Annotated in this window: 419 protein-coding genes, 5 pseudogenes, 6 riboswitches and 8 other annotated features (1 of these 438 cut by a window edge); of the genes and pseudogenes, 323 read left to right on the forward strand and 101 right to left on the reverse strand. The window is 30.3% G+C overall.

Annotated features, from left to right (window positions below; genetic code table 11):
• Positions 1-300 precede the first annotated feature (300 nt).
• The 5 genes from dnaN to ACI48Q_RS01210 all read left to right on the forward strand — a co-directional run bounded on the left by dnaN (position 301) and on the right by ACI48Q_RS01210 (position 4191).
• Entirely contained in the window at positions 301-1410 is a 1110-nt protein-coding gene (dnaN, locus tag ACI48Q_RS01190; RefSeq protein WP_474917217.1) for a DNA polymerase III subunit beta, read from the forward strand.
• Positions 1411-1418: 8 nt separating this feature from the next.
• Positions 1419-1604 carry an aminoglycoside 6-adenylyltransferase gene (locus ACI48Q_RS01195; protein WP_474917218.1) on the forward strand — a complete coding sequence of 62 codons (186 nt, stop codon included), beginning with the start codon at positions 1419-1421 and terminating at the stop codon, positions 1602-1604.
• Positions 1605-1691: 87 nt separating this feature from the next.
• On the forward strand, positions 1692-2453 hold the full coding sequence (locus ACI48Q_RS01200; RefSeq protein WP_474917219.1) for a stage II sporulation protein P: 762 nt from the start codon (positions 1692-1694) through the stop codon (positions 2451-2453).
• 150 nt (positions 2454-2603) lie between these two features.
• The gene (locus ACI48Q_RS01205; protein ID WP_474917220.1) at positions 2604-3158 is read left to right on the forward strand and encodes a sigma-70 family RNA polymerase sigma factor; all 555 of its coding nucleotides are present in this window, start codon (positions 2604-2606) and stop codon (positions 3156-3158) included.
• A gap of 4 nt (positions 3159-3162) precedes the next feature.
• Entirely contained in the window at positions 3163-4191 is a 1029-nt protein-coding gene (locus tag ACI48Q_RS01210; protein WP_474917221.1) for a DUF4179 domain-containing protein, read from the forward strand.
• A 101-nt stretch (positions 4192-4292) separates the two neighbouring features.
• On the opposite strand, the gene ACI48Q_RS01215 is transcribed toward ACI48Q_RS01210, so the two are convergent.
• Both ACI48Q_RS01215 and ACI48Q_RS01220 read right to left on the reverse strand, forming a co-directional pair.
• A complete protein-coding gene (locus ACI48Q_RS01215; RefSeq protein ID WP_474917222.1) occupies positions 4293-5156 on the reverse strand; it encodes a metallophosphoesterase in 864 nt (287 codons plus the stop codon).
• A gap of 98 nt (positions 5157-5254) precedes the next feature.
• Entirely contained in the window at positions 5255-5899 is a 645-nt protein-coding gene (locus ACI48Q_RS01220) for a helix-turn-helix domain-containing protein (RefSeq protein ID WP_474917223.1), read from the reverse strand.
• Between the two features lie 403 nt (positions 5900-6302).
• Here ACI48Q_RS01220 and isdE point away from each other — a divergent pair, with 403 nt between their 5' ends.
• The 10 genes from isdE (at position 6303) to ACI48Q_RS01270 (ending at position 13903) form a co-directional block, all read left to right on the forward strand.
• On the forward strand, positions 6303-7211 hold the full coding sequence (gene isdE, locus ACI48Q_RS01225) for a heme ABC transporter substrate-binding protein IsdE (RefSeq protein ID WP_474917224.1): 909 nt from the start codon (positions 6303-6305) through the stop codon (positions 7209-7211).
• A gap of 25 nt (positions 7212-7236) precedes the next feature.
• Positions 7237-8220: a FecCD family ABC transporter permease gene (locus ACI48Q_RS01230; RefSeq protein WP_474917225.1), complete on the forward strand. Its 984-nt coding sequence runs from the start codon at positions 7237-7239 to the stop codon at positions 8218-8220.
• On the forward strand, positions 8210-9019 hold the full coding sequence (locus ACI48Q_RS01235) for an ABC transporter ATP-binding protein (protein WP_474917226.1): 810 nt from the start codon (positions 8210-8212) through the stop codon (positions 9017-9019). The genes ACI48Q_RS01230 and ACI48Q_RS01235 overlap by 11 nt, the downstream gene beginning before the upstream one ends.
• 17 nt (positions 9020-9036) lie before the next feature.
• Positions 9037-9537 (forward strand): flavodoxin family protein, encoded by a 501-nt coding sequence (locus ACI48Q_RS01240; RefSeq protein WP_474917227.1) that lies wholly within the window; start codon positions 9037-9039, stop codon positions 9535-9537.
• A 3-nt stretch (positions 9538-9540) separates the two neighbouring features.
• A complete protein-coding gene (locus tag ACI48Q_RS01245; protein ID WP_474917228.1) occupies positions 9541-10755 on the forward strand; it encodes a coproporphyrinogen-III oxidase family protein in 1215 nt (404 codons plus the stop codon).
• 244 nt (positions 10756-10999) lie between these two features.
• Positions 11000-11671 carry a DUF1905 domain-containing protein gene (locus ACI48Q_RS01250; protein ID WP_474917229.1) on the forward strand — a complete coding sequence of 224 codons (672 nt, stop codon included), beginning with the start codon at positions 11000-11002 and terminating at the stop codon, positions 11669-11671.
• Between the two features lie 142 nt (positions 11672-11813).
• Positions 11814-12026, forward strand: coding sequence for a GNAT family N-acetyltransferase (locus ACI48Q_RS01255; RefSeq protein WP_474917230.1), 213 nt, complete (start codon positions 11814-11816; stop codon positions 12024-12026).
• A gap of 126 nt (positions 12027-12152) precedes the next feature.
• Positions 12153-12782, forward strand: a complete 630-nt coding sequence (locus ACI48Q_RS01260) for a hypothetical protein (protein WP_474917231.1) — start codon at positions 12153-12155, stop codon at positions 12780-12782.
• 176 nt (positions 12783-12958) lie between these two features.
• On the forward strand, positions 12959-13396 hold the full coding sequence (locus ACI48Q_RS01265) for a GNAT family N-acetyltransferase (protein ID WP_474917232.1): 438 nt from the start codon (positions 12959-12961) through the stop codon (positions 13394-13396).
• A gap of 18 nt (positions 13397-13414) precedes the next feature.
• Positions 13415-13903 (forward strand): GNAT family N-acetyltransferase, encoded by a 489-nt coding sequence (locus ACI48Q_RS01270; RefSeq protein ID WP_474917233.1) that lies wholly within the window; start codon positions 13415-13417, stop codon positions 13901-13903.
• A gap of 206 nt (positions 13904-14109) precedes the next feature.
• Here ACI48Q_RS01270 and ACI48Q_RS01275 read toward each other — a convergent pair whose 3' ends face one another.
• Positions 14110-14628, reverse strand: a complete 519-nt coding sequence (locus tag ACI48Q_RS01275; protein ID WP_474917234.1) for a nitroreductase family protein — start codon at positions 14626-14628, stop codon at positions 14110-14112.
• A gap of 285 nt (positions 14629-14913) precedes the next feature.
• Between ACI48Q_RS01275 and ACI48Q_RS01280 the strand changes: the two genes are divergently transcribed.
• From ACI48Q_RS01280 to ACI48Q_RS01395, 24 genes are all read left to right on the forward strand, one after another.
• On the forward strand, positions 14914-15042 hold the full coding sequence (locus ACI48Q_RS01280; protein ID WP_474917235.1) for a winged helix-turn-helix transcriptional regulator: 129 nt from the start codon (positions 14914-14916) through the stop codon (positions 15040-15042).
• A 228-nt stretch (positions 15043-15270) separates the two neighbouring features.
• Positions 15271-15756: a helix-turn-helix domain-containing protein gene (locus tag ACI48Q_RS01285; RefSeq protein ID WP_474917236.1), complete on the forward strand. Its 486-nt coding sequence runs from the start codon at positions 15271-15273 to the stop codon at positions 15754-15756.
• A 38-nt stretch (positions 15757-15794) separates the two neighbouring features.
• On the forward strand, positions 15795-16154 hold the full coding sequence (locus tag ACI48Q_RS01290; RefSeq protein WP_474917237.1) for a DUF4180 domain-containing protein: 360 nt from the start codon (positions 15795-15797) through the stop codon (positions 16152-16154).
• 209 nt (positions 16155-16363) lie between these two features.
• Positions 16364-17566, forward strand: coding sequence for a MerR family transcriptional regulator (locus ACI48Q_RS01295; RefSeq protein WP_474917238.1), 1203 nt, complete (start codon positions 16364-16366; stop codon positions 17564-17566).
• Between the two features lie 12 nt (positions 17567-17578).
• Complete coding sequence (locus ACI48Q_RS01300) at positions 17579-18370, forward strand: sugar phosphate isomerase/epimerase family protein (RefSeq protein WP_474917239.1); 792 nt, start codon at positions 17579-17581, stop codon at positions 18368-18370.
• Positions 18371-18562: 192 nt separating this feature from the next.
• Positions 18563-19408: a C45 family autoproteolytic acyltransferase/hydolase gene (locus ACI48Q_RS01305; RefSeq protein ID WP_474918311.1), complete on the forward strand. Its 846-nt coding sequence runs from the start codon at positions 18563-18565 to the stop codon at positions 19406-19408.
• Between the two features lie 235 nt (positions 19409-19643).
• A complete protein-coding gene (locus ACI48Q_RS01310) occupies positions 19644-20525 on the forward strand; it encodes a M23 family metallopeptidase (protein WP_474917240.1) in 882 nt (293 codons plus the stop codon).
• A gap of 299 nt (positions 20526-20824) precedes the next feature.
• The gene (locus tag ACI48Q_RS01315; RefSeq protein ID WP_474917241.1) at positions 20825-21385 is read left to right on the forward strand and encodes a chloramphenicol phosphotransferase CPT family protein; all 561 of its coding nucleotides are present in this window, start codon (positions 20825-20827) and stop codon (positions 21383-21385) included.
• A gap of 31 nt (positions 21386-21416) precedes the next feature.
• Complete coding sequence (locus ACI48Q_RS01320) at positions 21417-21671, forward strand: TfoX/Sxy family protein (RefSeq protein ID WP_474917242.1); 255 nt, start codon at positions 21417-21419, stop codon at positions 21669-21671.
• Positions 21655-21837 (forward strand): hypothetical protein, encoded by a 183-nt coding sequence (locus tag ACI48Q_RS01325; protein WP_474917243.1) that lies wholly within the window; start codon positions 21655-21657, stop codon positions 21835-21837. Before ACI48Q_RS01320 ends, ACI48Q_RS01325 begins: the two co-directional genes overlap by 17 nt.
• A gap of 17 nt (positions 21838-21854) precedes the next feature.
• The gene (locus ACI48Q_RS01330) at positions 21855-21974 is read left to right on the forward strand and encodes a GNAT family N-acetyltransferase (RefSeq protein WP_474918312.1); all 120 of its coding nucleotides are present in this window, start codon (positions 21855-21857) and stop codon (positions 21972-21974) included.
• A gap of 21 nt (positions 21975-21995) precedes the next feature.
• A complete protein-coding gene (locus ACI48Q_RS01335) occupies positions 21996-22124 on the forward strand; it encodes a hypothetical protein (RefSeq protein ID WP_474917244.1) in 129 nt (42 codons plus the stop codon).
• 65 nt (positions 22125-22189) lie between these two features.
• On the forward strand, positions 22190-23047 hold the full coding sequence (locus tag ACI48Q_RS01340; RefSeq protein ID WP_474917245.1) for an AraC family transcriptional regulator: 858 nt from the start codon (positions 22190-22192) through the stop codon (positions 23045-23047).
• A 30-nt stretch (positions 23048-23077) separates the two neighbouring features.
• The gene (locus ACI48Q_RS01345; protein ID WP_474917246.1) at positions 23078-23632 is read left to right on the forward strand and encodes a GyrI-like domain-containing protein; all 555 of its coding nucleotides are present in this window, start codon (positions 23078-23080) and stop codon (positions 23630-23632) included.
• Positions 23633-23881: 249 nt separating this feature from the next.
• Positions 23882-24403, forward strand: coding sequence for a DUF6886 family protein (locus tag ACI48Q_RS01350; protein WP_474917247.1), 522 nt, complete (start codon positions 23882-23884; stop codon positions 24401-24403).
• A 30-nt stretch (positions 24404-24433) separates the two neighbouring features.
• Positions 24434-24703: a GNAT family N-acetyltransferase gene (locus ACI48Q_RS01355; protein ID WP_474917248.1), complete on the forward strand. Its 270-nt coding sequence runs from the start codon at positions 24434-24436 to the stop codon at positions 24701-24703.
• Positions 24704-24792: 89 nt separating this feature from the next.
• Entirely contained in the window at positions 24793-25710 is a 918-nt protein-coding gene (locus ACI48Q_RS01360) for an aminoglycoside phosphotransferase family protein (protein WP_474917249.1), read from the forward strand.
• A 141-nt stretch (positions 25711-25851) separates the two neighbouring features.
• Complete coding sequence (locus tag ACI48Q_RS01365) at positions 25852-26289, forward strand: hypothetical protein (protein WP_474917250.1); 438 nt, start codon at positions 25852-25854, stop codon at positions 26287-26289.
• A 175-nt stretch (positions 26290-26464) separates the two neighbouring features.
• Positions 26465-26626, forward strand: a riboswitch (M-box (ykoK) riboswitch).
• Between the two features lie 395 nt (positions 26627-27021).
• Positions 27022-29667 (forward strand): magnesium-translocating P-type ATPase, encoded by a 2646-nt coding sequence (mgtA, locus tag ACI48Q_RS01370; protein WP_474917251.1) that lies wholly within the window; start codon positions 27022-27024, stop codon positions 29665-29667.
• Between the two features lie 439 nt (positions 29668-30106).
• The gene (locus ACI48Q_RS01375; protein WP_474918313.1) at positions 30107-31732 is read left to right on the forward strand and encodes a M3 family oligoendopeptidase; all 1626 of its coding nucleotides are present in this window, start codon (positions 30107-30109) and stop codon (positions 31730-31732) included.
• A gap of 243 nt (positions 31733-31975) precedes the next feature.
• On the forward strand, positions 31976-32509 hold the full coding sequence (locus ACI48Q_RS01380; RefSeq protein WP_474917252.1) for a hypothetical protein: 534 nt from the start codon (positions 31976-31978) through the stop codon (positions 32507-32509).
• A gap of 590 nt (positions 32510-33099) precedes the next feature.
• Positions 33100-33276 (forward strand): hypothetical protein, encoded by a 177-nt coding sequence (locus ACI48Q_RS01385; RefSeq protein ID WP_474917253.1) that lies wholly within the window; start codon positions 33100-33102, stop codon positions 33274-33276.
• Positions 33277-33507: 231 nt separating this feature from the next.
• Entirely contained in the window at positions 33508-34893 is a 1386-nt protein-coding gene (locus tag ACI48Q_RS01390; protein ID WP_474917254.1) for an L-cystine transporter, read from the forward strand.
• A 26-nt stretch (positions 34894-34919) separates the two neighbouring features.
• Positions 34920-36254 carry a CoA-disulfide reductase gene (locus tag ACI48Q_RS01395; RefSeq protein ID WP_474917255.1) on the forward strand — a complete coding sequence of 445 codons (1335 nt, stop codon included), beginning with the start codon at positions 34920-34922 and terminating at the stop codon, positions 36252-36254.
• 219 nt (positions 36255-36473) lie between these two features.
• Here the strand turns inward: ACI48Q_RS01395 and ACI48Q_RS01400 are convergent, their stop codons facing one another.
• The 5 genes from ACI48Q_RS01400 to ACI48Q_RS01420 all read right to left on the reverse strand — a co-directional run bounded on the left by ACI48Q_RS01400 (position 36474) and on the right by ACI48Q_RS01420 (position 41941).
• Positions 36474-37010, reverse strand: a complete 537-nt coding sequence (locus ACI48Q_RS01400; RefSeq protein ID WP_474917256.1) for a restriction endonuclease — start codon at positions 37008-37010, stop codon at positions 36474-36476.
• The gene (locus ACI48Q_RS01405; RefSeq protein ID WP_474917257.1) at positions 37003-37572 is read right to left on the reverse strand and encodes a restriction endonuclease; all 570 of its coding nucleotides are present in this window, start codon (positions 37570-37572) and stop codon (positions 37003-37005) included. Before ACI48Q_RS01405 ends, ACI48Q_RS01400 begins: the two co-directional genes overlap by 8 nt.
• A 62-nt stretch (positions 37573-37634) precedes the next feature.
• Positions 37635-40043 (reverse strand): GxGYxYP domain-containing protein, encoded by a 2409-nt coding sequence (locus tag ACI48Q_RS01410; RefSeq protein WP_474918314.1) that lies wholly within the window; start codon positions 40041-40043, stop codon positions 37635-37637.
• Positions 40044-40267: 224 nt separating this feature from the next.
• Positions 40268-40717, reverse strand: a complete 450-nt coding sequence (locus ACI48Q_RS01415; RefSeq protein ID WP_474917258.1) for a GyrI-like domain-containing protein — start codon at positions 40715-40717, stop codon at positions 40268-40270.
• A 255-nt stretch (positions 40718-40972) separates the two neighbouring features.
• On the reverse strand, positions 40973-41941 hold the full coding sequence (locus ACI48Q_RS01420) for a helix-turn-helix transcriptional regulator (protein WP_474917259.1): 969 nt from the start codon (positions 41939-41941) through the stop codon (positions 40973-40975).
• A gap of 262 nt (positions 41942-42203) precedes the next feature.
• On the opposite strand from ACI48Q_RS01420, the gene ACI48Q_RS01425 reads away from it, so the two are divergent.
• From ACI48Q_RS01425 to ACI48Q_RS01470, 10 genes are all read left to right on the forward strand, one after another.
• Positions 42204-42938: a VTC domain-containing protein gene (locus ACI48Q_RS01425; protein ID WP_474917260.1), complete on the forward strand. Its 735-nt coding sequence runs from the start codon at positions 42204-42206 to the stop codon at positions 42936-42938.
• A complete protein-coding gene (locus ACI48Q_RS01430; RefSeq protein WP_474917261.1) occupies positions 42920-43594 on the forward strand; it encodes a DUF4956 domain-containing protein in 675 nt (224 codons plus the stop codon). Before ACI48Q_RS01425 ends, ACI48Q_RS01430 begins: the two co-directional genes overlap by 19 nt.
• A 24-nt stretch (positions 43595-43618) precedes the next feature.
• The gene (locus ACI48Q_RS01435; RefSeq protein WP_474917262.1) at positions 43619-45655 is read left to right on the forward strand and encodes a carbohydrate-binding domain-containing protein; all 2037 of its coding nucleotides are present in this window, start codon (positions 43619-43621) and stop codon (positions 45653-45655) included.
• A 184-nt stretch (positions 45656-45839) separates the two neighbouring features.
• On the forward strand, positions 45840-46088 hold the full coding sequence (locus ACI48Q_RS01440) for a hypothetical protein (protein ID WP_474917263.1): 249 nt from the start codon (positions 45840-45842) through the stop codon (positions 46086-46088).
• Positions 46089-46184: 96 nt separating this feature from the next.
• A riboswitch (purine riboswitch) is annotated at positions 46185-46286 on the forward strand.
• A 185-nt stretch (positions 46287-46471) separates the two neighbouring features.
• A complete protein-coding gene (locus ACI48Q_RS01445) occupies positions 46472-47044 on the forward strand; it encodes a xanthine phosphoribosyltransferase (protein ID WP_474917264.1) in 573 nt (190 codons plus the stop codon).
• Between the two features lie 44 nt (positions 47045-47088).
• Positions 47089-48201 carry a BMP family ABC transporter substrate-binding protein gene (locus ACI48Q_RS01450; RefSeq protein ID WP_474917265.1) on the forward strand — a complete coding sequence of 371 codons (1113 nt, stop codon included), beginning with the start codon at positions 47089-47091 and terminating at the stop codon, positions 48199-48201.
• Positions 48202-48406: 205 nt separating this feature from the next.
• Complete coding sequence (locus tag ACI48Q_RS01455) at positions 48407-49945, forward strand: ABC transporter ATP-binding protein (protein ID WP_474917266.1); 1539 nt, start codon at positions 48407-48409, stop codon at positions 49943-49945.
• Complete coding sequence (locus ACI48Q_RS01460; protein WP_474917267.1) at positions 49938-51020, forward strand: ABC transporter permease; 1083 nt, start codon at positions 49938-49940, stop codon at positions 51018-51020. Before ACI48Q_RS01455 ends, ACI48Q_RS01460 begins: the two co-directional genes overlap by 8 nt.
• Positions 51020-51946 carry an ABC transporter permease gene (locus ACI48Q_RS01465; protein ID WP_474917268.1) on the forward strand — a complete coding sequence of 309 codons (927 nt, stop codon included), beginning with the start codon at positions 51020-51022 and terminating at the stop codon, positions 51944-51946. The genes ACI48Q_RS01460 and ACI48Q_RS01465 overlap by 1 nt, the downstream gene beginning before the upstream one ends.
• Positions 51947-52152: 206 nt before the next feature.
• Positions 52153-52956, forward strand: coding sequence for a hypothetical protein (locus ACI48Q_RS01470; RefSeq protein ID WP_474917269.1), 804 nt, complete (start codon positions 52153-52155; stop codon positions 52954-52956).
• 357 nt (positions 52957-53313) lie between these two features.
• On the opposite strand, the gene ACI48Q_RS01475 is transcribed toward ACI48Q_RS01470, so the two are convergent.
• Together ACI48Q_RS01475 and ACI48Q_RS01480 are read right to left on the reverse strand one after the other, a co-directional pair.
• Positions 53314-54495, reverse strand: a complete 1182-nt coding sequence (locus tag ACI48Q_RS01475; protein WP_474917270.1) for a clostripain-related cysteine peptidase — start codon at positions 54493-54495, stop codon at positions 53314-53316.
• 117 nt (positions 54496-54612) lie between these two features.
• The gene (locus ACI48Q_RS01480; RefSeq protein WP_474917271.1) at positions 54613-54873 is read right to left on the reverse strand and encodes an ATP-binding cassette domain-containing protein; all 261 of its coding nucleotides are present in this window, start codon (positions 54871-54873) and stop codon (positions 54613-54615) included.
• Between the two features lie 428 nt (positions 54874-55301).
• On the opposite strand from ACI48Q_RS01480, the gene ACI48Q_RS01485 reads away from it, so the two are divergent.
• The 8 genes from ACI48Q_RS01485 (at position 55302) to ACI48Q_RS01520 (ending at position 61136) form a co-directional block, all read left to right on the forward strand.
• Complete coding sequence (locus ACI48Q_RS01485; protein WP_474917272.1) at positions 55302-55529, forward strand: helix-turn-helix transcriptional regulator; 228 nt, start codon at positions 55302-55304, stop codon at positions 55527-55529.
• Positions 55522-55821: a hypothetical protein gene (locus ACI48Q_RS01490; protein WP_474917273.1), complete on the forward strand. Its 300-nt coding sequence runs from the start codon at positions 55522-55524 to the stop codon at positions 55819-55821. Before ACI48Q_RS01485 ends, ACI48Q_RS01490 begins: the two co-directional genes overlap by 8 nt.
• Positions 55822-56222: 401 nt before the next feature.
• On the forward strand, positions 56223-57140 hold the full coding sequence (locus ACI48Q_RS01495; RefSeq protein ID WP_474917274.1) for an ABC transporter ATP-binding protein: 918 nt from the start codon (positions 56223-56225) through the stop codon (positions 57138-57140).
• A 16-nt stretch (positions 57141-57156) separates the two neighbouring features.
• Positions 57157-57948, forward strand: a complete 792-nt coding sequence (locus tag ACI48Q_RS01500) for an ABC transporter permease subunit (protein WP_474917275.1) — start codon at positions 57157-57159, stop codon at positions 57946-57948.
• 222 nt (positions 57949-58170) lie between these two features.
• On the forward strand, positions 58171-58743 hold the full coding sequence (locus ACI48Q_RS01505) for a GNAT family N-acetyltransferase (RefSeq protein WP_474917276.1): 573 nt from the start codon (positions 58171-58173) through the stop codon (positions 58741-58743).
• Between the two features lie 496 nt (positions 58744-59239).
• A complete protein-coding gene (locus ACI48Q_RS01510; protein WP_474917277.1) occupies positions 59240-59383 on the forward strand; it encodes an aminoglycoside 6-adenylyltransferase in 144 nt (47 codons plus the stop codon).
• Positions 59384-59467: 84 nt separating this feature from the next.
• The gene (locus ACI48Q_RS01515; RefSeq protein WP_474917278.1) at positions 59468-59866 is read left to right on the forward strand and encodes a cytidine/deoxycytidylate deaminase family protein; all 399 of its coding nucleotides are present in this window, start codon (positions 59468-59470) and stop codon (positions 59864-59866) included.
• A 217-nt stretch (positions 59867-60083) separates the two neighbouring features.
• Positions 60084-61136 (forward strand): ABC transporter substrate-binding protein, encoded by a 1053-nt coding sequence (locus ACI48Q_RS01520; RefSeq protein ID WP_474917279.1) that lies wholly within the window; start codon positions 60084-60086, stop codon positions 61134-61136.
• Between the two features lie 209 nt (positions 61137-61345).
• Here ACI48Q_RS01520 and ACI48Q_RS01525 read toward each other — a convergent pair whose 3' ends face one another.
• Both ACI48Q_RS01525 and ACI48Q_RS01530 read right to left on the reverse strand, forming a co-directional pair.
• Entirely contained in the window at positions 61346-62578 is a 1233-nt protein-coding gene (locus ACI48Q_RS01525) for an amidase domain-containing protein (protein WP_474917280.1), read from the reverse strand.
• A gap of 68 nt (positions 62579-62646) precedes the next feature.
• Positions 62647-62811, reverse strand: a complete 165-nt coding sequence (locus ACI48Q_RS01530) for a hypothetical protein (RefSeq protein WP_474917281.1) — start codon at positions 62809-62811, stop codon at positions 62647-62649.
• A 503-nt stretch (positions 62812-63314) separates the two neighbouring features.
• On the opposite strand from ACI48Q_RS01530, the gene ACI48Q_RS01535 reads away from it, so the two are divergent.
• Positions 63315-64073, forward strand: coding sequence for a MerR family transcriptional regulator (locus ACI48Q_RS01535; protein ID WP_474918315.1), 759 nt, complete (start codon positions 63315-63317; stop codon positions 64071-64073).
• Positions 64074-64198: 125 nt separating this feature from the next.
• On the opposite strand, the gene ACI48Q_RS01540 is transcribed toward ACI48Q_RS01535, so the two are convergent.
• Complete coding sequence (locus ACI48Q_RS01540) at positions 64199-65062, reverse strand: DUF2268 domain-containing putative Zn-dependent protease (protein WP_474917282.1); 864 nt, start codon at positions 65060-65062, stop codon at positions 64199-64201.
• A gap of 513 nt (positions 65063-65575) precedes the next feature.
• Here ACI48Q_RS01540 and ACI48Q_RS01545 point away from each other — a divergent pair.
• Entirely contained in the window at positions 65576-66481 is a 906-nt protein-coding gene (locus ACI48Q_RS01545; RefSeq protein WP_474917283.1) for an AraC family transcriptional regulator, read from the forward strand.
• A 234-nt stretch (positions 66482-66715) separates the two neighbouring features.
• A complete protein-coding gene (locus tag ACI48Q_RS01550; RefSeq protein ID WP_474917284.1) occupies positions 66716-67990 on the forward strand; it encodes a M28 family metallopeptidase in 1275 nt (424 codons plus the stop codon).
• Between the two features lie 51 nt (positions 67991-68041).
• Here the strand turns inward: ACI48Q_RS01550 and ACI48Q_RS01555 are convergent.
• The 6 genes and pseudogenes from ACI48Q_RS01555 to ACI48Q_RS01580 all read right to left on the reverse strand — a co-directional run.
• A pseudogene (locus tag ACI48Q_RS01555) lies at positions 68042-68182 on the reverse strand (DUF2200 family protein); the annotation flags it as partial.
• A 2-nt stretch (positions 68183-68184) separates the two neighbouring features.
• The gene (locus ACI48Q_RS01560) at positions 68185-69204 is read right to left on the reverse strand and encodes a C45 family autoproteolytic acyltransferase/hydolase (RefSeq protein ID WP_474917285.1); all 1020 of its coding nucleotides are present in this window, start codon (positions 69202-69204) and stop codon (positions 68185-68187) included.
• Between the two features lie 3 nt (positions 69205-69207).
• Positions 69208-69984: a MerR family transcriptional regulator gene (locus ACI48Q_RS01565; RefSeq protein ID WP_474917286.1), complete on the reverse strand. Its 777-nt coding sequence runs from the start codon at positions 69982-69984 to the stop codon at positions 69208-69210.
• Positions 69985-70137: 153 nt separating this feature from the next.
• Entirely contained in the window at positions 70138-71616 is a 1479-nt protein-coding gene (locus ACI48Q_RS01570) for an aldehyde dehydrogenase family protein (protein WP_474917287.1), read from the reverse strand.
• A 161-nt stretch (positions 71617-71777) separates the two neighbouring features.
• Positions 71778-72380, reverse strand: a complete 603-nt coding sequence (locus tag ACI48Q_RS01575) for a hypothetical protein (RefSeq protein WP_474917288.1) — start codon at positions 72378-72380, stop codon at positions 71778-71780.
• A 313-nt stretch (positions 72381-72693) separates the two neighbouring features.
• Positions 72694-73728: a YeiH family protein gene (locus ACI48Q_RS01580; RefSeq protein ID WP_474917289.1), complete on the reverse strand. Its 1035-nt coding sequence runs from the start codon at positions 73726-73728 to the stop codon at positions 72694-72696.
• A 148-nt stretch (positions 73729-73876) separates the two neighbouring features.
• Here ACI48Q_RS01580 and ACI48Q_RS01585 point away from each other — a divergent pair, with 148 nt between their 5' ends.
• Positions 73877-74776: a LysR family transcriptional regulator gene (locus tag ACI48Q_RS01585; RefSeq protein ID WP_474917290.1), complete on the forward strand. Its 900-nt coding sequence runs from the start codon at positions 73877-73879 to the stop codon at positions 74774-74776.
• 584 nt (positions 74777-75360) lie between these two features.
• Here ACI48Q_RS01585 and ACI48Q_RS01590 read toward each other — a convergent pair.
• Complete coding sequence (locus ACI48Q_RS01590) at positions 75361-76071, reverse strand: HAD family hydrolase (protein ID WP_474917291.1); 711 nt, start codon at positions 76069-76071, stop codon at positions 75361-75363.
• A 444-nt stretch (positions 76072-76515) separates the two neighbouring features.
• On the opposite strand from ACI48Q_RS01590, the gene ACI48Q_RS01595 reads away from it, so the two are divergent.
• On the forward strand, positions 76516-76905 hold the full coding sequence (locus ACI48Q_RS01595; protein WP_474917292.1) for a hypothetical protein: 390 nt from the start codon (positions 76516-76518) through the stop codon (positions 76903-76905).
• Between the two features lie 398 nt (positions 76906-77303).
• Here ACI48Q_RS01595 and ACI48Q_RS01600 read toward each other — a convergent pair whose 3' ends face one another.
• Both ACI48Q_RS01600 and ACI48Q_RS01605 read right to left on the reverse strand, forming a co-directional pair.
• Complete coding sequence (locus ACI48Q_RS01600) at positions 77304-78140, reverse strand: PHP domain-containing protein (RefSeq protein WP_474917293.1); 837 nt, start codon at positions 78138-78140, stop codon at positions 77304-77306.
• Positions 78141-78398: 258 nt separating this feature from the next.
• Positions 78399-78530, reverse strand: coding sequence for a YvrJ family protein (locus ACI48Q_RS01605; RefSeq protein WP_474918316.1), 132 nt, complete (start codon positions 78528-78530; stop codon positions 78399-78401).
• A 71-nt stretch (positions 78531-78601) separates the two neighbouring features.
• On the opposite strand from ACI48Q_RS01605, the gene ACI48Q_RS01610 reads away from it, so the two are divergent.
• The 24 genes from ACI48Q_RS01610 to ACI48Q_RS01725 all read left to right on the forward strand — a co-directional run bounded on the left by ACI48Q_RS01610 (position 78602) and on the right by ACI48Q_RS01725 (position 104359).
• Positions 78602-78886, forward strand: coding sequence for a hypothetical protein (locus tag ACI48Q_RS01610; RefSeq protein ID WP_474917294.1), 285 nt, complete (start codon positions 78602-78604; stop codon positions 78884-78886).
• Between the two features lie 582 nt (positions 78887-79468).
• Entirely contained in the window at positions 79469-79846 is a 378-nt protein-coding gene (gene arsD / locus ACI48Q_RS01615) for an arsenite efflux transporter metallochaperone ArsD (RefSeq protein ID WP_474917295.1), read from the forward strand.
• 20 nt (positions 79847-79866) lie between these two features.
• Positions 79867-81612 (forward strand): arsenical pump-driving ATPase, encoded by a 1746-nt coding sequence (gene arsA / locus ACI48Q_RS01620; RefSeq protein ID WP_474917296.1) that lies wholly within the window; start codon positions 79867-79869, stop codon positions 81610-81612.
• 143 nt (positions 81613-81755) lie between these two features.
• A complete protein-coding gene (gene arsB, locus ACI48Q_RS01625; RefSeq protein WP_474917297.1) occupies positions 81756-82802 on the forward strand; it encodes an ACR3 family arsenite efflux transporter in 1047 nt (348 codons plus the stop codon).
• 146 nt (positions 82803-82948) lie between these two features.
• Entirely contained in the window at positions 82949-83272 is a 324-nt protein-coding gene (locus tag ACI48Q_RS01630) for an ArsR/SmtB family transcription factor (protein WP_474917298.1), read from the forward strand.
• A 14-nt stretch (positions 83273-83286) separates the two neighbouring features.
• Complete coding sequence (locus tag ACI48Q_RS01635) at positions 83287-84921, forward strand: FAD-dependent oxidoreductase (RefSeq protein WP_474917299.1); 1635 nt, start codon at positions 83287-83289, stop codon at positions 84919-84921.
• A 56-nt stretch (positions 84922-84977) separates the two neighbouring features.
• Positions 84978-85913 carry a CobW family GTP-binding protein gene (locus ACI48Q_RS01640; protein WP_474917300.1) on the forward strand — a complete coding sequence of 312 codons (936 nt, stop codon included), beginning with the start codon at positions 84978-84980 and terminating at the stop codon, positions 85911-85913.
• A gap of 661 nt (positions 85914-86574) precedes the next feature.
• Positions 86575-86772 (forward strand): helix-turn-helix domain-containing protein, encoded by a 198-nt coding sequence (locus ACI48Q_RS01645; RefSeq protein ID WP_474917301.1) that lies wholly within the window; start codon positions 86575-86577, stop codon positions 86770-86772.
• 102 nt (positions 86773-86874) lie between these two features.
• The gene (locus ACI48Q_RS01650) at positions 86875-88545 is read left to right on the forward strand and encodes a ribonuclease J (protein WP_474917302.1); all 1671 of its coding nucleotides are present in this window, start codon (positions 86875-86877) and stop codon (positions 88543-88545) included.
• 102 nt (positions 88546-88647) lie between these two features.
• Positions 88648-88749: an ArsR family transcriptional regulator gene (locus tag ACI48Q_RS01655; RefSeq protein ID WP_474918317.1), complete on the forward strand. Its 102-nt coding sequence runs from the start codon at positions 88648-88650 to the stop codon at positions 88747-88749.
• Positions 88750-88874: 125 nt separating this feature from the next.
• A complete protein-coding gene (locus tag ACI48Q_RS01660; protein ID WP_474917303.1) occupies positions 88875-89270 on the forward strand; it encodes a hypothetical protein in 396 nt (131 codons plus the stop codon).
• A 41-nt stretch (positions 89271-89311) separates the two neighbouring features.
• Positions 89312-90259, forward strand: coding sequence for a ribonuclease Z (locus ACI48Q_RS01665; protein ID WP_474917304.1), 948 nt, complete (start codon positions 89312-89314; stop codon positions 90257-90259).
• Positions 90260-91017: 758 nt separating this feature from the next.
• The gene (locus ACI48Q_RS01670; RefSeq protein ID WP_474917305.1) at positions 91018-92937 is read left to right on the forward strand and encodes an ATP-binding protein; all 1920 of its coding nucleotides are present in this window, start codon (positions 91018-91020) and stop codon (positions 92935-92937) included.
• Between the two features lie 164 nt (positions 92938-93101).
• A complete protein-coding gene (locus ACI48Q_RS01675) occupies positions 93102-93884 on the forward strand; it encodes an ABC transporter ATP-binding protein (RefSeq protein ID WP_474917306.1) in 783 nt (260 codons plus the stop codon).
• Positions 93859-94656, forward strand: a complete 798-nt coding sequence (locus ACI48Q_RS01680) for an ABC transporter permease (RefSeq protein ID WP_474918318.1) — start codon at positions 93859-93861, stop codon at positions 94654-94656. Before ACI48Q_RS01675 ends, ACI48Q_RS01680 begins: the two co-directional genes overlap by 26 nt.
• Before the next feature lie 73 nt (positions 94657-94729).
• Positions 94730-94870 (forward strand): hypothetical protein, encoded by a 141-nt coding sequence (locus ACI48Q_RS01685; protein ID WP_474917307.1) that lies wholly within the window; start codon positions 94730-94732, stop codon positions 94868-94870.
• 172 nt (positions 94871-95042) lie between these two features.
• Entirely contained in the window at positions 95043-96536 is a 1494-nt protein-coding gene (thrC, locus tag ACI48Q_RS01690; RefSeq protein ID WP_474918319.1) for a threonine synthase, read from the forward strand.
• Complete coding sequence (gene thrB, locus ACI48Q_RS01695) at positions 96526-97398, forward strand: homoserine kinase (protein ID WP_474917308.1); 873 nt, start codon at positions 96526-96528, stop codon at positions 97396-97398. Before thrC ends, thrB begins: the two co-directional genes overlap by 11 nt.
• Positions 97399-97412: 14 nt before the next feature.
• Entirely contained in the window at positions 97413-98726 is a 1314-nt protein-coding gene (locus ACI48Q_RS01700) for an aspartate kinase (protein ID WP_474917309.1), read from the forward strand.
• A 16-nt stretch (positions 98727-98742) separates the two neighbouring features.
• Positions 98743-100029 (forward strand): homoserine dehydrogenase, encoded by a 1287-nt coding sequence (locus ACI48Q_RS01705; protein WP_474917310.1) that lies wholly within the window; start codon positions 98743-98745, stop codon positions 100027-100029.
• 358 nt (positions 100030-100387) lie between these two features.
• Entirely contained in the window at positions 100388-101269 is an 882-nt protein-coding gene (locus tag ACI48Q_RS01710) for a DMT family transporter (RefSeq protein WP_474917311.1), read from the forward strand.
• Positions 101270-101418: 149 nt separating this feature from the next.
• A complete protein-coding gene (locus tag ACI48Q_RS01715) occupies positions 101419-102372 on the forward strand; it encodes a C39 family peptidase (RefSeq protein ID WP_474917312.1) in 954 nt (317 codons plus the stop codon).
• A gap of 181 nt (positions 102373-102553) precedes the next feature.
• Complete coding sequence (locus ACI48Q_RS01720; RefSeq protein WP_474917313.1) at positions 102554-103273, forward strand: C39 family peptidase; 720 nt, start codon at positions 102554-102556, stop codon at positions 103271-103273.
• 147 nt (positions 103274-103420) lie between these two features.
• On the forward strand, positions 103421-104359 hold the full coding sequence (locus ACI48Q_RS01725; RefSeq protein ID WP_474917314.1) for a DUF4349 domain-containing protein: 939 nt from the start codon (positions 103421-103423) through the stop codon (positions 104357-104359).
• A 94-nt stretch (positions 104360-104453) separates the two neighbouring features.
• On the opposite strand, the gene ACI48Q_RS01730 is transcribed toward ACI48Q_RS01725, so the two are convergent.
• Together ACI48Q_RS01730 and thrS (ACI48Q_RS01735) are read right to left on the reverse strand one after the other, a co-directional pair.
• The gene (locus tag ACI48Q_RS01730) at positions 104454-106751 is read right to left on the reverse strand and encodes a S8 family peptidase (RefSeq protein WP_474917315.1); all 2298 of its coding nucleotides are present in this window, start codon (positions 106749-106751) and stop codon (positions 104454-104456) included.
• A gap of 176 nt (positions 106752-106927) precedes the next feature.
• Positions 106928-108865, reverse strand: coding sequence for a threonine--tRNA ligase (gene thrS, locus ACI48Q_RS01735; RefSeq protein WP_474917316.1), 1938 nt, complete (start codon positions 108863-108865; stop codon positions 106928-106930).
• 69 nt (positions 108866-108934) lie between these two features.
• Positions 108935-109152 (reverse strand) — a binding site (T-box leader).
• Positions 109153-109567: 415 nt separating this feature from the next.
• Here thrS (ACI48Q_RS01735) and ACI48Q_RS01740 point away from each other — a divergent pair.
• Both ACI48Q_RS01740 and ACI48Q_RS01745 read left to right on the forward strand, forming a co-directional pair.
• On the forward strand, positions 109568-110863 hold the full coding sequence (locus ACI48Q_RS01740) for an NlpC/P60 family protein (protein WP_474917317.1): 1296 nt from the start codon (positions 109568-109570) through the stop codon (positions 110861-110863).
• A gap of 134 nt (positions 110864-110997) precedes the next feature.
• Entirely contained in the window at positions 110998-111555 is a 558-nt protein-coding gene (locus tag ACI48Q_RS01745) for a phosphatase PAP2 family protein (RefSeq protein WP_474917318.1), read from the forward strand.
• Positions 111556-111726: 171 nt separating this feature from the next.
• Here the strand turns inward: ACI48Q_RS01745 and ACI48Q_RS01750 are convergent, their stop codons facing one another.
• From ACI48Q_RS01750 to atoD, 5 genes are all read right to left on the reverse strand, one after another.
• The gene (locus tag ACI48Q_RS01750) at positions 111727-112611 is read right to left on the reverse strand and encodes a polysaccharide deacetylase family protein (RefSeq protein WP_474917319.1); all 885 of its coding nucleotides are present in this window, start codon (positions 112609-112611) and stop codon (positions 111727-111729) included.
• 25 nt (positions 112612-112636) lie between these two features.
• On the reverse strand, positions 112637-112903 hold the full coding sequence (locus ACI48Q_RS01755; RefSeq protein ID WP_474917320.1) for a hypothetical protein: 267 nt from the start codon (positions 112901-112903) through the stop codon (positions 112637-112639).
• Positions 112904-113263: 360 nt separating this feature from the next.
• The gene (locus ACI48Q_RS01760) at positions 113264-113533 is read right to left on the reverse strand and encodes a late competence development ComFB family protein (RefSeq protein ID WP_474917321.1); all 270 of its coding nucleotides are present in this window, start codon (positions 113531-113533) and stop codon (positions 113264-113266) included.
• Positions 113534-113598: 65 nt separating this feature from the next.
• A complete protein-coding gene (locus tag ACI48Q_RS01765) occupies positions 113599-114258 on the reverse strand; it encodes a 3-oxoacid CoA-transferase subunit B (protein ID WP_474917322.1) in 660 nt (219 codons plus the stop codon).
• 1 nt (position 114259) lies between these two features.
• Complete coding sequence (gene atoD, locus ACI48Q_RS01770) at positions 114260-114913, reverse strand: acetate CoA-transferase subunit alpha (RefSeq protein ID WP_474917323.1); 654 nt, start codon at positions 114911-114913, stop codon at positions 114260-114262.
• A 264-nt stretch (positions 114914-115177) separates the two neighbouring features.
• On the opposite strand from atoD, the gene addB reads away from it, so the two are divergent.
• Together addB and addA are read left to right on the forward strand one after the other, a co-directional pair.
• Positions 115178-118627, forward strand: a complete 3450-nt coding sequence (addB, locus tag ACI48Q_RS01775) for a helicase-exonuclease AddAB subunit AddB (RefSeq protein ID WP_474917324.1) — start codon at positions 115178-115180, stop codon at positions 118625-118627.
• Positions 118617-122429, forward strand: coding sequence for a helicase-exonuclease AddAB subunit AddA (gene addA, locus ACI48Q_RS01780; RefSeq protein WP_474917325.1), 3813 nt, complete (start codon positions 118617-118619; stop codon positions 122427-122429). Before addB ends, addA begins: the two co-directional genes overlap by 11 nt.
• A gap of 433 nt (positions 122430-122862) precedes the next feature.
• On the opposite strand, the gene ACI48Q_RS01785 is transcribed toward addA, so the two are convergent.
• Positions 122863-124161, reverse strand: coding sequence for a helix-turn-helix domain-containing protein (locus ACI48Q_RS01785; protein WP_474917326.1), 1299 nt, complete (start codon positions 124159-124161; stop codon positions 122863-122865).
• Positions 124162-124371: 210 nt separating this feature from the next.
• On the opposite strand from ACI48Q_RS01785, the gene ACI48Q_RS01790 reads away from it, so the two are divergent.
• From ACI48Q_RS01790 to ACI48Q_RS01800, 3 genes are all read left to right on the forward strand, one after another.
• Positions 124372-124509: a hypothetical protein gene (locus ACI48Q_RS01790; protein WP_474917327.1), complete on the forward strand. Its 138-nt coding sequence runs from the start codon at positions 124372-124374 to the stop codon at positions 124507-124509.
• Positions 124510-124839: 330 nt separating this feature from the next.
• Entirely contained in the window at positions 124840-125127 is a 288-nt protein-coding gene (locus tag ACI48Q_RS01795) for a CXXX repeat peptide modification system protein (protein WP_474917328.1), read from the forward strand.
• 153 nt (positions 125128-125280) lie between these two features.
• Complete coding sequence (locus tag ACI48Q_RS01800; RefSeq protein ID WP_474917329.1) at positions 125281-126891, forward strand: hypothetical protein; 1611 nt, start codon at positions 125281-125283, stop codon at positions 126889-126891.
• 43 nt (positions 126892-126934) lie between these two features.
• Here the strand turns inward: ACI48Q_RS01800 and ACI48Q_RS01805 are convergent, their stop codons facing one another.
• Positions 126935-127129: a 4Fe-4S binding protein gene (locus tag ACI48Q_RS01805; RefSeq protein WP_474917330.1), complete on the reverse strand. Its 195-nt coding sequence runs from the start codon at positions 127127-127129 to the stop codon at positions 126935-126937.
• 108 nt (positions 127130-127237) lie between these two features.
• Positions 127238-128170, reverse strand: coding sequence for a LysR family transcriptional regulator (locus tag ACI48Q_RS01810; protein ID WP_474917331.1), 933 nt, complete (start codon positions 128168-128170; stop codon positions 127238-127240).
• Between the two features lie 130 nt (positions 128171-128300).
• Here ACI48Q_RS01810 and ACI48Q_RS01815 point away from each other — a divergent pair, with 130 nt between their 5' ends.
• The 4 genes from ACI48Q_RS01815 to ACI48Q_RS01830 all read left to right on the forward strand — a co-directional run bounded on the left by ACI48Q_RS01815 (position 128301) and on the right by ACI48Q_RS01830 (position 132731).
• Positions 128301-129389, forward strand: a complete 1089-nt coding sequence (locus ACI48Q_RS01815) for an AbrB family transcriptional regulator (protein WP_474917332.1) — start codon at positions 128301-128303, stop codon at positions 129387-129389.
• A 287-nt stretch (positions 129390-129676) separates the two neighbouring features.
• On the forward strand, positions 129677-130717 hold the full coding sequence (locus ACI48Q_RS01820) for a zinc-binding metallopeptidase family protein (protein ID WP_474917333.1): 1041 nt from the start codon (positions 129677-129679) through the stop codon (positions 130715-130717).
• A complete protein-coding gene (locus ACI48Q_RS01825; RefSeq protein WP_474917334.1) occupies positions 130708-131739 on the forward strand; it encodes a M42 family metallopeptidase in 1032 nt (343 codons plus the stop codon). Before ACI48Q_RS01820 ends, ACI48Q_RS01825 begins: the two co-directional genes overlap by 10 nt.
• A gap of 14 nt (positions 131740-131753) precedes the next feature.
• Positions 131754-132731: a M42 family peptidase gene (locus ACI48Q_RS01830; protein ID WP_474917335.1), complete on the forward strand. Its 978-nt coding sequence runs from the start codon at positions 131754-131756 to the stop codon at positions 132729-132731.
• A gap of 169 nt (positions 132732-132900) precedes the next feature.
• Here ACI48Q_RS01830 and ACI48Q_RS01835 read toward each other — a convergent pair whose 3' ends face one another.
• Together ACI48Q_RS01835 and ACI48Q_RS01840 are read right to left on the reverse strand one after the other, a co-directional pair.
• Complete coding sequence (locus ACI48Q_RS01835; protein ID WP_474917336.1) at positions 132901-133071, reverse strand: HTH domain-containing protein; 171 nt, start codon at positions 133069-133071, stop codon at positions 132901-132903.
• Between the two features lie 84 nt (positions 133072-133155).
• A complete protein-coding gene (locus ACI48Q_RS01840) occupies positions 133156-133953 on the reverse strand; it encodes a nitrilase-related carbon-nitrogen hydrolase (RefSeq protein WP_474917337.1) in 798 nt (265 codons plus the stop codon).
• 183 nt (positions 133954-134136) lie between these two features.
• Between ACI48Q_RS01840 and ACI48Q_RS01845 the strand changes: the two genes are divergently transcribed.
• The 45 genes from ACI48Q_RS01845 to ACI48Q_RS02065 all read left to right on the forward strand — a co-directional run bounded on the left by ACI48Q_RS01845 (position 134137) and on the right by ACI48Q_RS02065 (position 190625).
• A complete protein-coding gene (locus ACI48Q_RS01845) occupies positions 134137-134964 on the forward strand; it encodes a YihY/virulence factor BrkB family protein (protein ID WP_474917338.1) in 828 nt (275 codons plus the stop codon).
• 173 nt (positions 134965-135137) lie between these two features.
• Positions 135138-136001: a UTP--glucose-1-phosphate uridylyltransferase GalU gene (gene galU, locus ACI48Q_RS01850; protein WP_474917339.1), complete on the forward strand. Its 864-nt coding sequence runs from the start codon at positions 135138-135140 to the stop codon at positions 135999-136001.
• Positions 136002-136192: 191 nt separating this feature from the next.
• Positions 136193-136366, forward strand: coding sequence for a hypothetical protein (locus ACI48Q_RS01855; protein ID WP_474917340.1), 174 nt, complete (start codon positions 136193-136195; stop codon positions 136364-136366).
• Between the two features lie 380 nt (positions 136367-136746).
• A complete protein-coding gene (locus ACI48Q_RS01860) occupies positions 136747-138750 on the forward strand; it encodes a PAS domain-containing sensor histidine kinase (RefSeq protein ID WP_474917341.1) in 2004 nt (667 codons plus the stop codon).
• A gap of 252 nt (positions 138751-139002) precedes the next feature.
• Positions 139003-139344, forward strand: a complete 342-nt coding sequence (locus ACI48Q_RS01865; RefSeq protein ID WP_474917342.1) for a single-stranded DNA-binding protein — start codon at positions 139003-139005, stop codon at positions 139342-139344.
• A 228-nt stretch (positions 139345-139572) separates the two neighbouring features.
• On the forward strand, positions 139573-140523 hold the full coding sequence (locus ACI48Q_RS01870; protein WP_474917343.1) for an AAA family ATPase: 951 nt from the start codon (positions 139573-139575) through the stop codon (positions 140521-140523).
• Positions 140524-140533: 10 nt separating this feature from the next.
• Positions 140534-141661: a DUF58 domain-containing protein gene (locus tag ACI48Q_RS01875; protein ID WP_474917344.1), complete on the forward strand. Its 1128-nt coding sequence runs from the start codon at positions 140534-140536 to the stop codon at positions 141659-141661.
• Positions 141661-142905 carry a hypothetical protein gene (locus ACI48Q_RS01880; protein ID WP_474917345.1) on the forward strand — a complete coding sequence of 415 codons (1245 nt, stop codon included), beginning with the start codon at positions 141661-141663 and terminating at the stop codon, positions 142903-142905. Before ACI48Q_RS01875 ends, ACI48Q_RS01880 begins: the two co-directional genes overlap by 1 nt.
• A gap of 248 nt (positions 142906-143153) precedes the next feature.
• A complete protein-coding gene (locus ACI48Q_RS01885) occupies positions 143154-143483 on the forward strand; it encodes a DUF6514 family protein (protein ID WP_474917346.1) in 330 nt (109 codons plus the stop codon).
• Positions 143484-143764: 281 nt separating this feature from the next.
• On the forward strand, positions 143765-144160 hold the full coding sequence (gene acpS, locus ACI48Q_RS01890; protein ID WP_474917347.1) for a holo-ACP synthase: 396 nt from the start codon (positions 143765-143767) through the stop codon (positions 144158-144160).
• Complete coding sequence (locus ACI48Q_RS01895) at positions 144141-145043, forward strand: NAD(P)H-hydrate dehydratase (RefSeq protein WP_474917348.1); 903 nt, start codon at positions 144141-144143, stop codon at positions 145041-145043. The genes acpS and ACI48Q_RS01895 overlap by 20 nt, the downstream gene beginning before the upstream one ends.
• Positions 145044-145126: 83 nt before the next feature.
• Positions 145127-145735, forward strand: coding sequence for a germination lipoprotein GerS-related protein (locus ACI48Q_RS01900; protein WP_474917349.1), 609 nt, complete (start codon positions 145127-145129; stop codon positions 145733-145735).
• Positions 145736-145808: 73 nt separating this feature from the next.
• Positions 145809-146975 (forward strand): alanine racemase, encoded by a 1167-nt coding sequence (gene alr / locus ACI48Q_RS01905; protein WP_474917350.1) that lies wholly within the window; start codon positions 145809-145811, stop codon positions 146973-146975.
• Positions 146976-147121: 146 nt separating this feature from the next.
• Positions 147122-147385, forward strand: coding sequence for a CopG family transcriptional regulator (locus ACI48Q_RS01910; RefSeq protein ID WP_474917351.1), 264 nt, complete (start codon positions 147122-147124; stop codon positions 147383-147385).
• A gap of 15 nt (positions 147386-147400) precedes the next feature.
• On the forward strand, positions 147401-147766 hold the full coding sequence (locus tag ACI48Q_RS01915; protein WP_474917352.1) for a type II toxin-antitoxin system PemK/MazF family toxin: 366 nt from the start codon (positions 147401-147403) through the stop codon (positions 147764-147766).
• A 116-nt stretch (positions 147767-147882) separates the two neighbouring features.
• The gene (locus tag ACI48Q_RS01920; RefSeq protein ID WP_474917353.1) at positions 147883-148710 is read left to right on the forward strand and encodes a transketolase; all 828 of its coding nucleotides are present in this window, start codon (positions 147883-147885) and stop codon (positions 148708-148710) included.
• Positions 148710-149648 carry a transketolase family protein gene (locus ACI48Q_RS01925; protein ID WP_474917354.1) on the forward strand — a complete coding sequence of 313 codons (939 nt, stop codon included), beginning with the start codon at positions 148710-148712 and terminating at the stop codon, positions 149646-149648. The genes ACI48Q_RS01920 and ACI48Q_RS01925 overlap by 1 nt, the downstream gene beginning before the upstream one ends.
• A 72-nt stretch (positions 149649-149720) precedes the next feature.
• A complete protein-coding gene (locus ACI48Q_RS01930; RefSeq protein ID WP_474917355.1) occupies positions 149721-150107 on the forward strand; it encodes a hypothetical protein in 387 nt (128 codons plus the stop codon).
• 181 nt (positions 150108-150288) lie between these two features.
• Positions 150289-150975, forward strand: a complete 687-nt coding sequence (gene ftsE, locus ACI48Q_RS01935; RefSeq protein ID WP_474917356.1) for a cell division ATP-binding protein FtsE — start codon at positions 150289-150291, stop codon at positions 150973-150975.
• Positions 150965-151858 carry a permease-like cell division protein FtsX gene (gene ftsX / locus ACI48Q_RS01940; protein ID WP_474917357.1) on the forward strand — a complete coding sequence of 298 codons (894 nt, stop codon included), beginning with the start codon at positions 150965-150967 and terminating at the stop codon, positions 151856-151858. Before ftsE ends, ftsX begins: the two co-directional genes overlap by 11 nt.
• Before the next feature lie 166 nt (positions 151859-152024).
• Entirely contained in the window at positions 152025-153260 is a 1236-nt protein-coding gene (locus ACI48Q_RS01945; protein WP_474917358.1) for a S41 family peptidase, read from the forward strand.
• A gap of 295 nt (positions 153261-153555) precedes the next feature.
• Entirely contained in the window at positions 153556-154857 is a 1302-nt protein-coding gene (locus ACI48Q_RS01950) for a PDZ domain-containing protein (protein WP_474917359.1), read from the forward strand.
• A 23-nt stretch (positions 154858-154880) separates the two neighbouring features.
• A complete protein-coding gene (gene uvrB / locus ACI48Q_RS01955; protein ID WP_474917360.1) occupies positions 154881-156860 on the forward strand; it encodes an excinuclease ABC subunit UvrB in 1980 nt (659 codons plus the stop codon).
• A gap of 12 nt (positions 156861-156872) precedes the next feature.
• The gene (gene uvrA / locus ACI48Q_RS01960) at positions 156873-159698 is read left to right on the forward strand and encodes an excinuclease ABC subunit UvrA (protein ID WP_474917361.1); all 2826 of its coding nucleotides are present in this window, start codon (positions 156873-156875) and stop codon (positions 159696-159698) included.
• A gap of 106 nt (positions 159699-159804) precedes the next feature.
• The gene (locus tag ACI48Q_RS01965; RefSeq protein WP_474917362.1) at positions 159805-160233 is read left to right on the forward strand and encodes an FHA domain-containing protein; all 429 of its coding nucleotides are present in this window, start codon (positions 159805-159807) and stop codon (positions 160231-160233) included.
• An 81-nt stretch (positions 160234-160314) separates the two neighbouring features.
• On the forward strand, positions 160315-161631 hold the full coding sequence (locus ACI48Q_RS01970) for an FtsW/RodA/SpoVE family cell cycle protein (RefSeq protein WP_474917363.1): 1317 nt from the start codon (positions 160315-160317) through the stop codon (positions 161629-161631).
• A complete protein-coding gene (locus ACI48Q_RS01975) occupies positions 161624-163027 on the forward strand; it encodes a peptidoglycan D,D-transpeptidase FtsI family protein (RefSeq protein WP_474917364.1) in 1404 nt (467 codons plus the stop codon). Before ACI48Q_RS01970 ends, ACI48Q_RS01975 begins: the two co-directional genes overlap by 8 nt.
• A 311-nt stretch (positions 163028-163338) precedes the next feature.
• On the forward strand, positions 163339-163941 hold the full coding sequence (locus tag ACI48Q_RS01980; RefSeq protein WP_474917365.1) for a metal-dependent hydrolase: 603 nt from the start codon (positions 163339-163341) through the stop codon (positions 163939-163941).
• Positions 163942-163955: 14 nt separating this feature from the next.
• Positions 163956-165818: an excinuclease ABC subunit UvrC gene (uvrC, locus tag ACI48Q_RS01985; RefSeq protein ID WP_474917366.1), complete on the forward strand. Its 1863-nt coding sequence runs from the start codon at positions 163956-163958 to the stop codon at positions 165816-165818.
• Positions 165819-165828: 10 nt separating this feature from the next.
• The gene (locus ACI48Q_RS01990; protein WP_474917367.1) at positions 165829-166551 is read left to right on the forward strand and encodes a phosphatase; all 723 of its coding nucleotides are present in this window, start codon (positions 165829-165831) and stop codon (positions 166549-166551) included.
• Between the two features lie 229 nt (positions 166552-166780).
• The gene (gene murB, locus ACI48Q_RS01995) at positions 166781-167698 is read left to right on the forward strand and encodes a UDP-N-acetylmuramate dehydrogenase (protein ID WP_474917368.1); all 918 of its coding nucleotides are present in this window, start codon (positions 166781-166783) and stop codon (positions 167696-167698) included.
• 327 nt (positions 167699-168025) lie between these two features.
• Positions 168026-168910 (forward strand): RNase adapter RapZ, encoded by an 885-nt coding sequence (gene rapZ, locus ACI48Q_RS02000; RefSeq protein WP_474917369.1) that lies wholly within the window; start codon positions 168026-168028, stop codon positions 168908-168910.
• Entirely contained in the window at positions 168907-170247 is a 1341-nt protein-coding gene (locus tag ACI48Q_RS02005; protein ID WP_474917370.1) for a gluconeogenesis factor YvcK family protein, read from the forward strand. Before rapZ ends, ACI48Q_RS02005 begins: the two co-directional genes overlap by 4 nt.
• 4 nt (positions 170248-170251) lie before the next feature.
• Positions 170252-171202 carry a DNA-binding protein WhiA gene (whiA, locus tag ACI48Q_RS02010; protein ID WP_474917371.1) on the forward strand — a complete coding sequence of 317 codons (951 nt, stop codon included), beginning with the start codon at positions 170252-170254 and terminating at the stop codon, positions 171200-171202.
• A gap of 3 nt (positions 171203-171205) precedes the next feature.
• Entirely contained in the window at positions 171206-172510 is a 1305-nt protein-coding gene (locus ACI48Q_RS02015; RefSeq protein ID WP_474917372.1) for a DRTGG domain-containing protein, read from the forward strand.
• Positions 172511-172523: 13 nt separating this feature from the next.
• A complete protein-coding gene (locus tag ACI48Q_RS02020; protein ID WP_474917373.1) occupies positions 172524-172814 on the forward strand; it encodes a Dabb family protein in 291 nt (96 codons plus the stop codon).
• A 206-nt stretch (positions 172815-173020) separates the two neighbouring features.
• Complete coding sequence (locus tag ACI48Q_RS02025) at positions 173021-176344, forward strand: 5'-nucleotidase C-terminal domain-containing protein (protein WP_474917374.1); 3324 nt, start codon at positions 173021-173023, stop codon at positions 176342-176344.
• A gap of 135 nt (positions 176345-176479) precedes the next feature.
• A complete protein-coding gene (locus tag ACI48Q_RS02030; RefSeq protein WP_474917375.1) occupies positions 176480-177091 on the forward strand; it encodes a class D sortase in 612 nt (203 codons plus the stop codon).
• Positions 177092-177106: 15 nt separating this feature from the next.
• Positions 177107-180649, forward strand: a complete 3543-nt coding sequence (locus ACI48Q_RS02035) for a DNA polymerase III subunit alpha (protein WP_474917376.1) — start codon at positions 177107-177109, stop codon at positions 180647-180649.
• Between the two features lie 158 nt (positions 180650-180807).
• Positions 180808-181137: a binding site (T-box leader), on the forward strand.
• 123 nt (positions 181138-181260) lie between these two features.
• On the forward strand, positions 181261-182781 hold the full coding sequence (gene lysS, locus ACI48Q_RS02040; protein WP_474917377.1) for a lysine--tRNA ligase: 1521 nt from the start codon (positions 181261-181263) through the stop codon (positions 182779-182781).
• A 439-nt stretch (positions 182782-183220) separates the two neighbouring features.
• Positions 183221-184180 (forward strand): 6-phosphofructokinase, encoded by a 960-nt coding sequence (gene pfkA, locus ACI48Q_RS02045; protein ID WP_474917378.1) that lies wholly within the window; start codon positions 183221-183223, stop codon positions 184178-184180.
• A gap of 10 nt (positions 184181-184190) precedes the next feature.
• Entirely contained in the window at positions 184191-185951 is a 1761-nt protein-coding gene (pyk, locus tag ACI48Q_RS02050; RefSeq protein ID WP_474917379.1) for a pyruvate kinase, read from the forward strand.
• A gap of 255 nt (positions 185952-186206) precedes the next feature.
• Positions 186207-186566, forward strand: coding sequence for a DUF1540 domain-containing protein (locus ACI48Q_RS02055; RefSeq protein WP_474917380.1), 360 nt, complete (start codon positions 186207-186209; stop codon positions 186564-186566).
• 359 nt (positions 186567-186925) lie between these two features.
• Positions 186926-188302 carry a 23S rRNA (uracil(1939)-C(5))-methyltransferase RlmD gene (gene rlmD / locus ACI48Q_RS02060; RefSeq protein WP_474918320.1) on the forward strand — a complete coding sequence of 459 codons (1377 nt, stop codon included), beginning with the start codon at positions 186926-186928 and terminating at the stop codon, positions 188300-188302.
• A 589-nt stretch (positions 188303-188891) separates the two neighbouring features.
• On the forward strand, positions 188892-190625 hold the full coding sequence (locus ACI48Q_RS02065) for a methyl-accepting chemotaxis protein (RefSeq protein ID WP_474917381.1): 1734 nt from the start codon (positions 188892-188894) through the stop codon (positions 190623-190625).
• A gap of 135 nt (positions 190626-190760) precedes the next feature.
• Here ACI48Q_RS02065 and ACI48Q_RS02070 read toward each other — a convergent pair whose 3' ends face one another.
• Positions 190761-193340 (reverse strand): Xaa-Pro dipeptidyl-peptidase, encoded by a 2580-nt coding sequence (locus tag ACI48Q_RS02070; RefSeq protein WP_474917382.1) that lies wholly within the window; start codon positions 193338-193340, stop codon positions 190761-190763.
• A gap of 809 nt (positions 193341-194149) precedes the next feature.
• Here ACI48Q_RS02070 and ACI48Q_RS02075 point away from each other — a divergent pair.
• The 13 genes from ACI48Q_RS02075 to ACI48Q_RS02135 all read left to right on the forward strand — a co-directional run bounded on the left by ACI48Q_RS02075 (position 194150) and on the right by ACI48Q_RS02135 (position 215901).
• Positions 194150-197212: an ATP-binding protein gene (locus ACI48Q_RS02075; protein WP_474917383.1), complete on the forward strand. Its 3063-nt coding sequence runs from the start codon at positions 194150-194152 to the stop codon at positions 197210-197212.
• 32 nt (positions 197213-197244) lie between these two features.
• Positions 197245-198363 carry a response regulator gene (locus ACI48Q_RS02080; protein WP_474917384.1) on the forward strand — a complete coding sequence of 373 codons (1119 nt, stop codon included), beginning with the start codon at positions 197245-197247 and terminating at the stop codon, positions 198361-198363.
• Positions 198364-198505: 142 nt separating this feature from the next.
• Positions 198506-203266: a collagen binding domain-containing protein gene (locus tag ACI48Q_RS02085; RefSeq protein WP_474917385.1), complete on the forward strand. Its 4761-nt coding sequence runs from the start codon at positions 198506-198508 to the stop codon at positions 203264-203266.
• Positions 203267-203544: 278 nt separating this feature from the next.
• Positions 203545-204498, forward strand: a complete 954-nt coding sequence (locus ACI48Q_RS02090) for an ABC transporter permease (protein ID WP_474917386.1) — start codon at positions 203545-203547, stop codon at positions 204496-204498.
• On the forward strand, positions 204488-205438 hold the full coding sequence (locus ACI48Q_RS02095; protein WP_474917387.1) for an iron chelate uptake ABC transporter family permease subunit: 951 nt from the start codon (positions 204488-204490) through the stop codon (positions 205436-205438). The genes ACI48Q_RS02090 and ACI48Q_RS02095 overlap by 11 nt, the downstream gene beginning before the upstream one ends.
• Positions 205435-206190, forward strand: coding sequence for an iron ABC transporter ATP-binding protein (locus ACI48Q_RS02100; RefSeq protein ID WP_474917388.1), 756 nt, complete (start codon positions 205435-205437; stop codon positions 206188-206190). The genes ACI48Q_RS02095 and ACI48Q_RS02100 overlap by 4 nt, the downstream gene beginning before the upstream one ends.
• Before the next feature lie 126 nt (positions 206191-206316).
• Positions 206317-207258 carry a siderophore ABC transporter substrate-binding protein gene (locus tag ACI48Q_RS02105; protein ID WP_474917389.1) on the forward strand — a complete coding sequence of 314 codons (942 nt, stop codon included), beginning with the start codon at positions 206317-206319 and terminating at the stop codon, positions 207256-207258.
• 403 nt (positions 207259-207661) lie between these two features.
• Positions 207662-207739, forward strand: coding sequence for a K(+)-transporting ATPase subunit F (gene kdpF / locus ACI48Q_RS02110; RefSeq protein WP_474918321.1), 78 nt, complete (start codon positions 207662-207664; stop codon positions 207737-207739).
• A gap of 16 nt (positions 207740-207755) precedes the next feature.
• A complete protein-coding gene (gene kdpA / locus ACI48Q_RS02115) occupies positions 207756-209438 on the forward strand; it encodes a potassium-transporting ATPase subunit KdpA (protein WP_474917390.1) in 1683 nt (560 codons plus the stop codon).
• A 34-nt stretch (positions 209439-209472) separates the two neighbouring features.
• Positions 209473-211536, forward strand: a complete 2064-nt coding sequence (gene kdpB / locus ACI48Q_RS02120; RefSeq protein WP_474917391.1) for a potassium-transporting ATPase subunit KdpB — start codon at positions 209473-209475, stop codon at positions 211534-211536.
• 18 nt (positions 211537-211554) lie between these two features.
• Complete coding sequence (locus ACI48Q_RS02125; protein ID WP_474917392.1) at positions 211555-212181, forward strand: K(+)-transporting ATPase subunit C; 627 nt, start codon at positions 211555-211557, stop codon at positions 212179-212181.
• A 290-nt stretch (positions 212182-212471) separates the two neighbouring features.
• Positions 212472-215213, forward strand: a complete 2742-nt coding sequence (locus tag ACI48Q_RS02130) for an ATP-binding protein (RefSeq protein WP_474918322.1) — start codon at positions 212472-212474, stop codon at positions 215211-215213.
• Complete coding sequence (locus tag ACI48Q_RS02135) at positions 215203-215901, forward strand: response regulator (protein WP_474917393.1); 699 nt, start codon at positions 215203-215205, stop codon at positions 215899-215901. Before ACI48Q_RS02130 ends, ACI48Q_RS02135 begins: the two co-directional genes overlap by 11 nt.
• A 104-nt stretch (positions 215902-216005) precedes the next feature.
• Here ACI48Q_RS02135 and ACI48Q_RS02140 read toward each other — a convergent pair whose 3' ends face one another.
• The gene (locus ACI48Q_RS02140) at positions 216006-216269 is read right to left on the reverse strand and encodes an ATP cone domain-containing protein (protein ID WP_474917394.1); all 264 of its coding nucleotides are present in this window, start codon (positions 216267-216269) and stop codon (positions 216006-216008) included.
• A gap of 263 nt (positions 216270-216532) precedes the next feature.
• Here ACI48Q_RS02140 and ACI48Q_RS02145 point away from each other — a divergent pair, with 263 nt between their 5' ends.
• From ACI48Q_RS02145 to ACI48Q_RS02205, 13 genes are all read left to right on the forward strand, one after another.
• A complete protein-coding gene (locus ACI48Q_RS02145; RefSeq protein ID WP_474917395.1) occupies positions 216533-217222 on the forward strand; it encodes a Crp/Fnr family transcriptional regulator in 690 nt (229 codons plus the stop codon).
• Between the two features lie 108 nt (positions 217223-217330).
• Complete coding sequence (asrA, locus tag ACI48Q_RS02150) at positions 217331-218338, forward strand: anaerobic sulfite reductase subunit AsrA (RefSeq protein ID WP_474917396.1); 1008 nt, start codon at positions 217331-217333, stop codon at positions 218336-218338.
• Positions 218338-219132: an anaerobic sulfite reductase subunit AsrB gene (asrB, locus tag ACI48Q_RS02155; RefSeq protein WP_474917397.1), complete on the forward strand. Its 795-nt coding sequence runs from the start codon at positions 218338-218340 to the stop codon at positions 219130-219132. The genes asrA and asrB overlap by 1 nt, the downstream gene beginning before the upstream one ends.
• A 14-nt stretch (positions 219133-219146) precedes the next feature.
• Entirely contained in the window at positions 219147-220118 is a 972-nt protein-coding gene (gene asrC, locus ACI48Q_RS02160; RefSeq protein WP_474917398.1) for a sulfite reductase subunit C, read from the forward strand.
• A gap of 322 nt (positions 220119-220440) precedes the next feature.
• On the forward strand, positions 220441-220992 hold the full coding sequence (locus ACI48Q_RS02165) for a sigma-70 family RNA polymerase sigma factor (protein ID WP_474917399.1): 552 nt from the start codon (positions 220441-220443) through the stop codon (positions 220990-220992).
• Complete coding sequence (locus tag ACI48Q_RS02170) at positions 220992-222428, forward strand: hypothetical protein (protein ID WP_474917400.1); 1437 nt, start codon at positions 220992-220994, stop codon at positions 222426-222428. The genes ACI48Q_RS02165 and ACI48Q_RS02170 overlap by 1 nt, the downstream gene beginning before the upstream one ends.
• Positions 222429-222522: 94 nt before the next feature.
• A riboswitch (cobalamin riboswitch) is annotated at positions 222523-222696 on the forward strand.
• 294 nt (positions 222697-222990) lie between these two features.
• Positions 222991-223410, forward strand: coding sequence for a hypothetical protein (locus ACI48Q_RS02175; protein WP_474917401.1), 420 nt, complete (start codon positions 222991-222993; stop codon positions 223408-223410).
• Positions 223411-223577: 167 nt separating this feature from the next.
• Positions 223578-223752: riboswitch (cobalamin riboswitch) on the forward strand.
• Positions 223753-224017: 265 nt separating this feature from the next.
• Positions 224018-224275: a cysteine-rich small domain-containing protein gene (locus ACI48Q_RS02180; protein WP_474917402.1), complete on the forward strand. Its 258-nt coding sequence runs from the start codon at positions 224018-224020 to the stop codon at positions 224273-224275.
• 292 nt (positions 224276-224567) lie between these two features.
• On the forward strand, positions 224568-225548 hold the full coding sequence (locus tag ACI48Q_RS02185) for a BMP family protein (RefSeq protein ID WP_474917403.1): 981 nt from the start codon (positions 224568-224570) through the stop codon (positions 225546-225548).
• Between the two features lie 77 nt (positions 225549-225625).
• Positions 225626-226738, forward strand: a complete 1113-nt coding sequence (locus ACI48Q_RS02190) for an ABC transporter permease (RefSeq protein ID WP_474917404.1) — start codon at positions 225626-225628, stop codon at positions 226736-226738.
• Complete coding sequence (locus ACI48Q_RS02195) at positions 226735-227655, forward strand: ABC transporter permease (RefSeq protein WP_474917405.1); 921 nt, start codon at positions 226735-226737, stop codon at positions 227653-227655. Before ACI48Q_RS02190 ends, ACI48Q_RS02195 begins: the two co-directional genes overlap by 4 nt.
• Before the next feature lie 13 nt (positions 227656-227668).
• Positions 227669-229174, forward strand: coding sequence for an ABC transporter ATP-binding protein (locus tag ACI48Q_RS02200; RefSeq protein WP_474917406.1), 1506 nt, complete (start codon positions 227669-227671; stop codon positions 229172-229174).
• A gap of 195 nt (positions 229175-229369) precedes the next feature.
• On the forward strand, positions 229370-231118 hold the full coding sequence (locus ACI48Q_RS02205) for a DUF4153 domain-containing protein (protein ID WP_474917407.1): 1749 nt from the start codon (positions 229370-229372) through the stop codon (positions 231116-231118).
• Between the two features lie 89 nt (positions 231119-231207).
• On the opposite strand, the gene ACI48Q_RS02210 is transcribed toward ACI48Q_RS02205, so the two are convergent.
• Positions 231208-232506, reverse strand: a complete 1299-nt coding sequence (locus ACI48Q_RS02210) for an alpha-L-fucosidase (RefSeq protein WP_474917408.1) — start codon at positions 232504-232506, stop codon at positions 231208-231210.
• A gap of 100 nt (positions 232507-232606) precedes the next feature.
• Between ACI48Q_RS02210 and trxA the strand changes: the two genes are divergently transcribed.
• From trxA to ACI48Q_RS02225, 3 genes are all read left to right on the forward strand, one after another.
• Positions 232607-232951 (forward strand): thioredoxin, encoded by a 345-nt coding sequence (trxA, locus tag ACI48Q_RS02215; protein WP_474917409.1) that lies wholly within the window; start codon positions 232607-232609, stop codon positions 232949-232951.
• 21 nt (positions 232952-232972) lie between these two features.
• Positions 232973-233836, forward strand: coding sequence for an NAD(P)/FAD-dependent oxidoreductase (locus ACI48Q_RS02220; protein ID WP_474917410.1), 864 nt, complete (start codon positions 232973-232975; stop codon positions 233834-233836).
• A gap of 312 nt (positions 233837-234148) precedes the next feature.
• Positions 234149-235861, forward strand: a complete 1713-nt coding sequence (locus ACI48Q_RS02225; protein ID WP_474917411.1) for a methyl-accepting chemotaxis protein — start codon at positions 234149-234151, stop codon at positions 235859-235861.
• Positions 235862-236285: 424 nt separating this feature from the next.
• Here the strand turns inward: ACI48Q_RS02225 and ACI48Q_RS02230 are convergent.
• Positions 236286-236813: pseudogene (locus ACI48Q_RS02230) on the reverse strand (undecaprenyl phosphate translocase family protein).
• Positions 236814-237069: 256 nt separating this feature from the next.
• Between ACI48Q_RS02230 and ACI48Q_RS02235 the strand changes: the two are divergent.
• The 4 genes from ACI48Q_RS02235 to ACI48Q_RS02250 all read left to right on the forward strand — a co-directional run bounded on the left by ACI48Q_RS02235 (position 237070) and on the right by ACI48Q_RS02250 (position 239775).
• The gene (locus ACI48Q_RS02235; RefSeq protein ID WP_474917412.1) at positions 237070-237612 is read left to right on the forward strand and encodes a sigma-70 family RNA polymerase sigma factor; all 543 of its coding nucleotides are present in this window, start codon (positions 237070-237072) and stop codon (positions 237610-237612) included.
• Positions 237596-238252 carry a hypothetical protein gene (locus ACI48Q_RS02240; protein WP_474917413.1) on the forward strand — a complete coding sequence of 219 codons (657 nt, stop codon included), beginning with the start codon at positions 237596-237598 and terminating at the stop codon, positions 238250-238252. Before ACI48Q_RS02235 ends, ACI48Q_RS02240 begins: the two co-directional genes overlap by 17 nt.
• Positions 238253-238288: 36 nt before the next feature.
• Positions 238289-239014, forward strand: a complete 726-nt coding sequence (locus tag ACI48Q_RS02245) for a DUF4358 domain-containing protein (RefSeq protein ID WP_474917414.1) — start codon at positions 238289-238291, stop codon at positions 239012-239014.
• Positions 239015-239229: 215 nt separating this feature from the next.
• Positions 239230-239775 carry a hypothetical protein gene (locus ACI48Q_RS02250; RefSeq protein WP_474917415.1) on the forward strand — a complete coding sequence of 182 codons (546 nt, stop codon included), beginning with the start codon at positions 239230-239232 and terminating at the stop codon, positions 239773-239775.
• 79 nt (positions 239776-239854) lie between these two features.
• Here the strand turns inward: ACI48Q_RS02250 and ACI48Q_RS02255 are convergent, their stop codons facing one another.
• A complete protein-coding gene (locus tag ACI48Q_RS02255; RefSeq protein WP_474917416.1) occupies positions 239855-240559 on the reverse strand; it encodes a phosphatase PAP2 family protein in 705 nt (234 codons plus the stop codon).
• Positions 240560-240737: 178 nt separating this feature from the next.
• Here ACI48Q_RS02255 and ACI48Q_RS02260 point away from each other — a divergent pair, with 178 nt between their 5' ends.
• Positions 240738-241268, forward strand: a complete 531-nt coding sequence (locus ACI48Q_RS02260) for an ECF transporter S component (protein WP_474917417.1) — start codon at positions 240738-240740, stop codon at positions 241266-241268.
• Positions 241269-241351: 83 nt separating this feature from the next.
• Here ACI48Q_RS02260 and pdxR (ACI48Q_RS02265) read toward each other — a convergent pair whose 3' ends face one another.
• The 3 genes and pseudogenes from pdxR (ACI48Q_RS02265) to ACI48Q_RS02275 form a co-directional block, all read right to left on the reverse strand.
• A complete protein-coding gene (gene pdxR / locus ACI48Q_RS02265; RefSeq protein ID WP_474917418.1) occupies positions 241352-242869 on the reverse strand; it encodes a MocR-like pyridoxine biosynthesis transcription factor PdxR in 1518 nt (505 codons plus the stop codon).
• A gap of 271 nt (positions 242870-243140) precedes the next feature.
• Positions 243141-243356 carry a hypothetical protein gene (locus tag ACI48Q_RS02270; RefSeq protein ID WP_474917419.1) on the reverse strand — a complete coding sequence of 72 codons (216 nt, stop codon included), beginning with the start codon at positions 243354-243356 and terminating at the stop codon, positions 243141-243143.
• A gap of 1811 nt (positions 243357-245167) precedes the next feature.
• Positions 245168-246853, reverse strand: a pseudogene (locus ACI48Q_RS02275) (glutamine--tRNA ligase/YqeY domain fusion protein).
• A 151-nt stretch (positions 246854-247004) separates the two neighbouring features.
• Positions 247005-247290 (reverse strand) — a binding site (T-box leader).
• A gap of 452 nt (positions 247291-247742) precedes the next feature.
• Between ACI48Q_RS02275 and ACI48Q_RS02280 the strand changes: the two are divergent.
• The 7 genes from ACI48Q_RS02280 to ACI48Q_RS02310 all read left to right on the forward strand — a co-directional run bounded on the left by ACI48Q_RS02280 (position 247743) and on the right by ACI48Q_RS02310 (position 253052).
• Positions 247743-248357 (forward strand): PilZ domain-containing protein, encoded by a 615-nt coding sequence (locus ACI48Q_RS02280; RefSeq protein ID WP_474917420.1) that lies wholly within the window; start codon positions 247743-247745, stop codon positions 248355-248357.
• Positions 248358-248465: 108 nt separating this feature from the next.
• A riboswitch (TPP riboswitch) is annotated at positions 248466-248567 on the forward strand.
• 192 nt (positions 248568-248759) lie between these two features.
• Positions 248760-249554 carry a bifunctional hydroxymethylpyrimidine kinase/phosphomethylpyrimidine kinase gene (gene thiD / locus ACI48Q_RS02285; RefSeq protein WP_474917421.1) on the forward strand — a complete coding sequence of 265 codons (795 nt, stop codon included), beginning with the start codon at positions 248760-248762 and terminating at the stop codon, positions 249552-249554.
• A gap of 285 nt (positions 249555-249839) precedes the next feature.
• A complete protein-coding gene (gene thiM / locus ACI48Q_RS02290) occupies positions 249840-250625 on the forward strand; it encodes a hydroxyethylthiazole kinase (protein ID WP_474917422.1) in 786 nt (261 codons plus the stop codon).
• Complete coding sequence (gene tenA, locus ACI48Q_RS02295) at positions 250622-251293, forward strand: thiaminase II (RefSeq protein ID WP_474917423.1); 672 nt, start codon at positions 250622-250624, stop codon at positions 251291-251293. Before thiM ends, tenA begins: the two co-directional genes overlap by 4 nt.
• 27 nt (positions 251294-251320) lie before the next feature.
• The gene (gene thiT / locus ACI48Q_RS02300; protein WP_474918323.1) at positions 251321-251938 is read left to right on the forward strand and encodes an energy-coupled thiamine transporter ThiT; all 618 of its coding nucleotides are present in this window, start codon (positions 251321-251323) and stop codon (positions 251936-251938) included.
• Positions 251928-252560, forward strand: coding sequence for a thiamine phosphate synthase (thiE, locus tag ACI48Q_RS02305; RefSeq protein ID WP_474917424.1), 633 nt, complete (start codon positions 251928-251930; stop codon positions 252558-252560). The genes thiT and thiE overlap by 11 nt, the downstream gene beginning before the upstream one ends.
• A gap of 129 nt (positions 252561-252689) precedes the next feature.
• The gene (locus ACI48Q_RS02310) at positions 252690-253052 is read left to right on the forward strand and encodes a YccF domain-containing protein (protein ID WP_474917425.1); all 363 of its coding nucleotides are present in this window, start codon (positions 252690-252692) and stop codon (positions 253050-253052) included.
• A gap of 30 nt (positions 253053-253082) precedes the next feature.
• Here the strand turns inward: ACI48Q_RS02310 and ACI48Q_RS02315 are convergent, their stop codons facing one another.
• The 3 genes from ACI48Q_RS02315 to ACI48Q_RS02325 are packed head-to-tail and all read right to left on the reverse strand — an operon-like array spanning position 253083 to position 254250.
• Positions 253083-253454, reverse strand: a complete 372-nt coding sequence (locus tag ACI48Q_RS02315) for a hypothetical protein (protein WP_474917426.1) — start codon at positions 253452-253454, stop codon at positions 253083-253085.
• The gene (locus ACI48Q_RS02320) at positions 253455-253838 is read right to left on the reverse strand and encodes a 4-fold beta flower protein (RefSeq protein ID WP_474917427.1); all 384 of its coding nucleotides are present in this window, start codon (positions 253836-253838) and stop codon (positions 253455-253457) included.
• A 40-nt stretch (positions 253839-253878) separates the two neighbouring features.
• A complete protein-coding gene (locus ACI48Q_RS02325; RefSeq protein WP_474917428.1) occupies positions 253879-254250 on the reverse strand; it encodes a hypothetical protein in 372 nt (123 codons plus the stop codon).
• Between the two features lie 255 nt (positions 254251-254505).
• Between ACI48Q_RS02325 and ACI48Q_RS02330 the strand changes: the two are divergent.
• From ACI48Q_RS02330 to ACI48Q_RS02440, 23 genes and pseudogenes are all read left to right on the forward strand, one after another.
• Positions 254506-254783, forward strand: a pseudogene (locus tag ACI48Q_RS02330) (flotillin-like FloA family protein); the annotation flags it as partial.
• 227 nt (positions 254784-255010) lie between these two features.
• Entirely contained in the window at positions 255011-255460 is a 450-nt protein-coding gene (locus tag ACI48Q_RS02335) for a hypothetical protein (RefSeq protein ID WP_474917429.1), read from the forward strand.
• Positions 255461-255689: 229 nt separating this feature from the next.
• On the forward strand, positions 255690-256715 hold the full coding sequence (locus tag ACI48Q_RS02340; protein ID WP_474917430.1) for a GNAT family N-acetyltransferase: 1026 nt from the start codon (positions 255690-255692) through the stop codon (positions 256713-256715).
• A 234-nt stretch (positions 256716-256949) separates the two neighbouring features.
• Complete coding sequence (locus tag ACI48Q_RS02345; protein WP_474917431.1) at positions 256950-257183, forward strand: hypothetical protein; 234 nt, start codon at positions 256950-256952, stop codon at positions 257181-257183.
• Between the two features lie 22 nt (positions 257184-257205).
• The gene (locus ACI48Q_RS02350) at positions 257206-258009 is read left to right on the forward strand and encodes a class I SAM-dependent methyltransferase (RefSeq protein WP_474917432.1); all 804 of its coding nucleotides are present in this window, start codon (positions 257206-257208) and stop codon (positions 258007-258009) included.
• A gap of 33 nt (positions 258010-258042) precedes the next feature.
• Positions 258043-258669: an HD domain-containing protein gene (locus ACI48Q_RS02355; protein WP_474917433.1), complete on the forward strand. Its 627-nt coding sequence runs from the start codon at positions 258043-258045 to the stop codon at positions 258667-258669.
• 94 nt (positions 258670-258763) lie between these two features.
• The gene (locus ACI48Q_RS02360; RefSeq protein ID WP_474917434.1) at positions 258764-259276 is read left to right on the forward strand and encodes a GNAT family N-acetyltransferase; all 513 of its coding nucleotides are present in this window, start codon (positions 258764-258766) and stop codon (positions 259274-259276) included.
• A gap of 131 nt (positions 259277-259407) precedes the next feature.
• Positions 259408-259719, forward strand: coding sequence for a VOC family protein (locus ACI48Q_RS02365; RefSeq protein ID WP_474917435.1), 312 nt, complete (start codon positions 259408-259410; stop codon positions 259717-259719).
• Between the two features lie 137 nt (positions 259720-259856).
• The gene (locus tag ACI48Q_RS02370; protein WP_474917436.1) at positions 259857-260675 is read left to right on the forward strand and encodes a multinuclear nonheme iron-dependent oxidase; all 819 of its coding nucleotides are present in this window, start codon (positions 259857-259859) and stop codon (positions 260673-260675) included.
• 1 nt (position 260676) lies between these two features.
• The gene (locus ACI48Q_RS02375) at positions 260677-261390 is read left to right on the forward strand and encodes a class I SAM-dependent methyltransferase (RefSeq protein WP_474917437.1); all 714 of its coding nucleotides are present in this window, start codon (positions 260677-260679) and stop codon (positions 261388-261390) included.
• Positions 261391-261420: 30 nt separating this feature from the next.
• A complete protein-coding gene (locus ACI48Q_RS02380) occupies positions 261421-262272 on the forward strand; it encodes a Nif3-like dinuclear metal center hexameric protein (RefSeq protein WP_474917438.1) in 852 nt (283 codons plus the stop codon).
• Positions 262273-262291: 19 nt separating this feature from the next.
• Positions 262292-262708 carry a hypothetical protein gene (locus ACI48Q_RS02385; RefSeq protein WP_474917439.1) on the forward strand — a complete coding sequence of 139 codons (417 nt, stop codon included), beginning with the start codon at positions 262292-262294 and terminating at the stop codon, positions 262706-262708.
• Between the two features lie 49 nt (positions 262709-262757).
• Positions 262758-263291, forward strand: coding sequence for a GNAT family N-acetyltransferase (locus tag ACI48Q_RS02390; protein ID WP_474917440.1), 534 nt, complete (start codon positions 262758-262760; stop codon positions 263289-263291).
• 57 nt (positions 263292-263348) lie between these two features.
• A complete protein-coding gene (locus tag ACI48Q_RS02395; protein ID WP_474917441.1) occupies positions 263349-264098 on the forward strand; it encodes an AAA family ATPase in 750 nt (249 codons plus the stop codon).
• Between the two features lie 182 nt (positions 264099-264280).
• On the forward strand, positions 264281-264943 hold the full coding sequence (locus ACI48Q_RS02400; RefSeq protein WP_474917442.1) for a glycosyltransferase family protein: 663 nt from the start codon (positions 264281-264283) through the stop codon (positions 264941-264943).
• Between the two features lie 276 nt (positions 264944-265219).
• Complete coding sequence (locus tag ACI48Q_RS02405) at positions 265220-265885, forward strand: ABC transporter ATP-binding protein (RefSeq protein ID WP_474917443.1); 666 nt, start codon at positions 265220-265222, stop codon at positions 265883-265885.
• Between the two features lie 11 nt (positions 265886-265896).
• The gene (locus tag ACI48Q_RS02410) at positions 265897-268434 is read left to right on the forward strand and encodes an FtsX-like permease family protein (RefSeq protein ID WP_474917444.1); all 2538 of its coding nucleotides are present in this window, start codon (positions 265897-265899) and stop codon (positions 268432-268434) included.
• 135 nt (positions 268435-268569) lie between these two features.
• Positions 268570-269259 carry a response regulator transcription factor gene (locus ACI48Q_RS02415; protein WP_474917445.1) on the forward strand — a complete coding sequence of 230 codons (690 nt, stop codon included), beginning with the start codon at positions 268570-268572 and terminating at the stop codon, positions 269257-269259.
• Positions 269238-270509 (forward strand): sensor histidine kinase, encoded by a 1272-nt coding sequence (locus ACI48Q_RS02420; RefSeq protein WP_474917446.1) that lies wholly within the window; start codon positions 269238-269240, stop codon positions 270507-270509. Before ACI48Q_RS02415 ends, ACI48Q_RS02420 begins: the two co-directional genes overlap by 22 nt.
• 119 nt (positions 270510-270628) lie before the next feature.
• Positions 270629-271873 carry a class 1 isoprenoid biosynthesis enzyme gene (locus tag ACI48Q_RS02425; protein ID WP_474918324.1) on the forward strand — a complete coding sequence of 415 codons (1245 nt, stop codon included), beginning with the start codon at positions 270629-270631 and terminating at the stop codon, positions 271871-271873.
• A gap of 184 nt (positions 271874-272057) precedes the next feature.
• A complete protein-coding gene (locus tag ACI48Q_RS02430) occupies positions 272058-272858 on the forward strand; it encodes a hypothetical protein (protein WP_474917447.1) in 801 nt (266 codons plus the stop codon).
• Between the two features lie 60 nt (positions 272859-272918).
• Positions 272919-274037: an AAA family ATPase gene (locus ACI48Q_RS02435; protein ID WP_474917448.1), complete on the forward strand. Its 1119-nt coding sequence runs from the start codon at positions 272919-272921 to the stop codon at positions 274035-274037.
• A gap of 7 nt (positions 274038-274044) precedes the next feature.
• Positions 274045-275406, forward strand: a complete 1362-nt coding sequence (locus ACI48Q_RS02440) for a vWA domain-containing protein (RefSeq protein ID WP_474917449.1) — start codon at positions 274045-274047, stop codon at positions 275404-275406.
• Positions 275407-275535: 129 nt separating this feature from the next.
• Here the strand turns inward: ACI48Q_RS02440 and ACI48Q_RS02445 are convergent, their stop codons facing one another.
• From ACI48Q_RS02445 to ACI48Q_RS02470, 6 genes are all read right to left on the reverse strand, one after another.
• Positions 275536-275790, reverse strand: a complete 255-nt coding sequence (locus tag ACI48Q_RS02445) for a hypothetical protein (protein ID WP_474917450.1) — start codon at positions 275788-275790, stop codon at positions 275536-275538.
• A 218-nt stretch (positions 275791-276008) separates the two neighbouring features.
• Entirely contained in the window at positions 276009-276374 is a 366-nt protein-coding gene (locus ACI48Q_RS02450; RefSeq protein ID WP_474917451.1) for a hypothetical protein, read from the reverse strand.
• Complete coding sequence (locus ACI48Q_RS02455; RefSeq protein ID WP_474917452.1) at positions 276367-277269, reverse strand: EFR1 family ferrodoxin; 903 nt, start codon at positions 277267-277269, stop codon at positions 276367-276369. The genes ACI48Q_RS02450 and ACI48Q_RS02455 overlap by 8 nt, the downstream gene beginning before the upstream one ends.
• 63 nt (positions 277270-277332) lie before the next feature.
• Positions 277333-277875: a ribonuclease FAU-1 family protein gene (locus tag ACI48Q_RS02460; RefSeq protein WP_474917453.1), complete on the reverse strand. Its 543-nt coding sequence runs from the start codon at positions 277873-277875 to the stop codon at positions 277333-277335.
• Between the two features lie 47 nt (positions 277876-277922).
• A complete protein-coding gene (locus ACI48Q_RS02465; protein WP_474917454.1) occupies positions 277923-278579 on the reverse strand; it encodes an NAD(P)H-dependent oxidoreductase in 657 nt (218 codons plus the stop codon).
• Positions 278580-278632: 53 nt separating this feature from the next.
• On the reverse strand, positions 278633-279154 hold the full coding sequence (locus ACI48Q_RS02470) for a GNAT family N-acetyltransferase (RefSeq protein WP_474917455.1): 522 nt from the start codon (positions 279152-279154) through the stop codon (positions 278633-278635).
• 193 nt (positions 279155-279347) lie between these two features.
• On the opposite strand from ACI48Q_RS02470, the gene mntA (ACI48Q_RS02475) reads away from it, so the two are divergent.
• The 14 genes from mntA (ACI48Q_RS02475) (at position 279348) to ACI48Q_RS02540 (ending at position 294425) form a co-directional block, all read left to right on the forward strand.
• Positions 279348-279740 carry a type VII toxin-antitoxin system MntA family adenylyltransferase antitoxin gene (gene mntA / locus ACI48Q_RS02475; RefSeq protein ID WP_474917456.1) on the forward strand — a complete coding sequence of 131 codons (393 nt, stop codon included), beginning with the start codon at positions 279348-279350 and terminating at the stop codon, positions 279738-279740.
• Between the two features lie 12 nt (positions 279741-279752).
• Positions 279753-280217, forward strand: a complete 465-nt coding sequence (locus ACI48Q_RS02480) for a hypothetical protein (RefSeq protein WP_474917457.1) — start codon at positions 279753-279755, stop codon at positions 280215-280217.
• A gap of 104 nt (positions 280218-280321) precedes the next feature.
• Positions 280322-280882, forward strand: coding sequence for an NUDIX hydrolase (locus ACI48Q_RS02485; RefSeq protein ID WP_474917458.1), 561 nt, complete (start codon positions 280322-280324; stop codon positions 280880-280882).
• A gap of 197 nt (positions 280883-281079) precedes the next feature.
• Positions 281080-282831: a sigma-54 dependent transcriptional regulator PrdR gene (prdR, locus tag ACI48Q_RS02490; protein WP_474917459.1), complete on the forward strand. Its 1752-nt coding sequence runs from the start codon at positions 281080-281082 to the stop codon at positions 282829-282831.
• A 473-nt stretch (positions 282832-283304) separates the two neighbouring features.
• Complete coding sequence (gene prdC / locus ACI48Q_RS02495; RefSeq protein WP_474917460.1) at positions 283305-284621, forward strand: proline reductase-associated electron transfer protein PrdC; 1317 nt, start codon at positions 283305-283307, stop codon at positions 284619-284621.
• 2 nt (positions 284622-284623) lie between these two features.
• On the forward strand, positions 284624-286714 hold the full coding sequence (gene prdA, locus ACI48Q_RS02500) for a D-proline reductase (dithiol) proprotein PrdA (RefSeq protein WP_474917461.1): 2091 nt from the start codon (positions 284624-284626) through the stop codon (positions 286712-286714).
• A gap of 57 nt (positions 286715-286771) precedes the next feature.
• Positions 286772-287038: a CBO2463/CBO2479 domain-containing protein gene (locus ACI48Q_RS02505; protein ID WP_474918325.1), complete on the forward strand. Its 267-nt coding sequence runs from the start codon at positions 286772-286774 to the stop codon at positions 287036-287038.
• Positions 287031-287762, forward strand: a complete 732-nt coding sequence (gene prdB / locus ACI48Q_RS02510) for a D-proline reductase (dithiol) protein PrdB (protein WP_474917462.1) — start codon at positions 287031-287033, stop codon at positions 287760-287762. Before ACI48Q_RS02505 ends, prdB begins: the two co-directional genes overlap by 8 nt.
• 57 nt (positions 287763-287819) lie before the next feature.
• Positions 287820-288590 carry a proline reductase cluster protein PrdD gene (prdD, locus tag ACI48Q_RS02515; RefSeq protein ID WP_474917463.1) on the forward strand — a complete coding sequence of 257 codons (771 nt, stop codon included), beginning with the start codon at positions 287820-287822 and terminating at the stop codon, positions 288588-288590.
• Between the two features lie 11 nt (positions 288591-288601).
• A complete protein-coding gene (locus ACI48Q_RS02520) occupies positions 288602-289078 on the forward strand; it encodes a glycine/sarcosine/betaine reductase component B subunit (RefSeq protein WP_474917464.1) in 477 nt (158 codons plus the stop codon).
• A gap of 9 nt (positions 289079-289087) precedes the next feature.
• The gene (locus ACI48Q_RS02525) at positions 289088-290095 is read left to right on the forward strand and encodes a proline racemase family protein (protein WP_474917465.1); all 1008 of its coding nucleotides are present in this window, start codon (positions 289088-289090) and stop codon (positions 290093-290095) included.
• A 143-nt stretch (positions 290096-290238) separates the two neighbouring features.
• Entirely contained in the window at positions 290239-291483 is a 1245-nt protein-coding gene (locus ACI48Q_RS02530) for a metal-dependent hydrolase family protein (RefSeq protein WP_474917466.1), read from the forward strand.
• 262 nt (positions 291484-291745) lie between these two features.
• A complete protein-coding gene (locus ACI48Q_RS02535) occupies positions 291746-293128 on the forward strand; it encodes a TldD/PmbA family protein (protein ID WP_474917467.1) in 1383 nt (460 codons plus the stop codon).
• A 1-nt stretch (position 293129) separates the two neighbouring features.
• Entirely contained in the window at positions 293130-294425 is a 1296-nt protein-coding gene (locus ACI48Q_RS02540) for a metallopeptidase TldD-related protein (protein WP_474917468.1), read from the forward strand.
• Positions 294426-294536: 111 nt separating this feature from the next.
• Here ACI48Q_RS02540 and ACI48Q_RS02545 read toward each other — a convergent pair whose 3' ends face one another.
• Positions 294537-295226, reverse strand: a complete 690-nt coding sequence (locus tag ACI48Q_RS02545; RefSeq protein ID WP_474917469.1) for a YjgB family protein — start codon at positions 295224-295226, stop codon at positions 294537-294539.
• 639 nt (positions 295227-295865) lie between these two features.
• Between ACI48Q_RS02545 and abc-f the strand changes: the two genes are divergently transcribed.
• The 3 genes from abc-f to ACI48Q_RS02560 all read left to right on the forward strand — a co-directional run bounded on the left by abc-f (position 295866) and on the right by ACI48Q_RS02560 (position 300805).
• Positions 295866-297746 carry a ribosomal protection-like ABC-F family protein gene (gene abc-f / locus ACI48Q_RS02550; protein ID WP_474917470.1) on the forward strand — a complete coding sequence of 627 codons (1881 nt, stop codon included), beginning with the start codon at positions 295866-295868 and terminating at the stop codon, positions 297744-297746.
• Positions 297747-297928: 182 nt separating this feature from the next.
• The gene (locus tag ACI48Q_RS02555; RefSeq protein WP_474917471.1) at positions 297929-299650 is read left to right on the forward strand and encodes a methyl-accepting chemotaxis protein; all 1722 of its coding nucleotides are present in this window, start codon (positions 297929-297931) and stop codon (positions 299648-299650) included.
• Positions 299651-299818: 168 nt separating this feature from the next.
• Positions 299819-300805, forward strand: coding sequence for an MBL fold metallo-hydrolase (locus tag ACI48Q_RS02560; protein WP_474917472.1), 987 nt, complete (start codon positions 299819-299821; stop codon positions 300803-300805).
• A gap of 175 nt (positions 300806-300980) precedes the next feature.
• Here ACI48Q_RS02560 and ACI48Q_RS02565 read toward each other — a convergent pair whose 3' ends face one another.
• A complete protein-coding gene (locus ACI48Q_RS02565) occupies positions 300981-302219 on the reverse strand; it encodes a metallopeptidase TldD-related protein (protein ID WP_474917473.1) in 1239 nt (412 codons plus the stop codon).
• 13 nt (positions 302220-302232) lie between these two features.
• Positions 302233-303570, reverse strand: a complete 1338-nt coding sequence (locus ACI48Q_RS02570) for a TldD/PmbA family protein (RefSeq protein ID WP_474917474.1) — start codon at positions 303568-303570, stop codon at positions 302233-302235.
• Between the two features lie 440 nt (positions 303571-304010).
• Between ACI48Q_RS02570 and ACI48Q_RS02575 the strand changes: the two genes are divergently transcribed.
• Positions 304011-305756: an ABC transporter ATP-binding protein gene (locus tag ACI48Q_RS02575; protein WP_474917475.1), complete on the forward strand. Its 1746-nt coding sequence runs from the start codon at positions 304011-304013 to the stop codon at positions 305754-305756.
• Positions 305753-307519 carry an ABC transporter ATP-binding protein gene (locus ACI48Q_RS02580; protein WP_474917476.1) on the forward strand — a complete coding sequence of 589 codons (1767 nt, stop codon included), beginning with the start codon at positions 305753-305755 and terminating at the stop codon, positions 307517-307519. The genes ACI48Q_RS02575 and ACI48Q_RS02580 overlap by 4 nt, the downstream gene beginning before the upstream one ends.
• 11 nt (positions 307520-307530) lie before the next feature.
• On the opposite strand, the gene ACI48Q_RS02585 is transcribed toward ACI48Q_RS02580, so the two are convergent.
• Positions 307531-308259, reverse strand: coding sequence for an HAD-IB family hydrolase (locus ACI48Q_RS02585; protein WP_474917477.1), 729 nt, complete (start codon positions 308257-308259; stop codon positions 307531-307533).
• Between the two features lie 243 nt (positions 308260-308502).
• On the opposite strand from ACI48Q_RS02585, the gene ACI48Q_RS02590 reads away from it, so the two are divergent.
• The 7 genes from ACI48Q_RS02590 to gltS all read left to right on the forward strand — a co-directional run bounded on the left by ACI48Q_RS02590 (position 308503) and on the right by gltS (position 317282).
• Complete coding sequence (locus ACI48Q_RS02590) at positions 308503-309465, forward strand: DHH family phosphoesterase (RefSeq protein ID WP_474917478.1); 963 nt, start codon at positions 308503-308505, stop codon at positions 309463-309465.
• A gap of 141 nt (positions 309466-309606) precedes the next feature.
• Positions 309607-311049, forward strand: coding sequence for a DEAD/DEAH box helicase (locus tag ACI48Q_RS02595; protein ID WP_474917479.1), 1443 nt, complete (start codon positions 309607-309609; stop codon positions 311047-311049).
• Positions 311050-311067: 18 nt separating this feature from the next.
• Complete coding sequence (locus ACI48Q_RS02600; protein WP_474917480.1) at positions 311068-312657, forward strand: amidohydrolase; 1590 nt, start codon at positions 311068-311070, stop codon at positions 312655-312657.
• Positions 312658-312753: 96 nt separating this feature from the next.
• Positions 312754-313587: a polysaccharide deacetylase family protein gene (locus ACI48Q_RS02605; RefSeq protein WP_474917481.1), complete on the forward strand. Its 834-nt coding sequence runs from the start codon at positions 312754-312756 to the stop codon at positions 313585-313587.
• A 223-nt stretch (positions 313588-313810) separates the two neighbouring features.
• A complete protein-coding gene (locus ACI48Q_RS02610; RefSeq protein WP_474917482.1) occupies positions 313811-315067 on the forward strand; it encodes an ATP-binding protein in 1257 nt (418 codons plus the stop codon).
• A gap of 6 nt (positions 315068-315073) precedes the next feature.
• The gene (locus tag ACI48Q_RS02615; RefSeq protein ID WP_474917483.1) at positions 315074-315955 is read left to right on the forward strand and encodes a response regulator; all 882 of its coding nucleotides are present in this window, start codon (positions 315074-315076) and stop codon (positions 315953-315955) included.
• Between the two features lie 115 nt (positions 315956-316070).
• Positions 316071-317282 (forward strand): sodium/glutamate symporter, encoded by a 1212-nt coding sequence (gene gltS / locus ACI48Q_RS02620; protein ID WP_474917484.1) that lies wholly within the window; start codon positions 316071-316073, stop codon positions 317280-317282.
• A 56-nt stretch (positions 317283-317338) separates the two neighbouring features.
• Here the strand turns inward: gltS and ACI48Q_RS02625 are convergent, their stop codons facing one another.
• Entirely contained in the window at positions 317339-318109 is a 771-nt protein-coding gene (locus tag ACI48Q_RS02625) for a peptidase MA family metallohydrolase (protein ID WP_474917485.1), read from the reverse strand.
• Between the two features lie 182 nt (positions 318110-318291).
• Between ACI48Q_RS02625 and ACI48Q_RS02630 the strand changes: the two genes are divergently transcribed.
• Complete coding sequence (locus ACI48Q_RS02630; RefSeq protein WP_474917486.1) at positions 318292-319188, forward strand: NUDIX hydrolase; 897 nt, start codon at positions 318292-318294, stop codon at positions 319186-319188.
• A gap of 85 nt (positions 319189-319273) precedes the next feature.
• On the opposite strand, the gene ACI48Q_RS02635 is transcribed toward ACI48Q_RS02630, so the two are convergent.
• On the reverse strand, positions 319274-319969 hold the full coding sequence (locus ACI48Q_RS02635; protein WP_474917487.1) for a response regulator transcription factor: 696 nt from the start codon (positions 319967-319969) through the stop codon (positions 319274-319276).
• 200 nt (positions 319970-320169) lie between these two features.
• On the opposite strand from ACI48Q_RS02635, the gene ACI48Q_RS02640 reads away from it, so the two are divergent.
• The 8 genes from ACI48Q_RS02640 (at position 320170) to citF (ending at position 329637) form a co-directional block, all read left to right on the forward strand.
• On the forward strand, positions 320170-322398 hold the full coding sequence (locus ACI48Q_RS02640) for an ATP-binding protein (RefSeq protein ID WP_474917488.1): 2229 nt from the start codon (positions 320170-320172) through the stop codon (positions 322396-322398).
• 275 nt (positions 322399-322673) lie between these two features.
• Positions 322674-323972 (forward strand): CitMHS family transporter, encoded by a 1299-nt coding sequence (locus tag ACI48Q_RS02645; RefSeq protein WP_474917489.1) that lies wholly within the window; start codon positions 322674-322676, stop codon positions 323970-323972.
• 123 nt (positions 323973-324095) lie between these two features.
• The gene (locus tag ACI48Q_RS02650) at positions 324096-324779 is read left to right on the forward strand and encodes a GntR family transcriptional regulator (protein WP_474917490.1); all 684 of its coding nucleotides are present in this window, start codon (positions 324096-324098) and stop codon (positions 324777-324779) included.
• A gap of 8 nt (positions 324780-324787) precedes the next feature.
• Positions 324788-325666: a triphosphoribosyl-dephospho-CoA synthase CitG gene (gene citG, locus ACI48Q_RS02655; protein WP_474917491.1), complete on the forward strand. Its 879-nt coding sequence runs from the start codon at positions 324788-324790 to the stop codon at positions 325664-325666.
• A gap of 207 nt (positions 325667-325873) precedes the next feature.
• Entirely contained in the window at positions 325874-326902 is a 1029-nt protein-coding gene (gene citC, locus ACI48Q_RS02660; RefSeq protein ID WP_474917492.1) for a [citrate (pro-3S)-lyase] ligase, read from the forward strand.
• A 14-nt stretch (positions 326903-326916) separates the two neighbouring features.
• Positions 326917-327216: a citrate lyase acyl carrier protein gene (gene citD / locus ACI48Q_RS02665; RefSeq protein WP_474917493.1), complete on the forward strand. Its 300-nt coding sequence runs from the start codon at positions 326917-326919 to the stop codon at positions 327214-327216.
• On the forward strand, positions 327216-328103 hold the full coding sequence (citE, locus tag ACI48Q_RS02670; RefSeq protein ID WP_474917494.1) for a citrate (pro-3S)-lyase subunit beta: 888 nt from the start codon (positions 327216-327218) through the stop codon (positions 328101-328103). Before citD ends, citE begins: the two co-directional genes overlap by 1 nt.
• Position 328104: 1 nt before the next feature.
• Entirely contained in the window at positions 328105-329637 is a 1533-nt protein-coding gene (citF, locus tag ACI48Q_RS02675; RefSeq protein ID WP_474917495.1) for a citrate lyase subunit alpha, read from the forward strand.
• Between the two features lie 193 nt (positions 329638-329830).
• Here citF and ACI48Q_RS02680 read toward each other — a convergent pair whose 3' ends face one another.
• Both ACI48Q_RS02680 and ACI48Q_RS02685 read right to left on the reverse strand, forming a co-directional pair.
• Entirely contained in the window at positions 329831-330271 is a 441-nt protein-coding gene (locus ACI48Q_RS02680) for a DUF1893 domain-containing protein (RefSeq protein ID WP_474917496.1), read from the reverse strand.
• A gap of 128 nt (positions 330272-330399) precedes the next feature.
• Complete coding sequence (locus ACI48Q_RS02685; protein WP_474917497.1) at positions 330400-331248, reverse strand: helix-turn-helix domain-containing protein; 849 nt, start codon at positions 331246-331248, stop codon at positions 330400-330402.
• A 231-nt stretch (positions 331249-331479) separates the two neighbouring features.
• On the opposite strand from ACI48Q_RS02685, the gene mraY reads away from it, so the two are divergent.
• Together mraY and ACI48Q_RS02695 are read left to right on the forward strand one after the other, a co-directional pair.
• On the forward strand, positions 331480-332436 hold the full coding sequence (mraY, locus tag ACI48Q_RS02690) for a phospho-N-acetylmuramoyl-pentapeptide-transferase (protein ID WP_474917498.1): 957 nt from the start codon (positions 331480-331482) through the stop codon (positions 332434-332436).
• A gap of 341 nt (positions 332437-332777) precedes the next feature.
• Positions 332778-333569, forward strand: a complete 792-nt coding sequence (locus ACI48Q_RS02695) for a lipid II flippase Amj family protein (RefSeq protein WP_474917499.1) — start codon at positions 332778-332780, stop codon at positions 333567-333569.
• A 93-nt stretch (positions 333570-333662) separates the two neighbouring features.
• Here the strand turns inward: ACI48Q_RS02695 and ACI48Q_RS02700 are convergent, their stop codons facing one another.
• Positions 333663-336038, reverse strand: a complete 2376-nt coding sequence (locus ACI48Q_RS02700) for a M13 family metallopeptidase (RefSeq protein WP_474917500.1) — start codon at positions 336036-336038, stop codon at positions 333663-333665.
• Between the two features lie 322 nt (positions 336039-336360).
• On the opposite strand from ACI48Q_RS02700, the gene ACI48Q_RS02705 reads away from it, so the two are divergent.
• The 3 genes from ACI48Q_RS02705 to ACI48Q_RS02715 are packed head-to-tail and all read left to right on the forward strand — an operon-like array spanning position 336361 to position 338566.
• Complete coding sequence (locus tag ACI48Q_RS02705) at positions 336361-336843, forward strand: dihydrofolate reductase (protein WP_474917501.1); 483 nt, start codon at positions 336361-336363, stop codon at positions 336841-336843.
• A 42-nt stretch (positions 336844-336885) separates the two neighbouring features.
• On the forward strand, positions 336886-337632 hold the full coding sequence (locus tag ACI48Q_RS02710) for a SagB/ThcOx family dehydrogenase (protein ID WP_474917502.1): 747 nt from the start codon (positions 336886-336888) through the stop codon (positions 337630-337632).
• Positions 337633-337690: 58 nt separating this feature from the next.
• Positions 337691-338566 (forward strand): ribokinase, encoded by an 876-nt coding sequence (locus tag ACI48Q_RS02715; RefSeq protein WP_474917503.1) that lies wholly within the window; start codon positions 337691-337693, stop codon positions 338564-338566.
• 103 nt (positions 338567-338669) lie between these two features.
• Here ACI48Q_RS02715 and thrS (ACI48Q_RS02720) read toward each other — a convergent pair whose 3' ends face one another.
• Entirely contained in the window at positions 338670-340595 is a 1926-nt protein-coding gene (gene thrS / locus ACI48Q_RS02720; protein WP_474917504.1) for a threonine--tRNA ligase, read from the reverse strand.
• 98 nt (positions 340596-340693) lie between these two features.
• Positions 340694-340973 (reverse strand) — a binding site (T-box leader).
• 52 nt (positions 340974-341025) lie between these two features.
• Positions 341026-341306 (reverse strand) — a binding site (T-box leader).
• 142 nt (positions 341307-341448) lie between these two features.
• On the opposite strand from thrS (ACI48Q_RS02720), the gene ACI48Q_RS02725 reads away from it, so the two are divergent.
• Together ACI48Q_RS02725 and ACI48Q_RS02730 are read left to right on the forward strand one after the other, a co-directional pair.
• On the forward strand, positions 341449-343023 hold the full coding sequence (locus ACI48Q_RS02725; RefSeq protein ID WP_474917505.1) for a cell shape-determining protein: 1575 nt from the start codon (positions 341449-341451) through the stop codon (positions 343021-343023).
• A 229-nt stretch (positions 343024-343252) separates the two neighbouring features.
• Positions 343253-343825 carry a non-canonical purine NTP pyrophosphatase gene (locus ACI48Q_RS02730; RefSeq protein ID WP_474917506.1) on the forward strand — a complete coding sequence of 191 codons (573 nt, stop codon included), beginning with the start codon at positions 343253-343255 and terminating at the stop codon, positions 343823-343825.
• A 134-nt stretch (positions 343826-343959) separates the two neighbouring features.
• Here the strand turns inward: ACI48Q_RS02730 and hcp are convergent, their stop codons facing one another.
• Both hcp and ACI48Q_RS02740 read right to left on the reverse strand, forming a co-directional pair.
• On the reverse strand, positions 343960-345597 hold the full coding sequence (gene hcp / locus ACI48Q_RS02735) for a hydroxylamine reductase (RefSeq protein ID WP_474917507.1): 1638 nt from the start codon (positions 345595-345597) through the stop codon (positions 343960-343962).
• Between the two features lie 205 nt (positions 345598-345802).
• The gene (locus tag ACI48Q_RS02740) at positions 345803-347044 is read right to left on the reverse strand and encodes an MFS transporter (protein ID WP_474917508.1); all 1242 of its coding nucleotides are present in this window, start codon (positions 347042-347044) and stop codon (positions 345803-345805) included.
• A 196-nt stretch (positions 347045-347240) separates the two neighbouring features.
• Here ACI48Q_RS02740 and ACI48Q_RS02745 point away from each other — a divergent pair, with 196 nt between their 5' ends.
• The 4 genes from ACI48Q_RS02745 to ACI48Q_RS02760 all read left to right on the forward strand — a co-directional run bounded on the left by ACI48Q_RS02745 (position 347241) and on the right by ACI48Q_RS02760 (position 350344).
• Entirely contained in the window at positions 347241-348494 is a 1254-nt protein-coding gene (locus ACI48Q_RS02745) for a transcriptional regulator (RefSeq protein WP_474917509.1), read from the forward strand.
• Positions 348495-348593: 99 nt separating this feature from the next.
• Positions 348594-349634, forward strand: a complete 1041-nt coding sequence (locus tag ACI48Q_RS02750) for a MerR family transcriptional regulator (RefSeq protein ID WP_474917510.1) — start codon at positions 348594-348596, stop codon at positions 349632-349634.
• Positions 349635-350020: 386 nt separating this feature from the next.
• Positions 350021-350158 (forward strand): hypothetical protein, encoded by a 138-nt coding sequence (locus ACI48Q_RS02755; RefSeq protein WP_474917511.1) that lies wholly within the window; start codon positions 350021-350023, stop codon positions 350156-350158.
• Between the two features lie 54 nt (positions 350159-350212).
• The gene (locus tag ACI48Q_RS02760) at positions 350213-350344 is read left to right on the forward strand and encodes a hypothetical protein (protein ID WP_474917512.1); all 132 of its coding nucleotides are present in this window, start codon (positions 350213-350215) and stop codon (positions 350342-350344) included.
• Positions 350345-350453: 109 nt separating this feature from the next.
• On the opposite strand, the gene ACI48Q_RS02765 is transcribed toward ACI48Q_RS02760, so the two are convergent.
• Entirely contained in the window at positions 350454-352112 is a 1659-nt protein-coding gene (locus tag ACI48Q_RS02765; RefSeq protein WP_474917513.1) for a Na/Pi cotransporter family protein, read from the reverse strand.
• 367 nt (positions 352113-352479) lie between these two features.
• Here ACI48Q_RS02765 and ACI48Q_RS02770 point away from each other — a divergent pair, with 367 nt between their 5' ends.
• The 6 genes from ACI48Q_RS02770 to rsgA all read left to right on the forward strand — a co-directional run bounded on the left by ACI48Q_RS02770 (position 352480) and on the right by rsgA (position 358534).
• Positions 352480-352845, forward strand: a complete 366-nt coding sequence (locus ACI48Q_RS02770; protein WP_474917514.1) for a GntR family transcriptional regulator — start codon at positions 352480-352482, stop codon at positions 352843-352845.
• Positions 352846-352850: 5 nt separating this feature from the next.
• Entirely contained in the window at positions 352851-353546 is a 696-nt protein-coding gene (locus ACI48Q_RS02775; RefSeq protein WP_474918326.1) for an ABC transporter ATP-binding protein, read from the forward strand.
• 10 nt (positions 353547-353556) lie between these two features.
• Complete coding sequence (locus tag ACI48Q_RS02780) at positions 353557-354228, forward strand: hypothetical protein (protein WP_474917515.1); 672 nt, start codon at positions 353557-353559, stop codon at positions 354226-354228.
• A gap of 90 nt (positions 354229-354318) precedes the next feature.
• Positions 354319-355053, forward strand: coding sequence for a DUF4097 family beta strand repeat-containing protein (locus ACI48Q_RS02785; protein WP_474917516.1), 735 nt, complete (start codon positions 354319-354321; stop codon positions 355051-355053).
• 177 nt (positions 355054-355230) lie between these two features.
• Positions 355231-357159: a [Fe-Fe] hydrogenase large subunit C-terminal domain-containing protein gene (locus ACI48Q_RS02790; protein WP_474917517.1), complete on the forward strand. Its 1929-nt coding sequence runs from the start codon at positions 355231-355233 to the stop codon at positions 357157-357159.
• 286 nt (positions 357160-357445) lie between these two features.
• Positions 357446-358534 carry a ribosome small subunit-dependent GTPase A gene (gene rsgA, locus ACI48Q_RS02795; protein WP_474917518.1) on the forward strand — a complete coding sequence of 363 codons (1089 nt, stop codon included), beginning with the start codon at positions 357446-357448 and terminating at the stop codon, positions 358532-358534.
• 185 nt (positions 358535-358719) lie between these two features.
• Here rsgA and pduL read toward each other — a convergent pair whose 3' ends face one another.
• Complete coding sequence (gene pduL / locus ACI48Q_RS02800) at positions 358720-359295, reverse strand: phosphate propanoyltransferase (RefSeq protein WP_474917519.1); 576 nt, start codon at positions 359293-359295, stop codon at positions 358720-358722.
• An 837-nt stretch (positions 359296-360132) separates the two neighbouring features.
• Here pduL and ACI48Q_RS02805 point away from each other — a divergent pair.
• The 8 genes from ACI48Q_RS02805 to ACI48Q_RS02840 all read left to right on the forward strand — a co-directional run bounded on the left by ACI48Q_RS02805 (position 360133) and on the right by ACI48Q_RS02840 (position 367994).
• Positions 360133-361125, forward strand: coding sequence for a DUF5673 domain-containing protein (locus ACI48Q_RS02805; protein ID WP_474917520.1), 993 nt, complete (start codon positions 360133-360135; stop codon positions 361123-361125).
• A gap of 299 nt (positions 361126-361424) precedes the next feature.
• A complete protein-coding gene (locus ACI48Q_RS02810; protein ID WP_474917521.1) occupies positions 361425-362447 on the forward strand; it encodes a hypothetical protein in 1023 nt (340 codons plus the stop codon).
• 10 nt (positions 362448-362457) lie between these two features.
• The gene (locus ACI48Q_RS02815; protein ID WP_474917522.1) at positions 362458-363207 is read left to right on the forward strand and encodes a hypothetical protein; all 750 of its coding nucleotides are present in this window, start codon (positions 362458-362460) and stop codon (positions 363205-363207) included.
• A 46-nt stretch (positions 363208-363253) separates the two neighbouring features.
• The gene (locus ACI48Q_RS02820) at positions 363254-364240 is read left to right on the forward strand and encodes a hypothetical protein (RefSeq protein WP_474917523.1); all 987 of its coding nucleotides are present in this window, start codon (positions 363254-363256) and stop codon (positions 364238-364240) included.
• 12 nt (positions 364241-364252) lie between these two features.
• Positions 364253-365566: a DNA recombination protein RmuC gene (locus tag ACI48Q_RS02825; RefSeq protein ID WP_474917524.1), complete on the forward strand. Its 1314-nt coding sequence runs from the start codon at positions 364253-364255 to the stop codon at positions 365564-365566.
• Between the two features lie 144 nt (positions 365567-365710).
• Positions 365711-366478 (forward strand): dimethylarginine dimethylaminohydrolase family protein, encoded by a 768-nt coding sequence (locus ACI48Q_RS02830; RefSeq protein ID WP_474917525.1) that lies wholly within the window; start codon positions 365711-365713, stop codon positions 366476-366478.
• Positions 366479-366531: 53 nt separating this feature from the next.
• Positions 366532-366747, forward strand: a complete 216-nt coding sequence (locus ACI48Q_RS02835) for a hypothetical protein (RefSeq protein WP_474917526.1) — start codon at positions 366532-366534, stop codon at positions 366745-366747.
• Entirely contained in the window at positions 366693-367994 is a 1302-nt protein-coding gene (locus ACI48Q_RS02840; RefSeq protein ID WP_474917527.1) for a basic amino acid/polyamine antiporter, read from the forward strand. Before ACI48Q_RS02835 ends, ACI48Q_RS02840 begins: the two co-directional genes overlap by 55 nt.
• A gap of 96 nt (positions 367995-368090) precedes the next feature.
• On the opposite strand, the gene ACI48Q_RS02845 is transcribed toward ACI48Q_RS02840, so the two are convergent.
• The 4 genes from ACI48Q_RS02845 to ACI48Q_RS02860 all read right to left on the reverse strand — a co-directional run bounded on the left by ACI48Q_RS02845 (position 368091) and on the right by ACI48Q_RS02860 (position 371078).
• Complete coding sequence (locus ACI48Q_RS02845) at positions 368091-368837, reverse strand: YfjL-like protein (RefSeq protein ID WP_474917528.1); 747 nt, start codon at positions 368835-368837, stop codon at positions 368091-368093.
• 8 nt (positions 368838-368845) lie between these two features.
• On the reverse strand, positions 368846-369409 hold the full coding sequence (locus ACI48Q_RS02850) for a hypothetical protein (protein WP_474917529.1): 564 nt from the start codon (positions 369407-369409) through the stop codon (positions 368846-368848).
• On the reverse strand, positions 369402-369896 hold the full coding sequence (locus tag ACI48Q_RS02855) for an RNA polymerase sigma factor (RefSeq protein WP_474917530.1): 495 nt from the start codon (positions 369894-369896) through the stop codon (positions 369402-369404). The genes ACI48Q_RS02850 and ACI48Q_RS02855 overlap by 8 nt, the downstream gene beginning before the upstream one ends.
• 111 nt (positions 369897-370007) lie before the next feature.
• Complete coding sequence (locus ACI48Q_RS02860; RefSeq protein ID WP_474917531.1) at positions 370008-371078, reverse strand: diguanylate cyclase domain-containing protein; 1071 nt, start codon at positions 371076-371078, stop codon at positions 370008-370010.
• A gap of 247 nt (positions 371079-371325) precedes the next feature.
• Between ACI48Q_RS02860 and ACI48Q_RS02865 the strand changes: the two genes are divergently transcribed.
• The 23 genes and pseudogenes from ACI48Q_RS02865 to ACI48Q_RS02975 all read left to right on the forward strand — a co-directional run bounded on the left by ACI48Q_RS02865 (position 371326) and on the right by ACI48Q_RS02975 (position 396687).
• Positions 371326-372483, forward strand: a complete 1158-nt coding sequence (locus ACI48Q_RS02865; RefSeq protein ID WP_474917532.1) for a sensor histidine kinase — start codon at positions 371326-371328, stop codon at positions 372481-372483.
• 13 nt (positions 372484-372496) lie between these two features.
• Complete coding sequence (locus tag ACI48Q_RS02870; protein ID WP_474917533.1) at positions 372497-373147, forward strand: response regulator transcription factor; 651 nt, start codon at positions 372497-372499, stop codon at positions 373145-373147.
• Positions 373148-373372: 225 nt separating this feature from the next.
• A complete protein-coding gene (locus tag ACI48Q_RS02875; RefSeq protein ID WP_474917534.1) occupies positions 373373-374317 on the forward strand; it encodes an ABC transporter ATP-binding protein in 945 nt (314 codons plus the stop codon).
• A gap of 2 nt (positions 374318-374319) precedes the next feature.
• Positions 374320-375456 carry an ABC transporter permease gene (locus tag ACI48Q_RS02880; protein WP_474917535.1) on the forward strand — a complete coding sequence of 379 codons (1137 nt, stop codon included), beginning with the start codon at positions 374320-374322 and terminating at the stop codon, positions 375454-375456.
• A gap of 2 nt (positions 375457-375458) precedes the next feature.
• Positions 375459-376547, forward strand: a complete 1089-nt coding sequence (locus ACI48Q_RS02885) for an ABC transporter permease (protein WP_474917536.1) — start codon at positions 375459-375461, stop codon at positions 376545-376547.
• A gap of 245 nt (positions 376548-376792) precedes the next feature.
• Positions 376793-377674 (forward strand): LysR family transcriptional regulator, encoded by an 882-nt coding sequence (locus ACI48Q_RS02890; RefSeq protein ID WP_474917537.1) that lies wholly within the window; start codon positions 376793-376795, stop codon positions 377672-377674.
• A gap of 255 nt (positions 377675-377929) precedes the next feature.
• A complete protein-coding gene (locus tag ACI48Q_RS02895; protein ID WP_474917538.1) occupies positions 377930-379492 on the forward strand; it encodes an acyl CoA:acetate/3-ketoacid CoA transferase in 1563 nt (520 codons plus the stop codon).
• Between the two features lie 43 nt (positions 379493-379535).
• Positions 379536-380750: an MFS transporter gene (locus tag ACI48Q_RS02900; RefSeq protein ID WP_474917539.1), complete on the forward strand. Its 1215-nt coding sequence runs from the start codon at positions 379536-379538 to the stop codon at positions 380748-380750.
• A 28-nt stretch (positions 380751-380778) separates the two neighbouring features.
• Entirely contained in the window at positions 380779-381885 is a 1107-nt protein-coding gene (locus ACI48Q_RS02905; protein WP_474917540.1) for an alpha/beta fold hydrolase, read from the forward strand.
• Between the two features lie 22 nt (positions 381886-381907).
• On the forward strand, positions 381908-382351 hold the full coding sequence (locus ACI48Q_RS02910) for a MaoC family dehydratase (protein ID WP_474917541.1): 444 nt from the start codon (positions 381908-381910) through the stop codon (positions 382349-382351).
• Positions 382352-382520: 169 nt separating this feature from the next.
• On the forward strand, positions 382521-383594 hold the full coding sequence (locus tag ACI48Q_RS02915; RefSeq protein ID WP_474917542.1) for a threonine aldolase family protein: 1074 nt from the start codon (positions 382521-382523) through the stop codon (positions 383592-383594).
• A complete protein-coding gene (locus ACI48Q_RS02920; RefSeq protein WP_474917543.1) occupies positions 383573-384973 on the forward strand; it encodes an MATE family efflux transporter in 1401 nt (466 codons plus the stop codon). The genes ACI48Q_RS02915 and ACI48Q_RS02920 overlap by 22 nt, the downstream gene beginning before the upstream one ends.
• A 458-nt stretch (positions 384974-385431) precedes the next feature.
• The gene (locus tag ACI48Q_RS02925) at positions 385432-386217 is read left to right on the forward strand and encodes a hypothetical protein (RefSeq protein ID WP_474917544.1); all 786 of its coding nucleotides are present in this window, start codon (positions 385432-385434) and stop codon (positions 386215-386217) included.
• A complete protein-coding gene (locus ACI48Q_RS02930) occupies positions 386204-386794 on the forward strand; it encodes a hypothetical protein (protein WP_474917545.1) in 591 nt (196 codons plus the stop codon). Before ACI48Q_RS02925 ends, ACI48Q_RS02930 begins: the two co-directional genes overlap by 14 nt.
• A 201-nt stretch (positions 386795-386995) precedes the next feature.
• Positions 386996-387304, forward strand: a complete 309-nt coding sequence (locus ACI48Q_RS02935; RefSeq protein WP_474917546.1) for a phosphoribosyl-ATP pyrophosphohydrolase — start codon at positions 386996-386998, stop codon at positions 387302-387304.
• A 672-nt stretch (positions 387305-387976) separates the two neighbouring features.
• Positions 387977-388552, forward strand: a complete 576-nt coding sequence (locus ACI48Q_RS02940; protein ID WP_474917547.1) for a TetR/AcrR family transcriptional regulator — start codon at positions 387977-387979, stop codon at positions 388550-388552.
• Positions 388553-388678: 126 nt separating this feature from the next.
• Positions 388679-389692 (forward strand): DUF5692 family protein, encoded by a 1014-nt coding sequence (locus tag ACI48Q_RS02945; RefSeq protein WP_474917548.1) that lies wholly within the window; start codon positions 388679-388681, stop codon positions 389690-389692.
• A gap of 150 nt (positions 389693-389842) precedes the next feature.
• A pseudogene (hypB, locus tag ACI48Q_RS02950) lies at positions 389843-390511 on the forward strand (hydrogenase nickel incorporation protein HypB).
• A gap of 32 nt (positions 390512-390543) precedes the next feature.
• Positions 390544-393234, forward strand: a complete 2691-nt coding sequence (locus tag ACI48Q_RS02955; protein WP_474917549.1) for an FAD-dependent oxidoreductase — start codon at positions 390544-390546, stop codon at positions 393232-393234.
• Between the two features lie 46 nt (positions 393235-393280).
• A complete protein-coding gene (locus ACI48Q_RS02960) occupies positions 393281-393622 on the forward strand; it encodes a hydrogenase maturation nickel metallochaperone HypA/HybF (RefSeq protein WP_474917550.1) in 342 nt (113 codons plus the stop codon).
• A 101-nt stretch (positions 393623-393723) separates the two neighbouring features.
• Positions 393724-393982, forward strand: a binding site (T-box leader).
• A 90-nt stretch (positions 393983-394072) separates the two neighbouring features.
• Positions 394073-395293 (forward strand): tyrosine--tRNA ligase, encoded by a 1221-nt coding sequence (tyrS, locus tag ACI48Q_RS02965; protein ID WP_474917551.1) that lies wholly within the window; start codon positions 394073-394075, stop codon positions 395291-395293.
• 166 nt (positions 395294-395459) lie between these two features.
• Entirely contained in the window at positions 395460-396476 is a 1017-nt protein-coding gene (locus ACI48Q_RS02970; RefSeq protein ID WP_474917552.1) for an SPFH domain-containing protein, read from the forward strand.
• 31 nt (positions 396477-396507) lie between these two features.
• A complete protein-coding gene (locus tag ACI48Q_RS02975) occupies positions 396508-396687 on the forward strand; it encodes a type II toxin-antitoxin system antitoxin (RefSeq protein WP_474917553.1) in 180 nt (59 codons plus the stop codon).
• A gap of 37 nt (positions 396688-396724) precedes the next feature.
• Here the strand turns inward: ACI48Q_RS02975 and ACI48Q_RS02980 are convergent, their stop codons facing one another.
• From ACI48Q_RS02980 to ACI48Q_RS02990, 3 genes are all read right to left on the reverse strand, one after another.
• Complete coding sequence (locus ACI48Q_RS02980) at positions 396725-396970, reverse strand: metallopeptidase TldD-related protein (protein WP_474917554.1); 246 nt, start codon at positions 396968-396970, stop codon at positions 396725-396727.
• Between the two features lie 162 nt (positions 396971-397132).
• Entirely contained in the window at positions 397133-397705 is a 573-nt protein-coding gene (locus ACI48Q_RS02985; RefSeq protein WP_474917555.1) for a TetR/AcrR family transcriptional regulator, read from the reverse strand.
• Positions 397692-398780 (reverse strand): DUF418 domain-containing protein, encoded by a 1089-nt coding sequence (locus tag ACI48Q_RS02990; RefSeq protein ID WP_474917556.1) that lies wholly within the window; start codon positions 398778-398780, stop codon positions 397692-397694. Before ACI48Q_RS02990 ends, ACI48Q_RS02985 begins: the two co-directional genes overlap by 14 nt.
• A 540-nt stretch (positions 398781-399320) precedes the next feature.
• Between ACI48Q_RS02990 and ACI48Q_RS02995 the strand changes: the two genes are divergently transcribed.
• From ACI48Q_RS02995 to ACI48Q_RS03015, 5 genes are all read left to right on the forward strand, one after another.
• Positions 399321-399950 (forward strand): TetR/AcrR family transcriptional regulator, encoded by a 630-nt coding sequence (locus ACI48Q_RS02995; RefSeq protein ID WP_474917557.1) that lies wholly within the window; start codon positions 399321-399323, stop codon positions 399948-399950.
• A 79-nt stretch (positions 399951-400029) separates the two neighbouring features.
• The gene (locus ACI48Q_RS03000) at positions 400030-400242 is read left to right on the forward strand and encodes an indolepyruvate ferredoxin oxidoreductase subunit alpha (protein WP_474917558.1); all 213 of its coding nucleotides are present in this window, start codon (positions 400030-400032) and stop codon (positions 400240-400242) included.
• Positions 400211-401335, forward strand: coding sequence for a 2-oxoacid:acceptor oxidoreductase subunit alpha (locus tag ACI48Q_RS03005; RefSeq protein WP_474917559.1), 1125 nt, complete (start codon positions 400211-400213; stop codon positions 401333-401335). Before ACI48Q_RS03000 ends, ACI48Q_RS03005 begins: the two co-directional genes overlap by 32 nt.
• On the forward strand, positions 401335-402117 hold the full coding sequence (locus tag ACI48Q_RS03010) for a thiamine pyrophosphate-dependent enzyme (RefSeq protein WP_474917560.1): 783 nt from the start codon (positions 401335-401337) through the stop codon (positions 402115-402117). Before ACI48Q_RS03005 ends, ACI48Q_RS03010 begins: the two co-directional genes overlap by 1 nt.
• A 1-nt stretch (position 402118) precedes the next feature.
• Positions 402119-402643 (forward strand): 2-oxoacid:acceptor oxidoreductase family protein, encoded by a 525-nt coding sequence (locus tag ACI48Q_RS03015; RefSeq protein ID WP_474917561.1) that lies wholly within the window; start codon positions 402119-402121, stop codon positions 402641-402643.
• A gap of 277 nt (positions 402644-402920) precedes the next feature.
• Here the strand turns inward: ACI48Q_RS03015 and ACI48Q_RS03020 are convergent, their stop codons facing one another.
• Together ACI48Q_RS03020 and ACI48Q_RS03025 are read right to left on the reverse strand one after the other, a co-directional pair.
• Complete coding sequence (locus ACI48Q_RS03020) at positions 402921-404249, reverse strand: TldD/PmbA family protein (protein WP_474917562.1); 1329 nt, start codon at positions 404247-404249, stop codon at positions 402921-402923.
• Complete coding sequence (locus ACI48Q_RS03025) at positions 404239-405687, reverse strand: TldD/PmbA family protein (RefSeq protein WP_474917563.1); 1449 nt, start codon at positions 405685-405687, stop codon at positions 404239-404241. The genes ACI48Q_RS03020 and ACI48Q_RS03025 overlap by 11 nt, the downstream gene beginning before the upstream one ends.
• 238 nt (positions 405688-405925) lie before the next feature.
• On the opposite strand from ACI48Q_RS03025, the gene mntA (ACI48Q_RS03030) reads away from it, so the two are divergent.
• The 3 genes from mntA (ACI48Q_RS03030) to ACI48Q_RS03040 all read left to right on the forward strand — a co-directional run bounded on the left by mntA (ACI48Q_RS03030) (position 405926) and on the right by ACI48Q_RS03040 (position 408564).
• The gene (mntA, locus tag ACI48Q_RS03030) at positions 405926-406264 is read left to right on the forward strand and encodes a type VII toxin-antitoxin system MntA family adenylyltransferase antitoxin (protein ID WP_474918327.1); all 339 of its coding nucleotides are present in this window, start codon (positions 405926-405928) and stop codon (positions 406262-406264) included.
• A gap of 142 nt (positions 406265-406406) precedes the next feature.
• Positions 406407-406952 (forward strand): hypothetical protein, encoded by a 546-nt coding sequence (locus tag ACI48Q_RS03035; RefSeq protein WP_474917564.1) that lies wholly within the window; start codon positions 406407-406409, stop codon positions 406950-406952.
• A 310-nt stretch (positions 406953-407262) separates the two neighbouring features.
• Positions 407263-408564 carry a DEAD/DEAH box helicase gene (locus ACI48Q_RS03040; protein ID WP_474917565.1) on the forward strand — a complete coding sequence of 434 codons (1302 nt, stop codon included), beginning with the start codon at positions 407263-407265 and terminating at the stop codon, positions 408562-408564.
• An 80-nt stretch (positions 408565-408644) separates the two neighbouring features.
• On the opposite strand, the gene ACI48Q_RS03045 is transcribed toward ACI48Q_RS03040, so the two are convergent.
• The 3 genes from ACI48Q_RS03045 to ACI48Q_RS03055 form a co-directional block, all read right to left on the reverse strand.
• Positions 408645-409763: an anti-sigma-I factor RsgI family protein gene (locus tag ACI48Q_RS03045; RefSeq protein ID WP_474917566.1), complete on the reverse strand. Its 1119-nt coding sequence runs from the start codon at positions 409761-409763 to the stop codon at positions 408645-408647.
• Positions 409763-410320 (reverse strand): sigma-70 family RNA polymerase sigma factor, encoded by a 558-nt coding sequence (locus tag ACI48Q_RS03050; protein ID WP_474917567.1) that lies wholly within the window; start codon positions 410318-410320, stop codon positions 409763-409765. Before ACI48Q_RS03050 ends, ACI48Q_RS03045 begins: the two co-directional genes overlap by 1 nt.
• A gap of 115 nt (positions 410321-410435) precedes the next feature.
• On the reverse strand, positions 410436-410921 hold the full coding sequence (locus ACI48Q_RS03055; RefSeq protein WP_474917568.1) for an LURP-one-related/scramblase family protein: 486 nt from the start codon (positions 410919-410921) through the stop codon (positions 410436-410438).
• 297 nt (positions 410922-411218) lie between these two features.
• Positions 411219-411465: a binding site (T-box leader), on the forward strand.
• Positions 411466-411567: 102 nt separating this feature from the next.
• On the opposite strand from ACI48Q_RS03055, the gene ACI48Q_RS03060 reads away from it, so the two are divergent.
• The 3 genes from ACI48Q_RS03060 to ACI48Q_RS03070 are packed head-to-tail and all read left to right on the forward strand — an operon-like array spanning position 411568 to position 413802.
• Complete coding sequence (locus ACI48Q_RS03060; RefSeq protein WP_474917569.1) at positions 411568-412371, forward strand: transporter substrate-binding domain-containing protein; 804 nt, start codon at positions 411568-411570, stop codon at positions 412369-412371.
• A 24-nt stretch (positions 412372-412395) separates the two neighbouring features.
• Positions 412396-413046: an amino acid ABC transporter permease gene (locus ACI48Q_RS03065; protein WP_474917570.1), complete on the forward strand. Its 651-nt coding sequence runs from the start codon at positions 412396-412398 to the stop codon at positions 413044-413046.
• 12 nt (positions 413047-413058) lie between these two features.
• Complete coding sequence (locus tag ACI48Q_RS03070) at positions 413059-413802, forward strand: amino acid ABC transporter ATP-binding protein (RefSeq protein WP_474917571.1); 744 nt, start codon at positions 413059-413061, stop codon at positions 413800-413802.
• A 148-nt stretch (positions 413803-413950) separates the two neighbouring features.
• On the opposite strand, the gene fsa is transcribed toward ACI48Q_RS03070, so the two are convergent.
• Both fsa and ACI48Q_RS03080 read right to left on the reverse strand, forming a co-directional pair.
• Positions 413951-414598, reverse strand: coding sequence for a fructose-6-phosphate aldolase (gene fsa / locus ACI48Q_RS03075; RefSeq protein WP_474917572.1), 648 nt, complete (start codon positions 414596-414598; stop codon positions 413951-413953).
• Positions 414599-414845: 247 nt separating this feature from the next.
• A complete protein-coding gene (locus ACI48Q_RS03080; protein WP_474917573.1) occupies positions 414846-415784 on the reverse strand; it encodes a hypothetical protein in 939 nt (312 codons plus the stop codon).
• 348 nt (positions 415785-416132) lie between these two features.
• Between ACI48Q_RS03080 and ACI48Q_RS03085 the strand changes: the two genes are divergently transcribed.
• Together ACI48Q_RS03085 and ACI48Q_RS03090 are read left to right on the forward strand one after the other, a co-directional pair.
• The gene (locus ACI48Q_RS03085; RefSeq protein ID WP_474917574.1) at positions 416133-416987 is read left to right on the forward strand and encodes a GNAT family N-acetyltransferase; all 855 of its coding nucleotides are present in this window, start codon (positions 416133-416135) and stop codon (positions 416985-416987) included.
• A gap of 329 nt (positions 416988-417316) precedes the next feature.
• A complete protein-coding gene (locus tag ACI48Q_RS03090; protein WP_474917575.1) occupies positions 417317-417889 on the forward strand; it encodes a hypothetical protein in 573 nt (190 codons plus the stop codon).
• 149 nt (positions 417890-418038) lie between these two features.
• On the opposite strand, the gene ACI48Q_RS03095 is transcribed toward ACI48Q_RS03090, so the two are convergent.
• Both ACI48Q_RS03095 and ACI48Q_RS03100 read right to left on the reverse strand, forming a co-directional pair.
• Complete coding sequence (locus tag ACI48Q_RS03095; RefSeq protein ID WP_474917576.1) at positions 418039-418809, reverse strand: ECF transporter S component; 771 nt, start codon at positions 418807-418809, stop codon at positions 418039-418041.
• A gap of 30 nt (positions 418810-418839) precedes the next feature.
• Positions 418840-419700: a pyridoxamine kinase gene (locus ACI48Q_RS03100; RefSeq protein ID WP_474917577.1), complete on the reverse strand. Its 861-nt coding sequence runs from the start codon at positions 419698-419700 to the stop codon at positions 418840-418842.
• Between the two features lie 127 nt (positions 419701-419827).
• Here ACI48Q_RS03100 and pdxR (ACI48Q_RS03105) point away from each other — a divergent pair, with 127 nt between their 5' ends.
• Together pdxR (ACI48Q_RS03105) and ACI48Q_RS03110 are read left to right on the forward strand one after the other, a co-directional pair.
• On the forward strand, positions 419828-421213 hold the full coding sequence (gene pdxR, locus ACI48Q_RS03105) for a MocR-like pyridoxine biosynthesis transcription factor PdxR (RefSeq protein WP_474917578.1): 1386 nt from the start codon (positions 419828-419830) through the stop codon (positions 421211-421213).
• 7 nt (positions 421214-421220) lie between these two features.
• Positions 421221-421499: a DUF5616 domain-containing protein gene (locus tag ACI48Q_RS03110; protein WP_474917579.1), complete on the forward strand. Its 279-nt coding sequence runs from the start codon at positions 421221-421223 to the stop codon at positions 421497-421499.
• 112 nt (positions 421500-421611) lie between these two features.
• On the opposite strand, the gene ACI48Q_RS03115 is transcribed toward ACI48Q_RS03110, so the two are convergent.
• Positions 421612-422250, reverse strand: coding sequence for a lysoplasmalogenase (locus ACI48Q_RS03115; RefSeq protein ID WP_474917580.1), 639 nt, complete (start codon positions 422248-422250; stop codon positions 421612-421614).
• A 342-nt stretch (positions 422251-422592) separates the two neighbouring features.
• Between ACI48Q_RS03115 and ACI48Q_RS03120 the strand changes: the two genes are divergently transcribed.
• Positions 422593-422784, forward strand: a complete 192-nt coding sequence (locus ACI48Q_RS03120) for a YwbE family protein (RefSeq protein ID WP_474917581.1) — start codon at positions 422593-422595, stop codon at positions 422782-422784.
• A gap of 11 nt (positions 422785-422795) precedes the next feature.
• Positions 422796-422948 (forward strand): hypothetical protein, encoded by a 153-nt coding sequence (locus ACI48Q_RS03125; protein WP_474917582.1) that lies wholly within the window; start codon positions 422796-422798, stop codon positions 422946-422948.
• A 65-nt stretch (positions 422949-423013) separates the two neighbouring features.
• Here the strand turns inward: ACI48Q_RS03125 and ACI48Q_RS03130 are convergent, their stop codons facing one another.
• Together ACI48Q_RS03130 and ACI48Q_RS03135 are read right to left on the reverse strand one after the other, a co-directional pair.
• Positions 423014-423529, reverse strand: a complete 516-nt coding sequence (locus tag ACI48Q_RS03130; protein WP_474917583.1) for a ferritin — start codon at positions 423527-423529, stop codon at positions 423014-423016.
• 302 nt (positions 423530-423831) lie between these two features.
• A complete protein-coding gene (locus ACI48Q_RS03135) occupies positions 423832-424509 on the reverse strand; it encodes a YczE/YyaS/YitT family protein (protein ID WP_474917584.1) in 678 nt (225 codons plus the stop codon).
• A gap of 241 nt (positions 424510-424750) precedes the next feature.
• Here ACI48Q_RS03135 and ACI48Q_RS03140 point away from each other — a divergent pair, with 241 nt between their 5' ends.
• The 3 genes from ACI48Q_RS03140 to mscL all read left to right on the forward strand — a co-directional run bounded on the left by ACI48Q_RS03140 (position 424751) and on the right by mscL (position 428146).
• Positions 424751-426322 carry a phytoene desaturase family protein gene (locus tag ACI48Q_RS03140; RefSeq protein WP_474917585.1) on the forward strand — a complete coding sequence of 524 codons (1572 nt, stop codon included), beginning with the start codon at positions 424751-424753 and terminating at the stop codon, positions 426320-426322.
• On the forward strand, positions 426322-427524 hold the full coding sequence (locus tag ACI48Q_RS03145) for an FAD-binding oxidoreductase (protein ID WP_474917586.1): 1203 nt from the start codon (positions 426322-426324) through the stop codon (positions 427522-427524). The genes ACI48Q_RS03140 and ACI48Q_RS03145 overlap by 1 nt, the downstream gene beginning before the upstream one ends.
• 190 nt (positions 427525-427714) lie before the next feature.
• The gene (gene mscL, locus ACI48Q_RS03150; RefSeq protein WP_474917587.1) at positions 427715-428146 is read left to right on the forward strand and encodes a large-conductance mechanosensitive channel protein MscL; all 432 of its coding nucleotides are present in this window, start codon (positions 427715-427717) and stop codon (positions 428144-428146) included.
• A 473-nt stretch (positions 428147-428619) separates the two neighbouring features.
• Here the strand turns inward: mscL and ACI48Q_RS03155 are convergent, their stop codons facing one another.
• Positions 428620-429420 (reverse strand): TPM domain-containing protein, encoded by an 801-nt coding sequence (locus ACI48Q_RS03155; protein WP_474917588.1) that lies wholly within the window; start codon positions 429418-429420, stop codon positions 428620-428622.
• Positions 429421-429422: 2 nt separating this feature from the next.
• Entirely contained in the window at positions 429423-429992 is a 570-nt protein-coding gene (locus ACI48Q_RS03160) for a LemA family protein (RefSeq protein ID WP_474917589.1), read from the reverse strand.
• Positions 429993-430371: 379 nt separating this feature from the next.
• Between ACI48Q_RS03160 and ACI48Q_RS03165 the strand changes: the two genes are divergently transcribed.
• Together ACI48Q_RS03165 and ACI48Q_RS03170 are read left to right on the forward strand one after the other, a co-directional pair.
• Positions 430372-430755, forward strand: a complete 384-nt coding sequence (locus ACI48Q_RS03165) for a Rid family detoxifying hydrolase (RefSeq protein WP_474917590.1) — start codon at positions 430372-430374, stop codon at positions 430753-430755.
• Positions 430756-430943: 188 nt separating this feature from the next.
• Complete coding sequence (locus ACI48Q_RS03170; RefSeq protein ID WP_474917591.1) at positions 430944-431495, forward strand: histidine phosphatase family protein; 552 nt, start codon at positions 430944-430946, stop codon at positions 431493-431495.
• A 222-nt stretch (positions 431496-431717) separates the two neighbouring features.
• Here ACI48Q_RS03170 and ACI48Q_RS03175 read toward each other — a convergent pair whose 3' ends face one another.
• From ACI48Q_RS03175 to ACI48Q_RS03185, 3 genes are all read right to left on the reverse strand, one after another.
• On the reverse strand, positions 431718-433442 hold the full coding sequence (locus ACI48Q_RS03175) for a carbon starvation CstA family protein (RefSeq protein WP_474917592.1): 1725 nt from the start codon (positions 433440-433442) through the stop codon (positions 431718-431720).
• A 348-nt stretch (positions 433443-433790) separates the two neighbouring features.
• Entirely contained in the window at positions 433791-434264 is a 474-nt protein-coding gene (msrA, locus tag ACI48Q_RS03180) for a peptide-methionine (S)-S-oxide reductase MsrA (protein WP_474917593.1), read from the reverse strand.
• A gap of 38 nt (positions 434265-434302) precedes the next feature.
• A complete protein-coding gene (locus ACI48Q_RS03185; RefSeq protein WP_474917594.1) occupies positions 434303-435496 on the reverse strand; it encodes a CapA family protein in 1194 nt (397 codons plus the stop codon).
• A 329-nt stretch (positions 435497-435825) separates the two neighbouring features.
• On the opposite strand from ACI48Q_RS03185, the gene ACI48Q_RS03190 reads away from it, so the two are divergent.
• From ACI48Q_RS03190 to ACI48Q_RS03210, 5 genes are all read left to right on the forward strand, one after another.
• The gene (locus ACI48Q_RS03190; RefSeq protein ID WP_474917595.1) at positions 435826-435954 is read left to right on the forward strand and encodes a hypothetical protein; all 129 of its coding nucleotides are present in this window, start codon (positions 435826-435828) and stop codon (positions 435952-435954) included.
• A gap of 381 nt (positions 435955-436335) precedes the next feature.
• Entirely contained in the window at positions 436336-437181 is an 846-nt protein-coding gene (locus tag ACI48Q_RS03195; protein ID WP_474917596.1) for a DegV family protein, read from the forward strand.
• 372 nt (positions 437182-437553) lie between these two features.
• Positions 437554-437925: a BlaI/MecI/CopY family transcriptional regulator gene (locus tag ACI48Q_RS03200; protein WP_474917597.1), complete on the forward strand. Its 372-nt coding sequence runs from the start codon at positions 437554-437556 to the stop codon at positions 437923-437925.
• Positions 437926-437929: 4 nt separating this feature from the next.
• Entirely contained in the window at positions 437930-439474 is a 1545-nt protein-coding gene (locus tag ACI48Q_RS03205) for a M56 family metallopeptidase (RefSeq protein WP_474917598.1), read from the forward strand.
• A 373-nt stretch (positions 439475-439847) separates the two neighbouring features.
• Positions 439848-440168: a rhodanese-like domain-containing protein gene (locus tag ACI48Q_RS03210; protein ID WP_474917599.1), complete on the forward strand. Its 321-nt coding sequence runs from the start codon at positions 439848-439850 to the stop codon at positions 440166-440168.
• Positions 440169-440322: 154 nt separating this feature from the next.
• On the opposite strand, the gene ACI48Q_RS03215 is transcribed toward ACI48Q_RS03210, so the two are convergent.
• From ACI48Q_RS03215 to ACI48Q_RS03230, 4 genes are read right to left on the reverse strand one after another with little or no spacing between them, the layout of a single operon-like run.
• Positions 440323-441651 carry a Na+/H+ antiporter NhaC family protein gene (locus tag ACI48Q_RS03215; protein WP_474917600.1) on the reverse strand — a complete coding sequence of 443 codons (1329 nt, stop codon included), beginning with the start codon at positions 441649-441651 and terminating at the stop codon, positions 440323-440325.
• 47 nt (positions 441652-441698) lie between these two features.
• The gene (locus tag ACI48Q_RS03220; RefSeq protein ID WP_474917601.1) at positions 441699-442388 is read right to left on the reverse strand and encodes an amino acid ABC transporter ATP-binding protein; all 690 of its coding nucleotides are present in this window, start codon (positions 442386-442388) and stop codon (positions 441699-441701) included.
• Between the two features lie 14 nt (positions 442389-442402).
• On the reverse strand, positions 442403-443044 hold the full coding sequence (locus ACI48Q_RS03225; protein WP_474917602.1) for an amino acid ABC transporter permease: 642 nt from the start codon (positions 443042-443044) through the stop codon (positions 442403-442405).
• A 9-nt stretch (positions 443045-443053) separates the two neighbouring features.
• On the reverse strand, positions 443054-443866 hold the full coding sequence (locus ACI48Q_RS03230; protein ID WP_474917603.1) for an amino acid ABC transporter substrate-binding protein: 813 nt from the start codon (positions 443864-443866) through the stop codon (positions 443054-443056).
• Positions 443867-443988: 122 nt separating this feature from the next.
• Positions 443989-444249: a binding site (T-box leader), on the reverse strand.
• A 188-nt stretch (positions 444250-444437) separates the two neighbouring features.
• On the opposite strand from ACI48Q_RS03230, the gene ACI48Q_RS03235 reads away from it, so the two are divergent.
• The 6 genes from ACI48Q_RS03235 (at position 444438) to ribH (ending at position 450067) form a co-directional block, all read left to right on the forward strand.
• Positions 444438-445142 (forward strand): NAD(P)H-hydrate epimerase, encoded by a 705-nt coding sequence (locus ACI48Q_RS03235; RefSeq protein ID WP_474917604.1) that lies wholly within the window; start codon positions 444438-444440, stop codon positions 445140-445142.
• Complete coding sequence (locus ACI48Q_RS03240; RefSeq protein ID WP_474917605.1) at positions 445132-446052, forward strand: helix-turn-helix transcriptional regulator; 921 nt, start codon at positions 445132-445134, stop codon at positions 446050-446052. Before ACI48Q_RS03235 ends, ACI48Q_RS03240 begins: the two co-directional genes overlap by 11 nt.
• 97 nt (positions 446053-446149) lie before the next feature.
• A riboswitch (FMN riboswitch) is annotated at positions 446150-446264 on the forward strand.
• A gap of 294 nt (positions 446265-446558) precedes the next feature.
• Positions 446559-447650 (forward strand): bifunctional diaminohydroxyphosphoribosylaminopyrimidine deaminase/5-amino-6-(5-phosphoribosylamino)uracil reductase RibD, encoded by a 1092-nt coding sequence (ribD, locus tag ACI48Q_RS03245; RefSeq protein ID WP_474917606.1) that lies wholly within the window; start codon positions 446559-446561, stop codon positions 447648-447650.
• A 4-nt stretch (positions 447651-447654) separates the two neighbouring features.
• Positions 447655-448305: a riboflavin synthase gene (locus ACI48Q_RS03250; protein WP_474917607.1), complete on the forward strand. Its 651-nt coding sequence runs from the start codon at positions 447655-447657 to the stop codon at positions 448303-448305.
• A gap of 73 nt (positions 448306-448378) precedes the next feature.
• Positions 448379-449578: a bifunctional 3,4-dihydroxy-2-butanone-4-phosphate synthase/GTP cyclohydrolase II gene (locus tag ACI48Q_RS03255; protein WP_474917608.1), complete on the forward strand. Its 1200-nt coding sequence runs from the start codon at positions 448379-448381 to the stop codon at positions 449576-449578.
• A 27-nt stretch (positions 449579-449605) separates the two neighbouring features.
• Positions 449606-450067: a 6,7-dimethyl-8-ribityllumazine synthase gene (gene ribH / locus ACI48Q_RS03260; RefSeq protein WP_474917609.1), complete on the forward strand. Its 462-nt coding sequence runs from the start codon at positions 449606-449608 to the stop codon at positions 450065-450067.
• Positions 450068-450240: 173 nt separating this feature from the next.
• Here ribH and ACI48Q_RS03265 read toward each other — a convergent pair whose 3' ends face one another.
• The 8 genes from ACI48Q_RS03265 to ACI48Q_RS03300 form a co-directional block, all read right to left on the reverse strand.
• Positions 450241-451248, reverse strand: coding sequence for a lysostaphin resistance A-like protein (locus tag ACI48Q_RS03265; protein WP_474917610.1), 1008 nt, complete (start codon positions 451246-451248; stop codon positions 450241-450243).
• A gap of 23 nt (positions 451249-451271) precedes the next feature.
• Positions 451272-452438 (reverse strand): ABC transporter permease, encoded by a 1167-nt coding sequence (locus tag ACI48Q_RS03270; protein ID WP_474917611.1) that lies wholly within the window; start codon positions 452436-452438, stop codon positions 451272-451274.
• Between the two features lie 8 nt (positions 452439-452446).
• Entirely contained in the window at positions 452447-453589 is a 1143-nt protein-coding gene (locus ACI48Q_RS03275; RefSeq protein WP_474917612.1) for an ABC transporter permease, read from the reverse strand.
• Positions 453564-454319, reverse strand: a complete 756-nt coding sequence (locus ACI48Q_RS03280; protein ID WP_474917613.1) for an ABC transporter ATP-binding protein — start codon at positions 454317-454319, stop codon at positions 453564-453566. The genes ACI48Q_RS03275 and ACI48Q_RS03280 overlap by 26 nt, the downstream gene beginning before the upstream one ends.
• Positions 454320-454558: 239 nt before the next feature.
• Entirely contained in the window at positions 454559-455554 is a 996-nt protein-coding gene (locus tag ACI48Q_RS03285; protein ID WP_474917614.1) for a DUF4003 family protein, read from the reverse strand.
• Between the two features lie 218 nt (positions 455555-455772).
• Entirely contained in the window at positions 455773-457569 is a 1797-nt protein-coding gene (locus tag ACI48Q_RS03290; RefSeq protein ID WP_474917615.1) for an ABC transporter ATP-binding protein, read from the reverse strand.
• Positions 457508-459265, reverse strand: a complete 1758-nt coding sequence (locus ACI48Q_RS03295) for an ABC transporter ATP-binding protein (RefSeq protein WP_474917616.1) — start codon at positions 459263-459265, stop codon at positions 457508-457510. The genes ACI48Q_RS03290 and ACI48Q_RS03295 overlap by 62 nt, the downstream gene beginning before the upstream one ends.
• 45 nt (positions 459266-459310) lie before the next feature.
• The gene (locus ACI48Q_RS03300) at positions 459311-460303 is read right to left on the reverse strand and encodes a LacI family DNA-binding transcriptional regulator (protein ID WP_474917617.1); all 993 of its coding nucleotides are present in this window, start codon (positions 460301-460303) and stop codon (positions 459311-459313) included.
• Between the two features lie 339 nt (positions 460304-460642).
• On the opposite strand from ACI48Q_RS03300, the gene pepV reads away from it, so the two are divergent.
• Positions 460643-461373, forward strand: partial view of a dipeptidase PepV gene (gene pepV, locus ACI48Q_RS03305; protein WP_474917618.1) — the 5' portion only. Its footprint extends 658 nt past the window's final position; 731 of the gene's 1389 nt are visible here — the first part of the coding sequence; the start codon lies at positions 460643-460645; its stop codon lies off the right edge, out of view.

Below are 461373 nucleotides of genomic sequence, written 5' to 3' on the forward strand. Positions count from 1 at the left end.
TATAAGGTTAAATACCTTGCATATATTGTTATTATAATAACAATCAATAAAGGGATACTGTGATATTTATCACGATTTATCAAATAATTCTGAAATCTATGTAGAAAAACTTAAAATGATACTGCAAATTTATAAGAATAAGTAAGAGAAGTGAAGCTATTCAATGTAAAAAATAAGCATAAAAGTATATTATTTAAATATAAGTTGATATAATCACTATATAAGTTATGAGATATTCATAAATTATTATTGGTGGAAATTATACTGGACAAGCTATCAAATGAGGGGGATATAGATAAAATGAAGTTTACTGTAGATAAAAATATTTTTCTTGGTGCTATACGAACTACTCAAAAAGTTACAGGGATAAAATTGGCAACTAATTTGTTAAATTGTATTTTGATAAGAGCTAAAAATAATAAAATTATTTTAACAGGTGGAGAGAAAAATTTATGTATTGAAACTACTATTGAGGCAAAGGTATATGAAGAGGGGTGCATAGTTGTTGATTCTAAAATCTTTGGAGATATAATAAGAAGATCTTCAGAGGAGATCATTGGTATAAATAAAATAGACCATAAATACATACAAATAATTTGTAAAAAAGATATAGCAAATATTGTATATATGGATGAAGGTATTTTTCCGCAAATACCACAAATTGAAGAAAATAACGTATTTTCACTACCTCAAAGTATGGTGAAAAATATGATTAGAGGCACTAGCTTTGCTTCGAGTCAAGAATATTATAGGCCAACATTTTTAGGCGTATTATTTGATTTCAAAAATGGTAGATTTAATATGGTAGCTTTAGATGGGGTTAGAGCAGCGATTTCTTATAATTATATTGAAAATGATACTGAATTTAGTGCTGTTATACCTACAAAGGCGGTAAATGAAATAGAAAAAATTTTGCAGTGGGAAGATGAGGCTGTAAATATTACTTTCACTAAGAATCACCTATTGGTTAAATGTGGACAAACTAAAATTATATCAACATTGATAAATGGAGATTTAGGACGATATGAATCATATATTCCTAAGGAACATAAATTGAGTATTATAGTTGAAAGAGAGACTTTTCTTAATGATTTAGAAAGAGCATCAATTATTGGCAAGGAAGGGAATTTAAGTACAGTAATATTAGACATACAAGAGGACACTATGGCTATAATTGCTAATTCACAGTTAGGGAATAGTAGAAGTGAATTAGATATAGTATCTAAGGGAGTGCCGATAAAAATTAAATTTAATTCTAAATATCTTATTGAAGCCATTAATACCTTAGAAGAGGATGAGATTATATTAGAATTTACGAATAATTGCTCGGTATGTCTTATAAAAAATAAAAGTTTGGATAATCAGATTCATATAATATCTCCAGTGAGGATGGAGCAAATAGAGGGATAACATGCGAAGTGAAAAAAATCATGGATTTGATAATAGATACAGCTAAAAATGATGATATTTGGATTAAATTATTTAAAATGTGTGAGTTCTTCCATGAGATATATTTAAAAGCAGCAGAGTATTTTAATTTTGAATATTGCAAAGGTGAGTCAGAGAATATAATGAGATATTTAAAGGAATTGCAGAAGGATTAATATACTCTAATACTTAGTATAGGAGATTTATCAGTAATAAATCCTTTCTAATTTGAATATAAATCTATAGAAAGGAAGTGTACAGTAATGAAGAATACTCGTAAGAATATTGTCATTGCAATCTCCGTTTTCGCTTTATGTACAGCATTCGGTTATACATACTCAGAGTTAAGAGATAAGCAAAATACTGGAACTAGAATAAATACTTTAATGAAAAACCTTTCTGATAATGTGGATAATTTAACAACTCTACCAAATGAAAGAGAAACTCTTAAAACTATTGAGGATACAAAATCATTAGCACCTTTTTCATCTGATATAGTTATCTATAATACTCATTCACATGAAGCATATCCATCTGGGCTCAATGTCACTGATGTAGCCTCATCAATCAATGATAAACTTGTTAGTGAGGGGTTAAATAGTCAATTTATTAAGTATATTCAGCCAACAACTTATGAAAAGGCATATGAAACAACACGAGAATTAATAGAATCAAAGGTAAAAGGCTATGAAAACTCTATTTTATTAGACATTCATAGGGATACCTCTAATGCACCTCAAAGTGATACTAAAAAGATTATGTTAGTAGTTGCAAAGGAGAATCTACACTATGATGAAAATAATAGATTTGCAAATGAACTATTACAGGAGATATTAAAATCCAGTAATGTTGAAGCATCAATTTTCTATTTCAATAAAGGAATTAATTTCTTCAATCAAGATTTATCCAACAGATCTGTTTTAATTGAGTTAGGTAATGATAAATCCAGTGATAATGATATTGAAGAATGTATGAATGCGCTTGTAGTAGCATTAAAAAATATTCAAATCAATGAATCAAATTAAAGGAATTAAAATAAGACCTCTACATGAAAATAATGTAGAGGTTTAATTTTTTTAAAAAGAATTTCTATTTCTGATAGAATTAACCTTAATAGAAACGAAGTATATAGTGTAAGGGTTAAAAACAAGCTTGTTTAAGAAAAGGAGTAAAAAATGAGAATTTCTGATAGAAACTTCATAAATCAACTGAGGATGAAAAATGAAGAAGCCTTAGAGTACCTTCTAGACAACTATGGATGGATTATTAAGGCTACAGTAAGGAAACATTTGTATGGTTTAGAAAATCACCAAGAGGAATGTATAAATGACATACTTTTAGCTGTTTGGAATAACATAAACAGCTTTGATGAAGGTAGAAGTGAATTTAAGAACTGGTTAGCTGGCGTTGCAAAATATAAATCCGTTGACTATAAGAGAAGATATTTAAAGAATTCACAGTATGACAATATAGAAGATTTAAATATCAGTGTAGAGGATTCAGTTCATAAGGAAATTATCGAAAAGGAGCTAAATCAAGATTTAGAACAGTTATTAAATTGCTTAAAGAAAGAGGATAGAGAGCTTTTTCTTAAATTATATGTAGAAGAGAAAGATATGGACGAGGTAAGTAAGGAAACAGGACTTAAAAAAGATGTAATTTACAATAGACTATCTAGAGGAAAAATGAAAATGAGAAGATTATTTAAAATAGTAGAAAGTAGAGGATAGCATTATGGAAAAGAATATATATGATATGTTAAACGATAACTCAATAAATCTAGAAGAATTAGAAAAAGAAGGCTTTAATGATATTGAAAAGAGAAGAATTAAAAATAAATTCAAGAAAACTATTCATAAAAATAAGAGTAGAAAAAACAAGGGTGTTGCAGTAGCTGTGGCTGCAGGGGTACTAGCAGTGACTTTGTTTGGAACAAATATTGGAAACGAAGCAGTAGCAAACATAAGATTAATGATGTTTGATATAGGGAATTACCTAGGTACTAATAAGAATTTAGCAGATTATAAAACTGTAGTTGATAAGGCAATAACTAAAGATGGAGTAACAATTCAATTAAATGAAGTTATCTTAGATAAGGATGAATTAATTGTTTCTACAACTTTAAAATCAGATACTAAGTTAGGAGAAGCAGGGTCTATAAGTACAACGGGAGATGTTTATATAAATGGTAAGGATATGTCTAGTGTAGCAGGTGGTTCAGCTAAGCAAATAGATGATTATACCGTAGAGAGTGTAATGTTCTATGGATTAGATGAAGAGGTTTCAAAAGGAGATTTAAATATAAAGATAAAATATGAAAATGCATATATTGACATTGAGAGAGAGGGAAAAAGAAAAGGACCATGGATATTTGAATTTAAAACTAATGGGGATCAGTTATCACTAGACACCATAGAGAGCGATATAGATTATGATTTTAAATTAGAGAATGGCAATAAAATAGTATTAGAAAAATATACTAGCAATGACATAGGACAAAAGATTTATTATTCAATAGAAGGAAAAGGAAAGTCATATGATATTAAATTAATAGGGAAAGATAATTTAGATAATGATGTTACATTTTATAGTAGCAGTCAAGTTGATGGAAAAGGAATAATGAAAGAGAGTGCAAAAATTTCAGAAGATGCGAAAACTTTAACCCTTACTCCTTATGCAGTAGCTTTTCCAGAAAGTAGTGGAAGAATGAGTAACGACTTTAAACAAGTAGGAGAGGAATTCACTATTGAAATAAGTAAGTAAAATCAATTTTATGCTCCCTGTGGACAGGGATATTTTAAGGGTAGCAGTCTCAACTAAGACTGCTATCCTTTATTTGTAGGATTGTGCTTATAATATTGAGGTTACTCTTTCTTTAATGTAACTACTATAATTTCTGGTCTGTTAAATATTCTAACAGGAATGACACTGTTTCCCAATCCACGGCTCACTATCTCAGTTGTATTCCCTTTATGGTAGGTACCACTTGTGTACTTAGGAAACAATCCTTGGTCTGGTGCCACCAATCCCCCTATGAAGGGGATTCTAAATTGCCCCCCGTGAGCATGACCAGTAAAAACTAAGTCAATATTATTTTCAGCATATATATGGATTAGTTCTGGTCTGTGAGAAAGTAAAATTTTAAAAGAGGAGCTATTATCATCTGCAAGAGATTTTAGCCTTTCTCCCACTTCATATTGACCATCATTGTATAAATAATCAGAGGATAAAAATTCTAGGTCTGCAATTCCAAGCAGCTGAAAATTAGATTCTCCAATTAAAATCTCAGCTTTTGAATTATCCAAAACTGAAACCCCTGATTCTAATAAATCTTGCTTAAATTCATCGTATATTCCTGACCATGCCTCATGGTTACCAGAAACATAATAGACAGGTGCAATTTCTACTGCACCATCAATAAATTTCATTGCCATATCTAAATTTGTATCTTTGCTATCAATCAGATCCCCAGTTACAACAATCATATTAGGCTGGGTTTCTCTCAGTTTTTCAAGCAGCTTTTTTTGTTCATTACCAAATTGTTTGTTATGTAAATCGGAAATCTGCACAATTTTGTAATCATTGAAAGCATCAGATATTTTGTCACTTGAATATATAATATTAGTTATCACAATATCATTATTTTGCCAAAAGCAAAAAAGAATGATTCCAATTATGGAAATCATAAGTATAAAAAACACCTTATATTTTTTCGACTTTAGCTTCATAAGGCACCTCCACTAATCTATAAATAACCGAATTGTCTATTTAAATCCAATTTAACATGGGTTATTACAGTTTACGCTCCTCAGACATTCCTCATTTGTTAGCCTAATAATCGATTCCTATAGGATAATGGAGTTTTTCCAGTAAACTTTTTAAATGTGGTACAAAAATAAGAATTATTAGAAAAGGCACATCGACTAGCTATAATATCTAAGGGCAAATCAGAATGGGAAAGTAGTTTCTTTGCTAAATTTATTCTTTGCCTTGTAACATATTCGCTAAAATTTGTGCCTACATTTTTTTTGAAGATATCACACAAATAGCAGCGATTGATATTTATATTTTCACACACATTAGCAAGAGTTAATGGCTCATGGATATGATTATGAATATATATTAAAGCTTTCTTTATATGTGGATTGTCATATCTTTCTATAAGATAATCAGAACAGTTGCCATAAGAAGAAACTATATTTTCTCCAAGGGCAATTAAATTAGAAGAACTATTACACTCCTCGATAATTAAATTATTTTCATAACAACATTGATGAAGAGATACATTTTCCTCTCGTAGTATATAGTTATAAATACTAATATTTAGGGAAGATAGATACAACTTATAATCAGTAAAGGATAAACTCTTAGTTAGAGAATTAAACTTGTCCTTAAATAAATCTACAGCGCCAATAGTGTTACCACAAAATAATAATATACAAATATCTAAATGATTCAAAAGATTTTCCATAAACACTCCTTTATCACCTATTAAATTTCAAGGTTTATTGTTATTCTCTGTAAAGTTTTATCTGAACACGACCGCATATCTAAACATTACAACATGAGTTTAGCACAAAAATAATTTATTCAATAGTAAATAATGAAAATTTATATTTTAATATTGTATTAATAAAAAATAAAATATTAGTAGTTATAAGTCACTTTTAAAGAGTGATTTACTAAGATTCTATTTAAATAGGAAGTTAAAATAAAATCTAAATCTTTAAAAATAAAATCTAAATATTTTATAACATGCTCTTGCAAATAGATGATAGACTTGTATTATCGAATGGTTAGCATAGGCTAACTTAAATAAGTTTAATATTATAAATAATTGTATCGGGGTTTAGGACCTTGGAAAGGGTGGAAAAATGAAGGGCAAGAAAATATTATCATTATGTTTAACATTTGCATTAGCATTTATGGCAGTAGGGTGCGCAAGTAAGGCAGAAAGTTCAAAAGGGGATGTAGAAGCTACGGCAGAGACTCCAAAGAAGAATTCAGAGGAGAGAATTATTGGTTCATCTGTAGCAGTAGTTGAGATTTTAGATGCTATGGGGATTCCCATGGTAGGAGTACCTACTAGTTCTTATAAACTACCAGACAGTGTTAAAGATACTACAAAAATTGGAAATCCAATGAAACCAGATATGGAGGTTATAAAATCCTTAAATCCTACTACAGTGGTGTCAGTAAACACACTATCTGCAGATTTAAAGGCATCTTTTAATAATCTAAATATCCCAGTAGAGTTTTTAAACCTTTCTAGTTATGATGGCTTAAAAGAAAGTATTACACAAGTAGGAGCTCGTTTTAATAAAGAAGCTGAAGCAAAAAAATTAATAAGTGGATTTACAGCAAAAGAAGAGGAGATATCTAAAAAAATGGAAGGGAAGAAAGGCCCTTCTGTACTAGTTGTTTTTGGAGCTTCAGGGAACTTTATGGTAGCGACAGAATCAACTTATGTTGGTGATTTGGTAAAGCATGTAGGTGGGAAAAATATTCTTCAGGGTACTGAGGGAAGCTTTGTTCCAGTAGACATGGAGTTTTTGGCAAAGAAAAATCCAGATATGATTTTATTAATGACTCATGCAAATCCAGAGGAATCTAAAGCGGCTTTTGAAAAGGAATTTGAGAAGAATGAAGCATGGCAGCATTTTAATGCAGTAAAAAACAATGAAGTTCATGCTCTTGAAACAGGATATTTTGGTATGTCTGCAAATCTTTTAGCTGGAGAGGCGATGGAAAAATTAGTAGATATATTCTACTCAGAGAAATAGAAAAAGAGAATGGGAGGGAAATAGTATGACAAAGAAAATTAGAGCTTTTTCTATAGTAGGAATACTCTTAATTATATCTATAGTATTTGCAATTGGAGTCGGGAGTATTAAAGTACCTCTACATGAACTTGTAACAGGAATCCTTAATGGTGAAGGTGGAAATATAGGCGTAGTAAAGGACATAAGACTCCCAAGAATAATCATGGCTCTACTTGTAGGAGCCAATCTTTCAGTATCTGGTGTACTCTTGCAAGCTGTGATGGGAAACCCATTAGCAGATCCAGGAATCACAGGTATATCTTCAGGTGCTAGCGTGGCAGTAATGTTTTTAATGCTATATATGCCAGGAGCTACTGCAACTATTCCATTTTGGGGATTTGTAGGTGGTGCAGTGGCATGCATTATGATTTATTCACTGGCATGGAAAAATGGCATATCGGCTATGAGAATAATTCTTGCTGGAGTTGCCGTAAATGCTATGCTTGGAGGAATAACTAGCATGATGTCAATTTTAAATAGTGAGAAGTTATCAGGAGTATTAAATTGGCTTAATGGAAGTCTTAGTGGAAAGAGCTGGGGAGATATAAGAGTTATGTTTATATACACACTTATAGGATTAATAATAGCTTTTCCAATGTTTAAGGGATGTAATATCTTAGCATTAGGAGATAAGACGGCTAAGAGTTTAGGAATTAATCCAAATGCTCAAAGGATGATAATATCTGTAGTTGCTGTATTTTTAGCAGGGATATCAACTTCCTTTGCAGGAGTAATAGGGTTTCTTGGCTTAGTAGTTCCACATATATCAAGGATAATGGTAGGCTCTGACCATAAGACACTAATACCATTTTCAGCCTTGTTAGGTTCACTGGTGCTACTGTTAGCAGATACCTTTGGAAGAAATATTGCAAGACCCTATGAAATACCTGTAGGAGTAGTTATGGCAGTACTTGGAGGGCCCTTCTTCTTATATCAATTAAGAAAGGGTGGTAAGTCTTATGGAAGCTAAAAATTTATATTTTTCCTATGATGATAAAGACTTCATGGCAAACATTAATATAAAACTTAAAAAAGGTGAAGTAACTACAATATTAGGACCAAATGGATCAGGAAAGTCCACATTACTAAATTTACTTGCAAAGCAATTGACACAAAGTAAAGGTGACATTCTCATTGATGGAAAGAATATAAAAGCTATGAGTGCAAAAATTTTCGCAAAAGAGTTAGCCATAGTTCATCAGCAGAATACATCACCAAGTGATCTTACAGTAGAAAAGCTAGTAAGCTATGGGAGAACCCCTTATAAGAATTTTTGGAATGTGGAAACTAAAGAGGATGAGGAAACAATAGAATGGGCTATGGAGGTTACAAAACTTTTGCCTTTAAGGAATAAGCCAGTAGGTGAAATTTCTGGTGGAGAAAGACAAAGAGCTTTTATAGCCATGGCACTTGCTCAAAAAACAGATATTTTATTTTTAGATGAACCAACAACATATTTAGATATATATTATCAGCTTGAGATATTACAGCTGGTTAAAGAGTTAAATGAATCCTTAGGAATTACAATTGTTATGGTATTACACGATATAAATCAAGCTTTGCAATACAGCCATAATATTATAATTATGAAGGCAGGAAAGATTATATATGATGACAAGGCTTCTAATGCTATTACGGAAAGTAGAATTAAGGAGGTCTATGGAATAGATTCAGTAATTAGATGGTGTCCTGTGAATTCTTGTAAGTATATGACACCAGTTCAAATAAAAGAAAGATCCTGTGAAATGTGTTCACAAATTAATGGATGAAGTAAAGGAGAATAATAATGAAAATATTAGTAACATATTCAAGCTTAACAGGGAATACAAAAAAATTAGCAGAGGGTATTTATGAAGAGCTTTCAGGTGAAAAAGAAATAATGCCAGTAAAAGAAGTTAAAGACTTGTCTCAGTATGATGTAGTATTAGTAGGATATTGGGTGGACAAAGGTGGTCCTAATGAGGAAGCAAAGAAATTTTTAGAAACTATTGAGGGGAAAAAAGTTGGTATTTTTGCAACTCTAGCATATTGGCCAGATACTGACCATGGATGGAAGTCCCTTATGAATGGTGAGAACCTAGTAAAGGATAAAAATCAAGTAATAGGTAAATATATCTGTCAAGGCAAGCTAAGTGACAGTATAATAGAAAGATTTAAGTCTTTTCCTGAGGGAAATCCACATGCCATAACTCCAGAAAAGTTAAAGAGATATGAAATAGCAAGTAAGCACCCAAGTGAGATAGATATTGCGGCAGGAGCACAGTTATTTAGGGAAAGGTTGTACTAGTCTATGTTTGAGAAGAGAATAAAAACCCATCATAGTGCAATGGCGGAAGGAAAGAAATATATTAGAGGAGTTAAAAATGTGGTAGAAGTATTAAGTTCATCAGATGAAAATAGTAATACTTCTGAAGTAAATTCAACAATATATATACATGTTCCTTTCTGTAGTAAGATATGTAGTTTTTGCAATATGAGACGTAGCCTTCAAAAACCTACTGAGGAGTATCATAACTTAGTAACAAGTGAAATTGAGGCCTATGGAAAACTTCCACATATTAAAAACACCACCTTTGGAGCAGTGTATTTTGGAGGAGGAACTCCAACCACCCTAGCTACAGGAGGACTTAGGGAAATCCTCAGAGCTCTTCATAAAAACTTTAATTTGGCAGATGATGTTGAGATCACTATAGAAACTACAGTTTCTGAGCTAAGTGATGAAAAAATAGCTATGCTTAAGGAAGAGGGAGTTAACAGGCTTTCAGTAGGAGTGCAAACCTTTAATGATAAGGGAAGAGCTCTTATGGGAAGAAAGGGAAATGGACAAAGAGCTTATGATAAGTTAAAGCAACTAAAAGAATATGGCTTTGATACCGTTAGTATGGATTTAATATATAATTACCCAGGTCAAAGTATTGAGGATTTAGTAGAAGATTTAAATAAGATGATAGCCCTTGATTTAAATGGATTTTCTATGTATTCTCTTATAGATATGAAGGAAACCACCATTAATAATGCTCAAAATATAGATAGTGATAGTCTCATGTTTGATACTATTGTGAATCATATGGAGTCAGCAGGATATAAATTTTTAGAGCTTACCAAGATGGTTAAAGATGACCAGTATAAATATATTATGAATAGGCATAAGGGAGCTGATACCTTGCCATTGGGAGCAGGAGCAGGTGGAAGTGTAAATGGGCTTATGCTTATGAATCCTATTGAAATAGATAAATATGCAGAGAGTATTAAGAATTTTAATGAGAGACAAACTATGACAATCCACGGTTCATATAAGGAAATAGTAAAATTTAAGGGTGATATTCAAACCATATATCTACCTAAAAATGAAACATTGTATAAAGATATGGATAAGTATAGGGAGTTCTTAAATAAGCTCCTTGAAAAAGGTTATGTACTTTCAGATGATATAGGATATAGATTAACAGCTAAAGGTATATTCTGGGGTAATACCATATCTAGAGAGCTATCAGCATTAATTTAGCAGCTATATATACAGTAGATTTAATATCTACTGTTTTATTTTGTATAAATATTAGAATATTAGGTATTATATGTAAGAGTGAAATGGTATAATTTTTATACAAGCTATTAGGATTTATAAGTTACAGTGATAACTATCAATACAAGGTTAGAAATATTATTTTAATGCTATACGTTATTTACAAGATAGGTATAAGAAGCGTAGATTGTAATAAAATCAAGAAAAAATTCTTAGGAGGGGAGCCATGGAGTATCAGTTTAAAGGAAAAATATTAAAGGAAGGTATAAGATCATTTATAGCAATACCTTTTAATGTATGGGAAGTATGTAACCAAAAAGGTATGATACCTGTAAAAGTCACAGTGAATAATAGGGTTTTTGAATGTAAGCTTGTACCTAAAGGTGATGGAAATTATTATATACCAATTACAAAACCAATTCTTAAGGAAATAGAAAATCATATAGAATTAGATGTATCTTTTGAAATAATTGTTGGATTGACTCGAATTAATAATAATAGTCCATACAGTATTGAAAATCCTATACGAAGAATAGATAAACTAGAAAGTGTTATTCAGCCACAAAGCGGGATGTGTGGACAAGTCTGTATAGCAATGCTGGCAGGGGTATCGCTGGAAGAAGTAGTTAATGTTATGAGATCAAGAAGGTGGCAAGCATCTTTGAGTAAGGTAATTGAAACCTTGGATTACTATGGAATTGCTCATTCATCTAAAATGGTTTATATGCGAAATGAGGTAAAGGAGTTACCTAAATGTTGTATTATAAATACTCGTTCTGAAAAGTGCAGTCATCTCTTGCTATTTTATAATGGAAAGTATTATGATCCGTCCTTAGGAATATTGGAAGATTATGATATAAGTAAAATCATCGGATATCTAGAAATTTTTACAGAATAATTCTATAAAATTATAGTGAAAACTCTAATTCATAGTCTCTTGGATCATTTCCATATAAATTTCAAATAGATATCTTGAGTTTGTTAAAGATAACCTTCCAAGATTAAATTGAGTTAATGGTACGAATAGTTACAGAGAGACTGTGGTTAAAAATATAAAAAGGAAAACTGCTTTGTGTGTGAAATATGATGACGAGATTGTTGGGGTTATGATATTTTCTTATAATGCAAACAGTCTTTCTTGCATGGCAGTTCATCCAAACCATCGTAGAAAAGGGATTGCATCTGCAATGATAGAGAAAATGCTAGCCCTATTTCCAGAAGGTGTAGATATATTTTATATATTATTCCAGTAGTCTTTGACTAAATTATTGGAGACTACTGGAATATTGTTAATAATATTAACCATGAAAATGAAGATGAAATGTTTTATATCTTAGAAGGACAACTAATTATTAAATTTAGAGATTAGGAAGGAAAATATGAAGTTTAAAGTAAGAAAAACAATATTGCATGGAAATAATAAATTATATATTTATGTACCTTTAGAAATACCGAAGCAGCTTACAGCTATAGACCCAATAGGTTGGGACAAGGCAATACTGGGCAATTCAACTGCCTATGAGTTCCTTAAAAAATTATTTATTCTAGCTTCAAGTTCAGAGTCTCAACAACTTATATATATTCCAACAAATTCTATAAAATTAAATGAATATAGGAATATATGGGGATATGGAATATTTGATATGGATATTGTACTTATAAATTATCATGCAACTCAGCTTAAAGCTAAAGAAATATTTAAAGCTATTAAAGAAGTGAATACAATTTCTGAAGAACTTAAAGATATAACTATTGAAGAAACATATATTCAGTATCCTAACCGCTGGTTAACTGATAGAAAGTTAACTACAAAGCGATTTAAGAATCTCTTAATAGTCTCAACTAATAGAGATGTATTCTTAAAACTTGCTTGTGATGCCAAGAAGATGACGGGGATTGAGGATGATGAGGAATATAACTTTGATTATCACATCCATGAGGATTTAATTGGTACTTCAAAGGAAAATGGATTTAATTTTTTATATTATCATAAAAAAGAAAATATGTGACATTAAATAAAACATGTAGTTATTAAAGATCAATAACTACATGTATGTGTAAGAAAAAATATATGTTAATTTAGCATTGAGATATAAGTTCTTTAGAAGAAGCAAAAAACTGCTACAACTGTTTATTAGAAAATAGTAAAAAAATATAAATTTATTTCATTAGAAAGAAGGTAATTGTGTTGGTAGTGTTTAAAGAGATTACAAGAGAAAATTTTTGGGATTGCATTGAACTTACTGTTGCAGAAAAGCAGCTTGATTTTGTCACATCTAATGCAGTTTCGATTGCTCAAGCAAAAGTACAACCAGAATGTATGCCACTTGCAGTATATGATGATGATACCATGGTAGGATTTATAATGTATTGTATTGATGAAGATGATGGCGAATATTGGATTTATAGAATGATGATTGATAAAAACTATCAATCAAAAGGATATGGCAAAAAAACTTTAGAGAAGCTTTTAGAGATTATAAAGGAAGATAAGTCACATAATAAGATTTTTCTTGGGGTCCATAAAGAAAGTATTCATGCTGTAAATTTATATAAGAGTTTAGGTTTTGATTTTAATGGACAAGTATTTGGTAGTGAACACATTATGAGATTAGATTATTAATAAATGGGGGAGTAATAAGTGCAAGTACAACTTAAAAAAAGTGGAATTGAGCAAGTAAAAAATTCATCTAAATTTCAAATACAGAAATTGACTTTAGAAGGTATAGAATTGGAAGAAGAATTAAAATATTGTTTATCAAGATTCATTGAGGGGACATTAGATCCAGATCTTGCAGGTAAAAAACCAGATAAATTTATTACCAATCTTAAAAATTGTATTTTCGGGGATTTTTCAAAAAGGTATATTATAACTGCATATGATAATAGTGAAGCTATTGGTATTTTAATAGGATTCCCAGAAGAAGAACAAAGGGTACACATTTATTCAGTACATGTTTCTCCAGAATATCGTAATAGAGGAGTAGCATCTGCGTTATTATCCAGATGTATAAACGATATGTGGATGGAAAATGTAAAAGATATCATTATAGATGTTCATGCTGATAATAAACCTGCTTATAATCTATATAAGAAGTTTGGGTTTATAGAATTTAATAAAATTACCTAGATATAGTAATACAGAGTGAAAGTGTCATTAATGTTTAAAAAGCATTAATGACACTTTTAATAAGGGGAATGTAAGCGATAATAAGAGAATATATCAGCATTATTATTAAAGAAAGTAGTAAATATATTGAGAAATAAGGACGTAAAAAACTTGAAGCATGGACAAGAGATGTATTTCTACTAAAAAATACATCTCTTATTATTTACTTAAAAATGATTATAAGAAACAGTTTGTGAAATATCTTTTCGCTTTGTGTGATTAGGATTAGGCCTTGCGTCTTTACTTGGATAACCTATTGGGAAAATACACACTGGCTCAAAGTTTGAGGGTATATTAAAAGCTTTACGTATAGCAATTGGGTCAAAATGCCCAACCCATGTTGTGCCCAATCCAAGCTCTGTTGCTTGTAACATCATATGTGTGGCAACAATACTTGCATCAATATCAGTATGGATTTTTCCATCATAGCTACGCTTCCAAGATTCATTTTTATTAGCACATATAAGTAAAGCCATAGGTGCATTAAAATGGTAAATTGTGCAATTTTTTAGTTTAGAAAGTGCTTCATCATTTTCAATTACCAAAATTCTTTGAGGCTGATAATTTACAGCAGTAGGAGCTAATTGACCAGCTTGCAAGATTAAATCTAATTTTTCGTGTTCAACTTTCTTAAGGTCAAAATCTCTTAAAGAGTATCTTTCTTTTACTAATTCTATAAAAGTCATAAAAATATCTTCCTTTCAATAATATTATAAAATAAAGAGTATTAAATTTTATATACTAGTTTGTTGAATAAATCTTAACCCCATATTTAAATCCTTGTCTATAACCTAAATTATTCATAAACTATTGACGTCTTTAAAATTTTAACTTGAAATCTGCATTGTAAATTAAAACTATAAATAGGTAAAAGTTAAATATATTACCAATATTTAGTATAATGAATTCAAAATAAAAAGAAAGTACGCACTTTTTAGTAGGATACTTACTGTTAGGAGAGTGTGACTTCGATGGATACTTTATGTCGTAGTAAGCAAGCACCTTTTGAATATACTTTAACTGGAAAGGGGGTATCGCTAGTTCTTTTAATCAATGAAATCCGTAAGTGGGGCAAAGAGTATAAAAAAAATAAAACATAAATTTAGAGAAGAATGCTAGTGTACCTTTTAATTTTTATTTCATAAGAAAAAGATAGGTACAATTTTTAATAATCTATCTTCAAAAAAAGTATTATTAAAATCCATATAAGGGTAGAGGTATGGATAATAAAATACAATAAAGCTCAATAAAGTATAATAAAATAATTGACAAGTATAATAAATTTCATTATAATCCTCTCATAGAGTAGTTATGAGAGGATGTTTTAGATGGAAAATAAGTTTTATACAATAGATAAAGTTGCAGAAATTTTAGGTATGCATCATAAGACCATAAGAAAATTTATAACAGAAGGTAAGTTGGGAGCTAGCAAAGTTGGAAAGCAGTGGAGGATTTCTGGTCATGACTTAAGTGTTTTTATGGAGAAAAATAATGTTAATGTAAAACCTCAAAATACCAATGAAGAGGCAGATATTGATTTTTCAACTGATAATGAAGGGATAACTATAAAGCAAAAAATAAATGTATCTGCCGTTGTAGATATTAATGAAGTAAGTAAGGACGAATATATGCGAATATCTAATACGCTAATAGCTATAATGAATAGTAAGGACCCTAGAATGGCTAATTCAACTGTTAATGTAAGATATTATGAGCAGGAAAATAGATTAAGAGCAATGTTATGGGGTGGAGTAAGATTTATCGAAGATATGATGAGTTCAATCGCCCTTCTAGTGGAGCAAAAATCTTTATAATTTTAAAATAATATGTTATGAATAAGGAGGTAGTGGAGTTGAATTATAAAATAGTGAATAAAAATGATAAAAGCTATATTGAATATATTTCATCAGAAGTGCAGATTTCTTCAGAGGAAGATGTATTGGATATAGTTGGCGCTTGCTTTGGAAATAACTGCAATTATGTGATGCTTCATGGAGAAGTACTTTCAGAGGATTTCTTTAATCTTAAGACGAAGGTAGCGGGAATGATGCTACAAAAGTTCATTAACTATCATATAAAGGTTGCGGCTATTCTACCTAGCGATGAAAAAATTAAGGGAAGATTTGGAGAAATGGTTTCTGAGACCAATAAAGGTAAGGACTTTAGAGTGTTTAAAAATGTTGAGGAAGCTGAGAAATGGCTTTTGGATTAAGTGGTAGAAAAGAAAAAAAGAAAACAATAATGGAAAGATAATAAGTAGGAGCTGAATAGCTCCTTATTTTTATAGAATAATTATAAGAGGTTTGATGTAATGGAATTAGATTAATATATTAGTTATCTCAAATAATTATAAAAATTAAAAATAAAAATCTATTGACCATGACCCAACGTCATTGTATATAATTACCTTGGGTGATGAGAATGATGAGTAATAATTCAGAAAAATTTTATACAGTAGGTAAATTTGCTGAAAGAGTTGGAGTTACAATAAGAACCTTAAGATATTATGATAAAAAAGGATTACTAAAGCCTTCAGATTATAGTAAATCTGGATATAGGCTATATAGTGAAAGTGACTTTGCTAAATTTCAGAAAATCTTAACACTAAAATATTTAGGCTTCTCATTAAAAGAGATAGGAGAAGCAATTAAAGGAGATATTGAAAAGAATAACTTAAAGATTTCATTAAGGTCACAAAAGGAAATTTTAAAAGATAAGCTTCTTCATATGAATTTAATTATAAAATCTATAGAAGAAACAGAAGAAATGATAGAAACTAATGATGAGCTTCAATGGGAAAGCTTTGTAGATATAATTAAAGCAATAAATGCGGAGACCATAATTCTTGATCAATATAAAAATTCTTCTAATTTAAAATCAAGAATAAATATACATGACATGTATAGTACTAATAAATATGGATGGCATAAATGGATATTTAATAATATGGAGATTACTCCAAAAATGAAAATACTTGAATTGGGCTGTGGTAATGGTATTCTATGGTGTAAAAATCAAAATGGAATTCCTAATTATTGTGAAATATATATGACAGATATCTCTAAAGGAATGCTTGAAGATGCTAAGAGAAATCTAGATGGTATAGAAGGTAATTTCATATTTAAAACTGTTGATGCAAAGGATATTCCTTTTGATGATTCAACCTTTGATATTGTAATTGCAAATCATATGTTATTTTATATAAAGGATAAAAGCAGAGTATTTTCAGAAATTAATAGAGTTTTAAAACAAGATGGTAACTTTTATACATCTACTATTGGAGATAAGCATATGATTGAGCTTAAGGATTTAGTTGAGGAATTTGATAGAAGAATTATGCTAGAACAAATAGATTCAGATTATGAGTTTAGTCTAGAAAACGGACAAAAACAGTTAGAACAGTATTTCAATAAAGTAAAATTACAAAATTATGAGGACTCTTTGATAATAGATGATGTAGAACCCTTGTTAGATTATATATATTCTACGCCTGGAAATATAAAGGATATATTAAAGGGTAGAGAAGAAGATTTTAAGGATTTCTTAACTAATAAGATTAGAAGATATGAAAATATATTTATAAGAAAACGTTCTGGATTATTTATATGTGAAAAACATTCATAGGGGGAAGTATAAATGGAGATATCTATATCTACAGGTATGTATTACAAGAAAAATTATAAAGAAATTTTAGATATAATCGCAGCTATAAGCTGCAAGAATATTGAGTTATTCTTAAATCAAGCTTTTATAGATATACCAATAAATCAGTTAAAAAAAGAAATAGATGACAGAAAATTAAAGGTGTTAAGTATTCATACGCCATTAGAATTTATAGCATTTTCACGCCATGAAAGTGAAGATTTTTGGATTGAAAAGTGTCTAAATTATTCTAAGATTTTTGACTCAAAACTCATAGTTTCACATATGGTATTAGGAAAATATTTTAGGACAATATCGGAAACCTTGGATGATATTCATAAGAAAAACATATTAAAATATACAAATAGGAATGAGTCATATATAACTACTGAAAATTTACCATATTATCCTGAGGGTAGTTTTTTAGGCAACATGAAGGAATTTACTAAGTTCATTAGAGAGAACAATGTATCTATTACCTTTGATACAACTCATTGTGCAGCAAGTAAAATATCTATAATTGAAATGTTTTGTGAAGTTAAGGAGTTAGTTAAAAACATACACATTAGTGATTTTAAAGATGGCGATGAACACAAGATTTTATCAAATGGAGAACTGCCATTAAAAGAATTCCTAAGTATATTGAAACTCAATGATTATAAAGGAATTATAACCATCGAACTAGATTTTGATAATAAGAAACGTAATGATATAAAAGATTCTAAGGAAGCTATAAAAGAACTAGAGAAATGTATTGAGTATATTAATAATTCTATTAATATATAAGTTGCAATTAATTATTTACATTATACAAATAAAAAAAGTAAGAAATAAGAAAATAGTAGCATACAATTTTAGGTAAGCTACTATTTTTTTATATATAAATTTTCTAGAAATTTTTAAATTTTATTGATTATAATATATAGTGAAAATGGGATGTTGTAAAGAAATTACATAAGACAGTGAGGTTGCAGTCAGATAGTTCTTCTTCCTAAAATAACTAGCAACGGACCTGTTTATCTTGCAAGAAATTATGAATATTGGCCTCAGGAAGCAGATTTATGCCTTATTACAACGAGAGTAGAAGGAAAGGCCAGTCATATGGGTTTTTCTGAATTAGGGATAGGGCGCAATGATGGTATAAATGAACATGGACTATGCATCAGTATGTCCAATGCAGCTCCTGGACAGACATCAAATAGTGAGGGGGTTGAATTTTGGTTTATCATTAGGGCAGTATTAGATCTATGTGCAAATGTTAATGAAGCTATAGATTTAATTAAAGATATTCCCACATCAACATATACCAATTTTATTGTTGCAGATAAAAATGCAAATTCAGCATTGATTGAAGTAGCAAATTCGAAAAAATCCATTGAAAGAATTAATGCTTTTGACTCTAAGCAGTATCTATGTGCTGCTAATCATTTCAGTACTAAGCAAATGCTGAAATATGACAATGCTAGATATTGGGATTCTGTAGCTAGACATATGGCAATGGAATTACGTATTAATAATGAGATTCCATATGTTGATAAAAACATAATAAAAGCTATTCAATCAGATCTTATTCCGCTAGGAACATGCTGTCATAATTATTCAAGTAGGTTTGGGACCCTTTGGTCAGTGATATACGATGTGACGGAGATTAATATGGAAGTATGTTTTGGCTCCCCAAAGGTAAATGAATGGTGTAGGTTTGATTTAAAAAGTTCATCAAATAAAACAAAGTATTTTGCTTTCTTACCTGAAGATGAGAAAAAAGCAATATGGAAAAAGATACCTAATGGGGCTAATAACTGTTTAGAGTTTGAGATAGTCTAATCAAATTGCAGCTATCAATCTTCATAATAAGATTGGGTTTAGTACAATATTTGAAGAGTATGATAATAGTTATGAAGAATGGAGACAGTATGTGAACGAGTATATATTAGATAGCCAATAAAAAAGTACTAAATCCATCCTTTATTAAGAGAAAGTTAAGAAATTTATACAGATAAAATTAAGAAGTAAGAGTTATTATAGTAGTGTAAATTAAGATTATAGATTGGAGAATAAAATGAAAAAAGTAGATTTTATTAAGACATTTAATTATATAGTGGCTATTATTTTAATTGGTTCATGGACAAGTATTTTTTTTATTCAGGGAATAACAGGAGCAGTGGCATGGGCGTTAGTTAAAATGTTTTTTGCACCAATTGGTATTATGTTGTTATTTATTAATTTAATATTTTTAATTATAAGTTTAGTAAAAAAGAAGAAACGTTTCAAAGTAGTAACTTCTGTAATATTATCAATTTTTCTTGCATTTCCTATGTTAATGCTCATGAATATTTTTAAAATTGAGTATCCAACTAATATTGATAAAAGCAAGCCCTCAATTACAGTAAAATGGCCATTAAAGGAGAAGACAATTGTTGGCTGGGGTGGCAATAGTGTAAGTTTAAATGAACCACATGCGATATGGGCATCTGAAAGATGGGCCTATGATTTAGTTATGGAACCAGAAAATGTGGGGAGCAAGAACCTTAGTGATTATGGAATTTATGATAAGGAGGTAATTGCACCAGTGTCTGGAACAATCATAGCGGCTTATGATGATGAAGAGGATATAGTGCCAAATACAGAAGAGTTTTTGTCTATGGAAGGAAATCATGTTTATATAAAGATAGATGAAACAGATACTTTTTTATTGTTGAATCATCTAAAAAAAGGTAGTGTAAATGTGCAAGTAGGTGATAAGGTAAAGGAAGGACAGGTTATTGGAAAAGTTGGGAACTCAGGCTCAACCTCTGAACCTCATTTACATATACATCATCAACGCCAAGATCCAAATAAAGTAATTTATCCGATTTTTGCAGAGGGATTACCCCTTTATTTTAAAGATATAGATAGTAAACCTATGCCGGAAAGGGGAACAATTATAATACCTAAAAATTAAAGGTTATAAAAAAATTTGACTTATAGTATATGGTAAGCTTGTAGAGTAATAGGTATTTTTTAAATAATATAAATCATTAGAAAACAATGGGGAAATTAGAAAAATTTATCCTATTGTTTTTTATATTATAACTATAAACATATTATCGATAATTTAACAAAATATGTTATAATTTTCATGAACAATAATTTATTATTTTAAGAATCATAAAGAGTTATTTTAAGATTGTGTATTAGAAAGAATCTTTAGTTATAACAAGAAATATAAAATTAAATTTATAAAAGTAAGTAGGGGATAAAATGGAAGAAGGCAAAATTATATTTTTAAATGGCACATCAAGTTCTGGAAAAAGTTCATTAGCAACAAAGATACAAGAATTTTCAGAAGAAAAATTTTATCATGTTCAACTTGATACATTCTGTGATATGGTACATGAAAAGTTTCTTGACAATGATTTTGTAAATACTGAAAATTCAGCTGCACATACAATGCATAGTTTTATTTTATATTTATGTAAAAGTGGGAAAGATGTGATAGTCGATACGGTCATCGAAAACCATCATGAAAATTGGTTAAAAGAATGTGTAGAATTATTGCATGATATGCCTGTTATTTTTGTAAAGGTGAATTGTCCCTTACATGAATTAGAGAGAAGAGAATTAGAACGTGGAGATAGAGAGATTGGACAAGCCAAATATCAATTAAGCAATATGAATTTTAATGATATTTATGATTTAGAGGTAAATACATATGAAAATTCAATTGAAGAATGTGCAAGAAGCATTGAAAATAAATTAAAATTTCAGAATGAAGAGAATGCATTTAAAAAAATATATGTAAGATATATGAAAGAAAGTTAGATTTCGGTTTATTTTAAAGGAGGATCAATAGATGGGGAATTTATCTATGTTACCTAATATAGGAAAAATCTTAGAAGAGCAGCTCAATGAAGTTGGTATTGAGACAGCTGACCAGTTAAAGGAAATAGGAAGTAAACAGGCTTGGTTAAACATCAAGGCTTTAGACCCTTCTGCTTGTTTTAATAGGTTATGTGCATTAGAAGGTGCTATACAAGGGATGAGATGGCATAGTCTTTCAAAGGAAACTAAGGATGAGTTAAAAGAATTTTATGATGCATTCAATTAAGATTACTGAAGATAATTTTTTAGATAATATGAAAAATTGTCTAAAATGTTTTACTCCTGAAATTGTAACAATGGTCTTGTTAGGAGCATTAACTGATTCCATGCATTATGATTGGAATGAAATTTTTACAAAAGAACAAATGAACGAGTTAAAGGAGAAAGGGTAGGATATGTTTTTAATCCTATATATCAAGGAAAAGGTTATGCTACAGAAAGTTGTAGAGAAATTTTAAGATATGGATTTCAACAATTAAACGCATACAGAATAATTGCTATGTGTAATCCAGAAAACATTCCATCATGAAAAGTGTTAGAGCGGTTAAACATGAGAAGAGAAGGGCATCTAAGAAAAAATATATTCTTTAAGTATGATAAAAAAAGAAACTCAATTTGGAATGATACCTATGAGTATGGAATATTAGCAGAGGAATGGTTTAAGACTTTGCATTTTTAGTACAATAATTGCAAAGCAGGGTTTTAGCTACTCTGATAAACTTGTAATTGAAAGGGGGATAAACAATGGATTGGCTTAAGAGAATGAACTTAGCCATAGATTATATTGAAGATAATATTATTGAAGATATAGATTATAGAGAAATTGCAAGGATTGCGTGTTGCCCCAATTACCACTTTCAGCGTATGTTCGTTTTTATTACAGAGATACCTTTATCTGAATATATTAGACGCAGAAGGTTAACGCTTGCTGCTTTTGAATTACAACAAAGCAATATAAGTATTATGGACATTGCGCAGAAGTATGGCTATGAATCTCATGCAGCTTTCACTCGAGCCTTTAATGAAATTCATGGCATTCCACCTATAGCTGCACGTAAATCAGGGGCAAAGTTGAAGGCTTACCCACCTATGTCTTTTCATATTTCAATTATGGGAGGTACAGAAATGAATTATCGAATTGAAAACCTTCATGCATTTAGTGCTGTAGGGGTTAGACATGGTGTAAGCATGGGAAATGCATTTAGCTTAATACCTAGGATTTGGCAAGAAACGGGACAAAGTGAAATTGGGAATAAATTATTTAAACTAATAGATGAAAATTCAAATAAACAATTAAGTGGTATTATTGGTATTTTATCAGAAGAAGACTGGGGGAAGAAGGATGATTTTATTTATTACACAGCTACTCCATACGAAAAAGAAGCTCCAGTAGATATGGAAAAGATAAGCTTCCCAGAAAGTCAGTGGGTAGTTTTTGAGGTACCAACTCTTGGAGATATGCCAAAGAGTTGGAAGGCTTTATATGATCAGTGGGTTCCTACATCAGGGTATGCTCTTGCTGACTTACCTGCAATTGAATGTTATTATCCGCCAGGACATAATCCTCAAAACGAGCTGTGGATACCAATTAGTAAAAAATAATTTATAATATGAGAAATGTAGAAGGGAAAGATGAAAATGGCTATACTTAAAAAAATAGAATTTATAAATTTTGGACCGTATAAGATTGTGGGCAAAGAAATAAGGACAAAAAATGAAGCTTTTAATCCTATTTATAAAACAGAGTATCAAACGATTCCGTCTCTCTGGCAACAATGCTTTTCAGATGGCACTTATGAAAATCTTTTAAAACTTAGTGATTATATACCTACTGAAATTTCAGATGATTATATTGGATATATGAGAGATTATTGCGAAGAGGATGGAACCTTTACCTATGTGGTAGGTATGTTTATGAAAGAAAATACGCCTATACCCCATGGATATGCTTCTTATGACATACCATTTTGTACCATTGCAAAAGCATGGATTGAGGGGGAGGAGTTTGATATTTATCCTAATGCACATAGCTTAACAGTAGAAGGAATCAATGAAAATGGATATAGCGTTGATTGGGAAAATTACTTTGCCTGCGAAGTGTATACAGATTCAAGATTTGGAATACCTAAAAATAATGGGCAGAAAACTTTAATACTTGATTTTTATATTCCATGCAAAAAACAATAATTAAACATTTAATTTAGATTCCATTGTAATAGAGTTATTCCCCAAATATACTATATTATAACGGAATCTTTATTTATTATCAAGAGATGTTTTTAGGATAACAAATAGATATAAAATGTAATTTATTCAATATAAGGTATGCTATAATTTTACTACATAGATTTAGGATAATAGTTTTGATTATCCTAAAGCAAGATAGGGTTTTAAATAGGGTTTTAGGAATACATAAATATAGAGGATATTATTAATATGCGACTATTTCATGTTAGCGAAGAAAGTGATATAAAGATATTTCATCCACGGATACCTTCAAGGGACGATTTAGATAAAAATGTTGGTCTGGTGTGGGCTATAAATGAAACTTGCCTTCCTAATTTTCTAACTCCAAGAGATTGCCCAAGAGTTACTTATCATATAGGAAAAGATACAGAGACTTACCATATCCAAAAGCATATATCGTCTAAAGAATGTAGCCATGTTGTAGCGATAGAAAGCAAATGGTTTAATATTATGAAAGACACTACTTTATATCTATATGAATTTGATGTATCTGACTTCTATTTACAGGATGAAGTAGCAGGATACTATGTCAGTGAAAAAGCACAAGTACCAATTAATAAGATTGAAATCACGGATCTGTTTTCAGAGTTGTTTAAACGTAATGTGGAACTTAGGATACTCAATACTATTTGGGATTTATGTGATGAAATAAAAGTGACAACTTTTCATTGGTCTATGTGCAGGATGAGAAATGCCATTCCTAGATTATAATTATACAAAATTAAAGTGAGGAAAAAAAAGATGGTTAGAGCATATAATAAAAATGATATTGATTCAATAATAAAGGATGAAGATATTGATGATGTATTTGTAGTACCAAAGCATCAAGGAAAGGGTTATGGAAGAAAAACAATGGAGGCTACATTGAACTTAGCTCTCGAAAGAGATCCTGAAAAAATCACATTAGGTGTAGTGGCTTGGAATAAGGTAGCTATCAATCTTTACAAAAGTCTTGGATTTGAAATTTACAGAACCTTTGAGCATAGAAGATTGGTTTTAAATAGGCATTAATAAGTAATTAAATAAACTTATGAGAAGTACATTTTTACTAGATTTAAAATAACTTGATTATTAGGGATATTTATGGAGGAGTAATACTGATGGAAATATATAAGGATATACCAAGTTCCAGTACATGGCATATAGTAAAAGAAATCAATAAAGGTTGGTCAAGTGATAGAAAATATTATATCAAAAGGGAAGATGGTGAAGAATTATTACTTAGAATATCAGATATATCTCAGTATGAAAATAAGCTGAAGGAATTTCAAGCAGTAAAACAGCTTGAACATAGAGATATTTTAATGTCTAAACCAATTGATTTTGGAGTGTGTAATAAGGGTGAAGAAGTTTTTATTTTACTCACTTGGGTAAGTGGTGAGGATGCAGAAATTGTTCTTCCTACACTTAGCGATAAACAACAATATAAAATTGGAATTAAAGCAGGAGAGATATTAAGGCAAATACACGAGCTACCTGCTCCTAAAAATCAAATATCATGGTCAGAACATTTTAATAACAAAATAGATAGAAAGATAGCAAGCTATAAAGCCTGTGGAATTCATTTAAGGGGAGCAGATAAGATAATAAATTATATTGAAGAAAATCGTCATCTCTTAGAAAATCGACCACAGTCTTTTCAGCATGGTGATTATCATATTGGAAATATGATTATTACAAAATCAGGAGAATTGGGTATCATTGATTTTAACAGGTTTGATTATGGTGATCCATGGGAGGAGTTTAATCGTATTACTTGGTGCGTAAATAAAAGCGAATTATTTGCATCTGGATATATTAATTCATATTTTAATTATAAGGTACCTGATTTATTTTTCAAGCTGATGGCATTGTATATTGCTAGTAACCAGCTTTCATCAATTCCTTGGGCAGTTCCTTTTGGAGAAGAAGAAGTAAATATTATGCTTGAGCAAACGGAATCAGTCTTAAAATGGTACGATGATTTTGAAACACATATACCAAAGTGGTATGTCTCAAACTTTATGGAAGTAATATAAGTTTTAGAGATAGCCTATATTAACAATGCAAATTTAAGAGTTAGGACTTTCATTGGAATAAGCTGTATAGATATATTTTTATTAATATGCAGTAAATAAAATTAAATGTTATAAAAATAGAATATTTAAGGGGGAATATGTATGAAAATAGTGAATCTGTCATTATTTTGGCTACATTTATTTGTAGGAATAGGAGCAATGGCTGGAGGACTAGCTGCAATTACTAACCCTTTAGCTCCAATGGGGATGTCAGTTGAGCCTTTAAAAAACTCACCTTTCACTAGCTATTTAATACCAGGTATTATATTATTTACTGTCATTGGAGTTGGAAATATTGTTAGTGCTATAATATTTCGTTTTAGGTTGAAATTCCAAGGTTATATAAGTAGTATTTTTAGCTGGGCACTAGTAATTTGGATTATCGTACAATGCATAATGCTTCAGGCTGTTGTAGCACTACATGTTATATTTTTTATCATTGGACTCATACAAGGTATTTTATCAACGATTATTTTATTTGAGAAGAGATTATTTCCAACAAATATTATTTTAGATTTTTATAAGGGCGTAAGAAAGTAAGTATAGTGAGAGAAATTTTAAAAAGCATGCTAAAGAAAAACATGAAATTACTGATCCTAAAGATGTAAAAAGAAGTGTGATATTAGGAACAAGAAGATTTGCATGCGAAATTTAGTTGTATTAAAAAAAGGTTGACAATTTTACCATATTAGAATAACATAAAAGTGTAAATTTAATAAAACCTCGGTAGGTGAGGTTACTACAAGGATACGGGTTGCTGCCGTAAAAGGGTGGAAACATTCTGAACTGGTTAGCAGGTTTTGCCGAACAAAGAAGGCTTAATCTAATGCAACTTCATTGCCTTGAAGAGCCAAAACTTGAACGAGAAAGCGTTATTAATGATGCCTTCGTCATGTTCAATTTTTGACGAGGTTTTTTTTATATTCTATTTTAAATTTTTGGAGGTGGAAAAGAATGGACTCTAGCGATAGTAGTATGGACAGTGAAGATAAGTGTATATATTTAAAGAGAACTGAATATCCAAGTGTTAGACATCATTCTTTTCTGAGTGAAGTTTAATTTCAAGTTATTAAAAATAGTATCCATTATGTATACATTTCTATAAATCAAATCTTATTATCTTCAAATGTTCTTTATCGAAAAATTCATACGCTATTGAATACCAATTTTATTTTATTATTTAAAGAGTTAAAAAGCTCTAAAAGGTTAAAAATATATTTAGTTAACCTTTAGTTTTCTATTGTCTTTTTTATGAATTTGGAGGTGTAAATTATGATGAAGAAAAGAAAAGTAAATATTCAAAACAGAGTAAAAGAAAATACAACCAGACTTTTTGATTTCAGTATGATGGATTTAGAAAAAGTTTATGATAAACTAAATACAAATATCAATGGTTTAGCAATGAAGGAAGCAGAAAGTAGATTTGAAAAGCATGGCTTGAATCAGATAGCTCATGAAAGGCCAACACCATGGTATGTACAGTTAATTAAAGCATTTATTAATCCATTTGTGTTAGTTTTATTAGCTCTTGCAGTAGTATCTCTAATAACTGATGTTGTGGTTGCTGCTCCAGAAGATAGAAGTTATACAACTTCAATTGTTATCGGCATAATGGTAGCTATAAGTGGATTTTTAAAGTTTTTTCAGGAATTTAAATCAGGCAAGGCTGCTGAAAAACTAAAAGCTTTAGTAAGAACAACTGCAGCAGTATGTAGAAAAGAATCAGGAACTAATGAAATAGATATGTCAGAAATTGTACCTGGGGATATAGTATATCTTGCAGCAGGAGATATGATACCTGCTGATGTTAGAATAATAAATAGTAAGGACTTATTCGTTAGCCAATCTTCTTTAACAGGAGAATCAGAGCCAGTTGAGAAATATTCAATATTAAAAAAACCAGGTAAAGATTTAAGTGTTGCTGAACTTGATAATATATGTTTGCTAGGAACAAATATTATAAGTGGAAGTGCTACTGCCGTAGTTGTTGCTACAGGAAATGATACCTATTTGGGGTCTATGGCATCAAATTTAGTAGGAACTAAAACCCAAACAAGTTTTGAAAAGGGAGTAAATAGCGTAAGCATCCTGATTATAAAATTCATGCTTGTTATGGTACCTATAGTATTTTTAGTAAATGGTATCTCAAAAGGAGATTGGTTAGAAGCTCTACTCTTCGCAATATCAATAGCGGTTGGGCTTACACCAGAAATGTTACCAATGATTGTGACAACAAATCTTGCAAAAGGTGCTGTTGTTATGGCAAAGCGTAAGACTGTAGTAAAAAAACTTGATGCCATACAGAACTTTGGTGCAATGGATGTGTTATGTACTGATAAAACAGGAACTTTAACTCTTGATAAGATAGTTGTTGAAAGACATTTAGATATTCATGGAGAAGAAGATTTAAGAGTATTAAGGCATGGTTACTTAAATAGCTTTTATCAGACAGGACTTCGTAATTTGATGGATGTAGCAATATTAGAGCATGGAAAAGAAAATGGCTTTACTGAACTTGAAAATAATTATACAAAAGTAGATGAAATTCCATTTGATTTTTCAAGAAGAAGAATGTCGGTAGTATTAAAAGATCAAGAAGGAAAAAGACAGCTTGTAACAAAGGGTGCCGTGGAAGAAATGCTCTCAATCTGTACTTTGGCAGAATATAAAGGAAATGTAGTAGAACTTACAGATGATATAAAAAATGAAATTCTTGATATGGTAACTAAATTAAATAATGAAGGTATGAGAGTTATTGCAGTTGCACAGAAAAATGATATACCTGACGAAAACAACTTTAGTGTGGCAGATGAAAGTAATATGGTTATTATGGGATATATAGGATTTCTAGACCCACCAAAGGAATCTGCGGTAGATGCCATAAAAGCACTTAGCGAAAATGGTGTAGAAGTAAAAATACTTACTGGTGATAATGATGCCGTAACATTAAAAATATGCAGTGAAGTTGGCTTAAAAGTTAGTAATATACTTCTTGGAACTGATGTGGAAAGTATGAGTGATGAGGATTTATCTGAAGTAGTAGATACAACTAATGTGTTTGCGAAACTTTCTCCACTTCAAAAATCACGAATAATAAAAATACTTCAAGATAAAGGTCATACTGTGGGCTACATGGGCGATGGAATAAATGATGCTGCAGCTTTACGTCAATCAGATGTTGGAATTTCTGTTGATACTGCTGTAGATATTGCAAAAGAATCTGCAGATATAATTTTACTTGAGAAGAGCTTAATGGTGCTTGAAGAAGGAGTTATAGAGGGGCGAAAGGTTTTTGGAAATATAATAAAGTATATAAAGATGACTGCAAGTTCAAACTTTGGTAATGTATTTAGTGTGCTAGTTGCTAGTGCGTTTTTACCATTTTTACCTATGTTACCTATTCATCTTTTAATACAGAATTTATTTTATGATGTATCTCAAATTTCTATTCCATGGGACACAATGGATAGTGAATATTTAAGGAAACCAAGAAAATGGAATGCAGATGATATTGGAAGATTTATGATTTTTATTGGTCCGATAAGTTCTTTATTTGATATAACGACTTATTTGGTAATGTGGTTTGTATTCAAAGCAAACACTCCAGCGATGCAATCACTATTCCAATCAGGTTGGTTTATTGAAGGACTTTTATCTCAAACTCTTATTGTACACATGATTAGAACTAAAAAGATACCATTTATACAAAGTAGAGCTACAACTCCAGTACTTTTATTAACAGGTATTATAATTGCAGCAGGTATATGTTTACCATTTACAGCCTTTGGAGCTTCAGTAGGACTTCAACCACTACCATTATCTTATTTTCCATGGCTTGTAGGAATTTTGTTATCTTATTGTACATTAACACAAATTGTAAAAACAATGTACATTAAGAAATTTAATAATTGGTTGTAACATTATATATATTTAAGCTTATTTGTACAATGTAGTTTCATTATTGAAATCTATATACTTACTAAATTTTTATATTAAAGGACATTTCTTAATAAAATAAGGAATGTCTTTTTTATGTTTAAGAAGTTGAATTTTTGCTCAACTTTAGTACAGAATTATTTTGGATATATAAAGTTAATATGATAAATAGTATGATTTTTGTTAAAGGAAATTGCAGGAGAGTAAGGATTATGAGAGTTTAAAAATTATGAGATAAAAAAATTAAAGATTGTAAGGAAAATAGATAAGTTTTTGTGGGAGATATGTGGATATATTAAGAGGAGAATTTAAGATTCTGTGCATAAAAATGTAAATTTAAAAGGAGTAAGTTATGAAATTTGGAGATTTTAAATATAAGAGAGCAGATATAGAAGATATTCAGAAGTAAGTTCATGAATTAATAAAGAGATTCGAAGATGCTAGTTCTTTTGAGGAGCAGTGTTCAATAATAAGTGAAATTAATGATATAAGAAATGAATTTACATCAATGAGAGTCATAAGTGAATTAAGAAAAAATTTAGGAGTAAATAGGAAATTTTATAGTAGCGAAATTGATTATTATAATGAGGCTGAGCCTATTTTAGAGGGATTAGTTTGTGAATATTATAAAGCACTAAATGGCTCAAAATTTAGGGGCATGCTTAAGGAAAAATATGGAGACCAGCTCTTTGATTTAGCAGAAAAGAAGATGAGGTGTGTTTCTGATGAAATAATAGAAGATCTACAGCAGGAGAAAAAGTTAATAACTGAATATGTTAATTTAGGTCAATCTTTTAAGAGGGAATTTGAAGGAGAAGAGCTTGGACCATGGGATTTTGACCCTTATATAAATTCTCAACATAGAATTATGAGAAAGAGAGCATATGAAGCTCAAACAGAATTATATAAAGAACATGAAAAAGAAATGCAAGATTTATTTAATAGGTTTGTTAAACTAAGACATGGTATGGCATTAAAGATGGGCTATGAGAACTTTGTTGATATGGGATATGCACGTATGAATAGAATTGGCTACGATAAAGACATGGTGGCCAAATTCAGAAAACAGATATTAGGGTATGTTGTACCATTAAATGAGGAACTTATAAGAAGGCAAGGTAAGAGGCTTGGAATAGATAAAATGAAATATTACGATGAACCAGTACATTTTTTAAGTGGTAATGCTAAGTTAAAAGGGGATATTGATTTAATTATAAAGAAGACCTTAAAAATGTATGAGGAATTATCACCAGAGACCAATGAATTTTTTAAATACATGGTTGAAAGAGACCTTTTTGATATTGAGAAAAGAGAGGGGAAAGAAGAAGGGGGATTCTGTGAATATATTCCTAAATATAAGGCGCCATTTATATACTCTGTATATAGGGGAACTATAGAAGACTTTAATGTGTTTACTCATGAAGCTGGACATGCCTTTCAAAATTACTTATGTAGAGAGTATGAAATACCAGAGTACTGCATGGGACCTGAGGATGTAAGTGAAATTCACTCTATGAGCATGGAATTTTTAACTGAGCCATGGGTAAAAGACTTTTTCGGTGAAGATGGAGAAAAATATAAATTTTCACATATGTGTAATGCATTATTTTTAGTAGCATACATTGTTGCTGTCGATGAATTTCAGCATTTTGTTTATGAAAAACCTGAGGCAACAGCAGAAGAGAGAAATAGTTTCTGGAGAGAACTTGAAAAGAAATATCTTCCTTATAGAGATTATGAAGAGAATGAATTCCTTGATAAGGGAGCATACTGGCTACGCCAATCTCATATTTTCTGGGGACCTTTTTACTATATTGATTATGGATTAGCACAGGTTGCTGCATTTAATTTCTGGAGTAAAGCCAAGGAAGGTAGGGAAGAAGCTTGGGAAGATTATATGAAAGTATGTAGAGCAGGGGGAAGTATGCCATTTATAGAGGTGATTAAATTAGGAAACTTAAAAAATCCTTTTGAAGAAGGAAGTATTGAAGCCATCATTGAATCTGTTAGAGCATGGATACTTGATGTTGAAGGACAATTAGTATAGATAGATATATGAATCAGTCGGATTTAAGTTAGTTGGAAATAGATATACATGGAAGAAGACAATAAGATTGTTGTGATTGGTCATGGACAAAACAATGGTAGAAGAATTAATTAGAATTTACAATGTAGAATGTGTAGTTCCAATATTATACACATTGGAATTAATCTAATATTCATGGTATAATTAACCATATTATTTAAGCTATAAGCAACTGTTCTAGGGTGAGGATATATGGGGGATATTATGAAAGAATATATATTTAATGGGTTAATTATATTAGCTATTATATTTGGGATAGAAAATTTAGTAAGTGAATTTAGAAAAATCAAAGAAGACAAAGTAATTATCACTAAGGGAATAATAAGGATTAATAATGATTTATTATTAGGAATAATGAGTGTAGGGTTCTTCATCTTCTTTATTTTAGAATTCTTTATTACTAAGAGAGATATACCTATATATATGATAAAAACAATGATAATGCAAATTCTATGTTTGGGACCAGGCTTGATAACAGGAACGAGAAATGAAGTAAGAGATGATGGTATTTATATAAGAAAAGATATCTATAAATGGGACGAAATAGAAAGATACAAGTGGAATAAAGAAGATAAACATGGAAACAGAGCTATTATATTTTATATACCAAAATACTATGATAACTTTTATGATAAAGAGATTAAATTTTATATAAATAGAAGGAATAAAGATAGATTAGAGAGTTTTTTAGAGGGAGTAGAATTTAAAAATTCTTATGAAGTCAGTGAAAGTATATAGATAATATGTGGCAGTAAGAATTATTCTTACTGCCTTTAATTTTGATCTTAACTTTAACTATGTTAGAGGTATGAAGGCTAGTCATCTAATGCCTGATATACAAGTGCTATTCATAATAAATATTATCATCCTAAATTGGGTATGTGATATTTGCTATTATAGGATTAATTGGAGTATTAGGGTTTATATTCATTGTTATTAAGTGTAATCCCTCAAAAATTGAAAATCACGTAGATATATTGCTGGAGGAGTAAAACCTAAATAATGCTATAGTATTTGTGAATACACTTTATTTTGGGATTACTTGAGTCAACGGTTGGAAAATGTAGTATTTGATAAATATTAATATATAAGATATAATATAAAGGGTAGAAATGAGATGAAGAAAGGTTAAAAGGGTTAGAACGACTAATAATTTTAAAATATACGCAAAAGCAATAGGAAGACTAGATAATTTAGAGGTAAGATTATGGTATAATTACCACGATAAAAATATTATTAATGAAATAGATAAATCATTATCAATAAAAGAACAGGCGATACAAGCTCATTCTTTAAGGAATAAATATAGAGTTCAAGCTAGAAAATTAATGAAAGATAGAAATCTAGCAAAGCATTTAAATGCTAATAATTCTAACTTACCATTTGAGTATTATGAAAATAAATATTTGAATGAAGGGTATAATGGTAATGGCCTTTATGAAAAGATAATAGATGCTTCAACTAGATCAAATCAGATAGTAAATAAAGCATTAGGTATGGCTTAATATACAGTAATTTATTACAGTTATATAGTTTAGAGAACTCTCAATTGAGAGTTCTTTTGTTTTATCATGGCACAATTTAATTAAAATATATCAATTATCAAAATAATTCTGACTAATTAATATTATATAGACAATGGGTTATATTATATTTATAACTATAGTGTAACATTAAATGAGTTAGCGTCATTTATAAATATAGAGTAGATATTATAATAAGAGGAGGATGAAAAAATGAATGACACATTATTAATAATTCTAAACATAGCAGTGATGGCTATTTTAATTGGAGGAATATTTTGGATGCAGAAAAAACACTATTCCTTTACTGCTAGAGTGCTTACAGCCTTAATAGTAGGAATTGTGTATGGAGCAATACTTCAAGTTATTTTTGGAGTGGGTTCTCCAGTTATTGAGGGAGCTAATAATTGGTTCAACGTGGTTGGAAGTGGATATGTAAGACTATTAAAAATGATAGTAATGCCACTTATCTTTGTGTCAATTACTTGTGCTATAATTAATCAAAAATCTAGCAATCTTGGAAAGTTGACAGGAATAATTCTTATTGTACTTTTACTTACTACGGCAGTATCAGCATTAGTAGGTGCAACCACAGCTAACACTTTCGGACTAAGTGTAGAAGGATTACAAACAGGAGATACAGAGATCAAGAGAGGAGAAGAATTGGAAGAAAAACTAGGTAGTTTGCAGCAAAAAACAGTTCAAGATCAAATTATAAACATAATTCCAACTAATCCTTTCTATTCTTTGACAGGGCAAGGTGATTCACCTACATTGTCAGTGGTATTTTTTGCAGGCTTTATTGGAATTGCAACACTAGGAATTAAGAAGAAAAGACCTCAATCAGCAGAGCTATTTATTGGATTTTTAAATGCACTGCATGATGTGGTAATGCGTATGGTAACTTTAGTTTTAAGATTAACTCCTTTTGGAGTGTTAGCTCTTATGACAACAATGGTTTCAACTAGTAAATTTTCGCAAATTCTTGGACTTATGAAATTTGTAGTAGCTTCATATGTAGCTATATTGATAATGTTTATTGTACACTTTATTATTCTAATGCTATTTAAACTAAATCCTATTACCTATTTAAAAAAGTCAGCATCGGTGCTTATATTTTCATTTACATCAAGAACTAGTGCTGGGGCATTGCCATTAAATATCAAGACTCAAATTGATAAACTAGGAGTTTCAGAGGGAGTTGCAAATCTTTCAGCATCTTTAGGAGTTAGTATAGGTCAAAATGGATGTGCAGGAATTTATCCGGCTATGTTAGCGGTGATGGTAGCGCCAACATTAGGCATTAATCCAATGTCACCAGGATTCCTAGTGAAACTAATACTTATAACTACACTAAGCTCTTTCGGAATTGCAGGCGTAGGTGGTGGAGCAACTTTTGCAGCATTAACTGTATTCTCGGCATTAGGTTTTCCAGTAGGATTAGTAGGATTATTGATTGCTATTGAACCACTAATAGATATGGCTAGAACAGCATTGAATGTAAGTGGCTCTATGATAGCGGGAGTAGTTTCAGGAAAAATTATGAAGGAATTAGATGTAGAAGTATATAATAATAAAGAGGTTGAGGAAGCCAGTTAAAATTTTACGTGATTGGAGGAAGAGCTATGAAGATTATAATCATAGGTGGTGTAGCAGCAGGAATGAGTGCTGCATCAAAGGCTAAAAGAACAGATTCTAACTCTCAAGTAGTGGTTTATGAAAAATCAGAGGTAGTTTCTTGGGGAGCTTGTGGATTACCTTATTATGTAGGTAATTTCTATGAGGATTCGAATACCATGATAGCAAGACCATTAAATAAATTTATAGAGAGTGGAATTGATGTAAAGATAAAACATGAGGTTTTAAAAATAAATACAGTAAGTAGAACTGTAACGGTGAAAGATTTATCTACAGGTAATATATTTGATGATAAATATGATGTGCTTATGGTTGCCACAGGAGCTAGTGCTATAATTCCACCTATAGAAAATGTAAATCTAAAGAATGTATTTACCTTAAAGGAATTTAGTGATGGATTAGAAATAAAAGAAGTAGCAAAAAAGGATGAGATTAAAGATATAGTTATAATAGGTGCAGGATTTATTGGTATTGAAACTGTAGAGGCAATGAAAAAACTAGGGAAAAATGTAAGGGTAATTCAGTTAGATTCTAGAATTTTACCTGATACCTTTGATGAAGAAATTACTTCAATTATGGAAAAAGAATTATTAGATCATGGAGTAGCACTTAATTTAAATGAGTCCGTTAAAGCTTTTAAAGGAACTGAAAAGGTAGAAGAAGTAATCACAGATAAGGGAAGCTACAAGGCCGATTTAGTAATTATATGCACAGGAGTAAGACCTAATACGGCGTTTTTAAAGTCTACAGGGATAGAAATGCTTAGGAATGGAGCACTAGTTATAAATGAATATGGCGAAACTAGCATAAAAGACATTTATGCAGCTGGAGATTGCGCTAGTGTATATCATTTAATTAAAAAAGAAAATGTATATATACCACTTGCAACTACAGCAAATAAGATAGGAAGAATTGTTGGAGAAAACCTTGCAGGAAAGAGAATTTCTTTTCAAGGAACCTTAGGTTCTGCAGCTATAAAGGTAATGAATTTAGAAGCTGGTAGAACAGGGATTTCTGAAGGGGATGCCATTAAAATGGGAATAAATTACAAGAAAGTATTCATAAAGGATAAAAATCAAGCCAATTATTATCCAGGTCAAAGTGATATCTATGTAAAACTAATTTATGATGGTGAAACAAAGGTATTACTTGGAGGACAAATTATTGGTGAAAAAGGTGCAGTATTAAGGGTAGATGTATTAGCCTCTGCAATATTTAAGAAGATGACTACAGAGGAGCTAGGTATGTTGGATTTATGCTATGCACCACCTTTTGCTAGAACTTGGGATGTACTAAATGTAGCTGCTAATGTAGCGAAGTAATATAAGAGAAGCTAGTAAATGAGTGTTTTATAAAATTTATTTAAGCTGTTGAAATATTTAAAAACTATATTATTTAAGAGATTTTTAAACTTCAATGATAACAAGGACTTGTTAATAGCAAGTCCTTGTGTTTTTATACTATATAGTTTTAAAATCAACCATGACCTAAAATAGAGCATTTATAATATAATAAGAGAGATTCAAATATATAAGTAAAATTTATTCAGCATTAATAAGCTTGAAGGGTCTTAATTCATATGAAGTATCAAAGGTACTACCATCATAAATAAGCAGGTTTATTTCCTCGGGTAAGGTTCTTATAAAATCTTTAGCTTCATCAGTTATAATTCCTGTAGTTATAATTATGCCATTAGTTACTTTATCAGCGGTGATGGTACCAATAAGTTTTTTTATAATATTTTCATCTACTTTAAAGGGAGCCTCTTTCGAAAATCGATATCTTTTACATTCAACATAAAAAATTTCACTATTTTTAGTACATTTTATGTCAATTCCGCCATCAACTCTAGATGGAGATACAACTACATTAGAATATCCATTAGTTTTTAAAAATTCACTACACCAGAGTTTAAACTCGCGGGGAGATAAATTGTATAGTTCATCCCTTAATTTAATTTTAGTAAATAAGATAATTACATATTTAATAGTTTTAGATAACTTAGAGAAAATGGAGAGTAAGGGGCCTATAAATAAAATTATATAAAACATTATTAAAAAATCAGGAATTCTAATCATATAAAAGACATCCATGAAGATTATCAGATTCTTTCAGTTCTCTTAAATATTTTGTAAGGGTTAGGCCATCAACTAGGAGAATATTATATTCATTACGTAGTCTATCTACAAACTCTTCTGCTTCCTGAGAAAAGTGACCATTTGTGATTATTACACCCATTTTAATATCATCATGAACCATCTGACCTAAAAAATTTTGAATATGAGTTCTACCAATGGGGGTATATTCCCAGTGATCTGTTCCAGCTAAATCATCTAAAGTACATTGTATGTAAGTTTCATTAGTTCTAATACTGCATATAAAATCAACATCATTACGACATAATAATCTAGCTGATTTAATATCAACATATCCTTCATTTTCAAGAAATATTTTTGATATTCTTTTAAAAGATGAGTAGCCGAAATTGTACAAATCCTGAGTAGAAATAATACCAAACTGCAATCTTTTAATTAGAATCTTTTCTTTAAGAATAAAGTTAAGTTTTGATAATAATGGTATTAATATTAGTAAAAAGAGCCATAAGAACAATGTGTAAATAGTTGAGTATATATAAGTCATTTTTATCACCTCACTTAAATTATTTACAGAGTTGCAGTTTTTAAACACAGGATTATCTTTTTTCATCTCTTAACATTATTCTTTATAAGCTCCATAAATATTTCAGGAGTTACTATTTCCACTTTAGGATTTTCCTTTAACTTATTTACTACCTTTTCAACATTGCTTAAGTCTTTACTCCACACATGAACATAAACAAAGGTATAGCTATTGGAATTAGAAATATCTATTTCATCAGAAGAGGTTCTATGATTAATATTTGCTACTAGTTCATCTTCGTTTTCTAAACCCTCCCAAAGCAAATCTCTACATGAGACTATAGGCTTGTCATTAGACCAAAGAATTTCCCCTTGATAGTGGTCATGCTTATGATAATCAAGATAAAATAATCCATGTATATTAGGTTTAATAGTAAACTTATTCCAAAGATTGTTATTGTGAAAAGAGGAATCATCGATGATTGCTATATATTTCTCATCTACATTTTTCATATAATTATTTAATCTATCAATATATGAAGTTAGAGCAACTTTATCAAATTTACTTGGGTACATATATCCATTGCCAGAAGGAGACACTACAAAATAATCATTAGCAGCTCCATGATTTGCATCTTTATAATATAAATCAAGAACAGTAGGAGATAGATAATATAAGGAGGGGCTTAAGGACCAACCTAAATTGAAATTTCCTCTATGTGGAGAGCCGTACCATTTATAGGACCCATAGTTAGTTCCAAGATTCCACTGTTGATTATCTCCATCAGACATAATGAAAGTTATATAATGAGCAGTTTTTTTAGTAGGAGGGTTAGAAGTAGCTTTTTGACTTAGAGGTAGGGAAGGAAAGGCACTTAGAACAGTTAAATTATAAGACCAATCTGCAGCAACAATACTTATACCATGTTTTGAAGCTGTGCTTACGTTAATGAATTCATCTGGGCCCCAACCTAAACAAATAGAATCACTTTCCATGGAAGAAAATATCTTATCTCTAAGAGTAGTATCACTTACACTATCCTCATAAAATACTAAGGATTTAGACATTATACCGTAATCTCTTAGGGCGGTATCCCTTTCAGGAGAAAGTTGAATTACCATTGAATGATTAAGTCCAGAATTCCACAAATTATTGTAGGCCCAACTATTATCTGTATTTCTACAATCTCCTTTAAATTTTGTTATGCCATAGTTCTTTACTTTACTTTCAATAGCTTCATCAATTGCAATGGAATTATTTAAGGAGGCAAGAGAGCAGGCATTGTTTATTGATGGATCTTTTGTAGTTTTATTACTATAAAGTACATAACCATCAACGTAATCTTTGAATATATCTAATAATTTCCAGGGATCTGAAATTTTTTTATAATTGATTCCATGGTTATTTTTTAAATCCTCTAACCATATTTCATAATCTGGTTGTGAAGTATTAAGTGTATATATTTGAGAAGAAGAATGACTGTTAACCACACCTTGAAGAGTAGCTATCATTGTTCTTTCGCTAGGAGTCATCTTATCTTGAGAAATAACATATAAAAGCTTTGGAATTCTAGGATTTTTTATATAATAAGAAGTATCTTCATAAATAGAAGTAATAGGAAAAAAGCTACTAATAGTAGCTTTTTTCCAATCACTCCATTTGGTATTAAAATTATTTCCGTTTTCTTTAGAGTATTTATAAAATTCTTCGAGAAACTTATCTCTTTCTTCATTATGAAAGGATTTAATATGCTTTTCATCAAAACCAGCTAATAATAGCTGTCTTTTTATAATATCATCCTTACTAACTTCATTTGAATTTTTAAGCATATCATACATAATCATAAATACAGTAGTTCTTCCAATACCTTGTTTACAATGAAAATGAAGCCAAGTATCTTTAGGCTGGGATTTTACTAGTTCTACGAAATAATCAACCATATCATCTGTAGGTGTTTTGCCATCAGTAACAGGGATGCGAACGTAGGATAATCCTTTAGAATTAACCAGCTGTTTTTCAGAATTAACCCTTGTTGGAGTTATAGTCATATCCTTATTATAGAAGGTAATAGGAGTATTTAAGGGAATGCTATTTAGCTTATTATTTTCATCTAATAAAACCTGATCCTTTGTTAAACCCATATTGGCATTATTTTTTGAGTTAGCCCAACTCACAGGATATTCATTGATGAAGCCATGAGATTCTTGTCTTAAATCAACAATTGATATGGGGAAGTGAGTTCCTATGGATTTTATCACTAAAGGAAGATTGCTTTCAGAAAATTGTTTGCTACCAGAGATATTTAAGGAGCTTAATCCACTAAGATTTAAATTTTTATCCTTCTCTATATTTATTTTATCAGAAGATTTACGAAAGTTATTAGGTATATCCTTGATATTTGATGAATCTAAAACAAGATTCGCATCACTATTATCTGGAGAGAGGGTAAAACCTTGCGCTATTTCACTTCTTACTATGAAAATATAGAGAATACTTAAGATTACTAATAAGATAGATATGCTTGTTTTAAAGTTTTTATACAATTATAATCACCTACTTTATATAAATTATAAGATGTAAAGTTTTAACTGTGATGAGTGCAGTGTATAAAGATAATATGTGCTGAAGAGATAAGTTATATGCTATAGATAAATTTATTTCTTTAAGCAATAAAAGGATATGCATACACATATCCTTTTTATCCTATATAAAATCATTATTTAATTGGAATATATATGTCAAATTCTCCATTGCTCATAAATCTCTCATCATATAATTCAAGTTGAGGTCTATAATCAATTTCATGTCCTGAGGCTGGAAGTAGCTTGGTAAATATATCATTATAGAATTTACCTAAATCCGTTATAGTTCCGCCATAAGTGTACACAAGATATTTGCCTGCTGGGACAACTTTTGTTTCCATACCTTGTGGTACATCCTCAAAGCTGTCAACCTCTGCACAAGCGGTATAATGGAATCTACCTTCTGAATCCATTTCATCATCACATATACCATAACATATCATGGATGTGCTTTTATTTTTTATATTTTTATAGCTATTATTAAATGCTCCCCAAAGATTAGGAATTTCCCCGTTTTTATTGTTTCCAAAATAAGTTATGCCTACAGCCTTAAAGCCATTAATGTTTAAAATTTTTCCTTCCATAATTATTATCTCCCTTCAACTATTTGATGTGTTTATTATAACAAGTGATCCCTGACACTATTATGTCAGGGATTTAGATTCTCTTTAAATTATTTTTTATAGAGTGTTGATTTTCAAGACATATACAAATTGTAATAATAAAAATACATTCCTTAAAAAACGTTTGAAATTGGACTTCAATATTATTGCTGCGAAGCCCTATTTAAGTTAATTTATTTAATGTAGAAACTTAATTGCAACTTATATACTATAAAATTATGAGTTATATAAAGTTAGAATTCCACTTGCTTTTTTTATTATAAAGTTACGAAGTTCTAGTGGTTCTAAAACCTCTAATGCATCACTAAAGGGAAAAATTACATTGCAGGCAGTTTCATAACTTAGCATATCTATATCATAAATCCAGTAATTTTCTATTTTTGTAGATGAATGTACAGTGAAACCTTGGAGAATTCCTTTTTTTTCTTCGTAGAACTTAATCCTCACAGTATATGCATTAGATTCTAGTTTAGAGGCAGATTGCTTTACAAATTGCTTTTTACTTTTTTCCCAAAAATCCTCTAGAGAAAAATTATCTGGCATAACAAAATTTTCCTTTAACACCTCTAGATTTTGAATTCTACTGCATTTGAAAACTCTAATCTCATTTTTAATTTCACAAAAAGCTACCATGTACCATTGAGAATTTTTTATAACTGCACCATAGGGATATATAATTCTTTCTGATATTTCTCCATCATATTTTTTATAATAAATTTTTAGCTTTTTTAAATTTAACACTGACTTCTTGATTATGTCTACATGTTTATTCTGTATCCTTTTTCCCCACCAAGGTTCTGAATCAATGAAAAATCTTTCTTTAGCTTTGATAATTTCATCTCGATGTTCCTTTGATACACTGTTTTCAAGCTTAATGATAGCATTTTGTAACTGTTGTGAAGCTTCTGTATTCTTTTCTGATGTAACTCCCATACTGGAGAGTAAAAGATTAACAACATCTCCGCTTTCTAAGGTGTTTGAATTGATTTTATAGTTTTCCATAAAGGAATAGCCACCACTGGGGCCAGGGATTGACATAATAGGAACCCCTGCTTCACATAATATATCAATATCTCTATATATAGTTCTTTCTGAGGTCTCCAGTATTTTAGCTAAGCTTCCTGCTTTCATTGTACCTCTTGAATCCAGCAGCATAATAATTCCTAAAAGTCTGTGAAGTCTCATAAAGTCACACTCCTATCTGACTTTTATTTTTATCTCTTATGGATACATCTCCATTAAATATAGTTTAATTCTTTTACCATGAATATGTCCATAAATTTATCCTAATTAACATTAAGGTATAAATTTATGGACATGTATATGATGTAATCATATAATAGAAAAATTCACTTTTTTTCACATAACTTTCACAATAACATCAAGTGATGAACTTATTAGGTATTTATAATAATATTAAAGGTCAGACATGAGAGAGGTGGAAGATGTGGGAAGTAAAAAGAATAGTTATGTATTTCAGCGTGTAGAAAAAAAATATATACTTACACAAGGACAATATAAATTATTTCTTCAATATATTAAGCCTTATATGGTGGTAGATGAATATGGGCTTCATACAATTTGTAATATTTATTATGATACAGATAATTATGATTTAATTAGGCGTTCTATAGAAAAGCCTAAATATAAAGAAAAGCTTCGTCTTAGAAGCTATGGTAAGCCAGGGAAAAGGGATACTGTATTTGTGGAAATTAAAAAGAAGTATGGTGGAACGGTGTTTAAAAGGAGAAGTTCCCTTGCTTTAGAAGAAGCAGAATGGTACTTGAATAGTCGTATAAAGCCTAAAAAAGAAAATCAAATTTTAAAGGAAATAGATTATTTTTTAGATTTTCATAAACCAAGTCCTAAGTTATATATTGCTTATGATAGAATTGCTTATTTTGGAAGAGAAGATAATGATATCCGTATTACCTTTGATCATAATATCCGAAGTAGAGATTATGATTTATCACTAAGTAAGGGGGATTATGGAGATTATATTTTAGATACTTCTTCTTATCTAATGGAAATTAAAGTACCTCTAGCATTGCCTATGTGGTTGGTTGAGATACTCTCACTACTTGAAGCTTATCCAGTTTCTTTTTCAAAGTATGGGAATATTTATAAAAAAGGTCTTTTAGAACATAGGAGGAGTGAAGATAGATGTTTACAAGTATATTAAATAGCACAGCAGGACAACTAAATATTTTAAATGCCATGATTTGTACAGGAACTTCTTTAATTTTAGGGTTAGCTATTGCCTTAGTTTATATGAGTAATGGGAAATACTCGAAAAATTTTACCGTTTCTTTAGTGGTACTTCCTGCTTTAATACAAGTTGTAATTATGATGGTTAATGGTAATTTAGGCACAAGTGTAGCGGTTTTAGGAGCTTTTAGCTTGGTAAGATTCCGTTCAGTACCAGGAAGTTCTAGAGAAATTTGCAGCATATTTTTCTCTATGGCAGTAGGCTTAGGAACTGGAATGGGGTATATTACCTTTGCTATCTTAATAACTATAGTGATAGGTATTGTATTCACAATCTTGTTTAAAACAAATTTTGGAGAAAAAACTATAGCAGAGAAAGAGCTTAGGATTACTATACCTGAAGACTTAGATTACATAGAGGTATTTGATGATATTTTTAGTCGTTTTACAACTAAAGTATCTTTAGAAAGAGTTAAAACCACTAATTTAGGAAGTATGTATGAACTTAGATACAATATTGTATTATTGCATGAGACAAAGGAAAAGGAATTAATTGATGAAATTCGATGTAGAAATGGAAACTTACCTATTATATGTGGAAGAATAGAAAGCTCTAAAGAGGAGCTATAAGAATTAAGTATAGGAGGAAAAATTATGAGAAGAAGGTTTTATAAAAGCTCTATACTAATGAGCATATTAATAAGTGCTTCTCTTATGGCAGGATGCAAACAAGCTAGTACAGTAGAAAATGTAACATCCACAAGTGATAGTAGCCAAGAAGGGCAATATTTAGTCACTTATGATAGTGATGATTATTATATAGATTGGAAAGAGCAAGAGGTGAGAAGTATTTCTTTAAAGGAAACTTCTATTGATTTTAGTGGAACAGGTGCTACTGTAAATGGAAGTACAATAACTATTAATGCTGCTGGAACTTATGTAGTAAGTGGAAAGTTAAGTGATGGCGCTATTATTGTTGAAGCTGGTGAAAAAGACACAGTACGTCTGGTTTTAAATGGAGTAGAAATGAATTGCACCAATAGTTCACCTATTTATGTAAAAAGTGCTGATAAAGTTATTTTAAGTCTAGAGGAAGGAACTGAAAATAATTTCTCTGATGGAAAAGAATATGTTTTAACGGATGAAGAAGCTAATGAGCCAAGTGCAACTATTTTTAGTAAAGCAGATTTATCTATTAATGGAAAAGGTACACTTGTTGTTAAAGCCAACTATAATGATGGTATAACTTCAAAGGATGATTTTAAAATTGTAGAAGGTAACTTTAATTTAGATACTGCTGATGATGGTATCCTAGGTCGTGATTTATTAGGTATAAAAGATGGTACCTTTACTATTAAATCCACTGGGGATGGACTTAAATCCACCAATGACACAGATGAGACTAAAGGATTCATTGATATAGAAGCTGGTAATTTTAATATTACAGCAGGAGCAGACGCTATTCAAGGAGAAACCAACGTTAATATTGCTAATGGAGACTTTACTATATTAACAGGTGGAGGCAGTGCTAATAGTACTAAGATCACTTCAAAAGGTGGAGATTTTCCAGGAGGAACGGTACCTGGAGGCAATAGAGGAAATAACACCACAGGAAGCAATACGGGCACAAACAGTACTGCCAAGGTAGAAGGGGATGAGACCCAAAGCAATAAAGGTATTAAAGCAGGAAAAGGCATTGTGATTTCGGCTGGTAAATTTACTATAGATACCTTAGATGATGCTATTCATAGTAATGATAATGTAACCATTAAAGGTGGAGAAATAACCATAACTAGTGGTGATGATGGAATTCACGGAGATACTACTTTAGATATTGTAGATGGAAAAATTAATATCACAAAGAGTTATGAAGGGTTAGAAAGTGCAACTATTAACATTGCAGGAGGAGAAATCAATGTGGTAGCTAGTGATGATGGAATTAATGTAGCTGGTGGAAATGATGGTTCTTCTACAAATGGTCGTCCAGGACAAAACTTCTTTAATTCTTCAAGCAATAATAAACTTACAATAAATGGCGGGAATATTACGGTTAATGCCGGTGGAGATGGTTTAGATGCCAATGGTTCAATTTATATGACAGCTGGAACTGTTATTGTAAATGGCCCAACTAACAATGGAAATGGTTCACTAGATTATGATGGAAGCTTCGAAATCAGCGGTGGAATCTTAATTGCAGCAGGTAGCTCTGGTATGACTCAAGCTCCATCTACTAGTTCAACTCAATACGCAATTACAATGACTTATTCTAGTAAACAACAAGCTGGAACTATTGTACATATAGAAGATGATAAAGGTAATGAAATAGTAACCTTTGCACCAAGTAAAGAGTATCAATCTATTGTAATTTCTTCACCTAAACTTACAAAGGACGGTAATTATAAACTTTATACTGGTGGAACAGTTTCAGGAGAGGCAGTAAATGGTCTTTATGAAGGTGGTACCTATAAGGCAGCAGGAGAAGGAGTAAGCTTTACTATTTCAGATGTTTCAACTTACTTATCCGAAAGCGGTGTAACTACTAATACAGGTGGATTTAACCCAGATGGTGGAGGTACTCCTCCAAATGGCGAAAAACCACAAAGGGGCGGAAATGGAGAAAATGGTGGAACTCCGCCCACTGGAGAGAATGGTACTAAGGGTGGAACTACTACAGAAGATAAACAGAGTTAATAGTTTCAAAAAGGTAAATTAATTAGTAAAATAAATTTCTAGTTTAATTATATAGCTCGTAGGAATATTTGTAGGATTATATTCCTAGCTATAGCTAAAATTTTGGGAGTGACAATATAACCTAAGAATTATGTATGGGATAGAATAAAGCAGTAGATTTAAGGTCTACTGCTTTATTTTATATATGAAGTTGAATTTAAATATATTACATTTACTTCTTATAAGAACAGATTCATCAAAGCCATTGCCAGTACCAGATGAATTTATGGCAGACCCAGAGAAAGCAGGAATAGGACTCGATAAAAACATTGATAAAAACAAGCTTACAATTTGTCACTCAGTTTCTCGATTGCTCCAAACGAAAATGGCTTATTTGTGTGCAAGGAAACTGGGAAGACTCATGAGTAAAATGATAAAGAACTATGATAAGTGAATATTAAATGAAAGAAAAATAATATATCTTGTAAAAACATGTTGATTTATTCCGAGAAATATAATATTATATAAACATAACGAACGATTAATAAAATAAAAAAGTGAATATTCGTCTTATATATGCTTGATAATATGGATCAAGCGTTTCTACCAGGAGGCCGTAAACATCCTGACTATAGGAGAACTATTTTATATATGTTTTTGAAAGCTTATATGTAATGCTGTTTAAGGTGTATTTTATTCAATGTACTATATTCAGTGTATTATATAATTCGGTTTTAAACATGTATTAGTAATCCTAGGTCAGTGTGATACCTAGGATTTTTTATTTTTAAATTTTAAATTGCATTGCATAATTAAGTTATTTAGTGAGGAAATATCATGGAACTTTTAAAAAATAAAATTAGAGAAGATGGAAAAATATTAAATGGTAATATTTTAAAGGTGGATAATTTTATTAATCACCAGATGGATGTTAAGTTATTTAATGAAATGGGAAAAGAGTTTAAGGAAAGATTTAAAAATCAAGAGGTAAATAAAATTCTGACTATAGAGGCTTCAGGTATTGGTATTGCAATAGTTGCAAGTCAATATTTTGATTTCCCTAAAGTGGTATTTGCAAAAAAAACTATAGGAGGAAACTTTTCTAAGGAGTCTTACGAATCTAAAGTTTATTCTTTTACAAAACAGCAAGAATACACAGTAAAAGTGTGCAAAGATTTCATAAATAAAGGTGATAAAGTTTTAATAATAGATGATTTTTTAGCTAATGGAAATGCCTCTTTAGGCTTAGTTGATATAGCAGTTCAGGCTGGAGCCGAGGTAGTTGGAGTTGGAATAGCAATTGAGAAAGGTTTCCAAGATGGCAGAGATAAACTTGAAAAGCGAGGGGTAAGAGTAGAATCTTTAGCTATTGTGGATAAGATGGAAGGAAATAATATTTATTTTAAATAAAATGCAGAGATAATAATGTAGAGATAATATGGAGGGGTAAAAATATGAATAAACTATTTAAAAGAATGGCTGGTATGGTTGTAGCTGGGGCATTGTTACTTACTGGCTGTGGTAGTGCAGCAGGGGACAAACCATCAGGAGAAGGTACAAATGAAAATGAAGAAATTAAAGTTGGTTTTATATATGTAGGACCTGTTGGAGATGGTGGTTATACATATTCTCATGATGAAGGAAGACAATATCTTGAGGAAAAATTAGGAGTTAAAACTATTTTTAAAGAATCTGTTAAGGAAGAAAAATCAGAGGTTGAAAAAACAGCAGAGGCAATGATAGAAGAAGGAGCCAATGTTATTATAGGTACAAGCTTTGGATTCCAAGAAGGGATGTTAGCTTCAGCTAAAAAGCATCCAGAGGTTAAGTATATACATTGTTCAGGCTTTGAAACAGCAGAGAATATGTCTCAATATTTTGGTAGAATACATGAAATGATGTACTTAAATGGAATGATAGCAGCAATGCAAACAAAAACTAATCAATTAGGATTTGTTGGAGCATTTCCAATTCCTGAGGTTATAAGAAATATAAATGCATTTACATTAGGTGCTAAATCTGTTAATCCAAATGTAAATGTTAAAGTTAATTGGACAAACACTTGGTATGATCCAGCTAAAGAAAAAGAAGCTGCAAAGGCATTATTAGATGGTGGTGCTGATGTGATAGCTCAACATCAAGATACTGCAGGTCCACAACAAGCAGCAGAGGAAAAAGGCGCATTTGCAATTGGATATAACACAGATATGAGCAAAACAGCTCCAAAGGCGAACTTATCTTCAGCAGTTTGGAACTGGGGTCCATATTATGTAAATCAAGTTCAAGCAATTAAAGATGGTACATGGAAATCAGAAACTTACTGGGGTGGAGTAAATGATGACATAGTTAATGTAACTATGTCAGAGTTAGTGCCATCAGATATTAAAACTAAAGTTGAAGCAGCTAAAGAAGATATAAAATCAGGTAAAAATAAAGTATTCCAAGGACCTATAAAAAATCAAAAGGGTGAAGAAGTTCTTAAAGCAGGAGAAGTTATGTCAGATGAAGACATTTGGAATATCAATTGGTTTGTAGAGGGTGTAGATGGAGTGATTCCTGCTAATTAGAGAAGTGTTCGCAGGGCTCACAGAGAAGTGCTCACGGAGTTCACAGTGAAGTGGCTTCGCGAGAGAAGTACTCACTACGTTTGTACAGAAGAATAACAAGTTGCAGAGAGTACTCAATGTGTTGGCAGAATTGAAAAGTAGAGATTGAAAATAGAACTGGAGGAGTTTTCCTTCAGTTCTCTAATTTTAGATTTTGGAGGATATTATGAAGGAGAAAGTACCATATATTTCAGTCAGGGATATTAGAAAAGTTTTTGGTAAAGTAGTAGCAAACAATAATATAGGATTAACAGTAAATGGAGGAGAAATTCATGCATTATTAGGGGAAAATGGAGCTGGTAAAAGCACCTTAATTAATATCTTATCTGGAGTTTATAGACCAGATGGTGGTACTATTACCGTTCATAATAAAGAAGTAAAATTCACCTCTCCAAAAGATGCTATAAGTGCAGGGGTTGGTACAGTGTATCAACATTTCAAATTAGTAGATGCTATGACAGCAAGGGAAAATATTACCCTTGGATTTTCTACAGGTATGTTTAAAAAGAGAGATTCAGTAGACACAAAAGTAAAAGAAATTTGTGATAGATTTGGTTTAGAAGTAGATTTAAATAAATTTGTGGGTGATATGTCAGTAGGAGAAAAACAGAACTTAGAGATACTAAAGGTTTTATATAGGGGAGCGGACATACTGATATTAGATGAGCCTACTGCGGTATTTACTCCACAAGAAACAGCTAAGCTTTTTAAAATAATGAATAAGATGAAAGAGCAAGGTTGTGCCATAATTTTTATTACACATAAGATGGATGAGGTTATGGAGGTTAGTGATAGAATAACGGTGCTAAGAAAAGGTGAAACTGTAAAAACAGTTATGAAAGAGAAAACAACTCCAAAAGAACTTACTGACTTAATGGTTGGACGTTCTGTGGATTTAGCTATAAAAAAGGTAACTAAAGAGCCGGGAAAGGTTATATTAGAAGCGAATAATATAACTATATTAAATGATGAGGGTTTAGAGGCAGTTAAAAACATTTCCTTCAATGTAAGAGCAGGAGAAATACTTGGAATAGCAGGTATAGCTGGATGTGGGCAAAAGGAGCTTTGTGAAGCCATTGCAGGCATATACCCAGTGAAAAAGGGCCAAATAATTTTTGAGGGAGAAAACTTAGAGGGAAAAAGCCCTAAAGAATTTATTAAAAGAGGAATATCTATGAGCTTTGTACCAGAGGATAGGCTTGGAATGGGACTAGTAGCATCAATGGATATGGTAGATAATATTTTACTTAAATCTTATAACAATAAAAAGGGAGTATTTATAGATAGAAATCCCATTGAGGTCATGTCTAAAGAATTAGTAGAAACTTTAGAAATAAAAACTCCAGGAATACACTTTCCAATAAAATATCTTTCAGGTGGAAACATACAAAAAATATTATTGGGAAGAGAACTGAGTTCAGAGCCTAGACTTTTGGTTATGGCATATCCAGTTAGAGGACTTGACATTAATACTTGTTACACAATATATGACTTAATAAATAAAGAAAAAGAAAAGGGTACAGCAATAATTTTTGTTGGAGAAGATTTAGATGTACTTATGGAGCTTTGCGATAGAATCATGGTAATGTGCGGAGGAGAATCTACAGGAATCATTAAGGGTGAAAAAGCTACTAAGGATAAAATAGCCATGATGATGGTTGGAGGAAAATGTGAAGATGAGAGTGAGGGGATTATAGTTGGTTAAATTTATTAAAAGAGGAGAAGTTAGTAGAAAAACTAATTTCACCATAAGAATTTCAGCAATTATTTTGGCTCTAATACTTTCAGGAATATTCATAGGAGCATTAGGTCATAACCCCCTTGAAGTTTTCGCGTCAATGATAAAGGGAGCCTTTGGGTCACCTAATAGAATTAAACAAACTATAACCATAGCTATTCCACTTTTAATAACAGCACTAGGAATAGCAGTAGCTTTCAAAATGCAGTTTTGGAACATCGGAGCGGAAGGACAAATATTTATGGGAGCCTTTGGAGCTGCCTTAGTGGCTCTTAAGTTTCCAGAGATGTCAAAACCTTTAACCTTATTATTAATGATTATAGCTGGAATGACCTTTGCAGGATTATGGGCATTAATATCTGGAATATTAAAGGTGTATTTTAATACCAATGAAACTATAGTAACCCTAATGCTTAACTATATTGCCTTAAAATTTATTACATACCTTCAATATGATGCATGGAAGGATAAAAGGGCCATGGGATTCCCGAAAATTAAAAATTTTCCCGAGGATGCCATATTCCCATCACTTCTAGGAGTAAATATTGGATGGATATTTGCAATTGTATTAGTTATAGGATTTTATCTATTCATGAAAAAGAGCAAGATGGGATATGAAATTTCTGTTCTTGGAGAAAGTGAAAATACTGCTAAATATGCAGGAATTGACATAAAGAAAACTGTATTAAAAGCTGTGTTTATAAGTGGAGCTATTTGTGGATTAACTGGAGTAATACAAGCTTCCGCTGTTAGTAATACACTTTCTGTAGAAGTAAGTGGAGGATATGGATATACAGCGATAATAATTGCATGGCTTTCAAATTTAAATTCACCAATTACTCTAATTGTATCGGTGCTTTTTGCAGGGCTTTTAGAAGGGGGAGCATATATTCAGACTTCCTTTGGAATACCTAATGCAGCAGCATCTGTTATACAAGCTTTAATATTATTCTTTGTGTTAGGGAGTGAGTTTTTCGTTAGATTTAAACTTGTAAAGGCAGGAAACCTTGATAAATTAGAAAAGAAACAGGAGGTGAAATAATGGATTGGATATCTTTTTTTTCAGCAGCAGTAGTAGCAGGAACACCACTGTTATTTGCCACATTGGGTGAAATAGTTATAGAAAAATCAGGTAATTTAAACTTAGGAGTAGAAGGAATGATGTTATTAGGGGCAGTAGCAGGTTTCATAGCAGGTTTTAGAACTGAAAACCCTATAGTGGCGCTTCTTGCGGCTATGATAGCGGGGAGCTTAGGAGCTCTTATATATACATATTTAACTGTAACCTTAAGAGCAAATCAAGTAGTTACGGGGCTTACTCTTACCATATTTGGAACAGGGGTATCTTCTTTATTAGGTCAAAAGGTAGTAGGGGAGATAGTGCCTGAAGCTATAAAGAAGTTCTTTGTGCAAACTAAAATTCCTCTATTGGGAGATGTACCAGTAATAGGACAGGTATTTTTTAACCAGGATATATTTATATATTTTTCCTATGTGATAACCATAGCCCTAGGAATATATTTATTTAAAACTAATAAAGGAAACAATCTCAAAGCTGTAGGGGAAAATCCAGCAGCTGCAGATGCGGCAAGTATAAATGTTACCCTATATAAGTATGTACATATACTTCTTGGGGGAGCTCTGTGTGGACTTGGAGGAGCCTATTTATCCTTAGTGTATGTGCCAGCTTGGCAAGAAAACATCACTGCAGGAAGAGGATGGATTGCTGTAGCATTAGTTATTTTTGCTTCTTGGAATCCATATAAGGCACTACTGGGAGCCTATCTATTTGGAGGGCTTGATATATTAGGCTTTAGAATAACTCAAACACTAATATCACCTTATTTCTTATCAATGCTACCATACCTTGTAACTATAATAGTGCTAGTGATGGTTTCCGTTAAAAAATCAAGAAAGAATTCTCCTCCCAAGGGACTATCAGTACCTTATTTTAGAGAAGAGAGGTAACAGCCTAGGGTTATTAGGAAAGGTTCACTTTATTCATAAGTAATAGAAGCTTAGATGTTTTTAATAGCATCTAAGCTTTTTAGGTTACAATAATATTCTTTATGAATATATTAATTGTATAAATAGCATTAGTATACAATTGTAATATTTTGAAACTTTAACTACTAATTAAATAAATAATATAAAATACAAGGATGTGAATATAAGTGGATATGACAAACTTAGAAGTAAATGATACTTTAGAGGTATTAATAGGAACGCCTAATGAAAACAAAAGTATATTAAAGAATAAAATAAAATTAAATAAAAGCCTTAGCCCTTCGGGGTGTAGCGTAGGTGTACTGGCTTATTGTACAGATTTAACAGGTACATTTGGAGCACAAAATACAGTAGACACTCTTTTAGCAGATGGAAGATTTAGTTCGGTTACTCTAGTTGATGGGGATGTTGTTATGCCTACAGCGGAGGATTTATTAAATAATTTCAACGTAGTAATTGCTATGACTGATAACCGATGTGGATTCCCGATACCACAAAATATTGCAGATAGTGCAGCAAGTGCACTAGTTGGTTTTGCTAATATGGGAGGAGGTGTCGTACTAGCTGCCTTTGGATTTTCAACTATCATTGGCTTTGGAAATGCTCTTTTTGCTCCAGGGTTAAGCCCCTTCCAAAGGGTTCAAGGAGGTAATGGTCCAAGTAATATATTAGTTAATTTAAATACAAGTCAATGTAGCTGCTTAACAGATGGAGTAACAGAACCATTATCTTCATCTTTTTCAAATGTAGTAACACTATCTCCAGGGGCAATTCCCTGTCTATTTTATGATATTGATTCTAATCTACCTTTTGCTGCTTTTAATCAAAAGAGAAATATACTTGCTATAAATACTTTTCCAGCTGATGAAAGTGATAATCAGCAAGCTTCTTATAGAAGACTTATTGGAAATGCAGTACATTGCTTATGCCAAAGACCTTCCAGGGGAATAAATTTTTGGAAAATAAAATAGAATATAAGTTGCAATAATATTTATACATTAAATAAATTAACTTGATTAGGACTTCATTATTATTACTGATCCTCCGTTTCGAAAACTTGATTTACTAAGGCTCTATTCAAGAAAAAAACTAAAATACAACAACTCACTACGTCTCGAACAGGTTGTATTTCTTAACGATTTTTTCTTTCATAGAACTTAAGTAAATCTAAGTTTTCTGCAAATGGCATTCGCAGCAATAATAATGAAGTCCAATTTCAAGTATTTTTCATGAAATGTATTTTTATTATTACAACTTATATACATTAGAAATTTAGATTAAAACTCTATATTAAAAGTATAAAATTATATATTTTGAAGCTTTATTTGTCAATTCCATTTTTTGAAATTAAAGATTTTATCTACGATAGAATCTGTTTCATCCTCATCTAAATTTATATTTACTGCATTAATTAAGCATTTAAAGGAATCCTTTGGGAGCATATATAATTTAGCTTTAGGGGTAGTTATATTTATGGGGTCAAGTAAGGTCTTATCTTTAAGGAGAGAAGTCCAATAGTTATTATTAGCAAAACTAAATTTGTCATAGCAATCAAGAAGCATTGAAGGTAAGGGCTCATCACTGGAAAGTTTGGATATAATATCTATAGGTTTATTATTAAACTCACTACACCTGTTTAAGTAAATTATTAGTGAAGCAATCTTAGTGTTTATCTTATTTATATAATTTAATGATTCTTCCTTAGAATGTTTATTTTCATTAGATAGAAGTAAATGAGCAATACTATTACTTAAATTTTTAATGCGTTTTAATTTACCATGATTCACATTTATAGCTATTAGATTTTCATTTATTTCATCTATTAATATTTTCAATAGTTCATTAGTATTATTTAAATTATTATGTTCCTCAAGTATTTTTATTATGGTGTTGTAAGGTATACCTTGAAGGGGACAAGTGCTTATATAGGTAAGAATATTTCTTACTGTAGGATATGGATTTTTACCCAATTCATATACTATTTCTAGGTAATTCATGTAACACATGTCTAGTACTAGGATATCTATGTTAGTATTAGTATCAGCTTTTATTTTATTTATGACATAACACATTTCCCATACTCCCATAATATAAGGAGCCTCTTGTGAAAAATCAGGAAGTACACCTACAAAAGAAGATCCATGTCCCGATATTATTAACATATATTTTTGGGCTGGATAATTTTTTATACCCCATGCAATAAAATCATATAGGTTATCATGATCTGCCATATTTATTTTGCCTAAATCTTCGATAAGAGTAGAATTATTCTTATTAATATAATACCTTCTAACTCCCATCCAAGGACTTGAGAAACTAGAAATATACTGATTAGGTCTCATGATAAATGGTATATCCATACTATCAAGGCCGATTTCCATAACAACATTTATATTGGAGGTTGAACCTACTTTTTCAGCTTTTAATTTTGAGTTATATATTTCAGGAAGTAGTTCATTATTTCCATTAGCATATATAAGAATGGTCCATTCTTTTAAATTACTTTTCATTTTCATCTTCCTCAGAATTAATAAAATTAAAATAGTTATATACTATAGTTTATTCAAGTTTCAATATAAAGTTGTACATAAAAAAATATTATTGGAGAGTAAAATTTTCAGCAATATTTATAATATAGTCTTAATTACATCAAATTTTGATAAATCCTGTTTATCTATAAATATAACTCCTGTTTTTGGTCTCAATAATCCAATAATTAATTTTACAATAGTAGATTTTCCTGAACCACTTTCTCCAACTAAGGCAATATATTTTCCACTTTGAAGCTGTCTACCATTAGGCATAGCTAAAAATGTTTCATAACTGTACTTTTTATCCATATTATTATTTTTGGGTAAGTCAATCAGTACAGTGAAAACTGTCAACAAGTTTTCATAATCTCAGTACAATCTGCTAACAGATTAAATCAACTGTACTGAGTAGTTAATTCGTTTAATTATCATAAAGAATTCACATTCTTAGAAAATTCATGGATATTTTATAGCATTTATTTCTATGATTTATTGGGACATAATGATAGAGGGTGTGTGGGCATAAATTAATTATTAGTACAACCTTGCGTCATAGGACGAACTAATTAATAAAAAATGTTCTTTGCTACGAAAATAGAACAGTTTTTATTTTCATTGGCAGCTGTGAAGTAAGTCATGATTCGTTGAAAATTGAATAGTACGGTATTAGAAATGCTTATAAACTATATTGTATTAATATTAATACAAGTATACTTGGCTATTTGCCAAGCATACTTGACAAGTTTATTTCCATATGATACCATTAAGTTGATGGAGGTGATAATTTGAATGAAGATAGGCAATTAAAGAATCGTCTAAAAGTTGCTCGTGCTGAAAAAAGTCTATCACAGGAACAACTGGCTGTACTTGCAGGTGTAACTCGGCAAACAATTAGTTCTATTGAAACAGGTCAGTATTGTCCTACTGCAAAGTTAGCATTAATACTTTCAAAAGTGCTAGATAAAAAATTTGAAGATTTATTTTATTTTGAGGAGGTAAAAAATAATGACTAATAAAATTGTAGAAAAAGATGAAAGAACAACCTTTATTGAAAATGCTAGTTATGCATTTGGATATAAATTTATTGCGTATGCACTATTCATTGATGTTATATACAGGTGTTTAAGATTTAATGAAGCACCATGGGATTTACTTGCGATAGTAATTATTAGTGGTTTTGTTTCAACAATATATCAGTATAAACAAAAAATTTTAGCAAAAAGTTGGTTGAAAGTGGTTGCTTTTAGCTCTGTTATTGCTTTTATAATCGCTTTTTTGATGGTGATTGTTTTAAGAAAATTTTAAAACAAAGGTATATATCATTTATTCTATTCTTTAGGACATTATATTTTTACTTAAGCATTATAATTAGAAAATCTAATAATTTCTTAAGATGCCGTATTATTCAAATGAATTTTATGGTATTTTTGTTTCGTCCTACAAAAAAAGAATGCATTTAGCCTAAATAAGTTTGAAACAGAAACAAGAGGATTTCATTGAATATGAACAGTAGGATAAGAATCTACTGTTTTTTATTTTTGAATTGAAATATAATGTTAAACAATTATATCGACGGTAGTTTTTTAAAAAAATCTCATTTCCAAAGAATTATATTTTTAATAATTTTAATTTGTAAGCATCAAATAGAGTACACGTTTTTGAACTTTTTGTCCCGTTATACGTTTAATAATTGTGAGGTGAAATAGATGAACGCAATAAATATATCAAATCTTATAAAATCTTATGATGAAAAGAGTAATGCGTTAAATAATATAAGTCTCAGTATACCAAAGGGTGAAATATTTGGTTTTCTTGGTCCTAACGGCTCAGGGAAAACTACAACTGTAAGGATTCTTAATGGAATTCTTACACCAACATCAGGATATGCTGAAATTTTAGGGAAACCTTTGAAGGATCATAGTGTTGAACTCCATAGATTATGTGGAGTTATGACTGAAAGTTCTTCCTGCTATGAAAATCTTACTGCTGAACAAAACTTATTATTCTTTGGAAATATGCATGATATGGAAGAAAAGCTACTAAGGGAACGTACAAAAGCTATTTTAAGAAGGCTGGAATTATCAGATGTAAGTAATAAGAAAGTTAAAGCTTTAAGTACAGGAATGAAGAAGAGAGTTTCCCTGGCTATAGCCCTTATTCACAGCCCTGAAATATTATTTCTTGATGAGCCTACTTCTGGTTTAGACCCAGAAAATGCACTTAATGTATCAAAGCTTATAAAAGAACTTGCAGAAGAAAATGAAGTTACAGTATTCCTTTGTACTCATCAATTAAAATATGCTAATGATATATGCACATTGTATGGCTTTATAGATAAAGGTAATATTCTTGGCTTTGGTACTTTTGATGAACTTGCTTCAAAGAAAAATGCAAGTATTCAATTAAAAATCAGGGGAAAGAATATTTCCGAGAAATTTGGACTTGTTCGTGAGGAGAATAACTTATATAGTAAAGCTATTTCAGGAGATGGAGAGGTAAATGCTCTTATACACAATATAATAGCAAACGGTGGGGAAGTTTATGAGGCTGTACAACAAAAATGGTCACTAGAACAGCTGTATTTTATGTATATAAAAGGTGCAGCAGAGGGTGTAACACTATAATAATGGAGGTGTTAATATGAATAGGAGTGAAAAAGCATTAATTCAAAAGGATATAAATGAAATAACAAGTTCAAAGCAGATAATTCTACCAATGACTATTGTACCCATTGTTCTTGCTGTACTCATACCTCTGGCATTAGTTATAGGTGCGAGATATGCGGGTAATGATTACATTATAAAAGAGTTGGGACCGCTTCTAGAAAAGTTACCTTCTGAATATAAGATATATACCCCTGGACAGCTTTTAATAGAGCTTGCTATAAACTATATGTTTCCATCATATTTTCTTATAATTCCTATAATGTGTTCAGGAGTTATTGGAGCTAGCAGTTTCGTAGGGGAAAAAGAGCATAAGACAATGGAGACACTGCTTTATACACCTATATCTATGGAATCACTACTGAAAGCAAAAATTTTAGGCGTTTTTATACCATCTTATATTATAACTTTAGTTTCATTTATAGCTTTTGGTATCATAATAAATATAGGTGGCTTCATATATTTTGGAGAACTTATTTTTCCAAATGTAAAATGGCTTATTATCATACTTTGGATAACACCTGCAATTAATTTATTATCATTAACTATCACGGTTATGATATCAGCAAAGTCAAAAACTTTTCAGGATGCTCAGCAGGTAAGTGGCATTCTTGTTATTCCTATAATTCTTTTATTGATAGGTCAAGTGACAGGTATAATTATATTAAATAATTTTATTATGTTTACAGCAGGTGCAGTTCTTCTCATACTAGATTATATATTGATAAAGAGGATTTCCTCTAAATTTATTCCAGAGAAAATGGTTTAAATGAATTTCATTGAATATTGACAGTAGGGCTAGAATCTACTGTTTTTTATTTTGTATTAAAACATAATGTTAAATAATTATATAAAAGTATATTGATTACATAAATAACTGCTATAATATTTTTATGATTTATTGGAACATAATGATAGAGGGTGTGTGGGTATGAATTAATTATTAGTACAACCTTGTAATTTATGATGAGTTAAAAAGGGGGTAATTAATATGAGAGAAGTATTGTATGATAATTATTACTGGCAAAATGATTTAGTTAGGCTAAGGGCTTGGAGTGCGAATGATTGGGAATGGGATTATTATAATAACTTCGATAGTGAAACTTTAAGGTTGGCAGATTGTGAACTTGCTTTACCACCAACAGTTTCATCATCACAAGAGTTTTCAGAAAAAATAAAAGATTTCTCAAGTACTAATAGAACTTATTTTGCTATAGAGACTTTGGAGGGAGTTCATGTTGGTAGAATAAATTTAAATAGTATTGACGAACAAAATGGAACTTTTGAAATTGCTACGCTGATTGATAAAGACTATCAAGGTAAAGGTTATGGAACTTCTGCTATGAAGATAATTCTTAAATATGCTTTTATGGAAAAAAGGTTAAATAAATATTGTGCAGGCATTTTAGAGGGTAACTTAGGATCTATTGCTATGCATAAAAAACTCGGCTGTGAGCAAGAGGGGACATGTAGGCAAAATATTTATACAAATGGAAGATACCATGATGAAATTCTCTTTGGATTAACAAAAGAAGATTATTTAAATAGGAATGAACAATTTTAAGGTGTTTTTAGGTAGTAATTTTCTTAAATGTAGTAACAAATATATAATTAAATAATTTATCCATAATGCCGTACTATTCAACGTGGATATGCGGTATTTTTGTTTCATCCTACAAATAAAGGATCATTAACCTAAATAAATTTAAAATAGAAACAAGAGGATTTTATTGAGTATGAACAGTAGGAAAAGAATCTACTGTTTTTTATTTTGGGTTCAAATATAACATTGAAAAATATAAAAAGTATATTAATTACATAAAGAAGTGCTATAATATTTATGTGAATTAATTGTAAAATAGTAAAATGATGAGAAAAAAATATTTATCAAGATTATGACATTGTATATGTTGTAACCTAAACGAAATCATTTTTGGATAATAAGGGCTGAATTTCTGTATTTGGGAATATAGCTATAGTTCAGGAGTCTGATTTAAATGACCTGGGCTTTGATGTAAAGATAGATTTAAAAAAAATGTCTACCTAGTGAGATTTATGAAATGTATGCAAAAACTTATTCTGATAGTGATTATGATAACTTTTGGGAGGCGATATTTAAAGCTTGTGAGCTATTTAGAACTATTGCATCAGTTGTTTCTAAACATTTGGATACAGCTATAATCAAAGTGAAGATACAAATATGACAGAGTATTTAATGAAGATAAAAAACAATTATTTCCACTCAGAATCATAAGCCAGTCAATTTGAACTTATAGGAGGAAAATCAAATGGAAGCTTTAATAGAAAAAGACTTAGAATTAATTGAAAAGGCAGTTGAAACCATAAGAAAGAACTTTGATGGTGTAAAATATAATCATACAGTTGGAGCAGCAGTTAGATGTAAAAATGGAAAGATTTATACAGGGGTAAATGTTTATTCTAATCATGGGGCTTGTGCTGAAATGATAGCCATTGGTACAGCTATAACGGCTGGAGAAAGGGAATTTGAATGTATAGTTGCAGTTAGAGGAAAAAAGGATGGCGAAGTGTTACCACCCTGTGGAAATTGTAGACAACTCCTTTCAGACTATATGCCTGATTGTAAAGTAATTGTTAATGCAGATGGCAAGCTTAGAAAATTTCAGGCAAGAGAGTTGTTGCCTTTTGCTTATTCGGTTCCAGATTAAAGTAAATCATAGTGATATTTATAGTTTTATTTATTACACATATATAAAGCAGTAGATAAGCAATAATCACCTACTGTTTTTAGTTTTAAGAAATTTGTATTTCACTAGATAATAATCCACCCACAACATATATTTCATACACTATCAAAAACAATTAACATAAAAACACCTACTCACATATTATAAAGTATAATCTTAACTTTATAGGAGGAAATTTATGAAGAAAAACAAGTTTAAGCTAATTTCAGTGATAGTTTTTATGTTCATGTTCCTAGGTGTTGTTGGTGGATGCAGTAAGAAGGTAGATGATAAACAGGAAGAGAAACCTGTAGAAAATAATAAGCCAGTTACTATGACTAAGATAAGACTTAATGAAGTTACACGTTCAATTTTCTATGCACCAATGTATGCAGCAATAAATGAGGGCTTTTTTAAGGAAGAAGGTATAGAAATTGAACTTACCACAGGACAGGGAGCAGATAAAACCATGCAACAGCTTCTAAGTGGAAGTGCTGATATAGGCTTCTCTGGGCCAGAGCAAGTAATGTACATTTATAATCAAGGAAGAGAAGATTACCCCGTAGTTTTTGCACAGTTAACCCAAAAGGATGGCTCTTTCTTAGTAGCTAGACAACCTATTAGTAATTTTAAATGGGATATGGTTAAAGGAAAAACAGTTATTGGGGGAAGACCTGGTGGTGTTCCTCAAATGGCTCTTGAGTATGTATTAAAGAATGAAAAAGTTGATATTACTAAGGATTTAAATTTGGTAACTAATATTGCATTTAATGCTGTACCAGGTGCATTTAAGGGTGGTACAGGAGATTTTGCAGCTATCTTTGAACCTACAGCAAGCGCTATTGCTGGTGAAATTAATGGTTCACTAGCTGCATCTATAGGAGAAAGTGCTGGCAACTTACCATATACTTGCTTCTATACGACTAAATCTTATATGGATAAGAATAAAGATTTAATAGAACGATTCACAAGAGCTATATATAAAGGACAACAATGGGTACTCTCAAAATCAGATGAAGAAGTAGCTAAAGCAATTAAAGAATTTTTCCCTGCTAGCGATGATGCTCTAACTGCTAAGGTAGTTGGAAATTATAGAAAAATAGAAGCTTATTCAAAGACTCCACAAGTTAATGAAGCTGATATGAATAGACTTATGGATATTATAGAGTCATATGACAAAGATCTATTAAAGGCTAGACCAGCATTTGATAAGATTGTTAATAACGAATTTGGGGACAAAGTAACTAAATAGGTAGTAATACAACTTTCTTAAATCTTATTATAAAGCTTAGTCCTATGAGTGTTACAACTTTAATAATAACGCCACCTATTAATATAAGTTGTAATCTCATTTCAAAAATATAAAAATAAATGATATCGACATACATATATGTAGATATCATTTATTTTTATTTAAAACAATGTATTTTGTTAACTATTTCTTATCTCCATTAACCTATATTATTTATAATTCCCAATTAGTTTAATTACTCGCTTACTATTTCCTGGATAGATTTCTTCAACCTTTTGATTATAGTTATATCTACTTGCAGAGGTACGACCCGTAACAAGAGCTCCAAGATAGTAGGGTGAAAATGGATCATATTGATAAAACCCAGTAATTATTGTTGAGTGTCTCCAAACCCTTCCGTTACTGTGCTGTATAATATCTCCTACCTCAAAAGGGTAACCATTTCTTCTATCGAATGGCTCATATGGAAAGGATATTCCAGCAGGTCCTTTTATTTTATTAGTCGTTAAAAATCTAAAAGAAGCTTCAACACTTGACCAGGAATAGGACCTGTTTGATAGGTTTACAAAATACCAACCTGTTGCTGGATTTGAATTATTGTACACCGTGGCTCCTCCAGCAAGTAATGCATGAGAAATGAAATTTGTACAATCAAAGTTTTCGTCTATTTGAGAAAAATCATAATAAGGAACTACTCCATTACCACTTGCAGGATGAGGACTCCCTGCATTATTTAAAGCATATTTTACTATATTAGCTCTATTTAATGGATATAAGGCTCTTAGATGTAGATTTTGTGTAGAAAAATCATTGATTTCCTTTATTTTTAATGTTTTACATCCTTCTTCTTTTAAATTTTTACCTATGAATTTTTTTAAGTTGTTTTGTTTATTCCTAAGTTCCATACTACTGATTTTATCTATAGGTAAATACTCTGGGAACTCACCTCTAATAAAAGAATCATAGTAATTGTCGCTTATACATAAATCTTTAACCTTATATCCACCTTCAGTGAATATAAGAAGCATTTCAACTATTTCACCATAACCTGATTCAACATTTTTTAAATCAACATATTTAAAGGATACATTAACAGCTATTCTTAATAATATGGTTGAGGCTACGGCTTTCTTATAAATAATTTTAGAAGTTATTTTATACTCCTCTTTCTCTAAGCGTGTCTTACTTGTTACATACTGATGTAACTTTGCTTTTTTATCTAAAAGAACTTTTAAATTATAAGAATATAAATATTGATTTATGTTATTATTTTTACTCAGGTCCCTATTTTCATAGAATTTCTCAATGACTTTTTCAGCTACTTGAATATAGTCATTTTGAGAATTGTTTGACGGTGCCCTTGCTATATTTGGTATAAAAGAAATAATCTTATTTAATAAAAATTCACGGGTAGGTGCTTTTACAATTTTGTTTCGTTTCATTATAATACTTCATCTCGAATATAATTATTATATTTACATTATATTAAATATTATAATATTGATTCCTATTAATCTGTGGGAAAGTTATTGTTATATATAAATTTATAGTAATGATTTATTGCTGAATCTAGAATGGTACTTAAGTAAGCATTAACATCATTAATTTCCTCCACATCGTAATCACAAGAAAATTCATTTATATCCATAATCTTTTTAGAACTTTTTCTAGCCATTTGAAGATCTCCTTTACTATTTATATATTTAATATAAATATATGTAGATACAATTAATTTTTAATGGATAATAATATGCTGATTTTGAGAAAAACCTCTGAAACCAGCATGAATACTATATATTGTTATATTTTTTTATTCTTATAAATATATAAATATAACAATATTTAAATAAGTATTCTTTATTAAAGTATTCAATTTTAATAAAGTTTGATTCACTTATGATATGGTTCCTTGTAACAACACTATCATAGGTTTTAGATATTTATAGTAGTAAAAAATGGCTAAAATCCTTTAATATAAGCCATTTGCAAATTAAAAAATGTTGAAAATAAGATAAGAGATATATTATGCATATATAATATATCCCTATTTATACATCATATTACATCACTCTATACTATTGTATAGTAGTTCCTATATAACAAATGAAATTATGCTTGACTATGATGTAAGGTCATAGTGTATTATATAATACAAAAAAGAGGTAAAGGATTTTGAAAATGAAAAAACAATTTTTTATAGTTAAAGATATTGTACAAATAACAGGTGTCACTGCTAGAACATTACACTACTATGATGAGATAAATTTATTAAAACCAACTCGCTTATCGGATAATGGTTATCGAGCTTACAGCAGAGAAGATTTAGAAAAACTTCAAACTATTTTATTTTTCAAGGAAATGGATTTATCTTTAAAAGAAATATCAGGTATTATGCAACTATCAAAGCAAGAACAACTACAAATGCTAAAAATGCATTATCAAACTTTACTATCAAAACAACAGCGATTAGGTACAATTATTACTGCGTTAGAGGATTATGTATCAGGAAAAGACATATTTAATTTGAATATGTTTAATAATTCGCCAATTTTGCCATTAGAAGAACAATATAGTCGTGAAGCCAAAATAATATATGGTGAAACAAAGAAATACAAAGAATATGAGAAAACCCTAGAAAAGCTATCTGATGATGAGAAAGTAAAATTATCTTATGAATTTGCAAATAATATTGAAAAAGTATTTAAAAAAATAGCAAAACAAATGTGTAACTTACCTTCTTCTGATGATGTTCAGAAATTAATCGTAGAATGGAGAAATTACTTAGAACAATATATGACTTGTGATGCAGAAATTCTAGAATGTATTGCTAACACTTATAGGTCTGATAGCAGATTTAAAAATTACATCAACCAATTCAGCGATGAAGATTTGAGTGACTTCATTTATCAGGCAATTATGTGCTATTGTAAAAAATAGAGGTTATTAGCAATAGTGTTATATATAATGTCTGAAAAATTATCTAATTAGCATACATTCAGTGTGACTCATTATTCTTTTTAGACGAATCAAGGACTTACCTTCTAATAGTAAGTCCTTTTTGTTTAAGCTTCAAAATAGCCTGATAACTTCATGATTTCATCGCCATCTATGATTGTAGCCTTTTCTATTGAAATACCAGTGTTTCTTAAGTATGCCTGTACTGCATGATATCCTACGGCATAACCTCCACAGAAAGGCATACCAAATCCATCAGTTTCAGACATCATTGGATGATTTCCAAATATATATTTACGCACTTCCATAAATCCCTTAACGTCAAGTGATTTTGAAATTATTCTTCTTGAGATGTCCAAATCTGTTCCTTGTACACCTGTTACCCAAGGGCCAATAAATTCTTCACCAAACAAGCTAGTTGCAAAGCTTTCAGCCAAGCCTTCAACAGCAAGGTATTTCCCAACTGATACATCAGTCATAAAATTCCATTTTGCATTATGAAAAAGTACATTATGATGAAACTCATGAGCTATACATGCGTTCAACTTTAGAAGGTTCTTTTCGTTAGGAGCAATCATTATTTGTATATATCCAGGTATAGAACCCATACCTGTATATCCTTCAGTCATAGCTAAAGTTTCAGGGTTCGCTAAGAAGATTCCTACTACAACCTTTTCTGGTAATGGAATGCAAGCTTTTTTAAAGCGCTCTGCTGCAGCTTCCATGGTAACTTTTGCACTATTCCAAGCATCAGCCTTTTCAAGCCTTTCTAACATTTCTACCATCTCAGAGTCACGACCAGATAGTTGGATACACCCCATGGCCTCAGGTGTTTTAGGTATATGCATTATTTCAAACATGGGATTAAAAGGTTCTATTAATTCACCGATAAAGAATTCATTTCTCTTCCCTTCGGGTAAATTAAGCATTTTTTTATATAAACTTAAAGTATCCTGTATAACTATTTCCATTAAAATCATCTCCTTATTATTCAATTGAATTTGTGATATCACTTATTACAACTTAAAGTATAGGGTATGACGTTGCGTGAAGGTCAACAGGAAACTCAATTATTTTACAAGTTCTGTCTGAGTCAAATTTTTCTTTTTTCTAGCGCCTGCTATAAATCGCCCGATTTTTTGTGTATCCATAATTACACCCCCTTTAATAATATAATAATTCAAAAGCCGCTATATCTAAACCCATCGCAGGTAGAGTAGGTAGAATAAACGTATAATATTATAATTTAACCAATTAAAGGATTTTCCAACCGTTTGTAAAAAGTTATTTCTATATGCTGGCCTGCCAAACGGCTGATGATTGATATTAGAAGCAAACTGATTTTAGACAATACAAAGAAGTTAATTCAAATTAGATGCAAGCTAAAAAATAATTAACTTATTCGCTTTCTCATAAAAAAGGCATTGCTAGACAAGTGGATGAGATATTATCCATGTTATTCTATAAAAAAGGAGGTGCTTATAATGCACTCATGGGAACAAATACAACAAACGATAGATTATATTGAGGAACACCTTTCTGAAGAAATTACTATTGAGAGCCTTGCAAAAATGGCAGCCTTATCGCCTTTCTATTATCAGCGGCTGTTTAGTCGATTAGTTAAAAAACCGGTAATCGAATATATCAAGCTGCGCCGTATGGCAAGGGCCACTGAAACTTTACTACAAAAGGATAAGCGGATTTTGGATATTGCTCTGGATTTAGGCTTTTCTTCACACGAGCATTTTTCCCGTACTTTTAAAGATACTTTCGGTGTTACACCGGAGAGCTATCGTAAGGCTCCCATAACTTTTAACAAGATGACGAAGCCCCAGTTGCTACTAAACTATACCCTTATTGATGAGAATGTGCCTCTTATCAGTGATGGAATTGTCCTTGAAATTAGCCGAAAACAGCTCGCAGTATCGGAGCATTTTGTTGGACTTGAGGCTAAGACTCCTGTTCAGTTTATAGAAGGTCTTGGCATCGAATCTGGAGTTGACCCTCTTGATACCCTTTGGAAAACCTTTCATCATAGGAAAGTGGGTATTCAAAATATTATGTCCGATGGTGATGAAATAGGTGTGGCCTATCCCTGTGAAGAAGAAGGCTATTTCTGCTATCTTGCAGGAGGACAGACTAATACCCATACAGCAGTCCATGGGTATAAAAATTGGGAATTGCCAGCAGGAGAGTACATTGTCTGCTCCTTTGATGCAGAGAACTTTGAGGGCTTGGTAATGGATGTGTTATATAAAGCGCAAAGATACTTGTTTGAAACATGGTTGCCAAATCACAAATTAACCACGAAGCCATTTTCCGTAGAGCGTTATGAAAGCCATGAACCGAATACCACAACAATGGAAATATGGGTTATGCCTATTGCATGAAACAAATGAGCAATTTGACTATCATTATGTTGTTAATCATATTTTGGGAGCGGGAAGATAATCTGTACTGAAGCAGCAAACTCCCCTATGTTGCCATCCTTTATGTGGTAAGTTTATATTAAGGTACAAACTATTCGATATGATTTGATAAAAACCTCTCAAAAGCTATGGCTATTTTGAAATTTTTTCAATTTTGGTATACTGTATAAGTAAGTACACGGGGAGGGAAATGTTATGTCAATGAATAGCCAAAGAGAATTTGAACTTTTAAAGAAAATTGGTTTCATACGAACTAGTGGTTCAGAAGAAGAGTTAAAAGCCGCAAACATTCTGTTAGAAGAAATATCTTCAATAGGATGCACAGGATACTTAGAAGAGTTTAAAGCTCCGACTTCTAAAATTAAGAAAGCTTCACTAAAGGTAGTTGAGCCCTATGAAAAGGAATATGAGATTACACCATATAACTGCTCAATTAGTACACCAGAAGTCGGAATAACTACAGATTTTGTATATATAGAGGATGGACTTGATGCAAACTTAGTTGACCTTAAAGGAAAGTTTGTACTTATAAATCTTCGTCCAAATCCTAAGCTTTATAAAAAACTTATAAAAGCTGGTATCGCTGGGTACATAACCATGTCTGGTACTGCCATGGATGAGGAAGATAAAACTGATATTGCTGTAGCTAGAATGCGTGAAAAGAATACACAATATGGAAAAATAACTGCTTTAAATATGCGCACAAAAGATTGCTTCCATATGGTTAAAAACAAAGCTTCTAAAGTGAAAGTAGAATTAATTACTGAAGATATAGAACTTACTTCTCATAATGTTATTGTAACTTTAGAAGGTTCTAAATACCCTGAGGAGATAATATCTTTCGGCGCTCATTATGACAGTGTTCCTTTTAGTACAGGAGTATATGATAATGGTGCTGGTTCAGTTATTATAATGGAGCTCCTTAGACATTTTAAAGAAAATCCACCAATAAGAACTGTAAAATTTATATGGTATGGCTCTGAAGAGGTTGGGCTTCTTGGTAGTCAAGCTTATTTAAAGGCTCATGAGGAGGAATTAAAAAAACATCTTCTAATGATTAATGTAGATGTTGGAGGCTCCATCCTTGGAAAAGAGAAGGCTCTAGTTACTGCAGAACAAAGCTTAGTTGATTATATTGATCATATGGCTAAAATTAAAGGTTTCCCACTTAAGGTAGAACAGAATATATACTCAAGTGATTCCACAGCCTTCGCTGATGCAGGAATTCCTTCTGTTACCTTCTGCCGTTTTGCGCCAAATGGTGGAGCATTCATCCACACTCGCAACGATGTTATGGACTTTTTAAGTGCTGAAGCTTTAGAAAAAACTACTATTATAACTAAAGAATTCAGTGAATCAATTGTAAACTCAGTAGTATTTCCAATTGAAAGAAAGATTCCAGATAACATGAGAAAAGAATTAGATAAATACTTTAATAAAGAAGATAAAAAAGAGGAAACTAAAAAATAAGATAGAAATAAAATAAAAGGCTTACATCAAGGGATGTAGGCCTTTACTCTTTTAATTTCTAAGAATTTTATCCATGGCTTTTCCCTTTGCTAACTCATCAATGAGCTTATCTAAATAGCGAATTTTCTGCATAGTTGGCTCTGTAATTTCTTCAATAGGAACCCCACAGATAACACCTTTAATTATTCTTTTTATTAAGCTTGATTAATTCTCCCTTTCATAACTTTAGGAAGATTTATAGTTCCATCTAAATATTTTCTTAGGGAAAGCATCATTGGTTCACTATTCTCGCCAACACCAATTATGAGGCTTAAATCTTTTGGGGAATAGACAACTGTATGCAGCGTTCCGAAATACTCTTTATAGTATTTAAAAAATAAAGGAGAATTTCCATCATTAAAATGATGATATGGAGATATTGGTGATAGTTCCTCTGCTAATAAACTACTTATATACTCTTTACGTTTTATTGAGCCCTGTATATCTTTCCTATTTTTTTCTTGTAATGTTTCTGATTCAAAATGATTTGTACAAATTAGTGGGTTTCCGAAATTGACAAACTGTTTCTGAGGAGAGGCTTCTACTACCACACCTCTTCCACTTTGATCTGTAATCGAATAATTGTAGCAAAATCCATGAGGAATGGTTGAAATTAACTCTAGTGCCTCTTTTATAGAGGTACATTGTTCTAATAATATTCTAACAATTGTCGTTGCAATAAAACCTTCTGCTTTATGTTGATTATTTACAAAATGTAATCCGACAACAAGGCCTTTTTCATTCATACCATCAAGCCTTCCAATTACTTGCTGGCTAAATCCAACACTTGCGTAACCATTAATTGGATTAGAAAAAACGAGTCTTGCATCATACAACTCTGGACTAAAATCATAATTTCGTACATAGTAGTTATCATTTATAAATGCAGTACAACCCATTGCTGGAAAAGATACATCATAACCGCTATAAAATCTAATTATGGTATCTAAGTCCATATCAAGTCCCTCTGCTAGTCCCCTAAGTTCTTCCAAAAGATTAGGGGAAACAGCCTTTAGTATCTCTTGAGCTTTTTTTGAATTAGAGTTAGTGCTTAACTCTTGAAGCAAGCCCATTTGTTTTAGCAGCTGTGATGACTTAATTTCTTCACTTTGTTTTAACCCTAATTTATAATAACTTCCCATTAAATCCATTACGTTTATAATCAATTCTTCCATGTGTCATTCTCCTCTTCTCTCAATTTGAGTAACAGGCATTAATAAATCCAATTCTGTAAAATCCACACCATGATACCACTCAAGTATGGGAGACGTTGGTGTCCATTTATGTTCGAGAGCATAGCTTAATAGTTTATGGTAACCACTTTGGATTGTAGTTATTGAATCTTTAAAGGGCATAGCAAGGCAGATGCATTGAGGTATGTGTTCTATTAAGGTGATTTCTGTTAAATCATCTATTCTTAAGTCAATCGGTACCCCAAAACCAATCTGCACTTTAATAAAATCTTTACCAGATAGATATTTCAAGTAACAATTTTTAAATGGGATATTTAACTTTTTAAGTTTATTTCCTCTATCCCAAAAGTGCGTTTTGAATTCGCCTATTTTAGATTCAGCATCATACCAAATAATTTGTTCTGCACATTTTTCTGTTAGATAAATTTTCTTACTTATAGAATCACTTTCTAAATAGCGTAGGCTGACCGTTAAAAGGTCCCGTTTCTTGTTTATATTATAAATCCAATTCTCCATCATCTGCTTCCGTCTTGCCACATCGTTTTCTAATAAATAAATTTGAATATCTTTTATCGGTATATCAGCTAAACGTAAACTTGAGATTAACTTCACTGTTGCGATTTGATCATCAGAATATATGCGATAGCCATTTGCGCTTCTTTCTCGAGGAAAAAGTAAATTTTTCGCTTCATAATACCTTAATGCACTTTTAGAAATACCTGTTCTTTCGGAAAAATCCTGTATATTCATGAACTCATTCAAATTATCACACCCCTTAAGTATAATGTTAAACCTTAAAGTAGCTTGAATGTAAAGAGAAATTTTTCAAAATGAAATGACTCACCATATAGGCAAGTCAATTCAAGGTAGAAGTATGAATTTGGTATTTCCAATTTTAATCTCTTCTTCTAGAGCTTATATATACATATCCCTTGGGTCATCACTTAAGTTAATAATAATATTCTTCATTTGGCTGTAATGATCTAATATTACTTTGTGGGTTTCTCTACCAATACCAGAATTTTTGTAACCACCAAAGGATGCACCTGCTGGGAAGGAGTTATAAGTATTTATCCATACACGACCTGTACGAATTCCTCTAGCTACTTTTATTGCCTTATTTATATCCTTTGTAAAGACACCACCGGCAAGACCGAAGTCACTATCATTGGCCATTTCAAGTAGATCCTCAACATCTTTAAACTTAATAACTACCCCTACAGGTCCAAAGATTTCTTCTCTAGCAACTCTCATATCATTAGTAACGTTAGTTAATAAGGTTGGCTTCATAAAACATCCCTTTGCTAAATCGCCTTCAGTATATCTTTCTCCACCCGTTGCGATAGTTGCTCCTTCCTTTTTAGCAATTTCAATATAGCTTAGAATTGTTTTTATTTGTTGTTCACTTACTTGTGCTCCCATCTGAGTATTCTTATCTAATGGATTACCAACTTTAACTCTTTCAAAGGAAGCAATGGCTCTTTCTAAGAATTCATCATAGAAGGATTCTTGAATAAAGATTCTAGAACCCGCAGAGCAAACCTGTCCTTGGTTGAATAAAATACCTAGTTGTATTCCTTCAAGGGCAATGTCCATATCTGCATCACTAAAGAATATGTTAGCAGATTTACCACCAAGTTCTAGGGTTGATGGAATTAGGTTTCTAGCTGCAGATATACCAACTTCACGACCGACATCTGTAGAACCAGTGAAGGCTAATTTATCAAGACCTTTATGATGTTGTAGGTATTCTCCACTCTTAGAACCTTTACCAGTTATTATATTAATTACACCTTTTGGAAGTATGTCATGGATTAATTTAATAAGTTCTAGAACACTTAAAGAAGTAGTACTTGATGGCTTGAATACACTAACATCTCCTGCGGCAAGAACTGGAGCCAGTTTCCAAGCGGCCATTAAGAAGGGGAAGTTCCAAGGAACAATTTGCCCAACCACACCAATAGGCTCTCTTAGTATTAGGTTCATTGTATTCTCATCTATCATTGTTGAAGTACCTTCTTCTGCACGAATAACTCCTGCGAAGTATCTAAAGTGGTCTGCTGCTAATGGAATATCAGCACCCATGGTTTCTCTAATGGGCTTACCATTATCCATTGTTTCCACAGTAGCTAAGAATTCAGTATTTTTTTCTATAATGTCAGCTATTTTATTAAGAAGTATACCTCTTTCTGCTGGGGTTGATTTACTCCAGGTTTTAAAGGCTTCCTTTGCTGCTTCTATGGCTTCATCTACGTCGTCATTAGTTGCATCGGCAATTTCAGCTAGGAATTCACCATTTGCTGGGTTATAAGACTTTAGGGTAGCTCCATCAGATGAATCCTTCCATTCTCCATTTATATATAGTTGATATTTATTTTGTAATTGTATGTTCATAATTTACCTCCAATTCTTTTGTTTATAATTCTTATTTGTACTTGTTTAGTTTTATTTATTTTAGTGATATTGAATACTATTATCATTTACCTTAATTTTATCATAGTTTGTATTATGGAACTGTGATTATGTCACCAAAGAAAAATTAAATTCCATTGTAATTACTTTACTGATACAGAATAGTTTGAAATAGTTTTTCCTGAAAGATTTTTATAGTCGAACTTAATGTTTGTGCTATTATTTTCCTTTGTCAAAGTCATAAGCAGTCCGTGAGCTTCGTTATTTCCTTGGTTCATGGCACCCATATTAGCATAGGTGAATTTTATAGGAACTTCTTCAGAATCTTTTTTGTATTGTATGGTATCACCTGAGGTTTTGACCTTACCATAGTTTGTATCATGTACCGTATGATTATGACCCCAAAGGAATATTACGTTACTATATTCATTAAGAAGATTAAGAAGTGCTAAGGCATTCTTAGTTGTTCGTTTTCCAAAATAATGGATAGGGCAGTGAGAAATAACAAAAACTGGTGTTGATGGATTTATGGAATCTAAAGCAGAAACGCTATCAGAGGCATACTCTGGTCTTACGTAGTCTCCACCAAAGAGCATATGATCTAGGGTGTTTGTACTAGTCTTTAGACTTTTTAGCCAAGCTTCTAGGTTTGGAATCTTCTTATGAATATCAGAAGTTGCTCTAATATAGATTGGTTTGTTAGTATTTTGTGCATAAACTGTACTTAAGCAAGTAAAACTAAACATTAAGGTTAGTAAGAGAAAGATGGGGACTAACCTTCTAAATTTTTTTAAATTTCATATGTAACACTCTCCTTTGTTATAGTATTAATAAAAAATAGCAGCGTTATGCGGTCAGGTTAAATTTCAGATTATTTTAATCACAAATCAAAAAGATACTGCAATATCATAATACAGTATCTTGTAATAATTAATTCAAATCATCCTTTGGTGTGTATTTATCTAGCAAAATTCTTAAAAGTGCTAAAAATATACTATGATATGATTATGTAATTGACGTAACTCATTATATTTATATGTAATTTTCACAGTAAGTTATCTATATAAAAACCATTATTAATGTAATGGCAGATATGACCTGAACTGTAGCAACCCCTAATGCATAGATTGAAGCCTTAGGTCCTTGCTTTATAAGTTCTTTAAAATTTACTCTCATTCCTATACCTGCAAGGGCAATTATTTCAAAATTGTTGCTTATGAATTTGAATATTTTAGAAGCCTGTGGTGAGAACACTCCCACTGTAAATAAGGAGCACATAATAAAGAAACCTATTATATACCAAGGCACCTTTACCTTTGAACTGGATTTTTTATTATTTGATTGATATGATTTCTTTTTCATTTGTGCAAAACCTAGTACAACAAAAACTAAGAACATTATCCTAACTATTTTAAAAAGAGTAGCTAGATCCTTCACATGTTCATTTACTAAACTACCGCTTGCAACAACTTGTCCTACAGATTGAAGTACACCTCCTATTAAAGCAGAGGTTTTTACTGTTTCTGTTTCAAAGACTATTTTAGCAATGAAGGGAAGTAATATCATTAATACTGTTCCAATAACATTTACTATTGTTATAGTTATTCCTTTTTCATTGTCATCAGCTTCAATAACAGGAGCAGTGGCTGCTATAGCAGAAGAACCACATACTGCATTACCACTTGCCATTAAAAAGCGAAAATTTTCTGGAAAACCAAGCTTTTTACCTATTAATATTGCAAAAATAATTGTTACAATCATTTGCAATACTATGAAAGTAATTCCTGAAACTCCTAACTTCAATATGGTTTCAGCACTTAATGTTCCTCCAAGGAGAACTATAGAATAAGATAATAAATCACTTTCAGCAAACTTAGTTCCTTTACTATATATCTTTTTATTACCCAATGTATTTCCATAAGCTATACCTATAAATATTGCTATAGGCGCAGCACCTATACTAGGAATATAGCTTCCTATAAACTTTCCTATGAAAGCAATAATTACACATATAATAAGACCTGGAAAAATTTCAGCAAATTTATTTAGTTTTTTTGAAGTGTTTTTATTTCTCTTAAATGGATTCACTATCATTTATGTCACCCTTTCAAAATTTACCTTCATATGAATTGCTTTTATTTACACCATTGATTATAAGTAAATATATAACCATAAGTAAAATATAAATGTGTTATAATAATCATTAATATATCTAATGGTTTAAAGAAAGGATGAATTTTTTTTGATTGATGAGCTTAGAACATTTATAGCAGTTGTTGAGTGTAAAAATTTTACTAAAGCTGCTGAGATTATTAATTTATCACAACCTAGTGTAAGCTTGCATATTAAGCACCTTGAAGAGTATTTTAATACTACATTGATACAACGTTCAATTAATCAAAAACATATACATATAACTGAATCAGGAAATTTACTTTATGAGCGTTCAAGACAAATTATTAAATTAGTAGAAAATACAAAAGATGAATTATCAGATTATGGAAATAACATAAAAGGCCGATTACGTATAGGGGCTAGTTTTACAATAGGAGAGTATTTTTTGCCAGCCTTTTTGGGCGAATTTGCTAAGGAGTACCCTGATTTAGAGCTAGAAGTTGTAATTGAAAATACCCATAATATTTGTGAAAAAGTTAAAAGTTTTCAGGTTGATTTAGCATTGGTTGAAGGTACAGTACTGTCTTCCAATTTTGTAGTTCATAATTTCTATAAAGATATTATGGTCCTCGCTGTTCCTTATAATCATTATTTAGTTAATAGGAAATTTGAAATTGAGGAATTACAAAATCAAAGGTGGATTAGTAGGGAAATTGGTTCTGGAACAAGACAATATTTAGACATTTTCTTAGCTTCTAATAATATTAATGCTAAAAATATTATTGTATTTGGAAGTAATTATTCTGTAAAAGAAGCGGTTAGAAATAACTTAGGCATTACTTTTATATCATCTCTTGTTACCGAAACCTCCTTAATAAATAAAGAAATTTCTATTTTAAAAACTACTCAGCAATATACACGTAACTTTTCATATATTTTACAAAATGGAATCATTCCATCAAAAGGTACACTAGTATTTATAGATATGTTAAAAAAATATGTAAAGAGCATAGAGGCTTATAATTAAAATATTATAAGTTCCTATGCTTAAATTTATTATAATTCAATTTTAAAATATCTACGTCATTTATGATACGGTTCTTCGTAACTACTATAAATGAGATTTTTCCATTTAATACCTCTATATTTATTCTACATAATTATGGTGTAATATCCAAGTTAGAATATAGAAAAGCTGTAGTAGGATGGCTACGGAGGTTTTGAACGTTTTATCCTCCTTATGGCTATTGGTGAATTATTTCATTATAGCTTAGTAGGTGCTATTGGATATGTTTGATACTTTTATAAAGTTTGCATCGATTGTTTATGTAATAAATTTAGTTTTAAAGCATAATCTCTTTATACACCATTTAAAAATTGAGATTAAGTTTCTTAGTCTTGATATAGAAGTTAAAAGCAAAGAAAAAAAGTGATCCATCCTGCAAAGAGTAGCACTTTTTCTTAATTAATATTTAATTAATTTGATCCAATAGCCCTAAAACAAAATAAATGTTCTAAGACTAAGCTTAGTGCTACCAACACTAAGCTTTTCTTATTTATATTATATCAACTTTTTTAAAAATAAACATATATAATTTTTTATATTTAAATTCATCTAATTATTTCTAATAATTCATTTAGCGATTTAATCTCAATAAAATTTTTGTTATTAATATCAGTATCTAGTTTACGGTTTATAAAAACTGGTGTAAAGCCAAAATTTTCAGACCCAAGAATATCAGCTTCAAAATTATCCCCAATGAAGTAAACTTGTTTCATATCGATGCTAGCATCATACTCTTTAATATCATCAAATACAATTTTAAACAAATCTTTATGTGGCTTCCTTATGTTATAATCTGCACTAAAATGTATATTAACAAAATATTTTTCTAAATCATATTGATTAATAAATTTTTTCATTACATTCTTTTTAAATATTGAATTACTTAATAAATAAACTGGAATTCCTAATAACTTAAGTTGCTCTAAGGTAGAAATAGTGTCATTAAACAATTCAGTAGTATTTATTTCAAGTGCACAATTAAATAAAATTTCTTCTAGCGGATAATTTACTTTAAAACCATATTTATTTTTAAAATCTAAAAGTTCATATTCAAATGCCAGTTCTGAATTATCCTTGCTTCTTTTATCATAAAGTTCTTTCCAATAAGTAGCTGCATAATGTAGAAATTCAACTTTATTAGTATCTTTTGATAAAATATTTTCATGTAGATAAGATAAACCTAAATTAACATCAAATTTAATATCATGAAGCAAGGTCTCAAATAAATCAAAGACAATGACTCTAGCTTTTGCCATAAAACCCCTCCATAAATTTACTATTTGCCTTGAGCTAAAAAATTACTCACCTTTTTTATTATAACATATTTTGTAAATATGTTATTACTTGTGATACAGTTTTTTTATGCACAGAAACAGCTTTATCCAAGTAATCTCAATGGTTTCGACTAGAAGCCTTATTTACTTATGATACGGTTCAGCATTCTTAATTCTAATGCTAATACAGTAGAATCTACTAAAAATCCATCAAACCCACGTAAACACTATACATTGTTATGTTTTTTTATTCTTATAAATATATTTGTTTAAATATTTATAAATAGTCAAAGGGTTAGTAATTCTTTTATTGAGCAGATATATTTATAGTTGATTAAAAATATTTTGGGGAATTATTTTGAGTACCTGTACAATTCGTTGTACATACTAAAGCTATATATTAGTTGAAAGGAAACTGATGATGCCATGGAAAAATTTAAATGCTTTAGAAGGGTGTTTTTAATAATTATTTTATTTTTTATAACCATATTGTTAGGATTTGAAAAAATTTATGCAAATTCACCTTCTTATGAGTTTAAATTAATTGAAACAATAGAGAAAGACACTACAGGAAATGGTGTTAATGATAAAATAAAAATATTAGCAGATGAAAAAAATCAAGGATATGTAGATGATTTACCAGTAGAAGATAATTGGAGACTTAAAGTTATGATTTTTAAGCTTGAAGGTGCAAAGATAAGTTCTGAAGAAAAGATTATGGAAGTACAAACAAAATTGACTAATAAAAATAAAAGAGAATATAAAATCAATAATTTTACTTTCACAGATTTAAGGAATATCGTAGAAAATAATTAACCAATATGGTAAAATATTTTCCTATGCTTTTTAATAATCATATAAATTAATACACCTTATCCCAATATTTATCCACAAATTTAATGAAATTTCTATGATTTTTATATAAATCTGTGGACAAATTTTGAAAACTGTTAGTTTAATTCATATATTGATAAATCCTTCTTTAGAGCTTCGATTTTTTCTCAATTTCATTTTCGTCTTTGGGAGACAATGGTGAGAAATTAGAAATTTCTTCTGAATCATCTATTGTATAGATAATTTTCCTTTTCTCAAAGGGTGCCTTTTAGGGTGTTTAGGGCAGAGCGTTCCATGTTTATGGCATTATGATAGGGTATTCCTTTATGCTGTTCATATTTTTTAAGGTTTGCTTTTTATAAAACACATGTTTGTATTTTTTATAATAAATTTCCTAGCTTAACTTTATCTATTTCTATGCCCATGCAGCCGATGGTTTGTTCTAAGGTTTTAGCCTGTTTACCAAACTCCCCATGTTCATCACTTCCAACGGTTATGAGTAGATTATTTTCCTTACAGAAGATTACACAAAGGTCTGTCATCATTGGACTATGGGTAGGATAATAACACTCTATTCCCTGTAAGCCTTGTTCTTTTAAGTCCTCAAAAATTACTAAAAGTTCTTCCTTAGGTAGTGATCCATAATATTCTGCAGGATGGGCTAATACACTATAGCCACCAGCATTTTTTATAGCTTTACACAAAACCTGAAAAGAAGGGAAGTCATAATCAATAAAGTCACAGCCAAATTCTTTATAATATTTAAAGCCCTGGAAAAGCTCCTCAGTAATACCCCTATCTAATAAATAGTGAAGACCCTTCCATCCACCATTTCTTCTATTGTACTCATAGGCTTCAAAATCTTCTAAAGAAACTCTAGGGTCCTCTTTAGCTAAAACTTCTACTAAATCCACACTCATTTGTTTCATTTCATGGTCTGCCTGGTTTATAAGAGCTAGAAGTTCTGGGGTGTCGTTAAAGCCATAAGCTAATAAATGAAGTATCTTATCTTTATATTTACAGTTAATTTCAACACCCTTTAAAGGAATAAGTCCTTCCTCTAAAGCAGCCTGCTCAAATCTTTCCCATCCTGCTAAAGAATTATGATCTGTAAGGGCTATAATCTTTATATTCTTCTTTTTCCCTTGTATTACAATTTCTTCTGGAGACATAGTTCCATCTGAAAAGTAAGAGTGCATATGCAAATCAACAAACATTTCGTGTCCTCCTTAGGTTTTATTAACAAAAGATTATATATATGTTGTAATTAAATTTCTAGATTGTACAAGTATGTTTAATAAACTGTTGAGCAGTAATAATATGAAGTCCTAATTGACTAATTTTAAAAGATACTTGTACTATGAAGTATCATTATTACAATTTATATTTTAATTATACTCTAAAATTTGATGGAGTCTAAGGTTTTATAGGGTGTTTTTAGCAACCATGAAGTTATCTATCCTTCTCGCAATCACCTATAGGCTAGTTGAAATTATGATGTTTAGTTTGTTTATAGATGATGTAAGGCCTACAATTTTACTTTCAAGTCTTATAAGTAAATAAGCACTTATAACTACTGGAAAACCTACGTTGGCAAATAAATCAATTAATTCTTTATACTTGCTTCTATACTATTAAATCTTACATGGATAAAAATAAAGACTTAATAGAGAGATTTATGAGAGCTATATATAAGGGACAACAATGGATATTCTCAAAATCAGATGAAGAAGTAGCTCAAGCTATTAAACAATTTTTCCCTGCTAGCGATGATGCTCTAACTGCTAAAGTAGTTGGAAACTATAAGAGAATAGAAGCTTATGCTAAGACTCCACAAGTTAGTGAAGCTGACATGAATAGACTAATGGATATTATAGAGTCTTATAACAAAGATTTATTAAAGGCTAGACCACCATTTGATAAGATAGTTAATAATGAATTTGGGAATAAAGTAATTAGATAATATTAATACGAAGAACTGCAGAAGTGCAGTTTTTTTATATATTAATTTTGCACAAAGCTTATATTTACTTTGGTATATTTAAAGGATTTTGTAGAAAATAATTAACTAGTATGGTAAAATATTTTCCTATACTTTTTATAATTATGTTAATTAGTACATGTTATACAAAATTTATCCACAATTTAATTGAAAAATCCATAAATTTTCTATAAAACTGTGGATAGATCTTGAAAATTGTTAGTTAAATCTAATTTTTGTACTTTTCCAGTGGCCAGACTTTATTTGGTAATATTAGAGGTAGTAAAGGGAATATTAATTTTACTACCTCTAATATTTTTGTTATCAATATTCAACTATTCACATAATATAAGTATGTATAGATATAAATACATGTGTTTACTTATTATTTGTTAAATTTAGAAGTATGTGTTGACAATATATAGATGATTGCCTATATTATATATAGACAATCATCTATATAAGAAAGATCAAATGGATTTAAATTATAAATTTTATTGATTATATAGATAAAGGATACGGCTGTAAAAAAAATATAAATATAAATAGAAGGAGTGAATTAATATGAAAAAAATGATTATCTTCGATCCAGCTATGTGTTGTTCTACAGGAGTTTGTGGACCAGGTGTAGACCCAGAATTATTAAGAGTTTCAACTGTATTAAACAATTTAAAAAATAAGGGAGTGTTAGTTGAGAGATATAACCTTACTAGTAATCCTCAAATATTTATTGATAACAAAACAATAAATGAAGCCTTAGAAAAAGGTGGAATAGAAGTACTTCCAGTTACAATGGTGGATGGAGAAATTGTAAAAACAAAAGCTTATCCAAGTAATGTGGAATTTTGTGAATTACTTGAGGTATCAGAAGATTATTTAAAAACCACTATTAAGATAAATAAAAATTCTAAAGGTTGCTGTTGTGATGGTGGATGTTGTTAGTATAGAAAAGAGGGGTACAAATGGTTAAGAATTTTCATGTGTCAGATATAACGCTAACTAAATATTTATTCTTTACTGGAAAAGGTGGAGTTGGAAAGACTTCAACGGCTTGTGCCACAGCAGTTTCATTAGCAGATGAAGGTAAGAAGATTATGCTCATAAGTACTGATCCAGCTTCAAATCTTCAAGATGTTTTTAGTACTGAACTAACAAATAAAGGAGTTCCTATAAAGGAAGTACCTAATTTGATAGTTGCAAATTTTGACCCTGAGGAAGCAGCTGCTGAGTATAGAGAAAGTGTAATAGCTCCTTATAGAGGCAAGCTACCTCAGACTGTTATAAATAATATGGAAGAACAGCTTTCAGGCTCATGTACTGTTGAAATAGCGGCATTTAATGAATTTTCAAGTTTTATAACTGATGAAAAAGCAGAAGAGGAATATGATCACATAATATTTGATACAGCTCCAACAGGCCATACACTTAGGATGCTTCAACTCCCTTCTGCATGGAGTAATTTTATCAGTGAAAGTACTCATGGTGCATCATGTCTTGGACAGCTTTCAGGACTAGAAAGTAGAAAGGAAGTTTATAAAAATGCTGTTGGTACTCTAGCTAATAAAGAAAAAACTACACTTATACTTGTAGCACGTCCAGAAGTTTCACCGTTAAAGGAAGCAGAGAGGGCATCCAAAGAACTTCAGGATATAGGAGTTAATAATCAAATTTTAGTTATAAATGGAGTACTTAAAGAGCATAATGATCATCTTTCGACTTCTATTTATAATAAGCAACAAAATGCATTAAAAGATATACCAGAAGGAATTAAAAATATTGAAACCTTTGAAATCCCACTAAGACCTTACAATGTAACAGGTATAGAAAATGTAAGGGCATTTTTAAAGGAGGATAATATTAAGTTCAATAATGAAAAGTTAAATATTAATAACATTCCTAGATTAAATTATGTAATAGAAGATTTATATAATAGTGGGAAAAAAGTAATATTTACAATGGGTAAAGGTGGAGTAGGTAAAACTACTATAGCTGCTGCAATTGCCATAGGACTTTCTAAAAAAGGTAAGAAAGTTCATTTAACAACTACTGACCCAGCAGCACATTTAAAATTTGTATTAGAAGAAGGTCATGGCATTACATTAAGTAATATTGATGAAAAGGAAGAGCTTGAAAAGTATAAGGAAGATGTACTAAGGAAAGCAAGGGAAACCATGAGTGAAGATGATATTGCTTATGTTGAAGAAGATTTAAGATCTCCTTGTACCCAGGAGATTGCAGTATTTAGGGCATTTGCTGAAATAGTAGAAAGATCAGAAAATGAAGTTGTAGTTATTGATACTGCACCAACGGGTCACACACTATTACTATTAGATTCCACTCAAAGCTATCATAAAGAGATACAACGTTCACAAGGAGATATTCCAGAAGCTGTTAAAAAACTTTTACCTAAACTAAGAGATGAAAAGGAAACAGAGGTTATTATTATAACCTTAGCTGAAACAACTCCAGTTAATGAGGCAATGAGATTACAAAAGGATTTGGATAGAGCTGATATTCATAGTAAATGGTGGGTTATAAATTCAAGTTTTTATGCGGCTAATACAACCAACGATATCCTAAAAGTAAAAGCAAGCAATGAAGTACAATGGATTAATAAAGTCAATGAAATATCAAAAGGAAACTTTGCCATTATAGAATGGATGCCAGAAGAAATAAAAGGGGATAAACTTTATCAGCTAATAAACTAAAATCTAAATTTAAATTCCACTACAAAATAATGAAATGATTCTTGTAGTGGAATTTTTTAAATAATAAATTAGATAGGAATTGTTATAGATAATAGAGGGAGTTATACAAAAAACAAAATAGTTGAGTAAAAGGAGTGATAAATATGAGTAAAGAAAAAGTATCTGGAATAGGATTTTTTGAAAGATATTTAACAGTATGGGTTGCAATTTGTATGGTTTTGGGAGTATTAATTGGTAAATTCATTCCAGGTGTTCCAAACTTCTTAGGTAAGTTTGAGTATGCGAATGTTTCTATTCCAATAGCAATACTTATTTGGTTAATGATTTATCCTATGATGATGAAGGTTGATTTTCAAAGCATCAGAAATGTAGGTAAAAATCCTAAGGGATTATTTGTAACATGGATTACTAATTGGCTTATTAAACCATTTACTATGTTTGGTATAGCATCATTATTTTTTTATGTCATATTTAAAGGATTAATTCCTGCAGATCTTGCAAAGGATTATCTTGCAGGAGCAGTATTGTTAGGAGCAGCACCATGTACAGCTATGGTTTTTGTGTGGAGTCATCTTACAAAAGGAGATCCTGCATACACTGTTGTACAAGTTGCAACTAATGACCTTATTATTCTTATTGCATTTATACCTATTGTTAAATTCCTACTAGGAATAAGTGATGTATCAGTTCCATGGAATACACTTATTCTGTCAGTTGTTCTTTTCGTGGTTATTCCATTATTAGGAGGAATTTTAACAAGAGTAGTCATTACTAAGAATAAAGGAAAAGAGTACTTTGAAGAGAAGTTTATTTCTAAATTCAACAATGTAACAGTGATAGGATTACTTCTGACTTTAATAATTATATTCTCATTCCAAGGAGATGTAATTATTGAAAATCCACTACACATTATTTTAATTGCAGTACCTCTTATTATACAAACTTTCTTAATTTTCTTTATTGCTTATATGGCAAGTAAAGTACTAAAATTACCCCATAATGTTGCTGCACCTGCAGGTATGATTGGAGCATCTAATTTCTTTGAATTATCTGTAGCAGTAGCAATTGCATTATTTGGGACAACATCACCAGTAGCACTTGCTACAATTGTGGGAGTTCTTGTAGAAGTTCCTGTAATGCTAATGCTTGTTAAGATTGCTAATAATACAACTAAATGGTTTCCTAAATAAGTAGATGGCATAACAAATAAGATAAAACATTCTAATTAAAAGCCCTCTGTTTAATACAGTGGGTTTTTATACAGTGATTATTGATATAATATAGATGATATCATATATTGTGTTTAGATAAATATTTATATGTAAGAGGTGATTAAATGAGTTTAAATTATGAAGAAAGTTCAAAAATTATGAAGGCTGTATCTGATCCAAATAGATTAAAAATAATAGATATTCTATCCTGTGGGGAAAGGTGTGCTTGTGATATATTAGAGTATTTTAATTTCACACAACCAACATTATCACATCACATGAAAGTATTAATTGATTGTGGTATTGTAGATTCTAGAAAAGAAGGAATATGGAATTATTATTCATTGAATAGCTCTAATTGTAATAGATTAGTGTTATTCTTTATGAACCTTGTAACAGATACAGAGGACTGTATATGTAAGGATAAGTCAAAATGTGAATGTAAATAGAGGAGGAAAATCCTATGAGAATTTTAGTTATAGGGGCTGTAGCAGCAGGAACTTCAGCAGCAGCTAAAGCTCGTAGAAACAATGAGAAAGCTGAAATAATTATATATGAAAAAGATAAAGATATATCTTATTCAGGCTGTGGACTTCCCTATTACATAGGTGCAGAAGTAGAGGATATTGGAGAACTTATACCAAGAGATTCAGTATTCTTTAAGAAGAAATATAACATTGATATCTTTACTGGACACGAAGTATTAAATATCAATTCGCAAACTAAAGAAGTTACAGTTAAAAACTTGCATGCAAATAAAGTTTTTATAGATAACTATGATAAATTGATTATTGCTACAGGTGCTGAACCTTTTATACCTGATGTAAATGGTATAGATAGAGATAATGTATTTTTCTTAAGGAATATTCAAAGTGCTAGAAATATTAAGCAGTTTATGGAAGAGAAAAAACCACAACATGCAGTAATTGCTGGTACGGGATTTATTGGCTTTGAAATGCTTGAAAATTTAATGTCTGATGGTGTAGATGTAACTATTATAGAAAAACAAAGTAAAATAACACCTAATCTGGATGATGACATGTCAGTTTTTTTAGAAAATACTTTAAAGAAAAGAGACATTAATATTATAAAAAATACTAGCATTGTGGAAATAGATGAAGGTAAAGTTACTTTAAATAATGGGAGAGAATTAAAGTGTGACATGACTATTATGGCTACAGGGGTGAAGCCTAATATTAGCCTAGCAAAGAATGCTGGAATTGCAATTGGGGTTACTGGAGCCATAAAAGTAACTACTAAAATGGAAACAAACATAAAAGATATCTATGCATGTGGTGATTGTATAGAAACTTTTTCAATGGTTACAGGAAAGCCAATTTATAGACCCTTAGGTTCAACGGCTAATAAGACAGGAAGAATTGCAGGAGATGTAGTTACATGTGGTACTTTAGAATATAAAGGAAATTTAAGTACAGGAATATTTAAGATTTTTGATATTACTGTTGCAAATACAGGGTTATCTGAAAAAGAAGCAATAGCAGAAGGATATGATATTGTTGTATGTCATAATATTAAGCCTGATAAACCATCATATTTTCATGGTAGAGAAATGCTTATAAAAGCCATTGCAGATAAGCGAACAGAAAAGATATTAGGGGTGCAAATCATAGGTTATGAAGGCGTTGATAAGAGAATAGATGTATTTGCTACCCTAATAACATATGGAGCAAAAGTTGATGAACTTTTCCACCTAGATTTAGCTTATGCACCACCTTTCTCAACAACTAAAGATCCTGTTCACTATACAGGGATGATATTAGATAATGCAATTAATAATGACAGACCAATTATTACTAGTAAAGAGGTTGAAAATCTAATAAATAAGGGAGAAAAGGTTCAGATTATTGATGCAAGAGTAAATAAGCAATATAATGAGGCACATGTAGATACGGCAATAAACATACCACACAGTGACCTTAGAGGGGAATTTGACACCTTAAATAAGGATATTTTAACAATAACATATTGTAATAAAGGTGTAACTGGAAATGCGGCTCAAAACATATTGATCGATCATGGTTTTAAAAAGGTGTATAATTTATCAGGAGGGCATAAATTTTATAAAGAAACTAAATAGATTAAAGTATATAGCAAATATATATAATAAATATAACCATACAAGGGGGCAAATAAATGATGGAGAAAAAAATTAATTTATATGTCTTAACTGGATTTTTAGGATCTGGTAAAACTACTGTTCTTTTAAGATTATTGGAGATTTTAAAGGAAGAGAAGGTTGGTGTTATCCAAAATGAATTTGGAAAGCTGGGTATTGATGGAACCATATTAAAAAGAGATAATATTGAAATGGTAGAAATAAATAGGGGATCAATATTCTGTTCTTGTTTAAAGGTATCTTTCGTACAAGCATTAGCTGAGATGTCTAAAGTGAATTTGAAATATTTATTTGTAGAGAGTTCAGGACTTGCAGATCCTTCTAATGTAGAAGAAATACTTGAAGAGGTTAAGGTTCTAGAAGGAGATGTTTATGATTTTAAAGGTGTTCTATGTTTAATTGATGGAGTTAATTTTGTAGAACAACTTGAAGATTTGGAAACTGTTAATCGTCAATTAAAGCATTGTCATATGGCTATAATAAACAAAGTAGATTTGATTAGCGAAAGTGAGTTGCAGAAGGTAATTGAAGAGACTAGAAAAATAAATCCAATATGTGATATAGTGACATGTTCCTTTGGAGAATTTAGTATGGACTTTTTGGGGAAAGATTTATTAAAGAATAAATGGGCTGAAGGAGAAGAAAGTACTAATACAGCAGAGACTAAACCTAAAAGCTTAACCATGAATTTTAATGGAATAGTTGAGAAGAATAAGCTTGAGAAGTTCTTAAATATTATAAAAACAGATAGTTATAGAATTAAAGGCTTCTTTCAATTAGAGGAAGGATGGCACCAAGTAGATGTAGTTGGAAAAAACATAGATTATAAACCTTGTGAAACTAAAGAAACTTCGCAATTGGTATTCATATCAAGAATAGGACCAAACATAATTAAGCCTATAATTAATAATTGGAATGAGATTATAGGAGAAAAAATGGAACTAAAGAATTAATTCATCTTATTTTTTTATTGGAATAACTCTTTTTCTAGTATATTGTATATCATGACTTTTTATATTTTATAATTATTTTTAAATATATAAGTTGTAATAAAGATAATTCATATTATAAGTATATTTAATAAATTGTTGAAATTGAGCTTCATATTATTACTGCGAATACCATTTGCAGTAATAATATGAAGCTCATATCAATTAATTTGTAATGTAGAAACTTTATTACAATTTATATACAATAAATCCTTTTGAGTATAACCATTTATATTTATTTATTGTTTAATTATTTTTACTGAAATTATATTAATTTTAGAAAATTATATTATAATACAGATTGATTAAATATAACATATTATATATAATAATACATGAATTAAGTAAATGATGAGTGTTATAAAATTTAAAATACTAGTAATGTTGTTAAAAAGAATAATTTGATCAGAATAAAATTATATGTTTAATGAAAAATAATGAACTTTTAGATACTTTTGAGTATAGTATCCGTGGACTAATGTATATTGAAAATTTAATTTATAGAAATGATAATAATGAAATATATACAATGTAAGTTGAAAGTACAATTTATAAAATTGGGTATCTATTATTCAAGCTAAAATCAGGTGTGAGAAATAATCAAGAGAAAAAGGAGAAAATAATAATGAATGAAAATATAAATGATGATGAGATTATGACAGTTAGTGAGGTTGCTGAGTATCTTAAAATAAGTGAAGTTACTACTTATAAATTAGTTCAAGAAGGAAAAATCCCTGCTTTCAAAATTGGGAGACATTGGAGATTAAAGAAAAGTGACTTATCAGAATTTATTGAAAAATTAAAACGTGGAGAGAGAATATAGAAACATACGTATATACAAGGATTAATTTAGTAATATAAAGAAATAAAACAGTAGTAAATCAGTGTATAGGGAATGATTTTTATTTATTGAGGAGGATATGTATTGAAAAGTAAGATTAAAAATAGAATTAAGGTTATTCCACTAGGTGGTTTAGGGGAAATTGGTAAGAATATCACAGTTATAGAATATAAAGATGAAATTATTGTAATAGATTGTGGTATTTCTTTTCCAGGAGCTGATATGTATGGTGTTGATTTAGTTATCCCCAATATAACTTATTTATTGGAAAATAAGGAGAAAGTAAAGGGTTTCTTCTTAACTCATGGACATGAGGATCATATAGGTGCATTGCCGTATGTATTAAAACAACTTAATGTTCCAGTATATGGAACACCCTTAACTTTGGGATTAGTTAAAAATAAGTTGGAAGAACATAATTTGCTCTCAGACTGTGAACTTAATGTTGTAAAATCAGGAAGTGTTGTTAAATTAGAAAATATAAGTGTAGAATTTATAAAAAATAGCCATAGCATTCCAGATTCTTGTGCTATTGTTATACATACACCTATTGGAAGGATTGTGCATACAGGAGATTTTAAAATAGATTATACTCCTATCGATGGAGAAATTATGGATTTAGAGCGGTTTTCAAAATTAGGTAAACAAGGGGTGTTATTACTTCTTGCTGATAGTACTAATGTGGAGCGCCCTGGATATACAATATCAGAAAAAGTAATAGGGGAATCTCTTAATAAAATCTTTGGAAAAGCAACGGGACGAGTAATAGTGGCAACCTTTGCATCCAATATTCATAGATTACAACAAATTGCAAATGCATCTATTTTATATGGAAGAAAAATAGCTTTTAGTGGAAGAAGTATGGAAAAAATATCCAAAGTAGCAATGGAACTTGGATATTTAAATATTCCTGAAGATATTATTATTAATATAGATCAAATCCACAAGTATCCAAGTGAAAAAATTACATTAATAACAACTGGTAGTCAAGGTGAACCTATGTCTGCACTTACAAGAATTGCAGCAGGAATACATAAAAGTATTCAAATAACAAAAGGAGATTTAGTGATCATATCTGCGTCTCCAATACCAGGGAATGAAAAGTGTATATCAAATGTTATAAATGATTTGTTTAAAAGAGGTGCTGATGTTATATATGATTCTTTAGAAGAAGTCCATGTTTCAGGACATGCATGTCAAGAGGAATTAAAATTGATTCATACCTTAGTTAAACCTAAATATTTTATGCCAGTACATGGAGAATACAGACACCTAATCCAGCATGGAATATTAGCTGAAAAGCTAGGAATGGATAAGTCAAACATCTTTGTAGGAGAGGTTGGGCAAGTATTAGAAGTACACAATAAAGAAGCAAGGATATCGGGTAAAGTTCAAACAGGAGCAATAATGGTAGATGGTCTTGGTGTAGGAGATGTTGGAAGTATAGTATTACGAGATAGAAAATTATTGTCTCAAGATGGTATTTTAACAGTAGTAATTACAATAGAAAAGGCATCTTATAGCATAGTTGCGGGACCAGATATAATAACTAGAGGATTTATTTATGCTAAGGAATCTGAAAGCCTAATTAATGAAGCAAGAAATATTGTAAGGGAAGAAGTTGAAAATAGTTTAAAAAATAAAACTATAAATTGGGCAAACATAAAATTCACTGTTAGAAATTCACTGGCACAGTTTGTATATATGAAAATTCAAAGACGACCAATAATTATGCCAATAATAATGGAAGTTTAAAGCTTGTTATTAGTGTTTAAATAATATAAGATAATGGTTTTCAAGAGAGGTTGAAAGAAAAGGTCAGAGAAATCTGATCTTTTCTATTTTGAGATAAAAATTATACATATGTTATCTGATAGAGAACTATATGCTTGTAGCATATTAGAGAGTTTTAATATTACACAACCAGCTCTTTCATATCACATGAAGATACTATCGTAAAGTGGACTAATTATTACAAATAGAGATGGGGCTTGGAACAATACTTTCCTTTATGATGAGTATAACAGCATTATCACTTCCATCTATCATTAAATGCAGAGGCTATTAGTCTTAAAGAGATGATTATGGCATACCTAGATGGGAAAGCTGCTTTTCAGGATAATAATTTAGAATTAGCAAAGGATAATATATATAAAGTAAATAGTAAATATGGTGAATATAAATATTTAAAAAAAGATGTGGAAGAATTAAGAGTCCATATTGATAATGCTATTAAATTGAGAGAAGAGATCAATATTGGTATAGAGAAAGTAAATAACTTAGTTGAAACTAAGAAATATGAAGAGGCTAACAAATTAATAGAAGAAATAAACTTAAAAGAGCTAAGTGATGAACAAAGGGAAAGAACTACTGAGTTAAAGAATAGAGTTGACACTGAACTAGTAGCTATAGAAACAGTAAAGAAGGCTGAAGAAGTTAGAAAAGCAGCAGCTATCGATTATCATGGTTACTGTTTTTAAATTACAATATATATTTAAACTATTATAGAGGAAGTGAAATTATGATAGATATTTGTCTGCTAGGTTGTGGTGGAGGAATGCCAATGCCATTTAGATGTCTTTCTTCAACCTTAATTAACTTTAAAGGAAGAAAAATATTAATAGATGTAGGAGAAGGAACTCAAGTTTCTATGCGAATGGTAGCGTGGGGTTTTAAATCTCTAGATATTATATGCATAACTCACTGTCATGGAGACCATATTGTAGGACTACCAGGATTATTAGCAACCCTAGGGAATAGTGAAAGAACTAGCCCTTTAACAATAATAGGACCGGAAGGCATAACAGAGGTGGTAAAAGGCCTTAGGGTTATAGCAAAATATTTACCCTATGATATTAATATAATAGAGAATCCTTCTAAAGTAGAGTTTGATATTGGAAAAGATGGCTTAGAGGTAGTAGATGAAAAGGGAAAAATAATTATGGAAACCTTACAGTGTGACCATTCAGCGCCTTGTTTAGGCTATAATTTTTATATTAAAAGAGATAGAAAATTCTCTGTGGAAAAGGCATTAGAGAATAACATACCAAAGCTATTATGGAATAGGCTTCAAAAGGAGCAAGAGGGTGAATTTGAAGGGAAAAAATATACAGGAGATATGGTTTTAGGTGATGAAAGAAAGGGAATTAAGGTAAGTCTTATAACAGATAGTAGACCACTAGATACCATGGTAGATTTTATTGTGGAAAGTGATTTATTTATTTGTGAAGGTACTTATGGAGAAGATGTAGATATAGATAAAGCTATAAAGAATAAACATATGACCTTTAGTGAAGGGGCAAAACTTGCTAGAAAAGGAAATGTTAAGAAGTTACTTTTAACTCACTTTAGTCCAGCTATGTTAGAGCCTAGGGAGTTTTTACACAATGCAAATTCCATATTTGAAAACACTATTATAGGTGAAGATAGAATGGTTATGAGTTTAAAGTTTGAGGATATTATAGGTTAATATATATTATAAATATAAAGATTTTCATAAAGTATGTTAATTAAATTGATTCTATCATTAAGAAATTGGATTAATAATAGAATTAATATGTAAAGAGATTATAATTGTAAAGAATGATGAATGAAGTTATCTGTTATTGATTACATTTTTATCTATGTACTCTAAGGTTTCTTCAGCACTACTAGAAAGATTATCAAAGGCAAGCATTCAGTCAAGAGAAGTAATAATTTGGTATAAATATAAAAAGGAGAAGCGATGGCTTCTCCTTTTTATAAGCCTTTCTATAATAGGATAGATTTATCCTCAATAAAAATTCAAAATTTCAACACTATACCTAAATATAACTATATTATAAATAGTTATAATTAATTACTGAAATTGACATTTAAGAGAAATTTCATATAAAAAACGTACTTTATAGTATTTAAATTATGATTAAGTAAAATTTTTGTTATAAATGTAGATATAAAAATTATCTATGTTCAAGTGGATTCATGGTAATTTCTATGGCAATCATATTGTATATAATATATTTTAAAAATAATATTAATAAAATTTATCAATTGTAAATATGTGTTTTTTTCACTACTTATTATAAATATTTTGTAATACGGTTTCCTTTGAAGTTTACCTAGAATAATATATATAATTATATATAAATAGAATTTAATATAATATATAGTAAATATTAGAAGAATGTATATTTATTTGATTTGTTGATTTTATGAGATATATCATGGTTAGAGGAGAGAATTTTTATGGCATGCAAAGATATGATAAATAATTATGATTATGACTACACCTTAGACTTATTATTTGATAAAATGTATGATTATGCCTTCATTATAGATTCCTTAGGAACAATTGTTCATGTAAATAGCAGTATGTTAGCAGTTTTTCAATGTTCTAGAAATAAACTGATTGGAACTAATATTTTTAATTATATAAATTATAGTAATATTGATGAGATAATAGCTAATTTAGATGAGGCAAAAGAAAATTATATAGAAAAAAAATCTATAAAATTAAAATTTAACTCGTGTAAATATATAATTACAGATGTGAATATTTTTCTAGGGACATGGAACGAAGATCAGCATATATTTTTTGTATTTAAAGAAGCGAATGAAGTTAATAGTAGAGAGTACATAGAACAAATGAAGAATGTACTGAAAGATACAAATGTAACTATAAGGGAAATTAATAAGAATGGAAAATGCACTGAGAAAATTGAATTAGAGGAAGCAGTTAAAGAGGAAATGTTTATATTTGATTCTAAGTTTAGCCCTAGATGTGAGAAGATTACCACCAAGATTTTACAAGGTAATAACTATGAGTATGAAGATTTTATAGAGAATTGTATGTCTAACGTAAAATATAATTCTATAATTGATAACCAAGATAATGTATGTCATGGAGTAGGTATAGCTAATGATATAACTGAAATTAAATTAATGAAAAGACAGTTAAGAGAAAATGAAGCAAGATTAAGATTTGCTATAGAAGACTTTAAAATAGGTTATTGGGATTGGGATATAGAAAGTGGGAATATGTTAATTGATAAAAAGTGGATGGAAATTATAGGGTATAATATAGAAAATACCAACACTATCAATTACAATACATGGAAACAATTAATTCATGAGGAAGATTTAAAAGGCTCAGGTGAGGCCATGAGGGCATATCTTAAAGGCGAGTTAGAAAACTATGAATGTGAACTAAGGATGAAAGCAAAAGATGAAAATTGGATGTGGATTGTTATTAGAGGTGATATTGTTGAGAGAAATGAAAATAATATGCCTCTTAGAATGGTAGGAATCTATATTGATATTACAGAGAGAAAAGAAATTAAATTTAGGGAAGAAAGATTAATGAAAAGAGAAGAGGAGAACAAGATAAGGAATGAGTTTTTAGCAAATATATCTCACGAATTAAGAACTCCTATAAATGTAATATTTTCAGCAGTTCAAATGGAGAATACTTACATAGATAAAATGGATATTAATGAACTTTTAAAATACAATAAAATTATAAGGCAGAATTGTCTGAGACTTATTAGAATAACCAATAATATTATAGATATGACCAGGATAGATTCTGGTTTTTTGAAGCCAGTGTTTAAGGTTGAAAATATAGTTTCTCTTGTGGAATGCATAACTTTATCTGTAGTGAGTTATGCTGAGAATAAAGGTATAAATGTAATTTTCGATACTGAAGATGAAGAAATATATGTAAGGTGTGACTTTAATTTAATTGAAAGAATTATTCTAAATATATTATCTAATTCAGTAAAGTATGGAAAGGAAAATGGATTTATTAAGATAAATATTTACAAAATAAGTAAAAATAAAGTAAGAATGGTTATTAAAGATAATGGAATCGGAATACCAAATCAGTTTTTAGGAAAAATATTCGGAAGATTTCAAAGAGCTGATAATGGAATGTCTAGGAATAATGAAGGTAGTGGTATTGGATTATCACTAGTTAAAGCGCTTATTGAAATTCAAAAAGGAAATATAGATTTAAAGAGTGTTGTGGGAGAAGGAACAGAATTTATATTAGAATTTCCGATAAGTGAAGAGAACATAGAGGAGAATAGTGACGAAGAAAAAACACAATCAAAAATAAATAATATGATAGAAAAAGTTAACATTGAGTTCTCTGATATATATATATAAATATAGAAAAAGCTATGTTCTAAATCAAGATTTTAATCTTGATTTAGAACATAGCTTTTTTATAAGATACTAAAATACTACATAAATTAGACTCTAAATTATAACAACATTTCATATAAATACATATATTGAAGTATAGCCTAAAACAAAAGGGAGATGGTTGTGTGACAAAAGTAGAAGCAAAAGATATATACATGAATTATCACTCTCTAAAAGGAGAAACTGTGGCACTAAAGGATATTAGCTTTAAAGTAGAACTGGGTGATTTTGTTAGTATTGTTGGACCTTCAGGATGTGGTAAATCAACACTTTTAAATATAATATCTGGACTTATGACTCCATCAAGTGGACAGGTTTATATAGATGGAGAGATTCATAATGGCTATTCTGATAAGCTTGGGTATATGTTTCAAAGAGATCATCTTTTTGAATGGTTAACAGTGTGGGAGAATGTGAGTTTAGGATTAAAGATAAAAAAGATGCTTAATGAAGAATCAAAAGAGAAACTTAAGACATTATTAAAGAATTATAGCTTATGGGATTTTAGAAATCATCATCCAAGAGAGCTATCTGGTGGAATGAGACAACGGGTGGCACTAATTAGAACTTTAGCCATGAATCCAGAGGTATTGTTATTAGATGAGCCTTTTTCAGCATTAGATTATCAAACTAGGTTAAATGTAAGTGATGAAATTTATGAAATCATAAAGAGAGAAGGAAAAACTGCTATTATGGTAACTCATGATATTTCTGAGGCAGTATCTATGTCATCTAAGGTAATAATATTATCTAAAAGGCCTGCTAATATAAAAAAAGAGATAAAAATAGGTTTTCATAATGAAAATCTATCTCCTTTAAAGAGTAGAGAACACAGCGATTTTAGGGTTTACTTTAATGCTATATGGAAGGAGATGGAATATGATGAAAATGGAAAGCAACGAGCATAAAGAATATATTAGAAAGGTTACTGCTAGAAAGAGATTAATTGCTACTTCTAGAATACTTATATTAGTATTATTCTTTCTGTTGTGGGAGATATTAGGTAATTTAAATATAATAGATCCTTTTTTAACAAGCACACCATCCAGGATGTTTCAGAGTATGCTTACCCTTTACGGAGAAGGAAGTTTACTAAAACACATTTGGGTAACTTGCTATGAAACAATTCTAGGATTTACCATAGGAACTCTGCTGGGAACTGTAGTTGCTATAGTACTTTGGTGGTCAGATTTTCTTTCTAAAGTGCTAGATCCATATTTAGTAGTGTTAAATGCATTACCTAAAGTAGCATTAGGACCTATTATTATATTTTGGGTAGGTAATGGTATGGAGGCAATAATAATAATGGCGCTTTTAATTTCCATAATTGTTACTATCATTAGTGTTCTATCAGGGTTTAGAGAGGTAGAGGAAGATAAGATAAAACTTCTAAAAACCTTTGGAGCATCAAAACTACAGATTTTAAATCACTTAATAATACCTGCTACTAGACCTACTTTTATATCAGCATTAAAAATTAATGTAGGGCTTTCTTGGGTAGGAGTAATTATGGGTGAATTCTTGGTGGCAAAGGATGGATTAGGATTTCTTATAGTTTATGGAGGTCAGGTTGCACAATTAGATATGGTGATGATGAGTGTAGTAATACTTTCAGTTATTGCATATATTATGTATGAAATTGTGCATTATTTTGAAAAAAGTACAATTAAAATACAATAAGTTTATTGACAAATAGATTTACAAATAGTACAATTAGCGACAATAATATTAAGTTGAAGGGAGACGAGCAATTATGAGAAGCATATGTGCAAAAACAATAACTATGACAATGCATATAGATACCACTATTACTATGACCATGGATACCACTACGAAACCCATGTTATATAGTAATAATTTAATATATATGTTAATTGCTCATAGCCTAAAGTAATATTATTGGGAGCAATTAATAGATTAATTGCTCATAGTGAGGTTATAAATATTTATAGGTGTATAGTATTAATGATTATATAGCTAATAGTTTAAATATTTGTATTAAGAATGAAACACTGTGTGTAACACAGTGTTTTTTTATTTACAAAAAAGGGGGAAGTAAGATGGAAATGTTATATAAGAGCACCAGAGGAGAGCATAGGTTAGTAACTCCTAGTCAAGGAATTATAAAGGGTATAGCAGAGGATGGAGGGTTATATATCCCGGTAGATATTCCTAAAATTAAAGAATCTTTAGGAGAGTTAGCATCTTTAAATTATAAGCAGTTAGCCTTATATATATTAAAAAAATATTTAACTGACTTTACAGAGGAAGAACTTTATCAATGTATTAATGAGGCCTATGATAATAAATTTCAGGAAGGTGAAGTAGTTTCTGTAAATAAGGTTGGAAAGGATTTTTTTCTAGAGCTTTATCATGGACCTACTCTAGCTTTTAAGGATATGGCATTGTCCATACTACCACACCTCCTTAACAAGGCTCTAAAAAAGAATAATATTTCAGAGGATGTAGTGATACTAACTGCCACATCAGGAGATACAGGAACAGCGGCCCTAGAGGCTTTCAGTGGGGCAGAAGGAATTAAAATAATTGTATTTTATCCTCATAATGGGGTTAGTGAAATTCAAAAACATCAAATGGTAACTCAGCAAGGTGAAAATGTTCTAGTAGTTGGATTGAAGGGCAACTTTGATGATGCACAAAATGGAGTTAAAGCTATATTTAATGATAAGGACTATAAAGAAATATTAAAGGAGAGTGGATATATTCTCTCCTCTGCAAATTCTATAAATATCGGAAGATTGATTCCTCAGATAGTTTACTATTTCTATGGATATCTACAATTATTAAGAAATAAAGAGATAAAAGATGGTGAAAAGATAAATGTAGTAGTTCCAACAGGAAATTTTGGAAATATATTAGCAGCATATTATGCAAAGGCCATGGGACTTCCCATCGATAAGTTAATATGCGCGTCTAATGAAAATAATGTACTTTATGATTTTATAAACACAGGAATATATGATCTTAATAGAGAGTTTAAAATAACAAACTCCCCATCTATGGATATACTTATCTCCAGTAATTTGGAGAGATTAATTTACTACTTAAGTGAAGAAAACACTGAAATTGTAAGTGGGTTAATGAAAGATTTAAGGCTGAAAGGAAAATATGAGATAAATGAGCTAATGAAAAATAATCTAAAGGATTTTTATTCAGGATTTTCCACAGATTCAGAAACATTAAATACAATTAAGGAGATCTATGAAAGTCATGGATATGTAATGGATACTCATACAGCGGTGGCATATTCAGTATATAAAAAATATTTAGAGCAAGTTCAGTCTAAAGAAAAAGCTATGATAATTTCAACAGCAAGTCCTTTTAAATTCACTAGAAATGTATGTGAAGCTGTAGGAATAGAAACTGATAGGAAGGATGACTTTCAATTAATAAATGAACTAAGTAATATACTGAAAATTCCAATATCAATTAGAGACTTAGAGAAAAGAGAAGTGGTTCATAGAATTATATGTGAAACTAATGAAATTAAGGATATGATAAATAAATTTTTACAGGTTGGTGAGAGAAATGAGAATTAAAGTACCAGCAACTAGTGCTAATATTGGTCCAGGTTTCGATTGTTTAGGTATAGCTTTCAATATATATAATACCTTTCATATAGAAGAAATAGAAGAAGGCATTAAAATTCTTGGATGTGATGAAAAGTATGCTAATGAGGATAATTTAGTACTTATAGCTATGAAGAATTTCTTTAATTATGTGAACTACAAGGCAAAGGGCGTATATATGAAAATCCATAGTGAAATACCTATAGCAAGAGGACTTGGAAGCAGTGCAGCATGTATTTTAGCTGGTGTTATGGCAGCTAATGAAATATCTAAATCAGGATTCACAAAGGAAGAGATATTAGAGATAGCTACACTTATAGAAAATCACCCAGATAATTTAGCTCCTGCTCTATATGGTGGAATGACAGTAGCTATAAAGGAAGGAAGCAAAGTTATAACAGATAAAGTTAATTTAAGCAAAGAACTTCAATTTCATGCCCTAATACCAAGTTTTACATTGTCTACAAAAAAGTCTCGAAGTATATTGCCTAAATTGATATCTCTGGAGGATGCAACTTTCAATATAGGTAGAGTAGCAATGCTGATGCAAGGCTTAACAAGTGGAGACTTAGATAAAATTCAGATAGGGTGCAGGGATAGGCTACACCAGGATTATAGAGGAGAACTTATAGAGGATTATTGGAACATTATTAACAAATGCCAGGAGCTAGGAGCACAGGGAACCTTCTTAAGTGGGGCAGGTCCGACAATAATAACAATAACTCATAAAGCTAATAGAAAATTTAAAGGGGATTTAAAGCAGAATTTACAGTCAAAGTGGCATATAAAAGAACTATTGGTTGAAGAAAATGGAGCAGTAATGGAAGTATAGAAGGGGGAAGGTAAATGAGTGATGTAGTAGTTTCGAAATTTGGTGGAAGTTCTTTAAGTGATAGTCTTCAATTTAAGAAGGTTAAAGACATAGTTTTAGGGGATGAAAACAGAAGATATGTAATACCATCAGCACCAGGCAAAAGAAATGATGAAGACTATAAGATTACTAACTTATTATATTTATGCTATGAACAAGCTAAAGAGGATGAAGATTTTGAGGGGATATTTAGTTTAGTAAGAGAAAGATATACTAATTTATGCAGTGAATTGGATATTTCAATGGATATTAATAGCCATTTAGATAACATAAAGAAGGAAATATGGAATGGCATATCTTCAGATTATGTGGAGAGTAGAGGAGAATATTTAAATGGATTAGTTTTAGCTAAGTATTTAAATTTCTCATTTATAGACCCTACAGAGGTTATAATTTTTAATAAAAATGGTGAATTAAATGAAGAAATAACTTATCAAAGAATAAAAGACAGATTAGGGAAGACAGATAGAGCAGTAATTCCAGGATATTATGGTGCTACATTAGAGGGAAGGGTCAAAACTTTTTCTAGAGGGGGGTCAGATATAACAGGAGCAATAATTGCTAAGGGAATATCAGCAAAGATATATGAAAACTGGACAGATGTATCAGGATTATTAATGGCAGATCCAAGGATTGTAACTAACCCTAAATCAATTGAAGTGGTAACCTATAAAGAGCTTAGAGAACTTGCATATATGGGGGCAAGCGTATTTCATGAGGAGGCAACATTTCCTGTTATGAGAGAGAAAATCCCCATAAATATAAAAAACACTAATCGACCACTGGATAGAGGCACTCTTATAGTGCATGAAGATATGAAGGAAAGTGAAGGAATTATAGGAGTTTCAGGTAAAAAGAATTTTACTATAATAACTATTTATAAAACGCTTATGAGTAGGGATAGAGGATATTGTAGGAGGCTTCTTTCTGTATTAGAGAGGAGGAATATAGGATTTGAACATATTCCATCAGGGGTAGACTCAATCTCTATTGTGATTGAAAATTCAGACATAAGGGAGACCTTAGAGGATGTATTAAAGGAGATGAGAGAGAGATGTAACCCAGATTCTTTAATTGTCTATGAAAGTTTATCTTTGATATCCATAGTAGGTAAGGGAATTATAAACACTCAGGGAATTGCGTGTAAGTTATTCACTGCTTTAAATGACGCTAATATAAATGTGAGAATGATAAGTCAAGGGTCTAGTAACTTAAGCATAGTAATAGGTGTGGAGAGTGAAGATTTTGAAGCTGCTATAAGGGCTATATATTATGCCTTTGAAAACTAAGGAGGTTGGAAAGTATATGAAAAAAGTAAAAATAGCTATATTAGGATTTGGAAATGTTGGTAAGGGTGTATGGAAAATTTTAGAGAGGAATAAAGAGGAAATAATAAAGAACTCAGGATATCAAGTTGAAGTAGGTAAGATACTGGTAAAAGATATTAATAAGGTGAGGAAAATAGATGTACCTGAGAAACTGTTGACAGATAGATTTGAAGATATTTTAAATGATGATAGTATAAAGATTGTTGTGGAGGTAATAGGAGGAGAGAGTCCAGCTAAAGATTATATTGTAAGGTCGATGAAGGCTAAAAAACATGTGGTTACTGCAAACAAACTCTTATTGGCTAGTTATTTAAAGGAATTACTTCATATATCTAGAGAAGAGGAGGTGTCATTATATTATGAAGCAAGTGTAGGCGGAGGAATACCAATAATAAGAGAAATTAATGAAAGTCTTACTGGTAATAAGATAAAGAGAATAACTGGAATATTGAATGGAACTACTAATTATATATTAAGCAAAATGACCTCAGAGGGAGTTAGCTTCCAAGAAGCCTTAATTGAAGCCCAAGAAAAAGGTTATGCAGAAGTAAATCCAACATCAGATGTAGAGGGAGAAGATGCTGCTTTTAAATTAGCCATTGTTGCTTCACTAGCTTTTGGAACAAAAATTATTCCTAAGGATATATATAGACAAGGAATTAGTAATATTACTACAGCTGATATTGACTTTGCAAAAAAATATGGCTATGCTATTAAGCTTCTAGCATTAGCTAAAGAGGAAAGTGAAAATATAGAGGTAAAGGTTCATCCAGCATTAATAACTAATTCACATCCAATGGCTAATGTAGGTGGAGTTTTTAACTCAGTATATATTGAAGGAAATGCAGTTGGAGAACTTATGCTATCAGGAAAAGGGGCAGGAGAATTGCCTACAGGAAGTGCAATTGTGGGAGATATAATATCAATCTTGAGAAATACTCCTTCTTTTAAAAAGGAAAAAGATATAAATAGCAATGGAGATAAAGTAGTTAGGCATTGGAAGGAAAATGAGAGTGAGTTTTATATAAGGGTAAATGTTGTGGATAAACCAGGTGTAATGGGTGAGATAGCAACTATATTTGGAGATAATAATATAAGTATTGAGTCGGTAACTCAAGATATAAAAAAGGAAGGGAATGTGTCTCTAGTTTTTATAACTTACAAGGGTAAGGAAGAACATATGGGAAATTCCATTGAGAGAATTAAGGAAAGTAAAGTAGTAAATAGAGTAGAAAGTGTTTTAAGAGTAGAAAACTTTAATTAAAAACATGGATTTGGTTATTTTTAAGAAAGTGTTACTTAAATATTCTAATTGGATTACATTACATGCTTTATTTTAATAATTATAGTAGGCTATTGTGTAAATTACCTATAAGATAATTTATACAATAGCCTATTTTAAAATATGTTTCTGTTTTAATTTAATATAGTATTGATAATATGTAGTTCTAAAATTAAAAACCATTTGAAACAGAGGGTAGAATATAAGGGGATTAATTTTTGTGATTGTTATAATAAGTGTAGTTAAATGATATAATAAGATTATATGAGGCATATGAAATAAAGTACTAATGATAATTGATCATTATGAGGTGCTGTGCACTTTACTTAAAGGGGGATATATGAAAAAAATTAAAACAGTTGCTTACGTAGTGTTATTAGGTGTTATTTTAGTTTGGGGAATATCTTTTGTAAGTATAAAGATATTGTTGGAGGTTTTTTCTCCAGTTATATTAGCCTTTGTTAGGTTTACCATAGCTACTACAATTTTAGTGATTATTATGTTAAGAGGGAAACGTGAGAAAGTAGAAAAGAAAGATTTGTGGCTATTGGCAGCAAGTGGTATATGTTCTATAACTTTATATTTTATATTTGAAAATAATGGAATACTTAGAATATCAGCATCTACTGCATCTATAATGGGTGCAACAATTCCCATAGCTACAATAATTACAGATATTATAGCTTATAAGACAAGAGTTAGAAAGAAAGAAGTAATAAGTATATTACTATCTATTATAGGAATATATTTTGTTGTAGGAGGCGACATAAGTGGCTCTATAACAGGATATTTATTTATGTTAGGGAGTGTAATTGCATGGTGTGGTTACATGGTAATTACAAAGCCACTATTTAAAAGATATAATAATATGACTATAACTACATATCAAGCTATTTTTGGAACCTTAGCTTTTATACCATTTCTACCATTTGAAAGTGTAAATTGGACAATGATTAATGCAGGGACTATTTTTAATTTATTATTTTTAGCAGTGCTATGTTCATCCTTTGCCAATTTTGGATATAACTTTGCAATGAAGGAACTTGGGCTAGGTATAAGCTCATTATTTCTTAATTTAATGCCTGTAGTTACAATATTATTTAGTTTTTTAATATTAGGGGAAACACTTTCTATACCACAAATAGCAGGATCAATATTAATAATTATTGGTGTATACATATCTACAAAACCAGAAAAACAAGATCAAACTATAGAATATTAAAATTTCCAAGCACCCCAGGGGTTATTTCATATTATGGAATAACCCCTGGGGTGCTTACATTTTCTATAAATTGAATTATAATATAAAGTGAACGATAATTAAATATTATATATGAAGAGATTATATTTAGTGGGTGAGTGAATAAATTTATGAAAAAATTAATATATACTGTGATGGGGATAATTTCGCTGGGAATATTTATGGTTACCTTGAATTTCTATATTGGGGAAAGGCAGAAAATAGAAGCGTTGCAAAGCCATATGAGTGTATTAGCTTCTAAGGGAGAACTTACATATATTACAGCTGAGGAGCAGGCTAAAATTGATAAAGAGGAAAAGAAGAAGAAAAAGGCAGAGGAAAAGCAGCGAAAAAAAGAAGCAGAAGAAGCAGAGAAAGCTAGAAAGTTAGAGGAACAAAGGCAAAAAGAGGAGATCTTGAAAAAGAAGAAGGAAGAAGAGGAAGAGCAAAAGAAAAGAGAAGAAGAGCAGAAAAAAATAGCAGCAAAACAAAAGATTATGAACGTAGGATTAGTTAGTCAACTTCCTGAATATAAAAATGGATGTGAAATTACGGCTCTTACTATGATGCTAAACTATAATGGAATTAATGTAGATAAGCATGCTTTAGCGAATAAAGTTAAGAAAGATAGTACAGCTATAAAGTACGATAGTAAAGGAAATATTGTAGAGTGGGGAAATCCTGAGATTGGATTTGTTGGAGATATTACAGGAAAGACTAAGGGTTATTCTATTGACCCAGCTCCATTGATGCCACTGTTAAATGAATACTTACCTGATAGGGCACTAAATCTAACAGGTGTAGACTATAGTGAAATTGAAAGAATATTACTAGATGGAAGAACCATAATTGTTTGGGTAACATCAGATTTTAAATCTCCATCAAGACCTGCTCAATGGACCAGCAATGGACAAGTTATTTACGGAAATTTTTCTCAGCATGCGGTATTGCTGACAGGAATAGATGAAAATTTTCTTTATTATAATGATCCCTTAGGAAATAAACGAGGGGCATCAGTAAGTAAAAAGGATTTCAAATCAATATGGCATAGTATGGGGAATAAAGCATTAAGCTATTATAAGTAGTATAAATACAAGGATTGTTTTAATACAGTTATGATTTAAAGCCACATATCATTATTTAGAAGCCGTTTCAAGAGCTTGATTTACTATAGGCCCTATTTAATAAAAGTCCTAATTTATAGAATTTTTCTATAGATTTATAATCATAATAATCGTAATGATAGAAATGTTTAGGAGGATTTTTATGGGAGTATTTTTAAAGAAAGCTATAGCATTGATAATATGTTTAATAATTTCTATAACCTCGTTTGCCTGTGGTAGTAAAAAAGCGAGTGATGGCCAAGAAAGTGAAAAAACAGTATCTAAGCAAAGAATTATGGATGTACCACTAGTTAGTCAACTACCTGAATATAAGAATGGATGTGAAATTACAGCTCTTACTATGATGTTAAATTATGGTGGAATTAATGTAGATAAACATACATTAGCTAACAAAGTTAAAAAGGATAGTACTATAATAAAATATGATGATAAAGATAATATTATAGAGTGGGGAAATCCAGAAGTAGGGTTTGTGGGAGATATTACTGGAGAGTCTAAAGGATATTCTATAGACCCTGGTCCATTAATGCCATTAATAAATGAATATTTACCTAATAAGGCATTAAATCTAACTAATGAAGATTATAGTGAAATTGAAAGTATATTATTAGATGGGAGACCTATAATCGCCTGGGTAACATCAGATTTCAAAGAACCATCAAGACCAGCCCAATGGATGAATAATGGAAAAGTTATTAAAGGAAATTTCTCTCAACATGCTATATTACTAACAGGAGTAGATGAAGATTTTATTTACTATAATGATCCATTAGAAAATAAACAAGGGGCATCGGTAAGTAAGGATATTTTTAAATCCATATGGAAGAGCATGGGCAATAAGGCTTTAAGCTATTACAAATAATAATATGTAATTTAAAAATCAACAATCATTTTAAAATAAAATCTTAAAATAAAGCCATAAATATAAAAACTTACTAATATAATAGAATTTTCCTATAAATTTATACGTATATACTCATAATGATAGAAATGTTTAGGAGGATTTTTTATGAAAGTTTTTTTAAAGAGAGCGATAGTTATAGTGATATGCATAATATTTTCCACTATGATATTTGCCTGTGGTAGTAAGAAAGATAGTGCTAATAGTGAGTATATAAACAAAGCAGATGGTGGTACGGCTAAACAAGAAATGTCTCAGGAACAAAAATCAGGTATAAGTAAAGACGAAGCAAAGAATCAAAGTAGCCCTAAAGATGTTATAAATAATCCTAATAGAAAATTAATAAAAACAGGAGATATCCAACTAGAAACCTTAAAATTCGATGAAGCTATAAATAATTTAAATAATGAAATAAATAAGATAGGAGGTTATGTAGAAAGCTCTAATATTCAAGGTAAAACTATGAATGAAAGTTATTCTACAAGTAGATATGCCTCATTTTCAGTAAGAATACCAAGTGACAAGTTTGATAGTTTTCTAAATGGCTTAGGTAATATAGCTAATATGATATCAAAAAGTGTAAATGGTCAAGATGTAACTTCTCAATATGTGGATACCGAAGCTAGATTAAAGTCTTTAAAGATTCAAGAAGAGAGATTTTTAGAATTGATGAAAAATGCTAAAGATGTTAAGGATATCATAGAAGTAGAGAAGAGTTTAACAGAAGTTAGATATCAGATAGAGAGCTTAACAGGATCCTTAAAACAATGGGACAATTTAGTGGAGTATTCAACTATAAATATAGGATTAAATGAAGTTTCAGAATTATCTATAGGTGAGGGAAGCAATAGTAGTCTAGGAGATAAAGTTGCTGTAGCTTTTAAAAAATCCATAAGAAGTATTGTTAACCTAGGAAAAGGTACAGTGGTATTTGCAGTAGCTATAATTCCATATTTAATTATATTAGTACCAATAGGGTTCATAATAAGATTTATTATGAAGAAAAAGAATATTAAATTTATTCGTAAGGAGAATAAAGATAAATAATTTATATAAAGAAACCAAGTATAGACAAAATGTTTATACTTGGTTTCTTCAATCTATATTAAACTTATCTTAAAAAATTCCCATAGTATTAACCTTATTGGATATTCATTTTTAAGGATATATTTAAAGATAATTCAGTAGTGTTATTTAAACAATCTTTAATTTTAAAAACTAACTGATTTTCTCCTTCAATGAATTTATCATAAGGCAATGGAACGATGAATTCATCATTTTCGGATATTTGACAAGTTGTCCATTTATCTTCATTGGATAATTTCCATTCTAATGTTATGGGACTTTCAAATTCAAATTCAGAGCAAATAATATCTTTATATTTTACCATTAAATCATCTACACTAAATTTTATTGAAGAATTATTTATTTCATATGAAACTTTAGGGTTAGAAGAATCTACAATTAAAACATCATTACCAGATAATTCGGTTTTATGTTTTCCTTTATAGGCAGTAGCAGTTAAAGAATAGATTCCATCCTCTAAAGGAAGAATTTCTTCAGAGGAAGAAGTGGAAGCTACTTCACCAAAGCCTTTCGCCAAATTACTTCCTCTCCAAAGGGTTAAAGGTTTAGCAGAATCATCATTTAAATTTCTAATTTCTATAGTTAACTCATCAATATCGTTGCATAAGTAATAATTTATTTTTATCTCATCTTGATTTGAAACTATTTTGGAATTAGTATAGAAGTCAGTTATTAGGGGATATCCCTCAGGATTTACTAGTATTATAAATGGCATATTTTTAGTATCATTTTCAGCTGTAAATTTTATGTATCCAGAGTAAATTCCATTGGGTATATTGTTGGTATCAACTGTTGCCTTCATTAATAATTCTCTTTTAGAGTTACCTTCTACAAATATATTTTTAGGAATATCTAGTATTATTTGTTCTGCGTCGTTATACAGTACATAATCTATATTATATACTTTACTATTTTTAGATATATTTTCTATAGAGAGAACTTGAGTAATTTCTTTTTTCCCAATATCTTTTTCTATAAAACCAAAACTTAAATTATTTGGAGTTATAAAAGAATCAACATTTATTAACTTATCTATATCTACAAATCCAGAACCTTGAATCTGTGGAGGATACATTGTTCTATTTTCATCTATAATCAATTTAGCATTATTAGTTATAGCAGCTTTAATTTGTTCAGGACTCCAATTTTTATGAGCTTGTTTTATTAATGCAGCTACACCAGTGATATAAGGTGCTGACATGCTAGTGCCAGTTTCCTTCTTATAACCAGATTCATCAATTTCGTATGGGACAGTACTATTTATATCGATACCAGGCGCGATTACATCGGGTTTTATGCCCCATAGTCCAGGAGTAGGGCCATGAGAACTTTCATAGAAAATTTTGGTAATAGATTCATTTTTTAATGTCATGGTTTCTTTGCCGATAATAGTATTTAACCTTACAAAATCATTTTTATCTATGCTAGCTACGGGTATTTTAGCTGAATCATATAGTATAAAGGAATCACTATCTACTTGTCCACCTTCTATGTACACTATAATGCCTGATACTTTATTAGTGTCAACAGTACTAATAAATTCTTCTAGCTCGAAAATATCATCGCATTTAAATAAGAGTATGTTATTTTTATCTTCAAGCTTAGATACAGATTTAAAATCATTTTTCGCTTCATTTATGATGGAGTAGTTAATTCCTTCAGGGAATTTACTGCTTCCTCTTACTAAATTTAATTTAAATTTAGTATTACTTTTCTCTCCTATGATATTAGTAGATAATAAATTTGAAGAACCATTTCCTACAGTAATAACTCCAGGTAGAGCAGCTACATCCTTTATACTCCAATCAGATGGACCATAATTACCAGCGGATTTAACTACTACAATACCTTTTTCAATTGCTTTATTGATGGCATCAGCTACAACGCCATTAGGCATATTATAATTAGCTCTTAGTGATATATTTATTATATCTGCGCCAGATTTGATGGATTCATCAATAGCCTTTACAATATTCTCATCAGTTGTAGTGCCGTCTTTACTTATAACTCTATAGACCAATAAAGAAGCTTCAGGAGCAACTCCTTTAATTTTGCCATTAGCTGCGATGATTCCAGACACATGTGTTCCATGACCATACTTTAAATCTCCATCCTTATAAATAGGTTTATCATCAACAAAGTCATATCCACCAATTATGCTATTTACTAAATCAGGATGATTTATATCAACGCCACTATCAATGACAGCAACCTTAACTCCTTTTCCAGTGTAATTTATAGGTGTTACATTTTCAGTGGCTGAGGAACTATAAGTAAATTTATAAAAACCTATAAATAGAGTTAATAGAATAATAGATGTTATTGATTTAATAATTAAGACGCTTTTTCTCATTTAAAATCCTCCTAGATATAAGGTGTCCAAAGAAAAGTTGACTCTATAGTCCAATATATAGTATATATAGTGATTTATATAAAAAGGTTACAAATAAGTGAATATAAATATTACAAAATTGTAGTTATTTCGTTGAATAAAAAAGATTCCAGTGAAGATCACTGGAATCTTTCTATTTACTTCTCTCTAGTTTCAACTTCCTTTAATACTCTTTCTATGAAGGCATTAAGAGCAGTTGAGCCTTCATCACCGTTTTTACGGCTTCTTACAGCTACTTCTTTATTCTCAGCTTCCTTTTCGCCAACTACTAGAATATAAGGAATTCTTTCATTACGAGCTTCTCTAATTTTGTATCCAATTTTTTCAGCTCTATAGTCAGCTTCAACTCTGATATTATATTTTCTAAGCTCCTTGTATACCTCATCTGCATAATCATGATATTTTTCAGATATAGGTAATAATTTAGCTTGAACTGGTGCAAGCCAAGTTGGGAATGCTCCAGCATATTTTTCAATTAACATGGCAAGAGTTCTTTCATAACATCCTATAGAAGTTCTATGGATAACATATGGATACTTCTCTTTTCCATCCTTATCGATATAAGTCATTCCAAATCTCTCAGCTAATGAGAAGTCGATTTGAACAGTAATTATTGTATCTTCTTTTCCATGAACATTTTTAAATTGTAAATCCAACTTTGGTCCATAGAAAGCAGCTTCGCCTATTGCTTCAGTATAGTTAATTCCAAGGTTATTTAATATATCTCTCATCTTATCTTGAGTAGCATACCACTCATCTGGTCTGTCTATATATTTAGACTTATTATTTTCATCCCATAGCGAGAATTGATAAGAGATATCATCTTCAATGCCTAGTGTTTTCATCATATAGTTGATTAGGTCAACAACTCCTCTGAATTCTTCTTCAAGTTGGTCTGGAGTACAAACTAAATGTCCTTCAGAAATTGTAAATTGTCTTACACGAATTAATCCATGCATTTCTCCAGAAGACTCATTTCTAAATAGTGTTGAAGTTTCACCATATCTTAATGGTAAATCTCTATAGCTTTTTTTGTCAGCTTTGTATACCATGAATTGGAATGGGCAAGTCATTGGCCTAAGTGCAAATACTTCTGCATCTTTTTCTTCATTTCCAAGAACAAACATTCCATCCTTATAGTGATCCCAGTGTCCTGAAATTTTATATAAGTCACTTTTAGCCATTAGAGGAGTTTTTGTTAATAAATATCCTCTTCTCTCTTCTTCATCTTCAACAAATCTTTGAAGAAGTTGAACTATTTTAGCTCCCTTTGGCATTAATAGAGGAAGTCCTTGACCAATAGGTTCAGAAGTAGTAAATAATTTTAACTCTCTTCCAAGTTTATTATGGTCACGTTTCTTAGCCTCTTCTACAGCCTCTAAATAGCTATCTAATTCAGATTTTTTAGTGAAGGCAGTACCATAGACACGAGCTAACATCTTATTTTTCTCATTTCCTCTCCAGTATGCTCCAGCTAGTTTAGTTAGTTTAAAAGCTTTTACTGGCTTAGTTGACATTAGGTGAGGACCAGCACAGAGGTCTACAAAATCACCTTGTCTATAGAAAGTTATAGTTTCTCCCTCTGGTAGGTCTTGAATTAGCTCTACCTTATAAGGTTCGTCTTTCTCTTCCATGAATTTTATAGCCTCATCTCTTGGAAGTTGAAAACATTCTATAGATAAATTTTCTTTAACTATTTTTTTCATTTCTTCTTCAATTTTAGTTAAATCTTCATTAGAGAAACCTTCATCTAAGTCAAAATCGTAATAAAAGCCGTTATCTATAGCAGGTCCTATAGCAAGTTTTGCTGCTGGGAATAATCTATTAACTGCTTGAGCTAATATATGAGCTGATGTATGTCTAAATGCTTTTCTTCCCTCAGCATCATCAAAAGTCAAAATACTAAGATTACAATCTTCTTCAACTATATAACGTAAATCTACAGTTTTCCCATTAACAGTTCCAGCTGTAGCAACCCTTGCTAGTCCTTCAGAAATACTTTTTGCAATGTCTAACACACTTAGTGGGCCTTCATACTCTTTAAAAGAGCCATCTTTTAATGTTATTTTAATCATTGTTAAATCTCCTTTCCATATATATTATTAAATCACTAAAATAAAAAATCTCGTCGCTTTTCATAATAGAAAAGGGACGAGGTATACCCGTGGTTCCACCCAATTTGTCTATATAAGTATAAAATAACTTACAAAAGACCACTTTAATAACTATAACGTAGTTAACGGACTTTATTAGAGTCACTCCGAGGTGGTTTTCAATATGTTTTATTTGAAGGCAATTTCAGCTATTATGCCAACTCTCTGTTAATAAGTTACATATTTACTCTTCTCTTCACTGTGATTTTAATATTCAACTTAATTATTGTAACTTTATTATATCATAATTTCAATAAAATTATCATAAATATTATCATAAAATTATAATAATTTTATCATAATTATTAATTATGTCAATAGGATAGTAGAAACTAATGAAAAATCCTAATATTTTGGAGAAGTATGCTAGGGAGAGAGAATTGGCTTCGCCAGTAAATCGCTTTTCTAGAGAAAAAAGTGATCACTTATTTGCAACCGCTGCTTGCACTTCACTGAATTCAGAACGATTTATCTCCTTTTATTACCAGTAAGAATATATGAATTTAGCATAGTGAAAATATTTCAATATACTTACATATTATGATGAAATATCTTATAATAAAATAATAAGAAAACTGTATTTATGGTGCTAATCACAGAATATTTATAGGAGGAAAATAATTTATGAAAAAAGAAATGTATTGTAGCAGTTTTTGGTCAAGCTTATATAAAAATAGTGGTGACATAATTATGAATAAGACTGATATAGATAGGTTTAATAAAGAAAATATCAGGAAAGGCAATATATTTGATGTGTTTGCTGAGAAGGAAGAATATTCTAAAGATGAAATTATATCCATGATAGATAATGTAGGTAAAATACCAACAGAACGTAAATATAATTTATATTTCAATGGAGAACTCATTGAGGAAGAATATTGTAACAAGTTGATTCAAAATCTAAATTTAGAGAAATTAGAAGAAAATATTAGACCCAGTTATGGAATAACTATAAGAAGAACTATAATGAAATCCTTTCCAACAGAGGATAGAGTATTTAAACATGAAACTGAGTATAGCTTAGATAGATTTATGGAGACAGCAGTTTATCCATGTGAGCCATGTGTAGTGTACTGTAGTAGCAAGGATAAAAAATGGTACTTTGCCAAAATATATAATTACATAGCTTGGATCAAAGCTGATGATGTAGTAATAGGTGATAAAGAAGAGATTAAGAGTTTTTGCTATTGTGATGACTTTTTGGTGGTAACAGATAAGAAAATCTATACTGGATTTAATCCTTTTGATGAAAATTTAAGCAATATACAAATAGATATGGGAGCTAGACTACCTATAGATAGAGGCTGGAATTGTGAAGAAACAGTTCAAGACATGGACTGCGAAGGTAACTATGTAGTTAAATATCCAAGAAAAAATGGAATGGGCAAATTAGAATTTGCTAATATATTAATACCATTTAATGAAGGGGTTAATGAAGGTTATCTACCATATACTGTTAATAATATCCTAAGGCAAATATTCAAGTTTCAAGGAGAAAGATATGGTTGGGGAGGAGAGTTTAATGGAAGAGATTGTTCAGGGTTAATGCTAGATACCTATAGAAGCCTTGGTATAATATTACCTAGAAATGCAGATAGACAATTTGAAAATTGTGAAGGAAGAGTTATAGTAACTGATAGGCAGATATCAAGTGAGGAAAGAATCAATATTTTAAGAGATATAAAACAGGGAACCATGATATTTTTTGATGGTCATGTAGCTATGTATATTGGAGAATTTGAAGATAATTTTTATATAATGCATGATACCTTAGGATATAATAAAGATGTAAATGGAGAGATAAAAGCTTTCTCCACTCGAGGAGTTTCAGTATCGCCATTAAAGAATGCATATACATTAGGTGCTAATAAAGAAGAATATATACTAGCGATGTTAGGAGTGAATGAAATTTCTAAATAAAGTACTGAAAAATATTTATTTAATAATAGAGTGTGTTTAAAATAAGGATAATATGTAGCTAGTTTCAGCATTATTTTAAACATACTATATAAATTAAAATGTGATATAGTTTTATACATAAGGAGAAGAAGTATATGGACTTTATTTATGCAATAGACAAAGCAATAACGGATTTTATTCATTTTGGATTACAAAATGAGATTTTTGATTTTTTAATGCCACTTATAACTAGATTAGGTGACATAGGATTTATATGGATAATTATAAGTGTAGCATTGTTGCTTACAAAAAAATATAGAAGAATAGGATTTACTTGTATACTGGCACTAATATTAAGTACCATATTGACAGAAGGAATATTAAAGCATTTAGTAGAAAGGGCAAGACCATTAATTGTTAATCCTATCGAAACACCATTAATACCTATTCCAGTGACTTTTTCGTTTCCATCAGGTCATACTGGAGCTTCAGTAGCAGTAGCTTTTGTATTATGTAAATATTTACCTAGGTACAAATTGGGATTTATAACATTAGCATTTTTAATAGCATTTTCTAGAATATATCTGTATGTACATTACTTTTTTGATGTAATAGGAGGAGTTATAGTAGGTATAACAAGCGGGATTTTAGCCATTTATATGATTGAAAAATGGATGTTTAAAAAAGGCAAAGAAAAACTTACTAATATTTAGAATTAAATGTTAGTAAGTTTTTCTTATAAACTTTGTTTTAATATAGTATTGATAATGAACCACATATTATTACTTGCAAAACATTATTATATATAGATTATAATAATGTTATTTCATATTAATTTAGCATATTATAAAAAATATAATTACAATTTATATATTTACATAATTTTAATTAGTTTGTATAAATTGCACAGGATGTGAGTCATGAGATAATACATCAAACATATATCCTTTGCTAGATAATCCCTCTATTATTTCTGGTATAGCTTCTAAGGTTGTATATTTCATGTTAGTATCATGCATTAATATATTAGCATGTTTAACATAAGGTGAATCTGATAATACTCTATGAACTATAACACTTTTAGCTTGAGTGCCAGTAGAAGCATCTGTAGAATCAACATTCCAATCAAAGAAGGTATATCCCATATCATTTAGACGGCTTGCTAAAGGTTTCATAAAGTTTGATCCGCTATAGGTGGAGCTTAAATCATTATTAGAGCCTCCAGGGAACCTTAGAATTTTTGAAGGTTCTACTCCCGTAATTTCTTTAAGTTTTGCATCTAAATCAGTTACTTCTTTTATAAAGACATCTTGTGATGAATATATTTTACTATAATCATGAGAATAGGTATGATTAGCCAATACATGTCCTCTTTTAACAATTTCTTTATACTCTTCGTCGTAGCCTTCTTTATAAGTTACAAAAAATGTAGCTTTAACTTTATATTTATCCAAAACATTAAGAAGCTGCATAGTATTGTCTGAAGGACCATCATCAAAGGTTAAATAGGCAACCTTCATATTGGCCATAACTGCCTCATATTCTGATTTTTTTCCTTCAATAGCTTGTTGCAGCTTAGTGTTTTCTTGAGATAAAATATCATTATTAGAGGATATAGTTTGAATTTCATTTTGTAGCTTTTTACTACTATTCATAGCTAATATAACTCTACTGTTTGCAAATATTGATATACCAAAACAAATAATTAATGCAATAAACAATATGATTCTTCCTAGGTTATTATTTTTTTTTCTACTTCTTTTAGCCATATTTTATATTTACCCTCCAAAAACACTAATTAGAAATATTAGATAAGTTATTAAGTTTATTATCAATATTACTTTTAGACTGCTTTAAAATATTGTTCTCTTCCTTAAGTTTTTGTTCTTGAACCTTCAGCTGCTCCATTTGCTTAGTTAAATCATTATTAATATTCTCGAATTGCTTTAATTTATTATTAGCAAATACAAAGGAACCTATTAGTACAAAAAATAGAATTATTCCTACTAAATAAAAATTTATAACACTTTTTTTTTTCTTAGGAGCTCTTGAAACTTCCAACATTATTCATCCGTCCTCTCTCCAGCAATATGGTATCATGGTATCATTATATAATTATAACAAATAATATTTATTACAAAGTAGTAACAAATATCATTTTTATACATAAAAGTTTAAAAAGTTACATAAAAAGTATGTTTACGAAAAATACTAATTAATATGTAATAAAATGCATACTAATCACATAGTTTTATAAGACAAATATGTTGATTATGTATATTAAGTTTCAAATGAGAAGAATTTTTAAAATCAGTACTACTATATAGTATTAATTTAATCTCAATATATATGTTTGTATAATAAAAAAAGCTAAAAAATGATAACAAAAATAAATTAAATATTTTTGTTACCATTTTTGTGTTAATGCTTAGGATTGGAAGAAACTTTCTCAACAGCAGTAATAACTGAAGCAGTAATGCTAATTTTTTCTTGCTTATCTATTTCTGTTAATGCTGATGTGTAAATTTTTCCTTCTTCATTAACAACATACTTAGGTTTCACACAATTTAATGAACATGCCATCATATCAGCAATGCATTTGTCACATCTACAGATATGAGGATAACTATGCAAAACTTGATTAAGAATTTTTTTCACAATTTCCTCAGAGTAATTTTTATAGATAAACATAAAAATTACCTCCTAAGCTAAAATATTAATACTATATAATATTTTCAATTATATATAAGGTTACATTAGATGTTCATTTTCTTTACATTTTCTGGAATTATAATATCTGCAAGTGTTGCATTTTTAACGTCTTCTATAGTAGCTTCAGGGCCTAACTCTCTTAAAACTAAACCTTTATTAGTAACTTCTAAAACAGCCATTTCAGTTATTATTAAGTTTACTTGATGTGCTGCTGTTAATGGTAATGTACATTTTTTTAGTATTTTTGGGTTTCCTTTTGCAGTATGTTCCATAGCAACAATAACTTTTTTAGCTCCTACTACTAGGTCCATAGCTCCACCCATTCCAGGTACTTTTTTACCAGGAATCATCCAGTTAGCAAGGTTTCCTTCTTGGTCTACTTCTAATGCTCCTAATACTGTAGCATCAACATGTCCACCTCTAATTATAGAAAAAGACATTGAGGAATCAAAGAAGGCAGCACCAGGTATTACAGTTACAGGAAGTCCTCCAGCGTTTACTAGGTCTTTATCTTCTTTTCCAGCTTCTGGAGCTGCACCTATTCCAACAAATCCATTTTCAGATTGTAGAGTTACGTCTACTCCTTCAGGAATATAGTTAGCAACAAGAGTTGGAAGACCTATACCAAGATTTACTACGTCTCCATCGTTAAGTTCCATAGCAACTCTTTTTGCTATAACTTCTCTTATCATATTTTTATCCATGTTATTTGTCCCCCTTAACTATGTAATCAACAAATAATGCAGGTGTCATTACATGATTTGGATTAATCTCACCAACTTCTACTAATTCTTCAGCTTCAACTATAACTAAATCAGCAGCAGTTGCCATTAATGGGTTAAAGTTTCTTGTAGCTTGGTTATAATAGATGTTTCCTTTTTTATCTACTTTTGAACCAAATAGTAAAGCTACATCTGCTCTAAGTGGAGTTTCTAATATATAATCGTTTCCATCTACATTTATTATTTGTTTTCCTTCTTCAACTATAGTACCAAGACCAGTTGGAGTTAAGAATCCACCAAGGCCTGCACCACCGCATCTAACTCTTTCAGCTAGAGTTCCTTGAGGTGATAATTCAACATCCATTTCCTTTTCGTTCATTTGACGTCCAGTTTCTGGATTAGTTCCTATATGAGAAGCAATAACTTTTTTTACTTGCTTATTAACTATTAATTTTCCTATACCTCTGTCAGGAAATCCAGTATCATTTGCTATGATAGTTATATCTTTAATTCCTTTTTCAACTAAAGCATCGATAAAACTTTCAGGTGTACCAACAGCTAAGAAGCCACCTATCATAATAGTCATTCCATCTTTAATGTGAGAAATAGCTTCATCAATTGTAACAATTTTGTTCATAATGTCCCCTCCATAATAAATTATTCTCCATTACTAAGTGTAATACTATTCAAAGAATTTTGCAACTTGAGAAAACTATATATTTACAAAATCTTATCTTATTTCATTAAATTATGTGTATTTTTTAAATTTAAACTAATAAATAGTTAGTATATAATTTATATAGGATATACAAATTTGTTGAATAGATATATTACTATTAGAAAAGAATTCAATATAAAATGGTATTTATAAAATTAATTTAAAAGAGTGGGAAGTGAAATTTTGGGTATTAGATATATTTATGGTAGAGCAGGTACAGGAAAGAGCTATACTTGCATAGAAGAAATTGGAGAGAGATTAAAGTCTGGAGAGAAGAAACCATTAATACTCATAGTGCCAGAACAATTATCTTTTAAAGCTGAGAAAGCACTAATAGAGAGAACTGGGGCTACAGGAATTAATAATGTTCATGTATTGAGCTTTCAGAGATTAGCTTTTACTATATTTAATGAAGTTGGAGGAATAACTCGTAGCTACATGGATGATACGGGAAAGGCAATAATCATTGGAAAGGTAATTCAAGATGTAAAACAGAATTTAAAGCTCTTTAATAAAGCAGTTAATCAGATGGGCTTTATAGATAAAATAATTGATACATTGACGGAATTTAAGAGACATAATGTGACACCTCAGATGCTTATGGATTTAAAGGGGAAAATTGATGACAATGAATTGCTTATAGATAAGCTAGAGGATATATGGAATATATATAATGAATTTGAAAATAAGTTAACTCAGGGGTATTTTGATCCAGAAGATAATTTGACAATTCTTTATAGTCAAATAGGTAATAGTGAATTCTTAAAAGGTGCAGAGATTTGGATGGATGAATTTAATGGTTTTACTCCTCAGCAGTATAACATTATAGGAGCATTACTTAAACAATGTAAAAATATAAATATAACCATAGCCTATAAGGGTGATGAAATTCAGGGTAAAGATGATGTTACTAACGCTTTCTATCCTATATATGTTACAGAAGAAAGACTTACAGAATTAGCACAGCAATCTGGATATTATCCTAAAAGAAATCTTCACTTAGATACACCGCATAGGTTTAAGGACAGTAAAAGTCTGCGTTATTTAGAGGAGAATTATTTCAATCATGGGTCAGGAAAGTTCAAGGGCGAGGAAAATAATATTTCTATATTTAAAGCTCAAAATCCTTATAGTGAGATAGAGTTTATAGCAAAAGAAATATTGAGATTAGTTAGAGAAGAAGGGTTTAGGTACAGAGATATTCTCATAGTATGTAGAGATTTGCCTAGCTATAAGGATATAGCTAAAGTTATTTTTAGTGAGTATGAAATACCAAATTTTGTTGATGACAAGGAAGGAATTTCGGGAAATCCACTAATTATATATATAACCTCACTACTAGATATTTTTTTAAGACGGTGGAAGGATACCGCTATAATTACACATCTAAAAAGTGGATTTATTAATTTGCAGTGGCATGAAGTTGATATGTTAGAAAACTATCTTTTAGAATACGGCATAAAGAGTAGAAAGAAGTGGATAGATGATAAGTATTGGAAAGAGAATCCTAAATATGAAGGTATAGAGAATATAAGAGGAAAAGTTTTGAATCCCTTGTTAGCATTAGAAGAAAAAATTAAAAATTGTGGCAATGTGAAAGAGCTATGCACGGTTATTTTTGAGTACTTAAATGAAAACGAGATCTATGAAAAGATAAATTATTATATAAATAAGTTTATGGAGGAAAATAATCAGCAATTAGTAGATGAGTATAGCAGTATTTGGAATGTAATAATAGAGCTTCTAGACCAATTTGTAGAGATACTTGGGGAGGAAGCTGTAGATCTTGAGGAGTTTACTAGCCTTTTAAATATGGGTATATCTCATCATAAAATGGGATTAATTCCACCAGTATTGGATCAGGTTATTATAGGAAGTGCTGAAAGAATAAAAGCTCAAGAGGTAAAGGTAGTTATGATAATTGGAGTTAATGATGGAGTACTACCAAGAATTAATAACGATGAAGGGCTGTTTAATGATAGAGATAGGATATCTTTTGTAGCAAACGGAATCAGTGTAGCTAAGAACAGCTTTGAGCTGGTATTTTCGGAACAATTTTTAATTTATAGTCTATTATCTCTTTCAAGTAATTTCTTATATTTGACCTATCCTATTGCAGATTTAGAAGGAAGGACTAAGAGACATTCAATGATAATTCCCAGAATAAAGAGTTTATTTCAGGAGGTAAAGGAGCTTACAGATGTATGTGAGATACTTGATGGAGAGGATAAGGAAAACATAGTAGCGGCGGTTCCTACCTTTAACACTTTAGTTTCTAAGGTAAGTAGGTATATAGAGGAGGGGGAATTAAGTCCTCTTTGGAATGAGGTGTATAAATACTATATAGGAAAAGATAATTATAAGGAATATATTGATAAGGTTACTAGTGGGCTTAGCTATGATAACTACGTAGAAATTATAGCGAAAAATAAGGCTAAACAGCTTTATGGAAGTAGCTTAAGTGTGTCAAAATTAGAAGCTTACGCTAGATGTTCGTTCTCTTATTTTATTAAATATGGACTAAAGGCTAAGGAGAGAAAGATATATACATTTGCTCCCCTAGATTTTGGAAATGTAATTCATGAGGGATTAGAGAAGTTTTCTAAAATTGTAGAAAATCAGGGCTATAAGTGGGGGAGTTTAACAGATGACTTATGTGAATCTATATTAGATAGAGTTATAGAAAAAATTCTAGAAGAAGATGAGAGTTTTATATTAAAGAGCTCTAAAAGATATGAATATATAGTGGTTAGAGTAAGGAGAATTCTTCTTAGAATGGTAACTATAATAAATGAACAGATGGGAAGAGGAGACTTTTTACCTATAGGTTATGAAGTGACCTTTGGACCTAATATGGAGGATCACTATCCACCAATAATTATAAACTTATCTGATGGGGAAGAGATAAGACTTCAAGGAAAGATTGATAGGATTGATAAGGGAATTGTAGAAGGAACTAATTGCTATAGGGTAATAGATTATAAAACAGGAGATTCAAAGTTGGATATAAATGATATATATAATGGCATAAAGCTACAGTTAATAACTTACTTAGATGCTATATTGACTTTGGAAAATAAAATAAATCATGATAAAGCATTACCAGGGGCTATGTTATACCTTGGCATAGATGACCCTATTATTAAAGAGAAGAAAGCTTTGGAAAAGGAAGCATTAAAGGAAGAAATTTTAAAGGCTCTTAAGATGAAGGGGCTTGTAATTAAAGATTTAAAAATAGTAAGTGAAATGGATTCTACCATAGAAGAGGGTGGTACATCTTCCATAATTCCAATAAGTTTAAGTAAACCTAAGAAGAAGGGCGAAGAGCCTAAATTTAGCGAAAGAGGAAGCTCTACTATAACTCTTGGTGGATTTAATGCTCTTAGAGTTCATACTAAAGATAAGATAAAGGAACTATGCGAGGATATGCTAAATGGAGTTATACACATTACTCCTTGTAAAAATGGGGATAGCTCTAGCTGTGGTTATTGTGAATTCTCATCTATATGCCAATTTGATAACAGTTTAGGTATAAATGAGTTTAGAGTTCTCCAACGTAGAAATCCTAAAGAGCTAATAGAATACTTAGAAAGACAAGGTTCGAAAATGGAGGGTGATAACCATGGAGAATAAGGTGAAATGGACAGAGGACCAAGAGAGGGCCATTTATACTAGATATAGAAATGTACTGGTTTCTGCAGCAGCAGGTTCAGGGAAAACTGCTGTGCTGGTAGAGAGAATAATAAATATTATTACAGATGAAGATAATCCTGTGGATATTGATAAGCTTTTAATAGTTACATTTACTAATGCTGCAGCTGCTGAGATGAGAGAGAGAATAGGGGAAGCAATAAATAAGAAAATAAAAGAAAATCCTAATAACAGAAGACTTCAGAGGCAGTTAACCCTCCTAAACAAAGCTAATATATCAACTCTTCACTCCTTTTGTCTTTATTTAATAAAGAACAATTTTCATCAAATAGATGTAGAGCCTAATTTTAGAGTTGGTGATACTACGGAGATAACTCTTTTAAAAATAGAGGCTATGGATGAGGTTATGGAACAATTATATGGTGAAGGCAGAGTGGAGTTTTATGATTTAATAGAGAGTTATTGTGATAATAAAAGTGATGATTCTTTAGTTCAGATGGTTTTTAAGCTTTATAATTTTTCTATGAGTATGCCAAATCCTCATCAATGGTTGTTAGAGAAATGTGAAACTTTCAATGTGGAAGAAGATTTTTCTATTGAAAACCTGCCCTTTAAGGAAGAGCTCATAAAGGAATTAAAGGAAAACCTTGAAGAGTGTTTAAAGCTCAATAAAAGAGCTTTAGAAATTTTAGAGGACGAGGTATTTCTTGAAAAATATTTAAAATTGTTCAGTGAAGAGGGAGAATATATAAGAGAAAGTATATCATTATTAGAAGATATGGAAAAAGCCACTGAGTATATGAAAAAGGTAGAGTTCATAAGGATACCTACTATAAAGACTTTGGATGATAACGAGAAAAATATTAAGGACAGAGTCAGAGGGTATAGAGATGAATATAAGAAGTTATATCAAAATACAAGTGAAGGCTTTATAAAGGCTACTAGTAGTGAAAACATAGAGTATATGAAAAAGGCTTATCCGCTTATGAAGGAGCTTTCAAACATAGTTATCGTATTTCATGAGAAGTTTAAAAAGAAAAAGAAGGAAAAGGGTATCATTGATTTTAATGATCAAGAGCATTTAGCTTTAGAGATTTTAGCTGATATAAATGAGGAAGGCGAAATGATACCATCAAATGTAGCCTTAGATATAAGGGATAAATTTGAGGAAATACTAGTAGATGAGTATCAAGATTCAAATGGTGTACAGGAGAGTATGATAAATCTCATATGTAGGGAAGAAACTACTAAGCGAAATGTATTTATGGTGGGAGATTTAAAGCAGAGTATTTATAGGTTTAGAATGGCAAAACCAGAGCTTTTTAAGGCAAAAAAGGATTCTTACCCTAAAAATCAAGGAGAAGACAATGTACTCATAACTCTCCACAAAAATTTTAGAAGTAGAGAAGAAGTTATAGATGGAATAAACTATATTTTCAAATGTGTTATGAGTGAAGAAGTGGGGGAACTTTCCTATGATGAAGGAGAGGAATTAAAGGTAGGAGCTTCCTTTAAAGAATTCAATGGCTTAGGATATGTAGGTGGAGATGTGGATATAAATCTCATAGAACTTAAGAGTGAAACCACTGAAAATGAAGAGGGTGCGGAGCATGAGAGTAATGATAATACCTATGAAGGCAAAGAGGAATCTTCGGAAGATAATCAAGAAGAAATAGAGGAAGAAGAACTTAATGCGATGCAAGTAGAGGCCAGATTTGTAGGAAAGAAAATTCAAGAGCTAATTTGGGGAAATGGAGAAAATACTTTAAAAGTCTATGATAAAAATATAGATGATTATAGAAAAATAAGCTATAGAGATATAGTAATTCTCTTAAGATCAGCTAATAAGGTGAGTCCTATATTTGCAGAGGAATTTAAGAATTTAAATATTCCACTATTTACAGAGGGGGGGAGTGGATACTTCGATAGTTTAGAAGTAAAAACTGTAATTAGTGTATTAAAGATTATAGATAATCCTCTTCAGGATATACCTCTTATAGCAGTTTTAAGAGGACCTATAGGAGGCTTTACTACTGAAGAGTTAGCAGATATTAGGTTAGTAAATAAAAATACTAATTTTTATGAAGCACTGAAAAAATGTACTCTAGAGGAAGTTACTAATATTAAGTATGAAACTAAGGAGAAGATTAATAGATTTTTAGTTACTCTTAATAAGTGGAGAGAAGTAAGCACATATACCCCTATAAATGAGATTATATGGAATATAGTAACTCAAACCGGTTATTACGGATATGTAGGAGCACTACCAGGAGGAGCTCAAAGGCAGGCAAATTTAAAGGTATTATTTCAGCGTGCTAAAGATTTTGAAAGAACTAGCTATAAGGGCTTATATAGTTTCATAAATTTTATAAATAATGTTAAGCAGAGTAGCGACGACTTTGGTTCAGCCAAAATCATTGGAGAAAGCGAAGATGTAGTTAGAATAATGAGTATACATAAAAGTAAGGGGCTTGAATTTCCTGTAGTATTTTTATGTGGTATAGGAAAAAAATTTAATGAAGGAGATTTAAAAGGAAAAGTTTTATTTCATCATGAACTAGGTTATGGACCTAATTATGTAGACTTAGATAATAGAATTAGTACCAGCACACTTCAGAGAGATTTTATATCCAAGAAAATATATAGTGAAAATAGGTCAGAGGAAATGAGGCTTTTATATGTAGCATTGACAAGAGCTAAGGAGAAGTTAATATTAGTAGGCAGCGGTAACAATTTAGTAAAGAAACTAGAAAGTTTATCAGCAGCTACTTGGGATCATAGTGGAAAAATCAATTATTCCTTTATAAGAAAGCAAAAGAGTTATATGGACTGGGTATGTTCAGCAGTGATAAGGCATAGAGATGGAGAACCTATGAGAGAGTGTATCGAAGATTTAGATATAGATAACATATATGAGGATAATTCTAAGTTTAAGGTGGCTTTCCATAATAAAGCTGACTTCTATCTAGAAGATAGAGGAATTGAAGAGAATAATATTGAAGAAAAGTTAAAAGAATTAGAGAGAACTCCAAATTATGAGGAGGAAGCCAAGTATATAAATAATATTTTAAGCTATAAATATAAATATGAAGATGCTACTAAACTTTCACCTGTAGTCAGTGTAACGGAACTTAAAAATTTAAGCAATATGGATTTTCAAGGAAAAATCTTAGAAGATTTGAAGGTAACAAAAGCCTTTAAGGGACTTTTAAGAACCCCTATATTCCTTCAGGAGAAGAAAGGATTAACTCCAGCAGAGATAGGTACAGCTTATCACAGTGTAATGCAAAGAATAGATTTAAATAAAATAAGTAATGAGGAAGAAATAAGAGCTCAAATTCAACAGTTAGTAGAAAGAGAGTTACTAACGGAAGAGGAACAAAAGGTAGTTGGAGTTTCAAAAATTTTCAATTTCTTTAAAAGCAATATAGGAAAACGAATGGTTAATGCCTTTCACAATGGTAAACTTAAAAGAGAAGTTCCATTCAGAATAGAACTAGACAGTACTCACATATATCCTATTTTAAATGAGGACACATATAAGGATGAGAAAATTTTGCTTAGAGGAGTTATAGATTGCTATTTTCAAGATGATGAGGGAGCTGTAATTTTAGATTATAAAACAGATTATACCCCTGAATATAAAATAGACAAAATTAAAGATCAATATGAAATCCAGTTAAAATACTACGCTTTAGCCATAGAAAGGATATTTGGAATAAAAGGTGCTGAGAAATATCTTTACCTGTTCTGGCTGGAAAGAGAAGTTAAAGTAGGTAACTAAATTAAGGTGAATGACTAAGATATATGAATAAAAATCCAAGTAGCTACCATAAGGAGCTACTTGGATTTAACTTTTTGAAGACTAGTATATTTTTTTTCATAGTGGCTCCATTGTAGATTAGGTATCAAAGTAGAAGCAACGATTCCTCCAATTAAAAATCCAAGAATGGAAGGAATGAGAAGACTTCTATAGAAGAAAAAGAAAAATAATAGAACTATAATAAATAATTTCAAGAAAAGCTTCGCCATATGAAGAGCTTGACCTTTAACAAAGGCTCTTTTACCTTGGTTATGTATATTTCTCCAAGCAGTACAAAAATTCTTTTCTTCAACAGTACTAATTTTAAAACACCACCTTACAACATACTTTATTATATTATCTGTATCAACCAGTTTATAATTATTTAATATAAAACTAGTTGGTATCATTTATATTAGGGTTTATTAGCATAAGAAAAATAATGAGGATATGTGACATTGGGAGATAGATAATTATATTTTTCACTTTCATATAACTCTTTATATTTAATAGATTTTAATTTATATTCATCTATGCTAGTCATATTAAACATATTCTCGTAGACAAGAGATAAGTCCAAGTGTTTTTTATTTTCAATTAAATTATCTAAACATTTTTTATAATGGTTAGTTGAAGCTCTAAAGTTTTTAGTCATAAAGTTTACTCTTCCCATTATAAAATCATAATCTGTTTTTGTAGAATTTATCAGTTGATTATAATTAATTTTTTTTCTTTTTAATAAAATATTATCTATATCATTAATGTTATATAGATAATTTAATTCTAATACCTTAAATCTTTCAATAAGCTTTTCATCAAAATAATTTTCAAATATAAAATCTAACAATTCGATGCATTTATTTATGTCATTATTATATATATAACAATTAAAAAGGTTTATATAACATTCACCTGCCTGAAAACTATCTTCAATAAAATCATAGAAAAATATAGCTTTTTTTATATATTCTATAGATTTAGTATAGTTTTTTACTGAAAAATAAGCAATATTAAGATTAAGATGAATTGAGCATAGAAGTTTAGAAGATGTAACATTAAGATTATTTTTTAAAAAATCTTCAAGAAAACAAATAGATTGCTCATAATTATCATTATATAGATAATAAACTCCAATATTATTGTTTATTATAAAGTATATTTCACATTTTCGTTGATTATAAAAATTAAGATAATTTAATGCTTTCCTTAAGAAATTTAAATTTTCAATGTCTATAAAATTTTTCACTTTAATTCTTCTTAAGGAGTTAATAGATATACATAATTTTTCTACATTAATAATTTTCTCATTTTCTGATAAATCCTTAAAATATTTTTCACATTGACTTAAGTATTTTTCAGCATCACTTGTTAAATCAACTTTGTAATAACTCATGCCGATATAATAATTAGTTATGAAGTTATAAGGAGTTATCTCATCTATTATTTTGAAATAATTTTTCTTATTAAAAAGTTCCTCCATATACAAATTACTTCTAGAAAAATCTATAGGATTATTAATATTAAAGTCTAGTAAATAACCGACACTTACATTAAATACTTTTGCAATATGTTCTAGTTGAGGAAGGGATGGGGATAGTGAACCAGTTTCAATTTTACTTAAAGAGACTCTATTAAGAATTTCACAGCTTAAATCCTGCTGAGTAAGATTTAATTTTTTTCTTAAAAACTTTATTTTATATCCTAGGTTATTCATAAAATCCTTCCTTTCATATATTACTAATTAAATGTTCTATATTAGAACAAAATTGAAAAATAAATTGATTTATGTAGTAAAATTGAGTATATACCATATATTTATTATATAATCTATTTATATGTAAAAAAATACATAAATTATAATTATTACAAATTGTTAAAATTTGTGGCATAATAGTATAAAAGGTGTATAAGGGGTGTAAATAGTATGAAAAAAAATATGAAAATAATGATAATAGCTTTATTAATACTTATTTGTGGCACAGCCATTACTACTTTTGATCAGAAGCTTCCTGGTGACTGGGGATTCAAAAACCAATCAAATGACATAAATTATTTGATGTAAGCAGTTTTTAAGAATATTAAATAGAATACGGACTAGCGATTTTAAAAAATATGTCTTATAAAGATACTTGAAGAAATATATAATATTACTTCAAGTATCTATAAGTGTTGAGATTTAAATTATACACATTAAAATATAATTTGAAAATAACTAATAGGATATAAGATGTAATAGAGTTGTAAAATTAAATTTAGTATATCAAATCTAGAGGAATAAAAATAAATAAACTTCAATATACTTTACTGGATAACAACTTAATGAGTACATAAAAAAATAAATACATTTAGTTACTCTATGAAGTAAGTTAAAGAACTTAAGGAGGTAAAAAGTGTGAAAAATTTAACGGTGTTAGCAGTAGTTGAAGAGCTAGATAAAGATAGACTAGAAATCTTTATTGAGAGAAAAAATTCATTGAGGGAATTAAAAACTATTATAAATCCCGTGACCCAAAGGAGTATGCTAGATGAAGTTACTATGGATTTGTTGCAAGTTCAAGAAAGAATAAATAATTGGTGGGAAGATATAATAGATGGATATGGACTTATAGTTAATAAAAGTGATAGACTTTCTATAGATTTTAATACTAGAGAAGTTGTGTTAATAAATTTAAAGCAATAATAAAGTAATAATATTAATAAAAAGTAAATCCTTCTTCATATACCATAATTGTATTTTGAAGAAGGATTTAACATTTTAAGACAAATATAAATAAAGGTATTTTTATAACCTTGTAGAATAAATATCTGTAATTGTATATGGGAGGTCATAAATATGATTAGAGAAGAACAAACTTTGACTTCGCTTTATAACGATATAGAGGTTCATTCTAACATTACTGAAATCTTTGAGAATACTATTAATACCTTTAATGAATACTTTGGGGATTTAGATATATATGATAGTTTAATGGAAGAATTATCTTATATTATAGATTATAAAAGCTATGAAATTTTAAAATTTAGAGATGAATATGTAGATATTTTCTATTCAATACTTCAAGGGAACAGAGAGATATTAGATAGAAACTTGCTGTTTAATTCTCAAAATGTATTAGAGGTTAAAGAAGATATAGGTAGCTTTGTATTTGAAATTTTAGATATATTTGAAAGAGAACTGAGATTAGATATATACGGGCTGATTAGAGAAAAAGAAACTGTATCATTAGATATATCAGAGCAGTTAGTTGAATTCTTAGAATATGATTTTCATAATTCTATAGAATATATAAAACGTGTGATTATAAAACAGAGTAATAATTCAGTTATATCCATAGAAGTTGAAATAAAAAACTATCAGGTTATTTTATGGAATATAAAAAAACAGTTAGTCCAGCTTATAAAGGGCAAAGAGAGTATTAATCATCATGTATATATAGATAATGTCTTAAATATCAGGGAGACCTTTATGGAGGCTACTGACAATTTAAGAGTAAATATAAAGAGTATATATGAGAACTTATTAATTAAAAATATTAATATTATACTAAAAGAACAATTAGGCGGAAAATTAAATAATAAGTTAGTTGCTTATAAAACAGAGCTTTCTAAATTATTAGATATCCAAATGAAATTTGAAGGAAAAGATAATTCTATACCTATAAAATATAAAAAGTTTAATATAAATGTAGAAGATATAAAGGTACAGATTTATGATTTGTTTAAAGATATTTTTATAGTTCAATATGATTATCTAAATGTTATGTCCAATATGTGTAAAAGTAGGTTTGAAGCTATAATGGATAGCTCAAAGTACAATTTAAATACTTTGTTCTCAAGGGAATTTGAAGGATTAATTTACTATATAAATAGTGAAGAAGATTTTAAGCGAATATGTAATTCTTTTGAAGAAAAGATATATTATATGTTATATAATTTTACTTTTACTATATTTGAGAATGTTAAATTAAATTATTATAAGCATATCATGAACCTTTTGATAAGGAAAAAGGATTCCTTTGATAATATGTATTTCTTTAGATGTATTAAAAACTATACGGAATATGTAAATAGCTACAATACGTCTATTCTCATTAATATAAAAAATAAAATAGAAGAGGTGTATGAAGTATACAAACATGAAAGCATAATGTATAAACATTTTCCTATAGTGTTAAACCTGTATAATATGGATGAGAGTATTCCTAAAATATTTTTCAGAGAATATATTTATGACAGCTATGAATATCAAAAATTATTTAACGTTGAGGAATATGCAAATATTTATGAATTAGAACATAAGAAATTAATGCTTCATAAAAATATAGTAAATTTTAAGGAAAAGTTATGGGAGAAAATTTACAGTGATTTGGTTGGATATTTTGACTATATCTTTAGCAATGTTGGGAGAAATATGGAGTATATAAAAAGTAACATTAAGAAGTAAAATAGTTGGCAATTGTATTTGCCAACTATTTTTAAAACTACTCTTATTTTTCTTCTAATGATAATGCTAGAAATGGACATTCTTTAGTGCATTTGCCACAGGCTATACACTTGCTTTCATCCACATTTAATTCTTTATTTTCCTTATATAACGCATTTACAGGACAGAAATTTATACATCTTCCGCAAGCAACGCATTTATTTTGATTTATATTAAGTTTCTTAGTTTTATTACTCATCATATCATCCCCCTTGTATAAATCTAGCCTGATTTAATTTTATTATAAATGTAAGAAAAAATCCACTATTCTAGTGTTTAAAGTGATCATGATATATATTTAATAATACTATGAGTTATCTTCACAGGTTTTACTTAAGGTACTCTTCAGAATAGAAATAAATGCAAGGGCAGCCTTGGATAAGTATCGGTTTTTTCTATAAATTACTGAAACTTCCCTTTTAGGAAATATGTCGTCAATAGTATAGTAGTGAGGATGCTTCATAAAATTTCCGTATTTGATTAGTGTAGATGGAACAAAAGTAACTCCAATTCCAGCTGTAACCATTGCATGGGCAGCATCTATTCCTCTACATTCTAAGATTATTTTTGGTTTAAAGCCAGCTTGTTTGCACAGGTTCATAGTCAATTTGTGCATCATTTGGTCAGAGTTTAGTGTAATAAAGGAGGCATCCTTAAACTTTCTTAAATTTACTGGTGTGAAATTACTATCATTGGGAGTTAATATTAGTTTACTATTATAATCTTTTCTAGGAACCGCAAGAATAATATCTTCTGTCATAATAGGTTCATAATCAAATTCCTCTTTTTTAACAGGCATTGCAGTAAATGCAATATCAACTTCGCCTTTTAATACTAAATATTCTAATTCTGCATTTATTTTCTCAACTAGCACAATTTCAATTTCAGGAAATTTTTTGTGAAATATACCAAGTGATTCTGGCACAAGATAGGTACTGCGATAAGGTGAAACTCCTATAATCAAACGACCTTTTTGGGAATTTACCACATCATGCATTTGTTGAGAAAGTTGTTTTTCAAAATCTAATATCTTAGCAGCGCTTTTAACATAAATATCTCCTGCATAGGTAAGTCCTATGGGAGAGGTGGTTCTATCAAAAAGTTCTACACCAAGCTCCTCTTCTAATTTCTGTATATATTGACTCAGAGAGGGTTGTGCAATAAACAACTTTTTTGCTGCCTTTGAAAAATTTTTTTCCTCTGCCACAGCTAAGACGTATTTCAATTGTCTTGTATTCATTGTATCACCTCTTATTATAGGTAATAACCTATAATATATATAGTATTTTTAATGTTTGTACCTATTAGAAATTTATAATATTATAGTATTATAAAATATATAAATATACAACATATACGATTTTAGGATATTGGGGGTTTTTCAAATTAATATAATTATTACATTAATTGTTGCATTAATTGGAGGATTAATTGCTTTACGACTTAAAATACCTGCAGGGGCAATGATAGGTTCTATGTTTTTTGTAGCACTACTCAATGTGACAACAGGAAGTGCATTTATGCCAATAGAAGTTAAGATTTTCACTCAAATTATTGCAGGATTATTCATTGGAACGAATATTAGGCGTGATGATGTAATTGCATTTCGTTCTATGATAAAACCTGCGATTATTACAGTTTTTTTAATTCTATGCTTTAGCTTGGGAATGGGTATGATTCTTCATAAGATTAGTGGATACGATTTTGTTACAGCTATGTTTGCATGTGCTCCAGGTGGACTTGTAGATATGACACTTATAAGCTATGATATGGGTGCAGATACCTCTGTTGTTTCTATTTTACAGCTTGTTCGCCTTATATCTGTTATTGGATTATTTCCACCAATTATTAATTGGGTTATTGTTAGATTTCATTTAAACCCAAATAGCCATAAAGAAGATAATGAAAAGAATAATAGCACCACTGTAAAGCACTTTGATGATTTTAATAAGTGGAATAAAAAAACTTATTGTTCCATGGGGATTACGCTAGTGGTAGCTACGGTTTCAGGTCTTATTGGGTATGCATTACATATTCCAGCTGGAACCATCATGTTTGCCATGATTGGTGTAGCAATGCAAAACATATTTTTCGATAATGCTTATATGCCTGTGACAGTGAAAAAATTTGCGCAAGTATGTGCAGGTACTCTTATTGGAGAAGGCATTACTATTGCTGCGGTTTTAAGCTTAAGAACAGCCATTTTACCTGCTATTATACTATTGATAGGTTTTATTATTCTCACTTTAACTATGGGATTTATATTATATAAAACTAGTGACTTAGATATTGTTACTGCTTTCTTTGCATGTGCTCCAGGTGGTGCCTCAGATATTAGTCTTATGGCAGGAGACTTTGGCGCTGATACACCAAAAGTAACTGTTATTCAACTGATTCGAGTAGTATGCGTTATTGCATTTTATCCAATTATAATCCATTTACTCACTTTATTTATGTAAAGGGAGGTCTATTTTATAATTGATTCAATATGAGATATTAAACAAAATATTATTAGGGTGAATTAAAGATACCTTAGTTACAATATGTTAAAACCCCAAGATACAGTTTGTATTTTGGGGTTTTGTATATTATGGATCAATATTAGTTTAAATTTAAGATACTATCTTGATATAGTGATGATAATGAACTAAATATTGAAAAAATCATTAACAGTAATAGGTTGAATTTGGATATATAGGAAAGCTATAATTAAAGAGGGTATAACAAAATGAATGGAGGGGAAAATGTGGAGGATAAGAAATTATTAAAAGAGCTTTGCATGGGTCATGGACCAAGTGGAAGAGAACATTGGCTACATCACTACATTTATGAAGCTTTTTCAGAATTTGGACAAGTAACTACAGATAACTTAAATAATGTAATTATCGAAAAAAAAGGTAAGGGCAAAGGAAAAATAATGATAATGGCTCACCTGGATGAAATTTTTATGGTGGTCACAGCTGTTAAAGATAATGGATTTTTAGAGTTTAAAGGACATGGATTAGATAGTAAAACTTTGGTATCTAAAGAGGTGGTTATCCATGGAAAGCAGGACATTCTAGGAATTATAGGTATAAAACCTCCCCACCTTATGAAGGAAGAAGAAAAGGATAAGGCAGTTACAGCTGAATCACTGCTTATCGATACAGGATATTCTAAAGAAGCATTAGAGAAAATAGTTTCACCAGGGGATTTTGTGACCCTAAAGGGGAACTTTAAGGAACTTTTAAATAATAAGGTAAGCTGTAAATCCATAGATGATAGAGCTGGAATTGTAGCAATGTATAGATGTGCCAAGGAGCTTCAGGGAATAGACCATGATTTAGATGTTTACTTTGTATGTTCAGCACAAGAAGAGGTAGGTCATAGAGGAGCTGTTACAGCTACTAATATTATTAACCCTGATATAGGTATAGCAGTAGATGTTACTTTTGATAATGGTAGACATGGAGACACAGAGGGAGAGAATGAAATAGGTAAGGGACCAGTAATATGTGTAGGTCCTAATATTCATCCAAAGGTAAGAAAGAAACTTATGAAGGTAGGGGAAGAATATAATATTCCTTATCAAATAGAAGTAGAGGCAGGACCTACAGGAACAGATGCTTGGGATATTCAAGTTTCAGGAAGCGGAGTTCCTACACTACTTATATCCATTCCAATAAAGTATATGCATACAGCCGTAGAATTAGTTAATATGAAAGATATTACAAATACAGGGTATATAATGGCTCAATTTATAAAAAATCTAAAGGGTGAAGAATTGGAGGAGTTAATATGTTTTTAGAAGAGAATCTTAAAAAAGATGGATTATTAGATAAACTAACTTCTTTAAATTCACCATCTGGTTTTGAGGGAGAGGTTAGAGCTTTTATAAAAAGTGAGATAGAACCTTATGTAGATCAGATATTTATAGATAGAATGGGAAATCTTATCGCACATAAAAAAGGAAATGGAAAAAGAGTAATAGTGGATGCTCATATGGATGAGGTGGGATTTATCATCACAGGCTTTAATGAGGATGGAACTTTAAGATTTAAATCCTTAGGAGGAATTAACTCTAAGATAATTCCATCTAAAACTGTAGTAATAGGACCTAAAAAAATTCCTGGAGTAATAGGTGGAAAGCCTATACATTTACAAAGTGCTGAAGAAAAGAAGAAAGGACTTAACTATAGTGATTGCTGTATAGATATTGGAGCTGAAAACAAGGAACAGTGTAAGAAGCTTATAGAGCTTGGAGAATATGCTATATTTGATACAGAGTATGATGACTTCGGAGAAAACCTAATTAAAGGAAAGGCCTTTGACAATAGAATGGGTTGTTTAGTGCTTATGGAAGCATTAAAGGAAAGCTATGACGTAGATTTATATGGAGTTTTTACAGTACAGGAAGAGGTAGGAGAGAGAGGTGCTCTTATATCTTCACTTAATATAGAAAGTGATTTAGGAATAATATTAGAAGGAACTATATGTGCTGATATGCCTTCAGTGCCCAAACACCTAAGTGCCACTGAAGTAGGATGTGGACCAGCCATATCTATAATGGATTTAACTAGTGTGTTTGATGAAAAGATAGCTAAGGATATTATAAGTGTAGCTGAGGATAAAGATATACCATATCAAAGAAGAAGAGCTATAGCTGGAGGAAATGATGGATTTGCTATACATAGTAAGGGCAAAGGAGCTAAAGTAGCAACAATTTCTGTTCCATGTAGATATATTCATTCAGCTGTATCAGTGGCATCTAAGGCTGACGTTAAAAATACTATAAAGCTGGTAATAGCTTATTTAAAATCACTTAAATAGTAAGGGGGAGAATTATGGATAATTTATTTGAAAAGCTAATAAGTGCATTTGGAGTTAGTGGACATGAAGATGAGGTAAGAGAAATAATAATAGAGCATTTAAACTCTTTAAATATAGGTCATAGAGTAGATAATATGGGGAATGTAATTGCCACTTTAGGTGAAGAAAGAGAAGAGCATAAGAGAATTATGCTTTGTTCACATATGGATACTATAGGACTTATGGTCACTTATATAGAGGACAAAGGTTTTGTTAGGGTAGGAAAAATGGGAGAGTTCAAAGAGTCTTCTATAATAAATACTATAGTTGAATTTGAAAATGGAAATGGTGGAAGACTATGTACTATAAATCCTAGTGGAACTATTGATGATATATATATAGATTTAGGTGTAGATAGTAGGGAAGCAGCTCTTGAGCTTATTAAAGAAGGAGATGTGGCAGTATTTACAGCAAATATAATAGAGGAAGAGAACAATGTAATCGCTCCATTTTTAGATAATAGAGTAGGTTGTTACATGTTATTAAGAGCTATAGAAAAACTAGCAGAGTTAAAATCTTTAGATAGTCAACTATTCTTTGTATTCTCAACTCAAGGGGTAGTGGGAGCAAGAGGAGCAAGAGCTGCAGCTTATGAAATAAATCCAATGTATTGCTTAGTAATAGATGGAGAGAATACAGGAGATAACTTAGGTGGAAAAGGTAACCTATCCCTAGGTAAAGGCACAGGAATTAAATTTATGGATAAAAGTTTAGTAATTCATCATGAAGTTAAGGAAAAGCTAGAGGAAGCCTATGAGAATTTGAATAAAAGACCAAATTATATATATGGAGAAGAACATAGTGATGGAAAAACCATTCATAAAGAGGGTAATGGTATAAAAACAGGTACACTAATCTATCCTGTAAGATATAAAAATACTAATATGGAAATGGTAAACTATAAAGATATTAATGAAGGTATAGAAGTAATTTGCGAGTTTTGTAAACTTTAGGTATAACCATAGGTTGCAGCAAGTACACCGTATGTGTAGAGAAATTTTCTCGTCTAGGAAGAGCAACTTTCAGTTGATATTATCTAAATAAAAAAAGCTAGCAGAATGGGGGGAGCCAAACTGCTAGTTTTTTTAGTTCATTATGAAAAAAAGGGGAGTCAGCTACAAATTACTTTGCAGAATAATAACATCTTTTTGGAGAATGGATTTTATCATCTTCTTTAAGTTTCTTTATAGCTCTGTCAACTTCTTTTTTATCAATACCTGTCTTTTCCGCTATTTCTCCAGACTTTAGTGGATCTGAAGAATTTTTTAATGTTTCTAAAACTTTGTCTATCATAAGTACACCTCTTGAATAAAATCTATCCATTAATAATTGTTATTGATTAAATTATATCACATAATTTATAAGAAGCAATAGTTTTTAAAAATTTATATTAAAATTTTTACAATAGAAATCTTCTCTTCTGTCATTTTTAAATTTAAAGCTTTCTCTTACACTTTTTACATTATTAATATGGATATCGGCAATTATTAATCCTTCAAAATTATCGGGCTCTTTAGAAATAATGTTTCCAAGTGGGTCAATGATCATAGAATTCCCACTATAATTTAAGGAATTACCAATACCGACTCTATTAATACCAGCGATATAGCATTGATTCTCTATGGCTCTACACCTTAAAAGAGTTATCCAATGGTCTTTTCTACTCTCTGGCCAATTAGCAGCTACTGTTATTAATGATGATTTTTTTGAAGCAATCTGAAATATTTCAGGAAATCTCAAATCGTAACATATAAATGGTGTAATGGTAAAGTCATCAATAGTGCAATAATTAATATTGTTACCGGGTGAAAAGTATAAGTTTTCATTGCAATAAGAAAAGGGATGAATTTTAGTGTAATTACATAAAGTATATCCGTGGGCAGAAATAATAGTATAGTTATTTCTGCCATTATCTTCATTAAAAATTTTTTCTATATATCCTATTCCGGCATTGATACCATAGGTTTTACACAGATTTTTTATATGATTTATTGAATAAGAATTAAGTTCACCAAAGTCTTTCACATTCATAGTGAAACCAGTAAAGGACATTTCAGGAAATAGAAGTAACTCTATATTATGCTCTATAGCTTTCCTAAAAAAGTCTTTACTCATGTGAAGATTAAAGTTTTTGTCTTCCCATAAAATATTACTTTGAACTAAACCGATTTTCATAGCATCACTCCTAAAAAAATATATATTTATACAAATAATGTTACAAATGAGTTATATTATTAAGTATAGTGTTTTTTTAAACTAATATGCAAAAAAACTAAAAACTAAAAACTAATATAATTTTATTAAGTTATACATAAATATAATATTAGTTTTATAAATATAAAAATTAGAGGTATAGATATGAAATTAACTGAATACATCGTGAAAATGGCATTAAGATACAAAAATCACCATATATCTGCATTAGCATCACAATTAGCCTTTGATATGCTATTTTCATTTCTACCATTTTTAATGTTAATACTTACTCTTGTAGGATTTATAAATGTAGATCCTGTAGAAGTACTAAAGGCATTAGAAACATTAATGCCTAAAGAGTTATATTATTTAGTTTCTAGCATAACACTGCAACTTCTTCAGACTAGAAATAGTAATTTGTTATCATTTTCTTTAATATTTTCCATGTACACTGCGTCAAGGGCATTTAGAGCTATTAGATATGGACTTAATAGAGCTTTTGAGCAAGATGAGGCTGATAATAGAATAAGTGTTATCATAACCTCTATTATATTTATGATAGTAATATCACTTTCAATAATTTTTATACTGGCATTTTTGGTATTTGGAAAAATGATAGGTTATGCACTAGTAAAGTGGATAGGACTAGATGTGAAGATAATTTACTATGTAGCATATATAAGATATCCTTTAGTACTAATTGGAATGATAATTGTTTTTTCAGGAATATACAGATTAATACCATCTAGAAAACTTAGATGGATAGAGGTATTACCTGGAGCTATATTTACTAGCATTTCATGGATCATTCTATCTATGGGATTTGCCTTCTATGTAAATAATTTTGGAAGATACTCAGATGTGTATGGAAGTATAGGAGTTATTATCATACTTATGATTTGGTTACAAATAACATCTAATACCATATTGCTAGGAGGAGAGCTAAATGCAATTATAGCCTATGATAAAGAACTTAAATGTAGGGTATAATACAAATAAAGTTTATAAAATTTATATAGGTAAGTGCAGTATCTGCACTTACCTATAGCTATGTCATGTTTTTGGTTAAGATTCATGGTAATTTAATTACAATAGAACTTACATAGCTTATATGTTAATATATATATTAAGTGCGTTAATTTTATATTTTTGGAGGGATGACCATGAAAATAAGGAAGGCTGTTATTCCAGCAGCGGGATTAGGTACTCGATTTTTGCCTGCTACTAAATCTGTGCCAAAGGAAATGCTACCAATTGTAGATAAGCCTACCATACAATACATAGTAGAGGAGGCAGTGGCTTCTGGAATAGAGGAAATACTTATAATAACAGGAAGAAATAAGAAAGCTATAGAGGATCATTTTGATAGAATGGTTGAGCTAGAAGTAAATTTAGCTAAAGATGGCAAGGAAGAATTATTATCTTTAGTTAGTGAATCTACTTATATGGCTAATATATATTATGTAAGACAGAGAGAACCTAAAGGGTTAGGTCATGCTATAAGCTGTGCTAAGACATTTGTTGGGGATGAACCCTTTGCAGTTATGCTAGGAGATGACATAGTAGATAGTGAAACACCATGTCTAAAGCAACTAATAGATGCATATGACAAATATAACTGTTCAATATTAGGAGTTCAAGAAGTTAAAGAAGAGAATGTGAACAAGTATGGAATTGTCAAAGGTGATAGAGTTAATGAAAAGGAATACAAAGTTGAAGATTTAATAGAAAAGCCTAAAGTGGAAGAGGCACCATCGAGGGTAGCTATATTAGGCAGATATATAATAACTCCAGAAATATTTGATATATTAGAAAATACAGAGCCAGGAAAAGGTGGAGAAATTCAACTTACAGATGGACTAAAGGCATTATTGCAGAGTCAGGATATGTATGCACACATATTTGATGGAAATAGATATGATGTTGGGGATAAACTAGGCTTTATAGAGGCTACCATAGATTTTGCTCTAAAGAGAGATGAGCTAAAAGAAGGAATGAAAGAATTACTTAAAAGTAAAAAGTTCTAAAGGTTAAGTGTAAAAAATATTTCACCTATTTTAGTCATAAAAGCATCCTGAATATAATAAATATTTTAATGTATATAAATTGTAATAAACAATTAGATATTCAAGATATAGTCACTTTAGATAATTGGATGATTTGAAATGTTAATACAATTTATATATATAAGCTATTATATATAAGGTGAGGGATGTATATGGGAAAACAGAACCGGGGTAAGGCGTTATGGAATATTCCATCAAGAGGAAGGGGAACCTGTCCTTTGTGTAAAACAGAACGGATTAAGGTATTATATGATAAGTTATTACCAGATGGAGCAAAGATTAAAGTTTGTAAGAAATGTAGACATAAAAAATTGGAAAATAATTAAAAAAATAATTTAATATAATGGTTATAAGAAATATTTTTAAAATTATGATTAACTCAGTTTACATAATTTTGAAATATTTCTTATTTTTTTAAAATAGAAAGTAAATATTTAATTTTCAATATGTAATAAATGCAACAAATAATAAGGGAAATCATTGAGAATATGGTGACAAAAGTATTAATATAAGTAATTTAAATAAAAATAGGAGAATATATAAAGATACTGTCGAAGCATATGTAGAATTTTAACGAAATTTTATTGTGAAAACTTCCAACAATTTGATGTAAAATATCTTATGGTGATTAAAATAAAAAATGGTTTTAAAATATAAATAAATATATTTAGCATAAGAAATTATAGGGTTAATTGGGGGAAAAATAATGAACTTTACTAGCGAAAAGGACTTGGGATTTTTTGATAATTTATCAGACTTGATTGTTATTATAGATGAAGAGTGTAAAATTCAATATGTAAACAATCAATTTAAGAAATTAATGAGTTATAAGGAATTGTTAGATTTTAAGGGAGAAGATATACGAGAATTCTTAAGTATTATAGATGATGAAAGAAATTTCAGCTATAGTAAGATTTGTTCATGGGAAAATTTTAATAATTGTCATATAAGAATTAGATTCTTAGAAGAAATAGAATTTAGATTAACAAGTTCTAATATAAAAATTAAAGATTATAATTACATAATTTTATCTATAATTCAAGATGATTCAAATATAAATTATGATAATTATATTTTATCTAGGAAAATAGATATAAAATCTAAAGAAATAGAAAACGAAAATAATAATTATGGTATCCTAGGAGGACTGAGTTATAAGTCACTAAACACAATTTTATATACATCTCCAAATGGTATAATAGTGCAAAATAAAGATAAGGTTATCTTTAACAATAAAGCGAGTAAAGAGATAGTATGTGGAAATTTAGAATTGAATATGATTGGGAAAAATATTTTTGATTTAGTTAATTTTGAAAATACTGTATGTGTGAACAATGAAATAGATAAAGAATTATTAAAAGATGAATCTAATCTATCCTTAGTTCAACGAAAGGTAAGAAGACAAGACGGAACTATAATTTATTTAGAAATGTCAACCATGTGTTTTATGGAAGATAATGAAATATATACTGTATTTATCTTTAAAGATATAACTAAGAGAATTAAGGCGGAATATAGTTTGAAAAGAAGTACAGATGATTACTCAAGACTGTTACACTTTTTACCTTTTGGAGTAGCTGTATATGATAACCTAGATGATGTGATATTTGTAAATGAGACTATGCTAAAAACTTTAGGAATGGAATCTAAAAAACAATTGAACAGAGCGTCTATGGAAGAGATAGTTCATAAAGATTATTTAGAGGATATGTATGAAATTTATAAAGCAATTATGAACGATGAAAGTAAAATTGAGCATAGGGAAATCGTTTTTAAAAAAGATGATGGTACATTTATAGAGGCCGATGTGGGAGCCATAAACATATACTTTGCTGGAAAGAAATCAATTTTATTAATAATGAATGATTTAACAGATGTAAAAAAGGCAAGAATTGATAAAATAAAATTAGATCAAACTATTCAATATGATAAGATGAAAACTGAATTTATTGCCAACGTATCTCATGAACTGAAAACTCCGTTAAACATTATATTAAGTATAGTTCAGCTTATACAGTTAAAATCAGAGAAGAATAGTGAAGAATACGAAACTATAGATAGGTATATAGATATATTAAAGCAAAATTGTTATAGATTATTAAGACTAATAAATAATTTAATTGACATGACGAGAATAGAAGGCGGAAATTTGAAGATGAACTTTGAAAATTATGATATTGTACAAATAGTAGAAGATATAACACTTTCTACAGTGGAGTATGTAGAAAATAGAGGTATGTATCTAATATTTGATACTGACATTGAAGAAAAAGTATTAGGAATCGATAAAGAGAATATAGAAAGAGTTATGTTAAATCTTTTATCTAATGCTGTAAAGTTTTCAAAAGAAAATGGTGAAATTGTAGTTAGTATACACGAAGTTGATGATGCAGTAGAAATACATGTGAAAGATAATGGAATAGGTATACCAGAAGATATGATCGATATTATATTTAATAGATTTGTTCAAGGGGAGTCGTTATTCACTAGAGCTCATGAAGGAAGTGGTATAGGTCTTTCATTAGTTAAATCTATAATAGAAGCTCATGGAGGGAGTATTAAAGTTTATAGTAAGGTGGATGAAGGAAGTGAATTTGTGGTTATTCTTCCAAATAAAACTTCAAAGAAACAGACATGCTCTCTAGTACAAGAAGACAAATTAAAAAAAGGTGATGAAAAAATAAAGATAGAATTCTCAGATATAGCTTAAGTCATATTGAAAAAAATAATTAGTCAGTATCATGGTCTATTTTGTGATATACTATGTCAGTAAAATCGCCGAAAGGTACTACTAGTAGGCGATTCTACTTATTTGCTTGATTCAAAATATCCTCAGAGTCGTTGACTTGTTATTTTATATGTATAGTTAATAAAAAATTAACAGTACATTTCCAAGAAATTGTTTAAGTTACTACTATTTAGTCAAAAATATAGTAAAAACAATGAGATTGGAGGTATATTGATGAATAGAATTGTTTTGGTTGGTAGATTAACAAAAGATCCAGAAGTTAAAATTTTAGAGGAGAGTAATAAGGTTTTTACTAGAATTATTTTAGCTGTAGATAGACCATATAAAAGTGCCTCAGGTGAAAAATATGTAGATTTTATTCCCGTAGTATTATGGGGTAAAAAAGCTGAAATAGTTAGTGAATATTTAGTAAAAGGAAGCGTAATAAGTGTAACTGGAAGACTTCAGAGCAGAAGTTTTGAAAATTCAGAAGGTCAGAGAAAGTATATTTCAGAAGTAATTGCTGATGAATTTCAATTTATGAATAATAAAAGATCAAAGGAAGAAATAGTTTAATACATAAAAATGAGTATATGTAAAATACATATGCTCATTTTTTATTTTTGGCCATGTTTTAGACTTATGTTGATTATTAGCTGTATATTAAAACAGAGTCTATTTTAAAAATTCAATTCTTTTAACATAGTGATGATAAGTAACAACAATATTAATTTCAATATTTTTAATATTAAAACTAATAAAAAGATAGTATAATAGTTATATTAGAGGAGTGGAGGGGTTATTTTGGATATTTTAAAATTCAAGGAATTTAGAGACTCGGTTTTAAATAATATATCTAAGGTCATTATTGGTAAAGAACAGGTTATAGATAAGATAATTGTAAGCTTTATAACTTCTGGACATGTACTTTTAGAAGACGTGCCTGGACTAGGAAAAACTAAACTGTGCAAAAGCTTATCGAAAACTATGAATTGTAGCTTTAAAAGAATACAGTTTACACCAGATTTACTACCTTCAGATTTAACAGGAATATATTTTTATAATCAGAAAACTCAAGAATTTGAATTTAGAGGAGGTCCCCTATTAAGTCAAATAGTTCTAGCAGATGAGATTAATAGAGCTACTCCAAGAACACAATCTGCATTGCTAGAATGTATGGAGGAAGGACAAATAACAGTAGAAGGAAATACAATAAAACTTGAAAAACCATTTTTTGTAATTGCTACTCAAAACCCAGTAGAACAATTTGGAACTTTTCAATTACCGGAGGCACAATTAGATAGATTTTTTATGAAATTATCAATGGGATATCCAAATTACCAAGAAGAGAAAGAAATGATGAACAGATTTATAGAGAAGGACCCATTAGATAGTCTTGAGTCAGTAGTAACTTTAAATGATCTTGAATATGTTCAAAATAATTTTAATAAAGTTTATATTAGTGAGGATATAAAAGAATATATAGTTAACTTAGTTACGGCTACTAGAACTCATAAGGAAATAGAATTAGGGTGTAGCCCTAGAGCTACTTTAAATCTTATGAGAGGATGCCAAGCGTTGGCTGCAATAAGGGAAAGAGATTATGTTATAACAGAAGATGTAAAGGAGCTAGCTATTCCTATAATGAGTCATAGAATAATATTGAAGAATGAAATTAATAGTGGAACAGATAGTGGTGAACAAATAATAAAAGAGATTTTGAATACTATAAATACACCTATTGAAAAGCCTTAGAGGTGTAGATATGATAGCGCAATATATCTTCTTGTTAGGGATAATTGAATTGTACCTTTACATATCTAAAATTATTGTAACTAAAGGTTTTAATGATTTAAAAGTTTATAGAGAGATTGAGAGTAAAAAAATAGTAGAAGGCGATAGCTTTGATATTAGTATAGTTATAGAAAATAATAAAAGATTGCCTGCTTCATACTTACTTATAGAAGAGATAATTCCACATGGACTAAAGTTTGATAGCAATGTTATTAGTTATAGTGAGGGAAGAGATATTAGACATTTAAGCAAATTTTCTATTGGTGGTTTTAAGAGAAAAAGGAGAACTTATAGAATAGTTGGAGAAAAGAGGGGAATATATTTACTAAAATCTATAGATGTATATTTAGGGGATATTTTAGCTACTACTATAGAAAAACAAGGTTTTGAAGATTATTTGGAAATAATGGTATGTCCAAAAATAAATTCCCTAAGCCAGTATAAGTTTGATGCTACAAACATTCAAGGAGACAATACTGTAAGAAGATGGATTCATAAGGATCCACTGTATTTGAAGGGTATTAGAGAATATAATAGAGAAGACAGAATGAAGGATATACATTGGAAATCTACTTTAAAAGCTAATAAACTAATGGTTAAAGATTACGATTATACCTCTGAACAAGAAGTGGTTATAATAGTTAATATTCAGTGTGGAGATCCTCATTGGACTAGCATTAATCCTGAAAATATAGAGAAAGAAATAGAAATTTCTGTAGCTTTGGCAGCTAAATCTCTTAAGGCAAATATACCTACAGGAATTTGGACAAATGGACATATAATAAGTTATAAGTCTAGAATTAGAAATGAAATTGAACCAAAGGTAGGTATATTAAATAAAATTGTAGAGTTTGCAGCAAGAATTGATACATCCATAAAGCACGAATTACACGAATACTTAAGCAGTAGAACTAAGTATTTTCAAAAAAATTCTACTTATATATTAGTTACTTCTTATTTAAATGATAAAGATATATTGATACTAACTTCTTTATATAGAAATGGATATAAAATTAAAATTATATATGTGGGTGATAATGTTAATACACCATATATTCAAGGAATAGAAACTATAGCTTATAAGGGAAGGAGAAACTAATGAATACAGCTGAAAAAATAAGAGTTTTGTATACACTAACCTTTATAACTATGATTTATATTGTATGGAGCTTAGTGAGCTCAGTTATATTTTCTAATGAAGTTAAATATTTTCTTTTTATAGTATTTTCTTTAAATATTTTTTCTATAAGGTATATGCTTCAAAAGAAAATGAACTTTATAGTAAGTTTCATTTTGCCTATAGGATTAAGTTTTCTTATATTAAGTAATGTATATTCTCTAGAATATGGATTCATAAACAGTCTATTTATACTTGTAGGTACAGGATTCCTATTCTCTAAGTTAGAGACCAATGTAAATTATAATCAATATAAGCATCAACTTACTACAGGCACATATATTATAATTGTTTTAAGTCCTTTAACTGCACTTTTCTTTTCAGGAGCTCTAGATTATTTATTTAGAATATATGTAATATATGTGATTTTCATGATATTGACTATTAGAGAAGCCATGGCATATGAATATAATATTAAGAGAACCAAGAAGGATAATATTATAAATTTAACTATAATTGGAATATCCTTATTTTTAAGCCAGGAATTTTTTTATAATACATTTATAAGGATGATTAAAGGAGTTTTTTATGTAATTAATTTAATATTAGATAAAATAGCAGGGGTTCTAGCTATTATAGTAGGCTATCCTATAGGATATATATTATCAAAACTTAAACTAAAGTATAAAGGAAATACGTCTATATTTGATAAAATAAATATTGAAGAAGGCGAAAATATATTTAAGAATATTCAAGATGATAGTATTGGGCAATGGGCCAATATAATTCCTTTAGTTTTTAAAATTATTTTAGTTATAGTTACAGTTGTAATAGTTATTAAGATAATAAAAAAATATGAGGGAAATAAAGGTGAAAGATTAGAAGAATATATTGAAGAAATAGAAACAATAGATATAGTAAAAGATGAAAATAAATTAGTTAAAAAAGTTAAAAAGTTATTTAGACATAAAGGTAACGAAAGAGAAGAACTTATATATAATTATAAGGAGTTTGTTGAAATTACAGATAAAAAAGAAATATTTAGACCGTATATGACACCTACCCAATTGAAGAATGTTACAAAGATAAATATAAAGCAAGTAGATAATTTGGATAGACTTACTAAATTATACAATAAGGCGAAATTTTCCAAAAATACTATCACTAGTAAAGACCAAAGAAATGTTGAAGAAATAGTAAAAAATATTAAGGAAGAATTAAAATAATGAATAATTAATTTACGACAATATAGGGGAATTATAATCAATTGGCGACAATGAAAAATAGAAAATAAATACAATGCATTACAATAATAGTGTAAAATCAGAGAAAAATGTCAATTTTGAAAAGATAATAAATTTAAATAACATACACGGATTGACACAATATTGTATCAATCCATGTTAAAATTTTTGTAAATTATATATTTACAGCTAGTGTTAAACTACTTACTGTATTAATAGGGGGTTTTTATGTGATAGTGAAAACTTTAGTTAACAATATTTTGTTGGAAAATGAATATATTTATACTTACAATCTAATAAAGAATGACTTAATAATTAATCAAGATTATGGGGATAAAGTGGTTCAGGCATATGGTATAGAAATTATATGTGAGACTAAAGAAAATGGACAAGTTATAGAAAGCTCTAGAGATTATGAAAATTATATTAGTCCTAATGAAGAAAGAGTTCGTGGATTGATGGAATTTTTCAAAGTCAATACTTTGTCACCAGTACACTTGGTAGAAATACTCGATGAAATAATTGAGGAATATATATCTGATTTTGACAAAGTTTGTTAATATAGAGATCTAAGAGTAAAGGATTTTCCTTTACTTTTTTAAAATACTTTTATAGATAAACCTATACAAATTCAAATTAGATGTAAAAATTTTCATTTTATGATAAAATGATTGTAAGTATTACAGGGTAAATTTATTATCTGAAATTTTTAACTTTTGTGATACAAACTTGCTTCAATTAATTTAAATTTAAGTTTTTTACTTATTTAAGTGTATAAATCTAGTAGAATAATCTTTAAAAATGAAATGTATGCTAAATTTTGGTAATAGGAGGTGGAGTTGTGATAATAGGTATTGGAGTAGATATAGTTGAAATAAGAAGAATAAAAGAGATTATAGAAAAAAATGAGATGTTTTTAGAAAAAATATTTACAGTAAATGAGATAGAACACTTAAAAGAAAGAAATTTAAGATCCGAATATGTAGCTGGAAAGTTTGCGGCTAAGGAAGCAGTTGCAAAGGCTTTAGGTACAGGCTTTAGAGGTTTTGGATTTAAAGATATAATTGTTGAAAATACTACTCTTGGAAAACCTATAGTGACCTTGGAAGGAAAAGCTAAATTAATAGCCAGTGAATATGGACACTATAATATGCATCTTAGTATTTCTCATGGAGAAGATAATGCTATAGCATATGCTATATTGGAGGTGTTTCATAATGATAAATCCGCTAAATAAAATGAATAATAATAAGTTTAGCTCTATACTTTTTAATACAAAGACTGTAAAAATTGATATGAATATGGTTAGTAATATACTAAAGCCAAGAGAAGAAGAAGGGTATAAGGGTGATTATGGACATGTTTTAGTCATTGCTGGTTCTGTAGGATTTTGTGGTGCAGCTTATTTAACAACTGAAGCTGCAGTAAGAAGTGGCGTGGGCCTTGCAACACTATGTGTTCCTAAAGAAATACAAGAAATAATGAGCGTCAAACTAAATGAAGCTATGACTATTAATTATGAGGACAAAGAAAAAATTGGTAATATAATGGTTAAAAGCGATTGTGTAGCACTTGGACCAGGTATGGGAAATAGTAAACTAACTTATAACATAGTAAGAAATGTGATTGAAAATGCAGAATGTCCTATTGTTATAGATGCAGATGGATTAAATGTTCTTCAGAATAACCTAGAATTGCTTCAGCTTAAAAATGATACTATTATACTTACACCACATTATGGTGAAATGGCAAGACTTACTGGTCTATCTGTAGAGGAAGTAAAAGAAGATAGAATACATATATCAAAGCAATTTGCTTATGAAAATGATGTTATACTATTATTAAAAGATCATAGAACTTTAATTACTGATGGTAATTATGTTTTTGAAAATACCACAGGGAACAGTGCTATGTCGTCGGGTGGTATGGGCGATACATTAACAGGAATAATAGCATCTTTTATTGCTCAAGGATATAGGCCTTTAGAAGCTACTTATATAGCAGCTTTTATCCATGGATACTGTGGAGATGTATTAGCAGAGAAAATGTTTTGTGTTAATGCAACGCATTTGACAGAAGAATTACCTTATACTATTAAATCTATTATTGATAGGGAATAAGATTTTATTAAAACTTAGTTATACATTATGAATAATAATAATAAATATATTAGTGTAATAATACTTTAATTTTGGAGGAGTAAATGAAAAAAAACAGTATAATTCCACTAGTAATAATTGTAAGTTTTGGTTTAATTTTTTTTATAATGTCTAGAATAATAGGTTCTGAAAAAAGTTTAGACATGAATAGTCTAATAAGAAATATAAAGGAAGTAAAATCCTATAGTAGTAATATAACTATAGAAGTGATAAATTCAAAAGAAAAATATACATATGAAGGTATTCAAAAATATAAAAAGGATGTAGGGGGAAAATTAGAATTAAAGGATAGGAATTTCATATTTAAAGGAGAAGACATATTTGTAAAAGATAAGATAGGCTCACAAGAATATAAACTCTCTACAGAATTTGATGAAGTGCTAAAATATAGCTTTATAGATGAATATATAGCATTAATATATACTAACCAAAATTTAAATTTTCAAGAAGAAGAGACAAAGGGAGAAAAAATTTTATTAGTAGATGTAATACTTCCAGGTAATAATAGGAATTTGTATAGTGGAGTTATGTACTATGATATAAGAGCTAATATGCCGAAGAAAATAGTAATTTATGATACAAATAAGGAAGAAAGAATTATGTATACTTATGAAAACTTCAATTGGACTGATAAAATTGATGATATGGATTAAAATTAATAGCAGTCTTGTTAGATGATGAATAAAGAACAAAAGTTCATTTAAATAACTAGCGAGGTGAGTAATAATGTTTAGTGAAAATATAAGACCAGTTTGGGCTGAAATTGATTTAGATAAGCTGGCAAATAATATGAGAGAAATCAAGAAAGTGTGTGGAAATAAAGAAGTTATAGGCGTTATAAAGGCAGATGGCTATGGACATGGTGCTATAGATATTTACAAAGAGTTACAAGATAATGGAGCTAGTAGATTTGCTGTTGCAGTATTAAGTGAGGGCATTGAACTTAGAAAAGCAGGGTTAGATGCTCCATTGATGATATTAGGTTTCACAAATCCTAATATCTATAATCAATTGTTAGATTATGATATAGAACAGACTATTTATAGTTTTCAACAAGCAGAGATGCTTTCAAGGGTTGCAGTAGAAAAAAAACTAAAAGCAAGAATCCACATAAAAGTAGATACAGGTATGGGGAGGATAGGATTTCTCCCTACAAGAGAAGAGGCAAAAGAAGTATATAGAATAAGTAAGCTTCCTAATATAGATATAGTAGGATTATTTACACATTTTTCTTCTTCAGATGAAAAAAATAAAGAATATACATATAGGCAGTTAGAACAATATAATAGGTTTAATGTATATCTTAAGGAACTAGGAATTCATATTAACTTTAAACATGTAAGTAATAGTGGTGCGATCATAGATTTACCAGAACTGCAATATGATGCAGTAAGGGCAGGGATAATATTATATGGATACTATCCATCAGAGCAGATCAATAAGCAGGCTTTAAAGCTTGAACCAGTAATGAGTATTAAGGCTAACATAGTACATATAAAAAAGATTCCTGAGAGTAATTTTATAAGTTATGGAAGAAAATTTGAAACTCAAAAGGAAAGTATTATTGCCACATTATCTATAGGATACGCAGATGGATTTACTAGATTATTATTTGAAAAAGCTAAGGTTATAATTAAAGGTAAATTTGCGCCAGTTGTAGGAAGAATATGTATGGATCAATGTATGATCGATATTACAGGCATAGAGGATGTAGACATTGGAGATGAAGTTATACTTATTGGCAAAGATGAATTTGGAAATGAAATAACTGCAGATGATATTGGCAATCTAATTGGTACTATTAATTATGAAGTAGTTTGTGCAATTAGCAAAAGGGTGCCAAGAATATATAAAAAAGATGGAAAAATAGTTAATATTAGAAATTATGTATAATGCTAGCTTCAATAAATAAAATAAGCTGACCTCATTTGTTGCAAAAAGTAGAAAAAGGAAATAATATCTTTGACATTATAATAATAATTGAATTATAATTAACTTGTACATATAGTTGTTATTATAGTAGGAGGTATTAAATTTCCATGTGTAGTCAGAAGGAATTAATCCTAGAATTAAGCAAATCTTTTTGTAAAGATATAAATGAGGCTTATGAAAAAAATAACATAAAAAGTAGTGAATTTATTGAGGATAATTTAATATTATATATAGAAGAGAAAAAATATTTAAGTTATATAGAGAGAATGAAGCAAGGCTACTTAGCCATGAAAGACTTAAATTTAGAAATCTCAGAATTGGGCTTAGAAAATGATTTATATGACTTAAGAGAATACGAAGCTAAGCTTTAGGAGAGTGAATGCCTCATGACAACTATCGTAAGGAGAGGAGATATTTTTTATGCAGATTTGAGTCCTGTGGTAGGTTCCGAACAAGGCGGAATTAGACCTGTAATCATAATTCAAAATGATATAGGTAATAGATATAGTCCCACAGTGATAGTGGCTGCAATAACCTCTCAAATAAATAAGGCAAAACTTCCAACACATGTTGAAATTTCCTCAGAAGAGTATGGTTTGAATAAGGACTCGGTGGTTTTGCTAGAACAAGTTAGAACATTAGACAAAAGAAGACTTAAAGAAAAAATAGGTCGTATGACTGATGAAGATATGGAAAAAGTTGACATAGCTCTGAGGATCAGTTTAGACTTAAAAATAAAAAGTGCAAATTAAAATAAAGAAGATTGCTGGTAAAATAGCAATCTTTTTATTTTAAGGTTTTAAAAAAGAGTTGAGAATGATTTTAAAATTGTTATAATAATCTTATACGTAAATCTAGGAGGTAAGATATGAATAAATCACTAGAGTCTTTAAAAGAAATCACTAAAGTAGTAAGAAAAAATATAATAGAAATGCTTACTGAGTCAGGATCGGGACATCCAGGTGGATCATTATCCGCTGTGGAGATTATGACTACACTATATTTTAATGAAATGAATATAGATGTTAAAAACCCTAATAATCCAAATAGAGACAGATTTATACTTTCTAAAGGACATGCTGCACCAGTATTATATGCTGTACTTGCAGAAAAAGGCTTTTTTAATAAAGAGGAACTAATGTTTCTTAGAAAGAAGGGATCAATGCTTCAAGGACATCCTAACATGAATTATGTACCAGGCGTAGATATGTCCACAGGATCACTAGGACAGGGAATTTCAGCAGCGGTTGGAATGGCATTAGCAGGGAAATTAGATAAAAAAGATTACAGAGTATATACATTATTAGGAGATGGTGAGCTTGAAGAAGGTCAAGTATGGGAAGCTTCCATGAGTGCAGCTCACTACAAACTTGATAACTTAACAGCTTTTGTAGATTATAATGGTCTTCAAATAGATGGAAACATAGAAAGTGTAATGAATCCTAATCCTATAGCTGATAAATTTAAAGCATTTGGATGGAATGTAATATTTCTTGAAGATGGTCATGACTTGGTGGCTATAAAGAATTCAATAGAAGAAGGTAAAAAAGTAAAAAATAAACCAACTATGATAGTATGCAAAACTATAAAAGGGAAAGGTGTATCCTTTATGGAAAATGAAGCAGGATGGCATGGTTCAACTCCAAATAAAGAGCAATGTACACAAGCATTATTAGAGATTGGAGGAGAAGAATAATGAGTAAGATAGCAACTAGAGAAGCCTATGGAAAAGCTTTAGCAAGAATAGGGGCAGAAAATGAAAATATAGTGGTTCTTGATGCAGACTTATCAAAATCAACAAAAACTGCTGATTTTAAGAAGGTTTGTCCAGAGAGATTTATAAATATGGGAATTGCAGAAGGTAATATGATGTCAGTATCAGCAGGACTTGCTGCTTGTGGTAAAATTCCCTTTGTATCTACTTTCGCTATATTTGCAGCAGGTAGAGGCTTTGAGCAAATAAGAAACTCAATATGCTACCCAAAATTAAATGTAAAGGTATGTGCTACTCATGCAGGATTAACTGTAGGAGAAGATGGTGCATCTCATCAATCAGTGGAAGATATTTCATTGATGAGAAGTATACCTAATATGGTGGTTATAAGCCCTAGTGATGGTGTTGAGACAGAAGCAGCTATAGAGGCTATAACTAAATATAATGGACCTTGCTATGTAAGATTAGGAAGAAGTGGAATTCCAGTAATTAATGATAATGAAGACTATAAATTTGAAATAGGAAAAGGCATAACCCTTAGAGAGGGAAAGGATGCCACAATCATAGCTACTGGAATTATGGTGGATGCAGCATTAGAAGCATATAACTTGCTAGCAGAAGAAGGAATAAAAGTAAGAATAATAAATATTCATACTATTAAACCTATCGATGAGAACATAATAATTAAAGCGGCTAGAGATACAGGAGTTATAATCACAGCTGAAGAGCATAGTGTAATAGGTGGATTAGGGTCAGCAGTATCAGAAGTTATAACTACTAATGCTCCGGTACCGGTATTAAGAGTTGGTATAAAGGATACCTTTGGAGAGAGCGGAAAACCAGATGAGTTATTGAAGGCTTATGGATTAACTGCAGAAAGTATTGTCAAAGAAGTTAAAAAAGGAATTCAAATGAAGTAAAAAGTATAATTAGAGTGTAGTTGTAGTAAAATATAATTGCATTCTAATTAAAAATTATAAGGTGGGAATTGAATGAGAAACAATACAAACAAATTATCTTTGTGTTTGGGAGATTTATTATATTGTTTTAAATTATCTTTTAAATTTGCCCTGATCCCAATAATTTTAGGAACTATAATATCTTTACTATCTCAATTAATAAAGGGAAATGGTATTAGGATATATGATATTTTATTGTATATTAGAAATGCAGGATTTATTACAGCTTGTGGAGGGATGTTAATAGGTGCAATTGGATATTTAATGCCTATGACGCATTTAAGACCATTAGACTACAATGATGATTGGCAAAAATATTTCTCGAAATTCAATTTGGTTACAGTTATAACTATAATTTGTATTTTTATAGTAGTTTACACTCTAATTTTAGATGTAACAATGTATATGATTTATACATAATTATACATATAGATTAGCTCATGGATATATTTCCATGAGTTTTTTTAAAAATTATATTTTTGTTCACGTTATTTTTACTTTTAAGGGTTTGTATAAATTATTTTTATGATATAATATACACAGGTTTTTATAACAGGGTGTGTATAAAAATATAAAAAGTTACCAAGGAGAGTTTAAAATTATGATAGATTTTAAAAATGTTACTAAGGTTTATAATAATAATGTCCTAGCCTTATCAAATTTAAATGTACATATTGAAAAAGGTGAGTTTGTATTCTTGGTAGGGCCAAGTGGAGCAGGAAAATCTACTTTTATAAAAACATTATTAAAGGAAGTAGATGCTACAGCAGGTACTGTAGTAGTAGCAGATACAGACTTAACTAAGCTTAAGCATAAAGATATACCTTATTACAGAAGAAGAATAGGCGTAGTATTTCAGGACTTTAGATTAATTCCAACTCTAAATATTTTTGAGAATGTAGCCTTTGCATTAAGGGTAATCGGTTCTAGTGATAAGGAAATACAAAAAAAAGTACCAGCTGTGTTATCTATGGTTGGATTAACTAAAAAGAGAAATGCTTTCCCGAATCAGCTTTCAGGAGGAGAACAGCAAAGGGTTTCTATAGCAAGAGCCATTGTTAACAGTCCATCCCTACTAATTGCTGACGAACCTACAGGAAATTTAGACCCTGAAACTGCAATAGAGATTATGGATATACTTAGCGATATAAATAGAGCAGGAACTACTGTTGTTATGGCTACCCATGCTAAAGATATAGTTGATATGATGAAGAAAAGAGTAATAGCTATAGAAAAAGGAACAGTAGCAAGGGATGAAGAAAGGGGGAAATACGGATATGAAATTTGATTCAGTTAAGTATTTCTTTAAGGAAGCTTTTAAAAGTATAACTAGAAATAAAACTTTAAGTACAGCTTCAATAGCTACTGTGGCAGCAACTCTATTTATATTAGGAGTAATAACCTTAGCTGTTGTGAATGTAGATAAAGCTGTAGAACAATTAGGTTCGCAAGTAGAGGTAAAAATCTATTTAAAGGATGATATTACAGAGCAAGAAGAAGTAGCTATAAAGGGAAAAATAGAAGCTGTTGAGGGAGTTACAGAGGCTATTCTTGAGACTAAGGAACAAGCATTAAGTAATGTTAAAGAACAATTAGGTGAAGATTCATCAGATTTGACGGTAGGATTTGAAGATAAAAATCCTTTTCCAGCTTCGTTTACTATAAAAGTTGGAACTCCAGAAGTAGTTGATAAAGTTGTTAACCAAGTAAAAGGTATGTCTGGTATAGAAAAAATTAAAGATGCTAGAGAAGTTATCGAAAAAATAACTACTCTTACTAAATCAGTTAAAACTGCAGGTGGGATAGGGTTCTTAGTATTTATTGTGGTTTCCTTATTCTTAATAGGTAATACTATTAAAATAACTGTTTTTTCAAGAAAAAGGGAAATTGGAATAATGAAGTATGTAGGAGCTACTGACTGGTTTATTAGATGGCCATTTATTATAGAAGGTATAATTCTTGGAGTTATTGGTGCCTTAATTTCAGTTGTAATATTGAATGTGGCATATTCTATGTTAGTTGGAAGACTATCACAGGAAGTATTATTTGGATTTAGCTTAGTGGGAACTTCATATATATGGAAATATGTAATTTGGGAATTTATTATCTGCGGAGCAGTAATTGGAGCTCTGGGAAGTATTATATCAATGAGAAAGTTCCTAAAAGTTTAATTTAGATGTACAATGGATAAGACTAAGAAATAAAATTCTTAGTCTTATTTGTGTATAATAATACCATAATATGAAAGTATTAATATATAATAAATTAATAATTTAGTTATAATTATGTGGTATTATCATAAATAATATATATGTATTTAATTGAGAGGGTGAGTTTATGGACATTGACAAAAAGAAAAAAAGAAAATGGATAATAAATACAGTAATCGTTTTGCTAGTTACTAATCTAGTAACTTTTTTAGGTACAAATTTTTTATCATTTATGTTGCCAAATGGTAAGGTATTAGTTAGTAGAAAAACCTATGAAAATATTATTGATTTTGAGAAGCTATTTACAATAAAAGATAAGATAGATAAATATTATTTAGGTGAATATGATGAAGGAAAAATAATCGATGGAGCGGCTGAGGGCATGGCTCAAGCACTTAAGGATCCATACACTACATATATGGATAAGGAAGAATTTTCAGATTTTATGTCACAAACAGAAGGTAATTATGTGGGACTTGGAATTCAAGTAGCAGCTAAGGATGATAACATTGTGGTAATGACGACTTTTGAGAATTCTCCGGCTAAAAAGGCAGGAATAATTCAAGGAGATATTATAAAGGTTGTGAATGGAACAGCTGTAGCAGGAAAAGACATGGAGAAGGCTGTGTCTATGATGAAGGGAAAAGAAGGAGAAGTTGTAGATTTAGTTATATATAGAGAAGGTAAGGGTGATATTAGCGTTAAAGCTACAAGAGCAGAGGTTCAAATGGTTACAGTAAAAAAAGAGATGATAGATAGTGAAGTCGGATATATTCAAGTTTCTATGTTTGATGAAAATACTGCTGATAATTTTAGAAAAGCTATAGAAAATCTTGAATCTCAGGGTATGAAAAGTTTAATAGTAGATTTAAGAGAGAACCCAGGCGGACTTTTAGATCAGACAGTAAGAATGTCTTCAGAATTTATTGAAAAAGGCAAAAATATAGTGTATACAGAAGATAAAAATGGTAATAAGAAAAATTATGACTCTGTAGGAGGAAAGGCTCAAGAGATGCCGCTTACAATTCTTATAGATGAAGGAAGTGCTAGTGCATCAGAAATATTTACTGGAGCTATAAAAGATTATGGATTAGGAACTTTAGTAGGAGAAAAAACTTTTGGTAAAGGAGTCGTTCAAACTACCTTCTATAGAGAGAAAGATGGATTTGGAGATGGAACTGCATTAAAAGTTACAATTTCAAAATACTTTACTCCGAATGGAAATAATATCCATGGATTAGGCATAGAGCCAGATGTAGAAGTTAAATATCCGGATGAGTTAAGACAGAAGACATATGATAGAGCTGTGGACCCACAATTTCAAAAAGCTTTAGAAGTTGCAAGAGGAAAAATTGTGAAATAGCAATGGTTGGTTGCAGTGAATTTGCTACGTCAGAGAATTGCAATCTACGATTTCAGGGAAGTGTGCCTTTGCCGCAGAGATTGGGCTTTGAAATATAAAGCTTTTGTTTAAGGAAAAGCCTCTTTCCGAAGGTCGTGAATAAATCTCTGCGAACAACGTGAGCAATTCACTGTGAGCGGAATGAACACTTCTCTGTGCCTGTGGCACAATTTACTGCGGCCATTGGTCGCAATTAACTAAAAAGATGACATTGTCATCTTTTACATATTTTTTAGCATATGGAGGAATACGATAAATGGAAATGCTTAAATATACTTTAGAACAAGTTTCTTATGCTATTGTGGAACCATCTTATGCATTTATTTTAATAATGCTGTCTATTTTGTTTTACTTTAAAAATAAAAAGGCAAATATGATGGAAAAAATGATAATGGGACAAAATTCCATATCTGCTTTTGAATTAACCATATCTCAGATAGTTATAGGAATATTTGGAGGAGTTCTAGCTAGTATGATTTTTACATATTTAGGAGTAGTATTTGATACAAGTTCTAATATATATGTGCTATTTATATTATCTATAGCCCTTGTGTTTTTTAATCCTAAATGGGTTTGTTTATCTTACTCAGGCTCTATATTAGGATTATTGTCAATTTTCATGTATATTTTATCTAAAATGTTTAATGATGGTAAATTAAACTTTTTAAATATAGATATTGCAGCATTACTGGCACTTATAGGAGTAATGCATTTAGTTGAAGGAATTTTGGTAATGGTAGATGGTAAAAGAGGAGCATTACCTGTATTTGGGAATAGAGAAAATAAAATAGTTGGAGGGTTTGCATTTAGGAGATATTGGATACTTCCAATGACTATTTTATTGATGATAGAAGCTACCAGTGGAAATATAGGGGGAGAAGTAGTAGCTACTCCGGAGTGGTGGCCTATTATTAGTCATAGTAAAAATATAGAATTATTTGCTACTATGGTAATTGGTGCATTACCACTATTTGCAGCGGTGGGATACAATTCAGTTACCTTTACTAAAACTAAAGAAGAAAAACCACTATTTTCTGGATTATTAATCAGTGGATTTGGATTATTAGTTATAGCTTTATCTTTCCTAACTAATTTAGGCATAGTCATGGAAATAATACTATTAGTTGCAGTACCGGCAGCTCATGAAGGGATGCTATATCTAGAAAAATATGCAGAGCAAAAAAATCAATGCAAGTATGTTAGTAATACAGAAGGCGTATGTGTACTCACTGTAGCTCCAAATTCTGTAGCTAAGGAAATGGGAATAGAAAGTGGAGATTTAATAATTGAAGTTAATAATCAATTATTAACTAAAGATGATATTATTTTTAATGTGCTTCAAAATGTACCGAGAGTTCTTTCTATGAAGATAAAAAAATTAGAGGGAAAAATCATAGATGTTAGTAGAAATATACCAAGTGGTACACTAAATTTAGGAATGGTAATTGTACCTAGAGAAGTCCCAAGAAATTTTAAAGTTGTTAAGGGAAATAAGGAAAATTTTTCAGAGATACTAGATAAAATTAGAAATAAAGATGATGAGAATCAAAATCTTTAATTTTGTATTTATGAGGTGAGTTTATGGAAGAATTCAAAATTCATTCCAAGTTTAAACCTACAGGAGATCAACCAGAAGCCATTGATAGTATTGTAAATGGGCTTATGGAGGATAAAAGATATCAAACACTTTTAGGGGTTACAGGTTCGGGAAAGACTTTTACTATGGCAAATATAATTGAAAGAGTTCAAAAACCAACTTTAATATTGGCTCATAATAAAACATTGGCAGCTCAGCTTTGTTCAGAGTTTAAAGAATTCTTTCCTGAAAACTCAGTAGAATATTTTGTATCTTATTATGATTATTATCAACCTGAAGCTTATGTAGCTCAGACAGATACTTTCATTGAGAAAGATGCATCTATAAATGATGAAATTGAAAAATTGAGACACTCTGCTACATCTGCACTTATAGAGAGAAAAGATGTAATAGTAGTTGCCTCTGTTTCCTGTATATATGGACTTGGAAATCCAGAAGAGTATAAAAAGCTTACAGTATCCTTAAGAGAAGGAATGGAAAAGGATAGGAATAAAGTTATAAATCAATTAGTTGATATTCAATATGAGAGAAATGATATAAACTTTGTAAGAGGTACCTTTAGAGTTAGGGGAGATGTACTAGATATATTTCCAGCTGCATCTACAAATAAGGGTATAAAAGTAGAGTTCTTTGGTGATGAGATAGATAGAATAAGAGAATTTGATGTACTTACAGGAGAAATATTAAAGGGTATGAAGCATGTATCTATATTTCCAGCGTCTCACTTTGCAACCTCGAAAGAAAGATTAGAAATAGCCATAAGACAGATAGAGAAAGAGCTTGAGGAAAGATTAGAAGAGTTAAAGGTTCAGGATAAGCTATTAGAGGCTCAGAGATTAAAGCAAAGAACTAACTTTGATATTGAAATGATGAGAGAGGTTGGATATTGCTCTGGTATAGAAAATTATTCTAGGATACTAGATGGAAGGGCCAAAGGAACACCACCACAAACTTTAATAGATTATTTTCCACAGGACTTTCTTTTATTTATAGATGAAAGTCATGTTACACTTCCTCAAACTAGGGCAATGTATGGTGGAGATAGATCGAGAAAAACTTCACTAGTAGAATATGGATTCAGATTACCCTCGGCTTATGATAATAGACCACTACAGTTTAATGAATTTGAAGATAAATTTAATCAAGTATTGTTTGTAAGTGCTACCCCTGGTCCATATGAAAATGACCACTCAGAGAATGTAGCAGAGCAGATAATAAGGCCTACTGGTCTATTGGATCCAGAGGTTATAATAAGACCTATAAAGGGTCAAATTGATGATTTATATAGTGAGATTAAAGCAACAATAGATAAGGGCTTTAGAATATTAGTAACTACTCTTACTAAAAAAATGGCTGAGGATTTAACTAAGTATTTTAAAGATATGGGAATTAAAATTACATATCTACATTCAGATATAGATACATTGGAAAGAATGAGAATAATAAGAGATTTAAGAAAAGGCGAATTTGATGTTTTAGTAGGGATAAACCTTCTAAGAGAGGGATTAGATATTCCAGAGGTTGCATTGGTTGCTATACTTGATGCAGATAAGGAAGGATTTTTAAGAAGTGAAACGTCTTTAATTCAAACTATAGGAAGAGCAGCCAGAAACTCTGAAAGTAGAGTTGTAATGTATGCAGATAATATGACTAGATCCATGGAAAAAGCTATTGGTGAGACTAATAGAAGAAGAAAGATACAGATGGATCACAATGAAGAAAATGGAATAATACCTCAGACAGTAATTAAAGACATAAGAGATGTCATTGAAATATCTACAGTGGCTGAGGAGAAAGCTAGTTATGATAGCTTTAATCCTGAGAGCATCAGTGAAGGTGAAGCAATTAAGATAATAGCTAAGTTAGAAAAGGAAATGAAACAAGCTGCAAAAGACCTACAATTTGAAAGAGCAGCTCAGTTAAGAGATGAAGTAATAAAGGTTAAAAAACAATTTAGATTATAGAGGGAGAAAAGAATGAGGAATAGCATTTTTATTAAAGGAGCAAAGGTACACAATCTCAAAAATGTAGATTTAGAAATACCAAGAGATAAATTTGTAGTATTTACGGGACTCTCAGGTTCAGGAAAATCTTCTTTAGCCTTTGACACGTTATATGCGGAAGGACAAAGAAGATATGTGGAGTCATTATCTGCTTATGCAAGACAGTTTTTAGGACAGATGAATAAACCAGATGTTGAATACATAGAAGGTTTATCTCCAGCAATATCAATAGATCAAAAGACTACTAGTAGAAATCCAAGATCTACTGTTGGAACAGTTACTGAGATATATGATTACTTAAGGCTTTTATATGCTAGGGTTGGAACTCCACATTGTCCTAAATGTGGAAAGGAGATAACTCAACAAACTGTAGACCAAATGGTGGATAAGGTAAAGGAATTACCTGAGAGGACTAAAATTCAAGTGTTAGCTCCTATAGTAAGAGGTAAAAAGGGAGAACACGTAAAGATTCTTGAAAATATTGTTAAGAATGGATATGTAAGAGCTAGAATAGATGGCGTAATAGTAGATTTAGGAGAAGAAGAAGTAAAACTTGAGAAAAATAAAAAACATACTATTGAAATAGTAATAGATAGAATTGTGGTAAAAGAGGGAATGGAAGCAAGACTTTCAGACTCTATAGAGACTTCTCTAAAGCTTGGAGAGGGCTTAATAATAGTAAATATTATAGATGGAGAAGACATACTATTTAGCGAGCATTTTGCCTGTGTAGATTGTGGAATAAGTATAGGGGAGATAGAGCCAAGGATGTTTTCATTTAACTCACCTTTTGGAAAGTGTGATAGTTGTGATGGACTTGGGACCCTTATGGAGATAGATGAGGACTTGGTAATTCCAGATAGAAGTAAATCTATTGAAAGGGGCGCCATATTAACTTTTGGAGATGGAAGTTTAAAGGAAGATTCATGGACTTATGCTATGCTTAAGTCTCTTGGAGAGAAATATGGTTTTACTTCCTCAACACCAATAGAAGAATTTAGTGATATAGCGCTTAATGCACTTTTATATGGAACTAATGGAGAAAGACTTAAAATAGAGTATACAAAGGAATTTAAAACAGGAGTTTATAACTATGCCTTTGAAGGGATTATAAATAATTTAAAAAGAAGATATATGGAAACTGCATCAGATTATATAAAAAAAGATATTGAGCAGTATATGAGTGATAATCCTTGTCCAAAATGTAGAGGAGCTAGACTTTCCAAAGAAGCATTATCAGTAACTGTGGGAGGAAAAAATATTTATGAATTTTGTATTCTTTCAATAATAGATGAAATAAAATTCATAAGGAGTCTAAATCTTTCTGAGAAAAATAAGTTTGTATCAGAGCAAATATTAAAAGAGATAATAAATAGGTTAGAATTTTTAAGAAACGTAGGATTGGATTATCTTAATTTAACTCGTTCAGCGGGAACTCTATCTGGTGGAGAAGCACAAAGAATTAGACTAGCTACACAAATAGGATCTAGTTTAATGGGAGTGCTATATATATTAGATGAACCGAGTATAGGGCTACATCAAAGGGATAATGATAAGCTTATTGAGACCTTGAAGCACTTAAGAGATTTAGGAAATACTCTTGTAGTAGTAGAGCATGATGAAGATACCATGAAAGCTGCTGACTTTATTGTAGATATAGGACCAGGTGCTGGAGAAAATGGCGGAGAAATTATAGCAGCAGGTCCAATAGATGAAATAGAGAAATGTGAAAGGTCTATAACAGGACAGTATTTGAGTGGGAAAAAGTCAATAGATGTTCCAGAGAGTTATAGAGAAATAGATGAAAATAAGACTATAACTATAAAAGGAGCCAAAGAAAATAATTTAAAAAATCTAACGGTGAAATTTCCATTAGGAGTATTTACTTCTATTAGTGGAGTATCTGGTTCAGGGAAGAGTACACTGGTAAATGAAGTGCTTTATAAAGGATTAAATAAACTAGTTAATAATTCAAGGAAGCTTCCTGGTAAACATGAAGAAATACTAGGTAGTGAAAACATAGATAAAATTATAAATATAGACCAAAGTCCTATAGGAAGAACTCCTAGAAGTAATCCAGCAACTTATACAGGAGTATTCGATTTAATAAGAGAAGTATTTTCAATGACAACGGAATCTAAATCTAGAGGATATAAGCAAGGACGGTTTAGTTTTAATGTTAAGGGCGGAAGATGTGAGGCATGTAAGGGTGATGGAATTATAAAAATAGAAATGCAATTTCTATCAGATGTATATGTGCCTTGTGAGGTATGTAAAGGAAAGAGATATAATAGAGAAACCCTAGAAGTAAAATACAAGGGGAAAACTATTGATGATGTGTTGAATATGACAGTTGAAGAAGGATTAAAATTTTTTGAGAATCATCTACGAATAGCTAATAAATTACAAACATTAATGGATGTAGGCTTATCTTATATAAGATTAGGCCAACCTTCCACTACTTTATCAGGAGGAGAGGCTCAGAGAATTAAACTTGCCTATGAATTATCAAAGAGAAGTACAGGAAGGACACTTTATATATTAGATGAACCTACTACAGGGCTTCACATTGATGATGTTAATAAACTAATAAAAATTCTTCAACGTTTGGTGGAAGGTGGAAACACTGTAATTGTTATTGAACATAATTTAGATGTAATAAAGTGTTCAGATTACGTCATAGATTTAGGACCTGAGGGAGGAGATAAAGGAGGAACTATAATTTGTACAGGGACTCCAAAACAAGTAGTAAACTGCTCTAAATCCTATACAGGACAGTATTTGAAAAAAATGATATAATTATTACAATAGTCAAGAACAATGATCAATACTCAATCGTAAATAGGTTCCAAAACCATTGAGGATTGATCATTGATATTTGATAATTGTTAAAGGAGATTAATTTATGGGTAGTTTTAGATTTGTACTTAATTTAGTAATTATAGCTGTAGTTTACTTCATAATATTCTATGCACTTAAGATTATGTATAAGGACACCAAGTCTGTTGGGAAAAGTAAGAAAAAAATTAAAAGAGCCGTTACAGGACTAGAGGTTATTGAATCAGGAGATAATAGCAACCTTAGAAGAGGTGGTGTAATACCTATTAGCGAAGAACTCACAATTGGGAGAAATAGTGAAAATATGGTGATTTTAGAGGATAAATATGTTTCTTCTCATCATACGAAAATTTTCTTAAGAAATAGTGAATATATTCTTGAGGATTTAGGAAGTACCAATGGAACTTTTATAAACAACCAAAAGGTTACTAATAGGGTTATTTTAGGCTCTGGAGATAAAATAAAAGTTGGAAGTGCTATTTTTAGGTTTATGTAATCAGATAAATATTAAAGAATAATTAGTGGATTATTATTTTATTTCAGATGACTAAACTATAGCTTTCGAAAGGATGAAGATATGAATACTATTAAAGATGAGAAAAGAGTACTTAGATTAACTTATTTGTTGGTAGTTACTCTATTTTTCAATGCAGCCATTTTAACACCAACCTTTGATAAAGGACCACTAATCATAGGCTTAATAATATGCGGTCTTCTTGCTTATTCTCATTTCATTATAAGAAAATTTTTTCCAGATGGAGATAAATATATTTTATTGTTTTCAAATATATTAGCAGTTATAGGTATAGCAATGATATATCGTTTAGATCTTCCTATTTCAGGAGGAAATTATATGGCAGAAGGTGCAAAAAGCTTTTTAGCTGCTAAGCAAATAATAATTTTTTCACTAGGTGTTGCTGCATTTATATTGATTGTTGTTATATTACCAGATTTAAAAACTTTTGATAAATATAAATATTTATATTTAATAATGACTATAGCATTTATGTCTATGGGTACTTTTTTGGGGAAAACAGTAGGTGGTGCTAAGAACTGGGTTAGCATACTTGGATATTCATTTCAACCTTCTGAATTTGGAAAGGTTACCTTGGTAGCATACTTAGCTTCGGCATTAAAAGACTATGGTAAGCCCTCTAAGTTTTCTAAGAAAATAGGAAGTAAAATTGGATTAAATGCTGAAAAACATTGTAAATATATATGCTTAATAGAGCCAGCCATAGTAGTTATGATAAGTTTGATATTCATGCTTCTTCAAACAGATTTGGGATCTGCCCTACTATTTTTTGCTATATCTCTTACTATGCTTTATATTGCTACTGCAAATTGGAAATATGTAATTACTGCATTGATATTATTTGTAGTAGGTGCTACAGCAGGATATTTTTTATTTTCACATGTCAGGGTAAGGGTAATGATTTGGCAAGATCCATGGAAATATGGTTATGACCAAGGGCTTCAAGTAGTTCAATCTCTTATTGCTATGGCAAATGGAGGATTTTTTGGAAAAGGTCTTGGAAATGGATATCCAAAGTATATTCCTGTAGTAGAATCTGATTTTATATTTGCAGCTATTTGCGAAGAGTTAGGTCTTCTTATAGGGTTTGCTATAATATTATTGCATCTTTTGTTATTTTATAGATGTATTAGAGCAGCAATTTATGCTAAGGACAATTTTTCTAAATTGTTGGCTGTTGGTTATAGTACTATGATAGTTTCACAGGTTCTCATTATAATTGGAGGAGTTACAGGTGCAATTCCACTTACGGGAATAACATTGCCCTTTGTTAGTTATGGTGGAAGCTCTATGCTTATAAGTTATTTTTCACTAGGAATAATACAAAAGATTTCGGAGGAGAGTAGTAGTTATGAATAATTTACAAAATAATATTAAAAAAGTAATGACAGTATTTCTATTACTTTTCTTAGCACTTATATCTTATATCAGCTATAATGCACTGTTTAAAAGTGAAATGGCAATAAATAGCGTATATAATAAGAGATTTCAGGCAGAAAGAGATAAAGTATTAAGAGGAACAATATATGATAAAAATATGAACCCTTTAACTAAAGGAGAAAAAACAGGTGAGTTCTCTCAAACAAGAGAATATCTAGGTGGAGAGGCATTGGCACATGTAGTTGGTTATTATGATATAAGGTATGGGATGAGTGGAATAGAGAAGAAATTTGATGAGCAGTTATCTGGGAAAACTTTAGGAATAAAAGACTTCTTTAACCCTAATAAGAAGGATAAGGTTGGAAATAATGTAGTTACTACATTAGACTTAGAACTTCAAAAAGCTGCTTATGATATATTAGGAGATAGAAAAGGATCTATCGTAGCTTTAAATCCTAAGACAGGAGAAGTATTAGCTATGGTTTCAAAACCAGGATTTAATCCTAATAATATTCAAGAGGACTGGGAACAGCTTTCTCAAAATCAAGATACTCCATTTTTAAATAGAGCAGTTTCTGGATTATATCCTCCCGGATCTACCTTTAAAATAGTAACTGGGACTAGTGCTCTTGAAAATATTACTGGAGTTGACTCAAAAACATTTAAGGATAATGGTAAAATACAGTTTAATGAAAGTGAATACCTAGAAAATTATAAAGGAAAAGCATTTGGAAATATTGACTTAGAAGAAGCTTTTTATAGGTCTAGCAATGTAGTTTTCGGAGAGTTAGCAATGGAATTAGGTTCTTCTTTAAGAGAAACTGCTGAGAAATTTTACTTTAATAAAGATATACAGTCAAGAACGCTAACAATTGATAGCAGTGTATTTCCAGACTATAAAAGTTATGAAAAAGGTAATATAGCTCAAAGTGGAATAGGTCAAAGTGGAGTATTAGCAAGTCCTATAGAGATGGCACTAATAGCTTCAGCTATATCAAATAATGGAGTTATGATGGAACCCAATGTAGTGAGTAAAATTATAGATAATGAAGGTAAAACTATTAAGAGTTATGAACCTAAAGAGCTAACTACAGTAACAACTTCAGAAAATGCAGAGCTGATTAAGAAATATATGAAATCAGTAGTAACAAAGGGTACAGGTACCAAGGCGAAGGTGTCTGGAGTAGATGTTTGTGGTAAGACAGGAACTGCAGATACAGATAGTGGCGATAAAATACCGCATTCTTGGTTTGTTGGGTTCGCGCCTTACGAAAATCCAGAAATAGCTTTTGCCATAATTTCAGAAGAGGGTGGAAACGATAGTTATAACGCAACCAACATGGCACAAAAATTAATGAAAGCATACTTTAAATAAAATGTGAAGCATTTTATTTAGGTAAGGGCAACCGTAGGTTGCAGGTAAGGAGTGCCTTTGGCACAGGTAAGGCGCTCGCTTCGCTCACAGGTGAAGGTAGCTTTTGCATAGGCAAAAGCAGTTATATTGCGACTTTGTTGCTTTAAAATATAAAATCAGCTTTGCTGATTTTCCACCTTTCCTGCAACCTTCGGTTGCTCCTTACCTGGCACAAAGTGACGCCTTACCACGAACGCAGTGAGTATTTACCTATGCCTACGGCACCTTTACCTAAAATAAAATGCTTCGTATTTTATTTAAAGGAGGACATCATGAAGGGTAAGACACATGGAACTATTGGAGCAGTAAGTTTTGTATATTTATGTAGTATATTGCCTGGGAAATTCAACTTAACTAATCTTATTTTTGCAATATTAGGGTCACTTTTACCAGATATAGATCACCATAAAAGTCTTATAAATAAATATTTATTACCTATCCGAAATGGATCTATGAGGGTATTTATATTTTTAACTTTAGGAATAATAGTTCTATATATTGACAGTTTTTTTACTGCATCTATTATGCTAAAGATAGTAGGTATTTCATTAATATTAATATCACTTTCGACCCATAGAACTGGCTTTACTCACAGTATATTTGGATTGATTATGTTTAATATTACCATTAGATTTTTGAGTAATCTATATAATTTTATTGACATTAATTTGTTTTTTACTATAGGATTTTTATTACATCTATTAGGTGATATGTGTACTAAAAGAGGTATTCCATTATTTTATCCACTTTCAAATAAGAAACATAAAATGTTTATTACATATTCAAGTGGTAAGCCATTAGGGAATTTTATAGAAGGAATTTTAATTATTCTTTCTATAGCTTATATTATATGTAAATTACCTACATTTTTTTAAAGAGGTGAGAAAATATGTTTGATTTTGAATTCCAGCTAAAAAATCTTCCTGATAATCCAGGAGTTTATATTATGAAAAATTCTTTAGGAGAAGTAATATATGTAGGTAAGGCTAAAAATCTTAAAAATAGAGTTAGACAATATTTTCAAAATTCTAAAAATCATAGTGAAAAAGTAAAAGCTATGGTTAAAAACATATCAGAATTTGAATACATAGTGACAGATTCAGAAATGGAAGCATTAATCTTAGAATGTAACTTAATAAAAAAGTATAGCCCTAAATATAACATATTATTAAAGGATGATAAATATTTTCCTTTTATTAAAATAACTAATGAAGAATTTCCGAGGGTAATAGTTACAAGAAACTATGCAAATGATTCAGCTAGGTATTTTGGGCCATATACCGATGGTACTGCAGTGTATGTGATTTATGATTTAATAAAGAAAATATTCCCACTTAGAACCTGTAGAAGAGTTATAAAGGAAGATGGGCCAAAGTCTAAAACTTGTCTCAACTATCATATAAAACTATGTAAAGGACCTTGTTATGGGTTAATATCAAAGAAAGATTATGGTAAAATTGTTGATGAAGTTGTAGATTTACTGACAGGAAAAGGCAAGGAAATTACAGAAAAGCTAAGAAGAGATATGGAAAAAGCCTCAGAAGAATTGGATTTTGAAGGTGCGGCCATATTGAGAGATAAACTATTAGCTATAGATAAGATAAATGAAAAGCAGAAAATAATAAGTAACAATTTTGAAAATGAAGATTTCATTGGAATAAGCCAAGACGAAAAGGACAGTTGTGTACAAATATTCTTTTTAAGAGATGGGAAAATTATAGGAAGAGAAGATTTCATACTAGATGATACAGGGGGAGAAGAACCGGGAGAAGTGATAGGTGACTTCATAAAGAATTTTTATAGTGGAACTGCCTTTATACCTAAAATTATATATGCAGAACATTGTGAAGATATAGAAATACTAGAGCAGTGGTTGTCTATGAAAAAAGCCTATAAGGTTACTATAAAAAACCCTCAAAAGGGAGAAAAGAAAAAAACTTTAGATATGGTGGGAAAGAATGCTTCTCATAGTCTAGAGATGTTTAAAATAAAACATAAAGTAGATAAAGAATTAAATGGTATAGCTTTAGGAGAGATACAAGAAGTATTGAATTTGGAGGAATTACCACATAGAATAGAGGCTTATGATATTTCTAATATCATGGGAATGGATTCAGTGGGAACTATGGTAGTATTTCAAGATGGAGTAGCTAAAAATAGCGACTATAGAAGATTTAAGATAAAATCTATAGAAGGTGCTGATGATTATGGTTCTATGAAAGAAATATTACAGAGAAGATTTAGCCATGGATTAGATGAATTAAAGAATATAGTAGAAAATAAGCTTGATTTTTCTTCAGGAAAGTTTTCTGTTTTCCCAGATCTAATAATGATGGATGGTGGGAAAGGACAGGTAAATATAGCTTTGGAAGTTCTTAAAAGTTTAAATATAGACATACCTGTATGTGGAATGGTAAAGGATGAAAAGCACAGAACTAGAGGGTTGATATATGACAACAAAGAAATAATGTTAAGACAGAATTCTAAAGGAATGCATCTAATTACGCGAATACAAGATGAGGTTCATAGGTTCGCTATAACCTATCATAGAACCTTAAGAGATAAACGAACTCTATATTCTATATTAGAAGAAATACCTAAAATAGGAGAAAAGAGAAGGAGAGAACTACTTAAAAAATTCGGAAGTATCGATAATATCAAAAAAGCCACTTATGAGGAACTAATGAGTACACCCTCTATGGATAGTAAATCTAGTGAAAGTGTTATAGAGTATTTTAGAAAGAATAGTTAGGAGGGATATTATGAAAAATGTTGTAGATGTACATACTCACACAATAGTTAGTGGTCATGCATATACTACACTTTTAGAAAATGTTAAAGAAGCTTCTCAAAAAGGAATGAAAGTTATAGGGGTATCAGACCATGGCCCAACTATGCCAGGAGGACCTCATATATTTCATTTTGCAAATATTAGAGTCATACCAAGAGAAATATATGGAGTAAAAATCTTAAGGGGATGTGAGGCTAATATTCTAGATTTTGATGGAAACTTAGATATTCCAGAAGATATACAGGAATCATTGGATTATATGATTGCAAGTTTACATAGACCATGCATTAAATCAGGTAATATAGAAGAAAATACAAGAGCACTTCTAAAAGTAATGGATAATCCAAATGTAATGATAATTGGACATCCAGGAAATAATCAATTCCCTATAGATTATGAGGCATTTGTAAAGAAAGCTAAGGAAAAAGACATAATAATAGAAATAAATAATAGTTCTTTTAGCGGATTTAGAGCTGGTTGTGAAAAAAATTGCTATAGAATTGCGGAGCTATGTAAGGAACATGGGGTTAAAATAATGTTTGGAAGTGATGCTCATACCTGCTTTAGTATAGGCGAATTTGAGGATGCAGAGAAACTTATACAGGATTTGAACATGCCAGAAGAATTAATAATGAATAATGATGAAGAGAAATTTATCAATTATTTAAGGAACAAGGGAAAAAGTATTGATTAATTATTGATATATATGCAATGATTAATTTAGGTATCTTCAAAAAAATAACTAGTCAGTCTAATGATTTATTTTGCGTGACACCGAGTCGACAAAACCTACTGAGAGCACCATTATAAATGAAATCTGTGGCTTGTCTTATGCAAACTATACTTTAAAATATTTGACTAGTTATTTTTCTTCAGATGCCTTATACTAAATATATATAGTAATAAATAGTAAGAGGTACAACATGAATCTGAACAAAAATATTGTAAATGAAATTATAACAATTGCAGGAAATGATAATGTTAAATTAAATGAACCGATGAAGAATCATACTTCTTTTAAAGTTGGAGGACCAGCAGATATGATGGTATTTCCAAATAGCTACGAATCTACTAAAAAAGTAATAGATTTTTGTAAAGCTAAGAATGTAAATTATTTTATACTTGGTAATGGATCTAATCTTTTAGTTAAAGATGGAGGTATAAGGGGAGTAGTAATTAAATTTGAAAAATTAAATGAAATTTTTGTAGAAGAAGATAAGATGATTGTTCAAAGTGGTGCTAGATTATGTGATGTAGCAAAACATGCTTTAAAAAATGGATTAAAAGGCTTTGAATTTGCGTCCGGTATACCTGGAAGTATAGGGGGAGCTACTGCTATGAATGCTGGGGCATATGATGGGGAAATGTCAAAGGTAGTTCATAGTGTACTTGTGATTAATGATAAGGGAGAACTAATAACTCTCTCCAAGGAAGAAATGGAATTTGAATATAGAATAAGTGCTATTTTAAAATATAATTATGTAGTTTTAGAGGTTACACTACAGTTGGAACAAGGGGATAAAACTGTAATAGGTGGAAGAATTGATGAATTAACCAAAAAAAGAAGTGATAGACAGCCTTTGGAATATGCATCTGCTGGAAGTACATTTAAGAGACCAGAAGGCTATTTTGCTGGAAAACTAATCCAAGATGCAGGACTAAAGGGAGTCCATGTTGGAGATGCTGAGGTGTCTGAAAAACATTCAGGCTTTATCATAAACAAAGGTAATGCTACTTCAAAGGATTTATTAGATTTAATTGAAGTAGTAAAAGCTAGAGTATATGAAAAATTTCAGGTTGAGTTACATACTGAAGTTAGAATAGTAGGTGAAGATAGCTAGAATAAAAATAGGGAGTAAAAACTTGGAATGTCAGGATGAATGAGATCTAATATAGGTACAGAAGAGCAGAATTGTAAATTTTAAAATTCACTAAAATTTATATTTGCTACTATATAATTAATAAAAGGCAACTAACCTTAAGGGTGGTTGTCTTTTTATTTGATATGTAAAAATTTACTTATTACACATTTATAGCATGCTTTATTGGAAATCAATTTATGATATAATATTAGATAATAGAATAGTTTTTATTGGTATACTTCTAATTAAGTTGATGTGTATTTTAAGCATATATTTAATATAATATTATTTAAGGGAGGGTTATATATGAAATTTTTAGTTGTAACTGGAATGTCTGGGGCAGGAAAAACTCAAACTATAATAAGTCTTGAAGACTTAGGATATTTTTGTGTAGATAATTTACCTCCCACATTAATAATAAAATTTGCAGAAGCTTGCTTTCAAACTGAAGGTAAGATTGATAAAATTGCTATAGTGGTAGATATAAGGGTAAGAAGGTTTTTTGATGACCTATTAGAAAGTCTAAATAAACTAGATAGAGAAGGCTATAAATATGAGGTTTTATTTTTAGAAGCTAGGGATGAAGTTTTAGTAAAACGCTATAAAGAATCTAGAAGAAAGCATCCATTAGCACCAGATGGAAGAGTTATTAATGGCATAGCTATAGAAAGAAAAAAATTGAGAGGAATAAGAGAAAGGGCAAATAATATAATAGATACTTCAAAGCTTACTAATAAGCAGTTAAATGAGGAAATAGTTAGAGAGTATGGAGATGCCGGGGCCATTGAATCAAAATTATTAATAAATGTGTTATCCTTTGGATTTAAATATGGTATACCACTGGATTCAGATTTAGTGTTTGATGTTAGATTTATACCAAATCCTTATTATATTAAGGAATTAAAACCTTTAAGCGGCTTAGATAAACCAGTAAAGGATTATGTGCTTTCAAAAATAGAAACAAAACAGTTTTTAGATAAGTTAATGGATATGATTACATTTTTAATACCGAACTATAAGAACGAGGGAAAAAGACAGCTTATCGTTTCTATTGGGTGTACAGGTGGAAGACATCGTTCCGTAGCCATTGCTAATAAGGTGTGTGAACTTTTAAACCATCAAGGTAATAATGTAACTATAGATCATAGAGATATAAATGAGGATGTAAATAGAGGAGCAGGAAAGCTATGAAGCTAAGTCGATGGCTTACCCCAGGGATAGGAATAAAAAGATGGATTGGGAAAATGATTATAGGTATTATCTTATTAACCTATAGTATAGTTGGATTTTTATATACCTTAAATAGAGGAATTGAATATAATGGATTTTTTATATTTATATTATTTCTAGGAGGATTTTTTTTAGTATCAGGAATAAAGAACTATACTAAAAAAATAATTACACTGATTAATTTTGAGGCTTTAAATATAGGGAGTAATAGAAAGCTCAAAGATATTATTTACGAAAAAAGTATATTAGTAAAGGGACCTAAAATAGTTGCAATTGGAGGAGGAACAGGACTTTCTAATATGCTTAGAGGACTTAAGAAATACACTTCTAACATTACAGCAATTGTAACAGTAGCAGATGATGGCGGTGGTTCTGGTATGCTTAGAGAGGACTTAGGAATGCTTCCACCAGGAGATATAAGAAACTGTATAATAGCATTAGCAGATACAGAGCCTGTGATGGAGGATTTGTTTGAATATAGGTTTAAAGAGGGAATTCTAGAAGATCAAAATTTCGGAAACTTATTTCTTGCAGCTATGGATGGAATCTCAGACAATTTTTTAGAAGCAGTAAAAAAGACTAGTTCTGTACTTGCAGTTACAGGAAGAGTACTTCCTGTAACATTAGATAATGTACAGCTTTTTGCACGACTAAAGAATGGTTCACTGGTAAGAGGAGAGTCAACCATACCAAAAGAATGTATAAAAAGAAATTCTCCAATAGAACAGGTTTTTTTAGAACCTAAGGAAGTGGCTGGCGTAAAGGAAGCAGTTGATGCTATACTTGAGGCAGATGCTATAGTCTTTGGACCAGGTAGCGTATACACCAGCGTAATTCCTAATTTAATGGTAAGCGATGTAAGAGAAGCTATAGAGAAAAGCAGTGGTTTGAAAATATATGTGTGTAATATAATGACGCAACCAGGTGAGAGTGATAATTTCACTGTTCAGGATCATATAAGAGCTTTATACAAGCATTGTGAAGGATTAAGTATAGATTATGCCATCATTAATAGAACTAATGATGGATCAGATTATGAAACTAAAAGGAAATATCTTGATGAAGGTGCTGACTTTGTAAAGTTAGGAGAAAGAAAAAATGATGAGTTAAAAGTTAAGTATATTCAGAGTAATATAATGAAGATAAAAAATGGATATATAAGGCATGATGAAAATAAATTAGCTAATATTGTAATTGAAACAATACTTAACAAGAAAATGAGCAAAGATGAGAAGAGATCATTAGAATTTTTATATTTGTCTCAGAAACTAGAAGAAGATAAAAAGGATAGGGAGTAAAGATATGTCATTTTCACTACAGGTTAAAAACGAGGTATGCAGATATAGCGAAGTATCTAAGGAGGAGGCTATAGCTGAATTATCAGCTATAATGAAAGCCAGTGGAACCTTAGGTTTTAGCTCTAATAGAGCGCTTACATTCAAGGTTGTTACAGAAAATCCTTCAATAGCTAGACTTATATTTAAGTTATTAAAGGAACATTTTAATATTCATACTAAATTGTTAGTAAAAAAGAGCAATTCACTAAAGAAAAATAATATATATATGGTTATAATTCCGGAAAATGTAGATGTAAAGCAATTACTTAAACAGGTTGGAATTATAGGGAAAGAGGACTTATTCACATTAGACTATACTATACCAAAGGGACTTATTATAGAAGAAGGATGTAAGAGAGCTTATATTAGAGGAGCCTTTTTAGGTGGAGGAAGTATAAGTAATCCAGAAAAAACCTATCATTTAGAGTTTGTAACTCATAATTATGAGTATGCTACAGAGCTTAGTACATTAATTAACTCTTATAAACTAAATTCTAAGGTTATTCAAAGGAAAAATAGCTTTGTAATATATATTAAAGAAGGAGAGCAGATAGTGGATCTATTGAACATAATAGGTGCTCATAGCTCTCTCTTAGAATTAGAAAATATAAGAATTATGAAGGAAATGAGAAATAACGTAAATAGGATAGTTAATTGTGAGACAGCTAATTTAAGTAAAACGGTAAATGCTGCAGTTCGTCAGGTTGAAAGCATAAATTTAATTCAAGAAGAGATTGGGCTCGGTAGACTTCCTAAGAATTTAAGGGAGATTGCTGAACTTAGATTATCTTTTCCAGATGAGTCATTAAAAGAACTGGGAGCTATGCTCACCCCTCCAGTAGGAAAGTCAGGGGTCAATCATAGGCTTAGAAGAATAGAGAAGATAGCGGATGAACTTAGAAAAGAAGGTAGATAATTTATGTCAAAACATGAGGAAATAATAAAATATATCCTTTCATTAGAGATTGGAACTAAAATTTCTGTTAGGGGAATAAGTAGTGACTTAAGTGTAAGTGATGGCACAGCCTATAGGGCTATAAAAGAATGTGAAAATATAGGTATAGTAAACACTGTTCCTAGAGTAGGAACAGTAAGAGTAGAAAAGTTAGAAAAGAAGAATTTAGACAGAATCACCTTTAGAGAAATTGTAAATATAGTAGATGGAACTCTATTAGGTGGAAAAAATGGTGTAGATAAATTTTTAGAAAGATTTGTTATTGGCGCTATGGAAGTAAATACTATAGAAAGATATATAAGCCCAGGTGCTCTTTTAATAGTTGGAAATAGAGAAGAGGCCCAAAGATTAGCATTACAAAAAGAATGTGCAGTCTTAATAACTGGAGGCTTTTCTGTTAGTGATGAAATAAAAAAGTTGGCGGATAAAAATAAATTACCACTTATATCTTGTACCTATGATACTTTTACTGTAGCTACTATAATCAATAAGGCCATATCTGAAAATAATATTAAGAAAGATATAATATTAGTTGAGGATATTATGGAGAAGAAACCTGAATATCTTAAGACATCAGATAAAATTAAAAACTTAAAAAAGTTAGTAGAAGATAGTAGACATGAGAGATATCCAGTAATAGATGAGAATTTTAAAGTGGTAGGTGTGGTAAATATTGGAGATATAAAAAATAATGAAGATGAAGAGATAATAGGCGCTATTATGTCTAGAGACCCAATAGTAGTAATGCCTAGTACTACTGTTGCTTATGCTGCTCATATAATGGCGTGGGAAGGAATAAAGCTATGTCCCGTAGTAAATAAAAAGAAGCTTATAGGGGTTATAACAAGAGAAGATGTAATTAAAGCTATGCAGTTAGTTATAAGACAACCACATATAGGACACACCTTAGATGATTTTGTTTTAAAGAATTTTGATTTTGAAAATAAGAAGAATGTGCTTCATTTTAGAGGGGAAATAGTGCCAGAAATGCTTGACTCCATAGGAACAGCATCATGGAATGCCCTTAATATGCTTCTATCCACTATGGGTACTATGGCGTTAAGACAAGATGGAACTACAAATGTGGCTATAGACAGCTTTACTTCATATTTTACAAAACCTGTTCAATTAGGAAGAATTATTGATGCTTATTCAGAAGTTCTAGATATAGGAAGATATTATTCTAAAGTAGAGGTTACAATGTACAATCATAATAAAAATCTTATTGCAAAGGCCATGATATCTGCAAAGGTGTTAAAAAACAGATAGGGAGAGAGTATTTATGTTCACTCATATAGTGCTTTTTAAATTGAAAGAAGCAACTGAAGAAAATATTACAAAAATTAGTGATATACTTAATAGTATGGATGGAAAAATATCACAATTAAAATATTTAGAAGTAGGGGTAGATGAATTACATACAGAGCGTTCCTTTGATATATGTTTAATAACTAAATTCAACTCGCAAGAAGATATGGACAATTATCAGATACATCCATATCACCAAAAAGAGATATTAGCTAAGATAAAACCTTTTATAGATTCATCTAAGACTGTGGATTACACTAATTAGAAAACATAATATTTGAAGTATTTAATTATTAAAAAGGGCTACAGAGATGGAGTCCTTTTTAGTTGAATAATATTAATATTTATTAATAATAGTGAAAATAAATTAATAAAATTCAATATTGATATTTTAAAAAAGATGCCTTAGTGATATAATCTATTTACATATATTAACTTATATGAATTTAAAAGTAATCAAGGGGGATCGTTATGTTTAAAAGTGTAAAGAAGAGATATATTGTGTTATTGTTGGCATTTGTATTTATAATGCAAATTATATCTCCAGTAGCAGTAAGAGAAGCTTATGCAGCCAGTACTGAGAAAAAAATACAAATTCTTGGAACATCAGATTTGCATGGGAGATTTTATCCATGGGAATATGCATCAGATACAGAATTAACCAAAGGATCTATGGCTAAAATATCAACTAAGGTTAAGGAATTAAGAAAAACGAATCCTAATACTATCTTAATTGATTGCGGAGACACTATTCAAGACAATTCATCTCAATTATTTTTAAATGATGATATTCATCCTATGATATTAGGAATGAATGAAATGAAGTATGATACCTATACATTAGGAAATCATGAGTTTAACTATGGGATTCCAGCCCTTGAAAAAGCACTTAAGGAATTAAATGGACCTAAAGCACTGTGTGGAAATGTTTATAAACCTGATGGAAGCAGACTTGCAGATGCTTATAGAATTGTTGAAAGAGATGGTCTTAAAATTGCTATAATAGGTATGGTAACACCTCATATAACTAAATGGGATGGACCAAACTTAAAAGGCTATACTGTAAACAGTCCAGTAACCGAAACTCAAAAAGCTATAACAGAAATAAAGAAAAATGGCGGAGCTGACTTATTTGTGGCAGTACTACACATGGGACAAAATTCTGAATATGGTAATGGAGATAGCGCTAAAGAAGTAGCAATAGCTAATCCAGAAATATCAGCTATAGTATGTGGACACGAACATGCTGAATTTGTTAATGTAAAAGCAGGTAATGCAATTATAGTAGAGCCAAAAAGTAATGGTGAATTTTTATCACAAATAGAATTAAAAGTTAAAGAAGTAGATGGAAAATATCAAGTAGTTGAACAAAAATCAGCTAATATAGCTATAGACGATAAAGTAGCAACTGACAAAGCATTAGCAACTAAATTTGGATCTTACCACCAAAAGGCTTTAACAGATGCTAGGCAAGTTATCGGAGAACTTAAGGGTGGAAGCTTAGCACCTGCTGATGAGTTCAAAGGTATTACTCAAGCACAAATCCAAGATACAGCAGTAGTAGATTTAATATTAGATACTCAAATGTATTATGCAGGAAAACATGTACCTAAGGGAGCACATCATGTATCAGGAGCAGCAATATTTACATCTAATGCCAATATTGCAGAGGGGCCAATTAAGAAAGCTGATACATCAAAGGTATATAAATATGACAATACATTAATGACCTTAAAAATAACTGGCAATCAATTAAAAAAATATATGGAGTGGTCAGCAGGGTATTATAACACTTTTAAACCTGGAGATTTGACAATATCCTTTAATGAAAAGGTAAGAATGTATAATTATGATATGTTTGGTGGAGTAAAATATGAAGTTAACATATCAAAAGAAGTTGGAAAGAGGATAGAAAATCTAACTTTTATGGATGGGACAGCTATTAAAGATACAGATGTAATATATTTAACAGTAAATAATTATAGAGCTAATACTCAATTATTAAATCAAGATTCTGGTTTATTTAAAGGTGAAAAAATTGAAGTGATTTATGACTCAGCAAGTGAACCAGTTTCAGCAGTTAGAGATTTAATTGGAAAATATATTGTGGAAGTTAAAGGTGTATCTATTAAACCTGAATTAGATAATAACTGGAAAGTAACAGGTTATAATTTTAATAAGGAGAAAAGAGAAGTAGCTCAAAAATTAGTAAATGAAGGTAAACTTTCAATACCAACTTCAGTAGATGGAAGAACACCTAATGTTAGAAGTATAACCTGGCAAGATGTTGAGAAACTTGGCAAAGGAATGACTTTCTTAACATTTAATGATTACCATGGAGCAGTAGATAGCAAAAATAGTTCTAAGGACCCTGGCATAGCTAAATTTGCAGGAGCTATAAAAAGCTATACTTCAAAAAGTAATAAAAATATGGCTTATTCAGTAGTTTCAGCAGGAGATATTTATCAAGGTACTGCTATGTCTAACTTAACTTATGGAGACGTTATTAGTAAAATGCTTAAAGAAATAAAGGTAGAAGCATCAGCTATAGGTAATCATGAGTTTGATTGGGACATAAACAAAATTGGAAAATGGTCTAAGGATGGAGGCTTTGATTTCTTAGCAGCAAATTTATATGATAAGAACACTGGAAAGCCAGTAAATTTTGCTAAGCCATATAAGGTTATTGACAAGAATGGTATAAAAGTAGCATTAATAGGATTAATAACCCCAGAGACTGCAACTCAAACTTTACCAGCTAATGTAGAAAATTTTGAATTTAAAGATCCAATAGAGACAACTAATTATTGGACAGATTATATTAGCAAGAATGAAAAGGTAGATGCTGTTGTAGTTTTATCTCACTTAGGTGCATTCCAAGATAGTAATGGTGTAATTACAGGAGAAGCTGCAGATTTAGCTAAAAATGCGAAAGGTATTGATGGTATAATCTGTGGACATACGCATCAAACAGTTGCAGGAGAAGTAAATGGAGTTCCAATAGTTCAGGCTAAGAATAATGGTAGAAATATTGGTCAACTTTCTCTAGTAAGATTAGATGGGAAATTATATGTTTCTGCTGCAATAGAAGATTTATCTGTAAAAGTTAAAGATTTACCAGAAGACCCAGCCACTAAAGCAATATATGATAAATATAGTAAGGATTTGGCGCCAACTTTAGATAAGGTTGTAACAGTATTAGAAAATGATTTTCCACATGACAGACATGAAGGATTAAGCATACTTGGACAGTTTAATGCTAAATTAATGAAAGAAATTACAGGAACGCAAATTGGAATTACTAATGGTGGAGGTATCAGAGGTCCATTATCTAAGGGGAATTTAACAGTTGGAAACATGTATGGAATTTTCCCATTTGATAATACATTAGTGACTATGGAATTATCAGGAGCAGACATTAAAAAGAACCTTGAACATGGTATAAATAATAAGGAATATGGATGGATTCAATATTATGGAATGAAGGTTGATTATGATGAAGCTAAGCCACAGGGTGAAAGAGTTACTGGTATAGAATTAATGGATGGTAATAAAATACAAGCAGATAAATACTATACAGTAGTAACTAATGACTTTATGGCAACAGGTGGTGATGGATATAATTTCAAAAATGCTAAAAACATGGTTAATACTAATATAGTTATAAGGGATGCTATGATAAAAGAGTTATCAAAATATCCATCAGTAAAATTTGTTAAAGAAGGACTTTTAATACCGGCAAATAAAGTTCAAAAAATAACATCATTAATGCAAATTAATGGATTAGCAGCATAGTAAATTTTGAAGGAGTGTGATTTCACGCTCCTTTTTCAATAAATTTTTTTATTTTGATATAAGGTCATAAGATGAAATAATTCTAGGGTGGTAACTGATCTCTTGAAAGAGTAAAATAAATATGGGAGGGTCACTATGAAGAAAAAAATAGTATTAGGTTTTAGTATTATCTTAATTGTTATTGGAACGTTTTTAGTTGGATATTCATTTAAAGGCAAAGGGGAAACCAATAAAGCACAGGATATCTTATATGATAGGTTTATTGAGAAAAAACAAAATGCTAGCAATAATAAAGTTGAAGATAAAGATGAATTAAAAGATATACAAAAGAAACCAGATGAAATGGATTATTTAGATAAGGTAGATCCAATTGCTATAATAGAAATTCCTAAAATAGAATTAAAGGCTGTTGTAGCAGAAGGCATAGAGGATCACATATTAAAATATGCAGTAGGTCATTTTGAAAATACTGCAGTGCCAGGTGGCATTGGGAATTTTGCATTGGCAGGCCATAGAAATTATGAAACTGGTGAATTTTTTCTTAAGCTTCACAAATTAATTGCAGGAAATGATATAATAATAACTACTCATGACAATAAATATGTATATAAGGTAACTGAAACTTTTGTAGTAGGACCTGAAAATACTTATGTACTAAATGAAACTGTGAATGCAACTATAACTCTTGTTACCTGTACCACAGACGGTCAGGATAGATTAATAGTTAAGGGTGAATTAGTAAACTAGGAGGTGATAAATGCCATGAGAGATTTCGCACATCTACATGTGCATACGGAATATAGTTTACTTGATGGATCAGGTAAAATATCAAAGCTTATAAAAAGAACTAAGGAACTGGGAATGAAAAGCATTGCCATTACTGATCATGGAGCTATGTATGGTGCAGTAGATTTTTATAATGAGGCAGTAAAAAATGGCATTAAACCTATAATAGGGTGTGAGATATATGTAGCTGGTAAATCAATGAGTATTAAGGAACCTAATAAGGAAAATGATACTTATCATTTAGTTCTTTTAGTAAAGAATGAAAAGGGTTATGAAAACTTAATGAAAATAGTATCAGCAGCATCTATTGAGGGATTTTACTATAAGCCTAGAGTTGATCATGATTTTCTTAGAGCTCATAGTAAAGGTTTGATAGCTACCAGTGCTTGTCTAGGAGGAGAAGTACAAAAGTGGTTTTTAAGAGGGAATAAGGAAAAAGCAAAGGAATGTGCCTTAAGATATAAGGATATATTCGGAGAAGATTTTTACTTAGAGTTACAATACCATAATGTAGATGAACAGCTCAGAGTAAATGAAAAAGTTATAGAACTATCAAAGGAATGTGATATTCCATTGATATGTACCAACGATGTTCATTATATTGCTAAAGAAGAAAGTAAATCTCATGAAATTCTTCTTTGTATCCAGACAGGAAAAACCATGGAAGATGAGAGTAGAATGAAATATCCATCAAATGAATTTTACTTAAAATCTCCAGAGGAAATGGAGAAGATTTTCTCATATATTCCAGAGGCCATGGATAATACAGTAAAAATTGCAGAGAAATGCAATTTTAATTATGAGTTCCATGTATCTAAATTACCCAAATTTCCATTGGCTGAAGATGTAGAACCATTTACATATTTAAGAGAAACTTGCTATAAGGGATTATTTGAAAGATATAAAATCTTTGATGAGCTAAAAGTTAATTTTAATGAAGAGCTATTGCTAAGCATTAGGAATTCTAATGAGGAAGCTAAGGAACTTTGTGATAGATTAGATTATGAACTAAATATAATTAATCAGATGGGATATGTAGATTATTTTTTAATTGTGTGGGATTTCATAAGATATGCAAATGAAAACGGTATTCCTACAGGACCTGGAAGAGGTTCGGCAGCTGGGTCATTAGTTGCATATACACTGGGAATAACTAAAATAGATCCTATAAAATATAGTTTACTTTTTGAAAGATTCTTAAATCCAGAGAGAATTTCTATGCCTGATATAGATTCGGATTTCTGTTATGAAAGAAGGCAAGAGGTAATCGATTATGTTGTGGATAAGTATGGAGCGACAAATGTATCTCAGATAATAACTTTTGGAACTATGGCTCCGAGAGCTTGTATAAGAGATGTGGGAAGAGCTATGAACTATTCTTATGCAGAAGTTGATAAAATAGCAAAGATGATTCCTACAGTATTAAATATAACCATAGATAAAGCATTAGAAATGAATAGTGAATTAATGGAAACCTATGATACTGATGAGAGAGTAAGGGAACTTATAGATGTAGCAAAGGATTTAGAAGGACTTCCAAGACACTCTTCAACTCATGCGGCAGGAGTGGTTATAGCATCCAATCCACTAGTAAATTATGTACCTCTTCAAAAAAATGAAGACATGATAGTAACTCAATTTACTATGGGAACATTAGAAGAATTAGGTCTCCTAAAGATGGATTTCTTAGGACTTAGAACGCTAACTGTTATGGAGGATGCTGTTAGAAATATAAAAGAAAATAGAGGAATAGATGTTAATCTTGATGACCTTGGCTTTGGTGATCCAAAAGTCTATAAGATGATTGGAGAAGGAAAAACTGTGGGAGTATTCCAGCTGGAATCTGCAGGAATGACTTCCTTCATGAAGGAGCTAAAACCAGACTGCTTAGAAGACATCATAGCGGGTATAAGTCTTTATAGACCAGGTCCTATGGCGGAAATACCAAGATATATAGATGGCAAAAAAAATCCGGATAAAGTTCAATATGTAACTCCACAGTTAGAGGAAATTTTAGATGTTACCTATGGAGTTATGGTGTATCAAGAGCAGGTTATGGAGATAGTTAGGGAACTAGGAGGATATTCATTAGGAAGAAGTGACCTAGTTAGAAGAGCTATGTCTAAAAAGAAGCATAAGGTAATGGAAGAGGAACGAAAAAACTTCATTCATGGAATAGTAAATGCCAAGGGGGAAGTTGAAGTTCCGGGATGTGTTAGGAATGGAATTACTGAAGAGGCTGCAAATAAGATATTTGACCAGATGATGGACTTTGCTTCTTATGCATTTAATAAGAGTCATGCAGCAGCCTATGCTGTAGTTGGATATCAGACCGCTTATTTAATGTATTATTACCCAGGGGAATATATAGCAGCTATGCTGAATAGCATAATGGGAAGCAATGAAAAAGTAGCCTTCTATATAAGATTTGCAGAGGAACTTGGCATTCAGGTTCTACCTCCAGATATAAATGAAAGTTGCACTAAATTTACAGTAAAAGATAATACTATAAGATTTGGGCTTTCAGCTATAAAAAATGTAGGTGCAAATGTAATAGATTCTATAGTTGAGAGAAGAGAGGAAAAGGGAAAGTTTAAAGATTTTAATGACTTTTGCAACAAAATAGATAGTTCTGCAGTAAATAAAAGAGCTGTAGAAGGTCTTATAAAAGTTGGAGCCTTTGACTCCTTTAAGGTATATAGATCAAGAATTATGGCTATTTTTGAAAAAGTTCTTGATGGGATAAATAATGAGAGAAAGAGAAATGTACCAGGGCAAATGAGTTTATTTAATGCTCTGGAGGAAGAGGATACAACTATCTTCAAGATACAATATCCTAATATAGAAGAGTTTAATAAGAAATATATATTGGCAATGGAAAAAGAAATGACAGGTATATATCTATCAGGACACCCTCTTGATGATTATGAAAAAACTTTAAAGGTGGTAACTAGTCATAAAACATCTGATCTAGTTATAGAAAGCACTTTAGAGGAAAGCAATATAGAAACAGATAATTATAAGGTACAGGATAGACAAAAGGTTATAGTGGGAGGAATATTTGGGACAGTATCCAAAAAAATTACACGAAATAACCAAATGATGGCTTTTGCGAATTTAGAGGATTTATTTGGAAATGTTGAAGTGGTAATATTCCCTAAAACTTTTAATCAATATAGAAATCTTATTGAAGAAGATCAATTAGTTATAGTAGAAGGAAGAGTAGCCTTAGAAGAGGGAGAACAAAGTAAAATACTCTGCGAAAAGATATCTCCATTAGTTAATGTTTCTAAAGATAAAATATATGTGCTAGTACCCAATGAGACAACATTAAATTCAGCCATGAAGAATATAAGAAATGAGTTTAAGGATAATTTTGGAACTACACCTGTATATCTATGCACTGCTAATGATAGAAAGAGTTATTTAGTAAATAAAAATAGCTGGTTAAACAATAATTATGACACAATTTCTCATCTTAAAAACATGTTTGGTGAGGAAAATGTAAAGATAGTTTAGAGTTTTTATAATGCAATGAAAATTGTTTATTTGGCGCGATTTTAAAATCGTGCCATTTTCATACATAGGTAAAATTAAAAAGGGTTAATAGATTTTAAATTTAAGAATATTAAAAAAATATTGACAGTATAAGTAAAGTATAATAGAATGATTTTAAATAAAAGACTATGAAGAGATGAGTAAATGGATCAATTTTTTTCACAGAGAGCTTCTGTTGGTGAGAGGAAGTAGAAAACGTCTATTGAAAAAAGCCTCTGAGTCTTACATTGAACCTAGCAAATAGGGGATGATGTAACGGGAGCTCCCGTTAAAGAGCTAGAGTATAATCTTTTAACTGACACTTCAAATTTGAATTTGAAGAGTAGAAGGGTACTCCTTAGAGAAAAAAAGGAGTTTCATTAGTTAAAAGCCGTACTTGAAAAGGTTAATGCGGTGACGTATTAACGAACTGGGGTGGTACCACGAAGTAATTATCTCTCGTCCCCAAGACTAATGTCTTGGAGGTGAGAGTTTTTTTGTTGTTGAAGGTTAAAAAATTCCTGTAATCATAAATGTGATATCACAGGAATATATAAAAATTAATTGTGGCAAAATGAAAGGTGGTATTATCAATGTATAGTAATTATACAGATTTAAACAATTTATGTGAAATAATGCAAGATGCTAATGAGTTTATGGTGGAAAGAGTAAAAAAAATAACTCAGCTTAAAGACAGAGGAATTAATCCATACCCATATTCTTTTAATCCAAATTCAAATTCTAAATATATATTAGAAAACTTTGATTTTATAAACAATGAACAGGAATTTATCTTAGCTGGCAGAGTTATGCTTTTAAGAAGAATGGGAAAAGCTACATTTTTAAATATTAGAGATCAGCATGGAACAATTCAAGTTTATATTAATAAAGGAGTAATAGGAGAAGAAGAATATAGTTTAATTAAACTAATAGATACTGGAGATATTATAGGAGTACGAGGCAATGTATTTAGGACTAAAACTGAAGAGATAACAATAGAAGCAAAAAAAATTACAATGCTTTCTAAATCTATAAGGCCACTACCAGAAAAATATCATGGTATTCAGGATGCTGATTTAAGACAGAGACATCGTTCATTGGATATGATAATGAATGAAGATGTAAAACAAAGATTTATAAATCGTTCAAAGGCTATGTATGCCATAAGAGAATTTATGGACCAAAAAGATTTTATGGAGATGGAAACACCTATATTAGATACAAAATATGGTGGAGGAGAAGCAAAACCCTTTGTAACTAATGTAAATGCTTTAAACTGTGAAGTATTTATGAATGTGTCTCCAGAATTATATTTAAAAAGACTTATGGTAGGTGGAATTGATAGAGTTTACACCATGGTAAGAGCTTTTAGAAACGAAGGTATAGATAGAACTCATTATCCTGAGTTTACGCTATTTGAATGCTATATGGCCTATGCCGACTATGATGATATGATGAGGCTTATGGAACAGTTATATGAATATGTATTTCTAAAAGTAAAAGGAACAACTAAAGCCACCTATGATGGTGTAGAGATTGATTTTAAAGCTCCATGGAAAAGAGAAACCATGTGTAACCTTGTAAAAAAATATACAGGTATAGATGTGGAGATGCTTATAAAAGAAGATATAGTGAAATTAATAAAAGAAAAAGGATTTTTATCAGAAGAGCAAGAAGAGGGATTAAATTTGGAGGAAGCTCCAAAAGGGGATTTGATTTTAATCTTATTTGAAGCTTATTGTGAGGAACATTTGATAGAACCTACTTTTGTAATTGATTTTCCACTAGATTCTTCTCCACTATGTAAGGTCCATAGATTTAATTCAGAGTTAATTGAAAGGTTTGAACCTTATGCTTTTGGAGTGGAGCTTGGAAATGCATATTCTGAGCTTAATGATCCATTAAGACAAAGAGTATTACTTTATGATCAAGCAAATAAATTAAGAGCAGGTCTTGAAACAGCAAGTCCAATGGATGAAGAATTTGCAGTGGCTATAGATACTGCAATGCCACCTGCAGGGGGACTAGGTATAGGAATAGATAGAATGATGATGTTCTTAACAGACTCAACATCTATAAGGGATGTAATAGCATTCCCATTAATAAAAAGATAAGAATTAAAGGTATTGGATAGATAAGTGCTCACTTTCTTTGCAGTGAATTGTAGCAAGCTACAGAGAAGTGCAACTTGCAGTTGCAGAGAAACATGCCAAGAGGCGTAGAGAAACATTCATTCTGCTTATTAGTGACCGAATTGAATGCTTCACTGAAACCATCGGTTGCACTTCACTAAAAGACACTAATCTTTGTTAATAAAAGATTAGTGTTTTTTAGTGAAGTTTTGAGAATACAATTCATATAAATATATATTTTTTACCACTTATAAGATTTATGAAAAAGTAAGATAATATATGATAATACACTATTTGAAATGATAACGTGTACATTTTTAAATTTAGATTAATATGGTTAAAATCTTGAAAATTTCATTGATAATAGTGAAGTTAAATATTAGAATTAATATATATTGTAATGAGTTTAGGGGGTAATCACATGAAAAGAATTGCTGTACTAACTAGTGGTGGTGATTCACCAGCAATGAATGCGGCTATAAGAGCCGTAGTCCGGATGGGTAAAGAAAAAGGGTTAAGGGTATACGGAGTTCATAGAGGGTATAATGGTCTCATTAATGGAGAGATATATGAGATGGAAAAAAGTTCTGTATCAGATATTATCCAAAGAGGAGGAACCATATTAAGAACTGCTAGAAGCGAGGAATTTAAGACCTTAGAGGGAAGACAAAAGGCTTTAAATGTAATAAAAGTATTAAAAATAGATGGAGTAGTTGTAATTGGAGGAGATGGTTCCTTTAGAGGAGCTGATCTTTTAAGTGACTTAGGAGTTCCTACTGCATGTATACCAGGAACCATAGATAATGATTTAGCTTATACTGATTACACTGTAGGATTTGATACAGCATTAAATACGGCATTAGATGCAGTTAATAAAATAAGAGATACATCTAGTTCTCATGAAAGAGTAAGTGTTATTGAAGTAATGGGAAGGAACTGTGGAGATTTAGCACTATTTGTAGGAATTGCAGGTGGAGCCGAAAATGTAATTGTGCCTGAGAAAGCTTTTAATATTGACGATATATGCGAAAATATTTTCAAGGGGAAAAGAAATGGAAAGCTTCATAATATTATAATTTTAGCAGAAGGAGTAGGGGGAGCTCAAAATCTAGCTAAAAAGATACAAGAGATTACCAGTATTGAAACGAGAGCAACAGTGCTTGGATATATTCAAAGGGGTGGAATACCAAGTGCTTTTGATAGAATATTAGCATCTAGAATGGGTGCCAAGGCAGTAGAAGTATTATTAGAAGGTAAATCAGCAAGAGTAATAGGAACTAAAAAAGGTGAGATTATAGACATGGATATAAAAGAAGCTCTTGCAATGGAAAAGCAATTTAATGAAGAGTTATATAATATATCTATAGCTCTTTCTAACTAGGAGGATATAAATGAAAAAAACAAAGATAATATGTACAGTAGGGCCAACTACAGATGATGAAAGTATTATAAAGCAGTTAATAGAAAACGGTATGAATGCTGCAAGACTTAATTTCTCTCATGGAAGTCATGAAGAACATAAAAAAAGAATAGATATGGTTAAAAAGATTAGACAAGAACTTGGACAGCACATAGCAATAATATTAGATACTAAAGGACCAGAGATAAGAACAGGTAATTTTGAAAGTGGTACTGTAGAATTAGTAGAAGGAACTGAATTCACAATACATTGTGGAGAAGAAGTACTAGGAGATGCCACTAAATGCTCTGTAACCTATGGAAATTTATGTGAAGATGTAGAACCAGGAGATGTGATTTTAATAAATGATGGACTTGTAGGCTTAGAGGTTCAAAACATAGATCATAAGGAGATCAAAACTCTAGTAAAGAATACAGGGATTATAGGAAATCATAAGGGCGTAAATGTACCTGGAGTTGCAATAAATCTTCCAGCCTTAACAGATAAAGATATAAATGATCTTAAGTTTGGTATAGAAAGCGAAGTGGATATAGTAGCTGCTTCCTTTATTAGAAAAGCTTCAGATGTACTTGATATAAGAAAGGTATTAGCTAAAAATGGAGGAGAAGGAATTCAAATCTTCTCTAAAATTGAAAATAGACAGGGCGTAGATAATATTGATGAAATATTAGCTTATTCTGATGGGATAATGGTAGCCAGAGGAGATTTAGGAGTAGAGATACCTACGGAAGAGGTGCCAGTAGTACAAAAAATGATTATAGAAAAGTGTAATGGAGCAGGAAAACCTGTAATTACTGCTACTCAAATGTTAGACTCTATGATAAGAAATCCAAGACCAACTAGAGCTGAGGCTTCAGATGTTGCTAATGCTATATTTGATGGAACAGATGCTATAATGCTTAGTGGAGAAACTGCCAGTGGAAAATATCCTGTAGAGGTTGTAAAAACCATGGCTAGGATAGCAGCAAAAGCAGAAGAATATATAAATTATGAATCTAACATGCTTAAGAGGAAGAAGTCGCATATTCCAAATGTACCTAATGCTATAAGTCTTGCTACATGTAGTACTGCTATGCAATTAAATGCATCAGCTATAATAACCTCTACTCAAAGTGGTCAAACAGCTAGACAAATATCTAAATATAGACCTGAATGTAAAATAATAGCTTGCACACCTTCAGAAAAGGTAGCAAGAAGCTTGGCATTAAGTTTTGGAGTTGTTGCTATATTAACTCCAAAACTGGAGAGTACAGATGAAGTAATAGAAAAAAACTCAGAAATTGCACTTCAAAGAGGATATGTGGATAAAGGTGATTTAGTTGTTATCGTAGCAGGAATTCCTATGAATTATGTAGGTAGTACGAATATGATGAAGGTCCATATAATAGGAGATATATTGCTTCAAGGAAAAGGTGCTAATAACATAACTGCTTATGGAATGGCATTACATCCTTCCAATCATAAGGAAGTATTAAATAATATGGATGAAAGACAAATACTAGTACTTAAGAGGTTAAGCAGAGAATATTTAGATGTGCTAGAAGCGGTTTCAGGAATAATAGTTGAAGGTGATGAGATGAGTTCGAGTGTAGTACTTGAATGTAGTAGTAGAAATATACCTATAATTTATAATGCACAAGATGCAACTACTATTATAAAATCAGGTTGTTTTATAACTATGGATTCAAAGCTAGGAGTAGTATATAGCGGAAGAGCGAATCTGACCTATTAAAAAAAGAATAAATATTGGTTAAATATGTATAATATTATAGTTTGTGGACAAAAATTATAATATACACATTTAAGGCAACTGATTTGTTGTTGGCACCCAATTTGGGTGTCTTTTTTTATATGGTTCTATTTTGATATATTGTTGATAATTGACTGCAATATTATTTAGAATTTTATAGCAGTATAAGAATTTATATAGTATAAAAAACTTAAATATCCATAAAATATGACTATAACTTTGAAAGGAGTTTAAGTCATGAATGGACCATTAACTTGTAATGCGGAAAATTGCGTTCACAATATATCAGGATTATGCTCTGCAAAAAATATTCACATCAATGGGGCGAATGCACACTCCTCGGAGTATACTAATTGCTATACATTTGCCCAGAGAGGCTTTAAAAATGCATTTACAAACATGTTTAACATGAATGTAGGTGGAGAGATAAAGCAACTATTTAGTAGTTCAAGTATAGAGATGAAGCCAGTGATTAGTTGTGATGCAGTAAATTGTATACATAATATGAATAGAATATGCGAAGCTTCATATGTACAGATACATGGATTAGAAGCATTAAATAGTGTATCAACAGAGTGTCAAAGCTTCCAAGAATAAAAATTTCTTTTAAAGCTATACCTTACTTAATAATTTAGGATAAGAAAAATAGAATCTTAAATTATTATAAGGAAAGCCCTCCGAAAGCAAATTTAAACGACCCTTTAAATTTAAAGATTTAATTTTGACCTCAGGTAAAACTTGCTGAGGTTTTTTTATTGTACTCCAAAGATTGAAGGTTAAAATTATAATTTCAAAGAATATCTATATTATATTTTGCTTTTAATGCACTAAAGAAAATGTTTCGCAATTTATTAGACTTTCTGTTAAAATGGATATACGAAAGGCTAAGATAAATAAGACTATAGTTTCTTATATGCCTAAAATGAGAAGGTGATACAGTGAAAAAGGTTAAAGATATGCAATATATTAGTAAAAATGAAGAATATATAATAAAAATAGAGAGTTATGGACATGAAGGAGAGGGCGTAGGTAAGATAGATAATTTTACAGTATTTGTTCCAGGAGCCATCAAGGATGAAACTGTAAAAATAAGATTAATAAAGGTAAATAAGAATTATGGCGTAGGAAAAGTCTTAGATATTGTAATCCCATCAAATAATAGAGCAAATCCTATTTGTGCTATATATAAAAGATGTGGTGGATGTAATATTCAACATATGACCTATGAGGAGCAGTTGAGATTTAAAACTTGTAGGGTAAAAGATGTAATGGATAGAATAGGAAAGCTAAAGAGAGCTAATATACATGATACCATTGGAATGGAAATCCCATATAATTATAGAAATAAAGTTCAACTACCAGTGGGAAAAAAAAATGAGGATATTATTGTAGGCTTTTATGCTCCAAGATCTCATAACATAATAAATATGGAACAATGCCACATTCAGACTAAAATTGGAGATAAGATTATATATATAGTGAAGTCCTGGATGAAGGAATTTGGAATTAAGCCTTATGATGAAACTAACCATAGTGGAACTATAAGACATATAATGGTTCGAAGAGGTTTTAAAAGTAAAGAGGTTATGGTAGTCATAGTTACCAATGGTACGAAACTTTCTCATTCAAGAGAGTTAATAGAGCAACTGAGAGAGAATATTTTAGAATTAAAATCTATAGTGCAAAATATAAATGCTCAGAAAACTAATGTAATATTAGGAACTGAATCTATTACTCTATGGGGTAATCACACTATAATAGACTATATTGGTAAATTTAAGTTTAATATATCCCCATTATCTTTTTTTCAAGTAAATCCTATTCAAACAGAAATTCTTTATAAGAAAGCTCTAGAATATGCAGATTTGCAAGGTGATGAAATAGTATTTGATGCCTATTGTGGTACAGGAACCATATCACTATTTCTTTCAGAAAAGGCTAAGAAGGTTTATGGAATAGAAATAATTCCTCAAGCTATAGATAATGCAAATAAGAATAAAAAGCTTAATGAAGTAAATAATGTTGAATTTATAGTAGGTAAATCTGAAGAAGAGATACCGAAGCTAATAGAAAAAGGGGTGAGACCAGATGTTATAATGCTGGATCCCCCAAGAAAGGGCTGTGAGGAATCGCTACTTCATGCTATTGCTAAGGTAGAGCCTGTGAGAATAGTTTATGTATCCTGTGATGCAGCAACTTTAGCAAGAGATTTAAATATCCTTGAACAATTAGGATATATTGCAGAGGAAGTACAGCCAGTGGATATGTTTCCGCAAACTGCACATGTGGAGACAGTCGTGCGAATGGTAAAGAAACAGTCAGTGAATGTTTAGGAAAGTATTATATGTATGCGCTTTAATAGTTTATTTCGAATAACAAATATTTTATAAATAGAAAAGGATTAGGAGAGTTTTCTCTTAATTCTTTTTTTATTTAAGATTTGTTTTAAAGGGTTTGTGAGTAATAATATACAGTTCATTATCAACACTATATTAAAACAAAGACTTAATTTATATTAAATTTATTTAGTAGATATAAATATATTAGGTGATTTATATATTTTTAAAGATGTAGTATAACAATATAATACAATAAACACAAAAAAATGACAAAAAATATGGACACTAGACAAAAGCTATATTATAATGTACATTGGATGGACAATATTGTAATAATAAATAAAAAGAGGAAATATATTGTAAAATTTTTGTTATAATAATAAAATATTTTTATTTATGATTTTATTTTACAATAATGCAAAGTTGTAGTTAATATATCTATTTATATAATGTATAAACTTATATGATAAAAGCTTTAATATGTCTTTTATAGAGTAGAAAATATTAGATTAATGCTTTGTTTAAAATATATTTAAAAAATTCTAAAGTTATAAAACTATATTTATGAGAGGATGTGGATATTTTGAAATTAAAAAAAATATCAAATATTTCTTTATCTTTAAAGTCTAAAATTATACTGATAACTTCATTGATAATGGTGTTGTCTTGTTTTTCTATGAGCTATATATTCTATAGAAATATGTATACTCACACTGTAAAGCAACTGCAAGGGGATGCTTTAAATATCGCGAAGTCAGGTGCTACATTAATTGATGGAGATAGATTTGAAGAACTTTCAAGGTCTTTGAAAAAGGATGATAAATTTTATATTGATACAAGGAAAGAGATGCAAGAATTAAATAATAGTATAGGAAAAGGGATGCTATATACATTGGTATCAAATGATTCAGAGAATTATACGTATGTAATTGATGGAAGTGATGCAAATGTAGAGATAGGATATAATCAGAAAAAGTCAGATTTTTCGAAAGAAGCAAAAATGACTTTTGATACAGGTAAGGCACATGTGAGCGAGATGTATCATGTTGAAACACTTAATAACAACTATATATCAGCTTTTGTTCCAATATTAAACTCTGCTAATAAAGTAGTTGGAATAGTAGAGTATGATTACAGAGATACAGATCTCTCAGAGAGGATTAATCAATTAACTATAGTGATAATTTTAGTCACTTTTATTTTAATCGTAGTTTCTATAATCATTAATTATATTTCCTTAAAATTAATGTTCAAACCAATGGGTACATTAGTAAAATCTATGAATACCATTGCTGAAGGAGACTTAACTTTAGATATAGACGTCTCTAGAAAAGATGAAATAGGCAATATTAACATAGCATTAAGTAAAACTGTTAAATCATTAAGAAATATGATAGAAAAGATCCAAGTATCTTCTATAAAAGTTACAGAAATAGCTCAAGGAATTCTGGAGAGCTCTTCAGAGTCAACCAGTGCTTCTGAAGAGTTAACTGTATCTACAAATGAAATTTCTTCAATATCAACCGAGCAAGCTGCAAAAACGCAAAATGTAAAAGATGTTTTAGATAAATTAGATTCTGATATTCAAAATATTTTTACACAGATAAACTATGCTGATAACATTGCATATAAAACATTGGAAAATACAAATAATGGAACAGCAGTAATCAAAAATACTAATATACAAATTGATAACATTGGGAATAGTATAAATGATGTAAATTCCGTTATAACAGAGTTAGCAAAAAGTATTAGTAAAATACAAGGTATAGTAACAACAATATCAAGTATTGCTGATCAAACTAATCTTTTAGCATTGAATGCAGCAATTGAGGCAGCAAGAGCAGGCGAAGAAGGACGAGGATTTGCTGTTGTAGCAGATGAGGTTAGAAAACTTGCTGTAGAATCTAATGCAGCAGCTAGTGAAGTTGTAGATATAATTGGATTTATGAATGAGCAGGCAAATAATGTTTTAAAAGCGGTTTCTATCAGTGTTAACATGACAAAAGAAGGTAAGAAGTATACCGATAATGTAAGTGATACTTTTGAAGTGATAAAAAATTCTAATGCAGATATAGAAAGTAAAATAGATGATATCAAAAATTCAGCTAGTCAGATAGTATCAAATATTGGAAATATTAATGAAAGTATGAATGAAATTGATATAGTATCAAAAACAATAGATACAAATGCTATGAATTTAGCAGCAGTAACTGAGGAGCAGATGGCTTCATCAGAAGAATTTAAGTCAATGTCTGAATTCTTAAATAGGGAATCTGAAATTCTAAATGAAAGTATTTCTAAATTTAAGATATAAGACAGACATTTATAATTAACAAATATACACAAAGTGCCAGATATAAATGTAATTAAGTTATTATCCTATATTTTTAATGACTTAACACCTTTTATATCTGGCACTTATTATATTAAGATAATTTTCATAGATAGCTTATTTTTTTATATCATTTGCTATTGGAATTTGTACAAAACTTTCTCTTGTATTAAATTTAAAGTTTGTAGATTTTAAAGGTCTTGTAGTAAACTGTGCATCTGTAGATAGTATTATTAAGCCAATTTTATGACCTTTTTTAACAATGTAATCCATCGGTTGCATGTCCAGATTAAACGTATATTCCTGTCCAGGGTTTATAGTATCTACACGGTAATTTGCTACACGATTTTGTGCATCCATCCAGCCACGAGAAATAATCTTATAATCTGTTTTTTTATTATCCATAACAAAGTTTACTATATCATCTGAACCAGCATTACCACCATATATTATACCATTAGGTGTCACAACTTCTTTTTCTGTAGTAGGCCTATATTCAGGGCCGTAATCTACAAGCATTGCACTTATGTTGGCAGTAGGTTCATCTATAGAAGCCTTTATAGAAACATTTACAGTTCCACTTATTCTCATGTCTTTATTAACAGAATCAGTCACATAGGATAAGCGATCAGGTCTCTTTACGTCAGGCTTTTTAACTATTGTGTCAAGCCATTTATCTAAATCAGGATTTTTTCTATCAAATTGTGATAATGATAAATCATCAGTAAAGGTTTCCTTTAAATCTTTTTTAGTTGGCTTAGAAGTCAATTTACCAGATTTACCATCACTATCAAGATAGAATTTAGTATTTGAGCCTTTTACAGGCCAAGTATCGCAGGTCTCCCATTTGAGGTCTGTATTATTTTGTATTGTAGCTGTAGGAATCTCTTCCATTACGTTGTTATCTATGTCATAAAGCCAATAAGCAAACCATCTACTCATCATATCATTAAAATCTATACCTGCTAAATTATCAATACTTATATGATCGCCTTGATGTAATATAACCTTACTTGGCACATTATGTTTTTCAAGTTCTTTCCATAACATATCAAATTGTTTAGTTTTTACGTTCCAATCATTAAGACCTTGAACAATAAATACACTAGCTTTTATTTTGTCAGCATTATTTAAATAGTTACGCTCGTCCCAAAACTTATTATAATCTCCTGTAACACGATCTTGATCAATTTGCATCTGCTTAATATTTTTTTCAAATAAGGTTTTTACTGTAGAATAATCTTCAGTATCGAACATTCTACTCATGCAGTATGTTGCTAGCAAATCAGCATCATCGCCTTGCCATCCTAAAGCCGGGGCAGCTACACCATTAGATCTATAGTAATCGTACCAATTACTTATGGCAGCTATAGGAACTATTGTTTTTAACCCTTCTACACCTGTTGTTGCTGCAGCTATAGATAGCGTACCTAAGTAAGATCTACCAGACATTCCTACGTCTCCTGTGCACCAAGATGCAGATACTTCAATATTATCAGTTTTATTTGTGAATGCCCTAGTTCTTCCATTCAACCAATCTATTACTGCAATAGTCGAGGTTGTCTCATCAGAAGAACCAGTACTTGTAATGCCTTCAGAGCCTCGAGTGCCTATGCCACCAGAAAATACTACTGCATATCCACGAGGTAAGAAATAATTATACCATTCACCAAATTCAAAAGGTGCAACTTTCCCATTGTCAGCCTTACCTAACACTTTTCTTGGAGTAGGAATTTCCTTTTTCTCTGGTTTATATTTTATATCTTCATAAGTTGTACTATTTTGTGAACTTATAGCTAAATCCTTATCTACATTATGAGTAATATAAAGATCATCATTTGTTCCTGGACGATAAGGGCTGACTTCAAATATTGCTGGAACTTTCATCCCTTGTTCAGTTTCAGCAGGACGTTTTATCCATACTTCAATTAAATCACGTTTTTTATCTAGGTCTGTATCCTGTGGTGATTCAACATAGACTTTTTCGTAAACGACATCATCATGCTTAAATATAGGTTGTGGCTTGCCATCAAATACAAGTATTTCTGGAACATCTTTGTTTTTATTAAAATCCATCATAAAGCCAGATTCTAATAATACCTCAAAATATTCACGACCACTTTTAGTTTTTGATTTTAAACAATCATTAAGTGCTTTTGCAAAGTCATCATTTGTAAATTTACTTTTTCCTAAAGGATTAAGACCAATGGATTTTGCAAATTTAATTATATTTTTATCTGTAAAATCACTTCCTTGCTCATATCCTAGTAGTTGAAGAATAATTTTATAAAATTCTTCTTCTTTTACAAATTTATTTGGATTAAAAATGTTCTTATCACCTTTCATTAAACAAGTTTCAGGATTTGCTTTTATATATGCAAGTATATTTCTATCTTCTATGGAATTTACTGATTTATAATCTGAAAAATTTTCTATTGCTTTAAAATTTTTGGCTTCATCCTCAAGTCCATTTAGTCTTAAGAGTACGGTTGCAACTTGCATTCTAGTAGGTTGTTTTGCTGCATATTTAGGAGTTACTCCTGTTTCATCACCTTTAATTAAATCAAGATTCTTTATAGCAGCCATTTCTTCACTAATATTATCAACTGATGAATTAGTATTATCTGCAGCATATGTAACTGGAGTTACAGCAAATATTAACGTAAAAGTTAATATAATAGATATAATTTTTTTCATAACTTATCCCCCTAATAAATGTCAGGCTTTTTTCATTGATTTATTAGCCTTTTAAAATTTGTCTTGTTTTCAGTCATTTTGCTAAAAAACTATTTAAAATGAAAAGTTTTTAAATTTCCCACCACCTCTTCTTTGGTAATATAATGAATATATTCAAATTATAATTATATCATAAAAATATAACCTAATATTAAAATATAAGTATAAATATATAAAATTTTCATAAAGACGCTGTAGAAAAATAAAAATAGTATCTTATTGATTGTATATAAGTACAAACAGAATTATCAGTTGAGTGAGTGGTAATATTATTGCTAACCCTATTTATATCTCTGTGGTAAACATAGTAGGAAGTACATTTAAATACGTGTCAGATTTAGAATACTGATCAGCAAAAGTTGGTTGGAGTTTATTTAAAAAGGATAAAGCACTAGAGGAAAGTAAAATAACATTTCTTGAAAATAAAGAAAAAAAATATGGTGATGGCATTCTTCTATATCAATATTTGTTAGCATATTGTGAGGAATTTGTGAGAATATTGTGAGAAAATATTTAAAAATGCAATTAAAATCAATTTATATTTATAAAACGCATATCAAAATTTGATGATATTAATATAATATTTAGTGCCGTTAATATATCATTTGATTAGATATTAAGTTAAAATAAAGTATAAATGTAAAATATTAGTAGAGATATAAATTGTAATAATCATATTTATTATTAATTCAATAGATTCCAAGGTTCAAGGTCAATAGAATATAGAGTTTCGATTACAATTTATATATTTTTAAGGAGCAATAATATTAATGAAAAAAATATTTAAAATAATCCTAGTATTAGGAATGATAATAGCTCAATTTTATATATTAGATCCAAGCTTTTTTAAAAATAAATCTGTGGATGGAAGCATACCTGTTGCAAAAGATGGGAAAATAGATCTTTCAAAATGGGATTTTTTTAAAAATGGTGCTGTGAAATTAAATGGAGAATGGGAATTTTATGATAATAAGATACTAACACCAAAAGATTTTCAGAACTTGAGTAATAAAAGAGATGACTTTACAGGGTATGTTAAAATAACTTCAACTAGAAAAGGAAAATTTAATGGTAAAAGCATAGCGCCTAAAGGTACTGGAACCTATAGGTTGATTATAAAGATAAAGCCTTTAGATGAAGTATTCGGAATAAAAATAGGTAATGTAAGAATGAGCAACAGATTATACATTGATGGAAAAGATAAGGGTCATAGTGGAAATCCAGCAGAAAAAGAAAAAGGTTATGTTTCTAGAAATACTCCTTATAGTGCTTATTTTAAAAATTCTAGAGATGAAATTGAAATAATTCTACAGACAGCAAATTTTGATTATCCTTTTGGAGGAGTACATTATAAAATAGATTTTGGTCTTCAAAAAGATATTAATTTTATGACTATGGCAACTACAGCAGCTGAGTTAACAGGATCTATAGTAGTGGTTTTATTTGGAACTTACCACTTGAATGTATATTTTATAAGAAAGAAAGATAAAAGCTTTCTTTATACAGGAATATATTTTCTAATATTTTCAGTAATTTTTATTACAACTGGAGAGAGAATAATATTACTGGTATTTCCTAATATTCCTTCAGTATTAATATATAAAATTCAACAAGTTTTCAATACTTTAATGATAATTCCATTATCAGGAATAATAAATAATTTAGATAGTAAAATATTTTCTAAGAAAGTAATTAAAGCCTTCAGCATAGCAAGTATTCCATATATTATAATATCTGTATTGACCTCCCCTTCAGTACATTTCTATTTAAATATAATTATATTTAGTTTAAATTTATTATTTGTAATATTAATAATATTAAGACTCATGATTATGTATTTAAAAAACACATATGGATTTTTAGAGAAAAAAGGTACCTTATTATTATTAAAATCTATGATATGTTTATCAATTTGCTTAGGAAATAATTATTTATATACATTTAGTTTATTACATTCAAATACACTAGGATCAATAGCATTTTTTGGATTTATAATATTCACTGCTAATACTCTAGCCTATAGATTTGCTCTAGCTTATGAAAATATTGAGAAAATGTCACAGGAGCTTATAAAGATGGACAAAGTTAAAGATGAGTTTATTACTAAGACATCATATGAATTAAAAGCTCCACTATACGGAATTATTAATATAATTGAAACAATAGTGGTGGAAAATAGTTATTACTTAAAAGAAAAAGCTACTAAAGACATAATAATAATAAAAGATATAGCAGTGAGATTATCCAATATCATAAATGATGTTCTAGATGTAACTTTACTGAAAAATGAGCAGTTAAAAATTCATACATCTATAGTAGATATGAAAGTATGTATTAACATAGTAATAGAATCTGCCAAATATATAATGAAAAATAAAAATATAGAGATTATTAATAATATAAACGAGTCAATAATGGCTAGAGCTGATGAAAATAGAGTAATGCAAGTGCTATTTAATCTTATCAATAATTCTGTTGAAAGTATGAATGCAGGTATTATAACTATAGATGGTAATGTAAGTAATAATATGGCATATATATCAATAGAAGATACAGGTAGTGGGATACCGGAAGAAAAACAAAGAGATATTTTTAAGCTTTATGAGAGTTTCAGTACTAAAAATATCAGCCTAGGATTATATATAGCTCGCCAATTAATTGAGTTAATGGGAGGAGAAATATATTTAGAGTGGTCAGAAATAGGTAAAGGAAGTCGCTTTATATTTTCCATACCAACTTCAAAAGAAAAGTTAAGTTCATATAGTGCAGAAAAAATAGAAGAAATGAAATATTTTCAATCATTAGTGTCAGTTGATTATTTTGATATGGAGGTTAGAAAAGCCCATGAAAATACAATTTTAATAGTTGATGATGAGATATCTAATATTCAAGCAGCACTAAACATACTTAATAGAGAAGGATATAATATTTTGATTGCTATGTCTGGAGAGGAAGCTTTAAGGAAGATACAGGAAAATGAAATTGATTTAGTATTATTAGATGTAATGATGCCCCAAATTTCAGGTATAGATATATGCAGAAGAATTAGAGAAAAATATTCAGTAATTGAATTACCAATATTAATATCTACTGTAGGAAATAGCAACAGTAGTTTATTTTTAGGCTTAGAAGCTGGTGCAAATGATTTTATAACTAAACCTTTTGAAGGAAAAGAAGTAAGTTCTAGAGTGAGAACATTAATAAAGTTAAAGAAGTCCATGGAGGATGCTATAAAGAATGAGTTAGCCTTTTTACAAGCACAAATAAAACCCCATTTTTTGTATAATACAATAAGCACTATAATTTATTTTTGCTATACTGACGGAAAAAAGGCAGCAGAGCTGTTAACAGACTTTAGTAAATACTTAAGATTAACCTTTGATATAGATAATAATTTAATGATTATACCATTGAGTAGAGAATTAGAAGTGATAGATGCCTATGTACAGATACAAAAGGCCCGCTTTGGAGAGAAAATTAAAATTGAATATGATATTGATGAAGATGTTATGGATGATGAAATTCCATCTTTATTCATTCAACCTTTAGTGGAAAATGCAATAAAACATGGTATACGCAAGAAAAAGGAAGGTGGAACTGTATATGTATCTGTTAAAAATCAGGAAGATGCGATTTATATAGTAGTAAGAGATACAGGTGTAGGAATGTCGGCTGAGAAGGTTAACAACTTAAAAAATATAGAACATAAAGATAAGGGAGTAGGCTTCTTAAATATAAGTAGAAGAATTAGAAGATTGAATAAAGCAGGATTAGATATTGTGAGTATTGAAGGTGAAGGAACCACTGTGACTATAGTTCTTAAAGATTTATGATTACTTTAATATGATTTTAGGGGATGAATTTAATGAGAGCTCTTCTTATAGAGGATGAACAACCAACTTTAGAATTGATGAAAATGGTTATAAAGAAAAATAAAAACTTAGAGATAGTAGGGAAATTCACTAATCCTGAGGAGGCATTAGAAAATATAGTAAGCATTTCTCCAGATGTTATTTTCATGGATATAGAGATGCCTTATATGAATGGGGTAGATTTAGCAAGGGAAGTATTGAAGCTTGATGAAAATATACAAATAGTTTTTGTAACTGCTTACGAAAAATATGCTGTGGGAGCCTTTCAAGTTAATGCAGTGAACTATATATTGAAACCTATTATGGAAACAGATTTAAATATAACTGTAAATAGATTATTAAAAAATTATAGTTTAAGAAAAAATACTTCATTATTAAGTAAGCAAAATCAAATATTTTCTTTAGGAAATTTTAAGGTTTATGGATATGCAGGTAGTGAGGTTAGGTGGCCTACTGCAAAGGTTAAAGAGTTATTTGCATATTTTATTTATAGAAATGGAGAAGAAATAGATAAATGGAAGCTTTGTGATATATTGTGGCCAGATTCGCCTCCTAAAAAAGCAGAACATAGTTTGCATAGTGCAATTTATAGATTAAAATCAGCTTTAAAAAATGCAGGTATAGAGGATATAGTGAGATACGAAAATGGAAAATATAGAGTAGAATTAGAAAAATTTTATTGTGATGCTTGGGAATTTGAAAGTTTTATTAAGGAAAATCCATCGGTGGGAAAAGAAAATGTAATTAATTATAAGAGGATTATTGATATATATAAAGGTAGGATGTTTGAGGATGCACATTATTTTTGGGCTATGGAATTAAATGAAAAGTTTGAAGGTTATTATTTAAAGAGTATGAAAAATTTAACTAAATTTTATATGAAAAATAAACTTTATAGCAATGGAGAAGAATATTTAAGAAAAGTAATTAAAAGGGATCCTTTTGATGAAGAAGCTCATGAATTGCTTATGCAAATATATTTTTATCTAAGAGATAAAGTTAAGTTAGTAAGTCATTATAATAGCCTAAGTGCATTATTTAAAGAAGAACTTAACATAGAACCTAAAGAATCAACTAAGAAGTTATATAAAATTTTATTAATAAAATTATAAACAGAGAATTAAGTTTCTCTGTTTTTTTGTGATAATTTTGTGAGTATTAAATATTATTATGAAAATAAGTGTTTTTTTAACAATGAATACTTATTAAAGCGTTTAAAACACTCAGTAATTAATTTATGATAGGAGGATTATATTGAAATTTTCAGGTAAAAAAAACAGATTCATAATAATTATGCTAACAATTTTCACATTTTTAATCCAGACCTCTTTGCCTGTATATGCTTTTAATGGTGATAATTTAGGCCCCAAGGAAATCAATACTATTACATCCGTAGTTATGAAGGACCCATCAGGTAATGTAATTGACGAGAATTCTGAAGTTCCTATAGAACAGGGTTCAAAAGTGTCCTTGTTTTATACTTGGGAAATTAAACAGGAACAAGAAATCAATAACGGTGATTATACAATAGTTCAAGTTCCTAAAGCATTTAGTATATTTAATTCTGTTGAAGGAGATCTTCTTTTAAACGACGGAGAGAGTGTAGGTAAATTCTATTTAGCTGAGGATGGAGAGCTAAAATTAGTCTATAACGAATATGCTGCTAGCCATTCTGAAGTATTAGGGACAGTAAAATTTAATACAGAATTTAATAGAGAAATTATTAGAGGAGAAAATCCGGTAAAGATAGTTTTTCCTATATCTGAAGAAGAAACGAAGGAATTCACAATAAGATTTAGACCAGATAATGTTGATGGGCCTGTAGAGAAAATGGGGAAGGCAAATAAAGCAGTTAATGCCGATAAGATTACATGGACAATTGATGTAAATAAATCTTTAGATAAAATTGATGGAGCCATAGTGGAAGATATTTTAGGTGAAGGGATGGAGCTAGACAAAGATTCCATAAGTATATATAAATTAAATGTGAATCTTGATGGTAGTACAACCTTAGGAGATTTAGTTACACCAGATAAATATAATATAATTGAAACAGAAGGTGGATTTAAAGTAGAATTAAGAAATATAAATACTGCCTATAGGATAATATACGATGCTAATATTATTGATAGGAGTAATACTATATTTGAAAATACTGCAAATTTCTTAGGGTCAGAATCTACTGCTAAAGTTACTATAACTAAAGGAAATAATATAGAAAAAAATGGGAAGCCTGATAAATTCTTTAATAGTAATAAAATAACATGGACAATTGATATTAATAAGTCCTTGTCTGAAGTAAAGAATGCAATAGTAGAGGATAATTTGCAAGCTGGATTGGCATTGGATAAAGCTTCAATAAAGGTGTATAAAGTTACTTTAGATGATAAAGGAAATATAGCTAATAAGGAGCTTATTGAATCAGGCTATACAGTAGAGTATACTCCAGATGAAAATCCTAATAATTTTAAAATAAATTTAGGAAACATCAATAGTGTGTATCAAATAGAATATGACACAGATATTATAGATAAAAGTAAAATTAGCTTTGAAAATAAGGCAAGTTTCTTAGAAGATGAAGATTCTGCAGTAGTAAATGTGGAAAGAGGAAAAGAAATATCTAAGAAAGGAAAGGCTATTGTAAATTATGATGAAAAATATATTATTTGGACAATTGATATAAATACAGCTGAAAAGAATATAGAGAATGCTCTAGTTGAAGATAGTTTTTCACCAGGATTAAATTTAGTTGAAGATTCATTAAAGGTTTATAAACTAAAACTTGATGATAAGGGTAATGCCACCATAGATGGTGATTCTCTCTCTGATTATAAGGCAGAGGATATCACAAAGGAAGAAGATGGAACTACGAAGTTTAAAGTAAACTTAGGTAATATTAACAGTGCCTATAGAATAGAGTATAGAACTGATATTATCGATAGTAACCAACAGAATTTTACCAATAAAGTAACTGTTGGAGGAGTTGGCACAGGTACAAGTACTGTAAATAATCCAGCTCCAGTTAATGGTTTCAATAAAGAAAAGGGTAGCATAGATTATTCAGATAATACTATGAGCTGGAAAATTACAGTAAATCCGATAAAAGAGTCGATAAAAGATCTTGTTATAGAGGATACCTTTACAAATGGTGGACTAACTATGCTAGAAGAAACCCTAGTGATTAAGAAAGGTAATACTGAATTAATTAGAGATAATGATTATACTTTAGATTATATAGAAGAAAATGATTGGTCTAAAGGATTCAAAGTAATATTTAGAAATCCTGTTCAGGGTGCAATATATACAATTACCTATAAAACCAAGTTTGTCTCTGAAATGGATTCAAACAATGCAACACAGTCAGAATATGTTAATAAAGCGACTTTTAGTTGGGAGGGAGCAGTAACTCCTATAGAAAAAACTGCAATCCAAAAGATATCAGGTATTGCAAGTAACAATGGCAACAAATCAGGAAAACTAGACAGAGATAAAAAAGAGATTACTTGGAATATTAATCTTAACTATTTATCTAAAAAAATGAATGATATTATAGTGGAAGATAGTATAGAAAGTAACCAAAAGCTTGATTTGAATTCTATAGAAATTTATGAATATACCGTTGATAAAGATGGAACAATGAAGCTTGGAAGTAAATTAGATGGTGATAGGTACATCATAGAGGAGTTAAAAGAACAAAAGTTTAAAGTTAAAATTAAGGGTCCCGTTAGCACTCCCTATAGAGTTATATTTAAAACTAAAATTGTAGGAGTATCGCAAAAAGAGTATATAAATAATGCAACTATAAATAATGATGTAACTTATAGTGGGAAAGTAAGCTATTCAGATTCAGAAAAATTTGTAGAAAAGGATGGAGAACAACGAGGAAACAACATTGGATGGAAAATTGAGGTGAACAAGAGCTCCTCAGAAATTGAAAATGCTGTTTTAATAGACACATTAAGTATAGGACAAGAGCTTTTATTAGATAGTTTTAGAGTTTATAAAAAATCAGATAATAGTCCTTTTACAAACTATAAGATACATGTTGAAGAGCCTGATTTAGTATCTGGAACTCAAATTTTTAAGTTTGAATTTTTAGAGAAAATTGATTCAATGTATATAATCGAATATAAATCCTTAATTACCACAGAAATAGATAAGACAAAAATTACAAATGAAGTGTATTTTGAAGGAGACGGAATATCCACAGAAAATCAGCCTTTTGAAAAAGAAATAATCGTAAGAGTTACCAATGGATCAGGAACTGGAAGTGGTAAGCTTGGTAGTTTAAAAATAATTAAGGTTGATGGTAATGATAAGGAAACTAAGCTAGAGGGAGTAGAATTTAAATTATATGATGCTAAAAATAAGCTTATAGGAAAGTCAAAAACTAATAAAGAAGGTGTTCTGCAAGTACCAAATCTCAAATTTGGGAAATATATCTTAGAAGAAACAGAAACAGTTTCAGGATATCAAATTATTCCTGAAAATAAGAATATTGAAGTATCTGTAGATTCAGAGGAAAGTAAAGAAATAATTGTAGAAAACTATAAGTTAGGTTCTATAATAATACAAAAGACAGACAGTAAAGATAAAACAAAATTATTATCTGGAGCAGAATTTAAAGTTATGAATTCCCAAGGAGATTCAGTAGCAAGGGCCATAACAGATGCTAATGGTATAGCTAAAATAGACAACTTAACATTTGGTGCATATAAAATAGTAGAAGTAAAAGCACCTATAGGATATGAATTAGATAGTACTGAGCATTCAGTGATTGTAAGTAAAGATAATACCATAATTAATATGGATATAAAAAATGATGAAAAAATAGTATCACCTGGTGAGGTATATGGTTCAATAATAATTCAAAAATTGGATAGTAAGGATGAGACAAAATTATTATCTGGTGCAATATTTGAAATTAAAAATTCAAAAGGAGAGTCACTAGGAACGATCGTAACAGGCGCTGATGGTATAGCTAAAGTAGAAAATTTAGCACTAGGTGAATATAAAATAATAGAAATAAAAGCACCTACAGGATATCAGCTAGATAGTACTGAACATTCAGTAATTATAAGTAAGGAAAGTACTATAGTTAAGTTAGATATAAAAAACAATGCAAAATCAGTTGAACCAGAAAATCCGGGGAATCCAGGAAATCCAGGAAATCCAAAAAATCCAAATGAACCCAAAAATCCTGAAAAAGAATATGGATCAATAAGTATAAGGAAGGTAGATAGCAAAGACCAAACAAAGTTATTAACTGGAGCTTTATTTGAGGTTAGAAATTCAAAAGGAAAAATAGTAGCGACAATAGTAACAGGTAATAATGGAATAGCTAAAGTAGAAAATTTAGCATTTGGGCAATACAAAATAGTAGAAATAAAAGCACCTACAGGATATAAGCTAGATAGTACGGAGCATTTAGTAACTATAAGTAAGGATAATAGTATAGTTCAATTAATGATAAAGAATCATGGAGAAGTAATAGTACCAGGAGAACCATATGGAACAATAAGCATCAAGAAGATAGACAGTAAAGATGAAACAAAACTATTGCCTGAAGCTATATTTGAGATTAGAGATTTAACAGGAAACTTAGTAACAACGGTAACAACCGATATAAATGGTATGGTAAAAGTGGAGAGTCTAAAGCTTGGAGAATATAAAATAGCAGAAGTAAAAGCACCTAAAGGATATCAATTAAATTCAAATGAGATAAAGGTATCTATAGATGAAAAAGATCCGTATATTGAAATAACTATAGAAAATGAAAAAGATAGTTTAGTAGATCCAAACAATCCAAACAATCCAAGTAATCCGAATAATCCAGATGGACAAAGTGGTTCTAACAATAATAGTGGTGGAAAAACTCAATCTGGTTCAGGTCCAAGGCTACCTCAAACTGGAGGAAATATAAATAATATAATTTATATGTTTTTAGGGGTTATATTTATTGTTGCAGGGTTTGGAGTTTTGTTTAAAAAGAAAAGATTAGATAAGAGAAGTTAAATAAAGAAAATTTTAATAATTAGAAAATGTAAAATGAGTTATAAGTAACGTAGTAGTACTTATAGCTCATTTTTTAGTGAAGCTCTATAATATACTGCTAAATCAATTCATTTGATTTTTATAATACTTATTTAAATAATCCAAATATATTATAAAAAATCTAAATATAGTGTAAGACATAAAAGTATAACCCTGTTAATATAAATGATAATGGTTATCAAATTAAAATGATTACCAATTATCTTACTAAATAATAAAACATAGGTGGAGGATTACTAATGAAAAAAAGATATCTACTAGTGATATTAATTATATTATCTGTGATATCTCTGTTTATAGGAGTAACTAATATAAATATAAGCGATATACTTAATTTTGATAATCAAAAAATAGAAGTTTTACTTATAAGTAGAGTACCAAGATTAATAAGTATCATTGTAGCGGGAATAGGACTGAGTATAAGTGGACTTATTATGCAGCAGATAAGCAGAAATAAATTTGTATCTCCTACTACAGCAGCAACAGTAGATTTTGCAAAACTTGGGATTTTAGTTGCTATGCTCATTTTTACATCTGCAACTATAATGGAGAAGATGATTATATCTTTCATTTTTTCTATGTTGGGTACAATGGTGTTTATGAAGATGACCAAAAAAATAAAATTTAAAAATATAGTTTTTATACCATTAATCGGAATGATGCTAGGAAAGGTGATAAATTCTATAACTACATTTTTTGCCTATAAATATGATTTAATACAAAGTATTTCTTCATGGATGGAGGGGGATTTATCCATAGTTATGAAGGGAAGCTATGAGCTATTATATTTAAGTATACCAGTTGTGGTAATAGCTTTTTTATATGCTAACAAATTTACCATAGCAGGTATGGGAGAAGATTTTTCTATTAGTTTAGGACTAAATTATAATTCCGTAGTAAATATAGGACTGGGTATTGTAGCTTTAATATCCTCAGTAACAATTATAACCGTAGGTAATATTCCTTTTTTAGGATTAATAGTTCCTAATATAGTAACAATGTACATGGGAGACAACTTAAAGAATGCTTTATATCATACAGCATTAATAGGTCCGATTTTTTTGCTAGTATGTGATATTTTAGGACGAGTTATTATATTCCCTTTTGAAATATCAATAGGACTAATGGTTGGAGTAATCGGAAGCATAATCTTCCTTTACATGATTGTAAGGAGGCTTGCTTATGAAGAATAAAAAAATTCTAATGTTGTTATCTATAATATCAATATTTCTAGTAGGTATTTTTCTTATGGGAGGTCTTAATAAAGGGAATTTTGAATATGCAATTTATAGGCGTGTACCTAAGATATATGCAATGCTTTTAACTGGTGGAGCAATAGGATTTTCATCCCTTATATTTCAGACCATAACTAATAATAGAATATTGACCCCAAGTATACTTGGATTAGATTCTCTATACATATTGTTGCAAACAACCCTAATATTTTTACTTGGATCAAATAGTGGAATTATTAGTGGGAAAAATGTTAATTTTATTATCTCTATAATCATAATGATTTTATTTTCAACCCTTATTTACAGATTTTTGTTTAAAAAAGGAAGTAAAAATATATTTTCTTTATTATTAATTGGAATAGTGTGTGGAACTTTATTTGAAAGTTTAACTACCTTTATGCAGGTACTTATAGATCCTATTGAGTTTCAAGTGGTACAAGATAAAATGATGGCAAGCTTTAATAATGTAAATACAGATATATTGATAATGTCGAGTATAGTTATTATTTTTGCTGTCGCATACAGCTATGAATTTTTAAAAGAATTAGATGTAATGTCACTAGGAAGAGAAGAAGCAATTAATCTTGGAGTTGATTACGATAAGGTAGTTAAAAAGATGCTAGTGGTTGTGGTTCTTTTAACTTCTGTATCTACAGCATTGGTTGGACCGATAACCTTCTTAGGATTATTAGTGGTAAACATATCAAGGCAGCTCATTAAGACATATAAGCACAGTGAACTTGGAATAACGACCTTTTTAGTAAGTATTATAGCAGTGGTTGGAGGACAATTTATTGTTGAACGTATACTGAATTTTGGAATGACCGTAAGCGTAATTATTAACTTCATAGGTGGAATATACTTTATTTATTTAGTTATGAAGGAGAGAGCGAAATGATTGAGGTAAAAAACATAACAAAGATATATGGAAATAAAAAAGTAGTAGAGGATGTTTCCTTAAAGATACATGAAGGAAAGATAACCTCCTTTATAGGACCAAATGGGGCAGGAAAAAGTACACTGTTATCTATAATTAGTAGATTAATTAAAAGAGATAGTGGAGAGGTACTGATTGATGGTAAAGAAATTTTACAGTGGGATAATAAAGAGCTAGCAAAGAAGATCTCTATACTTAAGCAATCTAACAATATAAATATAAAACTAACTATTAGGGAATTAGTGAGTTTTGGAAGATTTCCGTACTCACAGGGGAACTTAGGAAAGGAAGATTTAGAACATATTGATAGAGCCATTGAATATATGAAGCTAAAGGATATTGAAAATAAATATCTAGATGAGCTTAGTGGTGGACAAAGACAAAGAGCATATATAGCAATGGTTATAGCTCAAAATAGTGATTATATTCTTTTAGATGAACCCCTTAATAATTTAGATATGAAGCATTCAGTTGAAATTATGAAAATACTTAGAAATCTAGTAGATGAACTAGGTAAGACTGTTATTATAGTTATACATGATATAAATTTTGCTTCTTGTTATTCAGATTATATTGTGGCGTTAAAAGATGGAAAAGTAGTAAAAGATGGCTTAGCAAAGGAAACAATTCAAAAGCATGAGCTAGAAAACATATATGAAATAAAATTCAATATACAAAATATTGATAACAGAAATATCTGTGTATATTTTTAAAATATGACTCTATTTTAAATAGGTATTGATTATGAATTACAAATGGTTTGCTTCGCAATAATATTGCAATTCATAATCAACATTATATTAAAACAGAGGCTAAAAATAAATTTAAGAGGTGGAAAAATGAGTAAAAAGACTATATTAGTGGCAGTTGGTTTAATAGTAGTAGTTTTAGGTGTATTTAGTATTACAAAGTTTACAGGTAATAAAAATGATGATAGCAAAGAAACTATAGCAGTTTCTCATGAACTAGGAGAGACAAGCGTAATAAAAAATCCTCAGAAGGTAGTTGTATTTGACTATGGAATTCTAGATTCTCTAGATACATTAGGAATAGAAGTTACAGGATTACCTAAGAGTAGCATACCAAGCTTTTTAGATAAGTATAAAGACGAAAAGTATGTGGATTTAGGAACATTACAAGAGCCAGATATGGAAAAAATGTATGAAATAAAACCAGATTTAATTATTATTGGAGCAAGACAAGCAAAATTTTATGATGAATTAAATAAAATTGCACCTACAATACATTTAGGAGTAGATAATACTGATTACATGGGTTCATTTACTAATAATATGAATACTTTAGGTAAGTTGTTTGATAAAGAAAAAGAAATTTCTAAAGAACTTAAAAATATTGAAGCTAATATTAAAAAAGTAAATGATAAAGCAAAAGCTAGTGGAGTAAATGCACTTATTACTTTAGCAAATGACGGAACTTTCAGCGTATATGGAGAAGGTTCTAGATTTGGTATAATTCATAAAGAATTTGGAGTGGAAGCTGTAGATAAAACTATAGAAGCATCTACTCATGGACAAAAGGCTTCCTTTGAGTATGTAGTAGAAAAAAATCCTGATTATATCTTTGTAGTAGATAGAGGAGCTATTGTTGGTGGACAGACATCTGCAAAAGAACTATTTGAAAATGAATTAGTAAAGAAAACTGATGCTTATAAAAATGGAAAAATAGTATATTTAAATCCAGAGGTATGGTATACATCAAATGGTGGATTTAACTCTACACAAAAAATGATAGATGAAGTAGGGAGTGCTCTTGAAAAATAGAAGTTAGTGGATTAAGTCTGTGCTTTAAATAAGTATTGATTTAGACTTTATATTATTCTTATTATAAGATGAAATTAAAAAATGAAATAGAGAAAAAGACCATGAGGTTTGTACAAACTTCATGGTCTTTTTCTGTTTTAGATTACAATTCATTATTAACAATATATTTAAATAGATTATAAAAAACCTTAACACAATCTTTATACGCAACGGATTAATCTTAATCCTAACTTTATATAGGGGGTGATAAGATTAATTTATGAAGAAAAAGTAATGGAGGGAAATTTTTATGATGGATATAATTTTCGTTACTTCGCTTTTAATAGGATTTTTTTCTATTAAGTGGTTTGCAGATTGGTGTGAAAAGCAAGTTGACAGAAAGCATCAATAAGGAGGAAAGATTATGTGGTTTCTCATAATTATAATAAGTTTGATATTTGTTTATTTATGTTATGCACTTTTAAATCCAGAGAAATTTTAAGTAGGAGGAAATACTTATGGATTGGCTACAAATAATAATAAGTTTAATAATATTTATGCTTACAGTAGTACCTCTTGGTAAATATCTATACCATGTAAGTACTGGAGAAAAAGCATTTGGAGATAAATTATTTAATAAAATTGATAACTTCATTTATAAAATATGCGGAATAGATAAAGATGAAGAAATGAATTGGAAGCAGTTTGCTATAACTTTAGTAGTTGTTAATTCAGTAATGGTATTCATAGGATATCTTATACTAAGAACTCAAAGCTTGCACATTTTTAATCCTAGTGGAATAGAAGGAATGGAGGAAAGCTTAAGCTTTAATACTATCATAAGCTTTATAACCAACACAAACCTTCAACACTATTCTGGAGAGTCAGGACTTTCTTATTTTAGTCAGATGACTGTTATTATTTTTATGATGTTTACTTCAGCGGCAACAGGTTTTGCAGCAGCTATTGCCTTTATGAAAGGTATAATAGGGAAAACAAAAACTAGGGGAAGTTTTTATGTTCTATTAGTAAGAGTAATAACAAGAGTACTTTTACCACTTTCACTTGTAGTTGGGATTTTCCTTGTATCTCAAGGGGTTCCACAAACCATTGCAGGCACAAGAACAGTAACAACAATAGAAGGAAAAATGCAGGATATAGCAATGGGACCTGTAGCTGCTCTTGAATCTATAAAGCACTTAGGAACTAATGGTGGTGGATTCTTTGGAGCTAACTCTTCACATCCTTTTGAAAATCCAACACCACTAACTAACTTAATAGAGCTGTTATCAATGATGATAATACCTGGAGCACTAGTATATACCTTTGGATTGATGCTAAAAAATAAGAAGCAAGGATGGTCCATATTTGCGGCCATGTCAATAATATTTATGCTTGGACTAGCTGTATGTTATACAGCAGAAAGTGCAGGAAATCCTGCTTTAGCAGAGATTGGACTTAATCAATCAATGGGAAACATGGAAGGAAAAGAAGTGCGGTTTGGAGTAACGCAATCAGCGTTGTTCACTACAGTAACTACAGCTTTTACCACAGGAACTGTTAATAATATGCATGATTCATTAACACCTATAGGAGGAGTTATACCACTTATAAATATGATGCTTAATGTAGTCTTTGGTGGAGATGGCGTAGGGTTTATGAATATGATTATGTATGCAATACTTGCAGTTTTCCTATGTGGTCTTATGGTTGGAAGAACACCAGAATTCCTATCCAAAAAAATTGAAGGAAGAGAGATTAAACTTATAGCCCTCGCTATAATATTACATCCATTTTTGATTTTGATGTTCTCGGCCTTAGCAGTGGCAGTTCCACAAGGGCTAGCTGGCATATCAAATCCTTCTTTCCATGGATTATCAGAAGTATTATATGAATTTACTTCTTCAGCAGCCAATAATGGTTCTGGTTTTGAAGGACTTGCAGATAATAATATATTTTGGAATACTACAACTGGCATTGTAATGTTCTATGGAAGATATATATCAATGATAATTCTTCTTGCAGTAGCTGGCTCATTAGCTTCTAAAAATGCTGTAAGCTTAAGCGCAGGTACTTTTAGAACAGACAATACTACATTTACAATAACACTAGTATTCGTAGTTTTAATAATAGGTGCACTTACATTCTTACCTGCATTGGCACTTGGACCTATTGCAGAGCACCTTACCTTATGGCATTGATTACAATTATAAAGCATGAAGGAGTAATATAATTATGGGCAATAACGATAAAAAATCTAAATTTATTACAAAGGATATCTTAAAAGATTCCATAATTGAATCCTTTAAGAAATTAAATCCTAGATATATGATGAAAAATCCAGTTATGTTTGTAGTTGAAATAGGATTTTTCATATCATTAATTCTTACTTTTATGCCTGGTCTCTTTGGAGATCAAGGTAATAACTTAAGGTCATATAATTTCATAGTTACTGTGATTTTGTTTATAACAGTAATGTTTGCAAATTTTGCTGAATCTGTAGCAGAAGGTCGTGGTAAGGCTCAAGCTGAATCATTAAAAAAAACCCGTAGGGATACAATAGCGAAGTTATTAGATGAAAATGGAAATATAAAGACAGTTAGTGCAAGTGAACTTAAAAAGGGTGATGTGGTTTTAGTTGAAAATGGGGATATAATTCCAAATGATGGAGAGGTTATTGAGGGAATAGCATCAGTAGATGAATCTGCCATAACTGGAGAATCTGCTCCTGTTATGAAAGAATCTGGTGGAGACTTTGCTTCTGTTACAGGAGGAACAAAAGTTGTTAGTGATTGGCTTAAAGTTAAAATAACAACTACCCCAGGAGAATCTTTCCTTGATAAGATGATTGCACTAGTAGAAGGTGCATCAAGACAAAAGACTCCTAATGAAATAGCCCTTAACACATTACTTGTTTGTCTTACTCTCATATTTATGATTGTAATAGTATCACTATACCCAATTGCTAAATATTCAGGTGTTCAGATTCAAATATCAACACTAATAGCCCTTGCAGTATGTTTAATACCTACTACAATTGGAGGCCTTTTATCTGCAATTGGAATAGCTGGTATGGATAGAGTTACAAGGTTTAATGTCATAGCAATGTCAGGTAAGGCAGTTGAGGCTTGTGGTGATGTTGATACTATGATACTTGATAAAACTGGTACTATAACTTATGGAAATAGGCTTGCAGCAGAATTTATTACTGTAGGAAAAGCAAATAATAGTGAATTAATAAATTACTCAGTTATGTGTTCATTAAGGGATGATACCCCAGAAGGAAAATCCATAGTTGAACTTGGTAATAAATTAGGTACAACCATAGACTCTAAAAAATATGAAGATGTTAGTTTTATAGAATTTACAGCTCAAACAAGAATGAGTGGTGTAGATTTAAAGGATGGAACTACAGTTAGAAAAGGTTCTTATGATGCTATAAAGAAGAGAGTTAGTGAATTAGGTGGAAATATTCCAAAGGATTTAGAGGAGACAGTAAATAGAGTTGCAAAGCTTGGAGGAACACCCCTTGTAGTTTGTGTTAATGATAAGATATATGGGGTTGTATATCTTAAAGATACAGTGAAGTCAGGGCTTGTTGAAAGATTTGCTAGGCTTCGTGAAATTGGTATAAAAACTATTATGTGTACAGGTGATAACCCACTAACCGCAGCAACTATTGCAAAAGAAGCTGGAGTGGATGGATTTATTGCAGAGTGTAAACCAGAGGATAAGATTGAAGTAATAAAGAAAGAACAAGCAGAAGGCAAGATAGTAGCAATGACAGGAGATGGAACTAACGATGCACCAGCATTAGCACAAGCAGATGTTGGACTTGCTATGAATAGTGGTACAACATCAGCAAAAGAAGCAGCAAATATGGTAGATTTAGATTCAGATCCTACAAAAATACTTGAAGTAGTAGAGATTGGAAAGCAACTCCTTATAACTCGTGGAGCATTGACTACTTTCAGTATAGCTAATGATGTGGCAAAATATTTTGCTATAATACCTGCTATATTTACAGTGGCTATACCACAAATGCAGATATTGAACCTTATGAAACTTTCAACACCATATAGTGCAATATTATCAGCATTAATATTTAATGCTATAATAATACCTCTCCTTATACCTCTTGCTATGAAAGGGGTAAAATACAAACCTATGAAATCAGAAGCAATGTTACTAAGGAATATGCTTGTGTTTGGTGTTGGAGGTATAGCTGTTCCTTTTCTAGGAATAAAGATTATAGATATGGTTATTACTCCACTAGTAAAGATACTCAATTTAGGTTAAGGATAGGAGGAAACTTAAATGAAAACATTGAAAAAAGCTTTTCGTGTAAGCATAGTTTTATTGATACTTTGTGGGATTATTTATCCTCTTGTCTTAACAGGAATAAGTCAAGTGGCTTTTAATCATGAAGCAAATGGAAGTATGATTGAAGTGAATGGTAAAGAGGTGGGATCTGAACTTATAGGACAGGAATTTACAGATCCAAAATATTTTAGAGGAAGAATTTCAGGTATAAATTACAATACCTATACAAGTGAAGATATAATACCTGATAAGGATGGTAACACAGCTTATGGTGGAGCTTCATCGGGTTCTAAAAATTTAGGTCCATCAAACGAAGTGCTTTGGGAAAGAGTTGAAAAAGATATAGAAGAGTTTCTAAAAGCGCATCCAGATGTTAAAAGAGAAGATATACCAACGGATCTTTTTACAAGTTCAGGATCAGGTCTTGATCCCAATATAAGCCCAGAGTCTGCAATAGTACAAATACCTGGAGTTTCAAAGGCAAGTGGCATAAGTGAAGAAGAACTTCATAATATAGTTAAGAAGAATACTGAAGGTAAAAGTCTAGGAGTGTTTGGAGAAGAAAGAGTAAATGTGCTTAAGGTTAACTTAGAAATAGCTTCAATTTTAAAAGTTAAATAATTAGCGTAGATAAGATTTATGTAAGGAAACGGAGTCTCACTATTATAAGAATAGTATAGTTTTATAGTGATGAGATTTGCTGTATAATTTATCTAGAGAAGTTCAACGTGGGCTGTAAAAAAGTGCAACTTACAGTTGCAGAGAAATATGCCAGAAGCATAGAGAAGCAACTCACGTTGTTCGTTAGAGAAGTTCAACCAGAGGGGTGCAGAGATGTACACCAAAGGCGTAGCTGTAGCTGTAAGCTACCCTTCACTGCACCTTTGGTGCATTATCAGGAGGTAAGCCATATGACTGACTATGAAAGGCCAGATCCATATTATCTTCTAAATCAAATCGAGAAAGAGGATAATAAATCTACAAAGGGTAAGTTGAAAATATTTTTTGGATATGCAGCAGGTGTAGGGAAGACCTATGAGATGTTAAGAGAAGCTCAAGATTTAAAGGATTTAGGAAAAGATATAGTGGTGGGTTATGTTGAACCTCACGCAAGGCCTGAAACTACAGCATTACTTCATGGATTAGAAATACTAGAGCCAAAAACTATTAAATATAAGGAAGTTAGCTTAAAGGAATTTGATTTAGATAGAGCCTTAGCTAGAAAACCAGAAGTTATACTAGTTGATGAGCTTGCACATACCAATGTAAAGGGTGAAAGGCATAAAAAAAGATGGCAGGATATAGAGGAGCTTCTTAATGCAGGAATAGATGTGTATACCACCTTAAATGTTCAGCATATTGAAAGCTTAAATGATGTGGTAGAGAGTATAACTCATATTGTTGTAAGAGAAACCATTCCTGATAAGCTTTTTGATGATGCAGATAAGGTTGAAATAATAGATATTGAGCCGGATGAATTGCTAAATCGTTTCAGTGAGGGAAAGATATATAGCAAGGAGCAGGTAAAGAAGGCCTTTAATAATTTCTTTACTAAAAGTAATTTATATGCCTTAAGGGAAATCGCCCTTAGAAGAACAGCTGATAGGGTAAATTATGAAGTTGAAAGCGTTAGATTATCTAAAGGTCAAATAACAGTAATGCCAACTTCAGACCAGATATTAGCATGTATAAGTGCCTCTCCATCATCAACTAGAATTATACGTACAGCCGCAAGAATGGCAGAGGCACATCATTGTAAATGGATATGTCTTCATGTTGTGACTAAGAAATCTAAAAGTTTCAGTAAAGAAGAAAAGGAAAACTTAAATATTAATTTTAATCTAATACATCAATTAGGTGGCGAAGTAGTTACTGTATATGAAGAAAACATAATTGAGCAGATAATTGAGTATGCCAAATTTAGAAATATAACCAAAATAATTATAGGCAAAAATCATAGTCAAACTAAGAATTTATTCAGATTTTATGCTAAGGATATAGTAAACAAACTAATGGAATCAAATTCATATATTGATGTATATGTAATACCAAATTCTTCTTATGAAAATAAAAAAGAAAATTTTATAGTAAAGCTTAATCCAGAATTTCACATATCTTTTAAGGAAACCTTAAAAGCTATAGCTATAATGATAATTGTAACTCTTATCACTATATTTATGGATTATGTAGGTTTTTCAGAAGTAAACTTAATTATGGTATATATTTTAGGAGTTATACTTATTTATATTGTAACTACAGGACATATACTTGGAATAATATTTTCCTTAATTGCGGTAATAGGTTTTAATTGTTTTTTTACAGAGCCAAGATATTCACTGGAGTTCTATGATAAGAGTTATTTAGCTACTTTCCCTATTATGTTAATAGTAGCAGGAATAATAGGCATGCTAACTAATAAAATTCAAAAAGATGTTCGGAGTTCTAATTCTAGAGAAAAACAAACTCAGACCTTGTATAGAGTAAGTAAAAAACTATTAAGTGCTACAGGAGCTACAGATGTGGTATCTATAGGAATAAAATACATCTCACGACTTATAAATAGGACAGTAGTATTTTATTTAGTGAATGAAAATTCTTTTTCCACTCCTTTTGTTTATAATTATAGTAAAGGAGAAAAAAATAGTGTTCTTTTAAGTAGAGATGAGGAAGCAGTAGCCTATTGGACACTTTTAAATAGTAAGGAATCAGGAACAGGAACAGATACCTTTTATGGAGCTAAAGGATATTATGTGCCTATAAAAGGACACAAAAACATAATAGGTGTTATTGGAGTATCATGCATTGAAGGTATATTGGAACCAGAGCAAAAATTTATTTTTGAAACTATTTCAAGTCAGATAGCTATAGCTCTAGAGAGAGAAATTTTTTCAAAGGAACAAGAAGATTCAAAAATGGAAATTGAGCGAGAAAGACTAAGAAGTAATTTACTTAGAGCAATTTCTCACGATTTAAGAAGTCCTCTTGCAGGAATTAAAGGTTCAGTTAGCACTATACTTGAAAATGGAGATTTTATTACAAAGGATGTAGAAACCGACCTTCTTCAAGGTATTTTTGAAGATACAGAATGGCTTATAAGATTAGTTGAAAATTTACTTAGTATGACTAGAGTTGATGAAGGTAAGATGCAGATAAAGAAAACCATGGAATTAGTAGAAGAGATAATAACTGAAGCAGTTCAAAGGAGTTCAAAATATTTTAAAGATAATAAAATCAAGATAAATATACCAGAAAATATTATATTTGTTCCAATAGATGGGAATTTGATCGTACAAGTACTTATCAATTTGATTGATAATGCTGTAAAATTTAGTCCCAGAGATGCGCTAATTGAGTTGAAAGTCTATGAAAAAGATAGGGATGTGTTCTTTGAAGTCATTGATAACGGGAAGGGTATAGCAGATGACATATTGCCTTATATATTTGATAGATTTTTTACAGATGGAAGCAAAATATCTGATTCAAGACGTGGGGTAGGTCTAGGTCTTGTTATTTGCAAATCTATAGTAGAAGCACATGGTGGAACAATTAAAGCTATTAATAGAAAAGAGGGCGGCTCTATATTTAGATTTAATATTCCTATGGAAGAAAATAATGATATATTAAAATTGGAGGAGGATAAGGATGGACAATAAACCATATATACTTGTTATTGAGGATGATAGGCATATAAGAAATTTTATTACAGCCTCTTTATCGGCACAGGGATATAAATATATGGAGACAAATAGAGGAAATGAGGGCATTGCCCTTTCTATGTCACATAACCCAGATTTAATAATATTGGATTTGGGACTTCCCGATATAGATGGCATAGAAGTCATAGGTAGAATAAGAGAATGGTCCAATACTCCAATAATAATTGTTTCTGCAAGAGAAAATGAAAGACAAAAGGTAGAAGCACTGGACCAAGGTGCTGATGATTATTTAACGAAACCCTTTGGTATTGGAGAGTTATTAGCTAGAATTAGAGTATCCTTAAGACATAAAATAACTGATCAAAGTCCTAATGAGGTTGGTGGCATTCTCAAGGTTAAGGAATTAGTTCTGGATTCGGCAAAAAGAAAAGTAACAATGGGAGATGAGGATATACATTTAACTCCTATTGAATATAAACTATTGACACTACTTTGCAAGTATCCAGGGAAGGTATTAACTCACAACTTTATCACTCGTGAAATTTGGGGATCTTCTCTTGGAAATGAAACACAAACCTTAAGAGTGTTTATGGCTAGTTTAAGACGGAAAATAGAAAAAGATACTACATCTCCAGAATATATATATACAGAGGTAGGCGTAGGGTATAGATTAGTAGATGAATAAGACATATGAAATAATAAAAGGGATTGCCTCAAAAGCTTTTGAGGCAATCTCTTTTATCGACAATATATTAAAACAGAATCTAATAATTGAATAAATTCTTACAGTTATAATATGTCTAACATATAGGATTTTGCGATGTTTTTGTAGCCATATTTAATTAAAGCATCAATTACTATAGCTCTGATTTCATAAGAACTAGTAGTATCTCTAGAAAAAGATTGCAGTATTTTTTCAACATCTAAAATAATTAACTCAATTTCCTTTGAATTAAGTAGTATATTTTTGTCAGAAGCAGCATTTTCAATAGAAGTCTTTATTTTATGTGAGTCAAAATCCACTAGTCGCCCATTTTTCTTAATAACTTTCATAACTATACCCCCAATACTTTTTATTATAAATTTTACCATAACAATAGGAAAAGTCATAATGAAATTTTAATTAAGGCAGCATTTCTTAAGGATTTTGATAATGAAATTTTTAACATTGTGAGGTATAATTATTTTAGATACTTTAGGGTATTTTTGAAGTTATTATCAGAAAATAAAGATATTATTTAAGAAAAAATAAATATGTTTATATAATTTAACTTATGTTTCAGTTATCAAGTGTTAATTTACAAGGGGATTAGTATATGAGTAAGATTACCATTATAGACTTGAAAAGGTTAAGTTTATTTTCAAGTTTAAAGGAAGAAACATTAATAAAACTTTGTGATATAGGAAATAAAAAACAATTTAAAAAAGGAGAGCATATTTTTAGGGACAAAGAAAAAATAAATAGTATTTACGTAGTATTAAAGGGAAATGTAGCACTATATAAACTTAATGAGTATGCTCAAAAAAAGATTATTTTTATTTTAGGAGAAGATAAGATAATTAATGAAGTTACTTTAGATGACTCATCGTCATCAATTAATTGTGAACTTTTTGAGAATGGTGAAGTACTAATCTTTGACAAAGATAACTTTATAGAGGTAATGAAAATAGATTTTCAATTAACTCAAAATGTTATAAACTCTTTGGCGAAAAAAGTGAGAAGACTTTATAGACAGATAAAAAATTCAACGCATATAAAGATAGAGAAGAAAGTAGCAGCAAAGCTTTGGAAATTATCTAAGGATTACGGTATAGAAACTCCACAGGGAACATTAATTAACTTAGATATAAGTATTACCTATCTTGCAGATATGTTTGGAGCGCCTAGAGAGACAATATCTAGAGCAATGAAGATTTTGCAAGAAAATGAGTTAATAATCTATAAGAACAAAAAAATTATAATATGTAATAGGAATAAATTATCAGATTATTTTAAGGGATTGTGATTTTTATCACAGTCTCTATTTTTTTATTCATATATACTGGACTAGTAGATAAAGCATATTCATATAAATAATAAAAAGTTAAAAATAAGAACTAAGAGGTGTTTGATTATGGGCTATAAACTTAGTTGTGAAGCTTTAAATAGCATTTTAAAAGAGTTATCCGGAACTTATATTATATACGCTCCTAAGGTATTAGAAGGAAAAGGAACTTTTTCAGATACTGATATTGTGAGGTATGGAGAAATTACTTCTATAGAAGAAGTAGAATTTGAGAAAAAGTCGCAATTTTCATACAAAGAAGTTATACTTCCAATAACTGAAACTTTATTCTATTTTACAGAGGATGAAGTAATAGAGCCGAAAGGCAGTGAAAAGGCTCCACTAATTTTCTTAAGAAGCTGTGATATGCATTCCATAAGAAGAATAGATGATATATATTTAAGAAATGGTGTTGAAGATCCTTACTATAAAAGATTAAGGCAAAATGCTAAATTTATAGTTATGGGATGTGAAAAAAGTTTTGACAATTGTTTTTGTGTAAATATGGGAACTAATAAAACTGATGAATATGATGCATACCTATCACTAGAAGGTGGATATGGGTATTTAGATGTAAAAGATAAGGAATTAATGGATATTATAAATTTATATAAAGAAGAGAATGTAGAAGTTATTCCTAAGTTTGTGGAGGAAAATCACATAGAAGTGAATATTCCAGAGGGACTTGATGTTAAAGTAATAGATTCAAAAGTCTGGGATGAATACACACAAAGATGCATAGCTTGTGGAAGATGTAATTTTGTTTGTCCTACATGTACATGCTTTACAATGCAAGACATATTCAGTAAGGATAATCATAAAACTGGAGAAAGGCGAAGAGTATGGGCATCATGTCAAGTAGATGGCTACACAGATATGGCAGGAGGTCATAGCTTTAGACAAGCTAAAGGACAAAGAATGAGGTTTAAAGTTCTTCATAAAGTTTATGATTATAAAAAAAGATTTGGATATAACATGTGCGTTGGTTGTGGAAGATGTGATGATATATGTCCAGAATATATATCCTTTTCAAATTGTATAAATAAGCTTCAAAATGTTGTGGAAGAGGTGAAATAATGAATAGTAATGTATATATGCCTTTTTCTTCAAAGGTATTAAAGGTAAAAAAACATACAGATATTGAATATACCTTCACCATGGAATTTCAAGGTGAAGTTAAACCAGGACAATTTTTTGAGGTATCTATTCCTAAATTTGGTGAGGCTCCTATATCCGTTAGTGGAATAGGGGAAGGATATGTGGAACTTACTATTAGAAAAGTTGGTGTGGTTACTAATGAGATTTTTGAGAAGTATGAGGGTGATAGATTATTCTTAAGAGGACCTTATGGTAACGGATTTGACATAGAAAACTATAAAGGAAAAGAAGTTGTAGTAGTTGCTGGAGGAACAGGATTGTCACCAGTTAAAGGAATAGTAGATTATTTTTCTAAAAATCCAAAAGAGGCTAAGAGTTTTACTTTAGTATCAGGTTTTAAATCACCTAAGGATATATTATTTAAGGATGATATGGAGGAATGGGGGAAAAATATAAATTTTATTTTAACTGTTGATAATGGTGAAGAAGGTTATAAAGGAAATATAGGACTGGTTACTCAATATGTATCTAAGTTAAATATTGAAGATAAAGAAAATGTACAGATTATAGTAGTAGGTCCTCCAGTAATGATGAAGTTTACTCTACAGGAATTTATAAAATTAAAAATTGGAGAAGAAAATATTTGGATATCTCATGAGAGAAAGATGTGCTGTGGCCTGGGAAAATGTGGTCACTGTAAAATTGATGATACTTATATTTGCTTAGATGGACCAGTATTTAATTATACTAAAGGAAAATTTCTAATAGATTAGAAAGGAGGAGAAAAATGGACATTAATACTAAAAAATTAAAAAAGAATGCTTTTAGGATTACTAAAAAAAGAGGGTTAGCCGCTTCAAGAATAAGAGTACCAGGTGGATATTTAAAAGCTGAATATTTGGGTATTATTCAAGAAATAGCTGATAAATATGGAAACGGAACTGTTCATTTAACTGCAAGACAAGGCTTTGAAATACCTGATATAGATATGGTAGATATACCTGAGATAAATACATTACTTCAACCAATAATTGAAGGATTAGAGATAAATCAAGAAATATCAGGAAAAGGCTATACTTCAGCTGGAACCAGAAATGTATCTGCTTGTATAGGAAATAATGTATGTCCTTATGGAAATTATAATACTACTAATTTTGCAAAGAAAATTGAAAAGGCTATATTCCCTAATGATTTACATTTTAAAGTTGCCTTAACAGGATGTCCTAATGATTGTATAAAGGCAAGGATGCATGATTTTGGGATTATAGGAATGACAGAGCCGCAATATGATAGAGATAGATGTGTATCCTGTGGAGCCTGTGTTAAGAATTGTAAGAGAAAAGCAACAGGAGCTATAAGAATAGAAAATTTTAAAATTGTTAGAGACCATGATAAATGTATAGGCTGTGGAGAATGTGTCATGAATTGTCCAACAGGAGCATGGACAAGGAGTGAAGAAAAATATTACAGATTAGCAATAATGGGTAGAACTGGTAAAAAGAACCCAAGACTAGCTGAGGATTTCATTATATGGGTAGATGAAGAGAGCATAATTAAAATTATATTAAATACTTATAAATATGTGGAACAATATATTGATAGAGAAGCTCCAGGCGGAAAAGAACATGTGGGTTATATTGTAGATAGAACTGGATTTATGGAATTTAAAAAGTGGGCATTAGAAGGAGTAGAACTTTCAGAAAAAGCTATATGCAAAGAAAATGTATATTGGAGCGGAATTAAATATCCTAATACGTAATAGAAAACAAGTTAAATATTAAAAGGTTATATCCATCTTAATAGGTAGATCCAAAATTAATATTATATTAAAAAAGAGACATAGATTTATATCTATTCATAAAGCTTGTACATGATGTGCAGGCTTTTATTTATGCATTTATTTTTAGTTTAGGGCCTTATTTTAATATAGTTCTAAAATCAACAATCATTTAAAACAAAGCCTATTTTAATATAATATTAAGTGGAAGAGCAAATTAAAGTAATAATATTAAAGAGATTATAAAATATTCTGAGAGATGTGATAAATATTGTACGTAGTTATAGGTGAAAGGGGGATTAGCATGAATAAGAAGCTTATAGAGAAAGTAAAAAATAGAGATGAAGAAGCTATTTCTAAGTTGATACAAGATCATTCTAACTATGTATATCATCTAATAAAGAGAATTATAGGCAGCATAGGAACAGAAGAAGATGTGGAAGAGTGCGTTAGTGATAGTTTTATAGCAGTGATTAATGATATTGATAATTTTAACGAAGAAAAAGGAAAATTATACACCTTTATATTAATAAAAGCTAAGTATAAGGCTTTAGATTATAAAAGGAAATTAGAAAAAGATAACAATATACAGGCGTTCGTAGAAGAAGTTGATATACAAAGTGATGAAAAGAATTTAGAGGATAGAGTTTATGATAGGATGCAGTTGAGAGGAATAGTAAAAATTATAAATGAATTTAAAGAGCCGGATAGAACTTATTTTTATTTAAGGTATTTTATGTACTACGAAGTTAAGGAGATTGCTAATAAGTTTGGTGTTACAGCTGCAGCTGTAGAAAATAGGTTATATAGATGCAGGCAGTATATTAGAAATATATATAAGGAGGAGGTTATTTAATGAAGGAAAAAGATATGTTTGAATTAATAGATAAGATTATAGAAGATGATTTACAGATAGATGATATAGAGTTAGATATAACTGAGTTAGAAACTCCTCTAAATAGTGATCAAATAGATAATATTCAGAATAGAATATTTGAAAAATTAAATATAAAAAAGAGTAATGAGGAATATGGTAATAAGTCTTATAGGAAAGAAAATATAAAGGCACATAAAAATTATAAAAAGCACTTTTCTTTTTCTATTAAAAAGACTCTTATTGCAGCAATAATAATTATTGGAATGCTTTCCACAGTAGTACTTGCCAAGTATGATTTAATCTATAAGTTTATACCTCAGCGTGGAGGGGTAGTCTCTTCAGAAGGTAGTATTTACTCTCTAAAGAATCCATTAGAGCAAGTGGTGGAAGGGAGTAAAATTACCCTAGAGGATTTAGTTATGGATACTTCAAATAATAATTGTAATGCTAAAATTGTAACATCTAAGGGAAAAATTACAGAAAGTGAAGTAATTTTAGGAGAAAATGGATTTAAAAGTGGAAATAATTCCTCAGCAGGAGGAGGAGAAGGAGGAAGCTTTTGGTATAGTTATTCAGATATCACCAGTTATAATGAGGGCGATAAAATAACTGTAAATGCCTATTTAGATAATAAGAAATTAATAACCTTTGAAGCTGAGTTAGAGAAAATTGAAGGAGTTTCAGATTACAGTAGCCTTGGACCGACAGATACAAAGGAGAATATTAGTATAACTGCCGTAGTAAAGGAAGCAGATCATATATTGGATGTAAACTTCATTACTCCAAATAAAGAGGGAGAGCAAATTGTTTACTATGGAGATGAGTTTAATCAAAAGAATGAAGGTATTTATCTTAGAGATAGTATGGGAACTCAGGTAAAGGGAGAAAGATTATTTCATAATGATAGAAATAATCATATGCAATTTAATATAGAGGGGCTAGTAAAGCCTTATAAAATAATATTGCCACAGGTTACTATAGAAATGAGAAATGAGGGTTTAGCTAATGAAGAAATAAAAATAAAGGTTCCAAAGCCAGGAGAGAAGATAGATATTAATAAAGAGATAAAGATTGAAGATGGAACCATAAAAATACTTCAAGGACATAGGCTTGGAAATGACGAAGAACCGATAATTTGGGGAGAAAAGAAGGATGTAACAACTAACTATATATTAAGTTTTAAGTTAATTAATAATAAGCCTAATAGAATATTGACACAGTTTAAGATATCATCGATAGGTACGCTATTCAATATGAAGGGAGATTTTTCAGGTTATGGAAGTGAATATAATGAAAAAGAGGTTATTGATAAAGTAATTATAGATTTAGATAAACCTAATAAAAACACCTTAAAATTTAATATTACTTCTGCAAATTATTTAATAAATGGAGATTGGGAATTTAGCATAGAGTAAAATTTATAAATTGTTAAAGGTACAAAATTATTTATCTTTGAGTATTCAATAATATTGAAATATGTAAGAGAATATAATATAATGATTATGAAATTAAATATAATAAGTATTAGGTTCCACTAGGAATTAATAGGGAAAATGGTGAAAATCCATTGCAGCCCCCGCTACTGTAAGCATGGACAAATCCTAAAAACCACTGGAGTATTCTGGGAAGGTAGGATAAGTATGAAATGCAAGTCAGGAGACCTGCCTAATATCTTCAGCATAGTTTTCGGTGGGAAAATAGCATTGCTATTATAAAAAAGTATTGTATGAATACTTTATGTTAGCATATAATAAACTCCCATTATTGGGAGTTTTTTATATTATAGAATAATCTTAAGCAATAGGAATAGATTCTTATAGGTTAGGATATATAACGAAGTATATAGCTTTCGGTTTTTGTTATTTAGATAAGTCATCTAAATAACAATTTATAAAAACTATTATAATTAAGAAAATCTGCAATTCTACATAAATAAATATCAATTATTAATATTATAGAGAATAGGAGGTAAGTAGAGTGATGACGTACAATTTATTTATGGAAAACCAGATTAGTAGATATGAAGAAAATATATGGGAGAAATATGTAATTATTGCATCGGAAATAGTTGAAAAACAGAACATATCAATACTTACGAAAGCTAGATTTACAAATAATCTTTATAATATGGATAAAGATAAGGAATTGAATTCATTAGTTTCCATATACACCAATTTAATTGATGAACTTAAACAAGAAATGTTATCTAAAAAAGAGGCACTTGAGAAAATAGATAATGTTTTAGAGAGATTAAAGGTTAGATTTAATATTAATGGTAATATTGATAGATTTTATTATAATTATAATAGTGAAAATATGGAGGGAGTTATAGAATTTATTATAGATAAATTTCTAACTTTAATAGCCATTGTATCAGGAGAAATTAGAGATTTTTAGATTAGGTTGTGATTTAATATGTAGTTATAAAATCAACATTATATTAAAACAAAGCTATAAAGTATTTTAAGTTTTCTAAAACTTAAGCGAAATAATATTGAACTAATGTATTGAGTACATTCTTATTACGGTATGATATACTATAATAAGAATGTAGTTAGAATGAAAAGTAAATAAAGATATTAGACTTATATTGTGATTAAACGGTAAAATGGTGAAAATCCATTACAGCCCGCGCTACTGTAAGCATGGACAAGTCTTAAAGGCCACTGGAATAATTCTGGGAAGGTAGGATGAGAATGAAATACAAGTCAGGAGACCTGCCTTATATTATAATAAGATTTTCGGAGGGAAAATACTAATAGATATAGTTTTATTTGAGTTTTAATAGGGCTATATTTAAATTGTATAACTCCCTGTTGGGAGTTTAATTTTTATTATAAGGTAATCTTAAGTTGTATATTTTTTAGAAGAGAAATTTAAAAATGTAAACTTATAACATAGGCATTTATAAATACTCATTATTTTAAAATACTATTCAGAATAATAGGTTATAAGTGCCAGTTGTTTAAATTAATACTATAAAATAGAAAAGGAGATGCTAAGTATGAGCTGTAACTATAAGTTTTTTCAACATAAAGACTGCGAGTATTTTCCATGTCATAAAGTAGCTAATGAAGAGAAGTTTAATTGTCTATTTTGCTACTGTCCACTTTATTTTACAGAAAATTGTGGGGGGAATTGCAAACTTCTTGAGGGAGGAATTAAGGACTGTACTAACTGTATGATACCTCACTCAGAAAAAGCATATGATTATATAATAGGAAAAATAGTTGAAATAAATAATAATAAGAGAAAAAAATAGTACTGAAATTCAGTACTATTTTTTTCTCTTATTATTAATGTATGATGATTCTAATATTTACAAAATATTTAGAATATTTAAAATATTTATCTTAGAATTATTGTTATTATACCTTTTTATGGTATAATTAAATATAAATTACATTTTCTGATTAACTAATCAATTAGGGATATATTTAGTTAAAGCTATATATTTCATTGGAGCCATCTAGATTATTATACAAGCTATAATTTGGCTTAATCATCTACTGATGATTAGATATAAAATGTAAAAAATAGAGAGGTGAATAATAATGAAGAAACTATTAGCGTTAGTATTGTCTCTTGTCATGGCTCTATCAGTATTCACAGGCTGTTCGTCCAATGGTAAAGCTGATGACAAGGACAAAGAAAAGATTCGTGTTGCCCTTATTCTTGAAGGTGCTATCAGCGATATGAGCTGGAATGCAACAGCTTATGAAGGTCTTAAAAAAATTAAGGCTATGGGTGCAGAGGTAGCATATGTGGAGAATGTTCCAGCTTCTTCTGTCGCTGACAGCATTCGAACCTATGGTGATGAGGGATATGACGTAATATTCTTGTCCACTAATAGCTATGCAGATGCAGGAAAAGCAACTGCAAAAGATTATCCAAACACTCAGTTTTTTATGATTAACTCCAACGTTACAGCAGATAATGTAGCATCCTTTGCTATACAAGATGCAGAGCAGGGTTTCCTTATGGGGGCATTGGCAGCATTACTTACAAAATCCGGAACGGTTGGTTTTGTTGGCGGTTTGGAAATCAATCCAATTATCAATGGCGGTGAAGGCTTTCAGCAGGGTGTTAAATATGTTAACTCTAATATTAATGTTATTTCGACCAACACTGGTTCTTTTGACAATGTAAGTGCTGCAAAAGAAACTGCAAAAGCAATGGTAGGTAAGGGAGCAGACACTTTGGCTCCTATGGCAAATCAGGCATCCTTAGGCGTTATGGAAGCTGCTCAAGAAGCAGGAGTAAAGGGAATTGGATCTGGATTGAATCAAGAAACTGTTGCTCCAGATGCTGCTGTTGTAGCTATTGTAAAGGATACTTCAATAGCTTATGAAGCTGCTTATAAGGCATACATTGATGGTACAATCTCTAACGAAGTCTTAAAAATGGGTGTTGCACAAGGTGTTGTGTATATTGGTGATTACTACAGTGATGTTCCGTCTGAAGTTAAAGATAAGATTAAATCAATCTGTGAAAAATTAGCATCAGGAGAAATAAAAATAGACCTTGGGAAATAAGTAAAAGGTGCAAGGGCAATCTGATAGGTTGCCCTTAAGCGTAGATATACATTTTGACTATATAAAGGAGGAGTGTCATGACATCGTATATAGTAAAAAGAAGATCCGTTGAATTATTAAAGAAGCTATATTTTCCTGTGATATCCTTAGTTGCTGCCATGATTTTTGGCAGCATAGTTATTGTGGCAACTGGACGTAATCCCGTTGCGGCTTACAGAGTTATGATTAAAGGCGCATTTGGCACACTTGCTGCATGGGACCAAACATTGGTTAAAGCAATTCCTTTTATGTTTACAGGTCTAAGCTATGCAATTGCAAAGCGTTGTGGAATAATTAACCTAGGTGCTGAAGGGCAATTTAAAATTGGTGCTCTTTGTTCTGCGATTGTGGGCGTAAGCTTTTCTGGTCTTCCAACCATAGTACATCTGCCACTTACTTTGCTTGCAGGGTTCCTGGGGGGGGCATTGTACAGCTTAATTGTTGCAGGGCTCAAGCTTAAATTTGGTGCCAGCGAGCTCATCACAACTATAATGCTTAATTATATTGCTACAAACATAATAAGTTATTTTGTTACGGGCCCAATCAAGGATAGCGCATCAAGTTCCTATCCACAAACGGCAGTTATGGCTGAGACTGCACAGCTACCACGGTTATTTGAAGGTAGCTATAGACTTCATGCAGGATTTATAATTGTTATATTGGCTATCATTTTATACTATATATTTCTTTGGAAAACTACAAGAGGCTATGAACTTAGGGTTGTAGGTCTTAATCCCACAGCGGGTAATTATGCTGGCATGAGTATTAAACGTTCTACACTGATGTCAATGTTCTTGGCAGGTGGATTTGCTGGTCTTGGCGGTTCAATTGAAATAATAGCAGTTCAATACCGCTTAATGCAAACCTCATTTGCAGTAAGTTATGGATTCACTGGGATAGCGGTTGCACTTCTTGGAAACAATAATCCTATTGGAATATTCGTTTCGGGAATACTTTTCGGAGGGTTACAAAGCGGTTCCGCTAAGATGCAGGCATTGGTTAAGGTGGATTCTTCTATAGCTTCTGTAATTCAAGCATTGGTTATATTGTTCTTCGCTGGACGAGCACTTTTTTATTGGAATAAGAGGAAAAAGTCGTCATTAGAAAGTATTGCTAAGTCTGAAAATGTAAATGAGGGGGCAGGCATATGATAGAGACAATTACCAGCTTTTTGGCTTCAGATATACGTATGGCTACACCTATAATGATTGCAGCACTAGGCATAGTATTCAGTGAGCGTGCAGGTATAGTCAACATAGGTACTGAGGGTATGATGCTTATAGGTGCTCTTGCTGGAGTTGTAGGTTCTTTTTATACAGGTTCAGTATGGTTGGGTGCATTGATAGCAATTTTAGTTACAATGGCTTTTGCAGCAATATTTGCACTATTTACAGTAACAATTAAGGCTGACCAAACTGTTATAGGAACAGGAATGAACATACTTGCAGGAGGATTAACCATAACTGTTAACAGAGCAATATTTGGTGCAAGTACAAGTCCACCCAAAATTGATGTATTTGATGCAGTTTCCATTCCAGGGCTTTCCAACATACCTATTTTGGGAAAAGCTTTATTCAGTCAATCTATACCAGTATACATTGCATTTATTTTAGTTCCCGTGGCATGGTTTGTAATGTTTCGTACCAACACTGGACTAAAGCTTAGAGCAGTCGGGGAAAACCCTCGTGCTTGTGATACTGTGGGTATCAATGTATCTAAAGTTCGTTGGATTAGCATACTTTACAGTGGTTTGATGGCAGGTTTTGCAGGGGCTTACGTTTCAATGAGTCAGATGTCTTTCTTTACAGAAGGAATGATTTCAGGAGGCGGCTTTATGGCATTGGCAGCAGTGGTATTTGGTAACTATACTCCTTTGGGAGTAATGATTGCTTCCTTGGTATTTGGTGCAAGTAGTGCATTACAGTATAGTCTGCAAGTACTTAACACAGGAATACCGGATCAATTTATGTCTATGCTACCTTACATTATAACTATATTGGCACTGTGCACATTAATACGTCGTAGCAATAAGCCGGCATCCAGTGCTATTCCGTACATTAAGGAATAAGGAGGATGATACTATGGCATTATTAGAAATGAGACATATTACCAAGCGCTTTGGAAGTGTTGTGGCTAATTATAATGTAGATCTATCCGTGGAAAAGGGCGAAGTCCATGCCCTATTAGGTGAAAATGGAGCAGGGAAAAGTACCCTTATGAATATACTGTATGGTATGTATAATCAGTCTGAAGGTGAAATTTACTTTCAGGGTAAGCAGGTGCACATAACAGATCCCAAGCATGCAATAGAGTTAGGTATAGGAATGGTGCATCAGCATTTTATGCTGATACCTGCATTGACGGTTATAGAGAATGTTGTACTTGGTTATAAGGACAATAGATCTGTACTTAATCTTAAGGAAGCAGCCCAAAAGTTCACCGCTATGGCAAAAAGATACAATATGGACATTGATCCATGGCTTAAGGTAAGCGAGCTTAGTGTTGGTCAACAGCAACGGTTGGAAATACTAAAGGCATTGTATCGTGAAGCAGATCTTTTAATTTTGGATGAGCCCACTGCGGTGCTGACACCCCAAGAGGTTGAAGGATTATTTCATATGATTAGACAACTGACAGCTGAGGGAAAAACCGTTATCTTTATCAGTCATAAGCTGACGGAAATTATGGAAATTTGTCATCGCTGTACTGTATTAAGACTAGGAAGTCTTGCTGCTTGCGTCAAGATTGATGAGGTTAAGGACAAGGAGCATTTGGCATCTTTAATGGTTGGGAAAAGCGTTGAGTTGGTTACAGCTAAGGATAAAGCTAAACCAGGAGAAATAGTACTTGAAGTGAGTAACATAAGCTGCCTTAATGAGAGAAATCTGGATGCCCTTAAGGAGATAAGCTTTTATGTGAAAAAAGGCGAAATTCTAGGCATTTGCGGTGTTGATGGGAATGGTCAATCAGAGCTTATAAAATGCATAACAGGTCTTTTAAAGGTTAAGTCTGGCACTATAAAAATCCATGGAGAAGATGTTACTAATCTATCGCCAAAGGAGGTTCTTCAGCATGATGTTGCACATATCCCAGAGGATAGACATAAGATGGGCATGATTAAGGATATGACCGTTGAGGAAAATCTTATATTGATGAGTTATGACCAAGCTCCATATTCAAAAAATGGTATATTAGATTGGAAGTGTATAGAAGGACATAGCTGTGAGATATGCAAAGCCTTTAGTGTTAAAACTCCAACTATAAAGGAACTTGCAGGAAATCTATCTGGCGGTAATCAACAAAAATTTGTTGTTGGGCGAGAATTGGATAGAAAGCCTAAGCTATTAATAGCGGTACATCCATCGCGTGGTTTGGATATTGGAGCCACTAAGTACATTCAGGCTCGTATAATTGAGGAGCGTGACAGAGGTGCAGCAGTGCTTATGGTTTCTACTGAGCTAGATGAGATTATGGAAATCTCTGATAGAATTATGGTTATCTACGAAGGAAAGATTATGGGCATAGTTGATCAAACAGATGCAACTAGAAACGGATTGGGATTATTGATGGCAGGAATAGCGGAATAAATTCTGAAATATAATTTGTTTAAGATATGTTTGTATAGTTTTTAAAATTGAATAAAATAATAAGTAGAAAAGGGCATTAGTTAACAGCTAATGTCATTTTTGCTTATTCTTGAAGTTTATAGCTGTGATGATGTAAACCAGTAGATTATATTGTTACAATATATATAAGTGACTTTATTATTTGGAGGGGTGTAAATGAAATTAGGAAAATTAGTTAATAAATTGAGAATATCTTTAAAACAAAATATTAGAAGATTTCCTATAACAATAGGACTTTGTTTAATTACAGTTCTGATTTTGATAACTATGTCAGAACTTACAGATGGTTATAATGGTAACTTAATAGAGAATTTAAGGATTATAGCTATGACATTGGTCTTAGGTATTCCAATATCACTTTCCATTCAATTATATTTTGAGGGAAGAAAAGATTATAAAAATTATTGGAAGTATATATGTTATGTAGTTTCAACTATTCTGCTTTGTGGATATGGATACTTTTTTCTTGATAATTTAAATATTGTTCAGACAACTAGATATATAGGATTCACCCTATTATTCTATTTAATATTTTTATTTATTCCACGTATTTATAAGAAAAGTGACTTTGAGTTATATGTGATAAAAATTCTAGAAAGACTTTTTGTGACTACATTATATTCTATAATTTTATATTTAGGGATAGCGGCTATAATATTTACGTTAGATTATCTATTAGGAATTAATATTAAAGGGGAAATCTATTATTATAGTTGGCTTATAGTAGTAGGAATTTTTGCATCATGCTTTTTCTTTGCTGGAATTCCAAATGAAGAAGAAAATATGCAGGAAGAAAACTATCCAAAGATTTTAAAGGTACTCTTGATTTATATAATTATCCCATTAATTTCTATATACACATTAATATTATATATCTACTTTATAAAAATAATTATCACTATGAAATGGCCAGAAGGGTTAGTATCTCATCTAGTATTATGGTATGGAGTAATATCAGTATCAGTAATATTTTTAATTTCACCTGTAAGTAATCATAGTAAATGGATAAAAAAATACATGGATATATTTCCAAAAGCCATACTCCCACTTATAGTTATGATGTTTGTTTCTATGGGAATAAGAATTAATGCCTATGGTATAACGGAAAATAGATATTTTGTGTTAGCTTTAGGTATATGGATATTTGGAAGTATGTTGTATCTTTCAATAATCAAGAAAAGAAAAAATATAATACTTCCAATTTCACTTGCTGTAATAACTTTCCTATCAGTTTGTGGACCATTAAGTAGCTATAGTATATCTAAATACAGTCAAAATAAGAGACTTGAGAGATTACTTATAAAAAACAATATGTTCATCGATGATAAGGCTACTAAAACAGATAATGAAGTTTCTAAGGAAGATTCATTAGAGATAAGCAACATCTTAAATTATTTTGATAGAAATCATAGCTTAGAAGAGGTTAAATCCATGCCAGAAGGGTTTAAAATTAAAGACATGGAAGAAGTTCTAGGTATAAAGTATCACTATGACTATTATGGTGAAAACTATAAATATTTTTATTTTACTGCGGATGAATCATCAGAACCTATGGAAATAAAGGGATATGAGTATTTATTTGATTTAAATAATTATGCAATATATGAGAATAAAAATGGCAATCTCACTATATCACTTAATAGGGTGTCTACGGAATTAAAAATATTTGATAAAGGTAAAGAAATATATTCTAAGGAATTAGGGGAATACTTTAAAATCTTAGTAGAGAAATATAATACGGACAGTACAGGAAATATTCCAAGAGAGGAAATGCAATTTCAAGATGAAACCGATAAGATCAAGATAAAACTCCAATTTAATAGCATAAATGGAAGAAAAGATGTTGTTAGTGGGGATATAGATTCAACAGAACTTCAATTTTATCTGCTTGTAAAACTTAAATAAAATATTTTGTAATATATTTTAAAATATGCTCTGTTTAATATAGATTTGATAAAATCCATACTAAACAGAGCATTGAAAATAAATAAATTTTACTTTAAAAGCTCTAATTCTATAACGGTATCTAATTCATTAGGTAATTCTGCTCCACTTATATTTATGAAGGCGTCTCCTTCAAATTCTTCAGCCATCCAAGGGAAATCAACCTTTAATTCAGAGCCATCCTGTAATAATCTAGCTTTTTTTATTTTTCCTCTTAAGCCATTAAAGTTAGTAAAACCTATGCCTCTATCAAAAACATGAGCATAAAGCGTATTGCCATTTTGGGTATATCTACCCCACTCAGGCTTAGGATAGTTACTAGCACCACAATTATATATACTTTCAGAATTATCCTCCATCCAGTGTCCAACACTTTCAAGAATCTCTATAGATTTTTTAGGTACTTCACCCTTAGCATTAGGTCCTACATTTAGAAGAAGATTTCCATTCTTACTAACACACTCAACAAGTCCACGTACTATTTGTTTAACACTTTTATAATCTCTATCCGTTGAAGAATAACCCCAGTTATTATTTAAGGTTATGCAAGCTTCCCAAGGAATTGGATTTCCATTTTCATTAACGACTCCTTTAGGAGGAATAATTTGTTCTGGGGAATCAAAATCTCCAGTGTAGGGATGAAGTTCAGATTTTTTTATATTTTTTTTATCATCTAATCTATTATCAATGACAATTTGTGGCTGTAAATTTCGAACCATTTTTATGAGTTTATTTGCTTCCCATTTTTCACCAGTCATGTCATCATAGGAAAAGTCAAACCACATTATATCTATTTTTCCATAGTTGGTTAGTAATTCTCTTACTTGATTGTGAAAATAATCTACATAGTTTTTAAAATTATGTACCTTTCCTTTAAAATCCTCATTATTTCTCATTGGATGATGTCTATCTCCATAAGCAGGATAGTCAGGGTGATGCCAATCAAGAAGAGAATAGTATAGACCGACTTTTAGCCCCTCTGCTCTGAAAGCTTCTACATATTCACTTATTAAATCTCTATTAGCCTTAGTATTAGTAGCTTTATAATCTGTATATTTACTATCAAATAAACAAAAGCCATCGTGGTGTTTTGCAGTCATTACTGCATACTTCATTCCAGCTTTTTTAGCAAGTTTTGCCCACTCCTTAGGATTATATTTAGTAGGATTAAAATCATTAAAATATTCTTCATATTCTTCAATGGTTATGTTTTTTTGTGCTCTTATCCATTCGCTCACTGCAGGAATAGAATAAAGTCCCCAGTGTATAAACATACCAAATCGAGAGTCACAAAACCATTTAGTTCTTTCTTCACGTTCTAAATATAATTGGCTTTCTTTAAATGTCATGTTTAAACCCCCTTTAGAGTAATTTTTCTTGAATATTCCGTACATAAAAATTATAACATATAAATACAGTATACCTTTTATCTAAAAGGAGAAAATAATTATGAAAATAATATTAATGGAGGTAATAGGTATGAAGGAGATAAATGATAGCTTGTTTCAAGGTGAGGTTATAGAAAGTGATGTGTCTGTAGTAGTAGATTTTTGGGCACCTTGGTGTGGACCTTGTAAGATGATAGCACCTGTGATGGAAGAATTAGATAAATATTATAGTGGAAAAATTAAATTTTGCAAAATGAATGTGGATGAAAATCCAATTACAGCTGAAAAATATAGAGTAGTAAGTATTCCTACAATAATAGTATTTAAAGGAGGAAATTCTGTAGAGACAATGGTAGGATTTAAGCCAAAATCTGCATTTGAAGGAATTTTAAATAAATACCTATAATTTAGGGAAAGGATATTTAACATGTTTGATAGATATGATATAGCTGTAATAGGTTCTGGGCCGGCAGGACTTTCAGCAGCTATAAATGGAAAAATAAGAAATAAGAATGTAGTTGTGTTTGGACAAAAATTACTAAGCAATAAGATAGTTAAAGCTCCTAAAATTGATAATTATTTAGGATTTCATAATATTAGCGGTGAGGAATTAAAAAATAAATTTCAAGAACATATTGATGCTATGAAAATAAATATGATCTATGAAAGAATAAACAATGTTTATGCGATGGGAGAATATTTTACTCTTATGGAAAATGATAAAACTTACGAAGCGACAGTAGTGATACTAGCAACAGGAGTAGAATTTTCAAAGCCACTACCAGGGGAAGTAGAATTCTTAGGAAAAGGGGTAGGATATTGTGCCACTTGCGACGCACCACTATATAAAGGAAAAACTGTTGCTATTATTGGATACAATAAGGAGTCAGAGGAAGAGGCTAATTTTGTAAGTGAATTAGTCAATAAATTATATTTTATTCCTATGCATCCAGGTCCATATGCTCTAAGATCTTCTATTGAGGTAATTAAAAGTAGACCTAAAGAGATTGTAGGAAAAGATTTAGTTGAAAAAGTTATTTTAGAGGATAGAGAAATAGTCACAGATGGTGTATTTATACTTAAGGATTCTCTATCTCCAGGTCAGCTTGTGCCAGGATTGGTAGTAGAAAATGATCATATATCCGTCAATAGGAAGATGGAAACTAATATTAAAGGACTATATGCAGCAGGAGATTGTGTGGGAAGACCATATCAATATATAAAATCTGCTGGTGAAGGACTAGTGGCAGCATTAAATGCAGTTTCCTATATAGATAATAAGAGGAAGTAATACTGAAACTCATGGGATAAAAACCATGAGTTTTTAATATCATGATTTGTTTTAATATAGCTTTGATAATGACATAATATTTTTACTATCAAGTGATTCTTAGTAAATAAATTTTTAGAAATAATTTAAGGAGAATAATATAAAATTATAAAACAAACAATTATTTAAAACATAACCTAATATTTTCATATATTGTATTTAAGTACATTATAGAATATGATATATATAAATTGTAATATTCAAATATTATATAATTGGGTTAAGTAATCTCATATGGAGAGATTATAAATAAATTGGCAAGGGGAGTATTATATGAAACATTTTAGAAATTTAAAAATCGGTAAAAAATTAATTTTATGTTTTGCTGTTGTTATAGTTATGGCGTTTACTTTAGGATTAATTGCGGCTTCAAACATGGAGAGAATTAATAAGGATCTTGTAAAAATTTATGAAGTGGATATGAAAGAGACAATATATTTATATGATATAAAACAGAAACTATTGAACTTAAGAGCCGAATTTTTAAATGTTAGTAATCTGGAAAATGCAAGTAGTGTTTCTAGTAGTAAAGATAAAATAGATGGATTAATTAATGAGAGTAAAGAAATAATAAAAAAATATAAGAGTATTGATGGAAATAGTGAAGATGATTTTATATTTAGTCAATTTGAAACATTATTTAATGAGTACACAACATATTGTATTGAAACAATAAATTATATTTCAAAAGGCGATTATAATAGTAGTAGAAATACTGTAAACAAAGGGTCAGAAATTAGAGAAAACATGTTAGAAATACTTGATGAAAATATAGATCAGGCTTTGGTAAATGCTGAACAAAGTTATAAGACAAGCGATGTCACCTTTAAAAAAACTATTTTTCAAATGAATATTATAATTATTTTCATTATAATAGTATCTATATTATTAGCTATAATAGCATCAAGATTTGTATCTAACAAACTAAAGAATATTCTAAAATTATCTAAAGCTTTAGGACAGGGAGACTTAACATATACTATTCAATGTGATACAACAGATGAAATCGGACAGGCTATAAATTCATTAAATGATGCAATGAATAATGTAAAATCTCTAATAGGTAATATAAAGGAAAGTTCTGAGAATATAACTGTATCTAGTGAAGAATTAAATGCTATTACAGAAGAAATATCTTATAAAATGGAATCTATCAACGAGTCTACAAAGCAGATAGCTGCTGGTGGAGAGAATTTAAGTGCTACATCAGAGGAAGTTAATGCGGCATCAGAAGAAATAATTACAACTACCATGGAGCTTGCTAGAAAGGCTGAGGAGGGAAATAAAACCGCTGAGGATATTAAAAAACATGCACTAGAGGTAAAAAGCAGAGGTTTGAATGCTGTAGAAGAAGCCAAAAATATTTATAAGGAGAAACAAAAGAATATTATAGAAGCTATTGAGGATGCTAAGGTTGTAGATGAAATTAGAATAATGGCTGAAACCATAGGAAACATTACAGAGCAAACTAATTTATTAGCATTAAATGCTAGTATAGAAGCTGCTAGAGCAGGAGAGCATGGTAAAGGCTTTGCAGTGGTAGCAGATGAGGTTAGAAAATTAGCGGAGGAATCATCCACCGCTGTAAATAACATACAACAAGTTATTAATAGTATTCAAGGTGCCTTTAATAGACTATCTATTAATGCTCAAGATGTATTAAGATTTATTGATGATAATGTTAGTGGCAATAATGATTTATTAATTGAAACAGCTATTAATTATGAAAAAGATGCAGATTTATTAAGTGGTATGGCAAAAGAGGTTGCGGCAGCTGCAGAAATTATGTCTCAAACAACAGAACAGGTTGGGGGAGCAATTCAAACTATATCAGCCACAGCAGAGGAGAATTCAGCAAGTTCTGAGGAGATTTTAGTTAGTATGGAAGAGACAACTATAGCAGTGGAAGAAGTGGTTAGCTCTACAAAAAATCAGGCAGAATTAGCTGAAAAGTTAAATAGTATGATTGAAACCTTTAAAATTTAAAATTTAAATTTTAAGGCTCTGTTTTAATATAGTTTGATTAGCAATAATATGCAATTATAAATCAACAATAAATTAAAACAGAGCCATCATAATTTTCCATAAGAAAATTTAGGTATATAGCTTATTACTAATATTTAAACATTTCATTTTAAATCAAGGCTTTGTTTTAATATAGTGTTGATAATGAACTATATATTATTACTTGCAAACCGTTTCGAAAGCTTGATTTACTAAGGCTCTATTCAAGTAAAAAGTTAAAATACAACAACTCGATTCTCTCGAACAAGTTGTATTTCTTAACGCTTTTCACTTTCATATAGCCTAAGTAAATCTAATCTTCCTGCAAATGGTTTGCTTCGCAATAATATATAGTTCTAAAATCAACACTCGTTTAAAACAAAGCCTAAATCAAAAATAACATAAGTTAAGATGTCATATCTTTGATTTTCTGTAAACCTACAATTAATACTCCACCTAAAGCAAAATATATAAAGCTAAAACTCTCAAAATTCATAGGAGATTTAGGAATATCAAGAGTTGTAGGTCCCATAAAGATAGCATAAATTGAACCTAACATTAATCCAATTATAGTAAATATCAAGTTTTTATATTTATTATATACAACACTTTTTTCTTGTATTATTATTAACGGAATAGAGAAGACTATAAATCCTACAAATAAAGAGCTAATTTTATAAATTTCACGTTCGAAAATAACAGATAAAGCCAATATAGCTATAGAGAATCTAACTACCCATCCAATGCCTAATTTAATTAAAAATAAAATACCTTCTTTTCGCTCCTCTTTATTCTTTGCAGATGTTAAACTATTTAGGGAGTTTATCAACTCATCATAGAATCCCATAATAAAGGCTATAGTTCAACCAGATACGCCAGGAACACTGTCAGCCAGTGCTATTAAAAATCCTCTAAAGAAATTTAAAATATACATAAAAACACCTCATCTTATAAGTTTATGAGATTTAGTACATCATAGTATTTATCCCATAGCTAATATCCTCAATATCCCTATAACACTATATGAAAGCATTTTTAAGTAAACTTCACTTTAAGTTGAAAATAATCTAATTATATGTTCAAATTCAACAGAATAGTTAACAAAAAATTTGAATAAAGTATAAATTTTAATAAATTCTTCATACCTTATAAAAGTTTTAATCGTCTAATTATTATAAGGAGGATTTAGAATGAGCGCGCAAATTACTCCAAAGGATATTGATACACAAATAGAAAATTTAATTGATGAATGTGGTGATGATGTTTTAAGAGTATGCTATACCTATCTTCAAAATAAGGAGATGGCAGAGGATGCATTTCAAGAAACATTTATTAAGGTATATAAAAATATAGAAAACTTCAGAGGAACAGCTACAGAGAAAACCTGGGTAATTAGAATTGCAATTAACACCTGTAAGGATTTTTTGAAGACATCTTGGGTAAGAAGAATATTATTTTTTGGTGATACAATTAAGGAAGAAAGTTATACTATTGAAGAAGATATAATTAAGGGAATGAATAATGGATTTATAAATGAGATTATAAAAGCATTACCGCAAAAATATAAAGATATATTAATATTATATTATTATCATGGATATTCAATTAAAGAAATAGGAAATATATTAAAAATTAAGGAAGATACCATAAAAAATAGACTTTTTCGTGGAAGAAATATGATAAAAAATAGATTGGTAGAGGAGGAATGGTTTGATCATGGGAGCCGAGGATAATTACAGAGAACATAATAAAAATCAATTATCCCAAATAAAAGTAAATCATAACCTCAAAGAAGAAACCCTAAAAGCATGTAAGCTTGAGAAAAGAGAAATGAAAGACAAATATAAACATAAATTTAGAAAAGTGTGTATGGTTTCTATAATTATGTTTATTTGTGTTTTTATGACTGGTAAAGTAAATAATAAGGCAGATGTACAGCTCATTACTCCTTCAACGTATAGTACACAACAGCCATCTATTTCTAAAGAGAGAGGGAGTATGAGGGGAATAGAGAATAGAAGTATTACCTATGAAGATGATTGGGGAATGTTAGAAATTTTTTTAGATGCCCATTATAATCAAGATGAATTTTTAATGCAGCCTTTAACCATACAATACTATGGAGAAGATGAAGTTTTAATTAAGATATCTTCTAATGAAGGATTAATAGATGAAGAATTAAAAGAAACGATTATGATACAAGGGCAAAAAAAGATAACATCAAAGTTAATTAATTGGAAATATGAACAAAATAAAACTGTACCTAAAAAAATTACATTAACAATTCAGATATATAAAATTAATAAAAAAGAACCTGTGGGTTCACATAAAGTTTATCTTGAAGAGAAAGATGGAATGTTTTTATTAAAGTAATCAATATTACAGCATATTACACAAGGGGGATTAATTATGAAAAAAAAGATATTAGCACTAATTATTGTATTAGCATTTTCTATTACTATTGTAGGATGTAACGAAAAGAAAAATAATGATAGTGCAGCAAATAAAGAAAAAAGTTCAAAAGTTGAGGACAATGTAGTTGATGATAAGGGAGAGAGTGAGAAAGAGGAGAATACAGAGACTCCAAAAGAAATTAAATCAGAAGATAAGGAAGAAGATAAGCCAGTTGAAAAGCCTGAAATAAAGCCAAATACATCAACTTCTAAGCCTGAAACAAAATCTGAAACAAAACCCGAAACGAAGCCTGAAATAAAACCAGAAGAGAAGCCAGAAGAGAAACCAAGTATAAATTTATCAGCAGAAGAGGTTATAAATAAAATAACAGCAGGAATTGAAGGTCCAAATCAAATATCTATGGAAGGTGATTTTTTTGCAGATCAATATGGGATTGATACCGGAATATTAGAAAACTACAAGGTTATAGCACCGATGATGATTGTACATGCTAGTGAATGTGCTGTGTTTAAAGTAAATGATCCTAAAGATATAGATAAAGTTAAAGCTGGAATAAATAAAAGGCTTAAATATTTAGATGATGTTTGGAAACAATATCTAGCACAACAATATGAATTGGTTAAAAACAATAAAATAGTAGTTAAAGACAACTATGTATTGTTTGTTATAGATGAATCAGCAGACACAATAGTTAGCAACTTTAATAATCTATTTAAATAAGGAAATATAAAAGGGTATTTAGTAGATTGTGATATTAGAAGAGAATTTAAAAATTATCAATTGTTGTTAATCTTTCCTTATGATAAAATATATAGATATATGATTGGAATAAATAATTATAAATTTAATATGTAATTCAATTATAGAGTTATATTAATTAAAGTAGTATTATTACAATTTATATATTAATATATGATTTAATTTTAGGAGGAAGCATGAAAATTAAGAAAAGTTCAATTATTACTTTTGTTCTTATATTGTCTTTGATATTTAATGGCATTCAGTATTTGCAGGTTAAAGATTTACCACAAGTTAAGCAAGAATATGTGGATGATTTATTTAGAAGTAAGATAAAAACTGCTATGGATGGAATAAACTTTTTAGAAGTGGAAACCGTTGAGAATTGCATAAGAAATTTATCTTATAATTTCAATTCAATGTCAGAGTTTTATAATATGACATCTTATTATTTACATAATCCAAAACTAAAAGAGACTTTATGGTATATGAAAAATACCTTGACATTTCCACCATATGTATCTCCAGAAACAGGTCAAGTAGACCCAGCAGTTAAGGATAAAAAAGTAGAAGATTTAATAACTAAAGAGGATATAAAAACCTTTTATCCAGTATTAGAAAAGCTTTATAGAAATCCAAAGGATAAAGATGCTAGTAAAGAACTTGAGAGTATCATAGCACCTTTAAGCAAAAGATTGAGCAAAGAATTAGGGTATCCTGATGATTATGAGTTAAAAAAATAAACTTTGAAAATAGCACCACCACATAAGCTATAGGATTATGTGGTAGTGCTATTTTATTTGGATGATAATAAAATAAATTTTATATTTTATCTTCAGAATATTTTTTTTTAGAAAATATTTTTAAAAAACATTTTGAAGATAGATAATTTTTAACAATACTAGAGTTATAGTAAATGTAATTTACTATGGTATATAAAAATTGTACCAATAATAAAGAAGCAAATAAATCCATGATTACGTGTTGTTTTACAAATTGAGTAGATAAGATAATAAGCCATCCTAAAATATTAAATAGAATTTTATGACTAGGATTAATACTTTTAGATTTATTTAATCCCTTTATAATTGAAAAAGTGGCAGCTACATGAATACTAGGAAAACAGTTTAAAGGTTTATCACTGAGATACATATACTTAACCATAGTAGATAGAAAATCATTCTGCAGGATATTTGGTCTTGGAACTTCTGTTTGGAAAAATAGGTAAATGAATAAACATATAAAATTTGCTATAAGCAGAGTAGCTAAGGTAATATAATATTTATCTCTAGATTTATAACATAGAAAAAATAAACTAAATATAATATAAGGCATGTATAGCATATAAGGAATAATAAATACGCTAATAAATGGGATTAGGTCATCTAAATTAGTATAAACTGAATAAATTTTGGAATGAGGAGCGTTGTTTATTAAGAAATAAAGCAAACTGGTTACAACTAAAGAAAATATCCATAGATAAGGAGCTAATGTTTTAAAGTTACATTTATTTGTAAATGGTTTCATATAATCACCTTCGTACTTTAATAGTAAGCATATTACATATTATACAGGTAATACAATAATGAATAAATAGAAATTTATTATTTTGATGTAAATAATTATAGAAAAATATATATGGAAATAAAATCCTTAAAAGCTTATAATAATTCATATGTATATTATTATAATTGGAGGATTGAAAATGAGAAATAATACAAGAAAAACTATTATATCAGGACTCTTCTTGGCGCTGGGATTATTACTGCCTTATATCTTTCATATAACTGGAGTATCAGGGAAAATTTTCTTACCAATGCATATACCAGTGTTATTATGCGGGTTTATTCTTGGCCCCCAGTATGGCCTAATAATCGGAATTATAACTCCTATTCTCAGTTCAGTATTAACAGGGATGCCACCAATATATCCAGCAGCTATTTCTATGAGTTTAGAACTTGCAACTTATGGGCTTGTTAGTGGGTTTTTATATAAAAATAAAAAAATGTCCTCAATAATATCTTTAATAATAGCCATGTTATTAGGAAGAGGAGTTTCTGGTATAGCAAGCTATGTATTAAGCAGCTTAATAGGTGGAAAGTATACCTTAAACATATTTATCATGGGAGCCTTTGTAACAGCTATTTGGGGTATTATAATACAACTTATGTTTATTCCTTTAATTGTTAAGATATTAGAGAGAGGTATAAAAGAAGATATATCATATACAAAATAATGTATATGGTATATCTTTTCTATATTATAGGCTGTGTTTTAATAATATACAGTTCTAAAACAAACATCTATTTAAAAGCTATGTTATAAAATTGGGCTCATATACTTTTTATCATGGTTTTTGTGTGAAAGCTTTATTATAACATCTTCAAAAATTTTTAAGCCCTCTTCTATCTGTTTTTCATTAGTGGCTGCATAACTTAATCTTAAGGTATTATCACCACTATGTTTACCATGGACAAAAAACATTTTTCCAGGGACCACAATTACATCTCTTTTTAAACATTCTTCATAGAGTTCATTAGAAGATAAAGTTTTAGGCAAAGTAATCCAAAAGTTCAATCCACCCATAGGATCTACAAAATCTATCCCATATTTTTTAAATTGTAATAATTTTTCAAGCATACAGTCATATTTTTTCTTGTATATAGATTTCATATAGTTTATGTGGTTTTCCCAATTACCATTTCTAAAGTATAAATCTAAAGACCTCTGAATAAGACCAGAAGAAGATATATCAGTATTGTGTTTGGCTTGCAATATCTCTCCAGAAAGGACTTTAGGGCATGCTAAGAAACCAATTCTTAGACCAGGCATTAGAAGTTTTGAAAAACTTTTTATATATATAACATTTTTATTTTCTATATCTAAGGATTTTAATGTAGTATGATGTTTATTATTGTCGAAAGAAAGTCCTGATAATGAATCATCCTCGACTAGATATACATTGTATTTCTCAGATAAATCTAGCAATCCTTTCATTTTATCTATGGAATAACATAGAGTAGTGGGATTTTGATATTTAGTCATTACGTATATTAATTTAGGCTTGTAGGCCTGAATGTATTTTTCTAATAAAGCTAAGTTCATACCGTCTTGTTCCATAGGAATCCCTACAATTTTAGCTCCTCTAGATTTAAATACAGATACAGCCCCAGTATAGGTAGGATTTTCTGTTATAACATAGTCACTAGGATTAAGTAATGTCTTACCCACAATATCAATACCTTGTTGTGCACCTGAAACAATCTGAATATGTTCAGCGGTAATATTAGATTTGGTCAATGAATTTGTAAAGCTTGCTAGAGATTCTCGAAGGGGAGCATATCCATTGCTCTCCTGATAACCAAAGGCAAAGCCTTTATCTCTATCAAGAACTTCATTAAGTACATCTTTAAAAGGCTCTATAGGAAAGATAGAAGGATCAGGGGTAACACTTCCAAAATTAATACTATTTATAGATATTTCTAGCTGCCCTGAAGATAAGCTAGATGGAACAAGATTGTTTTCATAGTTATCATCTATTAGTGGCATTGAGGAAACATTGCTATCATCTTGAAAACCATTGATTATAGATAAATCACAGACATAATAACCGCTTCCTTTAACTCCTTTAACATATCCAAAGTTTTCCAATTCCTTATATGCATTTATAATAGTAACGGTATTTACACTTAATTTATTTGCTAAAATTCTGATAGGAGGAAGCTTATCTCCTTTAATCAAGATATGATTAATTATTAAATTTTTAAAAGAATCTACAATTTGTAAATATAGTGGAGTAGAAATTTCTCTATTTAATTGTATCGATATATTATTCATAAAAACAAATCCTTTCACAAATTTATAGGCAATAATATAGTTAGCAAAATTAAGATAATGTTTAATTGTATCGTTACAATTATTGTATATTAATAATTTTTTTTTGTAAAGATATATGCATTGGAATAATACTTACATGATGTAGAGATTTAATTACAACTTATGTATTGAAATTAAGTTAAGATTTATGAAGATTAAAAAAGAGTTTCCTAAAATATTTTTGGAAACTCTTTTTAATTATTTAGAACTATTTTAATATGTTCAATAAACTTTATTTCCCAGTAGTTTCATTATCAAATAATGATTCCAAGCAATCTTGTTGTGCTGCAATAGTTAAAAGTAAGCTACCTACTGCAACTATAATATTACCTAATATATTTAACTGAAGCACAGTTTTGTCTTTTGATAATGCTACAGCAATTATACTCGCAAGAATAGAAATTTGTTGAGGAGTTAGGTTTATACAATCATTCATACAATCATTCATATTATTCACCTCAGCACAGTGTTGGTTAAATTGATAAAGGGTGTTTCATATTTCATTATTTCCTTCTAGGTATTCGTTTTGATTAGCTATTACAAGTGCTTGAACTTGGGTAAGGTTTTACAATAATCCATAGGACACCTCTCTATAGTGAAGGAATAAGCATACAATAACGTGATTTATTGTCATAAGTATTAATTAAAATTACAACTTAAATGCTATAAAATTCAATGGTAGTCATATAAAAAAGTAAATTTATATACTGATCAGTTATTTTTAAATGTTTTATATATGTAGTATATGAGTATGTATTGAAAAATGATAATGGTGAACTAGATTTTATAAAATTTTATTCTGACTCTACACATTTAAAAGCTAAAGATAATGAGAGAAAGGTTGAAGATAAGCAGATAGAGTAATCAATAAAAGTTCATATTTCAGATTTGGCAAGTATGTTGAAAAAGATTGCTTAAATCACAGGAAACAGCTATTAAAAAACGGATTCTAGTTAAGAAAAAATCTATAAAGACTAGTATTATATATACTGAAAGTAGGTATATGATTAGAGATAATAAACCTAAATTTTTTACTTTGATCATAGAAATGTAGATAGTAACCATAATATAATAACAAATATAATTATAAAATCTAGAAATATAAATGATGTTGATTCTTGCATAAGTAGACTAGAAAGACAACTGGGAAAACTTGAATTTTATGCTAAACACGTAGTATTAGATTCTGGATATTTTACTAACTATATTTGTAAGTGTATTTTAGAGAGCGATATTATACTAGCCATAGTTTATAGATTAGAACTTCATGTTAAATGAAAATATACCAAAAATAAACATACTTATATAAAGGAGTTAGATGTATATTCTTGTCTCAATGATTGTTTTTTATATTATAAAATTGTAACCTGAGAAGGGAATAAAGAATATACAAGTTTAGAATAATGCTATAATTAGAATTATTTTTATAGAACTTTATATAAATACCTAAGTAAAATTATGTAATTAATGTTGATAAATTATATAAATTCATTTAATATCAAGATATAAACAAAATATTTTATAGAAAGGGGTCTTTTTTATGAAAAAATCTCTTAGTATTTTATGTCTATCACTATTGCTAACTTTTATATCTATCATGCAATTTCCACTAAATACAAAAGCTGTGGAGAGAAATTGTGATTTGTATGGACAATATCACCGTCCTAATTCTAATGGTTCGTTTGTTAAAGTTAGCGCTCGAAACTATCAAGGTAATGGCACTTTGTTCACATGTGGTTGTAGTGAACAAGTGATAGTTCTTGATCATAATATTTATTGCTACGTATCTGATTGTACAATGGATTCTGATCCAGGATACCCATATATACCTGGAACAATGTCATATTATGTGCCTTCAAGAATATATTCAGGAATGCCTTCAGATTGGCAAGGCCTCAAGTAAAATATTTAAAGAAATGTATCAAAATAAATTTTGATACATACTTATAAAAAGTAGATTTGAGAAATCCACTTTTTGTATAAGTACGCTCAAAATGGATGTAATCTTAAAGCAAAAGTGAGGTCCATAAAGCATATAGAAGTGGTAAGTGTAAAGCTTAAGACAAGGGTATCCAACTAGAGGTGAAATCTGAAAGAAGTAGATTTTTAAGACCTAATAGAATTTAATTAATTGTACATAAAATATCCTATAGAGTAGATATTTTTAGATTGTCTACTCTATAGGATATATTTTATTAAGTCATATATATCATGTTTTTATGAATAATTTAGGTTTAATAATATATTTAACTTTATCTTCTATTTAAAACTTGACTTTAAAGCCACAGTTCTATTAAATACAAGCTTTTCATCAGTAGTATATTTTTTATCTACACAGAAATAGCCATGCCTAATAAATTGATATTTACTTTCTATAGGTGCATCTTTTAGACAAGGTTCTACTATACAATTAGAAAGCTTTATTAGTGAATTGGGGTTTATTTTTTCACCCCAGCCTTTAGAGGAATCTTTTAATAATTCTTCATCTAACACTAAAGGATTATAAATATGAACTTCAGCAGGAATTCCATAAGAGGCAGATACCCAATGAATAGTTCCTTTAACTTTTCTTCCAGTAAAGCCAGAGCCACTTTTAGTTTCAGGGTCATAGGTGCAAAGAAGTTCTAGGATTTCTCCGGTAGTTTCATCTTTTATAATCTCATCACATTTGATAAAATAAGCACCTTTCAAACGAACTTCTTTACCAGGTGATAGCCTATGAAATCCTTTAATTGGTTCTTCCATGAAATCCTCTTTTTCAATATAAAGGGTTTTAGTAAAAGAGACTAATCTTTTTCCTAAGGATTCATTTTCGCTATTATTTTCAATTTCTAAAAATTCAACTTCATCATTATAATTGGTAATAGTCACTTTTAGAGGATTCAAAACTCCCATAACACAATTTACTTTAGTTTTTAAATCTTGGCGTAAGCTATTCTCAAGCATTGATATATCTACTGTACTATCATTCTTAGGAACTCCAATTTCAGATAAAAAGTGTTTTATGCTTTTAGGAGTAATACCTCTACGACGAAGCCCTTTTAAGGTAGGAAGTCTAGGATCATCTCATCCATCTACATAATTTCCCAAAACTAATTGTTTTAAATAACGTTTTGAAGTAACAACCCCTGTTAAATTTAATCGTCCAAATTCTCTTTGTTTTGGAGGCTCACTTATATCAACTTCATTTAAGAACCATTCGTAAAGAGGTCTGTGGTCTTTAAATTCTGAAGAACAAAGAGAATGAGTTACTCCTTCTATGGCATCTTGGAGAGGGTGAGCGAAGTCATACATAGGGTATATGCACCACTTATCTCCAGTCCTATAATGATGAGCAAATTGTATTCTGTAGATAACAGGATCTCTAAAGTTTATATTAGGAGAAGCCATATCAATCTTTGCTCTTAGCACTTTGGAGGCTGCCGGAAATTCACCGTTTTTCATTCTAATAAATAAATCTAAATTTTCTTCTATAGTTCTATCTCTATAGGGACTATTTTTACCAGGTTCAGTTAAAGTACCTCTATATCCTCTGATTTCATCAGGACTTAAATCACATACATATGCTTTTCCTTTTTTAATTAATTGAATGGCATACTCATAAATTTTATCTGAGTAGTCAGAACCATAATAAATTCTGTCTTCAGGGTCAAACCCCATCCATCTCATATCCTCAATAATAGACTTCACATATTCAATATCTTCTTTAAGTGGATTAGTATCATCAAAACGAAGATTAAATTTACCACCGTACTTAGTAGAAATACCATAACTTATATTAATGGCATAGGCACTTCCAATGTGAAGATATCCATTAGGTTCAGGTGGAAAACGAGTGCATATGCTTCTTGAGTACACCTTATTTATTATATCCTCATCTATAACTTTATGAATAAAATTTGAGATAATTATATCATCAGTAACATTATTATCTAAGTGACACATCTATAAATCCTCCTTTTATTAAGTGCAAGCACTTATCAATATAAAATCTAATATCCTAAATTTTATAATATTGATAATTTAGTTTAAGTATTTTACAATAGGAAAGATAAAAAATTACATAAAAAAACTCTCACCTCCAAGACTTAATTGCCTTGGGGACGAGAATTATTACATTCGTGGTGCCACCCCAGTTTATTAATATGTTACCATATTAACCTTATCAGGTACGGCAGCTTAATTTTAAAATTCATATAGTAGTACTGCGTATACCTTAGCTCTGTAACAGGAGCTCCTGTCATAGCCTCCCCTTTTGTAAACAAAAGATTTGGTATGAAGCTCAGAGGCTTGTTTCAATAAAATCTTCTTTGCCTATTTTCAGCTACTTAGGCTCTCTGTAAAAGAAAAATAATATTTACTCTCCTCATCATCGCTATAAAAATTGTTTTATTAATTTAGTATATTTTATAACATAAAAAATGTGATGTCAATATTGGAATATTCGTAAAATTTATATTTGATAGAAGCTGGAGCCATATGTAATAGTGTATTATTTATAAGGCTCTGTGTTAATATAGAATTGATAATGAACTATATAGCACTGATTACAAACTATTTTCAAAGGATAATTTGATAAAAGTTCTTATTTAAATAAAAAGTGAAATTACAACAACTATTTGAAATAGATCTGATCTTAAATAAAGATATTACAAATGATGATGAAGTAATTTAATACATATATGGTTTAAATAATCAAAAGTTTGAAATATTTTATAAATATATAATAAAATTGAACGATATATATATTAAATCAAGTGGATATAAAGGTTAACTATAATAATTCGCTGATTAAATGAAGAAACTTTAAAGTTTATAAAGGGAGAGAATAATTTTGCATGAAAATAATTTTATAATAATTAAATCTGAGGATAATATATTAACTGAGGGAGTGGTAAAAGAATTTACTAGAAATAATTTATCAATTACATATAGAAATAAAACTAAACTTCAGAAAGGAGAGAAAGTTAGAATTAATATTTTTGATAAGCTAAATGGATTATTCGTTTATGATGGAGAAATTAGAGAGATATTAGGTAAGGAAATAATATTGAGTAATATAAATTACATAAAGAATTTTCAAAGAAGGTCAGAAGTAAGATTGGATGTTAATGCTAACTTTCAGATTAACGCATTAAAAAAAGAAAATGAAGAAATTATAACCTTAGAAAAACCAATTTTAGTTAATGTTAAAAATATAAGCGCTAGTGGTATATTAATTAGATGTGATTTAGATATCCCAGAAAGTGTTTCTGTGATTATTGATATGAATATCAAAAATAAGATTATAAAAGCCCTTGCAAGTATTGCAAGAAAATATAAAGGAAAAGATGGATATTATTATGGATGTGAATTTAATGATTTAAGTGAAAGCGAAAAAGAACATATAAGAACAACTGTAGTTGCTGGACAAGCAAAGTTATTACAAAAAAAGAATTTTATAAATTAAAGTTCGAATCATTCAGAGGTTATCCGCAATCTTTAAAAACATTATGTGAAATAAATAATAACTGTGGATGTTTTCAGAATAGTAAGATATAATAGTTGTGTAAAATAGAATAAATGCTAGGGGTGCCGAAAGGCTGAGAGATACTTTATTGTATAAACCCTTTTACCTGATCTGGATAATACCAGCGTAGGAAAGCTTAAGTTATATTATGTTATAAAATTTAAGGTAGACATTATATGTAATTATATATTTATGTATTATAACATTAATCTAGAAGAGTTTAAAAGCTATATTCCAAGCTGGGATATAGCTTTATTTTTTTACAAAAAAAGGAACAGCCCCAGGGGTCGTTCCATTATATGGAATGCCCCCTGGGGTAGTGACAAAATATGGAGGGATAACATGAGAAATTATAAAATGCCTACATTGACTATTGCAGGTTCAGATTCTTCAGGAGGAGCAGGAATTCAGGCTGATTTAAAGACCTTTAGTGCTATAGGAACCTATGGAATGAGTGTAATAACTGCAATTACAGCACAGAATACTCATGGTGTATTTTTAGTTGAAGATATAAGTGAGGAGATGATAAAAAAACAGATGGAGGTGGTATTTGAGGATATAACTCCTAAGGGAGTAAAAATAGGAATGGTATCAAGCCCAGATATAATATTAGCTATAGTGGAGGGTCTAAAGAAATATAGACCAAAGTACTTAATTGTAGATCCAGTGATGATATCTAAAAGTGGATATTCTCTTTTAAAATCAGAAGCTAAAGAGAATTTAATTAAATATCTTATTCCTCTAGCATATATAGTAACACCTAACACTATGGAGGCGGAAGAGATAACAGGAATGTCCATCAAAACTGTTGAGGATATGAAGAAAGTAGGAGAAAAAATCCTAGAACTTGGACCAAAGTATGTACTTATGAAGGGTGGACATCTAGATGGGGATGCAGTGGATATACTTTTAGGAAAAGATTTATTTAAGATTTTCAAAGAAAAAAGGTTAGATAGGAAAAATACCCATGGCACAGGATGTACCATATCCTCAGCTATAACCTCTTATCTAGCTTTAGGATACCCTATTGAAAAAGCTGTGGAATTAAGTAAAAGATACATAACAGAAGCTATAAGACAAAGCTTTGATATAGGCGGAGGAGTAGGACCAGTAAATCATTTTTATGAATTTAAATAAATTACGAAGTAATTTATTTAGTGAATTGCGCCCAAGGTACAGAGAATTGGCTTTGCCAGTGAATTGCAACCTATGGTTGCAGTGAAGTGCGCCTTTAGCGCAGATGGTTGACTGCGTCAGAGAGAAAGCTTTTGCCTAAGCAAAAACTTCTTTCCGAAGTTAGTGAGTAACTCTCTGCCAACAATGTGAGTAATTCGCTGTGAGCAAGGCGAACACTTCTCTGCGATCATAGGTCGCAATTCACTTAATAAAATGCTTCACACTTTATTAAAAGGAGGATATATTATGTATAAATTAATCAGCAAAGTGAAAGAGGCAAATCCATTAGTGCTTCATTATACAAATGAGGTTACTATAAATGACTGTGCTAATATGACCTTAGCAGTAGGAGCAAGTCCGCTAATGAGCTATTCTCATGAAGAGGTAGAAGAGATTGTAAGCATTGCAAGTGCTGTAGTTATAAACATTGGAACTATGAACTCCTCACATTTAGAGTTATTCCTTAAGGCTGGAAAAGCTGCTAATAAATATAATAAACCTGTTATTTTAGATCCAGTTGGTGTATTTGCTACTAAAACTAGAACTGAGTTTACCAATAGATTATTGAATGAAGTGAAGTTTGATGTGGTTAAAGGAAATGTAGCAGAAATTAAGCATATAGGAGGCTTTGATGTTAATGGACAAGGGGTAGATTCTTTTGATGATGGTGAGGACATTGATGAGATAATTAAAAAAATATCTAAGAAATTGGGCTGTATAATTGTTGCTACAGGAAAAGTAGATGCTATTACTGATGGTCAAGAGATAATAAAAATTAATAATGGCAATGCAAAACTTAAAGGAATAACCGGAACAGGATGTATGACAGCAAGTCTTATAGGCAGTTATTTAGGATGTACAGATAATAAATTAGAGGCAGCAACAATGGGTGTACTTACTATGTCTTTAAGTGGAGAGATAGCGGATTATAACAATTTACCTATAGCTAGTTTTAAGGAGTCACTATTCAATACCGTATACACTTTAGATGAAGAGAAATTAGAGAATTATGGGAAGGTGGTTAGACAATGAAGTTTACAGATTACTTGTTTGAAGAAGTAAAAGAAATATGGCTGGCATATTTAGAGCATCCCTTTATAAAAGAAATAGCAGCTGGAACTCTTCCAAAGGAGAAGTTTAAAGCCTATCTTATACAGGACTATTTATATCTTAAGGAATATGCAAAGTTATTTTGTATTGGAGTGGTAAAGTCGTCTACTATGGAGGATATGAAATTCTTCTACAATTCTACAAAAGGAACCATGGAAGATGAAACTGAGGTGCACATAAAATATTTAGAAGGCTTCGGAATCACTCCTAAAGAGGCTGAAGGATATGAAATGAACTTAACAAACATAAGCTATACAAGCTATATGAAGGGAATAGCATTAACTGGAGATTTAAGGGCATTAGTATCAACTATACTCCCTTGTACTTGGAGTTATTATTATATAGGACAACACCTGCTAGATACTACTGAAGGAGCTTTAGAAAATAACTTTTATAAGGAATGGATAAAGAGTTATGGAGAAGAAGGATTTAAGATATTTTGTGATCAGTGGATAGAATATACAAATAATTTGTGTAAAGATTTAGATGAAGAGGAAAAGAAAAAACTAAGAGATATATTTATAAATTCTAGTATTTATGAAATGAAATTTTGGGATATGGCTTATGAAGAGAATTCTATAAATGAATAGGTATAGAAGGGTATAAGAGTGAGTTTTATGTTAGGTATAACATCAATAGTAGCAATAGGAATACTTTTGATATACATAATAGATTTAAAAAAACAGAACTTTACTATCAAAACAGTGGTTACCATAGCTATGTTTTCAGCTATATCTTTAGTTTTAGGTATGATTCAAATTATAAAATACCCTCAAGGAGGAGGAATTAGCCTATTTTCTATGTTACCTACTATGATGCTATCACTACTATATGGAAGAAGAGTTGGTGTTACAGGGGGAGTAATATTTGGACTACTGAAAATGCTTTATGATCCCTTTGTAGTTCATCCAATTCAATTCATTCTAGATTATGTATTATCGAATATGGCTTTAGGATTAGCAGGTGTCTTTGGAAGGGAAAAGAAAGTAAATATTATATTAGGAGCATTATTAGCCACAGCATTAAGCGTTTTTGCTAGTGTAATTTCAGGAGTGATTTTCTTTGGAGCCTATGCACCAGAGGGAATGAACCTATGGCTATACTCAACTATATATAATTTTACAAGCGGTGGAGTTGAAGGAATAATGACTACCATTTTAATAGGATTTTTACCAATGAAAAGATTGTGTAATTTTGCATATAGTAATGGAGAGGTGAGTAATTATGATAGATAAATTAAAGCTTTACTTAGTAACAGATTCAGATATATTAAAAGATAGAGATTTTTATGAAGCTATAGAGGCGGCATTAAAGGGTGGAGTTACTATGGTACAGCTTAGAGAAAAAGAGTGCTTAGGAAAGGAATTCTTAGAAAAAGCCTTAAAGTTAAGAGAGATTACTAGAAGATATAATGCAGCCTTTATTATAAATGATAGAGTGGATATAGCTCTATTGTGTGAAGCAGATGGAGTTCATGTTGGACAAGATGATATTCCAGCAGCACAGGTTAGAAAACTAATTGGAGATAATATGTTACTTGGAGTTTCTGCAAGAAATTTAGAAGAAGCTCTAGAAGCAAAAAAGGCGGGAGCAGATTATCTTGGTGTGGGAGCTATGTTTACTACTAGTACAAAATTAGATGCAGAGTATGTAACCTTAGATACATTAAAAGAAATTCAAAGCAAGGCTCAGCTACCTACAGTATTAATTGGAGGACTAACTCTTGGAAATATAGATATCTTCAAGGAGTGCAACATAGATGGATATGCCATAGTATCGGCAATCTTAGGGTCTGAGAATATATATAAAGAAAGTAAGAAATGGATTGAAAAAATAGGAGTATTGAGGATGAATTAAAATATTATATCGGCAAATCCTACTTAATATAATGTAGAAATTTAATTACAGTTTATATATAAACTAAAATCACATTTAATGTGATATAATCATATTCTAAGGATAAATAGTATTAGGAGATTAGTTTTAATGAGTTGTTTAGGAAATATTATTTGGTTTATATTTGGAGGATTTTTTAATGCACTTGGATGGTGTTTGGTAGGTATACTTTGGTGTATAACTATAATAGGAACACCAATAGGATTACAGTGTTTTAAAATGGCAGGACTTCAGCTTGCTCCTTTTGGTAAAGAGATTGTTACAAGAGATGATGGGGGAATGAATATTGTACTCAATATCTTATGGTTAATTTTTGGAGGATTAGAGCTAGCTCTAGCAAATCTAATTAGTGCCGCAGTATTATGTGTAACAATTATAGGAATTCCTTTTGCTGTGCAGAATATAAAACTGGCAAAGTTAGCACTTATGCCCTTTGGAAAAGAAGTTCGATAAAAAAGAAGCACTTAGCTTCTTTTTTTATACCTACTTAGAATCTTTATTATTGTTATTATAATCTTCACATATTTTTTCAAAATTAGGTATCAGTAGGCAGCCAATGCTAAAGGCGTGAGCATTGAAGGTAGTCCTTCTTATTCTATCTTCAATTTCATCTATTCCTCTAGCTCTAATAAATATAATAAACACATCTTTTCTATCTGTAGTTCTTACATTAATAGAACCTCTGTCATTAAGATAATAGAGATTTGCTATTATCTCACATTTCATGTCACAAGAAATTTTATACTCTTGTCTTTGTATGCTTTCATAATCACATATAACAAATAAATGTTTATATAGTTCAAAGAGTATTTGAATACGAATTAACTCATTTTCAAAGGGAAGAATAAATGCCATCTATCGCTGATTTAACCACTGATCAAAGGAAAGTTTAGACCAATTACCAATTGGTGTTGGTGGATATCCAGGGTTTAAAGGGATTTCATTTATTAATGGAGCTACTGGAGAAATAGGTCGAGGTACTGGGAGGGGAGGGTCTATGTGAGTTAATCCACCTATGGCAGGTTCGGCTGTACTCCATGCAACTATGTCACCCTTTCTGTCTAAGAGATTAGTACCTCTAAGTAATCCTATCCAAATTTCAGTCTTAACTGACCAAATATAATTATTAAAGATATATGCGACCCATTTTAATGAAGCATCAAAAACATTTTCACGATCTACAAGCCATCCAACAAATTTAGCATTTTTATCAAATAGTGGTTCAACTAATAGTTCCATTTTCTTTATCTCCTTTGAATTAGGTTTGGGTTTTAATAGATTATTTTTCAGTTTTAGCAGAATGTTTCTCATTTTCATTAGACTGGTCTTCCTTTCTAATAGGTATTAATAATTGTCCAAAGGTATTTGAAAGAAGAAATTTTTCTACATCCACAATATTAGCTTCTACCTCTTCAATGCCTCGACCTAAAATATAGGCGGAAACAGTGTTATCTTTCTCAATATTAAAAAAGATCCATCTCAGATAAAATAAAAAATATAATGCTGCTATTATCTCTATTCTACAATCGTCAGGAACTATATAATCAATTTTTATGCATACTTCATAACCATAACAAAAAAAATCATTATATAACTGAAGTAATATAGCAAATCGAAGAGCTTTACGCCTTTCAATAATTACTAAATTCATGTGTAATCAACTCAATTTAGTGTTTGTATATACTATGATTTTCAAGGGAGAAATATGCTTTTTAGAAGAAGGTAATATTTATATGCGTATAGATTTCAAAACATAATAGCTGTAAAAGTTTTACTTTAAATTGTTAGTTGTAATGAATTATTTAAAAGGAAATTTTGTAAAAAAAGGATTATTTTAATTTGCATATAATTACTATCAATGAGAGTAATGAAAATTTCACTTATATTACTATTTGGAAGTAAGATAATGAAGAAATTTTTAGCAGTTATTAACGTAAAAAATAGATTTACTAATATAAGTCTTAAAAAGATATTAAATTTAATTGGAATGAGATTAAGAAGAGTTACACCTAGTAGAATAGTATTACCATTAATAAAATCTACAAAGGCAGGGATAAATTTAAATGTAAATCAATTAGCATCTCACTATTAGTAGGATGAAATGTATTAGATGCAGTAAAAATGAGTGTAAATCCTAAGGTTATTGAAACTAATAATGTATCAGCTGTAGCAAAGAATAGTATAGCTCAAACAGTATTAAATATATGAGAAAGATTTAGATAAGCTATTAGTAAAAGGGGGAAAAAAGCATAAGTTTTGTAGATACAAAGGAAATAATTTCAATGCAAAGGGAGGATGGATCTATATAGTTAAGTTCAAGGATATAGAAAAGGAGGCGTTGATTACTCAAGAAAATTATGAGGATATAAAGAGGGTATTTTTAATAAATTAATATTTAAGGCGGTGATCTTATGGATAATATATTTGAAAATATTATATCTCTTAAAGTTTATAACGGTATATTTTTAATAATAGGGGTGTTCATATTAATAACACTAGTGGTAAAGTTATTTAAAAATACCTTTATAATTCATACTACTAGCGATAGTGGATGGAAAAATTTTTTCTTATTCACATCGGGTATAATATCTGTATTTACTAGTGGGAATATGCTACTCATTATACTATATAACAGCATGGATATAGAAGCATTAAAAGTTATAGGATTTGGAAGCAATGTGGATGTGGATTATAGAAATATGCTTATTCAGCATTTAAGAGATAATTTCTCATCCATGATTAAGTTATTAATTATAGCGGTTTTAACCTATATTATATATGTGATAATAATGAAGAATATAGAAAAGGAATTAGAGGAAATGAGGAAAAAGGTAGTTCATAAGACACTGAAGAAGCAATAGAATCTATTTGTATAAAAAATTAAAGTTTTGTAGCATTGAATCAAATATACATAAAAGGAACGTATTTTAGATAGGATTTATTTGGGTAGTTAACAGAAAAAAGCAACCTTAATAATTTATACAATAGTTGCAATATATGGTAAAATAATAACGTGAAAATAAATAGACTTGCAGGGTTTGTTTATTATATGAAATTATAAATTGTAAGTGTTTAAAAAGAGAGGTAAAGATGATAAAAAAATTAGATTTAAGAAATAAGGATACATTAAATCAAATAGTACAGTTACAATTGATCTCCTATAGGGTTGAAGCAGACATCATTGGATATGATGAAATTCCGCCCTTAAAAGATACTATTGAGACATTAAGTAAATATGAGGAAACCTTCTATGGTTATTACATGGAAGAAACTTTAGCAGGGCTTATTGCTTATAAAATAGAAGGTGATACTTTAGATATTTGTAGAATGGCTATAAATCCACATTTTTTTAGAAGAGGTATTGCGCAAGAATTAATTAAATTTGTTGAAGAACTAAATAATGACGTAAGAAAAATTATGGTGAGTACTGGAAAGAAAAATAACCCGGCTGTAAGATTATATTTAAAGTTAGAATTCCAAAAGGTCAAGGATATTAGTATTTCTAAAGATCTATGTATAACAATGTTTGAAAAATATTTGAGAGGTGATTTTAAAGTGAATAGATGTGATTGGTGTAGAGATGATGAACAATATATAAAATATCATGATGAGGAGTGGGGAGTACCCGTATATGATGATAGAGTGCATTTTGAATTCTTAGTATTAGAATCAGCACAATCAGGTTTAAGTTGGATAACTATACTTAGAAAAAGAGAAAATTATAGGCTCATTTATGACAATTTTGATCCTGAAAAAATAGCTCAATATGATGAAGAAAAAGTTGAAGAGATGATTTTAAATTCAGGGATTGTAAGGAATAGAAAGAAAATTGAAGCATCTATAAATAATGCTAAGGTATTTCTTCAAATACAAAAGGAGTTTGGAAGCTATGATAAATACATATGGAGCTTTGTAGATAATAAGCCTGTAGTCAATGGCTATAGTAATATTTCCGAGGTTCCTGCTACCACAGAGCTGTCAGATAAAATAGCTAAGGATTTCAAAAAAAGAGGATTTAAATTTCTAGGCTCCACAACCATATATGCTTATCTTCAAGCAGTAGGAATTGTAGATGATCATTTAGATTACTGCTTTAAAAAGAATATATCAAATTAGAGATGATAGAAATAGAATTAAGAGAGAAGTTCGATAAAAGTGGGAATAGAAACACGTAAATATAGCTATGAAAGTTAGTATTTTAATGGAGGATCTTACTTTGAAGGAAATCATTGAATATATCGAGAGAAATAATACAAACAAAAGATTAATAAATTAATAGAGATATATGATAAAGAAAGAGATGAATACAATTTAGAAGAACTAATAGTAAATAAAGACACAGTTGTTTTATTGGAGGGTGTATTTTTACAGAAGAAGGAGATTGCACCTTTTTTAGATTATATTATATTTTTAGATGTACCAAGAGAAGAAAGATTAAAAAGAGTAGTAGAGAGAGACACATATATAGGGGTAAAAGAAGAGATAGAAAACAAATATAGAACACGATATTTTCCAGCAGAGGATAAATATATAAGGGAATATAATCCAAAAGATAGAGCACATTTGGTATATGTAAATTATTAGAGGGAATGATGAGGAGATATTTATGAGTACGATAAATAATAAAGAGATAATACTAAATCAATATAAAGATGATAATAATTTAAATTCAAGAATGGCGCTTCACAGCTTTAATGAAAATAAAGTAGATTGGCACCAGTGGAGTTTTAATAAGATGGATTTTAAGGAAGGGGACAACATTCTTGAATTAGGTTGTGGTAATGGGATGCTTTGGAAGAAGAATAGTGAAAAAATAAATAATAACTGCACAATAACTCTTACAGATATATCAGAGGGTATGCTTAAAAGTGCTAAGGATATGCTTAAGGAGGTTAGGCATGACTTTAATTTTAAAGTTATTGATATTCAGAATATAGATTATCCAGATAATAGTTTTGATGTGATAATAGCAAGACACATGTTATATCATGTTCCAGATTTAGATAAAGCACTTTTAGAGATAAAGAGGGTGCTAAAGCCAAAAGGTACTTTTTATGCCACAACCAATGGGATTGATGCTATGAAGGAGCTAGGGGAATTAGTGAGAAATTTTGATGAAATCATAGATTACTCACCTGAAAAACATGTGAAGAGATTCGGGTTAGAGAATGGAAAACCTCTATTAGAGAAATATTTTAATTTTATAACTATAGATGAACTAAAAGGAAATATTTCAGTACCAAATATAGAACCTATTATAAGCTATGTGCTTTCAACTCCATACAATGCTAAGGAAGTGCTAGTTGGAGATAAACTAAATGAATTCAGAAAATATCTAGAAAAAGAGCTCAATAAAAAAGGTAAGATAAACATAACTACAAGTGCAGGTATATTTAGTGTGAAGAAATAAAATCATTATTTACTTAGAAATGGAGGAGATTTCATGGAATATAAGATAGGCAAAGATGTGCCAACTTTAGAGGAAGCTAGATTATTATTAGAGGAAGGTAGCAAACTTAATCCTGGCCCTTGGATTGAGCATTGTATAAATGTAGGGAGAGCAGCAGAGCTTATTGCTGAGCAGTGTGAAGGGCTAGATCCGGAGATTGCCTTAGTGCTGGGAATGTTACATGATATTGGAGTTAGATATGGTGTTACTTATATGAAGCATACCCTTTTAGGATATAACTTTGCTATGGAGAAGGGACATCCATTATTAGCAAGGATTTGTTTGACTCATTCTTTTAACATAAATGATATAAGATGTTCCTTTGGAAGATGGGATAAATGTAGTGAGGAAGAATATAGTTTTGTTAAAGATTATATATCAAATATAGAATATGATGATTATGATAGATTAATACAGCTATGTGATGCACTAGCCTTACCAGAAGGATATTGTTTAATGGAAAAAAGAATGGTGGATGTAGCACTTAGACATGGAATACATGAATTTATAATACCAAAATGGAAGGCCGTTTTTGAAACTAAGGAGTATTTTGAAAAGAAGATGGGAAAATCAATATATAGTGTATTGCCAGGAGTTATAGAGAATACCTTTGAAATGTAATATCATCGATTTAATATAGTAACTAAATTAGCGTGTGCTTGGGTAGAAAAGCATTTAGGACATTAAGTTTAAATACTTTGAGGAGGCTTATTATATGTTCAAGCTTAAGACATTAAGATTAGGAATAGTTCCTTTAGATTCAAAGAATTTAAACATGTGTATAAAGGATTATAAAGAATTTGAACATGCTATAGGGGCAGTAGATACAAAAATTGTTCTTAGTGAAAGAGAAAAGAAGGTTTACAACATAAGACTTAATGACGTCAAGAATAATCCTGATAAGTACATGTGGTATACTGTTTGGATGATAATTTTAAGAGAAAATAATCATATAATCGGCAATATTATGTTAAAGGGTGAACCGAATGAAAATGGTGAAGTAATAATAGGATATGCTATTAAAAGGATATATAGATGTAATGGATATATGACAGAAGCACTTGAATCTATGATTCAATGGTGTTTTCAAAATAATAGGGTAAAAAGTGTAGTTGCTGATACTTTAAAGGAGAATACATCATCACAGAAGGTGTTAGAGAAGATAGGTATGAAGAGATATAAAGAAGATATAGAATGCTATTGGTATAAAATTAGTAAAGGTATATGAATATAAAATTTTATTTAAATTTAGAAAGGGATAAATTTTAGTGAGGGATTAGAGATAAAATTATTTTCTCATTAAAGATAAGGGATAGTATGAATATAAAATGAAATTCATTATATATTTGCGTTAAAGATATGAAGAGAGCAGTAAATTTTTATGAGAAATTACTTGAACAACCAGTAGATATAGCGGATGAAATTTTTAGCATTTTTGATATTAAGGGATTTAGATTCTGCTTATTTAATAATAGTAAAGTGAATGAAGAGGTAGTGTGGGGAGATAATTGTTTACCAAGCTTTGAAGTTGATAATATAAATATATTAATTGAAAAACTAAATAAAATAGAAGCTGAAATAGTATTTCCATTGACTGAAATCAAGAACAATTGGGTTCTAGAATTTAAGGATAGTGAAGGAAATGATATTGAAGTTTATTGTAAAATTTAAGAAAGAATATATGGAGAATTTTCAAATATAACTATATAAAAACATAACAATAAAACAATATATAAATATATAAATATATAGTATTCATGCGCTTTTGGAGAGTTTTCATTTTAAAATATAGACGAGGAGTAATGAAAATGAAAAAATATAATTTAGCGGCTAATTATTCTAAAGAACTTTTAGAATTAATTAATGAAGATATAGATATAGTCGACAGTATTAAAATCTCTGAATTTAACAGTGAGGATTATATAAAGGATTATGAAGAGTTAAGAAAAAAGAAAAAAATATTTATTCATGGGTTAACAGAAAACTTAAATCCAGGAAAAGAATTTTTTCAAGATTCAATAAATTTAACTAAATTAAAGAAGTATATAGAACTGACAGATACAAAGTATTTATCTGCTCATCTTCAATGTGTGACTAATTATGGAGAAGAAGGGAATAGAGATATTTTTTTCAGCAGATGTATTGATGATGTAAAGTATATAAAAAGCGCTATAGGATTCCCTATGCATTTAGAAAACACACATTTTTATTTTCCTAGAGAAGGAAAAAGTCAAAATTCAAAATTTGTTTGTAAGGGTGAATTTATTAAAGAAGTATTATTAGAAACGGACTCAAAGTTTTTACTTGATATAGCTCATGCTCAAATAGCCGCATGGCATTTAAATATGAATACTGTGGAGTATTTAAATACATTGCCATTAGAGAAAGTTGAAGAGATTCATATTGTTGGACCAAGTATGATTAATGAGGAATTAAGGGACAAGCATGGAGAGATAGATGAGGAAGGATATGAACTATTAAATTATGTACTGAAAAATTCATCAGCATCTACAGTAACCTTAGAGTATGGTGGAGTGGGAGAAGCCTTTACGCATAGATCTGATAAAAAAGTTTTAAAAAGGCAATTAATTAGACTTAGAGAGATTTTGAGAAATAATGAGGGATAGTATGATGAATGAATATTCAAAGGAATGGTTTGATATATTTTTAAATGAAAGCAATCAACCTTACACAAAGAATGAAGTAGAATTTTTAGTAAGGCAATTACCACAGAGTAAATATAAAGAAATATTAGATATAGGCTGCGGGATTGGAAGACACTCCAATTTATTGGGAGAATTAGGATATAAGATTATTGGGTTAGATAGAGATAAGAAAGCTCTAGTGAAGGCTAGGAAATATGGAAATGAAAACACAACGTATATTGAAAAGGATATGAGAGAATTAAATTCCCTAGAAGGAAGTTTTGATGGAATCATAAATCTTTGGCATAGCTTTGGATATTTTGATGAGAAAACCAATGAAAATATTATAAGAGAAATAAGTAGTTTACTAAGAGAGTCAGGAATTTTTATAGTGGATATCTACAATAAAGAATATTTCAATGATCATATAGGAGAAAGAACATTTATAAAAAATGGAATAGAAATTTATGAAAAAATAGAAAAGGAAGAAAATAGATTCAATATTGAGCTTAGCTACAATTCTGGTAAAAGGGGAAGAGATATTTTTCAATGGACACTATACACAAGAGATGAGTTTATAGCTATGTGTAAAAAGTTTGGGTTAGAATTTGTATTAGCTTGTGAATGGTGCGATGAAGAGAGGCTTGTTAATAAGGAATCTGTAAGAATGCAACTTGTTTTTAAAAAAAGAGTCTAAAAATATATTATAAGGAGATTGAGAATTAAGATGATAGCAAAAGATTTATATAAAAGGTTAGAAGATGATTTTATAACTATAGATATGAAGGATGTATGGGCTAAATTCATGAGAGAAGTAGAAGAATATCTTAGTGAAAACTTCAAAAAACGAAGCATGGGAGTAGTATGTGATTTTGCTCAGGACATAAATAAAGTATACACTGCAGTATTTCCAACAAAGGAAGTATTGCAGAAAATTATAGATGACAATGTAGAAGATGCAATGGTATTTCTTCATCATCCTTCAAATTGGGATATAAGAAATGCTTCAAGTGCATTTTATCAAATGGATAAAAATCAACTTGAGGAACTAAAAGAGAGAAGAATATCTATATATAACCTTCATGTTCCCTTAGACAATTACAGTAAATACTCAACTAGCAATACTTTAGCTGAAGTTTTAGAGATTAAAGTTGAAGAACCGTTTGCTTATCATAATGGAGCGTTAAATGGAGTTATTGGCATGGCTTCATGTAGAGATATAATGGAACTAAATGAAAGGTTTTCTAAAGTCTTAGGACATGAAACTAAGAGTTATATATATGGAGATAAGGAGATAAAAGGTGGGAAGGTAGCCATAGTTGCTGGTGGAGGAAATGATATTATTTTTCTTAAGGAAATGTTAGCTAAGGATGTTAAGGTTTTGATTACTGGTATATCAACTAACAGTGAAAGATATAGAGAAGTTCATGAATTTGAGCGTGAAAATAATATCTGTGTGTTAGGTGGAACTCATTATTCTACGGAGAAGTTTGCATGCATGAAGATGTGTGATTATTTTAAAGAACTTGGATTACCTTCAATATTTATTGAAGGAGAACCGATTTTAGAGGATATGTAAGAGGTAAGGGAGTATTTTTATGAGGGAGATAAAAAATAAAAACCTATATAATGCAATTGCAGCAGTACTATTGCCAGTATTAGGTTATATTATGATGATGTATGGTCAGTTAACATTTTTTATGACTAATAGTAAAAGGTCAATTATAATTGTTATATTAATGTATATTATTTACTGTATAATTGTAATCTTATTTTTAAGAAAGAGCAGTAGTAAAATTTCACTAATTCTTGTTGTAATTTTTACTGCAACCACAATTAAAGAATATTTAAAATTACCAGGAGAATATATATCACAAATTTTAAGTGGTCCAGTGATAATATCTGAAATATTATTTCCTATGATCATGTCATTCATTATATTGATCTTAAACATTCTAATTTTAATATATGGACTTTATAAAATTCTTGAGAAGGTTGAAAAGAAACAAAATTAAATTTAAAGAAGACGTAAGGATTTTTTTAAAAGTCACAAGGAGAATAAAGATGATAAAGCTAAAACTAATGGAAAGAGAAGACTTAGAAAAGGTATTATTATGGAATAAAGACAAGGATGAGGACTACCTATTACAATGGGCTGGACCACTATATAGTTATCCATTAACGATTTTACAGTTAGAAGATAGTCTTAAGGCTGCTAATAAGGAAGTCTCGGAGTCTTATATATATAAGATAATTTCAAAGGAGAGCAATGAAATTGTTGGTACCATTGAATTAAAAGTGATAGGAGAAAAAATAGGAAGAGTTTGTAGATTTCTAATTGATGAACAATATAGGGGAAGTGGAAGAGGAACTGAGGCTATAGAAGAGGTATTAAGCATTGGTTTTGAGAAGTTAGGATTTGATAAAATAACTCTAGGGGTATTTGATTTTAATGAAGGAGCTATTAAATGCTATGAGAAAGTAGGATTTGTTAAAGAGGAGTTTAAAGAAAATGCTAGAAAGTCATCCAAGGGATATTGGAATTTATACAATATGGGGATTTCAAAAACTAAGTGGTTAGAGAGAACTAGCAAATAGATATGGCAGATTAAATAGATAATAACTAAATATTTTTGTTTTGTAGGAGGGGTGGATTTGACATTACCAAAGGTTAATCAGTTTTTAAGAGAAGTACAATTATGTAGGAATAAGATTTCTGATTTTAATGAGTATCCCTTTTCTTTAGAGGTGGTAAGAAATTTATATGAGTTACAATTTCACCCTAAGGTAACTTTCATTGTGGGGGAAAATGGAACTGGAAAATCTACCATACTTGAAGCAATAGCAGTAGCTTATGGCCTTAATCCAGAGGGAGGTACAAGAAATTTTACCTTTTCTACTATGAATACTCATTCAAACTTAAATGAATATCTAAGATTAATAAAGGGTATTAAAAGACCAGAGGATAGTTTTTTTCTAAGAGCAGAAAGCTTTTATAATGTGGCAAGTAATATAGAGGAGCTTGATAGAGAAGGTATGGGACCTAGGATTATAGATTCTTATGGCGGGCGTTCGCTTCATGCTCAGTCCCATGGAGAAAGCTTTTTTTCAGTAATATTACATAAATTTAAGGGTAGAAGCCTATATATTTTAGATGAGCCTGAAGCTGCATTATCTCCAGCGCGTCAGATGGCTATGATTTCTAGAATACATGAACTGGTAAACGAAAATTCTCAATTTATAATAGCCACTCACTCACCAATTCTTATGGCTTATCCAGACTCAATAATATATGAGATAAAGGATGGATTAAATATAGTTAAATATAAAGAAACTGAGCATTATTTATTGATGAGAGATTTTATTAATAAACCAGAAAAAATGCTTCAGATACTGATGGAATAGTCTTAAATATTCTACGCATTAAATGAATCTTATATATGAATTAATCTATTTTAGTATCACTTTATTTATGCCATTCATATAAATAAAGTAAGGTTATTATACATAAGGTTAATAACAATTTTTTAGATAACAAGTAATATAGCTATATTATTTGTTATCTAAAAAACTTTTGGGGGTAGAGTATGAATAATAAAAAGATCTGTTTTATAACCTGTGTAAATGATGACTTACTTTATAACCACTGTTTAAATTATATAAATAAGTTAAATGTACCATATGGATATGAATTAGAAATATTACCTTTAGAAAAATCCTCTAGTATCACAAATGCTTATAATAAAGCCATTAATTTAAGCCATGCAAAATATAAAATATATTTACATCAAGATACCTATATAATTAATGAAAACTTTATAAAAGATATATTAGAAATATTTGAAAGTAATTTGGACATAGGTATGCTAGGGGTTGTGGGTTGTAAAGCATTATCTATGGATGGAATATGGTGGAATTCACCTAGTACTGTAGGAAAAGTAATAGAAATTCATACAGGAATTCTTGGATTGCTTCAGTTTAGCGAGGTAGAAAATATTGAATATGTGGATTCTATAGATGGATTAATAATGATTACTCAATATGATATTAAGTGGAGAGAGGATTTGTTTGATGGATGGCATTTTTATGATACATCTCAGTGTATGGAGTTTAAAAGAAAAGGATATAAAGTAGGAGTCCCAAAGCAATTCTATCCCTGGTGTATACATGATTGTGGAATAGTTGACACATCAAACAGATATGAAGAATATAGAAATGTATTTTTAAAGGAATACTTAAAATATTGCTAGGTAAGGATTTAAAATAAACACTTTTATTTGTTGTAGTATACATCTATATATTTATAACGATAACTATAAATATATTTCAATTAATTGAGAAAGATAAGGTAATGAGGCACTTGCTGTTTGAATTCAGGAAGTGCTTTATTGTGCTTAAGTTTAGATAGAAAATTATTTACTTTTGCTCCATAAATGAATTATTACAAATTTGTTATAATTCCTTATACCTTAGAGTAATAAAGGGGCATTATTATATAAGTATAGTAACACATAGGAGGGATATATATGGTAGTTATAAAAACTGAAGAGTTAAGTAAAATATATGGTAAACAGCACAATAAGGTTATAGCCTTAGATAAGGTTAGTATAGAAGTTGAAAAGGGAGAATTTGTAGCGGTAATAGGAGCTAGTGGTTCTGGAAAGAGTACATTGCTTCACCAAATAGGAGGGGTAGATAGGCCAACCTCAGGCAAGGTTATCATCGATAATGAGGATATATATAAACTAAATGAAAGTAATCTTGCTGTGTTTAGAAGGAGAAAAATAGGCTTTGTATTTCAATCCTTTAATCTAATACCGGTTTTATCAGTGGAAGAAAATATTAAAATGCCAGTGCTTTTAGATTATAAAAAGGTAGACGAGGAATATTTTAGAGATTTAGTAAAGACCATTGGAATTGATGACAGATTAAATCATCTTCCCTCTGAGCTTTCAGGAGGACAAATGCAAAGGGTTGCCATAGCTAGAGCATTGATTAATAAACCAGCAATTATACTAGCAGATGAACCTACAGGAAATCTTGATAGTGAAACCTCAAAGGAGATAATTGAGCTTCTTAAGTATTCCGTTAGGAAGTACAATCAAACAGCTATAATTATTACCCATGACTTAAACATTGCAGAAAACGCAGATAGAATAATTAAAATTAAAGATGGTAAAGTGGTGAAATAGGAGGGAGAGTTATGAGAAGTTACAGTGAAATATCTACAAGATACATGAAAGAAAATAGAAAAAGAACTACCCTAACCATAATGGGAATAGCTCTTGCTACTATATTAATATTTGCCATCGGAACCTTTTTATTAAGCTTTAAAGATTCTATGCTTCAAAATCTCCTAAGGACAGGAGGAGAGTATGAATTCAAAATTAATGATATAGACTCAACTGAAGTAGAGAAGCTTATCAATAATGCAGAAATTAAAAGTAATGCCATTTTAATAGGAGAGGCGAAAGAATATAAAACTAAAGCCACTGGGACAGAGGCATGGGTTTATATAGGAGATAAAAATTATTATGAAAAAATATATACTAATAAAATAATAGAAGGTGTTAAACCAGCTAAGGAGAAAGAGATTATAATTGATACATATACCAGAAATTCATTGAAGGTCAAGGTGGGAGAGAAAATTATCCTAGAAGATAAAAATGGACAAGAGGATATATTTAAAGTAGTGGGAGTAACAGAACCACAAGGATATTTTGGTGGATATAATATATACGCCTACTTTGATAGTAGCAAGCTTAATAGTGATAGCAATTATAGTGTTTATATTAATTTAAACTCGAAGAAGGATAAGCAGGAGATAATAAATAAGGTTTTAGCTGATTCCAATATAGAATTAAAAGAAGATACAAAGTCAGATAATAGTCAAGTATTATACTTAACGGGTAATGGAGGAAATGAATATGTAAGTACCGGTATAATGAATATAGCTATATTTGTTATAGCTATAATAATAATCTGCACAATTACTGTTATATATAATTCCTTCAATATATCTGTAATAGAGAGAACAAAATACTTTGGGATACTTAAAGCAGTAGGTACAACTCCAAGGCAAATAAAAACCATCATATATAAAGAAGGATATTTAATGGAGCTTATTGCTTTACCAATAGGATGTATTATAGGCTTTTTATCTCTTAAATATGGAATACAGATATTTATTGGGAATAGTATAATGACCATGGAGAATTTCAAGGTAGGCTTCTATCCAAGTATTATCTTAGTCACAGCAGTTATAGTTAGCATAACCATATATATATCCTTATTAGGGCCAGCAAGGAAGGCAAAAAAGGTATCAGCAGTTGATGCCATGAGAAATAAAAATGATATAAAGCTTGGGAAGATTAAGAAGAGAAAAGGAACTATCATAACTAAAATCTTTGGAATAGAAGGAAGCATTGCCTATAAAAATATTAGAAGAACCCCATTTAGATTTATAATAACTGTAATAGCCTTAATAATTTCTGTTACAATGTTTAATGTGTTTTATGGTTTTATGGATTATGCAAAACAGACAGTTATGCAACAATTTCTATATTCTGAATTTGATGGTCAACTCACTAATATAGATACAAATAAGACCTTTTCAAAGGAAGAATTAAGTGAAATAGCAACTCAAAATCCTAAGGGAACTATGTATCAGTACTATCTAAGGGATGAGAGTATAAAACTTCCTACAAAATATATTAATAGTGATTATGAAGAAAAAACAGGCAACTCAAGTGATAATAATAGATTTGAAGAATTAGGATATACAGATATAAGAGGAAATGGATATTATATAGGAGGAACTAAGGAATTAAAGCTAGTAGAAAAATATATAATAGAGGGAAAGTTTGATGAAGAGGCTTTAAAAAATGGAGGAGTAATCCTAGTTGATGGTACTAAAATCACTACAGAGAATGGAAAAAAAGAAATTGTAAGACGTACAACCTATAAGGTAGGGGACACCATAAAAATTCCTAAGGTTAAGAGGGAAGAGGGAAGTGAAATCCTTTCAGAGCCAAGTGAAGAAAAAATAGAAGAGGCTATAAAAAATAATCAATTTTATGAATTACCTATTATAGCAATAGCAGATAGAGAACCTATAATGGGACAATATGGAAACAATAAAATAAATCTTTTAATCCATGAGGAAGCATATAAAAAGGATATGGGAGAATTTGCTCCAAATACAATTTTCTTTAGCTTTAATGGGGATACTAAAGCTAGGGAAAAGGCCATTGAATATTTTCAAGGTATAAGTACTACTGAAAATTATAAGTATATGGATTTGGGTGATAGTTTAAAAGAGGTTGAAGATTTATATAAACAAGTACAGTTCTTTGTATACTGTTTTATAATTGTAATTTCTATAATATCCATTGTAAATATATTTAATACTATATCAACCAACCTACTTCTAAGAAAAAAAGAATTTTCAACCCTTAAGGCTATAGGTATGACTGAAAAGCAACTTAAAAGAAGTGTGCTTCTTGAGGGAACTTTATATGGGATAATAGCAGCTATAATAGGAGGTATACTATCAGCACTTCTTTTAGCTCTTATGATTAAAGCAGGAGGAGGAGTTGCAGATGTGAAATATAATTTTGCAGCAATACCATTTATTCTTTCAATTATCTGTGCTATAGGAGTAACTTATATCTCAACTTTAGTACCACTTAGAAGATTAAAAAATCTTACAATAGTAGAAGGTATTAGCGATGATGAATAGACCATAGAGAAATAGTTTTAAATATTAGTTAGGTAGTATATAATATAACTAAATAGGGATAAACGATTATGCAGGCTCAGTTGGAATTTTGCTTTTAAATATCCAACTGAGCCTTTAAAATATTGTGGAGGAAATATGAAGATATTATTAGTTGAAGATGATATTACTCTTGCTATGGGTATTGAGTACTCACTTAAGAACGAAGGTTTTGAAATAGCTCATGGGAAGAATCTAAAAGAAGCTAGAATTCTTCTAAAGGAAGATAATATAAATATGATTTTATTAGATGTGACCTTACCAGATGGTAATGGATATGATTTTTGTAAGGAAATTAGAAAGGAAGCAGATATTCCAATAATTTTTCTAACAGCTTGTGATGAAGAGGTTAATATAGTCTTAGGGCTAGATATGGGAGCAGATGATTATTTAACTAAGCCTGTTAGAGTACGAGAATTAATTGCAAGAATCAATGCAGTTACAAGAAGACGTGGAGTAGAAAAAAAGGGGAATGAAAAACAGAAAATTACCTATAGGGATTTGACTATATATCCTTTGAAATTTGAGATTTATAAAGATGAAGAAAAAATAATATTAACCTCTGTTGAATACAAGCTCTTACTTTTACTACTTGAAAACATGGGAGATGTGCTTACAAGAAAGCAGCTACTAGAAAAACTCTGGGATATTGAAGGTGACTTTATTGAAGAGAAGACCTTGACCGTATATATTAATAGATTGAGAGAAAAGCTTAGAGAAGAAAAGAAGGCACCTTATATTGAAACTGTAAGGGGAATTGGATATAGATGGATAAGTCAAAATTGCTAAATATAAAAAGATTTTACAGGAATCCTGAAGTTAAAAAAATTACAGTGAAATTTATAATTATTCTACTAGTTGGAATAATTACTATTTTTGCAGCATCATCTTTTATAATTAAAAGAGTTAATAAGCTAATGATAAATCGAAATGCAGTGATTTTATCTAATATATTAGATAAAAAAGATACCTTAAGCATAATAAAAGATTTTTATAAGGTAAGAGATAAAGAAGAAATAGAGAGAGCTAAGGATATGTTAAAAAGCTATGGCTATGACGAAAATATGTCTATGGAAAGTAATGAAATAGGAGCCTATATGGGCAAGGAAATCCTTACTATATTTATTCCAATGGGTGTATTTTATCTAGTAATATTATATCTTTTGTTCTTAAAGGAGCTTAGAGGTATATATATAAAAATGGATGAGATTGTAACAAAAACAGAAGCCATGTCTAGTGGAAAGTATAAGCATGTTGAAGGAGACTTTGATGAAGGTGAAATGGCACTTCTTATTTCATCTCTAAATTATATGGGAGATAGGGTGAATAATTCCATTGAGCTTCTCAAAGCGGAAAAGGAATATTTAAAGGATTTCTTATCTGATATTTCTCATCAGTTAAAGACTCCTCTAGCATCATTAATTATGTTTAATGATCTATTAAAGGAAAATGAAAATATGCCCTATGAGGATAGAATAAAGTTTTTAGATAAATGTGAAGAACAGCTTGAAAGAATGGAATGGTTAATAATGAATCTTTTAAAGGTTGGAAGACTAGAGGCTGGAGCAGTTAACTTTGAAAAGGAATATGAGCCACTAAGAGACACTATAGATATAGCAGTATCTTCATTAATTCAAAAAGTGAAAAAGAAGAACCAGCAGTTAATAATTTATGGGGATTTGGATATAGCTGTAAACCATGATAAACATTGGCTAGCTGAGGCCATATCCAACATATTGAAAAATGCCATTGAACATACACCCTATGGAGGGAAAATAGAAATAGGTGTAGAAAGAGGAGCACTTATAACTAAAATAAATATTGTGGATAATGGAAAGGGAATGTCAGAAGATGTTCAGCAGAAGGTATTTAAAAGATTTTATAAGGGAGAAAATAGTGTAAATCCAAAGAGTATAGGTATTGGACTTTCTCTATCTAAAAGCATTATAGAAAAACAAGGGGGAGAAATTAAGCTAAGAAGTAAAGAGGGAGAGGGAACTACCTTTGTTATTAGCTTTATAGATTCTTTAAAAGAATAAGATATAATATATTTATAATAAGAGTGTAAATAGTTTTTAAAGAAGTTACTATGAATTAATATAGTATGGTGTAGAACCATAAAGTAAAGAGTAATGATATGGAGGACAAAATATTGGGGATGAAAGTTGAGCATTTAAACTCCATGTATAGGAATAAATGGTGGAATTCTAGCAGTGAGTTAAAACTAAAGAATCAACCTAGTACCTATTGGGAAAAAAGAAAAAATGAAAAAAAGTTTAATACACTTATAGATAATATTATAAATCATATAGAAAACTTTCCTCAGGATGTAAATGCAAGAGTAAAGTGGAAGGAGATAGGTAATAAATATCTGGACAACATAATTTTAAAAGAAGATACTTTCAAGCTGGGAATTTTAGATAAGGAAATGAAAGCTCAATTTTTTAAGAGTACCAATGATTTTATAAAGGCGTGTAAGAGTTTTGATAAGAGCTTAAACTATGAAGATATAGGTCAAGCAATGAGAAATGTTTGGATAGTGAATATATTTCAAAAGGTAGTAGGAGAGGAAATTAAATTTACTGATGCTATATTTGGATATAGTATGCTATATCCCTATACAGATAATTATTTAGACGATATAGGGATAACTAAGGAGGAAAAAAAAGAATTTAATAATAGATTTACTCAAAGACTTAAAGGAAATGGTATAAAGGCTATAAATCCTCATGAAGATAAGGTATACAATCTAGTTGACTATATAGAATCAGTGTTCCAAAGAGAGAAATATCCTATGCTATATGATAGCTTACTACTTATACATCAGGGGCAAATTAAAAGTCTTACTCAACAAGATGAAGTAACAATACCCTACGAGAGGGATATTTTGGAAATATCTATTGAGAAGGGTGGAGCTTCTGTGCTTGCTGATGGTTATCTTATTAGAGGGACCTTAACTGAAGAAGAGGAAGATTTTGCTTATGGATATGGATTTTTGCTTCAACTTTGTGATGACCTTCAGGATGTAAAGAGTGATTTAGAAAATAATCATATGACAGTGATGTCACATCTAGCGACAAAATACCCATTAGATGTGATGACTAATAAGTTAATAAATTTAACCATAGATGTGGTTGACAATGCACGGTGTTTTAAAGATAAAAATAGCAGTGAGTTAAGAAAGCTCATAAAGGATAATTGTATAAATATGATATTATTTGCTATAGCTGATAATGAGGATTACTTCTCAAAGGCTTATATTGAAGAAATATCTAAAATATTACCTTTTAGAATGAGCTATATTAAAGAGCTAAAAAAGAGCCTGAATAAAAAGTTTAAGAAATTAACTACTATTTATGAAGAAGAGGAATTAGAGAAAATATTGTTATATCTAATAGAATAATAAATTAAAAGATTCCTAAGTGGAATCTTTTAATTTTGGGCTCCAATTTAAGATTTTGATTATAATAGGTTACATATTACATCTTTAAACTTAGCATAAAAAAGTTTATAATTGACATGGGTTAAATAATTATTATTAATTAATATTTCTTAAAAACGTTTAAATTTTTAGAACTGGAGGAATCATGGAGAATAATAAATATTTAGATATCATAGGAAAAAATCCTATAATTATAAAGTCAATTTCAAATCCTACTGAAGAAATGAAACTTTTAGCAGTTAAAAAAAATGGGTCCATGCTTCAATATATAGATAATCCTACTGAAGAAATGCAGTGGGAGGCATTAAAAAGTGATGCTATGACCATAAGATTTATAAAATATCCTAGTTATGAAATGAAAAAATATGCCATAGAAAAAGGATGGAATAATTTAAGATATGTAGATAGCCTAAATGAAGAGCTTATAGGAATAGCTATAAGTCAGCGAGGATGGGCTATACAGTACGTAGATAATCCTAACTTGGAGATACAAAGGTTAGCTATAGATAGAGATTATGATGCTATTAAATATATAAACAATCCCTGTGAGGAAATACAAGAGAGAGCTGTAAATATAAGCTATGAAGCTCTTAGATATATAGATAATCCTAGTGAAAGAGTGGAGCTACTAGCAGTAAAACAAAATGAAGCTGCGATAAGTCTTATTTCTAATTTAACTGAGGAGAAAAAATTGAAACTTCTAAAGGGTAATCCACTAACTATGAAGTATTTTAATAATACCCTGCTTATAGACAAAGTAGAAGAAATCTTTAAGGAAGTAATGGGTAGAGAAGAAGTAGAGGAGCAGTACATTAGAAATTTTATAAATTCTGAAAGTATAGGAATAAAACAAGGAAATATATCTATGGATAAGATTTTATTTATATATAATTATGGAAGTAAAAAGGCTAAAAAAATAGCTGTTGATGAAAAATTGAAATATTAGGTATCTGAAGAAAAATAACTAGTTATTTTTTGGAGGATGCCTTAATGAAGGGAGAAAATTATGAACTTTAAAGATACGTTACTAGCAACAGAGTTGGTTATAGCTACTAAAGAAGTACCTTTAATCGTAGGAGAAAGTGGTATTGGTAAAACAGCATTAGCAAAGGAGTTATCAAGAAAAAATAATTGGAATCTAGTGGTTATAGATGGAAACCTTCTTAAGGAAGGAGAAATAGGTGGACTTCCTACTGTAGAGGATTATAAAGAATCAAAAAATAATAAAAGTAGTACATTAAAAAAGATAACTATATATGCAGTACATACAAAGCTACAGGAAATAGATAGCTTAATTCATAGTGGAAAAGAAGTTTTATTATTTATAGATGAAATTAATCGTTGTGAACACACTGTACAACAAGAGTTGATGAACTTAATACTCAATAGAGAGATAAATGGGTATAAGCTTCATGATGATGTTAAAATAATGGCAGCAATGAATCCTTCAAGTAAGTATGGAGAAGGTTTTGACTATCAAGTGGTAGATATGGATTCAGCTCAGGAGAATAGATTTGTATGGCTTTATATGGATAGTGAAGTTAAAGCATGGATAAGTTGGGCAAAAGGATATGGAATTGAAGAAAAGGTTATGGAGTTTATTTCAACCTTTCCGGAATATTTACATGACAGAGATAATGAAGATCATGCAAAGGCCACTCCAAGGAGTTATGAGAGGGTATCTAAGTGTTATAAATTATACAAAGATAGCCAGGGGTCTATACCTAAGAGAGTGTTTCTAGAAATAATAAAAGGAAATTTAGGAAAGAAGATAGCACAAGAATTTCTTGGCTTTATTGAAGAAAATAATGCTCCTCTTATTACTTACGAAGAAATATTTGAGATAGAAGATATTTCAATAGAGCTAGCTAGTACTATAAAGGTAGAAACACATACACGCCTATACTTAATTGGGAAAAATGTACTTCATAGACTAGAGAATATGGATATTGAAGAAAAGAATATACAAAGATTAGTAGAACTTCTAGAATTATACCCTATAGATTTAAGATTAGGTATTATGCAAGAAATTAAGGAATACTATGAGAAGTTGTATCAGGAATGTTTAGAAGAAGAGAAGTTTTTAGAGTTATACTTTAAGGCCTATAAAGACATTAAGGAGTAATTGTGTTATGGGAAAGAACTTTGAGGAAACAAGAGAAGACCTCTATAAAAGGATATACCATATATATTCAACTCAAGAGTTAACTTCAGACTTTGAGAGAGATTTTATAAATCTTGTTAATAAGGTTAATTTTTACTTGATACAGGAAAAAGATAGTTTCTATGGTCATTTTCTTTTAAAAATGGAGAGAAAAATAAAATATGATATATCAACACCTACAGCAAGTAACTTTAAAAACTCAAAATATATAATATATTTTAATCCAATGATATTTTTAGGACTTACCCTAGAACAGATGGGGGATAGCATTAAGCATGAAATACATCATATTCTAGCTCTTCATTTAATTAGAGCTAAAGAGCTTAAGGGTAAAGTAAGCCCCTTAGCTATCAATATGGCTATGGATATAGTGGTAAATCAACATTTAGAATACTTACCAGCTTATGCAACTACCTTACCTTGGGTGAATATAAAATATAAATTAGATATGAAGCCCTTCAATAGTTTTGAGTATTATGCACACCATATTCAGAGCAAATTAGACTTGCTTGGAGAAGGAACAGTGGAAGAAGATAAAGAGAATAATGAAGAATTTGCTAAGGAATTTAGCCCTCTTAAAACCCATGACATGTGGGAAAAGTCAGAGGATATTGAAGATAAGACTTTAAAGGAATTTACCTTGAAGTTTGCTATGGAAGCCTTAAAGGGAGATAACTCCCCTCATATAGAAGGTTTTATTAAAGATTTAAAAGAAGATCAAGGAGAGATTCCATGGAATCTATATTTAAAAAAGCTTATGGGAACCCTAGAAGGAGATAGAAAGAAAACTATAACTAGAAGAAATAGAAGACAACCTAATAGATTAGATTTAAGAGGAGAATTGAGGGGACATACAGCTCATATTACACTGGCTCTAGATATCAGTGCTAGTATAAGCAATGAAGAATTTGAGCAAGCCTTAAAAGAAGTTTTAAATATAGTGAAGAACTATAAGCATGAAATAACAGTTATAGAGTGTGATAGTGATATAAAAAGCATATATAAGATAAAAAATTCTAAGGATTTAAGAGAAAGAAGTCATTCTAATGGTGGAACTAAATTTTCTCCAGTGTTTGAACACGTGAATAAAACAAATACAAATATATTGATCTATTTTACCGATGGAGAGGGAGAAAAAAGGCTAGAGGTAGTTCCAAAGGGATATAAAACTCTATGGATAATATCAGGACATGGACAGAAACTTTCCTTACAGAAACCCTTTGGCATAATAAAAAAGCTTAAAGCTGTGGAAATTAAGGATGATAATATAGATATGGAGGATGTAAGGTCCGATGGATGGTCTATGAATCATCAGCAACCAGATCTTTAATGGATGACCTAAAATTAAGGATGTTTTGTTAAGAACAATGTTTATAGCATAGAAATAATGGAAGCTATTTTTTAGCTTCCATTTCTATTATTTCTCCACAAATAATAACTCTTTCATTATCAGGACATTTCATTTCAAATTTTTTATCTTTGGATTTATTTTATTCTCATCAAAATCTTCATCTATATCAAAGTAGAGTAGATTGTCTATTCCTAGCCTTTTATAATATTCAACCTTTTGATTATAATACTTTCTTGTTAAATCAGCACAGGAAGGTATATATGCAAGCCTAGGATTTTTTTTATTTAATAGATTTAATAACTCCTCGTCGAGGTTATCACTTTTACCAATAATTTGATCACTAAAAAACATTAGTTTTTTCATAAAGCCTCCATGTAGCTAAAAGGGTTAAAGTATGGTAGCCCTTCTATAGTTTTAATTTTTATGAATTATATATTTACTGTATATTAAAAATTCCTGTACTATCAGATATTAATTTGAAAGTTATACTATACCACATAGTAAAAGGTTGATTTAAAGTAGTATAGGATACTTCAATATTAGTAGCATTATCCTTTGATTTTTTAAAATCACTAATGGAATTAATCATAGTTTTGATTCAGCTTTTTTTTGATTTCTGAGATATTCTCAGCGATGTATGAGATTACCATTAAGAGAAAAAATACTGTTGTACCTATTAAGAGTGTCTTAATGAATAGCAAAAAATCACTTGTGGCTGACAATAAAATACCTGAATTTATTATACTGAAAGCTAATATGATACAGGAAATTATTCTTAAGCCGTTAATATATGTTTCTTCTTTATTGTATTCTATATATTTACTTGAAGTATTTTTATTTTGTATTGCTAAATCATAGCACTCTGAACATAAGTATTTGCCATGATAATTGGTTCCACCATCAAAAAATGAGGTTTTTTTATTGCAATGTGAACAGTTTTTACTCATAGAAAATCGTCTCCTCATCTAACAAATATTCTTTTATACCTTTCCACAAATATCCCTTTGCCAATGATTCCACAGAATCCAATTTATCCATATCTATAATTTGCTTTTCAATAACATTAAAATTATATCCTTGTTTAATGACGATAAATTTATTAACACTGGGCGTTAAAGCTTTTTGAGGGCAGCCATAAATACACTTTAAACATAGTACACAGCTATCATTAAACTTAGGAACTCCATTAGATAATGAAATGTTAGTTCTTGGACAGGATTTTTCACACCATCCACAGCTATTGCAACTTTTAGTAACCTTTATCTTTCTACCAAAGGATTTTGAGCCATATTTTTCAAATTCACCAATATAAGAGAAGAATCTATTTAAAAAATTAGGAGTTGTTCTGCGAGGAACACCAGACAGCATATCATTAATCATTTTCTCAACTTTATTAGGAAGTATTTTAAGCAATCTTATAGCTAGTCCATCAACAGTAGGAATAATCCAATTAGAGGGCATAACTATCATATTTTCATAGACAACGTTAAAACCTTTCTTCTCTAATCTCTTAATACAATGTAGCCTACAGGCAGTATTGGGAGTGATTTCTCCTCCTCCTGATACAGAGATTACTGCTGCAGATACTTTATCTACTTTGGAGATAGCATCTACATATTCATAAATAGGTTCAGGGGCATTACAGGCATGAACGGGATATATAACTATAAGTAGATCTTCACCATCACTAGTTATAGAATTCCTATTATTGAGTTCATGAACAACTACAATTTTACCTTTTGATTCTAAGGTTTCTTTAAAAACGTTAACAACTTTAGTTGTACTGCCTGTACCGGAAAAAAATACAATTTTAATGTTCTTAATATGGATATGTGAATCCATTACCCTTCACCACCTATTTTAATATATAGAAATAATAAATAATAAGATATGTTGAAACTTTCACTATTTTATTAATTGCAACATATGATCTAAGTCTATTTTACACCTGTCCATGAGTGTAACTTTATTATTCAAAATATCATTCATTAATTTATCAGCAACACTACAAGCTAAATGATACTGTTCTTTGGTGATTACTTTTTTGTTCAGTGCTTCATCTAGTTCATCTTTGTCTAACAAATATATTTCTAAAGAGGGTAATATAACAATATCTAAATATAAGTCATCATAATAAGGTACGCCATTATCATCTATGCCATTTTCATAGGTAATGTCAAAATACCATTGAACTATTTTATTATTTGCATCAAAAAATGCAGTCAGAGTATAATTTTCATCTAATGGCATATATTGAAGCATACTATAATCATTATCAATAATAGAAATATGGCTGTCTTCATACGTAATTACACAAGGATTTGTTACTTTATTTATTTTAAATAGGGATATATAACCTTTAAAACTATTATCAGTTAGCTTAGAAACTATAAAATCTCTATCTATAATTCTTTTCAAATAAGTTCTATCTGTGGATTTTCTTTTCATTTCAACCCTCCGAAATATAAATTAGAGGCTAACAAGTCTTATTTTTACTATTTGATTATTTTTTCAAGCACATTGGTTACTAAAGGGCTCAATCTTTCTTCGATATCCTTCCAGTCATATTCGTGTATTGGGAAAATCGAATTTTTAACTTTCTTAACACTTTTTACTGGAAAGATTATTCCATTAGGATATTCATTATTTACTCCAATAATATTCATCTCAATAGGATAGGATAAAGCGTTCCAAATAGAATCTAGAATAGGACCTTTATAGTATTTTATTATCTCTTCAGTACCACCACCATGTCCTATAATTCCTACAGGGTTGCCAAATAAAGGAGAGCGATAATTTTCCTCATTGAATCTCTTTAAAAAGGTTAACTGCTCAATTTTTTCAAGGACCATGGAGAGCTTTGATGGTATGGGTGCATAATGGGGAGAAACAATGAATAGTGCATCTGGAGTAATAAGTTTGTGATAGATTTCATTAAACTCCGCATCATAAATACAGCGTTCACTATTAAAACAACTTCCACATCCAATACAGGGCTTAAGTTCATAATTAGCAAGAGAAATAATTTCCACATCTAGGTTATTAGGAATATTTGAGCTAATTATCTTTTGGATGGGCCTGCAGGTTTTCAAAGAAGTACTATTTTCACCGGCATGTTTAATATTTGAAGCAGATATACAAACAATAAGCATATTTTATCTCCTTAGATTATATATAAATTAGCTACAGTGAATTAAAGTATTAGCTAGATTTCTATCCAATATCTTTGTACGATGTTACCATTATCCTCCATAAGTTCGTTTTCAAGGATTCCACCATTTGAAAGGATAGTTTTTGCTGAAGGAATATTATCCTTGTTACAAGTTACAAGAACTGGCCCTATACCCATATCTCTACACTTATCAAGAGCCATTTTTAGCATTATCGTTGCATAGCCTTTTCTTCTTTCACTAGGACGGACACCATAACCTATATGGCCCCCAAATTTGAGTAGCTCTTCATTCAAGGAATGTCTTATACAAATTGATCCTAATATTTTATTTTGATTATTTACTAAGAAATATGTGTCTGAAGGTGCAAGATGGGATGGACAGGTTTCACTAGTTTTGTAACTTTCTAAATCTTTCAATAAGCTTATGTAATCTCTTCCTCTTGGCCGTATGGATCCAGGAGATATACGCTCACCTTTTTCTTCACATTCTAATAGCATTTCATTATATCCATGTTTATGTTCCATTGAAGGAACTGCTAAATAAATTTTTCCCAAATTTAAAACACAACCTTTCCTATGGTACTTTACTGTGGAGTTTATATATTCGGTGGAATATATTTACATTATAGCACAAATGAGTTTTATATAAATAATACTTATGAAGAAGAAAGTTTAAAAATCAGTATTAATGGGATATAATAACATATATAAATAATTGTTATGAAATTTCGAAGTTAGGAGGATAAATATGTCTAATAAAAATATGGGCAATGAAGAAATAGTTGAAATTATAAAGAATTATCTTATCAATAAAGATAACATAAATAGTGTTTATATCTTTGGATCTTTTGGGACAGAAGATTTTAATGGAGATAGTGACATAGACATAGCCATACTTCCTAAAGATAAAATGACTTATCCTGAAATCTTAATTTTAAACTCAGACCTTGAAGATATGATAAAAATATCAGTAGATTTAAATGACTTAAATGTATTACCCGAATATATTCAAGTGCAAGTTATTATGAGAAATTATCTATTGTTTTGTAAAGATTATATTATTGAGCAAGCTTATTTAGATAAATTAAATCATTGGGTGAAAACTGAATTTCCATTTTGGAAAAAAATCATGTCAGTTTAAATAGGGGGAAATATGAGAAAAATAAATTTAGCAAGGCTAAATGTTACTGTAAATAAATCAGAAAAATGTGTTAATGAACTTGAAGAATTTTATGATGTAATATCCTCAGGTCAATATGATGATAATTCTATTATAAGTCGCTCAATGGAACTTTCATTTAGGAGCTTATTTAATAGTTTTCAATCTTTAGTAGAGGATTATATTTCTTTAGTACTAAGAACAGCTAGTATAGATGTAAGCAAAAAATATTTTAGAGAATGTTTAGATTTAAGTGTTACACATAAATTTCTCTCTCAAGAATTTGTAAATATGTTTAAACCATCTATTAAATTAAGAAATGACATAGCACATGGATATGATATTCCAACCACGGGTATGTTATTGGAGTTCTATAGGGAAAATAAAGAGATGTATACTATATTCATAAAGGATATTTTAGAATTTAAAAGTGAACTTAATGGAGAAGAACTCTTTTAAACTTTTTATAAGTAAATAATAAATTTTAATATATAAGAGCAGTGAAAATTAACATATTTTGAATTTCTACTTTTATGTATTTTTAGAGAGAAAGGGTGATACGCATGAGTTGGATTAATGAAGTAAGAGCATATGTTCCTTGTAATGAACAAGAAGAAAAGGATAAAGAGGGAATTTTAAAATGTATTGAAACTCAAGATAACATTTTAACTAGAGATAATGAGTTAGCACATATAACAAGCTCTTCCTTTATAGTAAATAAAAAAAGAGATAAAGCTTTAATGATATATCACAATATATATAATTCATGGGCATGGACAGGTGGACACGCAGATGGAGAAGAAGATTTATTAGCAGTGGCAATTAGAGAGGCAAAAGAAGAAACAGGAATTAAAAATATACATCCTATATCTAAAGATATTGCTTCTCTAGATATATTATCTGTAGTTGGTCACGTTAAGAGAGGTAAATATGTATCTGCACATCTACATTTATCAGTTGCTTACTTATTAGAAGGAGACGATAGTGAAGAAGTCAAAATTAAACCAGATGAAAATAGCGGAGTTAAGTGGATTCCTATAAAAAAGATATTTAAACATAGCAGTGAACCAGAAATGCATAAGGTATATGAAAAACTTATTAATAAAATACATAAAGTAAAATAAAAAGGAAGGTAAAATTCAATTAAATGGAATTTTATATTCCTTCTTTTTATAGTATTTTCAAATACATTCTATTATTTAATTCTATAGTATTTTTCAGTATTGGAGAAGATATTATTAGTAAATAAGATGTATAATTTACTTGTTGTTTAAATTTTTTACATAAATTCAAATAGTTTATATTTATTGGGGGTAATTTCATGGCAATTGATACCTTAGAATGTAGAGTAAAGGATATTATGAGTAAAGATTTTATTGTATTAACCTTAAATGACTCATTAGAGTATGCTCTTTATAAAATGATACAATTTTATAAAGATGAGGTAATTATAGAGAATGAGGATGGAATTTTATTGGGAATACTTACGAGAAAGGACTTTGGAAAGCTAATGGTCAGTGAGTCTTTTTCTCTTAAAAAGAGTATTAAAGATTATATTAGCAGTAAAGTTATTACAATCAGTGCTGAGACTTCAGTGAGAGATGCTAGAAACTTAATGTTACAGCACAATATTGGTAGATTGCCTGTGATAGAAAATTCTAAAGTTATAGGTATTCTAACTAACAATAGTATAAGAGATAAATTTTATATAAGTATTGATCATATGTATGTTTTACAAAATAGCATTATTGATAATATGCAGGAGGCTGTATGTATATGTGATGCTAAAGGCATTGTAAACTATTGGAATAAAAGTTCAGAAAAGTTGTACAATATCAAAGCAGAAGACATCATTGGAAGATATATTGGAGAAGTTTTTCCCAATGCTATGATAACTAAAGTGTTAAATGATGGTAAATGCATACAGAATATAAAACATGAGCCCGTAAAAGGTAAATCGGTAATTCTAAGTGTGGTTCCCATATATAATTCAAATGGAGAGTTAATTACCACTGTATCTACGGATAGAGATATAACAGAGGTGGTAAATTTATCCAAACAACTTATTTATGAAAAGAAAAAAGTAGAGCTACTGAAAGATGCATATCAAAGAGAAATTGCTACTAATTATAATTTTTCTTCCATTATAGGAAAGAATAAAAAAATTATGGAGATAATAGCAATTTGTCAGAAAGTTGCTAGCACTACGGCTAGTATACTGATTACAGGAGAGAGCGGGACGGGAAAAGAGGTCTTTGCCAAAGCAATTCATGAAGCTAGTGGAAGACAAGGTCCTTTTGTAGCAGTAAATTGTAGTTCTATACCAGTACAGCTTTTGGAAAGTGAACTTTTTGGATATATAGAAGGAGCTTTTACTGGAGCTTCTAAGAAAGGAAAGATTGGAAAGTTTGAACTTGCTAATAATGGAACCCTATTTTTAGATGAAATTGGAGACATGCCCTTTGAGATGCAGGCGAAGCTTTTAAGAGTTTTACAGGATGGCATGGTATGTAGATTAGGTGGAGAAAAAGAAATAATAACTAATACTAGAATTATTGCAGCTACTAATAAAAATTTAAAGGAGCTTATAAAGCAAAGTTTATTTAGAGAAGATTTGTTTTATAGAATATCTGTAGTTCAATTAGAGCTTCCTCCATTAAGAGAAAGAAAAGAAGATATAAATGAGCTAATAAATTTATTTATTAATCAGATATCCAAGAAGGAGAATATAGAGATAAATTTAGTGGAAGAAAATATATATAATATACTTACTAATTATAAATGGGAAGGAAATATTAGAGAATTAAGAAATGTAATTCAAAAGATGGTTATTCTTTCGAATGATGGTGTAATATCTGAGAAATCAATTCCTCAGTACATGAAGGATTACGAAATAGAAAATACTGAAAATTCTGAAGAAAGCTATGACCTTCGAATTAATATAGAAAAATTAGAAAAGCGGATGATTATAGAAGCTATGAAGGTAGCAGGAGGAAATAAGCAAAAGGCAGCACAGATTTTAAATATTAAAAGGAGCACTTTATATTATAAATTGGCTCAATACAATCTATAGTATCAGTTTTTTGAAAAGCATGTCAAAAAACTGACACATTTTTATTTTATAAAATATACAAAATATTAACTGGGGCATGATTAATTTTATAAAGGTATATATCAAGTAATTCTTAGCTTCAGAGGAAGTTTGTACAAGAGAGATACTCGCTCTAACTGAGAGGGAGAAGAACTTATACCTATAGGTAACTTCTCAAGTAATGTATAAACACTCATGCACGTATTGTAAAATATGAAAGCAATAAGGTTAGTAGATATAGATAAAGAGTGTCAAAAATTTGACAAAAACTATATGGGAAATTTGGCAAGAATTATGTAAAAAATATTAATTTCTAAGAATATTATGAAATCAAATAGATAAATGGACATTTATCTATTAATACTAAAAGATTTCAATTTATAAAAAAATTGGCATAAAAATTGCTGAAAATATAATAGATATTAAAAACTAAAAATTAAAATGGAGGTGATTGTATGTCAAAGGCATATCGGTTCCCACTAAAGATGCATATAGGGGCACCAGCGATACCTATAGTGAAAGAAGGCCAAAATATAAAAAGAGGGGAATGTATTGCAGAGCCTAAAGGCTTGGGAGCAAAAATTCATTCCAGTGTTTTTGGTACTGTTAGTTCAATCACAGAAATTTACATAGAAATTTTAGCGGAGGATACTCAAACTGAAGATTATATAAAGATTAAAGAATGTAGAGACATTTGTGAAGCAGTATATGAAGCTGGAGTAGTTGGTAGTGGAGGAGCAGGATTTCCGACTTATGTTAAACTGCAAACTAAACTAGAGGATGGATATATAATAGCCAACTGTGTAGAATGTGAGCCTGCATTACATCACAACATAAAGCTATTAGAAGAAGTACCAGAGCTAGTAATAAGAGGTATAGAGTATGCAATGAAAGTAACAGGAGCAAAAAAAGCTTATGTGGCTATTAAAGAGAAAAATCAAAAAGCTATTAAGTCAATTGAAGCCTGTTTAAAAGATTTTACGGATATTGAAATTCATCCTCTTAAAGATATTTATCCTATGGGGGAAGAAAGAGCCATTATCCGCGATATATTTGGACAATGGTTAGAGCCTAATCAACTTCCTATAGAAGCAAAATCTGTAATTCTTAATGCTGAAACCCTATGTAATATTACAAAAGCTGTAGAAGAAAGAAAGCCAGTGATTGATAAGGATATTACGGTTATAGGAAATTTGGTTGGTGGAAATATGCCTCATGTGTGTATGCGTGTTCCTGTTGGTATGCCTATTAAAGAATTAATAGAGAGCTGTGGAGGCATTGATGGGAATTATGGAGAAATAGTTTTAGGAGGACCTTATACAGGAGTAGCAGTAAATTTAGAGGAGGAAGTAGTAACAAAGACTTCAGGTGGAGTAATAGTTACAATACCTCTTCCAGAGTATAGAGGAAATTTGGGACTATTGGTATGTGCCTGCGGTGCTGATGAAAATAGACTTAAGGATATAGGAAACAAGATGCATGCCAATATAGTTGGGGTAGCAGAGTGTAAAAACATCATAAGAAATAAGGGTGTGGCAAAATGTAAAACTCCAGGAGATTGTCCAGGACAGATAGCTGCTGTTTTAAAGCTTAAGAGCATGGGGGCAGAACGGATACTTATCTCTAATTGTTCTGACTGTTCTAATACAGTGATGAGTTGTGCTCCTAAACTTAATATTCCTGTATATCATCATACGGATCATATTTTTAGGACCATAGATTACAAGCTAACTAGAAGACTTAGTTTAGAAGAAGATGAAGGAGGAATTTAGTCATGTCAATGAATGATGAGTATGCATTGGAGATGAAAAATGAAGTAGCTGTAGTATGTTGTAGAACTGAAAAAGGAACAATTATATCTCCAGCTAATCTAGAAGACCCATTAATTTTTCCAGATATGCTAGAAACAGGACTTATGTTTATTCCAGATAATTGCTTGAAAATTAGAGAGGTATTAGGTAAAAGGTTAATTAAAACCATAGACTCATTAACTCCTATTACTCCAGATTTAATCGATGGATTATCTTCAACAAAGAGTGAGATTTCTATTTCACCACAAGCTAAGGCAGTACTAAAAGTCAATAAGAAATCAGAAGAGATAATAACTGATAAAGATTTAGAAAACCCAATGCACTTTGAAAAACTACAGGATTCTTTATTGATTAACCTTGATGAGGAAGTATTGACTGTGGAAAAGGTATTAGGACAAGTATTAAGAGAAGATACAAGTGCCTTAACTCCAATTACATCAAAACTATTAAAAAACTTTGAAAGCAAAGAAAAATCTTCTAATAGCGAATCTCAAATATTGAATACCACTAGTGGTGCTGTTTTAAAGATTAAAATTGCAGAAGGCAAAGGAATAGATATAGAAGTTCCATTAACAATTCATCAAATGGGATCCACTGAATTTCCAAAAGTAAAGGTAATAGAAAACTCCATTAAACCAGAGGAAAATTCAGACATGGTTGAAGCAAAAGAAATCCTTAAGATTGAGAATAAATTAGTTAGAACCTTATTAAAGAAGCATTTTGAAATTAATGAGGTCAGGTTTGGAGAGCAAACGAAGATTGAAGGAAAAACTTTATATATTAGAGAGAACATATGTGAAGATGCAGTAAAGATAACAGAACTGGTAACTGATATTAAAGTAGAAATTATTACTCCAGATAAATATAATACTTACTCTGAAACAATAATGGATGTGCAACCAATTGCAACCAAAGAAGGAGATTCTAAATTAGGAACTGGAATTACTAGAGTTATAGATGGAGTAATTGTTATGGTTACAGGTATCGATGAAGATGGAGTTCAGATTGGCGAATTTGGTTCTTCAGAAGGTATTCTTGAAGAGAACATAATGTGGGGAAGGCCAGGGGCTCCAGATAAAGGTGAAATATTTATTAAGACTCAAGTATCCATTGAGCGTGGAACTAATATGGAAAGACCAGGACCTCTTGCGGCTCATAAAGCTACTGATTATATAACTAATGAAATTAGAAATGCTCTTAAAATAGTGGATGAATCTTTAGTAGTAAGCAGTGAAAGATTAAACCAATACAGAAGAACTGGTAAGAAGAAGGTAGTTGTAGTAAAAGAAATAATGGGGCAAGGAGCTATGCATGACAACTTAATTCTTCCTGTAGAGCCTGTGGGAGTTTTAGGTGGAAAGCCAAATGTAGACCTTGGAAACCTACCTATAGTTCTTTCACCTCTTGAAGTTTTAGATGGTGGTGTCCATGCTTTAACCTGTATAGGTCCAGCATCAAAGGAGTGTTCAAGACACTACTGGAGAGAACCTTTAGTTATAGAAGCAATGAAAGATCCAGAAATTGACTTGTGTGGAGTTGTATTTATAGGTAGTCCTCAAATTAATAGTGAGAAGTTTTATGTTTCTGAAAGACTTGGTATGTTAGTTGAAACTATGGATGTAGATGGAGCAATAGTTACTACAGAAGGGTTCGGTAATAATCATATAGATTTTGCAAGTCATATAGAACAAATTGGTATGAGAGAAATACCTTGTGTAGGAATGAGTTTCTGCGCAGTTCAAGGAGCACTAGTAGTGGGTAATAAGTACATGAAGTATATGGTAGACAATAATAAATCAGAAGCTGGGATTGAAAATGAGGTATTGTCTTGTAACACCTTATGTGAGGAAGATGCTATAAGAGCACTAGGCATGCTTAAGACTGCTATGGCTGAAGAAGAAGTAAAAAGTGCTGAAAGAAAATGGAATGCTAATGTGAAAGAAAATAACCTAGAATTAATTGAAGCAGTAAGAGACTGTAAGATTATTAGGGTAGAAAATGAAAATTCCATACCTATGAGTGAAAAGAGACTAGAGAAATATTCAACTAAGTAGCTTATGCAATATAAACTCTCATAGCAAAGATAATGAATTTAAAATCATAAGGAGAAAATTCATATGAAGTATGGAGATAAGATAATAGAAATGCAAGGCATTATATGTGAACTGCATGATGGTTCAGTCTCAATAGATTTAAAGGGAAGATTAGGCTTTTTAAAAGTCCCAATGAGAATGCTTATAACAGATTATCCTTTGAAGCTAGGTCAAGAGGTTGGGTTTAAAATGAGTTTTCTTGAAGTATTAAGTGAAAATTCAAACGATAAGTATATAAGAAATATTAAAACTAGAGATAGAAAGGAAGGGAAAGAATATGACTAGTGGACTTACGGTTATAAAAGGATTACAATCAGAAATTTTTGTACCTATAACTCCACTTCCAGTATGGACTCCTGTTACTAAAGGACTTAAGGATATGAAAATTGCTTTTGCAACGGCTGCTGGAGTACATTTAAAGTCAGATAAGAGGTTTAATTTAGCAGGTGATTTTACCTTTAGGATAATACCAGGAAATATAAATACAGATGAATTAATGGTATCTCATGGAGGATATGACAATGGAGATGTTAATAAGGATGTTAATTGTATGTTTCCATTAGATAGATTAAGAGAGCTTGCAGAGGAAGGTTTTATTAAGGAGATTGCTGAGACCCATATAGGCTTTATGGGCGGCGGAGGCAATCAAGAAAAGTTTAAAAGTGAAACAGGGCCTGAAATTGCAAAATTACTTAAAGAAGAAGGGGTAGACGCAGTGGTATTAACTGCTGGCTGAGGAACTTGCCATCGCTCTGCTGTACTTGTACAGAGAGCAATTGAGGAATCGGGGATTCCTACGATAGTAATAGCAGCACTTCCACCAGTGGTTAGGCAATCAGGTACACCGAGGGCAGTTGCGCCACTTGTACCAATGGGAGCAAATGCAGGAGAACCTAATAATCCAGATATGCAAAAGGCAATATTAAAAGATACGCTTAAGCAATTGATAGAAATAGATTCAGTAGGAAAGATAATTTCCTTACCTTATGAATATATAGCTAAAGTTTAATTAAATAATCTTAGCATAATTTTTTTATAACACTAGATTAAGATAAACGGTGGTTACATGAATAAAGAAATTGAAATAAGAAAATTGATAATTAAAACTTTTCATATGAAAGAAGTAAAGTTATCAGAATACTCATATAATTATATAGAGAATAATACTCTTTATATAGGAACGGGGAGTAATAATGAACTAGTCACAAAGGAAAATAAATATGTGAAAGAAATTCAGATAAAGCTAGTGCAACCTGATGAAAAAGACATATTTGTGAATTCTATCATGGATTTTAGTCCTATTGCTACTAAAGTGTTAGGAAAGCTTGGAGAAGGTATTACTCATGTTTTGACAGGGGTTTGTGTAATGCTTACAGGAATTGATGAAAATGGAGTCCAGATAGCAGAGTTTGGTTCATCAGAAGGAATATTGAGTGAACAAGTATGTTTTGATAGAGCAGGTACTCCAGCTAGTGAGGATATTTTAATTCATCTAGATGTGGTAGTTAGATCAGGAATGGGTACTGTTAGGGAAGCTATAACAGAAGTGCATAGATTATGTGACATGTTTATCCAAGAAATTAGAAATTTCTTAAAAGCTATGAATGGTAGATTTTGTGATGAAAGATATGAGTATATAGACAAGATTAAACCAGATAAAAAAAAGGTGGTAATTATAAAACAGGTTGCAGGTCAGGGAGCTATGTACGATACCTTATTATTTTCAAAGGAAGTAGGAGGCTTTGAAGGAGGAAGATCTGTTATTGATTTAGGAAATATGCCTGTAATTTTAAGTCCGAATGAATATAGGGATGGAGCCCTAAGGAGTATGCATTAGGAGGTAAGATCATGGGAGTTGGACCATCAACTAAGGAAACAACACTTCATCATTTTAGAGATCCATTACTTAAAGTTGTTTCAGAAGATTTAGATGTAGATTTAATGGGAATTATCATAGTTGGAACTCCCCAAGATAATGAACAGAAATTGTTTGTTGGGCAAAGAACTGCACAATGGCTTGAGGCAATGAGGGCTGATGGAACAATTATTTCAGTAGATGGATGGGGAAATAGTCATGTGGATTATGCTAATACCATTGAAGAAATTGAAAAAAGGAATATACCAGTTGTAGGATTAAGTTTCATAGGAATCCAAGGACAGTTTGTTGTTTCAAATAAATATATGAGTAATATTATAGATTTTAATAAATCTGAACATGGCATTGAGACAGAGGTGGTAGGTGAAAACAACGTAACAGAGAGGGATGCTAGAAAAGCTTTATCAATTTTAAAATTAAGAATGAGAAAAAATGAGAAGAAAGGCTAGGTGTGAATGATGGATGCTGTAAAATCCATTCATGTTATTGATTCTCATACCATGGGAGAACCAACTAGAATAATCATAGGTGGAGTACCCATAATTCCTGGGAAGACCATGCCAGAGAAAAAGGAGTATTTAGAGAAAAATTTAGATTATATAAGAAGCACCATAATGTTAGAGCCAAGAGGACATGCTGATATGTTTGGCTCAATCATTACGCAACCAACCTTAGAAGAAGCAGATTTAGGTATTATATTTATGGATGCAGGCGGCTATTTAAATATGTGTGGACATGGTTCTATTGGAGCATCTACAGTGGCTGTTGAAACAGGGATGATACCGGTAACAGAACCCTACACAAATATTATATTTGAGACTCCGGCAGGGTTGATAAAAGCGAGAGTGAAGGTTGAAAATGGAAAGGCTATAGAATCTACCATAACCAATGCGCCTTCATTTTTATATAAGAGTAGTTTAGAATTCAATATACCAGATTTTAAAAAGATTAAAGTAGATATAGCATTTGGAGGAAGCTTCTTTATTTTAGTTAATTCTGAAGAAATAGGTATTGAAATCTGCCCAGAAAATGCTCGAAAAATTAGTCATATAGCAATGAAGATCAGGGATTTTGTAAATAAAAATTGTATCATTGAGCATCCAACTTTAAAGCATATAAGAAAGGCGGATCTAGTCGAAGTCTATGGACCTGCCAAAAATCCTAAAGCTCATTGTCAAAACGTAGTAGTATTTGGGGATGGACAAGTTGATAGATCACCTTGTGGAACTGGTACCAGTGCAAAAATTGCCACCTTAGTTGCAAAAGGAGAACTTAACCTAAATGAGGAGTTTGTCTACGAATCTATACTTGGCACAATATTTAAGGGAAGAGCTGTAGAAAAGGTAACAGTTGGAGAGTATGTTGGAATTATTCCAGAGATCACAGCTAGTGCCTATATTACAGGATTTAACCATCTAGTTATTGATGAAGACGATCCTTTAAGATATGGATTTAAGTTAAAATAATAAGTTAATTGACAAAAATAATCAGCAGAACTATAATGAAGGCGTCAGGTTATATTTGTAAAATTTTCATTGTATTATATGTAATTTCTATTTATTGTTAAACCTAAAGTAGAAGTTTTTTATATGTATATAGGGGGATAGTTATGAGCAAGATAGCATTTTTAGGTGGATCATTAATTGACGGTAATGGGAAAGAGGCAATAACAAATTCATTGGTATTAGTAGAAAATAAAAAGATTGCATATGCAGGACATATGAAAGAGCTTGGAGATGAATATGAGAGGATAGATATTAGTGGAAAAACTATAATGCCTGGGCTTATAGATACTCATCTTCATTTTAGCGGAAATAGAACAGATAATGATAGTGATTGGGTTTTAGAGCCAGTTATTCAAAAGTGCATTGTAGCTGTGGCTCAAGCGAGAGAAGCTCTTGAACATGGATTAACTTCAGTGGGGGAAATTTCAAGATTCGGTATAAATATTAGAAATATGATTGAGGAAGGGATTATTCCTGGGCCTCGTGTGGTAGCTACAGGGTTAGGTTTTTGTAGAACTTCAGGTCATGGAGATTCCCATAGGCTGCCCTTAGATTATAATAATGCATCTCATCCTTGGGCAGAGAGAGTAGATGGGCCATGGGACTTACGTAAAGCTATTAGAGTAAGGCTTCGTGAAAATCCAGATGCCATTAAGATATGGTCTACAGGTGGAGGCATTTGGAGACATGATGCTAAAGCTCATTCTCATTATTCAATGGAAGAAATTCAAGCAGTGGTGGATGAATGTAATATGGTAAACATTCCAGTATGGTCTCATGCTGAAGGGTATGAAGGAGCATTAAACTCATGCAAGGCAGGAGTTTCTACTATAATTCACGGTCAAGAACTAAATGAGGAGTGTTTAGAGATAATGAAGGAAAAAGATATAACCTTTTGTCCGACTCTTCAATTTTTCTTTGAGTGGTTCACAGTGTATGAGCCTCCTTATAGACCAATTCATGATAATTATCCAGGAAATACTACTGCAGAGAAAGAACTTAATCGTATAATTGATAATTTAAAAAATGCAAATAAAAAAGGCATTAGAATAACGGTGGGATCGGATTCATTTTGTAGTAGTTTAACTCCTTATGGAAAATATGCTATTACAGAGATGTATGCATTAAACAGCGCAGGACTTACGGAGATGGAAACAATAGTAGCAGCAACTAAAAATGGAGCTGAAATGCTTAATATTGATGACATAACTGGAACTCTAGAAGCTGGAAAATTTGCTGATATAATAATTGTTAATGGAAATCCACTAGAGGATATACATAGAATATCTAGTGATAATATGGAAGTCATAATGAAAGAAGGAGCATTTATAAAAAGAAACTACAATTAAGGTATTTCAGCTTTATACCTGAATTATCTTTGGTTGCAGAGATTAATGGAAAGATAGTAGGCCAGGCATTATTGACTAAAGCAGCTATAAAAGAGTTTTACTAAAAGTTTAGTAGAACTCTTTTTAATGTTAGGGGATATTTAACAAATTATTTATTGAATTTAATGTAATTAATATATAATATTATAATTAATTACAAAATATACAACATAATTTTAAAATGAATTTTAATTTTATTAAGATGATATTTAAGGGGGATTTTATGAGACTATCAAATTTAAATAGGTATTCTGATTTATTAAAGGGGTATACGGAGTTAAGGTGCCAAGAAAATTCATCAATTAATGTAATGCTAATGAATGGCAATTTAACTCAAAATATTAAAACTTCATCAAGTGGTGTTTCTGCTAGAGTGAATGTAAATGGAGTTTGGGGATTTGCATCTAATTCCAATATTAGTGATGAAAGTATCAGACAAGTCTTAAAGCTTGCAAGACAAAATGGAGAGTTTTTAAATTCAAAATCTATAGCAAAAAATAGAGAATTAATAACCTCAAATCACTCCATAGAAAAATCCTTCGCTACACAAAAGAGAAGATTAACTCAAAAAAAATTAATAGACTTTGCAAAGGAAGTAGATAATTATATTTCAAAAAAGTATAAAAATTTAATTAGTAGAACTGTAATGATTAATGAATTAAATATGGAAAAGAGGTTAATTACATCTTCAGGAGCTGAGTTATATTCATTTTTACCAAGGACCATGTTTATTGTTAGTTTGGCTGCAAATGATAATAGTGGAAATCCAGTGGAGTTAAGTAAAATATACGGTGGATTAGGTCAATTTGAAGATAATTTTAATAAGCCAGAGGAGCTATATAAGAAAATAGATGAACTTTACAATATGCTTATGGAGAAAGTTGAGGGAGTTTATGCCGATGCTGGATTAAAGGAGTGTATACTAGCTACAGATATAGCAGGAATATTAGCTCACGAAGCTATTGGACATACCACAGAAGCAGACATTGTCTTATCGGGTTCTATAGCAGGAGAGTATATGAATAAACAGGTTGCTAGCCCTATAGTTACTTTAGTAGACTTTGCTAATACTGCTTTTGGAAATACTTGTCCTGTACCTATATATATAGATGATGAAGGAACTAAGGCTGAGGATGTAACCATAATAGAAAATGGAATTCTTAAAGGCTATATGCATAATAAAGAGAGTGCAAATCATTTTAATGTATTACCAACAGGAAATGCAAGAGCTTATCAATTTTCAGATGAACCAATAATAAGAATGCGAAATACTTGTATACTTCCAGGTACTGATAAGCTTAATGATATGATTGCTTCCGTGGAAGATGGATATTATCTCATGAAGCCTACTAATGGGCAAGCAGATGCAACTAGTGAATTTATGTTTGGAATAAGCATGGGATATGAAATAAAAAATGGGAAATTAGGAAAAGCCATAAAAGATACAACCATATCAGGAGTGGCATTTGAAATGCTAAAGACTATTTCTATGATATCTGACGATTTTTTATGGGCAAGTGGAGGAATGTGTGGGAAGAAGCAGCCTATAACTGTAGGTATGGGTGGACCTGCAATTAAATGCAAGGTGAATGTAGGGGGAAGATAGTATGGAGAATAGAGAATTAGCCTTATGGTGTATAGATAATGTAATTAAGCAAGGGGCAGATAAGGCCCAATGTATTCTAAGAAATAGTAAAAAGTATGAACTAAACTTTGGCAATGAAGGCATCTCTCTTCTAAGGACAACTATAGATGCCAATATAGCCTTAGTAGCTATAAAGGATGGAAAGAAATCTACTATATCTTTGAATAAAATAGATGAAGATGCTATAAATGCAAAGATAAAAGAACTTATGGATATGTGTGAATCAGCTGAAGTTGATGAGTGCAATGATATTGCAGAATTCCAACCTAAAGAAGAATTTAATCAAGGAGATAATGAACCAGATTTAGAGAAAATGTATAGAGTTACAAGCTCATTTTTAGATAAATTAAAAAGTGAGTTTCCACAAATTAAGTTTATGGATGGAACTGTAATGGAGTTTAATAGTAGTGAAATTATTTTCATGAACTCAAATGAAATAGAGTTTAAAATAACAGAAGGAATATATGAGACTAGTATAGTTTTTCTAGCTAAAGAAGGTGGAAAATCTACATCATTCACAGATTTTGGGTATTCTTTCAAAGAATTGCCAGATGATCTTATGGAATATGGAGACGTAAGGCAGAAACTTAAAGATATAGTTAGTCAATTACATTGTAAGAGCATAGGAGAAAAATTTGTAGGGGATATAATTTTGACTCCAGAGCTTGTAGTTGAGATGCTTTATTATTATAAGATAAAATTTCTTGGAGATGGAGCTTTAATAAATGGCACAAGTATATTGAAAGACAAATTAAATGAGAAAGTAGCTGATGAAAAACTTACAGTAAGATGTGTTCCTATAGGTGAGGAAATTCCTTGTAAAAGTTTTATAACTATGGATGGATATAAGACTGAAAATATAAATCTAATAGAGAATGGAGTATTAAAATCTTTCATGCTAGGCTTATATGCAGCAAAGAAAATAGGAAGAGAAGTTGCAAAGACAGATTTTAATTTAGTGGTTGATAAGGGAGATAAATCACTAGAAGATATTATAAAATCAACTAAAAAAGGAATAATTTTAGGAAGATTTTCAGGAGGAATGCCCGCTACCAATGGAGATTTTGCAGGGGTCGCAAAAAATAGTTTTTATGTTGAAAATGGAGAAGTTAAATATGCTATAACTGAAACTATGATAAGCTCAAATTTATATGATATGTTTAATAATATAGAGATCATATCAAAAGAAACCTTAAATACAGGAAGCTATATAACACCTTGGATGAAAATTAATGGGGTCAATATTTCAGGAAATTGATAGTTATCAGTTGATAACGACTAATGTAGATAATTGAAAGTTTAAAGCAATGAAAATAAAACACTTAGAATCTAAAACTCCTAAGTGTTTTATTTTTATATTGATATACGTCTACCATTCCCTTCCAGCATCATCACTCATTGAATTCACAGTGCCTTTTGGATATAGAACTGAGTAATGACTAAGGGAAGGGTTAGGCATTGCATCTGTAGGAGCCTTAAATACAAATAAGATTTTTAGCTCTTCTGTAATTTTGCAACCTATAATCTTTTCGTTATTATCTGTAAGAATTTCATATTGTGGCTCACCAAAAGATTTTATTGTATCATCTAGAGTTATACTTTTCAAAGTTTCATCAAAGGAACGAATTTCAAACAATTGCATTCCTTTATTGCATCCAAATACAACGTTTTTTGCATCATAAGTAAAATAAGTACCTTTCGCTAAGCTAACATAGTCACTTTTATCTTCTTTTCCCCATTGTTTTTCAATGTCATCTATTACATTATATTTAACTTTAAAATCGCAGTTTATAATTTTACCATCTTCTGCACTGGTTAGAATAGCTGATAAAAGTGAATCTACAGAGGGCGATTTTGAAGTTTTATCTGAACTTTCTTGTTTTGGCTTTTTGGAACTTTTTTTTTCTATTGAATCGGAATTTTTAGTAGAATTTTTTAGAGTTGACTCACTAATTTTTATATCTTTATCAGGCATATTACCATCTAAAACAATAAATGCAGTAGTAAATATGCTAATTAGTGCTAATATAGTTAAGGAAATTATGCTAAATTTTTTCATAAAACATGGCTCCTTTATTATAGCAATACATAATACATTACATATAAGTATATATTTAGAAAAAGTATAGGTTTAGAATATAAAAAATATTTTAATTATTGTAATAACATTTATTATATATTATAATTAAAGTGATAATATTACAAATTTATTAAGGAGGGTAGAAATATGAATATTTGCTTTGTTGATAAAATGAAAAAAGTTAGAGCAACTTCCATAAGAATTTCAGCAAATTCTTTATTTAACGGGATAGGTGCGTCTAAAATTTCATATTTGAAACAATAGTAAGTAATTCATCTTTTACCAGAAGCATTTAAATAAATAAGATAAATATCTGGGTAGGTGTAATCTTACCCAGTTTTTTTATGCTGTTTTAAGCTAAAGTGTAAGGTCTGGGTAAGTAATTGCTTGCCCAGATTTTTTATATCAAGTAATCCTCAGTTTCAGGTGGAGTCTGATTAAAAGAAATACTGTACTCCTCTAAAGCTTAGAAAAACTTATTTAGAAAAGTAGCTATGGAATAGAAAATTCATTGAGCAGTTATAGGGCAAGTGTAGCGCTTACTAGAGATTTAGATATATTTATTTGAATCTAAAATTAATTAATAAGTATAGCCTAAGAAGGTAAGGAGGAGTTTATATGATCGAATTATCATTAAATAATGTAATGAAATACTTTGGAGCAAATTTAGTAGTAAAGGATATTTCCTTTGTGGCTCAGCAAGGAGAAAGAGTAGGTATTGTAGGCAGAAATGGAAGTGGAAAAACCACCATATTAAAACTGATTACAGGGTTAGAGAAGATAGATGGGGGGGATATCTCTATAAGAAAAGGTGCAACCCTTGGATATTTAGAGCAGATGCCAACCTATGAAAAGGATTATAAGGTTATAGATATATTAAATGCCGCCTTCAGTAATCTATTTAATATGGAAGAAGAGATGAAAGAACTAGAGGAGAAGATGAAATCCGTAGAGGGGAATGAACTTGAGAGAATACTTAAAAGATACAGCGAATTGCAATATAAATATGAGGCCATGGGAGGCTATGGGAAGGAAGAAAAACTTAGTAAGGTTTCCACAGGATTGAAGTTTAGTGAGGAATTCTTGAATAAGTATTTTTATATATTAAGCGGTGGAGAAAAAACTACCGTAATGTTAGGAAAGATATTATTAGAAAATCCAGATATATTAATACTAGATGAGCCAACAAATCACTTAGATATGGAAGCTTTAGAATGGCTTGAGGAATATTTAAGGGAGTACAAGGGTACTGTTTTAATAGTTTCTCATGATAGATATTTTTTAGATAGTGTAACTACTAAAATAGTTGAGATTGAAGACTTAGAAAGTATAACTTATATGGGGAATTATACATCGTATATTAATGAAAAAGAACAACGGCTATTATTAGAATTAGAAGCCTATAAAGAACAACAAAAGAAAATAGATTCTATGGAAGAATCAATTAAAAGACTAAGGGATTGGGCTATAAGGGGAGACAATGGAAAATTTTTCAGAAGAGCAGCTAGTATGCAAAAGAGAATGGATAAAATGGAAAAAGTAGATAGACCAGTTACAGAAAAACAGAATATGAGGCTAAATATCTCCATTAATGAACGGTCTGGAGAAGAAGTAATAAAGGTGGAAGGTGGGTCAAAAGCCTTTGGAGAAAAGGAACTATTTAAAGAAGCCAATATGTTAATAAGGTATAAAGAGAAAGTCGCATTTATAGGACCTAATGGTAGTGGGAAATCAACATTCTTAAAAATTTTGTTAGGAGAAGAAAATATAGATTATGGAAAAATTAATCTTGGCGCTAATGTTAAAGCCGCATATTTACCACAGGTTATAAATTTTAAAGATAACAATATGACGGTACTTAATTGGTTTAGAGAGGATATAGAAATTTTAGAAGGAAAGGCAAGAGAATATCTAGCTAAATTTATGTTCTTTGGTGAAAGTGTATTTAAGAAGGTGGGGACTTTATCAGGAGGAGAAAAAAGTAGATTATTACTAAGTAAATTACTTTTTCATGATGTAAATCTTCTAATACTAGATGAACCTACAAATCACCTTGATATAGATTCTATAGAAACTTTGGAGGAATCACTTTTAGAATTTCAAGGAACTATATTTTTCATATCTCACGATAGGTATTTTATGAATAAAATATGTGAGAGAATAGTATCCTTAGAGGATAAAAAATTTGTTAATTACCTAGGAAATTATGAGTATTATAAAGCTAAAAATAATGAAAAGAAAAAATTTAAGGAAGAAAAAATAGTAAAAAAGGAAAAGATCCAAAAGTCTAGACAGGTTGATGAGGAAAAACAAATTGAAAATAGGAGAAAAAAGTTAGAGGAAAGTATAGAAATTTTAGAGGAAAATCTTAAGGAAATTGAAAATAGAATGAATTCCTTAGGAGGAAATTTTGAAGAGATAGATAGATGCTATAAAGAAAAGCTTCAATTGGAACATGAATTAGAGGGAGCTATGAAAAAATGGTTGGCAATTAATTAAATAAACTGTCCAGTATATATTTTATACTGGACAGTTTATTTATGTTAGAAAATAATAAAATAATAATTTTGGATAAATTAATATAATAAAAAAATTTAGCACAAATAAAATATATGTTTTGACAATAAATCAAAAAAATTACATAATGAGATAAGAAACATTGTGAAATGGGGGGAATTTAAGTGTTGAACAATTTAAAAGTAAGAAATAAAATATTTATGGTCTCTTTAATTATGATGATACTTATATTTATAGTTGGAATTATAGGATTAGTAGAAATTAGAAAATCAAATGAAGAAATAAATTCTTTATACAACAATAACTTACGTGCAATTCAACATCTTAATGACAATAGAACTCAAGATAGAGCAAGTGAAGCTAGTGTATATAGTATGATCTTAAGAGTTGAAAAGCAAGATGAACAGAAAACTGAGTATAATAATATTTTAAAACGGGATAAAACCTTTGATGAAAATTTAGAGAAATATAGAAAGATAAATCTAGATGATTACCAAAAAGATAAGCTAGCAACATTAGAAAAGGATTTAAAGAAGTATAGAGGAGCAAGGGAAGTAGTAATTAACCTTGCATTACAAGGTAAAAGAGAAGAAGCTCTAGAACAATGGAAACAGGTTCAAGGAATTATAGCTAATGATTTCAGAGAAAAACTTACAGATTTAGCTGACTATAATGAAAAATTAGCCAACAATACTAAATTGAAAAGTGACACTGATTATGAACTTCTGTCAAAGCTTTATATTTCATTATTAGTGATTGCCATGGGGCTAGGTATATTATTTTCAATAATAGTAGTAAGGAATATTACAAGACCTCTAAATATAGCAGTTAAACAATTAAAGTTAATAGCCGATGGAAACTTTTCAAATAAAATAGGGAATAGATTAATAAAGAGAAAAGATGAATTAGGCAGTATATTAAAAGGAATAGATAGTATGCAAAGTTCATTAAGCATTCTAATAGATAGCGTTAAAAATGAATCCTATAGTATAGATCAAGTGGTAGAGAATATTAATATTAATATAAATGAATTGAATGGAAATATAGAACAAGTATCAGCAACTATAGAAGAAATTTCGGCAGGAATGGAAGAGACAGCTGCCTCCTCAGAGGAAATGGCAGCCTCATCTCAAGAAATAGAAAGATCTGCATATTTTATAGCAAATAAATCGGAAGAAGGAGCTGTAGCAGCAAGGAAAATTAGTAAAAGAGCGGAGCAGAAAAAATTAGAGTTCTCATATGCTATGAAAAAAACTGACGAGATATTTATGAATTCAAAAATAGAGTTAGAAAATGCAATGGAAGATTCAAAGATAATAAAAGAAATAGGTATTTTATCTGAGTCAATAATGAATATAACTGAACAAACAAATTTATTGGCATTGAATGCGGCAATAGAAGCTGCTAGAGCTGGAGAGGCAGGAAGAGGTTTTTCAGTGGTGGCAGAAGAAATAAGAAAGCTAGCAGAACAATCAAAGGACACTGTAACACAGATACAAGATATAACTGAAAAAGTTATAAAGGCTGTAAATAGGCTTTCTAGCAGTTCAAGTGGATTACTTAAATTTATGTCAGTAGATGTAAATAATGAATTTAAAGCCATGTTAGAAGTTACAGAAAATTATAGTACAGATGGACAGTTTATAGATAATCTTGTAGTTGAGTTTAATTCTATATCTGAAGGGCTACTAGCTTCAATCCAAGAGATTATTAAAATAATAGATGGAGTTTCTGTAGCTTCATCTGAAAGTGCTGATGGAATCATGGAAATAACAGATAAGGTTATGCATGTTAACAATAAATCTAATGAAGTAATGAACTATGCATTACAATCTAAAGGTAGTGCTGAAAATTTAAAACAGGAAGTTGAGAAATTTAAAATATAGATTAATATAAAATTATTGCAATCTATATAAATATAAATCTAAATATTGATTTTAATGCTATACTAATGTTTAGATATATAAGTATAGCATTAAAATATTAGTCAGCTTTAATATATAGTTTTTAAAAGAACAATGTAATAGTTGATGTAGAAAATCATGGAGGGAATTATGATTAAGGAAGTATATAAAAATATATACATAAATGAAGTAGTATTACCCAATAATCCACTAAAGGCATTAAAGTGTCATATTATAATTGGGGACAATAAGAACTTAATTGTTGATACAGGCTTTAATAGTGAAGAGTGTAGAAATGAATTCTTTAGAGGTATTGAAGAGTTGAAGTTAGATTTAACTAAAACAGAACTTTTTATAACACATCTTCATGCAGATCATTCAGGATTAGCTTCAGAATTAAATAAAATGGGAGTTAAGGTCTATGCAAGTATGGAAGATGGAACTCTTATAAATAAAATGACAACTATGGAGTATTGGGAATCCTTCAATAAGAAAATAAAGCTTTTTGGATTAGAGAATGAAGGGGTTTCTATAGAGGATAATCCAGGTTTTAAGTTTTGTTCAAAGTCACCTATTGAATTTCAATATGTAAATGAAGGTGATAGAATAGAGGTTGGGGAGTATAGCTTTCAAATTCTGGATATATCAGGGCATACTCCAGGCCAGATAGGTATCTATGAAGAAAATCATAAACTATTTTTCTGTGGAGATCATATTTTAAATAAAATCACTCCTAATATAACCTTTTGGAACTTTGAAATGGATGCATTAGATGTATATCTTAAAAATTTAAAAAAGATTTATAACTATGAAATAAAACAGCTATTTACAGCGCATAGAGAAAATGTTGAAAACTACAGACTTAGGATAGAAGAATTAATAAACCATCATGAAGAGAGAGTGGAAGAAATACTCTACATCCTTAAGGAAAGTAATTTAACAGTTAAAGATGTGGCTTCCAAAATGAAGTGGCAAATAAGATGTAATAGTTGGGAGGAGTTTCCCAATGCTCAGAAGTGGTTTGCTACGGGAGAAGTAATGGCTCATTTAGAATATCTTGTTAATAAGGGACGAGTTTTAAAGGAAGATGTGGATGGAGTTCTTTATTATAAAATAGCAAACCTAGGGTGTAGGTAGGTGTTCACCGACTTGGTAGAGAGACACGCCGTAGGCGTAGAAAAATGGCTTCACTAGATAATAGAGAAGCCATTCAAAATTCTGGAGAAAAGATGACTTTTGCATACGCAAAACCTTCTCTCTCCAGAGAACAAAGGGAACACTTGAATGTAACCTCTGATCCGATTGTACTTCACTAAATTGTTTCGCAATTTACATCCATTTTAATTATTAGATATTTACTATTTGATAGAGAATTTATATTATCTTTACTTACGCCTACAAAGTTGTCTCCAAACATTTCAAATACATTTGAAGAAATTTGAAGTTCAGGAAGTCTTCCAATAATCTTTTCTCCATCAAATAGGTAGGCAAGCTGTACTGGAGAAGCAAAATTACCTTCAGGAGTAAAATCCCCACCAGAAGCTATAGATATTAATATACCTAATTCCCCGTTTAATAATTCACTAGCTGTTTTTTCACTTTCTACTATTTTAAAATTAGGATAATCTAAAGCTGGAACTCCATCATAATCACTAGAAGAAGATCCTGTTAGTGGTAAATTATATTTATTAGCAGTCCTTTTATCCGTATAGGGGCATAGGACTACTCCATTTTTAATTAGAGGAATTCTATAATTTTCATTCACCACTCCTTCAGCATCAAAAAAGCAGGTTGCTACATCCATCGGATTATTAGTTTGAAGTAGAGTGAAGTTTTCATTAAAGGTCTTTTTATTAAGTTTATCACTAAGGAGAGAGCTTTTAGTAGCAAAGCTAATACCGTGTAGATCTTGATAAAATTTAATAAGCGGTAAGGTATTATTAGAATCGAAAACAACAGGGAAAACTCTTCCTTCTGGTAGGGAAACTATATTTTTATAGCCATTACAAACTTTATTTACCATGTCTAATAATGAATCTCTATCATAAGTTCTTCCAGAAAAAGATATGTCACCATCTATAATATTCACAGAAGATTTTTCCTTGAAAATAATACCGAAATCAAGAAGACTATCCTTATATGAAAGTGAAAGAGTTTCTGTATTTTCTAATTTCTTTTCATATTCGGTGACATTGATCTTACCAAAAAAATTAAAATCTTCTTGATGCTCTGTAATATTATTTAAAGTAGCTTCAAACTCTCCTATTATATTAGCTTCATCTATTATTTCAACAGAAAAATCTTCAACTTTAACTAAATCCTTCTGAACTGAATACTCATAAGAAATCTTATTATTAAGGCTCTCTTTAGCTTTATCCTCTAGTTCAGCTTCATTGTAATTACCAAGAGCACCAGCTGTACCAATATAATTAGTATCATATAATCTAATACCTGTTTTTTCTATATTTTTTCTTCTTACGGAATCTATTTTACCACCAGTAACATTAAGGGAAATCTCTTTTACTTTTTGGATGTATTTTTCTTTAATCATGGTAATACCCCTCCTATTGAACATCTATATTATTTACTCTTACATATGGCCCACCAAAACCTACAGGAAGAGGATATTGCTCCATCTTACCACAACCTCCTGTTACAAAGGAAAGTATTTCAACCTCATTAGATAGACCATCAATTTCATTTAAGGTTTTCATAACATTGCCTGATATAACGGCAATATTTACGGGCTCACATAGCTTGCCATGTCTAATTCGGTAGGCTAGATTAGGCGCTATGGTAAATGTAGACATTCCAGAACCATGTTTCACAGTTTCTATTAATAAACCTTCATTTACTTCAGAAATTAGCTCCTCTTTAGTTTTATCCCCACCTTCAATATAGGTGGTTGTCATTCTTACTATAGGTTCAAACTCAAAATCCATACCACGTGCGTTTCCGGTTACATCTTCTTCTAAAGAACTTGCAGTAACTGAACTGTGGAGCCTTCCAGTGAGTATACCTTTCTTTACTAGATAAGTATTGCTACACTTAGTACCTTCATCGTCAAAGGGAACGTAGCCACTGCCAGAAATATTTCCACTATCAACAATTGAAAGCAGTTCACTTCCAACTTTTTTACCTATTGTCCATTCTTTTCTCATGGCTTCGTCACCGATCATAAAATCAGCTTCACTTTTATGTCCAAAGCTCTCATGAGCAAAAATACCTGCTGCAAGAGGAGAAAGTATCACAGTATATTTACCAGGTTTAACGGGTTCAGAATTTAATAATGCATCTTCACATTTTTCAATATCTAGAGCTAATTTATTATTACTATCTTTAAATATATCAAAATTATCACCAGCTACCTGGAAGCTATGAGAGAATCTTTTATCCTCATGGACAAAATTCATAGGCATTGAAAATCCAACAGTTTGAGTATCAAAGGTCAAATTAGCACCTTTGCTTGAATAAAAATTCTTGATTATTTTTTTATCTACATATTTAAACTTCCAATTAGACAGGTATTTATTACCTTCTATAAAAGGTAAATATTTATTTAATAGAGACTTTTTTTCTTCAATAGCTATATTAGAAATACTATTATCTACATATTTTAAGACACAGTCTTCATTAGCTTGTAATTTTTTAACTATATCATGTTGGTATATACTATCATTTGGAGTCGCAAATGTGGTAAGGGAATCTATTTCCTGTTGAATTCTATCCAAATTAGATATGGAGTTATAATACCATCTGTTGCCATCAAAAATTCTTATAAAGGCACCTTTATAGGTTTTAACTTTAGCTTCTTCAAGTATTCCTAAGGTATAAGTTACTTTAGTTTCAAATACGTCTTCTATACGAACATCACAGTATAGATTTTTAGGAAAATTAAACATTTAAAAACCTCCTCTATTTATAAGTTAGAATAAAAAAATGATAAATTTATTACATAACTGTAAAATAATTATAAGGTATAGGAATAAAGGTTTATAGTTAACAAAGTGTTAAATCAATTCATTACATTAAATTGAAAAACAGTTGACTTATGGAATAAATTCATATAGTATAAAATATAGAAATGAAATTACAAATTAAAGGAGGTCATGAATAATGAAAAACATTAGAAGTTTAACTTTTAAATTAATAGAATATAATTCCGTGACCTGTAGAATTTGTAGTTAAGTGTGTTTATACATATTTATAAGTTGAAATGAGCTTTACGCCACAGGTTATTAGTACCTGTGGCTTTTTATTTTGTGCCACAGGTGTAATCTCTCCTGTGGCTTTTAATTTTTGAAATTAATATAGGAGTATAAATTAGAAGGGACGTGAGAAAATGAAATTACCATTAAGAGAATATTTAGGACTATTATATAAGTACTTAAAAAAACAAAAGCTTAATGTGTTAGTATTAACAGCTATATTGATAGTGAATGTAGGGTTACAGTTAGTGAATCCTCAAATTATTAGATACTTCATAGATGAGGTTGAAAAAGGAAGTGGAATTAGAAATTTAATAATAGCTGCTATATTTTTTATAGGATTTGCTATTGTTAGACAAGGTCTTATAATTGTATCCACCTATATAAGTGAAAATGTAGGGTGGACAGCTACTAATTCTTTGAGAGTAGACTTAATAAAACATTGTATAAACTTAGATATGGCATTTCATAAAAAATATCAAGCGGCAGAGCTTATAGAAAGAGTGGATGGAGATATAAATGCCTTATTTAGATTTTTCTCTACCTTTATGCTAGAGTTATCTACTAACTTAATGCTGCTTATAGGAATTCTTGTAATGCTACTGAAAGAAGATTGGAGAATTGGTATTACTTTAACCGCTTTTGCTATTTTAGCCATGATTATTATGACATATATAGAAAAGAAATCTTCAAAGTACTGGGTGGAACAGAGAGAAAATAATGCTAAGCTCTATGGGTTTCTAGGGGAGCAAATTACAAGCATCGAAGATATAAAAACCTGCGGAGCCAAGGAATATACCATGAATGGGCTATATAGTAGGTTTAGAAAAATGCTTCCTGTGGAGATAAAGGCAGTCAGTAGCTATTATCATATGTGGATGGCTAATTTAGTCATATTTGCTATTGGCAACGCAATGGCACTTCTATTATCAGCTTATCTTTATGAGAATTCTATAATAAGTTTTGGAACAGTATATCTCATATTTTATTATACAGAGCTTATGGTTAATCCTCTAGATGAAATAAAATCTCAAATGCAAGATTTGCAAAAAGCTGAAGCTAGTATAAGAAGAGTTAGAGAATTAATCAACACTAAAAGTAGCATAGTTTATGGACATGATGTCTTAGATTTAAAGCAGCCTGCACAATTGTCAATAAAGGATGTGTCATTTAATTATGAAGAAGGAGATGCAGTTCTTAAAAATATAACAGTAGACATACCTCAGAATACAGTATTAGGAGTATTAGGACATACAGGTAGTGGGAAAACAACCTTAGCTAGATTAATTGTAAGACTCTATGATGCAACCAGCGGAAATATATTAATAGATAATAAAGATTTAAAGGATATAAGTGAGAAGGATTTAAAAAATAGTATAAGTTACGTAACTCAAGAGGTACAAATTTTTCATGCCACAGTTAGAGAAAATCTTACCTTATTTAACCCTAATATAAAAGATGAAGATATACTAGATATTATTGAGGATGTGGGATTAAGGCCATGGTTCAATAGACTTTCTAAGGGCTTGGATACTATGTTAGATAATGGAGGAAGTGGGCTTTCAGCAGGAGAGGCACAACTTTTAGCTTTTATTAGAGTATTTTTGAAAGATCCTAAGCTTGTTATATTAGATGAAGCTACTTCAAGATTAGATCCAATAACAGAAGGTTTAATAGAGAATGCATTAAATAAATTATTAAATAATAGAACTTGTATTATAATTGCACATAGATTACAAACTTTAGATAGAGCTGATAATATCTTAATTTTAAAAGATGGAACTATAGTCGAATGTGGTTCAAGAATGGAATTATCAAAGGATATGAATTCAAAGTTTTATAGCTTACTTCAAAAGGGCATTGAGGAGGTGTTAGTATGATACAAGAAAAAAGAAAAAAGATTCCAACCTTTAAATATATTTGGAAGATGATAAAATATAGGCCATGGCTTTACACAATAAATTGTATTTTGTGGTTGTTAATTCATGTTGCACCTCTTATACCAGGACTATTAGCGAAAGAATTTTTTGATGTTCTCAATTCTAAAGGGGAAATAAATGAGGACATTTTATGGATTACTGCACTTATTATTATGGTGGCCTTAACAAGAGCTTTAATTATAAAGATCGGTGGAAGAGTTGATACTATACACAGATTTAATATGAGTGCACTTATTAGACGGAATTTATTAGAATGTATGTTAAACGCACCTTTAGAAAAGACTCAAACATCTTTAGGAGAGGCTATAAATTGTTTTAGAGATGATATAGATGAAATTGAAAATACCATAAGCTGGACCTTGGATTTAATAGGAGAAATTGCTTTTTCTGTCGTTGCAATTATAATCTTACTAAGTATAAATGTAAGAGTTACCTTATTTGTTTTTGCACCATTAGTTTTAGTCATAGTCTTATCACAAAAAGCTAGGATGTATATAGAGAAATATAGAAAAAATGCAAGGGAAGTCACTGGAGATGTATCAGGGGCAATAGGAGAGATATTCAACTCCATACAAGCTATTAAAGTATCTGGAAATGAGGACTATATTGTTGATAACTTGAATAGCTTAAATAAACAAAGACACAAATATATGGTGAAAGATAAGATATTAAATAAAATTATGGATGCTATATATGATAATACAGTTAATATAGGTACAGGATTAATTTTACTTTTGGCTGGTAAATATATGAGAGCTGGAACCTTTAGTGTAGGAGATTTTTCATTGTTTGTGTATTATCTAACCTTTGTAGCAGATTGTACTCACTTCTTTGGTATCCTCTTAGCAAAGTATGAGCAGGGGGGCATTGCGTTTGAAAGAATGTTTATGCTTTTAGGAGCTATGGATGAAGAAAAGTTACTTGAGCATAATTCACTATATTTAAAGGGGAAACTTCCTAAAGATAATATTAGTGATGAGTGTGAGAGCTTAATGAATCTAGAGGTTAAGGATTTAGCCTATATGTATAATGAAGTAAATGGAGTCAGGGATATAAATTTTAATGTTAAGAAGGGACAGTTTACCGTTATTACTGGAAGGATAGGTTCAGGTAAAACTACACTTATAAAAACTCTTCTAGGAGTATTGCCTATGATTAGTGGAGAGGTATGTTGGAATGGGAAAAACATAGAGAATAATGAAAGATTTTTCAGGCCTCCAATTAGCTCTTATACCTCCCAAATTCCTAATTTATTTAGTGATACCTTAAAGAATAATATTTTATTGGGATTAGATGATAATACTGTAGATTTAAATAATATCATTTACTCAGCAGTACTGGAAAAAGACATAGAGACCTTTGAACATGGGGTAGAAACTATAATAGGATCTAAAGGAGTGAAATTATCAGGAGGGCAGAGACAAAGAGTGGCAGTTGCTCGTATGTTTGCACGTAAAGCTCAAATATATATTTTTGATGATATATCTAGTGCTTTGGATATAGAGACAGAGATTAAACTTTGGAATAGGGTGCTTGAAAAGAAGAATACCACTTGCATAGTGGTCTCTAATAGACATGTAGCATTAAAAAATGCTGATAATATTATAGTAATGAAAGATGGAACCATTGAAGCACAAGGGAATTTGGAAGATTTACTAGACAATTGTGAAGAAATGAGAAAGATTTGGGGAATGCAACTTTAGATTGCACATCCCTATAAAAATTGTATTGTATCAATATCAAGGTTGTAGGTTACATCTTTTCTCTCAACTACAACTTTGATTTTATTTTTCACTTCTTCATCCTCCATAACTTTTTGTAAAAGCTCTCGAGTTGGATTTATGCAGTAGGGAATTCCTACATTTTTAAACATTGTAAAATCTCCAGAGGTATCACCATAGGCATAGCTTTTTTCTAAATCTATGCTATGTTTTTCTTTAAGCTCTAAAAGAGCTTTTTGCTTACTTTCAGAATCCCACATAGGTACTATATGACCTGTATAGCTATCTGATTCATCTAATAAATATATAGAACCTCTATAATCATCCATATTATATTTGCTGGACATTTCTCGAACAAGTTCTATAGGAGAACCAGAAATGGCAATTACTATATGACCTTGTTCTTTATGCCATCTAATTCTTTCTCTGGAAAAAGTGTATACCCTATCCCCTTTTTGTTCAATTACTTTTTTAGCTATATGGTCTATATGGTATCTGCTTATACCCTTTATAGCTTCAGTATATATATCCACCATCTTTAGTAAATAGGTATCATAGTCTCCTTGCCTCTTATCCCATTTTATAAATGCAGGTTTAACCTCACTATACCATTTGGTTTCTGCTACTAATTCATATTTGATAATCTTTTTAAAAACTTCAGTTATTAGTCCTTCTCTATATATTGTTCCATCAATATCAAAAAATGCTGCTATGTTTCCCATAATTTATACTCCTAACAATTAATAATATATTTAACTTTATATTATATCATATAATCGTGGGATGTCAAAAAATGCTTTTAGATATTCTCTATTGAGAGTAGAAAATAATTTTTGAAAATATATTGTTTTCTACAGAAGAAAAATTTAAAGTGTAGAATTAAAACTGTGAAAAGAAATTTTAAAGTGATTTCTATAATAATTTAAGACTTATAGTCAATAATTATAAGAAAGGAAGGATAAGAAATGAATATTGAAATAATAAATAAAATAGTAGAAAAGATAAAGGAATATAATAATATAGCAATATATAGGCATGTGTTTCCAGATGCTGATTCCTATGGTTCTCAGACTGGGTTAAAGGATATTATAGAAAGTACATTTCATGATAAGAAAGTAGTTTTACTGGGAGAACACAATCTAGCTTTAGGATATATAGGAGAAATGGGAAAAGAAGAGGAGATGAAGATTGACGAGAAAACACTAGGTATAATACTGGATGTATCCAATAAAGAGAGAGTAGACAATCAGAGCTTTTTTAACTGCGGATATGTGATTAAAATAGATCACCATAAACCGTTTGATGTCCCTTTTGAGGATTTGACATGGGTAGATACTAATTATACTTCTTGTAGTGAGATGATATTAGATTTATATATAAATAGTATTGAAAAACTGAGTATAGGTAAAAGCGGAAGAAAGGCATTATTTACAGGAATTATAGGGGATACAGGAAGATTTGCTTATTTAGATAATGCTACAGAATTATTTAAAAAGCTTCCAGTTATTAGCTATGATATAGAATCTAAGGAAATATATTCTAACATGTATAGACGAGAAAAAAATGAGCTTAAATTTTTAGGTTACATATACGAAAATTTCAAAGAAACAGAGAATGGAGTAGCTTACTTAAAGGTGACAAATGAAATTTTGAGAAAGTATGGAATGGAGTGTATAAAAGCAGTTAGAATGGTAAATGCCCTTCAAGATTGTGAAGGTATAATTAATTGGCATTTTTTTGTGGAGAAATCTTCTACAGGAGAGATAATGTGTGAGTTTAGATCTAATGGACCAAGAGTTAATGATATAGCAGCAAAATATGGTGGTGGCGGACATATGTTAGCAGCAGGAGCCACTGTAGCAAGTTGGGATGTGGTAGATAAAATGATTATAGATTTTGATAACAACTGTAAAAATTTTCAAAACTAATTATAGTTTATGTTCTAAATGGGTATAAAATCTGGCTTCAATATTTATTTGAAACACAATTTAATAATAAAGTTGGTAAATTATTTATTTGATATTATGGTAGAATAATATACATGATTAATACACGAAGGAGCAAAAATAATGAACAATGATTTTAAGGATTTTGAAATAAGTGAAGATATATTGAGAGCAATAGAAGGACTAGGATACAAAACACCATCAGATGTACAAAAAAAGGTTATTCCAGAGATTTTGAAAAATGTAGATGTAATAGTAAAATCTCAAACAGGTAGCGGTAAAACAGCTTCCTTTGGAATACCATTATGTGAGACAATAGGGTGGGAAGAAAGTGAGCCACAGGCATTAGTTCTAACTCCCACTAGAGAGCTTGCTGTTCAGGTTAAAGAGGACATTTCTAATATTGGTAGATTTAAAAGGTTAAGAGTTGTATCTGTATTTGGTAAGCAACCATTCTCAGATCAAACTAGAGAACTTAAACAAAAAACTCATATGGTAGTAGGTACTCCTGGGAGGGTATTAGATCATATAGATAGAGGAACTCTCAATGTAGATAATATAAAATATTTGATTATAGATGAAGCAGATGAAATGTTAAATATGGGATTTATTTCTCAAGTAGAAGCTATAATTAAAACACTGCCTAAAAAAAGAGTTACTATGCTTTTTTCAGCAACTATACCAGAAGAGATACAGAGGCTTTGTGAAAAATATATGGATAGACCACTAAGTATTGAAATAGTGGCTCAAAAGCTTATAACAGATAATATTGAACATAAATTATATAAAGTAGATGAGAAGTATAAGATAGAAGAGTTAAATAAAATATTAATTACAGAAACACCAGAAACTGCAGTTATATTTTGTAGAACTAAAGATAATGTAGATAGAGTTTTCAATAACTTAAGTCAAAAAACATATTCAGTTAATAAAATTCATGGAGGTATGTTACAAAAGGAAAGACTTGATACCATGAATAACTTTAAAAAAGGAGATTTTAGGCTACTAATAGCCACAGATGTGGCAGCAAGAGGAATAGATGTAGAAGGAATCACTCATGTTATAAATTTTGATTTACCCATGGAGAAGGAAGCTTATGTTCATAGAATTGGAAGAACTGCTAGAGCAGGAGCCAAGGGAATAGCCATTACTTTCGTAACTGAATATGAAGATAAATTTTTAAGTGACATAGAAGAATACATAGGACTTTCCATAGAAAAATTTGAATTACCTACAAAAGATCAGGTAAAGGAAAAGAAAGAAGAAGCTATAAAATATCTTGTTCGAAAGCCCAAAAGTAAAAAAGAAAAGGGTAAAAAGATAAACAATAATATAACTAAGATATATTTAAATGGGGGAAAGAAGAAGAAAATTAGACCAGGAGATATAGCTGGGACAATAAACAGTATAGAAGGAGTTATTCCAGAGGATATAGGAATCATAGATGTTCAAGATAATGTATCTTATGTAGATATATTAAATGGTAAGGGTAAAATAGTTATAGATGAGCTAAATAAAATGACTATAAAAGGTAAAAAATTAAAAGTAGAAAAAGCTAGACAATAGAATTGAGGGGGATGTTATATGGGGATTTTGTTTATTAATGGGAAAATAGCTTCATTGGATTCAAAGAATAATTTTTATGATGCCATAGGAGTGAAGGATAATACTATTAACTTTTTAGGTAGTAATGAAGAAGCAAGTGAGGTAAAACACTCCTATGAGAATGTTATTGATCTAAAAAGTAAAGTAATAATACCAGGATTAAATGATAGCCATATGCACTTATTAAATTATGGATATAACTTTTATAAATTAGAGCTTGGAGAATATGACTCTATTGAAGAAATAAAAAAGGAAGTCACTAAAATCATAAATACCAGACAAAAAAATTACAGTAGGTGGTTATTAGGAAGAGGATGGAATCAAGATAAGCTTAAGGAAAAAAGATTCATAAATAAAGATGACTTAGACCAAATATCAACAGAGATACCAATAATGTTTTCTAGGGTATGTGGGCATATTGCAGTGTGTAATTCAAAGGCATTAGAGTATTTAAATATTGAAAATTTAAGAAATAATTCTAATGTTGAGCTAGAAAAGGGAATTTTCAAAGAAGATTCAATAAATATTCTTACTGGAGTCATTTCACCTCCATCTCTAGGAGAAATGAAGGATATGATTAGTAAGACCTGCGATGAGTTATTAAGTTATGGAATTACATCCGTTCAAACAGATGATTTTGATGCTATGCCAGGAAGTGATTATAAAAAGGTATTTGAGGCCTATGAAGAGTTATATCGAGAAGGAAACCTCAAGGTTAGAGTTTATGAACAGTGTTTATTCCTTAATGAAGAGAAGTTTAAGGAATTTGTTAAAAATGGATATAAAACTGGCAAGGGAGATAATTTTATTAAAATTGGACCTCTCAAGCTATTGCTAGATGGTTCATTAGGAGGAAGAACAGCTTTATTAAGAGATGATTATAGCGATGATAAGAATAATATAGGAATCTCTCTGTATACTAAAGAAGAGCTATATAGATATATTAAATATGCCCATGAAAATGGATTCCAAATAGCAGCTCATGCTATAGGTGATGGTGCTATGGAGTTATATCTAAACATTCTAGAAAGTTTAGAAGAAGATTTAGAAACAAGACGTCATGGTATAGTGCATTGTCAAATCACAGCTAACGACATTATAGAGAAAATGAAAAAATTACAGGTAGTGGCATATATTCAACCTATATTTTTAGATTATGATATGCATATAGTAGAAGATAGAGTAGGGAGTAGGGCGAAGGAATCTTACGTATTTAAAACTCTAAGAGAGTGTGGAATAAAAGTATCAGGAGGATCTGACTCACCTGTGGTTCATTTTAATCCTTTTGAAAATATTTACTCAGCAGTATGTAGAAAGGATTTAAAAGGTCATCCAGAAAATGGATACATGCCTAAGGAGAGATTAAGCGTAGAAGAGGCTCTGAGGATGTTCACTATAGATAGTGCATATTGTTCCTTTGAAGAGAATATAAAAGGAAGTTTAGAAGTGGGTAAATTGGCAGATTTAGTAGTGTTAGATAAGGATATATTTGAAATATCTGAGGATGAAATTAGAAATATAAAAGCAGAGTTTACCATGGTAGATGGAGAAATAGCTTATAAAATATAATATTATAAAATTTTGCATTAACTTAATAAAATGGGGAAAACTAAAGCATAGCCATGTGACTATGCTTTTAATCTTTTTATTAAGGAGAATTTTTATATGAGGTATAGATTTAATAAAAGTTTTATGTTTAGTTTAATTTTACTTATGCTACTACTTAATATAGTAGAGTATTTTTCAGCTTTAGAAAGTCCATTAGAAGTAAGTTCTATATGGTCTACCAATGAAATGTCAAAAATAGAAGATAGCTATAATAGAAAATTTAAAAATCTAGATACCATACTTAATGAACCTATATATAGGGTGGATATGGCAGATAAAAAAATAGCATTTACCTTTGATGTAAATTGGGCAGAAAAAGAGTGCTTACCAGATATTCTTAATATTTTAGATAAATATAATATTAAGTGTACATTTTTTATGATGGGCAAATGGATTACATATCCGGAGGAGAATGGTGAAAAATTAAAAGAGATTAATAAAAGAGGGCATGAAATAGGAAATCATAGTTTTGTTCATCCAGATTTTAAAGCAATAGGCAAAGAAAGAATGATTAGTGAAGTTAAGAAAACAGAAGATATTATAAATAAAAGTATAGGGGTTACAACAAAACTTTTTAGATTTCCTAGTGGAAGCTATACCAGAGAAGGAGTAGAAATAATAAGGTCCTTAGGATATGAAGCTGTTCAATGGGATGTGGATAGTGTTGATTGGAAACAGCTAGGATTAGACAGAGAGTATAATAGAGTAATAAAAAATGTAAAACCTGGCTCTATAGTGTTATTTCATAATGATGGAATCTTTACGCCTGAGAACTTAGAACGGCTTATACCGGAATTAAAATCACAGGGTTATAGTTTTGTTACTGTAGGAGAACTCATATATAAAGAAAATTTTGAGATTGATGAGCAAGGTACCCAAAAAGCAAAGTAAAAATAGGAGACAATAGCTCCTATTTTATTTTGTTCTGATTTAATATAATATTGATAATATGTAGTTCTAAAATCAACAAACATTTAAAATAGAGTCTTATTTTATATAAATATAAGGAAATAGTGATTAACTATTAAAGTGATAAAACTACAATATATGATTTTCTATATAAGAAAAAAAGTGTATAATAATCTGATAATATAAATGAAGGTGAGTGATGGATATGAATATGGTAAAGAGATACAATGGAAAAACGAAGAACTATATTTTTATATCCATAATTATTGTATTATCTGCTCAAATATATTTTTACCCCTTGGGAATGGACTTGAGAGTTTCTATGGGAGTAGTTGTATTTAATATAATAGTATTAATGATGGAGGATTTGTCAGAGATATATTTAGCAATATTAGTCAGTATAGGAGTACTTCTAGTTAGAACTGAAATTAATATAGGATTCTTAGACTATAGTTTATATGAAGGAATTAAGCATAATATATCTTCTATAATTTATTATATAAGCTATGGTGTTTTAATTTGGTTAGTTAAATTAAAGAAGTATAAGGATGACATAATTATTGCAATTATATTATTAACAATAATTGATTGTGTAAGTAATATAATTGAGGCTATTATAGTAGATGAATTAAACTTTGAATTATTTAAAATGGCCATTATAGTTGCAATTATTAGAAGTGTAATTGCATATATCATGTATTTAATCTATAATAAACAAAAATTATTTATCGTAAATAGAGAGCATCAGAAAAGATATGCACAGTTGAATGTACTAATATCAAATATTCAAGCAGAGATGTTTTATTTAAAAAAATCTATGAAAGATATAGAGGATGTTATGGGAAAGAGCTATAGCATCTATGATGAGTATAAAGATAATGAAGCACTTAGGGAAAGAACCCTAGACATTGCTAGAGAAGTTCATGAGATTAAAAAGGATTATTTCAGAGTATTAAAGGGATTCGAGAGTTTAATAGATGATTTAGAGAGTGAAGACACAATGTCGATTTCCAACATATTTTATATAATTAAAGAGAATACTTTAAGATATATTAAAGAAAGTGATGTAGATATAAAGATAGATTTTATATATGAAAAAGATTTTATAGTAAAACCATACTACAGTTTATTTGGAGTTTTAAATAATCTTATTGTAAATAGTATAGATGCATGTGGAAATAATGGATATATCGAAATTATTGTAAAAGAGGAAGAAAACTTTATTTCTATGGAAGTAAAAGATAGCGGTATAGGTGTTGAAGAAGATATAATTCCATATATATTTAATCCGGGGTTTACTACTAAATACGATAAAGAAACAGGAGGGGCATCTACAGGGATAGGTCTAGCTCATGTAAAAAATATTATAGATGAGTTAGGTGGTAATATTGAAGTAATTTCAAAAATAAATATAGGAACAAAATTTATTTTAAAATTTGATAAGGAATTATTAATAGGGTGATTATACATGGAAAAGACTTTTTTAATTATAGATGATGATATTAATATTAGAAAAATGTTGAGTATATTAATAAAAAATAATGGACTAGGTAGAATTGTATGTGAGCTTCAGAGTGGAGAGCATGCAGTTGAAGAAATCTTGTTTTACAATGCAGATATAGTTTTAGTAGATTTACTATTACCAACGGTAGATGGAGTTGAAATAGTTAAATCTGCTACTAAAAAAGGTTACAATGGAAAATTTGTAATGATTTCTCAAATAGAAGATGAAAAGTTGGTTTCAATGGCTTATGAAAGTGGGATTTTATTTTTTATAGATAAACCTATTAATAGTATAGAGGTCATTAATGTATTAAAAGGAATATGCAATAATATTGATTTAGAAAATTCTTTAGCGAGGATAAAGAATGTGCTATCAGATATTGGAGAAGTAAAGGAATCATCTAAAGAGGCATATGATGATGGAAAGATAGAAAAAATTTTTAGTGAAATAGGAATATTAGGAGAGATAGGAAGTAAGGATTTACAGAGGATAATAAATGAAATAATGAAATTAAAAAAGAAAAATCCCTCAGCTACTTATCAATTACATAAAATATATGAGGGAGCAGAAGTAAAAGAAGAGGATGAATCAAATGTTATCTTAAATAAAAAAGCTTTAGAACAAAGAATTAGAAGAACAATTCAAAAAGCTTTTAGAAATATTGCAGAAATAGGTTGCCATGATTATGATAATCATGTATTTTTTGAATATAGTACCTTACTTTTCGATTTCAAGCAGATAAGGCAAGAAATGAGACACATAAATAATCCTCTTGAGGAACCAGGCAAAATTAATACTAAGAAGTTCATAGAGGGAATAATAATAAAATTGACTAAAGAATACTAATGAGGATATTTTTAGAAAATTCTAAAAATGTTTGAGGATTTTAGTATTTTTTTGATAGTATTAGTAGTTTTCTTCTTATAATGTTTTATGTATATGATTATAAGGAGGGGAAAAAATGCTTTTGAAGTTAGACATGATTCAGACCGTGGCCTTAGCAGTTATAGTATTATTTTTAGGACAAGGCATTAAAAGAAAAGTGAATATTTTAGAGCGATATTTCATACCAGCTCCAGTAATAGGAGGAGTATTATTTGCTTTAATAGCATTAGTATTAAAGCAAACAGGGACATTAACCTTTGAAATGGATGTAACTTTACAAGAAATTTTCATGATTGCATTTTTTACCACGATTGGATTCACAGCAAGCCTGAAATTGTTAAAAAAAGGTGGATTACAAGTTTTTATATTTTTAGCAATATCTATAATACTTGTAGTTTTACAGAATATTTTAGGCGTAGGATTAACAAAATTATTTAATTTAAATGAACTTATAGGACTTTGTGTTGGATCAGTTCCACTAGTTGGAGGTCCTGCAACCGCAGGAGCTTTTGGACCAGTATTCGAGAGAGCAGGAGCAGATGGTGCAACAACTGTAGCAATCGCAGCAGCTACTTTTGGATTAGTATTTGGAAGTATTATTGGTGGACCTATAGCCAAAAGATTAATTGAAAAAAATAATCTTGTAACACCAAAAAAACAGATAAGTAATTTGGCAGAGGAAGAAACTGCAGCAACACTAGAATTGTCAGCACCAAGTGAGTTGATTCCAGAAAAATTCATGACAGCATCAGCACAAATTCTTATAGCTATGGGACTAGGAACTATTATTTCGGAACTACTTCAAAAAACAGGAATGACATTTCCACCTTATATAGGAGCAATGTTTGCAGCTGCTATTATAAGAAATATATGTGATTATACTGAAAAATACACTATAGTAGAAGAAGAGGTGGAAATACTTGGGAATATCGCATTATCCTTGTTTTTATCCATGGCATTAATGGGATTAAAACTGTGGCAATTAGCTGGATTGGCATTACCACTAATAATAATGCTAATTGTACAGACCGTGTTAATGATATTATTTGCTTACTATGTGTGCTTTAATATTATGGGAAGAGATTATGAAGCTGCAGTAATAGCTTCAGGTATGTGTGGATTTGGAATGGGAGCAACACCAAATGCAATGGCTAATATGGAAGCTATATCTAAGAACTTTGGACCAGCACCAAGAGCTTTTTTCATTGTACCAATAGTAGGGAGCCTATTTATAGACTTTATCAACGCTGGGCTTATTACATTTTTTATGAATTTTTTAACTAAATAAAATAAAAAGGCCTAGGCCTTTTTATTTTTGTGAAATTATAATATAAATTTATGATTTTAATAGTGTTCATTTATATAAGAAATCCATTTTTTCTCTAGATTTTCAATTGAAAGTTCGGTTATATTTTCTATATCCATAGGGCTTTTAATAAGTTGAATTAATTTTTCATACCCATAAGTATTTATAAAAAAGTCACAAATAGAATATGAAATATAATAATTCCATTTGATATTATCAAAATTTGTATTTAAATCATTTAAAGTAGGGAGCATATTTTCTTTAACTAAATGGACAATTACACTCTCGCCTTCCGTGGACACTTGTTCTGCTGTATACGTAGCAAAGCCTTCATTTAACCAAACTGGAATACTGTTTAAATCAGAGTTTATATTACAAATAGCTACATGAGCAAATTCATGAGCAGCTACTTCTAGTATGCTCTTATAGTCATGAACAGTACCGGGATTCAATGGAGATACTATTTTAATATTATTATTCCAGCCATTACCAGCTATTCTATGATTTCCATTGGGGGTTCCCAAGGCATTATGAAGGCTGTCAATATCAGGATAAATTTCTACCTCTATTTTATCTTTAAAAGATATATTTAAATCTTTTGTTATTGACTTATACTTGTCCTTTAGAATACTATCCAAATCATCTATATAATCAACATCTTTGTCGTTAGAATAAAATTTAAAATGCTTACTTTCCTTTTTAAGGCTTAATCCATTCTTATTCTCATTAGATGAAGTGGAAGTTAGACTGCATCCTACAAGTAACAACATAGTTATAAATATTAAAAAAATTAATAGCTTATTTTTCATTTATTCACCTCCCAATCATATCTTAAACTTTAAGAACAATATATACAAGATGTATAAAAAAACATTTATAGAGTTTAAGTAATGTTTATATATAGAGATCAAAGTTTGTTGTAGGATTTTTATAATAACAATATAATATTATTTATAGATGTTTATAATAATTTGTGAAGGGAGAGAAGCTTATGAGAAACTTAGATAATATACTAAAAAATAATAAAGGAGAAACTTTAGATGAATTTTTGAAAGATTATGATGCTAATAAATATGAGAAACCAGCAGTAACTGTAGATACGTTACTATTTACAGTTATGGATGAAGTTGATGCTAATATCAGCGGTAAAAATAGTAGATTAAAGATATTATTAGTTAAAAGAAAAGATCATCCTTGTATAGGGCAATGGGCAATACCAGGTGGTTTTGTCAATATGGATGAAAATATAGATGAAGCAGCAAAAAGAGAGTTAAAAGAAGAAACAAATGTAGAAAATATATATGTGGAACAACTTTATACCTTTGGAGATGTGGGGAGAGATCCAAGAACTAGAATTATTAGTGTAGCTTATATGGGATTAGTTAATTATTTAAAATTAAATATTATAGCAGGAGATGATGCAGAAGAGGCTCAGTGGTTTACTGTAGAAAAGAGAAAGATATCATCTATTGGAGAAGAATCTATATATGATTTTAAAATTTTAAATGAAGACAGTGGAATTAATATAGAATATAGTGTAAGGGAAGGGTATGAAGTAAAAGAGGGTACTAACCCCTTAGATGTGTCAATAGCATTAAAAGAAGAGAGCAGTGATTCTATAGCTTTTGATCATGAGAAAATGATTAATTTAGCGATAGATAGATTAAGAGAAAAATTATATCACACACCAATTGCTTTCAATTTATTATCAGAAGCCTTTACTATTGGAGAAGTTCAAAAGATTTATGAAACTATTTTAGGAGAAGAACTTGTAACCTCAACTTTTTCAAATAAGATTTCTAGTAGCTTAGAGGAAATAGGAGTTAGAAAAGAAGATTCAAAAGATAAAGAAGAAAAATTATACAGATATAGGCATGGAAGATTTTAAATGTTGGCTTTGCTCTAATATAATAAATAAAAATACTGATAGGTAATTCTACATATCAGTACTTTTATTAATATATAAATCATTATTATTTAACAGAAAATTCGTAGCCAATGCCCCATATAGTTTTAATATACTTAGGCTTATTTGGAATTTCTTCAAGTTTATTTCTTAAATATTTCATATATACCATGATGCTATTTTCATCAACGCAATCATCATGCCATACGTTTTTATAAATTTCTTCCTTAGAAAAAACTTGGTTTGGATTTTCCATAAAAAATTTCATTAATTTGGTTTCCTTTGAAGAAAGTTTAATCTCTACATCATTTTTATAAAACTTGTAGCTTTTTAAGTCAAATTTAAAAGGATTATAAGTTATAAAGTCTTTAGATATATCCTGCTGTAAAAGTTCTCCATGGCGTTTAATCATAGATTTTACTTGGGCCAAAAGCACAACAGGACTAAATGGTTTTGTTATATAATTATCTGCACCTGTACTAAGGCCTTTAATTATATCACTATCATCTTTTTGTCCACTTAAAAATATAATTGGTAAATGTAAGTCATGGCTTCTAATTGTAGTAGCTACATCGTAACCAGAAATACCATCCATTAGAATATCTAATATAACTAAATCAAACTTATAATCATTTATCATTTCAAGTGCTTGTTCCCCGTTTTCAGCTTGATAGACTATAGTATCTGAGCCAGAGAGGGTTTTATAAACTAGCTTTCTTATGGCCTCTTCATCTTCAACAATGAGAATTCTTATATCCTTCATACTTCCCCCATAAATTAAAATAGTATTTTTAAAATAGTTATAGCAAATATTATAACCATTTATTATAATTATATTTGCAAAGTTAGGAAAAATCAAATAATTTATTGGATCTATAAGGGTCAAAAGGATTTTAATGTAGAAAATTGGATAAGCAAATATATTCTATGCAAAATCAACATTCAACCTTAGGAGGATTTGGTATGGGAAAAATAAATAGATTTAAAAATCTATTAAAAGGCAAAAGAAAAGTAGTAATAGCTATGACAATAGTGCTACTAATAACCTTATGTAGTATACTTTATATAACCTATAATGAATATAGAAATTTAATTATAAAGCAACAGCAGCAAGAGATGTTAGGTGTAGCTAAATCCATATCGCAGAACATAGAACTACTAATTGAAGAACTTAGAGAAAGTTTAAAGATAGTAACCTTGGATAGTTCCTTTTGTAAAGAATTAGCTGAAAATAAAAATTCTGAGGTAAGTAAAGACGAGATTAAAGCTTATTATGAGGCAAAGAGCACCATGGTTAATAAGGTAATTATCTTTGATAATAAGGGAAATATATTAAATAAATATCCCCAAAATGCAAATTATTTCTATAAGGATATGATAGATGATCTTAAAGTAGTGATGGATACAAGAACCTCCTACATAGGAAGTCCATATATGAATGATGAGAAGAATGGGTTTATTATAAATATGTATGAACCAATTTATTATGAGGGAAAGATACAAGGGGTAATGGCTATTGGTGTAAGACTTGGAGTTGTATATGATAAATTAATAGATTTAGTAAAAATTGGGGAAAAAGGATATGCCCAGGTTAAAGATAGTAATGGAACCATATTGATGCATAAACTTCAAGAACAGATAGGAATTGATGTTATTGAAAGTAGAAAAGCAATGCATCCAACTTTAGATCTTCATGAATTGGAAGGTTTAGTTGAAGCGCAATTATCAGGAAAAGAAGGTACAGCTATATATCATTCATATTGGTGGGCAGATAAGGCACTTAAAAAGGTAAAAAAACTCAATGCTTATGCTCCAGTATACATAGATGATAAGTTTTGGGTGGTAGCTGTAATTATGTCCTATGATGAAATTCAACATCCCATGAGTCAGTTTTCTATAAGGCTTATTTTTTTAGTTATTTTAATTGGACTTATGATATATACTTTGACCATGGATCTACTAAAAATGAAGAAACATACAGATGAATTAGAAAGAGAAGCTAAACAGCTAAAGGTATTAAATGAGGCATCAGAAGAATTGAGGAAAAAAGAGGCAGAGATTTATCATTCTCAAAAACTCAAAATGATAGGTACATTAGCTGGTGGAATAGCTCATGACATTAATAATTTACTCACTCCAATACTAGGATATTCAGAGTTGTTACTTATGAAGATTCCTCCAAGTGGAGAATATTATGAAGAAATTGATGAGATATTCAAGGCATCTCAAAAGGGTAAAGAGTTAGTGGAACAAATTTTAACCTTCAGTCGTAATGACAATGGAATAGTTAAATCAGAGGCAATTAATATAAATGAGGTTACAAGACAAACTTTAAAGCTTTTAAAAAGTGTATTACCTAAAAAAACAGTTCTAAAGGAAAATATAAAAAAGCCCTGTGGATATATAAATGCTAATTTTACTCAAATTCATCAGGTTATATTTAATTTGTGCAATAATGCCTATCATGCAATAAAAGATAATGGTGGCTCTGTGGAAGTTTCTTTAAACACAATTGATGATTCTCAAATTAAAGGGCTTTCAGAAGACAGAGTATATGCTGAGCTATTGGTTAAAGATACAGGATATGGAATGGATGAAGAGACTAAACAGAGAATATTTGAACCATTTTTTACAACTAAAGATATTGGGGAAGGAACAGGTCTAGGGCTCTTTGTAGTTCAAAGTATTGTAGATAAATATGGAGGCATAATACTAGTGGAAAGTGAAATTGGAAAAGGTAGTACTTTTAAGGTGTATTTTCCATTAGTGGATAATGAAGAAGAGATTATTGAGAAGTGTCATACTTTTAATAATAATTTAAATAAAAAAATAAACATATTAATAGTAGATGATAATAAAAAAGTTATTAAGGTATTAAAAAAATCATTAGAGCATTTAGGGTATAGCGTAAAAATAGAGGATGATAGTGTAAGAGCTCTAAAACTAATTGAAGGACATAGCAAAGATTTTGAAATAATTATTACGGATTATATGATGCCGAAGCTGAATGGAATTGATTTAGCTAGAAAAGTTAAAAAAATTAAGGAAACTATGGGTATAATTATCATGACTGGATATATTGATGAAAATATTGAGGGTATATATAATAACATCGTTGATGGATATATTTTAAAACCTATAGAGATAAAAAAATTAATAGATTTAATTAACGTAATATGTAGTAAAATTTAATAAAAAAGAAAAAAATTAGAGTACCAAATTTTAGTATAAAACTGGAATTTGGTATTTTTAATTGGAAGTAAAAAAAAGTAAAATAATAAACTATTAGAATTTTAAGATTTTTTTAAGAATTTTTTAATATTTTTTTAAGAAATTAAAATTTTTCTCAAAATTTTGAATAAATTATGAAAAAATATGTTGAATTTTAAAAAAAGTCCATATATAATGAGTATCAGATAGCTATCAAGTGTAATAATTATAAATATATGTGACTCGGGAGGGGTTTTATGTTAACCGTATTAGGATATGGAATGGTCTTTACATTCATGTTATTGATCATGACTAAGAAACTAAGTGCTTTTACTTCACTTATAATAGTACCAATTATATTTGGTCTTTTAGGTGGATTTGGTCTAGAAGTAGGAGAATTTGCTATTACAGGGGTTAAAAGCGTGTCTTCTACATCCGCTATGCTACTTTTTGCAATCCTTTTCTTTGGTATTATGATCAATGCTGGATTATTTGATCCACTTGTTGATAAGGTTGTAAAATTTGTAAAAGGGGATCCATTAAAAGTTTTAGTTGGAACTGCTATATTAGCAGCAGTAGTATCACTAGATGGTGATGGCTCAACAACAACAATGATTTGTTGTTCAGCATTAATACCTATATATGATAGACTTAAAATTAAAAAGCTTTATTTAGCAGCTATTATAATAATGCAAAACTCTATAATGAACTTAATCCCTTGGGGAGGACCAACAGCTCGTGTAATGTCAGCATTAAACATTGATGGTGGAGAAATATTCCGTAAACTTGTTCCGGCAATGATAGTTGCAGTAATTTATGTTATTTTCGTTGCATATATAATTGGTAAAAAAGAGCGTAAGAGATTAGGTGTTACATCAATTGAAAACATTTCCAATGATGAAATGGTAGCTACAATAAGTGAAGAGGAGTTAGCGTTAAAAAGACCTAAACTTTTATATGTTAACCTTTTACTTACTATAGTGGTAGTTGCAGTATTAATATCTGGAAAAGTTCCTTCAGCTATAATATTTGAAGTTGGTGCAGCAGCAGCACTTATGATTAACTATAGAAGTTTAAAAGAACAAAGAGCAGTTATAGAAGAACATGCAGCAAATGCTATACACGTTATATTAATGGTACTTGCAGCGGGTATATTCATGGGAGTGTTAACAGAATCAGGAATGGCAGAAGCTATTGCATTAAACTTAGCATCTATCGTGCCAGAATCACTAGGTTCACACTTTGCATTAGTTACAGCTATAATTAGTGCTCCAGGAACATTCTTATTATCAAACGATGCATTCTATTTTGGAGTTCTTCCTGTATTAGCAGAAACAGGAGCAGCTTATGGATTCACTAGCATGCAAATAGGTCTTGCATCATTAATGGGGCAAGCATTCCACTTGTTAAGTCCATTAGTTGCATTTATATATCTGTTATTACAATTAACAGGACTAGATATGGGAGAATGGCAAAGATACGTTGCTAAATGGGCAATAGGAATTTTTGTAATCTTAATAGGTGTAACAGCATTATTTGGATATATGCCATTATAGTAATGGCTATCACATAGAGATAAAAAAGTTCCCTAGGGAACTTTTTTATTGTATAATAATCATAAAAATGATGTAAAATAAGATTGAAATATCTTAGGGTAGAATGTGGTAAGGGGTGGTTTTATGGCAGGTTATATGGACGAATTTGTTAAAAACACAAATTTTCACACCAACAGACCTATAAGAGAAGTGGTGTATGAAAGCTTAAGAAATACGATTATAAGCGGAATAATTCCTGTAGGAGAGAGAATTGTGGAAAAGGAATATTCAGAAAGATTAAATATAAGTAGAACACCAGTTAGGGAAGCACTTAGGATGTTAGAAATGGAAGAACTTGTAGAATATATTCCTAAGGTAGGCGTTATAGTAAAAAGAATTACATTAGAAGATGTATACGAAATATATAAAATTAGACATCAATTAGAAGTATTAGCAGCTATAAGTGCTATGGAGAATATTACGGAAGCAGAAATAAAAGAATTGCAAGAGTTACTTAAGCTTACAGAGGAAAAGAATGAAGAAGGCGATGTAGATGAAGTAATTCGGTTATTTGAGGTTTTCAATCAGAAAGTTTATGAAGCAAGTAGAATGAAAAGACTTACGAGTATGATAAGTAAGCTAAAAGAATATCTTCAAAGGTTTAGGAATATATCTATTTCTAATAATTATAGAAGAGAATTGGCTATTGCAGATCACAAAAAAATATTAAAAGCTATAATAGAGAAAAATAAAACTGATATTGGTGACATAATTAAAGAACATTTAGATGCTTCTTTACAGATAGTTTTGCTAGGAATAAGAGAGTAGGTTAAAAAATGCATAATAATGAACAGGTTGCACATTATATAGCAAGTTTAGCTCAGAGAGCAATTTTATATGAGGTGAGTACAACTCCAAAACCTGGATTAGTTGATTGTAATAATTCTGGTGCTCATAAGGATATGGATTTTTTCACTTTTATGGCTAGTGCTTCAGCTATATATATAGGACTTAAAGAGTGCACAATAAAAGGACTTGAATTTAATTGCTCAGATAAGACTCAATTGTTACGGTATATAAGAACCCCTGGAATAGAATGTGAATTAGATATGTTTAAAGCTACAAATAATGTTAACACCCACAAAGGAATAATCTTTTCTTTAGGAATTTTATGTGCAGTAGCTGGATATTTGTTTACAAAAAAGGGAGCCTTAGATTTTACTATAGAAGAACTTTGTAATGAAGTTAGTGAAGTTTGTAGGGATTTAACAGAGAAGGACTTTAAGGACATCGATAAAAAAGAAAAATTAACTCATGGAGAAATGTTATATATTAAATATGGATATAAAGGAATAAGAGGTGAAGTAGAGGGTGGTTTTCATACTGTACGACACACTGCTATACCAGTTTTGAGACAGTGGGATAGATGCAAAGATCTTTCAAAAAATCAACTATTTATCCAAATGCTATTTAGTATAATGACTATGAGTGAAGATACTAATGTGGTAATACGAGGTGGAATAGAAAAGCTTGTTTATGTAAAAGCGGAAGCAGATAAGTTTATTAACTTTGGAGGCGTAAGGCAAAGTAATTATAAGAACATATTAGAAAGTATGAATGAAAAGTTTATAGAGGAGAATATTAGTCCTGGTGGTTCAGCTGACCTTTTAGCAGTTGGCATATTTTTAGGATTATTAGAGGGAATTATTGATTAAACTGTTGAGATTTTAACTATAGGTTAAAATCTTTTTTTATGAAAATTGATCTAGGAATATTAAACAATAAAAACACTAAAAATACATTGAAGAACACTATAAAAACTTGGGTTAAGAACCATGTAACTTTATAATATAGGTAAAGAGATAAAAGTAAGAATATTATTGATTTTTAGAGAGGAAACAATATTCATGGAGTATGAATTATTGGAACAAAGAATTTTTTTACAGGATGCTGAAGAGCGAAGTAAGTTAGAAAATCTTCTTAACGATGAGGGAATAAACTTAGATAAAAATATCGATTATACCATGGGTATTTATCATGGTGAAGAGCTTATAGCCACAGGATCATTTTTTAAAAATATAGTGAAATGTGTAGCAGTAAGTTCGAAGTATCAAGGTCTAGGAGTGCTGAATAAGGTTGTTTCTCATCTAATGAATGAACAATATTTAAGAGGATATACACATACCTTTGTTTATACTAAGTGTAATGCTGCAGAGCTCTTTAGTTATTTAGGGTTTTATGAGATTGCAAGAGTTAAAGATACAGTGGTGTTTATGGAGAATAAACCTGAGGGGATACAGAGATATCTAGAAGAACTTTCACAAAAAAGAGTGGATGGGAATTCTATAGCTTGTATAGTTATGAATGCAAATCCTTTTACCTTAGGTCATCTGCATCTTGTGGAGAAGGCTTCAAATGAAAACGATATATTACATATATTTGTAGTTTCTGAAGAAGCTTCAGTAATCCCATTTAAGATTAGATATGAGCTTGTAAAAAAAGGAACTAGTCATTTAAAAAATGTTATTTTGCACAGTACATCTAACTATATAGTTTCACAGGCCACTTTTCCATCTTACTTTATTAAAGAAGAAAAGAATGTGGTAGATGCACATGCAAGGTTAGATTTAGAAATATTTACAAAATATATTGCACCATGTCTTGGAATTAAAACACGATATGTGGGAGAAGAACCCTACTGCGAGGTAACTAAAACTTATAACAGTATTATGCGAGAAACATTAGAATGTAAAGGAATTCAATGCAAGATTATTCGAAGATTAGAAAATCAGGACAAAGGAATTAGTGCTTCAAGGGTTAGAGAACTTATTAAAAACGATGAAATTGAGGGTATAAAAGAATTAGTACCCCTATCAACTTATGAATACTTTCAATCTGAAGATGCAAAAGAGCTATTAAATAAAATTAAAATAAATATTGGAAGACATTAACAAGGAGGATAATTATGGAAGCTAAGAAAATTTCAATGGCAGGAACTGTAGAATCTAGTGATATTCAAGTAATAATTGAGCCAAAAGAAGAGGGCGGAGTAGAAATACTGTTAAAAAGTGCAGTAGAAAAGCAATTTGGAAACCAAATCAGAAAGGTAATTATAGAGACTTTAGAAAAGCTAGAGATGAATAATGTAAGAATTATTGCCACAGATAAAGGTGCTTTAGATTGTACAATTAGAGCAAGAGTACAGGCAGCAGCTTTTAGGGCAGCAGGAATTCAACATAGTTATAATTGGGAGGTGATTGAATAATGGAACGTTTAAGAAGAACCATGATGTTTGTTCCAGGAAGCAATCCAAGTATGTTAAAAGAAGCATATATTTATGGAGCAGACTCACTAATGTTTGATTTAGAAGACGCTGTTGCAATTACAGAAAAAGATACAGCTAGACTTTTAGTTCACAATGCTATTAAGACTATAGATTATGGGAATACAGAAATCATTGTAAGAATAAATGGTTTAGACACAATTTTTGGAAGAGATGACATTGAAGCAGTGGTTAGAGCTGGAGTAGATGTAATAAGACTACCAAAAACAGAAACTAAACAAGATATATTAGATGTTGAAGCAGTTATAGAAGAAGTAGAAGTAAAAATTGGAAGAGAAATAGGGTCAACTAAAATGATGGCAGCTATTGAAAGTCCTATTGGTGTTATCAATGCTTATGATATAGCTACTGCTAGTAAGAGATTAATCGGTATAGCTCTAGGAGCAGAGGATTATGTTACAAATCTAAAAACTAAGAGATATCCAAATGGAATGGAGCTTTTAGCAGCAAGAACTCAAATCGTTATAGCAGCAAGAGCAGCTGGTATTTATGCTATAGATACAGTTTATACAGATGTAGATAATGAAGAAGGCTTTAGAAATGAAGTAGAATTAATTAAGCAATTAGGATTTGATGGTAAGTCTGTAATTAATCCTAGACAAATACCTATTGTTAATGAAATTTATACTCCAGCACCAGAAGAAATTAAAAAATCAATAAACATCGTAAATGCAGCTAGAGACGCAGCAGAAAAAGGTTTAGGAGTTATATCTCTTAATGGTAAAATGATCGATAAACCTATCGTGGATAGAGCAGACAGAGTGATTCAATTAGCTAAGGCTGCAGGTGTATATAAGGAGGAAGTTTAGGATGAAAAACAGTATATCTAGAGAAATCCCAGATGAAATTTTAAATGGAAAAAAAGTCTTCGCTGGCCAATTTGCAAATTGTGAAGAAATAGTTACTGTAGGTAGAAAAGTTAAACCAGTTATACCAGGAGAGAATAAACTTTTATCAAGTATTGAAGAAGCTATTGAGAAAACAGGATTAAAAGATGGCATGACTATATCCTTCCATCACCATTTTAGGGAGGGAGATTATATATTAAATACAGTATTAGAGACTATTGCTAAACTAGGAATAAAAAATCTAACTGTAGCATCTAGTTCTTTAGCTAGTGTACACGCTCCATTAATAGAACATATTAAAAGTGGTGTAGTTACTAAAGTTACTACTAGTGGATTAAGAGGAAAATTAGCAGAAGAAATTTCTAATGGTTTAATGGATGAGCCAGTAATAATTAGATCTCACGGTGGAAGGGCTAGAGCAATTGAATCTGGAGAGATAAAAATAGATGTAGCATTTTTAGGTGCACCTTCTTCAGATGAATACGGAAATGCTAGTGGTTCAAGAGGAAAAGCAAACTGTGGTTCATTAGGGTATGCAAAGATAGATGCTAAATATGCAGATAAAGTTGTTATCATCACAGACTATCTTGTAGATTTTCCTAACAGTCCTGCAAGCATAGATCAAAGGGATGTAGATTATGTAGTAAAAGTTGATGCTATAGGAGATCCAGCAGGTATAGCTTCAGGTGCTACTAGATTCACAAAAAATCCAAAAGAATTACTTATTGCAGAATATGCAAGTAAGGCTATAATTGAATCTGGATATTTTAAAGATGGCTTCTCTTTCCAAACAGGAACTGGTGGATCTACACTAGCTGTAAGTAGATTTTTAAGAGATGAAATGATAAAGAAAGATATTAAAGCTAGTTTCGCTTTAGGTGGTATAACTAAGCCAATGATAGAAATGTATGAAGAGGGTCTTATAAAAAACATATTTGACGTACAAGACTTTGATTTAGTAGGAGCAGATTCTATTAGTAGAAATACAATGCACCATGAAATAGACTCTTCATTCTATGCAAATCCTCATAATAAAGGATGTATAGCTAATAAACTTGATGTAGTAGTTTTATCAGCACTAGAAATAGATACAGACTTTAACGTAAATGTTATGACTGGATCTGATGGAGTTTTAAGAGGTGCTTCAGGTGGACATTGCGACACTGCAGCCAGTGCAAAATTAACAATGATTGTTGGACCATTAATGCGTGGAAGAATACCAACTGTGGTTGATTCAGTTAACACAGTAATTACTCCAGGTGAGAGTGTAGATTTATTAGTTACAGAGTTTGGTATTGCAATCAATCCAAGAAGAGCAGATTTAATTGAAGCTTATAAAAATAGCTCTGTACCAGTTTATACTATTGAAGAGCTAAAAGAAAAAGCAGAATCTGTAGTAGGAGTTCCAGAAAAGATACAATATGATGATAAAGTAGTTGCTATAGTAGAATATAGAGATGGAACTGTTATAGATGTAGTAAGAAAATTAAAATAATGCTAGTATCATTGGACTTCATAGTATAAATCTCCTCTAGAATAATACCCATAGGGGTATAAATAACTAAAGTTTAGATTTCAGCAGTTTAAACATACGTTTCACTTATGAGTCATTTTAAATAGTGAATCTATTGAAGTCCATTTTAAATAGTAATAAAACAGCTCCTTTAGTCAAAGAGGAGCTGTTTTGTTTATATATTTTTCATCTTATCTCTTTTTAGAATAAACTCATTTATAGTACCTATTCCTTCATTAACATCGAGTATTCCTTCTAAGGATTGTTCCATTGGACATTGACCATCCTTTTTTCTATTTTCTATATAGGGAACTATGTGTCCATATTCAACTTCAATGTTATAGCGCTTTAATATATCAAGAGAAGTCTCACTTATTATGTTGGTATATATATAAGAGACTCCTAAATATATAGCAAGAAAAGCAGAGGCTCTACCTATTATTTTATCTCCTAGATGAATATATCCACCAGTTAACTGATTATAAGATTTAATATAATTATATAGAGGGGCAATGCCCTTTTCAAAGGAAGTCATTATAATATTTCCATCTTTTAAAAGCACACAGCTATATTCATTTTCATTAAGTAGTTTTTTTATATTATACTTATCTACCATAAACACCCACCCCTTTAATAATAATTATAATACTTTTTTTAAGTTTAATGAAGAGGAAGTTATGGAAAAATATGAAAAAAGTTAAACATTAAAAATTTAAAGCATCTGAAGGAAAATAAATAAACTGATCAGTTGTTTTTTGAAGATGCTGGATTATTTCCGTGATTTATATAACCTTCTATAAAGTTGTAGGCTTTTTCATCTTCGGAAAGAGAAATCTTAATATTACCAAAAGAATTACTATCTACATGGAAGTTTAATAAAGATTTCAATTTGTCATAATATAATTCACGATTTATTCTAGTTTTACTGAAGAGTAGTTTTTGGCAACAGGGCTTACTATTAGCATCTGAAGGAAGTGATAGCATAGCTAGCCCACCAGAATATTTATTTATGTTTACATTTGGTTTAATCATTGAAATATAAGCATTACCATCATTAATACTATGGAAATTAAAAGATACTAATTTATCATCTATAAAATACTCTCCTGAAAAGCATTTTACTACCACATCATCTGAAAGTATTTTAAATGTAACTTCATCTCTAGAGAATTCTATTACTCCCTCATGGAGAGCTCCTTCCTTTATCATATTAGTTACGAAGAAATACACATAATATTTATTTTCAAAAATTACTTCATATAAGGAGTGTTTGCTTTCTAATTTATGTATATCTAAAGAAGTTAATGGAATAGTTAAAAATTTATTTAGATTAATGTTATATACCTGACAAATATATATTAAAGTTTCTATAGAAGGAAAAGCTTCACCAGATTTATATTTAGATAATAAATCCTGAGATATTCCTATTTTTTTAGCTAGTTCCTTTTGTGTTCCCTCAAATTGAATAAGTTTTTTTAAATTACCTGTAAATATTTTTAAAGTTTTTTCATATATATTGTTCTTTATAGATTTTACAGCATTAAGTTCAGCACAGGTGGTATTAGTCTTATACCTTGTTTCTTTGTTGTTCAAATTCAAAACACCTCATATTCTAGAATAGTATTCAAAAAAGTTGAATATTATTCAAGTAAATATCTTATATTATTCAAGTCTGTTAGATATACTTATATACTCATTGAGTTTAGTCAACAAATAAATTATGATAAAAGTAAGTTTGAGTTTAAAATTTGTTAATTAGATTTTAAAGTTTTAATAACAGATTGTCAAATTATATAGAGTAAATTTTAGGAAGGAATGCTCAGTATGGAAAAATTGATTTATTCAATATTAATTTCATTTTTAGTAGCTACCATAGTAGGATGGGTTTTAATTCCTATACTTAGAAAATTAAAGCTAGGTCAACATATAAGGGAAGAAGGAATACAAAGTCATAAAAAGAAGGCAGGAACACCTACATTTGGAGGAATAATTTTTATCATGTCCACTGCTGTAACCATGTTATTAATATTTAGAAATTTTAATAGTGAAGGGCTTATGGCGTTAACTTCACTTGTAACCTTTGGATTAGTTGGATTTCTTGATGACACCCTAAAGACTGTACATAAAAACAATTTAGGATTGAAATCTATGGAAAAATTTATATTACTACTTATTCCAGCCTGTATTTTTTCATATTATGCATATAAAAATCCAGCAATAGGATCTTTTATAATACTGCCTTTTAGCAACATGAGCTTAAATTTAGGGATTTTATATATTCCATTTACTATATTCTTTTACACCTGCACAACTAATGCAGTTAATTTTACAGATGGCTTAGATGGGCTTGCAACTTCTATAACCATATTAGTAATGACTTTTTTTACAATAGTGAGTTTTTCAATGGGAAGATATTCCCTAGCTATGTTTTGTGGTATATTAGCTGGTTCTCTATTAGGTTTCTTAAGATATAATGTTTATCCGGCCAGGGTCATTATGGGAGACATAGGGTCTTTAGCGCTAGGTGGAGCTGTGGCAACCGTTGCAATAATACTTAAAATGCATCTTATAATTTTATTAGTTGGAGGAATATATGTTATAGAAGCTATGTCCACAGCTATACAAATATCTTGGTTTAAAATCACAGGGAAAAGAGTATTTAAAATGGCGCCAATACATCATTCCTTTGAATTATCAGGATGGCATGAGGTTAAAATAGTAACAGTGTTTTCAATTGTAACTACGGTACTTTGCATAATTGGATTTTTAGCATTACTCTAAATAAGTTACGAAGAATTTTATTTTAGATAAGGGCAACCGTAGGTTGTAGGTAAGAGGCTCACTTTGTTCGCAGAGAAGGAGTACCCTTGGCACAGGTAAGGTGTTCGCTTCGCTCACAGGTGATGGTAGCTTTTGCATAGGCAAAAGCAGTTATATTGCGATTTTGTCGCTTTTAAATATAAAATCAGCTTTGCTGATTTTTCACCTTTCCTGCAACCTTCGGTTGCTCCTTACCTGTCACAAAGTGACGCCTTACCACGAACGCAGTGAGTATTTACCTATGCCTACGGCACCTTTACCTAAATAAAATGCTTCACACTTCATTTAAAGGAGGTATTTTTTTGTATACCCAAATCATAATTGTACTGATTTTAAATTTTATAATATCTTTAATAGGAACTTTAGCTTACTCAGTTAGACTAGTTGGTGTTAGGACTGGAAAAATAGCTATTTCCTTTGCAGTATTTAATATATTAGTATTGGTGTCAAGGACAGCGGTTACTTTTCAAAATCCTATATTGACAAAGTTTGTAGAGAATAACTTGAATTCAGGTAAACTGCTAAATATATTTTATTTAATTATTCTAATTTCAAGCATTGCTACTATTTTTGGAGCATTTTTAATTCCAACCTTTCAAAAGTTGTTTTGTAAGGCAGTAATGAGTTTTTCAGTAAGCAGATCTATACCTAAATTAATATTACATAGCTTCTCAAAAACAGGAATAAAGCACATGAGAAGCTCTATTGCAATTCCTGTTAAGGAAAGTATCACTAAGTTAAACTATAGAAGACTACCTAAAAAAATAATAGTGTATAATATCATCGCTGTAGCACTTATTACGGCAGGATCATTAGCACCTATATATGCAGGAAGTTTAGAGCCCAACTTACGGGCCACATGTAGTTCATTATCCTCTGTTATAAATGGAACAGCCACCATACTTATGTCTATATTTATTGATCCTCAACTATCTATCATGACGGATGATGTTATAGAGGGGAAATGTAGTAGAGAGGATTTTAGAGGATGTGTTATTGCTATGGTTGGAAGCAAAACTATAGGAACCTTTGCATCCTTATTAATACTTGTGCCAGCAGCATATGTTATAGTTTTTATTGCTAAAATAATATAGATAGATTTAATAGATGTCATAGTAAAGCTAAAAAGGTAACACTGGAAGGAAAGTGTTACCTTTTTAAAAATTATATTTTTAAGATTTGAGCTTCTACCAAATAGTTACTCTATTTTCAGGAGTTACATACATTCCATCTCCTGGTTTAATATCGAAAGCTTTATAAAATTCTGAAAAATTTACAATAGTTCTATTTACTCTTACTTTATCATAAGAATGTACATCGTTATTTTTAGAAGCCTCTAGAGCTTCTCTAGTAGTTGTACTTTTCCAAGCTTTCGCATAGTTATTAAAAAATGCTTTATAATCTGGGTTTTTTAATTTTGACATAATATTAAGTGAACATGCTACACCGCCAAGATCTGCTATATTCTCACTAATAGTCAATTCACCATTATTTACAACTCCAGGAATTATTCCTATATTATCGTAGAAATTTATCACTGATTGACATTTTTCTTCGAATTTTTTTAAGTCACTGTCTGTCCACCAGTTTTTTGCATTTCCTTTCTCATCATAAAGTGCACCATTGTTATCAAAAGCATGGCTTATTTCATGTCCAATAACCACACCAATTCCACCTAAGTTTTCTTCAGGTTTAGCTTTTAAATCATAGAAAGGAGCTTGTAATATTCCTGCTGGAAATACTATTTCATTGTAAGATGGAGAATAATATGCGTTTACTTCATAGGCATCCATTCCCCATGATGTTTTATCTACAGGTTGTCCTAGACTTTCTATAACTTTCTTTGACTTTGCAGCATTAATGGAAGCTATATTAGTAAATAAAGAACCACCATCATTGAAAGTCTTTATCTTCACTTCATCTAATGTTTTAGGCCATACATCTGGATACCCAATTTTAACATTCAGTGTTGAAAGCTTCTTTATGGCCATTTCTTTTGTAGCATCTGACATCCAATCTAATTTTTTAATTCTCTCTTCATAGGTTTTTATAATGTTTTTTACCATATTTTCAACATCTTTTTTAGCTTCTGGAGAAAAATATTTTTCTACATATACTTGTCCAAGATAATCTGCTAATTCACTTTTAACTATATCAATAGCTAAATCTTCATCTGACTTACCTTCTTTGATTCCATAAAGATCCTTATTAAACTCTTGTATTACTTTTTTAAAATCAGTTGAAAGATATCTTCTTGAACTATTAAGAAGTTCTACTTTTGCTTGAAGCTTTAATAATTCTATATTATCTTCTTTAAAATACTCATTTACTTTTTTTGCACTTTTCACATCAATAACAATAATTTTATTTGCTTTATCTAAATTCATATCAGCCATGTATTTCTTCATGTTAATTCCAGGATATAAAGCAGCAAATTCCTCCATTGTATAAGGGTTATAGGTCTTTGTTACATCGTAATAATCTTGTGGATTCAAAGACTCTATTGAGATATTTCTTCTCATTTCATACAATTTTTCAGCATCAGCCCTTGATGATTTTTCATCTTGACCTGATAATACTAAAAGACTTGTAAAGACTTTAATACAAGCATTTTTAAATTTATCAGTATTAGATACAAATTGATCCTTTGAACCAGAAGGCCATATATTCATTCCACCATAATGTAAGGTATTAACTGTACTATCTTTAGCATCTGCCCATACACCAAAATCTAAAAGTGTGATTATCCCTGTTTCTTTAGTTAAGAGTGCTTCTGCATTGAGAAGTTCCTCTATGTTTTTAGCATCTTCAAAAGCTTTCAAATATTTCTTTATTGGTTCTATACCTTGCTTATTTCTACCTTCATTATCTATAGCTGAACTATAGAAATCTGAAATTTTTTGTTCTTTACTATTAACTTCAAATTTCTTATCATGTAATTCTTTTATAATTCCCTTTATTCTCTTAGTATTTTCCTGGGAAATCTCATTAAATGAGCCATTTCCAACATATCCTGTTGGAATAGTAGCCGAATCTAGCCATTTTTTATTAGCTGTAGAATAGAAGTCATCTCTTGGGTTAGTTCCATAAAGTGACCATATCCTTGATATTATCTTTTGAACTTGATCTATTGTGATATTATCCATTGAGCCTAAAATTTCTTTAGAAGCCTCTTCTAACACACCTGCATTACGAAGATTATCAATATTACCTTGAGCCCATTTAGGTGTATCGGTAAAAGGTTCCCCAAAAGTTCCTACTCTTAAATTATCCCCTACAGGAGTAGGTAACTTTCCGAAGCCGCTACTTATCATTGCTAATGCCTCTGCTTTAGTAGCTAATTTTTCATCCTTTGTGCTACTTCCTTTATAACTATCGATTATGTCTTGTTTTTTCACTTTAGTATTGTAATAATCAGCAGATTTTAACACTAAAGTTGCAATTTGATCTTTAGTAGCATATTCAGGTTTAGTTTCTTTAGCAAAAACTAAAGGTGAAAAAGAAGAAAATATTATAGCTAATGCCATAATAAATGTTAAAAATTTTCTGTTAATAGATCTCATTTTTATTCCCCCTTTTTAAATTAATTGTTTTTCAAGTAAAACAATATTTAATATTATTATAATTCATTGTTAAAACAAAATAAACATAATTTGTAAACAATTTACAATCAATCATTATGGATTTTAATATTTTAATGAAAAAATACAAAAAAATAACTATAATACAAGAAAAATCTTATACATAGAAAGTATAGGAAATATTATTTATATATGTGGTTAATAAGTAAATTTTAGATATTAACATATTTATTTATAATGATATAATTATTTAAGATATAATGAGAATAATACAAAGTAAATATAGAGGGTAAAGGGTGATAATATGAAAATTTCTTTAATAGTAGCAATTTCTAAGAATTATATTATCGGTGATAAAGGTTTTATGCCTTGGAATATACCAGGTGAATTAAATAGATTTAGAGATTTAACAACTAATAATACTATAATAATGGGAAGAAAAACCTTTGAAAGCATAGGAGAAATGCCACTGCCAAATAGAAGGAATATAGTGATTTCTAGAACTAAGGATGTTACTTGTGATAATTGCATAACAGTAAAATCCATAGAAGAGGCTTTAGATTTATGTAAAGATGAGGATGAAATATTTATAGGTGGTGGCGGTGAAATATATAAGCAGTGCTTGCCAATAGCTGATAGAATTTATTTGACTATAATTGACAAGTACTTTGAGGGAGATGTAAGCTTCCCTGAGATAGACATAAATCAGTTTAAGCAGACATATAAAGAGAGGATTGAAGGAGATATTCCTTATACTTATTACACCTTAGAAAGGATTGTAGAGTAAGAGTATTTTAGTGTCAAAGAATTATTTTAAGGGGAAATAATTATGGAGAAAATGAAATTACAGAGACAGTGGATAAAATCAAATTTTAATCAATGGGATAGAATAGAAAGTCATGAGGATAAAAAGTTAGATAATCCATCCTTAGAAAAAGAATACAAGGGTAGGGAGATACTTATAGATTTACCAGATCCAAGGAAGGCATGTACTGTTAAAACTAATATATTAGATATAATTTCGGAGAGAAGAAGTCATAGAAAATATAGTGAAGAAGCAATGACCATTGAGGAGTTATCTTTTTTGCTGTGGGCAACACAGGGAGTAAAAAAAGTTACTTCAAATAAAAAGGCATCTTTTAGAACAGTACCTTCTGCAGGTGCAAGACATCCCTTTGAGACTTATTTAGCTATAAATAGGATAGAAGGATTTAAAAAAGGAGTTTACAGATATTTAGCTTTAACTCATCAGCTAGTACTTATTTTTGAGGAAGAGAATTTGGAAGAAATATTATCAAACTTAACTATAAGACAACCTTTTGTAGGAAAAGCTGCAGTAGTATTTATATGGAGTTGTATTCCTTATAGAGGTGAGTGGAGATATGATATAATGTCTCATAAGCATATGATATTAGATGCAGGTCATATGTGCCAAAATCTATATTTGTCTTGTGAAGCGATAGGATGTGGAACTTGTGCAGTAGGAGCTTATGATCAGCAGAAAATAGATGAATTTCTTGGTCTAGATGGAGAAGATGAATTTGTTGCTTACATGGCACCAGTTGGTAAGGTGTAATGTTGTATTACTCATTTACATAGAATACAAAACAGATTGTATTATGAGGGGAATAAATATGAAAATATTAAATTTTGGTTCATTAAATATAGATTATGTTTATAAAGTAGATCACTTTGTAAAAGCTGGAGAAACAATTTCTTCAAAAGATATGCAAACCTTTTGTGGTGGAAAAGGATTAAATCAATCAATTTCTTTAGCAAAGTCAGGATGTGAAGTCTATCATGCAGGCAAAATTGGAATAGATGGAGCTTTACTAAGGAATGAATTAGTAAAGTCAAAGGTAAATACTCAATACCTGCTTAAAGGAAGTGGACCAAGTGGCCATGCCATAATTCAAGTAGAACAAGGTGGTCAGAATAGTATTATTTTATTTGGTGGAGAAAATGAAAAGATATCTATAGAAGATATTGATGATATATTGAAGGATTTTTCAAAAGGTGACATTATATTATTGCAATGCGAAATAAGCAATGTGGATTATATTGTTGAAGCTGCCTATGAAAAAGGAATTACGATAATATTGAATCCGTCCCCAATTAATAAGCATCTAGCTAAAATTGATATTTCTAAGGTTAGCTATTTAATCTTAAATGAGATAGAGGGTGCAGAACTAACTGGAAGGGGTAACTTTGATTCAATAGTAGAGGAACTTCTTAAGAAATATAAAGATATTAAAATTGTATTAACCTTAGGAGAAAATGGAGTAATATATGCTGACAAGGAGAAGAAAGTAAAACAAGGTATTTATAAAACTAAAGTGGTAGATACTACAGCAGCAGGGGATACCTTTACTGGATATTTTATAGCAGGATTGATAAAAGGCTTAACAACTGAAGAGACTTTAAGATTGGCAGCTAAGGCATCATCTATAGCCGTTTCAAGAAAGGGTGCTGCAGTATCAATTCCATATTATGAGGAAGTTTTAAAATAAGAGAAATAAAATATCATTCCTAAACCTACATAAGTATGGTTTATGGAATGATATTTATTTGAATCAACATCTATTCAGAAACTAGCTAATATAAGCAATTTGTTTAAAGAACTACATTATTAGAAAGAAATTTATTGGATATTTCATATTTTAGTTTACTCATAAAATCACCTAAAGATATAGTAATTTCTTCACCAGTATCTCTATTTCTAACAGTTATTTTATTCTCATTTTCTTCCTTTTCACCTATGACTATAATATAAGGAACTCTTTCATTTCTTGCTTCCCTAATTTTATAACCTATCTTTTCTCCTCTACCATCAAATTCTGTTCTAAGGTTATTTTCTTTAAGTATATTATCTATACTTAAGGCATAATCATGAAATTTTTCTGAAATAGGGAGTATTTTTACTTGTACTGGTGAAATCCATAGAGGAAACTTCCCAGCAAAGTGTTCTATTAGGATTGCTATAAATCTTTCTAAGCTACCTAGAATTACCCTATGAATAACGATAGGTCTGTGCTTTTCACCATCACTGCCTATATAATTTAAGTCAAAGCGTTGAGGCAGTTGAAAATCCAATTGAATAGTTCCACATTGCCAACTTCTACCTAAACTATCTTCTAAATGAAAATCAATTTTAGGTCCATAAAAGGCTCCATCCCCCTGATTTATTTTATAAGGCATATTTATCTCATCTAAAGCATCACTTAATGAGTTTTCAGCTAGATTCCAATCTTCGTCACTACCCATAGAATTCTCAGGTCTTGTGGAAAGTTCAACTCTATATTTAAAGCCAAATCTTCTATAAACCTCATCTATTAAGTTGATAACCCCCTTTATTTCATATTTGATTTGCTCTGGTAGCATAAATATATGAGCATCATCTTGAGTAAAGCAACGAACTCTCATAAGACCATGTAGAGCTCCGGAAAGCTCATGTCTATGCACTTTTCCAAGTTCTCCAGCTCTTATAGGAAGCTCTTTATAGGAGTGAGATTCTGATTTATAAACGAGCATACCACCAGGACAGTTCATAGGTTTAATTGCAAATTCTTCTTCATCTATATTTACAGTATACATATTTTCTTTATAGTGATACCAATGTCCAGAAGTTTCCCATAACTCTCTATTTAAAATCATAGGAGTTTCTATCTCAATATATCCATTTTTCCTGTGAAGTTCCCTCCAGTATTCAGCTAACATATTTTTAAGAGCTACACCTTTTGGTAGAAAAAATGGGAAACCAGGTCCTTCTTCCATGAAAGTAAATAAGTTAAGTTCTTTACCTAGTTTTCTATGATCTCTCTTCTTTGCTTCTTCTAACATTAAGATATATTCATCTAATTCGCTTTTCTTAGTGAAGGAAGTTCCATATATTCTTTGAAGCATTTTATTTTTTTCATTTCCTCTCCAATAAGCACCTGCAACTGAGAGAAGTTTAAAAGCTTTTACATAAGAAGTTGAGGGAACATGAGGACCGGCACATAAGTCTACAAATTCACCTTGTTTATAAAAAGAAATAATTTCTCCTTCAGGTAAATCATTTATAAGTTCAACTTTATAAGGTTCGCCACTGTAAAACATAAACTTTATAGCCTCATCCTTAGGAAGTATAAATCTTTCAATACTTAAATTTTCCTTAACTATATTACTCATTTCCACTTCGATTTTTTCTAAGTCTTCTTGACTAAAAGGTTTCTCTATATCAAAATCATAATAAAATCCATTGCTTATTGAAGGCCCAATAGCAAGCTTTACCTCAGGATACAATCTTTTCACAGCTTGAGCAAGAATATGAGCGGAGGAATGTCTTAAGGTAGATTTTCCATCCTCATCTTCAAAAGTTAAAATTTCTAAAGTACAGTCTTCTTCAATGCTGCTATTAAGCTCTACGGTTTTGTTGTTAAGCCTTCCACACAATGCTTTTTTTGCTATGCTGTTACTAATTTTCATTGCAACTTCATAGACTGTGGTTCCTTTTTTAACCTCGATTTCATTACCATTTTTTAATATTACTTTTACCATTATTACATCCTCCTTCTCATAAATATTGATACTCTGTTTTACTAGAAAAAATTATTTAAAACAGATACGGATTAAAAATAAAAAAACTCCTCCCTAAAACAAGGGACGAGTATAATCGCGGTTCCACCCAAATTATAATAATGAAAAATAAACATTATTATCACTTAGTTCTTTAACGCTGAATAGCGGAGATACTTATTAGATGAATTAAAAAAACTATAGATATAAATTAACTACAATTTAGATTTTTAAATTCATAATTTCAGTATTCAACTCAGAGGTGGTTTTCAATAAAACTTACTTAAGAAACTTTTCAGCCAGTGAGTTTCTCTCTCTGAAAGTAGTAATTTATCTACTCTTCCTCTTCATAGTTTTTAGATATTCTAAGAATCTTTATTTTATAGACTAAAATAAAAAACTCCTCCCTAAAATAAGGGACGAGTATAATCGCGATTCCACCCAAATTATAATAATGTAAAATAGACATTATTATCACTCAGTTCTTTAACGCTGAATTGCGGAGATACTTACTAAAGGAATTAGAAAAAACTATAGATATAAATTAGCTACAAGTTAAATTTTCAAATTCATAGATTCAGTATTCAACTCAGAGGTGGTTTTCAATAAAGCTTACTTAAGAAACTTTTCAGCCAATGAGTTTCTCTCTCTGAAAGTAGTAATTTATCTACTCTTCCTCTTCATAATTTTTACTAATTATAATACTAATAAGATTTTATGTCAATATATTTTCTAAATATTGTTTTAATAATAAAGAATTTATAAAGTGATGATGTTTGTAATATATCTGTGATATAATTAAAAGTCGTATTCCATATACAAGGGGGATGAATTAATGAGAAAATTATGGAAACTTGCACTATTTACAGTGTTGATAATCTTACTAGGATTAGATTATTTTTTATTAATTCCAATTGGTTTTTATAAGTCTTTTATAATTTATGTTGGAATTATTTTTACAGTATTAACAGTTCTTTTTATGAGTTATGCTATAAAAATAGATGATAATAAAAATATAAAGAAAGTAATTCAGATACCTATTGGAATAATGGTTATTATTTTAACCGTGCTAGTAGTTGGAACAATAGCTTCAGCGCCAATATTTAATGCTAAAAAGTACAGAGATAAGCTACCAACAGAGCAGGTTATTGATTTAGAGAAAGAGTTAAATCCTTATGATGAGAAGAAGACAGGTATATTACCAGAAAAAGAAGCCAGAAAAATTATGGGTACTCAGCTTTCTCAAAATGGAAATATAGGAGCAATAGTTGATATCGGAGATTCAACTAAGCAACAAATAAATGATGAATTATGGTTTGTTGCACCTTTAGAATATAAGAATTTTTTCTCATGGATTAATAATAAATCTAAAGGAACAGGCTTTATTATGGTTAATGCATCTACAAAAGAATGTAAGGTTATAGATAAAAACATGAAACTTCAGCCTAATGGATATTTTGGAGATGATTTAGCAAGGACACTTTATTTTAAGGATCCAACAAAAATTTATGGAGACTTTACATTAGAATTAGATAATGAATTAAATCCATATTTTACTGCAACTACCTACAGTAATGCAGTAGGATTAAATGGTGTAAAGGTTACAGGAATTGCTTTAGTAAATCCTGTAACTGAGGAAATTGCTTATTATACAACAGAAGAAACTCCAACCTGGGTCGATAGAATTCAACCCCTAGAATATGTAGATGATGCTATAAATTATAAGGGAAAGTATATAAATGGTTTTTCTCTCTTTAATGATAAGAACAAGTATAAAACTACTGATGGTATTGGGGTAGTATATAATAATGGTAAGTGTTATTACTATACTGGAATAACTAGTCTTGGAAAAGATGAGAGTTCCTTAGGCTTTTATTTAATAGATTCAAGGACAGGACAACCTTTCTTGTATAAGAAAAGTGGAGCTATTGAGGAAGTAGCAGTGTCTACAGCAGAAAATAAGATTAAAAATTTAGGATATATAGGAACCTTTCCATTATTAATAAACATAGAAAACAACTTAACCTATTTTATACCATTGATGGGATCGAATGATTTGACCATGTCCTATGCCTTTGTAAATGTAAAAGATCCATCAATAGTTTCGGCTGCACCTACTATAACACAAGCTGAAGAGGAATATGTTAAATATTTATATAATAACAATATTTTAAACAGTGAGGTAGGAGAAACTTTAACTAAAGAAGGAATAATATCGAGAATAAGTAACTATGTACAACAAGGTAATTCTTATTACGTATTTACACTTGAAGGAGAGGGGAAAATGTTCTTATCAACTATAGAAATTGGACCAGAATTAGCACTTCTTCAAAAAGGAGACAAGATATCTATAGAATATATTGATACTAAAGGAAGTATGTCTAATATAAAATCTTTAAAAGTTAATTAATAATTATATTTTGTACTTTATATTATTATAATATATGTATAAGAAAATAAATTATAATAGCTGAAACTTATAGTTTTATTAATAACTTTATTAATAGAAGGACAGATTTTATAGTATCATTGTATAAGATAAACTGGTAATATATTGATTTTCATACAAACAAAGAAATTAATATATGATTTTAATATAGAAAATTTCATATAACAAAGGAAAAGGTGGATTTATATATATGAAAGAGATTATTTTTGTAACAAGTAATAAAGGAAAGATTGCATCAGCTCAGAGGGAATTAAAAAATATAAAGGTTTTAGCTTATAATGCCGAATTAATAGAACCAAGAAGTGATGATATACAAGAGATAGCGAGACAAAAAGTTTTACAGGCTTATAAAATTGTGAAAACGCCGTGTATAGCCTTAGATAGTGGATTCTTTATAAGTGAATTGAACGGGTTTCCTAGAGCTTATGTTAATCCTATGCTAGACACCATAGGTATAAAAGGAGTACTTAAACTTATGGAAGGTGTGAAAAATAGACATTGTGAATTTAAAACTTGTTTAGCTTATTATGATGGATGCACTATGAAATTTTTTGAAAGTAAATCCATAGGAATAATTTCAGAAGTTATAAAAGGCGTAGATAACGATGAAAAGTGGTCAGACCTATGGTATATATTTATTCCAGAAAAATTTACTAAGACCTTAGCTGAATTTAGTCAGGAAGATTTTTTACAATATGATCTTATTAAAGAAGATAGTTGTATGAAAAAATTCGAAGGTTGGTATGAAAATTTACATATATAAAACTGCTACTGAATTATATTATAAAAAACTTCAAACCATTGTTGTAACTGTGACATCTTCAAAGCACTTTAAAACATCCTTATTAGGTGAAAGCCAATAAGGATGTTTTTATTAATTTACATTATAAAGTTAAATTACATATTCATAAACATTTCTATGTCAGAATCTACATTAGTTATTCCACCAATTCCGAAATTATCTACTAATACTTTAGCTACATTTGGAGATAAGAAGGCTGGTAGAGTTGGTCCTAAGTGGATATTTTTTACTCCAAGGTATAATAATGATAGTAATACTATAACTGCCTTTTGCTCATACCAAGCAATGTTGAAGGCGATTGGTAGGTCATTAATATCTTCAAGTTCAAATACCTCTTTAAGTTTTAGTGCTATAAGAGCTAGAGAGTAAGAATCGTTACATTGTCCAGCATCTAATACTCTTGGAATTCCACCGATGTCTCCAAGGTTTAATTTGTTATATCTATATTTAGCACATCCAGCAGTTAAAATAACTGTATCCTTTGAAAGTTTTTCAGCAAACTCTGTGTAGTATTCTCTAGATTTAGCTCTTCCATCACAGCCTGCCATTACGAAGAATTTTTTAATAGCTCCAGATTTTACAGCGTCAACTACTTTATCAGCAAGTGCTAATACTTGATTGTGGGCAAATCCACCAACTATTTCTCCATTTTCAATTTCTGTTGGAGATGCACATTTTTTAGCTTGTTCAATAATTGCTGAGAAATCTTTTTCCTCACCATGGCCTTCTATATGTGTACAGCCAACATATCCAGCAGCTCCAGTAGTATACATTCTATCTTTATAAGAATCCTTTGGAGGAACAATACAGTTAGTTGTCATTAAGATTGGTCCATTAAAGCTTTCAAACTCTTCTTTTTGTTTCCACCAAGCATTTCCATAGTTACCTGCAAAGTGAGAGTATTTCTTAAATGCAGGGTAGTAGTGAGCTGGAAGCATTTCAGAGTGAGTATAAACATCGATTCCAGTTCCTTCAGTTTGCTTTAATAATACCTCTAGGTCTTTTAAATCATGACCAGAAATTAGTATTCCAGGATTATTTCTAACGCCTATAGATACTTTAGTAATTTCAGGGTTTCCGTAAGTTTCAGTATTAGCTTTATCAAGTAGTGCCATACCATTTACACCAAATTTACCAGTTTCTAAAGTTAAAGCAATTAATTCATCTATAGAAGCGGAGTTATCTAGAGTTTTAGCAAGAGCTTTTTGCATAAAGGCATTAACTTCTTCATCATCATAACCAAGTTCATTGGCATGTTTTAAGTAAGCTGACATACCCTTTACACCGTAGATAATAAGTTCTCTTAAGCTCCTTATATCTTCATTCTCAGTAGCTAATACTCCAACAGTTGTTGATTTTGCATCAAGTTCTTCTTTTGTAGAACCAGTCCATAATGCGCAGCTAGACAAACCATCTTTATTAGCTAACTTAGATAATAGTTCATTTTTAACTTCTAAAGTTCTCATAACTCTAGCATAGAAGATTTCGTCATCAAAGTTAGCATTTGTTATAGTAGTGAAGAGGTTTAATGTAATCATATTATTTACTTCACCAGATATTGTAGTTCCTTCAGCTCTAAGTCTTGTAGTTATTTCACTTAATCCTTTAGTCACATATATTAATAAATCTTGCATTCTTGCTAGGTCTGAAGTCTTACCACAAACCCCTCTCACAGTACAGCCTGAACATCCAGCAGTTTCTTGGCATTGGTAACAAAACATTTTATTTTCCATTAAATAGTCCTCCTTATATTTTAACTAAAATTTTCATCATCTTGTCCATGGCTTAATTATATAGTGTTAGAAAATTTAAGTAGGTAACCGATGTTACGAAAAAGTAATTATTTTTATAAATATATAAGTTGTAATAAAGATAATTCATATCAATTAATTTATAATGTAGAAACTTAATTACAACTTATATAATAAAATAAATCTTTTAGTTAGTAACGAATTCATTAGAAGAAGTTTTTTCATCTATTCTATATAGTTTATACATTGACACAGAGCCTATTAAAGCTAGAAATGCAATAAAAATCCAAAGAGCTCTAATATCAAAGTATTTTATATAGCCTCCAGCAATCATAGGTCCTATGATAAACCCTAGTTTTCTTATGATAGGAAAAATAGAGTTAAATCTACCTCTATGAGATATGGGGGTATGACTAGCTATATACACACTAGTATTAGTTGAAACTAGTATTTCTCCTAAAGTCCAAATTATGGTTGAAATAATGAATAAAAAATAGTGATTTATTGAGAACATCATTCCAAACCCTAAGGCATATAGTAGACCACCTATAGATATGCAGAGAGAAGGTTTTATATTCTTGATTATAGAATTTAAAAACATAGGTAAAACACTACACATAACAGCGTTTACAGTCATAAGACTTGCGAATATAGTAGGAGAACTATCCACAAATAAATCTCCAATTTGTAGAGAAAGCCCAAAATTAAATTGTGAGAAAACTATAAAATATATAACTATAATAAGTGAGAATACAATTAATGTAGGTCTTTTTAATAATGCAGTTAAAAGACTTCCATTTTCACCTTCCTCCAAGGATTTTTTACTTTTAGAATTAATATTCTTAGTAACGTGAAGGGTTTCTGGAACTAGAAATCCTACTAAAATCACTGAAATTAAAGTTGTAACAGCATCACCTAAAAATAGTAAGGGTAAATAATTTGTATATAGAAATGCAGCTAGAAGAGGTCCTACTGCAAAACCAATATTTATGGCCATATATTCGAGAGAAAAGGCAGTTTTTCGCTCATCACCAGAGGTTAAATCTGTAATTATAGTGCTATAAACAGGCAGAGAGATTCCACTGACAAAACTAGAAACTGTAATTAGGATAGTGATTAAGATAGGACTTTTTATAAATGCACAAATTCCAATGGATATAGCTGATATAGTTCTAAATGAAGTAAAAATTACCTTTCTACCTATTTTATCAATTAATTTTCCACCAATTAATGAGCCCAGTAATCCGAACACACTATTAATAGCAACTACAATTCCAACTGTAGCAACACTAATTCCTACCTTATAAGTTAGAAACATAGTTAAAAAGGGAGCTACGAAATTTCCCATATTATTTATGATAGAAGCGAAAAATAATATGTATACCGGAATAGGTAGCTTTTTATAAGGGTTTAGAAATTTATTTATCATGAACTCATCCTCCTAAGTAAAAATAATGTACATATAAATTTTAAGCCATTATATCCATATCTTCAAATGTTTTACATTGAAAAATAATGTGTTAATATTAGATATAATATGGATAATATACATATAAATTGACTATTTATGGTCAATTTATATGTTAAAATTCTAAATAAAAGAAGAGTTGAAGAGGATGATTTAGATGAAAGGCTTTTGTGTAATCTTTGGAAGAGAAATAGAATATGATTTTATATCTTCCTTAATAAGATATAAAAGAACAAAAAACAAAATAAGTCAAGAGGGGCTATCTTATGGAATATGTTCGACTAGCCATCTATGTTATTTTGAAAATGGAAAAAAGAGATTGAGAGAAGACATAATTGAAGCATTGCTAAAGAAATTAGATATAAAAAATTTAGAGGAACTTAAGGATTTAGGAATTATAAGACTGCAATTTTATAATATGATAAACGAGATTGAAGCCTTGAATTTTAAGGGTGCAACAGATATTTATAATGAACTAAAAAAAAGAGAGAGCTTCTTGAAAACTTCGTTATATAGTATGGAATTTGAGATATATAAATTAACCTATGTATTCTTTGTTGAAGGTGTGGCTTATGAGGATTTAAAGGAAGATATAAAAGTATTAGATAGAATATATGATTGTTTAGATGAAGATTTGAAATATATTTATTTAATTACTACGGGAAGATGTATATATAAACACTTAGATTATGAGAAAGGAATAATGAGATTAGAAAAGGCTCAAAAATTAAAGGATACACCGTGGATTAATTATCTTCTAGGTTTTGCTTTTTGCTTTAATGCATCTCCTCTTAAAGCAATTTATTATTTTGAAGTAGCTCTAAGAAATTATGAGAATAATGGAAGATATATTAATGCCGTGTGGTGCCATAACTATATGGGAATTTGTTATTGTAATTTAAAAATCTATGAGCGTTCGGAAATTCATTACAAAGCAGCTTTAAATGGAGCAAATTATTTTAAAGTTGATAAAATTTTACAATCAGTATATATAAATTTATCTGATTTATATCTATGTAAAAAAAATTATGAAGAGAGCATATTATGGTCTGAAAAGGCACTGAGTGTGGGAGGTGATCCATTACTGCCGGCATCAAATTATGTTGAAGCTTGTGTTCCCCTAGGGAAATTGGAGGAGGCTAAAGTAATTTTTAAAAAATATTTAACAAATGAAAATAAGGATTCTAAATATTATAATTTACTGTACTTTAATTATGTTTCTATATTTTACTTTAAAGAAGAAAGATTTTATTACGAAGTAACACAGAAGATATTGCCTTATTACGATAATATTAATTATATAGCCATTGGAAATCAGATAAAACTTAAACTGATAGAATACTTAGAAAGTAAAAGGAGATATAAAGAGGCTAATAAGCTGTATAAAGGACTATTAAAGAATAACAGTTAAATAGGAAAGTTAAGATTATTTTTTTATTTCTATTGACCTTAGCCCAAGATGAAAGTTTAAACTAAAGGTAGAAATTAATTAAGGAGATGGGGAAGACATATGTATACTATTAATGAAGTAGCTGAAATTTTTAATATTACTACTAATAAAATCAGGTTTTATGAGAAGAAGGGGCTAATTTCACCTAAGAGAAATGAAGAAAATGAGTATAGAACTTTTACCAATGAAGACATAATACGACTTCAAGCAATACTTTTATATAGAGATTTAGGATTATCTCTTAAACATATCGTGGAAATTCTAAATAAGGATAGTAAAGAAACATTGCTGGATAATATCCATAAGCAATGGCAGGTTATAAATGATGAAATTCATAGAGCTGCGGATATTAGAAATACTTTAGAAAATATTATGGATAGGATCTATGAAAATGCTTCAGATGATTATATGGAAGAGGTATTGAGCTTGATCAAAGCTAATAATAAGCAGATATCAATGAAAAGCCAATGGAAAGATAGATGGGATTTTAATAGTTGGGCAGATACCTATGATATTTCGGTAAAAGGTGTAGGTGGAAGTATCAAAATTTATAAAAATTATGAGTATATATTAAATACAGTTCATAATTTGGCGAAAGAGAATATTTCAAAGGAGGCTCATATATTAGAAATAGGAGTTGGAACAGGAAACTTAGCCAATAGATTCTTTTATGAAGGAGATAAAATTATAGGTGTGGATCAATCTAGAGAAATGCTCAGAGTAGCTAAAGAAAAAAATCCTAAATTAAAAGTAAGAATAGGAGAATTTTTAAAACTACCCTTTGATAATGATATGTTTGATGTAATTGTTTCTACCTATGCCTTTCATCATTTGAAGGAAGAGGAAAAAATAATAGCTATTAAAGAAATGATGAGGGTTTTAAAGGAAAATGGAAAAATAGTAATTGGAGATATGATGTTCTTAAATGAAGAAGATAAGAAATCTATAATGGAAACTCTAACTAAGAATGAAAAAGCAGAAGTAGAAGATGAATATTATTCTAATATAGAGATATTAAAAGAAGAATTTAAAAAATATAGGATGGAGTTAGAATACAAAAAAATAGATAGATTTAACTATGTAGTTACCATAGAAAGTTGAAAAGGAAATATATAAAATATTGTTATTAAGAACAATAATGTAATTAAATAGAAAAATGTGTTGACATATATGTTAAAAAATGCTAAGATAAGTTTGTTGGAAAAATTAACTATTAAAAATAATTAAAAGGAGGTCGTTTATAAATGAAAAATCTAAGAAATATAAATAGTACTAAATTTAATAATATTGAAAGCGGCCTTAGTGGAAGAGTTTAAAATACTTATTTTGATATTTTAAGTCACAGGGTTGTTTAGACTCTGTGACTTTTTATATTTTGTATATTATAGAAATAGGAAGTCATGGAATATCTTTGAGCTTTTTAGCCAAGGAATATCTATGACTTTTTTTATTTTAATATACAATAAATTCTGAGAGGAGGTGAGATAATGAGGAATATAATAAGCAAATTAATAAATATGAGCAAAAGCAATGAAGAAAGTTACGTTGATTTAGAGATTAGTAAGAAAACTACAGAACAAAATATAAGCTTATGGATTAATAACATTAATACTTTTAAGCAATAATTAGGTTTTGTTAGAAAGGATTCAATCAAAAATAAAAATAAGGAGAGAAGAAATATGAAAAATATGATAACTAAATTTATAAATAAAAGTGGAGATAAGAATTATTACGATATATGGGGATATATAAAAAATAAAGAGCGGAATATGAATTTATGGCTTGATAATATCAATACTTTAAAAATGTAGATCTATAAAAATAGACGAGTAGACTGACTAGTTCTATTTAAAAGATGCTTTAAATAGAAAAGCTCAGTTGAGATGTTTCTACCTCAACTGAGTTTTTTAGTTATTTGATTTAAAAAGCAGGGCTCATTACTGTTTTAAGTTCATCAGTAGATAGAGTTGAGATTTTATAAATATGATCTGCTACACGCTCAAGATGGTTTATAATATCTAAGAAAACAACTCCAGATTCTATATTGCATTTACCTGCATGAAGTCTATGAAGATGATTAGCTTGCAGTTGTTCTATCAATGTATCAACCTCTTCTTCTAACTCTTCAGTATGCTTAGCTAAGTTTAAATCATAGCTATTTAAGCCTTGCATAGTATTATCAAACATTTTAAGTATAAGCTGTTCTAATTGCTTTAATTCCTTAATAGCATCATCAGTAAAAGATATATCTGATTTTAGTGAACCAGTTATAAGTTCTAGGATATCCATTATATGGTCGCCAATTCTTTCTACATTATTTATACTGCTAATCATTGCGGGAACCATAATGGATTCTGAGTGAGTAAGTGGTTGTTTAGAAATATCTACTATATACATAGTTATATCCTTTTGTAATGAGTTTACTAATTCTTCATTTTGTTTAACTGATTCTAAAGGCTTTTCATCATTTTTATATATGGATATCATAGCACTCTTAACCATATCCTTTGTGATTTCAAAGCCATGATTTATCTCTGAGAGTGAAGCTTTAAAGGCTGCAACAGGTGTATTTAATAATAATCTATCTAAATACATAGCACCTTGATGCACGACATCTTTACCTCTAATTACAGTTTCTAAGAATTTAACAAAGTATTTATTTAGTGGTAAGAAAATGGCTGCACTCATTACATTAAATACTGTATGAGAGTTGGCAATTCGAACGCCTATATCTCCAGCTACAGCAGGCTGTAAGTAAGCAGTAACCATCTCTACAATACCTACAAAATACTTTAGGAATACAAAGCATAATAATACTCCAAATAAGTTATATAAAGTATGTGCCCATGCTGTTCTTCGAGCATGAATATTACCAGTTAAGCTAGCTAGTTGAGCTGTTACACAAGTACCTATGTTATCACCAAGCATTATAGCTACAGCTGTGGTTAAATCTATGAGGCCAGCTTGGCCTAATACCATAACTAACCCTACAGTAGCACTACTGCTATGAATTAATGCAGTAACACTAGCTCCAAGCAATATTCCGATAAGTGGATTTGATGCATAGTTTTCAAAAAAGTATTTAAGAGTTTCACTATTACTCATAAATGGGATTCCACTATTAAGAATTTTAAGGCCTAAAAACATCATACCAAAGCCCATTAAGGCTTCTCCTATATTTTTAATAGTTTTATGTTTACTAAAATAACTGATAGCAAAGCCTATACCAAGTACAGGAAGAGCTATATCTGTAAGTTTAAATTTAAAGCTAAAAGCCATAAGTTGTGCAGTAATAGTAGTACCAATATTTGCACCATAAATAATTCCAATAGCTTGAGGAAGCTTCATTAATCCTGCATTTACGAAGCCAACTGTTAATACTGTTATAGCCGTACTGCTCTGAACTAATGCAGTTAAAAAAGTTCCTACCAAAAAGGCACTGAATACATTACCAGTTAAAACAGAAAGAATTTTTCTCATCATTTCTCCAGAGGCTTTTTCTAGTCCTTCGCCCATCTTATCTACACCATACATAAGAAGAGCTGTACCTCCAATTAATCCAAAAACAAGTTCCTTCATAGATAATCCCCCGATTATTAAAAAAATTTAAGATTTATTAACAATTTATCAATTATATTATATACAAATTAATTGATCTTATTTAGTTTTTAACAAAAATTTAACATGTGTTTAACATAGCATAATATAAATGAAATATATAAAATATAATGAATTCAGAGGTGATTTATATATGGAAATATTTTATTGTAATTGTATCTTATGATGAAAATATAAAAATGTAAGCAATTTCGATATAATGAGAGCAATAGGAGGATAAATTCAAATAACATTGCTAAATTTTAAAATATGAATAGTGATATTTTTAGTGTATGGGTGTATTATTTAAATAGTACAGTGATACTGATGATAATGAGGTGATAAATTAATGGATTTTGAATTTAACTCCAAAGAACCTATATATATACAGATAAAAAAATATATTCAAATGCGAATAGTATCAGGAGAGTTAAAAGGGGGAGATAAATTGCAATCAGTAAGAGAGTATGCAACTCAATTAAAAGTAAATCCCAATACAATCCAAAGAGTATATGGAGAGCTGGAGGATGATGGATTAATTATGACTCAAAGAGGAATAGGAAAATTTGTTACAGAGAATGAAGGAACTATAAAAAATTTGAGGAAAGATACATCTAGAGAAATATTAAAAGATTTTATTAAAAACACTAAGGGATTAGGTCTCACTAAGGATGAGATATTTGAGATGATTAATGAGATGTACGAGGAGGTATAGACGTGATGAGAGTGCTGGAGGTTGATAACTTAGTTAAAAAATTTGGGAATAAGGAAATTTTAAAGGGAATAGCCTTTAATTTGGAAGAGGGAAAGGTTCTTGGAATATTAGGGCCAAATGGTCAGGGAAAAACTACTCTTTTGAACATTATTGCAGGTTTATTAAAGCCTACTTTAGGGAGTGTTAAGATAGAGGGAATTCATGTTGGGTATGAAACTAAAAAAATAATATCTTTTCTTCAGGAGAAGAATGTTATTTATAAATGGATGAAGATAAAAGATAGTATAAGTTTTTATAATGACTTTTTTCCAGATTTTAATAAAGATAAGATGAATGAATTTTTAAAGTTTATGAAGTTAGATGAAGATATGAAAGTAAATACACTATCTAAAGGAATGTTAGAGAAATTAGCTTTAAGTATTGCACTAAGCAGAAAAGTTAAGTTATATATATTAGATGAACCTATTTCAGGAGTAGATCCAGTGACTAGAGAGAAGATTATAGAAGCTATAATAAATAACTTAGATTCAGAATCTTCAATGATTATAACAACACACTATGTTGGAGAGCTGGAAAGGATTTTTACTGAGGTTCTATTTTTAGGAGATGGTTCCATCATTGAATACGGGGATGCAGAAAATTTAAGAGAAAAGTATGGAACTTCAATAGATGGAATTTATAGAAAAATATTTGCAGAGTAGGTGGAAATTTATGAGAAATATAGGGAATGTCATAAAGTACAGTATTAGAGGACTAAGAAATTTATATATCATTGAAGCTATACTTTTAGTATTGAGCTTTATTGGAGGAAGCTTTATTATAAGATTTACTATGGGTTTTGATACTATAGCAATGCTTTCAATAATTATTGTTGGAAATTTTATAGCTCATATTATAGTGTTTTCATGTCAAGTGTCAAAGGATTATGGAAGACTACTATTTTTAACACCGATTAAAGGCAGTGAATTTATAATAGCTAAGATATTAGAGTTAGGAATTGTTCAATTAGTAGTAATTATTATTAATACACTAGGGGTAATTATAAATGGTGGTAAGATTCCAGAGATAATATTTATTTCTATTTCTTTAGCATTGTCTCTTTTAATAGCATATATAATTATAATTTCATTAATAATTATATATGGATCTTATTTTAATAGTGTAGCATTAGTAATAGTTTCAATCATATTATCTATAAATTTTGGAGGAATTATATTAAGCTTTTTAACAAGCAGATTATTTAGAGTACTACCTTATATGTACCTACGTTTTGGCTTCTTTGTAGAAATAAATTTGTTTGAAGTCTTAATATATGGTGGAGTAATTTTAACATTAGTTATGTTTGCAAAGAAATTATTAGATACAAAGTTAGATATAGTATAAATTATAGTAATTGTTATGGATGGAAAGATAGTTATAAAAATTAGAAGTTAAATATAATTGAAAGTATTATTATATAAAGAGGTGTGTTTTATGAGAAAAAAAATTGTAGCCTTTGTGGGAGCTGTGATAATGGCAGTTTCACTTACGGCTTGTAATGTAGATATAGGTTTTAGAAATCCTAATAGTAGCAAAAACTCCAATCTAGATATTAATAAATCTATAGACAGTGATGGTATAAAAGATTTGGATATTTCTATAAATATAGGAGAGGTGAGAATTTCAGCTATAGATGGACAGGACTTTACTATAGTTAGTGAAGGAAGAAACGAGGTATCTAGACCAATAGAAATTGATAAAAGTGGAAGCACTTTAAGTATTAAAGAAGAGAATAGCACAAAGAATGTGAATGGATTCAATAATTTAAATTCTAGCAATAGGAAAATAACAATAGGAATACCGAAAGATTTTATGGGAGATTTTAAATATACTTGTGGAATAGGAGATTCTGAGATTAAGGATTTAAATGTTAAAAAAGCTATATTCCAAGGTGGATTAGGAAATATAGATATTAAAGAAATAACTTTTGAAGATATGAGAATATCACAAGGAGTTGGAGACATAGATCTAAAAATAAAAGAGGTAAAAGGTGACTTAATTTATGAAGGTGGAGTAGGAGACGGAGACATTATTATACCTGAAAATTCGCCAGTAAGATTTAAAACTTCCTCTGGCTTAGGAAGTTGCAGAATTATGGCAAAAACCTCTGGAGAAGATAAATATTTGTTTAAAATAACTAGCGGAATTGGGGATATAACAATCGAATAAATTACAAAAAATGTAACGACCCCTGGGGTGATACCATTTAATGGAATTATCTTGGGGGTGTTATTTGATTTAAATGTAGAAATGTTAAATAGATTGTGTTGTGATTTATATGCATATAATGTATTATTTTACATAATGACACAATATAATGTAATTTTACGTAAAAGGGGAAGGTATATGTATAACTATGAGGATTTAATTTATTTGAAGGAAGAGAACTGTTTAGGCTGCAATAAATGCATAAGTAATTGCCCTATATTTGAGGTAAATATAGCTTATAGTACAGATAAGGGTAATAAAATTAAGATTAATGGAGATAAGTGCATACATTGCGGAGAGTGCATTAAGGTATGTGATCATAATGCTAGAGATTTTTATGATGATACAGAGGAATTTATTAAGGATTTAAAAAGTGGTAAGAATATATCAATAGCTGTAGCACCTGCCGTTAGAGCTAATTTTAGAAATTATAAAAATTTGTTTGGATTTTTAAAGGGTTTAGGAGTAAATTTAATTTATGATGTTTCTTATGGAGCAGATATCACAGTATGGGCATATTTAAAAGTTATAGAGGAAAACTCATTAAAATCTATGATTGCACAACCATGTTCTGCTATTGTAAATTATATTGAAAAATATAAATCAGAATTAATTAAACAGCTATCTCCTATAACCAGTCCATTGATGTGTACTGCGATTTATATGAAGAAATATAAAGGTGTAATTGATGACATAGCCTTTTTATCTCCATGTATAGCGAAATCAGATGAGATTCATGATAGAAACACAAATGGATATGTTAAATATAATATTACATTTAAAAAATTAGAAGAATACATAGAGAAAAAAGGAATAGACATAAATAGCTGTGGGGAACAAGATTTTGATAATGTTGATGGTGGGCTAGGATTTTTATTTAGTAGGCCAGGTGGATTAAGAGAAAATGTAGAATTTACATTGCCTGATGCTTGGATTAGGCAAATTGAAGGACAACATCATGCCTATAAATATTTAGATAGTTACTGTAAAAATATTGATAAGAACAAGGAGGCACCGCTCTTAGTTGATGTACTTAACTGTGCCTATGGTTGTAATTTTGGGACAGCAACTAAATTTAATGATTGCAACGATGATTCTTTTTCAGATGATTGTGATTTAAATTTTAATTCTATGAAATCAGCAAAAAGAAAAGAGAAGAAAGGTAAAATTCCTAAAAATAAGGAAAAGTGGCTATTTAATTACTTTGATAAAAATCTTAAACTGGAAGATTTCATACGAAAATATGATAACAAAGAAGTTAGTTCATATATAAAAGAGCCAAGTGAAGAAGAATATAATGAGATTTTTAATCATTTGAATAAGGTTACAGATTCTCAAAGAAAAATTAACTGTTCAGCTTGTGGATATAACTATTGTGAATCCATGGTTAAAGCTATACATAATGGACTTAATATATACTCAAATTGTATTGACTACAATAAAAAAGAAGTTTTAAATGAACAGCAGATAATAAAAGAAAAAGAAGACCAGGTCAAACTACTAGACGAATATAATAAGTTAAGTGAAGAGAGAATTGCAAAGGCTGAGATGTTAAGTAAAGGAGTAACAGAGATAATCAATGCTATAGAGCTGGTTACTGGGCAGAACGCCTTGAATGCAGAAAATATAGAAAAGATTAATAATGAGGCTATAGATGTAATGGATACATCGAAGGATTTAAATGAAAGTATAAAGCTTATGAAGGATAAGATGGATAGATTTAGTAACTCCACAGAAGAAATTGTAAAAGTCGCTAACCAGACTAATTTATTATCACTTAACGCATCTATTGAAGCTGCTAGAGCAGGAGAAGAGGGCAGAGGCTTTAGTGTAGTAGCCAATGAGGTAAAAAAATTATCTGAATATTCCAAACAAGTATCCGTACTGACATCTATGGATCAAAAAGAAATGTTAGAGATATTAAAAGGCGTGATTAATATTTCTCAAGTACTAGAAAGAAAAATTTTAATAGTTAATGAAGCCATTGATAATGTAGCGGGTTCAATGGAAGAGATAGCTGCAGCAAGTGAAGAAATAACAGCTTCAGCTCTAAGCTTAACAAAGTAAAAATTAAAATTTAAGAAATAAATATGTAGACAATGGTTAAAATTAGTAATATAATAATATTATATTAAATAAGAAATTTTGAAAGGAGTGATGTTATATGAAGAATATATTTGATAGTTTATTAGCATTAAATTTTCATATTGACTACTCCTGGGAAGTTTATAAAATATAGTAGAAAGAGTACTATATATTTTTAGATGCCTTATAAAGATGTGCTTTAAAGCCTTGGAGTAGTTATACTAACCAAGGTTTTTATTTTTATGCGTATTTTTAGGAGGATATTTTAATGACAAATAGTTTTGAACATTTATATGAATTAGGATTAACTAAGGCTTTTCAGGAAGAATTTTCAAACAAATATAAAGAAGGAAAGTTTTTAGGGAGAGTAACAGTAGAACAAAAAGGCATCTATAGAGTTGCCACAGAATATAACGAGGTAAATGCTAGAGTATCAGGAAGGTTTATTTATGATAGCGTTAGCAAAGAGGACTATCCAGCAGTAGGTGATTGGGTAATATTAGATAGAGATAGTGATGCAAAGGGTGAAGGAGTTATACATGAAGTTTTATCTCGTAGAAGCAAGCTTTCAAGGAAGGTAGCTGGAGGCAGGTCTGATGAACAGATAATATGTGCTAACGTAAGTAAAATATTTATAACCATGGCACTTAATAATGATTATAATTTAAGAAAGCTTGAAAGATATATCACCATATGTTGGGACAGTGGTGCTATTCCAGTGGTGATTTTAACTAAAGCTGATTTATGTGAGGATTTACATGAAAAAGTAAGTGAGGTTGAGAATATAGCACTGGGTATAGCAGTGTTTTATATAAGTTCATTAACTGGTGAAGGAATAGAAGAGGTATCAGATTCTATTAACAGCGAGGATACAGTAGCGTTTGTAGGTTCTTCAGGAGTTGGTAAATCAACCTTAATTAATAGATTATTAGGGTATGATAAGCAGGAAACAGGAGGAATAAGAAGCTCCGATGACAGAGGTAAGCATACCACTACTCATAGAGAATTAATAACTATGCCTAAGGGAGGAGTAGTTATTGATACTCCTGGAATGAGAGAATTACAGTTACTTGATGATGTGGATGGTGTAGATAACTCTTTTAAGGATATCCTAGAATTATCTCAGCAATGTAAGTTTGCAGATTGCACTCATACTAGTGAACCAGGTTGTGCCATAAGAATAGCCATTGAAGATGGAGTTCTAGATGAAAAAAGACTAATTAATTACTTCAAGCTAAAAAAGGAAGCAGAATATATGGAAAGAAAGCTTAATAAGGCGGCTGCATCAAGCTATAGAAAGCAAATGGTGAGTAGGAATAAAGAAATAAGAGAAAAATTCAAGAAAAGTAAATATTAAAACTTTAAGTTAGGCTCTATGAAAGAAAAAAGCATTAAGAAATACAACCTATTTGAGAGAATCTAGTTGCTGTATTTTAGCTTTTTTACTTGAATAGAGCCTTAGTAAATCAATCTTTTGAAACGGCTTGAGAGTAGTAATATTGTAGTTCTAAAATCAACAATATATTAAAAGAGAGTTTTAATTTATTTTAAAACTTCCACCATTGAGCCATTTTTAAGACCAGCTGCATTTCCTTCATCTATATCAACATGCATTTCTAGTGCATATTCTGGATTAACTCTAACTAAAACATTATCGAATACTAATCCTCTTTTACCTTCAATTTTTACGCTAACTACTTCTTTATCAGTGACACTAAAGGTTTCAGCATCAGAAGTATGCATATGTATATGTCTTCCAGCAGCAATAACTCCTTTATTAAGCTTAACTTCGCCTTTTGGACCAACAATTTTTGCTCCTGGACTATCTATTAAGTCACCTGAGTCTCTTACAGGTGGAATTACCCCTAATACAAAACTATCAGTTAAAGAAATCTCAATTTGAGTTTCTTTTCTTACAGGTCCTAATACTCTTATTCCCTTAAGTGTTCCTTTGGGTCCAACAATATCAACCTTTTCATTTGCAGCAAATTGACCAGGTTGAGATAAGTCCTTCATTTTTGTTAATTCAAAGCCTTGTCCAAACAAAACCTCTAAGTCTGCTTGACTTAAATGTAGATGTTTATTTGATAATCCAACTGGTATCATTTTTTTTGTCATGTTTAAAATCCCCCTTATATAATTAATTTATATTGCAATATACATTATATATAAATTATGAGAAAAATACCAATTTAAATAGGGGATTATATTTTAGAATATTTAATCTAAAATACTTTTAAGGTAACTTCTTAATTGTAAATATAAGCGATATTATAAAAATAGAGGTGAATAAAGTATTAAGCTACAGAGTAATGCACATATCCAAAAGATAACTTTATTCCTTTTAGAGGAATTCTTTTTATCGATGGTAATATAGGCAAAATATAGTGTAATAGCTGTAATTATAACAAAGATAGGTTTATATTTTGATAGACCTGAAAAATATGTTAAGCCCGCTGTCCCTAGACCTAGGGATATGAGTATAGCTCCACCACTTCAGCATATCATGGCAAATAGAGCTGAGATTACAGAAAAGACACTTAATAATTTCTCTTTCATTGCTTCCTCCTATAATATATATCTGTATATTTGTAGCTGTTTTAATATATTTTTGATAATGAACTATATATCATTATGCAATCTCAAAACCAACAATTATTTAAAGTAGAATTTTATATTTTAATATATAGATATTATGATTATACCATAGATAAATAGATTTACTCTAATAAACAATTTGAATTATAAAAGTTTCTTTTGTGTAATCTTTGTTTTATTATGAAGTCCAATTCAAGTTAATTTATTCAGTGTAGAAATATTATTGCAACTTTAATATATAGAAAAAATTAAATATATTCCATATGTGTAAGATGTGAGTTATAATTAGGATTGTATATGATATGGATATGCCTATATAAAAATTACATATTTTAAGGGAGTTTAATGGGGGATTTTATGTTTTTTCAGGAATATATTATGGACATCGTCATTTTTCCGGCTACTACTATTTTACTTATATTGTCAATTAGGATTTTCACAGATAAAGTTATAAGATTAAAAAAATATGATAGAAGAAAAAAGTTGAAAGCTACATCAGAGCTCTTTATATTATTCATTGTATTAACGGTCATACAGATAGGTATTGGAGTTTCGAATCTAGAGATTAGATATACATATATGAATGATATTTCACCAACAATAATGACATTAGCATTGGCATTAATATCATATAGATATAACTTTATTGTTGACAAGGGATTGTTTATAAATGGGAATATAATATTATGGGAAAATATAAAAGTATGGAAGTGGAAAACAGACAGTAAAGATACAGTAATTATAGGATATTCTAATGGAGATAATGGTATTATAAAAAATCTAGCTTTTGAAATTAAAAAAGGACAAGCAAAAGAAATAGAAGAGTTATTGAATTCAAAAAATAGTGCTAAAGTGGATTATATAAAGGGAAATAAAACAAATACTAATAGTATAATAATTTGGAGCATATGTGCACTATTAATTATAGGTGTAGTGGTAAATGTATATATGAAGATAACTCCTAAAAATATAGAAACCTTCCTAGGGGATATTTTAAATAAGGATAAATATGTATCAATTAATTTGATAGAGAAAAAGTATAAGAATGGCAGGTTACAAGAGGAAGATATAAGAATAGAAGAAGTTCAAAAACAGCTTATGATCAATCTGAGCACACTAAAAATAAGAAAATTAGATTTTGAAGTTGATTCTAATAGATTTAACAAAGATATTTTAGAATTATATTTTGTAGATGAGGCTAATAATGTAACAACTATAAGGGCATATCAAGATTTAAGAACTTTACGAATAACCCAAGGTGATAAGGTAGAACATTATTGGGTTGAAGGTGTAAATATAACTAGGAAATTTTTATTGCATAATCCAAAACAAATTAAGCTATCACATTAACGATATTTCTTAAAAGGAAAGCCTATCTGTACCGCTTTGAATTAATATGAAGTATGATTATTACAACTAATATAGATAAAAATAAAAACTAATTTAACATATAAATTTTAGGACTCAAGTAATACTTGAGTCTTTTATTATGGTTTAAATTAAGGAAGTTATTCTAATAATTAACGAACTTCAAGAATATTATTACAAATATTCTATATATAGGTTATAATTTAAGGTGTAATAATTGGGAGAACTTATGTATTAAACCATATATATAAATTTATTGATAATTATGTAAGGAGTAAGATATGGGGATTTCAGTGGATATATTTATGCAAATAATATTAACAATTTCTTTATTAATATTACTCTATAGCATAGCTAAGCATATTTATAAGCTTATATTAGGGTATGGATTTAAAGATAAACAGCGAATTGAAGTATCAAATATACATAGTATAGTTATGCTTATTATAGCTTTCATGTATATGCTGTTATTTTTATATGGAAATAAGTCAACTGTAAATCTTACTATGTTTATTAATACAATTGTATTTATTTCATTGAGTATGTTTAGGTATGAGTATAACTTTATTTTACCACAGGGACTATTTATAAGAGGCAAAATAATAGGTTGGAATAGAATTAAAAAATGGGATTATGAAGATAACAGTTATAATAAAATAAAAATAGAATATTTTAGGGATGAAAATAGAGAGTCTGTAGAACAGCTAAGATTTAGAGTAAATGATAATTTTAGAATGAAATTAGTAGATATCTTAAAAGAGAGCATTGATAATAAAACCTTAGAACATATATCTACGGAAATATATATAGATAAAAAAGTAAAGCTTAAGGTAAGTATGATTTTGTTAGCGTTAATTCTAACCATGGCTTTTGGTAGTTATAAATTTATGCAGCCGAAAAGCATGCCAGATATGGTAGGTAAGGAATTTAAAAACAGAAAAATATCTACCTTAACTATATTATATGATACTAAAGAGCCAAATCCAATTTATGATGGTAGGACATGGGCCATGACTATTAAAAAAGATAAAATTCAAGAGTTAGTAAACTACCTTAGTGAAATTCAATTAGCAAGAAATTTTTCAAGAGAAACAATGAATTATGACTTTGATGATATGTATACAATAGCATTATATGAATTAAGTGGTGACAAATTAGAAATTTATATACACAGGTCAAAACCTATAGTGGAAATAAGGCATAATTATTATAATAGAAAAACATATTCTATTACAAATGCACCACTAGATTTAGAGTTTCTAAATGAGTTTGGAAAAAGTATTGACTCTAATAATAAGGAGTAAGAGGTATGTTTTGGGAGAAAAAATGGATTATGACACTATGGGAAGTGTTGTACAGGCAATAGGATATTTAATAGTAGCAATGAAAGCTTATAACTTTAATTTTATAAGTAATGAAGGGCTCTTTATAGATGGCAAGCTTATACTATGGATGAATATTAAAACTTGGCGATGGCATGAAGACAATAAGGATACCATAGTTGTAGAATATTATGATAAATTAAAGCATAAGGAAAGTGAGAAAAACCTTTATGTTTGGGAAAGTCAAGCCCAGGAAATAGAAGAATTTATGAATTCTAAATTAGGCAATGAATTATATGTGCCAGATGAAATGTTGGAAAATATAAATCATAGGATTCTATTAAGTAAAATTGTATTTGGAGTATTAATTATAGGATTTCTATTAACCTCTTATGTGAGATTTCAGCCTAAAGATATAGAAGCTTTTTTAGAAGATATTCTAAACAGTGAAAAATATATGTATGCTAATATTTCAAGACAAGATAATATAAGGGACAGCAAAGCCTTAGATAGTAAACAGGATATCGAGAAAGCTATTGAAGAAGTGAAAAAAATGCAGGTTAGGAAAATTCCCTTCTCACTAGTTAGTAGTCGATATGAGCAGGATAAGATGCGATTTAGGTTTACTGATAGATCTAATAATAAAATTGATTTTGAAGTATACAAGGACTCAAATACTTTGTATGTAACTCAAGGAAAGGAAACAGAGTATTATTGGATTGAAAGTGGCGAGCCAAATTAATTTTGTGAAGACATTAGGATATAGGGTCATTAAAGGAAGTGATATTTTGTATTTTAAAGAGTTTATTTTGCCAATAATAGATGTGCCATTATCTTTTATTTTACTTATTTTTAGTATAGGAATGTTTATAAATAGATTAATTATTCTTATGGAATTTAAAGAAAGGAAGAGAGTAAAAACCCTATCACAGTTTTCAATAATTATTATACTATGGGGAACCATTAGAATTTTTGATGGCATATTTGGCATATATGAAGGTCACTCATGGGTTACTAGTGGTGCTATATTTATGATTGTTGGTATATGGCTGTGGGAGTGTAATTTTATCTTAAGACAAGGATTGTTTATTAAGGGAAAGTTAATAGCTTGGAGAGATGTAGAGAACTGGGAATACAAAAATGGACATGTAGGAACAGTACTTATTAAATATGTGAATCACAAAAACAATAAACTAAAAAAAATACAATTTTATGTACCTAAGGTTCAATTAGAAGAAATAGAAAATATATTAAATCACAATATATATAAAGGGAATATTCATACTATAGAATACAGACGTAGTAAAAAATTATTAAAGTTAGTTAACTATGTCCTATGTATGTTATTGGTTATAGGTTTCGGAATATATACTTATAAATATTTAGCTCCTAAACCTTATAATGAAATTGTAGAAAATATGGATTCATTTAAAGAAGTCAATGGAATATCTATTCGATATGATAAACGGGATAGTAATAATTTAAATTTTGGGCTTTTAACTAAGGAATTAGAAATTAACAATATTTTAGAACATTTAAACACACTGAAATTTTGTATTATACCTTTGAAAAACTATGTAGGTATAATTGATAGTGATAGTTTCTCAATATCAATAGGGAATAGACAAGGGGAAAGTATTTATATATCATTAAAATATAAAGAGGATTATGCTATAGCTAGAGTTCAAACCAATAATACAGCTCGACATTATTTTATAAGAGGGGGAATAGACAAAGAAGTTTTTCTAAAATATTGTGAAACTTTAAAACTATAGAGGAGGAGTAATATGGACTACTTATTACTGGCGATAGGGATTATCATAATAATACTTTTATTAATAATACTAATGCAACTTAGAAATAAAAAAGATTTCAATGGCATAGATGAGAAAAAACTAGCAGCATATATGGAAAAGGTAGAGAGGTCAATCCTTCAAGAATTGAGAGGTACAAGGCAAGAAATGGGAAATAGTATCCAAACAGCCATGAATGGAAATAATGATGCACTAACAAAATCCTTAGCTTATATTTCTACTATGCAGGATAGAAGACTTGAAGGGGTACAAAAGAGTGTTAATGATATGATGAAAAATTTAGAGCAGCGCATATCTGTTTTTACTATGGAAAGTTCACAAAGACTAGACAATATGAGAGGAACTATAGAAGAACGATTAAACTATATGCAGGAAAGTAATAGTAAAAGGCTTGAAGAGATGCGTGCCACGGTAGACGAAAAACTTCAAAAGACTTTAGAGGAGAGAATTGGACAATCCTTTAAATTGGTAAGTGATAGACTTGAACAAGTTTATAAGGGTCTTGGAGAAATGCAGAATTTAGCTTCAGGAGTTGGAGACTTAAAAAAAGTTTTATCTAATGTTAAGACTAGAGGAATCCTCGGAGAAATTCAACTTGGTGCCATACTTGAGCAGATGTTATCTCCAGAGCAATACGATACTAATGTATCAACTAAAAAAGGAAGCTCTAATGTAGTAGAGTTTGCTGTTAAGCTACCAGGAGATGATAATGGAACAGTGTACTTACCTATAGATGCTAAATTCCCTGGAGATACCTATAGTCAGTTAATGGATGCCTATGATAGTGGAAATCCATCAGAGATTTTAGATGCAGGAAAGATATTAGAGAGTAGAATAAGGCAATGTGCAAAGGATATAAGGGATAAATATATTGATCCGCCAAACACTACAGATTTTGCAATTATGTTTTTACCATTTGAAGGTCTATATGCAGAGGTTGTAAGGCGAGGTATGGTGGAAATATTACAAAGAGACTATAAAATAAATATATCAGGTCCTACCACCATGGCAGCATTATTAAACAGTTTGCAAATGGGATTTAAAACCCTAGCTATCCAAAAAAGGTCTGGAGAAGTATGGAACGTACTAGGAGCAGTTAAAACAGAATTTGATAAATTTGGGGAAGTTTTAGAAGCTACTCAAAAAAGATTAGATCAAGCCAATAGTGAATTAGACAAGTTAGTAGGAGTAAGAACTAGACAGATACAAAGAAAGCTAAGTTCAGTAACTAAGATATCAGAAGAGGAAAGCAGTAAGCTTATATCAATAGTAGAGATTGATGAGTAAAGTTATATAATGTAGATTTTAAAATTTAAAAGTATTGAGGTTACTTAATTTGAAAAATATGTAAAATGTATTGAAAAATACATTTTTTTTAATTTATAATTATAGTGTATAGGATATATAAAATAGATATAAGGGGGAATTTTTATGTTTAAAAATGTAATTGTGAGAAAGCCATGTAAAGCCATGGTGGAAGGAATAACTAGCGCAGATTTAGGTAAGCCAAATTATGAATTAGCGCTAAAACAACATGATAACTATATTGAGACCCTTAAAAACTGTGGAGTAAATGTAACGGTGTTAGAAGCAGATGAAAAATATCCAGATTCATGCTTTGTAGAGGATGTGGCACTTTGTACAAAAAAATGTGTAATTTTAACTCGTCCAGGAGCATTAAGCAGAAGAAGAGAAATTGAAGCACAGGATATGAAAGCTGCACTTGAAAAATTTTATAGTAATATTGAGTATATAGTGGACTCAGGTACAGTTGAAGCAGGAGATATAATGATGGTAGGAGATCATTTTTATATTGGACTTTCTGCAAGGACTAATGAAGAGGGTGGAAGACAAATGATTGAAATCCTTAAAAAATACGGTATGACTGGATCCATAGTACCACTAAGAGAAGTATTACATTTAAAAACTGGACTAGCATATTTAGAGAATAATAACCTATTAGTAGCAGGGGAGTTCGTTACAAGTCCAGAATTTAAGAATTTTAATAAAATTATTATTAACCCTGAGGAAAGTTACTCTGCAAATTGTATATGGGTTAACGATGTAGTTATAGTTCCAGAAGGATATTCAGGTACAAAGACCGCTATAGAGGCCGCTGGATATAAAGTGGTAGAAGTAGATACCTCTGAGTTTAGAAAATTAGATGGTGGGTTAAGTTGCTTATCTCTAAGATTCTAGTAATAAATACTAGCCTAAAATAGAGCCTAAAAATTAAATAAGGGGGATTTATCATGGCCAATAACCAAAAGCTAGAAACTAAAGTTAAATCAGAAGGATTAGGGTACTTAAGATTAACTGCAGTAGCTATAGGAGCTACCATTGGAGGAGGAGTATTTAGCCTTGCAGGAGATATGGCTGCAAATGGAGCAAATACTGGAGCGGTACTTATAGGATGGCTAATTTGTGGTATTGGTATGCTAGCATTGACAATGTGTTTTTTGGACTAAACAAAATAAAACCCCATTTAACAGGCGGTATATATAGTTATGCAAAAGAAGGGTGGGGGGATTATGTAGGTTTTAACTCCGCATGGGGATATTGGATTAGTGCATTACTTGCAAATGTTTCTTATGCAACCCTTTTATTTGCTGCAATATCTTATTTTATACCTATTTTTGGAGAAGGAAATAATCTTATATCTATAGTATGTGCTTCTGCAGTTATTTGGATAATGAACTATTTGGTTTTAAGAGGGGTAAAAGAAGCAGCAGGTATCAATCTTATAATAACTATAAGTAAGATTGCTCCTATATTAGTATTTATAATGGCCATGATATTTTTAAGTGCATTTAATTTAGATATATTTATGTCAAATTTTTGGGGAGAGCCTGGTGGAATATCTATTGCTGAGCAGATAAAGGCGACCTCAGGAACTACAGTTTGGGCTTTCATAGGTATTGAAGGAGCTGTAGTTATTTCTGGAAGAGCTAAGCGTTCAAAGGATGTAGGAAAAGCTACGATAACGGCATTTCTAAGCGTTATTGCACTTTACATCATGGTATCTGTTCTCAGTATGGGTGTAATGCCTAGGGCTGAATTGGCTGAACTTGGGAATCCACCAATGGCGGCTATCTTAGAAAGTGTAGTGGGGTCATGGGGGGCAGCTCTAGTTAATTTAGGAGTAATTATATCTCTTGCTGGAGCAACCTTAGGATATACAATAATTGCATCAGAATGTCCATATTTAGCTGCAAAAAATGGAGTATTCGCAAAAGCCTTTGCAAAAGAAAATAAAAATGGAGCACCTAGTAATTCGCTATTTTTGACAAATGGAGTAATTCAAGTATTTTTAATAATAACTTACTTAAATGCTTCAACTTATCAGATATTCTATACAATATCTGCAAGTATGATAATGATTCCATACCTTTTAAGTGCTTTATACTATTTAATTATAGCTATAAGAAAAAATGATTTTGATATAAATGATAGTAAATCAGTAATAATAGCTAGAATAGTAGGTATCTTTGGAACAATATATGGACTTTGGTTAATATATGCAAGTGGTTTGACAGGCCTATTAATAACAGCAATACTTTATGCACCAGGAACCTTAGTATATATTAAGGCTAAGAAGGAAAAGGGAGAAAAATATTTAGAAAAGACTTCAGACAAAGTTATATGTGTAGTATTAGTTGCATTAGCAATATTATCCTTAGTATTAATATTTAATGGTACTATTAAACCATTTTAGTAGAAGATAGATTATGTTAAAGGTTTTAGGAGAAAAGAGATTCTCCCTAAGACCTTTTAAATTTAAGTTAAAAGTTATCTGTACTTTATAGGAAACTTATTTTAGCTGTTTATTAAGTTCTTTTACATTTTTAATTTTTAGTTTATCGTTTATGTCAAAAGAGAAGGCATATTTAACATAACCAAACTCATCCTTTGCACTTAAATCTTTATCAAATCCATTCCCATTGATAGTTACATTGCTGTATTTGTAGCCATTAGAAGCTAAAAGTTTTTGTATAATTTCACAGGATTCAAAAAAATCTTCTTTATTTTCTTTTGAACTATCAAATACTAAATCTAAGTTTATTGGCTTAGCCAACACTAAATCCTTAGACCACTTTGTATTACTAGGTAGTTGTCCTTTTAATACTTCCACTAATACATAAAGATTTTTTATATTGGGGATTTCTTTATTTAATATTAAAGAGAGCTCTGAGGAGGCTTCCTTACTTAATCTATCACATAGCTCTTCATCTATCCTAGAATAGTATATTTCATCATATCTAACCTTAGGTTTAATAGTCCCACTAGTATCTATGGTGTACTCTTTAGGTGAGTTTTCTTTATTATCACTATCACCGATTGCAAGCACATTAAAGTTATAGGAGCTAAACTTAAAATTATAGCTACCTTCAGTAATTCTCATAGTTTCATTAGGATAGGTCTCTTTTAAATACTTTTCTACAGTTTTTTTACTCATATATTTAGTTATAGGATTACCATTAAAGGCATTATAGGCTGATAAAATAAAGAGTATTATTATGGTTAAAAGAGTTATATAAAATAGTTTCTTTTTATTCAATAAAATCACTACCTTTCTTTAATTTTTAAGATACATAATCCTGCTATTCCACCTATAAGTGCAAAGAGAAAATGGATTAAGGATATCATAAAAGAGCCCATGAGATTTTCCAATAAAAATCCCCAAAAGGATATATCTACATAGTTACCCTTAAAGAAGGATATTACATTTTCACCAAAGGACCAAATGAAAATAGGTAAAAAAGAAAGCAGGAAAACTATTTTCATATCCTTATAAAACACATATATAACACACCCTAAGATCGCATACCACAATACAAAGCCAAAGCTTTCATTTATTAAGGAAGTATTTATGGCGAAGTAAAAAGACAATACTACAAATATAATTTGATAAAGAGAGAGTTTTCTATTTATTTTTTTAAACATAACATCTACGTCTTGAGTAGCTTCTATAGGAGACTTAATAATTTGTTCTTTAGAGAGCTCACATAAATTTTTACATTCAGTACACTGCGCTATATGATATTCCATCCATTTTGTAGTTTCATTACTCAATAGATTTTCATTATATAAAGGTAATAAATCTTCAAATATATAACATTGCTTATCCATTATATTTCTTCAACTCCTTCTGAAGTTTTAGTTTAGTTCTATGAAAATTAACCCTTGCATAATTTTCACTGATATTTAATAGTGTGCCTATCTCTTGAAAGGAAAGCTCTCCATAAATTCGTAAAATCACAATTTCTTTAGGTGTATCCTCTAGGTTATTAATAAGGTTTAATAGAGTAGCTTTTTCATACTTTTCTATGAATTCATCTTCTAAATTACAGTAGTTTAGAGAATTGGTTGAAAGCTCATGAGTTAAATTTTTTGTATACTTCTTTTTCCTAAATTCCTTTTTTAATAAATTATTAGCTATAGAAAATACCCAGGTTCGTAGAGAGGAATTTCCTTTAAAAGAATTATAGGATTTTAAGGCTTCATAAAAGACTTCTTGAGTTAAATCTTCAGAGAGTTCTTTATCCTTGGTTTTTATATAAAAAAAAGCATAAATCTTAGGTTGAATATGATTATATAAACTTTCTAAATTTTTCATCCCTTAACTCCTCTCTAGCAAGTTTCTTTTCATATCATTAGTACCATAAAAGGTTGTTTTGTTACAAGAAAAATAAAAAAACTTGGATTTAATTATTATCCAAGCTTTTCATTACATATGTTCTATATTGTTCCAAAAGATCACTCTGTTTTTGCCGCACTTTTTAGCATAGCAGTTTGCCTTCTCAGATTTATTTATTACTTCTTTAATATCTTTTCCGTCTTCAGGGAATTTAGATACTCCAATGGAAACAGTGATAGGATATGACCACTTCATAGTTTCACGCTCTACATTTTTTCGTATAGTTTCACATAATGTGGAGGTATAAGTATAGTCATTTTTCTCAACAACCACAACAAATTCATCCCCAGAAAGCCACCTAAAGAGCTTACATTCATGGGGTAAGGAATCTTTTATAACTGTAGATAGATTTTTAATCATTTCATTACCAGATTCGTAGCATATAGTATTATAGCGTCTCAAATTATCTCCATCTATAAATAATATATAGAATCCTTTATTACATTCTTTAAAGGTGTGAAGAAGATTAATTAAGTGTTTTTTGCCAGCTCTATGATTTGCAATTCCTGTGGTATCATCAGTTAAGGCAAGATTATAAGCTGTATTATAGGAAGTAACTGAATCCTTAACCCTATTAACAAAACCCTCAATAATGTGAGAAAATAGTCTATCAGAGTTAAATTTATCGTCTATACTGCTATTAGGATTAGTTAAGAAGTTGTTAAATAACAATTTATAAAATTCTTCAATTGAGGTAATAGCTTTGCTATATTCTAAGGTTAAAATATGAAGATTAACATAATCGAAGCCATACTCAAGTGTTCTTAATTTAAACTCATTTTTTATGGAAGTTGCTATATTTTTTGCTAATAAGAATTTAACATGGGGAAGAACAATTAAAAATTCATCGCCTCCATTTCTAAAGTAAGAATAATTATGTTCTTTAAGTAATACCTTTTTAATACTATCAACTAGAAGTTTTAAACATAAATCTCCACTATCTCGACCATGTTTATTATTAAAGTTCATAAAATTATCAATGTCAAATTGAATAAAGCAGCCCGTATCCTTAAATACTTTTTTAAAGTCACACTCTAAAAAGCTAAAAAAGTTAGGCAGTTGTGTTAAGCTATCTATATAAAAGCTACCTAGAATTTCCATAGAATTCACCTCAATAATTTTAATTAATACATATATAATTCTATAAAGAAAATAACACACCTTTATTGGATAATAATATAAATTTTAGCACATAATTACAAAAATTTAAACAGGTTTTTATTACAATCTACTGAAAAAGTCAGTTATAATTATAATAGCTATATTGAAATGCAATGAAAATATAGAGAATTTAGTTAATATGAAGTTATAATGTATTAAAATACTTTAATTATGGGAGGAGTATGTTATGGAGAGAAAAATCATTGATGAGAAGTTTATAATACTATTAAAGTATGTATATATAGCCATTATTGTATATTTTATTTGTATTGATAACAAGATTACTACATATAAGATAGTGTTTCTGCTATTATATATTATCAATAATCAGTTAAGGTTCTTCCTTTTAAATAATAAGAAGAGAAAAAACTATATATCCTATATTCTTGAATTCTTAATTGCTTGTAGAATATATGAGTTTTCACCAGGTTTTCCTTATCTAATATTTATGCCAACGCTGATAGATATAGCCATAACCTCATCAAATATAACATTGATTATATATATTATTGTAATGGGAATATTTACGGTGATGGTAAAACATAGTATTATGGCAGTGATAATCTCTTCACTACCAATAATAGCCTTAGGCATTATGGTAAGAGACGAATTTAAGGGAAAAGTTAAAGCTCAACAACTCTATGACAAACTAAGGGAGAGAGAAGAAGAGCTTAAAAAAGCCAATGAAGAACTTCAAAATTATGCTAATACTATTGAGGAAGTGGCAATTTTAAGGGAAAGAAATAGAATATCTAGAGAAATTCATGATAATGTAGGTCATGCATTATCTACGATTATGATTCAATTAGGTGCCATAGAAAGAATAGCTCCAATTAATGGGAAAGGGGCTGCGGAAATGGCTAGTAACTTAGGTAGATTTACAGATGATAGTCTGAAGAGTGTTAGAAGTGCTGTTAGAAGTATGAAGCCTAGAGAATTTGAAGAGTATGAGGGAATAATTGCTATATCAGAAATGATAAAAAATTTTGAGAAGCTCTCCGGAATAAAAGTAATACTTAAATTTTCAGAAAAACTTTGGAGTTTAAATGCTGATCAGAACATGGTAATCTATAGAATTATTCAAGAGTTTTTATCAAATTCTATAAGACATGGGAAGGCCACAGAGGTGAGAATTTTATTAAACTTTTTAGAAAATAATTTAAGAATTCATATAAAAGACAACGGTATAGGCTGTAGTAATATAATTGAAGGGGTAGGTCTCAAGAGCATAAAGGAAAGAGTTAGTGTTTGGGGTGGAACTATGGAATGTTATAGTAAAATTGGAGAAGGTTTTGAGATTATTTCCACCATTGAAAAAGGAAAGCTTAGTGTAGATGGATTATAAGGAGAGTGATGATATGGAGAAAATAAAAACTATAATAGTGGATGATGAAAAATTAATAAGAGAAGGGTTAAAGGTTATTATTTCCTCATTTCCGGATATAGAGGTATTGGACATCTGTGGAGATGGACAAGAAGCCCTTGAATATTGTAAAAATCATGAAGTAGATGTGGTACTTATGGATATTAGAATGCCTAATTGTGATGGGGTATTAGGAACTAAGCTAATAAAAGAAAGTTGTCCAAACACAAAAATTTTAATTTTAACAACATTTCAAGATAGCCAATATATTCAACAAGCATTAGATAATGGAGCATCAGGATATCTACTTAAGAATAGCTCTTATGATTTAATCTGTGGAGGTATAAAGGCAGTGTATAACGGAAATATCGTAGTTCATCCTGAAGTAATGAATAAGCTAACAGTAAAAGAAAAAGAAGATGAGTCTAAGAATGAAAAGCTAAAAATTAAAGCTTTGCTTTCAGAACGAGAATATATAATAGTAGAAGAAATAGCAAAAGGTTTATCAAATAGAGAAATAAGTGAAAAACTATTTTTAACTGAGGGAACTATAAAAAATAACATAACAACTATACTATCTAAGCTAGCTCTAAGAGACAGAACTCAAATTGCCATATATGCTTTTAAAAATAATATAGTTAAATAAAACATATCCTGATAAATTTACAAATGGTAATTATTTAATTAGAAACTTAAATATCTATATAATAAGAACTTATGAATAAGCAATTTCCATAGGTTCTTTTTTGTGCAAAAGGCAATGACTTTAGTCATTAATTTCTATGACCTTAGCTAGTAGGTAATTTATGACTAAAGTATCTATAATTAAGATATAGAGTGATTAAAAGTATAAAACTGATGGAGGGATATTATGAGTAAGGTAGAGATAAAAAATTTCACTAAGAGATTTAATGATAAATTGGTTTTAGATAACATTTCCTTTGATATTAAAGAGGGAGAAATATTTGGACTTTTAGGACCTAATGGAGCAGGAAAATCCACCTTGATTAATGCTATAGTAGGACTTTTAAAGGGAGAAAAGGGAGATATAGTAGTAGATGGATATAGCATAAATAAGCAACCAATTAAAGTTAAGGAAAAAATAGGGCTTGTGCCGCAGGAAATAGCATTATTTGAAATTTTAAATGCTAGAGAAAACCTAGAATATTGGGGCGGATTATATGGATTAAGTGGAGATAAATTAAAGGAAAGAGTGGAGGAAGCAATAGAAATAGCAGGGCTTCAGGAGCATTTAAAGAAGAAGGTAAAGGCATATTCAGGAGGAATGAAGAGAAGGCTCAATATTGTAGCTGCTATGATGCATCATCCTGAAATACTGATTATGGATGAGCCCACAGTAGGTGTTGATCCCCAATCTCGTAATCATATCTTTGAAGTGGTTAAAAGCATGAATGAAAAATATAACACTACCATAATATACACCTCTCACTACATGGAGGAGGTTGAACACCTTTGTAATAATATATTTATATTAGATTTAGGTAAAGAAGTAGCCTTTGGAACAAAAGAACAGTTAAAAAGAATGGTGCAGGATGATAAAGTTATAAGGATAAAGGCTTCTGGAGATTTAAATCCCCTTATGTTTAATTTAAAGAAAAATCCTAGAATTAGAGGGGTGGAAAAGGAAGAAGGAGAGCTAAAAATTATAGCTGGTACTAAGTTCAATTTAAATGAAATATTGGATGAAATACAGAATTTAAATATACAAGTTAAAAAATTAGGTATAGAAGAACCGAATCTAGAAGAGGTGTTTTTGACACTAACAGGTAAAAAACTAAGAGATGGGGAGGTATAATTATGAAGTTAATGCCTCATTTAAAGAAGGGTTTGAATATATTTATTAAAGAAAGTGGAGTATTGATATTATCATTTATAATACTTCCCATGGTATTTAGCTTCATTTATGGAAATATGCAAAGGAATTTAATTGAGGGAAGAAATCCTTCAATAGATGTAATAAAAACTAATTTTCAATACAATGAAGAAACTCAGAAAGGGAAGATTCTTAAGGAAATTTTAGCTCAAGAGAAGGTGAAAGACTTTGTGCTAGATACTAAAGATGAAGCAAAATATACAGTAATTTTGAATGATGACTTTAAAGAGGTAGAGATAAGAGGAAATGATGATAGCAGTGTTCAATTTATTATGTTAAAAAATTTTGTACAATCTATTGTCCATAATTTTAATGAATATGAGATAGTTCAGCATAGGGTTAATGAGCTAAAAATAAGTGAAGTGGAAAAGACTTCATTAATAAATCAAATTTTAATGGCTATGGAAGAAAATAATAATACACTAAAGGTAAATGAAAAAATTATAGAAGGATATAAAGCCTTATCAGCATATGAATATTATAATATTTCTATATTCAGCTTTACTTCAATGATAATGGTAATTATTTTATCGGGAAATTTTTATAGAGAAATTAAGGGGGGAATAGTGAAAAGAACATTATCGACGCCTAATAGAAAAAATGATTATTTTTTAGGGTTCATAATTAATAGCTTTATAATTTCTATGATTATATCATCCTTGTATGTAATTATTAATAGAATATTAGGAAATGCGTTTTTAGGTAATCCGTTATATTTAATTTTCATAGTTATTATGCAAAGTTTTTTATGTGCAGCTATTGTAGGATTAATCATAGCTTTTATAAAAAGCGAAAATACTACTAATATAATTATGAATTTAGTTTTGGTTTTCTCAGGATTCTTTGGAGGAGTATTTTTCCCAAGTGAATCTATGGATTTAGCAATCTTAAAGAAGGTTGCAAATTTTACACCTAACTCTTTAATATTAAATGCATATAAAAATTTATCATTACATGAAGGGTTACAAAGCATAGCAAATGAAATCATAGCAATGGCAGTAATATCTCTAGTATTTTTAACTATATCTATGATAAAGATTAATCATAAGTGGGAGGTGTAGATGTGAAATTTATAAACTTATTAATAAACAATTTAAAAAGAATGACAAAAAATAAGGTGTCTATAGCATTGACTGTACTTCTTCCACTAGTGTGTGTAATAGGGGCCACAGCCATATTAAATGGAACTTCTCAGAAATCTATATATTGTAATATTGTAAATTTAGACCGCGGAATATATGGTGAAAAATTCATAGAGGGAATGACAAAGGACTATAATGTGAAGCTATATTCTAGTGAAGGAGCAATGGAAAAATTAAAAAAGAAGCAAATTGCTGAATACTATGAAATAGGGCAAAATTTTTCACAGTTAATTGAAGGTGGAGAGAAACCTGAGTTAACAGTTAACAGAAGAGAAACATCTAGGGAATATAGTAATTTTAATATAGTTGCAAATGACTTAATAAATAGATTTATAATAAAGTCTACCATTGAAAAGGCTACAAATGAAGAGATAGCATTAAGTAGCTTAGATAGTGAAGTGGTAAATATTAAAACTGTAACCACTAAAACTACAGATATGGCTACTCAGATAAGCATAAGACTGTTAATATCTTTTAATTTCTTTTCAGCCATAGGAATATGCTATGAATTATTTGCATTAAAAACTGAAAGAACCTTAAAGCGCTCATTAACCACAGCAAATAAGTCTAAAACCATTATTGGATCTATATTAGGAGCACAGTTTATAATAGTATACGTATCTTATATAGCTGTATTATTCATAAATATAATATTAAATAAAAAGGAACTAATGGCTCAGGTTCCAATAATTAGCTTCAATTTAGCCATGACTACTGCTGTGGCATTAAGCCTAGCTGTATTTATTTCAAGGATAGTGAAAAATGAAAAGTTAATTGTAGTAGTATTACAGATAGTTGTATGTAGTACATGCTTTATAGGGGGGAGTTTTATACCTATAGAAATATTACCTAAAAGCATATCATTTTTATCTAAGTTTACACCACAGTATTGGGCATTAGAATCTATAAAAACAGGAAGATATGAATATAGCTTTATAGTGCTACTATTTGCATTAGTATTATTTACGGCTGGAACTATTTCCTCTAAGAGTTTTGCAGAGGTGAGTTAACTTTGTATGATTACCTTCTTTATTAGTCAGTGTTTATTAATTTAATGTGATTATATAAAATTGGGCTGTCTCAAAATGAGACGGTCTTTTTATTTTATATTAGTTTAATTTCATGATGTTTTGTGAATCGACTAAGCTATAAGTAAATATTACTTATACACAATTTGGATAAATTTACACTATAGTATGATAGAATAGAAGGAACGTAGTTATTAAAATAAAAATTTTAGAGAAAGGGGTAGCAAATGAGTATTAGGAATTTAACATATTTTGTTGAGGTTGCTAGAGAGAAAAATTTTACTAGAGCGGCCAACAATTTGCATTTGTCTCAACCAGCACTTAGTAAGGTCATTAAAAATTTAGAGAATGAGTTGAAGGTACAATTAATAGATAGACAGGCTAAACAATTTAAATTAACAGATGCTGGCGAGATTTTTTATGATAACTGCCAAACGGCATTAGAAAGTATTAATAAAGAATTGGAAAAGTTATACGATAGTGTTAATTTTGAAAAAGGTAAGATAACAGTAGGTATACCGCCAGTAATAGGTACTGCAATTTTTCCTACCCTATTATCTAATTTTAAAAAGAGATATCCCGATATAGAGATTATATTAATAGAGGGTGGAGCAAATATAATAAGTGATATGATAGAAGAAGGGGCTGTGGATATAGGAGTAGTGATGCTGCCTTTTGAATCGGAACATTTTCATGCAATTCCTATGATTTATTCGGAAAGTAAGCTGGTTGTTCATAAAAGTCATAAATTTGCAGATAGAGAAACCGTAGGGTTAGAAGAATTAAAGAATGAGAATTTTGTAATACTCAGTGAAGAGTACATGCTATATAATCAAATTATATCAGCCTGTAAACTTAAAGGCTTTGAAGCTAAGATTATATTTAAGAGTACTCAGTGGGATTTTCTAGCTGAAATGGTTTCTATAAATGAAGGGATTACTATACTACCGGCACCTATTATAAAGGTATTTAAATCTAATGAAATAAGAAGTGTATCTATAATAGATCCAGAATTACCTTGGAATATTGGAATGATAATTAAAAAGGATAAGTATATATCATATGCAATGAGAACCTTTATAGATTTTGTTAAAAAGGAAGTAAAATAGTTAAAGCAAAGCATATTAGAGTGCAAATGGGCTCTAATATGCTTTTAATTATTGATTAGATTTTATAAATACACGAACGATAACTTTATTTCATAGCAGATATAAATAAAATGTATTTTCAAAGTTTTAGAAAAGAATCTATACTAAGGGTGAAAAGAATAAATATTCAAATAATTCCAAGGCGGGGGAATATAACAAATAAATTAGAATATTGACGAGATATTTTATTGAATATGTCTTAATAGGAGGAAAAATATGAGTAAAGAACTTAAATTCATAAGAGCAAAAGAGGTAGCTAGTTTAATACCTAATGGGGCTTGTGTAGGAGTAGGGGGCTTTATTGGTACAGGTGTTGCAGAAGAGATTCATATAGAAATAGAGAAAAATTTTTTAGAAACTGCACTACCTAAGGATTTAACTTTAATATACTCTGGTGGTGTAGGGGATGGCAAATGTAAAGGATTAAATCACTATGCTCATGAAGGATTAATTAAAAGAGCAATAGGTGGACATTGGGGATTGGTACCTAAGTTACAGCCCTTGGTTGTAGATAATAAAATAGAGGCATATAACTTTCCACAAGGAGTTATAGCTCAACTTTTAAGAGATAGTGCGGCAGGTAAGCCGAGAACTATAAGCAAAGTTGGGGTTGGAACTTTTGTAGATCCAGACTTAGATGGAGGAAAGCTTAATGAAATCACTAAAGAGGAATTGGTAGAGAAGATAACCTTTGATAATGAAGAGTACTTAGCTTATAAAACTCAAAATATTGATGTGGCAATAATTAAGGGAACTGAGGCAGATGAAAAAGGAAATATAGGTTTTTCTAAAGAACCGTTAACCTTGGAATCTCTATCCTTAGCTATGAATGCAAGAAATAGTGATGGAATAGTAATTGTACAGGTTGAAAAGGTGGTTAGAAGTGGAACCTTAAGTCCTAAAGATGTAAAAATACCACACATATTAGTAGACTATGTGGTTATTGCTGAAAATGTGGAAAACCATATGCAAACCTTTGGAACTCAGTTTAATGAAATTTTCATTAGAAATGATATTAAGATAAGTGAGAATAGTACAAAGTATTCACTAAATGAAAGAAAAGTCATTGCTAGAAGAGCAGCTATGTTGCTAAATAGTACCAAAAATGTACTTAATTTTGGTATTGGAGTTCCAGAAGTTATAGCAGAAGTTTTAAAAGAAGAGAAGCAAGAGCATTTATTCACACCTACAATAGAGCCAGGAGCTATAGGTGGAACACCCGTTGGAGGACTTGACTTTGGGGCATCAATAAACCCTGATGCTATTATAGATCAACCTTATATGTTTGATTTTTATGATGGTGGCGGTATAGATATGGCATTTTTAGGGTTAGCCCAATGTGACCAGCATGGAAATATAAATGTATCTAAATTTGGACCTAAGATTGCAGGCTGCGGAGGGTTTATTAATATAACTCAAAACTCTAGAGAGATAGTATTTTGTGGATCATTCACGGCTGGTGGATTAAAGGTTGAAATTGTAGATGGACAACTTAAGATACTCCAAGAGGGAAAAGCTAAAAAGTTTATAAGTGACGTAGAGCAAATTACCTTTAACGGTAATAGGGCTATTAAGAATAAAAGCAAAGTTACATACATTACAGAGAGGGCAGTATTTGAATTAAGAGAGGAGGGACTAACCTTAATAGAAATAGCTCCAGGAGTAGATTTAGAGAAAGACATATTAAATCATATGGATTTTAGACCTGTAATTGCAAATAATTTGGGACTTATGGATAAGAGAATATTTAAAGATGAACCAATGGGGTTATCATTTTAAAATCATTAAGAAAAATAAAATGTAAAAATTAGGGGGAAGAAAAATGACACAAGAAGTTAAAACCAGTCAACCAAGAGCATATGTTGAAGTTAAAACCAGTCAATCAAGAGCATATGCCATAGAAGCAATAATATTTTTAGCTTATATGTTTTTCAGTGTATCATGGCTAGCAGGGTCAAAGGTAACGCCAGAAATAATGAAGGCGTTTAATTTAGATGCATTGCCAGCAGCAGTAACCAACTCCATAACTATATCTAAAATAATAGGCAATTTAGCAGCTGCTTGGTTTTTAATGAAATTAGGACCTAAAAAAGCTGTAGGGCTTTCAACACTTTTAATATCTATAGTTGGATTAGGTGCTTTTGCAACAAACTTTCCATTCTTTATTATAACAAGATTTATAATGGGCTTTGGAGGAGCATTATTGGTAGTTTACTTTGGACCAATAGTTATGCATTACTTTGAACCAGAGAAAAGGCCACTTTTAAATGGAATAAATTCTGTAGCAAATAACATAGGTAATATCGTTGCACTAGTAATGGTAAATCCAATAATCAAAGCACTAGGAAATTGGGAATCTGTTGTATTAGTATTTGCTGGAATTAGCTTATTACTATTTATATTATGGATGATAATAGGAAAGGATTTCGTAGTAGCTTCGAAATCAGCTGCCAGTGAGGAATCTTATGGATATAAAGATGGACTAAAGGATAGATTTAACTATATATTTGCATTTGCTTATTCAGGATGGTTAACTCTTTATATAGTTATGCTAAATTTATTCCCATTAAATGATGCTATTTCAGTAAATCCATCATTATTATCTACTACACTAGCAGTGGCTGGAGTTGTGGCAACACCATTTGGAATAATGTTAGCAAAGAGAACTAAAAAGAAATTACCAGTAGTAAAAATATGTGGTGTTTTAACACCTGCAGTTGCCTTATTAATGGTGTTAACTAGTTCTTCAACCATAGCTATAGTGAGCTCATTTGTACTAGGTTTTCTAATATTCTTACCAATGACAACCTTTGTAACTATACCACAACAATTAAAGGGAATGACACCACAAAGATTAACAGTAGTTATGGCTATGTTCTGGTCAATTTCATATATAGTGGAAACTATTTTATATACAATAATAACTAAGGTTGTAAATAGTTCAGGCTTCCAACCAGCAATGTACTTATCAATAGCTTGTTCATTAACCTTTGTAATATGTGGATTCCTACTACCTGAAACAGGTACAGATAAATAAATTTGAGTATGTAAAGGGGATAATGATTATGTTAGTAGAAAAGAAAATATTTGAAATGGATGCATTTACCTTTGAATGTGGAGATATAATACCACTAAGAATGGGATATGAAACTTATGGAACATTAAATGAAAATAAAGATAATGCTATACTAGTTGCTCATTTTTTCTCAGCTACTAGCCATGCTGCTGGAAAGTATAATGAAAGCGATATAGCAGCAGGTTGGTGGGATGGTCTCATAGGACCGGGAAAAGCTGTAGATACAAATAAATATTTTGTTATTTGTTCAGATAATATCTGTAACACTCAGCCCAATGACCCAATGGTTACAACAATAGGACCTGCTTCTATAAACATAAAGACTAATAAGCCTTATGGCATGAGTTTCCCAGCAACATCATTTAAAGATATTGCTAATGCAGAAAAAGCTTTAATTGATTCCTTAGGAATAAAGAAGCTTAAAGCTGTTATGGGACCATCTGCAGGAGGAATGATAGCTTTTCAGTGGGCAGTAAATTATCCGGAAATGGTTGAGCGATGCATTGGAGTAATAACTAATGTTCAAAATCCAATAATAACTTCCTTTAGTGTTCTGCAACAGGCCATGAGAGCTATACAACTTGATATTAACTTTAATGATGGAGATTATTATGGTAAAGAAGAACCAGTAGAAGGATTAGCACTTGCTGGTCAAATGATGGTTGTGGGAGCCTTTACTCCAGAATTCTTTGAAAAAAACTATCCTAGAGATAGTAAAGAAGATGAACCATTTATGAGTGTCAATAATCTATCTAGCTATGAGCAAACTTTATATAATGCTTCAATTAATTCAGCTAAACTCAGAGATGCTAACAGCTGGCTATATACTTGTAAAACCACTATGAATCAAGATATAGCTAGAGGATATGAATCTTTAGATGAAGCATTAAAGAGAATAACTGCAAAAGTCCTTATGATTCCTTGTAAACAAGACTTTTTACAGTATCATAAGTTTAATAAAATAACTGTGGATAGAATTAATGAATTAGGTGGAAGTGCAGAACTATATGCAATAGAAAGTGAAAAAGGACATATGGGTGGAGTTTTAGATACTCATCTATTTGATGATAAAGTCAGAGAGTTTTTAAATAACTAAATACAACAAAGGAGTGTGGCAAATGGGATGTGATCAAGAGAGACTCATAGGAAAGCGAGCAGAGCAGCTTAAAATAGGGGACAAGGCATCTGTAAGCAAAACCATTAGTGAATATGATGTATATGGCTTTGCTGGGATTACAGGAGATTTGAATCCAGCTCATGTAAATGAGGTTTATGCAAAGGATACTCAATTTAATGGACGTATAGCCCATGGAATGTTAGGTGCAGGTTTAATATCAGCAGTACTTGGTATGAAGCTTCCAGGACCAGGGGCAATATACTTGGGTCAAGAATTAAAATTTAAGAAGCCCACAAGAATAGGAGACACCATAACTGCTGAAGTTGAGATAATGGAAATGACAGATAAAGGTAAGTTTTATATAGCTAAGATAAAGACAACTTGTTTCAATCAGATGGATGAAGTTGTAATAGAAGGTGTTGCAACTGTAATACCACCTCAATAAATTTTAGGAAGATAAGATCATCTATATTTTATAGGTGATCTTATTCTATTCCAGAATATACTTTATAGATTATTATTTCGTTTTTATGATTAGAATGTTATTATGTTATAATAGGAAAAATAGAGGTTAAGCGTTAATAAGATATAAAAACATAATGGAGGGAAACAGCATGGAGAATAAAATCGTATATAGCTTTAAAAACGATTATAGTGAGGGAGCTCATGAGAGAATTTTAAGAGCTCTTATAGATACTAACTTAATGCAGCAAGATGGCTATTGTGAAGATAGGTATTCTAATGAGGCTAGAAGAATTCTTAAGGAGAAGCTTAATGATCCTGGGGCTGATATTCATTTCGTTTCAGGGGGAACTCAAGCTAATTTAATAGTAATATCCTCAATATTAAGACCCTATGAATCAGTGATATCTGCAAATACAGGTCATATAAATGTTCATGAAACAGGGGCTATTGAAGCTACTGGTCATAAAGTCAATGTGGTACATAGTGAGGATGGAAAGCTAACTACAGAAGGGGTACAAAAGGTTTTAGAGGAACATACTGATGAGCATATGGTTAAACCGAAGCTAGTATACATATCGAACCCCACAGAGATAGGAACTATTTATAAAAAGGAAGAATTAAAAAGCCTTTACGAATTCTGCAAAAGTAAGGATTTATATCTTTACTTAGATGGAGCAAGACTTGGTTCAGCACTATGCTCTAAAGAAAATGATTTAACCTTAGAGGAATTATCAAGTCTTGTAGATGTATTCTATATAGGGGGCACAAAGGGTGGAGCCTTAATGGGAGAAGCCATAGTAATAAATAAAGAAGAATTTAAAAAAGAATTTAGATTTAACTTAAAGCAAAAGGGTGCCTTAATGGCAAAGGGAAGAATTTTAGGAATACAATTCTTAGAACTATTTAAGGACGATTTGTATTTTGAATTAGCTAATCATGCTAATTCCATGGCTATAAGACTTAGTGAGGCACTTGAAGCTATGGGCTACAAGTTTTTAACAGAGTCTCCAACCAATCAGATATTTCCTATATTACCTAATGAGTTAATAGAAAAATTAAGTGAAAAGTATTCCTTTTATATTTGGAGTAAGGTGGATGAAAGAAGTTCATCCATTAGACTAGTGACTTCTTGGGCAACTAAGGAGATAATGGTAGAGGAGTTTATAGGAGATTTAAAAACATTAACTAAAGGAGGTACTATATGGAAAGAAAAAATCAACTAGGGGAAGAGAAGATAACTAAATTATTACTTAAATTTTCAATACCTGCAATTGTAGGTATGTTAGTTAATGCCCTTTATAATATTGTAGATAGAATGTTTATAGGACATATACCCGAGGTGGGAAACCTAGCAATAACAGGGGTGGGAGTAACTATGCCCATATCAACTATTATACTAGGCTTTGGTATGCTTATTGGAATAGGTACAGCTGCTACTATATCCATAAAACTTGGACAACAAAAGAAGGATGAAGCAGAGAAAATCTTAGGAAATGCATTTACACTAATTATAGTCATAAGCTTAATCATAACAGCTATAGGATTAATCTGGGGAAAAGATATATTAAGATTATTTGGTGCTAGTGATAATACCTTAGTATATGCTGAGGACTATATGCAGATTATATTTTTAGGAACTATATTTAATATGATGAGCTTTGGATTGACACACACCATAAGAGCTAGTGGAAGTCCTAATGTGGCTATGGCCTCCATGCTTATAGGAGCTGTAGTAAACACAATTTTAGATCCTATATTTATATTTGCCTTTGGAATGGGAGTTAAGGGGGCAGCCATTGCCACAGTAATTGCACAAATCTGTTCAGCAATTTGGGGGATTAGGTTTTTCCTAGGTGGTAAGGCAAATTTAAGAGTAAAAATTAAAAACTTAAAATTAAAGAAAGAATATATTTTAAGCATTTTTGCTATTGGAATGTCTCCCTTTAGCATGCAAATTGCAGCAAGTATAGTACAAGTTATTTCAAACAACTCATTAAAAGCTTACGGAGGAGACTTAGCCATAGGAGCAATGACTATAGTTAGTAGTGTTGCAATGATATTTATGATGCCTATTTTTGGACTAAATCAAGGGATGCAGCCCATCATTGGATATAATTATGGAGCCAAGAAATATGATAGAGTTAAGCAAGCCATTAGATATCCTCAAATAGTGGCTACTATAATTGCAACCATAGGATTTTTAATTATACAGTTTGCTCCTCAGATTTTAGTAAAAGCTTTCAATTCAGATCCACAACTATTGGAAATTACAAAGCATGGAATGAGAATATACCTTTGTATGATTATGTTCATAGGACCTCAGGTAATAAGAACTAATTATTTTTCATGTACAGGGCAAGCAAAGAAATCTATGTTCCTTAGTCTATTGAGACAAGTATTACTTTTAATACCATGTCTTATAATACTTCCTAAAGTATCACTTCCAGGAATAGGGCTACTCGGTCTTACAGGTGTATGGATGGCAGGACCAGTAAGTGACGGTTTATCTTTTATCATAACTCACTTTATATTTAAGGCTGAGATGAAAAGATTAGATGGAAGAGTTATTTCTGATGAAGAGTTAGGTGAAGTGGTAGTATAATTTATAAGCGATTAAAAAGTATAACATTTTTATGTGTAGTTAGTAAACTTATTGTGTTTACTAACTACTTTTTTTCATATATCATTAAAAACTCAAGATGATCACAGTAATATAAATCTAAGGATATCAGAAAGTAGTGGAATTAATATTGTAGCTGCATTTGGAGTTATGTTTCTTTATCTTATTTATGGAATGGTGGCTTATTTTTCTCTCTTGGGGAGAGTATAGGGAGAAAAAGAAATCCATGCTATACTTATAGTGTGGATTTTTTAGGCTAAAAATACAGGGGTAAAAATATAAAAACCTGGCAAACCCTTGAAAACACTATATATTGTTATAAAGTTATATTGATATATTTATATATGGTTATATTGTTAAATTTAAATGTTTATATATTTCAGGTGCATATCAAAGGGTATAGCAAGATAGGCGAGGTATAGTGAAGAGGTGATGAGAAAATGATAGCAGAGATATATGGGAAGGTTAGTAGCTCAGGTAGTAATCTACATGATAGATTAGAAGACAATCTAACGGGAAATGTGTTTGGACCTTTAAGATATATTCCTTTTGAGGATGGACTGAAGAAAATAATTTTAAATGCAATCTATCCTAAAGAAATTGCAGCTACTATTAATGAAATACAGGCAGACTTTTGGAATAATAATATTAAATTTTGGCCCTATGATGAAGAGGGTGAGCTAGATGTTTTATTGGAGTTTGAGGATGTAATAATAGGGATAGAAGTGAAATATTTAAGTGGGCTATCCTCTGACGATGGCATAGATTACGCGGAGCCATTAGAAGAACATTCCCTTGAAGATGATGAGAAAGGAAGCTGTCATCAGCTCTCAAGAGAATCAAGAATTATCTCAAGGATAGGTGGTAAAAAGAAAAAAATACTTCTTTTTATTGCGAGCAGCTCTTCTTGTAGAGAGGTATATGAAGATACAATTAAGAGAGACTTAATTGAAAAAGATGTTGAACTAGGGTATGTGACTTGGCAAGAAGTGTTAAGTGAATTATCAAAATTAAAATTTCATAATGAATTTTACAATCTTATAATTGAAGATCTAATAAAGCTGTTAAAAAGAAAAGGCTTTGACCAGTTCAGAAATATGGATCTTGAAGAGGATTTTTTCATAGATGATTCGCTTTACTTTGAATTTCATCATAAATTAAAGAGTGGGCTAAACTTTGATATAAGCACAGAGGTGAGGGGAGATTTATATTATGAATTCCAGTGAAAATATTAAAAATGCCTTAAAAGTAATATTAAAAACCTACGAAAATGTTGAGAAGCTTATGGAGTATTGTAAAACAGTTGCTGTAGAGAGAACCGATTATATTAACTCAGCACCAAAATTCTTAAGAAGGAAATCAGACAACGATACGGAGGCATGGCTTTTAAATGATTTTATATTGCTATTTCAAAATAAAAATAGTGAAGAATGTGAAAGTGGCAATGGGTGGAGAAATGATGCAATATATGTTTTAGAAATATGTTTAGGAGAAAAAAGAAATGATAATATTCCACTATTATACATCTCTAAATTTGAATACATCAACATAAATGAGTGGAGCGAAGGATGTTCTCCAGCGAATCATTGGGTATTTTATTATCCTTTGAGAAATGAAGATTATATGGATTTTAAAGCAGAAGGTGAGTACAAAATATCAACACCTAAAAATGAAAAAAGTTCTAAAACCTATAGGGGACTAAAGAAAGTTACATCTAAGGCAATTGATCTTACTGATATTACATCAGAGAATTTAGAGGAAAAGATATTTAGTGAGTTTGATAGATTAGCGGAGTTGGAATAAATACCGATATAAAAATTAATAGAATATTGAGAAACTATGGCTTAAATTGTTAGTTAAATAATGTAAATATAAAATTCCATGCTATAATTGTAGCGTGGAGTTTTTTTATATCTGAGGATAAAAATAAATGATAATTTGAAATAGAAAATTGGGAATTTTAATTAATGGAGATATATAGATTGAAGTTTAGGGGGAAGAAGGATGAAGATTTACAATAAATTAGTACGTGATAAAATACCAGAAATAATAAAAGCTGATGGAAGACAATGTGACATATACATAGTGCAAAAGGAAGAACTACAAGAATTATTAGAGGATAAGCTTCAAGAAGAGGTTAATGAGTATTTAGAGGATAAAAATCTAGAAGAGCTTGCAGATATAATGGAAGTATTATTTGAACTTGCTGAGAGTCTTGGATATAGTGAAGAGGAATTGATGAAGAAGAGAGAAGAGAAGAAAGAAGAGCGTGGGGGATTTAGGGAAGGGGTTGTGCTAAAGAGGACATACTAGGAGAACCCCACCATAAAGCCATAAAAACGAAGTATATTTAAGATTATATTTGATGGCTAGTTAGAAAAGTCATAAAGATGAATATAACAAATCAATACAAAATAAGATATTTATAAAGAAAAAGGAAGTTTATAAGAACTCTAAAATACAAATGATATTTGTACCTACAGAACTTGGGATAAGGACAGTATTGAGTTAAGACAGAAGGTATTATTTGAACAAGCTAAAAAGGTGTGGAGTTTTAAATAAGATATTCATTATAGAAACAGATATTTAAATATTATAGAAGCATGAAGGATTTAAAGAGGAGATTCTACTTAAGAAGGCATACGAGTAGAATATTGGATCTAGGTCAATATTTTGGACACATTTTGCCTCAATACACTAATGGATAATATATTGAGCAAATAGAATTTGTATTCTCATGGAGGCCTCGAACTGGAGCATATTTGCATCTTCTATTTTAAAATTTTATCTATACCAAAGATTAGAGTTTCAAAATCAACTTTATGTTTCAAACTCTTATTGTAAGTTATGGAAGAGAAGTTTCGTAATTCCTTCAACATTAACTTTTTATAGTCTAATCATAATATACTTTATTTGTATAATGTAAAAACTTAATTGAATCTTATATATTAAAAAATTAATATTCTTTTAGTAAGGGAGAAGTTTATGAAGCGGAATGCTAAAGCTGCAATAATTGTTTCATTTAAACATTTATTGAATAAGAAATCTATAGATAAGCTTACAGTAAAAGGAATTTGTGAACATTGCAATGTAAATAGGCAGACTTTTTATAATCATTTTACTGATATAATAGATATTTTTAAATTCATATTTTTTGAGGAATTATTCATAGAAATTGCACAAAACAGAACCTTTGAAACCTGGGGTGGTGGATTTCTAGCTACAATGAATTATCTGAATAAAAATTCTAAAATGGTTCTAAATATATATAAATCTTCTTATTGGCCTGAAGCTAAGATTTACGTCGCAGATCTCTCTAGAAGACTATTGGATGGTGTGGTTGATGAGTGTGTTGAAAAGATGGGAGTAGAATTAAAGGATACGGATAAAAACTTCATTGTTAATTTTTATATACATGTATTTAATGGACTGATGATAGATTGGGTAAGTGAAGGAATGAAAGAAGATCCAGAGCTTATTCTTAAAAAACTTTTGCTTATGATAACAGGGAGTATTCCGCGTTCTGTAGCTGCCTTTGTCAAAGAAGAAATAAAAGAATAATTTTAAAAGGAAACGAAAGTGTTTGGAGGTAGACACTTTCGTTTTTTTGTCTATTGAACAGTGATTGACAAAAAATATACAATATAAATATAAGACACCAATTTTGTATATATAAGGAGGTATAATATGTTTGTTTTTAATTATGCCGAGGGTGCATCAGCATTAAGTGTATGGGGTGTTTGGATAATTGTTTTTGTAGCACTTTTTGGCTTTAATGAAGTAGCCCGTAGATGGAAATATGTTGGTCTTTTCTGTTTTGTTATTTTACCTATAATACTTTCAATATTATGGTTTACAGTATTAAAGGGGACAACTTATACAGACTGGTTCCATTTAGCAAAGGTATATTCGGCTACAGCTGGATGTATAGGTTTTTGGTGCATAAGGCATGTTAAATGGAAAAATAAACTCACAGGCAAGGAATGTAGATTATCTGATAAAAAGTGGGCATTATGTTTTCCACCACTTATTCTTGCTATCAATATTTTAGAGGCAGTAATCCGTGATTTTCAAATTGGTATTCAATATCAAGGTGGAGGAATTTTAGCAGATGGATCTATGTATGTACTGGGTGGTTCTTGGAATTTTATGAATGGTATAGCAGGTATTTTAAACATCATAACTATAACTGGATGGCTTGGAATCTGCATAAAGAAACAGACTAAGAAAGATGGCAGTAAAGATATGCTGTGGCCTGATATGCTATGGTTTTGGATAATAGCTTATGATTTATGGAATTTTGCGTACACTTATAACTGTCTTCCAGGTCATGCTTGGTATTGCGGTTTTGCACTGCTATTAGCTCCAACACTTTGTGCATTTACTGTGGGAAAAGGTGCATGGTTACAACATCGTGCACAAACTTTAGCAATATGGTGTATGTTTGCACAGACCGTCCCAGCATTCATTGATAAGGGTGCCTTTGCCGTCGCATCATCTTATAATACAGCACCACTATTTGCCTTTAGCTTTGCAGCATTGGTTGTAAATATAGCAGTACTTATTTATATGATTTATAAAGCTGTAAAAACAAAGAGAAATCCTTATCTTGGTGAGCTTTATACAGATGCAAAGGAGTATAAGGAAATTAAAGCACTTGCAGAAAAAGCAGTGATTAAAGGTAAAGCTATTGGTTTATAAAAGTTAGATATATAGGTTTCATTATTGAAACTCATATAGACATAAGGTCGAGGCAGTAACTTAAGGTCATTGCCCCGACTTTGTTACAATAATTAATTTATTTAACATAGTAAGAGTATAAAAGTTATTGAAAGATGGAGGGGTACTAATATGGAAACTTATAAAATTTTAGAGATTAAGCAAAGTATTTTTGAGGACAATGATAGACAAGCTGATTTACTTAGAGAAGAATTGAAAAAAGACAAAACCTTTCTACTAAATTTGATGTCCTCACCAGGGTCAGGTAAAACTACAACTGTTGTAAGAACTATTGAGGCTTTGAAGAATGAGATGACTATTGGAGTTTTAGAAGCTGACATTGATTCGGATGTAGATGCTCATACTGTTGCAGAGACTGGAACAAAAGTAATTCAATTGCATACAGGGGGAATGTGTCATCTTGATGCAGAGATGACTAAGCAAGGTCTAGAGGGACTAGGGACAGAAGGTATTGATTTAGCCATATTAGAAAATGTAGGGAATTTGGTATGTCCAGCAGAATTTGATACTGGTGCATGAAAAAGTGCAATGATTTTAAGTGTGCCAGAAGGGGACGATAAACCCTTAAAATATCCTTTAATGTTCTCTATTTGTGATGTTCTACTAATAAATAAAATTGATGTTTTACAATATTTCGATTTTGACTTAGAGGCATGTAGAGAGAGAGTAAAAAAATTAAATCCAAATATTAAAATTATTCCTATTTCTTCTAGAACCGGTGAAGGAATAGAGGAATGGGCGAATTGGTTACGTATTGAAGTAAAAAAGTGGAATGAGTAATAACTATTAATTATATTATGGGGGAGAATATTATGGCAGTAAAACAAAAAGTACTTCAATTTGCAAATCAGGTCAGCAACAATAAGCCAGGGTCTAAAGGATGGTTCACGGAAAAAGATGCACGTTATAGAATACTGGAGCCTATGGTTACAGAGGAAATGGCAGAAATACTACTTTGTATGAAAATTAGAACGCAGGCGACCTCAGCAGAGTTGGCACCTTTATGTGGTAAAAGTGTTGAAAGAACAACAGAACTTTTATTGGAACTAGCAGATATTGGAGTTTGCTTTGTTAACAATATTAAAGGGGTAGATACCTTCTGGTATGAAACATGGGTACCGGGCATCATGGAAATGATGGTTAATCACAAGAAAAATGTTGCTAAGTACCCTGTAATTGCAGAGTGCTTTGATGCCTATGGTATAGAAAATGGACCTAGATCAACAGGAAGCTTTCCACCAGGTGTTGGGCTTATGCGTGTTATACCAATAGAAACGTCTATTGATGGGGAAACAAGAAGAGCTTCTTATGAAGAAGTGTCAAAATATCTTAATGAAAATAATATTTTTACAGTTTCTGACTGTTCTTGCCGAACAGCTAGAGCAGTTAAGGGAGAGGGTTGTGGCCATTTAAAGGAAGATATGTGTATTCAAATGGGCCATGCTGCTGAATACTATATCCGTACAGGAAGAGGTCGTCAGATTACTCGTGAAGAAGCTTTTGAAATCATAAAAAGAGCAGAAGAAAATGGATTGATGCATCAAATACCAAACTTAGATGGTTCAGGAAAAACCCATGCTATTTGCAACTGCTGTGGATGTTCATGTCTTGCTCTTAGAGGAGCGGAAATGTTCATAAATACTGATATGGTTCGTTCTAACTATGTGTCAAAGGTAGATAAGGACAAGTGTGTTGCCTGTGGGGAATGTGTTAAACATTGTCCAGTAAATGCGCTACAGCTAGGTCAAAAGCTTTGCTCAAGGAAACCGGTTGTGGAAGAAATAGTAAGAAAAGAAACACCACGTAATGCAGAGTGGGGTCCAGAAAGATGGAATGTAGATTATCGTATTAACAGAAAGAATGTTGTTGACACTGGTACAAGTCCTTGCAAAACAGCATGCCCTGCACATATAGCTGTTCAAGGTTATATTAAGCTTGCAGCTCAAGGTAGATATGCAGAAGCTCTTGAATTAATTAAAAAGGAAAATCCATTCCCAGCAATATGTGGACGTATCTGTCCAAGGAAATGTGAGTCTGCTTGTACAAGAGGAGACCTTGATGATCCAATAGCTATAGATGAAATTAAGAAATTCATTGCGGATCAGGATTTAAACGTAGAGCATCGCTATGTGCCTAAAAAGAGACATGAATATGGAAAGAAAATATCCATTATTGGAGGAGGACCTGCTGGGCTTTCTTGTGCTTACTATTTAGCCATTGATGGATATAAAGTAACTGTGTTTGAAAAGCAGAAAGCTCTTGGAGGTATGCTTACATTAGGTATCCCATCTTTCAGATTAGAAAAAGAAGTAGTTAATGCAGAAATAGATATATTAAAAGAATTAGGTGTTGAATTTAAAACAGGTGTTGAAGTTGGTAAAGATGTGGCCCTTAAAGATTTAAGAGGTCAGGGCTATGAAGCCTTCTATATTGCAATAGGTGCTCAGGGTGGAAGAAAGCTTAATATTGAAGGGGAAGACGCTGAAGGAGTTATTCCAGGTGTTGATTTTGTACGCAACGTAAACCTTGGGGAGGATATAAAGCTTAATGGAAATGTAGTTGTTATTGGTGGAGGTAATGTTGCTATAGACGTTGCAAGAAATGCTACTAGAGTTGGGGCTGCTAAGGTAGATATGTTCTGTCTTGAAAGCCGTGAAGAAATGCCAGCTCTTGATGAAGAGATCGAAGAAGCACTATCAGAGGATATTATCATAAATAATTCTTGGGGTCCAAAGCGTATCCTTACAGAGAAGGGCAAAGTTATTGGCGTAGAATTTAAGAAATGTATATCTGTATTTGATAAAGAGGGAAGATTTAGTCCTGTCTATGACGAAAATCAAGTAAAGGTTGTCGATGCTGATTATGTACTAATTTCAGTAGGACAATCAATTGAGTGGGGTAACTTAATTACAGACAGCAAAATTGAGTTAAATCCAAACAAAACAATAAAAGCTGACCCATTTACTTATCAGACTGGAGAACCAGATGTATTTACTGGTGGAGATTCATATACTGGTCCAAGATTTGCTATTGATGCAATAGCAGCAGGTAAAGAAGGGGCTGTTTCAATTCACCGTTTCGTTCAGCCAGGACAAAGCTTAGTTATTGGTCGTGACAGAAGAGAATATATTGAACTTGATAAAAATAGTGTTTTACTTGAGGGATATGATAATACACCAAGACAAAATGTAGCTCATATGGATGTAGTAAAGTCAAAAGATACCTTTAAGGATATACGTGGTACATTTACGGAAGAACAGGTAAAAAAGGAAACTGAACGTTGTCTTGGCTGTGGTGCTACAGTTATAGATGAATTCATGTGTGTAGGATGTGGACAATGTACAACTAAATGTAAGTTTGATGCTATTTCTCTTGTTAGAAAGTATGATAATGAAGGGGTAGAATTCGAAAGGTTAAAACCAGTTGTAGTTAAAACAGTGATAAAACGTAAAGTAAGAATTGCAGCTAGAAAGTTTAAAAAGATTTTTGTAAAGGAAGCTTAATATAGACTTACATGGTAGATGCATAAGACAAGGATAGGTGATTAATATGCATGAACTTGGAGTTGTAATTGAGATTGTAAAAACTATAGAAGGAATTGCAGCGAAGCAGAAACTTACTAAGATAGATACCATTGTTTTACAGATAGGAGAGCTTTCATCAATGATTCCAAAGTATATAGAAGAATGCTATCCTGCTGCAGTTGATGGCACTATACTGGAAGACACAAAATTAAAAATAGAAGTAATACCAGGTAATGCGATTTGTAAAGGGTGTAATAAGGTTTTTAATCTTATAGAAAATGGTAAAAAATGTCCTAAATGTGGAGGCAGTGATTGTAGTATTTTAAGTGGTAGAGAATTTATGATTAAGGAAGTGGTTGCTTATTAATTTTTGGGTTATTGACTTTTTAAAACCTAGGACATATAATCATAATAATTAATATCTGCATAACGAAGATTTGTGATATTTCACATTTTGGAGTATAAGAAACAAAGGCTAGGATAAGAATTAGTAGCAATCAGGATGCCAAACAGAAAGTAACCGGATGATGAGAGGTGCATGGATAGTGATTGTGAATACATCTTTGAGCTTCGTACCGAAAGGATTTACTTAGTAGGCTACGACGGGACCTCGCATCCGTTATTGTGCTAAAGTATCTCATTTAAAAATGATGTACTTGAAGAGGTAAGCAATGTGAGTTGCTTATAAATTTAAGGTGGTAACACGAGATGTCATCTCGTCCTTTTGGAAACAAAAGGGCGAGTTTTTTTATTGTCTTCTTTGCCTTCTTATAGATCTTGCAAATATTTGAAATAATATTTCGAGGAGATGTTAAATATGTTAATGTCAAAAGATCAAATGAGAATTATCTGTAAGGGTATTCATACTCTTGTAAATGAAGAGGAGCTTATTTTAAAGCTTGAAAACTCTTGTAAGGAAAACAAACCATTAATTATTAAATTGGGACTTGATCCTTCTGCACCTGATATCCATTTAGGTCATGCAGTAGTACTTCGTAAAATCAAGCAGATGCAGGATTTGGGACATCGTGCAGTAATAGTTATTGGTGACTTTACTGGAAAAATTGGTGATCCTACAGGGAAGTCTAAAGGAAGAGTTGCACTAACTGATGAGCAAGTAAAAGAAAATGCAAATACTTACTGTGAGCAGATCTTTAAAGTCCTTGATAGGGATAAAACCGAGGTGCGCTTTAATAGTGAGTGGCTTTCAAAGCTTACCTTTGAGGAGGTAATAAAGCTTGCGGCAACGACAACTGTTGCTAGAATTTTAGAAAGAGATGATTTTCAAAATAGATATAAAAATCAAGTTCCAATAGGAATTCATGAATTTTTCTATCCTTTAATGCAGGCATATGATTCTGTGGAACTAAAAGCAGATATAGAGCTTGGAGGAACAGATCAGACCTTTAATATTTTAATGGGAAGAACACTACAAAAAAACTTAAATCAAGAACAGCAGATTGCAATTTTTATGCCTATACTTGAGGGCTTAGATGGTATTGAAAAAATGAGCAAGAGCCTTGGAAACTATATTGGAGTAAGTGAACCTGTAGAGATCATGTTTAAAAAGGTTATGGAGGTTCCAGATAAATTAATTATTAAATACTTTGAGCTTACTACGGATGAACATCCAGATGATATAGATAAAATTAAAGCTGAGCTAGAGTCAGGAGTAAATCCTAGAGATATTAAATTCCGCTTAGCTAAGATTATAACTTCACTATACCATGGAGAAGAGGAAGTAGAAAAAGCAATTGCTTTCTATGATGCAGCTTTTAGTAAAAAAGCTATTCCAGATGATATTCCAGAGCTTTCTCTTGAAAAAAATAAAGAAAAGCTTTCAGATATTATTCAAAGGCTTATAGAAATGGACTTTGTAAAAAGTAAAAGTGAGTTTATGAGATTAATAAATCAGGGTGGTATTCAATTAAATGGTGAGAAACTAAGTTCAGAAGCTATACACCAAGAGCTTACCTGCAATGATGTAATAAAAATAGGAAAGAAACGCTTTGTAAAGATAGTGGGGACGGCTAATTAAATTCTACACATTAGAAAACAATGGCTTCGTCAGATTTAAAGATAGAAAACTAATGTAATAAATGATAATAAAACCTATTGTAATAATATTCAAAAAGATGTAATATATTAATATGATATCAATTTGATATCATATTGTATTAATAAAAATAGGGGAGTGGATAACTATGGAGAATAAGAAGGTTGTTTACGAAGAAAAAGAAATAAAATCGAAAAGTGGTATGGTAATGCTTATTGGGAATATAATAGTAATTTTATTAGCTATAGTTGGGATTATAGTAAGTGCTGGCTTTATCATAGAAACTTCTACAGCCCTTGGAGTTAGTATTATGATATTATCAATTATTGCTATTATTATTGCACCTATAATGTTTGCAGGCCTTAAGGTAATAAATCCAAATGAAGCACTAGTTTTAACATTGTTTGGAGAGTATAAAGGAGCACTGAAAAAAGAGGGATTTTATTGGGTAAACCCTTTTTGTACAAGTATAAATCCAACTGTTAAGCATTTAAGTATAGCAGCAAACCAACTTACTGCTAATAAAGAACAAGAAAATAGGGGTAATGAGACTGCAAGTAAAAAAATCTCATTAAAGGCTATTACATTGGAGAATAGAAAGCAAAAGGTTAATGATGAGCTAGGTAATCCAATTGAAATAGGGGCTATTGTAGTATGGAGAGTAAAAAATTCATCTATGGCGGTGTTTAATGTAGATAACTATAAAAACTATATTTCTACTCAGTGTGATTCTGTAATCCGTAACGTGGCAAGATGTTATCCTTATGATACCAATGAAAATGAACATGGCAATGAAAATAATAATGAAAAATCCTTACGTGGTAGTAGCCAAGAAGTAGCATCTATTATGCAAAGAGAATTGCAAGAAAAGGTGGATATAGCAGGCTTAGAAGTTTTAGAGGTTCGTATTACTCATCTTTCTTATGCGCCTGAAATAGCCTCAGCTATGTTACAACGTCAACAAGCAGTTGCTATTATTGCAGCAAGACAGAAAATTGTAGAAGGTGCAGTGGGTATGGTTCAAATGGCTTTGAATCAGCTAAGTGAAAATGATATAGTTGAATTAGATGATGAACGTAAAGCAGCGATGGTAAGCAATCTATTAGTAGTGCTTTGTGGAAATAAGGATGCACAGCCAATAGTAAACAGTGGTTCGATCTATTAAAAATAAAATGAGGAAGAGGTCTTGATAGATAGTGGATAAGAAATCAAAAGAAAAAGATAAAAAACAGGTTCTATTGCGACTATCACCAAGTCTTTGGAATGAGCTAGCATCCTGGGCGGAAGATGATTTTCGTTCTATCAATGGACAGATAGAGTACTTGCTCACAGAATGTGTAAAAAAGCGTAAAAATATAAAAAATCATGAAGAATAGTTAAAAAGGCTGACTCGATTTTGAGTCAGCCTTCTATTTATTCTGTTTTACCAGTGAAATGAAAATCTTTTATTTTCATTGCTGGAATTATCATAGGACCAAAGAAGAAATTTATATTCTCTCTATCTGAGTTTATCTCTTCTACATTATTGAAGGCATTTAATATGGATTTAGTAAAGCGCATATCTTTAACAGAACACTTAATTTCGCCACCTTCAACTAAAAATACTCCATCACGAGTTAGGCCTGTTAATAAAGATTCTCTAGAATTTACTATATTCATATAGTGATGTTATGAATATATCTCTTAGTGACCAGCTTCTTTTTCTTTTGATGACAGCGTTTTTACGCTGATGTTATGGAATATCTATGAAAAACTAATTTATTATTATTTTACCAACAAATATATTTTACTTTATTGTAATACTAGAACCCAAAGGGAGTCTTATTTTTTATGATTTAACAATTTGCTCATTAAAATTTGCCATGATAATTCGTAAGAACCTGTTGACCTTACTATAATCCCCCAAGAAATACCTGTTAATTGAGAATTAAATACCTCAGCAATGAATTCGGCTTCTTCCGTTTTGAAAAAACCTAAGACTACTCCCCGATTAATTAGGCGCTGATGATAGGCGAAGGTTTTTTCTTCTAAGTACTGAGTCTTTTGTTTTAACCCTTCTTGGCGCATGGATAAAAGATGGTATTGCTTTAAAATACTTCCTAATTGAGGATGTTCTTTTAAGTAGCGAATGTCCTCTAAGCCGACCTCCGTCAATTTCTCAACATATGTCTCGATTGTCCAGCTTTCTAGATCAGTATGAAAGTCTTTAATGATTTCCAAAATTATCGCGTCATAAAGGGTTTCAAACAAAGCCTCTTTAGACGTAAAGTGATGATAAAGAGCAGGTTTTGAAATACCAACTTCGTTGGCAATAAGACTCAATGAGGCTTTTTCATAGCCTAGTTCTGAAAATTGTTTAAAGGCAGCTTTTAAAATCTGTTCATAAGTTGACATGTGTTTTGTCCTCCCTAGTATCTGATATTAATCTCATAAGAGTCTCAAAGGGACCTCTCTGGAATTTGAAGCGCCATAGCACAGAAAAACACATCATGAAGCCATAAACGACTAATGATAATAATAACACAAATACGGAACTTTGTTGAGTAATTAGTCCTAAAAAGAACATAATGGATAACACAAAGGCACTATGGAAAATATAATGGGTAAGAGCCATTTGCCCTGTCTTCACCATAACCTGAACCCAACGGCTTTTTTGGAATCTGTCGATTAATGATAGACAGAGAGTAATCCAACAAATTGCCCAACCTGATGCAGCAAAGATATAGAAAAGGCTTGGTGGCATAGGTTTTGTACCAAATAAATACATACTTAACTCAGTACCACCTGTCAAGGTGATTAAGCCCATAGAAACCAACTCAGTGATTAGAGCTGTGGCGAATCCGTATGCTAAAAGCTGCTTTCTGAGTGAATGGCTCGTCAAATCCAGCTGTCCTATGATAAAACCAAGGAGCATGAAAGTAAACCATGGAAAAATTGGGTGAAAGCCATTAAAGAAGAGATTTCTAAAAAAGCCTGACAAGGTCCAAAAATCCGTATAGGCCATGAAGTCTGATTGCCAACCAGCATTATAATTAAATGTCATTTGCAAATATCCACTGACAAGTAGCACCAATATCATTAATTTTTTGATGTTTTTAGGATTCCAGTACAAAATTGGCAACATTAGGAGCATATAAGCTCCATAGTAATGTAAAATATCAGCGCTCCACTTAAAAACTGTAAATAAAATTAGACCAATGGCCCATAGAAAAATTGAACGTTTGGCGATGGTGACGCGTTCTTTATGTTGAATGATCTTATCTTGTGTTGTACGCCCATTACGTGTCATGAGGCTAATACCGATGCCCGCTAGGGTAAGAAAAACCGCAGCAGCTCTCCCTTCAAATAGGGTAAATGCTTGAGCAAGCCACTTAGGTTCTCCTGAGTTAAAGACCAAACTATAATTGACAAGCATCATGCCTAATATTGCTAGGGACCTTGCAAAATCTAAACCTTCTAATCTTTTCATAGTTAATCTCCTTTACATTAATATTTTTTGAAACTACTTAACGATAGGTAAGTAGAATATAACATCTACATGTTATTTTGACAATATGTTTTTGTAATATCTTAATTTCTTATCAATTAAGATATTACAAAAATATTAACTAATGATTTATAAAACTGAAACTTTATATTAGGATATCGTCAACATTTTGAAAATGTTAGCGAGATTCCGGACAAATGGACAAATTTGTCTATAGATATACTCTTTTTTTATGTATTAGGCTTTATAGAGAAGAAAAAGTACAGGATAAATTTTATCGAAAAATATATTTATTATTAATATTTAACCTATTGACAGCTATTTTTTTCCATGATAATATTTGATTAACTAATCAAAAATTTGGTTAGTTAATCAAATAGCAAAAAATGCTTAAAACTAATACAAAGAATAATTAAACAAAGTGTTATAAGTTTAAAAATTGTATTAATCGATGAAGTATTCTCTATGATGGTGAGAATTTCATTGTTGTTTGAGTTTTTAATTTAAAGAGGTGATATATTAATGAAACATGAAAACAAAACTGATAATAAACAAACATTTATAGCAGAAGCGAGACGTGCACAAATTACTGAGGCAGCTATAAAAACTCTTGACGAAATTGGATATGTGAAAGCAAGTCTATCTCAAATTGCTGAAAGGGCAGGAATCAGCACAGCGTTGATTTCTTATCACTTTTCAGACAAAAATGATTTGATGAATCATTTGTTGGTGCAGCTTGTTGAAGCAACAAATTCATATATTTCAGAGCGAGTAGATAAAAAGAGTACCTCACAAGAGAAATTAAAGGAATTTATAGAAGCCAGCTTAACTTATCAGTATACAAATCCGACACATACTGTTGCTTTGATAGAAATTATTTTTAATGCAAGAACACTCAGTGATGTTCCCTATTACAAAATGGTTGATGATTATGAAGAGGAGCCAATAATAAATTTGCTTCGAGAGATACTGCGAAAAGGTCAGGAAAATGGAGAATTTGGAGCATTTAATATAGATGTCATGGCGAGCATGATTCAAGGAGCAATTGAAGAATATATGGTCGGTAATACCATAACAAAAAAAGTTGACCTGCAAACATACAGTAATGAACTTGTAAGTATTGTTAGTAAAGCCGTAAAAGGTAATATATAGTGTGCTTACTCAAACAATATCGATTTCAGGAAGAAAATAAAGGTTTATAAATAATTTATGTAAGCTAGGGGGATTTTTTATGCTGTATATAAATGAAAGCTTTTGTAAGGGGTGTGGTCTTTGTGTAGACTTTTGTCCTAAAAAAGTTTTAATAAAATCTTTGGGAAAGGCAGAGATTGCACAGGAAGAGCATTGTATAAAATGTGGTATTTGCGAAAATATTTGCCCTGACTTTGCCATTCATTTAAGGAGGGATAAGGATGAGCAATTTTGTATTGATGCAGGGAAGTGAGGCCTGTGTAAAGGGAGCAATAAAAGCAGGTATGAAGTTCTATGCAGGGTATCCTATAAGCCCTGCCAGTGAGATATCAGAGCTTTCATCCTTAAAGCTTCCTCAGATTGAAGGAAAATTTATACAGATGGAGGATGAAATAGCAAGTATGGCCGCCGTGGTAGGAGCCTCTCTTACAGGAGTAAAAGCTATGACTGCTACCAGCGGACCAGGATTTTCACTTAAGCAGGAGGTTATAGGCTATGCTTCTATGGCAGAAATTCCTTGTGTGATAGTAAATGTTATGAGAGGAGGTCCAAGTACAGGCTTACCTACTTCTGTTTCTCAAGGCGATGTTATGCAAAGTAGGTGGGGAACTCATGGAGATCACCCTATTATAGTCATAGCACCAACCAGCGTTTCCAGCATATATACTCTAACCATCAAAGCTTTCAATTACTCAGAAAAATATAGAGTGCCTGTAATACTTTTATTAGATGAGATTATAGCTCATATGAGAGAAAGTGTTCAGATAGAGGATACAGTTGAGATAGTTAGCAGAAAGAAACCAGCTAAAAAAGAAGCTTTTAAGGCTTATGAGAATACGGAAGATTTGGTCCCTTCTATGGCAGACCTAGGGGAAGGATATAGATTTCATGTAACTGGACTTAATCATGATGAATATGGATATCCATCAAACTCTACGGAAGTGGCAGATCAACTATTAACCAGAATATTGTCTAAAATAGATAAAAATAGAGATGATATTGTACTATTTGATAGAGTAAACACTGAAAATTGTAAAAATCTCATAGTTTCCTTTGGATCTGTATCAAGATTATGTATAGATTTAGTTCAAAGTAACAGGATAAAAAACACAGGTCTCTTTATACCCTATACTTTATGGCCTTTCCCAGATAAAGAACTTTTAGATATAGTAAATAAAAATTCTATTAAAAAAATTTATGTTCCTGAACTGAATGCAGGACAATTGATTTATGAGATACAACGAATAGTAGGCAGAAAATGTGAGGTTATAGGAATAAATAAATACTGTGGTGAGATATTTGAGCCAGAGGAAATAGTTAATATTATAGGGGAGGTGGATGTGTAATGAAGGAACAGTTAATGAATGAATATTTAAGAAAACACCGTCTTCCTCATATTTGGTGTGCGGGCTGTGGTAATGGAATAGTTTTAAGTGCCATAATAGAAGCTATAGATTCTTTGAATATAGAGAGGGATAAGCTATGTATTGTTTCAGGTATAGGTTGTTCTTCAAGAGCGGCACAATATATGAATTTTGACACCATTCATACTTTACATGGAAGAGCTATACCCTATGCTACAGGCATAAAGCTAGCTAACCCAGAGCTTAAAGTAATAGTAATAACAGGAGATGGGGATTGTGCTGCTATAGGGGGCAACCATCTCATACATGCTTGCAGAAGAAATATAGACTTAAATGTAATAGTATTTAACAACAATATATATGGCATGACTGGGGGACAATGTTCTCCTACCACTCCTATTCATGCAAGGACCACCACTACAGAGGAGGGAAATATATCAAGAAATTTTGATCTTTGCAAGCTTTGCGATGCAGCGGGAGGAAGTTATATTGCGAGAAGCACTGTAGCTCACTATAAACATTTAGTAAATATTATAAAGCAAGCTTTTGACAATAAAGGATTTTCTCTAGTTGAAGCTTTAACTCCTTGTCCAGTGCAATATGGCAGAAGAAATAAAATAGGAAAGCCTTCAGATATGGTTAAGCTTCTAAAGCAAAAAACCTCAGAAAGGGAAGATAGTAAATTTAAAATAGGCATTTTAAAGAATGTAAGAGAACCAGAATATGTAGAAGAATACTTAAAAAGTTTTAAAGGAGTGTTTTAGAATGTATAGAAAAGAGATAATTCTTACAGGATTAGGAGGTCAAGGCATAGTAAAGTTTGGGATTATATTAGCAGAGGCAGCAGTGCTGGAGAAAAAACATGTTGTGCAAACCCAAAATTATGGACCAGAATCTAGAGGAGGCTACTGTAGATCTGATGTGATCATATCTAATAAGGACATTTATTATCCAAGAGTAAGCAGGGCAGATATATTATTTGCTTTAAGTCAAAAAGGTTTGGATAAATTTCTGCAATGCTCTAAAGAAGATGCTATTATCATCGTTGATGAAAATCTTCAAATAGAAGAAAATAAAAAGCGTAAAAAATATGATATAGTAAAATATTCTGAAGAAGTTTTAAAAAATTCCCAGTCTATAAATGTGTTATGCTTAGGTATTTTAGCTGCAACTACTAAAATGGTGAGCTATGAAGCACTTAGGCAAGCTATCTGTGGAAATGTACCTAAAAGTAGCATAGATAAAAATTTACTTGCTTTTCAAGCGGGCATAAATATGGTAAGTGCTTAGATTTATTGAATGTTATTGCTAGGTACAAATAATAGAATTTTAAAAATTAAAATAATGACAACACATATTTATAGATAAGCTACTTTAAAAGTTAGTTTATAACTAATAATCATTGTGACAAATATTTTAATCAAAAACTTTAGTCAATTCTTAATTATGTAAGGTAGAGATCAAAATAGTAAATAACACAAATATATAAATCTATAGATTAAATTTGGAAGTAATACATTTATAAATAAATATTCCCGCAGCAATATACATGCTGTGGGAATATTTATTATTCTGTTTTACCAGTAAAATGGAAATTTTTTATTTTCATTGCCGGAATTATCATAGGACCAAAGAAGAAACTTATATTCTCTCTATCTGAGCTTATCTCTTCTACATTATTGAAGGTATTTAATATGGATTCAGTAAAGCGCATATCTTTAACAGCACACTTAATTTCACCATCTTCAACTAAAAATACTCCATCACGAGTTAGGCCTGTTAATAAAGATTCTCTAGGATTTACTATATTCATATAGTGGAATCTAGTTATTAAAAGGGCTTTTTTAGTGGACTTAATAATCTCTTCTAGAGTTCTATTTCCACCATCCATTACTAGATTTATAGGAACTGAACCAGAGTTATAACCCAAGGAGTGACCTGTATTTTCTTCATTTAATAGGGAAGCATTTTTACTATCACTAATTATATTTTTAAATAGACCTTCTTCAAATATAGTTACACACTTTCTTTCATAGCCTTCAAAGTCAAAAGGAAACTGGAAACTATCTTCGTTTTTCCAATGATCCTTTATAGTTATTTTAGAATCAAAGACCTTTTCTCCCTTTTTACCTTTTAGGAATGACACTCCATCTTTAATGCTATCTGCTGTTACTCCTATATAAGCTGACATTGCTACGTACTCAGAAACAGCCAATGGCTCAAGAATAACATCATAAGCACCAGGATTTAATGAGATAGGGTTAAGTCCAAGAATGGCCTTGTCATAAGCTTTTTTAAAGGTTTCCTCAATTAAGAAATCACTAGGATCACTAGATGTAATTTCTCCATAACCAGAAGCTCCATCTTTATGCATAACTACTACATTGAAATCTTGAGAGTTTCTAGATGTGAATCTTTTAATTTTATTAGAATTTCCAAAAGCTAAAATAGTTATAGATTTTGAAAGTGCACCTGCAGCTAAATAATCCACAGATAAGGAGTTAAAGCATTTCTCTAATATAGCAGCTCTATCTTCAATATCTAAATTATTTAAGCTATAGATATGTGGATCTTCATATTCTAAAAATTCAGGGCTATCAACATGAGTATATTCATAATCTCCTTCTGGAAGAAATTCTAAATTTTCTTCAACTTCTCTTAAAGTTTTTAGTAGTGAAATTTCATCTAAAACATTAGTAGATATTTTAGATATTTTTTTATTATGAAACGCAGATATAGTTACTTCACAATCATCAGAATATACATTTTGATGAATTTCAGAGTTAGCAAAACGAGTTAAAGCATTCTCCATATATTGCAATGAAATGGAAGTAAAATACTTTCCTTGGGATAAAACACTATCTATTAAGTTATAAACTTCTAATTTATTTAACATCCTTCACACCTACCTTTACATTTCTAAATCTAGCAGGAGATGAACCATGCCCTACATGAGCAACTTGACCTGGTTGACCTTTTCCACAATTAGGTACACCATATAATTTCCAATGTTTTTCATTACATACACCATCACAACTACCCCAAAATTCTGGAGTAATGCCTGTATATATAGGATTTTTAAATATTTTTCCGGTTAGTTTGCCATCTTTAATTTCATAAGCTATTTCAGTTGCAAATTGAAAATTAATTCTTTTATCATCTATACTCCAGCTGCTATTAGTGGATAAATAAAATCCATAATCTATTCCAGCTAAAAGTTCATCTAATTCATATTCTCCAGGCATAAGACTTATGTTAGTCATTCTAACGATAGGTATGTTATTCCATCCATCAGCCCTGTTAGTTCCGTTAGAAGTTTCTCCAATTTTATATGCAGTATCTCTTGAGGTAAGGAAATTCTTTAATATTCCTTTATCTATTAATATTGTTTTTTGTGCTTTTATACCATCATCATCATACCCAAAAGTACCAAGGCCTTGACCTAAAGTACCGTCAGCTACTATGGTTACATGCTCTGAGCCATATTTAAAAGAATTCTCTTTTTTATCAGTAGTAACAAAACTCATTCCAGCAAAGGCTGCTTCTGAACCAAAAATTCTATCAAGTTCTAAAGGATGGCCAACGCTTTCATGAATTTGTAGTACCATTTGAGAGCTATCTATTATTAAATCATAAACACCACTAGGACATTCTTCAGCATGGAGTAGCATCTCGGCTTCCTTACCTATAAGTTTTCCATTTTCCACAAGATTTAAGGAAGTTACAAATTCATATCCCGCTGTACCATGATTTCCACCAAAGGAAGTAGGATAACTTCTAACCTGTCTGTCCTGGTCGTTGGAAGCTACAGATTCTATACCAGCACCAGATTCATAAAGAGTTTGAGTTATATAACTGCCTTCAGTATCAGCAAATATTTTTTCTTCTTTTTGAAATTGCATATATCCATTGGTCTTAAATAAATCTCCACCACTTCTCATAGATTCTTCTGCTTTAATTAATAAGTCTATTTTTTCTTTTTTCGATACTTTAAAAGGATCAATTTGAATGGAAGTGGAGTAATGGTCTACAACAACATCTTTAGGGGCAAGATTTATCTTTTCTTTTTGAATAGTTCTACTAGCTTTAGCAATTCTCATAGCTTTCTCTGCTACTATTTTTATATCATCTATATTTTGAGAACTGGCAAAGCCAAGAGAACCATCATATATAACTCGAATTCCTATGCCTTTACTTCTAGAACTTTCTAAGTTATTAACTTTAAGATCTTCAGTTGAAATGTATTCTCTAGTTCTGTCTACAATACGTATGTCTGAGTAGCTAGCACCATTAGATTTTAGAAAATCTAATACTTCTTTAATTAGTTCTTTCAAAACTATCCCTCCTAAGAAATAAATTTTAAGCAAGATTATAGATATATATTCCATATAAGTATTAAATATCCTCCAAGGCAATTCTTAGGTGCGGCATTTTATTAAAAAAATGTAAATATAGTTTAGATATTCATAGATAAAATGGTAGCAAAATGAATACTTAATATTAATGAATTCACTGTAGTTGTTTAAATCTTTTGAGTTGGGTATAATTAATATTACATAAGATGTTAATTTTATTTATTTGTTTGGCTCTTTTGCTAAAGGTGAAGGAAGAGAAGATAGTGATATAGATATAGCAATACATGTAGATAATTACGTTGATGAATATGAACTGTTTACTTTGGCTAATGAACTTAGTTTTATTGTAAGAAGAGATGTTCAACTAATTGATTTAAAAAATATAAGTACGGTTTTTAGTGCTCAAATAGTTGGGACTAGAGAGATAATTTATTCAATAGAAGAGAACAAGAGAATTGAATATGAAATTAGAGCTTTTAAGGATTATGCAAAGCTTAATGAGGAAAGACAGGTAGTATTAGAGGCTATAAAAAAGGATGGGAAAATTTATGGTTAACGATGTTTTATATAATAAAATTAGTATAATTGAAAGATGTCTAATAAGAATTAAAGAAGTATATGATAATAATCTTATGTAGAACAATTTTAGAAATAATGGACTACTATAATATGTAAAATGGTCAATGGAGGTATTCAAAGTGAATATTTATGAAAGAAAAAAATTTTCATTTATAACAATACTTATGGTAATTACTATTTTTAGTAGTATTATATTAGTAGGCTGTAAAAATAATATTAATAATAATGAAATTGATCCTAAACCTGACACAACCAATTCATCATCTCCGCTTGAAATCTTTGGAGAAGATGCACCAGAAGATACAATTTTATTGATTGTTAATAATCCTAGCAGTGACCAACTAAAGTCAGTTAGCATTAGTGAAAATCTTAAGTTAGATGAAACAAATGAACAGATATTGATTATTCCGAAAAATACTAACTCAACCATTTCAATATGGTCTCTTGAATTTACAGATAATAATCTTGTTCCTAATAAAAAGATATATGAATGTGAAAAAACTCCAGAGAATTTTGTGTTAGGTGCTAAACTTATTCGTCCAGAAGGAATACCACAATATAAAGTTGAGATTATTTCAGGAAATTCAACTAGTGAATATATTTTTAGTTATGATGGAAAAAATGGAACGCCTAATATTGAGTATATTAGTGCAAATGTAAAGTGATTCAGAAAAATTTAATGATGGAAGACAGGTAGTATTAGATTCTATAAAAAGTATGAGGAAATTTATTATGCAACAGAAAAAGTTAATGCTATTTTTATAAAAGTAGGATATAATAGTTAAGCAGAGACTCTATCAAACGAGAGTCTCTTTATTTTATCTATTAAGGATGGATAAAGAAATGGTGGATAATTAGATGTAATATAATTATAGGAGAGTTTGTCGTGTATAAGTTCAAAAATGAATTCTACAATGTCATATAGTTGATTAAAGACATTTAAAATATACAATACCCACTTACAAAAGGAGAACAATGTTATTTAAAGATTTAGCTATAATTAATCCCATTCAAAGAGCATTAAAAGAAGCGGGATATGAAAAACCAACGGCAATACAGGAGAAATCCATTCCCTCTGCATTGATGGGAAAAGACCTACTTGGTTGTGCTCAAACTGGAACAGGCAAGACTGCTGCTTTTGCTATTCCAGTATTACAAAATGTTTTCAATGAAGAAAAGGAAGCAAAGAGAGTTAAAAAGACCATTAAAGCTTTAGTATTAGCGCCTACTAGGGAACTGGCTATTCAAATTGGAGAAAGCTTTGATATTTATAGTAAGTATTCTAAAATTACTAATACAGTTATTTTTGGTGGAGTATCTCAAGGCCCTCAAGTGAAAGCATTAAGAAATGGAATAGATGTATTAGTTGCTACCCCAGGTAGACTTATTGATTTAGTTAACCAAAAGTTTATTGATTTAAGCAATGTGAAGTATTTTGTTCTTGATGAAGCAGATCGTATGCTTGATATGGGAATGATTCATGATGTTAAGAGAATAATATCTAAGCTTCCAAATGAGAGACAAAATATGTTATTCTCAGCAACTATGCCAAAGGAAATAACAAATCTAGTAGATTCTATATTAAAGAATCCAGTTAAGGTAGAAGTGGCACCTGTTTCATCTACAGTAGATACTATTACTCAAGGGATATATTTCGTTGGTAAAAAGTATAAGAAAAAGTTACTTATAGATATACTTAAGGATGAATCTATAACTTCACTTTTAGTATTTTCAAGAACAAAGTATGGTGCAAATAATATTACAAAGGAACTTGGAAAGGCAGGAATAGAATCTTTAGCTATTCATGGTAATAAGTCACAAAGTGCACGACAATTAGCATTAAATAGCTTCAAAGAAGGTACTATAAGAGTTTTAGTTGCAACAGATATAGCTGCAAGAGGAATTGATGTAGAGGAGTTATCTCATGTAATTAATTATGATTTACCAGAAGTTCCAGAAACTTATGTCCATAGAATTGGACGTACAGGAAGAGCAGGGAATAATGGAACTGCACTTTCATTCTGTGATGAGGAAGAAAAAGATCTTCTTAAAGCTATTGAAAAAGTTATTAAGAAATCAATAACAGTAATAGAAGGTCATAATTACCCAACGAGTTCCCCTGTAGATACACAAGCTTTGAATAAACAAAGTAATACAGCAAGAAAAAACAATTCAAATACAGGTAATAATTCTAATAGAAAGAATACCCAAAGTAAAAATAGCAGAGGAAACTGGGGTTCTAATAGAAAAAAAAATACAACCAATAAAACTGCATAAGTTAAAAAATTGGAGATCCCCCTGAAACTTTACATGTACGACATAGTATAAGTTTCAGGGGGATTATCTAAAAGACGGGATTAGTTTAAGGGTTTTTTGTCGCTTTTATCTTTACTGTTATTTAAGTTATTGCTTTTTTCATCATTTATTTTATTAGAATCACTGCTTAATTTATTATCATTTGAAGTAGAGTTATTAGTTTTATTATCAATAAGATTATTGTTTTTGTTACCATTATTACTATTACTATTACTATTACTATTACTATTACTATTACTATTACTATTACTGTTATTAGAAGGTTTTTTATCATCTTTGTTTATAGTTGATTCATTATCAATTTTATCCTCAGTACTTTGTACTTCATCAGTTGTATCTTTATTAGTATCACTTTTATCTTTGTCGGCTGTACTTCCACCTTCTTTTAACTCTTTAGTCTTTAATTGAATTTCCTTAACAGAGATGTCTTTATATTCTTCTACAGTAATAGCGGGGTCTAAGGCCTGTAGATTTTGAATTAAATTTAATTTACCTGGAGTTATTCCAAGTTTTCTAGCTTCATCTCTTCTTTCTATACTTATCTTTGAAAATTCAACAGCTGCATCAGTATTATTCTCTTTTAAAGTATTTTTAGTAATGTCTTTTATAGAGGCTTCAATTTTTCCACCTTCATCTTCTGAGCTAGTAACAGCTGTAATACCTATTACTGAAGACCCATCATTTGAAATGTATCCTTTATCCAATGCACTTTTAATAATGGTATTTATGGCTTTCTCTAGAGGAATGTTTTTGATTTCATTGGATTTTAATATTTCATTGCCATCATCACCATAATCTTCATAAGAAACCACTTTATCGAAGGCATTTATGCCTAGTTCAACGCTAGGGTTAATATCAAGATTTACATATGCTATTGGGGTCTTTGCATAAACATAGGTACCAGTGAGTATAGCAATAATAAATATTAGCATAGCTAAAGAGGTAATAAGTTTCCTTTTTATATATAATTCTCCTATAAAATTCTTAAGTCTTTTTAAATAATTAGTATTTTTATTACAAACTCCTATTTTTTTCATTACAGATTTTTCAATACGATTTCGGGTATTTTTACTTATGTTTATAATTAAATCTTCATCTAATAGTTCATCAACTTCTTCAATAGACAAATTATCTAGCATATCAATTATTTTTTTCTCCATTAAAAAATACCTCCTAAAGCTTGTCTTAGCTTAGCTATGCATCTAGATGCCTTTTTATCAATAGTATTAACTTTTATCCCTAATATTTTAGATATATCTTTTGAGCTCTGTTGGAGATAATATTTCCGAATCATTATTTCACTATCAGGAGGACCAAGGGATTTAATTGTATTTATAAGGATAATGGAAGTCTCCTTTTTATCTATTGAAGCTTCAATATTGTCTATAGATGGAAGTGCTTTTGTATCTAGAGCATCTATAGAGATTTCAAAGTTTTTATCTCTATGTCTTCTATATAAGTCGATAGCTTTTCTCTTTGCCATAATTGATATCAAAGTTTTTATAGAACCTTTTTCAAGGTCGATTTTATCCTTATAATTAAATACTTCAAAGAAAACATCACTGACACATTCCTCTATATCTTCTTTTTTATAGATGGTATTAAGTTTATTGTAGATTATGGTATAGACTAAACCTAAATAGTTATCCATCATTATTTTAAGTCCCTCTTCGGGATTGTTATATAACAATTCAATTAATTGAATATCAGAAATCAAGTGACACCTTCTTTCCTTGATATTAAGACATCTTCAATAATTATATTCGTTATAAATTTATAAAATCTGACAATTAATTTTAAAATTTAAAAAATTAATTTGCAAAATAATACTATTAATTATTTTGGTTATCGTGGCAAGCTAAATCAATAACCACAGCAGTGGCTAAGATAAAGCCATTGTCAATATCATCTGAGATATTTATTGTATATTTGTCCCTAAAGGAAAGCCATTGTTTAGATATGGTAGCTACTTCTCTTCCATTCATGGTAAAGCTATAGTCATGATCTAGAAAGTTACCATGGACTTGAATATTTCCATAATTACTATCTATTTCAAATTTACAGTTAAAGAAGGTAAAAAGCTTTTTAGAAACTGTACAACATAGTGTATCTCCACTATATATTTCATAAGTAGGCGCAAATTTCATAAGCCTTTGTTTAATATAAAAAAGTTCATTGTCATTTATATCTCTAAAAGATAGCTTATGACCAAGGGAAAAAACTTCTCCAACTACAGAATATATGTCATTTCCATTGGTATCATATATAGAAAAGCTATCAGAAAAAGAAAAGATTTTTTGATTCATTAAATAACGCATAATTTAACTCCTAACCCATTATAATAAAGTTTTATAGTAATATTATACTGTTATATAAATAATAATAGAATAGGTAGTAGAATTAATAGATTAGGCTTTGTTTTAATATGTAGTTCTAAAATCAACAACCATCTAAAACAAAGCAATAGATTAAAAAGTATTTTTAAAAATTATGCAATAAATTGAATAAAATAGTAAGGGAATAATGGAGTTTTGTCAAATATCAAATTAAAATGTCATATACTTGACTTGACATATTTGATTTTTATTAATATAATTCAATATATATTAATAAAAATAAATGCAATGAAAAGAAGAGTAAGTTAAGGGAAGCTTTCAGAGAGAAATCCTCTAGGGTGTAAGGGATTTTAAGTGGAAAAGAACTGAATTGCATCTTGGAGCAGTGAATCGAAGTTTTGTAGACTTCAACGGGAATGCCCGTTATAGCATTGAAGTATGATTGTACTAATATAAATGAGTTATCATGTATTATATTTATATGATAAACAGAGTGGGATCGCGGAAGTATACTTCTGCCTCTGTAATAGAGGCAGGAGTTTTTTTGTATAATAAAATAATTTAGAGTCCGGAATCTAAATTAAATAATTATAAAAAATATATTTAGTAAAGATGAGGAGATAATAAGATGAAAAAAATATTAAAAGTTATTATAGCTACAACACTTTCAACAATGGTTTTAGTTGGATGTGGGGTAAAATCTCAGGAAAGCACTAATATGCTGAATAAAGTTAAAGAATCAGGAACTATGAAGGTTGGTTTAATGGGAACATATCCTCCATATAACTTTATGAATGAAGAAAATGAAATTGATGGATTTGATGCAGACATAGCAAAAGAAGTAGCAAAGAGAATAGGAGTAAAGGTAGAATTTATTACTAACGAGTGGTCTGGAATGGTTGCTGGGTTAGAAAAAGGTAAGTTTGATGCAGTAGTAAGTCAAATGACAATAACGCCAGAGAGAAAAGAAACTATGGATTTTTCAAAGCCCTATATAAAAAATGTAGTTAGTGCAATTGTAAAGGAAGACAATAATACAATTAAAGGAATAGAAGATTTTAAAGGCAAAAAAATAGGTGTAGGACTTGGAACTAATGATGAAGCATATCTTAGAAATGAAGTAATTCCAAAGGTTGGGGAATTTGAAATTGTAACTTATAACGATGTTACTACTACCCTATTGGATTTAAATACTGGGAGAATAGATGCTACAGTTAATAATATTTTTGCAATTAAACCAATAGTTGATAAAAATAACTTTAAAATAAAAGCAGTAGGTAACCCAATAAAAGAAGATTTTGCAGCAATAGCTATTAATAAGGGAAATACAGAATTTTTACAGGAAATAGATAAAGCTTTAGAACAAATGAAAAATGATGGGACTTATAGTGAGATATTTGTAAAATGGTTTGGTGTTGAGCCAGAACTGTAAGTTCTAAAATAAGGAGAAGTGAGTATGGAATTAATCATAAAGGAGATGCCCCTACTTTTACAAGGGGCATACTATACACTTATTATAACCATAGTTTCAATGTTTTTTGGATTGATTATTGGGTTATTTATAGCTTTAGCTAGGTTTAGAGAAAAAGGTGTACTAGCTTCCTTAGCTAAAATGTATGTATCTATCATAAGAGGAACGCCATTGTTAGTTCAGGTATTTATTATATATTATGGATTACCTGATTTCGGTATAACTCTAGAGCCTTTAACAGCAGCATTTATATCACTTAGTATAAATGCTGGAGCGTATTTATCTGAAACCATTAGAGGGTCATTATTATCAGTTTCTAAAAGTCAAATGGAAGCAGCTCTTTGTTTGGGTATGACATATGGTCAAGCAATGAAGAGAGTTATATTACCACAAGCGGCAAGGGTAGCTATTGCTCCACTAGGTAATACATTCATAGGTATGTTAAAAGAAACCTCATTAGTTTCAATAATTACTGTTACGGAGCTTTTACGTGCTTCACAGCTTTTAATAGCAAAGCATCTTGTAGTAATGCCATTTTATATTGCCATAGCTATAATGTATTGGTTAATGAGCATAGTTTTCTCATTTATTTTGGCTTCTATTGAAAGGAAATTAGCTAGGAGTTATTCTTCTTAAGGATGTGATAAAGTGATAAAAATAAATTGTGTAAGAAAAAAATTTGGAGAAATTGAAGTTTTAAAGGGTGTAGATTTAGAAATTAAATCAAGGGATGTAATGGTAATTATAGGGCCTAGTGGTTCAGGAAAAACTACCTTATTAAGGTGTTTAAATGGGTTAGAGGAAATTAATGATGGAAGTATTGATATTGGAAATATAACTATTAATGCTAAAATTCCTAAAAAAGAGTTCAATAAGAGAGTTAGAGAATTAAGAAAAACCACAGGTATGGTATTTCAAAGTTTTAATTTATTTCCACATATGACGGTTATGGAAAATGTAATAGAAGGTTTGATAACAGTAAAGAAAATTTCTAAGATAGAAGCTATAAAGAAAGGGGAGGAACTATTAAAAAAGGTGGGATTATTGGATAAGAAAGATATGTATCCATTAAGTCTTTCAGGTGGACAACAGCAAAGGGTGGCCATTGCACGATCTTTATCAATGGAACCAAAGATAATGTTTTTCGATGAGCCTACTTCTGCCTTGGATCCAGAACTAGTTGGTGAAGTTTTGAATGTTATGAAAGATTTGGCAAAAGAAGGAATGACTATGGTTATGGTTTCACACGAAATGGGGTTTGCAAAAGATATTGCTAATAAGATTGTATTCATGGACAATGGGAATATTATTGAAGAAGGTTCACCTGAAGAAATATTTAACACGCCAAAAACTCGTAGAGCTAAAGAATTTTTAGAAAGAGTAATTGATTAGAAGCTTTTAATAGTAGTTAGTTTATGATGAGGATTTAACTATATATTATTTGATTTAATCTAAATGTAAAGTTTGGACAATTTACATTTAAAAGTCCAGATAATTTATATTTTAAATAATCTGGACTTTTAGTTATTTTACTTTGTTTTTAGTTAAGTGTTGTGCTCTGGAAATCTTCTATAAACTTCTTAATTCCAGCATCTGTTAATGGATGATTTATCATTTGCTTAAGAATTTTATAGGGAATAGTAGCAATATGAGCACCTGCTAATGCACTTTCATGTACATGCATTGGATTCCTAATACTTGCTGCTATTATCTCAGTTTCTATTCCATGAACATCAAATATTTCTCTTATTTGAGTTATTAAATCTATTCCAACTGATCCTATGTCATCTAATCTTCCTACAAATGGACTTACAAATGTAGCTCCTGCTCTAGCTGCTAATAATGCTTGAACTGCTGAAAAAATTAATGTAACATTTGTTTTTATACCAAGTTTACTTAATATATTAACAGCTTTTAGGCCCTCTTCACACATAGGTACTTTGATTACAATATTTTTATGAATTGTAACGAGGTTCTTTGCCTCTTTCACCATTTCCTCTGATTTTAAACCCATAACTTCAGCACTTATAGGACCATCTACAATGTTAGTTATTTCGTTCATAACATCATTTATATTTCTTCCTTCTTTAGCTATTAATGATGGATTAGTTGTAACGCCACATATAATTCCTAATTTTGCTATGTACTTAATCTCATCTATATTGGCAGTATCAATAAATAATTTCATAATAAAACACTTCCTTCAATAAATTTTCCATCTATAGTGTTTATAGAAAATCACTCTATATAGTATAGCATATTTATTTCATTTTTTTAAGAATTGATAATTCTATATTATTTTAGATAACTCTATTATACCAGAAATATTAATCTATATTTATTGTAAAATATGGAAAAGCTACTTACTACTCCAAGTGTAGGTTTATTTATTTTAAGATTACCTCCATACTGCAAAAATAAAAGAAATACTTGTACTACGCTTGTTCAATTAATTGTTTTATCTCATCTTGAACCTTTTGAAGCTTTAGCTCTTCGCTTTTTAGCTGAGCATTTAGTCTAGACAATATTGTGGTAATTTGACTTTTACATTGGCATACATTATCTAAAGAGTCAGATATTTTATTTTGAACAAACCAGTCTGCTAATAGACCATCAAAAAAGTAGTCAGCAAAGGTAGCAAAGGATCCTATTTCTATGTCATAAACTTGAATATTAGCTACATCAGCTAGTTCATGCTTGAAAGTGGCTAGGAGACGTTTAGTAGTTTCAGCTTGACTTTGTGCATCATCAATATGACCATGCTTTGCTATATCTGAAATCAGTCCACCTCCAAAGAGATCCCAGGTTCCCCAGCTTTTAGCGCTATCTAAGCTTTCCTCTGTGGTCTGGAGACTGCTGTATACGCTATTTCCAGAAGTAATTGCTTCTCTTAATTCCCTAATATTAGAGTGGAGATTGCTTTCATACTCCATCAAGTTTAGAATTTTTTCAGTAATATTATCCTTAGAATTTAATATTAGATTTTTCTTTTCCTCTAATACTGCTTTTAGTTTGTCTTCACAACCATTATATTGATAAAATTCATTTCTAATTTTATCAATGTTATTTTCCATATCTAATACAGTGGATAGACATGTTTCATATTTTAGTCTAATAGTTAGAGCTTCCTCTTCTTCTTTACTAATCTTTTCTTCTTTTTTACCTAACATAGTATAAAATATTGAGGAGAGGCTTAGTTTATTTAATTTTTCTACATCAAGATTTTCTTTTTCAAGATCAGCTTTAAGTTGTGATAATTTTTCTTCTTCATTAGATAACTCACGCCTAAGGTTTGATAGTAAGGATTGGAGATGTTTTTTTCTATTTACTTGTACCTTAAGTTCATTCATTTTAATATTTAATTCACTAAACAAGGGCTTTCACCTACCTTATTTTATAAAGTTTTAATTGAGTAATTATTGCTTTGATGGAATAGAATCTCATATATTTATTTTACCATTCATTTTTATGTGATGCTACCTAACTACTCAGAAATATAATGAGGTGGTTAGATAGTTTGATAAAGAATATTAGAGCAATTTAAGGATATTAAAAATCAAAAAAATGATAATGTAAGGTATTGGAATATATGTTATAATATTAAATGTTTATGTTCATTGATGAGAAAATTAGTAATTTGATGAATATATTGAATGCATATTTTATATGAGCATTTATCTCTAAATTTTTAAATAATGAAGTATAAATGGAGGAGAATTAAAATGATAACTTATAGCAAATGTTCAGAAGTGAATGACAATTTAATTTATGAAGCTTTCAAAATAGGATTTTCGGATTATATAATTAAAATAGACATGCCGAAAAAAAGTTTTTTTGAAAGATTTTTTGGACCAGAAGGAAATACACTAGAGAGCTCTTTTATAGCAATGGATAGAGATAAGGCAGTAGGACTAATTTTAGGTGGAATTAAAAATTATGAAGGAATTAAGACTATTAGATGTGGAACCTTAACAATTCATCCAGAATATAGAGGCCTTGGAGTGAGTCAAAAATTATTTGAGTTACATAGAGAAGATGCTATAAAAAACAATTGTAAACAGATGTTTCTAGAAGTAATAGTTGGAAATGATAGAGCTATTTCTTTCTATAAAAAATTAGGATATGAAAAGATTTATGATTTATCATATTTTTCTTTAGATAATACTAGTGAACTAAAAGAAAGAAAAAATGAGGATATACAAATTAGAAATATAGATATGACACAGATTAGAGAGATAAGAGAATCTGTAAAGGATATTCATATAAGTTGGCAGAATGACCTAGAGTATATAAGTGAGTTAGAAGGACAGGTACACCTTGGAGCCTATTATAATGATGAATTAATAGGCTTGATTAGTGGAAGTAAAAGTGGAAAGTTTAATTTTATCTATGTAAAACCTGATTTTAGAGGTAGAGGCTTCGGATGTAATTTACTCAATGGCCTAGCAAAACATTTTGAAATTACAAGTTTAAATACATGTTTTGGTAACAATGCATCTTTAGAGGGATTTGTGAAAAAAGTAGGATTTACTAGAATGCAAATTTCACAATATGAGATGTATCGTACAAATATATAAGGGATCTAGTCAATATGTCTTTAATAAAGATTTTTATAAGATGATAATAAAAAACTTAAATAAAAATGGAACTGTTATATGTGATAGTTCCATTTTTATTTAACTTTATTTTATTTTAAATGAAAACTCAATTGATATTTTTTATAAATAAATTTATTTAGTTTGTATAAAAATATATTAAGTATCATTGTTATAAATATTTTATATGATATAATAATGATTATTAGATAATGATTATTAAAAAAGAATAGATTAACAAACAAATATATAGGTATTATGCATATAGGATTATAGATAAAAAATATTAAAAGAGGAAGAGGATGATTAAAATGAATAAAATAGCTTTAACATATGAAAATGGTGAATTTAGTCTGTATATTAATGATAAAGTTGTGAATTTAGATAAGGATATGGATAACTCTATAGAGAAATTTAAACAGATAATAAAAAATAATTCAACACCTCAACTAAGATCTTGGGAGTTTATGGAGAGTAAATTGGAGGACTTAAAGGATGATAGACTTGAAATTAATAACCAATTTAGAACTTTAACTTTTGGAATAATGAAGTACTTTCATAATATGGGAAGAGTATTCTATATGAAAGATGGAGATATGACTGCTTTAATTGGAGGGTATAATCTATTTTATTTTATTGTAACAAAAACTTTAGAAGGTGAGATTAGGGATTACGAAGAAGTATTAGAGTTTTGTAAAAACCTAGTGGATTCTAAAACTAACTATGGTATTACAGATGCGGGTATTTTGGTTACAAGTCCAGCCTTTAATTATGGGTCTGTAGAGTATAATTTTAGCAGGGGAAAGATTTATAAGGGCGCATCTATTGAAGAAGGTAGCTTTAAAGAATTTAAAGAATATGTACTAGGAATTATTAGAAAGTAATTCCTAATAATTATCCATTTGAAATTTACAAGAAGATATTTAATTAACAAGAAGTATTATTGTTACAACGCATATATAACAAAATTAAAAGCTTAAATATAACTTAGAATTTAGAGTCATATTTAAGCTTTTCTAGTTTTTTATTAGGATTATGCAGCTAATCCTGAATTTTTTATAGATTTAGAAAGTGGAATGTAAAGTACTATAGCCACAAATATAGAGAAGGAGCCGTTGATTAGAGTTGCAGGTAAACTTACCGCTGAACTTAAAATAGCAGGTGTAAATCCACTGCCAGCAAATAAAAGTGTTACTACGCCAAATAAGAATTCTCCTACCAAGTTAAAGGCTATACCTGATACAGCACCTAAAACTGCATATTGAATTTTAATAGATAGCTTTTGGGCTGAAATACATATAATCGCTAATCCTATACCAAGGATAAGAGAAAAAATATATAAGACAGGGTTTAATACTAATTTTTTCTCAATTCCAGCTATAGCAATTTCATTACCAAGAGTTACTGAAACAATAAAAAGTATAATGCCTACACAAATAAGTATAACTGAGGCAATACCTATCCATTTTATAGGTGATTTCGCATCTTCTTTATGTCCTCTTGATGCCACTGTTCCTACAATTGCGCCTATGCCGAATTTTAATAAAAGAGTTTTTGGAACACTAGAAGCATAGCCATTCATTAGGTCAAATAAACCCATACCAATGGAGCCAGAAAGGCCGCCTATAGTACCTGAAAAAAGTAGTGCAGCTAAGATTACGAACATGTTTCCCATGTGTAAAAATGGTTTACCCACAGGAGATGGAATTGGTATTTTAAAAAGTAATGCCACATAACAAAGGGCAGAAAAAAGTCCAATTAAAACCATAGTATGTGTAGAAAATTTATGTTGTTTTGTAGCCAATGTATTTACCCCCAATCAATAATATTAATATTAAATGTTACAATTTTTTTCGATTTCTTCAATGAATGAATGTAATACTCCCTCAAAATTAACTCCGTAATTAGATGGAGTTCCTTGTAAATATGTACGTTCAACTGAATTTTTAACTAAATTTACAGCAATTTTTATAGCGTGGTGAAGACTAATACCTCTTACAACTGCAGCTGAAAGAGCGCTAGTGAAAAGGTCACCAGTACCGTGATAATTTCTTGGTATCTTCTTGGTTAAGGAATAGTGAATTTCGTCACTTTCTGTATCATAGCAGGCAGCACCCACCTCATCATCATTAAAAGATACTCCAGTAAGTACAATTTTTGATGGACCAAGAGTAGAAAGCCTCATTAATAAATTTTCAACATATTCATGTGTATATGGTGGCTTCACATATTCTTCTCCTAGTAGCAAAGCCGCCTCAGTAAAATTAGGCGTTATAACATCCGCAATTTTACAAAGTTTTTTAAAACCTCTACACATATCATCATCTAATTTACTATAGTATTTTCCGTTATCAGCCATTACAGGGTCAATTATAACTATAGTTTCTTCACTTTTAATTAAGGCTATAATATTTTCCAGTAACTCTGCTTGATGAGGACTACCTAAGTAGCCTGCGTATATTGCATCGAACTTTAGAGCTAGTGAATGCCAATGCTTCGCCATATCATACATATCTGAGCTTAAATCATGAAAAGTATATCCAGTGAATCCTCCTGTATGGCTTGACAGTACTGCTGTAGGCATACAGGTACATTCTACTCCAGCAACGGAAATTACAGGTAAGGCAATAGTTAATGAACATTTTCCAAAGCCTGATAAATCATGTATTGCAGCAATTCTTTTTAATTTTTCCAACTTTCATTTCACCCCTCACTTGAATAATTTACATCCCTTGGATATACTATACATAATATTTGTCGTTAGTAAAATGGACAAATATTAGAATTTTAATAATGACAGTTTCTGTGAAGGAGTTTTTTATATGAGCAAGGTGAGTAAAATTATTATTAATCCTGAGGATTCTTTGGGAGTCCCACTATATATTCAACTTTATAATCACTATAAATCACTTATTTCCTCAGGAAGCCTTAAACCAGGGAGTAAGCTTCCATCTATAAGACGCTGTGCTTCAGAGAGAATGATAAGTCGCACAACAGTTGAGGGAGCATATTTACAGCTTGGAGCAGAAGGATATATTACATCTAGAGCAGGTAGTGGATTCTATGTAAGTGATTTAAATTATACGGATATTAAGGAACCATTACCTTCAAACTATAAAAAGTCAATAGTGAAAGAGAAACCACTATATGATTTTGTAAGCTCTACTGTTGATAATAAAAGCTTTAACTTTGATTTATGGAGCCGATACATTAAGAGTGCACTTCGAAATGGGGACAGACTTTTATCTTATGGTGATGCCCAAGGAGAATATGACCTTAGAGTGGCTATAACACGCTATGTGGCTGAACGTAGAGGTGTTATATGTACTCCAGAGCAAATTGTTGTTGGTGCAGGAGTACAAAGCTTGTTATATATTTTATGCTCTTTAACTGGGGTACGGTCACCGGTTTTTTTTACAGGAGGAGGATTTGCACAAGGGAGAGCAATTTTTCAAGATAGAGGTTTTGAGACCTTTATACATGGTCCACTAACTAATGATTTATCTGAATTTGAGAAAGCAAAGGTAAAAATAATATATACCTCTCCATCCCATAGCACACCATGGGGAGATGTTATGCCTATGCAGACTAGACTTTCGCTGTTATCATTTGCCCAAGCTCAAGATTGCTTGATCATAGAGGATGATTACGATAGTGAATTTAGATATTATGGTCGTCCTGTTCCATCCTTACAAGGGCTAGATGGAGGACATAAGGTGGTGTATATGGGGACTTTTTCAAGACTCTTACTACCATCTTTAAGGATTAGTTTCATGGTATTACCTATAGAATTAATGAATGCTTATACTAAACGTGGACAGGATTATAATCAAACAGCTTCAAAAACTGAACAGATTGCCCTATGTCAATTTATACGGGATGGACACTTAGAGAAACAGATAAAAAAGGCAAGAAAGCTCTATATGGCTAAAAGTAATCGGCTCTGCATTGCTGTAAACAAGACTTTTAAAGACAAAGCGAAAGCAATACCTGGATCTGGAGGATTCTTAATTCAAGTTGAAGTGAAAAGTGACCTCTCATCTAAAGAACTCGCAAGGCGTGCTGAGGAGGTGGGGGTTTTAGTAAAAGCCTTTGATTCAGTAGAGAAAAGTAAATATCCAAGATTGTTGTTATCTTGTTCAGGAGTTTCTGATGAGGATTTTGAAAAAGCGCTGAAGTTGCTTAAAGATGCACTTTTTAAGGAGTAGCATTGGAGTGTTGCTAGAGGAAAAAAGTAGTATCATAGGATATCGCGAAATGATATTTGCTGAACATAGTATGAAGTGGAATATACCCACAGAAGTGGAGTTAGTACCAAATGCAGATAAGATTTTAATTAAGAAGGAAAGAGTTGTTACTAGTGATTCTGTAATAATTGATAATTGTATCAGTTGGTTCAATTTATCAAAGGTATTTATTGAATGTTGGATTGAGAAGGCAAAAGTAATAGATTTTAGTGGATGCCATATGTATCTAAGAAATTTAAATAAATAGTGTAAAAGATGAAAAGCTTAAATACCTCATTTATAAATGAAGTATCTAAGCTTTTTAATCATATATTTAAAATTAAGGCATATGAAATAAAAACTAATTTGTACTAGATATGTTATATGAAACTAATAACTAAGAGAAATTGAGCTGCTAGGTAAGTAGACATAATATAAAATTTGTGTAGTTTAAACCTTTTAATGAAAGATGTCCTAGCTAGAATATAATCAGATATTATAAAGAATATTGAACCTGTTAATGCAAAAATAGATGAAGTATTGTTTTTAGTAACAAAAAATAGAGCTGCATAAAATACCATGGTAGATATTATTATTAAATATGCTAATACAGGGAGCCTCATTTTATTTAAATACTTAAATAAAGAACTATAGGCTAATGCACCAAGAATCCCTAAAATCAGAATTATAGGAAAAATAATCGCAATTGATGGCTTAATAGAAATTTTTTCAGCTAAGGCTATAATGTAACAAACATGGCCAACTAAAAAAGCTAGTAATCCTCCTATAAAAAGTGGTTGACTATTATCTGATAATAGAAAAGTATCACCTATGAAACCAAATAGCATTGCTAATATTATCAAAATAGATGGTGAGGAAGAAGTAACTAGAAAGTAAAGAAGTAAAGTCGGCATTAGAAAAGGTTTTGTTAAAATCCTCTCAGTATTACGATCTGTATAACAAAACCATAGATGAGAAGCTGAGATTAATAAATATAAAAATAATAATAAATTACTCATATAGTCCTCCTATCATAACTAACTTACTTTTAATTATATTATGCAAAATGAAATATTTGGATAGTGTATATTAAGTATAACATACCTCTCTCAAAATGTAGAACATGCAGGTGAAATTCAGGTGAGTTAAGTAGCTTATATCAAGGAATAGATCACCATCTTGTGATATTAAGGATATAAAATATATGGTTCTAAAATCAATAACCATTAGAAACAGAGTCTTAAATTTAAATTTTATATAGTAACTATTAATTATTGATGTTATAATCCAAATATCTAAATTATAAAATGGCTAGAAGATTATAATGAAATAATAGTTATTATCTAAGATAGGAGAATACAATGAATGGAAATAGTCGAGGAAATATAAAGCCAGGTATGAAGGTTAAGGTTGTACAAAAACAGGATCAAAGAACAGGTAAATTAACTGAGGGAATTGTAGAAAGCATTCTTACAAACTCAGCTAATCATCCTCATGGAATCAAGGTAAGACTTGTAGGAGGAATTGTAGGAAGAGTTCAAGAGATACAATAAGGAGTTTTATTATGAGTAAAAATTTAGAGATGATGAAAAAATTAATTGAAGAAAAAAAGCAAAAAGGAAATAGTTTAAGCAATAATAGAAGGGCAGAAAAAAGCATTGGAAAGTCTTCAAAGGGTGTCAGAACAGGTAATGGTGGAGGCGTCTTTGATAAATAATAAAATACGCTAACTAAAATTAGCGTATTTTATTATTTATACTAAGTAAAAATTCTACTTAATAATTATGCATTTGTAGGAGATGGGGGTACAAAAGTTCTTGTTGCAAGCTCTGCATCTAATGTATAAAGTGCATGAGGATCATTTGCAATTCGTTGTAATTTTTTTATTATGTTTGAAACTGTGGACATCTCTTCTACTTGCTCGTCTATAAACCATTTTAAGAAACTGATAGTTGCATGTTCCTTTTCCTCAATAGCGATATCCATTAAGTTATAAATTCTATCTGTAACTGATTTTTCATGTTCAAGAGTAAGATAAAATGCATCAAGAATTGAAGGGCTCTCATTTACTGGCTCGTTAATTCCAATAAAATTTATCCTACCTTCCATTTCACTGATGAAATCGAAAAACTTCATTGCATGAAATTTTTCTTCCTCTGCTTGAACCTTAAAGAAATTAGTAAATCCATCTAAATCTTGTGAAGCACAGTAACCAGCTAGTGCTAAATAGATATGAGATGAATAAAATTCGTAATTCATCTGTTTATTTAATTCTTCAAAAAGTCTTTTGCTTATCATTTTTTATCCTCCTTAATTTGTCTGTATCAAATTATGTACTTTAGTATATTATACCATAAAAATAACAATTTGTAATTAATAATAATTATTCTTTACAAATATTTAACTTATAGAAATGAGAATATTTATAAGAGTAACTTAAGGACTTCACTATAAAAGTTTAATTAACTATTTACTAAAATATAGTAGTTAAAATTACATTAACATTATACCCAAAATACAGAATTTAAATTGCTATTATAAAAAATATAAAATTTAAAGCTTAAATATACGAGACCTCAAGGTATATTTAAGCTTTAATATTAACTAATATTTGAATTTTGATTTTTATTTGACAAGAGTACCTTTAAAAACTTTATATAATCATTAATAAATTTATGTTGAATCTTACTTACATCAAATTTAAAAAGTTTGAAGGCAAATTGAACAAAATATCCTCCTCCAATTACCATGATTAAAGTGCCAACACCAACAGTTCCGCCTAAAATATAACCTATAATCAATACTGTTAATTCAATAGAATTTCTTATGAAGCGAACAGATTTTTTAGTTTTTTTAGTTAATGCAATCATTAGACCATCTCTTGGACCAGAACCTAATCCTGCACTAATATAAAAATAACTAGCTATTCCTATAACAAACATTCCAAGAAGCATCATAACTACTTTTCCTATTAAATTACGAAATACTGGAATTAAATTATTAAGCATTAATAAATCCATGAACATACCTATAAATAACATGTTGCAGATAGTTCCTATGCCCACTTTTTCGCCTAGAATCCAATCGAGTATTACAAATAAAAATCCAACTATAATACTTGCTTGACCCATGGTAATTCCAATTTGGGTGGAGAAACCACGATGAAAAACATCCCAAGGAGATAATCCTAGATTTGCATTAATAGTTAAAACTATGCCAACAGCATAAAGAAAAAGGCCTATAAATAATCTACTTAAGGTCAATAATGATTTTTTCATATAATACCCTCCAATATGGTATTCATTATATTTATTAGTTATAGGGTTTTTATACTATTATAAAATACTATTAATATAATTAGTTTATCATAAAAGTAGAATCATGTGAGTCAATTTATTTAATGGAGAACTGAAGGCTTAAATTGGTTATAAATTTATATACCATACCATATATATTAGTACCTTATAGTGATATTAAATGAAGGTATTAAAAGGTTAATGAAGTTTGGGGGGATAGTATATGGAATTAAAGAAATTATCAACACCTAGATTTGATAATGAATATGATGCCGTAGTCATTGGAGCGGGCATAGGTGGCTTGATGGCTGGATGTGAAATGGCTTATGCAGGAAAAAAGACCTTAGTGCTTGAACAACATAATTTAGCTGGGGGGTTTGCTACATCTTTTGTTAGGGGAAGATATGAGTTTGAAGCAACCCTACATGAAATACTCGATGTAGGAACGAAAAAACAAAGTTATGATGTAAGAAAAACTTTAGATAGATTAGGAGTGAAGTATGATTTTAAGCCAGTTCCGGAGGCTTATGTACTTATAATACCAGAAGAAAATATAAATGTTTCTGTACCTTTTGGGGTACAAGAATTTATAGAATGTATGGAAAAAGAATGTCCAGGAGCAAAGGTAGAATTAACTAGATATATGGATTTATGTAAGGAAATATATGAAGCTATAAACTACATGGTAGACCAAGACATGAAGGGGAAACTTCCTAATATAATAACTGTTAAAAGTAAATATCCTAATTTTATTAAATACTCCTATAAAACAGTAGAGGAAGTAGAAAATGAATTTAAGTTTTCCAAAAGACTTAAGAGCATATTATATGCCTATTGGTGTTATCAAGGACCACCAATAGATACGCTTACATTTTTATTATGGGCATATATGTTGTATGGCTATTTATATACAGGAGCATATATACCAGCTGATAGATCTCATGCATTATCAACAGCCATTGCAGAAAGAATAAAAGAATTAGATGGACAAATTGAGTATAACTGTAAGGTTGAAAAAATTCATGTGGAAAATAATAAGGTGAAGGCAGTAGAGTTGTCAGATGGAACTTATATAAAAGCTAAATGTGTACTTGCTAATGCACACCCAGAGCTTGTATATGGCAAGATGATAACACCTTTGGAAGCCGTACCAGAGTTTAGCATTAAGAAAACAAATGCTAAAGTTAATACATGTTCATCTATTGCTATATATTTAGGGTTAGATGCAACTCCAGAGGAGATGGGGATAAAATATTATGAGTATTTTATAACAGATACTATGGATACAAGGAAAATTTATAATTCTTTATTCACATTAAACCCACATGGTTTCTTATCAGCAATTTGTTTAGATAATGCAATACCAGGAGCAACAGGAGAAGGTAGATGTCAACTTACTATATCATGGCTAGTATTTGGAGATATATTTAAGAATGTACCAGTAGAAGAATATGATGATCTAAAAACTCGTTTTGGGCAAGAAATGATAGATATATTTGAAAAAACTACTGGAGCACATATAAGAGAACATATTGAGGAAGTGGAGATGGTAACTCCTATTACATGGAATCGTTATACAGGAGCATATAAGGGACAAGTGTTTGGAAATGGGCAGACGCCTTGGGATTCAGCAGTTGTAAGACTTGCTGCCGGAAAATTAGAGAATAAAAAGGAGATAGAGGGATTATACTTTGTTGGTGGTTGCTCTCAAAGCACCCATGGGTATACACCTATCATTAGACTTACCAGAGCAATTGCAAATGAAGCAATTAGAAAAATGGGAGGTAAGAAGTAATGAGTGGAAAGTATATAAATAGTATAAAGAGTCCATGGAAAATCTTAAAAGAAAGAAAAAGAATTATTAATGCTAATCCATCGAGGATATATTTAAATGACCCTGTTGAAGCATTAGCGACAAAATTACATCCTAAAGAGTTAAATCTTATTATCGGAGAGGTAAAATATGAAACACCTACCATGAGGACTTTTAAACTAATACCTGATAAACTAGGAGAAACAAAGGAATTGCCTATATTTAAACCTGGTCAATATATAAGTATAAAATTAGTAGTAGATGGATGTCCTATTACAAGGGCATATTCACTATGTTCAACTCCACAAGATGCGTTAAAAGAGGGACACTATACTATATCAGTAAAACAAAAAGAAGAGGGATTTCTAACTAAATATATATTTGAAAATTGGAATGTAGGAACTAAAATTAAAGCATCTTCGCCAATAGGTTTTTTTGGATATAATGAAATAAGAGATACTAAGGAGTTGGTAGGAATATGCGGTGGATGTGGTATTACTCCTATATATTCAATGGCTAGAAATATAGTTCAAAAGGATTTACCATTGAATTTCACCATATTTTATGGAGTAAACACATTAGAGGAAATAGCTTTTAAAAAAGAACTTGATGAATATGAAAAGATATCTAATGGGAAAATAAAGGTTATCTATGTTTTAGCAAAAGAAGATGAAACATGGCAGGGGGAAACAGGATTTATAACAGCAGAGCTCATGAATAAGTATATTAGTAATGAAAACAAAACCTTTTATTTGTGTGGACCTACAGCTATGTATAGATTTCTAGAAAATGAACTACCAAAGCTTAATATACCAAGAAGACGTATAAGACGTGAGGTTATGGGAGAAGATAGAGCATTTTTATTAAGTAATGAAATGCTAAAAAGCAATATAGATAAGAACTTTAATATAACTGTTAATATTGGAAAAGGAAATGTGAAGATTCCAGCATTGGGATCAGAAAGTATATTAGTTGCCTTAGAGAGAGGTGGAATAGTTTGTCCATCACAATGCAGGTCAGGAGAATGCGGTTATTGTCGCTCTAAGCTTATTTCTGGAGATATAGCCATTAGCCCAGAATGTGATGGAAGAAGAAAAGGTGATATGACTTTTGGATATATTCATATTTGTTCAACCTATCCAATGTCAGACCTAATTATTGAAATACCTATTATAGAACAATAAGAGTTAAAAACTAGGGGTACTACCTTTGGCAATGATTTTTTAATCATTGCCAAAGGTAGTTTCTTTTCTATAAATGAATAAATATATCAAGACAGAAATTGCATTCTATCTAAATATATTTATCTTTAAATTTATTCATAATGTAAAAAATATGCTAAAATAAAATAAATATTTCATGGAGGTGAAAGAAATGTGGAAAGAATTCAAAAAGTTTGCATTTAAAGGTAATGTATTAGATATGGCTGTAGGTGTTATAATTGGAGGCGCTTTTGGAAAAATTGTAACTTCCTTAGTAAATGATATTATAATGCCTATATTTGGATATTTAACTTCGGGAATGGATTTTAAATCTATGAAAAAGGTGTTAGAGCCAGCAGTTATAGAAGGTGGAAAGATTATTAAGCCAGAAGCAGCATTGCTATATGGAAGTTTTATACAAAATGTAGTTGATTTCTTAATAATATCTTTTTCAATATACATATTTATAAGAATTATAAATATTACTAGAAAGAAACAAAATGATAAGGAAGCTGAGAATGCTGAAGCTCCAAAGGGGCCAACTCAAGAAGAGTTATTAGTGGAAATTAGAGATTTGTTAAAAAGTCAAAAACAAGATATATAAAATTACTTAGTAAAGTTAAATAGCTTTAAATAATAATAAGATAGATTTAATAAGAAAAAAGTAAGGACAGCTAAATGTCCTTACTTTTTTATTGATATACTCTTTTTATTTGGCTTTGTTTTAATATAGTGTTGATAATGAACTATATATTATTACTCACAGCTCTGCATAAGTTCAACTAGAGATTCCTTTGCTCTGCAGGAATCTAAGTTTACACTTAAACCGTTTCGAAAGATTGATTTACTAAGGCCCTATTCAAGTAAAAAGCTAAAATACAACAACTCGATTCTCTCGAACAGGTTGTATTTCTTAACGCTTTTCACTTTCATATGGCCTAAGTAAATCTAATCTTCCTGCAAATGGTTTGCTTCGCAATAATATATAGTTCTAAAATCAACAATCATTTAAAACAAAGCCTTTTTATTTTAATAAAAAAAGTGAAATTATCTTATACAAATTTATAAGATGAAAGTTTACCATTTTCCAGAAGAACCACCACCACCAGAGGATCCTCCACCAAAGCCACCAAAACCGCCGCCAGATCCGGAACCACCACCACCTGGACCACCTCTTCTACCAGTAATGCTACTCCAAAATAGGATTTTCAATATAGTAGAAAAGAATCTTCCTCTATTAAAAAATAGATCTATTAAGAATAATATTCCGAAGATTATAGCAAAGGTACTACTAGTTCTGCCCATATTCACCTTAGAATAGTTATCTGCAGGAAGTGGTATGTTTAAAGATTTACTCAAGGTAACTCCGTATTCTTCAGCTATAAAATCACAAATGGTACTATAGCTCTGTAAAAGTCCATTTCCATAGTTACCTTCTTTAAAGTTAGGTTTTGCAATGGTATCCATAATTCTACTGGTGAGTACATCGGGGACAGCGCCTTCAAGGCCTCTACCTACTTCAACTCTCCATTCTCTATCATTTATTGCTAAAAGAATCAAGAGCCCATTATCTTTATCCTTTTGACCAATGCCCCAGGTTCTAAAGAAATTTAAAGCATATTCTTCAATAGGTACACCTTCAGTAGAGTCAATTATAACGGTTACGGCTTGTGCACCAGTTTTATCTTCAAGCTCTTTTCCTATGGAAACAATTCCTTTAATTTCTGTTTCATTTACAATTCCAACATAATCATTTATGTATTTATAGTTAGTTGGAGATGGATATTTATTAGCACCGTTAACAGTAAAAGAAAAAAAACATAATAACAATATAAGAGAAGAGATAAATATCCTTAGATATCTATTTTTAATATTCATTCTTATTTAGAAAAATCTACTTTTGGTACTTCTTGGGCACCTTCACTTGCCTTGTAAAGTGCTTTTTCTTCAAAGGCAAACAAGGAAGATACTATATTATTAGGAAATTTTCTTCTCTTTGTATTATATTGTGTAACTGCTTTATTATAATCTTGCCTTGCTACTGCAATTCGATTTTCGGTACCTTCTAATTCTACTGTTAGATCTCTAAAGTTTTGGTTTGACTTTAAATCAGGATAATTTTCAACAACTACTAGTAACCTTGAAAGTGCACCTGAAAGTTGGGCATCGGCATTAGCACGGTCGGTAACATTTTGAGCACCAGCAAGCTTTGATCTTGCATCTGCTATTTGCGTAAAGATATCCTTTTCTTGAGTAGCATATCCTTTAACGGTATTAACAAGATTAGGAATTAAATCAGACCTTCTTTGAAGTTGAGTTTCAATGTTTGATTCTGAGTTATTTACATTTTGCTCTAGGGAAACCAAACTATTGTAGGTTCCGATTAAAGGCATAGCTAAAAGTATAAGAATAACAATTACGACTATTAGAGGTGTAAATTTATTTTTCATATTTTAATATCCCCTTTCAGATAATTAAATCACTTATTTAAATTTTTACTCTTAAAGTAATATATAGTTCTAGTATATAAATGTGTTGGATATTTTATACATTGATATATCAGCATTTATAAATTTAATTATCTAATAAATTAAAGTAATATAAAGAGTATGTGATTATTTATAATTTATTAATATTTTTCAAGAGAGAGAATTTTAGTGCTTTATAAATTTAAAGAAAACTATTATAAAGCTAAAGTATAATTTTAGTGAATATGGTAAAATTAATATAAATAAAAGATTTGCAAAATGGCTAAAAAATCCAGGGTAAAATTTATGATTAGATTCTTAGAACATCTTTTAAAGTCTAAAGAAAGGTAGGTAGGTTAGAGTGACAAGAGTGGCTTTTAGCTCTGAAGGGGCAGTATCAGTAGGTCCTTATTCTCATGCAATAGAATCAGGGGAATTAATTTATTTTTCAGGACAAACTCCTATAGACTCAAACACAGGAAAACTTGTAGAGGGAGATATTATAGCACAAACCGAACAATGTTTTAAAAATTTATTTAATGTGCTAGAGGTTTCAGGATTAACAGAAGTTAATGTTGAGAAGGTTAATGTTTTTTTGACTGATATGAATGATTTTGCCAATATGAATTCAGTGTATTCAAAACAATTTACTACACCATATCCGGCTAGAACAACTATAGGCGTAGCATCCTTACCTCTTGGTGCAAGGATTGAAATTGATATGATAGCAAGACGTAGAACTTAGTTAAGTGCATAATAGGCCAGAATAGGAAGCTTAACGTATCAATAATGTAGATAAGTAGCAATGCATAAAGCTTAAATACTACTTTTTATTTAGGGTATTTAAGCTTTTAACTTTAAATTATGTAAATAAAATAAATATTGATGTATAATAGATTATTATAAAATAGATGACAGTTAGGATGTGGCAAAATGAAAAATATTTATCTGATAAGGCATTGTAAAGCTTATGGTCAACCTGCAGAAGCAGAACTTACTGAAGTTGGACTAAAGCAAGCAATAGAACTTAGAGATTTTTTATTAAACTATAATATTGAGTACATATTATCTAGTCCTTATGTGAGAGCAGTAAAAACTATAACACCTTTAAGTGAGCATCTAAATATAAGGATAAATACTGATGATAGGGTGAGAGAAAAGCTATTAATTCCCCATGTAGTTGAGGATTATACACCATATTTATTAGCCGCTTATGAGGATATGGATATAGCTTTTCATGGAGGAGAATCTTCAAATCAAGCTACAAAAAGAGCTATAGGAGCTTTAAGTGAACTTTTACAAAGAGAAGAAGAGAATATAGCAGTAGTTACCCATGGTGAACTTTTCTCATTAATTATGAGGTATTTTGATAAAGTTTCAGGTTTTGAATTTTGGAAAAATTTAAGCAACCCTGATGTGTATTTATTAAGGTTTGAAAATGATAACATAAATAATATTAAAGAGATTAAAAGAATATGGAAGTAGTCTACACGGGTGAAGTTTCTAGTTATAGCTAAAGTCTATATAGTCCATATGAGAGAATTTTCTAAATTACCATTAGGCATATTCATAGAATAAAAAGCTTAAATGAAATCTTTATTTAAATAATCATTTAAGCTTTTAAATTTTATGCTTAATAAGAGGACTTAAACATTTAATCTTTAGATTGAATAGAAACTTCTTTCAAACTGAAATTCATTTAATAGATTATTGAACTAAAGATTTTTTCGTAGTTCTCTTTTTAAGAGAAAGCGCATATATAGTTTCAGCAACAACTAACATTGAAAGAATTATTAATATCATAGAAATCCATGGAATGGCTACGTGTCCTATTCCTTTTATCCATCCATCAATAATTGCCAGTACCAGTGACCAGATTGACATTATAAACATAAATACAGATGGTATTAAAGACACTAGCCAAACTTTAGAATTTTTACGTGAATTATATAACCACACAGAGATACCAATTAGCGCAAGAGATGCTAATAGTTGGTTTGAAGCTCCGAAAGTATTCCAGAATATTTTCCAAGCAGGTAATGGATTACCTTTAGCATCTGTCATGGTTTGGAATATAAAGAATACAGGAACTCCTGCTGTAAGTAATGTTCCGATAAATTTTCCTCTAAAATCTTTCCAACCAGTAAGTTCTTCTATGATATAACGTCCTAAGCGGGTACAAACATCTAATGTATCATATACAAAGGTGGTAAAAGCCATAAGTCCAAAAGTGATTCCATATACCCCTGGAATACCAATAAGTTCTAGAAAACTACCTATACCTGAAGCATAGATAAAATTAGGTGCCTTTGTAACCATTGGGTTGTCCTTTGCAAGTATCATTACACATGATAGGGAGACTATAGCAACCATTCCCTCAAGTAACATAGTTCCATAACCTATAGGTTTAGCATCTGTCTCTTTTGTCAATTGTTTACTAGTAGTTCCTGATGAAACCAGGGCATGGAATCCGGAACAAGCACCACAGGCTATGGTGATAAACAATACTGGAAACATCGGGGTCCAGAAACCAGGTCCCATAGTTCCGTCTGTTGCCAATTTTGTAAAGGCAGGATATTGAATTGTGTATCCTCCAAAAATTACTCCAATTGCTGCTGCAATTAAAGCTGCATATAAAAAGTATCCGCCTAAAGCTCCACGGGGTTGTAATAATAACCACATTGGTAACATAGATGCAACTAGACAATATCCTAATATAAGTACTCCCCAAACCTTTTGTCCAAGTACTACATCTGTTATTGGCAAATTAACTGGTAAAAAATTTCCTGCCCATATAGCAATTCCAACTAAGGGTAAAAATATGGCTACCGCAAGACCTTCTTTTAATTTAAAATATTTAATTAAAATTCCCATAATTATAGGTAACAGTAGATACATAATAGATGAGCTAGCAATAGCGCCTCCACTTACAGTATCACCTGATTCAAGAGTTACTGTGCCAACAAAGGAGCTTGCCGTAATATCAGTAAATGCAACAATTATATAAACAAGCGTAATCCAAATAAAGACCATAAAAAGTATCCAAGCTCTTATAGATACATTCTGTTTTATAACTTCCGTTATTGATTTTGCTTTGTGTCTTATAGATGCAACTAGTGAACCCATATCATGTACTCCACCAATGAATATAGAACCTAGAATAATCCAGAAAAGTGCAGGTACCCATCCGAACAATACGCCTGCTAGAATAGGTCCATTAATTGGACCTGCTGCTGCTATTGCAGAGAAGTGTTGTCCTAGAAGCATACCTTTTTTAGCCGGAACAAAATCTTGTCCATCGTTTAGTTCTACTGCGGGGGTAACTATTGAGTCATCGAGGTGAAAAACTTTTTTTGCAAGGAATTTTCCGTAGGATAAATAGGCTATCAATAATAATAGACCAGCACCAATTACTACATACAAAACATTCATAGTATAAACCTCCCTATATATTCTCTTATATATTACCATAAAAAGTTAATATTTTCCATATGTTAACACAGACTATTTAATAAAAGATTCATGAAATTCATATTCAATTATCTATGAATCTTTTTGTATATATAGATTGCAATAATGTGATTTCATATTAATTAAGTGTATTACAAAAAATGAATTAGGACTTCATATTATTACCGTTAATACCATTTACAGTGATAATATGAAGTCCTAATGAATTTAATTTCAAAACGTAACTTTCTATAATGTAGAATATTAATTACAACTTATATATAATATGAAACTTAGTTGAATAGTATTTAAAACATATTTTAACCATTTTCAATCTAATTTTATATGACAATAGCCATTAGGATTTTTCTTAAGATATTTCTGATGATATTCCTCAGCTTTATAGTAGTTTTCTAGAGGAATAACTTCTGTAACTACTTTCTTGCTATATTGATTTTGCACAGATTCTTTACTTTCTAGAATTGTATACTCATCTTCTTCATTAATATAGTAAATTCCTGTTCTATATTGGCTACCAACATCAGGACCTTGTCTATTTAAAGCTGTGGGATCTATAATTGACCAGTATTTATCTAAAAGTTCATTTAAGGAAATTATTTTTTCATCATAGGTTACATAACATACTTCTGCAAAGTATGTGTTTTTATAACAAACATCCTCATAAGTAGGATTTTCAGTTCTTCCATTGGCATAACCAACTTCTGTTTCCACAACTCCATGGATTCTAGAAAGAAATTCTTCAACGCCCCAAAAACATCCACCAGCCAAAACAATCTTTTTCAATAATATCCACTCCTTTATTTAAAGTCTTTATTACAAAACTAATCAAGCAAAAAGAATTCGTCTACAATTTTATTATTTAGAGTAGGAGATAGTTCATTTAAAGTTTTTAGTAAATTATTTTTATCATCTCCATTCATAGGCGTTGGTCTATAGTCATTTTTATAATCCACAGAGGATATAGAAGTTGGAATTATCTTGACCTCATAATTTTCAAATATATCATCTACAAAATTAAACTTTGCTTGAAGTATAAAAGTTCTCTTATCCTTAGGGTTAGAATTTCCACCAAAGCTAAAGTTACCAAAGGAATATGCTATGAGTTTTCCTTTGTAATTTTCTAAGCTTTGAATTACATGAGGATGAGACCCGAGAACTAAGTCAGCCCCGTTATCTATAGCAAAGTGAGCTAAATCTATTTGTACATCGTAAGGGTTATATTGACGTTCTATTCCCCAATGAAAATATGGGATTATAATTTTAGCTCCCTGTGACCTTAAATTTTCAATATCAGTTCTAATGTTATCTTTAATTTTTTGACTATTAGTCCAACCTGTATATCCTAAAAATCCAATTTTTATTCCTTTAATATCTTTTAATATAGTATAACCATTACCACAAAAATCTACATTAGCATTTTTTAGAGTTTCAATAGTATCATTAAACCCTTTTTCACCATAATCATAGGTATGATTATTAGCAGTAGTCACTCCTTCTACACTAGAGGAGGTAAGAATATTAACAAAATCTTTAGGTCCTTTAAAATGAAATACTAAGCCGTCCCCCTTATCAGCTTTTACTTCCGCATCTGTCAGTGGATTTTCAAGATTCACAATGGAATAATCATCTCCAGCAAAGATATCTTTCACATTGTTAAAAAAATAAGAATAATCTTTTTCTTGGTTAATCCACATAGCAGGAAGACTACTATCATAATCTAGTTTAGAGTCTCTGCCTAGAATACAATCTCCAGCAGCACTGATTAAAATTTCTTTTTTCACTTTAATTGGCTCTACAGGTGTAGTAGGCTCAATAGGAGGAGTTGAATCAGGAGAAGAGACAGAGTTGTCAGCAATAGATAAAGCCTCACTTTGAGATTTATTATTTATTAAATAGAAAGAAGTTATCCCAAGTCCTATTAAAATTAGGGTACAAATAAAAAATTCTACTATAACTATGTATTTTTTATTTCGAGAAATCTTCCTTCGATTCTTTCTTCTATTATGGTTATCCAATGAAAAACCCCCTTTATTTGATAAATATTTAGGTTATAAATTCAATATAAAGGAAAAATATTAGTATTACAATAGAAATTGTAAATTGGGAGGGAGATTTTATTATAGTTATTTCCTTTTTATAATATAATTATATAAAACTTTTCGTAAAATGCAGTAAATCAATGATATGGATCAGCTTAAGACAATAATGCTAAGAAAATTTTTGTATCTAACCAGACGTAATCTATAACTTTTAGCTAACTTAATATTAAGAAGATCACATGTATTAATTAGATTTTTATGCAAATAATAATAAACAAATATAATATACAAAGGAGCTATTAGCCATGAAAAAAGCAAATAAAAATGTCAAAGAAAACAAAAATCATGTGCATACTGCAAGTAATGCCAAAACAGGAAATACTAAGGGTCATATATCTTCTAAGGCTGGAATAAAATCTCCAAGTGAGAGCTAAAGCACCTAGATTTTAAACTAGAATTATATGTGCCTAAATTTATAAGGGCTATTTTTAAAAGTGTATTTTAAATTTACAGATTAATATTGAACTAGGATATCTATGCAAGATAAAAATTTTAAAATATATAATTTAATATATTATATTTAGATTAAATTTATATTGAATAAAAATAATAAATTGTGTATATTTTTTTACAATAATCAATATAAAGTGCGTTGTTTATATAATATATTACAATAACACATAGAAATGTATAGATATCCTGCGATATTTTAATTGTTATAGTCGTCATATTATGATATATTTATATAACTATATAAGATGTATAAAAAATAATTCATTGATAGATTTAATAAATATATCGAGGAGGAATTGCTTTTGCAAAAGATAGCATTAATAGCTGACAGTAGTTGTGACTTAGATAAGAAAACCATAGAAAAACATGGAATAAGATTATTACCAATAAGACTAATTTATAAGGATAAAGAGTATTTGGACAAGATTACCATAACTTCTGAGGAGATGTATGCATCTATTTCAAGAGAGATTCCAACCACATCCTTGCCTGATGTAGAATATACAGACAAGGTAATAAATAAGATTAAAGAGGATGGATATACTCATGTTATTGTAATTACTGTGTCTAAGGAACTATCAGGAACTTTTAACAGTGTTAGAGTAATTTCGGAGCACCATCCTGAGTTGAAATTTCACTTATTTGATACTAAGACTTTAGGTTATCCACAAGGAGCAATTATATTAGAAGCAGTGAAAATGTTGGACAAGGGTATGAACTGTGAAGAAATATTAGAAAAACTACAAGAAGTTAGAAAAAGAGTTCATGGATATGTTACTGTTAGTAGCTTAGAGTATATGATAAAAGGTGGAAGAATAGGAAGGGTAGCAGGAACAATCGGTGAGATTCTGCATTTAAAACCTATAATTTCCTCTAATGAACATGGATTATTATATGCATATGCAAAGGCAAGAGGAAGAAAGCAGGCAATTTCAAAGCTTAAAGATACTTTAATGAAATATCTTGATAATTCAAAGTGTAGAATTTGGGTGTTAAGTGGAGATGCTTTAGAGGAAGCACAGGATTTTTATGATAAGATTAAAAATCATCCTAATGTAACAGAAATATCTTTAGAAACTATAGGGCCAGCTATGGGAGTCCATACAGGGCCAGGATCATTAGGATTGTGTATTTTAGAAGAAGAGTAGGAGAGGATAGCCTTTGGCTATCCTTTTATTTTATATGTATAAATAATAAACAGATTTGGGAAGAGAAGTATAAGGGTATGAAACTAGAAAATTCTAAAAAGTTCTAAGATTAATTTATTGAAGAAGCTTAAATAGATTTATGTAAAGCAAAATCAAAAATATATTATAGATGAATATAAAAAAAGCATTTGAATTTCTTATCAAATGCTTTCTTTATGAAAAAGTTGATCTTATCTAAATGTAATTTTTATGAATTAATTGTTTAAGTAGTAAAATGTTAAATAAATTTACAACAAAATATTGACAATTAAAGAAAACAAATGTAATCTATAAATAAAGAGTACGTTTGTAATCTGTTGAGGAGGTGGGTATATGAGTTATAGCTCTAAAATTTCAGATTCAGAGTGGGAAATAATGAAAGTAATTTGGGAAAATCCATATTGTACAGCCAGCTATGTGATTAATTGTTTAGAAGCTAGTAAGGATTGGAAACCAAAAACAATAAAAACATTGATTAGAAGACTTTTAGAAAAAAATATAATAAATTTTGAGCCATATGGAAGGGAATATAAGTACTATGCTTTGATTAGTGAAGGTGAGTGTGTAAAAATTGAGAGTAAATCATTTTTACATAGGGTATATAGAGGTTCATTAAAGAATATGATTGTAAGTTTTATAGAAGAGGAAGAATTGACAACAGAAGATCTTGAAGAGTTAAGACGAATGCTCAAAGAGAGGAAGTAGGACAATGGATAGTATATTAATAGCTATTAATAATATATTTTCATATGTACTTCGATTGTCCTGTATGGGAAGTGTTGTAGTAATATTTATCTTAGCAGTTAGACTAATCTTCAGAAAAAATATGAGCTCAAAATTGAAGTATATATTTTGGTTCATATTAATTTTTAGATTGGCACTTCCAGTAACTCCCGATAGCAATATGAGTATTTTTAATTATATGCCGACAAAAGATAGTTATATATCAACAATTGATACAAGTCATATTGAGAAAGAAAATTTTATTAATTTTAATAGAGAAAATTTTTTAAAAGATAGTGTTACGAATACAAATGTTAGTCAAAATGAGAGATACACTAATATGATTAATAGTGCTAAAGAAATTAAAGGGTATTCATTGAAAGAGGTATTCATAACAATATGGATTAGTGGAATGATCATAGGTGTTTTAACTATTTTTATGTGCTATATAAAGTTCCTTAGAAGCACTAAAAAATGTTCAAGAGTTTCAGAAGTAGAGGTATTACAGCTTTTTAGAGAGTGTAAAATTTTAATGAATGTTCATAAGAATATTATATTGATAGAAAGTAATAATTTTAAAAGCCCTTGTATAATGGGAGTTTTTAAACCAAAGATATTAATACCTCATAATCTAATAAATAGTTCAAAGTTAAAAGAACTTCGCTTTGCATTGATACATGAATTAGCTCATGTAAAGCGTAAAGATATTTTAGTTAATTATATTATAGCGATTCTTTGTATTATATATTGGTTTAATCCATTAGTATGGTATGGATTTTATAAAATGAGAGAGGATAGGGAGGTTTGTTGTGATTCCTTAGCGCTTTCTAATATAAATGATGAAGAAGTTTATGAATATGGATTAGCCGTAATAAGCTTTGCAACTATATCATCAAAATTGACCATGGTACCAGCGACGGCTGGTTTTGCAAGTAATAAATCAAAATTAAAAAGGAGGATTAACATGATAAGAAAATTTAAAAAAGGCTCATATCAACTATCATTTATAGCCATTGTATTACTTATAGCTGCAAGTTTTATATTACTTACAGATGCAAAAGTAAATGCTCAATCCCCTAACGAGACAGTGCAAGAACCACAGAAAGTTCAAGAAGAAGTTTTATCTACTGAAAATAGAATAGTAGATAAAATAGACTATCCTTTTATAAATGATGAAGATTTTATAGGTAAATGGGAAGTTGTAGATTTTGTTGGAAATATTGAAAATTTTACTCCAGGTATTAAAAGGTGGCGAGGTGAAGATTACTTAAAAAGTATAACAGTTCTGCCTGATGGGAAGATGAAACATCCAATTTCTACTGAGGTAGGCGAGTCAGACATACCAGAAGGTCCAGTAGCTTGGCTAACTTGGACTAAAGGATATATTATTCATCATGGAGATACTACAGCATCTGCCTATACCATAAAAGAGATTGACGGAGAAACTTATATGTTTCAAGAATGGAAGAGTGGAGATTATACAATTAGAGGACAAAAACCTCTATATTATGTATATAAAAAAACTAATTAATCTGTGATTAACTATGAATAAGCAAAAGGCTTAAATACAGCTCTTTATTTAGAGAGGTATTTAAGCTTTTTTTCTTAAGGTATTATAATAATTATTTATTCAAATAAAGCATAAAATTCAACAGACATTTGAGGAGCATAATAAATAAATTTATCTGTGATAATATCACAGAAGGAGAGAGTTACTTATAATATAATAAAAGCAATTTAGAAGTTGTAATAATTTATATGAGATGGAATAATTGATTGAAACTATGAAGTAAAAAAATAATTTTAAATACATATATAAATAATAATAGGACTAATATAATGAAATAATAAGTAGGAGTAGAGGGAATACACCATAGAATAAATTATTAATGGGAGGTACAATTATGTTTTCATTTTTAAGTAAAAACAATGTTAATTCAGTAAAGGTCAATGATTTAGAAGGCTTGTCGGGAAAGATAAATCTAATTGATGTAAGAGAGACCTATGAATATAATAATGGTCATTTACCAAATGCAAAAAATATTCCAATGAATGATATTTTAAGTAATCCTCAAAAATATTTAACAAAAGATAAAGAGTATTATATAATTTGTCATTCAGGATCAAGAAGTAGTAAAACTTGTAAGAAATTAAGTTCTGAAGGTTTTCATGTGATAAACGTATCAGGTGGAACCTATAAATATAATGGGCAATTAAAGAGCTAACAGTTCTAATATACTTAACATTTCTTGTGTAAATAAAGAAAGCTTAAATATTTTTCTATTTAAGAATATATTTAAGCTTTTTATTTCAATACAAAGCTTTCTGGACATTTAGGGAATAATGACATGCAGTTCTAGAATTAACACTAGTTTTAAATTAAGCCCTAGATATTCTTTTTAAATCGTTAAGATATATAGCTATGAAATTTACTAAAGGTAGAAGCATTAGATAAAAGGCGAATAAAATAGCTTTAGAACTTACTTCAAGATTAGTAAGGGGTACAAGTACAGCTACGTTCCAAGGAATTAATGGAGAAATTACAATGGCTGTATTTTCTAGGTGAGTTGCAAGAGTACTTTTGTCATAACCAAGTCTTTCATAGGTCTTCTCCATGGTCATGTTGGTTAGCATAACTGCAAGTACTTGAGTACAGCCTACCATAGCACTTATGATACTGGTAATTATAGTCGAGAAAAATAGCATATGGGGAGTTTTTATTTTACTGAAAGATTTCTCAATGAAATCTAACATATTTGCTCCTTCAAAAATGCCTGTAAGAGCTGAGGACATAAATACGATAAGAGAAAGTTTTATCATAGATACGATTCCTCCACCCTTAATAATAGAGAATAGGGAATTATCAGGTGGAAGCTTAAATCCCAAAAGAGCAGTTTTTAATATTTCCAGGATGGTTTGTCCTTGAAAAATAAAGGCAATAACTGCTGCCACAGCCATACTTATAAACATAGAAATTTTAACTTCAACCTTAAATAGTGATAATACGACAATAATAAATGCAGGGAGCAATATAATGATATTAATATTAAAGTATGTAGTTAACTCCCCTATAATATTTGAATTACTATAATTTACTGGATTAATAAGAGATAAACTGGTGTAGATTATACAGGTTAATATTATGGGAATTATTGAAGTTTTAGTCATATTTTTTATGTTGTTATAGAGTTTAGTATCTGTAATAGATGCCACTAGATTTGCACTGGAGGACATAGGTGAAGATCTATCTCCTAAATAAACTCCAGATAAAATTGCTCCAGCTACTGCATATACATTTCCACCACCAGCCCTTGCCATAACTATAAGAGATATACCAACAGTTCCAACAGCTCCAAAGGAAGTACCTATTAACATAGAAATAAGGGCTGAGAGTATAAAGGCACTTATAATAAATAGGCTTGGATGTATAATGTTAATTCCGTAGTAAACTATAGCAGGAACTGTACCTGAAATCATCCACAGTGATACTATTGCGCCAATTAGAACAAATATTTTTAAAACTCCAAGAGATTTTTTGCCGCTCTCAAAAGCATTTATAAAACTAGTTTTAAAATTTAAACCTCTTTTTAGAGATAAAAGAAAGAAAGTGCATAGCACAATAAATAATGGAATTAGTGTATCTATGTTTTTAAAAACACTAATAATAAATATTAGTGCAGCCAAAATTAATCCTAGTATTATATCCATATATAGTACCTCCTATTAAAAAATAAATTCCGTTTCTAATATTACCCTCAGTGAGGTGAGGTTTCAATAAAATTTTCATATTCTAGATTCATAATTTCTCCACCTAGTCCATTGGCAAATTCCATATCATGAGTTATGGTTATAATGCCTATGCCTTTTTGTGAAAGCTCTTTTATAATTTTAACAACATCTTTAGTAAGTTCTGGGTCTAAAGCGGAGGTTGGTTCATCAAAGCAAATTATCTTAGGACTTAGAGCTAAGGCTCTTGCTATAGCTACCCTTTGTTTTTCTCCACCCGATAGCTGAAAAGGATAATTATTTTCTTTAGATTCTAAATTAAGAGATCTTAAGATTTCCCTACCATTTTTTAGAGCTTCTTTTTTATTGAATTTTTTACTATAAATTGGTGCTGATATAACATTCTCTATAACATTTAAATGAGGGAATAGATTGAAGTTTTGAAACACAAAGGCAATATTTTGTGTTATTGATTTAATTTCATTCTTGGAGGCATATATACTTCCATTAGAACCCTCTTTACATAAATATTTTCCTAATATTTTTATACTACCGCTATCACACTTTTCCAAGAAATTTATACATCTTAATAGAGTAGTCTTACCAGTACCGGATTTTCCTATAATGGTAAGTATATCTCCATGTTTTAAGTGAAAAGATATGTTATTTAATACTTTAGTTCCATTAAAACTTTTACAAATATTATTTGCTATGAGCATGACGAATTACCTCCTTAACTGTAATAAGCATAGCTAGCTTCTAGTTTATTAAATATTTTGGTTAATATTACGGTTAAAAGTAGATATATTACTCCTGTAACAGCCAGTGGAAGCAAAGAAACATCTCTGTTAGAGGCTATTTTTGCTACCCTAAGCATATCATTAAGTCCAACAGCGTAAACAAGGGAAGTATCTTTAACTAAAGTTATAACCTCGTTAGATATGGCTGGTAGAATCTTCTTTACTGTTTGAGGAAGAATTATTCTATTAAACATCACATAATATGACATGTTTAATACTTCACAGGCTTCATACTGTCCCTTATCAATAGATTGAATTCCACCTCTAAATATTTCTCCAAAATAGGCACCATAATTTAAAGAAAATGCTATTAATACAGATACAGTTCTATTAAGAGTTATTTCTAATAAAGGAAGGCCAAAGAATATAAAAATAATTTGGAGGAGTAGGGGAGTTCCTCTCATAATAAGGACGTATCCTCTAACAAACATATTTAATGTTTTAATTTTACTTAAGGAACCTAAAGCTACTAACACACCTAGAGGTATAGATACAATTAGAGTTATAAAAAATACACTGCAAGTTACCCTTAGGCCCTCCATTAAAGAGGGCATTAATCCTATAATATACTCCATGATATCCTCCTAATTAATTATATTTTCTTTAAACCACTTTTCAGATATCTTTTCAGCAGTTCCATCATTCTTTATATCATCTAAAGTTTTATTAAGTTCATTTAAAAATTCTTTACTACTTTTTCTAACGCCTACACCATATTCTTCTTTACCAAAATCTTCATTAAGAATTGTATAATTTTCTTCACCTCTATTAGCAATGTAGTATCTTGCTAGAATTTCATCAGCTACTATTGCATCTAATCTTCCAGCTTCTAAATCCATAAGTGCATCGTTATTTGTTTCAAATAGTATAATTTCACCATTTTTAAGCTCTTCAACAAATTCAGGTTCTTTATTTATGGCTTCCACAGAGCTGGACTCATTTTGTGCTCCAAGTCTTTTGTTTTTTAAATCACTTTTGGTATTTATAGAGCTGTCCTTTAAAGTTATTATTACTTGGCTATTTTTTAAATAAGGCTTAGTAAAAGCTAGCTTTTCCTTCCTTTTCTCAGTAATTGAGTAGCCATTCCATAGTACATCTACATTACCTGAATTTAATTCTGATTCTTTCATAGACCAATCTATGGGTTGAAGTTTTATATCTAAGCCCATTCTAGTAGAAACCTCGTTGGCTAAATCTATATCAAATCCAACTATTTCGCCCTTAGTATCCTTAAAACCCATAGGGACAAAAGTATCATCAAAACCTAAGACAAAGTAACCTTTTTCACTGATTTCTTTTAAATCATTTCCTTGAATTTCACTATTTTTACAACCTACTAGAATTATTGACATCATAGCTATTGAAACTAAAAGTATTTTATATAATTTATTTTTCATCTTTAATTGCTCCTTTTAAATTTCTATCCTTTACTACTTGGCCATCTGTAGTAAAGGACTTTGAATGTTTATATTAATCCCGGAATATTTACAAAACAAAAACTCCCATCCTCTAGCTAATGCTAGAGGACGGGAGTATTACTCACGTGGTTCCACCTCTATTTATTGATATGTCACCATATCAACCTCTTCAAGTACTACGAAAATCGTTTATACTCTAGCACTTTAACGGGTGCAGGGAATCCGAAACAGCCTACTACCGACAAGGGTTCGGTGTCTAGCTCAGAGATGTGTTCAAAATACCATCTTATGCCCCTCTCACCAAACGGGAACTCTCTGTAAAAGATAAAAATATTTTTACTATTTCTCATCAATGCTTTAAAATATCATTTTTTATGATTTTATATCATATTTCTAATTATGTCAATATTAAAATCTACCTCTTTTCTAAAGAGGGTTCTAATTTTTATCTTAACATATGATAATATATTATTAAAGAAAGTATTAGCCATATTCCATACATAGACTAGGATATGACTTAAGATATATGGTTTTATAAGGTGGTGTAAAAATGAAAATAGTAGATGCTATGACTATGAGAGCTATAGATAAATATTGCATTGAAACCTTAGGAATAAGAGGGGTTTTATTAATGGAGCATGCAGCAGTTCGGATTTTTGAGGAAGTTGAAAAAAGGCTTGTAGATGTAAATTGGAATAGTATAACCATAGTGTGTGGAGTTGGAAATAATGGCGGAGATGGATTAGCTCTGGGAAGACTTTTATATTTAAGAGGCTATGAAGTAAAGATTTTTATTATAGGGAATATAAAAAAGGGAAGTAGTGATTTTAAAGAAAACTTAAACATACTAAACAATATAAATCTTGTTGACGATAAAGTCTTCATAGAATATGTACAGGAGAATAAAACTGATAAATTGCAAGATGCTGTGGAGAAAAGTCACATCATTGTGGACGGAATTTTTGGTACAGGGATAACAAGAAGGGTAGAAGGGATTTACTCCACAATTATTTCTTTAATTAATGACAGTGGAAAATATGTAGTTTCTATTGATATACCCTCTGGAATTAATAGTGATAATGGAGAAATAATGGGCGTTGCTATAAAAGCTAGAGAAACTATAACACTACAACTATATAAAAAAGGCTCTTTAAATAATGATACAAAAGAGTATTGGGGAAATATAAAAGTAGTTGACATCGGGATACCAGAGAAAGTTATTGAGATTATAGGATATGAAGAACATGAAGATTAATAGGTTGATGGAAATAATCATAATACTTATTAATAAAGGAAACATAACCGCTAAAGAGCTTTCTGAAAGATTTATGGTATCTAAGCGTACTATTTATAGGGATATAGAGGAATTATCTAGTGCAGGAATTCCTGTATATATGAGCAAAGGTAAAGGGGGAGGGATCTCCCTTTTAGATGGATATACCTTAAATAAGGCTATGCTTACAGAGGGAGAAAAACAAAATATAATTTTTGCTCTTAAAACCTTAGGTGGAGTAAAAGATGTTCAGATTCAAAGCACTTTAGAGAAGCTAGGAAGCATCTTTGGAAATAGTAAAAATATAGATTGGCTTGAAGTCGATTTTTCTTCATGGGGAAATCATTCAACCATTGATAAAAGATTTGAACAGGTTAAATCCTCAATATTAAGAGAGAAAATTCTACAATTTAAATATATTAATTCTAAAAATAGTGAAAGCAATAGATTAGTAAAACCTTATAAGGTTATGTTTAAAGGACAAAGTTGGTATATGGTAGGTTTTTGTTGTGAAAAGAAGGATATAAGGATTTTTAAACTCACCAGGATGAGAGAAGTTATAGTTACAGAAGACATATACGAGAGAACAGAATTAGAAGATTTTATTAAGCTTAATGAAAAAAAAGGTGATAATCCAGAATACAAGCCATACAATGTTACCTTAAAAATGAAATTTCAAAAGGATATGTTTTTTCGGTTAATTGATTTCTACCAAGAAGAAGAAATTTTAAAAGAAGAGGATGGTACATATATAGTTACTACGACATTTCCTTATGATGAGTGGATATATTCTCATATACTGTCTTATGGGCACAAGGTTAAGTTACTAGAACCACAATTTATCATAGATGAGTTAAAAAACAGAATTAAAAATTTAGAGGAAATTTATTAGAAATGTATTAAGGCATCCTTGGGAATATTTATAATTTTAAAAAAATTCGTTGACATTTAATTAATAAGACGTGTATAATCTAGTCATAATTTAATATTAACATCTTCAGGGCAGGGTGAGATTCCCTACCGGCGGTAAAGCCCGCGAGCCGTAAGGCATGATTCGGTGTAACTCCGAAGCCGACAGTACAGTCTGGATGAAAGAAGATATGAGAAAAGTATTGTATTTTGTATACTTTTATTTGTATAGTAAATAAGCTCTGAAATATTTATGTATTTCAGAGCTTTGTTTTTATAATAATCTAATAATATGAGTTACTTATTTGCTTATGTTAAATTATTATCTATATAAAATGGAGGTTATATACTTTAATCTATAATAAAAAGCCTTGAGATATATTTTCTCAAGGCTTTTTATGCCTATAAGATGTTCTTAAATTCAATTATCCTCCCAAATAAGTGGAGAATTAAGTTAATTTATTTAAATAATTTTAAGGAGGAATGTTTATGGATGAAGTATATATGAAATTGGCGTTGGAACTAGCTCTAAAAGGAGAAGGAAAGGTTAATCCCAATCCTATGGTGGGGGCAGTTATTGTTAAAAATGGAAAAGTTATAGCTAAGGGATTCCATAGAGCTTATGGAGAGGACCATGCAGAAGTGGTTGCTTTCAGAAATACAAAGAAAAATGTGGAGGGTGCCACCCTGTATGTAACACTAGAGCCGTGCTGTCACCAAGGAAAAACTCCTCCCTGTGTAGATGAAATAATAAAAAGAAAAATAAAAAAAGTAATTGTAGGATGTTTAGATCCCAATCCATTGGTAAGAGGAAAAGGAATTAAAAAGATGCTTGAACATGGAATAGAAGTTGAAATGTCAACATTAGAGGAAAAGTGTAAGGAGACAAATGAGATCTTCTTTAAATATGTAACTTGCAAAAGACCTTTTGTAATAATGAAATCAGCCATGACCCTAGATGGAAAGATTGCCAGTAAATCTGGAGATTCTAAATGGATAACTTGCGAAGAAGCTAGGAATGAAGTGCATAAATTAAGAAATAAAGTCAGCGGGATTATGGTTGGCATTGGAACAGTTATAAGCGATAATCCTGAATTGACCTGTAGAATTCCAGAAGGTAGAAATCCTATAAGAATAGTGGTGGATACTTTTCTTAAAATACCTTTAGAGTCAAAGATTCTAGAAAACTGTGAGAAGATATCAACAATTATAGCAACTACAGATAAAGCTCCTAGTAAGAAGATAAAAATGATTCAGGAAAAGCATGGACAAGTATTAATTTTACCAGAGAAAATGGGTAAGGTGGATTTGACTAAACTAATGGATAGGTTAGGAGATTTAGGCGTGGATAGTATTCTATTAGAAGGAGGAGGAACTCTGAATTATTCTGCTATGAAAGAGAAAATAGTGGACAAGGTAAAGGTTTATATATCACCAAAGATGATTGGTGGACAAGGGAAAACACCCTTGGAAGGTGAAGGAGTTTTAAAGATTCAAGATGCTATAAAGATAAATAAATTATCTATGAAAACTATTGGAACAGATATTGTTTTAGAAGGTTATGTGGAAAAAGGAGAGTAAAAGAATGTTTACTGGATTAATAGAGGAGATAGGGGAGATTCTTCAAATACACAGAGGGGAAAAATCTTCTGAAATAACTATAAAAGCTAAGAAAATACTACAAGGAAGTCATATAGGAGACAGTATTTCTACTAACGGAGTATGTTTGACTATTTCAGGGTTAACATCTAATGGTTTTCAAGCAGATGTAATGGCTGAAACCTTAAGGAAAACTGACTTATCCAACATATCCCTAGGAGATAAAGTTAATTTAGAAAGAGCGTTGAGCTTAAATGGGAGACTAGGAGGGCATATAGTTACAGGGCATATTGATGGTACAGGGGAAATCATAAGTTTAAAAAGAGAGGACACCGCAGTATGGTTAACTATTAAACCTAAGGAAAGACTGCTTAGATATATGGTAGAAAAGGGGTCCATTGCCATTGATGGTATTAGTTTAACCATAGCATATATTGATAGCAATGTGTTTAAGGTTTCTATTATACCGCATACAGGTGTAGAAACCACTTTGCTAAACAAAACTGTTGGTGAAGTAGTTAATCTGGAATGTGATATTTTAGGGAAATATATAGAAAAGCTGCTGGGAAGTAAAAGTGAAGAAGGAGAAAAAAGTTCTAAAATAGATATGGACTTTTTAAAAGAAAATGGATTTTAGGTATCTGAAATAAAATAATTGACCAAAGATCATGAGTATACTTTTTAGTATACCTTATTAAGGGGGAAGAGGGATGTATAAATTTAATACTATTGAAGAAGCAATAGTAGATATTAGAGAAGGAAAAATGGTGGTGGTAGTAGATGATCCCAATAGAGAAAATGAAGGAGACTTATTAATGGCTGCTGAGAAAGTTACTGCAGAGAGTATTAATTTCATGGCTAAATATGGACGTGGACTTATATGTATGCCTATTAATGGGGAAAGGCTTGAGGAGTTAAATATAACTTCAATGGTAGAAAAGAATACAGATAATCATGGTACAGCCTTTACTGTATCTATTGATGCTATAGAGACTACTACAGGAATTTCAGCTGTGGAGAGAGCAGAAACTATTTTGAAGGTTTTAGATGAAGGTAGTAAGGGAGAAGATTTTAGAAGACCAGGCCATGTATTTCCACTTGTAGCTAAAAAGGGGGGAGTTTTAAAGAGAGCTGGACATACAGAAGCAGCTACAGATTTAGCAACCTTAGCTGGATTAAAGCCATCAGGGGTTATTTGTGAGATTATGAATGAGGATGGTACTATGGCTAGAACACCTCAGTTAATGGAGTTTGTAAAATTACATAATCTTAAAATAATAACAATAGCAGATTTGATAAACTATAGAAGACACAATGAAAAACTTATTGAAAAAGTAGTTGAAACACAAATGCCTACTAGGTATGGGGATTTTAAAATACATGGTTATGTAAATAAGCTTAATGGGGAACATCATGTGGCATTAGTAAAAGGAGATGTTCAGGATGGAGAGACAGTGTTAGTAAGAATTCATTCAGAATGTTTGACAGGAGATGCATTAGGTTCTAGAAGATGTGATTGTGGAGAACAATATGCGGAAGCTATGAAGAAGATTCAGAAAGAAGAAAGAGGAATACTTTTATATATGAGACAAGAAGGAAGAGGAATAGGATTAATTAATAAGTTAAAAGCTTATGCTCTTCAAGATGAAGGCTATGATACTGTGGAGGCAAATATAAAGTTAGGATTTCCAGCAGATATGAGGGAATATGGTATTGGAGCACAGATATTATTAGATTTAGGAGCTAAGAAACTGAAGCTTATGACCAATAATCCAAGAAAAATATCAGGACTAAGTGGTTATGGCATTGAAATCGTAGAAAGGGTACCAATACAGATGAACCATAATGAGAAAAATATGACCTACTTAAAAACTAAAAAAGAAAAGTTAAACCATATTTTAAATTATTAATATAGATTTATATAGGAGGAATAGGAAATGATTTATGAAGGAAATTTAATTGCTGAGGGATTAAAAATAGGAATAGTTGTGGGGAGATTTAATGAGTTTATCAATGGAAGATTGTTATCGGGAGCATTAGATGGACTAAAAAGACATGGAGTTAAAGAGGAGGATATAAATATTGCTTGGGTACCAGGAGCCTTTGAAATTCCTTTATTGGCAAAAAAAATGGTCAAGGGAGATAAATATGATGCAGTTATTTGTTTAGGAACAGTTATAAGAGGGACAACTTCTCATTTTGATTATGTTTGTGCTGAAGTTTCGAAAGGAGTTGCCCAAGTATCTCTAGAAAGCGAAAAACCTGTTATATTTGGAGTACTGACTACGGATACCATAGAGCAAGCTATAGAAAGAGCTGGTACTAAAGCTGGAAATAAAGGATATGATGCTGCAGTAACAGCCATAGAAATGGCAAATTTATTGAAAGCTATTAAGTAGTGAATTTAAGAACACATTAAAAATAACTAATATACTTATTATATTTAGAATCTTAAATGAAAACGCTCTGTTTTAGATATTATTGATGAGAAGCAATAATATTGCAGCTTCTCATCAAATATTAAAACAGAGCTTTTACTTAAAAGTAAATATATAGATATAAGATTAGGCTTCTAAAGAATATATTGAAGGGTTACTAAGCTTATAATAGCAATAAAATATACAACTAGTGGTATAAAGTGAGCTTTACGAGGCTTTTTTTCATAGCGATCACTGAAGCGCTCTAAACCATAACCCTCCTGCATAATATAATCCTCTTGGAAGTCATCATTATCTCTATGATTTTTTAATGATTTTAAGGCAACAAATAGTATGGTTCCTCCGATTAGGAAAAATATAGGAGCCCCAATAAGAGCTTGAACTATACTTACTCCAGTATTAGCACTGGCATCTGGTATTTCAGGGATATCTAGAACTCCATTTTTTGAAGCTTCATTAATAAAGGTCATCAATAACACACCTAATTTTGAAATACAGAAAGATATTCCGTTATTAGCACCATGGACAATCATAGCTCCAAGAAGAGAGTCAGTATAATCTCTTACATATACTAAAACATATCCAAGGAACATTACATAGATTATTTGCATTAAATTTCCGTGAAAAGTTGCAAAAATTAAGGTTACTAAAAAGAATCTTAATCTTTTATTTATGCCATCATAGCCATCTAAAAAAATTCCTCTAAAAAATATTTCTTCAAAAAATGCAGGAATTAGAACAATAACAACTAATCCAACTAAAAAACTACCACTGTTTAGTATTTGGGACATTGCAATTCCATCTTCAACTACAACTGGAATTAGAGACATGCTTATGAAGTTAATTCCAATAGCACATATATAAGCACCTAAACCTATAACAGCACATAAAAATATCTGTTTTACTGATATTTTTCTTATATGCATAGCCTTAGTAAAGCTCTGTTTTGTAAGGGTGCAATAGATTAATGACACTCCACCAAGAACCAGTATGCTGGACATTCCTGAAATAATTAAAGTCATATTATCATTTACAATGTTTAAACTATAACATAATTTAGTTAATAAAGTTGGGACAGCAATAAATAGTATTAATCCTAATAATAACAAAAGGTTGGCTTTTAAAGCCTTTTTTTTATTCATAAAAATCATCTCCTTATAGTGAGCTATTTTCTAAGTAATACATCCTCCTTAAACACAGTTTTAATTGCGATAATACCTATAAGTAATATATATGTTATGAGCCATATAGATACTATTAAAAGATGGTTTATATTTAAAATTCCAAGAAGAATCTCATTTAGTATAGTTATTGAATTTAATATAGGTATATGTAGAAAAATGCTACTAATATTTTTTATATCTACAAATATAAATACATAATTCAATATTAATATAATCAACATCATACCTGTCATATATCCTTGAGCTTCTTTGAAATTTCTTGCATATAAACCAATTATAAATTGGATAAGTGAAATTCCTATATAAGTTAATATTATCATCACTGCCATTATAGTAATGTTAGTGAAATTTAGGGTTGTTATATTAATTAATTCCGTATTAAATAGCTTTGACATTATGAGAAAAGAAGCTAATGAAATAAAGATTTCTAACAAAATTAATATTAACAAGGTCACATATTTAGCTCCTATAATAGTAGTCCTTTTGGCCTTCGTAATTAATAGAGCTTCTAAAGTACCTCGTTCTTTTTCAGTAGAACAAAGCTCTGTAACTACTTGCATCCCCATAGTTAGTGGAAATAGTAATATGAACATAGGAATAACATAGAAGAATCCAGCTTGTTCATCACTTATGGCAGAAACATTTTCCTTTTCTATGGAGTAGCTATCTAAAATATTTATATTTATTCCTTTATTTATCAAGGTAGTTTTTACTAGATCCTTTTCAAAATCATTTATAACATCTAATATTTTTTCATAGTTTTTATCCATCATATCGGTAGATTTTTTATATACATTGATATTGGTAGGTTGTCCTAAACTCAATTTCTTAGAAAATTCATTTTCAAATTCAAGGACTAAATCGAATTCTTCAATAGGTTCTTTTCTATTATCTATAACCACCTTCATGTTTTTATCTAAGTTTTTAATATGGTTTATTAACTCATAGCTTTCATCTTCTTTTGAAACTATTATTTTTAAGTTAAAATCTGATAAGTCCCCAGAGGAGTTTTCTAAAACACCTCCTAAAAGACCATCTATATTAAACAAATATAAATACATAAGTATGGGCATTAGTATAAAAGAAATTAAACTTTTTTTATCACGGATAAAATTCTTTATCTCCTTTTTTAAAACCTTATAAAACATACAATCACCTATACCCTAAATATAAATTTTTCATTATTTATAGCTTTAATGCATAACAATAAGCTTAAAACTATATACACACACAACCAACCTATAACTGTAAATACATTTGCCAGATTAATAATACCTGATATTAACTGTTTCAAAATTAATACTACATTAAATATTGGTAAGTTGTAAAAGAGAGGGCTCTCTGGAATAAACATGGACATTACCATTGGGACCATTAATATTATTAAGAGAGGTGAAAGTAAGATTTGGCTTTCCTTATAATTTTTAGCAAAAAAGCTTACTGTAAGTTGAAGTGCACTTAAGAATATAACTGTTAAGGTTAATATAAATAAGGATAACAACAACCCTAAAGCGTTAAAATTTATTCCACTTATAGGTAACCCTGATATTGAAATTGCTGACATTATAGTAAGAAGCAGCACAAATACAGCTATTAGAGAAATTATAATGCTTACAACAGATACGAAAAGTAACTTTCCTAATAATAGCTTATATCTAGGAACCTTTGTACATATCAAAGGCTCTAGGGTCATTTTTTCTTTCTCTCCAGCCGCTAAATCTGTAGTCAAGTAGGAGGTTGAAATCAGTGGAAATAAAAGGAATAGCATAGGCAGTATCAAACTAGCCACTTGTGCAAACATATTGACTTCTTCACCTTGATTATTAAATTCACTTATTGATATTGGATTTATACTTTCATACTCAAGTCCTTTATCTTTAAGGATAGAAGTGATATGGTCTTCCTTTAATTTATCTATAGTATTAGCAATATTACCAGATATGAAGCTTTTTTTAGTAGCGTCATACTTGATTTTAATTGGTACATTTATATCCTCTGAAACTATGATTATAGCATCAATATTTCTTTCTAAAATATCTTTATCTGTATAGATCTTGTCCTCAAAAATTTTTATAGATTTGGTATTTCTTATAGCCTCAGTGATTTCCTTATTATCCCCTTGGATATTTACTTTAAAACCCGCTACTTCGCTCTTAAAGGCAAAGAATGCACCTAAGGCAATCACTATAATTATTAATGGATAGATTAAGATAGGTAATAGTATTGTATTTACTAATAACTTTCTATCTCTAATGTACATTTTAAATTCATGGCTAAACACTTTTAATATTGAGCTCACTATTACCACCACCTGTTATTAGATGGATAAATATATCCTCTAAATTATCCTTGCCATATTTATCTTTAAGATAAGTTTCGTTTCCTTCTTCTATAAGTTCTCCTTTATTTATTATAATAACCCGCTTACAGAGTCTCTCTATTTCATTGATTGAATGACTAGAAAATAGAATTGTCTTTCCTTCCTTAGACCACTCTATAATTAGGTCATATAGTATTCTTCTAGCTACTACATCTAGTCCTGTGGTCGGTTCATCTAAAAGAATTATTTTAGGATTATGAACAATAGCTCTAGCTATGGAAATTTTTTGTTTCATACCTCTTGAAAGCTCTGATGCTTTTTTATCTAAATAATCGCTAAACTGAAAGTAATCTGATAAATATTTAATTCTTTTATCAATTTCGTCTTTGCTCATATCATATAAGTACCCAAAGTATTCAATATTTTCTCTAGCTGTGAGTCTATCATACAATGCTACATCTCCACCAAAAAGAACTCCTATGGAGCTTCTAACCTTTTCGCCATCCTTAGCAGTATCGAAACCATCAATAGTGGCTGTTCCTTTTGTGGGCTTTAGCATAGTAGATAGGATTCTAAGGGTGGTAGTTTTACCTGCTCCATTTTCCCCAAGTAGTCCAACAACTTCTCCTTCTTTAACCGTAAAGCTTAAATCTTTTACAGCTAATACTTTTTTACTATATTTTTTATATAGCCCTTTAACTTCTATCATTTTAATTCTCCTTGCATATAGGTTGTATTTTAAATTAAACCTATACTAGATTTTAACATTCTACATAGTTAATTTCAATAATACCCTTAGAGTAAAGAATTTACTACATGAAGAGGATTATCAGCAATATGTTTTTAAATGCCTTTGATTTAAGATAGACATTATTTATACCAAACCCTTTGAGAGTTTAGTATAAATAATATCTAGATATTTTTAAAGGTATTAAATTAAGCGTAATATTAGGAACTACTTGAAGAAGCAGCCGCTGCAGCACTGGCAGCACAAGCTGCTGCTATTGTTGCTTGTTGCTGAGCAAGAATTATAGAGGTTATGCTATTCATTAAAGTAGTTTCAATTACACCTTTTTTAATGTTATCTACATAGAAGCTGGAAACAAGCATAGTGGATAACATAACTAAATTAGTTTTATCAATGCCCCACAAACTGTACCCAGATTTAGAATTAATATATTCATAGACTTCCTTTATCTCTTTAGCAATTGAAGCATCGCAACCTATTAGAGTTAAAACACCTAAGGAGGATAATGAGCTATAATGAAGCTTACACTTTTCTTTAGTCATACTTTCATATAATTCTATAGCACGAGTACATTTTATTTCTTCATCTTCATCGCCTAAAGCTAAAATATGAGAGAGAGTTTGAAGGTCGTTTCCTTTAGTTAAACCTCTATTATTTAATATTTTATAACAGGTTTCTATTTTGATATTAGTTTGATTTATATCTAAATCAGAAACTCCAAGTATTGCTGCAAATATATAATCATTATCAGAGGTTAGCCAAAAGTGGTTTTCCTTCATATTGTTATAGAACTCTCTCATTCTTGATATTCTATACTCTAGAGTATCAAATGCAACTTCTTTAGCCATAGTGTATGAGGTTAATGGAAGGTATACGCCCCTCTTAAAGCCATGAGATTTTAATTGTTCATACACTTCCAAGGTAGTTTTAAATAAGGTTCTATAGTCATCTTCAAAACTTAAAAGTGTAGATAAAATTGATGAGGTATTTCCACGAAAGTAAGAAGTAAATGAGGTCTCAGCTTTGATGTAATCCCTTATTTCTCTAATTTTATTAACATCTGCAGTTTTATTATTAAGGCTATGAATTAAGGCAGAAAAGTGATTAATTAAACTATTTTCCCATTTAAAATCTTTCTTAAGTGAATAAAAATTTTCTGACATTAAATCAGCTCTTTGTTTTATTTCAATATTCATAAGTTCCTCCTATAATAAAATTATCAATTATATTTTATCATATTTAATAGATACTTAATAATATGAGATGATCTTCGATGATATGATTATGCGATATTAGGTAAAATATGAGGATGGAGTAAATGGAAAATTTAGCATTAAAAATGAACTGCATTATTATTGCCATTATTCCCATTTGCAGGAATGATAATAAGTTGCAGTTCATTTTTACAAAAGGATCATGCTAGTTGTTTATTATTAGAGATAAGGTCCTTGTAGTAACCATTGAGTTTCATAAGTTCTAAGTGATTTCCATGCTCTACAACTTCACCATGGCTTAAAACTATTATTTTATCTGCATTTCTTATAGTGGAAAGCCTATGGGCAATTACTAAAGTAGTTCTATCTGTAGATGCATTTTCTATAGCCTTTTGAATTAACTTTTCTGTTTTAGTGTCTACATTAGCAGTTGCTTCATCTAATACTAGAATCTTTGGACTGTGGGCTAAGGCTCTAGCGAAAGAAAATAGCTGTTTTTGGCCTGCAGAGAAAGTGCTACCTCGCTCCATAACTGGTTCTTGTAAGCCTTGTGGCATGTTGTCTATAAAATCTTGGGCGCAAGATAGTTTAAGAGCCTCTTCTATAGTATGAATTTCGATTTCATCATTTAGAGTAATATTACTCTCTATATCTCCAGAAAATAAAAATACATCTTGCAGCACTACCCCTATATTTCGCCTTAAATCTCTAAGGCGTATATCATTAATATTAACTCCATCAATTAAAATTTCACCTTTTTGTATTTTATAGAAGCCACTAATTAAACTTATTATAGTGGTTTTACCAGCTCCAGTTTCTCCAACAAAGGCAGCAGTTTCTCCATTTCTAATATTAAAGCTCACATCTTTTAATATCCAATCTACATCATTATAAGAGAAACATACATTTTTAAACTCTATATTTCCTTTAAAAGTCTCCATTGGTATACCTGAGTCTAAGTCCTCCAGTATGTATTCCAAATCTAGAAGTTCAAAGATTCTGTCTGCAGAAACTAAGGCAGACTGAATGGTAGTATAGCTTTCACATAAGTCTGAAATAGGATTAAAGAATTGTTTTATATAAGTAGTAAAAGCATATAATACACCTATTTCTAGAGAATTATTAGATATTTTATCCATACCATACCAAATTAACATAGCTATGGCTACACTTTGGAAAACATCTGCAGAAGGTCTTAAAATACTGTTTAACCATACTTGGAAAGAGGTTCCCTTAAAATATTCAGCATTTAAAGCTATAAAGGAATCACTCTTTTGTTTTTCTCCATTAAATATTTGAACAAGTTTCATCCCAGAGATGTTTTCTGCCATAAAACCATTAATTTGACCTATAACACTTTTTATTCTTTTAAAATTACTTTTTATTTTATTTTTTAAAAAGAATACTAAAAAAAACATTAAGGGAACTACACAGAAAGATATCAATGCTAACGTAACATCCAGTGCTAACATTGCATAAAGTATTCCTACAAGTAAAAAAACATCTTTAAATAAATTTATTAATACATCTGTGTACATTTCATTTATAGCTTCCACATCATTAGTAGCTCTAGTTATAAGTCTTCCAGAGGAGGTTCTATCTAGATAGGACAGTGGAAGAAAGTGAATTATTTTAAATACTCTAGCTCTAAGTCTTTTCATGATTTTTTGGCTTACACTGTTGATGATATTCGCTTGGGCAATAGAAAAAAAACCACTAGAAACTATTAATAAAAAATACAATATTCCCATAGAGGTTATAGAATAAAAACCATTAGAAGGTATTCTTTCTATTAGGAAGTCATCAATAACTAATTTTAATATATAGGGCTTAATAAGTTGAACACCATTGATTAAGAGGACACAAAAAAAGGCTAAGATAATCATTTTAATATGTGGAATAGTAAGTTTCAATAATCTCCTTAAGCTTTTTGAATTATGAAACTTCGGTTTGGAATCCCGTGTCAACTTCTCTTGATTGTTCGCAGTAGATGTCATAATATGAACCTCCTTTACTTAATAGTTCTTCATGAGTTCCTCTTTCTATAATTTTTCCATGGTCTAAAACTATAATTTCATCAGCATATTTTACAGAAGAGATTTTATGGGCAATTATAATAGCAGTTTTATCTGCTCTTATTAATTTAAAATTATCTAATATTTTCCCTTCTGTAATTGTATCTACTGCAGAAAGAGAATCATCTAGGATAAGTATAGATGGATCTTTAACAATAGCTCTTGCTATAGAGGTTCTCTGTCTTTGACCACCAGATAGATTAACGCCTCTTTCTCCTAGAATAGTATCAAAACCTTGAGGAAAGTTTACTATACTATCATAAATACAGCTAGCTTTTGCAGCTTCTTCAATCTGATTTTGAGAGTAAAAGGGTTTAAAAAAGGCTATATTATCTTTTATTGAAGAAGAAAATAGGAAATTATCTTGGGGAACATATCCGAAGCCCTCTCTTAAACATTCCAAAGCATAGTCATTAATATCTATGTCATCAATAAATATTTTTCCACTTTCTATATTGTAGAGTTTTAGTAGGAGATTTGCCAGAGTGGTTTTACCAGATCCAGTTTTCCCAATTACACCAAGGGTATTTCCCTTAGTAAGGGTTATATTTATATTATCTAAAGCCTTTTCATCAGAATTTGGATAGGAAAAGCTAAGATTACGAATGGAAATTTTCCCTTGAATTTTTTTATCTATCATAGATTCTCCATCAGTTATATTAGGAGCTATTTTAAAAATTTCATCTAACCTTTTATAAGATGCCATACCTCTTTGAATTACATTTATAATACGTCCAATAGAGAGAATTGGATTCATTATCATTGTTAAATAGGTATTGAAGGCTACAAAGCTTCCAAGTGATATGGTATCATTTAACACCATATTTCCACCAATTATCAGATTTAAAACAAAGCTAATACTAAAGCAAATTTCGATAATAGGGGATAATAAGGAAGATACTTTTACCATTTCTAAATTAGAATTCATCATATCATTATTTAAGTCTTCAAAATTTTTAACTTCTTCATCTTCTTGAACATAGGCTTTTATAACCCTTATACCATAGATATTTTCTTGCACTCTACCAGAAATTGCTGCAAAGCACTCTTGAACTCTTTTAAAGCGTTTTTGAACCAATTTTCCTATGTTGAGCATTATTACTATAATGAAAGGAATTGGAGCTAAACACATTACAGTAAGCCTCCAATCTATGTTCTGAGTCATGGCATAAATTGCAGCTATACAAACTGAGATTCCATTAATACTCATGGCTGTAGCAGGCCCAAAAGTCATTCTTACAGCACCAATATCATTTATAGCATAGGCAATCAAATCTCCAGTTTTTCTTCTATTATAGAATTCAGCAGACATTTTTTGAAGATGAGCAAAGAGGAGTTCTCTTATGTAGCATTCTAATTTTCTAGAGTTTCCAATTATTAAGTTTCTCCATGAATATGTGCATATAAATGTTCCTGTAGCAATAAGTAACATATAAAAGATATTTATTTTAACTTGATGATTACTAAAATTTGAAACTTTTAAGATATCAATGGTTTCACCTAGTATTTTTGGAAATTTGGTTTGAATGTAGGCAGCTGAGAATAAAAATAATAAGCCAAAAATATAGGATATTTTATTATTAAGTACAAAGGTCAAGAACATATTTTTCTTTTTCATAACCTCACCTCCTAGTTTTTTGAATATGTCTCAATAGGAAGTAATTTAATCTAGAGTCTTTACGGAATCTCTTTCGATTAAGTTACTATTAATTGATATATTTTCATAAGGTTTTGAGGGGTTGTTTATTCTTTTCATCAAAAGTGCCACGGCAGCTTCACAGGAGTATTCAATATTTAAATCCATTGTAGTTAAAGAGGGAATAGAGTAGTTAGACATTTCAGTATTACCACTTCCAATAATAGATATGTCCTCAGGAACTTTGATATTTTTTTCATATAAAAGCTTTATAAGTTTTATAGCCATATGATCCCATTGACAGATTATAGCTGTAGGAATTTTTTTGCTGTCTAATAATTCCTCAATTCTTTCATTAAAATCCTCATTTATATCTATAAAGAAATCACTTTCAATAGGTAAACTGTAGTCTTCTAAGGCAGCAGTAATCCCCATAAGTTTTTCTTTATTTTTAAATATGCTAGTCTGCCCTATAAAGCCTATGTCTTTATGTCCATTTTTTATTAAGTATTCACATTGCTTATATCCACTATTATTAAAATTGAACCATACATTATCATAGTCATAGCAAGAAGGATGACCAGCATAAATAACTTGATTTTTAATTTTTTCTTTTAAAAATTGAATATACTTATGGTCGAACTTGCCTATAAAGATAACACCATCAAAAATATGACCCTTGGCAACTTTAGTTGGTAGAGTTAGGGTTTCGCTAATGTCTGTATCTATAAATTCAACACTATATTCTGCTCCAATATCTTGAATTGCTTTTTCAATTCCTTGAACCTTATAGCTAAAGGTACTATTATCTTGAACATAAGGTCTCTTATGAAGCACTAAAATATTTATATGTTCATTATTTTTTGATCTTTTATAGCCCATTTTCTGAGCTTCACATATGATTTTATTTCTGAGCTCTTCACTAACCCCTGATTGACCAGACAGTGCTCTACTTACAGAAATAGAAGAGATTTTAAGAGATTCAGCAATTTGAGCTATTGTAACTTTTTCGGTTCTCATTTATTATCCTCCTAAGAAAAATTTTTATATTAATATATAAAGCATATTTATTCAGATGCCTAATTTATATACTATAATTATAATTATACGATAGTAAAATTATAATTCAACGATATATTTTTGAGTTTGTAACGTAAATTAATAGAAGTATAAAAAGATTTATAGAGAATATGGATAATGTTTTATATTTATGTAAAATTGAATAAATAATTTATCTATAGTGATATAATTGTAATAAGATATATGAAAAAAATTGGGTCATCATACTGAATAGTTACTTTTTCGAAAGTACCTAAATAAAATTATAAGATTTAATAGAATTTTTTCGGAGGTGTAAACATGGATTTTTTACAAAGAATTGATGAATTAAAGGGTGAAATGATTAAATCAACTCAGGAAATTATCAAAATTAAGAGTGTACAGGAAGCTCCACTACCAGGGATGCCTTTTGGCAAAGGAGTACATGATGCTTATTGGTATGCTATGAATTTAGCTAAAGATATGGGATTCGAAATTAAGGATTTAGATGGATATGCAGGACATATTGATTTTGGTGAAGGTGTGGAAACTGTAGGAGTGCTTGCGCATATTGATGTAGTTCCAGAAGGCGATAACTGGACTTATCCACCTTATGGTGCTGAGATTCATGATGGGAAAATGTACGGAAGAGGAACTTCAGATGATAAAGGACCTGCAATGATTACTCTCTACGCTATGAAGGCACTAAAGGATAGTGGAGTTAAGCTAAATAGAAAAATAAGACTTATACTTGGAAATAATGAAGAAACGGGATGGGAGTGTATGAAGCATTATTTTGCTCATGAACAAGCTCCAGATATGGCGTTTACTCCAGATGCAGGATACCCAGTAATAAATGGAGAAAAGGGAATATTGAACTTTAATTTGTCAAAAGAATTTAAGAATAAACAACAAAGTGATGGAATTAAAGTATATTCTATTACTGGAGGAACTAGAAGTAATGTAGTAGTTGAAAATTGTGAAGCAGTTATTTCTAAGGCTAGTGAAATTTTAGATAGAGCTAAAATTTATGAAAAAGAAAACAATATAGG

It is taken from the genome of Clostridium sp. LXY-7 (assembly GCF_056172015.1).

Coding starts and splice junctions, on each gene's coding strand:
- ACI48Q_RS01510 (WP_474917277.1), top strand. CDS start 59,240: ATGTATGCAAAAACTTATTCTGATAGTGATTATGATAACTTTTGGGAG.
- ribD (WP_474917606.1), top strand. CDS start 446,559: ATGGATGAAGTATATATGAAATTGGCGTTGGAACTAGCTCTAAAAGGA.
- ACI48Q_RS02590 (WP_474917478.1), top strand. CDS start 308,503: ATGAATATTGAAATAATAAATAAAATAGTAGAAAAGATAAAGGAATAT.
- ACI48Q_RS03130 (WP_474917583.1), bottom strand. CDS start 423,529: ATGATAAGCAAAAGACTTTTTGAAGAATTAAATAAACAGATGAATTAC.
- ACI48Q_RS02540 (WP_474917468.1), top strand. CDS start 293,130: ATGGAGAATAGAGAATTAGCCTTATGGTGTATAGATAATGTAATTAAG.
- ACI48Q_RS02585 (WP_474917477.1), bottom strand. CDS start 308,259: ATGGGAAACATAGCAGCATTTTTTGATATTGATGGAACAATATATAGA.
- ACI48Q_RS01730 (WP_474917315.1), bottom strand. CDS start 106,751: ATGAGAAAAAGCGTCTTAATTATTAAATCAATAACATCTATTATTCTA.
- ACI48Q_RS01420 (WP_474917259.1), bottom strand. CDS start 41,941: ATGAGACTTCACAGACTTTTAGGAATTATTATGCTGCTGGATTCAAGA.
- ACI48Q_RS03135 (WP_474917584.1), bottom strand. CDS start 424,509: ATGAAAAAATCATTATTGACCTTAAGTAGATTATTTATAGGCCTTTTT.
- ACI48Q_RS03290 (WP_474917615.1), bottom strand. CDS start 457,569: ATGACATCTACTGCGAACAATCAAGAGAAGTTGACACGGGATTCCAAA.
- arsA (WP_474917296.1), top strand. CDS start 79,867: ATGGTTAAGAATTTTCATGTGTCAGATATAACGCTAACTAAATATTTA.
- ACI48Q_RS01275 (WP_474917234.1), bottom strand. CDS start 14,628: ATGACTTTTATAGAATTAGTAAAAGAAAGATACTCTTTAAGAGATTTT.
- ACI48Q_RS03220 (WP_474917601.1), bottom strand. CDS start 442,388: ATGCTCATAGCAAATAATATTTGTAAAAGTTTTAATGGAACTAAAGTA.
- ACI48Q_RS02190 (WP_474917404.1), top strand. CDS start 225,626: ATGACATCGTATATAGTAAAAAGAAGATCCGTTGAATTATTAAAGAAG.
- ACI48Q_RS01895 (WP_474917348.1), top strand. CDS start 144,141: ATGATAAATCCGCTAAATAAAATGAATAATAATAAGTTTAGCTCTATA.
- pyk (WP_474917379.1), top strand. CDS start 184,191: ATGAAAAAAACAAAGATAATATGTACAGTAGGGCCAACTACAGATGAT.
- ACI48Q_RS01415 (WP_474917258.1), bottom strand. CDS start 40,717: ATGGAAGGAAAAATTTTAAACATTAATGGCTTTAAGGCTGTAGGCATA.
- ACI48Q_RS01215 (WP_474917222.1), bottom strand. CDS start 5,156: ATGAAGCTAAAGTCGAAAAAATATAAGGTGTTTTTTATACTTATGATT.
- ACI48Q_RS03090 (WP_474917575.1), top strand. CDS start 417,317: ATGAATAAAATAGCTTTAACATATGAAAATGGTGAATTTAGTCTGTAT.
- mscL (WP_474917587.1), top strand. CDS start 427,715: ATGTGGAAAGAATTCAAAAAGTTTGCATTTAAAGGTAATGTATTAGAT.
- ACI48Q_RS01280 (WP_474917235.1), top strand. CDS start 14,914: ATGGATACTTTATGTCGTAGTAAGCAAGCACCTTTTGAATATACTTTA.
- ACI48Q_RS02705 (WP_474917501.1), top strand. CDS start 336,361: ATGAAAATTTCTTTAATAGTAGCAATTTCTAAGAATTATATTATCGGT.
- uvrB (WP_474917360.1), top strand. CDS start 154,881: ATGGAAGAATTCAAAATTCATTCCAAGTTTAAACCTACAGGAGATCAA.
- ACI48Q_RS02870 (WP_474917533.1), top strand. CDS start 372,497: ATGGAGAAAATAAAAACTATAATAGTGGATGATGAAAAATTAATAAGA.
- ACI48Q_RS01220 (WP_474917223.1), bottom strand. CDS start 5,899: ATGGAAAATCTTTTGAATCATTTAGATATTTGTATATTATTATTTTGT.
- ACI48Q_RS02980 (WP_474917554.1), bottom strand. CDS start 396,970: ATGAATATAGTAAATTCTAGAGAATCTTTATTAACAGGCCTAACTCGT.
- ACI48Q_RS03120 (WP_474917581.1), top strand. CDS start 422,593: ATGAATGGAAATAGTCGAGGAAATATAAAGCCAGGTATGAAGGTTAAG.
- ACI48Q_RS01680 (WP_474918318.1), top strand. CDS start 93,859: ATGAAAATGGAAAGCAACGAGCATAAAGAATATATTAGAAAGGTTACT.
- ACI48Q_RS02805 (WP_474917520.1), top strand. CDS start 360,133: ATGTTTTTTCAGGAATATATTATGGACATCGTCATTTTTCCGGCTACT.
- ACI48Q_RS03055 (WP_474917568.1), bottom strand. CDS start 410,921: ATGCGTTATTTAATGAATCAAAAAATCTTTTCTTTTTCTGATAGCTTT.
- lysS (WP_474917377.1), top strand. CDS start 181,261: ATGTATAGTAATTATACAGATTTAAACAATTTATGTGAAATAATGCAA.
- ACI48Q_RS01465 (WP_474917268.1), top strand. CDS start 51,020: ATGGATTGGATATCTTTTTTTTCAGCAGCAGTAGTAGCAGGAACACCA.
- thrS (WP_474917316.1), bottom strand. CDS start 108,865: ATGATTAAAATAACATTAAAAGATGGCTCTTTTAAAGAGTATGAAGGC.
- galU (WP_474917339.1), top strand. CDS start 135,138: ATGAAAATAAGGAAGGCTGTTATTCCAGCAGCGGGATTAGGTACTCGA.
- ACI48Q_RS01810 (WP_474917331.1), bottom strand. CDS start 128,170: ATGAATACAAGACAATTGAAATACGTCTTAGCTGTGGCAGAGGAAAAA.
- ACI48Q_RS03155 (WP_474917588.1), bottom strand. CDS start 429,420: ATGAATATTAAAAATAGATATCTAAGGATATTTATCTCTTCTCTTATA.
- ACI48Q_RS02875 (WP_474917534.1), top strand. CDS start 373,373: ATGAGTAAGGTAGAGATAAAAAATTTCACTAAGAGATTTAATGATAAA.
- arsB (WP_474917297.1), top strand. CDS start 81,756: ATGAGTAAAGAAAAAGTATCTGGAATAGGATTTTTTGAAAGATATTTA.
- ACI48Q_RS01450 (WP_474917265.1), top strand. CDS start 47,089: ATGAATAAACTATTTAAAAGAATGGCTGGTATGGTTGTAGCTGGGGCA.
- ACI48Q_RS02755 (WP_474917511.1), top strand. CDS start 350,021: ATGAGGAATATAATAAGCAAATTAATAAATATGAGCAAAAGCAATGAA.
- ACI48Q_RS01395 (WP_474917255.1), top strand. CDS start 34,920: ATGAAGATTATAATCATAGGTGGTGTAGCAGCAGGAATGAGTGCTGCA.
- uvrC (WP_474917366.1), top strand. CDS start 163,956: ATGTTTGATTTTGAATTCCAGCTAAAAAATCTTCCTGATAATCCAGGA.
- ACI48Q_RS01295 (WP_474917238.1), top strand. CDS start 16,364: ATGATGAGTAATAATTCAGAAAAATTTTATACAGTAGGTAAATTTGCT.
- ACI48Q_RS01545 (WP_474917283.1), top strand. CDS start 65,576: ATGCACTCATGGGAACAAATACAACAAACGATAGATTATATTGAGGAA.
- mgtA (WP_474917251.1), top strand. CDS start 27,022: ATGATGAAGAAAAGAAAAGTAAATATTCAAAACAGAGTAAAAGAAAAT.
- ACI48Q_RS01590 (WP_474917291.1), bottom strand. CDS start 76,071: ATGGCAAAAGCTAGAGTCATTGTCTTTGATTTATTTGAGACCTTGCTT.
- rapZ (WP_474917369.1), top strand. CDS start 168,026: ATGAAATTTTTAGTTGTAACTGGAATGTCTGGGGCAGGAAAAACTCAA.
- ACI48Q_RS03270 (WP_474917611.1), bottom strand. CDS start 452,438: ATGTTTTATAAGGTTTTAAAAAAGGAGATAAAGAATTTTATCCGTGAT.
- citG (WP_474917491.1), top strand. CDS start 324,788: ATGCATAATAATGAACAGGTTGCACATTATATAGCAAGTTTAGCTCAG.
- ACI48Q_RS03170 (WP_474917591.1), top strand. CDS start 430,944: ATGAAAAATATTTATCTGATAAGGCATTGTAAAGCTTATGGTCAACCT.
- ACI48Q_RS01790 (WP_474917327.1), top strand. CDS start 124,372: ATGAAAAAAAATATGAAAATAATGATAATAGCTTTATTAATACTTATT.
- ACI48Q_RS03225 (WP_474917602.1), bottom strand. CDS start 443,044: ATGGAGTATATTATAGGATTAATGCCCTCTTTAATGGAGGGCCTAAGG.
- ACI48Q_RS01210 (WP_474917221.1), top strand. CDS start 3,163: ATGGAAAAGAATATATATGATATGTTAAACGATAACTCAATAAATCTA.
- ACI48Q_RS02545 (WP_474917469.1), bottom strand. CDS start 295,226: ATGAAAAAATTTAGCATAATTTCCTTAACTATATTAGCACTAATTAGC.
- ACI48Q_RS01945 (WP_474917358.1), top strand. CDS start 152,025: ATGGACATTGACAAAAAGAAAAAAAGAAAATGGATAATAAATACAGTA.
- ACI48Q_RS02140 (WP_474917394.1), bottom strand. CDS start 216,269: ATGAAAGTTATTAAGAAAAATGGGCGACTAGTGGATTTTGACTCACAT.
- ACI48Q_RS02835 (WP_474917526.1), top strand. CDS start 366,532: ATGGCCAATAACCAAAAGCTAGAAACTAAAGTTAAATCAGAAGGATTA.
- ACI48Q_RS02785 (WP_474917516.1), top strand. CDS start 354,319: ATGAGAAAAAAAATTGTAGCCTTTGTGGGAGCTGTGATAATGGCAGTT.
- dnaN (WP_474917217.1), top strand. CDS start 301: ATGAAGTTTACTGTAGATAAAAATATTTTTCTTGGTGCTATACGAACT.
- ACI48Q_RS02565 (WP_474917473.1), bottom strand. CDS start 302,219: ATGATTAAAGAAAAATACATCCAAAAAGTAAAAGAGATTTCCCTTAAT.
- ACI48Q_RS01665 (WP_474917304.1), top strand. CDS start 89,312: ATGATAGATATTTGTCTGCTAGGTTGTGGTGGAGGAATGCCAATGCCA.
- ACI48Q_RS01260 (WP_474917231.1), top strand. CDS start 12,153: ATGAAGTTTAAAGTAAGAAAAACAATATTGCATGGAAATAATAAATTA.
- ACI48Q_RS01310 (WP_474917240.1), top strand. CDS start 19,644: ATGAAAAAAGTAGATTTTATTAAGACATTTAATTATATAGTGGCTATT.
- ACI48Q_RS01380 (WP_474917252.1), top strand. CDS start 31,976: ATGAAAGAATATATATTTAATGGGTTAATTATATTAGCTATTATATTT.
- ACI48Q_RS02180 (WP_474917402.1), top strand. CDS start 224,018: ATGAGCTGTAACTATAAGTTTTTTCAACATAAAGACTGCGAGTATTTT.
- ACI48Q_RS01805 (WP_474917330.1), bottom strand. CDS start 127,129: ATGAGTAATAAAACTAAGAAACTTAATATAAATCAAAATAAATGCGTT.
- ACI48Q_RS01875 (WP_474917344.1), top strand. CDS start 140,534: ATGATAGCGCAATATATCTTCTTGTTAGGGATAATTGAATTGTACCTT.
- uvrA (WP_474917361.1), top strand. CDS start 156,873: ATGAGGAATAGCATTTTTATTAAAGGAGCAAAGGTACACAATCTCAAA.
- ACI48Q_RS01715 (WP_474917312.1), top strand. CDS start 101,419: ATGAAAAAATTAATATATACTGTGATGGGGATAATTTCGCTGGGAATA.
- ACI48Q_RS03240 (WP_474917605.1), top strand. CDS start 445,132: ATGAAGATTAATAGGTTGATGGAAATAATCATAATACTTATTAATAAA.
- thrC (WP_474918319.1), top strand. CDS start 95,043: ATGTTATATAAGAGCACCAGAGGAGAGCATAGGTTAGTAACTCCTAGT.
- ACI48Q_RS02480 (WP_474917457.1), top strand. CDS start 279,753: ATGAGAAAAATAAATTTAGCAAGGCTAAATGTTACTGTAAATAAATCA.
- ACI48Q_RS02710 (WP_474917502.1), top strand. CDS start 336,886: ATGGAGAAAATGAAATTACAGAGACAGTGGATAAAATCAAATTTTAAT.
- ACI48Q_RS02080 (WP_474917384.1), top strand. CDS start 197,245: ATGAGAGCTCTTCTTATAGAGGATGAACAACCAACTTTAGAATTGATG.
- ACI48Q_RS02725 (WP_474917505.1), top strand. CDS start 341,449: ATGAGAAAATTATGGAAACTTGCACTATTTACAGTGTTGATAATCTTA.
- ACI48Q_RS02995 (WP_474917557.1), top strand. CDS start 399,321: ATGAAACATGAAAACAAAACTGATAATAAACAAACATTTATAGCAGAA.
- ftsX (WP_474917357.1), top strand. CDS start 150,965: ATGAAATTTGATTCAGTTAAGTATTTCTTTAAGGAAGCTTTTAAAAGT.
- ACI48Q_RS02610 (WP_474917482.1), top strand. CDS start 313,811: ATGAATATGGTAAAGAGATACAATGGAAAAACGAAGAACTATATTTTT.
- ACI48Q_RS02650 (WP_474917490.1), top strand. CDS start 324,096: ATGGCAGGTTATATGGACGAATTTGTTAAAAACACAAATTTTCACACC.
- ACI48Q_RS01525 (WP_474917280.1), bottom strand. CDS start 62,578: ATGAAACGAAACAAAATTGTAAAAGCACCTACCCGTGAATTTTTATTA.
- ACI48Q_RS02485 (WP_474917458.1), top strand. CDS start 280,322: ATGAGTTGGATTAATGAAGTAAGAGCATATGTTCCTTGTAATGAACAA.
- ACI48Q_RS03000 (WP_474917558.1), top strand. CDS start 400,030: ATGCTGTATATAAATGAAAGCTTTTGTAAGGGGTGTGGTCTTTGTGTA.
- ACI48Q_RS03235 (WP_474917604.1), top strand. CDS start 444,438: ATGAAAATAGTAGATGCTATGACTATGAGAGCTATAGATAAATATTGC.
- ACI48Q_RS01550 (WP_474917284.1), top strand. CDS start 66,716: ATGTCAATGAATAGCCAAAGAGAATTTGAACTTTTAAAGAAAATTGGT.
- ACI48Q_RS03265 (WP_474917610.1), bottom strand. CDS start 451,248: ATGAATAAAAAAAAGGCTTTAAAAGCCAACCTTTTGTTATTATTAGGA.
- ACI48Q_RS01335 (WP_474917244.1), top strand. CDS start 21,996: ATGAGAAGAGAAGGGCATCTAAGAAAAAATATATTCTTTAAGTATGAT.
- ACI48Q_RS02030 (WP_474917375.1), top strand. CDS start 176,480: ATGAAGAAAAAAATAGTATTAGGTTTTAGTATTATCTTAATTGTTATT.
- ACI48Q_RS01455 (WP_474917266.1), top strand. CDS start 48,407: ATGAAGGAGAAAGTACCATATATTTCAGTCAGGGATATTAGAAAAGTT.
- kdpF (WP_474918321.1), top strand. CDS start 207,662: ATGTGGTTTCTCATAATTATAATAAGTTTGATATTTGTTTATTTATGT.
- ACI48Q_RS02100 (WP_474917388.1), top strand. CDS start 205,435: ATGATTGAGGTAAAAAACATAACAAAGATATATGGAAATAAAAAAGTA.
- ACI48Q_RS01530 (WP_474917281.1), bottom strand. CDS start 62,811: ATGGCTAGAAAAAGTTCTAAAAAGATTATGGATATAAATGAATTTTCT.
- addA (WP_474917325.1), top strand. CDS start 118,617: ATGGAGAATAAGGTGAAATGGACAGAGGACCAAGAGAGGGCCATTTAT.
- ACI48Q_RS01595 (WP_474917292.1), top strand. CDS start 76,516: ATGGAAAAATTTAAATGCTTTAGAAGGGTGTTTTTAATAATTATTTTA.
- ACI48Q_RS01500 (WP_474917275.1), top strand. CDS start 57,157: ATGAATAGGAGTGAAAAAGCATTAATTCAAAAGGATATAAATGAAATA.
- ACI48Q_RS03205 (WP_474917598.1), top strand. CDS start 437,930: ATGGATAGTATATTAATAGCTATTAATAATATATTTTCATATGTACTT.
- ACI48Q_RS01645 (WP_474917301.1), top strand. CDS start 86,575: ATGAATGAAAATATAAATGATGATGAGATTATGACAGTTAGTGAGGTT.
- asrB (WP_474917397.1), top strand. CDS start 218,338: ATGAATAGTAATGTATATATGCCTTTTTCTTCAAAGGTATTAAAGGTA.
- ACI48Q_RS02760 (WP_474917512.1), top strand. CDS start 350,213: ATGAAAAATATGATAACTAAATTTATAAATAAAAGTGGAGATAAGAAT.
- ACI48Q_RS01785 (WP_474917326.1), bottom strand. CDS start 124,161: ATGAATAACCTAGGATATAAAATAAAGTTTTTAAGAAAAAAATTAAAT.
- ACI48Q_RS01930 (WP_474917355.1), top strand. CDS start 149,721: ATGAGAAACAATACAAACAAATTATCTTTGTGTTTGGGAGATTTATTA.
- ACI48Q_RS02455 (WP_474917452.1), bottom strand. CDS start 277,269: ATGGATTCACATATCCATATTAAGAACATTAAAATTGTATTTTTTTCC.
- ACI48Q_RS01980 (WP_474917365.1), top strand. CDS start 163,339: ATGAAGGGTAAGACACATGGAACTATTGGAGCAGTAAGTTTTGTATAT.
- ACI48Q_RS01560 (WP_474917285.1), bottom strand. CDS start 69,204: ATGGAAGAATTGATTATAAACGTAATGGATTTAATGGGAAGTTATTAT.
- ACI48Q_RS01230 (WP_474917225.1), top strand. CDS start 7,237: ATGACAAAGAAAATTAGAGCTTTTTCTATAGTAGGAATACTCTTAATT.
- ACI48Q_RS02365 (WP_474917435.1), top strand. CDS start 259,408: ATGAAGAGAGCAGTAAATTTTTATGAGAAATTACTTGAACAACCAGTA.
- ACI48Q_RS01800 (WP_474917329.1), top strand. CDS start 125,281: ATGATTAGAGAAGAACAAACTTTGACTTCGCTTTATAACGATATAGAG.
- citD (WP_474917493.1), top strand. CDS start 326,917: ATGGAAGCTAAGAAAATTTCAATGGCAGGAACTGTAGAATCTAGTGAT.
- ACI48Q_RS01965 (WP_474917362.1), top strand. CDS start 159,805: ATGGGTAGTTTTAGATTTGTACTTAATTTAGTAATTATAGCTGTAGTT.
- ACI48Q_RS01350 (WP_474917247.1), top strand. CDS start 23,882: ATGCGACTATTTCATGTTAGCGAAGAAAGTGATATAAAGATATTTCAT.
- ACI48Q_RS02185 (WP_474917403.1), top strand. CDS start 224,568: ATGAAGAAACTATTAGCGTTAGTATTGTCTCTTGTCATGGCTCTATCA.
- ACI48Q_RS02320 (WP_474917427.1), bottom strand. CDS start 253,838: ATGGAACTATTAGTTGAACCACTATTTGATAAAAATGCTAAATTTGTT.
- ACI48Q_RS02015 (WP_474917372.1), top strand. CDS start 171,206: ATGTCAAAACATGAGGAAATAATAAAATATATCCTTTCATTAGAGATT.
- ACI48Q_RS01535 (WP_474918315.1), top strand. CDS start 63,315: ATGAAAAAACAATTTTTTATAGTTAAAGATATTGTACAAATAACAGGT.
- ACI48Q_RS01300 (WP_474917239.1), top strand. CDS start 17,579: ATGGAGATATCTATATCTACAGGTATGTATTACAAGAAAAATTATAAA.
- pfkA (WP_474917378.1), top strand. CDS start 183,221: ATGAAAAGAATTGCTGTACTAACTAGTGGTGGTGATTCACCAGCAATG.
- ACI48Q_RS01385 (WP_474917253.1), top strand. CDS start 33,100: ATGAAAGATAGAAATCTAGCAAAGCATTTAAATGCTAATAATTCTAAC.
- arsD (WP_474917295.1), top strand. CDS start 79,469: ATGAAAAAAATGATTATCTTCGATCCAGCTATGTGTTGTTCTACAGGA.
- ACI48Q_RS02405 (WP_474917443.1), top strand. CDS start 265,220: ATGGTAGTTATAAAAACTGAAGAGTTAAGTAAAATATATGGTAAACAG.
- ACI48Q_RS03015 (WP_474917561.1), top strand. CDS start 402,119: ATGTATAGAAAAGAGATAATTCTTACAGGATTAGGAGGTCAAGGCATA.
- ACI48Q_RS02385 (WP_474917439.1), top strand. CDS start 262,292: ATGAGGGAGATAAAAAATAAAAACCTATATAATGCAATTGCAGCAGTA.
- ACI48Q_RS02200 (WP_474917406.1), top strand. CDS start 227,669: ATGGCATTATTAGAAATGAGACATATTACCAAGCGCTTTGGAAGTGTT.
- ACI48Q_RS02210 (WP_474917408.1), bottom strand. CDS start 232,506: ATGACATTTAAAGAAAGCCAATTATATTTAGAACGTGAAGAAAGAACT.
- hcp (WP_474917507.1), bottom strand. CDS start 345,597: ATGGAAAATAAAATGTTTTGTTACCAATGCCAAGAAACTGCTGGATGT.
- ACI48Q_RS01710 (WP_474917311.1), top strand. CDS start 100,388: ATGAAAAAAATTAAAACAGTTGCTTACGTAGTGTTATTAGGTGTTATT.
- ACI48Q_RS02605 (WP_474917481.1), top strand. CDS start 312,754: ATGAGGTATAGATTTAATAAAAGTTTTATGTTTAGTTTAATTTTACTT.
- ACI48Q_RS02125 (WP_474917392.1), top strand. CDS start 211,555: ATGAAAACATTGAAAAAAGCTTTTCGTGTAAGCATAGTTTTATTGATA.
- rlmD (WP_474918320.1), top strand. CDS start 186,926: ATGCAATATATTAGTAAAAATGAAGAATATATAATAAAAATAGAGAGT.
- ACI48Q_RS02445 (WP_474917450.1), bottom strand. CDS start 275,790: ATGAAAAAACTAATGTTTTTTAGTGATCAAATTATTGGTAAAAGTGAT.
- ACI48Q_RS02245 (WP_474917414.1), top strand. CDS start 238,289: ATGAAAAAAAAGATATTAGCACTAATTATTGTATTAGCATTTTCTATT.
- pdxR (WP_474917578.1), top strand. CDS start 419,828: ATGAGCAAGGTGAGTAAAATTATTATTAATCCTGAGGATTCTTTGGGA.
- ACI48Q_RS01285 (WP_474917236.1), top strand. CDS start 15,271: ATGGAAAATAAGTTTTATACAATAGATAAAGTTGCAGAAATTTTAGGT.
- atoD (WP_474917323.1), bottom strand. CDS start 114,913: ATGAACAAAATTGTTACAATTGATGAAGCTATTTCTCACATTAAAGAT.
- ACI48Q_RS02360 (WP_474917434.1), top strand. CDS start 258,764: ATGTTCAAGCTTAAGACATTAAGATTAGGAATAGTTCCTTTAGATTCA.
- ACI48Q_RS02890 (WP_474917537.1), top strand. CDS start 376,793: ATGAGTATTAGGAATTTAACATATTTTGTTGAGGTTGCTAGAGAGAAA.
- ACI48Q_RS01580 (WP_474917289.1), bottom strand. CDS start 73,728: ATGATAGTGAATCCATTTAAGAGAAATAAAAACACTTCAAAAAAACTA.
- ACI48Q_RS01970 (WP_474917363.1), top strand. CDS start 160,315: ATGAATACTATTAAAGATGAGAAAAGAGTACTTAGATTAACTTATTTG.
- ACI48Q_RS01975 (WP_474917364.1), top strand. CDS start 161,624: ATGAATAATTTACAAAATAATATTAAAAAAGTAATGACAGTATTTCTA.
- ACI48Q_RS02895 (WP_474917538.1), top strand. CDS start 377,930: ATGAGTAAAGAACTTAAATTCATAAGAGCAAAAGAGGTAGCTAGTTTA.
- ACI48Q_RS02195 (WP_474917405.1), top strand. CDS start 226,735: ATGATAGAGACAATTACCAGCTTTTTGGCTTCAGATATACGTATGGCT.
- ACI48Q_RS02020 (WP_474917373.1), top strand. CDS start 172,524: ATGTTCACTCATATAGTGCTTTTTAAATTGAAAGAAGCAACTGAAGAA.
- ACI48Q_RS01400 (WP_474917256.1), bottom strand. CDS start 37,010: ATGATTAGAATTCCTGATTTTTTAATAATGTTTTATATAATTTTATTT.
- ACI48Q_RS01915 (WP_474917352.1), top strand. CDS start 147,401: ATGACAACTATCGTAAGGAGAGGAGATATTTTTTATGCAGATTTGAGT.
- ACI48Q_RS03065 (WP_474917570.1), top strand. CDS start 412,396: ATGGAATTAATCATAAAGGAGATGCCCCTACTTTTACAAGGGGCATAC.
- ACI48Q_RS01515 (WP_474917278.1), top strand. CDS start 59,468: ATGGAAGCTTTAATAGAAAAAGACTTAGAATTAATTGAAAAGGCAGTT.
- tyrS (WP_474917551.1), top strand. CDS start 394,073: ATGTTAATGTCAAAAGATCAAATGAGAATTATCTGTAAGGGTATTCAT.
- ACI48Q_RS03010 (WP_474917560.1), top strand. CDS start 401,335: ATGAAGGAACAGTTAATGAATGAATATTTAAGAAAACACCGTCTTCCT.
- ACI48Q_RS02325 (WP_474917428.1), bottom strand. CDS start 254,250: ATGAATTTAGTAATTATTGAAAGGCGTAAAGCTCTTCGATTTGCTATA.
- ACI48Q_RS02400 (WP_474917442.1), top strand. CDS start 264,281: ATGAATAATAAAAAGATCTGTTTTATAACCTGTGTAAATGATGACTTA.
- rsgA (WP_474917518.1), top strand. CDS start 357,446: ATGACAAATAGTTTTGAACATTTATATGAATTAGGATTAACTAAGGCT.
- ACI48Q_RS02730 (WP_474917506.1), top strand. CDS start 343,253: ATGAAAGAGATTATTTTTGTAACAAGTAATAAAGGAAAGATTGCATCA.
- ACI48Q_RS02390 (WP_474917440.1), top strand. CDS start 262,758: ATGATAAAGCTAAAACTAATGGAAAGAGAAGACTTAGAAAAGGTATTA.
- ACI48Q_RS02900 (WP_474917539.1), top strand. CDS start 379,536: ATGACACAAGAAGTTAAAACCAGTCAACCAAGAGCATATGTTGAAGTT.
- ACI48Q_RS01475 (WP_474917270.1), bottom strand. CDS start 54,495: ATGAAAAGTAATTTAAAAGAATGGACCATTCTTATATATGCTAATGGA.
- thiD (WP_474917421.1), top strand. CDS start 248,760: ATGAGAAATTATAAAATGCCTACATTGACTATTGCAGGTTCAGATTCT.
- ACI48Q_RS02580 (WP_474917476.1), top strand. CDS start 305,753: ATGATACAAGAAAAAAGAAAAAAGATTCCAACCTTTAAATATATTTGG.
- ACI48Q_RS01920 (WP_474917353.1), top strand. CDS start 147,883: ATGAATAAATCACTAGAGTCTTTAAAAGAAATCACTAAAGTAGTAAGA.
- ACI48Q_RS03085 (WP_474917574.1), top strand. CDS start 416,133: ATGATAACTTATAGCAAATGTTCAGAAGTGAATGACAATTTAATTTAT.
- murB (WP_474917368.1), top strand. CDS start 166,781: ATGAATCTGAACAAAAATATTGTAAATGAAATTATAACAATTGCAGGA.
- ACI48Q_RS02960 (WP_474917550.1), top strand. CDS start 393,281: ATGCATGAACTTGGAGTTGTAATTGAGATTGTAAAAACTATAGAAGGA.
- thrB (WP_474917308.1), top strand. CDS start 96,526: ATGAGAATTAAAGTACCAGCAACTAGTGCTAATATTGGTCCAGGTTTC.
- ACI48Q_RS01845 (WP_474917338.1), top strand. CDS start 134,137: ATGAAATTAACTGAATACATCGTGAAAATGGCATTAAGATACAAAAAT.
- ACI48Q_RS02440 (WP_474917449.1), top strand. CDS start 274,045: ATGGGAAAGAACTTTGAGGAAACAAGAGAAGACCTCTATAAAAGGATA.
- ACI48Q_RS02170 (WP_474917400.1), top strand. CDS start 220,992: ATGAAGGAAAAAGATATGTTTGAATTAATAGATAAGATTATAGAAGAT.
- ACI48Q_RS02840 (WP_474917527.1), top strand. CDS start 366,693: ATGGCTAATTTGTGGTATTGGTATGCTAGCATTGACAATGTGTTTTTT.
- ACI48Q_RS01740 (WP_474917317.1), top strand. CDS start 109,568: ATGAAAAAAGAAATGTATTGTAGCAGTTTTTGGTCAAGCTTATATAAA.
- ACI48Q_RS02750 (WP_474917510.1), top strand. CDS start 348,594: ATGTATACTATTAATGAAGTAGCTGAAATTTTTAATATTACTACTAAT.
- ACI48Q_RS02765 (WP_474917513.1), bottom strand. CDS start 352,112: ATGAAGGAACTTGTTTTTGGATTAATTGGAGGTACAGCTCTTCTTATG.
- ACI48Q_RS02615 (WP_474917483.1), top strand. CDS start 315,074: ATGGAAAAGACTTTTTTAATTATAGATGATGATATTAATATTAGAAAA.
- ACI48Q_RS01760 (WP_474917321.1), bottom strand. CDS start 113,533: ATGTTTATCTATAAAAATTACTCTGAGGAAATTGTGAAAAAAATTCTT.
- ACI48Q_RS01660 (WP_474917303.1), top strand. CDS start 88,875: ATGGCATACCTAGATGGGAAAGCTGCTTTTCAGGATAATAATTTAGAA.
- ACI48Q_RS02860 (WP_474917531.1), bottom strand. CDS start 371,078: ATGGAAATTCTAGGTAGCTTTTATATAGATAGCTTAACACAACTGCCT.
- kdpA (WP_474917390.1), top strand. CDS start 207,756: ATGGATTGGCTACAAATAATAATAAGTTTAATAATATTTATGCTTACA.
- ACI48Q_RS02990 (WP_474917556.1), bottom strand. CDS start 398,780: ATGAAAAGATTAGAAGGTTTAGATTTTGCAAGGTCCCTAGCAATATTA.
- ACI48Q_RS02055 (WP_474917380.1), top strand. CDS start 186,207: ATGAATGGACCATTAACTTGTAATGCGGAAAATTGCGTTCACAATATA.
- ACI48Q_RS02035 (WP_474917376.1), top strand. CDS start 177,107: ATGAGAGATTTCGCACATCTACATGTGCATACGGAATATAGTTTACTT.
- thrS (WP_474917504.1), bottom strand. CDS start 340,595: ATGGTAAAAGTAATATTAAAAAATGGTAATGAAATCGAGGTTAAAAAA.
- ACI48Q_RS03005 (WP_474917559.1), top strand. CDS start 400,211: ATGAGCAATTTTGTATTGATGCAGGGAAGTGAGGCCTGTGTAAAGGGA.
- alr (WP_474917350.1), top strand. CDS start 145,809: ATGTTTAGTGAAAATATAAGACCAGTTTGGGCTGAAATTGATTTAGAT.
- ACI48Q_RS03255 (WP_474917608.1), top strand. CDS start 448,379: ATGTATAAATTTAATACTATTGAAGAAGCAATAGTAGATATTAGAGAA.
- ACI48Q_RS03200 (WP_474917597.1), top strand. CDS start 437,554: ATGAGTTATAGCTCTAAAATTTCAGATTCAGAGTGGGAAATAATGAAA.
- ACI48Q_RS02535 (WP_474917467.1), top strand. CDS start 291,746: ATGAGACTATCAAATTTAAATAGGTATTCTGATTTATTAAAGGGGTAT.
- ACI48Q_RS02955 (WP_474917549.1), top strand. CDS start 390,544: ATGGCAGTAAAACAAAAAGTACTTCAATTTGCAAATCAGGTCAGCAAC.
- ACI48Q_RS02640 (WP_474917488.1), top strand. CDS start 320,170: ATGGGAAAAATAAATAGATTTAAAAATCTATTAAAAGGCAAAAGAAAA.
- ACI48Q_RS01860 (WP_474917341.1), top strand. CDS start 136,747: ATGAACTTTACTAGCGAAAAGGACTTGGGATTTTTTGATAATTTATCA.
- ACI48Q_RS01440 (WP_474917263.1), top strand. CDS start 45,840: ATGAAGTTGAATTTAAATATATTACATTTACTTCTTATAAGAACAGAT.
- mraY (WP_474917498.1), top strand. CDS start 331,480: ATGGAAAAATTGATTTATTCAATATTAATTTCATTTTTAGTAGCTACC.
- fsa (WP_474917572.1), bottom strand. CDS start 414,598: ATGAAATTATTTATTGATACTGCCAATATAGATGAGATTAAGTACATA.
- ACI48Q_RS02770 (WP_474917514.1), top strand. CDS start 352,480: ATGGATTTTGAATTTAACTCCAAAGAACCTATATATATACAGATAAAA.
- ACI48Q_RS02145 (WP_474917395.1), top strand. CDS start 216,533: ATGAGTAAGATTACCATTATAGACTTGAAAAGGTTAAGTTTATTTTCA.
- ACI48Q_RS01315 (WP_474917241.1), top strand. CDS start 20,825: ATGGAAGAAGGCAAAATTATATTTTTAAATGGCACATCAAGTTCTGGA.
- ACI48Q_RS03230 (WP_474917603.1), bottom strand. CDS start 443,866: ATGAAAAATAAATTATATAAAATACTTTTAGTTTCAATAGCTATGATG.
- pdxR (WP_474917418.1), bottom strand. CDS start 242,869: ATGAATAATATATCGATACAATTAAATAGAGAAATTTCTACTCCACTA.
- ACI48Q_RS03175 (WP_474917592.1), bottom strand. CDS start 433,442: ATGAATGTTTTGTATGTAGTAATTGGTGCTGGTCTATTATTATTGATA.
- ACI48Q_RS03285 (WP_474917614.1), bottom strand. CDS start 455,554: ATGAATATTGAAATAAAACAAAGAGCTGATTTAATGTCAGAAAATTTT.
- ACI48Q_RS02205 (WP_474917407.1), top strand. CDS start 229,370: ATGAAATTAGGAAAATTAGTTAATAAATTGAGAATATCTTTAAAACAA.
- ACI48Q_RS02850 (WP_474917529.1), bottom strand. CDS start 369,409: ATGGATAAGCAATGTTATATATTTGAAGATTTATTACCTTTATATAAT.
- ACI48Q_RS03125 (WP_474917582.1), top strand. CDS start 422,796: ATGAGTAAAAATTTAGAGATGATGAAAAAATTAATTGAAGAAAAAAAG.
- ACI48Q_RS02970 (WP_474917552.1), top strand. CDS start 395,460: ATGGAGAATAAGAAGGTTGTTTACGAAGAAAAAGAAATAAAATCGAAA.
- ACI48Q_RS01495 (WP_474917274.1), top strand. CDS start 56,223: ATGAACGCAATAAATATATCAAATCTTATAAAATCTTATGATGAAAAG.
- ACI48Q_RS03280 (WP_474917613.1), bottom strand. CDS start 454,319: ATGATAGAAGTTAAAGGGCTATATAAAAAATATAGTAAAAAAGTATTA.
- ACI48Q_RS03210 (WP_474917599.1), top strand. CDS start 439,848: ATGTTTTCATTTTTAAGTAAAAACAATGTTAATTCAGTAAAGGTCAAT.
- ACI48Q_RS02260 (WP_474917417.1), top strand. CDS start 240,738: ATGAGAAATAATACAAGAAAAACTATTATATCAGGACTCTTCTTGGCG.
- ACI48Q_RS01610 (WP_474917294.1), top strand. CDS start 78,602: ATGAGAGCTATATATAAGGGACAACAATGGATATTCTCAAAATCAGAT.
- ACI48Q_RS02375 (WP_474917437.1), top strand. CDS start 260,677: ATGATGAATGAATATTCAAAGGAATGGTTTGATATATTTTTAAATGAA.
- asrA (WP_474917396.1), top strand. CDS start 217,331: ATGGGCTATAAACTTAGTTGTGAAGCTTTAAATAGCATTTTAAAAGAG.
- ACI48Q_RS02465 (WP_474917454.1), bottom strand. CDS start 278,579: ATGCTTATTGTTTGTATATCTGCTTCAAATATTAAACATGCCGGTGAA.
- ACI48Q_RS01355 (WP_474917248.1), top strand. CDS start 24,434: ATGGTTAGAGCATATAATAAAAATGATATTGATTCAATAATAAAGGAT.
- ACI48Q_RS02105 (WP_474917389.1), top strand. CDS start 206,317: ATGAGTAAAAAGACTATATTAGTGGCAGTTGGTTTAATAGTAGTAGTT.
- ACI48Q_RS01205 (WP_474917220.1), top strand. CDS start 2,604: ATGAGAATTTCTGATAGAAACTTCATAAATCAACTGAGGATGAAAAAT.
- ACI48Q_RS02790 (WP_474917517.1), top strand. CDS start 355,231: ATGTATAACTATGAGGATTTAATTTATTTGAAGGAAGAGAACTGTTTA.
- ACI48Q_RS02530 (WP_474917466.1), top strand. CDS start 290,239: ATGAGCAAGATAGCATTTTTAGGTGGATCATTAATTGACGGTAATGGG.
- ACI48Q_RS01835 (WP_474917336.1), bottom strand. CDS start 133,071: ATGATAGACAAAGTTTTAGAAACATTAAAAAATTCTTCAGATCCACTA.
- ACI48Q_RS02600 (WP_474917480.1), top strand. CDS start 311,068: ATGGGGATTTTGTTTATTAATGGGAAAATAGCTTCATTGGATTCAAAG.
- ACI48Q_RS03060 (WP_474917569.1), top strand. CDS start 411,568: ATGAAAAAAATATTAAAAGTTATTATAGCTACAACACTTTCAACAATG.
- ACI48Q_RS01390 (WP_474917254.1), top strand. CDS start 33,508: ATGAATGACACATTATTAATAATTCTAAACATAGCAGTGATGGCTATT.
- ACI48Q_RS02880 (WP_474917535.1), top strand. CDS start 374,320: ATGAAGTTAATGCCTCATTTAAAGAAGGGTTTGAATATATTTATTAAA.
- ACI48Q_RS01950 (WP_474917359.1), top strand. CDS start 153,556: ATGGAAATGCTTAAATATACTTTAGAACAAGTTTCTTATGCTATTGTG.
- whiA (WP_474917371.1), top strand. CDS start 170,252: ATGTCATTTTCACTACAGGTTAAAAACGAGGTATGCAGATATAGCGAA.
- ACI48Q_RS02680 (WP_474917496.1), bottom strand. CDS start 330,271: ATGGTAGATAAGTATAATATAAAAAAACTACTTAATGAAAATGAATAT.
- ACI48Q_RS03040 (WP_474917565.1), top strand. CDS start 407,263: ATGTTATTTAAAGATTTAGCTATAATTAATCCCATTCAAAGAGCATTA.
- ACI48Q_RS02910 (WP_474917541.1), top strand. CDS start 381,908: ATGGGATGTGATCAAGAGAGACTCATAGGAAAGCGAGCAGAGCAGCTT.
- gltS (WP_474917484.1), top strand. CDS start 316,071: ATGCTTTTGAAGTTAGACATGATTCAGACCGTGGCCTTAGCAGTTATA.
- ACI48Q_RS02310 (WP_474917425.1), top strand. CDS start 252,690: ATGAGTTGTTTAGGAAATATTATTTGGTTTATATTTGGAGGATTTTTT.
- ACI48Q_RS02370 (WP_474917436.1), top strand. CDS start 259,857: ATGAAAAAATATAATTTAGCGGCTAATTATTCTAAAGAACTTTTAGAA.
- ACI48Q_RS01570 (WP_474917287.1), bottom strand. CDS start 71,616: ATGAACATACAATTACAAAATAAATATCAACTATATATAAATGGAGAA.
- ACI48Q_RS01575 (WP_474917288.1), bottom strand. CDS start 72,380: ATGTTTAGTTTTACTTGCTTAAGTACAGTTTATGCACAAAATACTAAC.
- ACI48Q_RS02090 (WP_474917386.1), top strand. CDS start 203,545: ATGAAAAAAAGATATCTACTAGTGATATTAATTATATTATCTGTGATA.
- ACI48Q_RS01990 (WP_474917367.1), top strand. CDS start 165,829: ATGAAAAATGTTGTAGATGTACATACTCACACAATAGTTAGTGGTCAT.
- ACI48Q_RS01765 (WP_474917322.1), bottom strand. CDS start 114,258: ATGGATAAAAATATGATAAGAGAAGTTATAGCAAAAAGAGTTGCTATG.
- citF (WP_474917495.1), top strand. CDS start 328,105: ATGAAAAACAGTATATCTAGAGAAATCCCAGATGAAATTTTAAATGGA.
- ACI48Q_RS02355 (WP_474917433.1), top strand. CDS start 258,043: ATGGAATATAAGATAGGCAAAGATGTGCCAACTTTAGAGGAAGCTAGA.
- ACI48Q_RS02525 (WP_474917465.1), top strand. CDS start 289,088: ATGGATGCTGTAAAATCCATTCATGTTATTGATTCTCATACCATGGGA.
- ACI48Q_RS01340 (WP_474917245.1), top strand. CDS start 22,190: ATGGATTGGCTTAAGAGAATGAACTTAGCCATAGATTATATTGAAGAT.
- ACI48Q_RS02855 (WP_474917530.1), bottom strand. CDS start 369,896: ATGAAAAATTTAGAAAGTTTATATAATCATATTCAACCTAAGATTTAT.
- ACI48Q_RS03215 (WP_474917600.1), bottom strand. CDS start 441,651: ATGGATATAATACTAGGATTAATTTTGGCTGCACTAATATTTATTATT.
- ACI48Q_RS02250 (WP_474917415.1), top strand. CDS start 239,230: ATGAAAATTAAGAAAAGTTCAATTATTACTTTTGTTCTTATATTGTCT.
- thiE (WP_474917424.1), top strand. CDS start 251,928: ATGATAGATAAATTAAAGCTTTACTTAGTAACAGATTCAGATATATTA.
- ACI48Q_RS02830 (WP_474917525.1), top strand. CDS start 365,711: ATGTTTAAAAATGTAATTGTGAGAAAGCCATGTAAAGCCATGGTGGAA.
- ACI48Q_RS02380 (WP_474917438.1), top strand. CDS start 261,421: ATGATAGCAAAAGATTTATATAAAAGGTTAGAAGATGATTTTATAACT.
- ACI48Q_RS02810 (WP_474917521.1), top strand. CDS start 361,425: ATGGGGATTTCAGTGGATATATTTATGCAAATAATATTAACAATTTCT.
- ACI48Q_RS02135 (WP_474917393.1), top strand. CDS start 215,203: ATGGACAATAAACCATATATACTTGTTATTGAGGATGATAGGCATATA.
- ACI48Q_RS01600 (WP_474917293.1), bottom strand. CDS start 78,140: ATGTTTGTTGATTTGCATATGCACTCTTACTTTTCAGATGGAACTATG.
- ACI48Q_RS02940 (WP_474917547.1), top strand. CDS start 387,977: ATGAAGCGGAATGCTAAAGCTGCAATAATTGTTTCATTTAAACATTTA.
- citE (WP_474917494.1), top strand. CDS start 327,216: ATGGAACGTTTAAGAAGAACCATGATGTTTGTTCCAGGAAGCAATCCA.
- ACI48Q_RS02570 (WP_474917474.1), bottom strand. CDS start 303,570: ATGTTTAATTTTCCTAAAAATCTATACTGTGATGTTCGTATAGAAGAC.
- ACI48Q_RS02270 (WP_474917419.1), bottom strand. CDS start 243,356: ATGAATGATTGTATGAATGATTGTATAAACCTAACTCCTCAACAAATT.
- ACI48Q_RS01320 (WP_474917242.1), top strand. CDS start 21,417: ATGGGGAATTTATCTATGTTACCTAATATAGGAAAAATCTTAGAAGAG.
- ACI48Q_RS03115 (WP_474917580.1), bottom strand. CDS start 422,250: ATGAGTAATTTATTATTATTTTTATATTTATTAATCTCAGCTTCTCAT.
- ACI48Q_RS02780 (WP_474917515.1), top strand. CDS start 353,557: ATGAGAAATATAGGGAATGTCATAAAGTACAGTATTAGAGGACTAAGA.
- ACI48Q_RS02340 (WP_474917430.1), top strand. CDS start 255,690: ATGATAAAAAAATTAGATTTAAGAAATAAGGATACATTAAATCAAATA.
- ACI48Q_RS01855 (WP_474917340.1), top strand. CDS start 136,193: ATGGGAAAACAGAACCGGGGTAAGGCGTTATGGAATATTCCATCAAGA.
- ACI48Q_RS03190 (WP_474917595.1), top strand. CDS start 435,826: ATGAAAAAAGCAAATAAAAATGTCAAAGAAAACAAAAATCATGTGCAT.
- thiT (WP_474918323.1), top strand. CDS start 251,321: ATGTTAGGTATAACATCAATAGTAGCAATAGGAATACTTTTGATATAC.
- ACI48Q_RS02915 (WP_474917542.1), top strand. CDS start 382,521: ATGGAGAATAAAATCGTATATAGCTTTAAAAACGATTATAGTGAGGGA.
- ACI48Q_RS01700 (WP_474917309.1), top strand. CDS start 97,413: ATGAGTGATGTAGTAGTTTCGAAATTTGGTGGAAGTTCTTTAAGTGAT.
- ACI48Q_RS03020 (WP_474917562.1), bottom strand. CDS start 404,249: ATGTTAAATAAATTAGAAGTTTATAACTTAATAGATAGTGTTTTATCC.
- ACI48Q_RS03250 (WP_474917607.1), top strand. CDS start 447,655: ATGTTTACTGGATTAATAGAGGAGATAGGGGAGATTCTTCAAATACAC.
- ACI48Q_RS01840 (WP_474917337.1), bottom strand. CDS start 133,953: ATGAAAATCGGTTTAGTTCAAAGTAATATTTTATGGGAAGACAAAAAC.
- ACI48Q_RS03145 (WP_474917586.1), top strand. CDS start 426,322: ATGAGTGGAAAGTATATAAATAGTATAAAGAGTCCATGGAAAATCTTA.
- ACI48Q_RS02075 (WP_474917383.1), top strand. CDS start 194,150: ATGAAAAAAATATTTAAAATAATCCTAGTATTAGGAATGATAATAGCT.
- ACI48Q_RS02595 (WP_474917479.1), top strand. CDS start 309,607: ATGAACAATGATTTTAAGGATTTTGAAATAAGTGAAGATATATTGAGA.
- trxA (WP_474917409.1), top strand. CDS start 232,607: ATGAAAATAATATTAATGGAGGTAATAGGTATGAAGGAGATAAATGAT.
- ACI48Q_RS02825 (WP_474917524.1), top strand. CDS start 364,253: ATGGACTACTTATTACTGGCGATAGGGATTATCATAATAATACTTTTA.
- ACI48Q_RS01345 (WP_474917246.1), top strand. CDS start 23,078: ATGAAAATGGCTATACTTAAAAAAATAGAATTTATAAATTTTGGACCG.
- ACI48Q_RS02645 (WP_474917489.1), top strand. CDS start 322,674: ATGTTAACCGTATTAGGATATGGAATGGTCTTTACATTCATGTTATTG.
- ACI48Q_RS02240 (WP_474917413.1), top strand. CDS start 237,596: ATGGGAGCCGAGGATAATTACAGAGAACATAATAAAAATCAATTATCC.
- ACI48Q_RS01630 (WP_474917298.1), top strand. CDS start 82,949: ATGAGTTTAAATTATGAAGAAAGTTCAAAAATTATGAAGGCTGTATCT.
- ACI48Q_RS02625 (WP_474917485.1), bottom strand. CDS start 318,109: ATGAAAAATAAGCTATTAATTTTTTTAATATTTATAACTATGTTGTTA.
- abc-f (WP_474917470.1), top strand. CDS start 295,866: ATGATCGAATTATCATTAAATAATGTAATGAAATACTTTGGAGCAAAT.
- ACI48Q_RS02560 (WP_474917472.1), top strand. CDS start 299,819: ATGATTAAGGAAGTATATAAAAATATATACATAAATGAAGTAGTATTA.
- ACI48Q_RS01490 (WP_474917273.1), top strand. CDS start 55,522: ATGACTAATAAAATTGTAGAAAAAGATGAAAGAACAACCTTTATTGAA.
- ACI48Q_RS02460 (WP_474917453.1), bottom strand. CDS start 277,875: ATGAAAAGAAAATCCACAGATAGAACTTATTTGAAAAGAATTATAGAT.
- ACI48Q_RS02420 (WP_474917446.1), top strand. CDS start 269,238: ATGGATAAGTCAAAATTGCTAAATATAAAAAGATTTTACAGGAATCCT.
- ACI48Q_RS01825 (WP_474917334.1), top strand. CDS start 130,708: ATGTTTTTAGAAGAGAATCTTAAAAAAGATGGATTATTAGATAAACTA.
- ACI48Q_RS02630 (WP_474917486.1), top strand. CDS start 318,292: ATGAGAAACTTAGATAATATACTAAAAAATAATAAAGGAGAAACTTTA.
- ACI48Q_RS01900 (WP_474917349.1), top strand. CDS start 145,127: ATGAAAAAAAACAGTATAATTCCACTAGTAATAATTGTAAGTTTTGGT.
- ACI48Q_RS02070 (WP_474917382.1), bottom strand. CDS start 193,340: ATGAAAAAAATTATATCTATTATATTAACTTTTACGTTAATATTTGCT.
- ACI48Q_RS01670 (WP_474917305.1), top strand. CDS start 91,018: ATGGCATGCAAAGATATGATAAATAATTATGATTATGACTACACCTTA.
- ACI48Q_RS02095 (WP_474917387.1), top strand. CDS start 204,488: ATGAAGAATAAAAAAATTCTAATGTTGTTATCTATAATATCAATATTT.
- ACI48Q_RS01365 (WP_474917250.1), top strand. CDS start 25,852: ATGAAAATAGTGAATCTGTCATTATTTTGGCTACATTTATTTGTAGGA.
- thiM (WP_474917422.1), top strand. CDS start 249,840: ATGTATAAATTAATCAGCAAAGTGAAAGAGGCAAATCCATTAGTGCTT.
- ACI48Q_RS02865 (WP_474917532.1), top strand. CDS start 371,326: ATGGAGAGAAAAATCATTGATGAGAAGTTTATAATACTATTAAAGTAT.
- ACI48Q_RS02220 (WP_474917410.1), top strand. CDS start 232,973: ATGTTTGATAGATATGATATAGCTGTAATAGGTTCTGGGCCGGCAGGA.
- ACI48Q_RS01865 (WP_474917342.1), top strand. CDS start 139,003: ATGAATAGAATTGTTTTGGTTGGTAGATTAACAAAAGATCCAGAAGTT.
- ACI48Q_RS02985 (WP_474917555.1), bottom strand. CDS start 397,705: ATGTCAACTTATGAACAGATTTTAAAAGCTGCCTTTAAACAATTTTCA.
- kdpB (WP_474917391.1), top strand. CDS start 209,473: ATGGGCAATAACGATAAAAAATCTAAATTTATTACAAAGGATATCTTA.
- ACI48Q_RS01240 (WP_474917227.1), top strand. CDS start 9,037: ATGAAAATATTAGTAACATATTCAAGCTTAACAGGGAATACAAAAAAA.
- ACI48Q_RS01200 (WP_474917219.1), top strand. CDS start 1,692: ATGAAGAATACTCGTAAGAATATTGTCATTGCAATCTCCGTTTTCGCT.
- ACI48Q_RS01725 (WP_474917314.1), top strand. CDS start 103,421: ATGAAAGTTTTTTTAAAGAGAGCGATAGTTATAGTGATATGCATAATA.
- ACI48Q_RS02165 (WP_474917399.1), top strand. CDS start 220,441: ATGAATAAGAAGCTTATAGAGAAAGTAAAAAATAGAGATGAAGAAGCT.
- ACI48Q_RS02350 (WP_474917432.1), top strand. CDS start 257,206: ATGAGTACGATAAATAATAAAGAGATAATACTAAATCAATATAAAGAT.
- ACI48Q_RS02520 (WP_474917464.1), top strand. CDS start 288,602: ATGGGAGTTGGACCATCAACTAAGGAAACAACACTTCATCATTTTAGA.
- ACI48Q_RS02575 (WP_474917475.1), top strand. CDS start 304,011: ATGAAATTACCATTAAGAGAATATTTAGGACTATTATATAAGTACTTA.
- prdR (WP_474917459.1), top strand. CDS start 281,080: ATGGCAATTGATACCTTAGAATGTAGAGTAAAGGATATTATGAGTAAA.
- ACI48Q_RS02925 (WP_474917544.1), top strand. CDS start 385,432: ATGATAGCAGAGATATATGGGAAGGTTAGTAGCTCAGGTAGTAATCTA.
- ACI48Q_RS02775 (WP_474918326.1), top strand. CDS start 352,851: ATGAGAGTGCTGGAGGTTGATAACTTAGTTAAAAAATTTGGGAATAAG.
- ACI48Q_RS02430 (WP_474917447.1), top strand. CDS start 272,058: ATGGAGAATAATAAATATTTAGATATCATAGGAAAAAATCCTATAATT.
- ACI48Q_RS01745 (WP_474917318.1), top strand. CDS start 110,998: ATGGACTTTATTTATGCAATAGACAAAGCAATAACGGATTTTATTCAT.
- ACI48Q_RS01750 (WP_474917319.1), bottom strand. CDS start 112,611: ATGGCTAAAAGAAGTAGAAAAAAAAATAATAACCTAGGAAGAATCATA.
- ACI48Q_RS02930 (WP_474917545.1), top strand. CDS start 386,204: ATGAATTCCAGTGAAAATATTAAAAATGCCTTAAAAGTAATATTAAAA.
- ACI48Q_RS01405 (WP_474917257.1), bottom strand. CDS start 37,572: ATGACTTATATATACTCAACTATTTACACATTGTTCTTATGGCTCTTT.
- ACI48Q_RS02935 (WP_474917546.1), top strand. CDS start 386,996: ATGAAGATTTACAATAAATTAGTACGTGATAAAATACCAGAAATAATA.
- mntA (WP_474917456.1), top strand. CDS start 279,348: ATGTCTAATAAAAATATGGGCAATGAAGAAATAGTTGAAATTATAAAG.
- ACI48Q_RS01360 (WP_474917249.1), top strand. CDS start 24,793: ATGGAAATATATAAGGATATACCAAGTTCCAGTACATGGCATATAGTA.
- ACI48Q_RS03045 (WP_474917566.1), bottom strand. CDS start 409,763: ATGGAGAAAAAAATAATTGATATGCTAGATAATTTGTCTATTGAAGAA.
- ACI48Q_RS03160 (WP_474917589.1), bottom strand. CDS start 429,992: ATGAAAAATAAATTTACACCTCTAATAGTCGTAATTGTTATTCTTATA.
- ACI48Q_RS02415 (WP_474917445.1), top strand. CDS start 268,570: ATGAAGATATTATTAGTTGAAGATGATATTACTCTTGCTATGGGTATT.
- isdE (WP_474917224.1), top strand. CDS start 6,303: ATGAAGGGCAAGAAAATATTATCATTATGTTTAACATTTGCATTAGCA.
- ACI48Q_RS01540 (WP_474917282.1), bottom strand. CDS start 65,062: ATGGAAATAGTTATACAGGATACTTTAAGTTTATATAAAAAAATGCTT.
- asrC (WP_474917398.1), top strand. CDS start 219,147: ATGGACATTAATACTAAAAAATTAAAAAAGAATGCTTTTAGGATTACT.
- ACI48Q_RS02130 (WP_474918322.1), top strand. CDS start 212,472: ATGACTGACTATGAAAGGCCAGATCCATATTATCTTCTAAATCAAATC.
- ACI48Q_RS02235 (WP_474917412.1), top strand. CDS start 237,070: ATGAGCGCGCAAATTACTCCAAAGGATATTGATACACAAATAGAAAAT.
- ACI48Q_RS01640 (WP_474917300.1), top strand. CDS start 84,978: ATGATGGAGAAAAAAATTAATTTATATGTCTTAACTGGATTTTTAGGA.
- ACI48Q_RS02700 (WP_474917500.1), bottom strand. CDS start 336,038: ATGAGATCTATTAACAGAAAATTTTTAACATTTATTATGGCATTAGCT.
- ACI48Q_RS02745 (WP_474917509.1), top strand. CDS start 347,241: ATGAAAGGCTTTTGTGTAATCTTTGGAAGAGAAATAGAATATGATTTT.
- ACI48Q_RS01325 (WP_474917243.1), top strand. CDS start 21,655: ATGATGCATTCAATTAAGATTACTGAAGATAATTTTTTAGATAATATG.
- ACI48Q_RS02225 (WP_474917411.1), top strand. CDS start 234,149: ATGAAACATTTTAGAAATTTAAAAATCGGTAAAAAATTAATTTTATGT.
- ACI48Q_RS02255 (WP_474917416.1), bottom strand. CDS start 240,559: ATGAAACCATTTACAAATAAATGTAACTTTAAAACATTAGCTCCTTAT.
- ACI48Q_RS01250 (WP_474917229.1), top strand. CDS start 11,000: ATGGAGTATCAGTTTAAAGGAAAAATATTAAAGGAAGGTATAAGATCA.
- ACI48Q_RS03140 (WP_474917585.1), top strand. CDS start 424,751: ATGGAATTAAAGAAATTATCAACACCTAGATTTGATAATGAATATGAT.
- ACI48Q_RS01910 (WP_474917351.1), top strand. CDS start 147,122: ATGTGTAGTCAGAAGGAATTAATCCTAGAATTAAGCAAATCTTTTTGT.
- prdD (WP_474917463.1), top strand. CDS start 287,820: ATGAATAAAGAAATTGAAATAAGAAAATTGATAATTAAAACTTTTCAT.
- ACI48Q_RS02425 (WP_474918324.1), top strand. CDS start 270,629: ATGAAAGTTGAGCATTTAAACTCCATGTATAGGAATAAATGGTGGAAT.
- ACI48Q_RS03300 (WP_474917617.1), bottom strand. CDS start 460,303: ATGAGAACCGAAAAAGTTACAATAGCTCAAATTGCTGAATCTCTTAAA.
- ACI48Q_RS02315 (WP_474917426.1), bottom strand. CDS start 253,454: ATGGCATTTATTCTTCCCTTTGAAAATGAGTTAATTCGTATTCAAATA.
- tenA (WP_474917423.1), top strand. CDS start 250,622: ATGAAGTTTACAGATTACTTGTTTGAAGAAGTAAAAGAAATATGGCTG.
- ACI48Q_RS02335 (WP_474917429.1), top strand. CDS start 255,011: ATGGATAATATATTTGAAAATATTATATCTCTTAAAGTTTATAACGGT.
- prdC (WP_474917460.1), top strand. CDS start 283,305: ATGTCAAAGGCATATCGGTTCCCACTAAAGATGCATATAGGGGCACCA.
- ribH (WP_474917609.1), top strand. CDS start 449,606: ATGATTTATGAAGGAAATTTAATTGCTGAGGGATTAAAAATAGGAATA.
- ACI48Q_RS02435 (WP_474917448.1), top strand. CDS start 272,919: ATGAACTTTAAAGATACGTTACTAGCAACAGAGTTGGTTATAGCTACT.
- ACI48Q_RS02740 (WP_474917508.1), bottom strand. CDS start 347,044: ATGATAAATAAATTTCTAAACCCTTATAAAAAGCTACCTATTCCGGTA.
- ACI48Q_RS01880 (WP_474917345.1), top strand. CDS start 141,661: ATGAATACAGCTGAAAAAATAAGAGTTTTGTATACACTAACCTTTATA.
- ACI48Q_RS02920 (WP_474917543.1), top strand. CDS start 383,573: ATGGAAAGAAAAAATCAACTAGGGGAAGAGAAGATAACTAAATTATTA.
- ACI48Q_RS01830 (WP_474917335.1), top strand. CDS start 131,754: ATGGATAATTTATTTGAAAAGCTAATAAGTGCATTTGGAGTTAGTGGA.
- ACI48Q_RS01635 (WP_474917299.1), top strand. CDS start 83,287: ATGAGAATTTTAGTTATAGGGGCTGTAGCAGCAGGAACTTCAGCAGCA.
- ACI48Q_RS01245 (WP_474917228.1), top strand. CDS start 9,541: ATGTTTGAGAAGAGAATAAAAACCCATCATAGTGCAATGGCGGAAGGA.
- ACI48Q_RS02025 (WP_474917374.1), top strand. CDS start 173,021: ATGTTTAAAAGTGTAAAGAAGAGATATATTGTGTTATTGTTGGCATTT.
- ACI48Q_RS01685 (WP_474917307.1), top strand. CDS start 94,730: ATGAGAAGCATATGTGCAAAAACAATAACTATGACAATGCATATAGAT.
- ACI48Q_RS02945 (WP_474917548.1), top strand. CDS start 388,679: ATGTTTGTTTTTAATTATGCCGAGGGTGCATCAGCATTAAGTGTATGG.
- ACI48Q_RS03295 (WP_474917616.1), bottom strand. CDS start 459,265: ATGAAAAAGAAAAATATGTTCTTGACCTTTGTACTTAATAATAAAATA.
- ACI48Q_RS01925 (WP_474917354.1), top strand. CDS start 148,710: ATGAGTAAGATAGCAACTAGAGAAGCCTATGGAAAAGCTTTAGCAAGA.
- ACI48Q_RS02450 (WP_474917451.1), bottom strand. CDS start 276,374: ATGAGTAAAAACTGTTCACATTGCAATAAAAAAACCTCATTTTTTGAT.
- ACI48Q_RS01720 (WP_474917313.1), top strand. CDS start 102,554: ATGGGAGTATTTTTAAAGAAAGCTATAGCATTGATAATATGTTTAATA.
- ftsE (WP_474917356.1), top strand. CDS start 150,289: ATGATAGATTTTAAAAATGTTACTAAGGTTTATAATAATAATGTCCTA.
- ACI48Q_RS02715 (WP_474917503.1), top strand. CDS start 337,691: ATGAAAATATTAAATTTTGGTTCATTAAATATAGATTATGTTTATAAA.
- ACI48Q_RS02410 (WP_474917444.1), top strand. CDS start 265,897: ATGAGAAGTTACAGTGAAATATCTACAAGATACATGAAAGAAAATAGA.
- ACI48Q_RS01705 (WP_474917310.1), top strand. CDS start 98,743: ATGAAAAAAGTAAAAATAGCTATATTAGGATTTGGAAATGTTGGTAAG.
- ACI48Q_RS01430 (WP_474917261.1), top strand. CDS start 42,920: ATGTTTACAAGTATATTAAATAGCACAGCAGGACAACTAAATATTTTA.
- ACI48Q_RS01445 (WP_474917264.1), top strand. CDS start 46,472: ATGGAACTTTTAAAAAATAAAATTAGAGAAGATGGAAAAATATTAAAT.
- ACI48Q_RS02635 (WP_474917487.1), bottom strand. CDS start 319,969: ATGAAGGATATAAGAATTCTCATTGTTGAAGATGAAGAGGCCATAAGA.
- ACI48Q_RS02005 (WP_474917370.1), top strand. CDS start 168,907: ATGAAGCTAAGTCGATGGCTTACCCCAGGGATAGGAATAAAAAGATGG.
- ACI48Q_RS01505 (WP_474917276.1), top strand. CDS start 58,171: ATGAGAGAAGTATTGTATGATAATTATTACTGGCAAAATGATTTAGTT.
- prdA (WP_474917461.1), top strand. CDS start 284,624: ATGTCAATGAATGATGAGTATGCATTGGAGATGAAAAATGAAGTAGCT.
- ACI48Q_RS01435 (WP_474917262.1), top strand. CDS start 43,619: ATGAGAAGAAGGTTTTATAAAAGCTCTATACTAATGAGCATATTAATA.
- pduL (WP_474917519.1), bottom strand. CDS start 359,295: ATGACAAAAAAAATGATACCAGTTGGATTATCAAATAAACATCTACAT.
- ACI48Q_RS02905 (WP_474917540.1), top strand. CDS start 380,779: ATGTTAGTAGAAAAGAAAATATTTGAAATGGATGCATTTACCTTTGAA.
- ACI48Q_RS01235 (WP_474917226.1), top strand. CDS start 8,210: ATGGAAGCTAAAAATTTATATTTTTCCTATGATGATAAAGACTTCATG.
- ACI48Q_RS01520 (WP_474917279.1), top strand. CDS start 60,084: ATGAAGAAAAACAAGTTTAAGCTAATTTCAGTGATAGTTTTTATGTTC.